Origin of the sequence: Micromonospora trifolii, assembly GCF_022229005.1 — a bacterium.
Classification (GTDB): Bacteria; Actinomycetota; Actinomycetes; order Mycobacteriales; family Micromonosporaceae; genus Micromonospora; species Micromonospora trifolii.
This window is the reverse complement of the sequence record NZ_JAKKFD010000002.1, coordinates 1-385857: the sequence shown is the minus strand read 5'-3', so window position 1 is coordinate 385857 and position 385857 is coordinate 1. Positions and strand designations below refer to the sequence as shown.

The 385857-nt window shown below is 70.7% G+C and carries 319 protein-coding genes, 4 pseudogenes and 1 riboswitch; of the genes and pseudogenes, 144 read left to right on the top strand and 179 right to left on the bottom strand.

The window, feature by feature from the left end:
* Both NIE79_RS02745 and NIE79_RS02740 read left to right on the top strand, forming a co-directional pair.
* The coding region (locus NIE79_RS02745; RefSeq protein ID WP_238677015.1) for an aldehyde dehydrogenase family protein at window positions 1–1307 on the top strand (1307 nt) is incomplete at its 5' end.
* Window positions 1308–1550: 243 nt separating this feature from the next.
* A complete protein-coding gene (locus tag NIE79_RS02740; protein ID WP_238677014.1) occupies window positions 1551–2384 on the top strand; it encodes a helix-turn-helix transcriptional regulator in 834 nt (277 codons plus the stop codon).
* Window positions 2385–2390: 6 nt separating this feature from the next.
* On the opposite strand, the gene NIE79_RS02735 is transcribed toward NIE79_RS02740, so the two are convergent.
* Window positions 2391–3194 carry a helix-turn-helix transcriptional regulator gene (locus tag NIE79_RS02735; RefSeq protein WP_238677013.1) on the bottom strand — a complete coding sequence of 268 codons (804 nt, stop codon included), beginning with the start codon at window positions 3192–3194 and terminating at the stop codon, window positions 2391–2393.
* Window positions 3195–3244: 50 nt separating this feature from the next.
* Here NIE79_RS02735 and NIE79_RS02730 point away from each other — a divergent pair, with 50 nt between their 5' ends.
* Both NIE79_RS02730 and NIE79_RS02725 read left to right on the top strand, forming a co-directional pair.
* On the top strand, window positions 3245–3667 hold the full coding sequence (locus NIE79_RS02730) for a DUF2000 domain-containing protein (RefSeq protein ID WP_238677012.1): 423 nt from the start codon (window positions 3245–3247) through the stop codon (window positions 3665–3667).
* Between the two features lie 96 nt (window positions 3668–3763).
* Window positions 3764–5377 carry a ricin-type beta-trefoil lectin domain protein gene (locus tag NIE79_RS02725; RefSeq protein ID WP_238677011.1) on the top strand — a complete coding sequence of 538 codons (1614 nt, stop codon included), beginning with the start codon at window positions 3764–3766 and terminating at the stop codon, window positions 5375–5377.
* A 52-nt stretch (window positions 5378–5429) separates the two neighbouring features.
* Here NIE79_RS02725 and NIE79_RS02720 read toward each other — a convergent pair whose 3' ends face one another.
* Window positions 5430–7949: an FtsX-like permease family protein gene (locus tag NIE79_RS02720; protein WP_238677010.1), complete on the bottom strand. Its 2520-nt coding sequence runs from the start codon at window positions 7947–7949 to the stop codon at window positions 5430–5432.
* Between the two features lie 8 nt (window positions 7950–7957).
* Window positions 7958–8716, bottom strand: coding sequence for an ABC transporter ATP-binding protein (locus tag NIE79_RS02715; protein ID WP_196923481.1), 759 nt, complete (start codon window positions 8714–8716; stop codon window positions 7958–7960).
* Window positions 8717–8862: 146 nt separating this feature from the next.
* On the opposite strand from NIE79_RS02715, the gene NIE79_RS02710 reads away from it, so the two are divergent.
* From NIE79_RS02710 to NIE79_RS02690, 5 genes are all read left to right on the top strand, one after another.
* Window positions 8863–10056 (top strand): sensor histidine kinase, encoded by a 1194-nt coding sequence (locus NIE79_RS02710; RefSeq protein ID WP_238677009.1) that lies wholly within the window; start codon window positions 8863–8865, stop codon window positions 10054–10056.
* On the top strand, window positions 10053–10691 hold the full coding sequence (locus NIE79_RS02705) for a response regulator (protein WP_238677008.1): 639 nt from the start codon (window positions 10053–10055) through the stop codon (window positions 10689–10691). Before NIE79_RS02710 ends, NIE79_RS02705 begins: the two co-directional genes overlap by 4 nt.
* A gap of 88 nt (window positions 10692–10779) precedes the next feature.
* Entirely contained in the window at window positions 10780–11802 is a 1023-nt protein-coding gene (locus tag NIE79_RS02700; protein ID WP_238677007.1) for a fibronectin type III domain-containing protein, read from the top strand.
* A gap of 53 nt (window positions 11803–11855) precedes the next feature.
* Complete coding sequence (gene sthA / locus NIE79_RS02695; RefSeq protein WP_238677006.1) at window positions 11856–13259, top strand: Si-specific NAD(P)(+) transhydrogenase; 1404 nt, start codon at window positions 11856–11858, stop codon at window positions 13257–13259.
* Between the two features lie 80 nt (window positions 13260–13339).
* Complete coding sequence (locus NIE79_RS02690; protein ID WP_238677005.1) at window positions 13340–13783, top strand: hypothetical protein; 444 nt, start codon at window positions 13340–13342, stop codon at window positions 13781–13783.
* A 113-nt stretch (window positions 13784–13896) separates the two neighbouring features.
* On the opposite strand, the gene NIE79_RS02685 is transcribed toward NIE79_RS02690, so the two are convergent.
* From NIE79_RS02685 to NIE79_RS02645, 9 genes are all read right to left on the bottom strand, one after another.
* The gene (locus tag NIE79_RS02685; RefSeq protein WP_372471398.1) at window positions 13897–15279 is read right to left on the bottom strand and encodes a glycoside hydrolase family 10 protein; all 1383 of its coding nucleotides are present in this window, start codon (window positions 15277–15279) and stop codon (window positions 13897–13899) included.
* A gap of 43 nt (window positions 15280–15322) precedes the next feature.
* Window positions 15323–16636 carry an extracellular catalytic domain type 1 short-chain-length polyhydroxyalkanoate depolymerase gene (locus tag NIE79_RS02680; protein WP_238677004.1) on the bottom strand — a complete coding sequence of 438 codons (1314 nt, stop codon included), beginning with the start codon at window positions 16634–16636 and terminating at the stop codon, window positions 15323–15325.
* A 307-nt stretch (window positions 16637–16943) separates the two neighbouring features.
* The gene (locus tag NIE79_RS02675) at window positions 16944–19082 is read right to left on the bottom strand and encodes an alpha-glucuronidase (RefSeq protein WP_238677003.1); all 2139 of its coding nucleotides are present in this window, start codon (window positions 19080–19082) and stop codon (window positions 16944–16946) included.
* On the bottom strand, window positions 19079–21112 hold the full coding sequence (locus tag NIE79_RS02670; protein WP_238677002.1) for a beta-galactosidase: 2034 nt from the start codon (window positions 21110–21112) through the stop codon (window positions 19079–19081). The genes NIE79_RS02675 and NIE79_RS02670 overlap by 4 nt, the downstream gene beginning before the upstream one ends.
* Window positions 21109–21798 (bottom strand): DUF624 domain-containing protein, encoded by a 690-nt coding sequence (locus NIE79_RS02665; RefSeq protein WP_238677001.1) that lies wholly within the window; start codon window positions 21796–21798, stop codon window positions 21109–21111. The genes NIE79_RS02670 and NIE79_RS02665 overlap by 4 nt, the downstream gene beginning before the upstream one ends.
* An 86-nt stretch (window positions 21799–21884) precedes the next feature.
* Window positions 21885–23522 (bottom strand): ABC transporter substrate-binding protein, encoded by a 1638-nt coding sequence (locus NIE79_RS02660; RefSeq protein WP_238677000.1) that lies wholly within the window; start codon window positions 23520–23522, stop codon window positions 21885–21887.
* A 52-nt stretch (window positions 23523–23574) separates the two neighbouring features.
* Complete coding sequence (locus NIE79_RS02655) at window positions 23575–24483, bottom strand: carbohydrate ABC transporter permease (protein WP_238676999.1); 909 nt, start codon at window positions 24481–24483, stop codon at window positions 23575–23577.
* The gene (locus tag NIE79_RS02650; RefSeq protein WP_238676998.1) at window positions 24480–25469 is read right to left on the bottom strand and encodes an ABC transporter permease; all 990 of its coding nucleotides are present in this window, start codon (window positions 25467–25469) and stop codon (window positions 24480–24482) included. The genes NIE79_RS02655 and NIE79_RS02650 overlap by 4 nt, the downstream gene beginning before the upstream one ends.
* Window positions 25470–25479: 10 nt before the next feature.
* Window positions 25480–27843, bottom strand: coding sequence for a beta-xylosidase/alpha-l-arabinosidase (locus NIE79_RS02645; protein ID WP_238676997.1), 2364 nt, complete (start codon window positions 27841–27843; stop codon window positions 25480–25482).
* 319 nt (window positions 27844–28162) lie between these two features.
* Between NIE79_RS02645 and NIE79_RS02640 the strand changes: the two genes are divergently transcribed.
* Entirely contained in the window at window positions 28163–29200 is a 1038-nt protein-coding gene (locus NIE79_RS02640) for a LacI family DNA-binding transcriptional regulator (protein ID WP_238676996.1), read from the top strand.
* A 22-nt stretch (window positions 29201–29222) separates the two neighbouring features.
* A complete protein-coding gene (locus NIE79_RS02635) occupies window positions 29223–30221 on the top strand; it encodes an acetylxylan esterase (RefSeq protein ID WP_238676995.1) in 999 nt (332 codons plus the stop codon).
* Window positions 30222–30538: 317 nt separating this feature from the next.
* Here NIE79_RS02635 and NIE79_RS02630 read toward each other — a convergent pair whose 3' ends face one another.
* The 11 genes from NIE79_RS02630 to NIE79_RS02580 form a co-directional block, all read right to left on the bottom strand.
* A complete protein-coding gene (locus tag NIE79_RS02630) occupies window positions 30539–31003 on the bottom strand; it encodes a MaoC family dehydratase (RefSeq protein WP_238676994.1) in 465 nt (154 codons plus the stop codon).
* A 17-nt stretch (window positions 31004–31020) separates the two neighbouring features.
* On the bottom strand, window positions 31021–32169 hold the full coding sequence (locus NIE79_RS02625; protein ID WP_238676993.1) for an acyl-CoA dehydrogenase family protein: 1149 nt from the start codon (window positions 32167–32169) through the stop codon (window positions 31021–31023).
* A gap of 46 nt (window positions 32170–32215) precedes the next feature.
* The gene (locus NIE79_RS02620; RefSeq protein WP_238676992.1) at window positions 32216–35020 is read right to left on the bottom strand and encodes an AAA family ATPase; all 2805 of its coding nucleotides are present in this window, start codon (window positions 35018–35020) and stop codon (window positions 32216–32218) included.
* An 82-nt stretch (window positions 35021–35102) separates the two neighbouring features.
* Complete coding sequence (locus NIE79_RS02615) at window positions 35103–35714, bottom strand: TetR/AcrR family transcriptional regulator (protein WP_238676991.1); 612 nt, start codon at window positions 35712–35714, stop codon at window positions 35103–35105.
* Window positions 35715–35808: 94 nt separating this feature from the next.
* Window positions 35809–36576 carry an SDR family oxidoreductase gene (locus NIE79_RS02610; RefSeq protein ID WP_238676990.1) on the bottom strand — a complete coding sequence of 256 codons (768 nt, stop codon included), beginning with the start codon at window positions 36574–36576 and terminating at the stop codon, window positions 35809–35811.
* Window positions 36577–36718: 142 nt separating this feature from the next.
* Window positions 36719–38005: an ABC transporter substrate-binding protein gene (locus NIE79_RS02605; protein WP_238676989.1), complete on the bottom strand. Its 1287-nt coding sequence runs from the start codon at window positions 38003–38005 to the stop codon at window positions 36719–36721.
* Window positions 38006–38090: 85 nt separating this feature from the next.
* Window positions 38091–39203 (bottom strand): branched-chain amino acid ABC transporter permease, encoded by a 1113-nt coding sequence (locus NIE79_RS02600; protein WP_238676988.1) that lies wholly within the window; start codon window positions 39201–39203, stop codon window positions 38091–38093.
* Window positions 39200–40078 carry a branched-chain amino acid ABC transporter permease gene (locus tag NIE79_RS02595; RefSeq protein WP_091399163.1) on the bottom strand — a complete coding sequence of 293 codons (879 nt, stop codon included), beginning with the start codon at window positions 40076–40078 and terminating at the stop codon, window positions 39200–39202. Before NIE79_RS02595 ends, NIE79_RS02600 begins: the two co-directional genes overlap by 4 nt.
* A 33-nt stretch (window positions 40079–40111) precedes the next feature.
* Window positions 40112–40834: an ABC transporter ATP-binding protein gene (locus NIE79_RS02590; protein ID WP_238676987.1), complete on the bottom strand. Its 723-nt coding sequence runs from the start codon at window positions 40832–40834 to the stop codon at window positions 40112–40114.
* Window positions 40831–41619 (bottom strand): ABC transporter ATP-binding protein, encoded by a 789-nt coding sequence (locus NIE79_RS02585; RefSeq protein WP_238676986.1) that lies wholly within the window; start codon window positions 41617–41619, stop codon window positions 40831–40833. Before NIE79_RS02585 ends, NIE79_RS02590 begins: the two co-directional genes overlap by 4 nt.
* 136 nt (window positions 41620–41755) lie before the next feature.
* The gene (locus NIE79_RS02580) at window positions 41756–42655 is read right to left on the bottom strand and encodes an alpha/beta hydrolase family protein (RefSeq protein WP_238676985.1); all 900 of its coding nucleotides are present in this window, start codon (window positions 42653–42655) and stop codon (window positions 41756–41758) included.
* A 184-nt stretch (window positions 42656–42839) separates the two neighbouring features.
* Here NIE79_RS02580 and NIE79_RS02575 point away from each other — a divergent pair, with 184 nt between their 5' ends.
* Window positions 42840–45101 carry a catalase gene (locus tag NIE79_RS02575; protein WP_308193121.1) on the top strand — a complete coding sequence of 754 codons (2262 nt, stop codon included), beginning with the start codon at window positions 42840–42842 and terminating at the stop codon, window positions 45099–45101.
* Between the two features lie 65 nt (window positions 45102–45166).
* Here NIE79_RS02575 and NIE79_RS02565 read toward each other — a convergent pair whose 3' ends face one another.
* Both NIE79_RS02565 and NIE79_RS02560 read right to left on the bottom strand, forming a co-directional pair.
* Entirely contained in the window at window positions 45167–47218 is a 2052-nt protein-coding gene (locus tag NIE79_RS02565) for a serine/threonine protein kinase (protein WP_372471397.1), read from the bottom strand.
* Between the two features lie 183 nt (window positions 47219–47401).
* Window positions 47402–48274, bottom strand: a complete 873-nt coding sequence (locus NIE79_RS02560) for an LLM class F420-dependent oxidoreductase (RefSeq protein ID WP_238676984.1) — start codon at window positions 48272–48274, stop codon at window positions 47402–47404.
* 149 nt (window positions 48275–48423) lie between these two features.
* On the opposite strand from NIE79_RS02560, the gene NIE79_RS02555 reads away from it, so the two are divergent.
* Genes NIE79_RS02555 through NIE79_RS02545 form a run of 3 tightly spaced genes read left to right on the top strand, consistent with a single transcriptional unit; the run spans window position 48424 to window position 51724 of the window.
* Window positions 48424–49566, top strand: coding sequence for an acyltransferase family protein (locus NIE79_RS02555; protein WP_238676983.1), 1143 nt, complete (start codon window positions 48424–48426; stop codon window positions 49564–49566).
* On the top strand, window positions 49563–50705 hold the full coding sequence (gene alr, locus NIE79_RS02550) for an alanine racemase (protein ID WP_238676982.1): 1143 nt from the start codon (window positions 49563–49565) through the stop codon (window positions 50703–50705). The genes NIE79_RS02555 and alr overlap by 4 nt, the downstream gene beginning before the upstream one ends.
* A complete protein-coding gene (locus NIE79_RS02545) occupies window positions 50702–51724 on the top strand; it encodes a D-alanine--D-alanine ligase family protein (protein WP_238676981.1) in 1023 nt (340 codons plus the stop codon). The genes alr and NIE79_RS02545 overlap by 4 nt, the downstream gene beginning before the upstream one ends.
* A 19-nt stretch (window positions 51725–51743) precedes the next feature.
* On the opposite strand, the gene NIE79_RS02540 is transcribed toward NIE79_RS02545, so the two are convergent.
* Genes NIE79_RS02540 through NIE79_RS02525 form a run of 4 tightly spaced genes read right to left on the bottom strand, consistent with a single transcriptional unit; the run spans window position 51744 to window position 55390 of the window.
* Window positions 51744–52250: a hypothetical protein gene (locus NIE79_RS02540; protein ID WP_238676980.1), complete on the bottom strand. Its 507-nt coding sequence runs from the start codon at window positions 52248–52250 to the stop codon at window positions 51744–51746.
* Entirely contained in the window at window positions 52247–53707 is a 1461-nt protein-coding gene (locus NIE79_RS02535) for an ATP-binding protein (protein WP_238676979.1), read from the bottom strand. Before NIE79_RS02535 ends, NIE79_RS02540 begins: the two co-directional genes overlap by 4 nt.
* Window positions 53704–54396, bottom strand: coding sequence for a response regulator (locus tag NIE79_RS02530; RefSeq protein WP_238676978.1), 693 nt, complete (start codon window positions 54394–54396; stop codon window positions 53704–53706). Before NIE79_RS02530 ends, NIE79_RS02535 begins: the two co-directional genes overlap by 4 nt.
* A 16-nt stretch (window positions 54397–54412) precedes the next feature.
* A complete protein-coding gene (locus NIE79_RS02525; RefSeq protein WP_238676977.1) occupies window positions 54413–55390 on the bottom strand; it encodes a phosphatase PAP2 family protein in 978 nt (325 codons plus the stop codon).
* A 269-nt stretch (window positions 55391–55659) separates the two neighbouring features.
* On the opposite strand from NIE79_RS02525, the gene NIE79_RS02520 reads away from it, so the two are divergent.
* Window positions 55660–56166 (top strand): winged helix-turn-helix domain-containing protein, encoded by a 507-nt coding sequence (locus NIE79_RS02520; protein WP_238676976.1) that lies wholly within the window; start codon window positions 55660–55662, stop codon window positions 56164–56166.
* Window positions 56167–56240: 74 nt separating this feature from the next.
* On the opposite strand, the gene NIE79_RS02515 is transcribed toward NIE79_RS02520, so the two are convergent.
* Window positions 56241–60665: a S8 family serine peptidase gene (locus NIE79_RS02515; RefSeq protein ID WP_238676975.1), complete on the bottom strand. Its 4425-nt coding sequence runs from the start codon at window positions 60663–60665 to the stop codon at window positions 56241–56243.
* A 240-nt stretch (window positions 60666–60905) separates the two neighbouring features.
* Here NIE79_RS02515 and NIE79_RS02510 point away from each other — a divergent pair, with 240 nt between their 5' ends.
* Together NIE79_RS02510 and NIE79_RS02505 are read left to right on the top strand one after the other, a co-directional pair.
* Window positions 60906–61430: a winged helix-turn-helix domain-containing protein gene (locus NIE79_RS02510; protein ID WP_238676974.1), complete on the top strand. Its 525-nt coding sequence runs from the start codon at window positions 60906–60908 to the stop codon at window positions 61428–61430.
* A 92-nt stretch (window positions 61431–61522) separates the two neighbouring features.
* Window positions 61523–62029, top strand: coding sequence for a VOC family protein (locus NIE79_RS02505; RefSeq protein WP_238676973.1), 507 nt, complete (start codon window positions 61523–61525; stop codon window positions 62027–62029).
* A 67-nt stretch (window positions 62030–62096) separates the two neighbouring features.
* Here the strand turns inward: NIE79_RS02505 and NIE79_RS02500 are convergent, their stop codons facing one another.
* Complete coding sequence (locus NIE79_RS02500; protein ID WP_238676972.1) at window positions 62097–62987, bottom strand: AurF N-oxygenase family protein; 891 nt, start codon at window positions 62985–62987, stop codon at window positions 62097–62099.
* A gap of 48 nt (window positions 62988–63035) precedes the next feature.
* Here NIE79_RS02500 and NIE79_RS02495 point away from each other — a divergent pair, with 48 nt between their 5' ends.
* The 7 genes from NIE79_RS02495 to NIE79_RS02465 all read left to right on the top strand — a co-directional run bounded on the left by NIE79_RS02495 (window position 63036) and on the right by NIE79_RS02465 (window position 71551).
* Window positions 63036–63764 (top strand): TetR family transcriptional regulator, encoded by a 729-nt coding sequence (locus NIE79_RS02495; RefSeq protein ID WP_238676971.1) that lies wholly within the window; start codon window positions 63036–63038, stop codon window positions 63762–63764.
* Complete coding sequence (locus NIE79_RS02490) at window positions 63761–65554, top strand: DUF4873 domain-containing protein (protein ID WP_238676970.1); 1794 nt, start codon at window positions 63761–63763, stop codon at window positions 65552–65554. Before NIE79_RS02495 ends, NIE79_RS02490 begins: the two co-directional genes overlap by 4 nt.
* The gene (locus NIE79_RS02485) at window positions 65544–66416 is read left to right on the top strand and encodes an SDR family oxidoreductase (RefSeq protein WP_238676969.1); all 873 of its coding nucleotides are present in this window, start codon (window positions 65544–65546) and stop codon (window positions 66414–66416) included. Before NIE79_RS02490 ends, NIE79_RS02485 begins: the two co-directional genes overlap by 11 nt.
* Entirely contained in the window at window positions 66413–67273 is an 861-nt protein-coding gene (locus NIE79_RS02480; RefSeq protein WP_238676968.1) for an alpha/beta fold hydrolase, read from the top strand. Before NIE79_RS02485 ends, NIE79_RS02480 begins: the two co-directional genes overlap by 4 nt.
* A gap of 41 nt (window positions 67274–67314) precedes the next feature.
* Window positions 67315–67935 (top strand): acyl-CoA-like ligand-binding transcription factor, encoded by a 621-nt coding sequence (locus NIE79_RS02475; RefSeq protein ID WP_238676967.1) that lies wholly within the window; start codon window positions 67315–67317, stop codon window positions 67933–67935.
* A gap of 73 nt (window positions 67936–68008) precedes the next feature.
* Entirely contained in the window at window positions 68009–69589 is a 1581-nt protein-coding gene (locus NIE79_RS02470) for an MDR family MFS transporter (RefSeq protein ID WP_238676966.1), read from the top strand.
* Between the two features lie 402 nt (window positions 69590–69991).
* A complete protein-coding gene (locus NIE79_RS02465; protein WP_238676965.1) occupies window positions 69992–71551 on the top strand; it encodes an OFA family MFS transporter in 1560 nt (519 codons plus the stop codon).
* A gap of 77 nt (window positions 71552–71628) precedes the next feature.
* Here the strand turns inward: NIE79_RS02465 and nrfD are convergent, their stop codons facing one another.
* From nrfD to NIE79_RS02425, 8 genes and pseudogenes are all read right to left on the bottom strand, one after another.
* Complete coding sequence (gene nrfD / locus NIE79_RS02460) at window positions 71629–72594, bottom strand: NrfD/PsrC family molybdoenzyme membrane anchor subunit (protein ID WP_238676964.1); 966 nt, start codon at window positions 72592–72594, stop codon at window positions 71629–71631.
* A complete protein-coding gene (locus NIE79_RS02455; RefSeq protein WP_238676963.1) occupies window positions 72591–73634 on the bottom strand; it encodes a 4Fe-4S dicluster domain-containing protein in 1044 nt (347 codons plus the stop codon). The genes nrfD and NIE79_RS02455 overlap by 4 nt, the downstream gene beginning before the upstream one ends.
* Window positions 73635–73664: 30 nt before the next feature.
* Window positions 73665–76913 (bottom strand): annotated as a pseudogene (gene fdh / locus NIE79_RS02450) (formate dehydrogenase); the annotation flags it as partial.
* Between the two features lie 144 nt (window positions 76914–77057).
* A complete protein-coding gene (locus NIE79_RS02445) occupies window positions 77058–77855 on the bottom strand; it encodes a PrsW family intramembrane metalloprotease (RefSeq protein ID WP_238676962.1) in 798 nt (265 codons plus the stop codon).
* A gap of 137 nt (window positions 77856–77992) precedes the next feature.
* Window positions 77993–79855, bottom strand: coding sequence for a hypothetical protein (locus tag NIE79_RS02440; protein ID WP_238676961.1), 1863 nt, complete (start codon window positions 79853–79855; stop codon window positions 77993–77995).
* Window positions 79852–80616: an ABC transporter ATP-binding protein gene (locus NIE79_RS02435; RefSeq protein WP_238676960.1), complete on the bottom strand. Its 765-nt coding sequence runs from the start codon at window positions 80614–80616 to the stop codon at window positions 79852–79854. The genes NIE79_RS02440 and NIE79_RS02435 overlap by 4 nt, the downstream gene beginning before the upstream one ends.
* Before the next feature lie 70 nt (window positions 80617–80686).
* Window positions 80687–81106, bottom strand: a complete 420-nt coding sequence (locus tag NIE79_RS02430) for an ASCH domain-containing protein (RefSeq protein ID WP_238676959.1) — start codon at window positions 81104–81106, stop codon at window positions 80687–80689.
* Between the two features lie 160 nt (window positions 81107–81266).
* Window positions 81267–82340, bottom strand: coding sequence for an XdhC family protein (locus NIE79_RS02425; protein WP_238676958.1), 1074 nt, complete (start codon window positions 82338–82340; stop codon window positions 81267–81269).
* A gap of 118 nt (window positions 82341–82458) precedes the next feature.
* On the opposite strand from NIE79_RS02425, the gene NIE79_RS02420 reads away from it, so the two are divergent.
* From NIE79_RS02420 to NIE79_RS02385, 8 genes are read left to right on the top strand one after another with little or no spacing between them, the layout of a single operon-like run.
* Window positions 82459–83331: an FAD binding domain-containing protein gene (locus tag NIE79_RS02420; RefSeq protein ID WP_238676957.1), complete on the top strand. Its 873-nt coding sequence runs from the start codon at window positions 82459–82461 to the stop codon at window positions 83329–83331.
* A 2-nt stretch (window positions 83332–83333) separates the two neighbouring features.
* The gene (locus NIE79_RS02415) at window positions 83334–83882 is read left to right on the top strand and encodes a (2Fe-2S)-binding protein (RefSeq protein ID WP_091399278.1); all 549 of its coding nucleotides are present in this window, start codon (window positions 83334–83336) and stop codon (window positions 83880–83882) included.
* A complete protein-coding gene (locus NIE79_RS02410; protein ID WP_238676956.1) occupies window positions 83879–86269 on the top strand; it encodes an aerobic carbon-monoxide dehydrogenase large subunit in 2391 nt (796 codons plus the stop codon). The genes NIE79_RS02415 and NIE79_RS02410 overlap by 4 nt, the downstream gene beginning before the upstream one ends.
* 9 nt (window positions 86270–86278) lie before the next feature.
* Entirely contained in the window at window positions 86279–87148 is an 870-nt protein-coding gene (locus tag NIE79_RS02405) for an XdhC family protein (protein ID WP_238676955.1), read from the top strand.
* A gap of 3 nt (window positions 87149–87151) precedes the next feature.
* Window positions 87152–87727: a nucleotidyltransferase family protein gene (locus tag NIE79_RS02400; protein WP_238676954.1), complete on the top strand. Its 576-nt coding sequence runs from the start codon at window positions 87152–87154 to the stop codon at window positions 87725–87727.
* Window positions 87724–88593 carry an AAA family ATPase gene (locus tag NIE79_RS02395; protein ID WP_238676953.1) on the top strand — a complete coding sequence of 290 codons (870 nt, stop codon included), beginning with the start codon at window positions 87724–87726 and terminating at the stop codon, window positions 88591–88593. The genes NIE79_RS02400 and NIE79_RS02395 overlap by 4 nt, the downstream gene beginning before the upstream one ends.
* The gene (locus NIE79_RS02390) at window positions 88590–89357 is read left to right on the top strand and encodes an SRPBCC family protein (RefSeq protein WP_238676952.1); all 768 of its coding nucleotides are present in this window, start codon (window positions 88590–88592) and stop codon (window positions 89355–89357) included. Before NIE79_RS02395 ends, NIE79_RS02390 begins: the two co-directional genes overlap by 4 nt.
* Window positions 89354–90592, top strand: a complete 1239-nt coding sequence (locus tag NIE79_RS02385; protein WP_238676951.1) for a vWA domain-containing protein — start codon at window positions 89354–89356, stop codon at window positions 90590–90592. The genes NIE79_RS02390 and NIE79_RS02385 overlap by 4 nt, the downstream gene beginning before the upstream one ends.
* Here the strand turns inward: NIE79_RS02385 and NIE79_RS02380 are convergent.
* The 5 genes and pseudogenes from NIE79_RS02380 to map form a co-directional block, all read right to left on the bottom strand.
* Complete coding sequence (locus tag NIE79_RS02380; RefSeq protein ID WP_238676950.1) at window positions 90517–91473, bottom strand: LysR family transcriptional regulator; 957 nt, start codon at window positions 91471–91473, stop codon at window positions 90517–90519. The genes NIE79_RS02385 and NIE79_RS02380 overlap by 76 nt on opposite strands.
* Window positions 91474–91635: 162 nt before the next feature.
* On the bottom strand, window positions 91636–92436 hold the full coding sequence (locus NIE79_RS02375) for an FkbM family methyltransferase (protein WP_238676949.1): 801 nt from the start codon (window positions 92434–92436) through the stop codon (window positions 91636–91638).
* Window positions 92437–92469: 33 nt separating this feature from the next.
* Window positions 92470–94122, bottom strand: coding sequence for an alkaline phosphatase family protein (locus tag NIE79_RS02370; protein WP_238676948.1), 1653 nt, complete (start codon window positions 94120–94122; stop codon window positions 92470–92472).
* Between the two features lie 275 nt (window positions 94123–94397).
* Window positions 94398–95090 (bottom strand): annotated as a pseudogene (locus tag NIE79_RS02365) (CDP-alcohol phosphatidyltransferase family protein); the annotation flags it as partial.
* Between the two features lie 175 nt (window positions 95091–95265).
* Window positions 95266–96039, bottom strand: coding sequence for a type I methionyl aminopeptidase (gene map / locus NIE79_RS02360; protein ID WP_238676947.1), 774 nt, complete (start codon window positions 96037–96039; stop codon window positions 95266–95268).
* 65 nt (window positions 96040–96104) lie between these two features.
* Between map and NIE79_RS02355 the strand changes: the two genes are divergently transcribed.
* Window positions 96105–96410, top strand: coding sequence for a helix-turn-helix domain-containing protein (locus tag NIE79_RS02355; protein ID WP_238676946.1), 306 nt, complete (start codon window positions 96105–96107; stop codon window positions 96408–96410).
* Window positions 96411–96494: 84 nt separating this feature from the next.
* Here the strand turns inward: NIE79_RS02355 and NIE79_RS02350 are convergent, their stop codons facing one another.
* The gene (locus NIE79_RS02350; protein ID WP_238676945.1) at window positions 96495–97667 is read right to left on the bottom strand and encodes a lactonase family protein; all 1173 of its coding nucleotides are present in this window, start codon (window positions 97665–97667) and stop codon (window positions 96495–96497) included.
* Window positions 97668–97938: 271 nt separating this feature from the next.
* On the opposite strand from NIE79_RS02350, the gene NIE79_RS02345 reads away from it, so the two are divergent.
* Window positions 97939–98337, top strand: coding sequence for a hypothetical protein (locus NIE79_RS02345; RefSeq protein ID WP_238676944.1), 399 nt, complete (start codon window positions 97939–97941; stop codon window positions 98335–98337).
* 57 nt (window positions 98338–98394) lie between these two features.
* Here NIE79_RS02345 and NIE79_RS02340 read toward each other — a convergent pair whose 3' ends face one another.
* The gene (locus NIE79_RS02340; protein ID WP_238676943.1) at window positions 98395–99144 is read right to left on the bottom strand and encodes a DUF8817 family protein; all 750 of its coding nucleotides are present in this window, start codon (window positions 99142–99144) and stop codon (window positions 98395–98397) included.
* A 166-nt stretch (window positions 99145–99310) separates the two neighbouring features.
* On the opposite strand from NIE79_RS02340, the gene NIE79_RS02335 reads away from it, so the two are divergent.
* Genes NIE79_RS02335 through NIE79_RS02320 form a run of 4 tightly spaced genes read left to right on the top strand, consistent with a single transcriptional unit; the run spans window position 99311 to window position 102565 of the window.
* Window positions 99311–100237 (top strand): hypothetical protein, encoded by a 927-nt coding sequence (locus tag NIE79_RS02335; RefSeq protein ID WP_238676942.1) that lies wholly within the window; start codon window positions 99311–99313, stop codon window positions 100235–100237.
* Window positions 100234–100686 (top strand): ABA4-like family protein, encoded by a 453-nt coding sequence (locus tag NIE79_RS02330; RefSeq protein WP_238676941.1) that lies wholly within the window; start codon window positions 100234–100236, stop codon window positions 100684–100686. Before NIE79_RS02335 ends, NIE79_RS02330 begins: the two co-directional genes overlap by 4 nt.
* 5 nt (window positions 100687–100691) lie before the next feature.
* A complete protein-coding gene (locus NIE79_RS02325; protein ID WP_238676940.1) occupies window positions 100692–101942 on the top strand; it encodes a sensor histidine kinase in 1251 nt (416 codons plus the stop codon).
* The gene (locus NIE79_RS02320) at window positions 101939–102565 is read left to right on the top strand and encodes a response regulator transcription factor (RefSeq protein WP_238676939.1); all 627 of its coding nucleotides are present in this window, start codon (window positions 101939–101941) and stop codon (window positions 102563–102565) included. The genes NIE79_RS02325 and NIE79_RS02320 overlap by 4 nt, the downstream gene beginning before the upstream one ends.
* A gap of 3 nt (window positions 102566–102568) precedes the next feature.
* On the opposite strand, the gene NIE79_RS02315 is transcribed toward NIE79_RS02320, so the two are convergent.
* A complete protein-coding gene (locus tag NIE79_RS02315) occupies window positions 102569–103285 on the bottom strand; it encodes a YoaK family protein (protein ID WP_238676938.1) in 717 nt (238 codons plus the stop codon).
* Between the two features lie 70 nt (window positions 103286–103355).
* Here NIE79_RS02315 and NIE79_RS02310 point away from each other — a divergent pair, with 70 nt between their 5' ends.
* On the top strand, window positions 103356–104036 hold the full coding sequence (locus NIE79_RS02310) for a GntR family transcriptional regulator (protein WP_203118798.1): 681 nt from the start codon (window positions 103356–103358) through the stop codon (window positions 104034–104036).
* A 23-nt stretch (window positions 104037–104059) separates the two neighbouring features.
* Here NIE79_RS02310 and NIE79_RS02305 read toward each other — a convergent pair whose 3' ends face one another.
* The 12 genes from NIE79_RS02305 to NIE79_RS02250 form a co-directional block, all read right to left on the bottom strand.
* Window positions 104060–105850: a gamma-glutamyltransferase family protein gene (locus tag NIE79_RS02305; protein ID WP_238676937.1), complete on the bottom strand. Its 1791-nt coding sequence runs from the start codon at window positions 105848–105850 to the stop codon at window positions 104060–104062.
* On the bottom strand, window positions 105847–106848 hold the full coding sequence (locus NIE79_RS02300) for an ABC transporter ATP-binding protein (RefSeq protein ID WP_238676936.1): 1002 nt from the start codon (window positions 106846–106848) through the stop codon (window positions 105847–105849). Before NIE79_RS02300 ends, NIE79_RS02305 begins: the two co-directional genes overlap by 4 nt.
* The gene (locus NIE79_RS02295; protein WP_238676935.1) at window positions 106845–107861 is read right to left on the bottom strand and encodes an ABC transporter ATP-binding protein; all 1017 of its coding nucleotides are present in this window, start codon (window positions 107859–107861) and stop codon (window positions 106845–106847) included. Before NIE79_RS02295 ends, NIE79_RS02300 begins: the two co-directional genes overlap by 4 nt.
* Window positions 107858–108745: an ABC transporter permease gene (locus NIE79_RS02290; RefSeq protein WP_091399349.1), complete on the bottom strand. Its 888-nt coding sequence runs from the start codon at window positions 108743–108745 to the stop codon at window positions 107858–107860. Before NIE79_RS02290 ends, NIE79_RS02295 begins: the two co-directional genes overlap by 4 nt.
* Window positions 108742–109698 (bottom strand): ABC transporter permease, encoded by a 957-nt coding sequence (locus NIE79_RS02285; RefSeq protein WP_091399352.1) that lies wholly within the window; start codon window positions 109696–109698, stop codon window positions 108742–108744. Before NIE79_RS02285 ends, NIE79_RS02290 begins: the two co-directional genes overlap by 4 nt.
* A 6-nt stretch (window positions 109699–109704) precedes the next feature.
* Complete coding sequence (locus NIE79_RS02280) at window positions 109705–111381, bottom strand: ABC transporter substrate-binding protein (protein WP_238676934.1); 1677 nt, start codon at window positions 111379–111381, stop codon at window positions 109705–109707.
* A gap of 116 nt (window positions 111382–111497) precedes the next feature.
* Window positions 111498–112685, bottom strand: coding sequence for an MFS transporter (locus NIE79_RS02275; RefSeq protein WP_238676933.1), 1188 nt, complete (start codon window positions 112683–112685; stop codon window positions 111498–111500).
* Window positions 112686–112812: 127 nt separating this feature from the next.
* Window positions 112813–116847 (bottom strand): discoidin domain-containing protein, encoded by a 4035-nt coding sequence (locus NIE79_RS02270; RefSeq protein ID WP_238676932.1) that lies wholly within the window; start codon window positions 116845–116847, stop codon window positions 112813–112815.
* Window positions 116848–117523: 676 nt separating this feature from the next.
* Window positions 117524–119458, bottom strand: a complete 1935-nt coding sequence (locus NIE79_RS02265; RefSeq protein WP_238676931.1) for a Na+/H+ antiporter NhaA — start codon at window positions 119456–119458, stop codon at window positions 117524–117526.
* Between the two features lie 43 nt (window positions 119459–119501).
* Window positions 119502–121007 carry a tripartite tricarboxylate transporter permease gene (locus NIE79_RS02260; RefSeq protein WP_238676930.1) on the bottom strand — a complete coding sequence of 502 codons (1506 nt, stop codon included), beginning with the start codon at window positions 121005–121007 and terminating at the stop codon, window positions 119502–119504.
* Between the two features lie 20 nt (window positions 121008–121027).
* Window positions 121028–121489, bottom strand: coding sequence for a tripartite tricarboxylate transporter TctB family protein (locus NIE79_RS02255; protein WP_238676929.1), 462 nt, complete (start codon window positions 121487–121489; stop codon window positions 121028–121030).
* A 1-nt stretch (window position 121490) separates the two neighbouring features.
* On the bottom strand, window positions 121491–122513 hold the full coding sequence (locus NIE79_RS02250; protein ID WP_238676928.1) for a tripartite tricarboxylate transporter substrate-binding protein: 1023 nt from the start codon (window positions 122511–122513) through the stop codon (window positions 121491–121493).
* A gap of 144 nt (window positions 122514–122657) precedes the next feature.
* Here NIE79_RS02250 and NIE79_RS02245 point away from each other — a divergent pair, with 144 nt between their 5' ends.
* Together NIE79_RS02245 and NIE79_RS02240 are read left to right on the top strand one after the other, a co-directional pair.
* Complete coding sequence (locus NIE79_RS02245; RefSeq protein ID WP_238676927.1) at window positions 122658–123341, top strand: response regulator transcription factor; 684 nt, start codon at window positions 122658–122660, stop codon at window positions 123339–123341.
* A 6-nt stretch (window positions 123342–123347) separates the two neighbouring features.
* A complete protein-coding gene (locus NIE79_RS02240; RefSeq protein ID WP_238676926.1) occupies window positions 123348–124784 on the top strand; it encodes a sensor histidine kinase in 1437 nt (478 codons plus the stop codon).
* A gap of 39 nt (window positions 124785–124823) precedes the next feature.
* Here NIE79_RS02240 and NIE79_RS02235 read toward each other — a convergent pair whose 3' ends face one another.
* Window positions 124824–125768 carry a TAXI family TRAP transporter solute-binding subunit gene (locus NIE79_RS02235; protein ID WP_238676925.1) on the bottom strand — a complete coding sequence of 315 codons (945 nt, stop codon included), beginning with the start codon at window positions 125766–125768 and terminating at the stop codon, window positions 124824–124826.
* A 301-nt stretch (window positions 125769–126069) separates the two neighbouring features.
* Between NIE79_RS02235 and NIE79_RS02230 the strand changes: the two genes are divergently transcribed.
* The 7 genes from NIE79_RS02230 to NIE79_RS02200 all read left to right on the top strand — a co-directional run bounded on the left by NIE79_RS02230 (window position 126070) and on the right by NIE79_RS02200 (window position 129531).
* Entirely contained in the window at window positions 126070–126468 is a 399-nt protein-coding gene (locus NIE79_RS02230; protein WP_238676924.1) for a YbaB/EbfC family nucleoid-associated protein, read from the top strand.
* Window positions 126455–126775 carry a type VII secretion target gene (locus NIE79_RS02225; protein WP_238676923.1) on the top strand — a complete coding sequence of 107 codons (321 nt, stop codon included), beginning with the start codon at window positions 126455–126457 and terminating at the stop codon, window positions 126773–126775. The genes NIE79_RS02230 and NIE79_RS02225 overlap by 14 nt, the downstream gene beginning before the upstream one ends.
* The gene (locus NIE79_RS02220) at window positions 126772–128085 is read left to right on the top strand and encodes a WXG100 family type VII secretion target (protein WP_238676922.1); all 1314 of its coding nucleotides are present in this window, start codon (window positions 126772–126774) and stop codon (window positions 128083–128085) included. The genes NIE79_RS02225 and NIE79_RS02220 overlap by 4 nt, the downstream gene beginning before the upstream one ends.
* Entirely contained in the window at window positions 128082–128474 is a 393-nt protein-coding gene (locus tag NIE79_RS02215; protein WP_238676921.1) for a hypothetical protein, read from the top strand. Before NIE79_RS02220 ends, NIE79_RS02215 begins: the two co-directional genes overlap by 4 nt.
* A 134-nt stretch (window positions 128475–128608) precedes the next feature.
* Window positions 128609–128833 (top strand): hypothetical protein, encoded by a 225-nt coding sequence (locus NIE79_RS02210; protein WP_238676920.1) that lies wholly within the window; start codon window positions 128609–128611, stop codon window positions 128831–128833.
* Window positions 128834–128922: 89 nt separating this feature from the next.
* Entirely contained in the window at window positions 128923–129261 is a 339-nt protein-coding gene (locus NIE79_RS02205; RefSeq protein ID WP_238676919.1) for a hypothetical protein, read from the top strand.
* 69 nt (window positions 129262–129330) lie between these two features.
* Complete coding sequence (locus NIE79_RS02200) at window positions 129331–129531, top strand: DUF4926 domain-containing protein (RefSeq protein ID WP_238676918.1); 201 nt, start codon at window positions 129331–129333, stop codon at window positions 129529–129531.
* Window positions 129532–129816: 285 nt separating this feature from the next.
* Here the strand turns inward: NIE79_RS02200 and proA are convergent, their stop codons facing one another.
* Together proA and NIE79_RS02190 are read right to left on the bottom strand one after the other, a co-directional pair.
* Window positions 129817–135804 carry an anti-phage protein ProA gene (gene proA / locus NIE79_RS02195; protein WP_238676917.1) on the bottom strand — a complete coding sequence of 1996 codons (5988 nt, stop codon included), beginning with the start codon at window positions 135802–135804 and terminating at the stop codon, window positions 129817–129819.
* A 217-nt stretch (window positions 135805–136021) separates the two neighbouring features.
* Window positions 136022–137605: a DEAD/DEAH box helicase gene (locus tag NIE79_RS02190; protein WP_238676916.1), complete on the bottom strand. Its 1584-nt coding sequence runs from the start codon at window positions 137603–137605 to the stop codon at window positions 136022–136024.
* Between the two features lie 424 nt (window positions 137606–138029).
* Here NIE79_RS02190 and NIE79_RS33540 point away from each other — a divergent pair.
* Both NIE79_RS33540 and NIE79_RS02185 read left to right on the top strand, forming a co-directional pair.
* A pseudogene (locus tag NIE79_RS33540) lies at window positions 138030–138347 on the top strand (Scr1 family TA system antitoxin-like transcriptional regulator); the annotation flags it as partial.
* 80 nt (window positions 138348–138427) lie between these two features.
* Complete coding sequence (locus tag NIE79_RS02185) at window positions 138428–138931, top strand: hypothetical protein (RefSeq protein WP_238676915.1); 504 nt, start codon at window positions 138428–138430, stop codon at window positions 138929–138931.
* Window positions 138932–139099: 168 nt separating this feature from the next.
* Here NIE79_RS02185 and NIE79_RS02180 read toward each other — a convergent pair whose 3' ends face one another.
* Window positions 139100–139534, bottom strand: coding sequence for a hypothetical protein (locus tag NIE79_RS02180; RefSeq protein ID WP_238676914.1), 435 nt, complete (start codon window positions 139532–139534; stop codon window positions 139100–139102).
* Window positions 139535–139709: 175 nt separating this feature from the next.
* Here NIE79_RS02180 and NIE79_RS02175 point away from each other — a divergent pair, with 175 nt between their 5' ends.
* The 3 genes from NIE79_RS02175 (at window position 139710) to NIE79_RS02165 (ending at window position 143003) form a co-directional block, all read left to right on the top strand.
* The gene (locus tag NIE79_RS02175; protein WP_238676913.1) at window positions 139710–140045 is read left to right on the top strand and encodes a nucleotide pyrophosphohydrolase; all 336 of its coding nucleotides are present in this window, start codon (window positions 139710–139712) and stop codon (window positions 140043–140045) included.
* Between the two features lie 194 nt (window positions 140046–140239).
* Complete coding sequence (locus tag NIE79_RS02170; RefSeq protein ID WP_238676912.1) at window positions 140240–142093, top strand: DUF2075 domain-containing protein; 1854 nt, start codon at window positions 140240–140242, stop codon at window positions 142091–142093.
* Window positions 142094–142166: 73 nt separating this feature from the next.
* On the top strand, window positions 142167–143003 hold the full coding sequence (locus tag NIE79_RS02165; RefSeq protein WP_238676911.1) for an aldo/keto reductase: 837 nt from the start codon (window positions 142167–142169) through the stop codon (window positions 143001–143003).
* Window positions 143004–143041: 38 nt separating this feature from the next.
* Here NIE79_RS02165 and NIE79_RS02160 read toward each other — a convergent pair whose 3' ends face one another.
* Complete coding sequence (locus NIE79_RS02160; protein WP_238676910.1) at window positions 143042–143515, bottom strand: VOC family protein; 474 nt, start codon at window positions 143513–143515, stop codon at window positions 143042–143044.
* A 104-nt stretch (window positions 143516–143619) separates the two neighbouring features.
* Here NIE79_RS02160 and NIE79_RS02155 point away from each other — a divergent pair, with 104 nt between their 5' ends.
* The gene (locus NIE79_RS02155) at window positions 143620–144603 is read left to right on the top strand and encodes a helix-turn-helix transcriptional regulator (protein ID WP_238676909.1); all 984 of its coding nucleotides are present in this window, start codon (window positions 143620–143622) and stop codon (window positions 144601–144603) included.
* Window positions 144604–144711: 108 nt separating this feature from the next.
* Here NIE79_RS02155 and NIE79_RS02150 read toward each other — a convergent pair whose 3' ends face one another.
* Both NIE79_RS02150 and NIE79_RS02145 read right to left on the bottom strand, forming a co-directional pair.
* The gene (locus NIE79_RS02150) at window positions 144712–146781 is read right to left on the bottom strand and encodes a phosphocholine-specific phospholipase C (protein ID WP_238676908.1); all 2070 of its coding nucleotides are present in this window, start codon (window positions 146779–146781) and stop codon (window positions 144712–144714) included.
* 134 nt (window positions 146782–146915) lie between these two features.
* Entirely contained in the window at window positions 146916–147842 is a 927-nt protein-coding gene (locus NIE79_RS02145; protein ID WP_238676907.1) for an AraC family transcriptional regulator, read from the bottom strand.
* A 103-nt stretch (window positions 147843–147945) separates the two neighbouring features.
* Between NIE79_RS02145 and NIE79_RS02140 the strand changes: the two genes are divergently transcribed.
* The 8 genes from NIE79_RS02140 (at window position 147946) to NIE79_RS02105 (ending at window position 157644) form a co-directional block, all read left to right on the top strand.
* Window positions 147946–148776 carry an NAD(P)H-binding protein gene (locus NIE79_RS02140; protein ID WP_238676906.1) on the top strand — a complete coding sequence of 277 codons (831 nt, stop codon included), beginning with the start codon at window positions 147946–147948 and terminating at the stop codon, window positions 148774–148776.
* A 91-nt stretch (window positions 148777–148867) separates the two neighbouring features.
* On the top strand, window positions 148868–149911 hold the full coding sequence (locus NIE79_RS02135; protein WP_238676905.1) for an SEC-C metal-binding domain-containing protein: 1044 nt from the start codon (window positions 148868–148870) through the stop codon (window positions 149909–149911).
* A gap of 68 nt (window positions 149912–149979) precedes the next feature.
* The gene (locus tag NIE79_RS02130; RefSeq protein ID WP_238676904.1) at window positions 149980–150198 is read left to right on the top strand and encodes a hypothetical protein; all 219 of its coding nucleotides are present in this window, start codon (window positions 149980–149982) and stop codon (window positions 150196–150198) included.
* 95 nt (window positions 150199–150293) lie between these two features.
* On the top strand, window positions 150294–151460 hold the full coding sequence (locus NIE79_RS02125) for an ROK family transcriptional regulator (RefSeq protein WP_238676903.1): 1167 nt from the start codon (window positions 150294–150296) through the stop codon (window positions 151458–151460).
* A gap of 68 nt (window positions 151461–151528) precedes the next feature.
* Entirely contained in the window at window positions 151529–153352 is a 1824-nt protein-coding gene (locus NIE79_RS02120) for an alpha-galactosidase D (protein ID WP_238676902.1), read from the top strand.
* Between the two features lie 82 nt (window positions 153353–153434).
* Window positions 153435–155843, top strand: coding sequence for a glycosyl hydrolase family 95 catalytic domain-containing protein (locus NIE79_RS02115; RefSeq protein WP_238676901.1), 2409 nt, complete (start codon window positions 153435–153437; stop codon window positions 155841–155843).
* Entirely contained in the window at window positions 155843–157069 is a 1227-nt protein-coding gene (locus tag NIE79_RS02110) for an SGNH/GDSL hydrolase family protein (RefSeq protein WP_238676900.1), read from the top strand. Before NIE79_RS02115 ends, NIE79_RS02110 begins: the two co-directional genes overlap by 1 nt.
* A 92-nt stretch (window positions 157070–157161) precedes the next feature.
* A complete protein-coding gene (locus NIE79_RS02105; protein ID WP_238676899.1) occupies window positions 157162–157644 on the top strand; it encodes a DUF2231 domain-containing protein in 483 nt (160 codons plus the stop codon).
* 10 nt (window positions 157645–157654) lie between these two features.
* Here NIE79_RS02105 and NIE79_RS02100 read toward each other — a convergent pair whose 3' ends face one another.
* The 13 genes from NIE79_RS02100 to NIE79_RS02040 form a co-directional block, all read right to left on the bottom strand.
* Window positions 157655–158098: a DUF1801 domain-containing protein gene (locus tag NIE79_RS02100; protein ID WP_238676898.1), complete on the bottom strand. Its 444-nt coding sequence runs from the start codon at window positions 158096–158098 to the stop codon at window positions 157655–157657.
* Between the two features lie 44 nt (window positions 158099–158142).
* A complete protein-coding gene (locus NIE79_RS02095) occupies window positions 158143–158790 on the bottom strand; it encodes a DUF998 domain-containing protein (RefSeq protein WP_238676897.1) in 648 nt (215 codons plus the stop codon).
* A gap of 129 nt (window positions 158791–158919) precedes the next feature.
* Window positions 158920–162261 (bottom strand): S8 family peptidase, encoded by a 3342-nt coding sequence (locus NIE79_RS02090; RefSeq protein WP_238676896.1) that lies wholly within the window; start codon window positions 162259–162261, stop codon window positions 158920–158922.
* A gap of 101 nt (window positions 162262–162362) precedes the next feature.
* A complete protein-coding gene (locus NIE79_RS02085) occupies window positions 162363–163355 on the bottom strand; it encodes an LLM class flavin-dependent oxidoreductase (RefSeq protein ID WP_238676895.1) in 993 nt (330 codons plus the stop codon).
* Complete coding sequence (locus NIE79_RS02080; protein WP_238676894.1) at window positions 163352–163678, bottom strand: TIGR04076 family protein; 327 nt, start codon at window positions 163676–163678, stop codon at window positions 163352–163354. The genes NIE79_RS02085 and NIE79_RS02080 overlap by 4 nt, the downstream gene beginning before the upstream one ends.
* The gene (locus NIE79_RS02075; RefSeq protein WP_238676893.1) at window positions 163675–164046 is read right to left on the bottom strand and encodes a nuclear transport factor 2 family protein; all 372 of its coding nucleotides are present in this window, start codon (window positions 164044–164046) and stop codon (window positions 163675–163677) included. Before NIE79_RS02075 ends, NIE79_RS02080 begins: the two co-directional genes overlap by 4 nt.
* 27 nt (window positions 164047–164073) lie before the next feature.
* Entirely contained in the window at window positions 164074–165717 is a 1644-nt protein-coding gene (locus tag NIE79_RS02070; protein ID WP_238676892.1) for a DUF885 domain-containing protein, read from the bottom strand.
* Entirely contained in the window at window positions 165714–166952 is a 1239-nt protein-coding gene (locus NIE79_RS02065; RefSeq protein ID WP_238676891.1) for an amidohydrolase family protein, read from the bottom strand. The genes NIE79_RS02070 and NIE79_RS02065 overlap by 4 nt, the downstream gene beginning before the upstream one ends.
* Before the next feature lie 9 nt (window positions 166953–166961).
* On the bottom strand, window positions 166962–167939 hold the full coding sequence (locus NIE79_RS02060; protein WP_238676890.1) for an ABC transporter ATP-binding protein: 978 nt from the start codon (window positions 167937–167939) through the stop codon (window positions 166962–166964).
* Window positions 167936–168913, bottom strand: coding sequence for an ABC transporter ATP-binding protein (locus tag NIE79_RS02055; RefSeq protein WP_238676889.1), 978 nt, complete (start codon window positions 168911–168913; stop codon window positions 167936–167938). Before NIE79_RS02055 ends, NIE79_RS02060 begins: the two co-directional genes overlap by 4 nt.
* A gap of 1 nt (window position 168914) precedes the next feature.
* Window positions 168915–169814 carry an ABC transporter permease gene (locus NIE79_RS02050; RefSeq protein WP_238676888.1) on the bottom strand — a complete coding sequence of 300 codons (900 nt, stop codon included), beginning with the start codon at window positions 169812–169814 and terminating at the stop codon, window positions 168915–168917.
* Window positions 169811–170896: an ABC transporter permease gene (locus tag NIE79_RS02045; protein ID WP_238676887.1), complete on the bottom strand. Its 1086-nt coding sequence runs from the start codon at window positions 170894–170896 to the stop codon at window positions 169811–169813. The genes NIE79_RS02050 and NIE79_RS02045 overlap by 4 nt, the downstream gene beginning before the upstream one ends.
* 10 nt (window positions 170897–170906) lie before the next feature.
* The gene (locus NIE79_RS02040; protein ID WP_238676886.1) at window positions 170907–172511 is read right to left on the bottom strand and encodes an ABC transporter substrate-binding protein; all 1605 of its coding nucleotides are present in this window, start codon (window positions 172509–172511) and stop codon (window positions 170907–170909) included.
* Between the two features lie 291 nt (window positions 172512–172802).
* Between NIE79_RS02040 and NIE79_RS02035 the strand changes: the two genes are divergently transcribed.
* From NIE79_RS02035 to NIE79_RS02005, 7 genes are all read left to right on the top strand, one after another.
* Entirely contained in the window at window positions 172803–173339 is a 537-nt protein-coding gene (locus tag NIE79_RS02035) for a helix-turn-helix domain-containing protein (RefSeq protein ID WP_238676885.1), read from the top strand.
* A 126-nt stretch (window positions 173340–173465) separates the two neighbouring features.
* Complete coding sequence (locus NIE79_RS02030; RefSeq protein WP_238676884.1) at window positions 173466–175349, top strand: Xaa-Pro dipeptidyl-peptidase; 1884 nt, start codon at window positions 173466–173468, stop codon at window positions 175347–175349.
* Window positions 175350–176451: 1102 nt separating this feature from the next.
* Entirely contained in the window at window positions 176452–177111 is a 660-nt protein-coding gene (locus NIE79_RS02025) for a C39 family peptidase (protein ID WP_238676883.1), read from the top strand.
* Between the two features lie 179 nt (window positions 177112–177290).
* A complete protein-coding gene (locus NIE79_RS02020) occupies window positions 177291–177464 on the top strand; it encodes a helix-turn-helix domain-containing protein (RefSeq protein WP_238676882.1) in 174 nt (57 codons plus the stop codon).
* Between the two features lie 50 nt (window positions 177465–177514).
* Window positions 177515–178201, top strand: coding sequence for an RNA-guided endonuclease InsQ/TnpB family protein (locus NIE79_RS02015; protein ID WP_238676881.1), 687 nt, complete (start codon window positions 177515–177517; stop codon window positions 178199–178201).
* A 324-nt stretch (window positions 178202–178525) separates the two neighbouring features.
* The gene (locus tag NIE79_RS02010) at window positions 178526–179440 is read left to right on the top strand and encodes a DUF1996 domain-containing protein (protein WP_238676880.1); all 915 of its coding nucleotides are present in this window, start codon (window positions 178526–178528) and stop codon (window positions 179438–179440) included.
* 71 nt (window positions 179441–179511) lie between these two features.
* Window positions 179512–180105: a DUF305 domain-containing protein gene (locus NIE79_RS02005; RefSeq protein WP_238676879.1), complete on the top strand. Its 594-nt coding sequence runs from the start codon at window positions 179512–179514 to the stop codon at window positions 180103–180105.
* A 10-nt stretch (window positions 180106–180115) separates the two neighbouring features.
* Here NIE79_RS02005 and NIE79_RS02000 read toward each other — a convergent pair whose 3' ends face one another.
* The 3 genes from NIE79_RS02000 to NIE79_RS01990 form a co-directional block, all read right to left on the bottom strand.
* The gene (locus NIE79_RS02000) at window positions 180116–180799 is read right to left on the bottom strand and encodes an alpha/beta fold hydrolase (RefSeq protein ID WP_238676878.1); all 684 of its coding nucleotides are present in this window, start codon (window positions 180797–180799) and stop codon (window positions 180116–180118) included.
* A gap of 154 nt (window positions 180800–180953) precedes the next feature.
* Window positions 180954–182603: an ABC-F family ATP-binding cassette domain-containing protein gene (locus tag NIE79_RS01995; RefSeq protein WP_238676877.1), complete on the bottom strand. Its 1650-nt coding sequence runs from the start codon at window positions 182601–182603 to the stop codon at window positions 180954–180956.
* A gap of 212 nt (window positions 182604–182815) precedes the next feature.
* A complete protein-coding gene (locus tag NIE79_RS01990; protein WP_238676876.1) occupies window positions 182816–183427 on the bottom strand; it encodes a TetR/AcrR family transcriptional regulator in 612 nt (203 codons plus the stop codon).
* Between the two features lie 131 nt (window positions 183428–183558).
* Between NIE79_RS01990 and NIE79_RS01985 the strand changes: the two genes are divergently transcribed.
* Complete coding sequence (locus NIE79_RS01985) at window positions 183559–184653, top strand: aldo/keto reductase (protein WP_238676875.1); 1095 nt, start codon at window positions 183559–183561, stop codon at window positions 184651–184653.
* A gap of 63 nt (window positions 184654–184716) precedes the next feature.
* Here NIE79_RS01985 and NIE79_RS01980 read toward each other — a convergent pair whose 3' ends face one another.
* The 4 genes from NIE79_RS01980 to NIE79_RS01965 all read right to left on the bottom strand — a co-directional run bounded on the left by NIE79_RS01980 (window position 184717) and on the right by NIE79_RS01965 (window position 189585).
* Window positions 184717–185598: an alpha/beta hydrolase gene (locus NIE79_RS01980; protein WP_238676874.1), complete on the bottom strand. Its 882-nt coding sequence runs from the start codon at window positions 185596–185598 to the stop codon at window positions 184717–184719.
* 75 nt (window positions 185599–185673) lie between these two features.
* Window positions 185674–186570, bottom strand: coding sequence for an acetyltransferase (locus tag NIE79_RS01975; protein ID WP_238676873.1), 897 nt, complete (start codon window positions 186568–186570; stop codon window positions 185674–185676).
* Window positions 186571–186728: 158 nt separating this feature from the next.
* Entirely contained in the window at window positions 186729–187928 is a 1200-nt protein-coding gene (locus NIE79_RS01970; protein ID WP_238676872.1) for a low temperature requirement protein A, read from the bottom strand.
* 115 nt (window positions 187929–188043) lie between these two features.
* Window positions 188044–189585, bottom strand: a complete 1542-nt coding sequence (locus NIE79_RS01965) for a flavin-containing monooxygenase (protein WP_238676871.1) — start codon at window positions 189583–189585, stop codon at window positions 188044–188046.
* Window positions 189586–189808: 223 nt separating this feature from the next.
* Between NIE79_RS01965 and NIE79_RS01960 the strand changes: the two genes are divergently transcribed.
* Window positions 189809–190762: an AraC family transcriptional regulator gene (locus NIE79_RS01960; protein ID WP_238676870.1), complete on the top strand. Its 954-nt coding sequence runs from the start codon at window positions 189809–189811 to the stop codon at window positions 190760–190762.
* A gap of 7 nt (window positions 190763–190769) precedes the next feature.
* Here the strand turns inward: NIE79_RS01960 and NIE79_RS01955 are convergent, their stop codons facing one another.
* Complete coding sequence (locus NIE79_RS01955; protein ID WP_238676869.1) at window positions 190770–191798, bottom strand: glycoside hydrolase family protein; 1029 nt, start codon at window positions 191796–191798, stop codon at window positions 190770–190772.
* Window positions 191799–192118: 320 nt separating this feature from the next.
* Here NIE79_RS01955 and NIE79_RS01950 point away from each other — a divergent pair, with 320 nt between their 5' ends.
* The 5 genes from NIE79_RS01950 to NIE79_RS01930 are packed head-to-tail and all read left to right on the top strand — an operon-like array spanning window position 192119 to window position 197900.
* Complete coding sequence (locus tag NIE79_RS01950) at window positions 192119–193159, top strand: LacI family DNA-binding transcriptional regulator (RefSeq protein ID WP_238676868.1); 1041 nt, start codon at window positions 192119–192121, stop codon at window positions 193157–193159.
* Window positions 193156–194805 (top strand): FAD-dependent oxidoreductase, encoded by a 1650-nt coding sequence (locus NIE79_RS01945; RefSeq protein WP_238676867.1) that lies wholly within the window; start codon window positions 193156–193158, stop codon window positions 194803–194805. The genes NIE79_RS01950 and NIE79_RS01945 overlap by 4 nt, the downstream gene beginning before the upstream one ends.
* A 12-nt stretch (window positions 194806–194817) precedes the next feature.
* Window positions 194818–196092: an ABC transporter substrate-binding protein gene (locus NIE79_RS01940; protein ID WP_238676866.1), complete on the top strand. Its 1275-nt coding sequence runs from the start codon at window positions 194818–194820 to the stop codon at window positions 196090–196092.
* A gap of 10 nt (window positions 196093–196102) precedes the next feature.
* On the top strand, window positions 196103–197068 hold the full coding sequence (locus NIE79_RS01935; protein WP_238676865.1) for a carbohydrate ABC transporter permease: 966 nt from the start codon (window positions 196103–196105) through the stop codon (window positions 197066–197068).
* The gene (locus NIE79_RS01930; RefSeq protein ID WP_238676864.1) at window positions 197058–197900 is read left to right on the top strand and encodes a carbohydrate ABC transporter permease; all 843 of its coding nucleotides are present in this window, start codon (window positions 197058–197060) and stop codon (window positions 197898–197900) included. The genes NIE79_RS01935 and NIE79_RS01930 overlap by 11 nt, the downstream gene beginning before the upstream one ends.
* Before the next feature lie 42 nt (window positions 197901–197942).
* On the opposite strand, the gene NIE79_RS01925 is transcribed toward NIE79_RS01930, so the two are convergent.
* The 7 genes from NIE79_RS01925 to NIE79_RS01895 all read right to left on the bottom strand — a co-directional run bounded on the left by NIE79_RS01925 (window position 197943) and on the right by NIE79_RS01895 (window position 207447).
* A complete protein-coding gene (locus tag NIE79_RS01925) occupies window positions 197943–199379 on the bottom strand; it encodes a rhamnulokinase (protein WP_238676863.1) in 1437 nt (478 codons plus the stop codon).
* Window positions 199379–201412, bottom strand: coding sequence for a bifunctional aldolase/short-chain dehydrogenase (locus NIE79_RS01920; protein WP_238677022.1), 2034 nt, complete (start codon window positions 201410–201412; stop codon window positions 199379–199381). Before NIE79_RS01920 ends, NIE79_RS01925 begins: the two co-directional genes overlap by 1 nt.
* Before the next feature lie 39 nt (window positions 201413–201451).
* Window positions 201452–202633, bottom strand: a complete 1182-nt coding sequence (rhaI, locus tag NIE79_RS01915) for an L-rhamnose isomerase (protein ID WP_238676862.1) — start codon at window positions 202631–202633, stop codon at window positions 201452–201454.
* Window positions 202634–202697: 64 nt separating this feature from the next.
* Window positions 202698–203783 (bottom strand): rhamnose ABC transporter substrate-binding protein, encoded by a 1086-nt coding sequence (gene rhaS / locus NIE79_RS01910; RefSeq protein ID WP_238676861.1) that lies wholly within the window; start codon window positions 203781–203783, stop codon window positions 202698–202700.
* A gap of 37 nt (window positions 203784–203820) precedes the next feature.
* A complete protein-coding gene (locus NIE79_RS01905; protein WP_238676860.1) occupies window positions 203821–204876 on the bottom strand; it encodes an ABC transporter permease in 1056 nt (351 codons plus the stop codon).
* Window positions 204866–205927 carry an ABC transporter permease gene (locus NIE79_RS01900; protein ID WP_238676859.1) on the bottom strand — a complete coding sequence of 354 codons (1062 nt, stop codon included), beginning with the start codon at window positions 205925–205927 and terminating at the stop codon, window positions 204866–204868. Before NIE79_RS01900 ends, NIE79_RS01905 begins: the two co-directional genes overlap by 11 nt.
* Window positions 205924–207447: a sugar ABC transporter ATP-binding protein gene (locus tag NIE79_RS01895; protein ID WP_238676858.1), complete on the bottom strand. Its 1524-nt coding sequence runs from the start codon at window positions 207445–207447 to the stop codon at window positions 205924–205926. The genes NIE79_RS01900 and NIE79_RS01895 overlap by 4 nt, the downstream gene beginning before the upstream one ends.
* A 208-nt stretch (window positions 207448–207655) precedes the next feature.
* Here NIE79_RS01895 and NIE79_RS01890 point away from each other — a divergent pair, with 208 nt between their 5' ends.
* Window positions 207656–208687 (top strand): LacI family DNA-binding transcriptional regulator, encoded by a 1032-nt coding sequence (locus tag NIE79_RS01890; RefSeq protein WP_238676857.1) that lies wholly within the window; start codon window positions 207656–207658, stop codon window positions 208685–208687.
* A 43-nt stretch (window positions 208688–208730) separates the two neighbouring features.
* Here NIE79_RS01890 and NIE79_RS01885 read toward each other — a convergent pair whose 3' ends face one another.
* On the bottom strand, window positions 208731–212327 hold the full coding sequence (locus NIE79_RS01885; RefSeq protein ID WP_238676856.1) for a family 78 glycoside hydrolase catalytic domain: 3597 nt from the start codon (window positions 212325–212327) through the stop codon (window positions 208731–208733).
* Window positions 212328–212671: 344 nt separating this feature from the next.
* Here NIE79_RS01885 and NIE79_RS01880 point away from each other — a divergent pair, with 344 nt between their 5' ends.
* A complete protein-coding gene (locus tag NIE79_RS01880; RefSeq protein WP_238676855.1) occupies window positions 212672–213775 on the top strand; it encodes a glycoside hydrolase family protein in 1104 nt (367 codons plus the stop codon).
* A gap of 52 nt (window positions 213776–213827) precedes the next feature.
* Entirely contained in the window at window positions 213828–214763 is a 936-nt protein-coding gene (locus NIE79_RS01875) for a hypothetical protein (RefSeq protein ID WP_238676854.1), read from the top strand.
* A gap of 39 nt (window positions 214764–214802) precedes the next feature.
* Here NIE79_RS01875 and NIE79_RS01870 read toward each other — a convergent pair whose 3' ends face one another.
* The 3 genes from NIE79_RS01870 to NIE79_RS01860 form a co-directional block, all read right to left on the bottom strand.
* Window positions 214803–216749 carry a S8 family peptidase gene (locus NIE79_RS01870; protein ID WP_238676853.1) on the bottom strand — a complete coding sequence of 649 codons (1947 nt, stop codon included), beginning with the start codon at window positions 216747–216749 and terminating at the stop codon, window positions 214803–214805.
* A 165-nt stretch (window positions 216750–216914) separates the two neighbouring features.
* Complete coding sequence (locus NIE79_RS01865) at window positions 216915–217808, bottom strand: NAD-dependent epimerase/dehydratase family protein (protein WP_238676852.1); 894 nt, start codon at window positions 217806–217808, stop codon at window positions 216915–216917.
* 99 nt (window positions 217809–217907) lie between these two features.
* Window positions 217908–219851, bottom strand: a complete 1944-nt coding sequence (locus NIE79_RS01860; RefSeq protein WP_238676851.1) for a beta-propeller domain-containing protein — start codon at window positions 219849–219851, stop codon at window positions 217908–217910.
* A 247-nt stretch (window positions 219852–220098) separates the two neighbouring features.
* Here NIE79_RS01860 and NIE79_RS01855 point away from each other — a divergent pair, with 247 nt between their 5' ends.
* Together NIE79_RS01855 and NIE79_RS01850 are read left to right on the top strand one after the other, a co-directional pair.
* The gene (locus tag NIE79_RS01855; RefSeq protein WP_238676850.1) at window positions 220099–220698 is read left to right on the top strand and encodes a TetR/AcrR family transcriptional regulator; all 600 of its coding nucleotides are present in this window, start codon (window positions 220099–220101) and stop codon (window positions 220696–220698) included.
* Complete coding sequence (locus NIE79_RS01850; RefSeq protein WP_238676849.1) at window positions 220695–222323, top strand: isovaleryl-CoA dehydrogenase; 1629 nt, start codon at window positions 220695–220697, stop codon at window positions 222321–222323. The genes NIE79_RS01855 and NIE79_RS01850 overlap by 4 nt, the downstream gene beginning before the upstream one ends.
* Before the next feature lie 30 nt (window positions 222324–222353).
* Here NIE79_RS01850 and NIE79_RS01845 read toward each other — a convergent pair whose 3' ends face one another.
* Window positions 222354–222773 carry a DUF2267 domain-containing protein gene (locus tag NIE79_RS01845; RefSeq protein WP_238676848.1) on the bottom strand — a complete coding sequence of 140 codons (420 nt, stop codon included), beginning with the start codon at window positions 222771–222773 and terminating at the stop codon, window positions 222354–222356.
* Between the two features lie 228 nt (window positions 222774–223001).
* On the opposite strand from NIE79_RS01845, the gene NIE79_RS01840 reads away from it, so the two are divergent.
* Entirely contained in the window at window positions 223002–223421 is a 420-nt protein-coding gene (locus NIE79_RS01840) for a PPOX class F420-dependent oxidoreductase (RefSeq protein ID WP_238676847.1), read from the top strand.
* Window positions 223422–223482: 61 nt separating this feature from the next.
* On the opposite strand, the gene NIE79_RS01835 is transcribed toward NIE79_RS01840, so the two are convergent.
* The gene (locus tag NIE79_RS01835) at window positions 223483–224367 is read right to left on the bottom strand and encodes a bile acid:sodium symporter family protein (RefSeq protein WP_238676846.1); all 885 of its coding nucleotides are present in this window, start codon (window positions 224365–224367) and stop codon (window positions 223483–223485) included.
* Between the two features lie 146 nt (window positions 224368–224513).
* Here NIE79_RS01835 and NIE79_RS01830 point away from each other — a divergent pair, with 146 nt between their 5' ends.
* Window positions 224514–225857 carry a glycoside hydrolase family 18 protein gene (locus tag NIE79_RS01830; RefSeq protein WP_238676845.1) on the top strand — a complete coding sequence of 448 codons (1344 nt, stop codon included), beginning with the start codon at window positions 224514–224516 and terminating at the stop codon, window positions 225855–225857.
* 110 nt (window positions 225858–225967) lie between these two features.
* On the opposite strand, the gene NIE79_RS01825 is transcribed toward NIE79_RS01830, so the two are convergent.
* The 3 genes from NIE79_RS01825 to NIE79_RS01815 form a co-directional block, all read right to left on the bottom strand.
* Window positions 225968–228229 (bottom strand): hypothetical protein, encoded by a 2262-nt coding sequence (locus NIE79_RS01825; protein WP_238676844.1) that lies wholly within the window; start codon window positions 228227–228229, stop codon window positions 225968–225970.
* 10 nt (window positions 228230–228239) lie between these two features.
* A complete protein-coding gene (locus NIE79_RS01820; protein WP_238676843.1) occupies window positions 228240–230333 on the bottom strand; it encodes a hypothetical protein in 2094 nt (697 codons plus the stop codon).
* Window positions 230334–230486: 153 nt separating this feature from the next.
* Window positions 230487–230864: an effector-associated constant component EACC1 gene (locus NIE79_RS01815; RefSeq protein WP_238677021.1), complete on the bottom strand. Its 378-nt coding sequence runs from the start codon at window positions 230862–230864 to the stop codon at window positions 230487–230489.
* A 187-nt stretch (window positions 230865–231051) separates the two neighbouring features.
* Between NIE79_RS01815 and NIE79_RS01810 the strand changes: the two genes are divergently transcribed.
* Complete coding sequence (locus tag NIE79_RS01810) at window positions 231052–233844, top strand: M14 family zinc carboxypeptidase (RefSeq protein WP_238676842.1); 2793 nt, start codon at window positions 231052–231054, stop codon at window positions 233842–233844.
* Between the two features lie 143 nt (window positions 233845–233987).
* On the opposite strand, the gene NIE79_RS01805 is transcribed toward NIE79_RS01810, so the two are convergent.
* Window positions 233988–235133 (bottom strand): MFS transporter, encoded by a 1146-nt coding sequence (locus tag NIE79_RS01805; RefSeq protein ID WP_238676841.1) that lies wholly within the window; start codon window positions 235131–235133, stop codon window positions 233988–233990.
* A gap of 54 nt (window positions 235134–235187) precedes the next feature.
* On the opposite strand from NIE79_RS01805, the gene NIE79_RS01800 reads away from it, so the two are divergent.
* The 5 genes from NIE79_RS01800 (at window position 235188) to NIE79_RS01780 (ending at window position 241934) form a co-directional block, all read left to right on the top strand.
* The gene (locus NIE79_RS01800) at window positions 235188–235931 is read left to right on the top strand and encodes an AraC family transcriptional regulator (protein ID WP_238676840.1); all 744 of its coding nucleotides are present in this window, start codon (window positions 235188–235190) and stop codon (window positions 235929–235931) included.
* A gap of 148 nt (window positions 235932–236079) precedes the next feature.
* The gene (locus tag NIE79_RS01795; protein ID WP_238676839.1) at window positions 236080–236682 is read left to right on the top strand and encodes a hypothetical protein; all 603 of its coding nucleotides are present in this window, start codon (window positions 236080–236082) and stop codon (window positions 236680–236682) included.
* 17 nt (window positions 236683–236699) lie between these two features.
* On the top strand, window positions 236700–239033 hold the full coding sequence (locus NIE79_RS01790) for a VWD domain-containing protein (RefSeq protein ID WP_238676838.1): 2334 nt from the start codon (window positions 236700–236702) through the stop codon (window positions 239031–239033).
* A gap of 410 nt (window positions 239034–239443) precedes the next feature.
* The gene (locus NIE79_RS01785; protein ID WP_238676837.1) at window positions 239444–240778 is read left to right on the top strand and encodes an extracellular catalytic domain type 1 short-chain-length polyhydroxyalkanoate depolymerase; all 1335 of its coding nucleotides are present in this window, start codon (window positions 239444–239446) and stop codon (window positions 240776–240778) included.
* 448 nt (window positions 240779–241226) lie between these two features.
* The gene (locus NIE79_RS01780; protein ID WP_238676836.1) at window positions 241227–241934 is read left to right on the top strand and encodes a SanA/YdcF family protein; all 708 of its coding nucleotides are present in this window, start codon (window positions 241227–241229) and stop codon (window positions 241932–241934) included.
* Window positions 241935–241940: 6 nt separating this feature from the next.
* Here the strand turns inward: NIE79_RS01780 and NIE79_RS01775 are convergent, their stop codons facing one another.
* A complete protein-coding gene (locus tag NIE79_RS01775) occupies window positions 241941–242924 on the bottom strand; it encodes a LacI family DNA-binding transcriptional regulator (protein ID WP_238411570.1) in 984 nt (327 codons plus the stop codon).
* A gap of 307 nt (window positions 242925–243231) precedes the next feature.
* Here NIE79_RS01775 and NIE79_RS01770 point away from each other — a divergent pair, with 307 nt between their 5' ends.
* On the top strand, window positions 243232–244857 hold the full coding sequence (locus NIE79_RS01770) for a glycoside hydrolase family 43 protein (RefSeq protein ID WP_238676835.1): 1626 nt from the start codon (window positions 243232–243234) through the stop codon (window positions 244855–244857).
* 46 nt (window positions 244858–244903) lie between these two features.
* Here the strand turns inward: NIE79_RS01770 and NIE79_RS01765 are convergent, their stop codons facing one another.
* From NIE79_RS01765 to NIE79_RS01755, 3 genes are all read right to left on the bottom strand, one after another.
* Window positions 244904–245530 (bottom strand): hypothetical protein, encoded by a 627-nt coding sequence (locus NIE79_RS01765; RefSeq protein WP_238676834.1) that lies wholly within the window; start codon window positions 245528–245530, stop codon window positions 244904–244906.
* A 129-nt stretch (window positions 245531–245659) separates the two neighbouring features.
* Window positions 245660–246373 carry a hypothetical protein gene (locus NIE79_RS01760; RefSeq protein ID WP_238676833.1) on the bottom strand — a complete coding sequence of 238 codons (714 nt, stop codon included), beginning with the start codon at window positions 246371–246373 and terminating at the stop codon, window positions 245660–245662.
* Window positions 246370–246969 carry an RNA polymerase sigma factor gene (locus tag NIE79_RS01755; RefSeq protein WP_238676832.1) on the bottom strand — a complete coding sequence of 200 codons (600 nt, stop codon included), beginning with the start codon at window positions 246967–246969 and terminating at the stop codon, window positions 246370–246372. Before NIE79_RS01755 ends, NIE79_RS01760 begins: the two co-directional genes overlap by 4 nt.
* A 270-nt stretch (window positions 246970–247239) precedes the next feature.
* Between NIE79_RS01755 and NIE79_RS33535 the strand changes: the two genes are divergently transcribed.
* The 4 genes from NIE79_RS33535 to NIE79_RS01730 all read left to right on the top strand — a co-directional run bounded on the left by NIE79_RS33535 (window position 247240) and on the right by NIE79_RS01730 (window position 253083).
* Window positions 247240–248448, top strand: a complete 1209-nt coding sequence (locus NIE79_RS33535; protein ID WP_274523447.1) for a chitosanase — start codon at window positions 247240–247242, stop codon at window positions 248446–248448.
* Window positions 248449–248528: 80 nt separating this feature from the next.
* On the top strand, window positions 248529–249167 hold the full coding sequence (locus NIE79_RS01740) for a methyltransferase domain-containing protein (protein ID WP_238676831.1): 639 nt from the start codon (window positions 248529–248531) through the stop codon (window positions 249165–249167).
* Window positions 249168–249346: 179 nt separating this feature from the next.
* The gene (locus NIE79_RS01735) at window positions 249347–250597 is read left to right on the top strand and encodes an HNH endonuclease signature motif containing protein (protein ID WP_238676830.1); all 1251 of its coding nucleotides are present in this window, start codon (window positions 249347–249349) and stop codon (window positions 250595–250597) included.
* Between the two features lie 593 nt (window positions 250598–251190).
* Window positions 251191–253083 carry an ABC transporter ATP-binding protein gene (locus NIE79_RS01730; protein ID WP_238676829.1) on the top strand — a complete coding sequence of 631 codons (1893 nt, stop codon included), beginning with the start codon at window positions 251191–251193 and terminating at the stop codon, window positions 253081–253083.
* 64 nt (window positions 253084–253147) lie between these two features.
* Here NIE79_RS01730 and NIE79_RS01725 read toward each other — a convergent pair whose 3' ends face one another.
* Window positions 253148–253696 (bottom strand): PepSY domain-containing protein, encoded by a 549-nt coding sequence (locus NIE79_RS01725; protein WP_238676828.1) that lies wholly within the window; start codon window positions 253694–253696, stop codon window positions 253148–253150.
* 139 nt (window positions 253697–253835) lie between these two features.
* Window positions 253836–254315: a GNAT family N-acetyltransferase gene (locus NIE79_RS01720; protein ID WP_238676827.1), complete on the bottom strand. Its 480-nt coding sequence runs from the start codon at window positions 254313–254315 to the stop codon at window positions 253836–253838.
* Window positions 254316–254385: 70 nt separating this feature from the next.
* Here NIE79_RS01720 and NIE79_RS01715 point away from each other — a divergent pair, with 70 nt between their 5' ends.
* Window positions 254386–255264 (top strand): LysR substrate-binding domain-containing protein, encoded by an 879-nt coding sequence (locus NIE79_RS01715; RefSeq protein WP_238676826.1) that lies wholly within the window; start codon window positions 254386–254388, stop codon window positions 255262–255264.
* 34 nt (window positions 255265–255298) lie between these two features.
* On the opposite strand, the gene NIE79_RS01710 is transcribed toward NIE79_RS01715, so the two are convergent.
* From NIE79_RS01710 to NIE79_RS01700, 3 genes are read right to left on the bottom strand one after another with little or no spacing between them, the layout of a single operon-like run.
* A complete protein-coding gene (locus tag NIE79_RS01710) occupies window positions 255299–255853 on the bottom strand; it encodes a DUF5872 domain-containing protein (RefSeq protein ID WP_238676825.1) in 555 nt (184 codons plus the stop codon).
* A 28-nt stretch (window positions 255854–255881) separates the two neighbouring features.
* Window positions 255882–257168, bottom strand: coding sequence for a sensor histidine kinase (locus NIE79_RS01705; protein WP_238676824.1), 1287 nt, complete (start codon window positions 257166–257168; stop codon window positions 255882–255884).
* Complete coding sequence (locus tag NIE79_RS01700; protein ID WP_238676823.1) at window positions 257165–257860, bottom strand: response regulator transcription factor; 696 nt, start codon at window positions 257858–257860, stop codon at window positions 257165–257167. Before NIE79_RS01700 ends, NIE79_RS01705 begins: the two co-directional genes overlap by 4 nt.
* Window positions 257861–257962: 102 nt before the next feature.
* Between NIE79_RS01700 and NIE79_RS01695 the strand changes: the two genes are divergently transcribed.
* Window positions 257963–258451 (top strand): septum formation initiator, encoded by a 489-nt coding sequence (locus NIE79_RS01695; RefSeq protein WP_238676822.1) that lies wholly within the window; start codon window positions 257963–257965, stop codon window positions 258449–258451.
* 36 nt (window positions 258452–258487) lie between these two features.
* On the opposite strand, the gene NIE79_RS01690 is transcribed toward NIE79_RS01695, so the two are convergent.
* Window positions 258488–258940, bottom strand: coding sequence for a MarR family winged helix-turn-helix transcriptional regulator (locus tag NIE79_RS01690; protein WP_238676821.1), 453 nt, complete (start codon window positions 258938–258940; stop codon window positions 258488–258490).
* A 55-nt stretch (window positions 258941–258995) separates the two neighbouring features.
* On the opposite strand from NIE79_RS01690, the gene NIE79_RS01685 reads away from it, so the two are divergent.
* Window positions 258996–259352, top strand: a complete 357-nt coding sequence (locus tag NIE79_RS01685) for a hypothetical protein (protein WP_238676820.1) — start codon at window positions 258996–258998, stop codon at window positions 259350–259352.
* A gap of 13 nt (window positions 259353–259365) precedes the next feature.
* Here the strand turns inward: NIE79_RS01685 and NIE79_RS01680 are convergent, their stop codons facing one another.
* From NIE79_RS01680 to rpsD, 4 genes are all read right to left on the bottom strand, one after another.
* Entirely contained in the window at window positions 259366–260442 is a 1077-nt protein-coding gene (locus tag NIE79_RS01680; protein ID WP_238676819.1) for a hypothetical protein, read from the bottom strand.
* Window positions 260439–260786, bottom strand: coding sequence for a PadR family transcriptional regulator (locus tag NIE79_RS01675; RefSeq protein ID WP_238676818.1), 348 nt, complete (start codon window positions 260784–260786; stop codon window positions 260439–260441). The genes NIE79_RS01680 and NIE79_RS01675 overlap by 4 nt, the downstream gene beginning before the upstream one ends.
* Before the next feature lie 105 nt (window positions 260787–260891).
* Window positions 260892–264833 carry a ThuA domain-containing protein gene (locus NIE79_RS01670; protein ID WP_238676817.1) on the bottom strand — a complete coding sequence of 1314 codons (3942 nt, stop codon included), beginning with the start codon at window positions 264831–264833 and terminating at the stop codon, window positions 260892–260894.
* 256 nt (window positions 264834–265089) lie between these two features.
* Entirely contained in the window at window positions 265090–265698 is a 609-nt protein-coding gene (gene rpsD, locus NIE79_RS01665; RefSeq protein WP_238676816.1) for a 30S ribosomal protein S4, read from the bottom strand.
* A 113-nt stretch (window positions 265699–265811) separates the two neighbouring features.
* Between rpsD and NIE79_RS01660 the strand changes: the two genes are divergently transcribed.
* Complete coding sequence (locus NIE79_RS01660; protein ID WP_238677020.1) at window positions 265812–266471, top strand: DUF2470 domain-containing protein; 660 nt, start codon at window positions 265812–265814, stop codon at window positions 266469–266471.
* A 137-nt stretch (window positions 266472–266608) separates the two neighbouring features.
* Window positions 266609–266899, top strand: coding sequence for a DUF1540 domain-containing protein (locus tag NIE79_RS01655; protein WP_112678265.1), 291 nt, complete (start codon window positions 266609–266611; stop codon window positions 266897–266899).
* A gap of 64 nt (window positions 266900–266963) precedes the next feature.
* Here NIE79_RS01655 and NIE79_RS01650 read toward each other — a convergent pair whose 3' ends face one another.
* From NIE79_RS01650 to NIE79_RS01620, 7 genes are all read right to left on the bottom strand, one after another.
* On the bottom strand, window positions 266964–267737 hold the full coding sequence (locus NIE79_RS01650; protein ID WP_238676815.1) for an ABC transporter ATP-binding protein: 774 nt from the start codon (window positions 267735–267737) through the stop codon (window positions 266964–266966).
* Entirely contained in the window at window positions 267734–268807 is a 1074-nt protein-coding gene (locus NIE79_RS01645) for a FecCD family ABC transporter permease (RefSeq protein ID WP_238676814.1), read from the bottom strand. Before NIE79_RS01645 ends, NIE79_RS01650 begins: the two co-directional genes overlap by 4 nt.
* A gap of 2 nt (window positions 268808–268809) precedes the next feature.
* Window positions 268810–269862, bottom strand: a complete 1053-nt coding sequence (locus NIE79_RS01640; protein WP_238676813.1) for a FecCD family ABC transporter permease — start codon at window positions 269860–269862, stop codon at window positions 268810–268812.
* Window positions 269849–270871, bottom strand: coding sequence for an ABC transporter substrate-binding protein (locus tag NIE79_RS01635; RefSeq protein ID WP_238676812.1), 1023 nt, complete (start codon window positions 270869–270871; stop codon window positions 269849–269851). Before NIE79_RS01635 ends, NIE79_RS01640 begins: the two co-directional genes overlap by 14 nt.
* A gap of 147 nt (window positions 270872–271018) precedes the next feature.
* Entirely contained in the window at window positions 271019–272479 is a 1461-nt protein-coding gene (locus NIE79_RS01630; protein WP_238676811.1) for a P-loop NTPase family protein, read from the bottom strand.
* Window positions 272476–274329, bottom strand: a complete 1854-nt coding sequence (locus tag NIE79_RS01625) for a dynamin family protein (protein WP_238677019.1) — start codon at window positions 274327–274329, stop codon at window positions 272476–272478. Before NIE79_RS01625 ends, NIE79_RS01630 begins: the two co-directional genes overlap by 4 nt.
* Window positions 274330–274444: 115 nt before the next feature.
* Window positions 274445–275332, bottom strand: coding sequence for an IniB N-terminal domain-containing protein (locus tag NIE79_RS01620; RefSeq protein WP_238676810.1), 888 nt, complete (start codon window positions 275330–275332; stop codon window positions 274445–274447).
* Between the two features lie 300 nt (window positions 275333–275632).
* On the opposite strand from NIE79_RS01620, the gene NIE79_RS01615 reads away from it, so the two are divergent.
* From NIE79_RS01615 to NIE79_RS01585, 7 genes are all read left to right on the top strand, one after another.
* Window positions 275633–276892, top strand: a complete 1260-nt coding sequence (locus NIE79_RS01615) for an Hsp70 family protein (protein WP_238676809.1) — start codon at window positions 275633–275635, stop codon at window positions 276890–276892.
* Window positions 276893–276897: 5 nt separating this feature from the next.
* Window positions 276898–279459, top strand: a complete 2562-nt coding sequence (locus NIE79_RS01610) for a LuxR C-terminal-related transcriptional regulator (protein WP_238676808.1) — start codon at window positions 276898–276900, stop codon at window positions 279457–279459.
* Window positions 279456–281408 (top strand): sensor histidine kinase, encoded by a 1953-nt coding sequence (locus tag NIE79_RS01605; protein WP_238676807.1) that lies wholly within the window; start codon window positions 279456–279458, stop codon window positions 281406–281408. The genes NIE79_RS01610 and NIE79_RS01605 overlap by 4 nt, the downstream gene beginning before the upstream one ends.
* Complete coding sequence (locus tag NIE79_RS01600; protein ID WP_238676806.1) at window positions 281405–281854, top strand: roadblock/LC7 domain-containing protein; 450 nt, start codon at window positions 281405–281407, stop codon at window positions 281852–281854. Before NIE79_RS01605 ends, NIE79_RS01600 begins: the two co-directional genes overlap by 4 nt.
* Window positions 281832–282212 (top strand): DUF742 domain-containing protein, encoded by a 381-nt coding sequence (locus NIE79_RS01595; protein WP_308193120.1) that lies wholly within the window; start codon window positions 281832–281834, stop codon window positions 282210–282212. The genes NIE79_RS01600 and NIE79_RS01595 overlap by 23 nt, the downstream gene beginning before the upstream one ends.
* Before the next feature lie 74 nt (window positions 282213–282286).
* Entirely contained in the window at window positions 282287–283024 is a 738-nt protein-coding gene (locus NIE79_RS33920; RefSeq protein WP_238676805.1) for a cellulose binding domain-containing protein, read from the top strand.
* Window positions 283025–283125: 101 nt separating this feature from the next.
* Window positions 283126–285042: a glycerophosphodiester phosphodiesterase gene (locus tag NIE79_RS01585; RefSeq protein ID WP_238676804.1), complete on the top strand. Its 1917-nt coding sequence runs from the start codon at window positions 283126–283128 to the stop codon at window positions 285040–285042.
* 50 nt (window positions 285043–285092) lie between these two features.
* Here NIE79_RS01585 and NIE79_RS01580 read toward each other — a convergent pair whose 3' ends face one another.
* From NIE79_RS01580 to NIE79_RS01565, 4 genes are all read right to left on the bottom strand, one after another.
* Window positions 285093–285689: a hypothetical protein gene (locus NIE79_RS01580; RefSeq protein ID WP_238676803.1), complete on the bottom strand. Its 597-nt coding sequence runs from the start codon at window positions 285687–285689 to the stop codon at window positions 285093–285095.
* A 147-nt stretch (window positions 285690–285836) separates the two neighbouring features.
* The gene (locus NIE79_RS01575; RefSeq protein WP_238676802.1) at window positions 285837–286400 is read right to left on the bottom strand and encodes a GerMN domain-containing protein; all 564 of its coding nucleotides are present in this window, start codon (window positions 286398–286400) and stop codon (window positions 285837–285839) included.
* Window positions 286397–287752 carry a sensor histidine kinase gene (locus tag NIE79_RS01570; protein ID WP_238676801.1) on the bottom strand — a complete coding sequence of 452 codons (1356 nt, stop codon included), beginning with the start codon at window positions 287750–287752 and terminating at the stop codon, window positions 286397–286399. Before NIE79_RS01570 ends, NIE79_RS01575 begins: the two co-directional genes overlap by 4 nt.
* Window positions 287749–288438 (bottom strand): response regulator transcription factor, encoded by a 690-nt coding sequence (locus tag NIE79_RS01565; RefSeq protein ID WP_238676800.1) that lies wholly within the window; start codon window positions 288436–288438, stop codon window positions 287749–287751. Before NIE79_RS01565 ends, NIE79_RS01570 begins: the two co-directional genes overlap by 4 nt.
* Before the next feature lie 151 nt (window positions 288439–288589).
* On the opposite strand from NIE79_RS01565, the gene NIE79_RS01560 reads away from it, so the two are divergent.
* The 4 genes from NIE79_RS01560 to helR all read left to right on the top strand — a co-directional run bounded on the left by NIE79_RS01560 (window position 288590) and on the right by helR (window position 292250).
* Window positions 288590–288919, top strand: coding sequence for an STAS domain-containing protein (locus tag NIE79_RS01560; protein WP_238676799.1), 330 nt, complete (start codon window positions 288590–288592; stop codon window positions 288917–288919).
* Window positions 288916–289530, top strand: a complete 615-nt coding sequence (locus tag NIE79_RS01555; RefSeq protein ID WP_238676798.1) for an STAS domain-containing protein — start codon at window positions 288916–288918, stop codon at window positions 289528–289530. Before NIE79_RS01560 ends, NIE79_RS01555 begins: the two co-directional genes overlap by 4 nt.
* Window positions 289531–289579: 49 nt before the next feature.
* Window positions 289580–289960: a YccF domain-containing protein gene (locus NIE79_RS01550; protein ID WP_238676797.1), complete on the top strand. Its 381-nt coding sequence runs from the start codon at window positions 289580–289582 to the stop codon at window positions 289958–289960.
* A gap of 154 nt (window positions 289961–290114) precedes the next feature.
* The gene (gene helR, locus NIE79_RS01545) at window positions 290115–292250 is read left to right on the top strand and encodes an RNA polymerase recycling motor ATPase HelR (protein ID WP_238676796.1); all 2136 of its coding nucleotides are present in this window, start codon (window positions 290115–290117) and stop codon (window positions 292248–292250) included.
* Between the two features lie 82 nt (window positions 292251–292332).
* Here the strand turns inward: helR and NIE79_RS01540 are convergent, their stop codons facing one another.
* A complete protein-coding gene (locus NIE79_RS01540; protein ID WP_238676795.1) occupies window positions 292333–294414 on the bottom strand; it encodes a PQQ-dependent sugar dehydrogenase in 2082 nt (693 codons plus the stop codon).
* Between the two features lie 349 nt (window positions 294415–294763).
* On the opposite strand from NIE79_RS01540, the gene NIE79_RS01535 reads away from it, so the two are divergent.
* The 4 genes from NIE79_RS01535 to NIE79_RS01515 all read left to right on the top strand — a co-directional run bounded on the left by NIE79_RS01535 (window position 294764) and on the right by NIE79_RS01515 (window position 299947).
* Window positions 294764–296725: a serine hydrolase domain-containing protein gene (locus NIE79_RS01535; RefSeq protein WP_238676794.1), complete on the top strand. Its 1962-nt coding sequence runs from the start codon at window positions 294764–294766 to the stop codon at window positions 296723–296725.
* A 42-nt stretch (window positions 296726–296767) separates the two neighbouring features.
* On the top strand, window positions 296768–298063 hold the full coding sequence (locus NIE79_RS33525) for a sensor histidine kinase (RefSeq protein WP_274523444.1): 1296 nt from the start codon (window positions 296768–296770) through the stop codon (window positions 298061–298063).
* Window positions 298060–298716, top strand: a complete 657-nt coding sequence (locus NIE79_RS01520) for a response regulator (protein ID WP_091399607.1) — start codon at window positions 298060–298062, stop codon at window positions 298714–298716. The genes NIE79_RS33525 and NIE79_RS01520 overlap by 4 nt, the downstream gene beginning before the upstream one ends.
* A 112-nt stretch (window positions 298717–298828) precedes the next feature.
* Complete coding sequence (locus tag NIE79_RS01515) at window positions 298829–299947, top strand: sulfite oxidase (RefSeq protein ID WP_238676793.1); 1119 nt, start codon at window positions 298829–298831, stop codon at window positions 299945–299947.
* Between the two features lie 34 nt (window positions 299948–299981).
* On the opposite strand, the gene NIE79_RS01510 is transcribed toward NIE79_RS01515, so the two are convergent.
* Window positions 299982–300515, bottom strand: a complete 534-nt coding sequence (locus NIE79_RS01510; protein WP_238676792.1) for a flavin reductase family protein — start codon at window positions 300513–300515, stop codon at window positions 299982–299984.
* A gap of 249 nt (window positions 300516–300764) precedes the next feature.
* On the opposite strand from NIE79_RS01510, the gene NIE79_RS01505 reads away from it, so the two are divergent.
* Entirely contained in the window at window positions 300765–301562 is a 798-nt protein-coding gene (locus NIE79_RS01505; protein WP_238676791.1) for an SAM-dependent methyltransferase, read from the top strand.
* A gap of 55 nt (window positions 301563–301617) precedes the next feature.
* Here the strand turns inward: NIE79_RS01505 and NIE79_RS01500 are convergent, their stop codons facing one another.
* A complete protein-coding gene (locus tag NIE79_RS01500) occupies window positions 301618–302352 on the bottom strand; it encodes a cellulose binding domain-containing protein (RefSeq protein ID WP_238676790.1) in 735 nt (244 codons plus the stop codon).
* 316 nt (window positions 302353–302668) lie between these two features.
* Between NIE79_RS01500 and NIE79_RS01495 the strand changes: the two genes are divergently transcribed.
* Window positions 302669–303742 carry a hypothetical protein gene (locus NIE79_RS01495; RefSeq protein WP_238676789.1) on the top strand — a complete coding sequence of 358 codons (1074 nt, stop codon included), beginning with the start codon at window positions 302669–302671 and terminating at the stop codon, window positions 303740–303742.
* A gap of 37 nt (window positions 303743–303779) precedes the next feature.
* Here NIE79_RS01495 and NIE79_RS01490 read toward each other — a convergent pair whose 3' ends face one another.
* The 3 genes from NIE79_RS01490 to NIE79_RS01480 form a co-directional block, all read right to left on the bottom strand.
* On the bottom strand, window positions 303780–304877 hold the full coding sequence (locus tag NIE79_RS01490; protein WP_238676788.1) for a winged helix DNA-binding domain-containing protein: 1098 nt from the start codon (window positions 304875–304877) through the stop codon (window positions 303780–303782).
* 52 nt (window positions 304878–304929) lie between these two features.
* Complete coding sequence (locus NIE79_RS01485) at window positions 304930–306321, bottom strand: right-handed parallel beta-helix repeat-containing protein (protein ID WP_238676787.1); 1392 nt, start codon at window positions 306319–306321, stop codon at window positions 304930–304932.
* 143 nt (window positions 306322–306464) lie between these two features.
* Window positions 306465–307721, bottom strand: a complete 1257-nt coding sequence (locus tag NIE79_RS01480) for a phosphodiester glycosidase family protein (protein ID WP_238676786.1) — start codon at window positions 307719–307721, stop codon at window positions 306465–306467.
* Between the two features lie 359 nt (window positions 307722–308080).
* Here NIE79_RS01480 and NIE79_RS01475 point away from each other — a divergent pair, with 359 nt between their 5' ends.
* On the top strand, window positions 308081–313543 hold the full coding sequence (locus NIE79_RS01475; protein WP_238676785.1) for an ATP-binding protein: 5463 nt from the start codon (window positions 308081–308083) through the stop codon (window positions 313541–313543).
* 85 nt (window positions 313544–313628) lie between these two features.
* Here NIE79_RS01475 and NIE79_RS01470 read toward each other — a convergent pair whose 3' ends face one another.
* The 11 genes from NIE79_RS01470 to NIE79_RS01420 form a co-directional block, all read right to left on the bottom strand.
* Window positions 313629–314090, bottom strand: coding sequence for a hypothetical protein (locus NIE79_RS01470; RefSeq protein ID WP_238676784.1), 462 nt, complete (start codon window positions 314088–314090; stop codon window positions 313629–313631).
* Window positions 314091–314167: 77 nt separating this feature from the next.
* Window positions 314168–315226, bottom strand: a complete 1059-nt coding sequence (locus tag NIE79_RS01465) for a threonine aldolase family protein (protein WP_238676783.1) — start codon at window positions 315224–315226, stop codon at window positions 314168–314170.
* Between the two features lie 17 nt (window positions 315227–315243).
* Window positions 315244–315822, bottom strand: a complete 579-nt coding sequence (locus tag NIE79_RS01460; RefSeq protein ID WP_238676782.1) for a sigma-70 family RNA polymerase sigma factor — start codon at window positions 315820–315822, stop codon at window positions 315244–315246.
* Window positions 315823–315993: 171 nt separating this feature from the next.
* Entirely contained in the window at window positions 315994–317820 is a 1827-nt protein-coding gene (locus NIE79_RS01455) for an ABC transporter ATP-binding protein (RefSeq protein WP_238676781.1), read from the bottom strand.
* Complete coding sequence (locus tag NIE79_RS01450; protein ID WP_238676780.1) at window positions 317817–319523, bottom strand: ABC transporter transmembrane domain-containing protein; 1707 nt, start codon at window positions 319521–319523, stop codon at window positions 317817–317819. Before NIE79_RS01450 ends, NIE79_RS01455 begins: the two co-directional genes overlap by 4 nt.
* Before the next feature lie 56 nt (window positions 319524–319579).
* Window positions 319580–320170 (bottom strand): gluconokinase, encoded by a 591-nt coding sequence (locus tag NIE79_RS01445; protein ID WP_238676779.1) that lies wholly within the window; start codon window positions 320168–320170, stop codon window positions 319580–319582.
* Window positions 320160–321389 (bottom strand): D-mannonate dehydratase ManD, encoded by a 1230-nt coding sequence (gene manD, locus NIE79_RS01440; protein ID WP_238676778.1) that lies wholly within the window; start codon window positions 321387–321389, stop codon window positions 320160–320162. Before manD ends, NIE79_RS01445 begins: the two co-directional genes overlap by 11 nt.
* Before the next feature lie 31 nt (window positions 321390–321420).
* Window positions 321421–322569, bottom strand: a complete 1149-nt coding sequence (dgoD, locus tag NIE79_RS01435; RefSeq protein WP_238676777.1) for a galactonate dehydratase — start codon at window positions 322567–322569, stop codon at window positions 321421–321423.
* Between the two features lie 6 nt (window positions 322570–322575).
* Window positions 322576–323391 (bottom strand): carbohydrate ABC transporter permease, encoded by an 816-nt coding sequence (locus NIE79_RS01430; protein ID WP_238676776.1) that lies wholly within the window; start codon window positions 323389–323391, stop codon window positions 322576–322578.
* The gene (locus tag NIE79_RS01425; protein WP_238676775.1) at window positions 323388–324341 is read right to left on the bottom strand and encodes a carbohydrate ABC transporter permease; all 954 of its coding nucleotides are present in this window, start codon (window positions 324339–324341) and stop codon (window positions 323388–323390) included. The genes NIE79_RS01430 and NIE79_RS01425 overlap by 4 nt, the downstream gene beginning before the upstream one ends.
* A gap of 75 nt (window positions 324342–324416) precedes the next feature.
* Window positions 324417–325655: an ABC transporter substrate-binding protein gene (locus tag NIE79_RS01420; protein WP_238676774.1), complete on the bottom strand. Its 1239-nt coding sequence runs from the start codon at window positions 325653–325655 to the stop codon at window positions 324417–324419.
* Between the two features lie 183 nt (window positions 325656–325838).
* On the opposite strand from NIE79_RS01420, the gene NIE79_RS01415 reads away from it, so the two are divergent.
* Window positions 325839–326603 carry a FadR/GntR family transcriptional regulator gene (locus tag NIE79_RS01415; protein WP_238676773.1) on the top strand — a complete coding sequence of 255 codons (765 nt, stop codon included), beginning with the start codon at window positions 325839–325841 and terminating at the stop codon, window positions 326601–326603.
* Window positions 326604–326650: 47 nt separating this feature from the next.
* Here the strand turns inward: NIE79_RS01415 and NIE79_RS01410 are convergent, their stop codons facing one another.
* The 13 genes from NIE79_RS01410 to NIE79_RS01350 all read right to left on the bottom strand — a co-directional run bounded on the left by NIE79_RS01410 (window position 326651) and on the right by NIE79_RS01350 (window position 340674).
* Window positions 326651–327391 (bottom strand): DUF6069 family protein, encoded by a 741-nt coding sequence (locus NIE79_RS01410; protein ID WP_238676772.1) that lies wholly within the window; start codon window positions 327389–327391, stop codon window positions 326651–326653.
* A 5-nt stretch (window positions 327392–327396) separates the two neighbouring features.
* Window positions 327397–328395 carry an RNA polymerase subunit sigma-70 gene (locus NIE79_RS01405; RefSeq protein WP_238676771.1) on the bottom strand — a complete coding sequence of 333 codons (999 nt, stop codon included), beginning with the start codon at window positions 328393–328395 and terminating at the stop codon, window positions 327397–327399.
* A gap of 232 nt (window positions 328396–328627) precedes the next feature.
* The gene (locus NIE79_RS01400) at window positions 328628–329872 is read right to left on the bottom strand and encodes a carbohydrate-binding domain-containing protein (RefSeq protein ID WP_238676770.1); all 1245 of its coding nucleotides are present in this window, start codon (window positions 329870–329872) and stop codon (window positions 328628–328630) included.
* 178 nt (window positions 329873–330050) lie between these two features.
* Entirely contained in the window at window positions 330051–330962 is a 912-nt protein-coding gene (locus tag NIE79_RS01395; RefSeq protein WP_238676769.1) for a hypothetical protein, read from the bottom strand.
* Between the two features lie 12 nt (window positions 330963–330974).
* Complete coding sequence (locus tag NIE79_RS01390; RefSeq protein WP_238676768.1) at window positions 330975–331763, bottom strand: SDR family NAD(P)-dependent oxidoreductase; 789 nt, start codon at window positions 331761–331763, stop codon at window positions 330975–330977.
* A 45-nt stretch (window positions 331764–331808) separates the two neighbouring features.
* A complete protein-coding gene (locus NIE79_RS01385) occupies window positions 331809–333113 on the bottom strand; it encodes an enolase C-terminal domain-like protein (protein ID WP_238676767.1) in 1305 nt (434 codons plus the stop codon).
* A complete protein-coding gene (locus NIE79_RS01380) occupies window positions 333113–333952 on the bottom strand; it encodes a fumarylacetoacetate hydrolase family protein (RefSeq protein WP_238676766.1) in 840 nt (279 codons plus the stop codon). The genes NIE79_RS01385 and NIE79_RS01380 overlap by 1 nt, the downstream gene beginning before the upstream one ends.
* Window positions 333953–334016: 64 nt before the next feature.
* On the bottom strand, window positions 334017–334994 hold the full coding sequence (locus NIE79_RS01375) for an aldo/keto reductase (RefSeq protein WP_238676765.1): 978 nt from the start codon (window positions 334992–334994) through the stop codon (window positions 334017–334019).
* A complete protein-coding gene (locus tag NIE79_RS01370) occupies window positions 334991–336523 on the bottom strand; it encodes a sugar ABC transporter ATP-binding protein (protein ID WP_238676764.1) in 1533 nt (510 codons plus the stop codon). Before NIE79_RS01370 ends, NIE79_RS01375 begins: the two co-directional genes overlap by 4 nt.
* Window positions 336520–337461, bottom strand: a complete 942-nt coding sequence (locus NIE79_RS01365; RefSeq protein ID WP_238676763.1) for an ABC transporter permease — start codon at window positions 337459–337461, stop codon at window positions 336520–336522. Before NIE79_RS01365 ends, NIE79_RS01370 begins: the two co-directional genes overlap by 4 nt.
* Window positions 337462–337466: 5 nt before the next feature.
* Window positions 337467–338540: an ABC transporter permease gene (locus tag NIE79_RS01360; RefSeq protein ID WP_238676762.1), complete on the bottom strand. Its 1074-nt coding sequence runs from the start codon at window positions 338538–338540 to the stop codon at window positions 337467–337469.
* Entirely contained in the window at window positions 338537–339625 is a 1089-nt protein-coding gene (locus NIE79_RS01355; RefSeq protein WP_238676761.1) for a mandelate racemase/muconate lactonizing enzyme family protein, read from the bottom strand. Before NIE79_RS01355 ends, NIE79_RS01360 begins: the two co-directional genes overlap by 4 nt.
* Entirely contained in the window at window positions 339625–340674 is a 1050-nt protein-coding gene (locus NIE79_RS01350; RefSeq protein ID WP_238676760.1) for a sugar ABC transporter substrate-binding protein, read from the bottom strand. Before NIE79_RS01350 ends, NIE79_RS01355 begins: the two co-directional genes overlap by 1 nt.
* 124 nt (window positions 340675–340798) lie before the next feature.
* On the opposite strand from NIE79_RS01350, the gene NIE79_RS01345 reads away from it, so the two are divergent.
* Genes NIE79_RS01345 through NIE79_RS01330 form a run of 4 tightly spaced genes read left to right on the top strand, consistent with a single transcriptional unit; the run spans window position 340799 to window position 344298 of the window.
* On the top strand, window positions 340799–341518 hold the full coding sequence (locus NIE79_RS01345) for a GntR family transcriptional regulator (protein WP_238676759.1): 720 nt from the start codon (window positions 340799–340801) through the stop codon (window positions 341516–341518).
* A 28-nt stretch (window positions 341519–341546) separates the two neighbouring features.
* Window positions 341547–342257, top strand: a complete 711-nt coding sequence (locus NIE79_RS01340; RefSeq protein WP_238676758.1) for a (Fe-S)-binding protein — start codon at window positions 341547–341549, stop codon at window positions 342255–342257.
* Window positions 342254–343699, top strand: coding sequence for a LutB/LldF family L-lactate oxidation iron-sulfur protein (locus NIE79_RS01335; protein WP_238676757.1), 1446 nt, complete (start codon window positions 342254–342256; stop codon window positions 343697–343699). The genes NIE79_RS01340 and NIE79_RS01335 overlap by 4 nt, the downstream gene beginning before the upstream one ends.
* On the top strand, window positions 343696–344298 hold the full coding sequence (locus NIE79_RS01330; protein ID WP_238676756.1) for a LutC/YkgG family protein: 603 nt from the start codon (window positions 343696–343698) through the stop codon (window positions 344296–344298). The genes NIE79_RS01335 and NIE79_RS01330 overlap by 4 nt, the downstream gene beginning before the upstream one ends.
* Here the strand turns inward: NIE79_RS01330 and NIE79_RS01325 are convergent.
* Window positions 344287–344790 (bottom strand): signal peptidase II, encoded by a 504-nt coding sequence (locus NIE79_RS01325; RefSeq protein ID WP_238676755.1) that lies wholly within the window; start codon window positions 344788–344790, stop codon window positions 344287–344289. The two genes, NIE79_RS01330 and NIE79_RS01325, sit on opposite strands and share 12 nt — an antisense overlap.
* A gap of 186 nt (window positions 344791–344976) precedes the next feature.
* Between NIE79_RS01325 and NIE79_RS01320 the strand changes: the two genes are divergently transcribed.
* The 5 genes from NIE79_RS01320 to NIE79_RS01300 are packed head-to-tail and all read left to right on the top strand — an operon-like array spanning window position 344977 to window position 350110.
* Window positions 344977–346566 (top strand): ABC transporter substrate-binding protein, encoded by a 1590-nt coding sequence (locus tag NIE79_RS01320; protein ID WP_238677016.1) that lies wholly within the window; start codon window positions 344977–344979, stop codon window positions 346564–346566.
* Window positions 346536–347555, top strand: coding sequence for an ABC transporter permease (locus tag NIE79_RS01315; RefSeq protein WP_238676754.1), 1020 nt, complete (start codon window positions 346536–346538; stop codon window positions 347553–347555). Before NIE79_RS01320 ends, NIE79_RS01315 begins: the two co-directional genes overlap by 31 nt.
* The gene (locus NIE79_RS01310; protein ID WP_238676753.1) at window positions 347548–348432 is read left to right on the top strand and encodes an ABC transporter permease; all 885 of its coding nucleotides are present in this window, start codon (window positions 347548–347550) and stop codon (window positions 348430–348432) included. Before NIE79_RS01315 ends, NIE79_RS01310 begins: the two co-directional genes overlap by 8 nt.
* A gap of 44 nt (window positions 348433–348476) precedes the next feature.
* Window positions 348477–349433, top strand: coding sequence for an ABC transporter ATP-binding protein (locus tag NIE79_RS01305; protein ID WP_238676752.1), 957 nt, complete (start codon window positions 348477–348479; stop codon window positions 349431–349433).
* Window positions 349430–350110: an ABC transporter ATP-binding protein gene (locus NIE79_RS01300; RefSeq protein WP_238676751.1), complete on the top strand. Its 681-nt coding sequence runs from the start codon at window positions 349430–349432 to the stop codon at window positions 350108–350110. The genes NIE79_RS01305 and NIE79_RS01300 overlap by 4 nt, the downstream gene beginning before the upstream one ends.
* A 71-nt stretch (window positions 350111–350181) precedes the next feature.
* Here the strand turns inward: NIE79_RS01300 and NIE79_RS01295 are convergent, their stop codons facing one another.
* Window positions 350182–351081 carry an ABC transporter substrate-binding protein gene (locus NIE79_RS01295; RefSeq protein ID WP_238676750.1) on the bottom strand — a complete coding sequence of 300 codons (900 nt, stop codon included), beginning with the start codon at window positions 351079–351081 and terminating at the stop codon, window positions 350182–350184.
* A gap of 180 nt (window positions 351082–351261) precedes the next feature.
* On the opposite strand from NIE79_RS01295, the gene NIE79_RS01290 reads away from it, so the two are divergent.
* The gene (locus NIE79_RS01290) at window positions 351262–351621 is read left to right on the top strand and encodes an ankyrin repeat domain-containing protein (protein ID WP_238676749.1); all 360 of its coding nucleotides are present in this window, start codon (window positions 351262–351264) and stop codon (window positions 351619–351621) included.
* Between the two features lie 60 nt (window positions 351622–351681).
* Here the strand turns inward: NIE79_RS01290 and NIE79_RS01285 are convergent, their stop codons facing one another.
* From NIE79_RS01285 to NIE79_RS33915, 3 genes and pseudogenes are all read right to left on the bottom strand, one after another.
* Window positions 351682–352575, bottom strand: a complete 894-nt coding sequence (locus NIE79_RS01285; RefSeq protein WP_238676748.1) for a sigma-70 family RNA polymerase sigma factor — start codon at window positions 352573–352575, stop codon at window positions 351682–351684.
* Between the two features lie 26 nt (window positions 352576–352601).
* A complete protein-coding gene (locus NIE79_RS01280; protein ID WP_238676747.1) occupies window positions 352602–352850 on the bottom strand; it encodes a hypothetical protein in 249 nt (82 codons plus the stop codon).
* A pseudogene (locus NIE79_RS33915) lies at window positions 352847–353063 on the bottom strand (flavin reductase). Before NIE79_RS33915 ends, NIE79_RS01280 begins: the two are co-directional and overlap by 4 nt.
* A gap of 415 nt (window positions 353064–353478) precedes the next feature.
* On the opposite strand from NIE79_RS33915, the gene NIE79_RS01275 reads away from it, so the two are divergent.
* Window positions 353479–353718: a winged helix-turn-helix domain-containing protein gene (locus NIE79_RS01275; protein WP_238676746.1), complete on the top strand. Its 240-nt coding sequence runs from the start codon at window positions 353479–353481 to the stop codon at window positions 353716–353718.
* 201 nt (window positions 353719–353919) lie between these two features.
* Window positions 353920–354303, top strand: coding sequence for a hypothetical protein (locus NIE79_RS01270; RefSeq protein ID WP_238676745.1), 384 nt, complete (start codon window positions 353920–353922; stop codon window positions 354301–354303).
* A 1041-nt stretch (window positions 354304–355344) separates the two neighbouring features.
* Here the strand turns inward: NIE79_RS01270 and NIE79_RS01265 are convergent.
* Window positions 355345–355881 carry a hypothetical protein gene (locus NIE79_RS01265; protein ID WP_238676744.1) on the bottom strand — a complete coding sequence of 179 codons (537 nt, stop codon included), beginning with the start codon at window positions 355879–355881 and terminating at the stop codon, window positions 355345–355347.
* Between the two features lie 95 nt (window positions 355882–355976).
* On the opposite strand from NIE79_RS01265, the gene NIE79_RS01260 reads away from it, so the two are divergent.
* A complete protein-coding gene (locus NIE79_RS01260) occupies window positions 355977–356546 on the top strand; it encodes a hypothetical protein (RefSeq protein WP_238676743.1) in 570 nt (189 codons plus the stop codon).
* 302 nt (window positions 356547–356848) lie between these two features.
* Window positions 356849–357451 (top strand): hypothetical protein, encoded by a 603-nt coding sequence (locus tag NIE79_RS01255; protein WP_238676742.1) that lies wholly within the window; start codon window positions 356849–356851, stop codon window positions 357449–357451.
* 94 nt (window positions 357452–357545) lie between these two features.
* Here the strand turns inward: NIE79_RS01255 and NIE79_RS01250 are convergent, their stop codons facing one another.
* The 4 genes from NIE79_RS01250 to NIE79_RS33910 form a co-directional block, all read right to left on the bottom strand.
* Entirely contained in the window at window positions 357546–358673 is a 1128-nt protein-coding gene (locus NIE79_RS01250) for a hypothetical protein (protein WP_238676741.1), read from the bottom strand.
* Window positions 358674–359670: 997 nt separating this feature from the next.
* Entirely contained in the window at window positions 359671–360024 is a 354-nt protein-coding gene (locus NIE79_RS01245; RefSeq protein WP_238676740.1) for an SMI1/KNR4 family protein, read from the bottom strand.
* A gap of 301 nt (window positions 360025–360325) precedes the next feature.
* A complete protein-coding gene (locus NIE79_RS01240; RefSeq protein WP_238676739.1) occupies window positions 360326–360499 on the bottom strand; it encodes a hypothetical protein in 174 nt (57 codons plus the stop codon).
* Window positions 360496–360714 (bottom strand): flavin reductase, encoded by a 219-nt coding sequence (locus NIE79_RS33910; RefSeq protein WP_308193119.1) that lies wholly within the window; start codon window positions 360712–360714, stop codon window positions 360496–360498. Before NIE79_RS33910 ends, NIE79_RS01240 begins: the two co-directional genes overlap by 4 nt.
* Before the next feature lie 502 nt (window positions 360715–361216).
* On the opposite strand from NIE79_RS33910, the gene NIE79_RS01235 reads away from it, so the two are divergent.
* A complete protein-coding gene (locus NIE79_RS01235; RefSeq protein ID WP_238676738.1) occupies window positions 361217–361429 on the top strand; it encodes a winged helix-turn-helix domain-containing protein in 213 nt (70 codons plus the stop codon).
* Window positions 361430–362094: 665 nt separating this feature from the next.
* Here the strand turns inward: NIE79_RS01235 and NIE79_RS01230 are convergent.
* The 4 genes from NIE79_RS01230 to NIE79_RS01215 form a co-directional block, all read right to left on the bottom strand.
* Window positions 362095–362724 carry a hypothetical protein gene (locus tag NIE79_RS01230; RefSeq protein WP_238676737.1) on the bottom strand — a complete coding sequence of 210 codons (630 nt, stop codon included), beginning with the start codon at window positions 362722–362724 and terminating at the stop codon, window positions 362095–362097.
* 702 nt (window positions 362725–363426) lie between these two features.
* Window positions 363427–363954 carry a hypothetical protein gene (locus NIE79_RS01225; RefSeq protein ID WP_238676736.1) on the bottom strand — a complete coding sequence of 176 codons (528 nt, stop codon included), beginning with the start codon at window positions 363952–363954 and terminating at the stop codon, window positions 363427–363429.
* Window positions 363955–364008: 54 nt separating this feature from the next.
* Window positions 364009–364446, bottom strand: coding sequence for an alcohol dehydrogenase catalytic domain-containing protein (locus tag NIE79_RS01220; RefSeq protein WP_238676735.1), 438 nt, complete (start codon window positions 364444–364446; stop codon window positions 364009–364011).
* A gap of 108 nt (window positions 364447–364554) precedes the next feature.
* A complete protein-coding gene (locus NIE79_RS01215; protein ID WP_274523461.1) occupies window positions 364555–365001 on the bottom strand; it encodes an acyl-CoA thioesterase in 447 nt (148 codons plus the stop codon).
* A gap of 195 nt (window positions 365002–365196) precedes the next feature.
* A riboswitch (cobalamin riboswitch) is annotated at window positions 365197–365410 on the bottom strand.
* 131 nt (window positions 365411–365541) lie between these two features.
* Here NIE79_RS01215 and NIE79_RS01210 point away from each other — a divergent pair.
* The 6 genes from NIE79_RS01210 (at window position 365542) to NIE79_RS01185 (ending at window position 373603) form a co-directional block, all read left to right on the top strand.
* Window positions 365542–367464 carry a copper resistance CopC family protein gene (locus NIE79_RS01210; protein WP_238676733.1) on the top strand — a complete coding sequence of 641 codons (1923 nt, stop codon included), beginning with the start codon at window positions 365542–365544 and terminating at the stop codon, window positions 367462–367464.
* A gap of 65 nt (window positions 367465–367529) precedes the next feature.
* A complete protein-coding gene (locus NIE79_RS01205) occupies window positions 367530–368132 on the top strand; it encodes a copper chaperone PCu(A)C (protein ID WP_238676732.1) in 603 nt (200 codons plus the stop codon).
* Between the two features lie 23 nt (window positions 368133–368155).
* Window positions 368156–369370, top strand: a complete 1215-nt coding sequence (locus NIE79_RS01200; protein WP_372471394.1) for a Dyp-type peroxidase — start codon at window positions 368156–368158, stop codon at window positions 369368–369370.
* On the top strand, window positions 369367–369945 hold the full coding sequence (locus NIE79_RS01195; RefSeq protein ID WP_238676730.1) for a copper resistance CopC family protein: 579 nt from the start codon (window positions 369367–369369) through the stop codon (window positions 369943–369945). Before NIE79_RS01200 ends, NIE79_RS01195 begins: the two co-directional genes overlap by 4 nt.
* A 52-nt stretch (window positions 369946–369997) precedes the next feature.
* Window positions 369998–371980, top strand: a complete 1983-nt coding sequence (locus NIE79_RS01190; RefSeq protein WP_238676729.1) for a bifunctional copper resistance protein CopD/cytochrome c oxidase assembly protein — start codon at window positions 369998–370000, stop codon at window positions 371978–371980.
* Between the two features lie 147 nt (window positions 371981–372127).
* Window positions 372128–373603 carry a PepSY-associated TM helix domain-containing protein gene (locus NIE79_RS01185; protein ID WP_238676728.1) on the top strand — a complete coding sequence of 492 codons (1476 nt, stop codon included), beginning with the start codon at window positions 372128–372130 and terminating at the stop codon, window positions 373601–373603.
* A 48-nt stretch (window positions 373604–373651) separates the two neighbouring features.
* Here the strand turns inward: NIE79_RS01185 and NIE79_RS01180 are convergent, their stop codons facing one another.
* Window positions 373652–374785, bottom strand: coding sequence for a cupin domain-containing protein (locus tag NIE79_RS01180; RefSeq protein WP_238676727.1), 1134 nt, complete (start codon window positions 374783–374785; stop codon window positions 373652–373654).
* Window positions 374786–374798: 13 nt separating this feature from the next.
* A complete protein-coding gene (locus NIE79_RS01175; RefSeq protein WP_238676726.1) occupies window positions 374799–375059 on the bottom strand; it encodes a hypothetical protein in 261 nt (86 codons plus the stop codon).
* Window positions 375060–375256: 197 nt separating this feature from the next.
* Here NIE79_RS01175 and NIE79_RS01170 point away from each other — a divergent pair, with 197 nt between their 5' ends.
* Together NIE79_RS01170 and NIE79_RS01165 are read left to right on the top strand one after the other, a co-directional pair.
* Complete coding sequence (locus NIE79_RS01170) at window positions 375257–376828, top strand: helix-turn-helix domain-containing protein (RefSeq protein WP_238676725.1); 1572 nt, start codon at window positions 375257–375259, stop codon at window positions 376826–376828.
* 7 nt (window positions 376829–376835) lie between these two features.
* Complete coding sequence (locus tag NIE79_RS01165) at window positions 376836–377663, top strand: GNAT family N-acetyltransferase (protein ID WP_238676724.1); 828 nt, start codon at window positions 376836–376838, stop codon at window positions 377661–377663.
* 3 nt (window positions 377664–377666) lie between these two features.
* Here the strand turns inward: NIE79_RS01165 and NIE79_RS01160 are convergent, their stop codons facing one another.
* On the bottom strand, window positions 377667–378677 hold the full coding sequence (locus NIE79_RS01160) for an aldo/keto reductase (RefSeq protein WP_238676723.1): 1011 nt from the start codon (window positions 378675–378677) through the stop codon (window positions 377667–377669).
* Between the two features lie 115 nt (window positions 378678–378792).
* On the opposite strand from NIE79_RS01160, the gene NIE79_RS01155 reads away from it, so the two are divergent.
* Together NIE79_RS01155 and NIE79_RS01150 are read left to right on the top strand one after the other, a co-directional pair.
* Window positions 378793–379401: a TetR/AcrR family transcriptional regulator gene (locus NIE79_RS01155; protein WP_238676722.1), complete on the top strand. Its 609-nt coding sequence runs from the start codon at window positions 378793–378795 to the stop codon at window positions 379399–379401.
* A 163-nt stretch (window positions 379402–379564) separates the two neighbouring features.
* On the top strand, window positions 379565–382402 hold the full coding sequence (locus NIE79_RS01150; RefSeq protein WP_238676721.1) for an AfsR/SARP family transcriptional regulator: 2838 nt from the start codon (window positions 379565–379567) through the stop codon (window positions 382400–382402).
* 7 nt (window positions 382403–382409) lie between these two features.
* On the opposite strand, the gene NIE79_RS01145 is transcribed toward NIE79_RS01150, so the two are convergent.
* The 3 genes from NIE79_RS01145 to NIE79_RS01135 all read right to left on the bottom strand — a co-directional run.
* Window positions 382410–384584 (bottom strand): peptidase domain-containing ABC transporter, encoded by a 2175-nt coding sequence (locus NIE79_RS01145; protein WP_238676720.1) that lies wholly within the window; start codon window positions 384582–384584, stop codon window positions 382410–382412.
* Window positions 384581–385078: a hypothetical protein gene (locus NIE79_RS01140; protein WP_238676719.1), complete on the bottom strand. Its 498-nt coding sequence runs from the start codon at window positions 385076–385078 to the stop codon at window positions 384581–384583. Before NIE79_RS01140 ends, NIE79_RS01145 begins: the two co-directional genes overlap by 4 nt.
* Window positions 385071–385857, bottom strand: a 787-nt coding sequence (locus tag NIE79_RS01135; protein WP_308193118.1) for a lanthionine synthetase LanC family protein, incomplete at its 5' end; no start/stop codon positions are given. The genes NIE79_RS01135 and NIE79_RS01140, both read right to left, overlap by 8 nt.

Below are 385857 nucleotides of genomic sequence, written 5' to 3'. Positions count from 1 at the left end.
CGGCCGGCACCGCCGCCGACGTCGACAGCGCCGTCGCCGCCGCCCGAGCCGCCTTCCCAGCCTGGTCGGCGACCACCCCGCAGCACCGGGCGGACGTGCTGCGCCGCCTCGGCACCGGCCTCGCCGCCCGCACGGAGGAGATCGCCCAGGCGATCACCGCCGAGATGGGCTCTCCGATCGGTATGTCCCGGACCGCCCAGGTCGCGTTCCCGGCCGCTGTGGTCGAGTCCATCGCCGGCCTGGCCGACGACTTCGCCTGGACCGAGGAGGTCGGCAACTCGCTGATCGTCCGCGAGCCGGTCGGCGTGGTCGGCGCGATCACGCCGTGGAACTTCCCGCTTCAGCAGATCGTCTCCAAGCTGGCGCCGGCCCTGCTCGCCGGCAACACGATGGTCTTCAAACCGTCCGAGAACGCCCCGCTGACCGCGCGCATCCTCGCCGAGGCCGCCGCCGAGGCCGGCGTACCGGACGGTGTCTTCAACGTCGTCTACGGCACCGGCGCGACCGTCGGTGAGGCGATCTCCGCCCACCCGGACATCGACATGATCTCGTTCACCGGGTCCACCCGGGCGGGGCAGCGGATCTCCTCGGTAGCCGCGGCGACCGTCAAGCGGGTCGCGCTGGAGTTGGGTGGCAAGGGTGCGAACATCATCCTCGACGACGCCGACCTGCCGGCCGCTGTCGAGCGGGGTCTCATGATGGCGTTCAGCAACGGCGGTCAGGTCTGCGGCGCATGGCCACGGATGCTGGTGCCCGCCTCCCGTCAGGAGGAGGTCGTGGCGTTGGCCGTCGAGGCGGCGAAGCAGTACACAGTCGGCGACCCGGGCGACGAGGCCACCCGGATCGGCCCGATGGCGTCCGAGACCCACCGGCAGAAGGTCGTCGGCTACATCGAGCGGGGTATCGCCGACGGGGCCCGGCTCGTGTTCGGCGGCCCGCAGCGGCCCGAGGGGTTGACCGTCGGGGCATACGTCCAGCCGACGATCTTCGCCGACGTCGACCCGGCCTCCGCGATCGCCCAGGAGGAGATCTTCGGCCCGGTGCTGACGATCATCCCCTACGCCGACGAGGAGGAGGCCGTGGCCATCGCCAACGGCACGCTGTACGGCCTGACCAGCGGCGTCTTCGGTGAGCCTGAGCACGCGCTGGCGATCGCCCGGCGGCTGCGTGTGGGCCAGGTCGACGTGAACGCCGGGCACTGGAACCCGCTCGCCCCGTTCGGTGGCTACAAGCACTCCGGCAACGGCCGCGAGTTCGGCCGCTATGGCCTGGAGGAGTTCCTGGAAACCAAGTCCATCCAGCGCTAACCGCACCAGCCCCCGCCCCCGCCCGCCCGCCCGCGCGCCCGCCCGCCCGCCCGCCCGCGCCGATCTTGCACTTTCGGTCGCCGACATGGGGTGTTACAACCCTTATGTCTCGACAGAAAGTGCAAGATCGCGAAACCAGGGGCGGGGCGGGGCCGGGGCGCGGGGTGGAACACCGGGGCTGGGCTGGTCTGTTGCAATCCATGTGCCGGTCCACCCGCCGGCACCCACCGATCGGAGACACCCGTGGACCGCGCGCAACTCGCCAGCTTCCTGCGCACCCGCCGCGAGGCGCTCCAGCCCGAGGACGTCGGGTTGCCCCGGGGCCCGCGCCGGCGCACCGGAGGGCTACGGCGCGAGGAAGTCGCCACATTGAGCGGAATGTCCACCGACTACTACAGCCGGCTGGAGCAGCAGCGCGGGCCGCACCCCTCGGAGCAGATGCTCGCCGCCCTCGCCCGTGGCCTGCGACTCTCCCTGGCCGAACGGGACCACCTGTTTCAACTCGCCGGTCACGCCGTCCCACACCGCGCCGTCCGGGCCGACCACGTCAACCCCGGGATGATGCGCATTCTCGACCGGATGCACGACACTCCCGCCCAGGTGGTGAACCACCTCGGCGAGACCCTGGCGCAGACCGCGCCGGCCGTCGCCCTGCTCGGCGACGAGACCCGGCACACCGGGTTCGCGCGCAGCGCGCACCACCGCTGGTTCACCGACCCGCAGGCGCGACAGCTGCACCCAGCGGAGGGCCACGAGACGCAGAGTCGACTCCTCGTGGCACACCTGCACGCCTCGTACACCCGGGACGGCCAGGGTTCGCGGGCGGCGGCGCTCGTCGACGACCTGCTGGGCAGGAGCCCGGAGTTCGCGCAGCTGTGGCGGGAACACCCGGTGCCCGCCGGCTACTGCCCACCCAAGCATTTCGTGCACCCGGAGGTCGGGGCGTTGGAGCTGCACTGCCAGACGCTTGTCGACCCCGACCAGTCACAGACACTGTTGGTCTTCACCGCCGTGCCCGGGTCGCCGAGCGACGAGAAGCTGCGGCTGCTCGCCGTCATCGGCGGGCAACTCGTCTGACCGCGATCAGCTCCGAGCGGGATAGCGGGCCGGGCTGACGCCCAGGTAGCGCCGGAAGTGGCGGGTCAGGTGCGCCTGGTCGAAGAACCCGGCCGCGACGGCGGTCTCGACGGGCCGTTGCCCGGCGAGGAGCAGGCGGCGCGCCAGCTCGACCCGACGGCCGGTCAGGTACGAGTGCGGTGGCACGCCGTGCACCTGGGAGAACGTCCGGACCAGGTGGGTCGGGTGGGCGTGCAGCAACTGGGCGGCCTCCCCCAGCGTGACGCCCTCGACGGTCCGGGCGTCCAGCAGCTCCCGCAACCGCACCGCGAGGCCGCGCCCGGCCGGGTAGCCAGCGGCCGGGGAGCGCTGGCGGAGCTGGCGGCGCAACCGGTCCAGGATGAACGCGAGTCGACTCTCGGCCTCGAACTCGTCGCCGGGTGCGGCGAGCGCCTGGTGCAGGTGGTGGATCCGGTCGCGCAGGTGCGGATCGGCCAGGTCCGGCTCGTCGACGGCCCGGCCGACCAGCTCGGCGTCGAGCGCAGAGGTGTCGAGGTACAGGACCCGCTTGCGGAAGCCGTCCGGTGTGGCGGAGCTGCCGTCGTGCGGCACGTACGGCGGCAGCAGGGTGACCGACGTGCGTAGCGCGCCGTGCCGGTGCCGGTCCAGGTCGAAGCGGACCGCGCCGTCGTCGACGATCAACAGCGTCCACACCTCGTGGATGTGCCGGGGATAGGCGTGGTCCACGAAATGGGCGTGGAAGACCTCGGCGACCCCGGCTACCGCGGGTCGCCACGCGCTGACGTGCGAGCCCGCCGGGCGGGTGTCCACGCTAAGAACGTACAAGACCGGTAGGCGTCGGGGCGGGCAGGCTCGACGCCATGACCGAACCGATCCGCTTTCCCACCAAGATCGCCGTACTGCTCCGCACCGACCTGGCGAGCTGGCAACGGCTGAACGTCACCGCCTTCCTGGTCAGCGGCATCGCGAGCACCCTGCCCGAGCTGGTCGGCGAGGATTACCGCGACGCGGACGGCACCAGCTACCTACCGATGTTCGGCCAGCCGGTGCTGGTCTTCGCCGGGGATCGGGCGACGTTGGTCGGCGCCCACTCTCGCGCTCTCGCCCGTGGCCTGCGGATGGCGATCTTCACCGCCGAGCTGTTCGCCACCGGCAACGACCGGGACAACCGCGCCGCCGTCCAGGCGGTCGGACGGGAGAAGCTCGACCTGGTGGGCCTGGCGCTGCACGCGCCGCGCAACGCGGTGGACAAGGTGCTCAAGGGTGCGTCCATGCACCCGTAACGGCATCCGTGGCGACGAAGACATTGATATCGGTGTCTATGGCTGTAATGATTAACACACTTTACAGTTGTTTCGCCGCCCCGGAAGGACCCCCACATGGCGCGACGATTGGCCGGGCTCCTGCCCCGCCGCCCCCGCATCAGACTGACCTCCGCGCTCGCCGCGACCCTGCTCGCCGTACCGACCGGCCTGGTCGTCGGCGCATCGCCCGCGATGGCGGCCGCCACGGGCGCCATCACCGGGTACGGCGGCAAGTGCGTCGACGTGGCCGCCGCGAACCCGGCCAACAACACGCCGGTCCAGCTCTTCACCTGCAACGGCTCCACAGCCCAACAGTGGACGGTGGCCGACGACGGCACGATCCGGGCGCTGGGCAAGTGCCTGGACATCGCCGCCGCCAGCACCGCCAACGGTGCCCGGGTGCAGATCTACGACTGCAACGGCACCGGAGCGCAGCAGTGGTCGCCCAGCGCCGGACAACTGGTCAATCCCACCTCGGGCAAGTGCCTCGACGCGACCGGCCCCAGCTCGGCCGACGGCACCCCGCTACAGATCTGGAGCTGCACCGGCACCGCCAACCAGACCTGGGCGCCGCCCACCGGCGGCGGCACCACACCGCCACCCTCGGGTGGTTTCACCCATCCCGGCGTGCTGGTCAGCCGAGGCCAGCTCGACTTCGTCCGCGGCCGGGTGCAGGCCGGCGCGCAGCCGTGGGCGGGCGCCTACAACCAGATGATGAGCAGCCGGTACGCCTCCCTGTCGCGTACCCCCGCACCCCGTTCGGTGGTCGAGTGCGGTTCCTACTCCAACCCGAACAACGGCTGCACCGACGAGCGGGAGGACGCGATCGCGGCGTACACCGACGCGCTCGCCTGGTACGTCACCGGGGACGCCCGGTACGCGCAGAAGTCGATCCAGATCATGGACGCGTGGTCGGCCACGATCACCGCGCACACCGGCAGCAACGCCCCCCTGCAGACCGGCTGGGCCGCCTCGGTCTGGCCCCGGGCGGCCGAGATCATCAAGTACACGTACGCGAGTTGGCCCAACGCCAACCGCTTCGCCACCATGCTGCGCAACGTCTACCTGCCGATGGTGCGCAACGGCTCGAACAGCAACGGCAACTGGGAACTGACCATGATGGAGGCCACCGTCGGCATCGCGGTGTTCCTGGAGGACCGGACCGTGTACGACGCGGCGACCACCCGCTTCCTCAACCGCGCCCGGGCCTTCGTCTACCTGCCCAGCGATGGCGCGTTGCCGTACACGATGCCCGGCAGCGGCCTGGACACCAGCGCGGAGATCATCGGCTACTGGCAGGGCCAGTCCACCTTCGTCGCCGGCCTCGCCCAGGAGACCTGCCGCGACTTCGTCCACACCGGGTACGGGATCTCCGCCATCTCGCACGTCGCGGAGACCTCCCGGATCCAGGGACGGGACCTGTACCCGCAGGTCGGTGAGCGGCTGCGTCAGGCGCTCGGCTTCCACTCGCGCTACCAGCTCGGCGAGGCGCCGCCCTCCTGGCTCTGCGGCGGCAGCCTCACCCGGGGCCTCGGGCCGATCACCGAGGTCGGCTTCAACGCGATGAGCACCCGGTTGGGCAACGTCATGACCAACACCCAGACCCTCACGCTGCAACAGCGTCCGGCCGGAACCAACAACCTCTTCGTCGCCTGGGAGACGCTGACCCACGCCAACAACCCCAACTGACCAGGCCGTCGTGGGGTGGCGCCGAACGTGCGGCGGCACCCCACGACGGTGCTCAGTTGTCGGCCCCCAGCGCCTCCACCGGGCTGACCCGCGACGCCCGCCGGGCTGGCAGCACCCCGGCCAGCGCGGTCAGCCCGACCAGCACCACGAACAGCCCGGCCAGCGGCAGCAGCGGCGCGGTCAGCGGTGCCTGGATCCCGAGGGTCTGGACCGCCAACCAGGCGTACGGAATGCCGAGCACCAGACCGATGGTCGCGCCGATCACCCCGTACAGGCCGGACTCGACGGTCAGCATGGTGCGCAGGCCGGTCCGGGACAGCCCGATCGCCCGGAGCAACCCGGACTCGCGTACCCGCTCCACCACCGAGAGCGCGGTCGTGGAGCCCACGCCGACGACAGCGATCAGCACGGTCAGGCTGACCAGACCGACAGCGATCCACAGCAGGGTGCGCACCAACGCGTCGTTGCGGTCCCGTTCGTCGGCGAGCACCGCGAGGCCCACCCCGTCGCTGCCCCCGATCGCCTGCCGCAGCGCCCGCACGCCGGCGGTACGACCGTCCTCGCCGGCGCCGGAAGCGTCGGCCAGCAGGCCGGTGTACGCGGCCGGCACGCCGAGCCGGTCCAGGTCGGCCGGATCGGCGAGGATTCCCGCGTGCAGTGGCCCATCGCCGGGCAGGACCGCTGCCACCCGTACGTCGACAGTGCGCGCCGCGATGGCGAGCGTGACGGTGTCGCCGGCCCCCAGGCCGGTGTCCCGGGCAACCCAGCTGTTCAGCACGATTCGGCCGGGGCCACGATCGGTCAGGGTGCCCTGGGCCACGTCCAGGTCACCGGTGCTCGGCAGCGCCGCCAGGTCCAGGTCGCTGGCCGGGTAACCGGACTCCACGTCGCCGAGCTTGTCGGCGCCGCGCAGCAGCGTGACGTCGCCGACCCTCCGGTACGGCACGACAGTGGCCAGCGCGCCGCGCGCCGCCTCGGCCCGGGCCACGACAGCCGGCGGCAGCGTTCCACCGTTGCTGGTGACCTCGAAGTCGGTCGGGGCCGAGAGCGCCATCTCGCGGTCAGCGAGGATCTGCAACGACGCGCCGCCGATGACCACCCCGGAGATCAGGGTCACGCCGAGCGCGACCACGACGGAGACCGCGGCGGCCCGGCGCGGCGCCCCGCCGATCCCGCCGACCGACATCCGCCCGAGCGGCCCGAACTGGCGCAGCGGCCAACCCACCACGGCCAGCACCGGGCGCACCAGCAGCGGGCCGAGGGCCACCAGCGCGAAGAACGCCAGCGCGCCGGACCCGACCAGCAGGAGCAGCGGCATCGACGGGTCGTACTCCGACTGCCCCGGGTTCGGCAACTGACTGATCGTCCCGACCGCTGCCAGGATCGCGCCGACGGCCAGGAGCAGCCCGAAGACCAGACGGGCCACGCCGATGCCGCGGCGGCCGGCGGTGACGCTCGCCGCCCGCAGTGCCTCCAGCGGGGAGACCCGGGCGGCCGAGAGCGCCGGCGCCAGCACGGCCAGCACGGTGATCACGACGGCGCCGATCACCACACCGACCGCCTCCGCCAGTGGCAGGCCCGGCGAGGAGACCGCGTGGCCGGTGGCGCGCAGGATCGCCGGCAGCGCGTAGCCGAGGGTGAGGGCGCCGGCGACCCCGACGACGCCGGCGACCAGCCCGGTCAGGGCTCCCTCGGCGGTCAGGGCCGCCACCAGGGTGGCCCGACTCGCGCCGACCGCCCGCAGCAGCGCGAGCTGCCGCATCCGCTGGGCGAAGACGATGCGGAAGGTCGAGGTGACCACCAGCGCGGCCGCGACGACAGCGATGGAGACGAACATGCCGACCAGGATGAAGAGTCTCCCGACCTCCTGGGCCGCCGCCTGGGCCTCGGCCTCGCGCACCTCGGCGCCGGAGCGGATCGGCTGGCCGGCGACCGCAGCGGTCACCCGTTGACGGACCGCGTCGGTCGAGGCGCCGGGGGTGACCCGCACGTCGACGCGCTCCACAGTCGTCAGGCGCGCCCAGGCGATCACGGCACTGTCCGGGGCGTACGCGTCGTAGCCGGCGTCGGCGCCGACGTCCACCACGCCGGTCACTGTGAGTGGGGCGGGCGTGGTGAGTTCACCGCCGGTGCCGCTGGTGGTGGTGCCCACCGAGAGCCCGAGCCGTTCGGCGGTGCGCGGCGTGATCGCGATCTCGCCGGGCTGGTCCGGGTAGCTGCCCTCGATCACCCGGACCGTGCTCAGCGGGCCGGTGCCCGGATCGGACTGGAGGTTGAGGTACCCCTCGCCGATGGAGACCCCGGTCGCCACCCGGGCGACCGCCTCGGCCACACCGGGCACGGCCCGGACCTGCCGCACGTCGGTCACTGTGGGTGGCGGCACGTCGGCGCTGCCGATCACCAGGTCGGTGACGGCCGGGGTGCCGCTGAGGTTGTCCCGCACGGTGCGTTCGGTGATCTGTTGCACCAGCACCGTGCCGAAGACGACGAACGACGCGACAAGGATCGCCAGGCCGGTCAGGATCAGCCGGCCGGGCCGTCGGGCCGCGGCGGTCGTCTGGGTACGCAGCACCGTCGCCCTCATCGGCGGGCCGCCAGATCACGCAGGGCGTCGGTGACCGACACCTGGTCCGGCTTGTCGATCTCGCCGGCCAGCCGCCCGTCGGCGAGCAGCACCACCCGGTCGGCGTACGCGGCGGCGATCGGGTCGTGGGTGACCATGACGACGGTCTGGCCGAGGTCGCGTACCGAGTCGCGCAGGATGGTGAGCACCTCCGCGCCGGAGCGGGAGTCGAGGTTGCCGGTCGGCTCGTCGGCGAAGACCACCTCGGGCCGTGCCACCAGCGCCCGGGCCAGCGCCACCCGCTGCTGCTGGCCGCCGGACAGCTCGCTGGGCCGGTGGTTCAGGCGGTCGCCGAGGCCCAGCACCCGGACCAGGTGCGCGAGGAGTTCAGCGTCGGGCTGCCGACCGGCGAGGTCCAGCGGCAGCGTGATGTTCTGCGCGGCGGTGAGCTGCGGCAGCAGGTTGAAGGACTGGAAGACGAACCCGATCCGCTCCCGGCGTACCCGGGTCAGCGTCCGGTCCGACTGGCCGGTCAACTCCGTGCCGCCGAGCAGAACGCGACCGGAGGTGGCCGTGTCGAGGCCGGCGAGGCAGTGCATCAGTGTCGACTTGCCGGACCCGGACGAGCCCATGATCGCGGTGAACTCGGCCCGGCCGAAGCCGACCGAGACCCCGTCCAGGGCACGGACGGCGGTGTCGCCGCTGCCGTACACCTTCACCAGGTCGACCGCGGCGACGGCGGCGTGGCTGGTCTCCGGCGGGGCGTGGGTTGTCATCGTTCCTCCAGTGGCTGCGTGGTGACCCGGATAGCGTCGCCGCCACCGGCGGGTGGGCGCATCGGCCCGGGGCCGGGTATCGCCGGCGTCGGGTCTGCCTTTTGGCCGATCCGCCACCTCCACCCGGCTGGCTACGCTGGGTCACCATGAGCACGCCGGATCTTCGACGATGGTGGGTACGCCTGGCCCAGGCCGCCGGGCTGGTGGCCATGGGGCTGCTCGTCCTCTTCGACCTGCGGTTCGGCGCACCGGAGAGCCTGGCCGCTCTCCTGCTCCTGCTGGTGCGGATGGGGCTGGCGGTGGCGACGGTGCCGCTCTGGCTGCCGGTGCACCGGCTGGGTTCGCGGCTACTGCCGCTGGCCGCGCTGGTGCTCGCCTGCGCCTCACTGGCCGTGACGGCAGCTGGCCTGGTCTTCTTCAACGGCAGCTATCTGATCAGCGGCAGCTGGGGGCTCGCCGAGTCGGCCGGGCTGATCGGGGTGGTCTTCGTGGTGGCCCGCTGGGGCGCGCCGCGGCTCGCCCCGTGGGCGGCGGTGGCCGCCGGGCTCGCCGTGGCCGCGTTGCCGCTGCGCGTCGGCACCGAAAGTCTCCTGGTGATCTTCGGCCTGCTCCAGGTGCTCGCCGCGGCCGGCGCCGCCGGGGTGGGGCTCTATCTGCGGATCATGGCCGCCGGCCGGGAGCGGGCCATCGCGCTGGTCCGGGCCGAGCAGCGTGCCGAGTTCGCCCGGGATCTGCACGACTTCATCGCCCACCACGTCACCGGCATCGTGGTGCAGGCACAGGGCGCCCGGTTCGTCGCCGAGCAGGACCCGCAACGGGTGATCGTCGCCCTGGAGCAGATCGAGCGGGCCGGCGCGGAGACGATGGCCTCGATGCGACGGATGGTCGGGATCCTGCGAAACCCGGACGCCCCGCCGGACGCGCCGCTGGCCCCGCTGGCCGGGGTGACCGAGCTGGAGCCGCTGCTCACCGGGTTCAACGGCGCGGCGAACGCGCCGGCACGACTGCACGTCGACGGCGACCTGAACGGGCTGCCGGTGGAGGTCTCGACGTCGGCGTACCGCGTGGTGATGGAGGGGCTGACCAACACCCGCCAGCACGCGCCGGACGCGCGGTCGGTGGACGTGGCCGTTCGGCGTACCCCGGACTGGTTGCTGGTCCGGGTCGCCGACGACGGCGCCTCGCCGCGCACCGCGCCGGCCCGGGGGCACGGCTTCGGCCTGATCGGCCTCACCGAACGGGTACGCGCCCTCGGCGGCACGATCACCGCCGGGCCCGGCGTCGCCGGCGGCTGGGTGCTCGACGCGGCGTTCCCGCTCCGGGTGGCGGTGGCGCGGTGATCCGGGTGCTGATCGCCGATGACCAGGCCATGGTCCGGACCGGCTTCGGCATGATCATCGGCGCCCAGTCGGACATGGAGGTGGTCGGCGAGGCCGCCGACGGCGTCCAGGCCGTCGAACTGGCCCGACGACTGCTCCCGGACGTGGTGCTGCTGGACATCCGGATGCCCCGCCTCGACGGTCTCGAGGCACTACGGCTGCTCGCGGGGCCGGGCGTCGCCGACCCGATCCGGGTGGTCGTCGTGACGACCTTCGACCTCGACGAGTACGTGCACACGGCGCTCTCCAACGGCGCGTGCGGCTTCCTGCTCAAGGACTCCGGCCCGGCCCTGCTGGTGGAGGCGGTCCGCGCGGCCGTGTCCGGCGACGCGCTGATCAGCCCCTCGATCACGGTACGGCTGTTGGAGCACCTCAGCTCACCGGCCCCGGCGCGCGACGACGGCGGCCTGTCGCCACGGGAACTCGACGTGGTGAAGCTCGTCGCCCGGGGCCTGACCAACGCCGAGATCGCCACCCAGCTCTTCATCGCCGTGGGCACTGTCAAGACCCACCTGGCGAGCGTGCAGATGAAACTCAAGGCCCGCAACCGGGTCGAGATCGCCGCCTGGGCCTGGGAACGCCGCCTCGTCGGCTGACGGGACACCGACCTGGCCACAGCTGCCCTAAAATTCAGGGCAGTCTATGCCTGGTCCGCTGCGGTCACCCGGAAGCGAGGACTTCATCGTGCGTCATCATCCGTTCCGAGTAACCCGGTCCAGGGCCGCCGCGCTGGTCGCATGCGCACTGACGGCAACTCTGGTCGCCACCGGCGCGACCCCGGCGCAGGCCGCCGCCGACACCGAACGCCCCACCGCGCCCGGCCCGATCACTGTCGTCGCCATCGACACCACCTCGGTCGAGCTGACCTGGGCCGCCTCGACCGACAACGTGGGCGTGGTCCGCTACCCGGTCGGCGCCCAATTCGAGGATTCCGGCGCCCAGTATTCGACCGACACCACCAGCATCCGGATCACCAACCTGCGGCCGTCGCGCACCTACACCTTCTCGGTGCGAGCGGAGGACGCGGCCGGCAACAGCTCACTGTCCAACCCCACAGTGCGGCTGACCATGCCACCGGGGGACGACCAACCGCCGAGCGCGCCCGGTCAACCGGTGGCGTACGACGTCGCCGCCACTGTGGTCTGGCTGCGGTGGACGCACTCGGCGGAGAACGTCGCGCTCGACCGGTACGAGGTGTTCCGGGTCGACGCCGGCGGCACTCTCACCCGGGTCCGTGAGGTGTACCAGTACCCGCCCGTGAACAGTGCCCAGATCAGCGGGTTGGCACCCAACACCACGTACACCTTCGTGGTGCAGGCCCGGGACGAGGCCGGCCACCTGTCCCCACTGTCCGCGCCGGTCACGGTGACCACAGTGCCGCCACCGCCGAGCTGTGCGGTCCGATCCGTCGTGCGGCAGTGGCCGGACGGCTTCGTGGCGCACCTCGTCGTCACGAACACCGGCACCACGGCCGTCGACGGGTGGACGATGACGTGGCGATTCTGGGCCAGCCAGCAGGTGCGGGGCATCTGGGGCGCGAAGGTCGTCGACCGCCTCAACAACAGCTACCTCCGGGTGGCCAACACCAGCCGCAACGCGGTGATCCCACCCGGCGGCACAGTGTCGCTGGGGCTCGTCGCCTCCGGCACGCAACTGCCGGAGGAGATCACGCTGAACGGCGGCCTCTGCACTGTGGCAGACGAATAACACTCGACTCCGGGGTCTGGCGCGCGCCGCGACAACTTGCGACGCTAGCGCCTGTGTATGACTACGACCTGTTGGTGCTGGGCTCCGGACCCAGCGGTCAGAAGGCCGCGATCGCCGCCGCCAAGCTCGGGAGGCGGGTCGGCATCGTGGAGCGCCGCGACATGATCGGTGGGGTGTGCATCAACACCGGCACCGTGCCCTCCAAGACGCTGCGCGAGGCAGTGCTCTACCTGACCGGCCTGAGCCAGCGGGACCTCTACGGCAGCAGCTACCGGGTCAAGGACGACATCACGGTCAGCGACCTGGCCGCCCGGACCCAGCACGTGATCACCAGGCAGACCGACGTCATCCGCAACCAACTGGCCCGCAACCGGGTCGCGATGATCACCGGCACCGGGCGTTTCGCCGACGCGCACTCGATCTGGGTCGACGGCGGCTCCGGCCGCGAGTCCAAGGTGACCTTCGACAAGATCGTCATCGCCGCGGGCACCCGCCCGGCCCGCCCGGACAGCGTCGACTTCGACGACCGGACGATCGTGGACTCCGACGGGGTCATCAACCTCCAGGCCGTACCCCGCAGCATGGTCGTGGTCGGCGCCGGCGTGATCGGCATGGAGTACGCCTCGATGTTCGCCGCGCTCGGCACGAAGGTGACTGTGGTGGAACGCCGCGAGCGGATGCTGGATTTCTGCGACGACGAGGTCGTCGAGTCCCTCAAGTACCACCTGCGCGACCTCTCCGTGGCGTTCCGCTTCGGCGAGGAGGTCGCCGCCGTGGAGAAACACCAGACGGCGGCGCTGTGCATCCTCAAGAGCGGCAAGAAGATCGTCGCCGACACGGTGATGTACTCGGCCGGGCGACAGGGTCAGACCGACGACCTGGCACTGGAGGCGGCCGGGCTGGAGGCGGATCGACGCGGCCGGATCACTGTCGACGCCAACTACCGCACCTCGGTGGAGAACATCTACGCCGTCGGTGACGTGATCGGCTTCCCCGCACTCGCATCCACCTCGATGGAGCAGGGCCGGCTGGCCGCACAACACGCCTGCGGCGAACCGATCCGGGAGATGCACGGCCTGCAACCGATCGGCATCTACACGATTCCGGAGATCAGCTTCGTCGGGCAGACCGAGGCGCAGCTCACCGAAAGCTCCACACCGTTCGAGGTGGGCATCGCCCGCTACCGCGAGTTGGCCCGGGGTCAGATCGTCGGCGACTCGTACGGCATGCTGAAGCTGCTCGTCTCCCCCGAAGACGGCCGGCTGCTCGGGGTGCACGTGTTCGGCACCGCCGCCACCGAGATCGTCCACATCGGTCAGGCCGTGATGGGCTGCGGCGGCACGATCGACTATCTGGTCGACACGGTGTTCAACTACCCGACGCTGGCCGAGGCGTACAAGGTCGCCGCCCTGGACGCCTCCAACAAGATCCGCAACATCACCCGCATCGACGGGTAGCCACCACGGTCCGATCTCACCGATGTCGGTGCTGCCCGCTACCGTGCCCGCACTGTTGACACGTTGAGAAAGAGGCAGTGGTGGGCGCATCCGGGTGGAGCTACTTCGTCTCGTACCAGCCAGACCTGGACGCGGCGTTGGACGCCCTGCGGGACAGGATCTTCGCCGAGGGCAAGTACTGGTGGGCCCGGGGTGAGACCCCCAACTCGGCGAGCGACTACCCGAACCGTCCCGCCACGATGAAAGAGTTGTTCAACGACGAATGGGTGCAGGAGTCGGGCACCCATTCCATCCTCGACGTCTACCGAGTCCTCGACGAGGGCGAGAGGCCCGAATTCGGCACTGTCGAGCCGGTGAGCGCCGCCGAAGCACTGCGCCATGCCGGCACCGAGCGGCTCACCCGCGAGCACCTGGCCGCGATCGACGGGCTGGCCGAGCAGAGATGGTTCGGCCGCTGCGCCGTCCTGCACGACGCCGAAGGCAAGCCGGAGGAAATCTACTTCTGGGGCTTCTCCGGCGACTAACCCCGCCCCCACCTCTCCCCCTCCCCACCCCGCCGCCCCCGGTGATCAAGAAGTTTGCGTCATCCTGTCTGGCCTGGCGTGACGCGAACCTCTTGATCACCGAGGGTTGGGGGTTAGCTTGCTGAGCAGGTGGGGCTGAGGCTGCCGGCGGTGCCGTTGGCCTGGAAGCCGTACTCGGTGGATTGTCCGGCGCCGACCCGGCCGTTGTACGCCACGTTCGTCCAGTTCGTCGTGCCGGTGTTACCGCTGCGGTTGGCGTTCCACGCGTTGGTGACCGTCGCACCGGACGGCAGACCGATGCCGATCGTCCAGCCGCTGATGGCCGATGAACCGGCCGTCACCTTCACAGTGGCCACGAAACCACCCGTCCACTGGTTCACCGACACCGTCGCCGTGCAGCCACCCGAGCCCGGAGGCGGAGTCGTGGGCGGGTCGGTCGGCGGATCGGTCGGCGGGTCGGTCGGCGGGTCCGTGGGCGTGGTGCCGTTGTTCAACGCGGCGAGCACCGCGTCGTAGGCGGGCTTCTTCGAGCCGTTGTTGTTGAACAGCAACGGGGTCTGCGAAGCTCGCCACGAGTCACTGTCGCGGATGCCCCACACGGTGATGCCGTTGCAGCGGGCCACTGCCAGGCAGTCCTCGACCACGCTGCGGTAGGTGTTCGCCGAAGCGCCCTGGATGTCCAACTCGGTGATCTGCACGTCCACGCCGAGCGCCGCGAAGCTCGACAGCGTGGTGCGGTAGTTGCTCACGTACGGGGATTCGTTGTTGAAGTGCGACTGGAATCCCACGCAGTCGATCGGCACGCCACGGGCCTTGAAGTCGCGCACCATGTTGTAGACGCCCTGGGTCTTGGCGTGCGTCCAGTTGTCGGTGTTGTAGTCGTTGTAGCAGAGCTTGGCGCCCGGATCCGCGGCACGCGCCGCCCGGAACGCCGCCTCGATCCAGTCGTTGCCGGTGCGCTGGAGGTTGGAGTCGCGACGGCCTCCGGAGCTGCCGTCGGCGAACGCCTCGTTCACCACGTCCCACGCCACTACCTGACCGCGGAAGTGGGTGGCCACCTGCGTCACGTGGTTGAGCATCGCCTGCCGCAGCGCGCTGCCGCTCATGCTCTCCATCCAGCCGGGCTGCTGCGAGTGCCACGCCAGCGTGTGACCCCGCACGCTCATCCCGCGGCTGCGGGCGTGGTTGACGATCTGGTCCGCCGCCCCGTAGCTGAACTGATTCTGCTGCGGCTCGGTGGCGTTCATCTTCATTTCGTTCTCGGCCGTCACCATGTTGAACTCACGGTTCAAGATCGTGGTGTACGCACTGTCGGAGAGCTTGAACCCGGCCACCGCCGTGCCGAAGTACCGACCCTTCTCGGCGGCGGACGCGCCGAGCGTCGTTCCCGCGGCTGCCGGCGCCGTCGCGGTCAGCGCCATGCCGGCGGCGAGGGCACCCGCGCCGGCCAGCGCGAGCGCGGCTCTCGATGCCGCCTTCCATCTCGTACTTCTCATCGTGTGACTCCTTCTGTGGGTGGTGGTGGGATGGGAAGGGACATCAGGACACCGAACAGGCGGCACCGTTGAGGGCGAACGAGGTGGGCTTGCCGGTGCCGCCCTCGTGCGTGGCCTGGAAGCCGATCTCGACCGACGCGTTCGGGGCGATGGTGGTGTTGTAGGAGACGTTGCGGGCGGTCACCGCACCGCTCGCCGGGGCGTACTGGGCGTTCCAGCCGCTGGTGATGCGCTGCCCGGTGGGCAGCGTGAAGGTCAGCGCCCAGCCGTTCACGGCGGTGGCACCGGTGTTGGTGATGGCCACGCTCGCGGTGAGGCCGCTGTTCCAGGCGTTGACCGTGTAACCCACCCGGCAGGCGCCCTCGGTCGGTGGCGGCGTGGTCGGGGGCGGAGTCGTCGGGGGTGGGGTCGTCGGCGGCGGCGGGGTCGTCGGCGGCGCGGTGCCGTCCAGCCCGAAGAAGCGGATCACCTGCGCGGCGTCGACAGGCAGGTTGTGCGTGACACCCTGCATGCTGATCGCCTCGACCGGCGCCATCGGGCCGCTACTGCCGTAGCGGGTGCGGGTGTAGCCGGACTGTGGGGAGTCGGTGTACGTCGGGGTCTGGCTCAGCCCGTGCACGTTGGTCCACTGCTTGACCTGCTCGCCGAAGTTCGGGTAGCGCAGCGTCTCGTCGTTGGTGCCGTGCCAGATCTGCATCCGCGGTCGCTGGCCGGTGTAGCCGGGGTACGCCTCCCGGACCAGGTCACCCCACTGCTGCGCGGTCCGGATGAGTTGCCCGTTGGCGCACTGGCTGTTCCACTCCGAGGTGCCGCCGGTGGCGAAGCAGGCGAACGGCACCCCGGCGAACGAGGCGCCCGCCGCGAACACGTCCGGGTAGTCGCCCAGCATGACGTTGGTCATCATCGCCCCGGAGGAGGTGCCGGTGGCGAAGATCCGGGCGGGGTCGGCGGAGTAGCGCTGCCGCACGTAGTCGACCATCGACATGAGCCCGACCGGGTCGCTGCCGCCGCCACGGCGTAACGCCTGCGGCGAGTAGACGTCCCAGCACTTGCTGCTGCGGGTGGCCGACGGGTAGATCACGATGAACCCGTACCGGTCGGCGAGGGATGCGTACTGGGTGCCCGAGTGGAACGCGGGGCCCGTCCCGGTGCAGTAGTGCATCGCCAGGAGGATCGCCGGTCGGGTCGCCACCCGGTCCGGGACGTACAGGTGCATCTGTAGGTTGGTGGGGTTGGTGCCGAAGTTGGTCACCTGCGTGAGCGTCGCCGCCGACGCGGGAGTGGCGAACGTCAACGCGGCGGCGGCCAGTGTCACGGCTGCCATGACGACGCCAAGCATTCTCGTCTTCAGTGTCATCGTCGCGATCCCTTGCGAAAAAGGCGCGTGGAAGGGGACTTAAGTCGAGGACTGCCCTTCGCCCGACCTTGACCGCGGCTCGCGTGACCATGTCAGCTTCGATCGAGGACACTCGATTGTCAAGACTTCCGGAAACCTTTCGGCGCAACGGTTCCGGCGGTCACCTGCGCAACAAGCGGTATCGACGGGCATCATCAGCGGCGATGGGTAGCGATAAATTATCGGGACGTTTTCGGAACCTGCCAGGCCGCTGGGCGTACGGCACGAGGGCGGCCCGACCGGATGGCCGGGCCGCCCCCACCGCCGCTCAGTAGATGTCGCGCCCCCGCTCGTCCGGCACCCCGGACTTGCGGAAGAAGTACGTGTTGATCTGGTCACGCCACTCGGTGGCACAGCGCACCTGCTCGTCGAGGCGTTCGGCGACCCGCTCGTACACGCTCATGTCGATCATGCCGGTCAACGCCTGCCACTTCCGTCGCATCGCCGTCACCTCCTCGACCCCCGCGAAGTGGGTGTCGTAGATGTGCTGGATGACTGTCGAGCCGCTGTGCAGCACATGCCCGTACGGCACGTGGTGGAAGAAGAGCAGCAGCTCGTCGGGGCAGGTCTCGGGTGACTCGTACACCTGGGCCCAGTACGACGGGTACTGGCCGGTGAAGCCGGTGCCCGACGCGCGGCTGCGGTCCACGCCGACGCCGTCGCGGTCGGCGAAGTGGTAGGTGCCCCACCGTGTGTACTCGTACCCGTCGACTCCGGGACCGTAGTGGTCGCCCGGGTTGACCATGAAGCCGACGCCCAGCGGGGCGGTGTAGCGCTCGTAGGTGCGCCACGAGTCGTCCATGATCTCGTGCAGGGTCCGCCGCACCAGCTCCGCGTCGGCGGTCGCCGACGGCGGAAAGGTCAGCGTGATCCACTCGTCGAGGATGGCCGTCGGGTCCGCGCGAGGGTCCCAGGCCAGCCGGCCGAACGTGTACAGGTTGGCCTGCGCCAACGGATGTCCGGTCCAGAAGAGGTCGTCACCGACGTTGGCGACCGCGACCATCCCGCCGCCGGCCGCCGCCTCTCCCGTGACCACGTCGGCGATCGTCCGTCCGCCCGGTCCCCAGGGGGTGAACCGCAGCACCTCGCTCCACCACGGGCCGAGGTGGCAGACGTGCCGCTGCTGGCCCGTGTACTCCTGAGTGACCTGCAACTCCACCGCCACCCGGGTCGCCGGCATCGCGGCGAGCACCGGAGAGACCGGCTCACGGGTCTGGAAGTCCACCGGGCCGAACTTCACCTGAACGACCACGTTGGTGCGGAACCGCCCGTCGAGCGGGGCGAAGTGGTCGTACGCCGCCCGAGCCCGGTCGGTGGACCGGTCCCGCCAGTCCTGGTGGTGGTTGTAGACGAACGCCCGCCAGTGCACCACTCCCCCGTGCGGGGCGAGCGCCTCGGCCAACAGGTTCGCCCCGTCGGCGTGGTCGCGGCCGTACGTGAACGGGCCGGGTTGCCCCTCCGAGTCGGCCTTGACCAGGTAACCGCCGAAGTCCGGGATGCGGTCGTACACCCGCCGGGTGGCAGCGGCCCACCAGACCCGCACTGCCTCGTCCAGGGGGTCGGCCGTCGGCAGGCCACCGAGGACCACCGGCGCGGCGAAGCTGACCGACAGGTGCACCCGGATGCCGTAGGGGCGCAGCACGTCGGCGATCTCGGCGACGTCGCCGAGTCGTTCGGTGAGCAGCAGCGCCTCGGTGCGGGCGACGTTGACGTTGTTCACCGAGATCGCGTTGACCCCGCAGGAGGCCAGCAGTCGCCCGTACTCCCGCACCCGGGCCAGGTCGCCGCGCGGACGGCCGTCGCGCCAGAAGATCGAGCCGCCCGCGTACCCCCGTTCGACCTGGCCCATCACCGGGTGCACTGCCACGTTGTCCCAGTGGTTCAGCATGCGTCGGCGCAGCGCCGGCCGGTGCCGCTTCGGCGGTCGGGCCGGGTCGAAGGCCGCCGCGCAGAGCCGGACCACGTGGAAGAGCCCGTACAGCAGGCCGGCGGGCGCGTCGGCCAGCACCGCCGTCACGTCGCCGGCCCGCGCCAACACGAAACCCTCGTCGCCGAGCGTCCCGCCGTCGCCCAGCTCGACCAGCGCCGCCTCGCCGGCGGCGCGCGCCGCCTCCACAGCCGGGTTGGGCAGCTCACCGGCGTCGCGCAGGGCGAGCACCAGGTCCACGTCGACGTCCCAGGACGGGGAGTGCCACACCCGTCCGCCGTAACGCGCGCAGGCGCGCGAGACCTCGTTGAGGACGGTGTCGACGAGCAACCCCTCGCCGTGCAGGAGGACGCGGCGCGCCCCGAGCGACCGGAACGCCTCCGGGGGCAGCCAGGCCGGGTGGACGCGCGGCTCGTCACCGTCCATCGGCTCCTCGACGAACATCAGCTGCTCCAACTCCACCGACTCTTCGGCGTTCACCTGTCCTCCTCCAGCACGACAACCCCGTACGCCGGCAGCCGCAGGGCCGCTCCGGCCGCCGTACGGTCGCCGGTGAGCAGGTCGACGCCGCCGGTCCGGGCGGTCACCTCGACCGGCTCGGCGCGGTGGTTGAGCAGAAACAGCAGCCGCGACCCGTCCGCCGCGACCCGGACGGCGGACTCCAGGTCCGGCACGTCCGGGTAGGGCCCGAGCAGGTCATGCCGGGCGAGCACCTGCCGCACCACCCAGGACACCCCGACCTGGTCCAGCCCGGCGGCCACGTACCAGCCGTCGCCGGCGCCGAAGGAGTTGCGGGTCACCGCCGGGGTGCCCGCGTAGAAGTCGGCCTGGTAGGTGCCGACGACCTGCGCGCCCTGCGGAATCACCAGCTCGAACAGCAGCCGCGCGTCGACGTCCACCTGATCCGTGCCGTCGCCGAGGCGGACCCTGTTGACCACCTCCGGGCCGCGGGCGTCCCACTCGTCGACCCGGATGCCCATGAGCTGTCCGAGCGGGCCCGGCACGTCCATCAGGAACGCCTGGTCGTTCTCGTCCACCCGGCCGGACAGGTAGGTGGTCAGCACCGACCCGCCGCGCGTCGCCACCGCCTCCAGCCGCTGCGGCAGGTCACCCTTGAGCAGGTGCAGGGCCGGGGCCACTACCACGTCGTAGCGGGACAGGTCGGCGGTCACCGCGACGACGTCCAGGTCCACACCGGCGTCCCAGAGCGCCCGGTGGTACGCGAGCACGACCTGCTGGTAGCGGACCAGCCGGGACGGGCCGTCGGACAGCTCCAACGCCCACCAGCTGTCCCAGTCGAACAGCAGCGCCACCCGGGCCGGCGTCCGCGCGCCCAGCGACGCCGGGCCGAGCCGATCCAGCTCGGCGCCCAGCTCGGCGACCTCCCGGAAAACCCGGGTGTCGGAGCGACCGGCGTGCCCGATGACCGCACCGTGGTACTTCTCGCTGGCCCCTCGGGAGGCACGCAACTGGAAGAAGAGCACAGCGTCTGCGCCGTGCGCCACGGCCTGCCAACTCCACAGCCGCATGAGACCGGGGCGCTTCAACGGGTTGACGTCGCGACACGCCGTGAAGCTCGGGGTCTGTTCCATCAGCCAGAACGGCTGGCCGTCCTTGAGCCCGCGCATCAGGTCGTGGGTCAGTGCCATCCGGGCTGCCGACTCGTCGTCGGGCGGGTAGTTGTCCCAGGAGACGAAGTCCAGATGGGGGGCCCAGCGGTGGTAGTCGATCGGCCGGTACATGCCCATGAGGTTCGTGGTCACCGGCAGTGTCGGGCTGGACTCCCGGATGGCGGCCTTCTCGTCGCGGAAGTTGGTCAGCATCGCGTCGGAGGTGAACCGCAGGTAGTCCACTGTGATGCTTGGGAACGCGGTGTGGTCCGGGCCACGCCAGTGCTCGGTCAGCGCCGACGGCGGCTCGATCTCGTCCCAGTCGGTGAAGGTGTGCGACCAGAAGGTGGTGTACCAGGCCTCGTTCAGCTCGTCGAGGGTGCCGTAGCGGTGGCGCAGCCAGTTGCGGAAGCCGGCCGCGCACAGCGCGCAGTAGCAGGCGCCGCCGTACTCGTTGCCGACGTGCCAGGCCAGCACCGCCGGGGTGTCGGCGTAGCGGCGGGCGACCCGGCGGGCCAGCTCGGTCGAGAGCCGGCGGAAGACCGGCGAGCTGGGGCAGGAGTTGTGTCGCTGCCCGAACCGGTGCTTGCGGCCCTCGAAGTCGGTCCGGGTCACCTCGGGGTACGCCCTCGCCAACCACGGCGGGTGGGCTCCGGTGCCGGTGGCCAGGCAGATCCCGCGTCCCTCGGCGCTGGCCCGCTCGACGATCCTGTCCAGCAGCGCGAAGTCGTAGGTGTCCTCGGCGGGTTGGGTGAGCGCCCAGTCGAACACCCCGAGGGTGACCAGGTCGATCCGTGCGCTGTCGAAGAGACGGTAGTCCTGCTTCCACACGTCCTCGGGCCACTGTTCCGGGTTGTAGTCGCCCCCGAAGGGCACCTTGGCGCTGAGGGGCAGGCTCACGGGGTGAACTCCTTCCGGATCAGGTGGATCATCGGGTCGCTGACGCGCAGGTACGCCAGCACCGCGATCGACGCGAGCAGCATCAGCACCGCTTCGGAGAAGACCGCGGTGATCCCGGCCGCCGCGGCCAGCAGCAGGGCGTTGCCGACGGCGACACCGGGGGTACGCAGCAGGAAGTGCACGGCCAGCCGGAGCACGTCGCGGATGCGGAAGTCGAACAGCGAGGTGATCACCAGGGCGTTGGCCGCGCAGAGCGTCACGCCCACCCCGATCAGCACCAGCGGCACCGCCCACCAGCTCGACAGGCCGACCGCGCCGCGGTAGGCGAGGTTCACGGCGAGCACTGTCAGCCACAGCAGCGTCGGCACCCAGACGCGCAGTACGCCGACCGCGTTGGCCCGGTAGCCACGCCAGAACAGGGTGGCCGGGTGCAGGTCGGTCAGGTCGGTTCGCTGGTGGCGCAGGGCGTACAGGGCGGCGGAGATCGCCGGGCCGACCGGTACCAGGAGGAGCGCGGCCAGCGGGAGGTTGCTGGGGTCGCGGCCCAGCACCAGCAGCGGGAGCAGGGCGGGCACCGTGGTGAGCAGCAGGAGCACCTCGACCACGAGCAGGATGTAGACGCGCGAGGTGAACCGCGACAGTGGTCCGTCGCCGAACTGTCGCCGGGTCTGAGCCGCGCCACTCACGCTCGCTCCCTCCGGTCGACGTGGCAGATCAGTGGTCGCCGGAGTCCGGTCGGGCCGCGACAGGCCGCCCGACCGGACTCCGCTGATCAGCCGTTGTTCTTCTGGAACCGCTCGTAGGCCTTGTTGACCAGGTCCATGTACTGGTCGGAGTTCTTGGCCTTCAGCTCGGCCACGTACGCGTCCCACTCGCTGAGCGGACGCTGCCCCAGGGCGAACTTCAGCGTGTTCTGGGTGACGAAGTCCTTCAGCGGGGTCTCCCAGAGCGACACCTGCTCGCGTTCCTCGTCGCTCAACGGAGCGGGCGGGGGCACCTCCCTGGGCTTGCGGGCGTCCATCACCTTCTGGAACTCCAGCTCCTCCGGTGAGAAGAACCCACGGACCAGGTCGGGGCTGCCGCCGTAGGCGAAGACGCCGTTCTGAAAGCCGAAGTCCTTCTGGAGGTGCTTGGGGGCCTTCGGGTTGAGGCCGAGGAAGTCGACTCCGGGGTTGAGCGTGCGCTTGCCGGACGCGTCCTTGGTGAAGGTCGTGCCCTCGATGCCCCAGCGGGCGAACTCCAAGCCGGCGTCCGAATACCAGAGCCAGTCGATGAACTGCATCATGGCCACGAAGTTCTTGCTCTCCCGGGCCTTCGAGGAGATCATGATGCCGTTCTCCAGCCGGGGGAACGGGTTGATCTCGCCGGCCGGGCCGATCGGCAGCGGGATCTTCGCCATCTTCGCGTTCGGCAGGGTCTTGGCCAGGTCGGGCCGGTGGTTGTTGACAAGGGTCTGCGCGTTGCCGGTGACCACGAAGGACTTGCCGTTGGCGAGCTTCTGCCGTGCCTGGTCGTCGGTCTGGGTGAAGCTCTCCGGGTCGAGCAGACCCTCGGCGACGAGCTTGTGCAGGAACGTGACCATCTGCTTGTACTGCTCGGATGAGCCGGTGTAGTTGAACTTCTTCGCCGCCGGGTCCCAGGTGGCGTGCTGGTAGTCCCAGCCCGCCTGGGTGCCGTGGGCCGAGCCGAGGATGTTCAGCAGAGCGCCGGTCGGGTTGGGCTTGCTGAAGAGGTCGGAGTACGGGTAGACGTTCGGGTACTTCGCCTTCATCGCCTTGAGCACCGTGTACAGCTCGTCCCAGGTCTTCGGGACCGCCAGGTTCAGCTCCTGCATGATGTCGGTGCGCACCAGCACCGTGTAGTCCTGCGTGGGCTTCTCGTGCAGGCCGGGCAGCAGGTAGAACTTACCGTCGGACTGCCGCAGGTTGTCGATCTCCGGCTTGAGGTTCCACTTGGTGATCTTTTCCTTGAGGTTGGGCATCAGGTCCAGGTAGTCGCTCACCGGGAGGATCGCCCCGGAGGACACGAACGCGTTCTCCTGCGGGTGGTACGTCTTCGGGATGATCAGCGGGGCGTCCCCGGCGCCGATCAGCAGGCTGCGCTTCTGCTCGTAGTCGCTCAGCGGCACGGCGACCGGTTCGATCTTGACGTTGGTCCGCTTCGTGAGCTCCGACCAGAACGGCCAGTCTTCCTTGAGCGGGTAGAACGTGTGGTTGTTGTAGAGGGTGGAGAAGGAGAGCGCCTCGGTGGCCTTGAACTGGTCGCCGACGCCGTAGTTGGCCATCGCGCCGACCTTGTTCTCCGAGAGGTCGGTCGACTCACCGGGGTCCTCGGAACAGGCGGTGGCAAGGGAGAGCGCGAGCAGACCCGCGGTGGCCATCGCCACGCGGCGCCACGTCTTGTGGAGCATGGCTCGTCCTTTCGGTGGTGGGGATTCGAATGTGGAACGGTGCGCGCCGATGTCAGCCCTTGACCGCGCCGAGCATCACGCCGCGGACGAAGTACCGTTGGACGAACGGGTAGACCGCCAGGATCGGCAGTGTGGTCAGCACGATCGTCACGGCCTGGAGGGTGGCCGCGGCCTGGACCTTGTCGGCGTCGGCGGCGGCGGACTCGGCGCTGGTGGCTCCCGCGATGAGGTTGCGCAGGTAGACGGTGACCGGCAGCAGGTCCTGCCGGTCCATGTAGAGGAACGCCGCGAACCACGAGTTCCAGAAGGACACCGCGTAGAAGAGCACCATCGTCGCGATGATCGCCTTCGACAGCGGCAGCACGATCCGCAGCAGGATGCCGTACGTGTTCAGCCCGTCGACGGCCGCTGCCTCCTCCAACTCGCTCGGCAGACTCTCGAAGAACGCCTTCATCACCAGCAGGTTGAACACGCTGATGGCATTGGGGATCACCACGGCCCAGATGGTGTTCTTCATGCCCAGGCTGGTGACCAGCACGTAGTTGGGAATCAGGCCACCGGAGAAGAACATGGTGAAGAGCGCGACACCGATGAGGAACGGGCGCCCCTTGAGCTGCGGCTTCGACAGCACGTACGCGTAACACGTGGTCAGCACGATCGAGATGAGCGTGGCGACCACCGTGTACACCACTGTGTTGCGGTAGTTCGTCCAGAACATCGCGTCCGACATCAGCAGCTTGTACGCGGTCAGGTCGAACCCCCGCGGGACGACTGTCACCTTGCCGGCGATGATGTACGCCTCTTCGCTGAGCGAGCGGGCCACGATGTTGAGGAACGGGTACAGCGTCACGACCACGACGCCGATCAGGACGACGGTGTTGACCACCCGGAAGATCCGGTAACCCCGGCTGTCCACCGGCCCGCGCGTCTTCGGGGCGTCGATCTTCGTACCGAGGGTCACCACAGGCTCGTCCCCACCGTGCGACGGGAGATGACGTTCGCCGACAGGACGAGGATCAGCCCGATCACCGCCTCGAAGAGGCCGATGGCCGCCGCGTAGCTGAAGTTGCTCGACTGGAAGCCCATCCGGAACAGATAGGTGGAGATGACGTCGGCTGTCGGATACGTCAGCGGGTTGTAGAGCAGCAGGATCTTCTCGAACCCGACCGCCAGGAAGCTGCCGATGTTGAGGATCAGCAGGGTCATCATCGTCGGACGGATGCCGGGCAACGTGACGTGCCAGGTCTGCCGCAGCCGGCCGGCGCCGTCGATGCGGGCTGCCTCGTACAGGTCCTCGTCGACGGTGGTGAGAGCGGCGAGGTAGAGGATCGTGCCCCAGCCGACGGTCTGCCAGACCTCGGACGAGACGTAGATGGTGCGGAACCACTCCGGTTTCTGCAGGAACGCCACCGGGTCGCCACCGAACAGGTTGACGATCTGGTTGGCGGTGCCCTCGATGGAGGTCAGCTGCATGACCATCGCCGCCACGATCACGATCGACAGGAAGTGCGGCAGGTAGGACACGGACTGGACGAACCGCTTGAAGCGGCGGGCCCGGACCTCGTTGAGCAGCAGCGCCAGCACGATCGGCAGCGGGAAACAGAACAGCAGGGTCAGCGTCCCGAGCACCAGGGTGTTGGTGAACACCTCCCAGAACGTCGGGTCGGTGAGGAACATCCGGAAGTAGCGCAGCCCGACCCAATACTCACCGAAGATGCTGCCGCCCGGCTTGAACCGACGGAACGCGATGATGTTGCCGATCATCGGCAGGTACCGGAAGACCAGGAAGAACAGCAGCGGCAGGATGGCGAGGGAGTAGAGCTGCCAGTCCCGGCGCAGTGCCTGCCGCCAACTGCGACGGCGTCGGGGCGAGCGCGGGGCAGGGCTCTGCGCCTGCTGCGGGGAGCTCGGCGGCGCCGGCGGCGGTGGCCGCAGGGTGGATGTCATCCGTGGCCTCCTATGCCGACTGTGGGACAGCCACGAGGGGCTCGATCCGCACCGAGGTGAGCAGTTCGCGCTCGTAACCGACCTGGCGCTCGGTGCCGTCGAGTCGCAGCGGCAGGGCCGCCGCCACGTCGCCGCTCGATCGGCCGAACCGCAGCTCGACGTCGCCGGGCTCGACGATCCGTTGGCCGGTCAGCCCGGTGAACGACGCCACGTCGGCCGGTACGCCGAACGTCACGTGCGCCACCTCGCCGGGCGCCAGTGGCAGCCGGGTGTAGCCGATCAGCCGGACCACCGGACGGGTGGTCTGCGCGACCGGATCGTGCAGGTAGAGCTGCACGACCTCGGTGCCGGCCCGCTCACCGGTGTTGGCGACGGTGATGCGCACCCGCACCTCGCCGTCGACCGGCCAGGCAGCCGGATCCTCGCGCGGCTCGACCACCGTCGCGTCGGACCACTCGAAGGTGGTGTAGCTCAGCCCGTGGCCGAACGGGTACGCCGGGGTCGGGTCGATCGAGGAGACCTTGTTGCGCCGGCCGAGCGGTGGCGCCAGGTAGGTGCTCGGCAGCCCGCCGGCGTCGCGGGGAACGCTCACGGGCAACCGCCCGGAGGGGTTGACCGCGCCGGTGAGCACCTCGGCGAGGGCCTGCCCGCCGAGCTGACCGAGGAAGAATCCCTGCACCACTGCCGCCGCGCCGTCGAACTCCGGGCCGAGCGCGTAGGGGCGGCCGGTCATCAAGACCAGGACGACAGGGGTGCCGGTGGCGAGGACGGCGCGGGCGAGATCGGCCTGCACGCCGGGCAGTCGCAGGTCGACGGCGTCGCAGCCCTCACCGGAGGTGCCCCGACCGAACATTCCCGCCCGGTCGCCGACGGCCAGCACGCACACGTCGGCGGCGGCTGCCGCGGCGACCGCGGCCGGGATGCTCGAGGTGTCCTCGCCGGTAATGGCGCACCCCGGCTCGTGGGTGAGCATCGGGACGCGTCGGGCCAACTCGTCGCGCAGTGTGGGGATGTCCAGGCCGAGCCCGAAGTCGCTGTGGTTGACGCCCACGTGGTTGGGGAACGAATAGCAGCCGAGCATGGCCATCGGGTCGTCGGCGACCGGGCCGACCAGGGCGACCCGGTTGGCCACGGGCAGTGGGAGGACGCCGGTGTTGCGCAGCAGGACGACGGACTCGCGGGCCAGGCGTACCGCGACGTCCTGGCTGGCCTCGTCGTCGAAGCGCAGGGACGCCACACCGTCGGGCAGTTCCTGCCAGCCCTCGTCGAGCAGACCGAGCTCGATCTTCTGGATCAGCACCCGACGCAGCGCGCAGTCGATCAGCGCTTCGTCGACCTCGCCGCGGCGAGCCGCCTCCACCAGCGGTTCGCCGAAGGTGTCCACTGTGGGCAGCTCGACGTCGATCCCGGCCCGCAGGGCGAGCCGGGCGGCGTCGGCGGCATTCCCGGCGACTCCGTGCAGGGTCTGGAGGAACCGTACGGCGAAGTAGTCGGCCACCACGGTGCCGGTGAAGCCCCACTCGTCGCGCAACAGCCCGGTCAGCAGCCCACCGTCGGCCGCGACGGGCAGGCCGTCGATCTCGGCGTAGGAGTTCATCACCGAGCGGGCTCCGCCGAGGCGCAGCGCCATCTCGAACGGCGGCAGGATGACGTCGGCCAGCTCGCGGCGGCCCATCGGCACCGGCGCGAGGTTACGTCCGCCCCGGGAGGCGGAGTAGCCGGCGAAGTGCTTCAGCGTGGCTACCACGCCGGCCCGCTCCAGACCCCGCACGTAGGCGGCACCTGTCGTCCCGACCAGGTAGGGGTCCTCGCCGATCGTCTCCTCGGTGCGGCCCCAGCGGTAGTCCCGGGTGACGTCCAGCACCGGGGCGAGGCCCTGGTGCACACCTGCCGCGCGCATCGAGCGCCCGATCCGGTCGGCCATCGCCTCGACCAGCTCGGGGTCGAAGGACGCGCCCCAGCTGAGTGGGGTCGGGTAGACGGTGGCCCGCCACGCGGCGAAGCCGGTGAGGCACTCCTCGTGCACCTGCGCGGGAATGCCGAACCGACTGGCTGCCACGATCTGCGCCTGCGAGGCCGCCAGCGACCGGGCTCCGGACACCGGGTCGACCGGGGCGGTGCCGAATGGGCGGGTCAGCTGGCCCAGCCCGTACTGGATGACGGTGCTCCACTGCGGCAACTCGCTGATCATGTCCGACTGGTGCGGTGCGACGCCCTCGCCGCTGGCGTCGGCGCCGACCCAGACCCCGACCAGCTGGGCGATCTTCTCGTCGAGGGACATCCTCGGCAGGAGCGCATCGGCCCGCTCGGTCGGCGACAGCCGCTGATCACGCCACGGCGCGGCGCCGCCGTCCTCGAGCGACTGACTTCTCATGCCCTGACCCCTCAGCTCCGGCCACATCCCCGTGCCCTGGTGGAACCAGCTCCGTGGCGGACGTTTCTCACGATCCGAAACTTTCCGGAAACCTGCGTAACCTTTTCGGCAACCTAAGTGTCCCATCGATGCCTGTCAAGAGTCTCAATCGGACTACCAGGAGCTGTTTCCTGCACACGGTGACCCCACGATCGGCACTCCGTCGCCGATGAGCCGCGCGATGACAGTGGAATGCGCGGACCGACTGCTGCACCGACTGGCGTGAATGTCTCATCATGTTAAGGTCGCCCGAAACTTTCGGATGTTGTATGAGGCCGCGATGACAGAGCACCGCCCGCTCGACCCACCCGCCTCCACCACCATCGCCACCATCGCCAACGATGTCGGCGTCTCGGTCGCGACCGTGTCCAAGGTCCTCAACGGACGCGGCGATGTCGCCCCCGGCACCAGAGCCCGGGTGGAGGCGAGCCTCGACCGCCACCAGTACCAGCGCCGCGCCCGGCGACACGTGACCAGCGGCGGCCGGGTGGACCTCGTGTTCCACGAGTTCGACACGGGTTGGGCGATGGAGATCCTGCGCGGCGTCGAGGCGGTGACCTCCGCGGCCGGCATCGGGCTGTCGATCGCCCAGCTCGACGGCGCGCACCGTCCCCCGGCACGATGGCTGGAAGCGTTGCTCGCCGACCGCCCCCTGGGTGTGGTGTTCGTCCTCTCCCACCTGGCCGAGGCCCAACAGCAGCACCTGCGCCGGCAGGGCATACCGTTCGTCGTCGTCGACACCGACAGCGCCACCTCGGCCTCCGTGCCCACTGTCGGTTCGAACAACTGGAACGGCGGCCTGCTTGCCGCTCGGCACCTGCTGGAGCTGGGGCACCGACGGATCGCCATCATCTCCGGGCCACCCGACGTGCTGTGCAGCCGCGCCCGGGCCGCCGGCTTCCAGTCGGCCCACGACGAAGCCGGGATGGTGGTCGACCGCGAGCTGATCCGCTACGGCAGTTTCTCCGCCGGAGCGGGGCACGCGCACGGGCTGCAACTGCTCCAGCGGCCGGACCGACCCACGGCGATCTTCGCCGGGTCGGACATCCAGGCCATGGGGGTGCTCCGGGCCGCCCGTCAGTGCGGCCTGCGCGTGCCCGAGGACCTCTCGGTGATCGGGTACGACAACCTGCCGGTCTCCGCCTGGACCGACCCGGCCCTCACCACGATCAACCAGCCGCTGCGCGACATGGCCGGCATCGCCACCCAGATGTTGCTCGACCTGACCAGGGGAAACGAGCCGGCGACCAGCCGGATAGACCTGGTGACCGAGCTGGTCGTCCGGGAGAGCACCGCGCCCCCCGCCCATCCGCACTGACCCCCGGCCCCTGCGAGGACCCGTGCCCCACCCCGCCTTCACCGTCGACGACCTTCAGCGGTACGCGCCCGAGGTCGCCGAACCCGACGACTTCGACGAGTTCTGGCGGGACACGCTCGCCGAGGCGTCCGCCGCGCCGGTGCTCGTCGACGTCCGCCCCGAGCCCACCGACCTGCGGCTGCTCGACTCGTGGGACGTCACGTTCACCGGCTTCGGCGGTGACCCGGTCCGCGCCTGGTACACCCGCCCGGCTGGGGTTCGGGAGCCGCTGCCGGCCGTGGTCGAGTACGCCGGCTACGGTCGCGGCCGGGGCCTGCCCCACGAACGGCCGACCTGGGCGGTGGCCGGGTACGCGCACCTGCTGATGGACAACCGGGGCCAGGCGGGGCAGCACGGCGCCGGGGACACTCCCGACCCGCACGGCGCGCCCGGCGGGCCCTGGCCGGTCACCTGGGGGATCCTCGATCCGCGGAACTACCACTACCGCCGCCTGATCACCGACGCGGTGCGGGCCGTCGAGGCGGTTCGCGCGCTGCCGGGGGTCGAGGGTGACCGGGTCACAGTGGTCGGTAACAGCCAGGGCGGCGGCATCGCCCTGGCGGTCGCCGGTCTCGTCGACGACCTCAGCGCGGTGCTGACCACCGCACCGTTCCTGTGCGACATGCGCCGGGCCGTCGCGCTCACCGACCTCGCGCCGTACGGCGAGATCGCCCGGTACCTGGCGGTGCACCGGGAGGCCGAGGAGGCGGTGTGGCGCACGCTGTCCTATGTCGACGGGGTGAGCTTCGCTCGTCGGGCGACGGCACCGGCACATTTCGGGGTCGGCCGGCGTGACACCGTCTGCCCACCGCGCACCGCCTTCGCCGCCTACAACCACTACGGTGCCGCGAACGGGCGGCCGGTCCCACCCGAGCGGGAGATGCACGTCTACCCGTTCAACGGCCACGAGGGCGGCGAGGCCGTCCACGTCAGGCGTCAGCTGCGCTGGCTGGGCTCGGTGCTCCATCCGGCGCGGGCCTGAACGGGCCACTCCTGCGGCTTGGATGGCGAGCGTCCGCCAGCGCCGACCCCTGGCGGACACTCACCACCGCAAGGCCGGCTCCGTTGTGCACGTCGGCGCCCCCAGCCTGCGGAGGGTGAGGAGGCGGTGCCGGGGTCGGGGTCGGGACCGCGCACGCGACGGCCTCCGGAACACGAGTCGTCAACCGTCGATCATCGACTTCGGTGGTTGTGGAGTATGTCAGCGACACCGATCGACGAGCAAGAATTTCCGGACGTTCTCCCGAAACGCCTACCGGCGCCGACGCCGCCTCGGCCAGCCCCCGCCGAGCTGGGCGGTCACTGCTCCACGGCGCGGTAGAGCCGGCTCACGGTCTCGGCCACGCAGACGGGCTTGCCGCCGCTGTCGCTCTCCACGGTGACCGTCACGACCAGCTGCACACCGCCGCTGACCGGCGACACGTCGGCGATGGTGGCGGTGGCGCGTACGGCGGCGCCGACCCGCAGCGGCGCGGGGAAACGCACCCGGTTCAGCCCGTAGTTGACGCCCATCGCCACCCCCTCGACCCGGTACAGCACGCCCGCCAACGCCGGCAACAGCGACAGGGTGAGGTAACCGTGGGCGATCGTCCCGCCGAACGGGCCCGCGGCGGCGCGGACCGGGTCGAGATGGATCCACTGATGGTCGTCGGTGGCGTCGGCGAAGCTGTCGACGCGGCTCTGCTCGATGCGCTGCCACGGGCCGGGCCCGAGGCTCTCACCGGTCGCGGCGGCCAACTCCTCGAACGAGGTGAAGACTCTCATCCCGGATCTCCCTACAGCTAGAAGGCGTTGACGCCGGTGAGCGCGCGGCCGATGAGCAGTTGCTGAATCTGACTGGTGCCCTCGTAGAGCGTGGCCACCCGGGCATCGCGTAGATACTTGCCGACCGGATACTCGTCGATGTAGCCGTACCCGCCGAACACCTGGACCGCGTTGTTGGCCGCGCGGACGGCGGCCTCACTGGCGAAGAGCTTGGCCATCGACGCCTCGGTGGCGAACGGCTGGTCGCTGTCGATCAGGTCGGCCACCTGCCACACCAGCAGCCGGGCGGCGGCGGTGTCCACCGCGATGGCGGCGAGCAGTTGTTGGACGAGCTGGTGCCCGGCGATCGGCTTGCCGAACTGGGTGCGCTGCCCGGCGTAACCGACCGACGCGTCGAGGCAGCCCTGGGCGATGCCGACGCACCCGGCGGCCACCGACATCCGGCCCTTGGCGAGGGTGGCCAGGGCCAGCCGGAATCCGGCGCCCTCGGCGCCGAGGCGGGCCGCGTCGGGGACGCGCACCTCGTCGAACCCCAGTTCACCGGTGGCCTGACCGCGCAGGCCGAGCTTGCCGTGGATCTCCCTCCGAATCAGCCCCGGGCTGTCGGTGGGCACCAGGAACGCGCTGATTCCTCGGTGCCCGGGGCCGCCGGTGCGGGCGAAGACCAGCGCGACGTCGGCGGTGGTGCCGTTGGTGATGAACGTCTTCGTGCCGGTGAGCAGCCAGTCGGTGCCGTCGCGGACCGCGCGGGTGCGTAGTGCGGCGGCGTCCGAGCCGCTGTCCGGTTCGGTCAGCGCGAAGCAGCCGAGTGCGCTGCCGGCGCAGAGTCTCGGCAGCCACTCGGCCCGCTGTTCCGCGCTCCCGTGTGCGGCGATCGACTTCGCGACCAGTCCGAGGGAGACCGAGACGATGCCGCGCACCGCCGAGTCGCCCCGGCCCAACTCTTCCAGGACCAGGCAGTACGCGAGGTGGTCGCCGCCGGAGCCGCCGTCGGCCTCGGCGATGGTCAGCCCCAGGAAGCCCAGGTCGCCGAGCATGCCGACGATGGCGGGGTCGACCGATTCGCGGCGATCCCAGGCGGCGGCATGCGGTAGCAGTTCGCGGTCGGCGAACTCGGCGGCCAGCTGGCGGACCGCCGCCTGCTCGGCGGAGAGGGTGAGGTCCATGGCGCTCAAACTAGCGGTGATAGTTAAACGCGTCCAGACCGGAGGCTCACCGGTCGGAGGCCAGACCCACGTGCCGTTCGGCGGTGAACGCGCGGGCCAGCTCCGTCCGCGAACGGATGCCCAGCCGGTGGAACACGTTGCGCAGGTGATGGTCGACAGTGCGGGTGGAGAGGAACATCCGGGCGGCGATCTCCCGGTTGGTGGCGCCCTCGGCGACCAACTCGGCGATCCGCAGTTGCTGGCCGGTCAACAACCGCGCCGCGGGCAGGTCCGGCGGACCGATCGACTCCCCGGCCGCCCGCAACTCCGTGGTGGCCTGCTCGGCCCAGCACTCCACTCCGAGCAGGCTGAACATCTCGCGGGCCTGGTGCAGGTGCGTCCGCGCGTCGCGAGGGCGTCGACTGCGGCGCAGCTCCTGGCCGAAGAGCAGTTCGGTGCGGGCCCGCTCGAACGTGCCGGCCTCCGTCGGGTGCAGGCGCAGCGCCGTCTGGAAGTCCCGTTCCGCCTCGGCGCCCCCGCGGGGGGCGAGCAGTGCGTGACATCGCGCGGACAGGGCCCGGCGCAGCGGGCTCGCGGTGCTGCTGGCCCACCTGTCGAACGCGGCGAGCGCGGTCGTCGCCGCCGGCCGGTGTGCCAGGTGCGCCGCCGCCTCCACCAGGTACGGGGTGGCCATCACCTGCACGAGCACCTGACCTCGACGCGTGCCGATCCGGGCCAGCGAGGCCAGCCGGTCCGCGGCCTCGGCGTGCCGGCCGTCGACCAGGTCGAGCACCGCCAGAGCCCACGCGGCGAGCGCGTGCGGGCGGCTGCCCGGCGTCGGCGACTCGCCGATCTCGCGGATCCGCCGCAGGCAGGTGTCCCGGTCGGCCCGGATCGCGGCGAGGACGGCGAGCATGCCCAGATGGACGTTGGCGCAGTTGACCTGCCCGGTGGCCCGGGCGACGCGCAGCCCGTCGCGGGAGGTCTCCGCCGCCGCCTCGTGTCGCCCCAGCCAGTACTCGGCGACCGCCCGCAGTTCCAACGCCCGCGACAGCATCGACAGCTCGCCCCGTTCCCGCGCCAGCTCGACGGCGCGTTCGGCGAGCCGGTGGGCCGCGCCGTCCACGGCCACCAGCAGTCCGGCCGCCGCGGCGCAACTGAGCGCTGTGGGGGTCAACGCCCAACCGGTCAGCCGGCCGCCGAGCACCACGGCGCGCCGCAGCGCAGGCCCGGCGCGCTCGTGGTCGCCTCGCAGGGTCGCCGCCACCCCGGCGATCAGACAGTCCATGACCTCCAGGGCCGGCGGGTCGTTCGGGCGCCGCAACGCCAGCGCCCGACGACCGACCTCGGCGTACCGGTACTGGTCACCGCTGAAGCAGACCGCCTCGCCGGCCCGCACCAGCCCGGTCAACGCCAGGGCGCGGTCGGTGCCGTCCACCGCCGCGGCGGAGGCCAGCAGCGTGGCCGATGCGCTCGACGCGGTGCCACAGCGCAGCTCCAACTCACCGCGGAGCAGGTCGGCGCGGCCCCGGACGACCGGGTCCACGCAGAACGTACGGAGGCGGTCGAGCAGCAGCCGGGCCTCGTCGGGCTGCCCGCCGGCCCAGGCGTACCGGGCGGCGGTCAGCAGACGGGTGGCGGTCAGCCTCGGATGGTCGCTCAGCTCGGCGGCCCACCGTAGAGCCGTCGAGGCGGCGGCCCAGCCGTCGGATCCGCCCACTGCCGCCTGTTCCAGCTCGGCGGCGAGAGCCGGATCGACACCCGCCGTCGCGGCGGCGAGGTGCATCGCCCGGCGCAGGCGCTGCCCATCCGCGACCAGCACCTCGGCGAGCAGTCGGTGCGCCGCCCGGCGCTCCGCGAGCGGCGTGCTGGCCGCGATCATCGTGCGCACCAGCGGCTGCGGAAAGGTGACGCCGCGTTGCTCGACGCGGACCAGGCCGGCGACCTCCGCCGGGGCGAGCGCCTCGACCTCGGCGCCAGCGGCCGCCGCGGCCCGGATCAGCGTGCCCGGCTCGCCGTCCTCGTCGAGCGCGGCGAGCAGCAGCACCCGTCGGGTCTCCGGGGGCAACCGGTCCAGCCGGGCCCGGTACGCGCGACCCAGCGCTCCGTCCGCCGGCGGCGCGGCGGGCAGCGACTCCTCGCCCCGCCACTGCCCCGCGGTGAGCACCTCGGCGAGGTCCACCAGGGCCTGCGGGTTGCCGCCGCCGATCGTGGACAACGCGGTCAGGGCCGACGCGGCGGCCCGGTCGGGGAGCCGGTCGACGCCCTCGCGCTCGGTGAGCCGATCGAGCCGGTCGGTGAGGAGGGCGCTGCTCTCGTGTTCGGTCAGCGCGCGCAGTCGGTGCGCCGGTATCCCGTCGAGGTTGGCGGTGACGTCCGCGGTGAGCAGGACGGCGAGCGGCAGGTGCCGCAGTCGGCGGGCCACGAAGGCCAGCACCTGCGCGGTCTGCGGGTCACCTCGGTCGATGTCGTCCATGGTGGCGAGCAACGGGCGGTCCCGGGCGGCGGCGGCGAGCAGCCCGAGCACCGCCATCGACAGGGTCAGTTGCCGGTCGGCCGGGCAGCTCTCCCCGGCCAGTGCGCGCCGCAGCAGTTGGCGCTGCTCGCCGGGGAGCGAGGCGGCCCGATCGAGAACCGGGTCGACCAGACGTTGCAGGCCGGCGTACGGCAGGGCGGCCTCCTCGGCGAGCCCACTGCCGGCGAGCACTGTGCAGCCCTCGGCGTGCCGATGGGCGTAGCCGATCAGCGCCGTCCGGCCCGATCCGGGCTCTCCGCGCAACAACAGGGCACCGCCGGCGTTGGTCATGCCGTCGAGCAGGCTCCGGACAGCCCGGCACTCGTCGTCCCGGCCACGCAGCACGGTTAGTTGCACTCTTGATGCAGTAACCATGCCTGCCAGTGTTACCCATCGGAAACCGAATGGAAAGAGGGGGCGATATCGGGCCGGGCCGGAATCAGTCGGGCGCGACCTCGGCCAGCAGAGCGCCCACGGTCCGCGACATCACCGCGCGGGCCTGGTCCACGCCCAGACTGAGCCCGTAGCGCAACATCGACCAGGCCTGCCACGTGCTCGCCGCCACCAGGGCGTTGAGCAACTGCTCCCGCCCCGGCCCGGCCTCGGCCAGCTCGACGGCGAAGAGCGCCTCGACCTCGTCGCGGACCCGTTCGATGTGCTTGAGACGGTTGCGGTGCAGCTGTTCGGAGACCGGCTCACGCATCTGGGCGGCCCGCGCCGACGGCGCGATGAGCTGGAGCAGCCGAGCCCGCTGCCGGCAGTACGCGTCGACCCGCTTCGTCAACGGCAGCCCGGGTGAGATCGGCCGGTAGGCGGCGTCCTGCTGGCGGAGCACCTCCGCGCCGCTGGCCTCGAAGAGCGTCTCCATGTCCTTGAAGTTGGTCCAGAGGGTGCGCAGCGAGATGCCGGCCCGTTCGGCGATGCGTTCGCCGGTCGGGCGCAGGTCGCCCTCGGAGATGAGCGCGAGGTGCGCCTCGACGATGGCCGCGCGGGTCCGCTCGGCGCGGGCGGTGCGCCCGTCGACCCGGCCCGCCACATCGACCCCGTCCATCCGCCCTCGCCCCCTCACCGCCACGGCGTCCCCCGACGCACCGCCGAGTCTAGACAGCCGTTGATCAGCAGCTCCGGACGCTCCGCCGACGTCGTCATCCGGCCTGGCCGGTCAGCGAGACGCCGCCGTCGCAGACGATGGTCTGCCCGGTGATCCAACTGGCGTCGTCGGAGGCCAGGAAGGCGACCGCGCCCGCCACGTCCGACGGCAGACCGAGGCGCCCGAGCGGATATCTCGCGGCGACCTCGGCCTCCCGCCCGTCGTAGAGGGCGGCGGCGAAGCGGGTCTTCACCACGCCGGGAGCGACCGCGTTGACCCGCACCGTCGGCCCCAGCTCCACGGCGAGGCTGGCGGTGAGGTGGTTGAGCGCGGCCTTGCTGACCCCGTAGCAGGCGATGCCGGGCGACGGGGCGAGCCCGGCGATCGACGAGACGTTGACGACGCAGCCGCCGCGCTCGCTCATGCCGGTGGCGCAGACCTCCTGCACCCAGCCCAGCGCGGCGACCACGTTCACGTCGAGGATCTTGCGGGCGGCGGCCAGATCCAGCTCGACCAGCGGGCCGTGCACCGGGTTGATGCCGGTGTTGTTCACCAGCAGGTCCACCGGCCCGAACGCCGCGCCCACCTGGTGCACCGCGGCGGCCCGGTGCTCGGGATCGTCGGCCCGGCCCGGCACCGCCACCGCGTGTGTCGGACCGCCGAGAGTGGCGACCGCCTCGGCCAGCCCTTCCGGGCGGCGGGCGGTCAGACCCACCCGCGCGCCTTCGGCGACGAGGCGTTGGGCGATGGCCAGCCCGATCCCCCGACTGGCGCCGGTAACGATGGCGACCCGGCCCACGAGTCGGCCCGAATATGCATTCACGGTGCAGATAGTAGGAGCGTCGATCGGTATCGGTCAACGCCTCCGACAATCGGTCGGCGGGCCGCTCGGGCAGCACGCGCGCAGCAGTCCGACCGGGCGTGGTCAGGAGAAACCACGTCCGGTCGGACGTCAGGCTGGGGGCTCAGGAGACTGTCGGCACCCCGTTCGCCGGCGGCGCGGCCGGGGTCGCCGCGTACTCGTTGACCGCCCCGTCCGCCTCGTCCGTCTCGTACGCCGGCCCGAAGTAGGTCTGCACTCCCCCGCTCACCCGGCTCAACCGCTGGCCGCCGTACCCGGAGTGATCCTTGGCGGAGAAGCGCAGCGGCACCAGCCCGGGGCCCTGGAAGCCACCCTTCTGCACGGCCTCCAGCACCTTCTCCCGGGTGAGGTCCTTGCCGGCGGCGAGCAGCGTCTGCACGAAGAGATAGCCGACCGACATGCCGTAGACGGTGTTGCCGTCGAACGGCGCGTCCCCGTTGTGCTCCTTGTTGACCTTCATGAAGAGCTGGATCCACGGGTTCGCGGTGTCGTTCTGCATCGGCAGGTAGTTGGTGCCGACCATGCCCTCCAGCAGCGGCGCGGCGGCGCCGAGCTGCTTGGCCAGGGTCGGGTGGTCGGCGCCGACGTTGGAGACCAGCCACTGCGGCTTGAAGCCCAGCCGTGCCGCCGTGCCGACGGAGAGCGCGGTGAAGCCCGGCACTGTGGCGAGCACGACGACCTGGCAACCAGCCGCCTTGAACGCGCCGATCTGCGGCGCCACATTGGTGTTGCTGGTGACGTACGTCTGCTTGACCGCCACGGCGCCGGGGCCGAGCACCTTCTCCACGCCGGCCAGGCTGTCCCGGCCGAAGTCGTCGTCCTGACCGAGGAAGCAGACCTTCTGCCCGGCCAGATTCGTCTTCGCGTAGTTGGCGAGGATCTTGCCCTCGACCGTGTAGTCCGGGTTGAACCCGAACGTGCCCGGATACTTGTCCGGCTGGTCCCAGCTGCGGCTGCCGGAGGCGACGAAGAGGTCTGGCACCCGGTTGCTCTTGAGGAAGTCGAGCACACCGGTGTGCGTCGGCGTGCCCAGACCATTGAGGACGGCGAAGACCTTGTCCTGCAGGACGAGCTGACGGACCACCTGCTGGGTGTTAGCCGGGTTGTAGCCGTCGTCCATGATCTTGTAGGTGATCTTGCGGCCGTGCACTCCGCCGTTGGCGTTGACGTAGTCGAAGTACGCCTTCGTCGCCGGGGCGATCTTCGAGTAGCCGGCCGAGGCCGGACCGGTCAGCGGCATGTGGGTGCCGACGACGATCTCGCTGGCGGTGACACCCGGCACCGACGCCCCGCCGGAGCCGGGGCCGTCGTCGCCGCTACAGCCGGCTGCGGTGATGAGCAGGGCAAGGGTGCTGGCGATCGCGAGGCCGCGATGCGCTTTACGGTGCATGGGAAACACCGACCTTTCTCGGTCCGGTTGTCTGTGGGAACGGTGTGGTGGTGGGGCGCCCGGCCGAGGCCGGACCGAGGACAGCTCAGGAACGCCGGATCGGCCGCCTGGCCAGCAACGCCCGGCCGAGACGCGACAGCAGACCCTGCACACCGCCGGGGGCGGCGATCATGACGACGATCAGGGTGAGACCGAAGATCGCCAGGGGGAGGTTGCCCTCCAGCCGCTGTGCCACAGCGGGCGAGAGCGTGAGCATCTCGGTGACCGAGTGGGTCAGATCGGGCAGGGCGACCAGCAGGACGGCCCCCCACAACGCGCCGGTCAGTCGACCCAGGCCGCCGATCACCACGGCCATCAGCAGGAACAGCGACAGGGTCAGCGAGAACGCCCCGGGTGAGACGCTCTGCGCGAGCACCGCCAGCAGCGCGCCGCCGAGCCCGGCGGTGGCCGCGCTGACCACGAACGCGAGGACCTGGGTGCGGGCCACGTGGATGCCGGCGAGGCGGGCCGCCACCTCGTCGTCGCGGACCGCCCGGAAGGTACGCCCGTACCGGCTGCGGATCAGGTTCGCCAACAGCAGCAGCGCGAGCAGGGTGGCCGCGCCGGTGACCCAGAGCTGCCACCGCTCGTACGGGAAGTACGCACCGAGCGACAACGGCGGCGGCTCCACCGGCACCGACAGCCCCTGCTCGCCGTTGAACACACCGTCGAAGGTGACCGCCAGCGCCGGCACCACCACGGCCACCGCGAGGGTTACCCCGGCCAGATAGGGGCCGCGCAGCCGGGCCGCGGCCACACCGACCACCGCGCCCACCGCGACAGTGCTGACGATCGCCGCACCCAGCGACAGCGGCAACAGCCAGCCGCCGGTCATTCCCCGGTCGGCGAACGCGGTCTGGCACAGCGCCACTGTGTACGCCCCGGTGGCCATCAGCGCGCCGTGACCGAGCGACAGTTGACCGTTGAGCCCGGTGAGGACGGTCAGCCCGGCGGTCGCGCAGAGGTAGGCGGCCACCGTGGCGAGCTGGAAGTTGCGGAACGGCTCGACGGCGTAGCTGACCGCCACCAGCAGCAACCCGGCCGCCAGCACCACAGCGAGGTGGCGCAGCAGTGTGGAGCCGCGTCGTCGGTCGACAGGTCGGCCGCCCGGGTCGTCGAGCTGCTGTTTCGGCGGCACTGCCGCCCTCGTGGCGCTCACACCCGCCTCGCCGCGACCGGGGCGAACAGCCCACCGGGCCGGACCAGCAGCACCGCCAGCAGCAGGACCAGCACCGCGAGCGGGGTGAGGTCACTGCCGGCGTAGCCGCTCACGTAGGAGAGCAGTAAGCCCACCACCAGACCACCGACCACAGCCCCCGGTGGGCTGTCCAGCCCGCCGACCACCGCCGCGGTGAACGCCGAGACGAACACCAGGTCCATCGCGTGCGGGTGCAGGCCCAACTCGGTCGGCAGGACCAGCATGGCGGCCAGCGCGCCCACCCCGGAGGCGAGCGCCCAGCCGAGGGTCAGCATCCCACCGACGTTGACCCCGAGCAGCCGGGAGACCTCCGGAGCGAAGGCCGCCGCGCGCATCCGCAACCCCACCGGGGTACGCGCGAACATCCAGGCCAGGCCGCTGACCACCACGCCGATCGTGGCGAAGACGAACAGGTCGTACGGGGACAGCACGGCGACCCCGCCCACGGTGAGGGCGGACCTGCTGAACGGGGCCTCGGCGGGACGGAACTCACTGCCGTACACCATGCCGAGGACGGCCTGGATCAGCAGCACCAGCCCGAGCGCGACGATCACCGGGTTGAGCGGTGAGGCGTGATCGACGTGTCGCATCACCACCCGGTCCACCAGCGCACCGAGCAGCAGACCGGCAACGATCGCGACAACGAAGCCCAGCCAGTAGGAACCGGTAGCGGTGCTGACGGTGTAGGCGACGTACGCGGCGGCGACGGCCATCGCCCCCTGGGCGAAGTTGACGACCCGCGCCGCCCGCCAGATGAGCACCAGGGCCAGTGCGAACGCGGCGTACACAGCGCCCCGGGACAGGCCGTCGACGGTGAGGAAGACGAAGCGGTCCAACAGTTCTCCCTCCGGGGGACGAGGTGGTGGTGGTCAGAAACCGAGGTACGCGTGGCGCAGGTCGACGTCGTCGCGCAGCTGCGCCGCCGGGGCGGCGATCACCACCCGACCGAGGGACATCACGACGCCCTGGTCGGCGACGGCGAGCGCGCTACGCACGTTCTGCTCGACCAGCAGGACGGTCAGGCCGGTGCGGTCACGCAGTTGGCGGAGCAGGGCCATGGTCCGGGCGACCACCCGTGGCGCCAGGCCGAGCGACGGCTCGTCCAACAGCAGCAGACGGGGTCGGCCGACCAGGGCCCGACCGAGCGCGAGCATCTGCCGCTCACCGCCGGAGAGCTGGTGACCGAGGTGTCGGCGGCGTCGGGCCAGTGGCTCGAAGAGCTGGTAGACCTCGTCGAGGGCCCGCCCCGCGTCGGCCCGGTCGCGCCGCCACAACCCGCCCAGCCGCAGGTTCTCGTCGACGGTCAGCTCGCTGATCACGCCCCGGCCCTCCGGGACGTGCGCCATGCCGCGTCGGACGAGCTGCTCCACCGGCGTACCGCGAAGGTCTTCCCCGGCCAGCAGGACCTGGCCGGAGGCCGGGCGGATCATGCCGGAGAGCGCGCGCAGGAGAGTGGTCTTGCCGGCGCCGTTGGCGCCGACGACAGCGGCGATGGTGCCGGCCGGGACGGTGAGGTCGATCGCCCGCAACACGGGCGCGGCGCCGTAACCGGCGACCAGCCCCCGCACGACGAGCAGGTCGGTCGTGGTCATGGGGAGACCTCTTCCTCGACGGTGGCACCGAGGTACGCGTCGGTGACCGCGGGGTCGTCGCGGATCTCGTCAGGGGTGCCGGCGGCGATGACCCGGCCGAAGTCGAGCACCACGAGTTCGTCGCAGACGGCCATCACCAGGTCCATGTGGTGCTCGACCAGGAGCACGGCACAGGGGTCGGTGTCCCGCCGGGGCAGTTGCCGGACCAGCTCCGCCAGCTCGGCGATGTCGTCCGCGCCGAGGCCACCGGCCGGCTCGTCGAGCAGGAGCAGCCGGGGCCGGGCGGCGAGCGCGCGGGCCAGGGCGACCCGCTGGCGTACGGCGAAGGGCAGGGTGGTCGGCGCGGCCTCGGCGTGCTCGGCGATGCCCAGCTCGTCGAGGATGGCCAACGCGTCCCCGCGGAGCCGACGCTCGTCGCGGTCGCTGGCCGGCAGACCGAGCAGCGCCGGGACGAAGCCGGCACGGGCGGTGTGCGAGGCGCCGGTCATCACGTTCTCCAGGACGCTGAGCCCGGCGAAGAGCCCGGTGCCCTGCAAGGTCCGGGCGATGCCGAGCCGGGTCAGCCGGTGCGGCCGTGGCCGCAGCGGCCGGCCGTCGAGGGTGAGCGAACCCGTCTCCGGTGCGACGAAGCCGCAGATCACGTTGAACAGCGTGGTCTTGCCGGCGCCGTTGGGCCCGATGACGCCCACCACCCGGTTGGGTGGCACCCGCAGGGACACGTCGTCGAGGGCGGTGAGGCCGCCGAAACGGACGCCGATGTGGTGCAGTTCGAGGCCGCGCTCCATCACCCATCCCTCTGTCGTGGCGGGTGTTTATTTACACTCGCAGTGTACGTTTCTCGGGTTTGGCGTCAAGACCTTCAATCCCCCTGCACGCAGGCGGACGGGGCGGTCGCCAGCGGCGACCGCCCCGTGACCGCCGTCAGGCGCTCGGGCAGGTGTTGCGATACTCCTCGATCTGCGAGCCGCTCGGGCCGGGGCAGAGGAACTGCTCGTAGCGGGTGTCGTCGTCGACGAACCGCTTCAACCAGGCCACCATCTGCCGCGCGGTCGGCGTGTTGGTGGTCTGCGGGAAGAAGTGGCTCGCCCCGTTCAGCTCCAGGTACGCCTTCTCGGCGGAGGCCGGGATGCTGTTGTAGAAGGGCACCGAGTGCGACCCGACCGGCGCGACGGTGTCGCTCTCGCCGCCGATGATCAGCGTGGGCACCCGCAGCTCGGACCAGCTCTTGTCCGTGTTCCACGGCGCCAGCGGCACCGCTGCCTGCAACGAGGGTCGCGACGAGGCCGCCTCCAGGCTGCCCCCACCACCCATGGAGTGGCCGGCCACCGCGAGTCGACTGCTGTCGATCCGAGTGCGCACCGAGCTGCGCTGGGTGAGGTAGTCCAGCGCGGCCAGCAACTGCCGACCCCGGCTGTCCGGCTGGTCCAGCCGACTGTTGGTCTCGATGCCGATCACCACGAAGCCGTGCGAGGCGATCCGCGGTCCGAGCCAGCTGATGCTGGACCAGGCGGCGGTGTAACCGGGCGAGATGGCGATGGCGCCGAAGGTGCCCTCGCTGGTGCTGGTCGGGTAGTAGATGACGCCGCCGCCGAAGCCGGTGACGCTCAGCGAGGACACGCTCTGCGAGGACGTCGCGAACGGGCCGCGGCTGGCCTCCAGGATCGAGGTGGTCGGGGCGGGGCCCCGCTCGTACGGGCCGGCGGCCTGGGCGGCACCGGAGGATCCGGCCACGACGCCGCCGGCGGCCAGGACGGCGGCCAGCGCGAGACGGGTGGCACGGGCTGCGACGGAACGGGGACGGGTGGTGGTTGGTGAGGACACGTCGGGCACTCCCTAAAGTCGAGGGATATCGACGTGTGTCAGTTTTGGCTGCTCGGCCGATCCCGGCATCGGCGAAATCACCAGTCCCGGCGCAGGATGCCGAGATGAGTCGTGTTTCGACCCTCTGACCTGGGGTAGCAGGGCAGGCGCCGGCCCGCACACGCGCCATGGAGAGGTTCATTCAGTGGATTCCAGCAAGCCCGCCGAGGCGGTCAAGAACGCCGTGAAGACCGCCTCAGGAAAGATCGCCGACGCCCTCACCCCGGATGTCCCCGGTGCGCCGGGGAGCGCGCCACCGCCGCTCGAGGAGCCGACGACGCCGCACGACCCGCTGCCGCCGAAGCCGGAACAGGGTGCGCCGCAGACGCGCACGCCGACCGGCGCGGAGACCGGCGCGCCGACGACCGCGAACGGTCAGCAGGGGGCCTACCTCACGACCGCGAACGGGGCGCGGCTGCGCGACACCGACCACTCGCTCAAGGCCGGCCCGCGCGGCCCGGTGCTCCTGCAGGACCACCACCTACGCGAGAAGATCACGCACTTCGACCACGAACGCATTCCGGAGCGCGTGGTGCACGCCCGGGGCGCCGGCGCGCACGGTGTGTTCACCGCGTACGGCACCGCCGAGGCGGTCACCAGGGCCGGCTTCCTCAAGAAGGGGCGCGAGACCGACGTCTTCGTCAGGTTCTCCACGGTCCTCGGTTCGCGGGGTTCGGCCGACACGGTCCGCGACACCCGTGGCTTCGCCACGAAGTTCTACACCGACGAGGGCACCTTCGACCTGGTCGGCAACAACATCCCGGTCTTCTTCATCCAGGACGCGATCAAGTTCCCGGACATCATCCACGCCGGCAAGCCGCACCCCGACCGGGAGATCCCGCAGGCGCAGAGCGCCCACGACACCTTCTGGGACTTCGTGTCGCTGCACACCGAGGCGCAGCACCACACCATCTGGAACATGTCCGACCGGGGCATTCCGCGTTCGTACCGGACGATGGAGGGCTTCGGCGTGCACACCTTCCGCCTCGTCAACGAGGCCGGGGAGACGGTGCTGGCCAAGTTCCACTGGAAGCCGAAGCTGGGTGTGCACTCGCTGACCTGGGAGGAGGCGCAGCTGATCGGCGGCATCGACCCGGACTTCCACCGCCGCGACCTCTACGACGCGATCGAGGCCGGCGCTTACCCCGAGTGGGAGCTGGGCATCCAGGTCTTTCCGGACACGCCCGAGGAGACCTTCGCCGGCATCGACCTGCTCGACCCGACGAAGATCGTGCCGGAGGAGTTGGCCGAGGTGCAGCCGGTCGGGAGGCTGGTGCTCAACCGGACGCCGACGAACTTCTTCGCCGAGACCGAACAGGTCGCCTTCCACCTCGGTCACCTGCCCCCGGGCATCGACGTCACGAACGACCCGCTGTTGCAGGGCCGGCTCTTCTCGTACGTCGACACGCAGCTCACCCGGCTGGGCGGGCCGAACTTCACGCAGATCCCGATCAACCGCCCGCACGCCGCCGTGAACGACATGCTGCGCGACGGCTTCCACCAGCACGCCGTGCACGCGGGCGTCGCACCGTACCGGCCGAACTCGCTCGACGGTGGCAACCCGTTCCCCGCCGGGGATGCCGAGCGCGCCTTCGTCGACGTGCCGGTCACTGTCGCGCAGGCACCGAAGGTCCGCGCGAACCCGGCCTCGTTCGACGACCACTACAGCCAGGTCCGCCTGTTCTGGCTGAGCATGTCGCCGGTCGAGAAGCAACACATCATCCGGGCGTACACCTTCGAGTTGGGCAAGTGCTACCACCAGGCGATCAAGGAGCGTCAGCTGCAGAGCCTCGCCAACATCGACCCGGTGCTGTGCGAGCAGGTCGCGACCGGCCTCGGCCTGCCCGTGCCGCAGCCGACAGTGCCGCTCCCCGACGTCACGCCCAGCCCGGCGCTGTCCCAGGTCGGTCGGGAGTGGCCGAGTGACGGCCGCATCGTCGGAATCGTGGTCGACCCCGAGGGCGACCTGGACGGCGTCGACGAGGTCCGCCGGGCCGTGTTCGACGCCGGCATGGTGCCGCTGCTGATCGCCCCGCACGGCGGCATGGTGGGCGACCTGCCGGTGCAGCGCACCTTCGCCACCGGCCGGTCGGTCGAGTTCGACGCGGTCCTGCTGGCCGGAGCGCCGGCACCCGCACCGGATGCCCTGCCCGCCCGCGACGCCAAGGCGGGCAGTCCGGCCCCGGCCACGGTGGATCCCCGCGTGCTGCTGCTCGTCGAGGAGTGCTGGCGGCACGCCAAGGCGATCGGCGCCTGGGGCGCCGGGGTCACGGTGCTGGAGCAGACCGGCGTCGCCGGCACCCCGGGCGTCGTGGCGGCGGGCTCGGGCGCCGAGGCGCTGACCGCGGTGCAGCAGTTGATGGCCGCGCACCGGGTGTGGGAACGGTTCCCCGCCGCGGTCGCCTGACCCAACCATCGACGAGGGTCGTCCTCCGCACCACCGGGAGGGCGGCCCTCGTCGGTGTCCAGGCGCTAACGCCGGGTCCACTGAAGATGGCTCGTGCCGGCGCTACAGCTCCGCTGCTCGATCATCGCGCCGTTCGCGGTGCTCCGGCCGACAGTGCCCAGGCACAGTCCGCTGTGGGCGTTGACGAGCTGCCGGGCCTCGTTCAGGGTGAACTGTTGCGCCGGGGTCGTGTTGCAGGTGGTGAGCTGGATCGCCGCCCCGGCCTCACTGGACGCGCCGAGCACGTCCAGGCAACGCCCACCCAACTGCACGCTCCCGTCCGACCGCATCGCCCAGAGCTGGTGGGAGGCGCGGTCGTCCCGGCAGTCCCAGATTCCGAGCCGGACCGGGTCGGGCGAGTTCGGCGCGCTGACGTCCAGGCACCGGTTGCTCGCCACCCCGACGAGCCGGCTGCCTGCGCGCGCCGGGGGCACGCTCGGCGTCGGCGACACTCGACGGTCCGGCGTGGCGGACGGGGTCACCCCGCCCGCCGTCGACGCCGGCCGGAAGCCCGTGGTGATCTCCCGGAACGCGTCCGCCCCGGCCACCGCCCAGGCGGACTCGGGTGTCAACCAGGCGATGCGGTAACCCTGACGCTTACCAGTCGTGAAGGCGCGCTGGCGCCCGTGCATAGCGGTACCCGCGTCGCTGGTGTAGACCCACTCCAGGTCGGCGGCCTTGAGCTGGTAGTTGACGGCGAGCAGCTCGACCCGGCGGTAGTCGCGGTACCGCTCGGTCACGGTCGGGCCGCCCAGTTCGGCCAACGGGTCGCTGCGCGGCGAGTCGGTCGGGCTGACGACCAGCATCCGTTCGCCGCCCGGCTCGTGGAGTTCGACCTGCTGGCCGCGTCGGACGATCCGCCAGTCGCGCGGAGCCGGCACGGAGAAGCCGCTGCTGTCCCGGTAGACCGACCACGAGATCGGCCGGAGCGCAGCGGTCGTCGGTGCGGCACCGGGCGTCGACGGCGCGCCCGGCACGGCGGCGTCCACCAGTTCGGCCCCTCCCCCGGCCGGCCGCGACGCACGGCGGGTGGCCAGCGGAACCCCGACCGCCAGGCCGAGCGCGACCAGAGCCGCGAGGCCACCGACAAGCCAGGTCCGCCGTCGTCGGGCCGGCCCCGGACGCCCGCCGTCCGCCGTCACCGCGTCCGACGACGGGGGTACGTCGGGCGCGCCGACCGGACGGGACGTGATCGCCGCCGGTGCGGGCGCGACGGGCGCCGTGCGCCACGTCACCGCGATGGGCGGCCGCGGTGCGCCGTCCAGCGCCGCCCGGAGCAACTGCTCGGCCGCGTCGGCGTCCATCCGCTCGGCCGGGTCCTTGCGCAGCAGACCGGCCAGCACCGGCGCGAGCGGTCCCGCCCGTCGCGCTGCGGGCGGTGGCTCGGTGACCAGCGCGGTGAGGCTCATCAGACTCGACGGCCGGGCGTACGGCGACTGGCCCTCGACGGCGGCGTACAGGGTCGCGCCGAGAGACCAGAAATCCCCCTCCGGACCCACGGTGCCCCGCATGGCCCGCTCGGGAGAGACGTACGCGGGCGAGCCGAGGACCACACCGCTGAGGGTCAGGTTCACGTCCTCGACGGCGGTGGCCAGGCCGAAGTCGGTGAGCACGATCCGGCCGTCCGCGCCGACGAGGATGTTTGCCGGCTTGACGTCGCGGTGCATGATCCCGGCGCGGTGGGCAGCGCGAAGCGCGCCGAGCACGGCCAGCCCGATCTCGGCCGCCCGCACCGGCGGAACGGGGCCGTCGGTGGTGATGGTGTCGTGCAGCGAACGGGACGGCACGTACTCCATCACGATCTGCGGGTCGCCGTCGGCACTCAACAGCACATCGAAGACCCGGACGACGTTGACATGGTCGAGTTGTGCGATTGCCCGGGCCTCTCGCAGCGACCGGACCCGCAATTCCTGGCGCGCCTCAATGGTCAGGCCGGGAGGCGGAACGATTTCCTTGATGGCGACGTCGCGTTGCAGCATTCGGTCGCGGGCTTTCCACACTCGACCCATTCCGCCCTGGCCGATGAGCTCGGCGACGTCATACCGATCGGTAACAAGAAGCGGTAACATCTGCGACACCCGGAGAGGCTACCTGGCACGTCGCCGGACAATTTCCGGCAGTCGAAGCGAACCACCGTGTGTGATCCGGCTCATCCCCGCCGGAAAGGTCGTTTGTGGAGCCGAGGCCGGTGCGGGCGCACCGTTGAGCCATCCGGAATTGGCTTCTTGTTCACAATGGCGCCCGCACCAGTAGCGGCGAAATCAGCCGACGTCGGCCAACCGGGGCAGCACCTCGTCGCCGAGCCGCTGGGCGAACTCGATCGGGTCCCGATCCGGCGTCACCTGCACCTCGCTCACCCCGAGCGCGGCGTACTCGGACACCTCGGCGAGGAACGCGTCAGTGTCGTCCAGCGGCGCCTGGGAGGCGACCACCGTCTTCTCGATGGTGTCGTAGTCGCGGCCCTCGGCGGCGCAGTGCCCGCGCAGCACATCCAGCTTTCGCGCGATGTCGTCGATGCCGCCGCGGCCGAAGAGGTTGCAGGCGTCGGCGTAGCGGGCCACCAGCAGCAATGTCTTCTTCTCACCGCCACCACCGATCATGATGGGCGGGTGCGGGCGGCTCAACGGCTGCGGCGAGTTGATGGTCTCGGCGAGCTGGTAGTGCTTGCCGTTGAACGGGCCGTCGTCGGCACTCCACATCTGCCGGCAGATGCGCAGCGTCTCCTCCAAGCGCTCGAACCGCTCGGCCACCGGGACGACCGGCACACCCAGCCCGAGCTGCTCCCGCTCGTACCACGAGGCGCCGATGCCGAGGCGGGCCCGGCCGCCGGAGAGCACGTCGAGGGTCGTCACGGTCTTGGCGAGCAACCCCGGATACCTGTACATCACACCGGTGACCAGCACACCCAGCGTCATCCGCTGAGTCGTCGCCGCGACGTAGCCCAGCGTGGTGTACGCCTCCAGCATCGGCTCCTCGGCCGCGAACACCGCGTCCATCTGGAAGAAGTGGTCCATCACCGTGAACGACGCGACGCCGGCCTGCTCGGCGATGGCCGCCGTCTGCGCCAGGGTCGGTGCGATAGCGGCCGGGTCGGCCGGGATCGAGTAGTTCCAGTAGTGCAGCCCGAGCTTCATGTTCGGCACCTCCGCAACGAGCCTAGTGCCGTCCGGCGTCCGCCGGGGGCGGCTCGGAACTGCCTACGAATCGGGTCCGACGGCGTCCATTACCGAACCATGACAATTCGTGGATCACGTGCGGATATCCGGCTGGCAGCTTTCGGTGAGTGATCCAACAGCTGTCTTCCACCGAATCCCGGCCCGCCGAGCAGGAGCCCGACGCGACGCGCGTCCGGTTCCGTCACCGACCGAGGGCCACCCCTGCGGTGGGACGCCCGCAGCGGGCCGAATGGGCCGACGCCGCGAAGGGCGTCTGCATCATCCTCGTCGTCCTGTGGCACGTCGTCGTGAAGGACTACCTCCAGATCGACTGGCACGTCGGCGTACCGGTGCCGGGCTTCTGGGGAACGCTGGGTGAGCAGTTCCTTCCGCTGCGGATGCCGCTGTTCTTCACCATCTCGGGCGTCTTCGCGGCGAACGCCGCCCAGCGGCCGTGGCGGGTCGTCGCCCGCAGCCGGATCGCCGGGTTCCTCTACCTGTACGCCGTCTGGCTGCTGATCCACACGGCGGTCCTCGCCGCCGCACCGGAACTGCCGACCGACCGCGCCACCTCGGCGCTCGGCCTGCTGGAGCAGCTCACCATCACACCGTCCAACCTCTGGTACCTGTACGCCCTGGCGCTGTACTTCACGATCGCCAAGGTGACCCGTCGGGCGCCCCAGGCGCTGGTCCTGGTCCCCGCCGCCGCGCTGTCCGCCGTCGCCGCCGCCGGCCTGCTCGACACTCCGGGCAACCGCGCCGGCCTCTACCAGAACCTGGTCTTCTTCCTCGCCGGCCTGTACCTGCGGGAGCAGATCCAGCGGTGGGCCGCCACCGCCAGCCGCCGCCGGCTGTTGCTCACCGCGGGCGGCTACGTCCTGGCGCTCGCCGCGATGGCGGTGACCGGCGCCCAGCAGTGGTTCGGGGTGTGGCCGGCGGTCTCCGTGGTGGCAGTGATCTTCGGCATAACCGCAGCTGCCGGGCTGTCCCGTTGGTCGGCGCTCAGCAAACCGCTGGCTAGGCTCGGCCGCATCACCCTGCCGATCTACGTCATTCACATGCCGGTCCTGGCCCTGCTGCACCGGCTGTTGCTCGTACCGGTCTCCGGGTTGGGTGGGTCCGCTCAGGGCCTGATCGTGCTCGGTTATCCGATTCTGCTGAGCTGTCTGGTGATCGGTCTGAGCCTGGCGATTCACAGTGGGCTGCTGGCGCTTCGCGCGGGCTGGCTGTTCGCGCCGCCCGGCACACGCCGGGTGGAGGCGGCCGGATGAGCGCCCTCGCCGAAGCCCTGGTCGACCTGGACGCGATCGCCGGCAACGTGCGGACGATCGCGTCGGTCACCGGCACCGGACTGATGGCAGTGGTGAAGGCCGACGGGTTCGGCCACGGCGCGGTTCAGGTGGCCCGGGCCGCCCTGCGCGCCGGCGCGGCCTGGCTCGGGGTGACCTCGACGGCCGAGGCGCTGACCCTGCGCGAGGCGGGTGTGACAGCGCCCACGTTGAGCTGGCTGCACGGCGCGGATGACGACTTCGGTATGTTGATCAAGGGCGGTGTCGACGTCGGCGTGTCCACGACGACCCACCTGCACGCCGTCGCCGACGCGGCACGGCTGCTCGGCGTTCCGGCGATGGTGCAGCTCAAGGCGGATACCGGGTTGTCCCGCAACGGGGCCGCCGGGGACGACTGGCCCGAGTTGGTCGGTTGGGCCCGCAAGTACGAACGGGAGGGCGGGATCCGGGTGCGCGGGGTGTGGTCCCACCTCGCCGACGCCGACCTGCCGGGCGCCCCCGCGCTCACCCGTCAGGTGGCGATCTTCGAGGAGGCGCTGCGAACCGCACGGTCGGCCGGTCTGGATCCCGATCTCGTCCACCTGGCCAACTCGGCGGCCGCGCTCTCCGCACCACGCACCCGCTTCGACCTCTGCCGGATCGGGATCGCCCTCTACGGCGTGGACCCGTTCGGCGTGAGTGGTCCGGGCGAGTTCGGGCTGCGCCCCGCGATGACCCTGCGGACGAGCGTGGTCAACGTCAAGAGGGTGCCGGCCGGCACTGGCGTCTCCTACGGGCCCGAGCACGTGACCGGAACACCGACCACCCTCGCGCTGCTGCCGCTCGGTTACGCCGACGGGCTGCCCCGGGCCGCGGGTGGCCGCGCCGCGGTGTGGCTCGCCGGTCGGCGGTGCCCGATCGTCGGGCGCATCGCCATGGACCAGTGCGTGGTCGACGCCGGGGATCTTCCCGTGGCGATCGGCGACCCGGTCGTGGTGTTCGGCCCGGCCGAGGGCGACCAGCGACCTCCGACGGTCGTCGAGTGGGCCCGCTGGGCCGACACCAACCCACACGAGATCTTGACCGGCATCGGGGCCCGGGTGGCCCGCGAGCACCTCCACGGAAGGGCACGGAACTCATGACAACCCGACTGGCAGTGCTGTACGGCGGGCAGAGCGGCGAGCACGACGTGTCCTGCCGCTCGGCGGCGAGCATCCTCGCCCACCTGGACCGTGAGCGGTACCAGGTCACCGAGGTGCTCATCGACCGCGACGGCGGGTGGCATGTCGGCGGCCGACCGACGCCCCTGCCTGCGGCGTTGCGCGTCCTGCGCGCCCAGGACGTGGTGTTCCCGGCCCTGCACGGCCCGTACGGCGAGGACGGCACCGTCTCGTCACTGCTGGAATGGCTCGGCGTGCCGTACGTCGGCAACGGCGTCTTCGCCAGCGCCGCCGGCATGGACAAGGGGGTGACCAAGCGGCTCCTCGCGGCGGAGGGCCTGCGGGTCAGCCCGGGGGTGACCCTGCGTCCCGGTGAGGACCTGTCGCCCGAGGACCGGCGTCGGCTAGAGCTGCCGGTCTTCGTCAAGCCGGCCCGGGCCGGGTCGAGCCTGGGCGTCGTCAGGGTGGACGACTGGCCGGGGGTTCCCGCCGCGCTGGAGCAGGCCCGCCAGGTCGACCCGAAGGTGCTCGTCGAGCAGGGGGCGCGGGGACGCGAGATCGACGTGGCCGTCCTCCAGCACCCGGACGGCCGGGTGCAGGCCGGCCCGCCGCTGGAGATCCGGGTGACCGGCGCCGGCTTCTTCGACTACGACGCGAAGTACGACGGCGGGGCGATCTTCCAGATTCCCGCCCCGCTCGACGCGGCGACCACCGAGGTGCTCCAGGACCGTGCGATCCGCGCCTTCCAGGCCCTCGACTGCCGTGGGCTGCTGCGGGTCGACTTCTTCCTGCCCACCGAGGGGTCACCCGAGCCCATCGTCAACGAGGTCAACACGTTCCCCGGCTTCACTGCCGCGTCCCAGTTCCCGCAGATCTGGCAGCAGGCCGGCATCGGGTTCGCCGCCCTGATCGACATCCTGATCGCCGGTGCGCTGGCCGACCAGGATCACGGCCACCACAGCGGGTTGCCCCGGCAGGCCCGAGCGGTCGACCTGGTCTGAGGCGGTGGTCGGTGCCCGGTCAGCTGATCGGGCACCGCTGAGGAGGCCGGGCGCCGTCCGGCCCGACGATGGTGACCGGGGTGGAGCTGTTCGTGAAGCCGGTCTGCGCCGCGGCGTCGGCGACCGTGCAGACGATCTGGTCGACAGCGTTTTCCGACAACGCCCGCGCCGCGGTGTTTGTCCGCACCGTGAGGCCACCGGATTGATCGGCCGCGGACGTCACGGTGACCGGGTCGAGCCCGGCCGGCACCTCACTGGTGAGGCCCTGTCGGCGTTCGTTCACCTCCGGACCGGCAGCGAGCAGGGCGAGGTTGTTGGCGGGGGCGGAGTCCCCCGTGGCCGGACGGAGGACCAGTACGAGTTCGCCCTGCGCGAGCAGGTAGAGCCCGACGCCCTGCGCCGGGCCGCTGACCGCTGGGCGACCGGTGATGACGGCGCTGGGACGTACCCCACAACCCGTTGCCAGCAGCGTGCCGAGCAGCAGCCCGCCGGCGAGCAACGCGCGGCCGGTCCGCCGCCTGGTCACCGGGCACCTCCGGGGTCCGTCGTCTCCCGGGGCAGCCGGAGTGTGAAGACCGCGCCGCCCCCGGGGCCGTTGCCGGCGACGAGGGCCCCGCGTCGCTCGCCGTGGCGGTGCAGCCGCGCGTTCTCCCAGGAGATGGCGAGGCCGAGGCCGCTGCCCTCGGAGCGGGAACGCGCGGTGTCGGCCTTGTAGAGGCGGTCGAAGACGTGGGGCAGCACCTCCGGGTCCAGCCCCGGCCCCTGGTCGGCCACCTCGATGGTGACCCAGTCCGGGTCGGCGCTCAGGCGCACCGACACCGGCTCGGCACCGTGCCGGAAGGCGTTGGCGACCAGGTTGGCGACGATGACGTCCAGCCGGCGGGGATCGAGCCGGGCCACCACTCCGGACGGCAGGTCGGCGCGTACCCGGTCGGCCCAGCCGCGGATCCGCAGGGTCGCGGTCACCGCCGCGGCCACGTCCACGTCGTCGAGGGCGAGCCGTGCCGTGCCGGAGTCGAACCTGCTGACCTCGATGAGGTCGTTGACCAGTTGGGTGAGGTTCTGTGTCTCCTGGCTGACCAGCCGGGCGGCCCGGCCGGCATCCCCGGGCAGGTGCTCGGCCTCCTCGTCGAGCACATCGGTGACCGCCGTCATCGCGGCCAGCGGCGTACGGAGTTCGTGCGAGACGTCGGCCACGAAGCGGCGGGCGTCGGATTCCATCCGCCGCAGCTCACCGACCTGCCGCTCCAGCGTGCCCGCGGTGTCGTTGAAGGTGCGTGCCACGTCGGCCAACTCGTCGACGCCCCGGACCGTCAGCCGGGTGGACAGGTCGCCCTCACCGAGGCGGCGCGCCGCCCGGCCCAGGTCGCGGACCGGTCGCAGGACTCCGCGGGCGGACAGCAGGGCCAGCAGGACGGCGAGGAGCAGGGACAACCCGCCGGTCAGCCACGCCCTGGTGGCGAGTTGGTCGATGCTCTGCTGCTCGGGCACGAGGTTGCGCACCGAGTAGACCTCCACCCCGGACGGGCGGGACGTGCCGTCCGGGCGGTCAAGCGCCAACTGGGTACCGATGAGCAGCGCGGGCTCTCCGGCGAGTGAGACCCGTTGCCAGGCGATGTCACCGTCACGGACCTGCTGCCGAAGCTCGGGGGTGAGCGGGTCGGCGAGTGCGGAGCCGCCCTGTGCCCGCATGTCCCGGTAGACGACCACCGCGAAGCTCTCCCGATCGCTGAGGCGCTGAGCCAACAGTTCGAGCTCGTCCTGGGTCGGCGGGAGCTGGGCGATCGGGTAGACCTTGGTGAGCTGGTCGGTCAGCGACATCACCGCGGCGTCCTGCGCCTGCTGGAGGATGACGGTCCGGGCCTGCACGTAGCTGCCGCTGGCCACGACGGCCGTGGTGGTGATCCCCAGCAGCGCGAACGCCAGGAGCAGCCGAACCCGCAGGCCTGAGACCTGGGCGGCGACCGGGCGCCAGAACGTCACAGCGGCCCGAACCGGTATCCGAAACCACGCACCGTCTGGATGAAGACCGGCGCCGACGAATCGACCTCGATCTTGGCCCGTACCCGTTGGACGCACGCGTCCACGAGTCGCGAGTCGCCAAGATAGCCGTGCTCCCACACGGCCTCCAGCAACTGCTGGCGGCTGAGCACCTGGCCCGGCGTGTGCGAGAGTTCGAGCAGCAGCCGCAGTTCCGTCGGGGCGAGGCTGACCGGTTTTCCGTCCTTGCTGACCACCAGCGCGGCCCGGTCGATGGTCAGGGCGCCGTGCTGCTCCAGGCCGGTCCGATCGCCGCCGCGCCGCGAGTCGCCAGCGGTCCGTCGCAGCACCGCGCGGATGCGCGCCTCGAGCACCCGGGCCTGCACGGGCTTGACCACGTAGTCGTCGGCGCCGGCCTCCAGGCCCGCCACCACGTCCATGTCGTCGTTGCGGGCGGTGAGCATGATGATCGGCAGGTCACCGAGCTGCCGGATTCGGCGGCACACCTCGAACCCGTCCATCCCGGGCAGCATGAGATCGAGGACCACGACATCGGACGAGGTCGTGCGCAGCCGCTCCAACCCCTGCTCACCGGTGCCCACGGCATGCACTGTGTGGCCCTGTCGGGTGAGCGCCAACTGGAGTCCGTCGCGCACCGTCTGGTGGTCTTCGATCAACAGGACCTGGGACATGTCGTCAAGTATCCCATCATGAGATCTTTCGGGTTTCGCTCGTCGACGGCGACCGCGCGGGGCTTCGCGGAGAGAGTGACACCGCGAATCCCGTCGACCGCACCAGGAACACCACAGCTCCCACCAGGAACATCGTCGAGGCAGCCGCGGCCACGATGGCGATCAGCAGGCCGCGCTGCACCGATGCGGCCAGGCCGGGCACGACCACCAGCAGCGCCCAGACCAGCACGACCAGCCCGACTGCCGCCTCGGCCAGCCGGCGCCAGAGGCTGCCGCCGTCCGAACCGCCGGCCGTGTCGCGCTCGTCGGGCCTGGCCGCCAACGCCGCCGCGGCCAGGCAGAACACTGTCACCCCCAGCAGTACGCCACCGAGCACGTCGCTGAACCGGTGCCAGCCCGCGATCATCGTGGCGGAGGCGATCACCGAGACACCCGCAGCGCCCGGCGCCGCCAGCCAGCGCCGGGCCCACCCCGGCAGGACCAGCATGAACGCCAGCAGCAGGGCGGTCGCCGCCGCGACATGACCGCTGGGGAAGCTGTTGTGGGTGGTGGAGCTCTCGATCTGCAGATCCGGGCGGGGCAGCTCCGATTTCACAGCACCGGCCAGCAGCACCACGCTGACGACAACGCCCACACCGACGACCCCCGCCACCAGTCGTCGGCGGAGCACACCCACCAGCAGCACCACACCGAGCAGGGCCGCGATGAGGCTCGGGCTGCCGAAGGTGGCCAGCACGCTCTTGGCCGGGCCCACCAGCACTGTCTGCTGCTCGTACCCCCCGCCCCGCTCGGCGCGCGGCAGGAGCACCCCGTCCAGCCACTGCCCCGGGTACGTCCGCACGAAGACGGCGGCGGTGAGGGCCAGGGCGACCAGACCGCACAGCGCCGCCGCGAGCAGTCGAAGCCCCAGCGGCACCGCCGCGCGGGCGTGGGGCAGCGGTCGCGCCGGACCGGGCGTCGACCGCCCGACGGAGTACAACGATCCGATGGACATGGCGACCATGCTCGCCCCGGCAGGTCCGTACCCCGTCCTCGAATTGTCTTGGTTCTGTCACAACCACCCCCACCGCTTCCGGAAAAGCGGATCGTCGGCGGTGGGCCGGGTGGACCTGGGCGGCGCTACGAGATTCACATGCTTACATGCAACTATGTTTTACCCAGCCGAGATCAGCCACCACTAGGGTCAGGACGCCGATCGATGTTTCGGTCGGCAGTGCGAAAAATCCATCCGGAGTGAGTTGGGGAACCGGAAGGTGTTGGCAAATGCAGGAAATTCCAGTCGCCAGCCTGGTCATCGGCATCGCATCCTCGCCGGCCGAGCGGCGACATCTGGCCCGGCTGCTCGGTGGCAGTGACGCCTTCCTGATCGTCTCGACCGTCGACCAGGCGCGAGAGTTCCTCGGGGTGGTCGAGGCGCCCCCCGTCCCGGCTCCCCCGAGCAGGGCTGCGCTCGCCGAGGTGGCACCGAGCCCTCAGCCACCGCCACCGGATCTGGCCGTCGACTCCGACCGCCGGGTGCTGCGCTGGCGCGACCAGGAGATCGACCTGACCCGGTTGGAGCACGACGTCCTGCTCTGCCTGGTGCACGCGCCCGGGCAGGTCTGGACCTACGAGCGCCTGCACCTCGAGGTCTGGGGCAACCGGCACCTCGGCCGGGGCTCCGACATTCACTCGGTGGTCCGCCGGGTGCGCGGCAAGCTCGCCAGGCTCAACGCCGCGGCGACCATCCACTCGGTGCGCGGCGTCGGCTTTCGGCTCGCCCCCGTCTGATCCACCCCGGACGTGGTCCGGCCCGCCTGGTCGCAGACCAGGCGGGCCGGATTTCTTCGGCTAGTGCTCAGGTGTCAGCACTTGATGGGCGCCAACCCGAAGTTCTCCACCGTCGGAGTGGCGGTGTCGATCCTGGTCTGACGGGTCTGCGGCTTCCAGCCGTCCTTGGCCACGATCATCGTGAGCGGGTTGTTGCGGCGGTCCACCCAGTAGGCGTACCTGCCCTCGGCGTCGGTGGCGAAGGTGTACGACGCCGCCCACGAGTCGACCTGCACGACCGCGCCGGAGAGTGGCGAGGTCGCACCCTGGCAGCTGGTGCCGGTGACCGTACCCATGAGCTTGCCCCAGGTCTTCGGGGGGTTCGCGGTCATGGTCACCGCCACCGGCGCCACCGAGTACGGGGTGTTCTCGGAGATCGCGACCGCGCCGGAGTAGGTGCCCGGCTGGTCCACGTTCGCCGTCAGACCGACGGTGACAGTGACCTTCGCGCCCGGCGCGAGGGTGACCGCCGACTTGTCGATGGTCATCCAGCTGACGTCGGCAGCCGACTCGGAGCATCCCTCGAAGCCCGGGAGCACCTCGCTCTCCGCAGCCGCGTTGAAGCTGCCGGACGAGCCGCCGATCTTGTAGAAGCCGCACGCCGCGCCGCCGCGGTACCGCGCGGTGTTGGCGTTGGGCAGGTTGGACCACGAACCGGCGGCCGGGTCGAAGGCGAAGCCGGCGTTGCTGATGGCCCCACCCTGCGAACCACCGACGACGAGGAGCTTGCCGCTGGCCACGGCGTACGAGCTGGCCCAGTTGTCGGCCGGCGCGTCGGCGATGGCGGTCCACGTGTTGGCACCCGGGTCGAAGGCGTAGCTGGACTTCTGCGCGGCGGTTCCGTCGTTGCCGCCGGTGCAGTAGAGGACGCCGTCGATCCCGCCGCAGGAGGCGAAGGCAACCGACTTCGGGTAGTTGGCCATCGTCTCCCAGGTGTCACCGGTCGGGTCGTACCGGACGACGCTGTTCGACATCGGCAGACAGGCCGCCGTCGTGCAGCCACCGACCGCGTACAGCTTGCCGTCGACGACGGCCTGACCGGCAGCGGCCCGCGGTGCCGGGTTGTCGGCCAGTTCCGTCCAGGTGTTGGCCCCCGGGTCGTAGGACCAGGTGGCGGAGTCCGGGCCCGCGTCGCCCCAGCCACCGCTGACAATGATCTTGCCGTTCACCACGCCCGCGGTCACCGCGTTACGCGCGCCGGGGAGGTCGGCGATCGCCGTCCAGGTCTGCGCGGCCGGGTCGTAGGCGTAGTTCTTGGTGGTGGAGGCCTCACCGTTGCCGCCACCGAGCGAGTACACCTTGCCGTCCAGGTTCACCACCCGGTTGTCCATGATCGCAGCCGGGTAGTTGGCGATGTCGGTCCACGGCGCCGCCTGCGGGCCGGCCGCCGCGGCAGCCGCCTTGGCCTCCTTGCCGGACGCCTTGGCGGCGAACGACGTCGGTACGGTGAGCCGCTGCTCCGGCGCGCCGCTGGACCCGAGCACCTGCTGCCGGGTGACAGTGGAGCCGTCCGCCCGCAGGAGTTCGAACCCGTTGTCCCGCTCACCGAACTTGACCTCGACCGGCGCGCCGCCGGTGTTGGTCACCGTGAACGACTTGCTGGTCTTGCCGTTGGGCATCTGGAGCGTCGCGCTCAGCTGCGTCGGCGTCACCGCCAGTCGACCGGCCGCGAGCTGGAAGTTCGCGGTGGTCGCCCAGTCGGCCTCGACGTCGACGGGCTTGGTCTGGCTGACGTAGTTGCCGGCGGTCGCCGTGAACGGGTGCTCGCCGGTGAGCGACGAGTAGATCCAGTAGAAGCCGTCGGCCAGCCCCGGGTCGTCCGGGGTCGCCACTGTGACGGCCTTCTCGGCGGGCCGGTCCTTGCTGGTGACGGTCGCGCCGTTGACGTAGCTGTCGTCGTTCTTGTCGCGGACGTTGCCGACGACCAGACCGCCGTCGACAGGCACGCAGGTGACCTGGCTGCCGATCAGCACGTTGTCGACCTCCCACCACCACTCGTACGAGGCGTCGTAGTAGTGGAACCGAACCTGCACCTGCGCCTGGCCGGCCGCCTGCGGGATCGGAATCTCGGTCAACTTCGGGCCCCGGACGTCGGTCTCCTGCCGGAGCACGTTGGTCCAGGTGGCACCGCCGTCGATGCTCAGGTCCACGTCGGCGGTGTCGTCGTTGAGCTGGTTGAAGTCCTGGTTGAACCGGATGACCGGGGCCGTGACGCTGGTCAGGTTGACCACCGGGCTGACCAGGGAGGTGTCCTGGCTGGTGCCCGCTCCGTAGGCGTCGCTGTCGATCATCGCGAAGTTGCCGGTGCCGCCGGTCAGGTTGCCCCGGTCGCCGTCGTCGGTGAACTTCCAGACCTGACCGCTGCCCGCGTTGTCGACGACGGTCCAGCCGGCCGGCGTGGTCGTGGCGTCGAAGGTCTCGTACTCACCGTCGGAGCCGGTCGTGTATCCGGGCGCGGTGGTGCAGACCGTGGTGTCCACCGGCACGGCGACGTTGGCGGTGGTGTTACCCGAGCCGACCACGACCTCCTTGGTGACAGTCTGGTAGCCCGGGTACTGCGGCTCGTACTTCAGGGTGTAGGTCTGCCCGGCCGGCAGCTTGATGCTGTAGCGGCCGTTCGACGGCGTGGTGTAGTCGTAGACGCCGGACACACCGGTCACTGTCACCTTCGCGTACAACGGCCAGCCGTGGCCGGAGCCGTCGGTGACCGCTCCGGTGACGTTGACGCTCGGCACCGCCGTGAGGGCGACGTTGAGTGTCGTGGTCGCGCCCTTGGCGACAGTTGCCGTCTTGGTGGTGCTGGCGTACCCGAACGCCGTGACGGCGACCTGGTAGTCGCCGGTGGGGAGTTGGGTGGAGAACGTGCCGTCGGGACCGGTGGTCAGCTCACGCTCGGACGCGCCGGTGAGCGTCAGTGTCGCGCCGGCGATCGGGGCGCCGGAGGTCGCGTCGGTGACAGTGCCGGCCAGCGTGCCGATGTCGCCGGTCGGGGCGGCGTTGAGCAACGCGAGGGCGTCCAGTCGGCCTTCGCCGTAGACGTTGTTGTCGGCGGCGGTGCCACCACACTGGTCGTCGGCCTTGTCGATCGCGGCGCCGTTGAGCAGCGCGCGGGTCGCGTTGACGTCGCCGACCAGCGACGGTGCCGCCGAGTACAGCAGCGCGATCGCGCCCGCGAGGTGCGGCGAGGCCATCGAGGTGCCGCTGATGCTGCCGTAGGCGCTGCCCGGGATGCTCGACCGGACGTTCACGCCCGGCGCCGAGATGTTGGGCTTGATCTCGCCGTTCTGACCGGCGCCGCGGGAGGAGAAGCCGGCGACGTTGTTGTTGACGTCGTACGCGCCGGTCGAGTAGTTGCTGACGAGGCTGCCCGGCGAGCCACTGGTCTGGCAGGCCGGTCCGCTGTTGCCGTTGGACCAGGCGCCGAAGATGCCGGACGCGGTCCAGGCGTTGGTCACGTCCTCCATGAACGGCTCGTTGGACGGGTCCCGGGTGCCCCACGAGTTGTTGATGATGTTCGGACGCTTGCTCGCGTCCGCGTTCTGACCGTTGAGGTCCAGCGGTTCGAGCATCCACTGACCGGATTCGACCAGAGCGGCGTCACTGGGGCAGCAACCGTTCGCCGCGATCCACTTGACCCCGGGGGCGACACCGATCTGGTTCGCGCCGTCGGAGCCGGCCATGGTGCCCATCGTGTGCGTGCCGTGGCCATCGCCGTCGCAGGGGGCGGTGGCGCAGGCCCCGGTCGCGTTGGCGGCGTTGAACCAGTTGTAGTTGTGGTCGAACGTCCCGTCGCCGTTGTTGCCCCGGTAGGAGTTCACCAGCGCCGGGTGGTTGAACTGCACACCGGTGTCGATGTTCGCGACGGTGATGCCCTCGCCCTTGACGCCGTACTGGGACCAGACGTCGTCGGCGTTGATGTTGGCGATGCCCCACTCCAGGGCGTTCACTGTCTTCTCGTCGGTGCCCTTTGTCGTCTCCGGCACCTTGTACGCGACCGGCGCGTAGAGGCCCTCGACCTCCGAGTGCCCGGCGAACTTCTGGGCCATCGCCAGCGAACCGCTGTTCACCTTGATGGCGTTGGTGGCCCAGAAGGTCTGGTACCTGGTGCCCGAGCTGTCGAGGTCGGCCCGGATCTTGCCCTGGCTCGCGGCGGCGGTCTTGCGCAGCGCGTCCGCCACCGCCGTGCCCCGCTTCGACCAGTCCTTGATGGCGCTGGCCTTGCTCAGGTCGGCCCGGTCCTTGAACCGGATCCAGAAGTCCCCTTCACTCTTGGCCTGGAGCTGCTTGGCGAGCTCTGGTCGGATCTTGTCCCCGGTCTGGGCGCCCGCCCCCATCGCACCGCCCGGCGCGGCCTGCGCGCCCGAGCTGATCGTCGCCAAGCATGTCGCGGCGAGGATCGTCGCCGCGCCGGCGCTCACCAGTGATCTGGCCGCGCGCCGCCATTGTGGACGTCTGAACATCGGTGCTGCCTCCCTCAGAACGACCCAGGGTGTAATGGGCCATGGTGGACCTCCCCCATGCACCGCGCGGGTCACGCCGGTTGCCCGAGTGGACACTATGATCGAGAAGAACGGACGATCAAGAACTTGCCGTGAGCAACTTGTCGCTAAGAGTTGCCCTGGCTGGCGGCACGCTTGCCAATCATTGTCAGAACCGTGACGAGAGCTGGGCAGGGATGCCCATCGATCCCGGGTGGTGCGGTGGCCGAGGACGAGGCAACGGTGAACAGGGGTGATCCGGCCGACGAGCCGTTCCCACTGCTGATCGCGGTGACCCCGTCGCCGGCCGAGCGCATCCGACTCGCGGAGCTTCTCGACGGCATCGCACCGCTGCTGCTGGTCGCCGACCTCGACGAGCTGCGCCGGCTGATCGCCGCCCCGCAGCAGGCAGCCGCCCCGTCCGAACCGACGCCGGCCGCCGCCCTGGTGATCGACTCGGCCCGCTCCAGCGCCCGCTGCGGCGAACGTGAGATCGACCTCACCCGCCTGGAACACGACCTGCTGACCTGCCTGATCACCGAGCCGGCCCGGGTCTGGAGCTATGCCGAGCTGCACCGGTCGGTCTGGGGTGACGAGGGGCGCGAACGCAAGGCCGACGTGCAGTCGCTGGTCAAGCGGCTGCGCCGCAAGCTGCACGGCCTGGGCACCGGAGCCACCATCGATGTCGTCCGCGGTGTGGGGCTGCGGCTGACCGATCACCAGCAGGCGCGGGTCGAACGAGCCTGACAGCGACGTCGCATGAACTGATCTCGCCCGGGGTACGCCAGGAAGATCAGCATCAACAAAGGCGACGAAGAGCGCTGGTAAGGAGAGTCAGGATGGCATTCCCCAATCCCTCGACCGTGTCCATCGGGCTGAAGAAGGCCGCGCACGTCGGGATCGCGGTGAGTGACCTCGACCGCTCGGTCGCGTTCTACCAGGCCCTGCTCGGCGCGGAACCGGTCGTTCGGGACGAAAGCATGCACGGCGCCGGGTTCGCGCAGTCACAGGGGCTGCCGACGACGAAGCTGCGGTACGCCACGTTCAACCTCGACAACCTCGGGATCGACCTGATCCAGTTCCAGGAGCCGGTCGGCGACGCCGCCCAGGTGGCGGCCAACCGGCCCGGCTCGATGCACCTGTGCTTCCACGTCGACGACGTGCGCGCGGTCTACGACCGGATGAGCGAGGCCGGGTTCGACTTCCTCGGGCAGCCGTACACGTTCGCGTCCGGTGAGGTGGAGCCTCCGGCGGCGGTCGGCACCGAGGTCGCGTACTTCAATGACCCGGACGGGACGAACCTGGAGATCATCGCGCCGAAGGGTGGCTTCGCCCGCAGCGAGTGAGCCCACACGGGCGGCGTGGGGTCCGGCCGGGGACGGCCCCCCATGTCGCCCCTGAGGGACAACAGGGTCAGATCAGCCCGGCCCGGGCCCACAGGAGACGCCCCGGCCCAGCGACCAGGCCAGCGTCCGCCAGGTGGTCGTGCACCCGCTTCGCGGACCAGCGCAGGGTGGCACGCCAGTGCGGGTTGGCGCTGGCAGCGGCCCGACCGACCGCCGGCGGAATGCCCACCGCCGCGTACACGTCGGGATGGACCAGGCGGTTGGCGATCGTGGAGGCGGCGCGACCGACCAACAGTCGGGCGTACGCCAGGCCCACCGGACCGGTGGCCGCGACGGCGGCGGCCAGTTCCTCGCGGGCGAACCGGACATGCCGCGCCTCCTCCACCACGTGGATGCGGGAGACCATCCGGATGAGCGGCTGGAGCGACTCGTCCGCCATGATCTCGCGCTGGAACGCGTCGAGGATCTCCTCCGCGATGAGGATCGCGGCGTACATCCGGGGGCCGCTGGCGGTGGCCTTGAGAAAGCGCCCGAGGTGGTGGTCCACGGTGCTCGCGCGGTAGACCGGACAACCCATCGCCTCGATCAGCCGGCCGAACATGATGGAGTGCCGGCACTCGTCGGCGACCTCGGTCAACGCGTACTGGGCCTGCCGGCTGGTCGGGTCGGCGCGGTAGTACTCCCGGATCAGCATCTGCATCAGGATCGTCTCGAACCACAGCCCGGCGCTGGCCGCGCTGGCCACCTCGTGCTTGGTCAGCGCGACGCGCTGCTCGTCGCTGAGCTGCTCCCACAGCGGTGTGCCGTAGAGGCTGCTGCGCTGCGGCGGGAGCCAGTAGGCGCCGGGGGTGTGCGGGGCGTCCCAGTCGATCTCGACGGTGGGGTCGTAGCTGGTCCGCAGCGAGGACATGAGCAGTCGCTCGGCGACCGCCGCGCGCTCGGTTTCCGCCGCCTCCATGGGTCCTCCATATTGACGTGACGACCAGTAACTGTTACGAGTAGTAGCATGCAATCGCCGCTCACCGATGTCAATGCATCCGACCCGCCGGCCACGCCCCCTGACGGCGGTCCGAAGGCGAAGGGCAACGGCCGCCGAGACCGCTGGGCAGACCATCGTGAGCAACGACGGCAGGAGTTGGTAGGTGCCGCCGTGCAGGCGCTGCTGCGGCACGGGCCGGAGGTCGACATGGAACAGGTGGCCGCCGCCGCAGGCGTCAGCAAACCGGTCCTGTACCGCTACTTCGCCGACAAGTCGCAGCTCTGGGTGGCTGTCAGCGAGGTGGTGGCGGCCCGGATGGTCGACACCATCGCGCCCGCGATCGAACAGGTCCGCGAGGAACGTGGCCTGGTCGAAGCGACGATCGACGCCTACCTGGGCGTGATCGAGTCGGAGCCGAGGCTCTACCGGTTCCTGATGCACCAGTCCGGCGACCCCGGCATCCACCAGGTGATCGCCGGCACCAGCCGGCAGGTGGCAGCCGGGCTCGCCCGGGTGATCGGCGACCGGCTACGCACGTTGGGCCTGGACGCCGGGCCCGCCGAGCCCTGGGCGTACGGCCTGGTGGGCTTCGTGCAGGCGGTCGGCGACTGGTGGACCACGCACGGGCAGCCGATCAGCCGGGCCGCCCTCACCGACTACCTGACCGCTCTGCTGTGGAGCGGCATCGAGGGGGTACGGGCCAGCGCCGATCTGCCGCACGAGCTCACCCGCGCCCACGAGCGGATCGTGCCGTGAGTTACCACGGCCCGGCGGGTGTCGAGGGCACCACCGTCCGGGTGCACCTGAGCGGGCGATGGGAGCCGGTCGACGGCCGCTTCCACTGGGGCGGACGGATCGAGCCCGAGCCACGGGTGGCCCACCTGCTGCGCTCTGGCCGGCGCGACGTCGAGGTGTGCATCGCCGACCGCGTCCGGGCGGCCCGACTGGCCGAGGTCGATCCGTGGGGCGGCGTACGAATCACCGGCGTGGGTGATCCGCCCTGGCCGCCAGTGGCCGACCCGACTCGCGCGCCCGAGCTGACGGAGGAGTGGATGGAGACAGACGTTGCCATCATCGGCGCCGGCTTCGGTGGCCTGGGCGCCGCCATCCGCCTCCAGCGGGCCGGCTTCACCGACTTTCTCGTCTTCGACCGGGGTGAGGACGTCGGCGGCACCTGGCGGGACAACAGCTACCCGGGCTGCGCCTGCGACGTCCCGTCGCACCTCTACTCGTTCTCCTTCGCCCCCAACCCCGGCTGGTCGAACACGTTCTCCAGCCAGCCGGAGATCTGGGACTACCTGCGCGGCTGCGTCGACCGCTTCGGGATACGCCCGAGGTTGCGGTTGCGCCACGAGGTGCGGGAAGCAAAGTGGGACGACCAGCGCCAACGCTGGTTGTTGCGCACCTCCGGCGGCGACCACAGCGCCCGGGTCCTGATCTGTGCGGCCGGCCCGCTCAGCGACCCGGCCATCCCCGACCTGCCCGGGCTCGATGAGTTCACCGGCACTGTCTTCCACTCCGCCCGTTGGCGGCACGACCACGACCTGACCGGCCGGCGCGTCGCGGTGATCGGCACCGGGGCCTCGGCCGTCCAGTTCGTGCCCCAGATTCAGCCGACGGTCGAGAAGCTGACGCTCTTCCAGCGCACTCCCGCCTGGATCATGCCGAGGTTGTCGCGCCGGATCAGCGCTGTCGAGCAGGCCGCGTTCCGCACCGTGCCCGGGGCGCAGCGGGCCGCCCGGGCAGGGCTCTACCTGGTACGCGAGAGCATGGGCCTGGGTTTCCTGCACCCGGCGGTCAACCGCCTCGCCTCGCGCCTGTCAGTGCGTACGCTGCGGCGCCAGGTTCCCGACCCGCACCTGCGGGACAAGCTCACCCCCCGGTACGCGATGGGCTGCAAGCGGGTGCTGATCTCCAACGACTACTGGCCGTCGCTCACCCGACCGAACGTCGACGTGGTCACCGCCGGCATCGCCCGGATCGTGCCGGACGGCCTCGTCACCGACGACGACGTCCACCACCGGGCGGACACGATCATCCTCGGGACCGGCTTCCACGTCACCGACTCCCCCGTCGTGCGACGCATCCACGGTCGGGGCGGGCGCAGCCTGGGCGACGCGTGGACCCCGAGCATGCGCGCGTACCGGGGCACGACCATCGCCGGCTTTCCCAACCTGTTCTTCCTGCTCGGCCCGAACACCGGGCTCGGGCACACCTCGGTGGTGCTGATGATCGAGGCGCAGCTGCATCTGGTGCTCGCGGCCCTACGGCACATGCGGGCCACCGGCATCCAGGCCATCGAGCCCACCGCGCAGGCGCAACGACGCTGGACCGAGCGGGTCGAGCAGAAGATGGCCGGCACCGTCTGGCAGACCGGCTGTTCGAGCTGGTACCTCGACGCCACCGGCCGGAACACCACCATCTGGCCGGGCTTCGCCACCAGCTTCCGCATGCGGCTGCGCCGGTTCCGCCCGGCCGACTACCAGGTCGCCTCGACCGGCGGCACCCCCAACGAAGCGGAGCGGGAGCACGCCGATGCGGTATGACCTGGCGGGCAGGGTCCTGCTCATCACCGGCGCGGCGCGCGGCATCGGGGCGCAACTGGCCCGCGAGGCCGTCGCCCGCGGGGCCCGGGTCGCCCTCGTCGGCCTGGAGGGCGAGCTGCTCAAGCAGCTCAGCGCCGACCTCGACGCGCACTGGTACGAGTGTGACGTCACCGACCAGGCGTCGTTGGACGCCGCGGTGGCCTCCACTGTGGACCGCTTCGGTGGCATCGACGTCGTCGTGGCCAACGCTGGCATCGCGAACCTCGGCACCGTCGCCGTGGCACCGGTCGACGCGCTGGTCCGTACCGTCGAGGTGAACCTCTGCGGCGCGATCCGCACGGTCAGCGCGGCGCTGCCTCACGTCACCGCCGCCCGTGGTCACGTCCTGATCGTCTCGTCGGCCGCCGCTTTCACGGCGATGCCCGGCATGGCGGCCTACTGCGCGTCCAAGGCGGGCGTGGAGCAGTTCGCCAACGTACTGCGCCTGGAAACCCGCCCACGCGGCGTCACCGTCGGCACGGCGCACCCGATCTGGACCGACACCGACCTGGTCCGCGACATCCGTGACGACCTGGCGTCGTTCCGCACCGCGCTGCACCGGTTGCCGTGGCCGCTGTCCACAGTCGTACCCGTCGAGCAGTGCGTCGAGGCCCTGCTGCGCGGCATCGAGCGCCGCAAACGCAAGGTGTACGTGCCGCGGTCGCTCGCCCTGGTGCAGGCGCTGCGGCCGGTGGTGCTGAGCGGCCTCTCGGACGCGTTGATCACCCGGTTCGGCGGCCAGACCATTGTCGGCCAGATGGAGGACGAGGTACGCCAGCTCGGGCGTTCCTTCGGCAGGACCTCGGTGGGAGAGCGGTCATGAGCATTCATTTCCGACGGGCGGGCAGCGGAGAGCCGCTCGTGCTCATCCACGGCATCGGTCACCGTCATCAGGCGTGGGAGCCGGTGTTCGACCGGCTCACCGCCCACCACGAGGTGATCGCGCTCGACCTGCCCGGCTTCGGGAACTCTCCGGTGCCCGGCACCGGCATGCCCGCCGACATGGCCGCCACGGTGGCCGGGGTCCTGCCGGCGCTGACCGAGTGGGGGCTGGAGCGTCCGCACGTCGCCGGCTACAGCCTCGGTGGGGCGATCGCCCTGGAGCTTGCCGCCACCGGGGCGGTCGCCTCGGCCACCGCCTTCTCCCCCGCCGGCTTCTTCACCCCGACGGAGCGCCGCCGTGCGCTGGCCATCCTCCGGATGCTGCGGGCCAACTCGTACCTCCCCACCACGGTCATGCGGGTCGCGCTGCGCTCGGCGTACCTCCGGGCGTTGTGCTTCGCGCCGCTGATGGCCCGTCCGACGCTGCTGGATGTCGAGCGCGCGCTGGGCGACGCGCTCGCCCTGCGACGCGGGGCCGGCTTCAACGCCGTGGCCCGAGCCGCCCGCGACTATCGCTTCGACTGCCTGCGGCTGTCCGACGCGACGGTGCCGGTGACCATCGGCTGGGGGGACTGCGACCGGATCTTCGGCGTCCACCAGGCCGAGCGCGCCCGGGTGGGCCTGCCTGCGGCGCGGGTGGTGACGCTGCCCCGGTGCGGGCACGTGCCGATGAGCGACGACCCGGACCTGGTCGCCGCGCTCATCCTGGAGACCACCGGCGCCGTGCCCCGAACCGAACGACCGGATCCGTCGGCCTCCGTCCAGCCTCACGGTCAGGAAAATCACTTCACGATCTAAAAACTTGCAGGCTGTGCAAGTTCGCTCCTAATCTCGCCCGCGTGACCGACACCGACCACGCTCCGCCCGGACGTCGCGACCGCAAGAAGGCGCAGACGCGTGCCGCGCTGACCGCCGCCGCGCTGCGGCTGGTCGCCGAACGCGGCCTGGAGCACGTCACTGTGGAGGAGATCAGCGAAGCCGCCGACGTCTCGTCCCGGACCTTCTTCAACTACTTCACTTGCAAGGACGAGGCGCTCACCGACGATCCGGCGCTCGACGGCAACCCGGTCGTGGCGCGCCTGGCAGCCGCCCCGGCGCAGGTGTCGGCATTGCGGGCCGTACGGGTCGCCCTCGACGAGTCGATCGACTCGATCCAGGCCGACCGGGAGTTGTGGCGGCTGCGACTGACGGTCATCGCCCAGAACCCCGCGCTGCTGCCCCGGCTGGTGGCCGGCAACAGCGCGACCGAGCAGGCCATGGTCGCTGTCGTCGCCACCCGCCTCGGCGTCGGCCTCGACCACGGCCACCCGCCGCTGGTCGTCGCTGTCACCGGTGCCGCCTTCCGCACCGCGATGCTGCGCTGGGCCGCCGACGACGACGCCCGGCCCCTGCACGAGTTCGTCGACGAGGCGTTCGCCGCGATCGCCGCCGGCCTGCCGGATCCGCCGTCCCCCACCTGACCCGCACGTTCCCGCCCCGCCGCATCAGCTCCGGGGCCAGCCACCCCGCCACACACCCGACAAGGGAGCGTCAATGACCACCACCGTCCCGCCCGCCGACACCGCCGACGTCGGCACGCGCATGTCGCGTCGGGAGGTTCTCCAGGCCCTCTCCGGCCTGATGGTCGGCATGTTCGTGTCCATCCTCGCCTCCACGGTGGTGGCGAACGCGCTGCCGCGGATCATCGCGGATCTGAACGGCAGCCAGACCGTCTACACGTGGATCGTCACCAGCGAACTGCTCGCCATGACGGCGACGGTGCCGCTGTGGGGCAAGATGGCCGACCTGTACAGCAAGAAGCTGCTGATCCAGTTGTCCCTGGGACTGTTCGTGGTGGGTTCGCTCATTGCGGGCTTCACGCCGAACGTCGAGGTTCTGCTGCTCAGCCGGGTCGTCCAGGGCATCGGCGCCGGCGGCATGACGGCGCTGGCCACGATCGTCATGGCGGCGATGATCCCGCCGCGCGAGCTGGGCCGCTATGCCGGCATCTTCGGCGCGGTCTTTGGTGTCGGCACCATCGCCGGTCCGCTCATCGGCGGCCTGCTCGTCGACACGTCGTGGCTGGGTTGGCGGTGGTGCTTCCTGATCGGCGTTCCGTTCAGCGTCATCTCCATCGCCCTGCTCCAGCGCACCCTGCACCTGCCGGTCGTCCGTCGCAAGGCGAAGATCGACTGGCTGGGCGCCCTGCTCATCACCTCGGGCGTCTCCACGCTGCTGATCTGGTCGTCGCTGGCGGGCAACAAGTTCGACTGGGCCTCCGGCTGGACCGCAGTCATGGTCATCGGCGGTCTGGTTCTGCTGGCGCTGGCCGTGATCGTCGAGTCGCGGGCGGCGGAGCCGATCGTCCCGCTGAGCATCTTCCGCAACCGCACTGTCTCCCTGGCCACCATCGCCAGCGTGCTGGTCGGTGTCGCGATGTTCGGCGGCACCGTCTTCCTGTCCCAGTACTTCCAGATCTCGCTGGGCAAGTCACCCACCGTCGCAGGCCTGATGAGCCTTCCGATGATCTTCGGTCTGCTCGTCTCGTCGACGGTGGCCGGCCAGCTCATCACCAAGTACGGCCGGTGGAAGGCGTACCTGGTGGCCGGCGCCGCGGTGATGACCGTCGGGATGCTTCTGCTGGGCACCATCGACGCCAACACCAGCGTCCTCGTGCTGTCGATCTACATGGCCGTGCTCGGCGTCGGCGTCGGCATGCTCATGCAGAACCTCGTGCTCGCCGCGCAGAACGACGTGCCGGCCCATGAGCTCGGTGCCACCACCTCCGTGCTGACGTTCTTCCGCAGCATGGGCGGCGCGATCGGAGTCAGCGCCCTCGGCGCGGTCCTGGCAAGTCGGGTGACCTCGCTGACGACCGACCGGCTCGGCCCGGCGGCGACCGCCGGCGGTGGCTCCGCCGAGGTGCCCGACCTGTCCACCCTGCCCGAGCCGGTGCTGCGCATCGTGCAGGACGTGTACGGCATCGCCACCGCGGACCTCTTCCTGGTTGGCGCGCCGATCGCGCTGCTCGCGCTGATCGTCGTGCTGTTCATCAAGGAGAAGCCGCTGCACACCCTCAGCGGGGACGAACGACGCGCCCAGGAGGAGGCGGCCGCAAAGGTCGCCATTCACTGAGCCGTACGCCAGCAGAGCGGGGGCGGGCCGGTTGGCCCGTCCCCGCTCTGCGCCCAGACCAGCGAACTGGCGAATCGGCGAGGGCCCTCTCTGCCGCCACCTTTGCTCTGCTTCAACCCGCGCAACGGTTTCGGGCCATGAGTGGTGCGTGGGTTGAAGCAGAGCAAAGCGTGCGAGCTGACCCACCGACCCCGCCGCCACTGACGAGCCGACGTACCCCGCTTCCGCGTTTCCCGGTAACGACATGACGTGAACTCATTGCCACGTAACGTGAGATCAAGCCGGTCAACGGCTGACGCCAGACGTGCGCCGGGCCGCCACTGCGGCGGCGCCCCTCGGCCAACTGCCGGGTCGGACAGCTCGGCAACGTCGCGGCCCATCAGCCGCAGGAGGTGTGGACGAATGCTGTCGGTCTTCGATCCTCGGCACACTGTCGCTCCCCCGGGATACAGCCGCTGGCTCATCCCGACCGCGGCACTGGCCGTGCACGTCTGCATCGGCCAGGTTTACGCGACGAGCGTCTACAAGAACTCCCTCATCGCGCACTTCGACGTCAGCCAGACGGCAATCGGGGCGATCTTCAGTATCGCCATCGTCATGCTGGGCTCGTCGGCGGCGGTGGGTGGCCGTTGGGTGGAGCGGAACGGGCCGCGCCGGGCGATGTTCGTCTCGGCGTGCTTCTGGGCCGTCGGGTTCCTGGTCGGCGCGCTCGGCATCGCGACCCAACAGCTCTGGCTGCTCTACCTCGGGTACGGCGTCATCGGCGGTATCGGGCTCGGCATCGGCTACATCTCGCCCGTCTCCACACTGATCAAGTGGTTCCCGGACCGCCCCGGCCTCGCCACCGGGCTGGCCATCATGGGGTTCGGCGGCGGCGCCCTGGTCGCCGGCCCGCTCGCGCGCCAACTGCTCTCCCTCTACGACTCCGGCTACAACCCTGACAACCCGGCCGCCGTCGCGTCGGGACATGCCCTCGTGGCGCTCTTCGTCACGTTCGGCATCGGCTATTTCGTGATCATGATGTTCGGCCCGTTCAACATCCGGGTGCCGGCGCCAGACTGGCGGCCCGCCGGGTTCGACCCCGCGAGCGTCGCCGCCCGGCCTCTGGTGACGACGGCGAGCGTGTCCGCGTCGAACGCGGTGCGTACCCGGTCGTTCTGGTTGCTGTGGATCGTGCTGTTCTGCAACGTCACAGCGGGCATCGGCATCCTGGAGCAGGCGAGCCCGATGATCCAGGACTTCTTCCGGGACAACGGGACCGCCACCACGGTCTCGGTGACGGCAGCCGCCGGTTTCGTGGGAGTGCTGTCGCTGTTCAACATGGCTGGGCGGTTCGTCTGGTCGACGACGTCCGACCTCATCGGCCGCAAGCCCATCTACATGGTCTACCTCGGCGTCGGCATGGTGCTGTACCTGCTGCTCGCCGTGGCCGGTCACTCCGCGACAGCGGTCTTCGTGCTGATCGCCGCCGCGATCATCTCCTTCTACGGCGGTGGCTTCGCCACCATGCCCGCCTACCTGCGTGACCTGTTCGGCACCTTCCAGGTTGGGGCCATCCACGGCCGGATCCTCACCGCCTGGTCGGCAGCGGGTATCGCTGGCCCGCTGATCGTCAACGGGATCCTCGACACGCAGGGCAAGCCCGGCACCCTCACCGCGGCGGCGTACCGGCCCGCGCTGTTCACCATGGTCGGCATCCTCGCCATCGGGTTCATCGCGAACCTGCTGGTCCGTTCCGTGCCCGAGCGGTTCCACGAACCGAACCGAGGCCCGACCTCGCCCGTGGCGAAGGCCACCGTCACCGAGCCGGTCGCTCTCGGGCGGGACAGTCAACCTCCCGCGCCGCCGCGCGTCGGTAGCCAGACCGGGCGGCTCTGGTTGTCGTGGCTGCTGATCGCAGTGCTCCTCGGGTACGGCATCGTCCAGACCGCCATCACCGCCGCGAAGCTGTTCACCGGCTGACGCGCGGCGGCCAGACCTCCTGCGCCGAAACCGAAGGCGCCCCTCCTGGAGGGGCGCCTTCGGTTTGGCCGATCCGCTCAGAGCCGGGTGGCCGACTGTTTCTCGGCGAGCCGCTCCCGTTGTGGCACGACCGTGTACTTCGGATCGCGTGCCGACACCCGTCCCGCCTCGAAGACGCCGAACCGGGTGGCGACCGACGATGCCACGAGGGCGGCGCCGGAGATCGCCGACAGGACCCGGCTGCGTCGGCTGACCAGCGCGGTGGCCACGCCCACGGCGAGCAGGGCGCGTCCCGCCTTCACCAGCCGGCCACTGCGGCCGTGCGTGTAGGGCTCGCTGGTGAGGCCCTGCCGCTCCAGCCGGTGCCCCCCACCCAACTCGATGGCCGCGGCGGCCAGGGCGAGTCGTCGCAGTGGGGCGGTCTCCGCGGCCGGTGCCGCGATCAGGCCCACCCCGGACGCGGCGGCGAGCGCGCTGCCGGCGAAGACGAACGGCAGCGACGGGTAGGCGTCGTGCCAGGACGGCACCGCAGTGTCGGCGAGCAGCACCCCGGTGTACGTGGCCAGCGCCGGCGCGGTGGCCGCGGCGGCCAGGCCGGCGACGGTGCCGATGGGCGGTGCGATCCGACGGGCGAGGCCCAGCACACCGTGCTGCGGGAGCAGCGGCGCGAGCTCGGCGACCGCTGCCACACCGGCCAGCGGGCCGAACGCGGCGAGGATCCAGGTGCCCACCGACATCGGCGAGGTCACCTTGGCCACCCGGAGCATGTGATGGAACCGGGTCGGCCTGCCCAGGTCGTGCACCAGCAGGTACGTGCTGGCGGCGACGCCGCCGAGGGCCGTCCAACGGCCCACCATGCGCAGCCCGGGTCGTCCGGTCAGTTGGGCGCCCGCGCCGATCAGCGCACCTCCGGCGGCGAGGCCGCCGGTGAACAGGTAGCCGGCGATGTCGTACTTCCACACCGGCGGCTTCAGCACCGGCCGGCCGTAGTAGGAGGCGAAGTCGGCCGGCGGCACCGTGAGTTGCTCGCCGCCGCGGGTCATCGCCGCCTGCCCAGGAACGCTACCGCCGTGGCGACCGCCATCGTCATCGCCGCCAGGCCGGCGCGCTTCCACATGGCCGGCAGGTCGCGGGTGGTCACGATCGGGTCCGGTGGCAGGCCGTACACCTCCGGCTCGTCGAGCAGCAGGAAGAACGCACCATCACCGCCGACGCCGTCGTTCGGGTCGTGCCCGTACAACCGCGCCTCCGGCACACCCCGCTCATGCAGCTTCGCCACCCGCGCGGCGGCCCGCTCCCGCAACTCGTCCAGTTCCCCGTACTGGATCGACTCCGTCGGGCACGCCTGCGCACAAGCCGGCGTCATCCCCACCCCGAGCCGGTCGTAGCACAGCGTGCACTTCCACGCCCGACCGTCGTCCTTGCGTTGATCGATGACGCCGTACGGGCAGGCGGAGATGCAGTAGCCGCAGCCGTTGCAGATGTCCTCCTGCACCACCACGGTGCCGAACTCCGTCCGGAACAGCGAACCTGTCGGGCAGACATCCAGGCAGGCCGCGTGAGTGCAGTGCTTGCAGACGTCCGACATCATCAGCCAGCGGAAATCCGTCCGCCCCTCCGCGCCCGAGCCCCTCCCCGGCGGCTGCACACCCGGCATCCCCAGAAACTCCGGGCCGCCCGACATGCGGGCCGCCGCGGCGGGCGAGCCGGTCTCCAGGCCGGGGTCCGTTCCGGTGTCGGTGCTGGTACGCGCGCCGGCCGCCGCCGTCACCGGGCTGATCGCCGGCCCGTCCGGGTCCCCCGCGAACGCCGGAGTCGCCCAACCGGCCGAGCGGGGCTGCTCCACGAACGCGACGTGCCGCCACGAGTTCGCGGTCAACGCGCCGGTGTTGTCGTACGACATGCCCAGCAGGTCGAGCCCACTCTCGGGGACGCCGTTCCACTCCTTGCAGGCCACCTCGCACGCTTTGCAGCCGATGCAGACGCTGGTGTCGGTGAAGAACCCCATCCGCGGCGGCGGGTCCTCGTAGCCGGCGTCCGGCGCGGGGTCCAGCGGCCCGTACAGGGCGTTGGCGTGGGGCATCGGTCAGGCCTCCTGGTCGCTGCTGGTGTCGGCGACGTCGGTAGTGACCATCGGCGGGTAGCGGTGGACGAGGTTCCCCGACCGCCGCCGGTAGTCGACGACGAGGTCCACCAGGTCCTGTCCTCTGGGGCGCCGTCCGGGCCGGACGTCGCACGTGCCGACCTTGCTCTCCTGAATCAGGACGTTGGGGTCGAGGGTGATGCCGAACAGGTCGTTTGCCGAATCGCCGGTGACCAGGCCCTCGTAGCCGAAGTGGTACGGCAACCAGACCTGGTGGATGATCCGGCCATCCACTCGCAGCGGCGTCACGCGGTCGGTCACCAGCACCTTCGCCTCGACTGCCGCCCGGCTGGTGACCAGGTGGGCCCAGCCCAGGTGACTCAACCCTCGCAGGGCCGCCAACTCCGGCGACACCTCGACGAACATCTCGGGCTGCAGCTCGGCCAGCGGTGACACCGTCCGGCTCATCCCACCGGCGGTGTGGTGCTCGGTGAGCCGGCTGACAGTGAACACGTACGGGAACACCTGGCTGTGTTCCTGTGGCGGGCTCGGGTTGAGCGTGTTGATCGGGTGGGTGTAGACCTTGCGGGTCGGGTTGGCCTGCTGTCGGTAGAGCGGGTTGCGCACCGGCGACTCGACCGGCTCGTAGTGGGTGGGCATCGGTCCGTCGAGCACACCGGTGGGCGCGTACAGCCAGCCTTTGCCGTCTCCCTGAAGGATGAACGGGTCGTCGCCGGCGATGCCCGCCACACCCGAGGCGTCGCGCTCCGGTCGGTACGACGGCGGTTTCGTCTTCTCGAAGTCCGGCACGTCGTAGCCGGTCCACTCGCTCTTGTCCGCGTCCCACCAGACGTAGCGTTTGCGCTCACTCCACGGGTTGCCGTCCGGGTCGGCGGACGCACGGTTGTAGAGGATGCGCCGGTTCGCCGGCCACGCCCAACCCCACTCGGGCGCCACCAGGGACTGCTCCGAGCCGGGTTTGCGGCGCGCCGCCTGGTTGACGCCGTCGGCGTACACCCCGGTGTAGATCCAGCAACCGCCGACTGTGGAGCCGTCGTCCTTCATCTCCGTGAACGACGCCAGCGGCCGGCCGGTGGCCACGTCGTACCCGTTGATCTCGCGCAGCACCGCCTCGGCGCTCGGCTCGACGTTCGGGCCGTGCGTCGGGTAGTCCCAGGCGAGGTCGAGCAGCGCCCGGTCGCGCGGCTTCGTCGACGCCGCCAGCCGTTCCCGGATGATGCGACCGAGGTGGTAGAAGAACCAGAGCTCGGAGCGGGCGTCGCCTGGCGGCTCGACGGCCTTCTCCCGCCACTGCAACAGCCGCTGCGTCTGGGTGAAGGTGCCCTCCTTCTCCACGTGCGAGGCGGCCGGTAGGAAGAACACCTCTGTGCGGCACCGCTCGGGCGCGATCTCGCCGGTCTCGATCTCCGGCGCGTTCTGCCAGAACGTGGCGCTCTCGATCATGAACAGGTCCCGGACCACCAGCCAGTCGAGGTTGGCCATGCCGAGCCGCTGCGCCCGGCCGTGCGCCGAACCGACCGCCGGGTTCTGCCCGAGCAGGAAGTACCCCTTGATCTTGCCGTCGATCATGTCGAGCACCTGCTGGTACGTGCCGTGGTCGCCGGTCATCCGCGGCATGTACCCGTAGCAGTAGTCGTTGTCGGCGGTGGCCGCGTCACCCCAGTACGCCTTGAGCAGGTTGACGCCGTAGGTGCGGGCGTTGCCCCAGAAGCCCTTCTGCCCGGGGTGGGCGATGCTGTCCACCCACGCGTCCAGGGTCGGGTGATTGGCGTGGTGGGGCATCGGCAGGTAGCCCGGAAGCAGGTTGAACAGCGTCGGGATGTCGGTGGACCCCTGGATGCTGGCGTGCCCGCGCAGGGCCATCACCCCACCACCCGGGCGGCCCACGTTGCCCAGCAGGAGCTGGATGATCGCGCCGGTACGGATGTACTGCACGCCGACGCTGTGCTGCGTCCAGCCCACCGAGTAGACGAGCATGCCGGTGCGGTCCCGGCCGGAGTTCTCCGTCCACGCCTGGGCCAGCTCGAGGAACTTTTCCTGCGGGATGCCGCAGACCCGTTCCACCATCTCCGGGGTGTAGCGGGCGAAGTGCCGCTTGAGGATCTGGTAGACGCAGCGCGGGTGCTGCAACGTCTCGTCACGTTCGGTCTCGCCGCCGACGGGCGCGCCGTGCGACTCGTTCTCCAGCCCGGCCGCCGTCTCCCGCTGCGTCTCGCTGTCGCGGGTCGTCTGGTTCTGCGAGTGGCCCTCGTACCGCCAACTGGCCTGGTCGTAGGTGGCGTTGTCGTCGTTGAAGCCGGAGAAGAGGCCGTGCATGTCCTCGGTGTCGGCGTACTCCTCGGTCACGATGGTCGCGGCGTTGGTGTAGGCGACGACGTACTCCCGGAAGTCCAGCTCGTTGTCGAGGATGTAGCGCACCACCCCGCCGAGCAACGCGATGTCGGTGCCCGCCCGGATCGCCAGGTACGAGTCAGCCAGCGCGCTGGTGCGGGTGAACCGCGGGTCGACGTGGAAGACCTTCGCGCCCCGCCGCTTGGCCTCCATCACCCACTGGAAGCCCACCGGGTGTGCCTCGGCCATGTTCGAACCCTGGATGACGATGACGTCGGAGTTCGACAGGTCCTGCTGGTACTGGGTGGCGCCGCCACGACCGAAGCTGGTCCCCAGACCGGGGACGGTGGAGGAGTGTCAAATACGGGCCTGGTTCTCGATCTGGAGCGCCCCCATCGCCGTGAACAACTTCTTGATGAGGTAGTTCTCCTCGTTGTCCAGCGTCGCCCCGCCCAGGCTGGAGATGCCCAGCGTCCGGTTGAGCGGCCGGCCCTCGGCGTCGACGTCCTCCCAGGTCTCGTCCCGGGCGGCCAGGACCCGATCGGCGATCATGTTCAGCGCCGTGTCGAGGTCGAGGTCCTCCCACTCGGTGCCGTACGGCCGGCGGTAGCGGACAGTGGTCTGCCGCAACGGGCTGGTGACCAGGCTCTTGCTGGCCGCGCCCTTCGGGCAGAGCCGACCGCGTGAGATCGGGCTGTCCGGATCACCCTCGATCTGACTGACCTGCCCGTCCTTCACGAACACCCGCTGACCACAACCCACAGCGCAGTACGGGCAGACGGACCGGGCCATCGAATCGGCGGTATCGGTGCGGGCGGTGAGCGCGCGGGACCCGTCGGACTTCGCCGCCGCACCCCGGCCCAGCGGGTCGGTGCCGGTGAGCTGGCGGTAGACCGGCCAACCCTCGAACCAGCTGCGCACCCCCATCGCCGCACCTTCCCGACCAATCCCGCCAAATATGAACACTCTGACGTTAGATGAGGTGCCGGCCCGGTCGCAGCGGGATCACAAACAGTCATGCCTCCCCCAGCCCTTGGTGCGGGCCGGGAGAGGCATGGAGTACGGCGATGGTCAGTGCGGTTGCAGCTGGCCGATGTGCTTATCGCTGAAGGTCCGGTAACGGTGCAGCTCCCAGAACAACCAGCCGATGCTGATGATCGCCAACACGACGAAGACCAGCGAACCGGAGAACGTGTCCCAGAGGGTGTGCAGGACGACGACACCCACGAACGTGCCGATGAACCCGAAGAGCCGAGCGACGCTCGGGCTCGCCAGCAACGCCCAGAGCGCGCCGGCGGTCAGCCCCGTCCAGGCGGTGTGACCGGCGGGCGCCGTCAGACCCCGGATGAAGAGCGTCTGCTCCACCGCGCCGATGTTGCCCTGCGAGCTCAGCAGGGCGCTGAAGGCGTAGCCCATCGTCTCCAGCGCGGCGAACCCCATGCCGGCGGCGATGCCGATGATCAGCCCGTCGGAGGGCACCCGGCGACGACGCTGGGCCACCACAGTGAACAGCAGCACCACCGGGACGATCAGCTTCGCCGACTCCTCGATCAGTGCCACGAACACCATCGGCAGGGTGCCGAGGCCGCGCAGGGTGTCGTACTCCAGGGTGCCGGCGACCACCGTGCCGATCACACCGCCGAAGAACGCCGACGTCACCAGCACCGACGCCGGCACCTGCCACCGCCCGGTGCGGGCCTGGGCGAACGTCAGGAACGTCAACGGCACCAACGTCGCCCCGAGCAGGATCAACGCCGGTACGAAATTCGGATTCTTGGTGCTGACCAGGGTCCGCAGCACCGCCAGATAAAGGATCAGCCCGATGAGGAGCACCCCGACCCACGCCCAACGGCGCCAACGATCACCCATACCGCGCAGTCTGGCGGACCAAGGTTACGAAGACCAGCCACGGCGCTGATCGTTGGCGGGTGAGCTGTTCGACACGCCGAGTGGTGCCCAGCCGAGCTGCCACCGATCGACGTGGCGATCCCGCGTACGCGGGACCGTCACCCGGGGGGAGCAGGTTGGGCAGCGCCGCCCTGTTGCGGTCGGCGATCCCACAGCACCAGGCCGGTGAGCAGCATCGCGACGCCCAGCCCGACCATCGCCAACCCCACCGTCGTACGCGCGCCCCCGTTCAGGTGACCCGCCACGATCCACCCGCTGTCTATCCCGAACGCCAGCGGCATCAACCCCTGCGGGATCACCGGGATCCACCCGACTGTCAGCAACCCCAGTGCCCACGCGGTCGACGTGTTCTCCCGATACCACTGCACGTCCCAGGTCAGCGGGAGCACCGTCTCCGGGGGCCGACTCCGCTGACCGGCCGCGGCGAGCACCGCCGTGCCGCGCTGGGCGAGCCGCTCGTCGGCCAGCCACAGGCCACCCCACCAGGCTGCGGCGCCTCCGAGCAGGCCGACCAGCGGCAGCAGCGGTGCCGCTGCCGGCGGACCCCAGACCACCAGGGCGAGCACCGGCGCCGCGGCGAGCAGCCCAGCAGCGGTGGCGACCAGCACGCTGACGATGTCGGTCGGGTTGTCAGCAGCTGTGGGATGCCGCGGGTCGGCCACCGGGCGTACGCGCAGCAGCGACACCCACACCGGCACCGCGGCGCCCGCGCCGAGCAGGGCCGGCAGGGTGCAGAGCGCGGCCAGCGGGTCGACGTCGGGGGCGAGGAGGATGCCCGCGACGGTGAGCAGCACACCGATCGGGGTGACCAGAACCAGCCACGCCAGGGCCCTGCCCCGGACCTCGGCCCGTTCGCCGTCGGGCGTGGTGAGCGGCAGCCACAACGCGGTGCCGTCCAGCCCGACCAAACCGGCGGACATCGCCGCCGCGCCGAGCACGGCGAGCGGTCCGGCCCACGGCAGCAGCAGGTCCACGTCGGACAGCAGCGGCAGTCCGGCGAGCAGAGCCCCGTACACCACAGCGAACGCCAGATACTGCAACCGCAGCGGATGCCGCGCCCAGGCACGCAGCTCACGGCCGACGACCGCCCGCGTCGCGGTCGGCACCCACCCCAGCCATTCGCGTTCAGCCGCGGCCGGTGACGCCGCCGCGGTCCGGCGTGGCCGGAACGGCGCGCCGGCGGCGATCACCTTTCGGACAAGCATGATGTACGCGGCGGCGCAGAGCGCCACGATGCCGACCAGGGCCGCCATCCTGCGTACCCCTTGCCCGGTTGGCCCGGTCACGGCGGCGACCGGCCAGGCACTCGGCACGTACGCCATGGCCCGGACCACCTCCTGCGGCGCTGCCACGAGCAGGACCGACACCCACGGGAAGACCGCCCAGAGCGACCCGGCGACACCCATCGCCGTACCGGTGAGGATGCCGGTGAGCAGCGCCCCGACCGGACCGCCGGCGTGGCCGACGACCTCCAGCGCGATGGCCGAGCCGATCAGCCCGAGCAGCCAGAGCAGCACCGCGCCGCCGGCGGTGACGAGGACCGCGACCGTGCCGTACCGGGCGGCGTGCACCGGCAGCGCGGCGAGTGCCACCAGCGAGACGGCCGGGCCGATACCGATCGCCGACGCGGCGAGCAGACCGATCGCGGCCGGGACCCCGCCGATCGGCTCCAAGCGCAGGTGAGCCGGCCGGACCCGGCCGCGCCCGCCGCCGAGCAGCAGAGGCAACACGATCCAGCCGAGAACCCAGGCCCCGGCGAGCAGGCCGAGCGTGTGCGGGTCGCCGCGGAGCGCGTACCGGATCAACCAGGCGGCGGCGAGCAGACCGACCAGGCCGGCGACAGTGGGGCCGGGGTGCTCGCGCAGCGAGCGACGCAGCATCGTCACGCGCATCCGGGCTGGTACCGCGATCGCGCGGAGGGTGCCGCCCAGCCGGCCGGGGGCGACGGGTTCCGCGCTCATCGTGCCCCGGTCAGCCAGTCCAGACCGCCGCTGCCGGAGGCTTCGGCGCCGACCAACTCGACGAACCGGTCCTCCAGGCTGCTGCCGGCGGCGACCTCGGTGACCGACCCGGCGGCGACCACCCGGCCCTGATGGATCACGGTGACCTCGTCGCACATCTGCTCGACCAGCAGCATCGAGTGGGTGGACAGCACGCAGGTGCCGCCACCGGCCACGAATCGGCGCAGCACCCGGCGGATGGTGGCCGCAGAGACCGGGTCGACCGCCTCGAACGGTTCGTCGAGCACGAGCAGCCGGGGCGCGTGCAGCAGCGCCTGGGCGAGACCCAGCTTCTTGCGGGTGCCGGTGGAGCAGTCGGCCAGGGGGGTGCCGGCGCCCTTGGCCAGGCCGAGCACGTCGATCAGTTCGGCGGCACGGCCGGTGGCCGCGGCCCGGGGAAGCCCGCGCAGGCCGGCGCTGTAGCGCAGCAGTTCGGCGCCGGTGAGGCGTTCCGGGAAGTCGAGGCCGTCGGGCAGCACGCCGGTCAGCGCGCGGGTCAGGCGACGCTCGCGCAGCGCGTCGTGGCCGAGGATGCGGATCTGCCCGGAGTCCGGGGTGACCAGGCCGACGGCCATCCCGATGGTGGTGGACTTGCCGGCGCCGTTGGGCCCGACGATGCCGTGGAACGTGCCGCTGTGGACGGTCAGATCGATGCCGTCCACCGCGCGGTGCGCCGCGAAGGTCTTGACCAGGCCACGGATCTCGAGTGCCGGGGGGATCACGCGCCGAGCATAGGTGACCTTGCACGGCGGCGTGGCCCGCCGCTCGGGAGTCCACGGCGGACGAAACTGCTCAGGCGACGTGCAACAGCCGGAAGCGTTCGGTCACCACTAGGGTGTCGTCGTCCACAGTGAAGTCGGGGTCGCCCAACTCGGCGCGCACCTCGGCGCTGTGCCAGAACGTCTCGTGCCCCGCACGCCACTGGGCCACCGACTCGTCGCCCTCCCCCTCGGCCAGGGCGTGCGGCAGGTCGACCTCGGCGAGCCGGACCACCCGTACGTCGGTCAGCTCGATGGCCGCGATCCGGCGCCCGGCGGAGTCCACCACGGCGGAGACCTGACCCACCTCGGGCAGCGGCTCGTTCGCGCACTCGTACCCGACCAGCAGGCCGGTCGTGGACGTCTTCGCCCCGGAAAGGATCGCGCCCACGAGCTTGTCCCGCAGTGGTCCCGGAAACGCGAACTCGGCAAGCGGAAGATCATCTAGGTCCATCCGCGGAGGGTACGCGATCTGGTGCGCGTGAGGGACCGTCGTCGAATTTTCCGCACCGTGACTGTCCCCGTGTTCCCCTCGAGACGAGGTGCTCGATCGGGATCTGGCGGTCTCCACCGCGCTGGTCGGGACCGGGCTGTGCCGACGAATTGGCCCTCGGTCAGGTGTGGTGGATCGGGGTCGCCAGGTCGCTGAGCGGGCGACCGGAGCCGCCCCAGGTCTGGGCGGTGATCTCCGCGGCGATCGCCACCGCCGTCTCCTCAGGTGTCCGCGCGCCCAGGTCCAGCCCGATCGGCGAGCAGAGTCGGGCCAGCGCGCTCTCCGGGACGCCCGCCTCGCGCAGCCGGCGCATCCGGTCGTCGTGCGCGCGCCGGCTGCCCATCGCGCCGATGTAACGGGCGGGCGTGGCGAGAGCGACCTGGAGCAGCGGCACGTCGAACTTGGGGTCGTGGGTCAGGACGCAGAGCACCGTCCGGTCGTCGACGGCCGTCGACTCCAGGTACGCGTGCGGCCAGCCGACGACGAGGTCGTCGACGTCGGGGAAACGCGCACGGGTGGCGAACACAGGGCGGGCGTCGCACACCGTGACGTGGTAGCCGAGGAACGTGCCGATCCGGGCCATCGCGGCGGCGAAGTCGATCGCACCGAAGATGATCATCCGGGGTGGTGGGACGTACGACTGGACGAACACGGCCACCTCGTCGCCGCGCTGCTGCCCCTGTCGGCCCAGGTGGATCGTGCCGGTGACGCCGAGGGCGAGCATCCCGGTCGCCTGCCGGGCCGCCGCGTCGTCCAGGTCGGGTGCGCCGAGGCTGCCCGCGACCCGATCCGGCCAGATCACCAGTTGGGCGTTCTCGACCGAGGCGGTGGCGACCGGGCGGCCGTCGCGGATCGCGGCGAGGACCTCGTCGAACTCGGCCATCGCGACGCTCGGTTGCACCAGGACCTGGATGGTGCCACCGCAGGTCAGCCCGACGTCCAACGCGTCGTCGTCGCTGACGCCGAAGGTCTGGGTGTGCGCCTCGCCGGTCTGGATCGCGGTCCGGCAGAGTTCGTAGACGGCCCCCTCGACGCAGCCGCCCGAGATGCTGCCCACCACGTCGCCGTGCGCCGAGACGGCCATCGCGGCACCGGGTTGCCGGGGCGCGGACTGCCAGGTCCGCGCGACTGTCGCGACGGCGAACGCGACGCCTGCCGCACGCCAGCCGGCCAGCCCGTCGACGATGTCCCGCATGGCCGCACGATCCGCGAGCCCCAGCGGCACCGTCAACGGCGACCTAAGCAGTTGCTTAGGTCGCCGTTGACTTTGACCACCGCCGGGCAGAGATTTTGCCGGACTGCGGAGGTGCGACATGCAGGTGCCGGCACCGTTCGAGTACGAGCGAGCCACCAGTGTGGACCATGCGATCAGCCTGTTGGAGCGGTTGGGCGGGACGGCCCGCCTGATCGCCGGCGGGCACAGCCTGCTGCCGATGATGAAGCTCCGGCTGGCCAACTTCGACTATCTGATCGACATCAACGATCTGCACGGCGAGTTGGGCTACGTCGAGGCGGGCCCCGACGAGGTCCGCATCGGTGCGCTGACCCGGCATCGGGAACTTCTCGAATCACCAGTGCTGGCGGCGGCGTTCCCGATCTTCGCCGACGCCGAACGGGTGATCGCCGACCCGGTGGTGCGCAACAGGGGCACGCTGGGCGGTTCGCTGTGTCAGGCCGACCCGTCCGAGGATCTGTCGGCGGTCTGCACGACGCTGGACGCGCGGTGCGTGATCCGTGGTCCGGGTGGCGCGGAGCGGGTCGTGTCGATGGAGGAGTTCCACGTCGGGCCGTACGAGACGGCCGTCGCGGACGACGAGATCCTCGTCGAGATCCGGCTACCGGTACGGCCCGGCTGTGGCAGCGCGTACGCCAAGGTCGAGCGCCGGGCCGGCGACTGGGCCGTGGTGTCGGCCGGCGCGGCGGTGTGGCTCGACGGCGGCGCGATCGTCGACGCCCGGGTCGGGCTCGCGGCGGTCGGCCCCAACACCACCGGCATCCCGGCGATCTCGGCGGCGCTGCGCGGGCAGGAACCCTCGGAGAGCCTCTACGAGCAGGCCGGGGCGATCGCGGCGGACAGCTGCGACCCGGTGACCGACCAGCGCGGCAGCGCGGACTACAAGCGGCATCTGGCCGCCGAGCTGACCCGGCGGACCCTGCGCCGGGCCGTCGAACGGGCGAGGAGCTGAGCATGCAGGTCACCATGACCGTCAACGACGTCGAGGTCACCCGGGAGATCGAGGCCCGGCTGCTGCTGGTGCACTTCCTGCGCGATGTGCTGGGTCTGACCGGCACGCACTGGGGCTGCGACACCAGCAACTGCGGCACCTGCGTGGTCTGGCTCGACGGCGAGCCGGTGAAGTCGTGCACGGTGCTCGCGGCGATGGCCGGCGGCCACCAGGTGCGTACCGTCGAGGGTCTCGCCAAGGGCGCCGAGCTGGACCCGATCCAGCAGGGGTTCATGCAGTGCCACGGTCTGCAGTGTGGTTTCTGCACGCCGGGGATGATGATGACCGCGCGGGCGCTGCTCGACCGCAACCCCGACCCGAGCGAGACGGAGATCCGGGAGGCGATCTCGGGTCAGATCTGCCGGTGCACGGGTTACGCCACCATCGTGCGCTCGGTCCGCTGGGCCGCCGTGGCCGAGGCGCAGGCCGCGGCCCAGGTCACCGAGACCACCGAATCGTCCGAGGCCGGCGAGATCGACAACGCCGGCCAGCCCGCGGAGGCCGTCGCATGACCGCAGTGCACGAGCGCGTGGACACGTTCCACGACAACGACCAGAAGCCCGTCGGGTACGGCCGGATGCTGCGCAAGGAGGACCCACGGTTCCTGCGTGGGCGCGGCCGGTACGTCGACGACGTCCAGCTGCCCGGCATGCTGCACCTCGCGATCCTCCGGTCGCCGGTGGCGCACGCCCGGATCGTCGGCATCGACACCAGCGCTGCCGAGGCGTCGCCCGGGGTGAAGGCGGTGGTGACCGGGGCGATGCTGGCACAGCAGAACCTGGCCTGGATGCCGACGCTCTCCAACGACGTGCAAGCCGTGCTCGCCACCGACAAGGTGCGTTTCCAGGGCCAGGAGGTGGCCTTCGTCGTCGCCGAGGACCGGTACGCGGCGCGTGACGCGCTGGAGCTGATCGACGTCGAGTACGACGTCCTCGACCCGGTGATCGACGCGCGCCGGGCGTTGGCGCCGGACGCACCGCTGATCCGCGACGACCTGGACGGCAAGACGAACAACCACTGCTTCGACTGGGAGACCGGCGACGAGGCGGCCACCGAGGCGGTCTTCGCCCGCGCCGACGTCGTGGTCAGCCAGGATCTCGTCTACCCCCGGGTGCATCCGGCGCCGATGGAGACGTGCGGGGCTGTCGCCGACTACGACTCGGTCGACGGCAAGCTGCGGCTCTGGTCGACCACCCAGGCCCCGCACGCGCACCGCACCCTCTACGCCATCGTGGCGGGCCTGCCCGAGCACAAGATCCAGGTGATCTCGCCGGACATCGGCGGCGGGTTCGGCAACAAGGTGCCGATCTACCCCGGGTACGTCTGCGCGATCGTCGCCTCGATCGTCACCGGCAAGCCGGTGAAGTGGATGGAGGACCGCTCGGAGAACCTGATCAGCACGGGATTCGCCCGTGACTACATCATGCGGGGGGAGATCGCCGCGACCCGCGACGGCCGGATCCTGGGCATCCGCACCAACGTGCTGGCCGACCACGGCGCGTTCAACGGCACCGCCGCCCCGGTGAAGTACCCGGCCGGTTTCTTCGGGGTCTTCACCGGCAGCTACGACATCGAGGCCGCGTACTGCAAGATGACGGCGGTCTACACCAACAAGGCGCCCGGCGGCGTCGCGTACGCCTGCTCGTTCCGGATCACCGAGGCGGTCTACCTGGTCGAGCGGATCGTCGACTGTCTCGCCGACGAACTCGGCATGGACCCGGCCGAGCTGCGGTTGAAGAACTTCATCCAGCCGGAGCAGTTCCCGTACACGACGAAGACCGGCTGGGTGTACGACTCGGGCAACTACGAGCCGACGATGCGGCTGGCGATGGAGATGGCCGGCTATGACGAGTTGCGCCGCGAGCAGGCCGAGAAGCGGGCCCGGGGCGAACTGATGGGCATCGGCATCGCGTTCTTCACCGAGGCCGTCGGCGCCGGGCCGCGCAAGGACATGGACATTCTCGGGCTGGGCATGGCGGACGGCTGCGAGCTGCGCGTCCACCCGACCGGAAAGGCAGTGGTACGCCTCAGCGTGCAGTCGCAGGGCCAGGGGCACGAGACGACGTTCGCGCAGATCGTCGCCGAGGAGATCGGCATTCCCCCGGCGGACATCGAGGTGCTGCACGGCGACACCGACAACACCCCGTTCGGCCTCGGCACGTACGGCAGCCGGTCGACGCCAGTCTCGGGAGCGGCGGCTGCCCTGGTGGCCCGGAAGGTCCGCGACAAGGCCCGGATCATCGCCTCGGGGATGCTCGAGGTGTCGGTTGCCGACCTGGAGTGGGAGAAGGGCGCATTCCACGTCGCCGGTGACCCGGGCCGGTCCGTCACGATCCAGGACATCGCCCTGCGCGCGCACGGCGCGGGCGACCTGCCCGAGGGCATCGAGGGTGGCCTGGAGGCGCAGATCTGCTACAACCCGTCGAACCTGACCTATCCGCACGGCGCGTACATCTGCGTGGTGGACATCGATCCTGGCACGGCCCAGGTGACGGTAAGACGGTTCATCGCCGTCGACGACTGCGGCACCCGGATCAACCCGATGATCATCGAGGGTCAGGTGCACGGCGGGCTGACCGACGGGGTCGGCATGGCCCTGATGGAGATGATCGCGTTCGACGAGGACGGCAACTGCCTCGGCGCGTCCCTGATGGACTACCTGATACCGACGTCCCTCGAAGTGCCCGACTGGGAGACCGGCTTCACCGTCACGCCGTCGCCGCACCACCCGATCGGCGCGAAGGGCGTGGGCGAGTCCGCCACAGTGGGGTCGCCGCCCGCGATCGTCAACGCGGTCATCGACGCGCTGAAGCCCTTCGGCGTCCGACACGCCGACATGCCGCTGACGCCGTCGCGGGTCTGGGACGCGATGCGCGGCCAGGCCCGGCCGCCGATCTGAGGAGCCGAGATGACCACCATCGCCGAACGCGCCCGGGAGCTGACCGACACCCGGGAACCGTTCGTCCACGCCACAGTGGTCCGCGCGCAGGATCCGACGTCGGCCCGACCGGGCGACGACGCGGTGATCCGGTCCGACGGCTCGATCGAGGGGTTCGTGGGCGGGGTGTGCGCGGAGAGTTCGGTGCGGGCCGCCGCCCTCGACACCCTGCGCGACGGCGTCGCCCTGCTGCTGCGGGTGCTGCCGGAGGGCGCGACCCCGTTCCCGGACACGCCGGGGGCGCGGGTGGTGGTCAACCCGTGCCACTCCGGTGGGGCGATCGAGGTATTCCTCCGACCGATGCTGCCGGCGCCGGCAGTGCGAGTGGTCGGTGACACCCCGATCAGCGCCGCCGTGGCGACAGTGGCCGCGTTCCTCGACTTCGACGTCGTCGCCGCCGACGACAGCAGCACCGGCTGCACCGCTGTGGTGGTGGCCGGGTTGGGCAGGGGCGAGCCGGAGGCGATCCGGGCCGCACTCGACGCCGGCGTCGGGTTCATCGCGCTCGTCGCCAGCGGCAAGCGTGGCGTGGCCCTGCTCGACGAACTGGGGTTGACCGACGAGGAACGCGCCCGCGTCCACACCCCGGCGGGGCTGGAGATCGGCGCGCGTACGCCAGCGGAGATCGCCCTGGCGATCATGGGTGAGGTGGTCCGGGCCATCCGGGTGGACGGCTTGGCCCCGGCCACCGGCACGTCGGCCGCCCGACCGCAGCAGGCCGTCGACCCGGTGTGCGGGATGACAGTGCTGGTCGGGGCGGAGACGCCGCACGCACGCGTCGACGGGCAGGACTTCTGGTTCTGCTGCGCCGGTTGCCTCGCGAGTTACACGGCTGCGTAACCCGTGTTCCTGACCGGCGTGGTGCTCGCCGCGGGTGCCTCGATGCGATTCGGCGAGGCCAAGCAACTGCTCCCGTACCGGGGGCGGACGTTGCTCGACGCCACACTCGACCTGGCCCGCTCGTGCGGCTTCGACCAACTGCTCGTCACAGTGGGCGGCGCGGCGGACGGCATCCGCGACCGGGTGGACCTGACCGGCTGTCAGGTCGTGCAGAACCCGGCGTTCAGCACCGGCTGCGGGTCGTCGGTGCGCACCGCCGCGCGCGCTGTGGACCCGCGCGCCGACGCGGTCGTGCTGCTCCTCGGCGACCAGCCCGGCGTCCGCGCCGCGGACGTCCGCCGGGTCGCCGAGGCGACCACCCCGCTGGCCGTCTGCCGGTACGCGGACGGCCTGGGCCATCCCTTCCGCTTCGGACGTGAGGTGCTGCCCGAGTTGTACGACCTGCACGGCGACAAGGCCGTCTGGAAGCTTCTGCACTCCGGGCGCCACCCGGTGACCGAGGTGACAGTCGACGGGCCGGTGCCGATCGACGTGGACACCCGAGCCGACTACGAGCGCCTGCTGGCGGGCGAGGCATGAAGGACGCCCACGCCGTCCGGCACCGCCTCGACGCCGTCGACTACCTGGTGGACGACGGCATGGCGATGGCCCTGTTCCTGGCCCTGCGCCTCGGTCGGCCCCTGCTGCTGGAGGGCGAACCGGGGGTCGGCAAGACCGCCGCCGCGAAGGCGTTGGCCCGCGCGCTGGAGACACCGCTGATCCGGTTGCAGTGCTACGAGGGGCTCACCGCCGGCGAGGCGCTCTACGAGTGGAACTACCAGCGGCAACTGCTGGCGATCCGGCTCGCCGAGGCGCACCACACGCCGCTCATCGACGCGGACCTGTTCAGCGCCGAGTACCTCCAGGAACGGCCGATCCTGCGGGCCGTACGCCACAGTGGGCCCGTCCCGCCGGTGCTGCTGATCGACGAGATCGACCGGGCCGACGACGAGTTCGAGGCGCTGCTGTTCGAGTTCCTCGGCGAGGCCGGCATCACGATCCCCGAACTCGGCACCTTCACCGCCCGCACCCCACCCGTCGTGGTGCTCACCTCCAACCGCAGCCGGGAGCTGCACGACGCGCTGCGCCGCCGCTGCCTGTACCACTGGATCGACTTCCCCGAGCCGGCCCGCGCCGTGGAGATCGTCCGCCGGGCCGTACCGGGCGCTACCGGGCCGCTGATCCAGACGGCCGTGCAGTTCATCGGCGGCGTACGCCACCGGGAGTTGGAGAAGGCGCCCGGGATGGCGGAGACCATCGACTGGGTGGGTGCGCTGTCAGTGCTGGGCGTCGCCGACCTGGCCGCGGACGGCGTCGTACAGACCATCGGCACCATCGCCAAGACCCCCGACGACCGCGCCGTGGTCGCCGCCGCGCTCGGCGCCTACCAGGAGAATCCCCAATGAAGATCACCAACGAGTTCGCGGTCACCGTCCCGATCGAACGGGCCTGGGCGGTGCTCACCGACCTGGAAGGGCTCGCGCCGTGCCTGCCGGGCGCCCAGCTGACCGGCGTCGACGGCGACGTCTACCAGGGCCGGGTGCGGGTCAAGGTCGGGCCGGTCGTCTCGGAGTTCGCGGGCACCGCCCGGTTCGTCGAGAAGGACGACGCCGCGTACCGCGGGGTGATCGACGCGAAGGGCCGGGACGCCCGCTCGGCCGGCACCGCGTCCGCGCTGGTCACCGCCCACCTGCAGCCGGACGGCGACCGGACGTTGGTCAGTGTGGACACCGATCTGAAGATCTCCGGCAAGCTGGCCCAGTTCGGCAGCGGCATGATCAAGGAGGTGTCGGGCAAGCTGCTGGCCCAGTTCGTCGCCAACCTGGAGGCCAAGCTGGCCGCCGAGCCGCCGGCCCCGCACCCGAGCCCCGAACCCGTGGCGGCCGCGTCCGCCGCGCCGCCCGAGGCGACCCCGGTCGCGTCCGCCACGGCGGTCGCGACCACCCCCGGCACCACTGCCGTCGCACCCTCGCCCGTCGAACCGTCGCCGGTCGCGCCGTCACCCGTCGAAGTGTCGACCGACGCCGCACGTGTCGCGCCGACCGCCGAGCCGGAGGCGCTCGACCTGCTCAGCATTGCCGGCGGGTCGGTCACCAAGCGCCTCGTACCGGTGCTCGTCGGTCTGGTCGCGGTCGGCGCGGTGATCGCCTGGCTGGTCGCGCGCCGGTGAGCCCGAGCGTGCTGCGCGGCGTCGACCGGGCCGCGTTCGCGGTGGCGCTCGCCGGCCGACTGCGCCGAGCCGGGGTCCCGGCCGGGCTGACCGCAGTCGACGACTTCGTCCGGGCGCTCGCCGCCAGCCCACCCGACTCGATGTCGTCGCTCTACTGGACCGCCCGGATCAGCCTGGTGCGACGGCACACCGACGTCCAGGCGTTCGACCGGGTCTTCGCGGCGATCTTCGCCGACCCACCACCCTTGCCCCGACCTCACCGGTCGGCGCCCCCGGCCGACGGCCCCGACGACGTCTACGTGCGGGTGCCGGCCGACACCGACGACGCGGGATCGGGCGGCGGGCTGCCGTGGGCGACAGTGCCGCCGGCGGTCGCCGAGACACCCGAACACGACGGCGCACTGCGGCTGCCCGAGCGGCGCCCGAGCGCCCACGCCGGGCTCGCCGACCGTCCGTTCGACGAACTCGACGCGGCACAGGTCACGCAGCTCGGCGACGCCCTGCGCGCGGCCGTAGCGGGCTGGCCGACCCGACGCACCCGGCGGCACACCGTCGGCTCGGCCGGTGCCCGGATAGCGTTGCGGGCCACCATCGCCCGGGCTCGGCGTACCGGCTGGGAGCCCGTCGAGGTCGTCCGCGCGCGTCCGGTACGGCGGCCACGCCGGATCGTGCTGCTCTGTGACGTCAGCGAGTCGATGCGGGCGCAGGCGACCGCGTACCTGCATCTGATGCGGGCGTTCGCGGTGGTCGCCGACGCGGAGGTGTTCGCGTTCGCCACGACGCTGACCCGGCTCACAGTGGTGCTCCGGCACACCTCGGCGGCCGAGGCGGTAGCGCAGGCCAGCGTCGCCGTGACCGACAGGTACGGGGGCACCCGGATCGCCACGAACCTGCGCGCCCTGCTCACCTCCCACCACGCGGAGGCCGTACGCGGGGCGGTGGTGGTGATCGGGTCGGACGGTTGGGACAGCGACCCGCCCGCCGACCTGGCGACGGTGATGGCCCGGCTGAGCCGCCGCGCGTACCGGGTCGTCTGGTTGAATCCCCGGGCCGGCGCGCCCGGCTTCGCCCCCCGGGTCGGCGGGATGGCCGCCGCGCTCCCCTACTGCGACCGGATGCTGCCGGCCGGCACCTTCCAGGACCTGCTGGTCGTCGCCCGTCAGCTCCAGAGCGTGACGTGCACCGACGGCCGGAAGTGGCCGACGCTGACGCCCGCGCCGCGCATCATCGCCTGAATCGCCCGCGGCGTCGAGGAGAAGCGCGACAGCTCCTCGGCGGCCGACATCGAACCGGGGGTGGCGAGCACCTGCGCATGCCACACCGCCTCCATCGTCGCGTGCAGCCCCATCACCTGCCCGAGCTGGCCCTGACGGACGTCCGGCGCGATGCTGAACGCGAGGGCTGGTGCCACCCCCTTGCCCCGTTTGGCTTCCCCCAGCGCGGCCGCGTGGCTCTGGAAGATCTGCTGCCGCTCGTCCGGCACGGCCAGCCGGCGTAGCAGCGCCGGGACCGCGCCCCACTCGGTGGCGGCCGACGGCCCGAGCAGCCAGGTCTGCTCCCGCAGTTGCCCCGGGGACGCCGCCAGGCCGGCGAGTGGATGTTCCGGACCGACGGCAATCACGAGCCGGTAGTTCATCACCGGCCGGCAGCCGATGGCGCTGTCGACGACCGACGGCTGCGGCCCGATCGCGATGTCCGCGGCACGGGTCATCAACAGCGACTCGAACGAACCCGGGTTGCGCACGCTCAACTCGACGTCGAGGTCGGCGGCCCGCTTCGCGAAGAGTTCGATCAACCCCGGTGCGGCGAACTCGGCGAACAGGCTCGACGCGGCGACCCGTAGCAACCGTCGGCCGCGCTTCGCGGCGCTGACCTCCAACATGGTGCGGTCCTGAAGGCCCAGCAGTTCCGCCGCGCGACTGGCCAACCGCAGCCCACCCGGGGTGAAGGCGAGGCCCGCCGCCGTCCGGGCGAAGAGCTTGTCGCCGAACTCCTTGCGCAGCTGGGCGATGTGCAGCGACACCGCCGACTCGGAGACCTGAAGCTCCGCGGCGGCCTGCTTGACCGAGCCCAGCCGGACCACGGCGACGTACGCGCGCAGCTGCGTCGGGGTCATCGGCGTCACCCACTTCCCCGCGATCGCGTGGCTCGGCTCGGCTCGGCGTCGAGACGAACGTCGATCATCTCCCGCTGGTCCGTCCCACCACCAGCGGCCGATCATCTGATCGTCGGGGCCCGGTGCCGTTCACAGTGGAGGAAGCAGTGACGAGTGTCCCGGTCAGCTCTCGGCGGTGGCCACCGGGTGGCCGGACACGCAGTAGACGTCGCCGGAGTTCGCTGCGTGCGGTAGGTCGTGCAGGTGCGTCGCCAGGTCGGTCGCGGGCATCCAACGTCGGAAGGTCATCGACTTGTCGTCGCCCACCGCCACGTCGAAGCCGTCGAATCCGAGCGCGGTCAGGCGGTCGAGACACCGGTCGGCGACCGCACGCGCGATGGTGGTGAACTCGAACGACAGCGCGGGCAGTGGGCGGCTCAGGCCGGCCAGCACCTCGTCCTCGAAACCCTCGACGTCGATCTTGGTGAAGGTCGGCACGCCGTACGTCTCGATCAGCGCGTCGACGGTGACCACCGGGACCTCGATGTCGGCGTCCCACACCTGGCCCTCCCACCCGCCTGCGCCCTTCGCCGCCCGGACGAAGTCCGGTGAGGCTGTCGACACTGTGGGGTTGGCGGAGTTGACGTGCAACCGGGTGCGTCCGAGGAGCGCGCCACAGGCGGCGTCGACAAGTGTCACCCGGTCGTCGTCGGCGTAGATCGCCCGTAGGGCGCGCAGACACAGCGGCTGCGGTTCCACGGCGATGACCCGGGCACCGAGGCGACGGAAGCTGGCGATGTGGTCGCCCACGTGCGAGCCGATGTCGAAGACGAGGTCCCCGCTGCTGACGAAGCGGGAGTAGAAGGCGTCCATCCTCGCGTCCCGCTCGGGATCGCCGTAGTAGACGTCGAGCGACCGGTGCAGCAGGGCCAGGGCCGGGTCGGTCCGGAGCGCGGCGATCCTGGTGTCGGTGGTAGCCGTCATTCGTCTGGGGTCCAGTCCGTAGAGGTAGCCGGGTTACGGTCCGAAGGCGGTCAGGAACCGGTCCCGGAAGGCGTCCATCCGCCAGACCGGCGCCTGCGGCCCCGGCTTCAGCCCGTCCTGCCAGCCCCACCCGGAGATGCGGTCCAAGACGGCCCGGTCCCGGGTGATGATCGAGATCGGGACGTCGTGGCTGGCGTTCTCGCCGGTGACGACCGCTGCGGGCTGGTGGTCACCGAGGACGATGAACACGAGGTCGTCGTCTCCGTAGGTCCGCACGTAGGAGATGAGCGCGCCGAGGGTGTACTCGATGGACTTCCGGTAGTCCGCCCGGATCTGGGCGGTGTTGCGGCGCTTGTCGTCCGACCTGCCCGCGGCCCCGCGGTAGGCAGCGCCGTCGCCGACGTCGGCCCAGTCGAGCAGCGGCGGGACGGGCGTCCAGGGCGCGTGACTCGACACCAGCGCCAGCTCGGTCATCACATTGCCGTCGCGCTTCGCCTGCTCCAGGCGCTGCCAGCTGGCCAGGGTGTACTGGTCGGGCGGGGTGCCGAAGCTGAACTTCGGGCCACGGTACCCGAGCGTCTTGGCGTCGTAGAACCGGTCGTAGCCGAAGAAGGAACCCTCCGGCCACGCCCTGGTGACGGCGGGCATCACGCCGACGGACTGCCAGCTAGCCCGGCGGAAGGCGCCGTTGAGGGTCATCCGGTCACTGGCCAGCAGGGTGCGGTGTCGCTGGTCGTTGTCGATCCAGAGGCCGGAGAGCAGCGTGTCGTGCGCGAGCCAACTGCCGCCACCGAAGGTCGGCGAGGTGAGGAAGCCGCTCTGCGCGGCGAAACCCGCCGCGCCCAGCTCGCTAGCGCCGCGGTCGAGGACCGCACCGACCTGCGGCGCGAACTCCGGGTCCTCGACGGCGTCGCGGCCGTAGCTCTCCACGAAGGCGACCACCACGTTCTTGCCGCGCAGCGCGGTCAGCAACTGGTCGCCAGGGGTGTCGCCGAACCTGTCGGCCTCGATCAGCGCGCCGAACGTCTCGCGGTCGTCGAGGCGCAGGCGCACCTGGAAGCCGTGACCGTTGGCCAGGGTCGTCGCTGACGTGTCGGCGACCGGCACGCCCTCGACCACTCGCACGTTGAACGCGGCGCAGGCCACCCAGACGACCACCAACGCGGCGACGATCCGGGTGGTCGCGGTGCGGTGCCGGACCACCAGCCGCCGCAGTCGCCGCATCGACAGCGTGACCAGTGTGGGCAGGCCCACGAGCACCACCGCCAAGGTGATGGCGACGCCGATGGCGGCGGGTCGACCGTACGACTCGCTGAGGAAGGCGAAGCCCTCGTCGAGGAGCGCCCAGTCGAGCACCGGGTCGAACGCCCGGCTCAGCGAGGCGGTGAACCCCAGGTCGAGCAGCTTCAACAGGCCGAGCAGGCCGAGGGCAACGCCGGCGAGCGTCGCGACCAGTCGGCTGCCACGAGACGGCAGGGCGAGCAGGAGGGCCACGACCAGCAGCGCCTCCAGGGGGATCCGCGCGAACGCCGCCGGGCTGAGCCGGCCGAAGTCGTACGGCACGGTGAGCACGAGCAGCACGAGCAGCGCGGCCAGCACTGTCGTCAGCCGGGCCGCGATGGAGTGCTTCGGCCGATCCTCGACGTCGGTGCCGTCGGCGGTACCGTCCGAGACCTCGCCCCTCATCGCCCTCCGTCCCCGGCTCGGCAGCTGACGTACGCGCGTCAAGAGCGACAACCCGGGCATCCTTCCATGATCTTTGTTGGGCGCGGCATCCGGGCGGCTCAGACGCGGGCGATCCCGCGTCGGGCCACGGTGACCGTGGGACGGTCCGACCACGGCAGCCCATCGGTCCTACTCGGGGTCAGCTCGGCCAACCCCGCTCCGGCGCCTGGCGCACTGTGGTTCGCCGAACTGACTGACTGGACCATCGCGCCCGGGGCACCGTGGATGACGGTGCGGCGGAGGTGTCGGGTCGTCCAGAGCCACGCGACGTCACGCCCGAACGACTCGACAAGCAGCGCCACCGACACCACCAGCATCATTGTCGTCAGCGGCGCGGGCAGCACGTCGGCCATCGCCACCGTCAGCACCACGCCCTGGATCGCGGCGACGACCTTGCTCCAGTAACGCGGCGGCGCGGATCCCCGCATCCACCCCAGCACCCAGGTCGCGGCACCGAAGAGGTAGCGCATCGCGCCGATCACGAGCACCCAGCCACCCACCGCGGGGGCCACGTGCAGGCAGAGCACCAGGACCAGGACGGAGTCGATCTCCATGTCGAAGCGCGCGCCGAGCTCGCTGGTGGTTCCGGTGCGGCGGGCCGTGTACCCGTCCACGGCGTCGAGGGCCAACGCCACGCTGGTGAGGACGACCATCAGGGTGACCGGCGCCGACCGGCCGAACGAGTCGGCGGCCAGGGCCGTCACGCCGCCGACGAGGATCGCCCGGCTCAGGGTCACCCGGTCGGCCGGGCTGAGCGCACCCGCGCCGGAGCGGGACATCCCCCGGCTGAGCAGGGCGCACAGGACCAACCCGTACGCCAGCCCCGCCACCCAGCCCGCCGCGCCCAGACCGACTGTCTCCGCCAGCACCGCCAACAGACCGATCTGCACGAGCAGTCCGATGACCGGACCAGTTCGAACCGTTGACATCGTGCCTCCGTGACTCTGGTGGGTGACCCTGACCGTCATCACGGAAAATATGACCGATCGGTTCATTCTGAACGCGACCCGGCAGGGCGCCACGGAGGGAGGTGCCCCTTCGGCGGCCGGTTAATCGTCCATCGTGGGCGACTCGCCCCTGCGGGCGCCGACCGTGCGGTACGGGTCAGTGCGTCGGCAGGGTCAGCACGTCCGCGCCGTCGTCGGTGATGGCGATGGTGTGCTCGCTGTGCGCCGTTCGGCAGCCCGTCGCGCTGCGGAGCGTCCAGCCATCGGCGTCGGTGACGAGCGTGGCGGTGTCCGCCATCACCCACGGCTCCAGCGCCAGCAGCAGCCCTGGGCGCAGCCGGTAACCGCGTCCGGGGCGCCCGATGTTGGAGACGTGCGGGTCCTGGTGCATCGTCGATCCGACGCCGTGGCCGCCGAACTCCGTGTTGACCGAGTACCCGGCCGCGTTGAGGACCGAGCCGATCGCGTGCGAGATGTCACCGATGGGAACGCCGGGGCCGGCGGCGGCGATCCCTGCCTGCAACGCGCGCTCGGTCGCGTCGATCAGGGCGAGGCTTTCCGCCGGCCGCACGTCTCCCACGATGAAGCTGATGGCCGAGTCCGCGACGACTCCACCCTGGGAGACGGCGAGGTCGAGCGAGAGCAGGTCGCCGTCGGCGAGCGGGTAGTCGTGGGGCAACCCGTGCAGCACGGCGTCATTCACCGACGTGCAGATGTAGTGGCCGAACGGTCCACGCCCGAAGGACGGCTCGTAGTCGACGTAGCAGGACTGCGCCCCGGCCTCGGTGATCATGGCCTGCGCCCACCGGTCGATGTCCAGGAGGTTGGTGCCGACCACGCAGCGGCTCTTCAGCGTCTGCAGGATGCCGGCGACCAGTGCGCCGGTGTCCTTCGCTCGCAGCACGTCGGTGGGGCTCAGGATCTCGATCATGCAGCGCCTTCCTCGGGCCACCAATAAGTATCCCGGCCATATTATCCCGGTACTAGAATCGGGGCATGGTCAGGTTGCCGCTCACTCCCGAAGAGCTCGAACGCGGACAGCGCCTCGGCGCGCTCCTGCGTCGAGCCCGTGGAGAGCGTTCGATGCTCCTCACCGCGCTGGACGCGGGCCTCTCACCGGAGACCCTTCGAAAGATCGAGTCCGGCCGGATAGCCACGCCCGCCTTTCCGACCATCGCGGCGATCGCCGACGTCCTCGGCCTCTCCCTCGACGCCGTCTGGTCGGAGATCAACACGTCGGACGGCGGCGGCGTTGGACTCCCCCGACCGACGCGCACCGCACGCGAGCGGTTGGCCTCCTAGCCTCGACCCCGTTGGCGCGGGACGACACGTCGGACGACGCTGGTCCCGGTCGATGAACGACCGGGACCAGCGGGTGGTGCGCGCTCAGGAGGCGGCGATGCCCTCCATGCCGATGCCGTCGGCGAACTTCGGCAGGCCCTCCACAGTGGTGACGAGGTTCAGGGACCCGTCCTCGTGCACCTTGTAGCCCTGCACGTTGCCGGCGGTGGCGTTCTGCACGTACAGGAAGCCATCGCTGGTGGTCATGTCGATCGACCCGCCGTTGGTGTCGGCGGCGACGTTCTTGACGATTTCGAGCTTGCCGTCGTCGTTGACCCGGTAGGAGCTGATGGTGGAGCTGCCGGCGTTGGCGACGAAGAAGTAGTCGCCGACGCGCTGGATCCAGCAGGGCGCCTGCTGGCCGTTGGGCACCGACGGGCCGACCTGGTCGAGGGCGCCGTCGTCCTCCAGCTCGAAGCGGCTGACCGCGTTGGCACCCGACTCGGTGACCAGGAGCGAGTCCTCGGTGTCGAAGGTGAAGCCGAACGGGGTGTTGCCCGCGTCGCTGATGACGGGGTTGCGGGACAGTTTGCCGTCGCGCCCGATCTCGTAGCTGAACATGACGTTGGCGCCCTTGGTCGACACCAGGACGAACTCGCTGTCCGGGTCGATCTTGACCTGGGCCGGGGCGGTTCCGAACGCGGGCGGGTTGCCGTTGTGCAGCCCGAGCGAGCGGTTGGCGTCCTCGATCCGCGACAGGCGCCCCTTGTGCAGCTCGAAGCCCTGCACCGAGCCCTCACCACCGGCGTTGAGGACGTAGACGAGGTCGCCACGGGCCGCGACGCTGACCGGCAGCAGACCGCCGGACCAGATGACCTGGAGCTTGTGCAGCTTGGTGCCCTCGACGCGGAAGACCGTCACGGTGTTGCTGCCGGCGTTCACAGCGAACAGCAGTCCGCGGTGGTAGATCAGAGAGCCCTGCGAGGCCAGCGCGTCGAGCGGCGCGCCGATGGTGAAGCCGCCCAGCCCGCCGGTCTCGTACTCGCCCGCCTTGGTGAGCTTGCCGTCCTCGTCGCGGTCGTACACCTTGATGGTGTTGCCCTCGGCCTTGTTGGTCTGGACGAAGACCGCGCCCTCGTCGCCGTGGTGGTAATCACCTCCCTTGCGGTCGTCGTGGTAACCGGGGCCACCGCCATCGGCGAAGGCGGTCCCGGGGGTCGATCCGATGCTCGTCAGACCTGCCAGGAGGGCTGCCGCGAGCGCGACGCTGCGCTTCATCACTGACTCCTTGTGCACCCGAAGGGAGGAATACGAGTTTTCCTCTCCTTCGAAAGCTATCGGACCAGGTAGGCGCGATGGCCTCACTTACCCTAAAGCGGTAATTTCGTGCCGTTCTGGGGAATGCCCAGACGTACGCCCCGGATGTGACCTACGGCGAAGCGGACCTTCGGCGCCGGGCATGGCGGCGCTGTTCCGTCACAGCGCAGCGAGCGCTCGGTCCGCAAACTGACGGTGATGGCGTCTCAGCACCACCGGGTGGGATGCTGCGGTGGTGATTCGCCGACGCGCGGTCTGGCTCGGTCTGGCGATCGGGCTGCTCAGCGGCTGCTCCGAGCCGCCGTACGCGCTGCCCGACCGACACGCGGCCGACGTGCGGGCTGAGGAGGAGCGTCTCGCGACGCTCCTCCCCGTCGAGTTGCTGGGCGGACCAGGCACCTGCGAGGTCCGGCTGCTGGGGCGAGACGGCACGTCGTCGTTCGCCTGGGCGCACTGCGAAGCAGCACTGGAGGGCGGGATCGGCTCCGGCGTCTCCACACCGGTGCGGGTGGACGGCGATCGCGTCACTCAGCCCGGCGACGGGAGCGAATACTCGGTGAGCGTGCGTCGCATGTTCCCGGAGCGGCTGGCCGAGGCTGTCCTCGAGGACGACGGCAGGCTACGGCCCTGACGGATTCGGGCGACAACCACAGCGCCGACGGTGCGCGAGGCGCGGGACGGTCGGGAGTCAGCGCGGGTCGGGCCACCACGGTTCGAGGATGCTCGGGTCGGCGACGTACTGCGCCACCTGCGTCCGCTGCTCCGGGGTCAGGGACAGCGCCTGGAGTCGGGCGCCCCACTCGGGCACCCGGTCGGCCTTGTCCAACGCGGTCGCCAGCTCGATCAGGCCGGCCAACGCCATCGCCTGCTCGACCACCGGGGCGTCCTCGGCGCGGCGGCGCATCCCCGAGTCGAGTGCCCGGTAGGCCGCTCGGTCGTCCATCTTGAACTCGCGCAGGATCCGCGCGTTGTCGAGCACCCGGGCCAGCCCGTCAAGCTCCTTCGACCCGCCGTACTCCACGTCCTCCGGCTCGTCGCGCTGGATGAAGACGATGGAGTTGCCCGACGGGTCGACGATGCTGAACCGCGACGCCCCGGCGCGGTAGCGGGTCATCCGGGGTAGGCCCTTGACCAGCACCTTGCCGTAGCTGCGGCGCATCGCCGCAGCGAACGCCGCGTGGTACGACGCGACCGCGTCCACCATCACCAGGCACCCGCCGGACTGCTCCTTCGCCGGGTCCAGGTCTTTGGGCGCCGGGCCGTAGTGCAGCTGGAACCCACTCCAGGTGAGGGCCAGGTACACATATGGCCGGAGTTGCTCATAAGCCACCTCGAACCCGAGCGCCCGCCAGAACGCCAGGGTCTCCTCCGGGGCCGCGCAGTGCAGCAGCGGCACCGTGGTCTCGTTCGGTTGGACACGGTCCTCGTTGGTCGTCATGGTCACTCCCGGTCCGGTCGGCAGGCCGGCCATTGTGCCAGCACTCCCGAGCGGCTTCGACGAGTTTCGTCTCCTACCCAGGGAGGAGGCGCGCTCCGACCACCGGCCGCAACCGGGGCTCGGGGTCGGACGCGATCGGCGGGTACGGCCGCGAACATCTACAGACATGACTACCGATGTGCGCCGGGCGACGCGCTGGAGCCGCCCCCTGATGTTCCTGGTATCCGTGATGGCGGTGCTCGGCGTCGTCGCCGTCGTCGGCATCCTCGTCGACCCGCGCGTCCTCACCGGGGCGCCGATCTGGCTCAAGCCGTTCAAGTTCGCTGTGTCCTTCGTGCTGTACGGCGCGACGCTCGCCTGGATGCTCTCCCTGCTGCCGCGACGCAGCCGGGCCGTCGAGAGGGCGGTCGTCGTCATCGTCGCGGTGGCGGTCATCGAGAACGCGTGGATCATCGGTCAGGTGATACGCGGGCAGACCAGCCACTTCAACGACAGCACCCCACTGAACACCGCTCTGTTCGCGGCGATGGGCGCGGCCATCGGGGTGCTGTTCTTCGCGCACCTCGTCATCGGGATCGTCGTCCTGATCCAGCGGATCCCCGATCGGGTCGCCGCGACAGCCGTCGGCTGGGGGCTCGGCCTGTCCCTGCTGGGCATGCTCGCGGCGGTGCCGATGGCGCTGCCGATGCAGGACCCGGGGATCGAGGGAATCGGCGGGGCGCACAGCGTCGGCGTGCCCGACGGTGGGCCGGGGCTGCCGATCGTCGGCTGGAGCACCACCGGCGGTGACCTGCGGATCGGGCACTTCGTGGGGCTGCACGCCCTCCAGGCGTTGCCCATCCTGGCGATCCTGCTGAGCCGGTTCGCGACACGGTTGGACGAGCGCACCCGCGCCCGGCTGCTGGTCGTCGCGGGCGGCGCGTACGGCGTACTCACAGTGCTGTTGACCTGGCAGGCCCTGCGCGAACAGCCGCTGCTGCGGCCGGACGCCGTCACGCTCGCCGCGGTAGCGGCCCTGGTGGTCGCGACGGCGACCGCGACCGGCCTGGTGCTGGCCCGCCGACGTCGCCCGGAACTGGCGCTGGCCGCGTGACCGGCACGCTGTTCTCCCTGACGTTCGCGGTGGCCGCGCCGTTCTGGGCGCTGATGATCCTGCTGCCCCGCTGGTCGTGGACCGCCCGGATCATCGCCTCGCCGCTGATCGTGCTGCCGGTCGTGGTGATCTACGCGCTACTGGTGCTCCCGACGTTCGGCGACGTGCTGCCGGCCGTGACGTCGCCGACCCTGGCCGGGGTACGCGACCTGCTCGGCACCTCCGACGGGGCGGCGGCGGGTTGGGCGCACATGATCGCGTTCGATCTGTTCGTCGGGCGGTGGGCGTGGTTGGACAGCCGGGATCGGGGGGTGCCGGCGCTGGTGATGGCTCCGGTGCTGCTGCTGACCATCCTGCTCGGACCGCTCGGCCTGGCCGCGTACCTCGCGGTCCGGACCCGGTGGCGGCGGCCGGCGGCCGTTGCCACCGGCCCGCAGCACCTAGGCTGACCACCGTGGGCTGGCCGGGGCGACTGTTCGACATGCGGGAAACGCTCGTGCGGATGGTGCTGCTCGACCTCGCCGGGCTGGGCTACCTGCTCGTCGTCCCGCACTCCACCAGCACTCCGACGGCGACACAGTGGATCCTCGCGGTCCTCGCGTTCACAGTGGGGCTGGCGGTGCACCGCTGGCCGGTGGTCAACCTGCTGGCGCAGGCCGCCCTGCTGGCGGTCGCGATCCGCCTGGTCGACGACTTCACCATCAACCAGGTTGGCGCGAGTTGGGCCCTGCTCGAGATCACCATGCGGGCTGGCCGCCCCCGGACCATCTGGCTGTCCGCCGCGCTGCTGGTAGTGGTCGACCTGACCGACTCGGTTGGCGACCCGGTCGGCCAGGTCGCCTCGGGCCTCGTCGGTTTGGCCCTGGAGGTCGGTGTGCCGGTGCTGCTCGGTCTCGTCATCCGCACCAACCGGGAGCTGAGTCGGCAGGCCGTGGAGCGGGCGGTGGCCGAGCAACGCCAGCACGAGTCGGAGAGTCGTGCGGCCCGCGCCGACGAACGCAGCGCCATCGCTCGCGAGCTGCACGACGTCGTCGCGCACCACGTGGCGTCGATGGTCCTGCGGGTTGGCGTCGCCCGGCACGTGCTCACCGACCTGGACCCGCGGGTCGGCGAGGTCTTCGACGACGTGCACGGCACCGGCACCGCGGCCCTCGCGGAGCTGCGCCGGCTGGTCGCGGTGCTGCGCAACCCCGACGGGGTACGCGGCGACGCGGCGCTGACCGCTATCGAACCGTCCGCGCTGCCGGCGGCGATCGGCGCGTCCGTCGACCGGGCCCGGCAGGCGGGTGTCACTGTGGAGGCCGATCTCGACCCTGCGATCGGTTCACTCGACGCGGTGCGCGGCATGGCGGTGCTGCGACTGACCCAGGAGGCGCTGACCAACGTGGCCAAACACGCGGGGACGTCCGCGCTCGCGCATCTCGTGGTCGCCGTCCGGGACGGCTGCGTGCACTGGGAGGTCACCGACAACGGGCGAGGCGGGGTGCCGGCGGGCATGCCGGCCGGTGGTGGGCACGGCATCACCGGGATGCGCGAGCGCGTCGAGGTCCTGGGCGGCCGGTTGGAGGCGGGCCCCACCGACGCCGGGTGGCGGGTGCGCACCGTCCTTCCGGCAGTGGCCGCCGCGTCCGCCGACGCTCCGGTCGGATCGGTGCCCCGCGAGCGGGAGGCCCCGGCCGAGTCGCCCGCGCCGGAGCCGGCGTGATCCGGGTGCTGCTGGTCGACGACCAGCACCTCATCCGGGCCGGGCTGCGGATGCTCTGCGACGCCCAACCCGACATCGAGGTCGTCGGGGAGGCCGACAACGGCCGGGAGGCGATCCCACTGGCCGGACGGCTCCTCCCCGACGTCGTCGTCATGGACCTGCGGATGCCCGGTGTCGACGGGATCACCGCGACCAGCCGGATCCTCGCCGACCGCCCCGCCACCCGCGTCCTGGTGCTGACCACGTTCGGCGACGACGACCACCTCTACCCCGCGCTGACCGCCGGAGCGTGCGGGTTCCTGCTCAAGGACGCGCCCCCGACCGAGTTGCTGGACGGCATCCGCCGGGCCGCCGTCGGTGACAGCCCGTTCAGCCCGGAGGTGCTGCGCCGCCTCGTGGAGCGCGCGGTGCACGCCCGCCCCGGGTCACCACCGGCACTGCCGGGCCTGACCGCCCGGGAACGCGATGTGCTCGATCTGGTCGCCGAGGGCCTGTCCAACACCGAGATCGCCGACCAGCTCCACATCGGCGTCACCACTGTCAAGACCCACATCACCAGCCTGATGACCAAGACCGACAGCCCCAACCGGGTACGCCTGGCCCTGTTCGCCCGTGGCGTCTGACGCTCAGGCCCGCATCCGCGCGGACACGGCGATGACGAGCACCAGCGGCACGATCAGCAGGGCCGGGGCGACGACCGGCAGGTGCAGGGCGACCAGGGCGCCGACCGCCGCGCCGACCATGAGGGCCAGCAACACCTGAGCCTTGGGGCGCAGGCTGGCCCACGGGCTGCGCGCGGCGACCCCGGCGATCAGGCTGGTGAGTGTGCCGGTCAGGTACGTGGAGGACAGGCCGGACACGCCGAAGCGTTGGATCGCACTGCTCTGTACGCCCAGCGCGACCGCGGACAGCATCAGCAGCGCCAGGTGGACACCCGCGTCGGAGGTGTGCAGTGTGACCTCCCAGACGACGGCGAACACCACGAACACCGACAGCTCCAGGACCAGCGCCCAGGTGACCCGCCGGGGCCAGACCGGGTCGTCGGGCTGTGCCGAGCCGACGACGCGGGCGCCCGCGAGGACACCGACGATGAAGCTGACGATGGCGCAGCCCGAGGTCAGCGCCAGGTCGGCCTCGCCCCGGCCGGCCGAGAGCCCGAGCAGGACCATGTTGCCGGTCATCACGCTGGCGAAGGCGCCGCCGAGGGCGAGGAAACCGAGAGCGTCGGCGCTCCCGGTGAGGAAGGTGAGGACGACGACGAGCGCCTGCCGTCGCCGCAGCAGGCGCTCGTTGCGGTGCGGGGCGACGCGGGGGCGGGTGACGCGGGGCGCTGTGCTCGACACTGTCGGCCACCTTCCAGTAATTGTTCTTCGTATACACTTTGTCCGGACACGTTCACGGAGAGGTGACCAGGTGGCTGAAGACCTACGGGACAAGCTCGGCGCGCAACACCTGCCGCTACGCGATCAGGTCCTCGCCGCGCTGCGGACCGCCATCATCGACGGCGACTACCTTCCCGGGGAACGGCTGACCGAGGACCGGCTCGCCGAGGACTTCGGCGTCTCCCGCAACCCCGTCCGGGAGGCGCTGCGCGTCGCCGAGGCGGAGGGATTCGTCGTGATCCTCCCCCGCCGGGGAGCCGTCGTCGCCTCACCGAGCAGCGGGACCATCACCGACATGTTCGCCGTGCGTGGGCGACTGGAGACGCTGGCCGCCCGGCTGGCCGCCGAGCGGGCCACAGCGGCCGACGTGGCGTCCCTACGCGCCCTGCTCGACCAGGGCCGCGAGGCGACGCAGCGCCACGACCTGGCCCGGGTCGCCGAACTGAACAGCACGCTGCACCTGCGCATCCTCCAGATCAGCGGAAACCCCTGGCTGTCGTCGATCGCCAAGTCGCTCTACCTCCATGTCCAGTGGGTCTTCCGGCTCGGGGCGGCCGAACGCGCGCCACACTCGTGGGCGGAGCACATCCAACTCGTCGACGCCATCGAGTCAGGCGACGGTGACCGCGCCGAGCGGGCCGCGCTCGACCACCTCGATGCCGCATCCGCCGCGGCGTACGAGAACGCCGAGGGCGGCTACGGCGCCCGCTGACGGGCCCGCGGCCATGGCGCCCGCTACCGGCCGCACGCGTAGCCCTGCATCCCCCGGGGGTTCGCACCGGCGGCCAGCACTCCCGTCGCCGGGTCACGGGTCACCGCGCAGAGCCGACCGAGGCTCCACCCGTCGGTGACCCGCACCTCGTGCCCGTACGCCCGCAGGGCCGCCAGCACCCCCTCGTCGAGCCGGTCCTCAACCACCAGGACACCGGGCTCCATGTCGCGGGGATAGAACGACCCCGGCAGGCTGACCGTGTGCCACGCCGGCGCGTCGATGGCCTCCTGAAGGCTCTGACCACCGACGAGGTGCCGCAGCAGGAACGGCAACTGCCACTGGTCCTGCTGGTCGCCACCGGGCGTGCCGCAGGCCAGCACCGGCTCACCGTCGCGGTGCACCATCGTCGGGCTCAACGTCGTCCGCGGGCGGCGGCCCGGCGCCAGCGACGAGGCGAGCCCCTCCTCCAGCCAGAACATCTGCAACCTGCTGCCCAGCGGAAAGCCCAGCTCCGGAATCGTCGGGGAACTCTGCAACCAGCCACCACTGGGCGTAGCGGAGATCATGTTGCCCCAGCGGTCGACCACGTCCACGTGACAGGTGTCGCCCCGGGTCACCCCGTCCGACTGCACCGTCGGCTCCCCCGTCGTCGGGTCTGTCGGGTCGGTACGCCGCCCGGCACCCTGTCGAACGTGGGCCGGCAGGCGCGGCTGCGCCCCGTCCGGACGCCCCGGCCGCAACTCCGTCGACGCGCGATCGCCGATCAGGGCGGCCCGCTCCCGCGCGTACTGGTGGGAGAGCAGCGCCTTGGCGGGCACGTCCACACCGTCGCCGTACCAGGCCTCCCGGTCGGCGAAGGCGAGCTTGAGCGCCTCGACCTGGGCGTGCACGCCCGCCGCGGTCCCCGGGTCGTACGCGCCCGGGTCGTCGAGCGCGTCCAGTGTGGCCAACGACTCCAGCAACACCGGGCCCTGACCCCAGAAACCGGTCTTCGCCACCGAGTAGCCGTGCCAGTCGAGGGTGGCGGGCTGCTCCCAGCTCGCCGAGTACCCGGCCAGGTCGTCGCCGGTGACCAGCCCGGCGTGCGGACGTCCGCTGGAGTCCTGAAACGGTCGCCGGCTGAACGCGTCGATCGCCTCGGCGACGAAACCCGTGCTCCAGGCCCGGCGTGCGGCCTCGATCTGGGCCTCCCGGTCGGCGCCGGCCGCCTGTCCCGCCTCGACGAGGCGGCGCAGGGTGTCCGCGTACGCCGGGTTGGTGACCAACTCCCCCGCGGCCGGTGGCCGGCCGCCGCGCAGCCAGAGCGCGGCGGAGGTGGGCCAGTGTTCCTCGAACAAGGAGCGGACGGCCGCCACTGTGTCACCGACCCGGCCCACCAGTGGGTGCCCGGCCCCGGCGTAGCCGATCGCCGGCTCCAGCACCTCGGCGAGGGTGAGCGTGCCGTGCTCGCGCAGCAGCAGGAGCCAGGCGTCCACAGCGCCGGGTACGGCCGCCGCGAGCGGCCCGGCACCCGGGATGAGGTCCATCCCGAGGGACCGGAAGTGCGCGATGGTGGCGCCGGCCGGGGCCGGCCCCTGCCCGCACAGCACCTTCGGTCGGGGATCCCGGGCGGTGGCCACGATGGCCGGCACCTCGCCGCCCGGCCCGTTCAGGTGCGGCTCGACGACGTGCAGCACGAACCCGGCGGTGACGGCGGCGTCGAACGCGTTGCCCCCGCGTTCCAGGATGCCCATCGCCGCCTGGCTGGCGAGCCAGTGGGTGGAGGACACCATGCCGAAGGTGCCCTGCAACGTGGGTCGGGTGGTGAACGTCATGACAACACCTCACTGGGATCTGCGGTACGAACGTCGGGGCCGGTGCCGTCCGGCCGGACCAGGTGACACGCGGCCATGCCGTCGCCGATCGCGGTCTGCGCCGGCACCTCCGTCGCGCACCTGTCGAACGCGAGCGGGCACCGGGTCCGGAACCGGCAGCCCGACGGCGGGTCGAGCGCGGACGGCAGGTCGTCGCCGAGCAGCACCGGCTGACGGTCGCGCTGACGCACCGGGTCGGCCACCGGCGCGGCGGAGAGCAGCGCCTGCGTGTACGGGTGGGCGGGCCGGGCGAAGATCCGCTCACGGCTGCCGGTCTCGACGAGTTGACCCAGGTACATGACAGCGATGTCGTCGGCCAGGTACTCGACAGCGGAGAGGTCGTGGGTGATGAACAGGCAGGCGAACCCGATGTCGCGTTGCAGATCGGCGAGGAGGTTGAGCACCGACGCCTGCACTGACACGTCGAGCGCGCTGGTGGGTTCGTCAGCGATGAGCAGCATGGGCTCGGAGATCAGGGCCCGCGCGATGCTGACCCGTTGGCGTTGCCCACCGGACAACTCGTGGGGATAGCGACGGGCCACCTCGGCGCGCAGGCCCACCCGTTCGAGTTGGGGGGCGACGCGGGCGTCCCGGTCACGCCGGGAGATCCGCTTGCCGGCCAACCGCAGCGGCTCGGCCACGATCTCACCCACCAGCATGCGCGGGTCCAGGGACGCGGCCGGGTCCTGGAAGACGATCGACACCGCTCCGCGATGGGGGCGCAGTCGACGTCGGGACAGGTGGGTGACGTCAGTACCCGCGATCCGGACCGTTCCGGCGGTCGGTTCGACGAGCCGCACCACGCATCGGCCCACAGTCGACTTTCCGGAACCGCTCTCCCCCACCAGGGCCGTGACCCGGCCGCGCGGGATGGTCAGGGACACCCCGTCCACGGCCCGCACCGGGCCGAAGTGCATCACCAGGTCCGCGATCTCCAGGGCGTTCGGCTGCGGCGTCATCGGTTCGCCCCCTGAGCTGCCGTCGGTGCCGCCGTGCAGGGATGCCAACAGGCAGCGACATGGTCGGTGCCGCCGATGCCCTCCAGCGGCGGGGCGGCCGCCCGGCACTGCTCATCGGCGGCCGGGCAGCGATCCGCGAAGGTGCAGGCGTCGGGTTGGCTGGCCAGGACGGGCACCAGCCCGGGGATCTCGGTCAACCGGTCGGTGCCGGCGTGCCGGCCCGGCTGCGGTGACGCCGACAGGAGCCCGGCCGTGTACCGGTGCCGGGGGTGGGCGAACAGGTCGTCCACCGGTGCCCGTTCCACCACCCGGCCCGCGTACATGACGACGACGCGGTCGGCGATGTCGGCGATCACGCCGAGGTCGTGGGTGATGATGAGGACGCTCGTGCCGAGCCGGTCACGCAGGTCACGCAGCACCTGGAGGATGCCGGCCTGGACGGTGACGTCCAGCGCTGTGGTCGGCTCGTCGGCCACCAGCACCTTCGGGCCGCAGGCCACCGCCATCGCGATCATCACGCGCTGGCGCATGCCACCGGAGAGCTGGTGCGGATAGCCGTCGACCCGCTGGGCGGCGGACGGGATCCCGACGAGCGTCAACAGTTCGACGGCGCGGGCCCGCGCCGCCCGCCGGGACATTCGTTCGTGGACCTGGAGCACCTCCCCGATCTGCCGCCCGACGGTGAGCACCGGGTTCAACGACGTCATCGGCTCCTGGAAGATGTAGGCGATCTCCCGGCCACGGACCCGACGCAGGGCCGACTCGCGGGCCCCGACCAGCTCGGCGCCGTCCAGGCGCACCGAACCGGTGACCCGGGCGCTGCCCGGGAGCAGTCCGGCGATGCTCATCGCAGTGACGCTCTTTCCGCACCCCGACTCACCCACCATCCCGACGATCTCCCCGGCTGCGAGGTCCAGGCTGACCCCGTCGACAGCGGAGACGGTGCCGGTCTCGGTCGGGAACGACACCGACAGGTCACGGATCTCCAGCACGGGCGCCGAGGCGGTGGTCATCGCCGGTCTCCCTTCGGGTCGAGGGCGTCGCGCAGGGCGTCCCCGAAGACGTTGAACGCCAGCGCCAGACCCATGATCACGACGCCGGGGAAGACGGCGGCCCACGGTGCCCGGGCGGCGAACTGCTGGGCGGTGGCCAGCATGGTGCCGAGACTGGGCGCCGGGGGCTGGATGCCCAGACCGAGGAAGGACAGCACCGCCTCGCCGAGGATCGCGGCCGGGATGGCGACGGTGGCCTGCACCAGGATCACCGAGGTCGCGTTCGGCAGGATGTGCCGGGCCAGCACCCACAGGTCGCTCGCGCCGTCCACGACGGCGGCCGCGACGAAGTCCAGCGACTTGAGGCGCAGCGTGTCCGAGCGGACGACCCTGATCACCCCGGGGATCTGGGCGATGCCGATGGCCACAGCGGCGTTGCCGAGGCTGGCGCCCCGGATGGCCGCCAACCCCACCGCCATGATCAGGAACGGGAACGCCAGCAGCAGGTCGGTGAAGCGCGAGATCACCGCGTCCCAGGCCCGGAAGTAGCCGGCGGCCAGCCCGAGCGGCACGCCGATGACCAGCGATGTGGCCACCGCCAGGAGCCCCACCTGCAACGACGCCCGCGCACCGAGCATGATGCGGGAGAGGACGTCGCGGCCGAGGTCGTCGGTGCCGAGCAGGTGCCCGGCGGTGCCAGGAGGCGCGAACGTACGGGCGAAGTCGGTCTGGTCGACCGAGTACGGCGCGAGCCAGGGTGAGAGCAGCGCGATGACGCCGGCCAGCGCGAGCACGACGAAGCTCACCACGGCGAGCGGGTTGCGCCGCAGTCGCCGCAGCACCCGGGTACGCCGGGTGATGCTGGCGGTACCGGTCTCCGCCATCGGTACGGTGAGGACGGTCATGCCGGATCTCCCGTCACCCTGATGCGTGGATCGATGACCGAGTAGAGCAGGTCCACGAAGAAGTTGATCACGATGTAGGCCGCCGCGGTGAGCAGGACGACGGCCTGGATCACCGGATAGTCCCGTTGGAACACCGCGTCGATGGTCATCTTGCCGAAGCCCGGCAGCCCGAAGATCTGTTCGGTGACGACAGCGCCCGAGATCAGCCCGCCGAGTTGGAGACCCACGACGGTCACCACCACGATGAGGCTGTTCCGCAGGGCGTGCCGGGTGATGACGGCGCGCGGTCGCAGGCCCTTCGCCTTGGCCGTGCGGACGTAGTCGGAGGAGAGCGAGTCCAGCATCGCCGAGCGGGTCTGCCGCATGATGATGGCGGCGAGGCCGGTGCCGAGGATCACGGCCGGCAGGACGATGTGGTGCAGGTTGTCCACGGGGTCCTCCAGGATCGGCACGAAGCCGGAGGCGGGGAAGAGCCCGGTCGCCACGGACAGGTAGAGGATGGCCAGCAGCCCGAGCCAGAAGTGCGGCACCGACAGGCCGATCAGGGCCAGGCCGTTGGCGAGCCACTCCGCCGGACGTCCACGACGGACCGCCGCGAGCACCCCGGCACCGACGCCGAGCGCCGCCGCGATGAGGATCGCCAGGACGGACAGCTCGACGGTCACCGGCAGGGCGGTCGTGAGCATCGACGAGACCGGTGTGCCGGTGCGGATCGACACCCCGAAGTCACCCTGTGCCATGCGCTCCACGTACTGGGCGAACTGCACCGGCAGCGGCTGGTCCAGCCCGTAGTGCCGGCGGATGGCCTCCAGGGCCTCCGGCGACCGGTCCTCCCCGGCCAGGGCGAGGGCCGGGTCGCCGGGGAGCGCCCGTACGCCGACGAAGACCACGATCGTCGACAACAGCAGGGTCAGCGCCGACTGCCAGGCGCGGGTGAGCAGGTATCGGGCCATGACGGCCTACTTGCCGAAGCCGGCGAAGGCCGCCCGGATCACGCCGTCCGGGTAGACCTGAAGGCCCTGGATCTGCTTGCTGACGGCGGTCAGGTTGCGCTGCCGGTAGAGGTAGATCAGGGCGTCGTCCTGCTGAAGGAGCGTGACCGCCTGCCCGTAGAGCTTCCTGCGCTCCTCGACGTCGCCGGCCTGCCGGGCCTGGGTCAGCAGTGTGTCGAGCTGCGGGTTGCTGTAGCCGGCGACGTTCTGGCTGGCGCCGGTGCCGACGAAGTTCGTGATGTTGGCGTCCGGGTCGATCCGTCCGCTCCACCCCAGTTGCAGCAGCTCGAAGTTGCCGCGGTCCTGCTCGTCGAGGAGCGACGAGTACTCCACCGGGTTGATCTTCAGGTCGAATCCGCCGTCCTTGACCATGGACTGCAACGCCTGCGCGAGGCGCAGCGTGTCGGGGGTGTTCGAGGCGAGCATCGTCACCGTGTACGGCGTCTGCACGCCGGCCTCGGCCAGCAACTGCTTGGCCTTGGCGGGGTCGTGCGCCGGGCAGCTCTGCGCCTCGGGAGACGAGAACGTGCTCGCGGGCGAGATCGGCGAGCAGGCGGCGGCGTGCAGACCGTTGAAGACCGCGTCGACCAGGGCCTTACGGTCGATGGCGTGCTCGAAGGCCTGCCGCACCTTGGCGTTCTGGGCGAGGGGGCGGTTGATGGGCTTGGCTGCGGTGCCGACGCCGTCGACGTTGCCGACGTTGATGGTCAGGCCCTGGTAGCCGAGGGACTGCGACTGGAGGACGGACACCGCCGCGTCCTGCCGGAGCGAGGCGACGTCCTGGGTGGACACGGAGTCGGCGACCTGCGCGTCGCCGGAGCGCAGGTTGGCCGCGCGGATGCTGGCGTCGGTGAGGATCCGCCACGAGATGCCGTCCAGGTGCACCTTGCTCGCGTCGTAGTAGTTCGGGTCCCGCACCACCTCGATGGAGTTCTGCGGCACCCGCTTCGCGAACTTGAAGGGGCCGACGCAGACCGGCGCCGAGGCGAAGTCGTCGCCCTTGGCTCGCAGCGCCTGCGCACTCATGATCATTCCGGCCCGGTCGGCGAGGGCTCCGAGCAGCGGTGCGAACGGCTGCTTCAGCCGCAGGACGACGGTCTGCGCGTCCGGGGTGTCGATGCCGTCGATGGGGCCGAGTTCGCTCTTGCGCGCGGACCGGGCGTTGGTGAGGTGGCGTTGCAGGGTGGCCTTCACCGCGGCCGAGTCGAACGCCGTGCCGTCCGCGAAGCGCACGCCGGGCCGCAATGGGATGGTCACCGTCCGGCCGTCGCCGCTCGTGGTGGGCAGGGCAGTCGCGAGCTGCGGTACGACCTGCGCCTGCTCATCGACGTCGTAGAGCTTCTGGCACATGGCCTGGAAGACGTAGCGGGAGTAGAGGCTTCTCGACAGCGTCGGGTCCAGCGCGTCGGGCTCGGCGGAGAGGGCGATGACCAGCTTGCCGCCCTGCTTCACGGCGGCCGGGTCGGCGGGCGTACCGAAGGAGTCCTGGCCTGCCGACTGGTTGCCACCGGACGGGCCGCCGCCGTCGTTGTTCGACACCGGTGAGCAGGCGACGACAGTGCAGACGACGGCGGCCGCCGCCACGGCGGCTCGGAGCACCCGCCGGCGGGGCAGGTTCGTGTCGCGGACGGAGAGGTTCGTCATGGAGAGCTCCTCAAGTGGGCGATTCGGGGAGCGTATGTTGTATACGATGACCGCCGCAAGACCTCCGCGGATGGCTCGCCAGGCATCCCGGGTGCCCTGAACAGGCCCGGCGGTGATCAGCTCGCGGGCCGCGTCCGGCCGCCCCGAACCAGGCTGAGCAGGACGACCAGCGCGAGCACCGCCACCACAGCGCTGAAGACCTCGCCGGCCGGGCGCAGACCGATCGTCTGGATCAGCAGACCGACCCCGACCGCTGGCACACCGAGCATGGCGAACAGGATGGCGAAGAAGGTCGACACCGCCTCGGCCCGGTGCCGCGGCTCGGTCTTCATCGTGATCGTCGCGATGCCGTCGCCGACCGCGACTCCGGACGCGACCCCGATGATCGCCGCGCTGACAATGAGCGTCGCCAGCAGCGCCATCCACATGCTGAACGCGAGCAGGCCCGCCCCCACGACCAGACCGGCGCAGGCGCTGGCCAGCGCGGCACGCGAGGACAGCACGCGGGTCAGCAGCTGACCGAACGCCGCGCCGGTGAACGCCACGAAGACCACCAGCGCGGCCAGTGTGTGTGAGGTCTCGTGCAGGACCATGCCGAGGAACAGCCCGCTCACCGACGTGAGCACCCCGAGGGCGGCGAAGCCCGCCCCGGCGGTGAGCGCCGAGCGGACGAAGGCGCCGCGAATGGCCGCCGGCACGTGCAACCGCTGCACCCGCAGGGTCACCGGCGAACGTTCCCGGACCGTCTCCGGCACCCCACGCAGCGCGATGATCGCGACCACCGCCAGGATCAGCACGATCACCCAGGGCAGCCGCAGCGGTTCGGGTGCCACGTCCGACACGATCCCGGACAGCAGGGTGCCGGTGGCCAGGCCACCCAGGTTCGCGAAGATCGACACAGTGGCGGCACGCTTCGGGTGCCGAGGGTCGATCAGCTCCGCCAACGCCGCGGTCGCGGCGCCGATGATCAGTGCGGCGGACAGTCCGGCGAGGATCCGACCCACGATGATCATGGCCAGGTCCACGGCGGCCAGGAACACGGCGTCGGCGGCGACCGAGAGCAGCAGCGCGATGAGGATGACCGGGCGTCGGCCGATCTGGTCGGAGAGCCGACCGAAGACCAGCAGCCCGACGACGACTCCCAACGCGTACAGCGCGTAGACCACTGTCACTGTCAACGACGAGAAGCCGAACTCCAGCTCGTAGAGCGGGTAGAGCGGGGTGGGCACCGTGGTGCCCACGAGCGTGATCCAGAACGCGAACGCGACCCGTACCGCGCCGGACGGGGAACCGGACCGTGTCACTCGTACAGCATGGATCTCGGTCCCGAGCCGAGGTGCGGTAACGAACCTAAACGCCCGCATCAGGTGGCAGCGCACGGGTCGCGGTGGGAAGCGGAACCGCATCGGCGCCGCCCCCCACCGCGTACTCCTAGGAGTTGTACGCCTGCGCGGTCACAGTGACCTGGCGGGCGAGGCCCGACCGCGCCGGCCAGGAGATCCGCACCTCGCGGCTCTCCCCCGGCAGGAGCCAGAAGTAGTTGTCGTCGTAGCGCGCCGGCAGCACCCGCTCACCGCGCTGGTCGCGCACGGCGAGCCGCACCAACGCGGCGACCGTACGGCCCTGGTTGCGGACCGTCGTGGTGACGGTGTTGCGCCCGTCCACGACGCGCACGGTGCTCGACGACGTCGACAGTCGGGTGCTCGGCACGTCGTTGAGCGCCCGCACCTGCTCGGCCTTGTCGTAGCGCCAGTAGGTGTTCTCCGCGAGCAGCCGGTCGCGGCTGTCCCGTAGCTCCAGCCGTACCAGGTGCAGCCCGCCGCCGTCCGGCGTGGCGAGCGGGAAGACCGCAGTGGTGGCCGAGCGGGCCACGTCCACCCGCTGACGCTGGGGCGAACCCAGCGACCGGCCGCTCAGGTCGTAGCGTCGGGCGCTCACGGTCACCCCGCTGAGGGGGGCGGCGGTGTGGTTGACCACCCGGACCTGCCAGGTGCCCGGGTCGGCCTGGACGTGCACCGGTTCGCACCCCTTGCGGGCGCCGTAGTAGGCGCCGTTCACGTCGAGGTCGTAGTCGTAGGTCTGCCAGACCGTGCTGTGCCACGCCGGGTGCGACATCCACAGCAGCAGACCTGTGGCGTCCTGCCACAGGTTGGCGTTCCACGCCTCGAACATGGCGCGGTGGCTCTCGTAGTTGACGAACTGCGCCCGGGTGGCGAACTCGTCGAGTGAGTCGGACTCACCGAGCCGCGCGTCGATCGCCGCCTGGTACGTGCCGACGCGCTGGTTACCGATGGTCGACCAGTCGTGGTAGTTCCACACCTCGCCGATCGGCCACTGCGGCGCGTCACCGACGAGGTTGCGCATGCTCTCGACCACCGACACCACCGGCATGCCGATCTCCGTGTGGAAGCCGAACGCGCCAGTGTCGTAGGAGTTCTTGTTGTTGTACGTCGCCGGCTCCACCCAGTGGTACGGGCCGTGGCCGCTGACGATGCCGCCGGCCGAGTTGGGGATGTAGAGGATCTCCGGGTGCTCGGTGGCCGCGGCCTGCTTGAGCCCGGCGTCCACGATCGGCGGTGGGTCACCCTCGTTCGCGCCACACCACACCACGATGCTCGGGTGGTGGCGGAACCGCCGGATCGTGTCGGCGGCGATGTCGACGTAGCCGGGCGGGTTGGGCAGGAACGCGCCCGCCTGCCAGAAGTCGTTCCACACCAGGATGCCCTGCTCGTCGCAGGCCCGGTACAGCTCCTCGCGGTTGCTGCTGCCGAGCCAGTTGCGGATCATCGTGAAGTTCATGTCGCGGTGCATCTCGACCGTGTCGGCCAGCCGGTCGGGCAGCACCCGACGCAGCAGTTCGTCCCAGCCCCAGTTGCCGCCCCGGGCGAACACCGGCACACCGTTCACGCTGATCTTGAGTTGGGTGACGGCGTTGCTGACCGACTTCACGTCGGTCCACCGCTGCCCGTCGTCCGACACCTGGATGACGAAGTCGCGGGCGTACGCCTGCTCCCAGACGATGGTGACCTGGTCGAAGCTGACCGGGGCGCCGAGGTCGACCTGGATCCACTGGTTGTCCTCGAACGTCGACGACCACCGGGAGCGGGGGTTGCCGTCGACGGCCCGGTCCGGGCCGTTCGAGTCGCTGTCGGACGACGACGCGGTGGCCGTCCGGCGCAGGGCCAGGTCGACGTCCGGCTCGGCCTGCCGCTGCACCGAGAGCGCCCACATGGACACGCCCCACGAGGTCACCCGCGCGCCGGTCTGGATGCGCAGGTGCTGCGCGGTCTGGCTGGCGAACGTCTCGACCTGGGTGGCGCGGCTGCCCAGCGGGGTGTCGTTGCTGACCGACGTCACGTCGTTCCAGGTGTCCCCGTCGGCGGAGACCTGCACGCGGTAGTCCAGCGCGTACGCCTGCTCCCACACGATGGTGACCCGGTCGAAGTCGACAGCCGCGCCGAGGTCCACCTGGATCCACTGGTTGTCCTCGGCCTGCGAGGCCCAGCGGGTCGCCGCGTCGCCGTCGACGGCCTTGCCGGGACCGTTGCCCTCGTTCTCCGCGGACGACGCGGTGGCGTCGCGGCGCAGGGCGAGATCCGGGCCGGTGCCGTCGGCCACCGACAGCGAGAACATCGAGATGCCCCAACCGGTGGCGCGCTGGCCGGCCTGGATGCGCACGTGCCGGGCGTGCTGGCGGTCGAACGTGACGGTCTGGGTCGCCGCGCCGTCGACGAACTCCAGCGCGGGCTTGCCGGGCGGCGAGACGACGATCGGCTGGTGCCAGTCGTAGGCGAACTCGCGGACACCGAAGCGGAGCGCACGCCGGTCGCTGACCGCGCGCTTGACGGTGGCGGTGAGCGTGAGGTCGTACAGGTGGGGGTCGCCGTAGCCGTTGGGCCACCAGAGCCGGGGGTTGCGCAGCCGCAGCGCGCGGAAACGCTCCGGCGTGAAGGTGACTGTGGTGCTCCCGCCGGCGGGGACTGTCACAGTGGACTCGACGCGTACCTTGTCGAACTCCGCGCGGACGGTGACAGTGGTGGCGCTGGCCGCCGCGTTGCGGACCGGCACCCGGATGGTGACCTCGGCGGTGTCGGTGCCGGGCAGGTCGGGCAGCGTGGTCTGCACGTGCGGGTCGCCGATGACCACGGCGCCGGTGCTGCGCAGGCGGACGTGGTCCCAGAGGCCGGTGACCCGGTCGCGGACGGCCGGCATCCAGTCCCACCCGGACACCGCCAGGTAGGTCGGCGCGTCCAGGTAGTGGTGGGCCGACTGGAGGAAGGTACGACCGTCCGGGCCCTTGTCGCCGGGGGTGCCCGGGTGCGGCATCGGGGTGACCCGGACGGCGAGGACATGCTCGCCCCGGTGACCGCTCAACGCGTCGGTGATGTCGAAGGCCGCCCGTGCGAACGGGTGCTTGACGCTGCCGACCTGCACGCCGTTGACCCAGGCGGTCGCCTCGTGGTTGATCCCGTCGAACTCCAGCCAGATCCGTCGGCCGGCCGAGGTGTCCAGGTCGCGCGGCAGCCGCAGCGCGCGCCGGTACCACCAGGTGTGCCGGGACAGCGCCTCCGGGATGCGCATGTTGTTGAAGCCGGACACCGGGTCGGGCAGGTGGCCCTGTTCGACCAGGGTGCCCAGCACGGTGCCGGGCACCGTCGCCGGCAGCCAGGACCGGACGTCGACGCCGGGGCGGGAGAGTTCGGCGCCGTCGACGGTGCCGGCGAAGTCGTCCATCGTCAGCGACCAGCCCGACTCCAGCGGCACAGTGCCGTCGGCGGCGACCCTCAGCTCGGGGGCCGGGTGGGTGTTGCCGCCCTCCCAACTGGTCCAGCCCTCAGCCTTCGGGCGGCCTTGCAGCGCTACACCGTAGACCTGGAAGCCGTTGAGGCCGACCGGGTTGCTGTTCGAGCGCTTCGTGGCGGTCATCCGGATCCACCGGGCGGTGACCGGCTCGGGCAGCTTGATGGTCTGCGCGCCGCCCTGGCCCTCGCTGGTCTCGTACACCGACCGCCAGGCACGGCCGTCGGTGGAGACCTCGATCCGGTACGCCGTTGCGGCGCTGGAGAGGATCTCGTCGCCGTCGGTGTCGGTGTAGTTGCCGTCGAACGGCCCGTCGGTGAGCGTGGCCTCGAAGACCAGGGAGACGGCCTCGATCCGGCACAGCGCCTGGAGGTCCACCGAGATCCACTGCGGATCGCCGTTGGCGGCGCGCCATCCACTTCCCCGGACGCCGACCTGCGGCAGGCCGTCCACGGCGAAGGTGGCCGGCGTCGGCGCGTAGTCGGTCGAGGAGACCGCCACCGGGCGGTACCGGGCGAGGTCGGTGGCGGTCGGGTTGGCGGTCGGCGCCGGCACGGCGGCGGACGCGAGGGCGTCCGGGAGGGCTGCGGTCACCCCGACCGACGCCAGCAGCGTCGCACCGGCGGAGAGGAAGGTACGCCGTGAGACCGGCGATGACTCGGACATCTTGCCTCCAGAAATGACAACGTTGTCAGATGGCGAGGGTCTGTGACAACGTTGTCAGATGGTGGCCCGATGTTTCCCGAGAGTCAAGGGTCCGAGTCCATCGTGATTCCCCGAACACGGTCCGCAGCTGTTCCACTTCGGACATCGACCCGAAGGCTCGCCTGAGGTCACTCCGGCTGCGCGCTCGGCCCGTCCAGGGCGACAGTGAGCACGTGATCGCGCTGGTCGTCGGCTCCGGCTGGTGATCGGAATCGGCCAGGGCATCGCCGTCATCCCTGCAGCTGAACGCGCCTCGCGGCGCAGCCGGAGCTGCGAGGGTGGGTGGCTTCGGGACCGGGGCGTGCGGGCTACCGGGCCCGGGCGACGGGGTTGACGGGCTGCCTTTGGACCTGATGCCGCAAACGAATCAGACCGATTGCCTGCCGCTTCCGCCTCCGGTTGGAAGCCCTCAGCCCTCCAGCCCAAGATCTCCAGCCCGAAGCCTCAGCCGAAAGGGCCTGCTGGTCGGTGATGTCGCAAACGATTCAGCTCCAAAGGCGCCGACCACCACCTCCTCACCCCGACGCGGAGGCAGATCGGAGGTCATACGGCGGCAGACCCCGTCAACGCAGCGCCGAGAGGTGAGCACGGCGCCCGTCGACCACCTGGCCCGGTGACGACCGCACAGACCGCGCGGTCAGCTCGCCGGACCGGCCTCGCGGCGCCCGGGGTCCCGAGGGTGGTACTCGGGGCGGAGCTTCGCGCTCGCGAACGCCGACTTCACCGCCGCCGAGAGCGCGGCGATGTCGTACGCGCCGTGGTGTCGGCGGCCGTTGATGAAGAAGGTCGGGGTGCCGGTGACGCCGCTGAGGTCGGCGGAGTCGACGTCCTCGGCGATCCGGTCGACGCCCATCCGCTTCACCATGTGTTCCCGGAAACCGTCCAGGTCCAGGCCGAGCTGTTCGGCGTAGCCGAGCACCTGGACCGGATCGAGAGCGTCCTGGTGGGCGAGCAGCAGGTCGTGCATCTCCCAGAAGGCGCCCTGCTCCCCCGCCGCCTCGGCCGCCTCGGCGGCGAGTTGGGCATGCGGGTGGACGTCGGTGAGTGGCAGGTGCCGCCAGACGTACCGGATGTTGGCGAAGTCCGCCAACAGCTCCCGGACCACCGGCTCGGCCTGCCCGCAGTAGGGGCACTCGAAGTCGCCGTACTCCACCACGGTCACCGGCGCCTCCAGCGACCCCCGCATGTGGTCGCGATCGGCGTCGACCGGCAGCATCAGGTCGACGATGCCCTCGGTGACGCCCAGCAGCGCACGGGTCCGCCGCGCCGGCGAGAGTCGTCCGACGGACCGGAACACCAGCCAGGTGACGACTGACGCGCCGAGCGTCGCCACGAGGATGCCGAACTTCGCCTCGTCCAGGGCCGGGCCGCTCAGGGCGTGGGTGGCGATCAGGAGCGCTACGGTGAACCCGATGCCGGAGACCGTGCCGACCCCCACGACTGCGAGCCAGCCGACGGGCGGCCGGAACCGGTTGCCGCTCAGCCGGGCCACCAGCCACGCGGTGGCCACGATCCCGGCCGGCTTCCCGACGACGTACGCGACAACGACCCCCACAGTGACCGTTGAGGTAACGGCCCTGGCCAGCAGGTCGCCGTCGATCACGATGCCGGCATTGACCAGCGCGAAAAGTGGCACCACCACGTAGCTCGCCAACGGGTGGTAGAGCGTCTGCAGCCGCTCGTTCGGCGACAGCGCCGAGGTGAGCCCGGCGCGGGCCATCCGGGCGAGTTGCGGCGTGGGCTGTTCCCGGAAGAGGCGGAACTGGTCGCTGGCCCGCTGCAGGTCGCCGCGACCGGGAGCGTAGGCGTAGGTCAGCAACCCCATCACCAGGCCCACAGCGACCGGGTCGACACCGGACATCGAGACGGCGAGCCAGGCCGCCACCCCGAGCAGCGCGTAGACCGGCCCGAACCGCACCCCGCAGCCCCGGACGAGCAGCACGACGCCGAAGATCGCCGCCGCGACGACCAGCGCCGTCAGCGAGGGGTGGTGCGGGTACGCGATGGCCAGCACCGCGATCGCCACCACGTCGTCGACGACGGCGACGGTCAGCAGGAAACCTCGCAGCCGTTCCGAGAAGCGTGGCCCGAAGACGGCCAGCGCGCCGAGCGCGAGCGCCGTGTCGGTGGCCATCACCGCGCCCCAGCCCGCCGCTGTGGTGTGCCCGGCGTTGATGGCGAGGTAGATCGCGACCGGCACGAGCATGCCGCCGACCCCGGCCAGCATCGGCAACGCCAGCCGACGCCGCTCCCGCAGCTCACCGATGTCGAACTCCCGGCGTAACTCCAGCCCCGCGACCAGGAAGAAGAACGTCATGAGCCCGCTGTTGACCCAGAAGCGTAGGTCATGTGACACGCGCCAGTCGCCGAGCTGGATCGAGAAAGAGGTGTTCCAGACCGACTCGTACGACGATTCGCTGAGGTTCGCCCAGACGAGTGCCGCCACCGTCGCGATCAGCACCACCCGGGCGCCGCCGGTCTCGGTCCGCAGGAACGAGCGCAGCGGGGCGTTGAACCGCCTGTCCCAGACGGTCCGGCTGGTCCAGCCCCGGGGCGTGTCGTCGCTCGTCACGGGAACAATCTTCGTCGACCTGACCGTCACGTGGTTCGGATTGCTAGTCCTCCTCGGCGAAGACGACAGCGCGGCGCCGGCGGATCGTCGGGAGCACGGCGACGACGAGCGCGACGACGGCCAGGGCCAGCAGCGCCGCGGAGATCGGTCGGGTCAGGAAGACCGACGGGTCGCCGCGGGAGATGATGAGCGCGCGGCGCAGGTTCTCCTCCAGCAGCGGGCCGAGGACGAAGCCGAGCAGCAGGGGCGCCGGCTCGCACCCACACTTGATCAGGATGTAGCCCAGGATCCCGAAGAACGCGATCGCGTAGACGTCGTACGCGTTGGAGTTCAGTGAGTAGGTGCCGATCGCGGCGAACAGGATGATCATCGGAAAGAGCACCTGGTAGGGGATGCGCAGCATGCGCACCCACAGGCCGATCAGCGGCAGGTTCAGCAGCAGCAGGAGCACGTTGCCGATCCACATCGACGCGATCAGGCCCCAGAACAGCGCCGGCTCGTCGTTGATGACGTTCGGACCCGGGGTGATGCCGTGGACGATGAACGCGCCGATCATCAGTGCCATCACCGGGTGGGCCGGCAGGCCCAGGGTGAGCAGCGGGATGAACGACGTCTGCGCGGCGGCGTTGTTCGCCGACTCCGGGCCGGCGACGCCCTCGATCGCGCCCCGCCCGAACTCCTGCGGCCGCCTCGAGATGCGCTTCTCGACCGCGTACGAGGTGAACGAGGCCAGCACGTGGCCGCCGCCGGGCAGCACACCGAGCGCGGCGCCGAGACCGGTGCCCCGCAGGATCGGGGCGACGATCCGACGCCGGTCCTCGCGGGTCGGCCAGAGGTTGATCACCTTGCTGACGATCGCCGTACGGGTCTGCTCGTTCTCCAGGTTGCGCAGGATCTCGGCCACCCCGAACAGGCCCACGGCGACCGACACGAAGTCGATGCCGCCGTACAGCTCGCGCTGCTCGAACACGAAGCGGGGCGTTCCGGTGTAGATGTCCTGGCCGACAGTGCCGAGCAGCACGCCGAGCGCGATCATCGCCAGTGCCTTGAGCGCCGTGCCCCGCGCCAGCGCGATCGACACGATCAGGCCGAACAGCACGAGTGAGAAGTAGTCGGCCGGGCCGAACTTCAACGCGACACTGGCCAGGGGCGGGGCCGCGGCGGCCAGCGCCACTGTGGCGACAGTACCCGCGACGAAGGACCCGATCGCCGCGGCCGCCAGGGCGGGGCCGGCGCGGCCCTGGCGGGCCATCTCGTGCCCGTCCAGCGCGGTGACCGCCGCTGACGACTCACCGGGCAGGTTGATCAGGATGGCGGTCGTCGAGCCGCCGTACTGTGCCCCGTAATAGATGCCGGCGAGCATGATCAGTGCGGTGACCGGCTCGAAGCTGAACGTGATCGGCAGCAGCATCGCCACCGTCGCCGTCGGCCCGATGCCGGGCAGCACGCCGACGGCGGTCCCGAGCAGCACTCCGACGAAGCAGTAGAGGACGTTCTGGACCAGCAGGGCCGTCGAGAAGCCCAGCGCGAGGTTGTCGAGGAGTTCCATGCCTCAATCCGGTTGCCGCGTCAGAACCCCAGCCAGGGGCCCCACAGCGGGATCCGCAGCTGAAGTCCGACGACGAAGATGAGCGTGCTGGCCACTGTCAGCCCGGCGGCCACCGCCACCGCCGTGAGCAGTCGTACGCGGGTGCTGGCCAGGGTGGTGAGCATTGCGGTCACCGCCGTCGTCGGTACGAACCCGAGTCGCCGGATGGTGAACCCGAAGAACAGGACCGCGAGCACGATGACGGCGACCGCTCGCCACGGGATCGGCCCGAACGAGATCACCTCACCGGCGACGAGGCCCTTGACGGCGATCGCCAGGCCCAGGGCGACCACTGCCGCGCCGACCAGCAGCGGGAAGGCGCCCGGGCCCATCCGGGTCGGGGTGCCCAGCTCGTAGCCGAGCGCCCCCACCACGAATGCGCCACCGATCAGGACGAAGATCCCCCCGGCGAGGACGTCCGGGAACGACCGACGGCGCTCCACCTCAGGAGACCTTCACCCCGGAGTCGGCAATGATCTTCGCCCAGGTGCCGAGCTGCTCGTCGAGCTTCGCCCGGTGCGCGTCCGGGGTCGCGTCCTGGGCCGGGACCGGCGCGGTGCCCAGCTTGGCCATCTGGTCGATGACCCCCTGGTCGGCCAGTGCCACCTTCAACGCCTCGGACAGCTTCTGCACGATCTCCGGCGGGGTGTCGGCCGGAACGTAGAGACCGTGCCACACGCTGACCTTCAGCTGCGGCAGCCCGGCCTCGGTGGTGGTGGGCAGGTCGGGAAGGCTCTTCACCCGCTCGGGCGTGGTGACCGCGTACGCCTTCACCTTGCCCGCGGCGATCTGGCCGCTGGTGTTTGTGGTCTGGTCGCACATGAAGTCGACCTGGCCGCCGACGAGGTCGGTCAGCGCGGGGCCGGTGCCCTGGTACGGGACCTCCTGGAGCTTCACACCTGTGGTGCTCTGGAACAGCAGGCCGCACAGGTGCGACGCGGCGCCGATGCCGGCGTTGGCCAGCGTGACCTTGTTGGCGTTCGCCTTGACGTGGGTCACGAGGTCCTGAAGGGTCGCGGGCGCGAAGTCCTTGCGGGCGACGATCGTCATCGGCACCTCGGTGACGAGGCCGACCGTCTCGAAGTCCTCCAGGGGCTTGTATCCCAGGCTCTTGTAGAGGGCGGGCGCCGTCGACATGCCGATGTGGTGCATGAGCACCGTGTAGCCGTCCGGCTTGGCCCGCGCGACGTCGCCGGCGCCGACAGTGCCGCCGGCACCCTCGACATTCTGGACGACGATCTTGCCACCGAGCTTCGCGGCCATCGGCTCGGCGATCATCCGGGTGACCGTGTCCGTCGGACCGCCCGCGCTGAACGGCACGACGATCGTGATGTTCTCGTCCGGGTAATTCGCGGCGTCCCCTCCGCCTGCGGCGCCTCCGTTGCCGGAACAGGCGGCGGCGAGCGAGACGACACCGATCGCGGCGATCATCCGCGCGGTGGCCCGGTATCTGCTGGTCGTTCGCATACGGCGACCTCCCCATCAGCGCATGGACGTTCCTCGGTGCGTCGGTGACCCCAGTCTCGGCTGGTCGGGGCCCGGATGGTGTCAGAAAAATCCCAAGAACCCGGGCCGGCACGAGCACCGATCCGGGCCGTACAATTCGCCGGTATGCGGATAACCGTCATCGAGGATGACGACCGCGTGGCGCGGGGTCTGGTGACCGTCCTGACCCAGGCGGGCTTCGAGGTTCACCGCGTCGCCACCGCCGCGGAGGCCGAGCGCGCCGCCCCGTCCGACGTGGTCCTCGTCGACCTGGGTCTCCCCGACGGCGACGGGCTCGACGTGATCCGCAGGTTGCGCGACCAGCCACAGACCGCCGTCATCGCGGTGACCGCGCGATCCGAGGAGCACGAGCGGGTCCGCGGTCTGCGCGCCGGCGCCGACGACTACATCGTCAAACCGTTCGGCATCCCCGAGTTGCTCGCCCGGATCGACGCCGTCCTGCGGCGCACCCGGGCCGCTCGTGCCCTCGGCCAGGCCGACGAACCGCTCGTCCTCGGCCCGATGCGGATCGGCGTCGGCACCCGCGAGGTCACCGTCGACGGCGCGCTCGTGCCGTTGACCCGCAAGGAGTTCGAACTGCTGCTGCTCCTGGCCCGGCGGGCGCCCAACGTGGTCAGCCGTGACGTCATCCTCGACCAGATCTGGGGCGCGACCTGGGAGTCGTCCAGCCGCACCCTGGACACCCACATCGCGGCGCTGCGGCACAAGCTGGGGCCGGACGTGGTCATCCGGACCGTCCACGGCGTCGGCTATCGGCTGCTGGCCGACCAGCCGGAGCTGATCGGCTGACCCGCCGTGCACCGTCGGCTGCTCGTCGTCCTGGTCCCCCTCGCGGTGCTGCTCGTCGCGGCGCTCGGGGTGCCGCTCAGCATCACGGTGGCCGAACGCGAGATGCAGGAGACGTACGTCAACCGGCTGGGCGACGTCGGCCGGTTCGCCTCACTGGCCGAGACAGCGCTGTCGACCGGCCGCACCGAGGCGCTACAGCAGGAACTGACGCGCTACCACGAGCTCTACGGCATCCCAGTCGCGCTGATCGACACGTCGGGCGCGGTCCTGCTCGGACCGGCCGACGCGTACCAGAAGGCGGCACGCACCGAGGCGGCGTTGCCCCGGATCGTCACCGCCGCGCTTGCCGGTGCCCGGTCCGAACCGTCCTGGGAGTGGGCGCCGTGGGACGACTCCGCACTCGTCGTGGCGGAACCGGTAGGCCGGGACAGTGAGGTCGTCGGCGCCGTCGTGACGATCTCCGACCTGTCCCGGACGCGGGAGCTCATCCTCGTACGCTGGGCCCGGCTGGCCGGCCTCGGGCTGCTGCCGCTGCTCGCGCTGACGGCCGTCGCCTGGCCGGTGTCGGCGTGGGTGCTGCGGCCGGTACGGAAACTCGACGCGGCGACCTCGCGGATCTCCGAGGGTGACCTGACCATCCGCGCCGACGCCGAGGCTGGCCCGATCGAGCTGCGGCGGCTGGCGCGGTCGTTCAACACCATGATGGACGCCGTCGAGAACGCCGCGCAGCGACAGCGGGCCTTCGTCTCCGACGCGTCACACCAGTTACGCAACCCGTTGACAAGCCTGAGGCTCGCCGTGGAGAGCCTCGCACCACACCTGCGGCCCGAGGGCGACGGGCAACAGGTGTACGACGTCGCCGTCGACGAACTGAAGGCGATGCAGCGGATGCTGAACTCGCTGCAGGCCAGCGCCCGGATGGAGAGCCTGCGAACGGCGTCACCGGTGGACCTCGACGAGGTGCTGGCGACCCGGGTCGACCGGTGGCGGGCCCTGACGGCCACGGCCGGGCAGACGCTGACTGTCGACGTACCCCCGGGGTTGCGGTTGATGGAGCCGCCGGGCGGCCTGGGCAGCATCCTGGACGAGCTGATCAGCAACGCGTTACGGCTGTCCGACGCGCAGGCCGTGGAGGTAACCGCTGGTGCGGGCGACGGCGCCGTGGTGACGGTTGCCGTCCGCGACGACGGCCAGGGCATCGACGTGTCCGAGCGGGCTCAGGCGTTGCAACGGTTCTGGCGCTCACCTCGGCACCAGAACGTGCCCGGGACCGGCCTGGGCCTGGCGATCTGCGCCGACCTCATCGGGGCGGCCGGCGGTGAGCTGCGACTGGAGGAGGGCCTGCCGAGCCCGGACGGCTCTGGGCACGGGCTCGCCGCGGTGGTGGTGCTGCCGGTCGCGCCCCGGGTGGCGTCCCCGGCTGACGCTTCGGCGCCGGTCTGACGACTCCGGTCCCGGGGGTCAGCGTTTGCGGTCGCGGCCTCAGCGTTTACGGTCGCGGAACCAGGCCGCCGCGCCCGGGTGGAGCGGGACCGACGCGGTGGAGATCCCGGTACGCACGTTGATCTGCCACGCCTCCGGAAGGGCCTCGGCGCCGTCACGGCCGGCGGAGGTGATCGCCCCGGTGTGCCGGAAGACCGTGTCGGTGATGGCGTAGACCAGATCGTCGGGCAGATCGTCGCGCGCCAGCAGCACATTCGGTACGGCGACCGTGCGGGTGGCCGGAACCCCGGCGTAGGCAGCCGCGTGGATCATCGCCGGGGCGTACGGACCCGGGTACGCAGTGAAGAGCCCGTCCGCCTGCGCGTCCAACGGAATCAACCGGATCGGGTGCCGCTGCGCCAACTCGGTGATGGCGGGCGTCGGGACACCGGTCAGCGAGAACATCGCGTCGATAGTGCCGTCGCGCAACGCCCCCGCCGACCCGGCCTGGCTGAGGTTCCAGCCGTCGGCTTTGAGCGGGCCGAGCCGCAGGACCCGCAACGACGTGAACTCGGTGCCCGAGTCGTGCGCCCCGAGAGACACCCGCTTGCCCTCAAGATCCCGAAACTCGCCGATCGCCGAACCGGCCATGACCACGAGATGCAGATGACTGTCGTAGAGCCGGCAGATCGCCGACAACCCCCCGGGCGCACTGCCGTCACTGGTGATCAGCGCATCCAGGCTGGTCAGCCCCAGGTGAACCTCCCCGGCCCGCAGCATCCGGATGTTGTCAGTGGACGCCCCGCTCGGCACGGTCGTCACCGTGACACCCGGCACCTGCTCGGAAATATGCTCGGCCAGCGCACCACCGATCCGCCGGTAGACCGCCCCCGCCGGCCCGGTAGCCAGTCGCAGGTGGACCGGGTCCGCCTCAGGCTGTCGTGAACAGCCGACGAGCAGCCCGCTGCCAGCCAGCAACACCGCCCGCCGACTGAACCGCGTCATGCCGAAATGATACGGACGCCGCCCCCTGCTGCGTCGATCTTGCAGTTTCGGTCGTCGAGATGCGGGACTCTGCGTCATTTGTCGCGACAGTAAGTGCAAGATCGCGGCCCGTCTCGGTCGATCATGGAGTTGTGGTGCCCGGTTTAGCAGCGCAACGGGTGCTTTGTTGCCCACCACAACTCCATGATCGGCGGGGCGGTGCGGGCGTTCACCCTGCGGGCATGCACGCAGCGCCACTGGTTGGTAGCGTGCCGGTGATGTCGCCGGCTGTCGCCGGCAATGTCCCCTGGGGAGGGTCGACGTGTGGGCGGACGACGCTGCGCTCGACGCGGCGGAGCGCCGGCTCGACGAGTGGGAGTCGTCGCTCGCCGACCGGGCGGAACGAGCCAAGGCCCTGTCGGCGACGATGCGGGATCTGACCGGCACCGCCCGCAATGCCGATCGGACTGTCGACGTCACAGTCGACTCGACTGGCCTGCTGATCGACCTACGGCTCGACGAGCGCATCCGGCAACAACCCGCGGCGCACACCGCTCGGCAGATCCTGGAAACCACCACTGCCGCGCGCGCCGACCTGCTCCGACAGGTCAGCGACGCAGCCACCCAGTCAATGGGTGACGGCCCTGGCGCCCACGCCATCATCGACTCGTACCGCAGCCGGCTTCTCCCCGACCAGGGATCGAACGATGCCCGCCGGTGACGGCATCCAGGTCGACCCGGACGACCTGACCGCCCACGCCGCACGCCTCGATCGCTGTGCCGGCAGCCTCGACACCACCCAGCAGGCAGGCCAGCACGTCAGGTTGGGTACCGACGCCTACGGGCAACTCTGCACGATGATGCCGGTGCTGCTCGACGGCCTCCAGCGAACCCTGGTCGACGGCATCGGCGCCGCCGCCTCATCGGTACGGGACACCGCCGGCAGGCTCCGGGTCGGAGCGGACCATTACCGAAGCTCCGACGCCCACGCCAAACAGCTACTCGACGGGGTGCGGCGGCACAGGTGACGTCGAACCCGCTCGTCGCCGCCGCTGCGGACACCCCGCCCAGCGCCTGGGCGGGCGTGTGGATCTTCGAGGACATCGAACTCATCGCCCAGGGCGTCCGCACCGGCAGCTGGATCGACGGCAGCCTCGGCGTCGTGAGCGCGAGCCTGGACGCCCTCGCCCTCGTTTCCGACCCGGTCGGCGCCCTACTCCAGTACGGGATCGCCTGGCTGATCGAACACGTCAAGCCGCTCAGCGAGGCGCTGGACTGGCTCGCCGGCGACCCGGCGCAGATCACCGCGCACGCCCAGACCTGGCGCAACGTCGCCGGGTCGCTCCGCGACGACGCCGCCGAACTGGCTCGCGCCGTCCGCGCCGACGTCACCGGCTGGGGCGGCAGCGCCGGGCCCGCCTACCGGGCCTGGGCCAACGAACAGCAACAGGCCATCACCGGCCTCGCCCAGGGCGCCGACACCATGGCCGCGATCACCGAGGGCGCCGCTGGCCTGGTGGCCGCCGTCCGGCTCCTGGTCCGCGACGCCATCGCCACCTGCGTGTCCCGCATCATCGTGTACGCGGGCGAACTCCTCATCACCGGCGGACTGGCCGCGCCGCTGGTCGTGGAGCAGGTCACGACCTTGGTGGCGTCTTGGGGGGCGCGGATCGCGCGGTTGTTGCGCGGGTTGCTGGCCAGCCTGCGGCGGCTGATGCCGGAGATGCGCCGGCTCGGCGACCTGATCGAGAAGCTCAAGCAGGCCCTGAGCCGACTCACCCGGCTCGGGCCTGCCGACCGGATGGGACAGCGACGCGACTGGGCCGATCCGAGGGCACGGTCGCTACCGCCCGAACGGACCCCCGATTCCTACCTCTCCGCTGGCGACCCGGTCTACTACTCGGATCGCTCGACGGGCATCGGTTACGACGAATTGACCATGCGGAACTTTGACAAGGTGCGACCGCTGGATGGGCACCATGACGTCATCGTGCACGGCACCGACCAGGGATACTTTGTCCCCGGCAAGGTTTCAGCAGACGGAGCGCACATGGACGGAAACGCCACCAACGCGGCCCAGATCGCCGCCGCGGTTCGCGAAAGTCCCGCCTATGACGGCGGTCCCCTCCGTTTGGTCTCCTGCTATGCCGGCACCGTCAAGCCCGACCTCGACGCGGTACCACTCGGTCAGCAGGTCGCCGACGAACTCGGGGTCAACGTGCTCGCGCCAACTGCCCGGGTGGGGACGCAACGATGGGCCAGTGAGCCCCAGCCTCCAGTTGTCGAGAGCGGCGGCTCCTGGGAGGTCTTCGTACCACGAGCGAGGGGGCACCAATGAAGACTGTGGGGTTCTTTCGAGAACTAGGACCCAACCAGACCGAGGTGTACGTGGAGAGCATCCACTCGCACGTCGACGCGGAGCCGCTCCCCGACGCGCTTCAGGTCCAAGACTATCTACGCCACGGGCATGGTCTCATCGACGTGATGGGCGCGGAGATCGATGTTCTCGGGAGCGGCCGGCACCTTGTCGGGGGTGCGTCGGTGCTTACGGATGGCGAATGGTTGTGGCGCGACGATCTGCGCTTCTATCTCGCCACATACCGCGTGCAGCTACCCACGGAATTCCTCGAGACGGTGCGCGGCAATGATTACCGCGTGCCTGACCTCCGAGGAGATCAGCTACGGCTCGTCGGCGAGGAGGCGACACGGCTCCTCGGATACCACTGACGTGGATGACCAACCGAACCTGACCGAGCCTCAGACCTGGCAGCGGCGGGAGCAGGCACCTTCCGACTGGAGGACGCCCGTACCCGGGCCGACCTACGACGACGACTCGAGCACTGGAGGCCAGGGAAGTGGGAATGATGGTGACCGCGCGGCGTGTCGAGGCAGCCGCAGACGAAGTTCGGTACGAGTTCGGTTTGGACGACAAGTTCGACCGGATCCTGGCAATCGACCCGCGCACCCTCGACGCCCACGTCGAAAATGGTGATTTCAACGCGGCCGCTGGTGCGATCGCGGCGAAAGTCGTGAAGGCATGGCGGTCCAGCGGCGAGTTCCCGACGAGGATGCTGTTCGCAAGCTGAACCCGGGCTGCCCAAGTTGTCGCCAGTACGATCGAGCATTTCATCGCGGCCCGCAGTGTCGGTCCGCCGGCGCTCGTCGTGGAGACGTGATGGCTAGTCTTATCGTGCTGAAGCCCGGAGTTGACTGGACCGCGGCGGGAGGGTTGTTCGATTGGACGCTGGAGTTCCTGACCTCCCGCCTCTCAGACAGGCAGGCCGCCAGCCACTTGCAGGAGATCATCGACAACAACCTCGGGTCGTTGTGGATCGACGACTTTCCCGCTGCGACACAGCGGGAGATCGTCAGCCACTGGCGCAACGGGCTGGTGACAGCTGGCAAGCAGCAACTGCCGGAGACCGAGCACAAGGTCCACGTCATCCGCCATCTTCAGGAGTTGGTGGACGCCACCTATGCTGCAGGGTTTCCCGAGACGCACGACCCTGGGTAGCCAATGCGACCCCGCGGCTCTGCCGCCGACCGCACGATCACCAGTTCCCGCGCCAGAAAGGATGACAGGTTGAAGCTGTACGACGTGGTCGAGCTCCGAGAGCCCCGGCCGAGTGAACAACTGTCTGCGGGCGCGGTAGGAAGCGTCGTTGACGTCTTCGACGGCTCCCCGCCTGTGTACGAAGTCGAGTTTGCCGACACCGATGGCCGGACCGTCGCCATGGTCACGCTCCGGGCCGATCAGGTGGTGCAGCGCGATGGCCACATTTGATGAGTGGCAGACGGCGTACGACGTCGTCTACCGTGCGCTGCCGGCGGCGTCAGATCTTGCCTGCCCGAACTGCGGGCAGCGGACCCTACGGATCGTCTTCACAGCACGGCCTGCAGCCAATGCTGGGTACGTCTCGCTCTGGTGCGACACCTGCCTGGAAGGGACCCACGTGTGTCGGGCGCCCATTCCAGACGGAGTCACCGTCCGACCGATGGACAAGCCGACCGAGGAACGCAACCCTCGCGTTCCTAACTACCGTCTCGTGACGTGAGGTGTTAGCTATCGTCAGCCGCTGGTGAGGCGACCCTCCTGGTCGTAGCGGAGGCGACCGCTGGTCACGGCGACGTGCAACCCGTACCGGAGCAGCTTGTCGATCTTTTCGGTGCGTCGGCGGTAGCCGAGCCGCTCCAGGCCGGCGCGCAACAGCCGCTCCTCGTCCAGGCTCGGCATGCCCTGCAGCGCGTGCACGAGGGCGTTGGCCACCTCCTCGGGTGGCACCTCCTCGAACGCCCGGTCGTTGCTCGCCTGCGTGACCCGGTACGCGCGGTAGGTCTGCGGGTCGGCGCCATCGGGCCAGGCGTACCGGCTGACGGTCGGGTGCGTGTACAGGCGGCGTGAGTCGACGAGGGCAAGTACGGCGGTGCGTCGGTCCTCCCGGGTCCGGAGGAAGCCGAACCGGGCGAGAGCGAGGCGTGCCAGTCGGTGCTGCTCGATGGGCCCCTCAGACTCGATGATCTCGCGGAGCGCGTTCCGCATCAGATCACGTACCCGCCGGTCGGTGGCCAGGAGGTCGAGGTCGGCCTGGTCTCCGAGCGAGGTCGGGACGTACGGAACGAACGGGCTCACCGTGATGGTGTCGACGGCCGACGCGGCCGTGACCGGCACCGCGGTGGTAGCCGCGGCGAGTGCGGTGACGGGCGGTGCCGACGCGCTCAGGAGGGGACCTTCGTCCGCCGCGAGGCGCGGCTGTGGCAACTCGGCGGCCGGTGTCGGGGGTGGCTGCTCCACGTCCGCCACGGGGCGCGGCTGCGGCAGCTCGATGCCAGGCGCGACCGCCGACGTCTCGGGCTCCGGCTCGGCGGCCGCGAGGGCCTCGGCTTGGGTGACCGCTTCGTCGACCCGGTCGAGCAGCGCCGACCGGTCGTGGATCCACGCCGGCAGCCAGAACCGCACGACCTCCGACCAACCCATGATCGAGCCGAGGAGCGCGGGCGCCGAGTCCCGGTCGGCCACCGTCGGGCGTGCGCTCCAGTCCGGGCCGTCGAGCATGACGGCCACCTGCCACAGTGGTGCGCCTGGTCTGCGTACGGCGATGTCCACCGTGAAGTCGGAGAGGCCGTGCGAGGTACGGACCTCGTGGCCACGGTCGCGCAGCGCCGCGGCCACCTCCTCGCGGATCCGACTGCGCCGCTCCGTGCGGTCGGTGGCGAGGTCGCCCAGGCGCTCCGCGCCGGCGGCGGCCATTTCGCAGTACGCCCGCAGGTGCTGCGTGCCCAGCGCTGACGTACGGGACAGGTCGATGTCCGATGGGTCGAACGACGAGTAGAGGACGACCTGACGGCGGGCGCGGGTGATGGCCACGTTGAGCCGCCGCTCGCCGCCGGCCTGGCTCAGTGGACCGAAGTTCAGCGGGAGCTGGCCGGTCTCCAGGTTGGTGGAGAAGGCCAGGGAGAACAGGACGACGTCCCGCTCGTCGCCCTGCACGTTCTCCAGGTTCTTGACGAAGATCGGCTCCGCGACCGCGCCGGAGAGGTGCTCGCGGATGATCGGGTCGGTGCTCTCCTCCAGCAGGTTGAGGATGAGGTCCCGCTGTTGGATGTTGAAGGTGACCACGCCGACGGACTGGGTGGCGGTCGCCGGGTCGTGCAATCGTCGGGTGATGTCCGCGAGGATCGCGCGTGCCTCGACCTCGTTGGTGCGGGATCCGCCCCGGTCGTACTGACCCTCGACGCGCCGCCAGCTGACGCCCGCCGAGCTGGCGGCACCGGGTGACGGGAGGCTGGAGAGCTTGTTGTCGTAGTAGTAGCGGTTGGAGAAGGCGATGAGTGACTCGTCGTGACTGCGGTAGTGCCAGGACAGCCACCGTTGCGGCAGTCCCGACTCGACGGCCTCGCTGAGAATGCTCTCCAGGTCCTCCGGCACCGGGCCGTTGCCCTCGTCGACCTCGTCCACGCTGTGGGTGGCCTGCATGATGCTGCTCGGCGGCATCTGCCGGGAGTCGCCGACCACCACCACGGCGCTGCCCCGACCCATCGCGCCGATCGCCTCCGCCACGCGGATCTGCGAGGCCTCGTCGAAGATGACCAGGTCGAAACGTTGGCTCCCCGGTGCCAGGAAGTTCGCCGCGGACGCGGGGCTGACCAGCACGCACGGGGTCAGTGCGAGGACCGCGTCCGGGTACTGCTCGAACAGCTCCCGGAAGGACCGCCCGCCCCGCTTGCGGCGGAGCTCCGCCGCGAAGTCAGCGAAGCGGCCACGCCGGTCGGCCGGGCTGAAGGGGCGGCGCCGGACCAGCACCGACGGCAGCTGCGTCGGCAGCGCCGAGCGCAGCTCACCGGCCGCCGCTTCGAACTGGCTGATCTGGTCGTCGTGCAGTTCCGGGTCGAAGTACTGCAGGCCGCCGGCCCGTACCCGTTCGGCGAGGGACGCCGTCGCTACTCCCCGCCGGTAGACCTCCTCGGCGAGATGCGCGGGCACCTCGGCGCGCAGCAGCTGGTCCCGATAGTCGGTGAGACCGGCCGAGGCGAGCACGTCGGCGTGGGCCAGCACGGTCGCCCATCGGCGCAGTGGGAACAACTCCTCGCTCTGCAACTCGTGCAGCCAGGCCGCGCCGTCGCGCTGCCAGGCATCGTTCCAGTGCGAACCGGCGGCCCACAGGGTCAGCTCGGCCTCACCGGAGCGCAACACTCCGCGCCAGGCCCGCCACCGGGAGGCGAACCGGTCGAGGAGCACCGCGCCCACATCGGTGAACCCGCCGTGAAACAGCTCCCAGGCCTGCGGGTGCCGGGCCAGGAGCGTCCGGCCGACGCGGGTCGCCTCGATCGCTTCGGTCAACCGCTCCTGCGCGTTGGGGTCCGTGGGCCGCCACTGCGACAGCCGCAGCCCGCCCACCGCCGCACAATGCTGGTGGAGCGTCGCTGCCTGCGCCTGGGCGGCCACCAGGCGACCGGTGGCAACCTCCACCCGCTCGACGTCGAGCGTCGCACCGGCAACCAGGTACACCGCCAGCCGATCCACGATGGCCTGTCGACGTTTGCGCTTACCGATCAGCTTCTTCGCCGCCTCCCGGGCCTCACCGTGCCAGGCGGTCAGCTCCGGTCGAGCGAACACGTCCGGCCGGAACGTGGCCAGCTCACCGGCGAAGCCCTGCCGGAAGGCCGCCAGGTCCGCCTGGAGCCGAGCCACCGCCTCGTCCCACCGCCGGTCGCTGGCGTGCAGGGTGGTCGCCCGGTCCGGCAGCAGTCCGCGTACGGCGAGCCAGGCGCCCGCCTGCAGCTCGCTCACGGTTTCCGGGGCGGGCAGCGTCCGCAGCAACTCGACCAGGTGCGGGTGGGCGGCGAGGTCGGCGCGGAGGCGTTCGAGCTCACCGGCGATCTCGGTGACGGCGGCGCCGTGCAGCCCGTCGAGGGTGCGGCAGCCGCTGATGGCCCACGGGTGCGCGGCCCGGAGTCGGGCCGATCGTGCGGCCGCCGGGAACTCCCGCAGGGTCCTCTCGACCTGCGCGCGTGCCGGGGCGGGTGCGTGCAGGTAGGCCACCGGGATCGGGGCGACCGGGCCGTCCCCGTACGCCAGGGTCTGTTCGTAGGCCGACCAGAGCGACATCCCGACGGGGTTGCTGGTGTGCACCTGGGCCGGGTACTCGGTCAGTGGGGCGAGCCGCGTCCGGTAGGCCGTCTCGACGGCCGTCCAGGTACCGTCGCCGCCCTGGTCGTACTGGTCGAGCGCGTCACGCAGCTGCTGGCGGATCGCGTTGAGGGACTGCTTGCGCCCGTGCAGGTCGAGCGCGAACGGCCCGAGGCCGATCTGCTTGAGGCGGCGCTTCACCACCTCCAGAGCGGCCTGCTTCTCGGCGACGAACAGCACCGACCGGCCCGCGCTGACCGCCCGGGCGATCATGTTGGTGATGGTCTGGGACTTGCCGGTGCCCGGCGGGCCCTCCAGGACGAAGGAGTGGCCCCGCTCGGCGCGCACGATGGCCTGCATCTGCGACCCGTCGGCGGGGATGGGCAGGTGCAGGTCGGCCTCGTCGACGGCGATCTCGACGTCGTGCTCCGGGCGGGCAGGATCGTCGAACGTGGCGCCGGAGGACTCGACCAGGTGCCGGACGACCGGGTTCTCCATGAAGCGGGGCCAGTGGTCGGTGAGGTCCCGCCACATCTGGAAGGTGGAGAACTGCAACGGTCGAAGGCTGGCGGTCTCGTCGATGCGGTAGTTGAGCCGGTTGTCGAGCAGCCCGGTGTTGATCGCGGCCAGCGTCTTGGCGATGTCGATGCCGTGCTCGTCGAGGACCGGTCGCTCCAGCTCCGGGATCCGCACGCTGTGCTTGACCCGCAACCACTCGATCAGGCAGTAGTTCGGGCTGGCGACCTCGGTGCCGTCGATGACCATCGCGTACGGGCGACGGCCGCTGCCGCCCTCGATGCGCACCGGTAGGAGGAACAGCGGCGCGTACGCCTCTCCCCCGGTTGTCTTGGTGTGGACCAGGGTGCCGATGGTCAGGTAGAGGTAGTTGCTGCCGGTCTCCTGCTCCATCGTGCGCGCCTCGCGCTGCAACGCACGCATCGCGGTCTTGTAGCGGGCGTCGGTGACCGCGCCGTAGACCCGCCGATCGGTACGCAGCTCCCGGGTCAGGATCTCGGCGTCGAGGTCCTGCGCCCGACGTGCCCCGGCCAGCTCGTGGACGTGACTGATGTTGTCCTGCGGGATGACCTGCACCTGACGGCCGTCGTGGATGAGGTCGTCGAGCAGGGCCAGCGCACCCGCCGGCACGTGCAGGTCCAGGCCACGGCCACGCTTGGGCAGGTTGAGCAGCGGGTTACGCAGGCTCAGGTCGAGCAACGACTTCTTCCACTGTTGGACGCGCGCCGGCGACCCGTCGGACTGCTGCGGCACCTCCTCGCCCTCGTCGGCGAACTGGCGCAGCTTCGCGGCGGCGACACCGGGCGGAAGGTCGAGGGACGCTGTTATCTTCGGTGTCGCCTCGGCGTCGACCGCGGCGGGCGCGATCAGTTCGTCGGGCGACGGCAGCGGCTGAATACCCGACCGATGGGCCAGGTGCACGTCGACGACGCCCTGCATGCGTTCGCCGTCGCCGCGGAAGTGGCCGAGTCCGACGCGTACCGCCTCGGTGAAGGTCGCCGACTGCGCGCCCGGCCCGATGCGGGTCAGCTCGACCGGCACGGCCCGGCCAGAGTCGACCATCGAGATCAGCAGGTTGGTCTCGGTCACCGCGGCCGAGCCCAGCCGTTCCTCCTCCAGCAGGAAGCCACCGAAGGCATGCCCCGCGCTGACGAAGATGAGCGGGTGCAGCCCCGCCGCCTCCAGACACGCGGCGTACGTGACGGACAGGTCGAGGCAGTTGCCGAGACGACCGTCCAGCACGGCGGCTGTCGTTCGCACCTTCTGGCCGGTGTTCTCGAAGGACGCCGGCAGGGTCTGGTAGGTGATCTCGAGTTGGCGCAGCGCCTCGTACACCGCGCCGGCGATCAGCGCCGCCCGCTCCGAACCCTCCTGATAGCCCTGCAGCGAGCCGGAGCCGGTCCGCGCGAGCAGGAGCTGGGCGGCGGCCCGCAGAACCGCCTCCACTGCCCGCGTGTTCGGCTGCACGAAGGCCGCCAAGCTGTCGTACAGGGCGGGGCTGTTGAACCACTCGTTGTGCGCCAACACTCGTGACGGCGCGACCAGCCGCAGTGTCTGCTCCTGCGCCTGCACCCGGAGGGTGTAGTCGACCGGGAACGCCTCGTCGGTGCGGTACAGCATCACGCGGTCGGGCGTGAAGTCGCGGAAGTCGTCCCAGCTAGTGCTCGCCCCGGGTCGCAGCGGCGCAGCGAGGGTACGCGTCCACGGCTCGGTCAGCGCGCCGTCCGGACCGCGCAGTTCCAGCGTCAACGTGACATCGGTCAGCGGCACCGCACCTCGGTTGACGAGCGTGAGGTGACGCACCAACGGCACCCGGTTGTGCACCAGGGCGGCGTTGATCGCCGGCTGCACGATCAGCCCAACTTCGAGCTGGTCGTCGTCGGCGGTGAACTGCGCGAAGACGCTGTCGGACATGGGCGTTTCTCCAGGTGGGGAGACCAGGGAGGGCCAGCCTAGCGGTCACCCGACCGATGGAGAGGGCCCCGACCGTAAGACGATCTTGGTGGTCGTACGGCCGAGGTCGGGTGCGCTCCGTGACGACGCACCACCGAACTCCCCGCGCCTGGTCTACGGCCACGCCACGGCGCACGACTGCTGTCGCACGACGGCCGCTGCTCGTCGCCGACGACGGTCAGAGCCGGGAGCCGGCGGTGTGGGTCGACAATTTGCCCCAGAGGTGCCAGGCGAACAGGTCCGTCCCGTCGGCTGAGCTGTCGAACCATTCGGTGTCCTGAGCCACATCGCTGACCTGCTCAAGAAAGCCTTCGTGAGCGCCGGCCTCCGGATCCTCGGCTGTGCCTTTGACGTACAGGATGACGAATGTCGCCGGGCGCCGGTCCACCTTGGGGCGGATAACCCGACCCATGCGCTGAATCATCTGGCGCTTACTTCGGCTGCCGGCCATCATGACGCCGACGTCCGCCTGCGGGAGGTCGATTCCCTCGTCCAGGATTTTCGGAGCGCTCAACACCTGAATCTGCCCGTCCTTGAACGCCGCCAAGCGCTGCTTGCGTGTCAAGGAATCCATGCCGCTGGTGAGTTCCATCGCCCGCACACCGTTCGCCCGCAGGATGCCCGCCGCGCGTACCGCGCTGCTCTTGGTCTCGCCGAACACCAAACCGCGCTCCGCCTCGGCCAACACCGGCACCAACATGGCAAGTGCTTCATGCTTGTTCCAACAGTCGGCCAGCACCTGACGACGTTTGCTGAAGGCATCCAGGTAGCCGCGTGCGTCCCAGGCCGCACGCGAGTTGCCGCTACCGCCCTCACGAAGGTGGTTGACGGACGCCATGAACTCACCAAACGGCTCCGCCGGGCAGCCGTGGTCGAGGATCAGGCGACGCCGGAAGGTCCGCACCCGCCTGTCGTGCTCGTCATGGGCCTCCTGCTCGTCGGTGGTGAAGTCAACTTTCACGAAGGCGATACGGAACGGCGCCAGGATCTCGTCGGCAAGGCCGCGGTCGTAGGTGCAGCCCGCCACCACGTCGCCGAAGTACGGCGTGAGGTGCTCGGACAATCCGTTGTCATCACGCTCGTACGTCGCGGTCAAGCCGAGCCGAGCGCCGAAAGCCGGCTCGAGAGCCTGGGCGAAGTACCGCGCCCCATACCGGTGTACCTCGTCGGCGACCAGCAGGCCCGGGGTACCCGGCGGCAGCATCTCGTATTTCGCCGCGGAGTTGACGATGGCGATCACGACCGAGTGATCGGTGAGTTCGTCGGCATGGCCGTCCCCCTGCCGACCCACGCGGGCACCGTGAAGACTGCTCCGTAAGACCTCGTACCACTGGTCTAGCAGTTCACGCCCGGGGACGAGCACCAGCACCTTCTCGCCGGCATCCAGCGCCGCCGCGGCCGCCAGTACGCCCACGGTGGTCTTGCCGGTGCCGGTGACAGCCTCCACCACGCCTCGGCGGCCATTGCTCACCCACGCATCGAACGCCTCGGTCTGCCAGGCTCGCGGATCCTTCCCGACGTAACACCTGGGTAGGGCCCGCGGTGCCAGAGGAGGAATTGCCGCGCCGCTCCCTACCGCTGCCGCAGTCAGTCGCCAACGCGGTGGCGTGGCATCGTCATGATCGAAGGTTGCCGGACTGGCGTACAGCGTCCGGTTGACATCCGTCGTGGTCAGCTCAGTCCGTCCGAGGCGATGCAGCCCGGCGAGCAGTTGCCGTTTGTTCTGACCTGGCGTCACCGCGAGCAACTGCCACAGCTCCACCCACAACCGTCCCGGCTGCATCCGCTCCCTCTCCCGTCGGACAACCCACCACTCGTCTCGCTTGCCGCGATCACGTTGGGCCCGCCCGTTACGGTGCGACCGTCAGTCGAGCAACACAATCAGGCGAAGGCTGCCCACCGACTGGCCGTACGCCTGATATTTGTTCCACTAAGGACTATGCGACGCCGATGACGACGTGTTTCGCGTCGAAAGTTCAACCAGCGCCGTCGATTCCGGCAGTTGTCCACAATCGGACACCGACTCGCATTCCTCGGGTGCGGTGCTCGGCCCCTCGACTCCCGAGTGGTTCTTGACCTCCATGGCCGCGGGGCGCAGGCGCCGTCGTGGCCGTCTCGGAGCGGGCAGCGCCGGCCCCGCCGCCGCCATCTGAGGATGGTCGTACGAGCGGCTATGTCCGTCTACTCCCAGGCTGGATTCCGTGCTGTCCGAGGCGGTTCTCCGCCGTGGCGTCGGTGGGCCGACGGTCATGACCGCACAGCTCGATCACCTACTGCGTCGAGGTCGCCACGAACCTCACCGAGGTCGTCGCCGTCCGCGACTCGAAGAATTCCACGGGGGTTCGACCCATGTGGTCGGCGCGGTGTCAGCCGACATCGACCGCATGCCAATTGCGCATCCGGGAGTTGCACGTCGAGTACTGATGCCAAGCAAGACCGGCGTCTTTGACAGCCCTCAACAATTGTCTGACCAACGACAGAGTCGATTCGAGCCGGATAGCTGACAGGACCATTCTTCGACGACCGCGCTAATCTGCCTTCGGCGGTTCTTCTGAAACACGCGGCTACCCCGAAGGAGAATGTCATGTTCATCGTGGCGACGCAGGATCCGAATACCCGAGGCCAATCTGCAGGGCCCGATTCGGGAGCGGCTGCCTGGGGTGCCCTCCTGCCCATCGATGCCGGCCTGACCCAGGCCGAGGCGGATCGGCAGTTGGCCACCTACCTGGCCGGGGTGCAGGCGGGCGAGCCGCTGTGCATCCGCGCGCACGGCAACGACGAGGAGATCGGTGACGCCGAGGCCGGCGCCAAGGACTGGGGCTGGACCTACAAGAAGCTGGCCAGAATGCTGGCCACTCACCTGACCGCCACCCCGAGCGTCGTCCTGATCCGGTCGTGTGCCGAAGAGGTGACCAACTTCCCTACTCAGATGGCGGTCCGCCTGGAGTCAAATTGGCCGGGCGCGAACCACCTCGACGGGGTCGTCATCTACGGCTACAACACGTCTGTCAACATCAGCACACCGATCCCCTCGCCGCAGCAGCTGACCAAGAACGTCCAGGTCCAGCCGGTCATCGTTTCGTTGTGACCGGCGGCTGTCTCTAGCAATTCATTCCGTACGGCGATTCCTTTCATCGTTCAATATTTCCGCATCGAGCTGGCGCATCCGCACGGGATCGACACTCCAGATTCTGCGAACAGTCCGAGTTCCGATCTCGTGCGGTGCGTCGATCGTCGCAGCTGATCCCGTGCCACGTCACCGGTATCCTGGGCTGCCGGTCGGCCATACCGCTTCCAGGCCGTGGTCGGTGGCGTAGAGCAGGTGCGGCCGCAGCTCGGGGGCGTCTTCCAGGTCGCGGCGCAGCGCGTACAGACGCGCTGACCTCATCGCCAGGAACGGCTGGACGGCGAGCAGGCTCCTCAGATCGCGGAACCTCCAATCCACACCCAGCAGCTTCCTGGCCCGTGCCAGCAGCTGAACTGCATCGACCGGAACCTTGTCGACATAGACGTCGGCGGTTGGCGGCAGGTCTGGCTGCGGGCCGGGGGGAAGTGCGAAACCGGAACGCAGCCACACCTCGAACACGGGGGCAACAACAGCGAGGTCGACTCTGCCAAGACCGCCCAGGTCGGCCCGAAACCGCTGGTAGGCCGCATCCGTCCGGGAAACAAGCTGCTCGACCATCTCCACTGCCCCTCCTACCTGCCGTCCAGCGGGGGCACGCCTTCGCCTGCACCGGCTGGCACCAGCCCGACACCCCGGAAGCCGACACCGTAGCCAAACCCACACGCCAACGGTCAGTGGTCACCCGTTGCACGGAATTCCTCAGTGCCCGGCTGGGCGTGGGTCTGCGATGCTCCACGCCATGGACGACCTGACAGGCCGCGTACGGGCATTCGCGGAGGAACGGGACTGGCAACAGTTCCACACGCCCAAGAACCTCGCCATGGCGCTCGCTGGCGAAGTCGGTGAGCTGATTGCCGAGTTCCAGTGGCTGACGCCGGAGCAGTCTGCGACGGTCATGGTTGACCCGGACGCGGGTAGTCGGGTGAGGGCCGAGATCGGCGACGTCATGATCTATCTGACTCGGCTCGCCGACGTGCTCGGCGTCGATCTGGTGGAGGCGGCTCTGACCAAGCTTGAGGATTCGGCTCGCCGCTACCCGGTGGATAAGGCTCGCGGGTCGGCGGCGAAGCGGTAGCCGCGGGCAGCGTCATCATGGCGCTCAGTTGATCTCTTCGCTACAGTCGATCACGTAGAAGCGCGTCACGACGGGCTTCCGGCGGCTGCCGGACATGCCCCCCATGCGCACGATCACTTCGTGCTGCCCGGGGGCAAGTGTTGTCAGCGTTCCGTACGTCTGCCGATGGTCTGCTGCGCCTGAGTGATACCAGCATGCTCGCAGACCGGATCGTGGAGCAGATCGGTCGCAACGTGAGCCCGGCGGAACGTCGTTCCTGGTCGCACAGCCTCGCCGTGCTGGGGCAGGATCTCGCCGACGCAGGCCTGGGCCAGGTGGAGATGCTTGTCGAGTACCAGTTGCCGCTGACCAGCAAGCGGGTGGACGTGGTGCTTGCCGGTGTGGACCCCCGGACGTCCCACGACTCCTACATCGTCGTCGAGTTGAAGCAGTGGTCCCACGCCGAGTCCCACGAGGGCTCTGACACCCTCGTGGCGGTGGAGCACGCGCGTGGCCCACGGCTCCACCCTGGCGTCCAGGTCGAGCTCTACTGCGAGTACCTGACGGACTTTCTCGGCATCCTCACCGAAGAACGGAACCCGGTCCGTGGGGCGGCGTACCTGCACAACGCGAGCGACCGCGACATCCGTGATCTGTTCGATCGCCAGGCAACCGAGCAGAGCCGGATTTTCAGCAGGCAGCGGCGGGGCCAGTTCCTCGATTACCTCCGCACCCACCTCGCCCCGGCCTCTGGTGCTGGTGCGGCTGATCGTTTCCTCACCAGCTCGGTTCGGCCCAGCCGGCACCTGCTGCGCTACGCCGCCCAGGAGCTGAAGGATCGGTCGCGCTTCACGCTGCTGGATGAGCAGCGCGTGGCGTACGAGTTGGTGTTGCACGCCGTGGAGAAGGCCCGGTCGGCGGACCGTAAGTCGGTCGTGGTCGTCTCGGGCGGACCTGGCAGCGGCAAGAGCGTGATCGCTCTGTCGGTGCTCGGCGAGTTGGCGCGCCAGAACCGCTCCGTCATGCATGCCACGGGCTCGCGGTCGTTCACCCAGACCTTGCGTAAATACGCCGGCACGGGCTCGACCCGGTTGAAGAATCTGTTTGGCTACTTCAACAGTTTCATGTCCGCCGAACGCAACGGTCTGGACGTCCTGATCTGCGACGAGGCGCACCGCATCCGGGAGACCTCTGTCAACCGGTTCACGCCGAAAGCTAGGCGGGCGGAGGCCCGTTCGCAGATCGACGAACTCATCGCCGCGGCACGGGTGCCCGTCTTCCTGCTCGACGAGCATCAGGTGGTGAAGCCGGGCGAGTTGGGCAATGTCGACGTCATCTCGTCGTACGCGAAGCAGCTCAAGCTTGACGTCGAGGTCGTGTCCCTGCACGGCCAGTTCCGCTGCGGCGGCAGCGAAACGTACGAGGGGTGGGTCGTTGACCTGCTCGGCCTCGATGGCGGCGAACCGACGGTCTGGACCGGCGACGGCAAGGTCGACCTACGTTTCGCCGAGTCGCCAGAGGAGATGGAAGCCTTCATCGCCAGCAAGCAGGCGCCCGGTGTGACCGCCAGGATGTCAGCCGGGTACTGCTGGCCGTGGAGCGATCCACGTCCGGATGACAGCCTGGTGCCGGACGTGCAGGTCGACGGGTGGGCGCGGCCATGGAACGTCAAGAGCGACCGCAGCGTCGGCGACGCACCAGGCAGCGCGTTCTGGGCCACCGACCCGAACGGTTTCGGCCAGGTGGGCTGCGTCTACACGGCGCAGGGCTTCGAGTACGACTGGTCGGGTGTCATCCTCGGACCGGACCTGGTCGCCCGGGACGGCCGGTTGGTGACACGACGCGAGGAGTCGAAGGATCCAGCGTTCCGCAGCCGCAAGGCGGTCAGCGACGCGGAAGCGGATCTCCTGATCCGCAACACCTACAAGGTCCTGCTGACCCGAGGGATGAAGGGCACCATCATCTACTCCACCGATCCCGAGACGCGGGAGTACCTCGCCTCGATGGTCAAGGTGATCCGGCCGGTCGAGACGGTCTACGAGGCAGCACCGGACGCCGACCTGAGCTGATCGACCGGTTGGTCTCGGCAGCCCAATCCATGCGGGTAGGGTCCAGTCACGGTCGACGAAAGGCGGATCAACCATGGCGATTCCCCATCTTGCGGCAGCCGACGGCACCACCCTGCCGGCGATCGGGCTCGGCACGTACCGGCTGAACGGCTCGGCGGGTGTCGACGCGATCGGTCAGGCGATCCGGGCGGGCTACCGGTTGATCGACTCGGCGGTGAACTACGAGAACGAGGGCGCTGTCGGTCGGGCGGCCCGTTCGGCGGGTGACGTGCGGGACGAGCTTGTCGTCACCTCGAAGCTGCCGGGGCGGCACCACCGCTACGACGAGGCGCTGACCACCATCGAGGAGAGTGTGTTCCGCACCGGTCTGGACCGGGTCGACCTGTACCTGATCCACTGGCCGAACCCGAAGGTCGACCTGTACGTGCAGGCGTGGCGGGCGCTGATCGAGGCGCGTGAGCGCGGGCTGGTTCGGCACATCGGGCTCTCCAACTTCCTGCCCGAGCACATTGAGCGGCTGGTGGCCGAGACCGGGGTTGCCCCGGTGGTCAACCAGATCGAGGTGCACCCATACTTTCCGCAGCAGGAGGCGCTCGACTATCACCGGGAGCACGGCATCCTGGTGCAGGGTTGGAGCCCGCTCGGGCATGGCAACGACCTGCAGGAGCACCCCGTCGTCGTGGAGATCGCGACCGCGCACGGCGTCAGCCCGGCGCAGACGATCCTCGCCTGGCACGTGGCCCGTCAGGTGATTCCGCTGCCCAAGGCCGCCTCCCCGCAGCGGCAGGTCGAGAACCTGGACGTCTTCGGCATCAAGCTCACCGACGCGCAGGTCGAGGCCATCACCGCGCTGGGCCGCCCGGACGGGCGGCTCTCGGACCAGGACCCGGCGGTTTACGAGGAGTTCTGACGACCCGAACCCGGGGTGATCGAGGGGCGCGAGCGCGGTCAGCGGTGGGGCGAGAAGTCCGCACCCTGGACGTACTCCATTGCCTTGGTGAATTCGGGGTCGTTGAGCCGTCGACCCATCTCCTCCTCGGTGGGCTCCGCCACGCGTTGGTGGATCCACCACAGGTTGCCGAGCGGGTCCCGGAAACGGCTGACCCGGTCGCCCCAGAAGAGTTCGGTCGGCTCGGTGACGACGCTCGCCCCGCGTTCGACGGCCCGGCGGAGCACCTCGGCGTCGTCGGCGACGTAGAGACGCAGGAAGGCGGGTGTGGCCGGCCACTGGGGCTTGTCGAACATCATCACGACCGAGTCCCCGATACGAACCTCGGCGTGGCCGATCACCCCGTCAGCCTCCATGCGGGCCAGTTCGGTGGCGTCGAAGACGCCGATGATGAAGTCGATAAGTGCGCCCGTCCTCCCCGGCGAGATGATCCAGGGGGTCACGGTGTGGTAGCCGTCGGGAACAACCTTCATCGGTTCGTCTCCTCATTCTGGTGCGGCGTCCGCGCACTCAGATGGGCGACGTTAGACGCGATCTAGGCTGGTAACTGTCCTAGATCTGGACCCATCATGGGAGCATGCGCGACACACCGGCCCGCCTGTTACGACTGCTCTCCCTTCTGCAGACGCCCCGCGAATGGCCCGGCAGCGAACTCGCCGAGCGTCTCGCGGTGACCCCGCGGACCGTGCGCCGCGACATCGACCGACTGCGTGAGCTCGGCTACCCGGTCCAGGCCAGCCTGGGCGCACTGGGCGGCTACCGGCTGGTCGCGGGTAAGGCGATGCCACCGCTGCTGCTCGATGACGAGGAGGCGGTGGCGATCGCTGTCGGCCTGCACACCGCTGCCCGGCAGCCGGTCGCCGGCATCGCCGAGGCGTCGGTGCGGGCGCTCACCAAACTGCAGCAGGTGCTGCCGCCGCGGCTGCGCCGCCACGTCGGCACCCTCGCCGCGGCCACCGTGTCGTCGACCGCGGCGGCGGTGTCGCTTGTCGATCCGACGCAGCTCATCGTCCTCGCGGCAGCAGCCTCGGCCCGTGAGCGGGTCCGCTTCGACTACCGCGACGGCGATGGCGGCGTCAGCCACCGGCTCGTCGAACCGCACCGGCTCGTCGTGGTGGGTCGTCGTTGGTACGTCGTCTGCTACGACAACGAGCGCGAGGACTGGCGCACGTTCCGCGTCGACCGCGTCGAACATGCCACCACAACCGGGATACGGGTGGCGCCCCGCGCGCTACCGACCAATGACGCGTCCGCGTTCGTGACCGACCAGCTGCACAGCCTGGCGCCGGTGTTCCGGGCGGTGGCAACGCTCGCGATGCCGGCTGGGCAGGCGGCTGCCCGGCTGGGCGATCACGCCGGAGAGCTGGAGCCGCTCGACGACGCGTCGTGCCGATGGCACAGCCCGGAAGACACAGTCGACTGGCTCGCCTTCCGGCTCACGCTGCTCGGGTGCGACTTCACGGTCCACGAGCCGGTGGAGCTGGTCGACCATCTGCGTCGGCTCGGCGACCGCGTCATCCGCAGCGTGGATGCGCCGGAAACGGGCGGGCGGACGCGGTGACGGTTGCCGTGACTCTGGGGTATGGATGTACCGCTGAGTCATGACGCCCACCACCACGTCCGCCGCCGACCGGCGCGGGCGTCGTCCCGCGCCGGGCCGAGGAAAGCCCTAGACGAGCCCGCCGAGGGCCGGGTCGCTGATGCTGTCCTTGCCGTTCTCGACATGACCCGCGCATCGGTACGCGAAGTCGGCGTCACCGGCGACGTGGACCGTCAGGTCGTACCAGCCGTGGGTGCGGGCGAGCGCCCAGGTGGTGCGTTCGGTCTCGCCGGGGCGCAGCGACAGCGCGACCGGACGGGCGTTGTACCCGTCCCGGACGGTCACCTCGACCCGCTTCGAACCTCGGTTCTCGAGCGTGAGGGCCAGCTTGTAGTCGCGCTCGTCGTACGAGGGGGTGACGTCGAGGTGGGATCGACCGTCGGTGAACCGGCGGAAGAACCCGTTCGGCCCGTGCACCGACAGGTCGTACCCGGAGGTGACCGGCCAGGTGTCGGTCAGGTGCTTGCCCGGCTCGACGGTGTAGCTGCGCGGGGCGTCCGCGCTGCCGGCCTGGCGGACCTGGAAGACCGCGGCGACCCCGCCGGAATTGTGGAAGTCGATCCGGAACGAGTCGTCTCCGCGGTGCCCGTCGGCGTGCAGGGTGTACGGGATCGGCCGCGCCGGGCGTACCCCGTGCTCCTGCTTCGGCAGCCGCTGGTCCGCCGGCGGGACCGGCACCTCGTCGGGGTGCCGGACCAGCTCCTCGGGCTTGAAGTCGTCGGTGTCGGGCAACCTGACCTCCCGCGAGCGGTTCGGGTGCCGGAAGTCGAAGGCCGTGGTCAGGTCGCCGACGACGGCCCGCCGCCACGGGGTGATGTTCTTCTCGATCAGGTCCGGCCGGCCGTGTCCGAACCGCGCCTCCAGGAACTTGATCAGTGAGGTGTGGTCGAAGACCTGCGAGTTCACGTAGCCGCCACGCGTCCACGGCGAGACGATGACCATCGGCACCCGGATGCCGAGGCCGTACGGCCCGGCCGGGTGGTCGGCGTCGCCGGGGAAGATCTCGTTGGTGGTCGGCACCGTCGACTGGCCGTGCTCGCGGGTCTGCGGGGGCGTCGGCGGGACCATGTGGTCGAAGAAGCCGCCCTCCTCGTCGTAGGTGATGAAGAGCGCCATTTTGCTCCACACCTCGGGGTTCGAGGCGAGGATGTCGATGACCTGGGAGATGTACCAGGAGCCGTACGCCGGCTCCCAGTTCGGGTGCTCGGTGTACGCCTCGGGCGCGGTGATCCAGGAGACCTCCGGCAGGCGTCCCGCCTCGACGTCGGCGCGGAAGTCGGCCAGCAGGGCCTCTGGGTCGCGGCCCTGGGTCCTGACCTCGGTGCCGGTCTTGGCCCTGTCGGCCAGCGGCGTTCCGGGCTGCGCGTTCTGGTACTGGTGGAAGTAGAGCAGCGAGTTGTCGCCGTAGTTGCCGATGTACGGGTCGTTCGTCCAGCCCCAGGACCCGGCGGCGTTGAGGCCGGTGCCGACGTCCTGGTAGATCTTCCAGGAGATGCCGTTGCGCTCCAGCCGCTCCGGGTACGTGGACCAGTCGTAGCCGGCCTCGGCGTTGGTGATGACCGGGCCGCCGCCCTTGCCGTCGTTGCCGACCCAGCCGCTCCACATGTGGTAGCGGTTCGGGTCCGTCGGCCCCATGAGGGAGCAGTGGTAGCTGTCGCAGACGGTGAATGCGTCGGCGAGCGCGTAGTGGTACGGCAGGTCCTGACGGGTGTGGTAGGTCATCGCCGTGACGCCCTTGTTCGGCACCCACTTGTCGAACCGGCCGTCGTTCCAGGCGGCGTGCCCGTCGTTCCAGCCGTGCGGCGGGTCCGGCAGGAAGGTCTGGCCGAGATCCTTCACCTCGGGACGGAAGGGCAGCAGCTCGTCGGTCCCGTTGGGCTGGTGCCACACGTCCTTGCCGGACGGCAGTGTCGCCGGATGGGGGTCACCGAATCCGCGTACGCCGCGCATGGTGCCGAAGTAGTGGTCGAAGGAGCGGTTCTCCTGCATCAGGATGATGACGTGCTCGACGTCATTGATCGAGCCGGTCCGGTTGTTCGCCGGGATGGCGAGCGCCTTGCTGAGGTCCAACGGGAGCGCCGCGCCGATCGCGGGAACTCCCATCGCCTTGAGGAACGTACGGCGATCCACGGTGCCCATAACTCCGCCTTTGTGCGACCTGGTCGGGAAACTGGCGACCGGACGCTACCGACGACGGGTTGACGGCAGATGACAGTAGTTAGTTGGTTTTGCGACCACTCGTCGACCGGCTCCGGGGCCGGTCGGACTGCCGGTCACGCGGCCGTGGCGTCGACCCGGGTGAGCCGTCGATGCCCGCTCGGGCTCACGCCGTGCACGCGTTTGAAGGCGGCGCTGAAGCCGAAGGCGTCCGCGTACCCGAGGTGGCGCGCCACGGCGGCGACCGTCGCTGTCGATTCGGCCAGCATGTCGGCGGCCACTGTCATGCGCCAGTCGGTCAGGTAGGTGAGCGGCGGTTCGCCGACCAGCATGGTGAACCGTTTGGCCAGTGTGGATCGGGAGACTCCGGCCTGCGCGGCCAGGCTGGCCAGGGTCCACGGGCGGCCTGGCGTGTCGTGCATGGCGCGCAGCACCGGGCCGACGGTGTCGTCGCTCAACGCGCGGTACCAGCCGGGCGCCTCGGCCTCGGGCTGGTCGAACCAGTCTCGCACCGTGCACACCAACAACCAGTCCAGCAGGCGGTCCAGCACGACCTGTCGTCCGGGCCGACCGGCGTCGAGTTGGGCGTCCAGGTAGTCGCGCAGCGCGGCGCAGTCCTGGTCTTCCGGCACGACGAGCACCGGCGGCAGCGCGCCCAGCAGCCGCTGCGGCACCCGATGCCGGACGTGGTACACCCCGACGAGCAGCACGAGGTGCTCGTCGTGGTCCGCGCCGACCGGGTCGACCACCCCGGTCTGGCCACGCCGGACGTCCCGCAGTTCCCCGGGCTCGAAGCTCGACCGGGGCTCGGCGGAGAAGACGAACGGTGCTGGCCCGCGCACGGTGGCCGCCTCGCCGACCCGGACCAGGCGCGGCTTGTCGCTGTCCGGATGGGAGATCCAGCCCTCGCCCCGCATCGGGACACAGAGCGTCAGCGGTGCGCCGTCGGTGAACCGCAGCGCCCACGGCGGCGTCAGCACCGACCGGCCGAAGGCTGCGCCGTCGGCGTGCAGACCGCGCAGCAGATTGTCGAACGGGTCCATGTCACCGACGATAGATCGCGGAGGATGGATCGCGGACGATCGGACATGCCTGGGGTACGACAGGACATGTCCCGCCCTCGGCCGGGCGCGTTGACTCGTGGTCATGACGACTGACGCACCTTCGACACTCGTGATGGCCGGGACCGGCAAGACCGGTCGTCGGCTGGTCCAGACGCTGCGGTCGACGGGCCAGCACGTCCGGGCGGCCTCTCGCTCCGGTGAGGTGCGGTTCGACTGGTCGCGGCGGGAGACCTGGCGGCCGGCGCTGGCGGAAGCCTCTGCGGTCTATTTGCTGGCGCCGGAGGATCCCGCGCTGGCGGCCGACTTCGTGACCCAGGCGGTCGACTCGGGTGTCGGCCGGTTCGTGGCGCTCTCCGGCCGGGGGATCGACCGGGTCGGTGACTTCTCCCCCGGCATGGTCGCCGCCGAGGAGGCGGTGCAGGAATCCGGCGTCGAGTGGACGATCATCCGGCCGAACAACTTCAGTCAGAACTTCAGCGAGGACCTGTTTCGCCAACCACTGCTCGACGGTCGGCTGGCCCTGCCGATGGGTGCCACCCCGGAGCCGTTCGTCGACGCTCAGGACGTCGCCGACGTGGCCGCGACGCTGTTGACGTCACCCGGTCACCACGAACAGGTGTACGACCTGTCCGGTCCGCGTGCGCTCACCTTCGCCGCGGCGGTGGCGACGGTCGCCCGGGTGACCGGCCGTTCGATCCGCTACGTGGAACTCACCCCGGAGCAGTACCATGCCGAACTGCTCGCCGAGGGTTATCCGGCGGAGACGGCCACGGCGCTGAACGCCCTGTTCGCCGGGATGCGGGCGGGCCACCTAGCTGAACCGACCGACGGGGTACGTCGGGTCCTCGGACGGGACGCGCTCGACTTCGACAGTTACGCCGCTCAGGCTGCGGCGGCCGGCGCCTGGTCGTAGTCCGCCCGCGGGCGGCAGAAGAGGCGGCATGAGAGCGGCGTAACAGGTGATCTGCCCGCATACCGTGAGCACCCCGACGTACCGTGAGATCGTGCCGACGAGAGAGATACTCACCAAGGCCGACCTCGCCGAACTTCGCCGCTCGGCTCTCGGGACTGCCAATCCGCTCGGTGTCGCCGCCGACCTCGCGGAGGCCGCCGAGCAGGGCCGGCTGGAGGACCCGGACGACGCCGGGGACGCCCTGACGCTGGCCGCCGAGATCGCCGAGATCCGGGCCAGGCCCGAGGCCGCGCTGCGGTACGCGGAGCAGGCACTGGCGGCGTACCCATCCGGCGATGACCCTCGGGCCGGGTTCGCCCGCGCGTTGCGGGCCCGCGCCCTGTTCCGGGCCGGTGGGCGCGACGACGAGGCGATGGCGGAGTTGACAGCGTTGCGCCCGTTGCTGCTCGTGCAGCCCGACGCGCCCGCCTACGTCAGTGCTGCGCTGGACGCCGGTGGGCGTTCGGCGACCGCCGAGACGTGGCTGAGCGAGGCGGTCGACACGCTGCTCAACGAACGCGCGACCGCCGCGTCCGGGCCGGCCAGCACCGCTATCGACCCGGTGGTCGATCTCGGCCCGCCGGACGCGCCCGGTGTCGCCTTCTTCCTGTTGCAGCAACGGCATCGGGTACGCCGGAATCTGAACCTGCCGCACGACCGGCAGGACGACCTGGCGGACCGGTTGGAGACCCAGCTCGTGCGTCGGGCCGGGGAGCGTCGGGACGCCGAGTCGGATCTGCTCTTCTGGCCGCGGGCCGAGTTCGATCGCCTGCTCACCGAGCATCCCGCCCTCACCGAGGTGTACGGGCCGGACTGGGACGCGCACCGGGGTCGGTTGGAGACGGAGTTGGTGCGGCTGCGGGGTGCCGGTCAGGCGGGGTTGGGGGTGTTCGGCGCGACGGTGGCCGGGTTGACCGCGTTCGCCGGTCGACGTGGCGGCGATCCGGCCGACGTGGCGGTCCGGGCCGGCTACGCGGCTGAGGTGTCGGCGCGGCCCAGCGCACGGATCGCCTGGCCGCCGGAGCGCAACGACGCCTGCTGGTGTGGTTCGGGCCTCAAGTACAAGAAAGACTGCCTGCCGCGCTCCCGACGCTGACCGTGGCGGCTGTCGCGCTGGGGCGGCCGACCTGACCCGGAGTAGCGTCCCTAACGATCTACCTCACGTTGGCACCGCAGTTTCTCGAACCGGGCCGACCGGTGCTGGTGCCGATGGTGCTTCTCGCTACGGCGCACGCCGCGCTGGCCACCTGTTGGCTCGCCGGCTGGACCGTCGTCTCTGGTGCCGCCGCCCGGTTGCTGCGCACCGCATCGGTGCGACGAGCGCTCGATCGGCTGACCGGCGCGCTCCTGGTCGGCCTCGGCGTCCGCGCGGCGGCGACCTGAGAGTCTGCCGTGGTCGGCGCGTCGCCGACTCTAGGACGGAACACTGAGGCAAATCAATACTTGAAGAAGTTAAATATTCGCCTTAGATTTCGTCCATGTTTCCTGGGATCGACACCGGTACGTTCGCCGGGCCACCGGCGGCGACGGCGGTCTTCACGACGGTGCTGACCGAGGGGCCGGTGAGTCGGGTCGCGCTCGCCCGCAGGCTCGGGCTCTCCTCCGCCGCCGTCACCAAGGCCGCCCGGCCGCTCATCGACCTGGGTTACCTGCACGAACTGGCCGCCACCGAGCGCTCCGGGCCGGGCGCCGGGCGCCCCGCCAGCCCTCTCGCGGTGCGCGCCGAACGCGAGTTCTTCCTCGGCGTGAAGATCACCGCCGACGAGGTGATCGGCGTGGTCTGCGACCTGCGCGCGCAGGTCCACGCCAGCGCCCGCCGGCCGCTGGACGACCCCGACATCGACGCGGTCCTCACCGAGATCGACCGGCTCGCCGACGACCTGCTCGACGCGTTCCCCGGCGACCGCACCCGGGTCCGCCGGCTCGGGCTGGCCCTCTCCGGCGACATCGACCGCGGCATCGGCCTCGTGCGCTACTCGCCGTTCCTGCACTGGCGGGACGTGCCGCTGGGTCGACTCGCCTCCCAACGCACCGGTCTCACCGTCACGGTGGAGAACGACGTCAAGGCGCTCACCGCCGCCGAGCACTGGTTCGGCGAGGGAGTGGGGGCCGAGTCGTTCGCCCTGGTCACCGTGGGCACCGGCATCGGCTGTGGGCTCGTCGTCAACGGCCGCCTGGTCTCCGGGTCGTACGGCGTGGCCGGCGAAATCGGCCACCTCACCGTCGACGCCACCGGCCCGGACTGCCACTGCGGTGGCCGCGGCTGCGTCGAGTCGATCGCCGGCACCGACGCCATAGTGGCCCAGGCCCGCGACCGCACCGGCCGCCCCGACCTCACCATCAACGAGGCGGTGGCCCTGGCACGCGGCGGCCACGAGCAGGTGCGGGGCATCTTCGCCCGGGCCGGCGGCGCTATCGGTTGCGGCATCGCTGCCGTCGCGAACCTGGTCGGTCCCACCCGCATCGTCGTGTCCGGTGAAGGGCTGGCCGCGTACGACCTGTTCGACAGCCACATCCGCGCCAGCTTTGAACGGCAGGCCTTCGGCGCCGCCGCGCGGTGCCCCCTCTCCATCCGTCCGTTGCCCTTCGAGGAGTGGGCTCGCGCGGCGGCGGCAGTGAGCATCCAGTCGCTCGTCGTCCCCTGACCCGGCGTCATCCCGGCCACCGGCCGCCCATAGCGCTCGACTCGACACGTGCCACCAGGAGGTTGACCATGCCGTCACCGACAACCCCGCGCAGACAGCCCCGCACCCGGGTGCCGCTCGTCGCGGCGGCGCTGGGCGTGCTCCTCGCCGCTGGCGCCGCCCCGGCCCAGGCCGCCCCGGCGGCCGCGCCCCAGGCCGCCCCCGCGCCTGTCGCGGCGGACATCGCGCAGCGCCCCTTCATGGGGTGGACCAGTTGGACCATGCAGTCCTCCAAGTACCCGGGCTTGAACCCCGACGGCGACTACAGCTACCTCACCGAGGCCAACGTCCTGAAGCAGACCGACGCCCTCGCCGCCAAGCTGAGGCCGTACGGCTACGAGTACGTCAACATCGACGCCGGCTGGTGGCGGGACAACGCCTGGGTGCCGCGCTTCGACCAGTACGCCCGGCAGGCCCCCGACCCGGTGCGGTTCCCGCGCGGCATGCGGGCCGTCGCCGAGCACATCCACGGCAAGGGGTTGAAGGCCGGCATCTACCTGCCCGTCGGGCTGGAGAAAGAGGCGTACGCCGACGGCGCGGCACCGATCTGGAACGCCCCCGACTGCACCACCGCCGACATCGTCTACCCGGACCTGCGCACCACCAACGGGTGGGACAGCGCGTACAAGCTGAACTTCGACAACCCCTGCGCGCAGAAGTACATCGACTCGCAGGCGCAACTGTTCGCCGACTGGGGTTACGACTTCCTCAAGCTCGACGGGGTGGGGCCGGGCTCGTTCAAGTCCGGTGACAACTACGACAACGTGGCCGACGTGGCTGCCTGGCAGAAGGCCATCGCCACCGCGGGCCGCCCGATCCACCTCGAACTGTCCTGGTCGCTCGACATCAACCACGCCGCCGACTGGAAGCGGTACTCCAACGGGTGGCGGATCGACACCGACGTCGAGTGCTACTGCAACACACTGGTCAGCTGGGAGAACTCGGTCGACGACAGGTTCGACGACGCGCCGGCCTGGAGCCGCAAGGCCGGCCCCGGCGGGTGGAACGACCTCGACTCGCTCAACGTGGGCAACGGCGATATGGACGGCCTCACCAGGGCCGAGCGCCAGTCGTACGCGACGCTGTGGGCGATCTCGAAGTCGCCGCTGTACACAGGGGACGACATCACACGCCTCGACGACTACGGGTTGTCGTTGCTGACCAACCGCGAGGTCATCGCCATCGACCAGAACGGCGGCGCGCCCGCCCGGCCGGTCACCCCCGCCGGTGACCAGCAGGTCTGGGGTGCGAAGAACCCGGACGGCAGCTACACCGTGGCGCTGTTCAACCTCGCCGACGCGCCCGCGTCGGTCACCGCGCACTGGGCGTCGTTCGGGTTCACCGGCAACGCCTCGGTCCGGGACGTGTGGAACCGTCGCGACCTCGGTACACAGAAGAACGCCATCACCGCGGCGCTGCCCGCGCACGGCTCGCGGCTGTTCACCGTACGGCCGGGCACCGCGCTCGCCTCGACCAGCTACGAGGCCGAGGCCTCGGTCAACACACTGACCGGCAACGCCTCCGTCGGCGGCTGCGACGCCTGCTCCGGTGGTCAGAAGGTCGGCAACCTCTACGTCGGCGGCACTGTGCGGTTCAACGACGTCACCGTGCGCACTGACGGCATCTACACCGTCGCCGTCTCCTACGTCAGCGGTGACGCGCGCTCGGTGCACGTCTCCTCCAACAGCGGCAACGGCAGCTACCTGAAGTTCCCCTCCACCGGTGACTGGGGCACCGTCGAGACGGTCAGCGTCCAGCTGGCGCTGAAGGCGGGCGCCAACACCATCACCTTCGACAGCGGCACCTGGTACTCCCCCGACATCGACCGGATCGCCGTACCGCAGACCCTCTGACGTGCCCGGCGCGGCCCGGCGCGAACCGCCGGGCCCGCGCCGACGCGCGCATCCGTCGAACCCTCAGGTTGGAGAACCCGACATGGAGATCCGCAGCACGCGCGACAACCACCCCAGCCGTCGCGGCTTCCTCGGGCTGGCCGCCGCCGCCGGCGCGGCAACCGCCCTCGGCGGCCTACCCGCCTTCGCCGCCACGCCCACCCCCCGACGTCCCACCACGTCGCCGATGCTCGCCCCGAACGTCGCCGCGAAGAACCAGCTCTGGTGGCAGGCACCCGGCTCCGCCACCTCGATGATCGAGCAGGGCCTGCCGGTGGGCAACGGCCGACTCGGCGCGCTCGCCAGCAACGACCCGTCCCGGGAGTTCCTGACGATCACCGATGCGACGCTCTGGACCGGTGGCCGCAACGACACGCTCGACGGCGACGGCCAGTTCCCCTACGGGCGCGAGGACTTCGGCTCGCTCACCATGCTGGCCACGCTCACCGTCGACATTCCCGGGCACGACCTCGGCACCGTCGACAGCTACCGTCGCACCCTCGACCTGGCGCAGGGCCTGGTCAGCGCCGCGTACGACATCGGTGGGGTCGGCTACCGACGTGAGGTCTTCGCCAGCCGCCCGGACGACGTCATCGTCGCGCACTTCACCTCGCAGGGCGGCGGCACGTACACCGGCACCGTCTCCCTGGCCGGCACCCACGGCGAGTCCACCACCGCCGACCCCACCGGCCGGCACGCGTCGTTCGGCGCCTCCTTCGCCAACGGGCTGCGCTACGGTGCCGCCGTCACCGCGCGCAGCGGCACCGGAACGATCGCGGTGACCGGCACGTCGATCACGTTCGCCGACTGCCGGGACCTCACAGTCATCGTCAGCGGCGGCACCAACTACGCGCCGACCGCCGCCACCGGGTTCCGCGACGAATCGGCACAGCCGCAACGGCTGGCCCGGGACAAGGTCCTGGCCGCGGCGCGCGCGTCGGTCCGCGAACTGCTGCACACCCACGTCGCCGACGTCCGCCCGGCGTTCGAACGGTTCGCCATCGACCTCGGCCCCTCGTCCACCGGCCAACGGAAACTGGACACCTGGGAGCGGGTGCAGGCGCGCTGGCGCGACAACGTGCCCGACCCGGAGCTGGAGGCCGCGTACCTCCAGTTCGGCAGGTACCTGCTGATCTCCGGCTCGCGGGGCAGCCTGCCGATCGGTTTGCAGGGCCCGTGGCTGGACGGCAACGACCCGGACTGGATGGGCGACTACCACAGCGACGTCAACATCCAGATGACCTACTGGCCGGCCGACCGGGCCGGCCTCACCGACACCTTCGACGCGTACGCGGACTACTGCGTGGCGCAGTTGCCGGTCTGGACCGAGGTCACCCAGCGGCTCTTCAACACCTCGACCAACCGGTTCCGCAACACCAGCGGCCGGGTCGCCGGGTGGGCCGTCGCCTTCTCCACCAACCCGTACGGCGGGAGCGGCTGGTGGTGGCACCCGAGTGGCAACGCGTGGCTCTGCCAGAACCTGTTCGAGCACTACGAGTACACCCAGGACCGCGGCTACCTGGCGAAGATCTACCCGGTCATCAAGGGTGCCGTGGAGTTCTGGGAGACCCGACTCGTCACCGCGACCGTCACCGACGCGTCCGGCGCAGCGCGCGAGGTGCTGGTCGCCGACCGGGACTGGTCGGCCGAGCACGGGCCGCAGGACACCCGGGGCAACACCTACTCCCAGGAGCTGGTGTGGAACCTCTTCGAGAACTACCACACCGCCGCCCGGGTGCTCGGCCGCGACGCCGACCACGCCCGGAGCGTCGACGCGCTCCGCAAGCGCCTCTACCTGCCCGAGGTCAGCCCCACCTCCGGCTGGTTGCAGGAGTGGATGTCACCGGACAACCTCGGTGAGACCACGCACCGGCACCTCTCCCCCCTGATCGGTCTCTTCCCCGGCGACCGGATCCGCCCGGACGGCTCCACCCCCGCCGCGATCGTCGCCGGTGCCACCGCCCTGCTCACCGCGCGCGGGATGAACAGCTTCGGCTGGGCCAACGCGTGGCGCAGCCTGTGCTGGGCGCGGCTGAAGGACGCGGAGAAGGCGTACCAGCTCATCGTCAACAACCTGCGGCCGTCGACCAACGGCAGCAACGGCAGCGCCATGAACCTGTTCGACATCTACGAGACGAACCCCGGACGGGGCATCTTCCAGATCGACGCGAACCTCGGCACCCCCGCCGCGATCGTCGAGATGCTGCTCTACTCCCGGCCCGGCCACGTCGAGTTGCTGCCGGCGCTGCCCGCCGCCTGGGCGTCCGCCGGTTCGGTGACCGGTGTCGGCGTACGCGGTGGTTTCACCGCCGACCTCAGCTGGCGCGACGGGTGGGTCACCCAGGCGCGGTTGACCAGCGTCGGTGGCCGCAGCACGACCGTCCTGGCCAACGGTAGGTCCCGCCAGGTCACGGTGCGCCCCGGCGAGTCGGTCACCCTGAGGAACCTCTGATGCGGGCCGGGTTCGCCCGGCGCGGGGCGACCGCCGCCGTCGCCACACTGCTCTGCCTACCCCTGGTCGGTTCGGCGGCACAGGCGCGGACGCGGCACGACCCGGCGGCCGGTGCCGGCCGGCACTTCGCTGTCACCTGGGCCGCCAGTGCCGACCGGCAGGGCGCCGGGCCCGCCGAGCGCGGCTACCGGCTGGTGGTGCGCACCAGCGTCGGCGGGGACACCCTGCGGATCCGCCTCACCAACGCCTTCGGCGAGCATCCGGTGACCTTCAGCAGCGCGTACGCCGGTTTGCAGCGGCAGGGCGCCGAGCTGGTCGGGGGCAGCAACCGGCGGCTGACGTTCGGTGAGCAGCCGTCGGTCACCGTCGCGGCCGGTGAGACGATCCTCAGCGACCCGCTGCCGGGCAGGCTGGCCGCCCAGAGCAATCTCGTGGTGAGCCTCTACGTCACCGGCGCGCAGGGCCCGACGAGCGGGCACGGCATGGCCATGCAGACGTCGTACGCGACCGCCGGTGACCACGCCGCCGAGGAGGCGGCGACCAACTGGACCGACTCGATGACCTCCTGGTACTGGTTGGACGCGGTCAGCGTGCGGACGTCCACGGCGACCGGGTCGGTGGTGGCCCTCGGCGACTCCATCACCGACGGGTGGGCCTCCAGCACGGATGCGAACCGACGCTGGCCCGACTACCTCTCCCGACGGCTCCAGGCCGCGCCGGACAGCCCGGTCAGGGGCGTGGCCAACGCCGGCATCTCCGGCAACAAGGTGCTCGCCGACGGCGCCGGGGAGGCCGCGCTGCGCCGGTTCGACAGGGACGTGCTCTCCCAGCCCGGGGTCGACACGGTCTTCGTGTACGAGGGCATCAACGACATCAAGGCCCACACCGGCGTGACAGTGGACGACCTGACCACTGGTTATCGGCAGCTGGCCGACCGGGCGCACGCGGCCGGCACGTGTGTCGTCGGGGCGACGGTGATGGCGTACAAGGGCTGGCCGGAGTACGACGCGGCCGGTGAGGCAGTGCGGCAGGGCGTCAACGAGTGGATCCGGCACAGCGGCGTGTTCGACGCCGTTGTCGACTTCGACCGGATCACCCGCAGCCCGTACGACCCGCAGGCGCTGCTGCCGTTCTTCGACAGCGGGGATCACGTCCACCCGAACGACAAGGGAATGCAGGCGATGGCGGACGCTGTCGACCTGGCCGCGCTGCGCTGCGACAGGTGAGCGATCGACGAGGATGACACGCCCGCGTGGTACCGATAGCGTCCCCGTGTGGACGATCAACGTCCAGGCCGATGTCACCGGAGGAGACGCCAATGTTCGAGGAGTTCATGGGCATCCCGGCCCACCCTCTGCTGCTGCACGCCGCTGTCGTGTTCGTGCCGTTGCTGGCCCTGCTGACTGTCGGTTACGCGTTCGTCCCGCCGATCCGGCCGCACACCCGGTGGGTGCTGGGGCTGCTCGCCGTGGGTGCGCCGGTCGCCGCCCTGCTGACGAAGCTCTCCGGCGACGCCTTCCTGGAGCGGATGCGCGCCGCCAACCGGGTCACCCCCGAGTTCCTCCCGAAACTGGAGGCGCACCAGGAGTTCGGCGACATCACGCTCTACGCCAGCATCGGGTTGGGGGTGGTGGCCCTGGCACTGGTCCGGCTCGTCCCGCCGCGACCCGCCGAGGGTGCGCGTCCCCGACTGCTGACCCCGGCGTTGCAGGTGTTGTCGCTGGTGGCCGCCGCCGTCACCGTGTATTACGTGTTCCGCACCGGCGACTCCGGGGCGAAGGCGGTCTGGGAGGGCCAGTGACGTCGGCGGCTCATCCGCGGCTGGCCCGGTCGACGCCCCTGTGCACCTCGACGGTGCGCTCGATCAGCTGCCGCAGCACGCTCTCGTCGACGTCGTCGAGCCGCCTCAGGTAGATGCACCCCTTGCCCTCGCGGTGCGGGCCAAGCCGGGCGAGGAGCGCGGCGTCCCGCTCCTCGAGACCGCCGCCGGTGAGGTAGAGGACGAGGTTCTGTCTGCGCGGCGAGAAACCCACCAGTGGCGCGTCGCCACTACGCCCGCTCTCGTAGGTGTAGTGGTAGCTGCCGAAGCCGACGATGCTCGCGCCCCACATCACCGCCGGCTCACCGGTCAGCTCACCCATGATCGCGCGGAGCCGCCCCGCGTCGGCCCGCCTGCGTTCGTCGGGATTACCGGCCAGGAAGTCGTCGACGCTGATCACTGTCGGAACGGCTGCTGGCTGCTTCGCTGTGGCCATGACGTGATGCTGTCAGCTGCCTACGACGAGAATCGCCCCAGCGGTCAGGCGACCTCGTCGCGTGTTCGCCAGGAGAGCGCCACGAGCCACCCCGAGATGAGCACCGCCCCGACGGCGAAGCGGATGCTCGCACTCCCCTCGCTCCACGGCAGGGCGGTGAGCACGAGCGCGACGGCACCGCTGGTGGCGCTGTAGAGCGCCCAGCCCCGGTCCCCCTGGCCGGCGAACCGTCGAGCGAGCAGCAGGCCGGCCGCGATCAGCGACAGGAACGCCGCCGCGCCGCACACCGTGTGCAGGACGCTGCCCGTGCTGGCCTGCTCGGGCATCCCCGCCGGGGCTCCGGGTGGCCAGCCGAGCGCGGGATCGGGCACGAAGATCCCGCCGCCGACCATCGCCACCCCGTACACACCGACAAGTACCGGCACCGCGGTGCCGGCCCGACCCGGTCGCAGCGCCTGCCACAGGCCCACCGCGAAGGCGACGGCCAGCACGCCGGTGCTCACGAACGCGATGACCTGCAACCAGCCGAGGTCGCCGAGGGTGAGTGAGCTGATCGCGTGCCGGCGCAGGTCGAATCCGGACCGGGTGAACGCCTGCCCGAACGACAGGACGGGGAAGAGCAGGCCGGCGACCGTGCCGCAGCCCAGAAGGAAGAGGGTTCGGCGCAGCGATGTCTCGGCGACGATCGTCATGGGCGTGCCTCTCGTTGTCGACGTGGCGGTTCCCCCTCACGACGAACGAGGTGGGGCCGGATCGACACCGCGACACAAAAAACTGTGGTGCGACCCGGCCGGAGCCGGGCCGCACCACAGCGTCGACGATCAGCCGGCGTGGTACGCCCGGATGATGGTCTGGTCGATTCCGCTACCGCCGTTGGCGGCGGCCTTCACCCGTAGCGACACGGCCTGCCCGGTAGCGGCCTTCGGCAGCGCGACCCGGTAGCTGTCGCCGCTGCCGGTGACCCGGGCCGACTTCCAGGTGGCGCCGTCGTCGGTCGAGGTCCAGACCTGGAACGACGTCACCTTCTGCGTCTTCACACCGTGCGCCTGCCGGACGGCCAGTTCGGCCGTTCCGTCGACCGGGTGGTTGTTGTCGTCCATCGGCAGGGCGTAGTCGACAGCGAGCAGCGGCAACGGCACACTCCCGGTCCCGTCGGGGCCGGCGGACCGGAACGTCCACGAGGTGTTGACAGTCGTCGAGATCGGCAGGATCAGGCTCGTGTCGACGTCGAGGGTCACCCGGTAGTCGGCCATCGACTGCGCGACGGTGAAGTCGCCGTACGGGCCGGACCGCTCGTCGACCAGCTTGCCGTTGCGGTACAGCGACAGCTTGCGCTTCACGCCGATCGCCTCGCCCTGGAGGCAGTCGGCCCGCTGGTGCTTGTCGGTCAGCGAGACCAGGTCGAGGTGCAGGTTGCCCCGGGTCCGCGACGGCGCTGTGGCGCAGCTCCACTCGGCCCCGGCCGGGTCGTCGTACCAGTCGGAGTGCAGGGGCTGACGCGCCCAGATCTTGGTCTGCCGGCTGCCCGGCTGGTAGCTGCGGGGTGCCTCGTCGGCGGCCAGCCCGCCGTAGACGCCCTGGTCGGCCCAGAGGATGTCGGGCGAGAGGTAGTCGGTCCGGTACGGCGGCAGGTTGCCCTCGTGGGTCTGGGTGATCCCCACCCCGTCGCGCGTCATGCCGGTACGGACCAGTTGGGTGAGCATCCCCGGCGAATCCGTCTGGTGGAAGCGCTCGTCGATCCGGGCGAGCTTGGCCTGCTCGGTCTTGTTGACCCGGAAGGCGGGGTCGGCCGGCACGCCGCCCGCGTACTCGTGCACCAGGTTGTAGCGGTACGGCTTGGCGGTGCCGGCCGGCGAGTCCAGGTTGACGGCCGCCCAGGTGCGCCGGGAGCCGACGGTGGGCTTGGGCAGCGCTGTGGTGCGGACCGTCGTCTTGGCCCCGTACCCGCTGATCTGGTGCCACCAGGACAGGCCGTTCGGCGCGGTCTGGACGTTTGTGAAGTCGGTCCGGGTGGGCGTGGTGGGCACCCCGTCGACAGTCGCCGTCACCGGCTTGGCCCGCGCCGGGTCGAGCGTCACGCTCCGGGCGCCGCGCACGTCCAGGTCGGCCTCGGCGGCGAGCGTCGTCTCCAACACGTCACTGTCGACGTAGTAGGCGACGGACGAGCCGAGGATCGCGTACCGGCCGGCCGGTACCCGCAGCGTGAAGGTGTCTCCGGGTGCACCGCCCGCGCCGCCGTAGTAGATCAGCGGGTCGGTGAGGTTGGTGACCATCAGGTTGATCCAGCTCTCCGCGCCGTCCTTCAGGCCCGGCAGCGGCTTCGTCTGGATCGTCAGGTCGTAGCTGGGCTGCTCGACGGAGAAGCTCACCGGGGTCGTCGCGACCAGCTTGCGGCCGGAACGGGCGGTGACGGTGGCCAGGTAGAAGCCGGGTCGGGCGGCCAGCGCCGCACGGTTGACCCGCAGGGTGGCGGCGGCGGTGGTGCCGTGCTTGAGCGTCAGCCGGCTCGTCGAGAGCGACACCGCGCCGCGCGGCACCGGCTGGCCGTCGTGGTTGACGATCGACACGTCGAGGTCGAGAACGGCCGTCGACTCACCGGTCCAGCTCAGCTTCGTCTCGCTGGTCCCGGACTGCGGGTAGGCGAAGGTGCCGAGGTTGACCACCGGCTGGTCGCTGGTGGGGCCGCCGAGGGCCCGGGCAGCGTTGAGCCGACCGGCGCCGACGGCGTACGGGTCGATGCCGCTGAGCGGGTCGGCAGCGCCGACGAGGGCGGCCTTGAGCCGCTCACCGGTCCAGTCCGGGTGGCGCTGGGCGAGCAGCGCGGCGGCGCCCGCAACGTGCGGGCTCGCCATCGAGGTGCCGCTGATCGCCTCGTAGTACCTGTCGATCGGGTCCTGGAGGTTGGTGCCGGCGGCCCGGGCGGCGACGATGTCGACACCGGGCGCGACCAGTTCCGGCTTGGCCACGTTGCTGGTGACCAGCGGCCCCCGGCTGGAGAAGTCGGCGAGCTTGTCGTTGCGGTCGACAGCGCCGACGGTCAGCGCGGTGGCGGCCGAGCCCGGCGAGGAGATCGCGGCGCCGCTGTTGCCGGCGGCGATGACGAAGAGCGCGCCGGTGGACCTGCTCAGACCGTCGATGGCGAGCGACATGGGGTCGTTGCCGTCGTCCGGGTCGCTGCCGCCGAGGCTCATGTTGATGACGTCGGCCCGGGTGGCGGCCCACTCCATGGCGGCGATGATGCCGGAGTCGTCGCCGTAGCCGTGGTCGTCGAGAACCTTGCCGATCACCAGCTTGGCGTCCGGCGCCACGCCGCGACGCTGACCGTGGGCGGCAGCGCCGCTGCCGGCGATGGTGGAGGCGACGTGCGTACCGTGGCCGTTGTGGTCGACGGCGTCGCCGCCCTCGACGGTGAAGTCGGCCTTCTCGGCGACCCGGCCGACCAGGTCCGGGTGGGTGAAGTCGGCGCCGGTGTCGAGCACCGCGACGCGGACGCCAGTGCCGGTCCAGCCGGCCTTCCAGGCGTCCGGCGCGGCGATCTGACCCAGGTTGCGGTCCAGGCCGGTGGGGCGCCCACCGCCGGTCAGGGCGGTGGCCCGGACCTTGCGGTCGAGCCAGACCTTCTTCGCGCCGGCGAGCAGCGAGTTGGTCGCGAGCTTCGTCGTGGCCGGGCTCTTCTTGGGTACGCGGCCGGCGACCGCCCCGATGCTGGGCAGCGGCTGCACGTCACCGAGCGCGGCCACCCGGGCGGACGCGGTGGCGGGCTGCACGATGAGCGGCAGCTCGGCGGAGTTGTCGTCGTCGTAGCCGTCGGCGATCAGCGTGGTGACGTCGAACAGGTCGGGGTCGAGGACCGGGCCAATCTGAGACGCGAGGCGGGCGGGGACGACGTGCAGGTGACCGTCGGGGCCGCAGCTCTGGTGGATCACCGCGTTCTCGTCGGCCGGCCGCACCGTGGCCTGTGGGCAGCCCGATCCGGTGTCCCGTACGGTCACCACGTCCCCGGTCAGCAGGGTGACGGTGTGCGTCTTTCCGTCGGCCGAGGCTGCGGGTGCGCCGGTCTGGCCGATGTCGCTGGGTCCGGCCGTGGCGGCGCCGCCCGGTAGGGCGGTCAGGGTCGTGGCCGTGACGGCGACGGCCAACAGCCATCGCGTTTTCCTGAGCATGTTGCTCCTCGTCTAATGTGGACGAACCCGCCTCTTCGGACGACTTCGGCAAGATCATATGCAGGTGAACGATCTTCGGGGAGCCTTCGACGAGGAGGTTTTCACGCCCGTAACAGTGGGAGCACCCGCCGGCCGAGCAGGTCGATGCCGCCGTGCGGCGTCAACCCGTGCGGGGTGCCGAACTCCACCCGACTCGCCCCGGCGTCGAACACCGCCGCGGCCTGCCCCGCGACATGCTCGGGTGTGCCGGAGAAGGCGAACAGATCGAGCAGGTCGTCGCCGATCAGCGCGCCAGCCAGGTCGTCCTCCCGGCGGCCGACGTGCTGCTGGATCCGGGCCAGCAGCTCCGGGTCCACCTCGATCGTCGGGTCGAGGGCGGCGACCACCGCCAGGTACATGGCCACCTCGCGGCGGGCCACCCGGCGCGCCAGCGCACCGTCCTCGTCGACGACGGTGACCGCGCCGAGCACGACACCCGTCCTGTCCCGGTCCGCGCCGGCCGCGTCGTCCAGCCAGGCGCGCATCATCCGGGCCATCGCCGGGTTGGCCGACCCGCCGACCTTGACCTCGCCGGCGAAGCCGGCCGCTGCCCGCGCGGTCTGCCGCCCCCAGGTGCCGACGAGGACCGGCACGTCGGCACGGGCCGGCGTGTACCGCAGCGACGTGCCCGGCGCGACGGTGAACTCGCCACCCTGGAAACCGCTGTCGTCGCCGGCGAGCAGCAGCCGTACGACGGCGACCGTCTCGACGATGCGCCGGATCGGACGGACCTGCGGCACACCGATCTCGTTGAGCCAGGTGCCCCGGGCCAGGCCCAGGTAGGCCCGACCCCGCGAGGCCAGGTCCAGCGCGGCCACCTGACCGGCGACCTCCACCGGGTGCATGGTGAACGGGTTGAGGCACGCCGCGCCCAGGCGGATCCGCCGGGTGTGCCGGGCCGCCACCAGCAGCGGGAAGATCGGCGGTTGGTACATCAGGTCACCGAAGACCGACAGCACGTCGAAGCCGTGCCGCTCGGTCAGCTCGGCCAGCTCCGCGTACTCGTCGGCGGACTTGTCGGACTGTAGGCCGATGCCGACCAGCCCAGCGCTCACGTCAGCTCCTCGGTGGGGATGCGCTGAAGGCCGGTCCGTTCGATGCGCATGATGAGCCGCTCGTCCGGGTCCGGGCAGGCCACGTGGCTGTCCCGGGCCATCCAGTCACCCTCGGCCAGCGCCCGCTGCTTCGCCGGCAGCAACGGCAGGCACGCCGCCAGGGCGTAGAGGCAGAAGTGCCCCCCGGCGGGGAGGGTGAGCCGGTTGGAGCCGGTCAGGTCGATGTGGTCGCCCGGTTTCAGGCCGCACACCGAGCGGCCCTCGATCCGCTCCACCACGACCCGCAGGTCGTACAGGTCGGTGGTGGGTTCCTCGGCGCTCATCGCACGGCCTCCGCGTGGTGGTGCACGATGCGCCAGGAGCCATCCTCGCGGCGCAGGACGTCGGTCACCCGGAAACACTCGTCCGCCCGGGTGTCGGCGAAGCGGGCCCGCAGCACGTAGCGGACCAGACCGGTGTCGCCCCAGGCGTCGGCGTGCAGGTCCTCCGGCGCCACCGAGATCGGCGCCGACCCCGTCGCCAGGGTCGCCCGCCGGTCCCGCAGGTCGTCGAGCGCGGGCAGGCCGGAGAGCAGGCCGTCGGCGTCGGACTCCCAGAACGTCAGGTCGGGGTGCAGGTGCGCGTCGAAGGCCTGCCGGTCGCCGAGGGACCGGTACAGGTCGGTGATGGTGGTGCGGAGCTCATCGCTCATCGGCTGTCACTTCCGATCGGTGCTGGGTCAGGGCAGGTCGGCCAGTCGGGCGCGGAGCGGATCCAGTCCCATGGGTCCGAGCGCCAACGCGGTGTGGTGGAAGCGTTTCCGGTCGAAGGCCGCACCCTCGCGGCGCTCGGCGTCCCGGCGGGCCTGCTGCCACAGCCGTGCGCCGACCTTGAAGGCCAGGGCCTGCGCCGGCCAGCCGAGATACCTGTCGACCTCGAAGCGCGCGGTCTCGGCGTCCAGGCCGGCGACCCGGGTGAGGACGTCCACCGCGAGCGCCGGCGTCCAGCGGCGTTCCTCGGTGAAGCCATTACCGGCGGGGATCGGCAGCCCGAGGTGCAGACCCAGGTCGATGACCACCCGGGCGGCCCGCCACAGCTGACCGTCGAGCATGCCGAGCCGCTCGGCCGGGTCGGCGTACAGGCCGATCTCGTCGGCGAGGCGCTCGGCGTAGTGCGCCCACCCCTCGGCGTACCCGTGCACCTGGCAGAGGGTGCGCTGCCATGGGTGCAGGGCGGCGGTGGTGAGGGTGACGGCGTGCTGGAGGTGGTGGCCGGGCAGCCCTTCGTGGCAGAGCGTGCCGACGTGTCGCCACACCGGCACTGTCGACTCGCCGGTGGGCACCGACCACCAGATCGCGCCGGGACGCGTCAGCGCCGGGTCGGGGGGCGTGTAGTACATGACCCCGGACGTGGCGGGGCTGATCCGGCACACCACCCGGCGGGTGGCGGACGGGATGTCGAAGTGGGTGCCGTCGAGGGCGTCGGTCAGCTGCTCGGTGCGCTGGCGCAGCCACTCCTCCAGGGCGGGCCCGGCCGCCACCCGACCGGCCGGGTCGGCGTCCAGGGCCGCCCGCGCGGCGGCCACCCGCGAGTGGCCCAGCTCGCCCGCGACGGTCCGCAGCTCGGCGGCGGTGCGGGCCAGCTCCGCCCAGCCGTACGCGTACACCTCGTCGAGGTCGACTGTCGCGCCGAGGAAACTGCGGGCGGTGACCCGGTACAGGTCGCCGCCGACACCGTCCACTTCGGACGCGGCGGGTGCCAGCTCGGCGCGGAGGAACGCGGCGAAACCGGCGGTGGCGGCGGTCGCCAGCCGCGCGCCCCGATGCAGCCGGGCGGTGAGCGGGCCGTCGGGACAACCGTCCACCAACCGCCGGTAGAAGTCGGCGGTGACCCAGGAGATGCACTGGTCGGCGACCACCAGCACCTGGCGGCGGGCGACCAGTTGTCCCTGCTGCACCGACCGGCGCAGCGTCGCGGCGTACCGGTCGAGGGCGTCGGGCACCTGGTGCAGGTGGTCGGCGACCACCGCCCAGTCGTCCTCGGTCTGCCGGGGCAGATTGTCGAAGACCTGCCGGAGCAGATGCACCGGCGTGGCCAGTGGGGCGAGCAGTCGGGTGGTGAAGCCCGCGTCGTACAGGTCGACCTCACTGGCCAGCCGGTCGAGCAGGGCGTCGGCCAGGGACCGCTCGCCGGGGTCGTGCGTTGTCGCCGCGGCGGCGGCCGTCGCGGTGCGTCGGGCCAGCTCCGCGCGGGCGTCGAACCCCTCCGGCGAGAGATCCGGGACGTGCGAGACAGGCGTACGCCCCGCCGCCTCGGCCGCCTGCGGGTCCAGCTCGGCCAGCGCGTCGAGGTACCCGTTGGCGACCCGGGTGATGCTGCTCATCGCGGTACGCCGAGCCGGCCGTGGTCGTCGCGGTACGCCACCCCGCCCTTCATCACCGCGTGCAGGGTGCGCAACGCGGAGACCGAGCGGGTCGGGTCGTCACGCAGCACCAGCAGGTCGGCGTGCTTGCCGACCTCGACGGCGCCGAGGGTGTCGGCGCGACCCAGCCACTGCGCGGGGCGGGTGGTCGCGGCCTTGAGCGCGTCCGCGACGGGCATCCCCGCGTCCACCATGAACTCCAGCTCACGGATGGTCGCTGTGGTCTCGTCGTAGCCGGCGTGCGGGGGCATGTCGCTGCCCAGGGCGATCGGCACGCCGTTGCGGATGGCGTGCTGAAGGCTCTCCCAGTGCCGGGGGCCGGCCGCGAGGGCACGGTCCATCAACCAGCCGGGCACCCCGGAGTCGCGGAAGAACTGCTCGCACCGGCTCACCACGATCGTCGGCACGTACCAGACACCCCGCTCGGCCATCAGCCGGGTGACGTCGTCGGTCAGCTCGTACCCGTGCTCGACGCAGTCGAGGCCCAGCTCGACGGCGCGGCGGACCGAGTCGGCCGGGCCGGCGTGCGCGGTGACCTTGCGCCCCCAGTCGTGCGCGACGCGGATGACCGCTGCCATCTCGTCGTCGAGCAGCTGCGGGGTGTCGATCGCCTCGTGCTGGCCGGCGATCCCGCCGGAGATGCAGACCTTGATCAGGTCGGCTCCGGCGCGGAGCTGTTCGCGGGTGGCCCGACGGAACCCGTCCGCGCCGTCGGCCTCCAGGGCGTCGGCCTCCCAGCCATGCCCGCCGGTGCAGCAGAGCGCGTGCCCCGCCGTGAAGATGCGCGGGCCGTCGACAGCGCCGGCCTCGATCCCCCGGCGCAGGGCGAAGTCGGCGTACCGGCTCTCCCCGACGAGGCGGGCGGTGGTGACACCGGAGTGCAGGGTGCGCCGGGCCGAGTCGGCCATCAGCAGCACCAGCTCGGCCAGGTTCGCGCTGTGCACGGTGTCGGCGAGGTGGCCGGGCAGCCCCAGCGAGAGGTGGACGTGCATGTTGGTCAGACCCGGCATGACGTGCTCGCCGCCCAGGTCGACCACCCGGGCCGCTCCGGCCTCGGCGAGGACGTCGTCGACCTGACCGACGGCACGGATCATCCCGTCGGCGTCGATCCAGATGCCGCGATCCGGTTGGAGGGCGTCCTGGACACCGTCGTAGAGGGCGAGGTTGACCAGTACCTGTTCGGTGGGCATGCGCATGGGACGTCCTCAGAGTGAGCGCGCGGCGGTCGGGGCCGTTGCGGAGTCGGTGAGCCAGCAGGCGACGCTGCGGCCGCCCAGGTCCACGGTGGGCGGCTGCTCCCCGCAGGGCGCGAACGCGTGCGGGCAGCGGGGCCGGAAACGGCACCCGGTGGGCGCGTTGGCCGGGTCGGGCACCTCCCCGGCGAGGATGGCGGGCAGGCGCGGGGTGAGCCCGATCTGCGGCACCGCGTCGATCAACGCCCGGGTGTACGGGTGTCGGGGCTCGCGCCACAGCTCGCGGGTGGGTGCGGACTCGACGATCCGGCCCAGGTACATCACGGCGGTCACGTCGGCGATCTCGTGCACCAGCGCCAGGTCGTGGCTGATGAAGAGCATGCCCATGTCGAGGTCGCGGACCAGCCCGACGAGCAGGTTGACCACCTGGGCCTGGGAGGAGGCGTCCAGCGCGGTGACCGGCTCGTCCGCGATGATCATCCGGGGTTCGGGGGCGAGCGCGCGGGCGATCGCCAGGCGTTGCCGCTGACCGCCGGAGAACTGGTGCGGATACCGCTGGGCGGCGCTGCTCGGCATGGCCACCCGTTCGAGCAGCTCGTGCACCCGGGCTCGGCGGGCCGACCCGGTGACCGCGGCCGGCACGCCGTCGAGGAGCTGGGAGCCGATGGTGCGCCGCGGGTTCAGCGAGGCGTACGGGTTCTGAAAGACCATCTGGAGGCCGACCTCGGCGCCGGAGCGGGGTCGCCAGCCCAGCGGGGTGACCGGTCGGCCGGCGTACTCGACGGTGCCGGCGCTCGGGGCGCTGAGCCCGACCGCGACGCGGGCCAGTGTCGATTTGCCGCACCCGGACTCGCCGACCAGCCCGACGATCTGGCCGGGCGACACCTCCAGGCTGACCCCGGCGACGGCCCGCACCCGGCCACGCCCTCGGGAGCGGTACTCGACCTCGACGTCGGTGAAGGACAGTCGCGCGGGCGCGGGGGTGTTCACGCGGCCACCTCCAGGTGCGGACGGACCACGCAGGCCACCGACCGGTCGGCTCCGGCGGGGGTGAGCGGGGGCGGGGCCTCGCCGCAGGACGGTTCGGCGTACCCGCATCGGGGTTGGAACGGGCAGCCCGGCGGTGCCTCGCCGGGTGCCGGCGGGGCGCCCGGGATGGGCCGCAACGTCCCGCCGCTCTGGGTGCCGTGCGGTCGGGCGCCGAGCAACGCGGCCGTGTACGGGTGGGTGGGGGCGGTGAGCAGGCTGCCCGTCGGGCCGGTCTCGACGACCCGCCCGGCGTAGAAGATGTAGCCACGGGTGGTGAGGGCGCTGAGCACCCCGAGGTCGTGGGTGATGAACGCGACGGCCAGCCCGGTCTCGGCGCGCAGCCGTTCCAGCAGGGCGAGAATGCCGGCCTGCACTGTGACGTCGAGGGCTGTCGTCGGTTCGTCGGCGATCAGCAGTCGGGGCCGGGCGGCCAGCGCGATGGCGATGGCCACCCGCTGCCGCATCCCACCGGAGAACTGGTGCGGGTACGCCCGCAGCGCCCGCTCCGGGTCCGGGATGCGAACCTGGTCGAGCAGCTCCACCGCGCGCCGGCCGGCAGCTCGACGGTCCATTCGCAGGTGCACCCGCATGTGTTCGGTGAGCTGCCGCCCCACAGTGAGCATGGGGTGCAGGGCCGCGCTCGGGTCCTGGAAGACCATGGCGATGCCGGCGCCACGGACCCGCTGCCAGCCCCGGGCGTCCAGGCCCAGCAGTTCGGTGCCGGCGTACCGGGCCGAGCCGGTGACCGCCGCCCCCGGGGGCAGCAACCCGAGCAGGGTCTGCGCGGTGAGGCTCTTGCCGCAGCCGCTCTCCCCCGCGATGCCGACCAGCTCACCTTCGTCGACTGTCAACGACACGTCGTGCAGGATCGGCAGCGGGCCACGCGGTGAGGGCAGTGTGACGGCCAGGGAGTCGACGTCGAGCAGGGGTGCCACCTCAGCGTCCCTTCGTGTAGCGGGGGTCGAGCCGGTCGCGCAGCGCGTCGCCGAGCACGTTGAAGGCCATCACCACGGTGAGGATGGCGAGGCCGGGGAACACGCTGACCCACCACATCGACAGGTCCTGCGCGCCGAGGGCCACCATCGAGCCCCACTCGGCGGCCGGTGGGCGCGGGCCCAGGCCGAGGAACGACAGGGCGGCGAGCAGCAGCACCGCGTTGCCCAGCTCCAGGGTGGCCAGCACGATCGCCGGGCCGATGCTGTTGGGCAGCACGTCGCGGCGCAACGCCCGGATCGGCCCGACGCCGAGCAGGCGGGCGGCGTTGAGGTAGTCGTCGCCGCGCATGCTCAGCACGGCGCTGCGGATGACCCGGGCGTAGACCGGCCACGAGACGATGACCAGGGCCAGCACGGCGTTGCGGGTGTTCGGGCCGAACGCCGCCGTCACCGCCATGGCCAGGATGATCTGCGGAAACGCGAACACCAGGTCGGTCAGGCGCATCAGCGCCTCGTCGACGAACCGGCCGACGTATCCGGCGACCAGCCCGAGCAGCCCGCCGACCAGCAGGGCCAGCGAGACGATGGCCAGGGCCAGCGGGATGGACAGACGAGCGCCGTGGATGACCCGGCTGAGGATGTCGCGGCCGAGCGAGTCGGTGCCGAACCAGTGCGCCCCGGAGGGCGACGCGTACGTGTCGGCGCTCTGCGCCAGCGGGTCGTACGGTGCGAGGACGTCGGCGAGCAACGCCAGCAGCAACCATCCACCGAGGATGACCAACGCCACCACTGTGATCGGCTGACGCCAGACCGGTCGGCCGGCCGGGCCGCCACGCAGTCGGCCGAGCCAGCGGCGTCGGCCCAGGGCACGCTCCGCCTTCGGGTCTGCAAGTGTCGTCATGACAACCGGATCCTCGGATCGATGAGCCCGTACAGCAGGTCGACGGTCAGGTTGACCAGCGTGTAGACCAGTGCCACGAAGAGGCTGACGCCGAGGATCGCGGGCAGGTCCAGCGCCGTGGCGCTGCGGTACGCGTACTGGCCGACGCCGGGCCAGCCGAAGATGCTCTCGACCAGCACCGTCCCGGAGAGCAGCGAGGCGAACGCCAGGCCGGAGACGGTGACCACCGGGACGAGGCCGGCGCGCAGCAGGTGCCGGCGCAGCACCACCCGGGTCGGCAGACCCTTGGCGTACGCGGCCCGGATGTAGTCCTGCTGGAGCACCTCGAGCATCGCCGAGCGGACGAAGCGGACCAGCATCGCCACCGTCAGCGAGGTCGGCACGAGTACCGGCAGGGACAGGTGCTGGGCGGCGTCCCAGGCGACGTCCCACTGCCCGGCGAGCGCCCCGTCGACCGTGTACATGCCGGTGACGGTGGGCGGCGGGCTGAAGTCCGTGGAGAGTCGCCCGCCGCTGGGGGCCAGGCCGAGCTGGTAGAAGAAGACGTAGAGCACGACCAGGGACAGCCAGAACGGCGGGGTGGAGAGCCCGAGCAGGGCGCCGACCCGGACCAGTTGGTCGGTGAGCCGGCCGTTGCGGACCGCCGCGAGCATGCCGACCCCGGTGCCGATGAGCAGCGCCAGCACCATGCTCGGCAGGGCCAGTTCCAGGGTCGCCGGCACGTAGTGCAGCAGGTCGTCCAGGACGGCCCGCCCGGTCTGCTGGGAGTGGCCGAGGTCGCCGTGCAGCAGATTGCCCAGGTAGTGCAGGTACTGGGCCCAGAGTGGCTGGTCCAGGCCCCACTTCTCGCGGAAGGCGGCCACCGCGGCGGGGTCGTTGAGCGCCTGGTCGGAGAGGTTGGCGGTGACCGGGTCACCGGGGACCACGTTGACCAGACCGAACGTCACCACAGTGACGCCGAGCAGCAGGCCGGCGGTGACCGCCACCCGCTTGGCCAGGAAGGTCAGCAGCGGGTGGGCACCCCGGGGCCGGGACGCGGTCGTGGCGACCGCGCCCGGCTCACCGTCGTGGACTGTCGTCATGTCGTCGGGACTACTTGCGGCCGACCGCGGCGACGTCCACCTGCCAACCGGCGGCGGTGTAGTCCGCCCCGGTCAGGTCCGTGGTCGCCACGACGATGGAGGAGTTGCTGGCCAGCACGAGGTACGGCGAGGACGCGTTCATCAGCCGCTGCCACTCCTGCATGGCGGTGGCCCGGCCGGCCAGGTCGAGGGTCGCGGTGACCTTCTTGCCGGCGGCCACCACGGCCGGGTCGGCCCGCTCGACAGTCCAGCCGGAGCGCAGCGCGGTCGCCTGGCCCGGCGCCATGTTGTTGATCAGTGAGTCGGCTACCGGGTAGTTCAGGCTCTGCGGGGTGAATCCGAGGGGTGACTTCCCGCCGCGCATCTCGTCGAGGAACGTGGTGAGCGGCTGCGGGTTGAGCTCCAGCTTGATGCCGGCCTCGGCGGCGTCGCCCTGCACCTTGGTGGCCACAGTGCCGAGGTCCACACCCTTGTAGGTGATGGCCGGGTAGGTGAACTTCACCGTCGGGTTGGTCAGGCCGGCCTCGGTGAGCAGCGCCTTGGCCTTGGCTACGTCCCGCTTGGACTCCTCGCCGGCCGGCAGCGCGCCCGGGAAGGCGGGCGCGACCAGCCCGGCGCCGGGGGCGGCGCCCTTGCCGTACAGGGCGGCGATGCCCTGGTAGTCGATGGCGGCGCGCAGTGCCTGGTTGAACTTCGGGTTCGAGGTGACCGCCGAGACGCCCGGGTCGGCGTTGAGGAAGAGGAAGTAGACGGTGTCCTGTACGCCGGAGGTCTGCAGGCTGCCCGGCAGTCCGTCGAGGAGCTTGCCGGAGATGTCCAGGGAGATCTCGGCGGCCTCGGCGCGCTGCATTGTCAGCTTCTGGGTCTGCACGTCCATGTTGCGCAGCACCACCCGGGAGAACTGCGGCTTCGTGCCCCAGTACTTCGGGTTGGCCTCCAACACCACCTGCGACGAGGGGTCGTAGGACTTCAGCACGTACGGGCCGCTGCCGACGGAGGTGGTGTCCAGGTACTGCTGCGCGGTGTCGCCCTGGGCGGCGTCGGCGCCGTCGCGGGCGCCGTGCTCCTTGGCGACCTTGGAGTTGAGCACCGCTGTCGACGGCATCGACAGCACCACCGGGATGTTCGGGTCGGGGGTGGCCGAGGCGACCACGACTGTGCTGTCGTCGGTCTTGGTGACGGTCAGGCCGCTGACGGTGACCGCGGGGCTGCCCTTGATGTTCTTCAGCCGGTTGAGCGAGAAGACGACGTCGTCGGCGGTGAGCGGGCTGCCGTCGGCGAACGTCACGCCCTGCCGCAGCTTGAAGGTGAACGTCTTGGCGTCCGGCGACGCCTGGTACGACTCGGCCAGCGCGGGGACCGGCTTACCGACGTCCGAGCCCTTGAAGGTGAGCAGGGTGTCGTAGAGGGCGTGCACGGCGGTCAGACCGGTGGCCTCGTAGACCCGGCCGGGGTCGAGGGTCTTGAGCACGAACGAGGTGTTCACGGTGAGGGTCTTGGCCGTACCGTTCGCGTTTCCACCACTGCCGCCGGCGCTACAGGCGCTGACGGAGAGGACGGCCAGCGTCGCCAGAGCGGACGCTCCGGCGAGGAGCCGGCGGGGAGACACCGACATGCTGTTCCTACCTTCGTATCGCGCGGCCCGCCGTGCGGGATCCGCGGGGCGTCGACGCCCGGCGGGCGACCACCACGCATCGGCCGGGCCGATGGGATGACGGCGTCGCGGGCTTCTCGGGGGCGTCGTCTCGGGGTTGGATGTAGACCGGGCGGCAGGCGTCCGGTTCGCGCCTCGATGCGGCTTGTTCACTTGAGTTGAACATTGCCGCCTGATGTTTAGTGATCCTAAACATGGCCGTATAGTTTGGTCAATCAAGATTCAGCCACACTGTATTTGGAACGAGGACACATGCTCGGTGACCGACTCCGCGACCTGCGCCAGCAGCACTCCCTCACGCTGCGTCAGCTCGCCACAGCCGCCGACGTGTCCCCCGCCCTGCTCAGCCAGATCGAGAACGGCGCGACCGACCCCAGCCTCTCCACCCTGCGGAAGCTCGCCCAGGTCTTCGACACCTCGATCGCAGAACTGTTCTCCGAGCCCGAGGCGCCACCCGTGCACGTCAGCCGCGTCGGCGCCAGGACCAGGCTGGCCGCGCCACCCGGCCAGATCACCTACGAACGACTCACCCCCGGCCGCGGCGACCTGGAGGTGCTCCAGGCCCACCTCGCACCCGGCGACGCCAGCTCCGCCGAGCCGTGGGCGCACCCGTCGACCGAATGCGCGATCGTCGTCACCGGTGAGGTCGTCGCCGAGATCGGCGGAGAGTCGTACACCCTCACCGCCGGCGAGTCGGTCACCTTCGACTCGCGCCTGGCGCACCTCTACCGCAACGCCAGCGACGAGCGCGCCCACCTGATCATCGCGGTGACGCCACCGACTCCCTGACAGGCCACCGTGGACAGCCGAGGGGATCGACGGGACGCCACGGCGGACCTAGCATGACCACGAATGGATCTTCGAGATTGACCCCTGCCGACCCCCGGCAACCAGCCCAACCGAAGGGAGACGCGCATGCGTCGACCCCGTCATCTGGCACTCCTGAGCGTCAGCGTCTCCGGCGCCCTGGTCCTCAGCGCAGCCCCACCCGCGGCTGCCGCTGCGCCCACGCCCACCACGCCCACCGGCATCGTGGTCAGCGACGGCATGACCCAACCGGTGTTCTCGCTCGCCGACGCGATCGAGGAGCGGGTGTTCGTCCAGACCCCTGTGGACACCGACCACGACGGCCGACCCGACCGGGTGGCGATCGACATCTCGCGCCCCCGGGAGACCGCCACGCAGGGCTTCAAGGTGCCGGTCATCTTCGAGCACAGCCCGTACCGCAAGGGCACCTGGGGTGACGTGCCGTACCCGAGCGTGCTGGTCGACGACCTGCCGCAGAACGGCCTGACCGACCGCGACGGGCGACGCGCGCTCGACGCCGGGGCACAACGCGCCCAGGCGAAGGCCAACCTCCCCGGCTCGCTGGACGACTACTACGTGCCCCGCGGGTACGCGGTGGTGCTCGGCCAGAGCGTCGGCACCGGCGACTCGGACGGCTGCCCGACCAGCGGGGACCAGGCCGAGACGCTCGGCACCAAGGCGGTCATCGACTGGCTCAACGGCCGGGCCAAGGGGTACGACGCGAACGGCGCCCCGGTCACCGCCGGGTGGACCACCGGTGCGGTCGGCATGACAGGTGTCTCCTACAACGGGACGCTGCCCAACCAGGTGGCCACCACTGGCGTCAAGGGGCTCAAGACCATCGTGCCGGTCTCCGCGATCAGCAGCTGGTACGACTACTACCGGGCCAACGGGCTGGTGGTCGCTCCCGGGACGTTCCAGGGCGAGGACCTCGACATCCTGGCCCAGTACACCGCCGGGCAGGCCCGCGCCGAAGGGCAGTGCGCCGACGAGCTCGCGGGAATCACCGCGAAGCAGGACCGGGTCACCGGCGACTACTCGACGTTCTGGCGCGACCGCGACTACCTCGACGCCCGCGACGTCAAGGCCAGCGTCTTCGTCGTGCACGGCCTCAACGACTGGAACGTCAAGACCGAACACTTCGCCGGCTGGTGGGACCAGCTCGCCAAGCGCGACGTCCCCCGCAAGATCTGGCTGCACCAGGGCGGCCACGGCGGTCCGGGCAGCAGCGCGTCGGTGACCCTGCCCAGCGGCCAGACGTGGACGTACAAGCAGACCGAGAACCGCTGGTTCGACTTCTGGCTGTGGAACGTGCGCAACGGCATCATGGACGAGCCGACGGCGGTGCTCCAGCGCGAGGACCGCGCCTACACCACGTACGCCAACTGGCCCGACCCGGCGGCGCGGGAGGTCGGCCTGCGATTCGCGGCCACCGACACCACCGCACCCGGAGCGCTCACCACCGGTAAGCCGCCGAAGGCCACTGTCGAGCAGAGCTTCGTCGACGAGGGCCGGACCATCCACCCGGACACCCTGGTGTCCAACCCGGACACCGCGAGCCCCAACCGACTTGCCTACCGCTCCCCCGAGCTGACGCAGAGCGTGCGCATCTCCGGGCGTCCGGAGATGCGACTGCGGATGGCCATCGACAACAAGCCGGACGCGAACCTCACGGCGTACCTGGTCGACTACGGCCCGGCCGGGTCGACCGCCGCCCCGACCGTGGTGACGCGAGGGTGGATGGACCCGCAGAACCGCAAGAGCGCCGCGCGCACCGAGCCGGTCAAGCAGGGCAAGCTGTACGACTACCGGTGGACCATGGAGCCGAAGGACTACGTCTTCCCGGCGGGGCACCGGATCGGTGTTGTCGTCTTCTCCAGCGACCAGGAGTACACCCTGCTGCCGTTGGGCGGCACCGAGCTGCGGGTCGCACCGAACGACAGCGAACTGCGACTGCCGGTGGTCGGCGGGCGGAGCGTCCTCGGGTTCTGATTTCATTTCCGCGCTCCCGGGTGGGGCAGTCCGACACGTTCGGGCTGCCCCACCCGCACGTCGGGGCACGTTGGCCGCTCAGGGCGCGCGAACGGCGCAGACCGCCATGATCCACTCGGCTTTCATGATTTCGGGGCATCCCCGGCGCCAGGGCACCGCGATATCACCAAACCCGAGTCGATCACGCCATCCGTCCGCCGTGCCGGGTTCACACGGCACACTGACCCCGCGTCGGTTCGACCTGGGTGCCCTGCCCAAGTCCGTACGATCGTGCTCGATCCTGGATGTAGTGGCCTCGCGGTATGAGGAAGGGCCTGTTTCCTGGATTGAGCACGATCTTGCGCCGGGTACGCACGGCGCACTGACCCGGGCCAGGCCGGACCACACGACACGCCGCCCCCGAGCAGGCCGGCCCGCACGCGCCGGCCCCGATCAGGCTGGGCCATACGATGCGCTGACCCCGGGGTCGGCCCGCCTCGGGGCGCGCGAAACGGGGCACATGAGCATGATCCACTCGGCTTCCAGGATGTCGGGGCATCCCCGGCGCCCGGACCCCGCGACTTTCAGGAACCCGAGTCGATCACCCCGCCTCGTCCGCCGTGTCCGTTTCCCCGGCCGGGCGCGGTGGACGGGTTGTCCGGTTTGACCGATAGTGTCGGGTGGTCGGGGCCACCCCGGCGGCGGAATCGGCGACCGGGCCGGGTCGTTATACCTGGCAGACCACCGCAACAGCCCGGGTCACGGTGCGCCGGGCCCGCCGGACAGCCGCCAGGCCCTCCCACCGGAAGCAGCCGCCGGGAACACCCGCCAGGCCGCCCCGGTTGCACCCCCGCACAACCGAGCAGCACGATGGCCGGGCACGGCAGCCGCCGGGAACATCCGCCAGGCCGCCCCGGTTACATCCCCCGCACGGCCGAGCACCACCACCGGCCACCCCCGCGGGCAGGCGGAATGACCTGCCACCGCGAACGGTTACACCCTGTCCCGACGCCGACCCCCCTTTCGCGGGTCACCGGGCAGAACCCCCTCGAACTTCCCCCCGCACGACCGCCCACCCCCCTGAGGTTGTGTGGGCACCCCCGATGCAGAGGAGCACGCCATCATGCGTACCGATCTGATCCGTAAGACCGCCCTGACCGCTGCTGGCCTCGCGTTCACCGGTGGGGCTATCGCCGGACCGGTGACCGCCGCGTACGCCGCGTCGGATGCCAAGCCGGCGACCCAGACGCAGAGCGACCGTAAGCCCGCCGGTGAGCGTCAGCTCGGTGTGCGCTACGAGGCCCAGCCGAACTTCTACTACTGCGGCCCGGCCGCCACGCGTAACGCCCTGTCCGTGCAGGGCAAGGAGATCAGCGTGGACGCCATGGCCAAGGAGATGGGCACCACCGAGGCCGGCACCAACTCCATCAACGACATCACCCCCGTACTGAACAAGGAAACCGGCAAGAACGACGCCTACCACAGCGTGGAGATCTCCAGCCCCAACGCTGACGGTAAGCAGACCGACCGGCTGCGCGCCGACATCGTGCGCACCGTGGACGACGGCCGGGCCGTGGTCGCGAACATCGCCGGCACCAGCGTCGACACCGACGGCGGGGTGCACTCCTTCGAGGGCGGGCACTACATCAGCGTCGTGGGTTACCGCGACGACGGGAACGTGGTGAAGATTGCCGACTCCGCCGACCCGAACACCGCCTCCTACGAGGTCACCGTCGAACACCTCGCCGACTGGATCGCCACCCGCGGCTACGCCACCAGCTGACACCCACCCGCACACACGAAGCGAAGGGCCGGACCCGACCAGGGTCCGGCCCTTCGCTGTCGTCGTCATCGGTGTCCCGGCGTGGATACCCATGGCTTCAGACGGGGCGGAACCGCCGATCCTCTCAGGAATAGACTTACATGGACTACTGGTAAGACGTGAGGCATGGGGGTGATGTGGTGAAGCGGGCATACAAGTACCGCTTCTATCCGACCCCACGGCAGGCCGATCAGCTCAACCGCACCTTCGGGTGCGTGCGAAAGGTCTACAACCTGGCCCTGGGAAACACGCACCCGTGCATGGGCGGTCGACCGGCAGCGCAGCACCTACGTGCAGTCCTCGGCGTGGGCTGACCGAGTGGAAGCGCAGCGAGGAGCTTTTGTTCCTCAATGAGGTTAGTTCCGTGCCGTTGCAGCAAGCCCTCCGGCACCTGCAAGCTGGGTTCGCTGCGTTCTGGGACAAGCGGTCGCACTACCCGCGTTTCAAGTCCAAGCGCAAGTCTCGGGCGTCGGCGGAGTACACCCGCTCGGCATTCCGCTGGCGCGACGGGCAGCTCACCCTCGCCAAGATGGATACCCCGCTAGCCATCGTATGGTCCCGGCCCCTGCCCAACGGTGCCGAGCCGTCCACGGTCACGGTCTCCCGCGACCCGGCCTGTCGGTGGTTCATCTCTCTACTGGTCGAGGATCCCACCGTGACGCCGCTCCCGCCGGTCGACCCGGCGGTAGGGGTGGACGCGGGCATCACCAGTCTGCTCACCCTGTCCACCGGGGAGAAAATCGCCAACCCGCGCCACGAGCGCGCCGACCGGCGCAAGTTGGCCAAGGCGCAACGCACTTTGGCCCGCAAGGCCAAGGACTCCGCCAACCGGGCCAAGGCTCGCGTGGCCGTGGCCCGCATCCACGCCCGCATCGCCGACCGGCGACGGGACCACCTGCACAAGCTGTCGACTCGCTCGGCGTGCGGTCGGATCAACACCGCGATGACCCTCGGCGTCCGCGTCTGGACGTGCCCCGGCTGCGAGGCTGTGCACGACCGGGACGTCAACGCAGCCCGCAACATCCTCGCCGCCGGGCTGGTGGAGAGGTAAAACGCCTGTGGAGGGACGATAAGACCCGACCCGCGCAAGCGGTGAAGGCGCGGCCCGGTGAAACAGGAACCCCTGGGGCGACCGAGGGAATCCAGGCCCTTCAGGGCAGTGGATGATGTCAATTCCACCAACTGCGGCAAATCCTCATCTACCCCATCACACGTATTGACAAATGTCGACTTCAACGTGAGGCTGAGAGGCAGTGAGAGCGCTCTCTCGCACCGGCCCAACCGGCCACCACCCAGTCTGGCCAGGCACAACTCCGATGCCTTCGGCGGCGGCGCCGGAGCTGTCCCTGACCCGTCCCCCGACAGGAGTCACGAGATGGACAGGGCCGCACCCCTCTCCGGCATCCCCCGCCGACTGCGCCTCGCCACGGCGATCGGCGCCCTGCTGGTGCTACTCGGCACGTTCCTGGTGTCCACCACCAACCGGGCCGACGCCGCCCCCGGCCAAGCCGGCGCTGACTTCGGCGCCAACGCCATCCGGGTCGCCGAGTTCCCCGCCGACTGCACCTACAGCCACCGGCTGCCGGACGACCCGATCGTCTTCCCCGGGCTGCCCGGGGCGTCGCACATGCACAGCTTCTTCGGCAGCACTGTGACGAACGCCAGGACCACTCTCCCGGACCTGGTCAACTCGCCCACCACCTGCAACCCGCGGGTGGACGTCTCGTCGTACTGGGTGCCGACCCTGTACCGGGACAACGTCGCGGTGGAGCCGGCGATCGCCACGTTCTACTACCTGGGCGAGGGCGTACGCGCCGACGTCGTCGCGAACACCCAGCCGTTCCCGCTGGGGTTGCGGCTCGTCGCCGGCAACGCGAAGGCCACCGGGCCGAACGACAGCATCGCCCGCTGGTCCTGCCTGCACGCCGGGCACGTGCCGCCGTCGAAGGACTTCGTCAACTGCCCGTCGGGCACGATGCTGGAGTCGTACCTGGACTTCCCGCAGTGCTGGAACGGCCGTGACCTCGACTCGCCGGACCACAAGAGCCACCTGGCGTACCCGGTGAACCAGGCCTGCCCGAGCACCCACCCGGTGCACGTGCCGAAGTTGCGCCAGGTGCTTCGGTACCCGGTGACGGGCGACCCGTCGCGGTTCCGGCTGGCCTCCGGGCCGGGCTACACGATGCACGGCGACTTCTTCAACGCCTGGCCGGTGGCGGAGTTGGCCCGCCGGGTCCAGGACTGCATCCGTCCCGTCATCAAGTGCGGTCACGACGGCCGACCGATCTGAGCGACAACTCCACACCACGGCGGCGGGTCCGGTCACCCGGGTCCGCCGCAGTGGTTGGGAAGGGAGATCGGATGCGCCAGCCCACGGCGTCCACGGTGCTCATCGCCGTGCTGCTCATCGCCGGCTGCGGCGCCGGGCCACGGGACGCGGCGAGCGCCACCACACCACCCGTGACCGCGCCACCGGCGACGACAGCGCCGACACCCACTGGTACGGGGTTCAACCCCACCGACATCGCCTGGCTGCAACTGACGGTGGCGATGACCGAACGCCTGCTGCCCGTCCTCGATCTGGTGCCGGCGCGGACCACCGACCGGGCCTGGCGGCGGACGGCCACCCAGGTGGCTGCCGCCCGGCGCGCCGACCTGGACCGCGCCCGCCGGTTACTGGCCGATGCCGCCGCCCCGACGACGAATCCGCACGAGGGGCACGACATGCCGGGCATGGCCACCGCGCAGGAGATGACCGCGCTGCGGGCGGCCGGCGGGCAGTCGTTTCACCGTCTGCTCGCCGGGCACCTGCGGGCGCATCTCGCGCAGTCGGTCCGGATCGCCACAGCTGAGCAGCAGAGCGGAGTCCAGCCGGCGACCGTGGCGCTGGCTGCGGCCGTGGTCCGGTCCGGCACCGCCGATCTCGCACGACTCGATCATCTCGACCGCGCGTAACGGCAGGGGTTCAGCCGCGAGCGGTGACGATTTCGTCGAGCAGCGCGGCCAACTCGACCGGACGGGACAGGAACGGTGAGTGGCTGGATTCAAGCCGCCGGACGCTGGTGGCCCGATCGGCCATCTTCTCCTGGAGCGGCACCGGAATGGCCTGGTCGTTGGTGCAGACGATGTAGGTCGACGGGATCGAGCGCCAGGCCGGCTCGTTCACCCGGTCCACGCATGCCCGCAGGCGCTGGTCGGCCAGCTGACTGATGGCGGTGTCGGCATCGGCGTCCGACAGGTCGCCGTAGAACGCCGTCCGTGGGTCCCCGGTGATCGGGACCAACACGTCGGTCTCGACCGGGTCCGGTACGCCGTGGAAGCTGAACATCGACTCGCCACGGTCCAGCTGGTACGCCGCCAGGTAGACGAGGTGCTCGACCTCGGACAGGCCGGTGGCGGCCTCGCTGACCGGGATGCCGCCGTACGAGTGGGCCACCACGACGACCGGCCCGCCGATCGCCGCGATCTCCTTGCGGACGGCGGCGGCGTCGTCCTGCATGCCGCCGCGGGCGTCCGGCCCCGAGGTGGGCAGGTCGACGGCCCTGGTCTGGTAGCCGAGGACGTCCAGTTCTGCCCGGAGCCGGTCCCAGACGGCCGGCCGGTGCCAGGCGCCGTGGACGAGCAACAGGGTGGGGCGGGTCGAGGTCATGGCCTACGCTTTCACTGATCGGACACAACGTCGGACAGTGTGTCCGACGAAGCCAACGATAGCCGGCTCCGCCCCGCCGACCACCCGAGGCCGGTGAACTCCCGGTGTCGGCGCCGTGATCTGCGCGACCACCACCCGGCCCAGCCCGTCGTCGTCACTCACCCCAGGTCCGAGCACGGCATCCTCCAGCCCCGGGGAGCGAGAGCTCTCGACCTGGCCAGCGGGAGCGGAGTCTGCGGTCGTGGCTGGCCACGACGATGGCACCTGGGCCGGCGCCCAGGGCGTCCTCCAACTCGTCGCAGAGCGTCGGCGAGAGGTGGTTGGTGGGCTCGTCGAGCAGGAGCAGCTCCGGCGGATCGGCGACGAGCACCGCCAGGGCGAGCCGACGGCGCTGTCCCACCGACAGGTCGGCCACCGGGCGGTCGAGGTCGGCCGGGGCGAGTAGCCCGAGGGACGACAGCGGTACGACAGCGGCCCGCTCCATCCCGACGGCACCGTCGAAGACCTGCCGGGCCGTTCGCCGCGCGTCAGCGAAGACGGTGTCCTGGGCGAGCAGGCCGACCCGCAGCTCCGGTCGTCGCCAGAGCGCTCCGGCACCGGCCAGGTGACCGGCGAGCACGGCGAGCAGAGTCGACTTGCCAGTGCCGTTGGGGCCGGTCACCAACAGCCGGTCGCGGGCCTTGATCTCCAGGTGCGCCACCCGCAGTCGGCCGGGAACCTCCAGCCGGTCCGCCGTGACGATGACCCTGTCGCTGTCGCCGACGGCGAGCGCCGGCACGTGGAAGCGCAACGGCTCCGACGGCACCGGAACGGGGTCGCGCTCGATCGTCTCCAGTCGACGGGCGGCGTCGCGGACGCGACGGGAGATCTGGTTCTGGACGCGGCCGGCGGTGTGCCCGTACCCCATCTTCTCGCTGTCGCGCGGGCCCCGGCCGTGGGCGACCTGGTGCCCGGTCACGGCGGCGGCCTCGCGCAGGTCGGCGAGGAGCGCCTGCTCGTCGTCGTAGCGCCGCCGCCACCGTTGCGCCTCGGCGCGCTTCGCAGCAAGGTAGGCGGTGTAGCCGCCGCCGAAGCGGACCGGCCCGTCGACCGCCGGGTCCAGGTCGATGAGATCGGTGCAGACCGCGTCCAGGAACGCGCGGTCGTGACTGGCGACCACGACCACGCCCGGCATGGCACGGAGCTGGTCCTCGCAGAACGCCGCCGCCGCGTCATCGAGGTGGTTGGTGGGCTCGTCGAGCAGCAGCGCGCCCGGCCTGCGGATCAGCATCGATGCGAGGGCGAGCCGGCCACGTTGCCCGCCGGAGAGCGCGCCCACCGTCCGGTCGAGGGGCAGACCGCCGAGGCCGAGGCCGTCGAGGACCGTGCGGGCACGCCGGTCGGCGTCCCAGGCGTCGCGGTCCTGCGCCCGCTCCAGCACCTCGCCGTACGCGGCCAGCAGCCGGTCGTGCTGCTCGGTGCCCCCCGGCGGGTTGGCGAGCGCGACGCCGATCCGGTCCAGCTCGGCGAGGTCGGCGCGGGCCTCGCGCAGCGCGTCGTCGAGGACGGCGGCGATGGTGGTGGATGCCGCCAACGGCAGCTCCTGATGCAGGAAGCCGACGTCCGGTGGCCGGGTGACGGTGCCGGATTCGGGTTCGTCGACGCCGGCGAGGACCCGCAGCAGTGTCGTCTTGCCGGTGCCGTTCTCACCGATCAGGCCGATCCGGTGGCCGGGCGCGGCGGTCAGGGAGACGCCGTCGAGCACCCGGCGGTCGTCGCGGACCCGCACGAGGTCATGGGCGATGAGAGCAGGTCGAACAGACATGGAGAACCTCGGAGAACGACGATCCGGGGCGCACACCGGCACCCCGGCGGGAGCAGGACATGACGACGGAGGCCGCGGCGACAAGAACGCGATCACGCGCTCGTCGGCGGCCGGTCCGGGTGCTCACCCGGAGATGTCGTCGTCACCTGCCACGTCTGCTCCGATCTCCGAAAACTCGGGCGCAAGGATAACTCGGCGTCGCTGGCCTCGGCTCAGCTCCCGCCCGTGCGGGCACCTGCTCGCAGCGAGTCGATGGTGAGGTCGAGGACGGCTTCGAGGTGGTCGATCTTTCCGGTGGAGAGCAGCAGCAGCACCCCGCCCTGGATGCCGGCGAGCAGTGCCGCGGCGGCCCGGTCGGCGTCGAGGTCCGGGTCGATGTCGCCGGTCGACTGCATGTGCCGGATGCCCTCGGTGATCGCCTTCTGCCAGCGCCAAATGAGGCCGGTCACGATCGCCTGCGCGCCGGGCGCCCGCCGGCCGGTCTGGCCGAGCAGACCGTTGAGGGGGCACTTCACCCCCTGCGCGAGGTACCGCTCGATCAGTCGGTCGCGCCAGGCGAGCCAGGCCGGCCAGGACGTCAGGTTGCTCAGCATCGGCTCCTGGTCGATGAGCACCTGGTCCGCCTCGTGCTGGGCCACCGCGAGCAGCAATCCCTCCTTCCCGTCCGGGAAGTAGTGGAAGAGCTGACCCTTGCTGGTACCGGTGTGGGCCATCACATCCTCGAGGCGTACCTCGTCGACGCCGCGCTCGCGGATCTCGGCGGCGGCGCCGGCGACGATCCGCGCCCGGGTCGCCTCGCCCTTGCGGGTCAACGCCCGTGTCATGAGACCTCCTGGTCGGGACTGCGGGTCCAACAGTATCCCGGTTTCTGGACTTGCAGGTCCATTTTTGCCGCGCCAAGGTCGGGAACGCGCGGTCCGCAGCGGGCCGACACCACGATCGGGAGGGCACCACGATGAACCACTACTACCTGCTCGGGCGGTCCGGCCTGCGGGTGAGCCGGCTGGCGCTGGGCACCATGAACTTCGGCGTCGACGGGTTCCACGCCGCGTACGGCAAGACCGAGCAGGAGGCCGAGCCGATCTTCCGGCAGTACCTGGAGTCGGGCGGGAACTTCATCGACACGGCGGACTTCTACACCGCCGGCGAGAGCGAGAAGATCCTCGGCCGTCTGATCGACCGGGCCGGCGTACGCGATCGGCTCGTGCTCACCAGCAAGGCAACCAACACCGTCGACCCGTCCGACCCGAACGCCAGCGGCAACGGTCGCAAGCACATCATGAGGGCAGTGGAGGCGTCGCTGCGCCGGCTCGGCACCGACTACATCGACCTGTACCTGCTGCACACCTGGGACCGGATCACCCCGGTCGAGGAGGTCGTGCACACCTTCGACGACCTGGTGCGCTCCGGCAAGATCCGGTACGCCGGGCTCTCCGACGTGCCGGCCTGGTACGCGGCTCGGGCGCAGAGCTACGCCGAGGCACACGGGCTGGCCCCGATGATCAACGTGCAGCTGCCGTACTCCCTGGTCACCCGGGACATCGAGGCGGAGCACGTGACGATGGCCCAGACCCTGGGCATGGGGCTCACCGCGTGGAGCCCGATCGGCGGGGGTCTGCTCAGCGGCAAGTACCGGCGGACCGGCGAGGGCATGAGCGGGACCGGCCGGTTGACGAACCCGGACGCCGCAGGTCGGGAGATCAGCCCCGGCGACTGGCAGGTGATCGAGGCGCTGGAGAGCGTGGCCGCCGAGTTGGGTCGCAGCATGGCGCAGGTGGCGATCAACTGGGTGGCCACCCAGCCCGCCGTCGGTTCGGTGGTCATCGGGGCGAGCAGCTCCGAACAGCTCGCCAGCAACTTCGGTGCGCTCGACTTCGAGATCCCTGCCGACGCCCGCCGCCGGCTCGACGAGGCGAGTGCCCCGAAGGTCCCGCTGCTCTACTCCATGTTCACCCCGCAGTACCAGTCCTGGGTGGTGAGCCCCGGCCTCGGCATCGGCGACAAGCCCGCCGGCTACGCCCCTCCGGTCTTCAACAGCGCCGCTGTCTAGGACCTCGCACGCCCTGCCCCTACCCCGCGATCTTGCACTTGCTGTCCCGGCATGAAGGGCATTTCACTCATGTCGACAACCACAAGTGCAAGATCGGCGGGGCGCCGGCAGGGTGCACACCCGCAGCGGTACCGCGTTGGCGTCGGCGATCCGGCGCGGCACGTCGACCGCCGCCCTGAGGTCCACCACGCCGTCGAGCGGGCTGATCGCGACCGCCGCCGTCCGCAGACCGGTCCACCGGGGCGGATTCGGCAGGGTACGGGCGATCGTCAGGTACTGGGTGACGGCGGCGAGCGAATATCCGCGCGACGTGACGCGGTCCCGCAGGACGCGACGCCCGTACAGCACGATGAGCGGTTTCACCGCGTAGGCCGGCGCCTGTCGCGGATTCGGGCCGAAGAACGGCGACAGCAACAGCAGATGCCGTACGACGTTGCCCGGCACCTGGGCCAGCCAGGCGGCCAGCACGGCGCCCCCGGAGATCCCCACGACGCCGACCTCGTCTCCCAGAGCCGCAGCGACGGCCCATCCCTGCGCGACGTACGCCGTCAGCTCGCCGGCCTCGACCCGGTGGTGGGCCCGCCGGTCGACGGTTCCGTGCTGGGGAGCCCGGGGAACCCAGACGTTGTACCCACTGTCGAAGAACTCCTCGGCCAGCCCTTCGTACTGCTCGGGCGCGAGGGTGTACCCGTGCAACAGCAGCACGGCCCGGCCGGTACGGGAGCCATGGCTCAGCAGGCGGCTGTGCGACTCAGGTCGCACGTCCGGATCGGCCGCCTCGGCGGCGATGATGGCCGCGGCGGCACGGGTGGCGGTGTCGAAGTCGAGCGGTCGGGCCGGCGCGACCCTTAGCCCACGGCGGCCCACCGGCCAGAGGTAGAGCCCGGCGACCGCCGCCCCGACGAGCGCCAACCCGCCGACGAGAAGCGCGATGATCTCCGGCATGGTCAGATGCTGACAGGGGCCACGCTCGGCGTCGGCTGATGGGGTGCGCCCGGGTGACCGGGCGCACCCGGTCAGCTATTCCCGGCTGTTCGGCGGCGCGAAGACGACCCGGGAACGCAACTGTCGAAAGCCGGTCCGCTCCAACTCCGCCAGCACGGCCACCCGGCGGGATTCCACGTCGGCGATGACCTCGCGGGCACCGCCGGCGGCCAGTACCCGGACCGCCTCGGCCAGCAGCTCGGGCCGGGCCGCCTCGTCGAGCAGGCCGAGATAGGCGAGCAGCGGGTAACAGGCGTCCCCGAATGTTCCGACCAGCCCGACCGGCTTCCCGGCCTCCAGCGCGATGCGCCATCTCTCGGTGTCGTTCCCCAGCCAGGCCAGCGGGTCGGTGGCGAGGTCGACGCCGCCGACCACCCGCGCGATCTCGACGCCGGTCAGCACGTCCGGCTCGGCGATCCGGGCGACCAGGGCGTTGATCTCCGACACGTCGACTGGCGCGCGGAAGTCGTACCGCCCGGAGGACGCCGGCAGAGGGGTGCCCGTCCAGGAGCACCGGAGCCGCTCCCCCCGCTCGACCAGCCCGGCGAGCCGGGCGGCCTCCATGGGCGCCCGCACCACGGCCAGCACCTCGGGCCGACGCCGCCAGTGCGCCGGCAGCGCGGCGTAGTACAGACCGGGACCGCCCAGCGCCTCGTGGGCGGCGCGCAGCAGCTCGGCGCCCACCTCCGGCTCGGCGTCCAGATCGAACCGTTCCAGCCACGGGGCACCGACGGCGCCCGGCGGAAGGAGCCAGGCGGCCCGGCCCACCAACCGGCCGGCGCGCAGCGCGACCCAGGTGGTCTCGGGACGGTAGCCGCCGCCGGCGATCCCGTCGGCGTACGCGACCTGGCGCAGTTGGGGCAGCGGATCAGGCATGGAGTCGAACAGGTTTTCCTCGCCCGCGACGAGCGGACGGATGACCAGATCAGTCATGGGTTGGTCCTCCGGGAAGCGCGCGCCCCGGATCAGATCCGCGCGGACGCCGGAGCGCGGAGGGGGCGCAGAACATCGGACATTGTTCTGACCTCCTTCCAGCTCGACGGCGTGCCCGACGACCATACGCGGACTGGTCGCCGACCCGCAATGGATCGTCACAGCGTCGGGTTGGTCTCCGCCCCACGCTTGTGGGCACGCTGGTCGTACACGGTGATACCGGCCAGGATCACGGCCGCGACGGCCGCCACGGCGACCGGCGGGAGCAGCACCATCGGCGGGGCCGCCACGGCCAGCGCCACCACGCCGACGTACAGCGCCCGACACCGCGGCGCGGATCGGTTCGCCCGCTCCAGGGTGCTCCGCCCGATCAGGAACAGCACCGGGCCGCCGAAGATGATGGCCACCAGGGCCCAGTCGATGGGCGGGTGCGGGTCCTCGATGACCTGTCCGAAGCCGACAGCGGTGCAGATGATGCCACCGACGATCAACAGCAGGCTGTAGCTCGCCCACCGCGACAGTTGGATTCCCTCCCCGCTCGGGGTCGAGGCATGGCCGGTCCTGACGTGGTAGAAGTAGATCCGCCAGAACGAGACGACCGCCACGAACGAGGCGACGAGGGCGATGGTCCCCTCGGTGGTGAAGCCCGGGAAGCTGACCGCCGCGCCGGCTTCGAGCACCACCTCGGCGAGAGCGATCATGAAAAACTGGTTGTACCGCTCGGCGAGATGCTCCTGCGAGACTGTGACCCTCAGGCTGTTGAGCTGACTCCGGCCCACGCGGGGAAGGGGGTAGGTGGTGGCGGCGCCGATCATCTCGATGGCGAGGGCGATGGTCCAGAAGATGCCCCGACCGAGACCGCCGCTGACGCCGCCACTGATCCAGAGCACGCTGGACGCCAGGTGCCAGGTCAGCACCCGGAGCGAGAACGTGTGCGCCGGGTGGCCCCGCAGGGCGAACGCCAGGAAGAGCGGTCGGCCGACCTGGATGACGACGTAGGTGCAGGCGAAGACGACGCCGCGTTGGCCGAAGGCCTGCGGCAGGGTGACCGCCAGCACCAGCGTGCCGAACATCGTCGCCAGCAGGACAACCTGCAGGTCGGGGCGCCGAGGGTCGTAGGTGCTCGCCAGCAGCGCGTTGAGCGACCAGATCATCCACATCGCCGTGAAGAACAGGACGGTCTGGCCCGCTTCGGACAGCAGTGTGTGCCGGACGATGGTCAGGTCGTCCGCGACCCGCCCGGCGAGGCGGGCCAGCGCGAAGACGTAGACGATGTCGAACAGCAGTTCCAGGACGGTCGCCGAGCGTGGGCTCCTACTGTCCCCGAGCCCACGAAAGAACTCGGTGCGCGTCAGCACGGACGGCGGGACAGCTCAGCCAGCCAGAGCCGCCGGCACGGGCACGCCACGGCGGTGACCCTGTTCCGCTGCCATCGTCCCCGAGCCTCCCTCGCCGACCGGCCCCACCTGATCCCTATCTGCGTATTTTATCCATCTTTAACGGGTCCCCGTCGCTGATGGCCGATACCGGGTCGGCGGTACGCCGGATCATCTCTGCCGTCACCCTGCGGTACGAGCCCGGGTCGACCGGGAACAGCCACTGCCGGGCCCGGGTCAGCGGGCCGACGTTGAGCCCCAACTCGTCGAGCACCTCGTCGACGTTGTGCATCGAGAACGGGATGATGTTCGTGCCGCGAGCGTGCCGTCCGTTGGTGCGCTTCGTCATCCAGAACAGCCGGGCGCGCACCTCGTCACGCATCCGGACCTCGGTCGGCAGGGTCAGCCCGCCCCGCAGGTACGCGGCCGTCCAGACCGCCGCCATCTCCGCGCTGAGCGGGCTGAAGAACGACGAGTTGTAGCCGGCGAACGTCAGCCGCGGCACGCCGATCGGCAGGATCTGCCGGTAGAGCATGAAGTTACCGGCGTCGTCCTGGAGCCGGGCGTGCAACGCGTCGTCCAGGAACGGCACGTGCTGACGGAAGCCGGTGCCACAGATCACCAGGTCGGCGGGGAGCACCGTGCCGTCGGCCAGGCGGGCGGCGGGCCGGCCGCCGTCGACCAGCAACTCGGTGATCACCTGTTCCCGGTGCACGGCGATACGGCCGTCGGTGACCCGCTCGAAGAAGCCCTCGGTGGCGAGGCTGACAGTGCTGCGGGCGATGTCCTCGAAGCTGCCGTTGGGCACGAGACCCAGCTCGCGCAGGTTGAACTGCCGGGTCGCGACCGAGCCGACGCTGTCGACCATGCGCTGGCGCAGACCGTTCCCCGGGCCGTGCAGGAACCGCTCGAAGCCCTTCAGGTGCAGGTAGCGGAAGAGCGCCTCACCCATCCGGGTGAGCAGCAGGTACTTGTAGTTGAGCGCCCCACCGAGCTTGCGGGGCATCTTCCAGAGCAGCTCGCGCGCCACGACGTGGGTCTGGGCGGCGACCTCGCTCACCGGGACCGCCACGTCGCAGGACGACTTGCCGTACCCCACCACGAGGACGTTCTTACCTCGGGCCGCATCGATGTCGTGGAACTCCCCCGTCGCCAGTACGCGCCCGCCGGCGGCGGCGAAGTCCGCCTGCCCGTCGAAGGACGGGACGAACGGGTCGGAGAAGATGCCGTTGGCGACGATCAGATGGTCGTACCGTTCCACAGTCAGCGGGTCCTGGGCGCCCGCCGGCCGCGAGGTGACCAGCCACCCGGTCTCGTCGTTGACGAGCTCGGCGGAGGCGACCTCCGTGGACAGGCGCAGCGCGCTGGCCAGCCCGAACTTCTCCACATAGCTCTCCAGGTACCGCTGGACCTGCTCACCCGACGGCCACTGCGGGTAGTCGGCGGGCATCGGCAGGTCGGAGAGGTGGTAGGTGCCCTTGTCGTTCTGGGTGTGCAGGCCGGGATAACGCCGGGTACGACTCCACACCCCACCGACGTCGGGCGCGCGCTCGAACACCGTGACGTCGAATCCGCTCTGCCGCAGCACCTTCGCTGCGCTCACACCGGCGAATCCGGCACCAACGACGGCAATCCTCATGATCTCCTCCAAGGACGTGCGAACCGTGCCGGCGCTGACCGCCCGCGGTGCTCGCACGCTAGCGAGCAGGCCGGGAAGGTCGCTATCCGCGCGACGCGGGCGCTATCCGCAGTACGCGGCCGGACCCTTTTGCTGTCGGGTCGACGGCTTTCGGGTCTGGTCCGGGCCGGTCGACCCTTACGGTCAGCGCGACGGGACGCCCGGGAGGTGTCGGATGGATGCGGTGACGGTCCGCACGGACGACGTCGACCAGGCTCGCGCCGAGGTGGGTCGGGTCTTCTGTCCACACCGGCTCACCCCACAGCCGGGTGTGCACAGCGTCCACCTGCGGATGGCGGCTCGCCGGGCGGGCGGGGTGGGTGTCATCGACCTGGACTACGGGCAGGCGGTGCGCATTCAACCGCCCGCGCTGGAGAGCTTCTACCTCGTCCAGATCCCCGGCGCCGGCAGCACGATGGTCCGGCACGCCGGTCAGACAGTGACCTCGACCCCCGACGTCGCCTCGGTCCTGTCCCCGTACGACAGCTCGGACATGCGGTGGTCCGAGGGCTCACCCCACCGGATCTTCTACGCCGACCGGCGCGCGGTCGACCGGGAACTCGCCCGCCTGCTCGGCCGCCCGGTGGACGAGCCGGTCCGCCTCGACGTCGGCATGCTCATGACCACGCCGACAGCGCAGGCGTGGGCGCGCGGGGTGGCGTTCCTCGCCGACGAGCTGTCCCAGCCGGCGGACGCGTCCCTGTTCGACCACCCGCAGGTCGCCGCCCGTTTCGAACAGGGGCTCATCGGCAAGCTGTTGCTGGCCCACCAGCACAGCCACTCGCACCTGCTGGCCGAGCCGAGCCCGCACGCCCATCCCGGGCGTCTCGTCCGCCGGGCCTGCGCCCTGATCTCCGAACACCACGATGAGGCACTGACCGTCGGTGACGTCGCCGAGGCCCTACGGGTGAGCGTACGAACACTTCAGGACTGTTTCCGCCGTGAGTTGCAGACCACGCCGACCGCGTACCTGCGGGCGTGCCGGCTCGACGCGGCTCACCGCACGCTCCGCTCGGCCGCGCCGGGGATGTCAGTGACGACTGTTGCCCTGCAACACGGCTTCGTGCACCTCGGCCGGTTCGCGACCGAGTATCGGAGCCGCTTCGGCGAGACGCCGTCCACGACACTGCGTCGGTGACGCGCGGTCAGACCGCCCGGGCGACGCAGATCCGGGCGCCCAGCCGTGGGCCGGCTTCGTAGATCATGTAGCCCACGCCGCCGTCGGTGCCGAAGCTCGGGGACGCCACCCGACCGTTGTCGGAGGCGATCGGGCTGTGGAACACCCCGAGATGCACCTCCCGGTCGAAGGCGTTGCCGACCTCGGTGAGGTGCATCCGCCCGTCACCGCCGTGGTAGACGACGTACGCGGTGCCGTTGCGGGTGAGCAGATGTGGTGCGGAGATGTCGCTCAGGCCGTCGCCGGCCGGTGAAACCAGCGGCTCGGGCGCGAACTGCCACTGGTCCCAGCCGTTCGGCGACCAACCCCAGAAGATCTTCCGGGTGCCGGGCCGAACGGTGTGCGCTCCCATGTAGAGCATCACGTACTTGTTGGCGAGCCCGGTCACCCGGTGCTCGAAGACCCGGGCGTACGACGTCTCGGTGGTGTTCGGTACGAGCCTGGTGCTCAGGATCGGCGTCTCGTCGCTGAAGGTGATGCCGTCTCGGGACCGGGCCACCCGGGTGGTGGTGTTCTCCCCGTGGAAGTAGAGGAAGAACTCCTTGCTGGAGGCGTTCCAGACGACGTGCGGCGACGAGACGTGGCTGACCGTCGTGGTCGGTAACAACCGGTCGACGATGGGGTTGCCGGGGTGCTCGGTGTAGGGGCCTTCCAGCCGGTCGGCGTAGGCGAGGCAGATCCCGCCGGGCGCGTCGTGCGGAGCGTAATAGAGGTAGTAGCGCCCCTTGGCACCGCTGATCTTGTCGTAGACCCCGCGTATGCAGGGAAAGATCGTTTCGCCGGTGGGGTTGTAGGCCAGTGGGCGGTCGAACGCGTCACGGACGTACCGGTAGCTGGGGAAACCGGCCGGCCCGGCAAACGACGGCGTGCCCCGGAGCAGAGGGCCGACCCCGCCGGCCGCGGAGGCGGCGCCGAGCAGCGCCGCGCCACGCAACAGCCCACGCCGGCTCAGCTCGGTGGGTCGGCCGGAGGGCGGATTCGGGTACACGGGTGCCATCTGATGTCTCCGATCGTGAGGGGACGCTCGTCGATCGCGGAGCGTGGGTGGTGGCGCGCCGGCGACCCGGAAGGCACAGACGAGAGCGCAGCCAGCGTCACTGTCGGTGAGGTGGCTGCCCGGTCGGTGGCCCGGGGTCGTCATCGACGAGTCTGGCCGGGTCCTCAGTCGACCGTCAAGGTGCTAATACGAATTATCGAGCGGCTTTCGTCGGCAGAACTTCTTCGCCCGAGGGTCTTGACGGCGACGCGGGGCGCGCCGCACCATTTCACCTCACCGACGCTAATGCGTATTACCTCGGTAACGATTGGACACGGAACGTGACTGGTTCGCGCAGGCGAGTCACCCAGCACGACATCGCCCGGATGACCGGCGTCAGCCAGGCGACCGTCTCGCTGGTGCTCAACGGCCGCGACGACGGCAACGTCAGGATCGCCCCGGAAACCCGGGAACGGGTCCTGCACGCCATCCGCACCACCGGATACGTCGCCGACCCGGTCGCCCGCCGGCTCGCCGCGCGGCACAATCGCATCCTCGGTGTGTTCACCTACGAGCCGGTCTTTCCGACCGGCACCGGCGATTTCTACCACCCGTTCCTGGTCGGCATCGAGGAGTGCGCCGAACGGCTCGGCTGTGACCTGCTGCTGCTCACCAGCGCGCCGGTGGCGGGCGGCCGGCGGCGGATCTTCCACGACGACAACCGGCTCCGCCTGGCCGATGGCTGCGTCCTGCTCGGTCGATCGCTGGACCGCGACGAACTGACCCGGCTGGTCACCGAGGACCAACCGTTCGTCTCGGTGGGACGCCGCGACGACGCGGGCGGGCCGGTGCCGTACGTCGGCGCCGACTACCCGACCGCCACCGCCGCCGTGGTGCGCCGCGCACTGGCCGCTGGTCACACCGCGCTGGCCTACCTGGGCCAGGGCGCCGGCCCCGAGTCGCACGCCGACCGGATGCGTGGCTTCCGGGCCGCGCTCGACGAGGCCGGACGCACACCACGGCACCTGCCGACCACCGACCGCTCCCCCGCCGAACTGCTCGACGCCCTGCTCGCGGCGGGCGTCACGGCGGCGGTGGTCGAGGAGTACGCCGACGGCGTGGCCATCGCCCAGCTGGCCCGCGAACGGGGCCTGGACATCCCGGGTGACCTGTCCATCCTGGCGCTCGGGGACCCGACCCGACCGGCCAGCACCGACATCGACTTCACCGGCTTCCGCATCCCCCGCCGCGAGATGGGGTGGCAGTCCGTCGAGGTGTTGACCGGGCTGCTGGAGGCGGACCCGGAGACCGTGCCGCAGCGGCTGGTGCCCTGCCAGCCCGTCGACGGCGCCACCCTCGCGCCGCCGAAGGTGATCCCGTGAAAGGACAGCTCTTGCCAGAGATGCAGGCCGAAGTTCTGATCGTCGGCGGTGGGCTCGGTGGCGTCGCCGCGGCCCTCGCCGCGCTGCGCGCCGGCCGTTCGGTGGTGCTCAGCGAGGAGTACGACTGGCTCGGCGGTCAGCTCACCAGCCAGGCCGTTCCGCCCGACGAGCACTCCTGGGTCGAGCAGTTCGGCGTCACCGCCAGTTACCGCAAGCTGCGCGACGGCATTCGGGACTACTACCGCGCCTACTACCCGCTCACCGACCGGGCCCGCCAGGCCACCGCGCTCAATCCGGGGGCCGGGCACGTGAGCCGGCTCTGCCACGAGCCACGGGTCGCGGTCGCGGTGCTGGAGGCCATGCTCGCGCCGTACCGGGGGGCCGGCCGGCTGCGGCTGCTCCAGCCGTATTTGCCGGTGGGGGCCGACACCGACGGCGACCGGGTGACCGGGGTGACCCTGGCGCACCGGGACAGCGGCGAACTGGTGCACGTGGTCGCGCCGTACGTGCTGGACGCCACCGAGACCGGCGAACTGCTGCCGTTGACCGGCACCGAGTACGTCACCGGCTTCGAGTCGCGGGGCGAGACCGGGGAGCCGAGCGCGCCGGACGAGGCGCAGCCGGAGAACATGCAGGCGTTCTCGGTCTGCTTCGCTGTCGACCACGTCGACGGCGACCACACCATCGACCGGCCGGCCCGGTACGACTTCTGGCGGGCGTACCAGCCGCCGTTCTGGGGCGACCGGATGCTCTCCTTCCGCTCACCCAACCCGCGCACGTTGGAGATCTCGGAGCGCAGCTTCACTCCCAACCCGGACGACGACCCGTGGCTGGTGATGGCCGACCAGCGGCTGAGTCCGGGCGATGGCAACCTGTGGACGTTCCGCCGGATCGCCGCTCGGCGCAGCTTCGTCCCGGGCAGCTACGACAGCGACATCTGCCTGGTCAACTGGCCGATGATCGACTACTTCGAGCACCCGCTGATCGACGTGCCCGACCCCGCCCACCAGATCGCGGCGGCCCGGGAGCTCTCCCTGTCGGTGCTCTACTGGCTTCAGACCGAGGCGCCCCGCGCCGACGGCGGGACCGGCTTCGCCGGGTTGCGGCTGCGTGGTGACGTCACCGGCACCGGTGGCATCAGCACCGACGGCGATGTCGCGCACAGCGGTCTGGCCCAGGCCCCGTACATCCGTGAGGCGCGGCGCATCCGCGCCGAGTACACGGTCGTCGAGCAGGACCTCTCCCTGGCGGTACGCGGCGACAAGGGCGCGGCCAGCTACCCGGACGCGGTCGGCGTCGGCATGTACCGCATCGACCTGCACCCGTCCACCGGCGGGGACAACTACGTCGACGTGGCCTCGTGTCCCTTCGAGATCCCACTCGGCGCCCTGATCCCCCGGCGGATGGAGAACCTGCTGCCCGCCGGGAAGAACATCGGCACCACCCACATCACCAACGGTTCGTACCGCCTGCACCCCGTGGAGTGGAACATCGGCGAGGTCGCCGGTCTGCTCGCGGACTTCTGCCTGGCCCGCCGGGTCACTCCCCGCGCGGTGCGTTACACCCCCGGCCTGCTGGCCGAATTCCAGAACCGCCTCGCCGACGAGGGCGTCGAGCTGCGCTGGCCCGACATCGCCGGCTACTGAGGGAGAACCCTGATGAGGAAACGGTTGACGGCCGTCGTCGCGCTCGCCGCGATGCTCGGCCTGAGCGCGTGCGGCGGCGGCGACAGCGCCGGCTCCGACGGCCCGGTCTCGCTGCGGATGACCACCTGGTCGGCGAACGAGGCGCACCTCAAGCTGTTCAACGAGATCGCGGCGGAGTACCAGAGCAGCCACCCCAACGTCGCAAAGATCACCTTCGACCCGATCCCGTTCGAGAGCTACACCACCACCTTGACCACCCAGATCGCCGGCGGAAACCCGCCCGACCTGGCCTGGGTCCTGGAGAACGCGGCTCCCGACTTCGTCTCCTCGGGCGCGCTGCTCCCGCTGGACGAGACCCTGCGCAAGACCGACGGGTACGCCTTCGACGAGCTGGCGCCGGCCGCGACGAAGCTGTGGCAGGCCGACGGCAAGCTGTACGGCTACCCGTTCTCCACCTCACCGTTCGGCATCTTCGTCAACACGGACCTGGTCAAGGCCGCTGGCGCGAAGAGCCCGGCCGAGCTGATCGCCGCCAACGCCTGGACCTGGGAGAACGCCGTGACCACCGCTTCGGCGGTGTCCGCCCGGACGGGCAAGGCGGGCCTGGTGGTCCGGGACTTCGACTACAAGGGCTGGGACAACCTCTCCACCATCTGGACCGGCTGGGGCGCCCAGGCGTGGAGCGCGGACGGCAAGACCTGCGGCTTCAACGCCACCGAGATGGTCGACGCGATGACCTTCCTGCACCAGGCGATCTTCACCGCGAAGGCGCTGCCCGGCCCGGGTACCGCCGCCGACTTCTTCGCCGGCGAGGCCGGCATGACAATCACCCAGATCTCCCGGGCCTCGCTGCTGGAGAAGCAGAAGTTCGGCTGGGACCTGGTACCGCTGCCGGCCGGCCCGAAGGGTGGCTACTCGGTGATCGGTCAGGGTGGCATGGGTGTGTTGAAGAAGGGCAAGCACGCCGACGTCGCCGCGGACTTCCTGGCCTTCCTCACCAATCCCGCCAACTCCGCCAAGCTGGCGCAGTTCTTCCCGCCGCCGCGTACCCCGCTGCTCACCGCGGCGACGCTGGCCAAGACCAATCCCCTGCTCAAGCCGGAGCAGTTGCAGCGCGTGGTGATCGACGGAATCGCCAACGGGGTGGTGAAGCCGAACCACACCGGGCAGGCCGAGTTGAGCCAGGCCGTGCGGTCGGCGCTGGACCCGATGTGGAAGGCCGACGCGGACGTGCGGGGCGTGCTCGACGGGGTCTGCTCGGCGATCAACCCGCTGTTGGCGAAGTAGGGGATCAGCGATGCCGGTCCTGATGGACAACGGGGCGGGTCGGGCTGCGCCCCGACCCGCCCCGGGCGGCACGGCAGCGTCGCCGCGACGCGGATGGTGGACCAGTCGTCGACGTGACCAGTTGGCCGGCCTGCTCTTCGTGACCCCACAACTGGTGGGTACGGCCCTCTTCGTGCTGCTGCCGCTCGGCTTGGTGGTCTGGTACAGCCTGCACGAGTGGAACGTGCTCGCGGACACCTTCGACTTCGTGGGCACTGACAACTACCGCGAACTGGTCGACGACCCGAAGCTGCCGGGCGTGCTCCGGAGCACGCTGTTCTTCTCCGTCGGCCTGGTCGTGTTCAACCTCGCCCTGGCCCTGCTGCTCGCCGTCCTGCTCAACCAGCGGCTGCGCGGCACAGTGGTGTTCCGGACGCTGTTCTTCTCGCCGGTGGTGGTCTCGCTGGTCGCCTGGACGATCGTCTGGGGCTTCCTGCTCCAGGACAACGGCGGCGTCAACGGGGTGGCCGGAGCGGTTGGCCTGGACGGCCCGAACTGGCTGCGCGGCGAATGGACCGCGCTGCTGTCGGTGATCGTCGTCCAGGTGGTCAAGAACGTCGGCCTCAACATGGTGCTGTTCCTCGCCGCGTTGCAGGGCGTCCCCGCCGAGCTGTATGAGGCGGCCCGGGTCGAGGGGGCGAGCCGGTGGACCCAGTTCCGCCGGATCACCGTGCCGCTGATCAGCCCGACCATTCTGTTGACCTCGATCATCACCGTGGTCGGCGCACTACAGGTCTTCGCCCAGATCGCCGTGCTCACCCAGGGCGGGCCGGGCACCTCGACCACGGTGCTCGTCTACTACCTCTACCAGCAGGCCTTCCAGTTCCACCAGTTCGGGTACGGCTCGACACTGTCGGTGCTGCTGTTCCTGATCGTGTTGACGCTGACCGTCGTGCAGTGGCGGATGCGCAGGAAGTGGGTCTTCCATGAACAATAGGCTGCCCTTGCGGGCCCGGGTGGGGATCTATGGGCTGATCTGCCTGCTGGCGATCCCGTTCGTCTTCCCGACCTGGTGGATGGTCACCTCGTCGTTCAAGCCGGTCAGCGACATCTTCGCCTTCCCCCCGTCGCTGATCCCCACCGAGCTGAGCTTCTCGGCGTACCGGCGGGTGTTCGAGCTGCAACCGTTCGCCCAGCAGTACCTCAACAGCGCGTACATCGCCGCGGTGGTCACCGTCGGCACCCTCGCCGTCTCGTCGCTGGCCGGCTACGCGTTCGCCCGGATCCGGTTCCGTGGTCAGCACGCGCTCTTCCTGGTGGTGCTGGTGGGCCTGCTGATCCCGAGCGAGGTGACCATCGTGCCGCTGTTTCAGATGTTCAACTCGGTCGGGCTGATCGACACCCACTGGCCGCTGATCCTGGTGCCGACGCTCGGCGCGCCCAGTGTGCTGGCCACCTTCATCATGCGGCAGTTCTTCATCACCCTGCCCGGCGAGTTGGAGGAGGCCGCACGGGTGGACGGGCTGGGCCGGCTGGCGACCTTCTGGCGGATCGCGCTGCCGCTGGCCCGTCCGGCCCTCGGCGCGGTGGCGATCTTCACCTTCCTGCACAGCTGGAACCTCTACCTGGAGCCGATCGTCTTCCTGTCCACCCCGGAGAAGTTCACACTGCCGCAGGCGCTGACCCAGTTCGTCGACGCGTACGGCGGCCCGATGTGGGACGTCCAACTCTCGGCGGCCTCGATGACGGCGCTGCCCGTCCTTGTCGTGTTCGTCATCGCGCAGCGGCAGTTCATCGAGGGTCTCGCCCACACCGGCCTGAAGGGCTGACCTGTCGGCCGGCGCGTGCTGAACCCGGGATCGGCCGCCCGCTCAGTCCTCCCAACCGAGACGTCGGGCGGCGGCCCGCCACGCCGCCGCGTCGGCGCGTGGCTCGTACCGCACGATCTGTTGCGTGGCGCGCAGCACGGACCGCAGCTCGGCCAGGCCACCGCCGATCGCGTCGAGGGCCCGGGCCTGCACCAGGGCGTTGCCCAGGGCGGTCGCCTCGACCGGCCCGGCGAGCACCGGCAGGCCGCAGGCGTCGGCGGTGAGCTGACAGAGCAGGTCGTTGCGGGCACCGCCGCCGACGACGTGCACCGCGTCGACGTGCCGACCGGAGAGCTGCTGCGCTTGCTGGACGGCGCGCCGGTGCGCCAACGCGAGGCTGTCCAGGATGCAGCGGACGGTCGCCGCCGGGTGCACCGGCACCGGTTCGCCGGTACGCCGACAGGCCTCGGCGATGCGGGCGGGCAGGTCGCCGGGTGGCAGGAAGGTGGGATCGTCCGGGTCCACCACAGATCGGAAGGCCGGCTCGTCGGTCGCCTCACGGAGCAGGGCGGGCAGGTCCGTGGTGCCCCAGGTACGCATCGACTCCTGAAGTGGCCAGAGGCCCATCACGTTACGGAGGTAGCGGAACGTGCCGTCGACGCCGGACTCGTTTGTGAAGTTGGCCCGCCGGCTCGCCTCGGTGAGCACCGGGGCGTCCAGCTCGACGCCGACCAGCGACCAGGTGCCGCAGGAGATGTAGGCGAAGTGCTCACCCACCGCCGGCACTCCCACCACTGCAGAGGCCGTGTCGTGCGATCCCACCGCCACCACCTCGGGAGTTCCGGGCAGCCCGAGCGTGGGCAGCACGGGACCGATCCGGGTGCCCGGCTCGCGCAGCGGCGGGAACAGCTCGCCGCGGATCCCCGCGTCGGCCATCAGGTCGGTGGCCCAGGCGCGGCGACGCAGGTCGTACAGCTGGGTGGTGGAGGCGTTGGTGACCTCGGCGCCGATCACACCGCTGAGCCAGTACGCGATGAGGTCCGGGATCAGCAGCAGCCGGTGCGCGGCCTCCAGCTGAGGCGTTCCGGCGGCGGCGACGAGCTGGTAAAGGGTGTTGAACGGCAGGTGTTGCAGCCCGGTCGTGGCATACAGCCGCGCCGGCCCGAGCTGCTCCGCCACCCGGTCGCCGACGCCCTCGGTACGCCCGTCGCGGTAGTGCACCGGGTTGCCGAGCAGAGCGCCGGTGGCGTCGAGCAACCCGTAGTCCACCGCCCAGGTGTCGATGCCGAGACCGGCGACGGGACCGGCGGCGCGCAGTCCCTCCAGGACACCCCGGTAGAGCGCCAGGACGTCCCAGTGCAGGGTGCCCGCCGCCCGCACCGGTTCGTTGCGGAACCGATGCGCCTCGGCCAGCTCCAGCGTCTCTGGTCCGACGCGTGCGAGCATGACCCGGCCGCTGGACGCGCCCACGTCCACGGCGGCCAGTCGCACGGCGGTCATCAGCGGAGGAAGGCCGCGGCGACCCCGGCGTCCACCGGGATGTGCAGGCCGGTGGTGTGCGACAGCTCGCCGCCGGTGAGCACGAAGACGGCGTTGGCGACGTGCTCGGGCAGCACCTCGCGCTTGAGCAGCGTGCGCTGGGCGTAGAACTCGCCCAGTTTCTCCTCCGGCACGCCGTAGACGGCGGCCCGCTGCGCACCCCAGCCCCCGGCGAAGATGCCGGAGCCGCGGACCACCCCGTCCGGGTTGACTCCGTTGACCCGGATGCCGTGGCCGCCGAGTTCGGCGGCGAGCAGGCGGACCTGGTGCGCCTGGTCGGCCTTGGCCGCGCCGTACGCCACGTTGTTCGGGCCGGCGAACAGCGAGTTCTTGCTGGAGATGTAGACGATGTCCCCGCCCATGCCCTGCGCCAGCAGCACGCGCGCCGCCTCCCGCGAAACGAGGAAGGAACCTTTGGCCATCACGTCGTGCTGGACGTCCCAGTCCGCCTCGGTCGTCTCCAGCAGCGACCTGGACAGCGACAGCCCGGCATTGTTCACGATCAGGTCCACCCCGCCGAAGGCGAGCACCGCGTCGCGCAGGGCATCCGCGACGGCAGTACCGTCGCTGACGTCGACCGTGACGGCGACCGCCACGTCGGCGCTGCCGATCTCCGCGGCAACGGCGGCGGCAGCCTGTGCGTCACGGTCGGCGACCACGACACACGCGCCCTCCGCGGCGAGCCGGTGGGCGATGGCCCGACCGATGCCGGAGCCACCGCCGGTGACGAACGCGACCCGCGTGGCGAGGGCCTTGGGCTTCGGCATCCGCTGAAGCTTCGCCTCCTCCAGCGCCCAGTACTCGATCCGGAACTTCTCGGCCTCGTCGATCGGCGCGTAGCGCGACACGGACTCCGCGCCGCGCATCACGTTGATGGCGTTGACGTAGAACTCACCGGCGACCCGGGCGGTCTGCTTGGTGGCGCCGAAGCTGAACATGCCCACGCCCGGCACCAGCACGATCGCCGGATCGGCACCACGCATCGCCGGGCTGTCCGGGCCGGCGTGCCGCTCGTAGTAGGCGCGGTAGTCGTCACGGTAGGCGGCGTGCAGATCGGTGAGTCGGGCGAGCACGGCCTCGACCGGCGCGGTGGGCGGCAGGTCGAGCACCATCGGACGGACCTTGGTCCGCAGGAAGTGGTCCGGGCAGGAGGTGCCGAGGGCCGCAAGCGCGCCGTGCTTCTCCCGCGCGACGAAGTCGAGCACCACGTCACTGTCGTCGAAGTGGCCCACCTGCGACCGGTCGGTGGACGCCAGACCCCGCAGCACCGGGAACAGCGCCGCCGCCCGACGCCGACGTTGGTCCGGTGGCAGCGGCTCATAGCCGTCGATGACCGCGCCGAGCGGTTCGGCCCGACCCCGCTGGTCGAGGAACGCCTGTGCGTCCCGGATCATCTCCAGGGAGTTGCGTTCGCACTCGTCGCTGGTCGCGCCCCAGGCCGTGATGCCGTGCCCGCCGAGGATCACACCGACGGCGCGCGGGTTGGCCCGCGCCACCGCGGCGATGTCGAGGCCGAGTTGGAAGCCGGGGCGCCGCCAGGGGACCCACAACACCCGGTCGCCGAAGATCTCCTTGGTCAGCTCCGGCCCGTCCGCGGCGGCGGCGATCGCGATCCCGGCGTCGGGGTGCAGGTGGTCGACGTGCGCGGCGTCGACGAGGCCGTGCATGGCGGTGTCGATGGACGGCGCGGCGCCGCCCCGGCCGTGCAGGCAGTAGTCGAAGGCGGCGACCATCTCGTCTTCCCGCTCCACGCCGGGGTAGACGTCGACGAGTGCGCGGAGTCGGTCCAGCCGCAGCGCGGCCAACCCGGACGGAGTGAGCGTGCCGAGATCACCACCGGAGCCCTTGACCCAGAGCAGGTCGACCGGAGCGCCGGTGACCGGGTCGGTGGCCGCGCCCTTGGCAGAGGTGTTGCCCCCGGCGTAGTTCGTCGTGGTCGGGTCAGCGCCGAGCCGGTTGCTGCGCGCGATCAGCGCCTGAACCTCGGATTGCATCGTCCTCACGTCCCCAGTCTGCGAATCTGTGTATGCCGGTCAGGCGCCCCAGCCGGCCTGCTGGCCGTCGGCGCGTTCGGCGCGGATCCTGTCGAAGTAGCCGGAGCGGGCGTACGCGGCCATCGGGTCCGGATCCAGGCCCGACTCCGCGCGCAGGTCGGCGAGCAGCGGCCGGACGTCGGTGTTGTACGCGTCCATCAGCACGGCGTTGGCGGCGAGCACGTCACCGCCGCGCTGTGCGGCGGCCAGCGCGCCCGCGTCGACGAGCAGCGCCTTCGCCGTGGCCTCCTGCACGTTGAGCACCGAGCGGATGATGGCGGGGATCTTCGCCTCGATGTTGTGGCACTGGTCGAGCATGAACGCGATACCGGCCTCCGGTGCCAGTGCGTCGCCACGGACGATCTCGTACATGATCCGGAACAGCTGGAACGGGTCCGCCGAGCCGACCATCAGATCGTCGTCGGCGTAGAAGCGCGAATTGAAGTCGAACGCGCCGAGCTTTCCGACGCGCAACAGGAACGCCACGATGAACTCGATGTTCGTACCCGGGGCGTGGTGGCCGGTGTCGATGACCACCTGCGCCTTCGGACCCAGCTCCAGACAGTGCGCGTACGCGGTGCCCCAGTCCGGCACGTCGGTGGCGTAGAACGCCGGCTCGAACAGCTTGTACTCCAGCAGGAGCCGCTGGTCGTCGCCGAGCTGGTCGTAGGTCTCGCGTAGTGCCACAGCGAGCCGGTCCTGCCGGGCGCGGATGTCGTCCTGGCCCGGGTAGTTGGTGCCGTCGGAGAACCAGAGCTTCAGGTCGCGGGAGCCGGTGCGGTCCATGATGTCCACACATTCGAGCAGGTGGTCGATGGCCTTGCGGCGTACCCCCGGATCCGGGTTGGTGACGCTGCCCAGCTTGTAGTCGTTGTCCTGGAACACGTTGGCGTTTATCGCACCCAGACCGACGCCCTGATCTCTGGCGAACGCGGCCAGGTCGGCGTAGTCGTCGACACGGTCCCACGGAATGTGCAGCGCCACGGTCGGTGCGATGCCGGTGAGCTGGTGTACGACCGCCGCGTCGGCAACCTTCTCGTACGGATGACGCGGCACCCCCTCCTGCGGGAAGACCTTGAACCGGGTTCCGGAGTTGGCGTACGCCCAGGATGGCGTCTCGATCCGCTGGGACCGCAGAGCCTGCTTGACCCGTTCGAGGGTCTGCGTGTCGGGCAGCGTCATGGTGTCTCTCCCGTCGGCTCTCCGGTCGGTGCACGGCGTGCGCCGGCACCGACCGGAAGGGCGCTCAGAACTGGAACTGGTCGATGTTGTTCTTGTCGAACACGGTGGGCGGCCCGAGGATGACCACCCCGTCCTTCGCGACGGTGAACTCGCCGAGCTTGCCGGCCTTGAACTTGTCGCCCTCGGCGCCGGTGATCTGGCCGGAGGCCAGGGCCGCACCGGCGTACGCGGCGAGGTAGCCGAGGTCGGCCGGGCTCCACAGGGCGAACGCGTCGACGGTGCCGTCCTTGACGTACTGGCGCATCTGGTTCGGGGTGCCCAGGCCGGTCAGCTTGACCTTGCCCTTGTACTGCGACCCGCTGAGGTAACGGGCGGCGGCGGCGACACCGACGGTGGTGGGCGAGATGATGCCCTTGAGGTTCGGGTACGACTGCAGCAGACCCTGGGTCTCCTGGAAGGACTTCTGATCGTCGTCGTTGCCGTACGCCACGGTGACCAGCTTGATCTTGCTGTACTCGGGCTTCGCCAGCTCGGTCTTCATCAACGCGATCCAGGCGTTCTGGTTGGTCGCGTTGGCGGTGGCGGAGAGGATCGCGACCTCGCCGGCACCGCCGATCTGCTCCGAGATGAGTTTGACCTGGTTCTCCGCGATGCCCTCGGCGGTGACCTGGTTGACGAAGACCTGGCGGCACTCGGGTTTGGTGTCCGAGTCGAAGGTGACGATCTTCGCGCCGGCCGCCTTCGCCTGGTTCAGCGCCCCGCAGATCGCGTTCGGGTCGTTGGCCGAGGTGACGATCACGTCCATGCCCTGCTGAGACAGGGTGTTGATGTAGCTGACCTGGGACGAGGCGCTGGCCTCGGAGGGGCCGACCTCCTTGAACTCACCCTTGATCTCGGTGACCGCGTCCTTGCCGCCGTTGTCCGAGACCGTGAAGTACGGGTTGTTGAGCTGCTTCGGCAGGAAGGCGATCTTGAGACCTTCCCGGAGAGCGGCGTTCGGGTTGGCGGCGCCGCTCGCCTGGTTGCCGGCGCCGGCGTCGTTGTCGGTGTCGTCCCGGGTGGTGCCGCCACAGGCCGTGGCGCTCAACAGCAGTGCGGCGATAGTGAGGCCGGTGGCCCCGACGCGGAGCCCTCTGCGGTACGCGGACATCGTCATCCTTCCGGGGGTGGTTGGTGCGCGGGGGACGTCACGACGCGGCGGGCTGCCGCTGTCGTCGACGGTGCAGCCGGGCGCGGACGTCCGCGACGGCGTTGGGCAGTACGACGGATGCGACGAGCAGGGTGCCGGTGACGATCGTCAGCGCGTTGGCGTCGACGTCGGCGAGTTGCAGCGCGTTGCGCAGGACTCCGAGGAGCAGGACGCCGGCCAGCACACCGACCAGGGCACCCCGGCCGCCGAAGATCGACACACCGCCGAGCAGGACGGCGGTCACCACTGTCAGCTCCAGGCCGGTGGCGTTGTCGCCACGGGCGCTGGCATAGCGCAGGGTCCAGAAGATGCCGACCAGCCCGCAGACAGCACCCGAGACCACGAAGAGCCAGAACTTCGTCCGGGCGACCGAGACGCCGGTGAACGTGGCGGCCTGGTCGTTGTTGCCCATGGCGTAGAGGGCCCGGCCGGCCGGTGTGGCGTGCAGCACGACAGCGAAGACCACCGCGAGCAGCAGCAGCGGCACGACCACTACCGGAACGGAGGTGCCGGGGATGTTGCGCACGACGGCGGCCGTCCAGTCGGCTGGGAAGTCCGCGACGGCCTGGTCGCCGAGCACGACGAACGACAGCCCGCGGTAGAGGGCGAGCGTGCCGATGGTCACCGCCAGCGACGGCAGACCGAAGCCGGTGACGAAGAGGCCGTTCACCGCGCCGAGCACGGCGCCGAGCAGCACCACGAGGACGCAGATCAACTCCAGGGACAAGCCGCTGGAGAGCCAGAGCTGGCCCATCAGGGTGCTGCTCAGGCCCACCATGCTGGCGACGGAGAGGTCGATCTCGCCGGTGATCACGATCAGGGTCATCGGTAGCGCGATGAGCGCCAGCGGCATCAGATCGAGCAGCAGGAACTGGGCGTTGCGACCGGTGGCGAAGTTCTCCACGGTCAGGCCGGCAAGCAGCACGACCACCACGAGGGCGACGACGATCACCGCGTCCCAGGAACCGAGCAGCCCGCGAAGGCTGGCGATGCGGCCCGCGCCGGGCTCGGCCTCGGCGGTGGGCGGTGCCGCGTACAGGCTGTCATGCGCCATGGGCGCTTCTCCCTCGGAGCCGGGCCGCCACCCGCAGGGCCACGAGCCGGTCCAGCCCGATGGCGGCGAGGATGAGTGCGCCGACCACGGCCTGCTGCCAGAACGGGTCGATGCGCAGAACGGCGAGCGAGCTGCCGATCGTGGTCAGCAGCACGGCGCCGAGCGCCGCGCCGTAGGCGCTGCCGCTGCCGCCGAAGATCGCCACTCCGCCGACCACGGCCGCGGCGACGACCTGGAGTTCCAGGCCGGTGCCGGCGGCCGCGTCGAGGGTGCCGAACCGGGCCGCGTACAGGACGCCGGCGAGGCCGGCGAGCGCGCCACTGGCCACGAAGACGGCGAAGACCCGCCGGCCCACCGGGATGCCGGAGAGCCGGGCGGCGGCCGGTTCGGAGCCGATCGCGTACAGCTCCCGGCCGCTGCGGTAGGAGCGCAGGTAGAAGCCGACGGCGGCGACGACGACCAGCGCGACGAGGAAGAGCACGGGTACGCCGAACACCGTCTGGTTGCCCAACCGCAGGAACGACTGTGGCATGTCGGCGGCGTTGATCTGCCGGCCGGACGCCCAGTAGTAGTCGACGCCCCGGAAGACGTAGAGGGTGCCGAGGGTGATGACCAGGGCGGGCACCCGGGCCACCGCGATCAGGCCGCCGTTGACAACCCCGCACAGCGCGCCCAACGCGACGCCGAGGACGAACGCCACCGGCCACGGGGTGCCGGGGGCGGAGACGAACAGCGTGCCGGTTGCGAAGGCGACCAGGCCCAGGATCGAGCCGACGGAGAGGTCGACGTTGCGGGTGACGATGACCACTGTCTGACCGACCGCCAGGATCACCAGGATCGCGCAGCCCAGCAGGAGGTCCTTGACGCTCTGGCCGCTCAGGAACCTGTCGTTGCGCAGGGTCGTGACCAGAACCAGCAGGCCGAGCGCGATCAGCAGGCTCAGCTCGCGTACGGCCAGCAGCCGCTCGGTGAGGCCACGGCGCTGCTGGCCGGGATCGGTCGGGGCGTGTTCGGCGGTCTGGTCGGGCGCGACAGCGCCGGTGCGGCTCATGCGGTCGCTCCCTGACCGGTGGCGGCGAACATGATGGAGGTTTCGTCCGCCTCGGCCCGGGACAGCTCGCGGACCAGTCGGCCCTCGTGCATGACGAGAACCCGGTCGGCCATGCCGAGCACCTCGGGCAGTTCACTGCTGATCATCAGGATGGCCAGCCCCTCGCCGGCCAACTCGGAGAGCAGGCGGTGCACCTCGGACTTGGTCCCGACGTCGATGCCACGGGTGGGTTCGTCGATGATCAGGACCCGTGGTTCGGTGGCCAGCCACTTGGCGAGCACGACCTTCTGCTGGTTGCCTCCGGAGAGGGTCGCCACGGGTGCCCCGAGCCGGGCGCCCTTCACCTGTAGCCGCCGTGTCCAGCGGTGGGCCTCGGAGCGCTCGGCGCCCCCGAGCAGGAGGCCCATCCGGCTCAGTGCCCGGCGGCGGGCCAGGGTGGCGTTGCGCTCCACCGACAACTCCATCACCAGGCCCTGCTGTCGACGGTCCTCGGGGACCAGCGCCATACCGGCGGCGATCGCCCGGCCCGGGTTCCCGGCCGGGACGGCCCGGCCGGCCACCAGCACCTCACCCGTGTCGTACCGGTCGACGCCGAAGATGGCGCGGGCGACCTCGCTGCGCCCGGCCCCGACCAGCCCGGCGAGCGCGACGATCTCCCCACCGCGGACGGAGAACGACACGTCGGCGAAGACTCCGGCCCGGGTCAGCCCACGGACTTCGAACAGCGTGTCGCGCAGGTCGGCGTCCTGCTTCGGGTAGAGCGAGGAGACGTCCCGACCGACCATGCGCCGCACCACCTCGTCGACGGTGAGGTCCGCGGCGGGGTCGCTGGATACCCAGGCGCCGTCCCGGAGCACTGTGATGCGGTGGCACAGGTCGAACACCTCGTCGAACCGGTGCGAGATGAACAGCACCGCGGCTCCGCGCTCGCAGAGCGACCGGGTGACCGCGAACAGTCGTTCGACCTCCACACCGGACAGCGCGGCAGTCGGCTCGTCCATGACCAGGACCCGGGCGTCGAAGGAGATCGCCTTGGCGATCTCGACGAGTTGCTGGTCGGCGATCGAGAGCCCGCGAGCGGGGCGAGTCGGGTCGATCCGGACGCCCAACCGTTGGAAGAGTGTCGCCGCGTCGCGGTTCATCGCCGCGGTGTCGATGCGGCGCAGACGGCGAAGCGGTTGCCGGCCCATGAAGATGTTCTCCGCCACCGACAGGTCCGGGAAGAGCGTCGGTTCCTGGTAGATGACGGCGATGCCGGCGGCCCGGGCGTCACCGGGGCCACGAAGGCGCAGCGGCTGCCCGTCGAGGGTCATCTCGCCGGAGTCCGGATCGTGTGCCCCGGACAGGATCTTCACCAGTGTGGACTTGCCGGCGCCGTTCTCGCCGACCAGGGCGTGTGCCTCGCCGGAGTGCAGCGCCAGGCGCACCCCGCGCAGCGCGACGACAGCCCCGAAGGACTTCGTCACGCCGTCGAGTACCAGCAGCGGACCGCGGTCCGTGTCCGGTGCTTCGGCGGTCATCCGACCACCTCCTGAATCGTTTCACGCATCGACATGGACCGTATGGGCCGGTCTTCGAGAGCGTCAAGAGTTTCACTGTCATTTCTTCCCTGTTGCCACACCGAGGAGAATGGATGAAACGTTTTAGCCGCTATAGACTTCCGAAGCGACCTGGCCGTGCCGTCCCGCCGCGCGGGCCGCCACCACCGCACCGAGCATCGAGGGGTTCATGGCAACGGCGAACATCAAGGAGGTCGCTCGGCACGCGGGCGTCTCCCTCGGCACCGTGAGCAACGTGCTCAACCGGCCCGACACTGTCGCCCCCGCCACCCGCCAACGGGTGCTCGACGCCATCACCACCCTCGGCTACGTCCGCAACGACTCCGCGCGTCAACTCCGTGCCGGGCACAGTCGCACCGTCGCCATCGTGGTGCTGGACGTGGCCAACCCGTTCTTCACCGACGTCGTGCGGGGCGCCGAACAGGTGATCGAGGCGTCCGGCGCCATGCTCGTCGTCTGCAACAGTGGCGAGGACAGCGCCCGGGAGCGCCGTCACCTGGAGTTGCTGGAGGAGCAGCGGGTCCGGGGCGTCCTCATCACCCCGGTCGGTCACGGCCCCCAGCCCAACCTGGACAAGCTCATCGACCGGGGCATCCCGGTGGTGCTGGTGGACCGGGGCACGGGCCGAGCGAACCGCTGCTCGGTGGCGGTCGACGACGTCCTCGGTGGCCGACTCGCCATGGACCACCTGCTGGACCAGGGCCATCAGCGCATCGCCTACCTCGGTGGCCCGGTCTCCATCGCCCAGGTCGCCGACCGGCACGCCGGAGCCGCCGCGGCGTTGAAGGAACGCGGCGGCACCGCCGAACTCCGGGTGGCGGTCACCGGCAGCCTGACCGTCGCCGCTGGCCGACGTGCCGCCGAGGAACTGCTGGCCCTACCAGCCCGGCAGCGCCCCACCGCCGTGTTCTGCGCCAACGACCTGCTCGCTCTCGGCGTACTCCAGGAACTGACAGCGCGTGGGCTGCGGGTGCCGGCCGACGTGGCCATCGTCGGCTACGACGACATCGAGTTCGCCGACGCGGCGGCGGTGCCGCTGTCGTCGGTTCGCCAGCCGCGTGACCAGCTCGGACGCACCGCGGCGGAGCTGCTGCTGGAGGAGGCCGATTCCGGCGACACGCACCGGCACCGGCACGTGGTGTTCCAGCCCGAGCTGGTCGTCCGCCGATCCAGCGACCAGCCCCGACGCACCCGACGCTGATCCACGAACCCACGAGCCGGCCGGCGCGGGTCGCCCGGGCGGGTCAGGCCGCTGGGCCGGGCATCGCCCAGACGTCGGCGATCGACGGGTCGTAGCCGGTGCCGGTGTCCTGGTACCGCACCCGCACGACACCGTCGCGGGTCGCGTCCGGCAGGTTGACGACGAACTGGTAGCTGACCGTGCCGGGCCCGCCCGCCGTGCGCTGCCACGAGCGGGTGTGCGCCACCACCCCGTCCACGACCACCTGGTAGTCCTTGAGCTGAGGCCCGTCGTACGTCTCGACCGAGCGCAGCGCGAACTGTTCACCGGGCCGTACCGCGAGATCGAACTCGAACCAACCACCGGGGCGGGTCACATCGGTGTAGCGGCGGGTCAGCCCGGCCTCGGTGCTGGTGCCCGAGTAGGTGGAGGCGGTGAGGCGGTGCGCCTGCTCGGACGCCGCGACGCCGAGGTCGACGTGGTCGTAGGCGTCCGTCGGTGGGACGACAGCGAAGGAGTAGGAACCGGACCCGATCTCGTACACGGCGACCGCGCCGTCCATCCGGACGAACCGCACCCCGTCGGCCTGCTCCGCCGGCCGGCCGCCCTCGGTGACCGCCTCGCGCGCGGGTGCTGGGAAGCGCACCGTCGCCGTGGTGTTCGCCGGCAGGGTGAGGCGCAGCCGCATGTCGCCGCGCGCGTCGAGGTCCCAGTCGCTGCCGATCGTGCCGTACGCCGAGCGGTACGACGCCTTGGCCGAGGTGAGGTTGCCGCCCGGCTGAGGGGCGAACGTGACGTGCGCGTACCCGGGGTTGCCGGCGTCGGGTTGGATGCCCGCGACGGTCCGGTACATCCAGTCGCCCACCGCGCCGTACGCGTAGTGGTTGAAGGAGTTCATCCCCACGTCGCCGAAGCTGCCGTCGGGTTTGATCGAGTCCCAGCGCTCCCAGATCGTGGTCGCGCCCTTGCCGATCTCGTAGCCCCACGACGGGTAGGTGTCGTTGAGCAACAGCCGGTAGGCGACGTCGAGATGCGCGGTGTCACTCAGCGCCGGCAGCAGGTCCGGTGTGCCGAGGAAGCCGGTGGAGAGGTGCCAGTCGTGCCGTTGCACGTTGGCGACCAGCCGGTCGGCGGCCCTGGCCCGCAGCGGGTCGGTCAGCAGGCCCATGCCGATGGCCAGCACGTACCCGGTCTGGCTGTCGCCCTGCACGGTCCCGTCGGCCGCGACGTAGGTGTTGACGAACGACTGGGTGATGGCGGTGGACAGCGCGGCGTAGCGGGTCGCGTCGGCGTTGCGCCCGATGGCGGCCGCCAGCTTCCCCAGCAGCCGGATGCTGTACGCGTAGTAGGCGGTGCCGACCACCCCGGCCGGCGTCGGGTCGTCGAGGTTGAGCCAGTCGAGGTACGGGCCGGCGTTGGTCCGCAGGTTGCCCGAGCTGGTGCTCTCCAGCCAGGACGCGTACCGCACCATCGACGCGTAATGCTCCTCGATCACCCGGGTGTCGCCGTAGCGCTGCCACAGCGCGTACGGCACTGTGATCCCGGCGTCCGCCCAGCCCGTCGCGCCGTCCCCACAGCAGGCGCGGGGCGCGACGTCGGGGTACGCGCCGTTGGCCGACTGCGCGTCGCGCAGGTCCTGCAACCACTTGCTGAGGAACGTCAGGCTGTCCATGTTGAAGGTGGCGGTGTTGGCGAAGACGTTGATGTCGCCGGTCCAGCCGAGTCGCTCGTCGCGGGCCGGGGTGTCGGTCGGGATGGACAGGAAGTTGCCGCGCTGCCCCCAGGTGATGTTGCTGTGCAGCCGGTTCACCATGGCGTTGGAGGTCTGGAACTCGCTGGTCAGCTCCCCGTCGGTGTGCATCACCAGGCCCGTGACCGAGGACAGGTCGGGGGTGCCCGGATAGCCGGTCAGCTCGACGTAGCGGAAACCGTGGAAGGTGAAGGTCGGCTCGTAGACCTCGGCGCCACCACCTCGCAGGGTGTAGAGGTCGGTGGCCCGGGCCGTCCGCAGGTTGGCGGTGTACGCGGTGCCGTTCGGGTTGAGCACCTCGGCGTGCCGGATTCGGACCGTCGAACCGGCCGGGCCGTTGACCCTCAGCCGCACCTTGCCCACCATGTTCTGGCCGAGGTCGAAGATCCAGGTGCCGGGGGTGGGCTGGGTCAGCACCCGGGCCGGCAACTCCTGCGTGACCCGCACCGGCGGGTCGACCTGGGCGACGATCTTGTCGGTGGCATCGACGTCGTCGATGGTTGCGGGCTTCCAGCCGGCGTCGTTGAAGCCGGGCTGGTTCCAGCCGGCCGGCAACCGCCGCGCGTCGTAGGTCTCACCGTGGATCAGGTCGCTCTGCAGGAACGGCCCGGCCGTGGCGCGCCACGTTCCGTCGGTGTTGACCGTCGCGCTGCGACCGTCGGTGTAGTCGATGCGCAGTTGCGCGCTCAGGTGCGGGCGGGAGCCGTAGTTGTCGGTGCCGAACCAGGCGATGCTGCCCGCGTACCAACCGTCGCCGAGCAGGGCGCCGAGGGCATTGTCACCCGGGCGGAGTTGGCCGGTCACGTCGTACGTCTGGTACTGCACCCGCTTGTGGTAGTCGGTCCAGCCAGGTGCCAGCTCGTGGTCGCCGACCCGCTGGCCGTTGAGGGAGAGCTGGTAGACACCGAGCGCGGTGGCGTAGATCCGGGCGCGGGCGACAGTGCCGTCGACCCGGAAGCCCCGTCGCAGCAACGGGTTCGCATCCAGCGCGACGAGCATGGCCTCGGTGTCGCCGCCGACCCGCAGGCCGGCCGCTGTGGCAGTGCCGGCCCCGAACGGGTTCACCCCGTCGGTGAGCGGAGCCGCGAAGAGTGTCTGGCCACCGCTGGTCACCGAGAAGTCGGAGAAGACGCCGGACTCCAGCCCGTTGGTCCGCAGGCCGACCGAGCCGGTCTGGTGGGCGGTGCTGGTGGTGACGTCGACCTGGGTGCCGTCGACCCAGGTGGTGATGGTGTTCCCGGCCGCCGTGATGCGCACCGTGTGCGGCGTGGTCAGCCGGTCGGCCGGTACGACAGCGCCGAGCGGCACCTCCTTGAGCACTGTCCAGGCACCGTTGACCCGGGCGTGCGGGCGCAGCTTGGCGCTGCCGCCGGTGATGGAGAACTGCCACATGTACGCGTTGCCCGCGCCACGGGCGCGCAGGAAGATCCCGGCCGCGTCGCGTTCCAGCCGGACCGTCGTCTGCACCGTGTAGTCGGTCCAGGATTCGGTGGGCGACGGCGACCCGATCCAGTCGGCCTGCCAGCCGGCGCCACCCTGCACGCCGGTTTCCCAGAACGTCGGCGTGCTCCACCCGGAGGCGTTGCCGGTGGTGTCCCAGACCTGGACCTGCCAGGCGTAGCGGGTCCGTGGCAGCAGGGCCGGTCCGGCGTACGGGACGAGGGTGCTCTGCCGGGACCGGACCCGGCCGCTGTCCCAGACGTCGGGGGCGCCGAGGCGGTCGGTGCTGGTGGCGACACGCACCTGGTAGGACTCCTGGACCACGCCCCGGGTGGTGGCGTCGATCCGCCAGCCGAGGCGGGGTCGTGCCACGTCCAGGCCGATCGGCGCGGTGGCCCGTTCGGCGGTCAGGTCGGTCGCCGTCAGCGCTGCGGCGGCCGGCGCGGCGGTCGCCGGGTACGGTGCCGCCATCGGCGTCAGGCCAGTCAGCAGCACGAGAAGTGCGGAAAGTGCGGCGTGACGCCGCGACGTGCGCATCATTCCTGGCCCTCATCCTTCTCTGCACGGTGTGGCGGCAGGGGTCGGCCTCCGGATTAATGAATCGTTTCAGGTAGGTTACGCGCTCGTCATGGTCAAGAGAAGACGTTGACAGCCATGAATCCGATCCCGCCGGGTGTCTGGTGATCGACGACCGACACCAGCGGTGGAAACTGTTATCCCGGCGCGACCGGTGAGTCTCCTGAGGGGAGGCTGTAGCGGATCTTCCGCCAGCCCCACGACAGGTAGCGGTACGACCACATGAAGGAGTCGAGACGATGCGCGGATCCGGTCCGGATGGAGCCGTCACACCAGGGGTTACCCGGGGCGCCCACGCGGAACCCCGGCGCGGTCTGCTCGGCCGCCTCCCGATCGGCGCGAGGCGGCTGCTGTGGCCGCTCCTCGCTGCCGCCGTGGTCGCCGTACTGGTGACGGGTGTGATCGTCGTGGTGCAGCCGACCGGGCCGACGCCCGCCCCGGCGGCGACACAGGCGCTCGACGCGCCGCCGCCCGCGAGCCCGCAGCCCGGCGCGACCAGCGCGACCACGCCCGCCGCCACCACGAGCCCGGCGGGGGCGACGCCGACCCCGGCGCCGACGGCGAAGCCGACAACCGGGCGTCCGGTCGCTCCGGCGGCCCCGGTGGCGACCTCGAAGCGCAAGGGCGTCGGGGTGTGGAAGTTCGACGGCGTCAGCCAGGCGCTGGCGAACTCCGGGGCGAGTTGGTACTACACCTGGGACGTGGCCCACTCGGGCGTCACCAGCCCGAAGGGCGCCGAGTTCGTCCCGATGATCTGGGGGGCGAAGAGCGTCACCGCCAGCAACCTGCAACAGGCCAAGCAGAACGGCCGCTACCTGCTCGGGTTCAACGAGCCGGACCTGAAGGGTCAGGCGGAGATGACCGTCGAGCAGGCGTTGGAGCTGTGGCCGCAGTTGCAGGCCACCGGCCTTCCGCTGGGCAGCCCGGCGGTGGCCTGGGGCGGCGACCGGCCGGGCGAATGGCTCGACCGGTTCATGGCCGGGGCGAAGCAGCGCGGCTACCGCGTCGACTTCATCGCCCTGCACTGGTACGGCGGTGACTTCACCACCGCCAACGCGGTCAACCAGCTCAGGTCGTACCTGCAGGCCGTGCACGACCGGTACAAGCTGCCGGTCTGGCTCACCGAGTTCGCCCTGATCGACTTCTCCAACGGCGTCCGCTTCCCCACCCAGGCACAGCAGGCCGCGTTCCTCACCGCGGCGACCCGGATGCTGGGTGGGCTGTCCTGGCTCCAGCGGTACGCGTGGTTCGGCCTGCCCGCCACCGACAAGGACCAGACCGGGCTGTTTCGCACCGGCAGCACGGCGACCGCCGTCGGCCGCGCCTACCAGGCGGCGCGCTGAGCACGCCGACACCGCTGGCGCGGCGGCGGTGACGTGACCATACTCAGCCGACATGGAGAAGGCCCGTTCCGAGCTGGGTCGGGACCTGGCGCACGCGCTGCGTACCGGTCCGTTCTCGGCGGCCCTCCACCTCGCCATCGAGGACCGTGGCATGCGGCTGGAGGAGATCCAGGAGAAGCTGTCGACGGCCGGCGTCAGCGTCAGCCTCACCACGTTGAGTTACTGGCGACGCGGTCGCAGCCGGCCGGAACGCCCGGAGTCGATCAAAGCCGTCCGGCTCCTCGAAGCGATCCTGTCGCTGCCGGCCGAGTCGTTGATCGTCCAACTTGGCCCGCGCCGGCCTCGGGGCCGATGGCTGAGCCAACCACCCGGGACCATCGAGATCGACCGCCTCTTCAGTGACGGCACCAGCGTCGCCAAGATGGTGGCCGAGGTCGACCGGTGGCTGTACCACGAGTTGACCCGGCTCAGTCTGCACGACCTCTACGTGGTGGGCGATCGACGCCAGGAGATCAGCTTGACCTGCCGGCAGGTGCTCCGGGCCAACACCGACCGGGTCTCGCGGACCGTGGGCATCTTCCGCACCGACGACGTGACCGCCTCGACGCGGATCAACGCGGTCCGCAACTGCCGGCTCGGCCGGGTCCGCTCGGAGCACGGTTCCGGTCTGCTCGTCGCGGAGATCATCTTCGACCGGATGCTGGCACAGGGCGACACCGTGGTGATCGAGTACGAGTTCCTCAGCACCTCGCAGCTGCCGACCGACAACTACTACCGCGGGTTCTCCACCCCGGTCAGTGAGTACGTCCTCCAGGTGCAGTTCGACCACGACGCCGTACCGGCCCGCTGTCACCGCTTCGAGCGACGTGGCCTGCACGCGCCCGACCAGGGTGTGTGGGAGGCGTGGATCGGGTCCACCCACGGCGCCCACCTGATCGCCTCGGACGTCCCGCCGGGGATCGTCGGCATGCGCTGGGAGTGGGAGTGAGCGGCCAATGACCACTCACTCCCGTTCCCGTACCGCCTGTCAGCTCGCGCTGATCGTCACGTCGTCGATCACGAAGCTGGTCTGGTACGACCAGTCCTCCACTCCGTTGAACCTCAGCGCGGCGGTCTGCCCGGCGAACTGGCCGACGTTGATCACCTTCTCGACGTACCCGGAGGTCCTGTCCAGGTTCGAGTAGCTGGCCACCGTGGTGCCGCCGAGTGTGACGGTCAACCGGTCGTAGGCCAGGTTCTCGTACTCGGCGGTGGTGATCCGGATCCAGAACCGCAGCGTCGCGTTGGCACATCCGGCCGGGATCGTCACCGACTGCGACACGGTGTCGGTCTGCACCTGGCCGCCACCGTTGAGCCAGGCGTTACGGGCGCCGGAGCGTGCCGGGTACTGCGACCAGCTGCCGATCACGTTCGCCGTCGCGGTCCACGGTGAGGTGCCACTCTCGAAGCCCGGGTTGCCGACGACCTGCGCGGGCGTGCAGCCACCGCCGCCACTGGTCACCGTCCAGGTGAAGGTCGCCTGAGCCGTCCGGCCCGCCGCGTCGGTGACGGTAACCGTCACGTTCGAGGTGCCCGCCGTGGTGGCGCTGCCGGTGATCCGCCCGGTGGACGCGCCGATGCTGAGGCCGGCCGGCAGTCCCGAGGCGCTCCAGGTGTACGGGGTGGTGCCGCCGCTGCCCTGCACCTGCACGTCGACGGCCTGGCCGACAGCCGAGGTGCGGCTACCCGGGTTGGTCACCGTCGGGCTACCCGGGCCGGGGTCGGTGCCACCGATGAACCCGGTGTAGAGCAGGACGTTCGGCGAGCCGCTGCCCGGACTGGTGATCTTGCCGGTGGTGCCGTTGTCCACCAGCGCCGCCCGGACCTGGGCGGGAGTCGCACTGGGGTTCGCTCCCAGGTACAGCGCCGCCGCACCGGCCGTGTGCGGTGACGCCATCGAGGTGCCGGTCATCGTGGCGCTGCCGTTGTTGCTGGAGTAGGAGGCCGAGACGATGCTCGTGCCAGGGGCGAAGATGTCCAGGCAGGAGCCGTAGTTGCTGCTGCTGTTGCGTCCGTCGGAGCTGGTGCTGTTGCCGACCGTGATGGCCGCGGTGACCGCCTGCGGGCTGTAGTAGCAGGCGTCGTCCGAGGAGTTGCCGGCCGCCTGCACGAACTGCACACCCGAGCTGATCAGGCTGGTGACGGCGCTGTCCATCGCCTGGCTGGTGCACCGGCTGCCGCAGCCGATGCTGTAGTTGACGACCGCCGGCTTCTGCGCGTTGGCGCGTACCCAGTTGATCCCCGCGATCAGGTCGTCGTTCGTGCCGCTGCCCTGGCAGTTCAGCACCCGTACGGCGACCACGCCGGCCTTCTTCGCGATTCCGTACGTGGTGCCCACTGCGGTGCCGGCGACGTGCGTGCCGTGTCCGTGGCAGTCTTGCGGGGTGCTGTCGTTGTCCACCATGTCGGTGCCCTGCCGCACTCGGCCGGTGAACTCGTTGTGGTTGGCGTTGATGCCGGTGTCGAGGACGTAGACGGTGACCCCCTGGCCCGGGTTGGCCGGGTAGGTGAAGGTCTGGTTCAACGGCAGGTTGCGCTGGTCGATCCGGTCGTCTCCCCAGTTCGGCGGGTTGGTCTGGGTGTCCAGTACGCCGATGCGCTGGACCTGCTCGACGGACGCGACGGACGGGTCCGCGGCCAGTCGTTGCGCCTGCTTCGCCGACATGCTCACCGAGAAGCCGGGCAGGGCCGACGCGTAGACGTGTCGGGTCTGGCCACCGAAGCGGCCGGTCAGCTCACGGGCCTTGCTGTCGACGGCGGTGGCCGCCAACGCGGTGGACCTGAGCGTGACGATGTAGCGGTCGGCCACCGCGTTCGGTCCGTCCGCGTACGTGATGGTGCCGGTCGGCTCGGCCTGGGCCGGGCCACCGACGCCGATGGCTCCGGCCAGCGCCAGGACGAGCGCGAAGCCAGCGGCTGGGAGTCGTTGCAACACGGGTGATCTCCTCCAAGGTGCCGACTCCGCGATTCGCGTCCGGGTGACGCCGAATTCGGAGGGCTGTGCCGAAAGGTAGGAGGAGACGCGGCAGCGCGGACAGACCGGTTAACAATGATCGATGTTTCGTAACGTCAAAACTGTTTATGAGCTCCCACGTGAGATTTACGTCTGGTCGACGTGGTTCCGCCATGAGTGCTGCGGCTCGTACCCCAGCACCCGGCGGGCCTTGTCGATGCTGAGCAGCGTCTCGTTCTCACCCAGCTCCTTACGGATCTCGACGCCCGGGTAGACCTCGGCCATCAGGCTGGCGCTGGACCTGGTCATGACGGTGTCGGCGTTGGCGATGACGAAGACGTCGGCACCGGGCTGGTCGTGCGCGAGCGCGCGCTCGACCGCCTGGGCCCCGTCCCGGGCGTCGATGTAGCCCCACAGGTTCCACCGGCGCAGCTGCGGGTCGGCGTCGAACGAGGGGAACGGCGCGTAGTCCTCGACGTCCATCACATTGGAGAAGCGCAGCCCCACCATGACCAGCTCCGGGTCCCACCGGCAGAAGTGCCGGGCCATCTCCTCCTCCAGAGCCTTGTTCAACGAGTACGTCGACTCGGGCCGTGGCGCGTACTCCTCGTCGACCGGCGCGTACGGCGGTGGGGTGTCGAACGGCAGCCCGAGCACCGTCTCGCTCGACGCCCACACCACCCGCTTGATCCCGGCCGCCCGCGCCGCGGCGAACACGTTGTACGTCGCCGCCGAGTTGTTCGCGAACGTGGTCGCGTTCGACATCAGCCCGGGGGCCGGGATCGCCGCGAGGTGCACGACCGCGTCGACGCCGCCCGCGTGCTCGTCGGCGCCCCCGGTGAACGCCTCCACCACCTGCCCGTAGTCGGTCAGGTCGACCAGCAGGAACTCACCGTTCACGTCGCGGGGGTCGCGGCCGCCGACACGGTCGACCGCCAGGACGTCGACGCCCACGGCGCGCAGGTGCGCGACCACGGCGCGACCGAGTTTGCCGGTGGCACCGGTGACGACGACGCGCTCGGGCAGTACGGAATCGCTCATGCTGACATCTTCTCCGGCGAGGCGCGACGCCCCGGACGCGGGTGCGGACCGACCGCCTCCGAACAGCGGCACGACCCACGCCGGACACCACCACGCCGTTCACGCCGTAGGCAGCCAGCCGAGGGTCTTCATCGTGGAGAGGCTGGTCGCCTTGAGGCCACCGGCGGAGACGGTCCAGAGCACTCCGTCGACCACCAGTGACCGGCGGATCGGCGTCAGACCCTCGGGACCTCCCGTGTCCGACGTGTGGTCGACCGTGCCGACCTCGGTGAACCCGCCGTCGCCGGCTCGCAGGGCCACAGCCACGTTGCTCGGCCGGCCCGTGCCGTGGGCGGTCAGTGGGACCACTACCAGGCGTTCCGCCGGCCAGTAGAGGAACGCGTGCGGGTCGAACTCCGCCTCGGAGTGCCCCTGCCTGACGTGATACTGGGCGACCCTGGTCGGCTTGGCCGGGGAGGAGACGTCGAAGAGCGAGATCTGGGTGCCCTGGATACGGCCCTGGCCGGACGCCTCCTGCCCGACACCGAGCAGCCGTCCTTCGCCGACCGGATGCAGGTACGCCGAATACCCGTTGATCTTCAACTCGCCGGTCACCTTCGGCGCCCCCGGATCACGCAGATCGACTGTGTAGAGCGGGTCGGTCTGCCGGAAGGTGACGACGTACCCGGTGCCAGCGACGAACCGTACCGCGTATATCCGTTCCCCCTTGCCCAGACCGGTGACCTTTCCGACCTGGGTCAGCGCCGTGCCGTCGGCACGCAGGACATACACGCTGGACGTCGAGTTCGGCCTGTCGCCCCAGGTACGGCCACTGGTGGTGGCCACTCTCAGATGCCCGTCCCACTTGGACATGGCGTACTGGTTGACGAGCCAGCCCGATACGGACGCGGCGGCGACGTATCGCGGGGCACCGGTGCCAGTGATGTCGAACTGGTAGATCTCGGTGGTCTCGTCCCTGGGATCCGGTGCGATGTTCCGCGCGGTCAGAATCGGCAGCACCCGCCAGCGCTGATCGTTGGCGACGTACAGCCGGGGTCCGTTGCTGTAGACGGTGTCGCCGTCGGCGATCACGGTGACCGGGTCGCCAGCACCGAGCGCGGCCGCACCGAGATCGAAACTGAGCACGGTCACCAGCGACGTGCCGGAGTAGACGGCTGGCCGGCTCACCCGGTCGCAGCCGACCCGTCCGGCGCTGGTTCGCCCGCCGGAGGTGACCTCGTACCGGGGCAGCCAGTCGTCGGCGGTGGCGTTGTCGATGATCTCACGGTTGGCGGTGGTGCGCTGCTCATCGGTGGCCCGTTCCCGATGCGGAAAGTTCAGCCGGGGCGCGGAGCGGACCACGACCCGGACCGTTGTGCCGACCTGGCGGGCGTCCACCAGATTGCCGTCGATCCGATATTCGCCGATGATCTTCGGCTGGCCGGACAGGTCGACCATTATCAGCTGAGGGCCGACGATGCCGTCCGGCGCCGGGGCGTCCACGACCCGCCCGCCCCCCTCGGAGACGGCCGGTTGAAACCTCCCGGCCCACCCGTCGCGGCGCAGCACCAGCGCCCGGTCACCGTGCAGCAGCAGGGCGTCCTCGACCCCGCCGAACTGATCGGCGCCCGGCGTCAGGTCCAGCTCTCCGGTCAGCCGGCGGGTGGCCGGGTCGACCACGTACAGCGTGCCGTGCTGCACCGTGACGATCCGCCTGCCGTCGGTCTTGACCAGGTCCGGTTCATCGGCCCCGGCCTCGTGCCTGTTGGTGCCCGAGTAGCCGGGGGCGGCGGCTGTGGACGCCGCATCCGCAGCCCCCGCCGCGGCGGGCGCCGCTCGTTCGGCGCTGCCGAAGGCGAGCGCGTCCCCGTTCGGCCCGAACCCCCAGGGCCCGACGTACGCGCTGGCAGCCGTCTTCAGCTGCCGCAGCGCCTCCGCGCAGGAGTCGAACGCGACGAGCCGGAACCCGCCAGCCGGCACTCCCCGGTCAGGTGGCGGCGCGGGGGCCGGCTCCGCCGTACAGCCGGTGACCAGCGCCAGGCCGGCGGCCAGGGCCAGTCCCATGACGCGAGCCGGCGTCACGACTCGGGGGGCGCCGTTGGCGGCCGTTGGCTGGGGTACGTGGGCGCTGCTACGCGTCATGCCCCCTACGACGTTGGCTGCCCTGGGCTGGGTTCCCGGGGTGCGAACCTCGAGCCGAGCAATCGACAGGGGTTCGAGCGTCGGTCGCACCACCGCGACGGCCCGGCGAGGCCGGCCGGACCGGCACGACACCTTGTCGCGAAGGATTGAATGGTGGTTCAATCCTTGCGTGGCGTACCGAAGCACCGAGCGGATGAAGGCTCGGCTGACCGCCTCCCGAGAACGGATCATCGCCGCGGCCCTGGCGATCATGGCCGCGCACGGGTACGCCGGCTGCTCGGTCGCCGCCGTCGCCGAACGGGCCGGTGTGGCGACCGGCAGCGTCTACCGCCACTTCCCGACCAAGGCCAATCTGTTCGCCGAGGTGTTCCGTACGGCTTCGCAGCGCGAGGTGGACGCCGTCGCGCGCGCCGCAGCGCTGGAGACCTCCGCCGCCAAGCAGATGGCCGCCGTCGTCGAGACGTTCTCCCGCCGCGCCCTGCAGTCCCCACGGTTGGCGTATGCCCTGCTCGCCGAGCCGGTCGACCCGGCGGTCGACGCCGAGCGGCTCGTCTTCCGCCGCGCGTACGCCGAACTGATCGCCGGGTACGTCGCGGCCGGTGTGGCGAGCGGTGAACTGCCCTCGCAAGATGCGGAGCTGACCGCGACCGCGCTGGTCGGCGCCCTGGCCGAGGCCATGGTCGGTCCGCTGGCCGCAGGGGTCGCCGGCCCGGAGACCATTTCAGCCCTGATCGCCTTCAACCATCGCGCGCTGGGAGTATCGCCGTGACGACACACGAGGTCTTCAACCAGGTTCCCCCGCTCGCCGGCTACGACGCGGCGGACGACCCGGCACTGCTCGACGGGCTCGAGCGGGAGGGCGCCGGCTGGGCCGCCGCCGAGCTGCGGGAACTCGGCCGCCTGGGCGGCGCTGAGCGGGCCATCGAGTACGGGCGGCTGGCCAACGAACATCCGCCGGTCCTGCGCACCCACGACCGCTACGGCCATCGCATCGACGAGGTGGAGTTCCACCCCGCCTGGCACGAGCTGATGCGCACCGCGGTCACGTACGGCCTGCATGCCGCGCCATGGGCGGACGCCCGACCGGGCGCACACGTGGCCCGGGCCGCCAAGTTCTACACGTGGCGGCCCGACGCCGGCCACGGCTGCCCGATCTCGATGACCTACGCAGCAGTGCCCGTGCTGCGGCACAACCCGGAGCTGGCCGCGCGGTACGAGCCGCTGCTCACCGCCACGACGTACGACTTCGGGCTGCGTCCGCCGCTGGGCAAGCAGGGGCTGCTGGCGGGCATGTCGATGACGGAGAAGCAGGGCGGCTCGGACGTGCGCGCCAACACCACCACCGCTCGCCCTGAGCCGGACGGGACCTACCGGCTCGTCGGGCACAAGTGGTTCACGTCGGCGCCGATGTGCGACATCTTCCTCACCCTCGCCCAGGCACCAGAGGGAATCACCTGCTTTCTCGTCCCGCGTGTCCTTCCCGACGGCACCCGCAACCCGATGCGGCTGATGCGCCTCAAGGACAAGCTGGGCAACCGGTCCAACGCCTCGGCGGAGGTGGAATACGAGCAGGCGGTCGCCTGGCGTGTCGGAGACGAGGGCCGTGGCGTACGCACGATCATCGACATGGTCAACCTGACCCGCCTCGACTGCGTCATCGGCGCGGCGGCCGGGATGCGCCAAGGCGTGATCACCGCAGCCCACCACGCCACCCACCGGCAGACCTTTGGCCGGTACCTCATCGACCAACCACTGATGCGAAACGTGCTCGCCGACCTCGCGGTCGAGTCCGAGGCCGCCACCGTCCTCATGATGCGCCTCGCCGGAGCGACTGACCGATCCGCGCGCGGCGACGCCAGTGAGACCGCGTTCAAACGGCTCGCCCTCGCCGTCGGCAAGTACTGGGTCTGCAAGCGCTGGCCGGCACACGCCGCAGAGGCCCTCGAATGCCTGGGCGGCAACGGCTACGTCGAGGAGTCCGGCATGCCGCGGCTGTTCCGCGAGTCGCCGCTGAACTCGATCTGGGAGGGCTCCGGCAACGTCGCCGCCCTGGACGTCCTGCGTGCTCTCGTCAAGGAACCCCAGGTCATGGAGGCGTTCCAGGCCGAGGTGAGCGCCGCTGCCGGCACCGACGCACGGCTCGACGCCGCGGTCCGCCAGGTGCGCGCCGACCTGTCCGACCTCGACGACCTCGAACTGCGGGCCCGCCGCATCGTCGAACGACTCGCCCTGGTGCTGCAGGGCTCGCTGCTGGTGCGGCACGGCCACCCCGCCGTCGCCGACGCCTTCTGCGCGTCCCGGCTCGGCGGCGACCACGGCCAGGCGTACGGCACCCTGCCGAGCGGCGTCGACTTCGCCGCGATCATCTCTCGCGCCACCCCCAAGGTGAGCTGACGCGCGGAGAACGGCGAGGAACTCCTCAAGCTACGAGCCGCGGCGCTGCCTGTCACCGGCACTCACCGGTTCGATCAACTGCCGGAACTCCTTCGGAAGCTGGGCCACCGCGCCCTCGAACTCGTCACGGGAAACAGCCTCACGGAGCGTGGTGAGCACCGCGCTGACCCCGGCACCGGCGAGCGCACGATCGATGGCGGGGTGGTCCGCCACCCGCCGCACGAACTCGTCGAGCCCGAACGACTTGGCATGTTCCTCCCTTCTGTGCGGTGGCGGTTTACGCAAGTGATCGTCAAGCCCTCCGGGAAGCTGATAGGCAATGTCCTCAGCCTGGCCGGCGCTGATCCGATCGCCCAATGTCTCCAGCGTGGCGCGGGTGAGTGTCGCCGCCTGATCGGTCGACACCTTTGCCCGGGTGGCCACGGCGTTGATGAAATCCTCGTACTCCACCTGATTCTCCTCTCCAACTGGTACCTCGACAGCCTCCTGGGCCGGGGGGTGACCCTGCCTCATCCCCATCGGGCGAATCACCAAGCCCCGTTACGGCGACAACCTCGACATTCCGATGGTTCGGCACGGACGGCCGCGCTCAACCGGCCATGCGCCCCATTCGGACCGGAACGGACCGGCGGGTGCGTAACGTGCAGGGGTAACCCCCTGTCGCGACGAGGAGACTTCATGTCCAAGCCACCGCTTCCCGAGGCCGCGGTCGCCATGCTCCAGAAGCCGAACCCCGCCGTCATGACCACCCTTCGCAACGGTGGCCAGCCGGTGTCCGCCGCCACCTGGTACCTGTGGGAGGACGGCCGGATCCTGGTGAACATGGACGAGAGCCGCCGCCGGCTGGAGCACGTCCGCAACGACCCCCGGGTGTCCCTCACCGTGCTCGACGAGGCCGGCTGGTACACCCACGTCAGCATCATCGGGCACGTCGCCGAGCTGCGCGCCGACGAGGGCCTCGCGGACATCGACCGGCTGTCGAAGCACTACACGGGCAACGCGTACCCCCGCCGGGAACGTGCCCGGGTCAGCGCCCTGATCGAGATCGACCGCTGGCACGGTTGGGGCGCGCAGAAGGACAACAACCAGGTCGGCTGACCGCTGCCGCCCGCGCTTGTCGCCCTGACGGCTGCCGTCAGGGCGACAAGGGCGACAGCCGTCAGGGCGTCAGGGCGGTGGCGGACCGGGCGCCGACGCGGGTCACCAGGTAGCCGAAGGCCGCCGCGGTGAAGAACATGACGATGCCGTAGACGGCGCCCGGGATCGCCATCTGGGTGCTGTTGAGCAGCGCCGGGCTGAGCGCGATCGTGATGGCCAGGGTGCTGTTGTGGATGCCGATCTCGAACCCGGCGGCCGTCGCGGCGCTCCGGTCGACACCGGCGAGGCGCGGCACCCCGTACCCGATGGCGAGGCTGAGCAGGTTGAAGGCGAGCACGGCCAGGCCGACCGAGACGAAGTAGTCGGCGATGTTCTCCCGCTCGCCGAGCACCGCGCCGGCGATCACCGCGACGAGTACGACGACGGAGAGGATCCGGACCGGGCGGTTCAGCCGCTCGGCCACCTGAGGCATCCGCGCCCGGATGAGCATGCCGATTGCGACCGGGACGAGCACGATGGCGAAGACCTGGAGCACCTTGTCGAACTGGAGGCCGATGCTCCTGCCCTCGGGCAGGAAGTACGCCGCCGACAGGTTGACCAGGATCGGCAGGGTGAAGACGGCGAGGACCGAGTTGATGGCGGTCAGGGTGATGTTCAGCGCCACGTGGCCGCCGAACAGGTGGCTGTAGAGGTTGGCAGTGGTGCCGCCCGGTGATGCGGCCAGCAGCATCATGCCGACGGCCAGCTCGGGTGCCAGGTCGAACGCGAGGACGATGCAGAAGCAGAGCGCCGGCAGCACCAGCACCTGGCAGACCAGGGCGATGACGGCGGCTCGTGGATGGTGGGCCACCCGGCGGAAGTCCGCCATGGTCAGTCCGAGACCCAGACCGAGCATGATGATGCCGAGGGCGATGGGCAGTCCGATCAGAGTCACCGCGGAGTCCATGGCACAACATCGTTACCACCCGGTAACGCCGTCACAATCCTCCATGTGGCTGGACGGCTCTTGACCCCGGAGGGTGATCGGCTTAACTTCATCAATCAGATAAGTCTCTTAACTAATTCTGCTTGATGTCTCGTGGGAGTGTGCCGATGCGACCATTCCGCCACCGCCGTCTCACCGCCGTTGTCGCCCTGGCGACAGTGCTGGTCACCGCCGCACCGCCCACCGCCGCCAGCGCCGGTGACAACCACCAGCGTCGCACCGGTTACCACCGGGTCGGCTACTTCACCCAATGGGGCATCTACGGCCGGGCCTTCCCGGTCAAGAAGCTCGAAACCTCCGGGGCGGCGAGCCGCCTCACCCACCTCAACTACGCTTTCGGCAACGTCAGCGAGGACGGCCGCTGCTATGTGGACGGTGGGCCGGGTGAGGGCGACGCCTGGGCCGACTACCAGCGCCCCGTACCGGCCGAGGAGAGCGTCGACGGCGTCGCGGACGCACCGGGCCAGGCGCTCAACGGCAACTTCGGCCAGCTCGCCAAGCTCAAGGCCAAGCACCCCAAACTGAAGGTGCTGATCTCGCTGGGTGGCTGGAGCTGGTCGACGTACTTCTCGAACGCGGCCCGCACCGACGCCTCCCGCAAGGCGTTCGTCACGTCCTGCATCGACCTCTACCTCAAGGGCAACCTGCCCGGCGGTGACGGCGCCGCCGGCGGCCCGGGTGCCGCCGCCGGCGTCTTCGACGGCATCGACCTCGACTGGGAGTGGCCCAACTGGGAGGGTGAGCCCGGCAACGTCATCCGCCCGGAGGACCGGGAGAACTTCACCAAACTGCTCGCCGAGTTCCGCCGCCAGCTCGACGCGTACGGGCGCACGACCCGCGCGCACCACCCGCTGACCGCGTTCCTGCCGGCCAGCCCGGCCACCATGGACGCCGGCTACGAGGGCCGCAAGATCTTCAAGTACCTGGACTTCGCCACAGTGCAGGGGTACGACTTCCACGGCGGCTGGGACGCGCGGGCCAACCAGCAGTCGGCGCTGCGCGTCCCGGCGGGCGCACCGGACAACCCGGACTTCTCCGTCGAGGTGGCCATCGACGGCTGGATCGCCCGTGGCGCGCCACGCGACAAGCTCGTGCTCGGCATCCCCTACTACGGTCGCGGCTGGACCGGCATCACCGGCGGCGGCAACGGCCTGTTCCAGCCGGCCACCGGGCCCGCACCGGCCACCTTCGAGGCCGGGTACGAGGACTACAAGCAGCTCAAGACCCTGGCCGGTAACGGCTACACAGTGCACCGCGACCTGCGCGCCGGGCACGCCTGGTTGTTCGACGGTACGACGTTGTGGACGTACGACGATCCGGCGGTCGTCTTGCAGAAGACGCTCTACATCCGACGGGCCGGTCTGGCCGGCGCCATGATCTGGTCGCTCGACGGCGACGACGACAACGCCACGCTCACCAAGACGATCGGCCTCGGCCTGACCACCTGGTAGCCGTACCCGACCCAACCGGTCCCGCCGCCGGCCGACTCCTCGGCCGGCCGGCGGGACCGGGCCGCGACCCGTCAGGAGGTGTGTGCCCCGCAGTGGGCACTGCCGCCGCGTCACGCCGTCGGGCTGCTGTTACCCGACGTGCCAAGGTGGATGTCGACGTCGGCGGCCCCGGTCATCTGGTCGTACGCCTTGGTCTTGAGCCGGTTGGTCTGCAGCTCGCCGTCGAGCAGCGCCGCCCGCAGAGCCTCCGCGTCCGTGATCTCCTTGCTGGTCACCGCGTCGGCCGCGGTCGTCGCACCCTGCACGACCTCCAGGTGAGTGCCGTCGGTGGGCATCAGCTCGGCCCACTTCGCCAGGCAGTAGATCCGCTCCGGCACCTCCTGGCACTCGCTGGTCAGGTCCGGCATCTCGTCGCCGGTGCCGAGGTGGCTGGTGCGGAACGCGCCCAGTTCGTCGACGAACGCGGCCAGTTGCTGCTCCACCGCCGGCGCGAGCCGGGTCGCCACGGCCTTGCCGAAGATCCACCGCAGCGCGGCCAGCTCCATCCCGGCCCGCACCGGGAGGTAGAGCTTCGCCCAACTGGCGTTGAGGAAGTCACTCGGGTCGCGCTCGGGGGCGCGGGCGTCACCGGCTGACCACCAGCCGGGGTACGACACGAACGAGGCGCGCTCCCAGTCGAAGACGCGGTGCCAGAACTCGATCTCCCACGCCTCGTCCCGCACGCTGGCCGGGAAGTGCGCCTCGACGATCTGCGAGACCATCTCGTTGACCGGCGAGAACCCGCCGCGCAGCCGCGCCTCGAACTCGTCAGCGGCCTCCTCGGCCGCCACCAGCGCGGCGTCACGCTTGTCCTGCCAGTCCTGCAGGTCCGTCAGATAGCCCGCGACCAGCGCGTTGTAGGCGGCGTCGTCGGCGTTCTCGGCGACCAGCGTCGGGGTACGCCGGAACGTGGCGGCGAGCTGCACGTCGGCGCCGGGACCGGCGAGCCAGCTGGCCGCGCCGACGTGGATGCGTACCCGCAGTGCGGGCTGACCGTTGGCGTCGGTGACCACCGGAACGCCGACCACCCGAGCCGCGATGCCCGAGGGCGGCCGGCGGGTGATCAGAGTCAGGTTCTGCCGAATGGTCTCGATGTCGCCGTCCCACTCCCAACCGCTGTCGAAGGCGACGTCGATGTCGTAGTCGGCGCTCATGTCGCCGGTGAATCCCCACTTGTCGAGTGTGACCACCGGGGAGTAGATGGTGCGGGTCTCCACGGCGGCCGGCACGCCGGGCGCCGGGGGCACCGGCTTGACCGGCATGGTGGGCAGCGCGGCGAGAGCGTTGTCTCTGATCCGCTGGCGCCCGTCGGTGATTTTCTTGGCGAACGCCAGCGCCGGGTCCTTCACCGTCGGCGCCCAGCACACCCGGGCGCCGTACCGTTCGTGGGCCAGCTCCAGCCGCTGCAGCACCTTGAAGTAGTGCAGCGTGATCGGCGTCACCCGGTTGGGGTTGCGTACGGTCCGCTTCGAGGTCGACTCCATGCCGGTCTCGCTCACCAGCTTGAAGTCGGTCTTGTGCTGGGTGCGGTAGCGGGCGGCGACCTTGGAGGTGGCGGTCTGGCTGTCCTTGACCGCACGGCGGCTGGTCTCCTGGCTGGCCGCCGTCACGCTGCGCGTGTAGCCGATCGTGTGGCTGGCGTTGAAGGTGCCCCAGACGCCGGTCGGGCTGGTGTACTGGCCGGTGTGGCTGGCGTTGAGCCCCCAGGTGTCGGTCAGCGACTTCTGCCGCTCGAAGCCCTCCTGCAGCTCCGTGGTGAGCGCGCTGGTCAGCTCGACGTCGGTCTGCTTCTCCGTCTCGTCCTGCTCCTCCAGGGTCAGCTCACGCTTGGTGTAGGTGCGCTGCTCCAGCACCGCCTCCTCGCCGGGCGCGAGCGCCAGCGCGTAGACGTGCTCACCGAGCGCGAAGCCCACCGGCCGGATCCGGGTCCGGTCGAGGAACGCGATGCCCACGTCGGACTGGAGCAGGCCGGCGACGAACTCCGCCTCCTGGTCACCGAGGAGGCTTTGGCGCCGGGCCGGCGGCTCCCGGTTGGTCATGCCCGAGTCCTGTCCCGGCAGCGCCGCCTCGGCGGCGTCCATGTCGTTGGCCTTCCACAGCCCCGACAGGCCGAGTTCCTTGAGCAGGTGCGGCAGCCGGTCATGGGAGAGCCCGCCGTACCGCATCGCCTCGATCAGCGCCTGTTTGACGTAGAACGGCAGCAGGGGCGTCTCCCCGTCGTCGAAGGTGAGCTGGACCGGCACGAAGTAGTTGGAGTAGACGTAGCGGTCGGAGTGCGCGGTGCTGAACCCCAGCGTCGCCAGGTCCGCGTCGGCGACGACGACTTCACCCATCGGTGCTCCTCTAAAGTGGCAGTTTGAACAGGGTTTGCAGACCCTGGTACGTCATCTCGTGCGAGGTGACGAAGAACCCGGGAAACAACTGGCTGAGGGCGGCCTGCCGGACGACGGTCTCCCGCACGGCGTGCGCCGTCAGCTCCTCCAGGCCGGCGACGACCTCAGCCGGCACCCCGCCCTTCTTGGCCCGCTTGTAGGCGTCCGCGATCGCCTCCCAGCGACCGTCGAACGCCTCACCGAGGTCGTCGGCGACAGTGCCCCACGTCTTCTCGAAGCGCTCCAGCTTCGTCGACGCCGTCCAGTCCACGTTGGTGACCCGGGCCGCCTCCGAGTCGACCAACAGCAGGTCGCTGCGGAGCTCACCGACGGTCGTGGACGCCTTCCACCCGAACCGCTCGGCGAGGTGAGCGGCCAACGCCTTTTCCGCGCCGGCAGTGGACGGGCTCCGGGTGAACCCGACGAGGCGCAGCAGCAGGTCACGGTCCGGATGGTTGAGCAGGAGCTGGGCGACCGTCTGCCGTAGCACCGCGTCGGAGCCGCGCACTGCCGCAGCCAGCTCCGGGTTGGCCGCGCGGACCGCCTCGACGACAGTGGCGAGCGACTTCTCCGCGAACGGCTGCAACCCCGGTGAGCCAGCGACCAACTGGGCGGTCTCGGCGGCCATCCGCCGGTGTACCTGTTGGCCGAGCCGCCAGGGTTGCGCCTGCCCGGCCTTGCGCAGCGCGCGGAACTCCTCGTACGCGGCGGTCTGCAACGCCCGGTTGAACACTGTGGTCAGGCGCTGCTCGAGCTGGCGGGCGATGGCGGCCCGCACTGCGGCGGCCCGGATGTCGCGGGGGGTCTTGGGCGGTTTGAGCTCGCGCAGGTCCTCGACTCGCTTGATGATCTCGTCGAGCGCCTGGTTCAGCTCCGTTCGGCTGGCCGAGCGACCGGCCGACGACACCGTCTCCGACATGCACGCCATCAGGACCGGCTTGCCGTCGGCGCTGATCAGCGCGCTGAGCCGGGCTCCCGCACCCGCCCCGGCGAACGCCTCGGCGTGCGCGGCCTGGTTGAACACGGTCAGGGTCAGCTCGGCGTCGACGAGCAGCGTCCGGCCCTGCCGGAACAACGCGTCGAGCACCTTCGGCGGAAACAGGGTACGCAGCACGGCCAGGCCTACCTGTGGCGTGGCCAGCAGTGCCGCCCGGCCGATCGCGACGAGCAGCGCGGCGATCTGGGTGGTCAGGAGACGGACCTCGGCGGCGGCCTCCCGAACGCCCACGATCAGCAGCGGCACGTACCGGATCGCGGCGCGCACCGCCACGCCACCGAGCAGCCGGACCAGTTGGACCAGGCCGGTCAGCACCTGGAACAGGTCGCCGGCGATCCGGCCGAGCAGCCGGCCGGCGGCGAACGGGTCGAGTTCCTCCAGGTGCCGCCCGAATTCCGCCGCCCAGCCACGCCAGAGCGTCAGCAGCCGCTCGGGCACGGTGCTCGGGTCCAGCACGGCCACGACGCCGGCCAGCGCCTCGCGGACGACGGTGGCCTGCTCGGCGAGACGTTGCAGACCGGCCCGGGGGTCCACGGTGAGCACGATCAGGGTGGTCAGCTGCTCCTGCTGGAGGCGACCGACCAGCTGCACGAGTTTGCCGAGGTCGACCACCACCGTCGCGAACGACTCCCCGACGCCCACCAGGAAGCCGTCGAGGAACAGCTTCGGATTGATGCCGTTCCAGGCCGCGTAGTGGCGCATCGCGTCGAGCAGCGCGGGGTCGAGGCCGAGCAGGAATCGTCGGAACGCGCCGTCCCCGTCAACATCGGAGGCCGCCAGGTCGAAGAACGCCTCGGCCAGCCCGAGCCTCGCCAGCATCGCGACCAGGTCCCAGACGTTGTCGGCCGAGATCCGGCCGGTCATCGCCTGCAACACCCGGTCGCGGGTCATCGAGCGGGTGGCGTGCGCGTCTACCCAGTACCGCACGGTCAGCGCGACGAACTCCACCCGCGGGTCCTGGGTCCGTACGCCGTAGACCGCCGCCCGGTTCTCGGCGGACACCCGCGGCACACTGAACCAGTCCCGGATCATGACGGCCTCACCCGTCGGCTGCCCCAAACTTCCCACCTCCTCCGGCGCAGTGCACTGTCCGGGCAAGGGGATTCGGGCGGTAGCGCTAGGTCGAGAACCCGACATCGATCCACTTCGGAGCGCCCAGCCGGGCGTCCGTGCGGCGATCGATATCGGTCAGCGCGGTCGACCTGGTCGCGTCGCGGCGACTCAGCGGTCGTGCGTCTCGACAGACGGTTGGTGATCGGCCAGAGCACGTACGGCAGCCTCGATGAGCGCTGTCACCTGGTCCATGTCCCGAGCCCGGTGCACGTCCACCTCGGCAGACCATCCGTCGGACCGGGTGAGCCTCACCGTCACATCGTCGCGGCGGTGGGTCAGCCAGCCGGCGATCGCCTGCACCAGCACCATGGCGGTGCCCGCGTCGCTGGCCGCCACCTGCAGGACGTCAGTGGTGTCCGCCGACATCCCGCCGGGGGACGTCGTGGTCACCCCCTCCCGCAGCCGATCCTCAGCGCGCAGCCAGGACGCCAGCGAACGCCGAGCATCGGCGGACGGAAGATCCGGATGGACCGAGAGCGTGATCATCTCCGGCACGGTTCCTCCTCCCGAACGACGACAAGCCCACGCCACCATCCTGCCAGTCCGCGTCGGAACCGGCACGCCGAGTAGTCGGCAATATCGATCAACCCTTGACCGTCGTATCGGCGGTTCATAGGCTCCGGCCACTGCGAGGTTGTTCCCGAGAGGGGAAACACGACTCATGGCCCCATCGATGCGTCCGTTCCGGATGGTCCCCGCCAGGCGGCTGGCACGTGCCGCCACGATCGCGCTCCTGCTCGGCATGACTCCCCTGCTCGGCGGCACACCGGCCGCGAGCGCCGCCCCGCCCTCCCGCTGCAGCGACGACCCGACCGCCCGGTTGGGCACTGTGCCCACTCCGGAGAACGTGCTCGGCTTCCCGCTCGGTGCGGGACAGGAGCGGGTCGTCACCAACGAAGAGGTCCGGACCTATCTCGGGGCCGTCGATCGCGCCTCCAACCGGGTCGTCACCGGCGTGATGACCACAAGTGTGCTCGGTCAGCCGCTGCCGTACGCGGTGGTGTCCAACGAACGCCACGTGCGGCCCACCGCGCTCCGCGAGATCGCCGACGACGTCCGGGACCTGCGCGACCCGCGCCGGACCAGCGCGCGAACGGCCGCCCGGACGGCGACTGACAGCCCGGCCATCGTCTGGGTCACCGCGAACGTGCACGGCGGCGAGAAGAGCGGCGCCGACGCGGCGCTCAAGACGCTGTACGAGTTGGCAGCGGGCCTGTCCTGCGAGGTCACCCAGCGCAACGACAACCTGGTCACCATCATCGTCCCCACCCAGAACCCGGACGGCCGCGACGCGACCCGCCGGCAGAACGAGTTCGGCTTCGACCTGAACCGGGACTGGTTCGCCCGCACCCAGCAGGAGACCGACGGCAAGCTGGAACTGCTGCGCCGCTACCCGCCGCAGGTTTTCATCGACGCGCACGAGATGGGCGGCCGGCAGTACTTCTTCCCACCCAACGCCGACCCGATCCACCACGAGATCGCCGGTGAGGCGGTGGACTGGATCAACCGCATCGGCGAGGCCAACAAGGCCGGCTTCGGCTTCAACGGGGCCTGCGACGACACCGCCTTCACCGAGTGCTACTTCAACTACGACACGTACGACATGTTCTTCATGGGCTACGGCGACACGGTGCCGACCACCGGCTTCGGCGCGGCCGGCATGACGTACGAGAAGGGCAGCGCGTCGGCAGTGGCCGACCGGGTCCAGCAGCAGTTCCACACCCAGTGGTCGACGCTCGGCTGGGCCGCCGCGAACAAGCGCGAGGTGCTGGACGGCTACTTCGACATCTGGACCGACGCGCTCGCCCAGGGCAGGGCGGGCACGCTGGAGCCCAACGAGGTGGTGCAGCCCACCAACGAGGTGCAGTTCCCGGTGCCGGACCTCACCATCCGCTCGTACTTCCTGCTGCCCGACCGGCAGCTCGCCGACGTCCGCCAACTCGTCGAGCGGCTGCGCCGGATGGACGTCGAGGTGTACGAGGTGCAGAAGGCGACCCGGGTGCCCACCGCGCGGGTCTTCGGCGGGCGCAGCGCCACCAACGTGACACTGCCCAAGGGCGCGTACTGGATCCCGATGGACCAGCCGCAGAAGCACTGGATCCAGGCCATCATGGGCGAGGACCCGTACGTGCCGTTCCCGTACTTCTACGACGTGTCGTCCTGGAGCAACCCGCTGCTGATGGGCATCAACGCCATCTACACCGGAGACACCGTCCGGCCGAGGGCCGATCTGGTCCGCAAGGTGTCCGGCGGTCGCACCGGTGTGGCGTGGCCCTGGGGCTCGTACACGTACCCGCTCGACTCGGCTGCCGCCGCGGAGTTCACCTTCAACCTGCTCGGCCGTGGCGTACCCCTGGTCCGCGACCTCACGACCAGCAGGGTCGCCATCCCGGCAGCCACTGTGAGCCGGACCGTGGACGGGCTGGCCCAGTCCCTCGGGGTCACCCTCACTCCGGGCGGTCGGCCCGCCGGCACCCGCCTCGACCTGCCCGATGTGGGGTTGTTCCAGGGCACCGGCATCTCCACCACCTCCGGCTCGCACGGCGAGGCCCGTTATGTGCTCGGCAAGCGGTGGGGGCTCGACCTGAAGCCGGTCACCACTGCCGACATCAACGACAACACCGAGGCGTTCACCGGGCGTACCGTGCTGCTGGTGCCGGACGGCAGCAGCGCCACCGGCGGTCTGACCGCAGCCGGGCAGGCCAACCTGCGTGACTGGATCGGCCAGGGCCACACCTACCTCGGGTTGCGCAACGAGGGCACCCGGGTCGCCCGCGCCGCCGGGCTCACCTCGACCACTGAGAAGACCAAGCCGGCGGACTACCTGGTGATCGGCTCGCACCTGCGCGTCGACGTCGACAGGGACAGCCCGGTGGCGCTGGGTCGCCCGGCGGAGGATTTCGAGTTCAACAACAGCGACCCGATCCTCAGCCCGAGCACCACCGGGACGAACGTGCTCACGTACCCGACGGGTGACACCTTCTGGGCCAACGGTTACACAGTCGGGGCGGAGACGCTGAAGGGCACGGCGGCCGTCGTCGACGAGCCGACCGGCGCCGGTCGGGCGGTGCTGTTCGCGTTCAATCCGCTCTTCCGCGCGTACAACGAGAATGGTCTGCACCTGGTCGCCAACGCGTTGCTCTACCCGGCGACCGCCGCGCCGGAAGCGCGGCGCCCGGCCGGCGTCGACGCGGCGCGCGCCAGCGCCGCGGCCGCGCCGGTGTCGCCGGACCTGGGCGGCGGGTGGCGGCCGATCACCATTCAGGTGGCGGCCGGCGACCTACCCCGCACCCGGGCTATCGTCGAACGCTTCACCACCGACGCGAAGGCGTCCGCGAAGAACGGTTCCGCGTACGTCGTGATCCCGAACCCGCAGGGACTCCAGATGGACGAACACCCGTTCGGGCGCGATCTGGTACGCGCGCTGCGCGACGCCAAGGTGCCCCTGCGTTCCGTGGTCGGCTGACGCAGCCCTCCCACAGCGAAGCGCCCGCCCTCTCTGCTGAGGGCGGGCGCTTCGGTGTGTGTCGGGGACGGCTACGGCCGCCGGGCGACGTCGGTGACGAACGCCCGCCAACGGAGTGTCACCACCGGCGCGGGGCTGGCCATCTAACGCCTCGGCGCGGGCGGCTCGGGGAGGGTGCGAAACAGTAGCCAGCTCAGCGCGGGCATCAGAATCAGCGGGGCGAGGGCAACCTGGAGGGAGATCGCGTCGGCGACACCGCCGATGAGCGGGCTGACCAGGCCGCCGACGCTGACGGTCAGGCCCAGTGTGATGCCACTCGCGGTACCGACGCGGGTCGGAAGATAGTCCTGGCCAAGGGTGATCTGGAGCGAGAACGGGATGTAGAGCCCGGCCGAGGTGAGCGCCACGAACAGATAGAACGCCGGCCCGGGGACGAGCACGACCCCCGCGACGGCGGCGATGCTCACCAGGTACGACCAGCGCACGACGGTGACTCGGTCCCAGCGGCCGGCAAGGTTGCCCCCGAGCACCGTACCCACCGCTCCACCGAGGTAGAGCACCACCAGCGCCGCCGTTCCCGCCGAGGTTCCCCCGCCGGTGCGCTGCGGCGCGTAGAGCGCCAGGAATGTGCTCAGACCGGTGAACGCGATGGAGCGGCAGACCACGGCCAGCGACAGCCGGCCGAACGAGGCCCTGTCGTCGGTCCCGATCCACCGCGGGGGGTCGGAACCGACCTCTGTCGTCGGGCGCAGCGCGCGAAGGACGGGCAGGCACAGCACGCTGCCCGCGAGGGCCGGCACCACGAGCAGCGGAGTGAGTCGCAGACCGCCGCTGGCGACGACGGCGGCGACCAGAATGGGCGCGGCGGCGAAGCCGAGGTTGCCGCCGAGGGAGAACCAACCCATCCCGGCGTGGCTCCCGCCGCTGGCGATCCGCGCGACCCGGGCGGACTCGGGGTGGTACGCCGCGACTCCGATCCCGGAGACGGCCACGAACGCCAACGTCAACGGGTACGAACCGGTGAGCCCGCTGCACGCGATTCCCAGTCCGCCCAGGATCGTGCTCACTGGCAACAGCCAGGGCATTGCCCACCGGTCCGTCAGCGCACCGAACAGCGGTTGCGCCACCGAGGAGAGCAGCGAGGCGGCGAGCACCACGCCGGAGGCCGCCGCGTAGGTGTAGGCACGCTCGGCGATGAAGAACGGTACGAGCGCGGCGACGGCGCCCTGGTAGACGTCCACGCAACCATGCCCGACGGACAGCAAGATGATCGTTCTGTTTCTCGGCACGCCGCCATGCTCGCCGCTTCCCGGCCTGTCGGGCTTCCGATAACCTGCCAACCAATGACGAGAATCCGCCACCGGCCGGTGGCACCGACTCGCGCCCAGCAGTTGGCGTCCGGGTCCGTCATCGACGTGCACCGCCACGACGACCACCAGATCGTCTACGCCGCCCGTGGCGTGCTGGCCGTCACCACCGACGCGGGTGCCTGGGTCGTCCCCGCCAGCCGCGCCATCTGGGTGCCCGCCGGAACCGCGCACGCGCACCAGGCCCACGGCGCACTCGAACTGCACCTGATCGGCCTGCCCGCGACCGAGGACCCGCTGAATCTGACGGAACCGACAGTGCTGGCCGTCGGGCCGCTGCTGCGCGAGCTGATCCTCGCCTACACCCGCGTCCCCCAGGATGACAGCGTCCCGCGTGCACGGCTGCGGGCCGTTCTGCTCGACCAGTTGCGGTCCTCGGCAACGCAACCCGTGCGCCTGCCCACGCCCACCGAGCCTCGATTGAAGGCACTCTGCGCGATCCTGCACGCCGACCCGGCCGACAACCGCACCCTGGCCGCGCTCGGCAGGCAGGTCGGCGGGAGCGACCGTACGCTGTCCCGCCTGTTCCGCGCCGACCTCGGCATGACCTTCCCACAGTGGCGTACCCAACTGCGGTTGCACCGTGCTCTGGTGATGCTGGCCGAGGAGGTTCCGGTCACCGCCGTGGCGCATCGATGTGGATGGTCATCCGCCAGCGCGTTCATTGACGTCTTCCGGCGCGCCTTCGGGCACACCCCGGGCAGACACGAGCGCCGGTAACACGGACGGCCGCCGCCCTCCCCAGGACCCCGCGGGTCGGCTAGCGGACATCCACCGGGCCGGATCACGACAGCGCTCCCGGCACCCCGCGGCGCAGGCTGGCCGGGATCTGTGCCGACCCTCGGCACCCGGAGGAGGCACGCGGCCCATGGGCGTACCCCGCGTAGGGACGGCGGCGCTCGCCGGCTGTGTCGCCCTGCTGCTGATGGCGACCACTGTCGGGTGCAGACGGTCACGTCCGTCACCGGCCCCGGGCGGCGGCACGGCGACGGTCGGCCTGACCGTCAGCGCCGCACAGCCGTCGTACCGGGTGGGCGAGCAGATCAGCCTGCGGCTGAAGCTGGTCAACAACCGCGACGCGGAGTGCCACCTCAGTCGGGTGCCGGACGGGGCGGTGACGGTCATGTCGTTGACCCGCGACGGCGCGGCGGTGGCACCAGCGGTCGGCGGCGCCGCCTACTACCGGGACTTCACCGCGTACCTGGTCGAGAACCTGGTGCGGGTGCCGCCGCGTGGGTCGGTGGAGCTGACGGTGGGCAGCGACCCGCAGAGCCCGGTCGGCCCGGCGCTGATGACCTCCGCGCCGGACGGGCGGGGCGGCGCCGCCGTCACCTGGTGGCCCGTCGACCAACCAGGGGCGTACCGGCTGGTGCTGGGCTACCTGCGAGCGCCGCTGCGCGGCGTGCCGGCGGATGCCTGCGCCGCGACGGCCGAGCAGGGCGCTGTCGAGTTCGAGGTGAAGGGCGGGTGACCGGGTTGCGGAGCCGAATGCGACTGGGTGTCGTGCTGGCGGGCGTCCTGGTGCTGCTCGCCCCACAGGCGGCGTCCGCCGTGGTCAGCGTCAACAGCGACCTGCAAACCGAGTACGCGGGCTGCGTCGGACAGATCCGCGGCTCAGGCAACGGTGCCGTGCTCGACGAGCTGGAACGCTCCGGCAAGCAGATCAAGGTGCGCAGACCCATCTTCGGCTCGGAGAGCAGCACCACGACGTACGTCCCGGGCAGTGACGTGCAGATCAACTGGGTGCCGGAGAACGACGGTCGGGCGCTGCCGGAGGAGGGGGCCGGCTTCACCGAGGACCAGTGCGCCACCTTGATCCACGAGATGAACCACGCCCTCGACGAGGCCAACGACACCGACCGGGGCCAGTTCTGCACCCAGGGCGGCCAGTTCGCCAGCAACGTGGATCCCAGCGAGGTGCACGCGGTGCTGGCGGAGAACGCGTACCGCAAGGCCGTGGGGGTGCCGCAGCGCACGACGTACAGCGGAATGAAGCTGCCGTCCAACGGCAAGGACTGCGACCAGCCCAAGCCCCGACCACCCGGTGGTGGTGGTTGTTCGATCTCGGTGATCGGCAAGGGCTACCGGTGCGCCAACAGCAACGGTGACCCGCACCTGCTCACCTACGACGGTCTGCGGTACGACTTCCAGGCCGCCGGGGAGTTCGTGCTGACCCGCTCGACGGCCGACGACTTCGAGGTCCAGGTACGACAGACGATGTTCCCGGCCAGCTCGGTGGTGGCCGTCAACTCGGCCGTCGCGGTGAGGGTGGCCGGTGACCGGGTCGGCGTGTACGTCACACCCGACGGCCCGGCGGTCCGGGTGAACGGCGCCGCGCCGGTGTCCGCGCCCGACGGGGTGAGGTTGCCGCGCGGCGGCACCGTCACCACCTGGGGAGACGGCACTGTGACAGTGGAGTGGCCGGACGGCGCCCGACTGACCGCGCAGCCGATCGGGGTGTGGGGGTTGAGCGTGAGCGTCAGCGCGCCCACCGCCCGGGCCGGGACATTGGAGGGTCTGCTCGGCGACCATGACGGTGACCGCGCCGACGACCTGACCGTGCGGGGCGGGAAGCGGGTGGCGCAGCCGCCCACGTTCGAGGCGCTGTACCCGGGCTTCGCCGACAGTTGGCGCGTCGAGGCGCAGCGGTCGCTGTTCGACTACGAGCCGGGGCAGAACACCGGTACGTTCACCGACCGGCGCTTCCCGGACCGACTGCTCACCGTCGGGGACCTGCCCAACCGGGCCACCGCCGAACTGGTCTGCCGACGAGCCGGTGTCACCGATCCGCAGATCTTCGCCGACTGTGTGCTCGACGTCGGCCTCACCGGGCAGATGGCGTTCGCCGAGGACGCCGCCCGCGCGCAGCGCGACGTACCCGCCGCCGGTGACGTCGACCTGGCGGTGACCCGGGCCGGTGCCACGGCCGCGATGAAGGTGCCGGGCCGGGCCGGTCAGAAGATCTTCGTGGAGGTGCCCGCCGCCACAGTGCCGGATCGCTGCGGCGTGTTGCTGCTGTTCGATCCGCAGGGCCGTCAACTGGCGACCGGCTGTGTCATCTCCGGTGTCGGCTTCATCGACACGACCACGTTGACCGTCACCGGCGACCATCAGGTGGTGCTCGACCCGTGGGATGCCGACCTCGGTCGGGCGACGGTACGGGTCGTCGCGGTGACCGACGAGGAGAAGACGCTCACGCTGGACGGGCCCGCGGTTCGGGCGACCCTCGCCCAACCGGGCGCGGTCAGCCGCCTGGCCTTCGACGGGCGCGCCGGTCAGAAGGTCTTCCTCCAGGTCACCAACGCCACGCTGCCGGACCGGTGCAACCTGCTGCGCCTGCGCGACCCGGCCGGTGAACAGGTGGCCAGCGGCTGCGTGATCGGCGGCCAGGGCTACGTCGACGGTGTCGTCCTGCCGGCCACCGGCCGGTACGTCCTGGAGGTCGACGGGACCTCCACCGACACCGGCTCGGCGGACGTGCGGCTACGCGACGCGCACGACGAAGAGGCCGACACCGTTGCGGACGGCCGCGCCGTCACCCTGACGGTCGGCCGCCCGGGTGCGGTGAGCCGGCTGAGGTTCTCCGGCGACGTCGGTCGTCGCGTCACCGTCGAGGTGACCGTCGCCAGCCTGCCCGACCGGTGCGGAATTCTGCTCCTGAATGGCCCGGACGGCGACACCGTGGGCAGTGGCTGCGTCATCGGCGGCACGGGGCGGTTCGAGACGGGTCCGCTGCCGAAGGGCGGCACATACACCCTCGTGCTGGACCCGTGGGCGGACGACACCGGCTCAGGCATGGTCGTCGTGCGCCAGGGTCGCTGACTGCGGCGGCTGTTGTGGGGCCGGCTCTTCCCGGAAGAGCGCGATGCCTGTGAGTCATCACGATGACTCACAGGCATCACACACTTCGGGAAGTGCGTCAGGGGCCAACCCGAGCGCCGCAGGATCGACAGACGTCATACGTTACAGCTTGACGAACGGCATGTTATCGCTCACAGTCGATGCGAGGCGATCAGCGTCCGAGGCTCACCGGGAGGCCCTCTCGCTGGTCTGACCTCGGTGGTCAGGACGCCCCTGGGCAGGTGGACGTCGCATCAGGATCTGTCAGCAGCCGCCGGTGACGCGCGGCGGACGTCGCGCGCCTCGGGACCGCCCGGGCGCCGTCGTCGACCGCCTGCGCCGGACCGCCGTGCTGCCGCCGGTCCCCCGACTCACGACAAGAGGAACCGCCGATGAGATCAAGGATCGCACTGCTGGCCGCCGCGCTGGCGACGGCCCTGGCGACGATGACGGCCGTGGTCACTGTCGCCACCCCGGCGTCGGCCGCGACGCTCACCCAGGTGACCAACTTCGGCACCAACCCGACGAACCTCCAGATGCACCTGTACGTGCCGGACCGGGTCGCGGCCCAGCCGGCCCTGCTCCTCGCCCTGCACTACTGCACCGGCAGTGGTCCGGCAGTGCACAGCGGCTTCGGGCTGAGCACCCTCGCCGACCGCTACGGCTTCATCGTGATCTACCCGTCGGTGACCCGGAGCAGCAAGTGTTGGGACGTCTCGTCACCGCAGGCCCTGCGGCGCGACGGCGGCAGCGACCCGGTCGGCCTCAAGTCCATGGTCGACCATGTCCGGAGCCGCTACCCGGTCGATGCCAGCCGGATCGGGGTCGGTGGGTTCTCCTCCGGCGCCATGATGACCAACGTCATGGTCGGCCTCTACCCGGACCTGTTCCACGCCGGGTTCAGCTCCTCCGGCGTCCCGTTCGGGTGCTTCGCCACCACCAACGGCGCGGAGTGGAACAGCGAGTGCTCCGGCGGACGGATCGTCAGGACCGGGCAGCAGTGGGGTGACCTGGTCCGCAACGCCTACCCCGGTTACTCCGGCAAGCGTCCCCGGTTCCAGATCTGGCACGGCACCACTGACACCACACTGAGCTACGTCAACTTGGGCGAGCAGATCAAGCAGTGGACCAACGTGCAGGGCGTGTCGCAGACCCCCAGCTTCACCGACTCCCCGCAGACCAGCGCCACCCGTACCCGGTACGGGGGCACCGGCGGCACGGCGCCCGTCGAGGCGATCAGCTTCCAGGGGTACGGCCACTCCATCCCGTTCGACGCCGCGCAGGCCATCCGGTTCCTCGGCTTCGACACCACGAGCCCCACCACACCGCCGCCCGGCGGCACGTCGGCGCCGCTGCGCAACACCGGCGCCAACCGCTGCCTCGACGTCCCGTCCCGGTCGCAGACCAACGGCACCCAGTTGGCGCTGTGGGACTGCAACGGCGGCACCAACCAACAGTGGACGTCGACCGCCACGAAACAACTCCAGGTGTACGGCACGAAGTGTCTGGACGCCGAGGGCGCCGGGACCTCGCCGGGCACCCGGGTGATCATCTGGGACTGCAACGGCGGCACCAACCAGCAGTGGAACGTCAACACCGATGGCACGGTCACCGGCGCGCAGTCCGGCCTGTGCCTGACGCCCAACGCCGCCGGAACCGCCAACGGCACCCCTGCGGTCCTGTCGAGCTGCAACGGCACGAACAGCCAGCGGTGGGCCCGAAGCTGACGCGATGACCGGCGGCGGCGATGTCGCCGCCGAGGATGACAGGCGCCCTGGCGTGGACCGGGTGGCGTCCCGCTGCTCGGGCCCGGACTCCGAACAGCGGGACGCGACCCGGCGGCCAGGGGTGTCCCGGCTGCTGCGGTGCCCTGGAATTCCGGTGGCCGTTCATGCCTCGGCCGCGTGGCGCGCGGGTCGCCCGGTGGTGGTCTCGGGCCGTCTCGCGCCGGCCACGTGCCACCCGCCCCACGCCACGATCGTCGTCCAGCACGCCCTAGGCCAATGGCGACAGCTCCGTCACAGCGACCCGAGGTCGTTCGAGTATCGACGACTGTCCGTCACGTTAACGCTAACAGTGAGCGATTGTCCATAGACAACGATCTTCGTTCGCTGCTCGGGGTGGTCGCGTGTATGCAGACGACAGTCGGGAGCGCGGGCCGAATAGCCTTGCGGCATGCGGGGACGATTCGGCGCGGCCAGGCGGTGGTACGGGGAGCACCGGCGGTTGGTTCGCCGTACGGTCCTCGCGCTCGCTGTGGCAACGGTGGCGCTGACCGGCGGCACCGTGGCAAGCGTGACGTGGATCCGCGACACCGCCGAGGGCCACCTCTACGGCGAGGCCGAGGTGCCGGACGCGCCGGTCGCCCTGGTGCTGGGCACCAAGGTGAACGCCGACGGCACACCCTCACCCGTCCTCGCGGCCCGGTTGGAGATCGCACGGCGACTGTTCGAGGTCGGCAAGGTCCAGGCGATCCTCGTGTCGGGCGACAACATGAACGCCGACTACAACGAGCCCGCCGCGATGCGGAGCTGGCTGGTGGATCGGGGTGTGCCGGCGCACAAGGTGGTGCCCGACTACGCCGGCTTCGACACGTACGACTCGTGTGCGCGGGCTGAGCGGATCTTCGGGGTACGGCGAGCCACTGTGGTGACCCAGTCCTTCCACCTTCCGCGCGCCGTGGCGCTGTGCCGGCGCCTCGGCATCGACGCCAACGGCGTGGGTGACGACAGCGCGAAGCGGTACGCCCAGACGTGGTGGTTCAGTTCGTCCCGGGAGAACGGCGCCTGCCTGAAGGCCGCGCTGGATCTGCTCTCCGGTCGGGACCCGGCGCACCTCGGCCGCCGGGAGACGGGCGTCGACGACGCGTTGCGCGTCGGCTGAGGGAGGTCACGAGCGTGGTGGTGCGGCGCTGTCGCGGACGATCAGCTCGGTGGCGAGTTCGACACGTGGGCTCTCGGTCCGCTCGCCGCCGGCGAGGCGCAGCACGGTCCGCGCGGCCAGCATGCCCATCTCGGCCAGGGGTTGCCGGACGGTGGTCAGCGGTGGCGAGCACCATCGCACCTCCGGCAGGTCGTCGAAGCCGACCACGCTGACGTCGTCGGGCACCCGCAGGCCCCGCTTGCGGACCGCCTCGTAGACGCCGAGGGCCATCTGGTCGCTGGAGGCACAGATGGCGGTGGGTGGGTCGGGCAGGGCCAGCAGCTGCGTACCCGCCGTGAAGCCGGCCTCGTGGTAGAAGTTGCCGGGGCGGATCAGGGCGTCGTCGATGGGGATCCCGGCGGCGCCGAGGGCGGCCCGGTAGCCGTCCATCCGGGCCCGGCTGCACATCAGGTGCGGCGGGCCGGCGATGAAGCCGATGCGTCGGTGGCCGAGGCTGATCAGGTACTGGTTGGCGCTGAGGCTGCCCGCCCAGTTGGTGGCGCCGATGGTGGGTGACTCCTGCGGGTCGACCCCGGCCGGGTCGATGATGACGACCGGGAGGTGCAGCCGGCGCAGCTCGGCCTGCAACGGCGGGTTCACCATCGAGGTCACGAAGATGATTCCCTCGGTGGAGCGGGTCCGCATGTTGTCGAGCCACTGCTTGGCCGAGGAGATGCGCCAGTGGATGGCCGACACGACGGTGCCGACACCGCTGGTCTGGCCGACGTCCTCCACCCCACGGATGATCTCCACGGCCCACGGGCTGTCCAGGTCGTTGAAGACCAGGTCGATGAGGGCGGCGTCGGTGCGACGGGCCGGTGAGCGACGGCGGTAGCCATGCCGGTTGAGGAGCGCCTCGACGCGTTCCCTGGTGTCGGGGGCGACGTCGGAGCGGCCGTTGATGACCCGGGAGACGGTGGGCACGGAGACTCCGGCCAACCGCGCGATCATGGCGATGGTGACGTTTCGACCGTTCTCCGTGCCCACGGTCCCCCCTGCGTCCTGCTGGAAACTTCAGGTCTGCTCGCGGTGGTGCGTCGTCATCCGGCTGAGCCGGCGGGTGGGGGTCTTCGGATCTCCGAAACTTTCACTGCTTCGCCGGTAATACCGATCGATGGCCGGCACGCTACGAGCTGTTGTCGCGACGGTCAAGACCTCTGTCCTATTGCGAAAGGACCGGCTAGCGTAGGCACAACCTTCAATGGCCGGGGACCGCGAGTTTCCGGAAGTTGCCGTCAGCCCGCCCAGAGGAGTGCTCGTGTCGACCGACATTGCTACTGTGGCGACCGCTACCCGGTCGATCCGCAATCCCGTCCTTGCCGGGTTCCACCCGGACCCGTCGATCCTGCGCGTCGGCGACGACTACTACCTGGCCACCTCGACCTTCGAGTGGTATCCGGGCGTGCTCGTGCACCACTCGCGTGATCTGGTGAACTGGCGCAGCCTGGGTGGGATCATCACCGACCGGCGCCTGCTCGATCTGCGCGGATGCGGCGACTCCAACGGGGTGTGGGCGCCCGACCTGACCTACCACGACGGTCAGTTCCACCTCGTCTACAGCGACGTGGCCAGCTTCGCCAGCGGCTACTGGGATCCGCAGAACTTCCTGGTCACCGCCGAGGACATCACCGGCCCCTGGTCCGATCCGGTGAAGCTGCACGGGCGCGGGTTCGACGCGTCGCTGTTCCACGACGACGACGGCACCACGTGGCTGCTGGGCATGAGCGCGGACTGGCGACCCGGCCGCGACCGCTTCGGCGGCATCGAGATCCAACAGTACGATCGGGCCGCACGCCGCCTGGTCGGCAGCCCCCGCATCCTGTTCACCGGCTCACCGGTCGGGGTCACCGAGGGTCCGCACCTGTACCGCCACGACGGCTGGTACTGGCTGATCACCGCCGAGGGCGGCACCAGCTGGGAGCACCAGGTCACCGTGGCGCGGTCCCGGGAGCTGTTCGGGCCGTACGAGGTGGAACCGGACGGCCCGCTGCTCACCTCCTTCGGGCGGCCCGACCTGCGGTTGCAGAAAGCGGGGCACGGCAGCCTGGTCCACACGCAGAGCGGCGAGTGGTACCTGGCCCACCTGGTTGGCCGCCCGTACTCCCCGCTGGGCAACTGCGTGCTGGGTCGGGAGACCGCGATCCAGCGGGTCGAGTGGCCGTCGGGCGGCTGGCCGCGCATCGCCGGAGGGGTGCCCGCGGACGACGTCGTCGCCCCCGACCTGCCCGCGCACCCCTGGCCGGCGGCGCCCGAGACGGACCACTTCGACGCCCCCGAGCTGGGCCGGTGCTGGTCGACGCTGCGTCGGCCGGCCACCCCGGACTGGATCGACCTGCACACCCGCCCGTCGTACCTGCGGGTCCACGGCGGGCAGTCGCCGGTCGGTCGCCAGGCACCCAGCCTGGTCGGGCGACGCGTCGGCGCGATGGAGTGCTCGCTGGAAACCGTTGTGGAGTTCGAACCGGCCGACCACCGTCAACTCGCCGGGATCACCGCCTACTACAACACCCTCAACTGGCACCACCTCTACCTGACCCGGGCCGACGACGGCCGGACGGTGCTGGAACTGCTCAGCTCCGACAACGGGCGGCGCACCGCGTACCCCGATCTGACCGTCGATGCCGACGGCGTCTCCCGGGTCGGTCTGCGGGCCGTCTTCGACGGGCCGGCGGTGCGCTTCGACTACGACCTCGGCACCGGTTGGCAGCGGCTACCGGTCGAGTTGGACGCGACAATCCTGTCCGACGAGCACGCCGCGCTGATCATCGACGGTGAGCCGGCGGCGTGGGGCTTCACCGGGGCGTTCCTCGGCCTGTGGGTGCAGGACCTGGGCGGCGACGGCGTGCACGCCGACTTCGACCTGGCCACCTACCGGGAGCAGTGACCACGCGGACGGCACTCGGCGGGTGCCGTCCGCGTTCCCACTCGTCCTACCCGACCTGGGCGGCGACGGCCCGCAGCTGACCGAGGGTGGTGCGGAAGCCGTGGCCGGACGCGGCCGGGTCCTCCGCGTTCAGGCCGCTGACGGCCATGGTCTGCGAGCGGGTCGTGGCGACGGCTTCCGCGCCGGCTCCGTTCAGGTCGAACACACCGAAGTCGCCGCTGAGCGTCCGGAACGTCGGGGCCGTCGGGTCCTGGGCGAGGTAGAGCACCACGACCTGGCCCGCCTCGAGCGTCGACATGTGGGCCATGTCCGGCACACCGGCGGGCAGCGGGGCGAGCGTGATCCGTGAGCCGGCCCGCACCGTCGATCCGCTAGCCGCACGCAGCACCTCGTCGACCCGGAATCCGGCCGCCTCGACCTCACCGCGTACGACCAGGTCCGCGGTGTCACTGAGCTGCCGCACGGTGCCGTACCCGCGCAGCTTGCCCTTGATCGGCGGGGCCGCGACGTCGGTCGGCGTGGCGGCGCTGCTCGGGGCCGCGCTGCTCGGGGCGGGCGCGGCGGCCGGGTCGCCGCCGCTACCGCCGCTACCGCAGGCGGACAGGGCCGCGGCGGCCAGCACGGCGGCGGCCGTGGCCACCAGCGGCCGGGTACGGCGAAGGTCGACTGCCATGGAACGCTCCTCGCGTCTCGGTGCCGTCCCGGGCCGTCTCGCTCGGAACGCGGCACTGCTTACGCCTTCTATCTGTGCGGCCCGGGCACCGAGTTCCATTCTTTTTCTCCGGGCTCAGCTTCTCCGGAGTCAGCGCCGCTCGCGGGCGAGCTGACGAAGCTCGGCCAACGTGGTGACGAACGCGCGACCCGCCCCGGTGGCGTCCTCGGTGCGCAGACCGGTCACCGACATCGCCGGTGACCGGCTGGTCGCCGTCTCCCCGGCGAGGTCGAAGATCCCGAACTCGCCGCCGAGCGGACGGTAGACGCGCGCACCCGGGTCAGCGAGGCCCAGGTAGAGGACTGTCGGCCGGCCGGCCGGCCCGGCTGGCTCCGCGGCCACCACGATCTCGGTCGGCACCGGAGCACCCGGGGCGCGGTAGAGCACCTCCGCCACCCGGTAGACCGCCCGCCCGTCCGCCACCGACGCCACCTCGCCGCGAACCACCAGGTCGGCCGTGTCGGTGAGTTGGCGCACCGTGCCGTACCCACGATTCTTGGCGGCCGTGCCCGGCGGCGCCGGCCGCGCGGCCGAGCGGCTCGCCTCGGGCGACGGGAGCGCGGCCGGGGGCGCGTCGCCGGACCGGGCCGCGAGCCCTCCGCCGATCCCCGCCGCGACCAGTGCCAACGCGGCCGCCGCGAGCGCGGGCCGCAGCGGCCCGAAGGCCCTTGATCGGGTACGCGGCTGCTGCGCGATCGCCGTCAGCAGACGGCTGCGGTGCAGCTCGTGCCGGCCCGCCGGCAGGTCGTGATCACCGGGGTGGGGGGCGATCTCCGCCCACTCGGTCGGGTCCGGCGCGCTCACTGGCTGCCCTCCCGCACGAGCGAGGCGTCCACGGCTGGCGGCCGTGCGGCGCGTGGTGGGGCGTCGACGAGGGTGCGGAGCCGGGCGCGGGCCCGCGACAGCCGGGAGCGCACAGTGCCGACCGGAATCCCCAGCGCCTCCGCCGCGGACTCGTAGTCGAGGCCCTCCCACAGGCACAGGGTCAGCACCTCCCGCTCGGGCCGGCGTAACCGGGCCAGCGCGTCGATCGCGGCGGCGATGCGTCGGCTGTCGTCGAGTCGGCCGGCGACCTCGTCGGCGTGGTCGGGCAGTGTGACGTCGGAGGCGAGCAGCGCTGCGGCCATCCTGCGGTAGCGGCGGTTGCTGCGGGCGTGGTTGCGGGCCTCGTTGGTGGCGATGCCGAGCAACCAGGGACGCAGCGAACCGCCCTCCTCGGTGACCCGCTGCCGGGAACGCCAGGCCTGGAGGTAGGTGGCGGCCATGACGTCCTCGGCCGTGGCCCAGTCGGCGGTCAGCCGGAACGCGTGGTTGTACACCGAGCGCGCGTACGTGTCGAACAGCTCGGCGAACGCGCCGGGGTCACCGGCGCGCACCCGAGCGCGCAGACTCGACTCCATGACCATCTTCTGTCCGTCGGACGGTGCTGGTTCCGATGGACCGGCCCGTAGATCAGTTACGGCCCGACGATAGTCACCGGCGGGTACGTCCCGCCAACGACGGGATGAACAGGTGCCGTCACGCCTCGCGGTCGTCGATTGACGAGGAATCGACGTACTGGTATCTGTTAATACAGTTTCCTGATGCTTGGCCCGGCGCGGCACTCCGGCCCCGGCGGGCACCGCGCACCGACCGGCCGGCGGCACGCCGCCCCTTCCCCGAGGAACACAATGGTTCACAAGAGAACAGCCGCCTACGTCGTGGGCACCCTGCTGGTCGGCGTCGCCGCCGTCGGCTACGGCCTGCCGTCGGCGAGCGCCGCGACCGCCGGCCCGATCACCGGCCTCGGCGGTAAGTGCATCGACGTGGCCGGCGCCAGCGCGGCCAACGGCACGGCCGTCCAGCTCTACGACTGCAACGGCAGCGCGGCCCAGACGTGGACCGTCGGCAACACCGACAACTCGATCCGGGCACTCGGCAAGTGCCTCGACGTCACCGCGGCGTCGACCGCCAACGGCGCCAAGGTGCAGCTGTACGACTGCAACAACTCCGGCGCGCAGAAGTGGACCGCCAGCAACGGTGCGCTCGTCAACTCCGGCTCCGGCAAGTGCCTCGACGTCACCGACCGGAGCACCGCGAACGGCGCCCGGTTGCAGATCTGGACCTGCGGCGGCACGACGAACCAGCGGTGGACCCTGCCGGGCGGCGGCACCCCCACCCCCACGCCCACCACCCCGAGCGGCACCAACCTCGACGACCCGGCGAAGAAAAACGTCGCCATGCAGCTCGTCTCGGCCGCGGAGAACTCGTCGCTCGACTGGCGCGCGCAGTTCTCCTACATCGAGGACATCGGCGACGGGCGGGGCTACACCGCCGGCATCATCGGCTTCTGCTCCGGCACCGGTGACATGCTCGAACTGGTCGAGGCGTACACCCGCACCAAGCCGGGCAACGTACTCGCCGGCTACCTGCCGGCGCTGCGCAACGTCAACGGCACCCCGTCGCACGCCGGTCTCGACCCCAACTTCCCCCGCGACTGGCGGACCGCGGCCACCGACTCGGTCTTCCAGGCCGCCCAGGAGGCCGAACGCGACAGGGTCTACTTCAACCCATCGGTACGCGACGGCAAGAACGACCAGGTCCGGGCGCTCGGTCAGTTCGCCTACTACGACGCGGCGGTCATGCACGGGTACGAGGGCATGCGCCAGATCCGCAACCGTGCCCTGAACCGGGCCAAGCCCCCAGCCCAGGGCGGCGACGAGCGAACCTGGCTCAACGCGTTCCTCGACGAGCGGGTCATCGAGATGAAGAAGGAGGAGGCCCACTCGGACACCTCCCGCGTCGACACCGCCCAGCGGGTGTTCCTCAACAACGGCAACTTCAACCTGAACACGCCACTGGTGTTCGCCGTCTACGGCGACCAGTTCCGCATCGGCTGAGCGGTTGGAACGGTGGCGGGGTCGTCGTTCGTTCGCCGACGACCCCGCCGCCACGGGCGAGACTGGCAGGCTTGGTCTCCATGAACGACGGCAAGGATTGGTACGCCTGGCACAGCCCGTACGCCGACGAGGGCTCACCGCTGGCGCGCCGGCTACGACTGGTTCAGCACCATGTCGCCACGTGGCTCGATGAGCGACCGGGCAAGCCTGCGTCTGTGGTCAGCATGTGCGCCGGCCAAGGCCGCGACATCCTGGACGTGCTGGCCTCGCGCCCTGACGCCACACGGGCTGAAGTCACGCTGATCGAGTGGGACCCGCGCAACGTCGCCGCAGCCCGAGCCAGAGCAGCCACCCAGAACCTCGACACGGTGACCGTCATACAGGCCGACGCGGGTGACCTCGCCTCCTACCGACAGGCGGCGCCTGCCGACCTTGTCATCATGGCGGGAGTCCTGGGCAACATCAGCGACGCCGACGCCCACGCCACCATCAACGCGCTGCCACAGCTCTGCGCCGCTGACGCCACGGTGATCTGGACCAGGACCCGACGCGCGCCCGACCTCACACCAAGGATCCGAACGTGGTTGGCCGACGCCGGGTTCGCCGAACAGGCCTTCCACGCCCCCGACGGTGTGCTGTTCTCCGTCGGGGTTCATCGCTTCGCGGGCACCACAGAGCAGCTGGACACCAACGGCAAGATCTTTAAGTTCATCGCTTGACATAGAACTAAGGCATTGACATCGCAGAGGGTCATGGCGCGTCGGTCACCAGCGCGAGTGCGCGCCGCAGCACACCGCCGACTCGATCACGCTGTCTCCACCCGCCCACTCCCGCGAGCACAGCTCATCAATCGATCATGGTGACTGAAAGTGTCGTACACCTGTTCTAGTGTCGGGTCATGGTCGAGGAGTTGGCGCAGGCAGACGACGCGGTCGCCGCCTGCGTCGACGCCCCCGCATGGCCGCTCCCGGAACATGACCTGATCGCCGCGCTCGACGCCGCGCACCGCCTTCAGCACCGCCTCGCCGCCGTCACCCTCACCCTCATCCGCGAGATCGACGCCCGCGGCACCGCCCGCACCCAGGGCGCCTCCAACACCGCCGTGTGGCTGCGCGAACGACTACGACTCACCGTCCCCGCCGCCCGCCGCCTGATCGACCTCGCCACCGCCCTCGACACCGGCAACCCCGGCATCCGACAAGCCCTAGCCGACGGGCACCTCACCCTCGACCAGGCCCGAGTCATCACCGACACCGTCACCACCGTCCAGGCCACCGCCGGCACACAGGCCGCCGACAAGGCCGTCAGCCTGCTCACCGACTGGGCCGCCCAGTTCGACCCCACCCACCTGCGCAAACTCGGCACCCGCATCCTCGACCACGTCGCCCCCGACATCGCCGACGCCACCGCCCACGCCGCCCTGCACGCACAAGCACGCCGCGCCGCCCTCGACCGGCACCTCACCCTGTCCGAACAGACCGACGGCCGCCTGCGACTCACCGGCACCCTCGACGCCGAAACCGCCGGCCTGTTCCGCGCCGCCATCGACCCACTGACCGCGCCCTCCGGCCCCGACGACACCCGCTCCCCCGGACAACGCCGCCACGACGCCCTCGCCGATGTCTGCCGACTCGCCCTCCGCACCAGTGAGCTACCCGACAGCGGCGGCGACCCCGCGCAGATCGTCGTCACCACCAGCTACGACGGACTGACCCGGCAACTCGGTGCCGGCACCCTCGACACCGGCCTCAGCCTCGCCCCGGACACCGTGCGCCGGCTCGCCTGCGACGCCACCATCCTGCCCACCGTCCTCGGCGCCACCGGCCAAGTCCTCGACGTCGGCCGACAACGCCGCCTCATCACCGGGCCACTACGCCGCGCCCTCATACTCCGCGACCGCGGCTGCGCCTTCCCCGGCTGCGACCGACCACCGCGCTGGTGCCACGCCCACCACATCCGGCACTGGGCCGACGGCGGCGACACCAGCCTCGACAACGCCGTCCTGCTCTGCGGCCACCACCACCGCCACCTACACCACAGCGACTGGACCGTCCATCTCGGCCACGACGGCCACCCCGAATTCGTCCCACCAGCCTGGCTCGACCCCGAACAACTCCCCCGCCGCAACCACTACCACCGACGAACATAGGGGCAGGCAGCCGAGAACGATCACCCCTTGTCGGGTCGCGACCGTCGCCCACCGCACACCGCCTAAGGCATCCTAGGAGGCTGGTTGGTCAGGCACCCACCGCGAAGGCCGAAGCGCCGAGCGGCACGTCCCGGGCGCGTGCCGGCTGGGTCGAGAAGAGAGCAGCTCGCAGCGGTTCGCACTGACCCGCAGCAGCTCACGACGGCCTGCGCCGGGTTGCAACGCCGCGTCGGCCGGCGAGCCAGGTGACGCTGTCGTCGGCCAGCAGCGGCACAACGCAACTCGCAACAGCTCACGATCGCCTTCCACAGCCCGACAGCCCACCACGACCCGCAACGCATTCAGCCGCCTGCGCCACCCACGACGGCCCAAGACGACCCGCAGCGAGCCGCGACGGCTTGTGGAACAACCTCCACGCGCCGGTGCTTCATGGGCGCGAGGTCGTCGTCGTTGAGGGCGGTACCGGATGTCATCGACGGCACCACTGCGGTCCTGGGCTACGGCCAGCGTGTACAACCCGTAGCCACGGACTCGCGTGGCGACTTGACCTCAAGCTCGGGTGAGGTCCTAGCCTCCGGTATCGGAGGTACGGAATGAGCATGGAAATTACCGCGTGGATGTCCCTGCACCACGCGATGAACGCGCAGGACGAGCGGCCGCTGTCCCGCGCCACCTTGAAGCGGATCGCGCAGTTCGCACGGCCACACCGCGCCTTGATCGTCAGGTTCCTGTTGTTGAGTGTGGTGACTGCGGTTCTCACTGTGGCAGCGCCCGTTCTCGCCGGCCGGGTGGTCGACGCGATCGTCGACGGCGCCGACAGCGGCGTGGTGATCCGGTTGGCCGTGCTGATCGCCGTGATCGCCCTCGCCGAGGCCGGGCTGGGCCTGGTGACGCGATTTCTCTCCGCCAGCATCGGTGAGGGGCTGATCGTTCAACTGCGGACGGCTGTCTTCGACCACGTTCAGCGCATGCCGGTGGCGTTCTTCACGCGGACCCGCACAGGTGCGCTGGTCAGCCGCCTCAACAACGACGTGATCGGCGCGCAGAGGGCCTTCAGCGACACCCTGTCGAGTGTGGTCGGCAACGCCGTCACGCTGATGCTGACGTTGGCCGTGATGCTCACCTTCTCCTGGCAGATCACGCTGCTGGCGCTCGTTCTGCTGCCGATCTTCGTTCTTCCGGCCCGCCGGATGGGCTCGAAGCTCGCCCAGTTGCAGCGTGAAGCGGCCGAGCACAACGCGGCCATGAGTACCCGGATGACGGAACGCTTCTCCGCGCCCGGCGCCACGCTGGTCAAGCTGTACGGGCGGCCGGCCGAGGAGTCCGCCGAGTTCGCGGCGCGGGCACGTCGGGTCCGGGACATCGGCGTCCGCGCCGCGATGCTCCAGTGGGTCTTCATCACCGCGCTCACCGTCGTTGGTTCGCTGGCGTTGGCCCTGGTCTACGGGCTCGGTGGTCTCTACGCCCTACGGGGCAGTCTCGACGCCGGGACGGTGGTCGCCCTCGCGTTGCTCCTGTCGCGGCTCTACGCACCGTTGACCTCGCTGGCCAGTGCTCGGGTCGAGGTGATGAGCGCGCTGGTGAGCTTCGAGCGGGTGTTCGAGGTCCTCGACCTCAAGCCGCTGATCCTCGACAGGTCCGACGCCCGACCCCTTCCGGAGGGGCCGGTCGCTGTCGAGTTCGACGGGGTCCGGTTCGGTTACCCCTCGGCGGACAAGGTGTCGCTCGCGTCCCTCGAGGACGTGGCGAAGCTCGACACGCGCGGCGGTGAGGAGGTGCTGCACGGGGTGTCGTTCCGCGCCGAAGCGGGGCAGATGGTGGCGCTCGTCGGCTCCTCCGGGGCGGGCAAGTCGACGATCGCGCAGCTTGTGCCTCGCCTGTACGACGTCGAGGACGGCGCGGTGAAACTTGCCGACGTCGACGTACGTGAGCTGTCGGCCGAGTCGATCCGGACGGCGTTGGGTGTGGTGACCCAGGACGGGCACCTCTTCCACGAGAGCATCCGCGCCAACCTGGTGTTCGCCCAGCCGGACGCGACCGAGGACGAGATGTGGGATGTGCTCCGGCGGGCCCGCCTCGACGACCTGATCCGCTCACTGCCCGATGGGCTGGACACCGTCGTCGGCGAGCGAGGGTACCGCCTGTCCGGTGGGGAACGGCAACGGCTCACCATCGCGCGACTGCTGCTGGCTCGTCCGCGTGTGGTCATTCTCGACGAGGCCACCGCGCATCTCGACTCCACCTCGGAGGCGGCCGTTCAGGACGCCCTCGCCGAGGCGCTGACCGGTCGGACGAGCGTGGTCATCGCGCACCGGCTCTCCACCATCCGGGCGGCCGACCAGATCCTCGTCGTAGAGGCGGGACGCATCGTCGAGCGCGGGCGACACAGTGACCTGCTCGCGGCTGGCGGCCGCTACCACGAGTTGTACCGCACCCAGTTCGCCCAGGACCAGCCGACGGTCCAGGAGCAACGCGTCGCCATCTGACGCACGCGGTGGTCGGGCCGCCCGCGAAGGACGGTCCGACCACCGCGTCACAACGCGTCGCCGGTCAGTCGTTGTCGTCGTCGTCCTTGTCGTCGGCGTCGTTGTCGTTGTCGTTGTCGTTGTCGTCAGCGTCGTCGTTGTCGTCAGCGTCGTTGTCGTCGTCGTCGACCGGCTCCTGCTCGGCCTTGACCACCGAACCGTTGTCCCGGTCGACGTCCACCTCGTGCTCGGTGTCGCCCGCGACGATCTCGACGCTCCACACCGGCCGGCCGTTCTCCTGCTCGGCTTCGACCTCGACGATCTGACCGCCACCGGCCTTGGCGAGCGCGATCTCACCGGCGCGCTTCTCGTCGACAGCGCTGCCCGCGGGAGCGCTGCCGGTCGACGGCGTACCGGACGGGGTGCCGCTCGACGGCGTGCCCGACGGGGTGCCGGCCGACGGCGAACCGGTGATCGCCGGCGCTTCGGTGGCCGTCGGCGCGACGGTTGCCGCAGCGAGAGCCGTGCCGCCGGTGCGCGAGTCGTTCGCGGCGTTGACGCCGAGCGCGACCCCGGCCACCGCCAGCACCGCCGACCCGCCGACCGACGCCAGAAGCAGATTGGTGCGCTTCATCGTGGTGTCCACCTTTCCTCGGTTGTCAACTCCGAGGATCGGCCAGATCGGGATAGCACCGCGCTGTCCGAACGCTAAGGCCGGGTTAAGCCGACGAGCCTGCGCCGCGCCTTCGGGACTGCGCGTCGGCCTGAACCGGTCAGAGCGCCATCCGCATGAAGACGTTGGCGCGGGCGTACGGCGCAAGCGGGACCTGTTCCGGACTCATGTGTTGGAAGCCGGTGGTTTCGTAGAGGTGCACAGCGTTCGGAAGCTTGGTGCTGCTGCCCAGGAACAGGGTGCCCGCGCCGAGCCCGCGAGCGCGCTCGATGGCCGCCTTGATGAGCTGGCGGCCGAGGCCCTTGCCCCGCACCGCCGGCGTCAACGCCATCTTCGACAGTTCGAAGACGTCGTCCGAGCTGCGAACCAGGGCGACACAGCCAACGATCTCCACGCCATCGCGGACGATCAGCACGTCGCCGCCCGGGTCGACGATGGCCCCGAAGGGGTCGTCGAGCGTCATGCGGTCGGACTCCTCGATGGTGAAGAAATGGGAGATCCATTCTTCGTTCAGCGTCCGGAAGGCCTCGGCCTCCTCAACTGTCGTCATGGACGTGACGGTCAGCGTGCTCGGGTTCATGGTGAGATTCTCCGGCCACCACTATTCGTACGTCCAATATCTTGTTCGGGTTCATTCATATCCTTGATGTATGGAACCCGAGTTGCGCCACCTGCGCTACTTCGTCGCGGTCGCTGAGGAGCTGCACTTCGGCCGGGCCGCGGTGCGGCTGCGGATGGCTCAGCCGCCGCTGTCGCAACAGATCCGCCAGCTCGAGGCGATGATCGGTACGCCGCTGTTCGTCCGCACCTCCCGATCGGTGGCACTGACGCCCGCAGGTGAGGCGTATCTCAACCGGTGCCGGCGGGTGCTGGCCGCAGTGGCCGACGACGTGCACGAGGCGGGTCGCATCGGGTGCGGGGAGCAGGGGCGCTTCGACATCGGTTTCGTCAGTTCGGCTATCCACCTCGGGCTGGCTGGGCCGATCCGGCGGTTCCGCGAACGCTATCCGGCGGTTCACCTACGCCTTCATGAGGCGTACACGGCGCGCATCGTCGAGCGGCTGCTCAACGGCGAGGTCGATCTCGGCGTGGTTCGGGACGCGGACGACCACGACGACCTGGTCGGCACCACGTTTGCCACCGAATCCTTCGTCGCCGTTCTGCCGACCGATCACCCGCACGCGGGAGACCTCGCGATCAGCGCCGCAGTGCTACGAGACGACCCGTTCGTCTTCATTCCACGGGTGGCCGGCGAACGGGCCTACCAGCGCAATCTCCGGCCGTGCCTGGAGGCCGGCTACACCCCGCGCATCGTCCAGCACGCCAGCAGTTGGGCCACTATGGCGCACCTGGTCGCGGCCGGCCTCGGAGTGACGATCGCGCCGGCGAGCATCGCCGCGGTAGTGCCCGCGCCGGTGGGAGTGCTGCCGTTGACCGACACCGAGGCCACCAGCGAGGTGCGGATCCTGCGCCGCCGAGATGACGACCGGATCACCTCGACCGGCTTCGGCCAGCAGGTCGCGCCCTGACCCGCTCGGCGCGGAACCAGCCGTACCGGCACGGTCAGCCGCGCCGGTTGAGCTCACCTTCCAGCCGCTGGACGAGCGTCTTGCGGTCCTTGCTGGCGCGCTCGTTACGCAGGGCGGTCTTGAGCTGTCGCGTGTCGAGGCCCCGGACCAACTTGGCCGCCTCCGCGACCGACATCTCCGTCATCCGTCCGGCAGTGGTGGCATCCCGACGCGCCCGCTTGGCCGGCCCGGTGTTGGCGACGTACTGCTTGCCGGATCGGGACGCCTCGCGCTTCTTCGTGTCGGTAGCGCGTTTCTGGCTCTCCGACATCTCCTCCCAGGCCTTCTTGGGCAGGTAACGACTCGTCGTGGCGCCCTTGCGCGCACGGGTGTCGCCCTCCTTCGTCTGCCATTTCTCGTTGCCCCAGCGCTGGAGAGACTTCTGCCGCTCGTCCTTTTCGCCCAGGAATCCGCCGCCGCGCTTCTTGTACTCCTGAGTGACCAGCTGTGACTTGCGCGCCGACCACTGCCCGGGCCGGCCGCCCTTGTCGGAAGCCTTGATCTCTTCCTTGATCTGCTCTCTGAGCTCGGGTTTCGTATACCGCGCCATGACTGGCAGCTACCCGGCACCGCAGCGGCTATGCGTCCTGCGGCGACGTCGGAGGCCCGAGCCGGAGCAGCACCTGCGCACCGCCTCGCGGGCCGGCCCGCAACTCCAGTCGACCGCCGGCGGCCTGCGCGGCACGCCGGGCGATGTCCAGGCCGAGGCCTGTGGATCCGGCCGCGCTGGCACCCCGCCGGATCGCCCCGGCGGGCATTCCCGGCCCCTCGTCGGCGACCGTGAGGACCACCTCGCCCGCCTCCCGGGCGAGCCGGACGGCGAACGGTGTCCCGTCGGGGGTGTGCGCGAAGACGTTGCCGAGCAGGGCGTCCACGGCCGCCGTCAGGTTGTCGGCGGCCACACCGACGGGAAGAGGGCCGGGCGTCAGGTCGAGGGTGACGTCCCGGCCGGTGTCCTCGGCCAGCACCGACCAGAACGCGACCCGGTCGGTGACGATCGCCGCCGCGTCCGAGGAGGCCGGCTGCGCCGGTGCGTGCCGCCACCGGGCCTGCCGGATCAACCCGGTCACCGCGCGTTCGAGCCCGTCCGCGGCGGCGGTGATCCGGACGGCGTCGTCCGGGTCGCGCAACGACTCCGCCTCCAGCCGCAACGCGGTCAGAGGCGTGCGCAGCTGGTGGGACAGGTCGGCGACCTGTTCGCGCTCCTGCACCAGGAGCACCTGGATCCGGGTGGCGAGATGGTTGAGCGCGCCGGCCACCTCGCGCAGCTCGCGCGGGCCGGCCGGCGTGACCCGGGCGTCCAGTTCGGCGTTGGCCAGCCGGTGCGAGACGGCCGAGAGGTCGCTGATCGGCCGGACCAGGGTGCGCGCCAGCCGGTCGGCGACCAGCAACCCGATCAGCACGAGGATCACGCCGAGCAGCGCCAGCACCAGCCAGGCCCGGGTGACCCCGGCGGTCAGCTCGTGCTGCGGCACCGCGATCCGGATCACCCCGGTGCCGTCCGAACGACCCTGCACGGCGATGACCACCTCCCGGCCGGCAGCCGACTCGCCGGTGAGGCTCTGTCCGCGGGCGGCAAGGGCCACCGCGGGCGTACGCGGTGTCTGGGCGCCGAGCACCGTGCCGTCCGGCAGGAAGACGCTCACCGGTCGGCCGGACTCCGCGGCGAGTTGCTCGACGGTGAGCCGGATGGTCGCCGCGTCGGCGGTGCCGACCACCGGCACCAGGCTCTGCGCGTCGGCGGTGGCCCGAACGGTGGCCCGGTCCTCGGCGACGGTGCGGACCAGCAGCGCCAGCGGCACCAGGAACGCGATGAGGGTGAGGACGCTGACCGCGGCGACCAGCAGCGCGAGCCGCGCCCTCACGACCGCACCGCCGGGGCTTCGAGACGCACCCCGACACCCCGCACGGTGTGCAGGTAGCGGGGCTGTTGGGCGTTCTCCCCCAGCTTGCGACGCAACCAGGACAGGTGCACGTCGACGGTCTTGTCGGCTCCGCCGTAGGGGATCTGCCACACCTCCGTGAGCAGCTCACGTTTGGTGACGACCTGGCCGGGTCGGCCGGCGAGGTGATGCAGCAGATCGAACTCGCGGGGCGTCAGCTCGACCGCGACCCCGTCCAGTGTCACCTGCCGGGCCCGGGGGTCGACGCGGAGGCCGCCGACGACGAGCGCCGGGTCCTGCCCGTCGGCGCCGGCGGGGCCCCGCCGCAGCACCGCCCGGACGCGGGCGTCGAGCTGCGCCGCGGTGAACGGTTTGACCACGTAGTCGTCGGCGCCCGCGTCGAGCACCCGGACGATCTCGGTTTCGTCGTCGCGCGCCGTGGCCACGATGACCGGCACCGAGCTGACCGCGCGCAGCATCCGCAGCAGCTCGCGGCCGTCCAGGTCGGGCAGGCCCAGGTCGAGCACGACGAGGTCGGGTCGGTCCTCCAGCGCGTCGCGGAGCCCGGCCATCGCGGTCGAGGCCGCCGCCACCGCGTGGCCGCGTTCGCGCAGGGCCCGGATCAGCGGGGTACGGATCGTCAGGTCGTCCTCGATGAGCAACAGGCGGGCCACAGCTGGCAGGCTAACCGCTGCCGCTGGCAGTGCGGCGCACGTTAACCACGCCTTAGCGTTCGGATGTGCCAACGACAAGGACGGATCGGGGATAGTCAGGGGATGGGCCGTCGTTCGATCCTCGTCGCCACCGGGTGGGTGGCCACCGCCGCCATCGCCACAGTGATCGGCCTGGGCGCGATCCGGTTGGTGGGCGAGAGCCTCACCGGCACCCCGGGCGGGGTGCGCAGCGAGGCCGAGATCGAGCGGGCGCTCGCCGCACCGGAGCCGGCGCCCACCACGGGCACCGCCTCGGCCGCGCCGGGCACGACGGGCACCGCCTCGGCCGCGCCGGGCACGACGGGTCCCGCACCGAGCGCCAGTTCCGGGGCCCGCCGGGGGTTCGCCACCGACGGCGGCACGGCCGTCGCCGAGTGCGGCGTCGGCGGCGTACGCCTCGTCTCCTGGGCGCCCGCGCAGGGTTACCGGGTCCGCGACGTGGACCGGGGCCCGGACGACGATGTCGAGGTCACGTTCCAGGGGGCGGCCCGGGAGTACGAGTTGAAGGTGCGCTGCATCGGCTCGGAGCCGGTGGCCGTCGCCGACGACTGACGACCCGGGAGCACGTGCGGTGAGTGTCGCTGCGGTTCACCGGCTCTGCAGGGCGTCCACCAACCTCCGGAGTGTCGCGCGAGCATTCTCAAGATCGCTAAGGCTGACACGTGCTCGGTCCACGGCGTCCCGGCGGTCGGCGTCCGAGCGTTCCAGGAGACCGGTGAGCGTGACGAGACCCGCTTCCGTGAGTGTCACGAGTGGCGCGCGGCGGTGATCGGGATTGTCGTGCAACTCCACCATCCCGGCACGGGCCAGGTCGTCGACCACTCGCTGCACGCTCTGTCGCGCGAGGCCGAGTCTGCGCGCCGCGCTCGCGACGGTGCGGGAGCCGTCGGAGAGCACGCTCATGACGTGCCATCGGGCGGCAGTTTGTCCCGCTTCTCGGGCGAGCTCCTCACTTGAGCGCCGGGACTCGCCGGCCAGCTCGTACACGTCTGCCATCAGCAGCCGATAGGCGTCGACCCGGCCCTGCTTCCGTTCCGTCATCGGCAGCACCTTAGCGCACATTGACAGCCTGGTACCGCGATGACAGCATGCTGTCATGATTCTTCGACTGTGGAGCGGGTGGACGAAGCCCGCTTCCGCTGACGCCTACGAACGGTTGTTGACGCAGGACATCGCGCCCGCGATCCTTGCCCGGGGCGTGGACGGGCTACAGGAGCTTCGGGTTCTGCGTCGTTCCCCGCAGGAGCTGGACCCCGCCAAGGGCAGCGAATTTCTCACCGCCATGACATTCACCGACTACGCCGCGGTGGCGGCCTTCACCGGCGGCGATCCGTCAACCTCGGTCGTCCCGCCCGCCGCCCGTGATCTGCTCGGGCGCTTCGATCGGCAGTCCCGGCACTATCTCAGCCGAGCGGTGTTCGCCGACGATCGTGGGAGACCCACTGTCGGGTGAGCAGTCTGCCACTTCACCGACCCATTGGCTGCTCGCGGTCGGCGTTCCGGCCGAGGGCGACCATGCGCAGGGTCTCCTCTCGACGTCGCACGAGCAACGCCCCGGCCAGGAAGGTCACCGGCGCGACCAGCACCAGCATCGCCCACTGCGTCGACACCAGAGGGATGGCGTGTCCCATGTGCATTGTCGAGGTGGCCCAACCGGCGAGGGCGCTGTCGATCAGCAGGTCCAGGGCCGCCACGGGCAGGAGCATGACGACGACCCGCCGGCGTACCGCCGGAGTGAGCGTGGCAACCGCGATCACCATGGCCGACGCGGCGGCCACCAGGCCCGCGACGTAGAGCCAGAGGACCAGCTCACTGCTCGCCTCCAGGTCGTAGAAGACCTGGTAGGACACCTCACCGACGAAGTCGAACGTGGGGCTGGTCACCCGGTTCGTCACCAACAGCGCGACCATCGCGGCCGGCGCGAGCAGCAGGGCCAGCATCCGGCGTACGCCCAGCAGCGCGATCGCCCGGCGACGCGGCGCCGGCACTGTGAGCGCGGCGGCAGCCACCACGGCGAGCGCGAACTGCGGCAAGGTGTCCACCACGTACGTCGGGTTGTCGCCGGTCTGCGGTGCGACGAGCGCACCCCAGCCGAGCACGCCGGCCCAGGCCAGGCCGGCGGCGACCCACCGCCACCCGAGCAGCACCGCCGCGCAGACGCCCGCCCAGCCGACGACGCGCAGCCAGTCGACGAGATCCGGGCCGCTCGGCGCGAACCCCTGTGGCAGGCTCGGCGCGCGGACGAGCTGGCCGAGCAGCGCCCTGCTGGCGAGGGCCAGTAGGACGGCAGCGACCAGCAGGCCGGTCACCGTCGCCGCGTCCGCCCAGCTCGGCTCGGTGAACCCCCGTGCGCCCACCCGCAGCCGCGCCCGCAAGCCGGCGCCGACCAGGTTCCGTACGTCGGCGGCGCCGGGTCGCCGCTGGCCCGGCCGCGCGCCGGCGAGGAGCACGGCCAGCATCTCGTCCTCGTAAACCCGACGGTGTTCCCATGGATAGACGGCCAGCAGCCGTCGATAGCGACGCTCCAGATCGTCGCCGCTCACGCCGCACCCCCATCGGTCAGTAGGCCGCTGCGGCGCAGCCGCACCCGAGCGGCGTCCGCGTTGTGTCGCAGGCGGGACGCCTCTTCGGTGAGCCGCCGCGCGCCCACTGCGGTGAGGCGGTAGTAGCGGCGCAGCCGGGACTGCACCACCTCTTCGCGCTCGACCTCGATGAGACCGTCGGAGCGGAGTCGATCGAGGACGGCGTAGAGGGTGCCGGCGCGCAGGCGAACCCGGCCGTCGGAGATGCGCAGCACGTCCTCGACGACGGCGTACCCATGCATGGGCGCCTCCGCCAGCGCGGTGAGCACCAGGAACGTCGGTTCCCGCAGTGGAGCCTCAGCCATGCCAGAGAGCATATACCGATAGCCGGTATATGCAAGGACAGCGAGAGCGCAGCGACGGACGTGGCCGGCACGCTGATCCGTGCCGGCCACGTCATCGGTGGTGGTTCAGCTGGAGTACGCCTCCAACTCCCAGAGCGAGTGGCCGTATCCGGTGCCCCGAGCCGTGCCGTAGATCCGCAGGTAGCGGCCGTTGGCGCCCAGGGCGGTGTGCTCGTCCACGCCGCCGTCGGCCCCGGTCACCGTCTTCACCGTGGTCCAGGTGCTGCCGTCATTCGAGGTCTGGATCTGGTACGCGCTGCTGTACGCCGCCTCCCAGCTCAGCTTGACCCGGCCGATCGCTGTGGCGCTGCCGAGGTCGACCCGGATCCACTGCGGATCGGAGAACGTGCTCGACCAGCGGGTGGTGAGGCTGCCGTCGACGGCCTGGGCGCCGGACACGTCGGCCCCCTCGTTGCTGGACGTCGACGCGGGTTTGTTCAGCAACAGGTTGCCGCCGGTCGGGCTTCCGGTGCCGCCGTACACCTCGAACTCGAACAACGAGTAACCCCACGCGGTCCCCCGGGTGGTGCCGAGAAGCCGGATGTACCGGCCGGACCCGCTGAGCCCGGTCAGGTCGTCCACCCCGCCGTCGCCACCGGTCACCGTACGGATCGTGGTGAAGTTGACACCGTCCGGCGAGGTCTGGATCTGGTATCCGCTGCCGTACGCCGCCTCCCAGGTCAGCTTGACCCGGTTGATGGCGTACGTGGCGCCGAGGTCCACGTCGATCCACTGTGGGTCACCGAAGGCGCTGCCCCACCGGGTACCGGCCACGCCGTCGAACGCGTTGGCCGCGCCGAACGCGCCCTCGAAGCTGGACGCGCGCGCCGGCTTGCCCCGGGCCAGGTTGGCACCCGGCTCGGGATCCGGGTCCGGGTCCGGGTCAGGTCCGGGACCGCCGGGGCTGGTGGAGAGGGTGAACTCGTCGATGTCGAAGTACGGGCCGGTGCCCTTGAAGACCAGGAACAGGGTCCGGGTGCCGGTCGGGGCGGTGACCCCGCCGGTGACAGTGGCGAAGTTGGCGTACCCGCCGGTGGGCACGACGGTGGCCGAACCGACCAGTTGCCCGGTCGGCGAGTCGACCCGCAACTCCACAGTGCCGCCACCGCCGGCCGGTGCGCCGACCCGGGCGCTGAACGACTGGACGCCGGTCAGGTCGTACGGGCGGATCGAGATCCAGTCGTTGTTGTCGACGTAGCCGACCGCCGCGCCGCCGCGCCCCGCCGCCCCGGCGACGATCTGAACGCCGGACGAGTCACCGAAGTGCTCGGCCTGGCGTACCCGAGGTTGCAGCACCGCCTGCGTGTGCGTGGTCAGCGCCGGCTGGCCGCCCCCACCCAGGTCGGTGTACTCGGCGTCGATGATGCCGAAGATGTTCGCCGCCGTGTCGTGCTCGCCGTCCGCCGAGGTCTGGATGACCCCGGTGCAGCCCTGCACGCTGCCGAGCTGGTGGCCGTGCGAGTCGTGGCCAAGCACGTAGTTCACAGTGACCCGGGCGCAGTTGATCGCGCCGTCCTGGGCGTCGGTGACGGTGACGGAGAACGGCACCGCGTCCCCGAAGTTGAAGGTCTGCCCGTTCAACGGGGTGTTGACGGTGACCACCGGGGCGCTGTTGCCGACCGTGACGACAACGCTCGCGGTGGCCGTCTTGCCGGCGGTGTCCCGGACCGTCAGCGTCGGGCTGCGGGTCCCGTTGGTGGTGTACGTGAAGCTCGGGTTCGCCGCCGTCGAGTCGGTGGTGCCGTTGTTGTCGAAGTCCCAGGCGTAGGTGAACGGGTCGCCGTCCGGGTCGAGGGTGCCCGCCGAGGAGAAGGCCACCGTCAGCGGCGCGGTGCCACTGGTCGGTGTGGCGGAAGCCTTCGCGATGGGTGCTCTGCCCTCGCGGGCGTACTCGATGCGGTAGAGCGCCGAGTTGGCGTCGCCGTTGAACCAGCCGGTGCCGTAGTCGAGCACGTAGAGCGCGCCGTCCGGGCCGAACTCCATGTCCATGACCTGGGTGCCGGTCCACGGGAACGGATTGATCTTCAGTGGTTGGCCGGACGCGTCGAGCTTGATGTTCTTGATCCAGCGGCGACCGAACTCACCGGCGAAGTAGGTCCCGTCGTAGTACTCGGGGAACGCCACGGGCGAGGTGTTGTTCGGGTCGTACCGGTAGACCGGCCCACCCATCGGCGACAGGCCACCGCCGGTGAACTCCGGTGGCGAGCCGGAGCCGCCGTACGGCAACCAGGCCGAGATGGCCGGCGGCAGCTGGGTGATGCCGGTGTTGTTGGGTGAGTTGTTCACCGGCCCACCCGCGCAGTTGAACTTCGCCCCGGACGGCCCGGACGGGAAGGTGTAGTCGTTGTAGGCGTCGTTGCGGGCGGTGCAGTACGGCCAGCCGTAGAAGCCGGGCCGGTCGATGCGAGCGAACTCGACGTTGCCCGCCGGCCCGCGGTTCGGGTCGGCGGTGCCCGCGTCGGGGCCGTAGTCACCGAGGTAGACGATGCCGGTGGCCTTGTCCACGCTCATCCGGAACGGGTTGCGGAACCCCATCGCGTAGACCTCCGGGCGGGTTCGCGCGGTGCCCGGGGCGAACATGTTGCCGGCCGGGATGGTGTAGCCGCCGGCCGCGCTCGGCTTGATCCGGAGGACCTTGCCGCGCAGGTCGTTGCTGTTCGCCGAGGTGCGCTGCGCGTCGAAGGCCGGGTTGCGCCCGGCCCGCTCGTCGATCGGGGTGAAGCCGGCCGAGTCGAACGGGTTGGTGTCGTCGCCGGTGGACAGGTAGAGGTTGCCGGCAGCGTCGAAGTCCATGTCACCGCCGACGTGGCAGCACATGCCCCGGCTGGTCGGCACGTTGAGGATCAACGTCTCGCTGGCCAGGTTGATGGTGTTGTCCGCGTTCACAGTGAACCGGGCCAGCCGGTTGACGCCCTCCCAGACGGCGAACTGGGCCGGCGTGCCCTCGGCGGGCGCACCGCCGCCGGGGGTGCTCAGTGGTGGGGCGAAGTACGCGTACACCCAGCGGTTGGTGGCGAAGTTCGGGTCGGCCTTGATGCCCTGCAAACCCTCCTCGTCGCCGGTGTAGACCGGCAGGGTGGCGGCGATCTTGGTGTTGCCGGCCGCGTCGGTGTGCCGGATCACGCCGTTGCGCGAGGTGTGCAGCACGCCGCGGTCCGGCAGGACGGTGAGGCTCATCGGTTCACCGGTCTCGGCCGCGCCCTTGGCCAGCTCCACCTGCTGGAAGCTGCTGGTGACGGTGGGGCCACAGTCGGCGTCGACAGCGCCGGCGGCCGTCCGGATGCCGCCGAGCAGGTGCTGACGGAAGTTCGCCTCGGTGTACGACGCGTCGGTGTGCCCCAGGCCGGTGTACCAGGCTCGGCCGCCGGAGTAGTTCTGGCACCAGGAGATCGGGTGGTCGGCGCCCATGCTCCCCCCGGTGTAGGTGGTCTCGTCCAGGGTGGCCAGCACGTGCGCGTTGCCGCGGGGGTTGGTGCGGTAGTTGTACAACTCGTCGAACCGGGTCCACCGCTGCGGCAACGTCGCGGTGGACGGGTGCGCCTGGTCGGCGACCTTCACTGTGACGTTCTGCTCGGCCGGGTGCGAGGCGAAGTACGCCCCGACCAGTCCCCCGTACCACTGCCAGTCGTACTCGGTGTCGGAGGCGGAGTGCACGCCCACGTACCCGCCGCCGCCGGTGATGTAGCGCTCGAACGCGGCCTGCTGGGCGGCGTTGAGCACGTCGCCGGTGGTGGAGAGCCAGATCACCGCGGCGAACCGGTCCAGGTTGGCGTCGGTGAACTGCGCGGCGTCCTCGGTGGCCTCGACGGTGAAGCCGTTTGCCGCACCGAGCTGCTGGATCGCGGCGATGCCCGGGGTGATGGATCCGTGCCGGAATCCGGCGGTCTTGCTGAAGACCAGCACGGTGAACGGTGCGGCGCTGGCCGTGGGCGGCGAGGCGACGATGCCGCCCGCCACGAGGATCGCGCTCAGCGCGAGGCCGAGCCACGATCTCAGGGATCTGCGCACAGTGTGGTCCTTTCGCGGTGCGAGGGACGGCGTGCGCCGATCACGCCTGGCGGTGGTGGGACGAGACATGTGGATGCATCGTTGCGTTCGGATCACGGGCGCGTCAAGCACTCTCCCACCATCCGTGAGAGCGTTATCTCCGCAGGTCAGGGGCGACCGTATGGAGTGAGATCGAATAACGGTTTTCGGGCCACGATCCATACGCGGAGGGCCCCCGGCGCAGGTGCCTGCACTCGGGGCCCATCCCCACCGCCGGTCAGCGTGAGTAGTACTCGACGACGAGTTGCTCGTCGCAGAGCACCGGGACCTCCGAGCGGAGCGGGAGCCGGGTCAGCCGGGCGGTCAGGCCGGGCAGGCTGACCTCAAGGTAGGGGGCGAGACGTTCCGGGGCGTGCGCCCCGGCCGCCGCGACGACGAACGGCGCCTTGCCCCGGCTGCGCTCCGCCACCTCGATGACGTCACCGGGTTGCAGCCGCGCGGACGGCCGGTCCAGGCGACGGCCGTTCACAGTGACGTGGTGATGGGTGACGATCTGGCGGGCCTGGTAGATGGTGCGGGCGAGACCGGCTCGCAGCACCAGCGCGTCCAGCCGACTCTCCAGCTCGACGATCAGCTCCTCACCGGTCTTGCCGGGCCGACGCACGGCCCGGTCGAACGCGCGCCGGAGTTGCCCCTCGTGCAGGTCGTACTGCGCCTTGAGCCGCTGCTTCTCCAGCAGCCGGACCTTGTAGTCGCTGGTGGTGCGTCGGGCCCGGCCGTGCTGCCCCGGCGGGAACGGGCGGCGTTCGAAGTAGCGCACGCACTTCGGGGTCAGTGCGATGCCCAGGGCGCGGGAACGCTTGACCTTGGGACGGGTCTGATTCATGCTTCGCCTCTCAAGTAAGGTAAGGCTAACCTTATTAGGAGATGATCGCCTTGAGCAAGCCCTCGACCAGCACGGCGGACTCCACGGACGACGCGGGTGTCCGAATCCGATCGATGCTTGTCGCCGCCGACTCCCTCACCCTGCACATCCCGGGCGTCGAGGCGTACGTCGTCGGGCGACACGTCGTGACGAGCGACGGTCCATTGCGGGTCGACCTGCCGGCCGGCTGCCAACTGGCCGAACACCTCGCGCACCAGCGGGAGACCGTCGCGATGGTCGAGGTGACCGACCTGGCGCCCACTCCGGTACGCGACCGGGTGCGCGGGCGCGCCACGCTCACCGGTTGGCTGGTGACCGAGATCGCCACGACCGGGATCGATCAGGAGCTGGTGACGGTCCTCGACCTCGCCACCGCCGAGCTGACAGTCGACGGCCGCACGGTGTGCGTCGACGCGGACGAGTTCGCGGCCGCCCAACCCGATCCGCTGGCCGCCGTCGAGGCCGATCTTTTGTGCCACCTCGACCACCACCACCCACGCACCGTCGAGGGGTTGAGCCGGCTGATACCCACCCGCCACCTTCAGGGTGTTCGCCAGGTCCGGCCGGTACGCCTGGACCACCACGGCGTCGTACTCCGGTTGGAGCTGAGCAGTGGTGACCGGGACGTCCGGTTGAACTTCCGGACGCCACTGCGGCATCCCGACGAACTCGGCGCGCAGATCGAGGCACTGCTCCGGCACTCGGGCGGCTGCCGAGCCCGACACGCCCGCTGACGATCGCCGCCCTCACCCGCGGTTAGGCAAGGCTGGCCTTCGCAAAATACCCCTAAAAGGGGCGGCTGGTAGGGAGTTGTCCCGTCGCTGCCGGGTATGACGGTGACCCGGGCACCACCGACGGAAGCGAGATCGCCATGACCGACATGCTGGAGATGCCGCGGGTACACGAGTGCACTGTCACCGACTGCGGCTACAACCACGACGGTTGCCACGCGTTCGCCATCACCATCGGGCAACAGAACGCCAGCTGCGCCACGTTCATCGACACCTCGGCGAAGGGCGGGCTGGACCGCGTCATCGCCCAGGTCGGCGCCTGCAAGCGGGACGACTGCCAGCACAACGCCGAACTGGAGTGCCACGCGCCGTCCATCCGGGTGGGTCCGGGTCAGGACATCGCGGACTGTCAGACGTACGAGCCGCGCTGATCCCGGCGCGACGCGGATGAGGGACGGCCACCGGTGACCGTCCCTCATCCGCGTCCGAGGCCGGCTACGCGGGGACGACCATCGGCGTGCCGGCGATCGGGTCGGGTACGACGAGGCAGCTGAGACCGAAGACCTGCTCGACGAGATCGCCGGTGACCACGTCGACCGGCGCCCCCTCGGCGACGATCGCACCGCCGGACATCGCGATGAGGTGGTCGCAGTAACGGCAGGCGAGGTTGAGATCGTGCATGACGATGACGATGGTCTTGCCGGACTCCGCGTTCAGTTTCCGCAGCAGCCGCAGCAACTCGACCTGGTGGTTGATGTCCAGGTAGGTGGTGGGTTCGTCGAGCAGCAGCAGGTCGGTGTCCTGGGCCAGGGCCATGGCGACCCAGACCCGCTGGCGTTGGCCACCGGACAACTCCCGGATCGGACGGTCGATCAGATCTGCCGTACCGGTGGCGTCGAGGGCCCGGGCGACGGCGTCGTGGTCGTCGTTGCTCCACCGTCGAAACCACCCCTGGTGGGGGTAGCGACCACGGGCGACGAGGTCGGCGACGGTGATGCCATCGGGCGCGACGGGAGTCTGCGGGAGCAGCCCGAGCACCTTGGCCACGTCGACCTTGCGCAGGTCGGCGAGCGGCTTGTCGTCGAGAAAGACGGCACCGTCGCGCGGCGCCAGCAGCCGGGCCAGGCCGCGGAGCAGAGTGGACTTGCCGCAGGCGTTGGCGCCGACGATCGCGGTGACCTTGCCGTCGAGCACGGCGACGTCGAGGTGGTCGACGATGGTCCGGTCGTCGTAGCCGAGGCTGAGGCCCTCGGCGCGTAGTCGGGTCATCCACCCGCTCCTTGTCGGTTGGTGGTGGCCAGCAGCCACAGCAGGTAGGGCGCACCGACCGCACCAGTCACCACGCCGGTGGGCAGCGGGGTGGGCAGCAGGTGCACGGCGACGAGGTCGGCGGTGAGCAGCAGCGCGGCACCGACCAGGGCGGCGGGCAGGACGCCCTGGGCCGCGGGGCCGAGGAGTCGGTTGGCGATCGGCCCCGCCACCAGGGCGACGAAGGCGATCGGACCCGCCACCGACACCGCCAGGGCCACCAGCACGACGGCGGTGCCGAGCAGCCCGGCCCGGCTGAGTTCGGCCCGGACACCCAGCATCCGGGCGGCGTCGTCACCGAGTGCGAGGGCGCTCAGTGGCCGTTGCAGCAACGTGGCGACAGGCAGCAGGACGACCAGGGCTGCGGTGAGCACCCACAACTCCGTGGTGCTGGCCTGCCCGACCGACCCGATCAGCCAGTGCATGGCCTGGCGGGCCTCGAAGAGCTGCGCCCGGCTGAGCACATAGCCGATCAGGCCCTCGAAGAAGACCGCCACCCCGATGCCGATGAGGATGAAGCGGTAGCCGCTGACGCCGTCGCGCCAGGCCAGCAGGTACATCGCCAGGGCGGCGGCGACAGCGCCACCGAGGGCGAGACCGCTGACGACGAGCCCACCGGCCTGCAGCAGCACGATCCCGGTGACGGCAGCCAGCCCCGCCCCCGAGGTGATCCCCACGAAGTCCGGGGACGCGAGGGGGTTACGCAGCAACTGTTGGAAGATCGTGCCGGACGCGCCGAGGGCGAGCCCTACCGTCAGGGCGGCGGCAGCGGTCGGCAGCCGCAGGCCACGAACGACGAAGTCGACGCTGGGATTGTCGGACAGGTGCAGGACCGAGGCGATGACCTCGGTGGCGCCGATGCGGAAGCTGCCCACCATCATGGTGAGCACGAACAGGGCGGTGACCGTCGCGGTCAGGGCGCAGGTCACCACGAGGGACCGGCCGGCTCGACGCCTCCGGTTGGCGCGCAGCGCCGCTGCCGTACCGGACGGAGCAGAGCGACGGTCGCTCGTTGTCGTTGTCGTTGTCATGCTCACACCTCCGACAGCCGGCCGTAGCGCACGATCGCGATGAACGCGGGCGCGCCGATCAGCCCGAGGATCACGCCGACCTGCACCTCGTCGGGGGCGGCGGCCACCCGGCCGAGCACGTCGGCGAGGAGCAGGACGATGGGTGCCAGCAGCATCGAGTACGGCAGGATCCAGCGGTAGTCGGGGCCGCAGATGAACCGGGCCAGGTGCGGCACGACGAGCCCGACGAAGACGATCGGTCCACAGGCCGCGGTGGCGGCGCCGGCGAGGATCGCGACAACGGCGAAGGCGGCCGCGCGGGTACGGGTCACGTTCTGGCCGAGGCCACGCGCGACGTCCTCGCCGAGCGCGAGGCCGTTGATGGCCCGCCCGAAGCCCAGCGACGCGGCGAGGCCGATCAGCAGGAACGGCGCGACCCCGGTCAGGATCGGGGTGTACCGGCCGGCGAGTGAACCCACCTGCCAGAACCGCAGCTCGTCGAGGGCGTCCACGTTCGTCATCACGATCCCGCTGGTCACCGAGGCCAGGCCGGCGGTGACCGCCGCGCCCGCCAGGGCCAGCTTCACCGGAGTGGCGCCCTCCCGGCCGAGCGAGGCGATCGCGTACACCAGGGCCAGCGCAGCGATCGCGCCCGCGAAGGCGAACCAGACGTAGACACCGACGCCGCGCACCCCGAGCACCGTGATGGCGAAGACCACGAACGCGGCGGCGCCGGAGTTGATGCCCAGGATCCCCGCGTCCGCCAGCGGGTTGCGGGTGACGCCCTGAAGGATCGCCCCAGCCACCCCGAGCGCGGCGCCGACCAGGATGCCGAGCAGAGTGCGGGGTACGCGCATCTCCAGCGTGACGGTGCTGCTGATCGGCCCGTCGCTGTCGAAGCTGAACAGGGCGTGCAGCACCTCGGAGAGCCCGATCGAACGCGAGCCCATTGTCACGCTCAGGAAGCCGACGAGGGCGAGGACCGCGCAGAGGACGGCGAGCCCCGGCCCGAGGGCAGAGGCTCGCCGGACGCCTCCCGTCGAGGTGCGCGTCCCGTTCTGGTTAGTTGCCGACATTCGGATCAGCGGCCTTGACCGCCTGGGTCAGCTTGTCCAGCTCGGTGGCGAAGTCCCCGTACGTGTGCAGCCAGAACGCCGGCCAGGAGACTGTGGCTCCAACCTTGGCCGCCTTGATCTTGGACCAGGTCGGTTGCTTCGTGCTCCACTCGGCGTTGGCGGTGGGCGTGAAGGATCGGCCATCCCACAGGATCAGGTCGGGCTGGTACTTGTCGGCGTTCTCCCAGCTGAGGTTCTCCCAGTACGGGAAGGCCGGGTCCGGGCTGGCCGGGTTGATCACCTTCAGACCCCAGGTCTGAAGGTCCAGCAGCTCGGGCGCGTACTCGGGGTTCGCGACGTAGACCTTCTCGGTCGAGGGCGACATCGCGGCGACAGTCAGGTCCGGCTTGGCCGAGGTGGCGGCCTTGAACGCTGTCACCGCGTCCTCGAAGCGCTTCTTGTTCGCCGCGATCTGCGGGCTGGCCACGTCGGCGCCGAGGCTCTCGGCAAGGTCCTCGTACCCCTCGGCCAGCGCGACGATCGACTTGCCCTGCGTGACGCCGACGATGGGAGCCAGCTCGGCGAGCTTCTTGCTCTTCTCGTCGACGCCCTCCTCCATGCCGCTGTGCGCCTTCTCGGCCGGCCACCAGTCGCCGACGATCAGGTCGGGACGCAGGGCGGCGGCCTTCTCCACGTCGATCTTGCCCCACTCCTCGCCGAGGATCTCGATCCCGGTGAGGTCGAGGCTCTTCAGGTTGGGGTCGGTCTTGACCGACTCGTCGGCGTAGACACCGACCGGCTTGATGCCGAAGGACATGAGCGCCGCGGCCTCACCGGCGTGCGCGATGATCCGCGTCGGCGTCTTGTCGGCCTTGACGACCTTGCCCGAGCCGTCGTTGAAAGACCAGGGGCCGGAGGCGGTGGCAGCGGCGGCGGTGTCACCGTTGCCCGTGTCGTTGCCACAACCGGTGAGCCCGCCGAGCACGGCGCTCAGCGCCGCGACGGCCAGGACCGGACGCCATGAGTGCATGGTGAAGTTCCCGATCTTTCGAAGAGAAGCGAGCCATCCGGCTCGAAAGTTAGGTTAGGCTAACCAACACTTCCGGTTTTGGCCAACGCCGGGTGCCCCCACCTCGAAAGACGGCCGAGCCACCGCCGCGAAACGGGTGACCGATGTTCAGCGCCCGCCCGCGACCAGCTCGGCGATCATCCCCTCGCAACTGCGGACGACGACCTGAGCGCCGCGCCGCTGGGCCAGCGGGAGCAGCGGATCCTCCGCCCGGTCCCGCCACCGCCACTGCGCGTCGGAGGCGACCTCCCAGAGCTGCCGCACGTCGGCCTCATGCTCGACGCCGAGCCGTGCCGCGAGGCCCACCCCGTCGCCGCCAACCAGCCGCTGCGCCTCGGCGGCCAGCTCCGCGTCGAACCCCAGTCGGGTGTTGCGCAACGCCACCAGCAGGCGCAGCTCCCGGAACTCGTGCGCGCCGGCGAGGATCTGCTCCACAGCGCCGACCAGCTCGGCGGAGCCCCGGGTGGGCTCGGCCCGTAGCAGCGCCTCCACCGCGGCCAGCGCGGAGCGCGCCTTCAGCGCGTCCCGGCGATCGATGAAACACCGCGTCACCGACTCGCGCAGCTCGGTGAGACCGCTACGCCGGATCAACTCGGCGGAGAGCTTCACCCGGCTGTCGAACCCGCTGCGCACCAGCGTGGCCGCCAGCCGGACACCGAAGACCCCGAACCGGCCCAGCAGCGCGGCGCGCACCTCGGTGTCCAGCCGTACCGGCAGCTCGCCACGGAGGAAGCGGTCGGCGGAGATGAGGTGGACGTCCAGCTCCGCCCTGGGTACCTGGGCCAGGGTCGCGAGCGCGGCGAAATCCGACTCACCGAGCATCCGGCCGGCCAGGCCGATCATGCCGCTGCACGCCACGACGTTGACGCTGAGCGCGTTCACCCTCGGGTCGCGGTAGTGCCGGCGAGCGAGCTGGCGGGCCGTGAGCAGACCGTCGATCCGACCGCCACCGGTCTCGTCGGCGCGGGACAGCACCATGATCACGTTGACAGCGGCGGACTGCCCGACGGCACTGTCCCTTGCGGACTCCAGCACCCGCAGATCGCTGTCGCGACCGTCGCGGGTCAGGTACAACACCGCGTCCGAGTCGCGCAGCACCCGCTCCAACACCGGCGCCCGGCCCTGCTCGGCACCGCCGGTGACCGCCGGGGTGTCGATCAGCGTGATCTGCCGCAGCGCCCGCGTCGGCCACCGTACGACGATGTCGCGCACCTCCCCCGCGCCCCAGCCCAGATCCACCCGCAGCCCGGTCGCCGACTTCACCACTGCCAACTCCTGCGGCGGCTGACCGACCGGGTAGGCGGTGGCGCGCGGCGCGGCGCCGTCCTCGTACCAGGTGAAGGCCCTGTCCGCCCGCTCGACCGGGGCGACCTCCTCGCCCATCAACGCGTTGAGCACCGTCGACTTGCCCGACCGCCACGGGCCGACGATGGCGATGCGCAGCGGTTGCTCCAACCGGGCCACCTGCTGCCGAAGCTCGGTGACGGCCCGGGGATTGTCCTGGTACAGCTCGATGGCCTGGTGCAGCAACCCCCACGCCGCCTCGTCCAGGCGCACCCCCACCGTCATGCCTGCGGCTCCAGCAGCAGCGGGGCGGAGCGGGCGCCGGTCAACTGCTGGGCCTGCTCGTACACCGCCGCCAGCCGGGTCATCTTCAACCTGATCTCGCGCTGCCGCTGCTCGCGCACTGAGGCATCGGTGTCGGCCTCCTGCTTCGCGCTGCGGAACGACTGCACGATGGCCTCCTGGAGCTCCTCGGTCAGCCCCGTGAAGTGGTCCCGCAGCATCCGCTGGACCTGCCGGGCGGCGTCGCGGCAGTCTCGGATGATGCGGACGAAGAAATCGTCGACGTGCCGCTGGATGGCCGTCTTGACCGTCGCCTGGCGGCGACGGAGCAGTTGTTTGCTCTCGTCGCGGATGCTCTTGCCGCCGAAGAGCGCCCCGATGCCGACCGAGACCGGATTGATCATCGGCATGCCGGCCAGGGTGGTCGCCAGACCGAACATCAGCATGCCCCCGTACGAGCCCTTCATCCCGGTGAACAACTTCTGGCCGGTGGTGAACCGGTCGATCGTCGGCCGTTGCAGCTCGGGCAGTCGCTCGCCGATGTCGTCCGGCATCGTCATCGACCAGGGCGGCAGCACGTCGTAGCCGTACCTGTCGAAGTTGGCGGCCACCCGCCGGGCGATCCAGTCACAGCGCTGGATCAGCCACTCGTGGTTCGCCTCGGCCGCCTCCACCAGGCTCCGCTCCAGCCAGTCCTGGAAGGTGTCCCAGGCGACCAACGGATCGGCGGTGTCGAACGCCTCGTCCACCGCGCGCAGGATCTGCCGGGTCCGGTCGCGCAGGTCGTACTCGAGGTCGGCGAGCAGGTCGGTGATCTCGTCGGTCAGCGTGTTCTGCCACCGGGTGGAACACCGGCGCAGCTCGTCGACCTCGCGCTGCGCCGCGTGCAGCCGGGAGATCGGCCCGGACTGCTCCTCTTCCTCCTGGGTCGCCAACTCGGCGCGCAGCGGCGCGGCCAACTGCTCCACCACCGTCCGGGCCACCGTCTGCACCGCCGCCCGGGCCAGGTGGTCGGCCTTGCCGGCCAGGTCGCGTTGCAGGCGGGCGATCAGCGCGGGGAAACCCGACTCGGCGTTGAGCCCCCGGTCGTCGGACGCGGCGGCCCGCAGTCGCAGCGCCGCCGAGACCGGGATCAGCGTCGCGGCAATCCCCGCCTCGGCCAGATGCTGCCGGTTGCGCTCGGCGACAGTACGCCAGTCCGCGACCAGATCGGTCTTGCTCTGCACCACCACCACATTCGGATGCGACCGCATGATGTGCAGCAGCATGTTCAGCTCGGCGACCGACAACTCCCGAGTGGAGTCGGAGACCAGCAGCACGGTGTCCGCGCGGGCCGGCGCGGCGACCGAGGCGGCGGCGCCGATGCCGGCGACCTCGTCGGTGCCGGGAGTGTCCACCAGCACCAGCCCCGCACCGAGCAGGGCACGGGGCAGTCCGATCTCGACGTACGCCGGGCCGCCCCCCGGGCGACGCCCGACCAGGCCGGCCACACCCGCCGCGACCTGGTTCAGCGCCACCGGGGTCCGCTCGACGGTCACCGCGGCGGCGCCGGTGGGGTGCCCCGGGGCTGGTGGCTGCGCCTGCGCCACCACCGCGGTGGGCGCCTCGGCGTGCTGCACCACTGTCGGCAGGACCGTCGTCCGACCGTCGCCAACCGGGCAGGCCGGCGCGTTGATGATCGCGTTGATCAGCTGACTCTTGCCCTGGTTCGGCTCGCCGACGACCAGGACACGCAGCGTCGGGTCCAGCAGTTGCGCGCGCTTCTGCCGCACCGTCTGGAGTAGGTCACCGCGACCGTGTGCAGCGCACGTGCGGGCGATCTCGTCCAGCACGTCCAACCAGATCCCGGCCATCACCGCACCAAGTGTGCGGATTTCGGCTTAATTATCAAGAGGGACCGGATGTGGAACCGGGAAGGGCCGGATCGCCCGAGACGATCCGGCCCTCCGCTCCGACCGGAAATCCGGGTCAGAGCAGACCGCCGGTGATACCCAGCAGCCCGTGATCGGACGAGGCGTGCGAGTCGCCGCCGAGCACACCATCGGTGACCCCACCGGTCACGTCACCGACAGTGTCGGTGACACCGGGGAGGAGGCTGTCCACCTGGTGCGTCACGCCGCCCACCGTCGACGGCACGTCGAGCGGCGGGACCATGCCGCCGACGACACCGTCGCCGTGCCCGAGGCCCAGCCCGCCGAGGGTGTCGTCGACACCGAGGGAGCTGACGACCCCGCCGAGCTGACCGTGGGTGCCGGAGAGGACACCACCGGTCAGGTCGCCGCCGATCAGATTCGGGTCAGTGGCGCCGAGCAGACCGCTCGGGTCGCCGACGGTGCCGGTAACGTCGCCGAGCACCGGGTCCGCGATCGCGTCCACCGGCTGCACCACGTCGGCGTCGAGGGTGTGTGCCACGTCGGAGACACCGGCCAGGTCGGTGTCGAGCCCGTACGGACCGACACCCAGACCGATGCCCGGCAGCACGGTGACCCCGGCGGCGGCGGTCGACGGGTCGACAGCGATGGCGCCGAGCACGCCGGCCTTGACGTCCACGCCGCTGGGCGAGCTGGTGACGCTGATCTGCTGCGCCACGCTCTGCAACTGACCCACCACATCAGTGGTGTCGGTGAGCAGCGGGTCCAGCCCGAGCTGCCCGACCGGCGAGGCCAACGGCGCGAGGCCCGCACCCGGCGCGTAGTCGACGACAAGCGGTACGACGTCCTGCACGTCCGCAGCGGTGATGTCGGTGAGCCCGGCGCCCCGCAACGCACCCTCGGGATCCAGGTCGAAGGCCGACCGCGCGTCCGGGTTCGTCAGTAGGTCGAGCACGAAGTCGTGGAGCGTCTGCTGCGAGTCCATGTGCCGGTTCTCCTCGGATGTGGCATTGGCGGGTGTCGTACGTCGACGGTGACGACGCTATTGCCGGGGCCCACCCCCGGGCATCGGGGCTGAACCCGCATCCGGGCCGGTTGAACTAGGGGCTCCCCCACCTCGTACGTTAGGGGGACAGGGGGAAACCGTCCCGGCGAGATTAGGGTCCCGACCAGGGACTGATCTCTGGTACGAACGTAGGAGCCCGCGGGGTTCGCCGGGGGTGGGTCGTCGGGCAGCCGACGCCATCGCCACCGACCGGCCGACTCACGGGGAGAGACAGAGACGATGCCGTACGTCCTGGGGATAGACATCGGAAGCAGCAACACCGCCGCCGCCGTCGCACGGCGACGCGGCGCGACCTGGACCCGCCCCGAGGCCGTCGCGCTGAGCGCCGGCTCACCCCTCATGCCCTCGGTGCTCTGCCTGGCCGAGGACGGTTCGCTGCGCGTCGGCGAGCCCGTGACCGACGACGGCAGCCGCACCACCCGCGACTTCGTCCACCGGATCGGCGACGACGTGCCGGTGCTGCTCGGCGGCGAGCCGTGCGCGCCGCAGACGCTGACCGCCGAGCTGGCGGCCTGGGTCGTGGAGCGGGTCCACGCCCTGGAGGGCGGCGCGGCCGAGGCGATAGTGCTCAGCCACCCGGCGGGGTGGCGCCCCTACCGGCGGGAGGTGCTGCACCGGGCACTGTCGAACCTCGGCCTACGGCACGTGACGTTGCTGCCCCGCACGGTCACCGTCGCCGAGAGCCACGCCGCTCGCGGGTTCGCGGGCAGCACGGCAGTGGTCTACGCCCTGGGGGGCAACAGCTTCGAGGCGGCCCTGGTGCGCCGCACCCCACGCGGCACGTACGAGACGTTCGGCACCCCGCAGGGTCTCGACTCGATCGGTGGCGCGGACTTCGACGAGGCGCTGGCCGAGCATGCTCGTACCATGCTGGCCCGGGAGTTGGCCGCGACCGGACGTCGCGGGGCCCAGGCCGCGCTGCGCGGGCTGCGCGTGGAGTGTGACCGGGTCAAGCGGGTGCTGACCGTCGACCTCACTGCCGACGTGGTGCTGACCCTGCCGAGCGGTCCGGCGCGGGTGCCGGTGACCCGGGCACAGTTCGAGGCCATGATCCGCCCGACGGTGCAGGCCACCGTCGACCTCCTGCTCCGGGCCGTGCGCAGTGCCGACCTGACTCCGGCGCAGCTCGACGGCGTCCTGCTGGCCGGCGGCTCCACCCGGGTCCCGCTCGTGACCGAGCTGATCGGCGCGGCCCTCCCGGTGCCCGTCGAGGTGGAGCCGGACGCACAGTTGACCGCCGCCACCGGGGCGGCGATGGCCGCGTGTCAGGTGGTGTCACCACGCCCTCGCCAGCCGCCGCCGGCCCGCGTTCCGGCCCCGGTCAGCGGCGCCGGGCGGGCCACCCTCCCGGCACCACGCCGCCCCCAGCACACCGTTCCGGGCGATCCGCCACCGCGGCCCCCGGTCCGGGTCCTCCCACTGGAACTGCCGAAGCCGTCCCGCCTGGCGCTTGCCCGCGCCCGAGGACGCGAAGGATGACCCCAATGATCATGAATGACCTCGCCGCACCAGGGTTGATCCTGGACAAGGGGTTGCAGGCGCTGCTGGACGCTGTCGCGCAGGATCCGACCGGCCCTCTCGCCGTCGGCATCGCCGGCCCGGCCGGTCATGGAAAGACCGCGCTCCTCGCCGAGCTGGAGCGCATTCACCAGCGGGCCGGCATCGCCGTCCGCACGGCCGCCCCGGAGCCGGATGAGCCGGTCGACCCCGACACTGTGGTGCTGGTCGACGACGCGCACCTGCTCGACGACGCGCGGACCGAAGCGCTGCTGCGCCTGGTCGCCGGCCGGCGACACCGATTGGTGGTCGCCCACCGCCCGTGGCCGCGGTCGGCGGCGTTCAGTGAGCTGGTCGACGCCCTGCGACGCGACGGGCAGGCCGTGCTGCTCACGCCGTTCACCCGGGAGCAGACCGCCGCCCATCTCGCCGCCACACCCGAGCTGGGCCGCCCCGCCGACCTGGTCGACTTCGTCCACACGCAGACCGCCGGCGTACCTCGGGACGTGGAACGGCTGGCCCGCGGTCTGGCCGGCGCGGAGACCCGGACCGGGGTGGTGGAGCCACCCCGGTCCGTCATCCTCGAATTCGGGCCGGACCTGGAGGTTCAGCCCGCCCCGGTACGGCGACTGCTGCTCGCCGTCGCGGTCGGCGGGGCGCTGCCGGTGAGCATGCTCGGCGCGCTGCTGGGCCGAGACCCGGCCGGGGTGGACGAACTGATCGCCACGACCAGGGCGGCCGGGCTGCTCGGCGCGGACGGCCGACTCGCGCCGATCGTCCGGCGGGCCGTCGCGACGCTCAGCCCCACCACCGAGCGGACGGCGGTCTGGCGGCGGCTCACCGAGTTGCAGCTCGCCCGGGGTGGCGCGGTGCTGCCGCTGGTCCGCTCCCTGCTCGCGGTCGGCGCGCTCGGCGACTGCCCGGCCGCGACCCTGGCCGCCGCTGCGGACGAGGCGCTGGCCGACGAGCCGGCGTTCGCCGCCAAGCTGTTCGCGGCGGCCACGGCGGCCGGGCGGCCACCCAACGCGCAGCAGGCGCTCGCCGCCGCGCTCGCCGGTGACCTCGACGACGCGCTTCGGCTGGCCGACCGACTCCTGGGAACTGCCGCTCCCCCGGAGCGCTCCGAGGCGGCCGTGGTCGCCGCCACCGCCCTGGCCCACCGTGGTCACGTCGGTCGCAGCGTCGAGCTGTTCCGGTGGTCGGGCACCGCCTCGGCGGCGGCGTTCGCCATCGTCGGCGGGCTCGCCGCCGGTGATCCGGACGCCAGCACCGAGTCACCGGCGGGTGACCCGGCGGGCGAACCGCCGACCCTGCACGCCAGCGCCGCCCGACTGATGGCCAACGGTGTACGGGAGAGCGTGACCGGCCCGCCGACCGCCGCGCTCTCCGCGCTCGTGCAGGCCGCCGCGCTGCTGGAGCCGGACGGCCGAGCGGCGTTGCTGCCGGACAGCCCGGCGGCCCTCGCCGCGTTGACGGCGGTGCACTGCGGTGAGCTGGAGATCGCCGAGCGGGTGCTGCACCGCGCCCTGGGCGCCGGGGTCGGCGGCCCGCTGATGGCCCGCCGCCACCGGCTGTTGCAGGCCTGGATCCTGATGGTCCGTGGCGAGATCCACGCCGCCGGCGAGCGGCTCGCCACTGTGACACTCGACGGGCGGCCACTGGAGTCCCGCGACCAACTCTTCGCCGCCGCGATCCGGATGGGCATCGGCCGGCGCAACAGTGACCTCGGGGCGCTCAAGCGGGGTTGGGGGCAGGCACTGGAGGCAGTGGTGCGGCATCCCGTCGACCTGTTCACACTGCTGCCGCTGGGTGAGCTGGCCATCGCGGGCGCGCGGCTGGGCGACCTGGCCCGGCTGGAGCCGTACCTGCACCAGGGGCGTGCGCTGCTCCACCGCCTCGGCGATCCACCACTGTGGAGCGTGCCGTTGCACTGGAGCGAGCTGCACGCCGCCATCCTGACCGGCGAGCCGACGGTCGCCGACGAACACGTCGCGGCGTTGCTCGCCGCCGCTGGCCACAGCCGGTACGCGGCAGTGGTCGCCGCCGCCGCGGAGAGCTGGGTGGAGGTGCTCCGGGGGGTCGTCGACCCGACCCGGGTGGAGGCCGCCGCCCGAGGGCTGCACGACACCGGGTTGTGCTGGGACGGCGCCCGCCTCGCCGGGCAGGCCGCCATCCGCACCGCGGACCGGCGGGCGATGACCACACTGCTGGAGTGCGCCCGGGCGTTGCAGGGGCGGCCCTCCGGCGGGCAGAGCGGGCAGACACCGACGACCGGTGCGAGCACGGCGCGGGCCGCCGGCCCCACGCAGCACGGGCTCAGCGACCGCGAGTACGAGGTCGCCGAGCTGGTGCTGGCCGGATTGACCTACCGGGAGATCGGCGATCGGCTCTTCATCTCGGCCAAGACCGTCGAACACCACGTGGCGCGGATGCGTAACCGGTTGAACTGCGCCAACCGCACCGAGCTGCTGGCGCTGCTGCGCACTCTCGTCGCCGACCGGGCCAGCGACACCGCCGGGCAACCGTGGCCGCAGCGGGCGAGCCGATGACCCGCAACGATGTTCGGCTGATCCGGACCAGGCTGGCCGTGCTGGCCGCCGTGCTGATCACGCTCTGGTCGTACGCGGCCTATGTGTCCAGCCAGGACGCCGTCGACCTGCTGCGCGTCCGGGCGCTGGCGGACACGCTGGGCCAGCCCATCGACCGCCTGATTCTGAGCCTCCAGACGGAGCGTCGGATCACCGCCGAGACGATCGCCGGGGCGGGGCAGCCGACGCCCGCGCTGGTCGGTGCCCGCGAGGGCACCGACCGGGCCGCCGCCGAGATCCGCGAGTTCACGAAGGGCCGCGACCTTCGGCTGCTCAGCGCCGGCACCGTCCGTGACCGGGCCGGTGAGCTGGTCCGCCGGCTCGACGGCCTGGGCACGAGGCGATCCCAGGTGGACACCGGGCGGCTCGACCAGGGCGCGGCAGTCGCCGGGTACGACGAGGTCATCGACGTCGCCTTCCGGGTGTACGGCCCGGAGTGGGGCGCGTACGAGAGCGGGTTGGCCGCCGACACCCGCGCGGTGATCGCGCTGGCCCGCGCCCGGGAGTTGCTCGCCCGGGAGGACACAGTGGTCAGCGCGGCCCTGACCGGCGCCCGGCTCGGCGTCGACGAGCGGCGCCGGCTGAGCGAACTGGTCAGCACCCAGCGGTACGCGCGCACCGAGGCCGCGGCCGGGCTTCCGCCCGACGGTCAGGGCGAGCATCAGCGCCTCGCGTCCGGCCCCGAGTTCGCGGCGCTGCTCGCCCTTGAGGACCGGCTTCTGCTCCAGGCCGGCACCGCCAACGCCCTGGCCGGTCTCACCAGCCAGGGCTGGCGGGCCGCGGCGGATGCCGCGCTCGGCGCGCTGCAGACACTGGTGACGAACACCGCCCGCAGCAGCGTCGAGCGGGCCACCCCCGGTGCCGCCGTGCTCATCGCGCGTACCGGGGCCGTGGTGGGGCTCGGCCTCATCGTCGTGCTCGTGCTCCTGCTGAGCTGGGCGGGCACCGTCCGACGCCTCACCGACGAGCTGACCCGACCCGACGCCGACCATCCGGCACCGACGCCGGACATACCCACACCAGTTCAGGAACCGGCGGCGCCGAGGGGTGACGCCGAACGGGAACTGTTCCTGGGGCTGACCCGACGCAACCAGGTCCTGCTGCGCGACCAACTCAGCCTGCTGGACGGGATGCAACGTCGGGAGCGGTCCACCGAGGAGACCGGCGAGCTGTTCCAACTCGACCACCTCACCACCCGGGTCCGCCGCAACGTGGAGAAACTGATCACCCTGGCCGGCGCGACACCCGCCCGCCGCTGGCGACGCCCGGTGCCACTGCTCGACGTGGCGCGCGGCGCTGTCGCCGAGGTGCCGGACTACCACCGGGTCCTGATCGCGCCGCACTGGCCGTGGTCGCTCGCGGGGCCGGCCGTCACGGGCGTCATCCACCTGCTGGCGGAGCTGATCGAGAACGCCCTGGCCTTCTCCGGGGCGGAGACCACCGTCCGGGTCAGCGGCGAACAGCGACCGCAGGGCTGTGCCGTCCTCGTCGTCGACGACGGGCCCGGCCTGGACGCCGCCGCGCTGGCCGAGGCGAACCACCTGCTCGGCAACCCGCCACCGGACGGCCCGCCCGCGGGCCTCGCGGGCTGGTACGCCGCCGCCGTCCTGGCCGGCCGCTGCGGCGCCCACGTCTCGCTGCGCCCCAGCCGGCGCGGTGGGACGGCCGCCATCGTGCTCCTCCCCTCCCTGCTGGTCACGGTCACCGGCACCGGCCGCACACCGGCCAGCGCACCACCCGACACCCCGTACCCATCGGCCCGCACCGGCGCCGACCTGCCCGAACCGAACGGCGACGGCGCGCTGCCGACGCGGGTCCGCCACCCCGGACCGACCGGCCCGGAACACGGCAGGACCAGCCTCGACACTGTTGAGTTGCCAGTCGCGAGAACAGCTAGGAGACATCAATGACGTCTGCAGTGGTCGCCGAGGACGGTCTGACCGACGCCCTGAACGATCTGGTCGACCGGGTGCACGGCGCGGAGTTCGCCGTGGTGCTCTCACCGGACGGGCTACCGCTCGGCGGCTCGCGGCGGGTGGGGGACAAACTGGCCGAGCAGATCTCCGGCGTGGTCGCCGGACTGATCGCGTTGGGGCTGGCCGCCACCCGGACCTGCGACGCGGGTCGGCTGCGCCAGGTCGTGGTGCAGATGTCGCGAGCGTTCCTGTTCATCGCCACCATCCCGAACGGGACCATCCTCACCGTGCGGATCGCCGGTGACGACGTCGAGGTCGGTGACATGGCGTACGAGGTGGCGCTCTTCGTGGGGCAGGCCGAGCAGCACCTGCCGATCACGCTGGGCCCGGCCTCCTCGGTGACGATCGGGGACACTGGTGCACACCAGCGGCACCACTGACGAGGCGTGGTACGACGACGACGCGGGCCCGGTCGCCCGGCCCTACACGATGACCGGGGGGCGCACCGCGCCCGCACGCGGCCAGTTCGACCTGATCTCGCTGGTCGTCGCCCGGCGGGGGGTCACGCCCCCCACACCGCTCTTCCCTGAACAGGCGCGGATCGTCGAGCTGTGTCACCATCCAATGTCGGTGGCCGAGGTGGGTGCCGAGTTGGATCTTCCGCTGGGGACCGTCCGGGTGCTGCTCGGTGACCTGCTCGCGACCGGGCTGATCGAGACGCACGAACCGCCGATGCTGTCAGAGCTGCCGACCGAGGATCTGCTCGAGGCGATACTCGTCGGGCTTCGCGGGCTGTGACCCGGGCAGTGCCACCCGCGAACCAGACGGATCGCGGGCGCGCACCCGGCGACGAACTGAAGGAGAGACTGGCAGTGCCGGCAACACCACCCCAGCCACGCCGTACCGTGGCGATCATCCTGCTGGATCGGGTCGTGGCCCTCGTCACTGCCGCACGGCGGGTGCTCACCGGTCGGGAGGACGTCTCGCGGGCCACCTGGGTGGCCGTCGTCGCGGCGCTCGGGGTGCTGATCGCGACGGCCGTGTCCGTCGTCGGGGTGCTGCGTACGCCGGAGAAGCTGACGCCGGTGACCCTCGACCCGCCGCCGTCGGTCGAGCAGGTGGGCGCTTCGCCGTCCGCTACCCCCCGGGCGCAGGCGCGACCGGCGGTCACCAGCCCGGCGGTGCCCGCTTCCCCGCCCGCCTCGGCCTCCTCGGTCCCACCGGCCGTCGCGTCGCCGACCCGGCCCACGCCGACCGGTGCGAGTGCCGAACCCACCCCGGCGGCCCTGGGCGCGGCCTTCGCCATCACTGACAACGCCCTGCTCAGTTACGGCGCGGCAGTGACGATCAGCAATCCCGGTTCGGTCCCGGCACCGGGGTGGACGCTGGTCGTCACCCTGCCCCGGGAGTCGCTGGGGATCAGCGGTGTCGAGGGGGCACAGGCCAGCCGGGACGGTGCGGTGTGGACGTTCGTGCCGGACCCGAACACCGGTCAGGTGCCCGGTAGCGCCTCGGTCCGGGTGACGTTCCGGGTCAATGGATCGTTGACGGGTTCCGCCCCGAAGGCGTGCACCATCGACGGGGCCGCCTGCTCCGGCCTGTCGAACTGACCAGTCCGGCACACTTCGATCGAGCGCGGTACACCCGGCGTTCCGGCGGCAGCCATGCTTGATTGATCATCAGTTCTGGCGCGCTTCGTACCGTCGCGACCATGACTGTCCTACCCGCATCAACCTCGCCTCGCCGCGCCGGGTGGCGCCTCGGCGCCCTGGGAACCCGGGCCGCTGCCGCTGCCGCCGCCCTCGCCGTCACCGGCGCTGCCGTCGCTGTCACCGTCGCGACCTCGTCGCCCGCCACCGCCGAGCCGGGCAGTGTCGTCGTCTCGGAGAACTTCTCGACCGCGTCGCTGCCCGCCGGTTGGCACGCGGTGGACGGCGCCTGGAAGGTCGAGAACGGCCGACTGTACGGAACCTCCGCCAGCTCCAGCGAGAACAACAAAATCACCTTCGGTCGGCACCTGAACGACTTCCGCCTCGAGGCGACCATGCGCTTCGAGGCGGTCTCGGCCGCCACCCGCTGGGCCTCGCTCGGCATCGACGTCCCCGCCAGTGGCGCGACCCCCTGGTGGATCGCCACCATGCGCAGCGGCACCACCGCCGCCAACGGGCTCGAATTCGCCCAGCGGACCACTGCCAACGCCTGGGTCGTGACGAACACCGCCTCCGCCCCGTCCGCCGCCGGCACCGGCCGGGACGTGCGCGTCGCCGTCGAGGTGCACGGCAACCAGGCCCGCTGGATCTTCGACGGGCGGGAGGCGATGCGGACCAGCAGCCTCCAGCGTTCTACCGACGGCATCCAGGGGCTCTTCGTCAACGGCGCGACGGTGTCGTACGACGACGTCACAGTCACCGAACTGGCGCCGAACGGCTACCTCCGCCCGGAGGGCAGCCCGTTCACAGTGATCGCCCACCGGGGCGCCTCCGCCGCCGCACCGGAGAACACCCTCGTCGCCCAGGAGATCGCCCGTAAGGGCGGCGCCGACTGGATCGAGAACGACGTCCAGCCGAGCAAGGACGGCATCCCGTTCATCCTGCACGACGGCACCGTCGACCGGACCACCGACGGCACCGGCAACATCCGGGACCTGACCGCCGCGCAGATCAAGGCGCTCGACGCCGGCTCCTGGTTCGGCCCGCAGTACGTCGGCGAGCGGGTGCCCACCCTCGCCGAGCAGCTCGCCGACCTGCGGACCCGGGGCGGCAACCTGCTCGTGGAGATCAAGGGCAAGCACACCCGCGACGAGGTCGCCACGATCATCCAGGTGATCCGGGACGAGCAGATGATGGGCCGGGTCTTCGTCCAGAGCTTCGAGGTCGACGCCCTGAGGTACACCTACGAGATCGCCCCCGAGCTGCCGCTCGGCCTGCTGCGCAGCACCCTGGACGCCGACCCGGTGGCGATCGCGAAGGAGCTGCACCTGACCGCGTACAACCCGGACGGCAACGCGCTGCTGGCCAAGCCGGAGGTCGTCGCCCCGCTGCACGCCGCCGGGGTCGCCGTGATGGCCTGGACGATGGATTCCGCCGGCCTGTGGCAGCGGCTGGAGCGGATCGGCACCGACGCGATCATCACCAACCGCGCGGCGGAGCTGGTCGGCTGGAACTCGGCGTTCGTCCAGCGGGCCTCCGCCGACCCGACCGCGCAGATCACCTCGCCGGCCAACGGCGCTCGGCTGGACCGGGCGCAGTCGCCGGTGATCGCGGTCGCCGCGACCAACGCGGACACCGTCACCGTCACGCTGGACGGCAAGAAGTCGGCCGCCGGACGCAAGCTCGACCTGGCCAAGCTGACCGCCGGCCGGCACACCATTTCCACCGAGGCCACCGGTCCGGAGGGCACCGCCACCGCGACCAGCACCTTCACCGTGACGGTGAGCCAGGCCGGCCTCGGCTACCTGATCCTCACCTCGGGCGCGGACCCGGCCGCCGTCACCGCGATGACCACCAAGTTGGCCCACGCCCAGTACGCCGAGCTGGCCACCTACGCCGACCGGCAGGCCGGCAAGCTGGTGCCGGCGGAGGTCGCCAGCGTCATCGCCGCCGACGCCCGCACCCTCGCCCTCAGGTAGCGGCTCGCAGGGTGGCGCTGGTCCGAAGGGGCCGGCGCCACCCCGCGTCCTCAGTGGATGGCGACCGGCGACTCGGCCCGCCCGCCCCGCTGCCGCACCAGCGGCAGCGCCGGGGCCAACGCCAGCGCCATGCACAGGCCGCCGATCGGAAGCAGGTCGAGGGTGACCGCCGGCAGGACGATGCCGGCCAGGAGCAGCGGCACACTCCACCACGGCAGCCGCCGTCGCGCGGCGAGCATCCCGGCGAGGACGAGCAGGCCCAGGAAGAAGAACTGGGGTACGACGTCGTAGAACGCGACCTCCACGCCGGGGATGTCCTTGAACTCCGCGCCGAGCCTCGACATCTCCGCCCGGTCCTCGGCCAGCAGCCCCTCGACGATGTCAGCGCCGAACTGCACCATCGTCGCGGCGAGGCCGACCAACGTGCCGGCCACCACCCCGGTGCGCCACGGGCTGCGGGGCAGCAGGCGGGCCAACGCGAGCACACCCGGGACGAAGCACACCATGCCGGCGAGAGCGACAAGGTGCGCTGCCTGCCAGTCGAGCCCGGGGCCGTACACCCCGTCAGATCGTGCCCAGAGACGGACGAGGCCGTAGGCCGTGATGCCGACCGGTCCGGCGATCACGTAGAGCGCAGTGCGTTTCATGCCAGCCAGCATGTGACCGTCGGCGCCTGCCGGCCTCCGGGAGCTTCCCTCGGGTCGCCCTGGCTTTCGTCTCAGGTTCTCCACCGAGCAACCCCGAGACCCGCCACCGTCGACATCGGGGTGGCCCGTGCTCCCGGTGGCGCGCGCTCAGCGTTCGCTGATGAGGGGGGCGTAGTCGCCGCGGGTGAGCGGTCTGCTGGACAGCGAGCCGTCGGCGCGGGGCACGCCGAGAGCCTTGCCGTCGCGCAGGAAGGCCACTGTGGAGACGTCCTCGCGGCCGGTGAGGGTGCAGACGATCTGCCCGAAGGCGAGGACCTCGTCGCTGCGACCGCCAACGTCCGCGGGTTCGTCCACCGCGACGAGGGCCTGCGTCCCGGTCACTGTCGCGCGGGCACCGTTGACCGCCCCCGGCAGCGCGCTGGTCAGGTCGCTGTCCCGTTCGGTGCTGCTGGGCCCGGCGAGCAGATGCCGCAGCTGGTCGGCGATGGTGGGCGGGCTGTCGACCCGCCGGACCACGGGGACGATGCGGTTGTCCCGGACCAGGCAGAGCGTCTCGGCGGCACTGCCCGCCGGTGCTGTGGTGTCGGCGGGAGCGGCGCTGCTCAGCGGCCCTCGTGGGGGCGACACCGTGCGCGGGGTGTCGTCGGTGGGGATGCCGCACCCGGTCAGCAGCACGGCGAGCGCCAACGGGGCGAGACGACGGCGCCTCACGGCAGGCTCCCCGGCAGGGTGACCCGGAAACAGGCACCCCCGCCCGGGCGGTCGGCGACAGTCACCTGCCCCGCGTGCGCGGCGGCGTGCTGGGCGACCAACGCCAGCCCCAGACCCGTGCCGTCACCGGCGCCACGGGTGTGGGCGGCTCGCCCCCTGACGAACCGGTCGAAGATCGCCTCGCGGTCCTCGACGGGAACCCCCGGACCGTCGTCGTCGACCTCGATGACGCCGCTGTCCCCGGCCCGGTCCAGGCGAACAGCCACCGGGCCACCACCATAGGTGACGGCGTTATCGAGCAGGTTCGCCAGGATCTGGGCAATCCGCCGCCGCTCGACCTGCCACGTCGGGGGCACGTCCGGTGCCAGGCGGACGAGGGCGCCGGGCAGGTCGTACGCCTCGCAGGTTTCCCGGGCCAACTCCACCACGTCCACCGGGGCACGGTGGGCCGGCTGGTCGCTGCGGGCCAGGTCGATCAGGTCGTTGACAAGCCGTTGGAAACGGTCGATCTCGTCGGCGACGAGCCCGGCGGCGGTGGCCGTGCGGTCGTCCTGGTGTTCCCGACGGCGGGCCAGGACGCTGGCCGCCGCGGCGAGGGTCTGCAACGGGGAACGCAGTTCGTGGCTGACGTCGGCGGCGAACCGGCGGTCCCGCTCGATGCGCCGGGCGAGGCGGTCGACCATCTCGTTGAACGACGAGGAGAGGCGGGTGAGGTCACTGTCGGTGGCCGGGTCGAGCCGGGCGGTGAAGTCACCGGCGGCGATCTTCTCGGCCGCGTCGGCGACCGCTGTCAGCGGCCGTAGCCCGTGCCGGGTGGCGTACCAGGCGAGGGTGGCGCCGGACCCGGCGACCAGCACCGCGACGCTGGTCAGCGCGAGGGCCAGCACCCGGAAGGTCTGCTCCAGCTCACGCAGCGAGTTGACCTCGAAGTACGTCGCGGACGCGGACAGCGGCACCCCGACCACCAGGGCCGGTTGCCCGTCCACGCGGACACGCTGCACGGCCGGCTCCCCGGCGGAGACGACCCGGAGCAACTCGTCGGGGATGGCGGCCGTGGTGCCCGGATCGGCGGCCCTTGCGTACCACTCGCCGTTGAGGTGCAGCACCGGTCGACGGCTTCCTCCGGTGTCCAACGACCGGAGCACCTCCACCACGTCCGGGGTGTCGGTGTCGAGGCCGGCATGCACCACTGCGGCGTCGAAGTAGGCGGCCCGCAGGGCGATGCGTTCCCTGTCGTCGAGCAGGGACCGGCGGGTCAGCTCGTAGGAGATCAGGGCCATCGACGCCGAGAGCAGGAGCGCGCCGACGGCGAACGCGGCGGTGACCCGGGTGCGTAGTCCGAGGCGTCTCATCGTTGCAGCTTGTAGCCCAGGCCCCGCAGGGTGACCAGGTGCCGGGGGTTCGCCGGGTCGAGCTCGATCTTCTGCCGCAGCCGGCCGACGTGTACGTCGACGAGCCGTTCGTCGCCGCTGTCGTAGCCCCAGACCCGTTGCAGCAACTGCTGACGGGACAGCACCCGGCCGGCGTGCTCGGCCAGCTCACAGAGCAGCCGGAACTCGGTGCGGGTGACAGTGACCTGTTGGCCGGCGCGGCGCACCTCCCCCGCCTCCGGGCTGATCTCCAACTCCCCGAAGGCGACCGCCGGCACGGCCTCCGGCGCCGAGGTCGCGGCCACCGGCCGGGCACGGCGGCGCAGGGCCCGTAGGCGGGCGGTCAACTCCCGGATGGCCACGGGTTTGACCACGTAGTCGTCGGCGCCGGCTTCGAGGGCGGCGACGATGTCGTCGGTGCCGTCGCGGGCGCTGACCACCACGATCGGGACGTCGTCGTCACGGCGTAGTTGCCGGATGCACTCGAAGCCGTCGAGGCCGGGCAGCATCAGGTCGACGAGCACGTAGTCGGCCGGGTGGTGGCGTTGGGCGCGCAGGCCCTCCTCGGCCGTGGCCGCGCCGAGGGCGTCGTAGCCCTCGTCCTCGAGTGCGAGCAGCAGCGCGAGCCGGATGCGGTCGTCGTCCTCGATCACCAGTACGGCCGTCATCCCGGAATCATCCTCGGCCGATCGCCGGGCGGCCAACCGTGCCCGCCAGCCGGCAGTTTTGTCACACAACTGTCACAGAGCCTTGCAGTGAGCGCCAACCCCGCCGAGCACGGTGGGAAGGGAGCGAGGGCGAGGAGAGAGGGGTACGGCGATGGCGACGCCGGTGCTGCCCGCGAGGTACACGCTGCCGCTGGTCGAGGTTCGCGTCACCGAACTCGATCTGGCCTGTCTGCCGGAGGTCGGCGCGGTGTTCGACAGCGTGCTGGCGCTGCGCCCCGCACAGGTGGTGCTCGACCTGTCCGACTGCCGGCACCTCGACGCCGCCGCCATCGGCCTGCTGCTCGACGTGCACCGGCGGCTGACTCGCGCCGACGCGGCCCTCACCGTCCGCGATCCGAACCCCCGGGTTCGGCGCATCCTGCACATCTCCCGCCTGGATCAGGTGCTCTCGATCGTGAGCGAGGAAGGACCAGCAGCATGACCGTCGTACCGGACGAGTATCTGATGACCCTGATCTGCGACACCTGCGGCGAGACCATCCGCGGCACCGCCTGCGTGCTCCCCGACGCCGAGGTGGTCTGGACCCTGGTGGCCGAGCACGGCTGGAGCGGTTCCCCCTTCGCCACCGGGCCGCACCGCTGCCCGCACTGCAGTCTCCTGCCCGCCTCGACCGGTGGTCACGCGTCGCGCGACGACCACGGCCCCGGCGGCATCCTGGGCATCGACCACCTCGACGGCACGACAGTCATCGCCGCCAGTGGCGACATCGACCTGGACACCGGTGACAACCTGCGCACGGCGCTGCGGCACGTCGCCGAGGTGGGCGGGCACGTCGTGGTCGACCTGAGCCGGGTGCACATCATCGACTCGACAGGCCTCGGCCTGCTCGTGCGCGCCCACCGTGACGCCCGCGAACGCGGAGTCACGCTCTGCCTCGCCGCGCCGTCGCGATTCATCCGCACCGTCCTGCACACCATGCGTCTGGACAAGGCTTTCCCGATCTTCGACAGCCGCGACGACGCCCTCGCCCAGTTGTCCGACGGCGGCGAGAGGGCCCTGCCCGAGGGCCACGCGGTGGCCGTTCCCCGCTGAGGAAGCCGGACGGGCCGACCGGGTGGCGAGCATGTTTCATGCTGGAGTAATGATTCGTTTCGTACTGAATGTGCTGTGGCTCGTCTTCGGCGGCGGCCTCGTGCTGGCTGTCGGGTACGGCATCGCCGCGCTGATCTGCTTCGTCCTGGTCGTCACCATCCCGTTCGGCGTCGCGTCGCTGCGCCTCGCGGTCTACTCGCTGTGGCCCTTCGGCCGCACGGTGGTGCCCAAGCCGGGCGCGGGCGTCGGCTCCGGCCTGGCGAACATCCTCTGGGTGGTGCTGGCCGGATGGTGGCTGGCGCTCTCCCACATCATCGCGGGCATCGCCCTCTGCGTCACGATCATCGGGATCCCGTTCGGCATCGCCAACTTCAAGCTCGTTCCGGCAGCGTTCTGGCCCCTCGGCCGCGAGGTCGTCGAGGTGCCCTGAACACGGAAAACGGGAGACCATCGGTCTCCCGCCACTTCTAACTTATACCGCACTGGGGGGCTTGCGGCAAGACCCCATTTATGACGCAGAATCGTCGGCCGAGGCCACATTCTGCCGAAATGGAAGTCATGAATTGGATTCCTTACCTACCTCCGTGTTCGACCTTCCCGATCACCTCGCCCCCAAGGCCGACCAGGCGCTCATCGCCCACGACGAGCGGCACTTCGCGGCCATGGCGCAGGGCCTCGCGCAGCTGAGCGCCGAGCTGTCCGAGCGTCTGGACGCCGAACGCCGGGCGCCCGGCGGCAAGGGCCGGCAGGCCGTCGACCGGGACGAGGAGGTCCGCCGGCTGACCGCCCGCCTGCGTTCGCTGAGCCGCTACGGGCTGGACCTGTGCCTCGGCCACGTGGTCGAGGCGGACAACCCCGAGCCGGTGTACATCGGACGTCGTGGCCTCACCGACAGCACGGGCCGACGGCTGCTGCTCGACTGGCGCTCACCCGCCGCCGAGCCGTTCTTCGGCGCGACCCACGCCAACCCGATGGGCCTGGCGAGCCGCCGCCGTTACCGCTGGACCCGCGGCCGGATCAGCGACTACTGGGACGAGGTGTTCACCGCCGACGGGTTCGTGGGGCACGCCGTCGCGCTCGACGACCAGTCCGCGTTCATCGCCAGTCTGGGCGGCGCCCGGTCGGCCCGGATGCGCGACGTGCTCAGCACGATCCAGGCGGACCAGGACGCCATCATCCGGGCGGGGTCGGCCGGCGCCCTCGTGGTCGACGGCGGTCCGGGCACCGGTAAGACAGTCGTCGCCCTGCACCGCACCGCGTACCTGCTCTACTCCGACCCGCGCCTCGGTCAGCGCCGGGGTGGGGTGCTCTTCGTGGGACCGCACCAGCCCTACCTGGCCTACGTCGGCGACGTCCTGCCCAGCCTCGGCGAGGAGGACGTGCAGACCTGCACCCTGCGCGACCTCGTCGCAGAGGGGGCCACGGCGACCGTCGACACCGACCCGGACGTGGCTCGGCTGAAGTCCTCGGCCGAGCTGGTCCGGGCGATCGACGCGGCCGTCCGGTTCTACGAGGACCCACCGACCGCCCCGATGACGGTTCCGGTCGGCGACTCCGACGTCCGGCTGAGCGCCGACGACTGGGCCGACGCGTTCCGGGCACCGGGTCCGGGCACCCCACACAACGAGGCGCGCGAGGAGATCTGGGAGGAGTTGCTCACCATCCTCATCGACCGGTACGACGGCGAGGAGCCGGACGACGTGCTCCGCGACTCGTTGCTGCGTAACCGGGAGCTGCGGGCGACGGTCAACAGCGCCTGGCCGTTGCTCGACGCGGCCGACCTCGTGGGTGACCTGTGGTCGGTGCCCGCGTACCTGCGCAGGTGCGCGCCGTGGCTCAGCCCCGAGGACGTCCGCACGCTGCAACGCGACGAGCCCCGGGCCTGGACCGTGTCCGACCTGCCGCTGCTCGACGCGGCACGGCAGCGGCTCGGCGACGCGGACAGCTCGGGGCGCACCCGTCGGCGTGACCCGGCCGCCGCTGTCGAACGCGAGCACATGGCCCGGGTCGTCGACGAACTGCTCGCTGCCGACACCTACGACGACGGCGAGGGTCTGCTGGCGATGCTGCGCCAACCCGACCTGCGCGAGGTCCTGGTCGACGAGTCCGCGCTGCCGGACGCCGACCCGGACCTGCTTGCCGGCCCGTTCGCGCACATCGTCGTCGACGAGGCGCAGGAGTTGACCGACGCCCAGTGGCAGATGCTGCTGGCCCGCTGCCCGTCGCGCAGCTTCACCATCGTCGGAGACCGCGCCCAGGCCCGGCACGGGTTCACCGAGTCGTGGCAGGAGCGCCTCAAGCGGGTCGGGCTCGACCGGGTCACACTGGCCTCGTTGAGCATCAACTACCGGACGCCGGCGGAGGTCATGGCGCAGGCCGCGCCGGTCATCCGGGCCGTGCTCCCCGACGCCAACGTGCCGACCTCCATCCGGGGCAACGGACTCCCCGTCGTCCACGGATCGGTCGCCGACCTGCTGTCGATCCTCGACACCTGGCTCTCCGCGCACGCCGACGGAATCGCCTGCGTCATCGGCGACCCGACGTTCGCGCCCACGGCCCGGGTGAGGTCACTGAGCCCGGAGCAGGCCAAGGGGCTGGAGTTCGACCTGGTCGTCCTCGTCGGGCCGGAAACGTTCGGCACCGGCATCTCGGGGGCTGTCGACCGCTACGTCGCGATGACCCGGGCCACCCAGCAGCTCGTGCTCCTGACCAGCGGCTGAGGGCGTGCCGCCCGACCGGGTTCGGGAGCACCCCACGCCCGACCAGGGCCGCCCGGAGGCGGCCCTGGTGGGAGCGTCGGAACTAGTTGCCGAGCGTGACGTGCAGGATCCTCTCGTTGCTGTTGTTCGGGGTGCTGTCCTTGTCGCCGACGTTGGTGGTGGTCAGCCACAGCCCACCGTCGGGAGCCGGCTCCACCGTCCGCAACCGACCGTAGGTGCCACTGAAGTACGTCTGCACGTTCGTCAGGCTGCTGCCGCTGATCACCGCGCGGTACATCCGAGCACCTCGGGCGCAGGCAACGTAGAGCGCGTCGCGCACGATCGTGATGCCGGAGCAGGACCCCTCGGCGGTGGGATAGGTGCGGGCCGGCGCGATGAACCCGGCCGTACCGCAGGTGCCACTGGTGCCCTCGCACGCCGGCCAGCCGTAGTTTCCGCCCTTGGTGATCAGGTTGGTCTCGTCCATGACCGAGTTGCCGAACTCCTGCTCCCACAGCCGGCCCTGCGAGTCGAACGCCAGCCCCTGCGGGTTGCGGTGGCCGTAGCTCCACACGTAGTTGCCGAACGGGTTGTCCGAGGGGACCGTGCCGTCCGGGTTGAGTCGCAGGATCTTGCCTTCGAGGCTGGACCGGTCCTGGGCGTAGTTGCCGTTCTGGGCGTCGCCGGTGCTGGCGTACAGCTTTCCGTCCGGGCCGAAGCGCAGGCGACCGCCGTCGTGGTACTTGTTCCGCCGGATACCGCTGAGCAGAACCTGCTCGCTGGCGGTGTTGAGTCGCCCGTTCTCCAGCCTGATCCGGACGATGCGGTTGTCGCTCGGCGAGGTGTGCATGATGTACAGCCAGCGGTCGCTGGAGTAGCTGGCCGAGACGGCGAGCCCCAACAGGCCGCCCTCACCGTCGGTGCTCTGCACGTTCGGCACCGTGCCCAGGTTGGTCTTGGCCCCGGTGGTCGGGTTGAGCTGGATGATGTCGTGCGCGTCGCGGCGGTTGTAGAGGACGCTGCCGTCCGGCAACGTCACCAGACCCCATGGGATGTCCGTGTCGGTGGTGACCTGCCGTACCCCGCACACCGGGTTGGCGCACGCGGCGCCGGTGGTCACCGTCGCGGTGCCGCTGCGCGACGAGGCGTTGTCCTGCGCGTCCCGAGCCACCATGTAGTACTGGTAGGAGGTGTTCGCCGTCAGACCGCTGTCGGTGAACGTGGTCGCCGGCGGCGCGCCGGTGACAGTGCCCACCTTCGCGCCGGCCCGGTAGACGTCGTACGCCCGCACCCCGATGTTGTCGGTCGACGCGGTCCAGCGCAGCGTCACAGTGGTGCCCGACGCGGTGCCGGTGAGCTGTTGCGGCGCCGTCGGCGGCTGGCTGTCGGCCTGACAGGGCGGCGGAGTGATCGAGACGGTGGCGCTCGCCTGCGACACGTTGCCGGCGGCGTCGCGGGCGTTGACGTACAGGCCCCAGGTCGCCCCGGCCACCACTGTCAGGTTGGTGGAGAGCGTCGTGCCGCTCACCGACGTCATCAGCTGGCCATCGTGGTAGATGTCGTAGAAGGCCACCGCGACGTTGTCCGTCGAGGCGTTCCACGCGAACGTCACCGAGTTGCAGGTCAGGCCGCTGACCCGTGGGCTACCCGGCGCCGTCGGCGGCTGGCTGTCGGCGCTGCCGAGGGACGTCGTCCACCGCTGGTTGGACTGCCCGTTGCAGGTCCAGAGGCCGACTGTGGTGCTGTTGGCGGTGCCCGCGCCGGACACGTCCAGGCACAGGCCGGACTGGACCCCGACGATGGTCCCGGAACTGGTGATCCGCCAGCGTTGGTTGGCGCCGCCGGTGCAGCCGTTGATCTGCAGCGCGGCCGGGGCGGTGGTGTCCTGGCCGACGACGTCCAGGCACATCGTGTCGCCGTAGACCCGCAGCTCACCACTTGAGGTGAAGGTCCACGCCTGGTTGGCCTGGCCATTGCAGTCGTAGATGTTGATGCCGGCACCGGCGGTGCTGACGTTGCCGACCACGTCCAGGCAACGACCGCTGGCCACGCCGACGACTGTCGACGGCGCCGCGGCGGCCGCCGGCACACCGACGGCCAGGCTCAGCAGCGTCACCGCCACCATCGCCACCGGCAACAGCCGCCGTCGTGGGCGTAGTGGGTTTCTCCGCGCGATGACTCGCATCCGTCCTCCAGGCTCAGGGCATCGACCGGCCCGCCCGGACGACCAAGCGCCCGACCACGCCGAACCGACACATCGACCATCAAAGATGCGTTCGGCACACATGTCAAACGATGTCCCCCGATCGGGGGGCGAACGGTGCAGACGCTTCTCCTCCTCAGGTCGTAGGCGCAGTGCCGTCCTGCGCCAGATGGATCAGCGCGATTCCTCGAACAGGCTTGTTCCAGGCATCGGGTGACGCCGTACGGACCTGCTCCGGACACCCGTTCGCCTGGAAAGGCACCGGCAGACGATGCGCCCACTCTTTCTTCTTCCATCCCGGCGACACCAGTCTCTCGTCCGACTCGGCGCGGTGCTCGCGACCGCCGTCGTGCTCGCCGTGAGCGCCGCCGGCTGCGGCGCGCCGCAGCGCAACCCCGCACCACCCATCGACGCTCCGGCGGCACCCGCGAGCGGGTCGGGTTCGGCCCTGACCGGGGCCGACGTCAACGCCTGGCTCGACGGCCTGCTCCCGGCCGCGCTCGACCGCACCGACATCGCGGGAGCCACTGTCGCCGTCGTGGACGACGGCAAGATCATCACCACCCGGGGGTACGGGTACGCCGACACCGGCGCCGGTGGCAACGGGGCAGTACCTGTCGACCCGGACCGGCATCTGTTCCGGATGGGATCGGTGTCGAAGCTCGTCACCGCCACCGCGGTGCTGCAACTCGTGCAGAGCGGCAAGCTCGATCTCGACGCCGACGTCAAGACGTACCTCGACTTCGAGCTGCCGCTGCGCTTCGAGCGGGCCGTCACCCTGCGGCACCTGCTGACGCACACCGCCGGCTTCGAGGAGCGGATTGCCGGCCTCATCGGCACCGACGGCAGCGACCTCAACCTGCGCAAGGCCCTGATGACCGACCCACCGGAGCAGATCTACGAGCCTGGCACCGTCCCCGCGTACTCCAACTACAGCAACGCGCTCGCTGGCTACATCGTCGAACGCGTCAGCGGGACGCGCTTCGAGGAGTACGTCCAACGCAACATCCTGGACCGCGCGGGCATGCCGTCGTCGACCTTCGAGCAGCCCCTCCCGGCGGCGCTGCGCGACCGGATGTCCAACGGGTACGACACCTCCACCGCGCCCGCCGCGCCGTTCGAGATCGTCGGCACACCCCCGCCCGGCGCGCTGAGCGCCCCGGCGACGGACATGGCGCGGTTCATGCTCGCCCAGCTCGGCGAGCCGGCGGGCTTCGCGCCCCTGCTGGACCAACCGACCCGCGAGCTGATGCAGCGGCCGGCACTCGACGCGACGTCGTTGGGCACGCTGGCCGACGGGCCCCGGATGACCCTCGGATTCTTCGCCGAGGACCGCAACGGCCACCGGATCCTCGGCCACGGCGGCGACACCAAGTACTTCCACTCCCACCTTCAGATCTACCCCGACGACCGGGCCGGCATCTTCCTGTCCCTCAACAGCAACGGCTCCGGCGCCCTCGACAGCCACGAGCTTCGCGAGTCGGTGGTGAACGGCTTCGCCGACCGCTACTTCCCCGCCCGCGACGACCAGCCGATGACCGACGTGGACCCGGCGACCACCGCCAAGCACGCCGCCCTGGCCGCCGGCACGTACGAGTCCTCGCGAGCGATACAGAGCAACTTCCTGACGGCGATCGGCCTGGTCGGTCGGACCACTGTCAGCGTCGCCGACGGCGACCGGTTGCTGGTGGAACCTGGCCCACTGTCCGACTCCCCCGCCCTCTACCAGGAGGTGAAGCCCTGGGTCTGGCGCGAGGTCGGCGGGCAACGCACGATCGCCATGCGGGCGACCGACGACCGGGTCGAGGCGATCAGTTTCGACTCCGCGTTCGCGTTGCTGCCCGTCGAACCCGCCCGTGCCTCCACCGTGGCCGTTCCGGTGCTGGCCCTGTCGACAGTCGTGCTGCTGCTCACCGTTCTCTCCTGGCCCGTCGGCGCGATCGTCCGCCGTCGGCTCGGCCGCGCTCCCCGGGAGCGGGCGGGGCGCACCGCGCGGATCCTGAGCCGCCTCGCCGTCGCCGGCACACTGCTCGCGTTCGCCGGGTGGCTGCTGAGCATCGGCAGCATCATGAGCCTCCAGGACGTGCCCGGTGCCGGCCTGCGCACCATTCAGGTGCTGCAACTGGTCGGTCTGCTCGGTGTGCTGCCCGCCGCCGTCCGGCTCGTCGACGACGTGCGACGCCACGTCGGCTGGCGGCGGATCACCGGCAGCGGCCTGATCCTGTTCGCTCTCGTCGGCGCGGGCTGGTTCGCCGTGGAGTTCCACCTGCTCGCGCCTAGCATCTCCTACTGACCCGCCCGACCCGGGACGACCCGGAGCAAGGACGCGCACCGCATGAGCGACCACGACGACACCGAACCCGGCACACCGCGACTGACGAAGTGGCTCGACGGACGGCTCACCCGACTCGGGGTGACCGGGGTGTTCCCACGGGACTGCCTGCTGGCCGCGGTGCTGACCGTCCTGACGTTCGTACTGCTCACCGCACTGTTCTGGTTCGTGGCACCGGAGGACGGGGTGTCGTTCGATCCGGCGCGGGCCTGGCTGCTCGTCGCCATCTGCTGCGCGCAGGCGATGCTGCTGTGCCTGCGTCGGGTCCGGCCACTGCTCTGCCTCGCCCTCGTCGTCGGCCTCCAACTGCCGATCATCGGCTTCTCCCTGCCCGAGGCGACCATCCGGGGCCTCGCACCGTTCGTCGTGGCGTACACCGTCGGGTCGTTGCTGCCGGTTCGTCGTGCGCTGCTGGCCGTCAGCGCGGTCGTGGTGGTGGAGTCGATCGGGGCCGCCGTCGTGGTGACCCCGGATCTGCTGACGGCCATCGCGTACGTCTCGGCGAGCGCCCTGACCTACGCCGGCGCGACCTTCGTGGGCGGTTACGTGGCCACCTACCGGCGCTACGTCGAGTTGGTCCGGGTGCGGGCGGACGAGGCGATCCGGGAGCAACGCACGAAGGTCCAGGCGGCGATCGGCGCGGAGCGCTCCCGGATGGCCCGGGAGCTGCACGACGTGGCGGCGCACCACCTCTCCGGCATGGTCGTGCAGGCGGCGGCGGTCGAGCGGCTGATCGACAGGGACCCGGCGGCCGCGAAGGCCGGTGTGGCCTGGATCCGCAGCCAGGGCAAGGAGACCCTGGACAACCTGCGGCTGGTCGTCGGTGTGCTGCGCGGCAGGCCGGGGCACGAGGGCGGCGACGGCGCCGCCCCGGTGCCAGGGCTGGGCATGCTCGACGACCTCGTCCGCACCGCGGGCAACCTCGCCGGCCCGGTGGATTTCGTCCGGGAGGGCGAGCAACGCGAGGTGCCGCCGATCGCCGACGTCGCGCTCTACCGGATCGCGCAGGAGTCGCTGAGCAACGCCCGCCAGCACGCCCCGGGCGCTGCGGCGCGGGTGGTGCTCCGCTTCGAGCCCCGCTCGGTGTCGCTGGAGGTGGTGAACGAACCCGTCGCGCCGCGACGCGTACCGGCGGCACGGACCGGCGGCGTCGGCCTGGTGGGCATGCGCGAGCGCGCCCAGCTGATCGGGGCGACGTTCACCGCCGGCCCGACGGAGGGCGGTGGCTGGTCGGTCGCCGCGACCCTCCCGACGAACGGCCCCGCCGCATCGCGGCCAAAGGAAGAGGTCCCAGCATGATCAGAGTGATGCTCGTCGACGATCAGGCAGTGGTCCGCGCCGGGTTCCGCGTCATCCTGGAGCAGGCCGGCGAGATCGAGGTCGTGGCGGAGGCGTCGAACGGGTCCGCCGCCGTCGAGCTGGCCCGTCGGCTGCAACCGGACGTCATCTGCATGGACGTCCGGATGCCGCACGGCGACGGGCTCACAGCGACCCGGCAGATCGTCGCCGAGGCGACCGGGACGCCACCGGCGGTGCTGGTCGTGACGACCTTCGACCTCGACGAGTACGTCTTCGGCGCGTTGGAGTCCGGCGCCAGCGGGTTCATCCTCAAGGACTGTGAGCCCGAGGAGCTGATCGAGGCGATCCGTCGCCTCGCGAGCGGTTACGGCCTCGTCGACCAGGCCGTCACCCGTCGGGTGATCTCGGAGTTCGCCAGGCGTACGCCCGCTCCCCGCTCGGACGCGGCGGCGGCGCACCAACTGACCGCGCGGGAGACCGAGATCGTGGAGCTGCTCGCGCAGGGCCTGTCGAACGTCGAGATCGCCGAGCAGCTCTTCATCGAGACCAGCACTGTCAAGTCGCATCTCGGCCGCGCCATGGCGAAGATCGGCGCACGGGATCGGCTACAGACCGTCGTCTGGGCGTACCAGAACGGGGTGGTCCACCGGTGACAGCGACCCCGCACAGATCTCGCCACGCGCACGTCAGGGCCTGGCTGGCCATACCGCAAGTCCTATTGATTCAATAGGACTTGCCAACAAGCCGTCCGCAGGGAGGATCCGGGTGACACTTTCCCTCCCGTCACGCGCCGCCACGACGATCGCCAAGCCGCTGTCGCCTCGACTGCTCACCCTCCGCGACGGCAACGCCGAGATGCGGTGGGAGGCCATGGCCTCGCAGGGCTTCACGGTCCCCACCGACCGGTTCTTCGTGCGCAACCACACCCGCAGTCCGCTGCTGGACGTGGACACGTGGCGTCTACGCCTGTTCGGCACCGGCCTGCGGGGCGCGCCGAGCCGGAACGACGCGGTCGAGTTCGACTACGGCGACCTGCGGGCCATGCCCGCCGAGGAGACCGCGGTTCTGCTGGAGTGCGCGGGCAACGGCCGGCGCTTCTTCGCCTCCCAGCAGACCCATCCGACACCGGGGGCGCCGTGGGGTCTCGGCGCGGTGGGGGTGGCGCGTTGGCGCGGCGTACGGCTGTCGACAGTCCTGCGTCACGCCGGCCTGACCGACGACGCGGTGGACGTGCAGCCCGAGGGCCTGGACCCGGACTTCGTGACCGGCGGGGTGAACCTCGGCCGGGTGCGCCGCCCGATACCGATCGCCAAGGCCCTCGACGACGTGCTGCTGGCGTACGAGATGAACGGGGAGACGCTGCCGGTCGACCACGGTTTCCCGGTGCGGGTGGTGGTGCCGGGCTGGATCGGCGTCGCCTCCATCAAATGGGTAGGCCCGATCGAGGTCTCCGCGACACCCCTCTCCTCAGCGTGGAACACCCGGTTCTACCGGATGTTCGGGCCCGGCCATCCGGTCGACGGCCGACTCGTGACCACTCCGGTGGTCAAGAGCGCCTTCGAGCTGCCGTGGGACGTCCGCGTCCCGAGCGGCGAGCAGCTGATGATCGCCGGCCGGTCCTGGTCCGGCAACGGCCCGATCCGCGCTGTCGACATCAGCACCGACGACGGGGTGACCTGGCAACCCGCCGACCTCCACCCCGACGACGAGGGCGGTGTCTGGCAGCGCTGGACGACGCTCTGGCGTCCGCCACGGCCCGGCCGGTTCACGGTGCGGGCTCGGGCCACCGACGTCACCGGGACGAGCCAGCCGGGCCGGGCCCGCCCCAACGCTCTCGGCTACCTGTTCGACGGTGTCGTCCGGCACCCGGTGACTGTCTACTGACCACCACTGCCGCCCGGGCGTGAGACGGCGCCGCTCAGGCGGCGGGACGGCGGGTCGAACCGGGCTGGTCACCGGCCAGCCCGGCGTAACGCCCCCGGTGGTACAGCAGGGGCGAACCGACCTCGGCGTGCCGGAGCATCTCCGGTTCGGCCAGCACCACGGCGTGGTCGCCGACGGTCACCCGGTCGACGACCCGGCAGAGCAGCCAGGCCAGGGTGTCGTCGAGGATCGGCACCCCCTCCGGCCCGGCCCGCCAGCGGGTGGGTGTCGCGAACCGGTCGATGCCGCTGGTCGCGAAGGTCCGGGCCAACTCCTGCTGGTGGTGGGCGAGCAGGTGCACGGCCACGTGGCGGGCACGGGCGACAGCGGGCCAACTCGACGATTCGAGGTTCAGACAGAACGAGACGATCGGCGGCGTCAGCGACACCGAGGTGAACGAGGTGGCGGTGAAGCCGACCGCCGGCGAGCCGGGAGCGGTGACCACAGTGACGGTGCTCGCCTGGTGGCGCAGCAGCGTCCGCAGCGCGTCGCTGTCGGCGTCGATCGGGGCATCGGTGGACTGGGGCACGGTGATCTCCCGAAGGTCTGGTCCGCTTGGCTTACGAACGATCGGCGGGAACTGCCGGCGGGAGGTGAACAACCGAACGGGCGGCATGCGTTCGATTTTCCTACCAACAAAGTAGGATTTCAAGCCCCGGGTCGGGTGAAGCGTCGCCCGACCTCCGACCGTGCGTCGAGAGTGGACATTGCCGGAGTACGATCCCGGGCGTACCGCTGTGGTGACCTCCAGCTGACGACCCCTCGATAGGAGCCACGCATGGCCGGCCCGGACCCCGAACTCGCCGCGAAGCTTCAGCCCGACGTGCCGCACGCGGCACGGATCTGGAACTACTGGATGGGCGGCAAGGACAACTTCCAGTCCGACCGGGCGGCCGGCGACGCCGTCGCCGAGGTCTACCCGGAGATCGTCCTGATGGCGCAGCAGTCGCGCGTGTTCCTGGTGCGGGCCGTGCGTCACCTCGCGGCCGAGGCGGGCATCCGGCAGTTCCTGGACATCGGCACCGGCCTGCCCACCATGCAGAACACGCACGCTGTCGCCCAGGGCGTCGCGCCCGACTCGCGGATCGTCTACGTGGACAACGACCCGATGGTGCTGGTGCACGCCCGGGCACTACTGGCCAGCACGACGTCGGAGGGTGTCACCACCTACGTCCCGGCCGACTACCACGACCCAGAAAAGATCCTCGCCGAGGCGGCGCAGACGCTCGACTTCGACCAGCCGATCGCCGTGATGTACATGGGCGTGATGGGCTACGAGCCCGACCTGGACGTGGTGCGCTCGATCGTCGGGCGCACGATGGACGCCGTGCCGTCCGGCTCCCACCTGGTGCTCTGGGACGGCACCAACACCAGCCCGGCGGTGGTCTCGGGTGCCGACCGGCTGGCGCAGAGCGGCGGAGTTCCGTACATCCTGCGCAGCCCGCAGGAGCTTGAGAGCTGCTTCGACGGGCTGGTGATGGTGGAGCCGGGCCTGGTGCCGATCCCGCTGTGGCGACCGGAGGAGCCCGACGCCGTCGGAATCGACGCCTACGGCGCGGTGGCCCGCAAGCCCTGATCGACACGACGTCCGCCCCGCTCCCGCCATCGCGCCGCAGCGGGGCGGACGCCGTTCACCGCGCGCACGCCAGGGTCAGGCCGTCGGGCACCGCGCTGGTCGTCACGAGCAGACCGAACGTCGTCGTCCCGTCCAGCGCCAGCGTCCCGTTGTAGGAGGCGTTGGCGACTGTGACGTCCGCGCCGGCCGTCTCGGCCACCCCACCCCAGGCCGCCTGGACCCGCTCGTCACCGGACCACCGCCAGGAGACGCGCCACCGGTCCAGCGGCAGCGTTCCGGTGTTGCGGACCGCGACCGTCGCGACGAAGCCGCTGCCCCAGCGGGCATCGATAGTGGCCGTCGCGCGGCACGAGGTCAGCGAGGCGGTCCGCGCCGACCAGATCATGTATGGGTCGCGCTTACCGTCAGGGTCGCTGAACCGGTACCAGTACTCCGTGTCGGGTGTCAGACCCCCGATGGTCACCGTGCCGGTGCGCTCCGGCCCCGAGACGGCCTCGGCCACCGGCGTCCGCCACTGTTGGGCGTCCTCGCGGCTGGCAAAGAGGCTGACGGTCATCGGCGGGTCGTAACCGCAGGGCGGCCGGAAGAAGATCGAGTACGAGATGGTCACGCTCGTAGTGGTGACCCCGGCGACGCTCCCGGTGATCGGCAGAGCCGGCGGGCAGGTGAGGGTCGGCGACGGCGACGGCGTGGCCGACAGGGTGGGGGTGGGCGCCGCCTCGGTGGCGGTGGTCGTCCCGGTCCAGGCGGCCAGCGCCAGGGTCGTGACAGCGAGGAACATGCGAAGCATCGGTACCTCCGTGGTCGACGGACACCGACGACCGAGGTGGTGGCCGGTGCCGCGCTCGGGTTGCCGGTCGTCGACGAGGCTGCCCGGCGCGGGTGACATGGTCACCTCGCGCGCCTCGTGGACCGGAGGAGATCTGGTGCGCGCTGGCTCCCCGAGCACGACCGAAGCCCAGCATGGCAGTCGGTGAGCATCGATACAAGACGATCCCGATCCCGTCGAACACCGTCCGCCTTCTCGTCGCCGCACTGACACCCACTGGGCGCCCGAATCCCGAATGATCCATCGTGGTCTATCCAATCGGACACGGGAGCACACCATGCTCGAGACAAGCAGCACGCCCCGGCGACCCCGGGGAGTGCGGGCACTGATCGCGGCCGGCACGGCGGCAGTGCTGGCGGCCGCCGCGCTGGCCGCGCCAACCCCCGCGGACGCCGCCGTCAGCCGGGCCGAGCTGGCCCTGCGCTGGGCACCCATCCACTACCAGGACGTCGACGCCACCGGCAGCCACGCCCTGAGCGGTCAGTCGGACTACCTCACCCGTGTCGACTTCGACGGCGACCTGGACGGACGCGACAACTGGGACGGGGCCGGCCAGGCAGGCACCACACTCGCCGCGCACGTCTACTACTCCGTCGTGGAGACGAGCACCCACTGGTACATCACGTACTTCTTCTTCCACCCCCGCGACTGGACCGACCACCCGTTCTTCGAGACCGAACACGAGAACGACGGTGAGGGTGCGCTGTTCGCCATCGAGCGCGACGGCTCCACGTACGGCGTCCTCCGCTCGGCCGTCACTGTCGCGCACAGTGACTTCTTCTCCTACACGCCGACCGGGAGCACCTGGACCAGCGGCGGGGAGAGCATCGACGGCACCCTGCGGTTCCAGGCGTCACCGCACGACACGTTCCAGCACCCGGTCACGGCACAGGAGGCGCAGGGCCACGGCCTCAAGGCACACCCGCAGTACGACATCAACGGCGACGGCCTCGTCTACTACCCGTCGACCGTCGCCGAGACGCCGAGCAGCAGCAACGACCGCGACGTGCGGTATCAGCTGATCGACATCTTCGCCTCCGGCGGCCTGTGGGCGCAGCGGTCCAACGCGAGCCTCTTCGCCAGCCTGGGCACGTTCGCCGGTGACACGTCCGGTGACTGCGGCGTCGGCACCTGGAGCTGTTCGACCAACTCGGCCAACGCGCCCTGGGGCTGGGACGACGGCAACGACACCCCCGTGCGGGGCGAGATCGCCAGCGACCCGGCGAAACTGTCGGCCGCGTACTTCACAGTGCCGGCCGGCCTGGCCCGCACCTACAGCTACAACCCGTACGCCGGCGCGGCCGCGGCGCTCGCCGAGGCAGCGAGGACGGCTCCGCCGACCGTCGACTGATCTCCGCGTCTCCCCGGGGGCGGGCCGTCCTGGTCCGTCACCGGGGAGACGAACCGACCCGTACCCGGTCGCTCTCGTTGTCGGAGAGGAACGACGCCAGTGCCTGCCCCTGCTCGGTCACTGCGGCCCGGTCCGCTCGGGAGAAGCCGCGCAGCGGGTTGACTGTCACAGTGCCCGACTCGACGCTCCAGGTCGCCGCGACCCGGCCGTCGACGAGCACCACGCGCTCGCCGGCCACCGAGAGGCCACGATGGGCGTCGTCGATGATCCGGCTGCGGTCGTCATAGCCGAGGATCGCGTTGTCGAACGCCGGCAGGAACCGCACCGGGGCGGGTGTCTCCGGATCGGGGCGCGGCGCGTCCGGGAGGTCGACCAACTTGCGGCCACGCTCGTCTCGGAAGGTCACCAACTCGTCGCGCAGGGCGGTCACCGCGGCCGGCAGCCCGGCGAGGCCGCACCAGGCCCGCAGGTCGGCCGTGGCCGCCGGGCCGAACGCGGCCAGATAGCGGCGTACGAGCTGCTGGCCGACCGGATCATCACCCGCCGCGGTGGGCGGCCCGATCTCCCGGTCGAGCCACGCGGAGAGCAGGACGTAGCGCACGCCCCCCTTCGCCCGCCACACCCCGCGCGGCGGTAGCTGTGTCATCGGGAGCAGTGCGATAGCCATCTCGCCCAGCGCCTGCGCCCCCGCGGTCGGCCAGCGCTCGCCGAGTGCCCGCCCGATCTGGGGCATCGAGCGGGGCTCACCGTCGGACACCACAGCCCGCGCGGCTGCGGCGAGATCGTCGAGGTCCACCCCGTCGAGCTCGCCGCGGTAGACGCCGAGCACGCGCTGGCGCAGCATGGCGTCGTGACGGGGGCGCCAGGCCACGACGTCGTCGGCGACGAGCAGGTGGACGGTGCGGCGCATGAGATGGGTACGCACCACGTGTCGCTGGGTCAGCAGGGTCGAGAACACCGTCGGGTCGAACGCGCGCAGCCGCGACCACAGCCCGATGAACGGCTCCTGCGGCTCCTGGGCCTGCAGGCCACCGAGGTGGGCGACGGCGTCGAGCGTCGGCAGGTCGGCGCGGTCGAGCAGCAACTGCCGGGCGAGCGTCGCGCGGTTGAGCGCCCGGGTGTTGAGAACGGTCATCGGGTCCCTTCGGTCGACCCCATTGTCCGACCGATCACGTCGGCCTACGGCATCAGGCGATCGAGTTGTAGACCGGCACCCAGCCCAGACTCTGACCGCTGGAGGAGAACACCTCGATCTTGCGAACTACCGCACCCGGCGTGGTGGCGGCGACGCTGTTGCCGACTCCGATCCCGCCGACGGCGATGAGTTTGCCCTCGGTACGGATCTGCCCCGCGCCACTTCGCCGGATGATCACCGTGTCCGCCGGTGCCTGGTAGGGGACGGCCGCCTCCACCGCGTTCCAGGCCAGCGTGACGTCGATCGAGGCGGTGTCCACGAAGACGGCGGGATGCGACGGGTGCGCCTGACGCAGGTGGTTGCCCACCACGACGGCCTTTGTGGATCCCTGGTGCACGGCGACGCAGCTCACGGCCCGGCTCGCGTTCGGGTTCTCCACCCGGTTACCGACCACTGTGACGTCCCGGGCGGCCAGAACGTTGATGTGGCCGACACAGTTGGTCGCCACGTTGCCGGTGATGGAGACGCCCACGGCCTGCCCTGACCGGGGCAGGGAACCACGCGCGCTGCCGTCGACCTCGATGCCCCGCAGTTGGCAGCCCGACACGGTGTTGTCGGCGACCACCAGGTTCGTCACCTGCTGTGTGTAGACGCCGGCCTGGCCACACTCGGTGATCGTGTTACCCGAGATGACGGTGCGGTCGGCGCCGAACCAGACGTTGATGCCGTCGTAGTACTTGGACTCAGCGCGCCAGACGCCGCCCCAGTCCTCGGCTTCCTGCGACGACAGCCAGTCCATCGCCACGTGGTTGTTGGTGATCCGCACGTCGTGGCCGTTGCTGGCGATGCCAAACCGGACGTCCTCGGTGGTGCAGTTCGTGATGACGATGTCGTTGGACGCGCCGGGGGTGTTGTCCCACACGCTGATGCCGGTGTGGCGGAATCCGCGGGATACCACCCCGTCGACGACGATCCCGGTCGACGCCGTGATGATCAGGCCGCTGTACCAGTACGCGGCGGTGTCGTCGACGAGGTTGAGCCCGAGCACCTTCAGCCGGTGGCAGTCCTGGATCTGGAGCACACCGCGGACCTGATCCTTCACCGTTACCGGGGCGGCGTCGACCAGCGCCAACGTCGCCCCATGGCCCCGCAGCGCGGTGTCGGTCAGCCCTGAGAGCGTCACCCGGTTGCTGACGCGGTACGTCCGGCCAGCCGGGAACAGCACACCGAGGTTCGGAGTGGCCGCCCGCGCGGCGTTGAATGCCGCCTGGATCGCCGCGGTGTCGTCGGTGACTCCGTCGCCGACCGCCCCGTACGTCAGCACCGAGGCCCAGCCGTCGTCAGTGGCAGGCAGCGCGGCAGCAGCCGGCTTGGCCGCCAGACCGGCTCCACCCGCCAGGGCCGTGGCCGCCAGGCCAGCGCGTAGAGCCGCGCGTCGTCCCATCGATGTCATGTGATCGCCCCCCGTGAAATGCGCCCAATCACCATCGCCGCGCACCCTATCCGCTCCGCCTCGGCCGGTGGGGCACGCTTTCGCCCCGCCCCGGTGGGACCAGGGGCGGGGCGAATCCGTGCTCGGCTGACCGGTCAGTGGCGGCCCACGAAGATGCCGATGCCGTTGGCGACCAAACGCTCCGTACCGTCGGATGGGCTGTTGCGGGCGGTGGCCGCGGCCTGGCCCGGCTCGCGGACGGCGACAGTGCTCGAACCGCCGCCGTCGAGGTTCACTGCGGCGTCCGCGCCGAGCGAGCGCATCAGGTCGGCCAGCTCGGCGATCGTGAACCCGGCGCTGGCCGGGGCGCGGCCGGCCAGGGCGACCAGGTAGACGGTCCGGCCGTCGGGGCTGACACCGGCCGCGCTGCGTACCGCGGCGGTCTTGGTGTCCAGGCCGGCCAACGGCGCGCCGTCGCGCAGGATCGGGGCGCCACCGACCGCGAAGGTCAGCTTCGGCTTGCCGGCGGAGACGAGCTTCTCGCGCACCTGCACCCGGTCACCGACGACGAGGTCGTCGAGCGCGTCCGCGCCGCCCTCCCGCCCGACCAGCACCTGGGTGTCGGCCGGGATCGCGCCCGCACCGGGCGTCGGGGCGACCGCGGTCACCACACCGTCGCGTACGGTCACCTCGTAGGTGTGGGTGCTGCACGGGTCGCTGCGGCTCGTGTCGGTGCCGCAGGTGGACCGGACCCGGGAGGCGGTCCCCCAGTCGGCGGTGAACAGGCCGACGCCGTCGACCGGAAGCGCGTACTGGTTGAGGCCACCCAGCGCGATGGTGCCCTTCCTGCTGCGCACCTCGCCGTCCAGGCTCAGGGTGTCGACGCGCGCCTTGCCGTTCACGCCCACGCCGAACACGTCGCGGGTCGAGGTGCCGGGGGCCAGGCCGGGGCCGAAACGCTGCGCGGTCGGCACCGCGAACTTCAACTCCTCGCCGTCGGCGATCTCCGGACCGGACGACGAGTAGGTCGGCGTGACGCCGGCGTGCGTCTCACTGTTGTTGAAGAAGTCGCCGTTGACGCCGGCGACGGCACCCTGCGCGTTCGTCATCGCCGAGACGACAGTGCGCTGCGCCACCGCGTCGGGGTGCAGCAGGTCGAGGGAGACCTTGTTCTTCTTCAGGTCGGCGGTGAGCAGGTAACCGACGGTGACGCCCCGGGGCGTGGCCACCTCGAACGAGCCGTACGTGACGCCCGGTGCGAGCTGCTCGGTCGAGGTGATGGTGATCGGGGTGTCCGTCGCGGGTACCGTGGCGGTCGCGGCGTGGGCGACGCCGGCCGGCGTGACGAGCGCGGTCAGCCCCGCCGCGAGCAGCAGCGCCAGACGTGGGCGTCCGAGGTGCGGTGACCTCATTGCCGCTCCTTTCCTGGTGCGTTCCTGGCCTGGGCCGGGATGGTCGAGCCGGGCCGGCGGTTGACCGGACCGGCGATGATCTTCCTGGTCAGCCGATCACCCGGGGGTGAACGCCGGAGGCTGCGGACGTGAACCGCCCGCAGCGTCTTGATCAACTGCGGGAGCGGCCGGATCGGGCCGGCGGAAGTCAGCACGGTCCCGGGGGTGCCAAAAAGTTTTGTGCACTTCCTACAACTGAGGGTCGGTGGGTTCGGTGGTTGCGCCATAGCGCTGGCCGCCGCCACGCGGAAAGGTGATCACTGCTGGGAGGCCGTCGTCTTCCGGCACGCAGGTCGAGGTCTAGCTAAGGGGTTCTTCGGGTGTTCAACCGTGTCGCCATCGTCAACCGTGGTGAAGCCGCCATGCGGCTCATCCACGCGGTCCGCGAGCTGGCCGCGGAGACCGGCATCCAGCTCGAAACCGTGGCTCTCTACACCGATGTCGACCGCAACGCCACATTCGTCCGCGAAGCGGACATCGCCTACGATCTCGGCCCGGCGTCCGCTCGCCCGTACCTCAACCTGGCGGTGCTGGAGCGCGCCCTGACCGAGACCGGGGCCGACGCCGCGTGGGTCGGCTGGGGCTTCGTCGCCGAGGATCCGGCGTTCGCCGAGCTGTGCGAGAAGATCGGCGTCACCTTCGTCGGGCCGAGCCCGGACGCCATGCGCCAACTCGGCGACAAGATCGGCTCGAAGCTGATCGCCGAGAAGGTCGGCGTGCCGGTCGCGCCGTGGAGCCGCGGCGCCGTCGAGACCCTGGACGCCGCACGTGCCTCGGCGGCCGAGGTCGGCTACCCGCTGATGCTGAAGGCGACCGCCGGCGGTGGCGGGCGCGGCATCCGCGTGGTCAGGAACGACGCCGAGCTGGTCGACGCGTACGAGCGCACCAGCCAGGAGGCGGCACGGGCGTTCGGCAGCGGCATCGTGTTCCTGGAGCGCCTGGTCACCGGCGCTCGGCACGTCGAGGTCCAGGTGATCGCCGACGGGCAGGGCACCGCGTGGGCGCTCGGCGTCCGCGACTGCTCCGTGCAGCGGCGCAACCAGAAGGTCATCGAGGAGTCGGCGTCACCGGTGCTCGACCCGGCGCAGGCCGCCGAGCTCAAGACGTCTGCCGAGCGACTGGCCGTGGCTGTCGGCTACCGAGGCGCGGCGACCGTCGAGTTCCTCTACCACCCCGGGGACCGGCTGTTCGCGTTCCTCGAGGTCAACACCCGCCTCCAGGTCGAGCACCCGATCACCGAGCTGACCACCGGGTTCGACCTGGTCAAGGCCCAGCTGCACGTCGCCGCCGGCGGGCGGCTCGAAGGCGCGCCGCCGGCCGAGCGCGGGCACGCCATCGAGGCGCGGCTCAACGCCGAGGACCCCGACCGCGACTTCGCCCCGTCCCCCGGCCGCATCGCCCGGCTGGACCTGCCCAGCGGCCCCGGCATCCGGGTGGACACCGGCGTCAGCGAGGGTGACACCATCCCGGCCGACTTCGACTCGATGATCGCGAAGATCATCGCGTACGGCCGTGACCGCGACGAGGCGCTCGGCAAGCTGCGCCGGGCGATGGCGAACACCACGGTGATCATCGAGGGTGGGGCGACGAACAAGAGCTTCGTGCTCGACCTGCTCGACCAGCCCGAGGTGATCGACGGCAGCGCGGACACCGGCTGGATCGACCGCGTCCGCGGCGAGGGCCGCCTCGTCACCCACCGCCACTCCGCCGTCGCCCTGGCCGCCGCCGCCATCGAGGCGTACGAGGAGGAGGAGCGCGTCGAGCGGCAGCGGCTGCTGTCGACGGCGGCCGGCGGGCGCCCGCAGGTGCAGCACGCCAGCGGCCGACCGTTGGACCTCAAGCTGCGTGGCGTCGATTACCGCACCCGGGTGGCGCGGGTCGGCGCGCACCGGTTCCGGGTCGGCATCGAGACCGGCCCCGTCGTGCGTACCGCCGACGTCGAGCTCGACCGCTTCGACCGGCACACCGGTCAGATCGTCGTCAACGGCATCCGCTACCGCCTGCTCACCGGCACCTACGGGCCGACCCACCTGGTCGAGGTGGACGGCGTGACGCACCGGGTCAGCCGGGACGAGGGTGGCGTCCTGCGCTCCCCGATGCCCGCGCTGGTCGTCGCCACGCCCCTGGAGGTCGGCGCGGAGGTCGAGGCGGGCGCTCCGGTGCTGGTGCTCGAAGCGATGAAGATGGAGACGGTGCTGCGGGCGCCGTTCAAGGCACGGCTCAAGGAGTGCGCCGTCTCGGTGGGCAGCCAGGTGGAGGCGGGCGCGCCGCTGCTGCGCCTGGAGCCGCTCGCGGACGACGCCGAGGAGACCAACGACGACCCGAGCGCCGAGACCGTCGAACTGGACCTGCCCAGCGCCGCAGCGGACATCCCGGCGGACGAGCGCACCAGGCGCGGTCAGGAGGACCTGCGGGGTCTGCTGCTCGGCTTCGACGTCGACCCGCACGACGACCGCCGGGTGCTCGACGGCTACCTCACCGCGCGGCGGGCGGCCACCGAGGCCGGTCAGCGGCCCCTGGCCGCCGAACTCGACCTCATCGAGGTGTTCGCCGATCTCGCCGAACTGAGCCGCAACCGGCCGACGGGCGAGGACGGCGGCGCCGCGCACGTGCACAGCGCCCGGGAGTACTTCCACACCTACCTGCAGAGCCTCGACGTCGAACGGGCCGGGCTGCCGGACGCCTTCCAGACCAGGCTCGGCAAGGCGCTCGGCCGCTACGGCGTCACCGACCTGGACCGCACCCCCGCCCTCGAAGCCGCCGTCTTCCGGATCTTCCTCGCCCAGCAGCGCGCCTCCGCGGACGCGCAGGTCATCGCGGCGCTGCTGCGCGCCTGGCTGCGGGAGACCCCGCCGGACGAGACGCTGCGCGAGCCGGCCGGCCTCGCACTGGAGCGGCTGATCGCCGCGACGCAGGTCCGCTTCCCCGTGGTCGCGGACCTCGCCCGCGGCGTGGTGTTCGCCTGGTTCGCCCAGCCGCTGCTGCGCCGCAACCGCGCCCGCGTCTACGCCGAGGTCCGTGGGCACCTGCGGCACCTCGACGCGCACCCGGACGCGCCGGACCGCGCCGAGCGCATCGCCGAGATGGTACGCAGCACCGAGCCACTGGTTCGGCTGCTCGGCCAGCGGCTCGTCCGCGACCACCTCGACAACGCGGTCATGTTGGAGGTGCTGACCCGGCGCTACTACGGCAACCGGTCGCTCACCAGCGTGCGTACCCGCGAGGTCGCGGACTGCATGTTCGTGGTCGCCGAGCGCGCCGACTCGAGCGTGGTCTCCGCCGCGGTCAGCTTCGACGCGCTGGGCAGCGCCCTGCGGGGGCTGGCCGAGCTGGCCACCGGCGAGGACGCCGTGGACGCCGACATCTACCTCGGCTGGGAGAACCAGCCGGAGGACTTCGACGCGATGGCGGCCGCGCTGGCCGAGGTCATCGCCGCGCACCCGCTGCCGCCCCAGGTCCGTCGGGTCACCACCACCGTCGCGGGTCGCGGCGGTGCGGTGATGCACCACCACTTCACCTTCCGCCCGTCGGGCGCCCAGTTGACCGAGGACCGGCTGATCCGTGGGCTGCACCCGTACATCGCGCAGCGGATGCAGCTGGAGCGGCTGCACAAGTTCGACCTGACCCGGCTGCCGTCGTCGGACGAGGAGGTCTACCTCTTCCAGTGCGTGGCCCGGGAGAACCGCGCCGACGAGCGCCTCGTCGCGTTCGCGCAGGTGCGTGACCTGACCGAGCTTCGTGAGCAGGACGGCCGCCTGGTCGCGCTGCCGACGACCGAGGACGCCATCGCCGCCTGCCTCGACTCGATCCGCCGCGCCCAGTCGCGGCGGCCGTCGAAGACGCGCTTCAACACCAACCGCATCGTGGTCTACGTGTGGCCGCCGAGCGAGCTGACCCGCGAGGAGATGGAGATGATCGCCGGGCGGGTCCGCCCGACGACAGCGGGCGCCGGCCTGGAGGAGATCCTGTTCATCGCGCGCCAGCGCGACCGCCGGACCGGCGAGCTGACCAAGATCGCCGTACGGATCTCGTTCGACGCCGCGGGCGGCGCCGAGCTGGCCGTCGGGGAGCCGCCGGTCGAGCCGATCGAGCCGCTCGACGAGTACCGGCTCAAGGTGCTGCGGGCCAGCAGCCGCAACACCGTGTACCCGTACGAGCTGACCGGCCGGCTCGGCGACTTCGTCGAGCACGACCTCGACGACGAGCACGTGTTGGTGCCGGTGCAGCGGCCGAAGGGGCGCAACAGCGCCGCCATCGTCGCCGGAGTGGTCACGACGCCGACCGAGCGCTACCCCCAGGGTGTCACCCGGGTGGTGCTGCTCGGCGACCCGACGAAGTCGCTGGGCGCCCTGTCGGAGCCGGAGTGCCGGCGCGTGATCGCCGCACTGGACCTGGCCGAGCGGATGCAGGTGCCGCTGGAGTGGTGGGCGCTGTCCGCCGGGGCCCGGATCTCGATGACCTCCGGTACGGAGAACATGGACTGGGTGGCCGCGGCGCTCAAGCGGATCGTCGAGTTCACCCAGGCCGGCGGTGAGATCAACATCGTGGTCGCGGGCATCAACGTCGGCGCGCAGCCGTACTGGAACGCCGAGGCGACGATGCTCATGCACACCAAGGGCATCCTGGTGATGACGCCCGACTCGGCGATGGTGCTCACCGGCAAGCAGTCGCTCGACTTCTCCGGTGGTGTGTCGGCTGAGGACAACTTCGGCATCGGCGGCTACGACCGGGTGATGGGGCCGAACGGGCAGGCGCAGTACTGGGCGCCGAACCTGACTGCCGCACGGGACGTGGTGATGGCGCACTACGACCACACGTACGTCGCGCCCGGCGAGGACGCGCCCCGGCGGGCGGTCACCACCGACCCCGCCGACCGCGACATCTCCGGCTTCCCGCACGACGTGGCGGGCAGCGCCTTCGCCACCGTCGGGGAGATCTTCTCCGTGGAGTCCAACCCGGACCGCAAGAAGCCGTTCGACATCCGCACCGTGATGCGGGCCCTCTCCGACCAGGACCACCCGGTGCTGGAGCGCTGGGCCGGCATGGCGGACGCGGACACGGCCGTCGTGCAGGACGTCCACCTCGGTGGCATCCCGGTCTGCCTGCTCGGCATCGAGTCCCGGTCGGTGCCACGGCACGGTTTCCCGCCCACCGACGGTCCGGACACCTACACGGCGGGCACGCTGTTCCCCCGCTCGTCGAAGAAGGCCGCGCGGGCGATCAACGCGGCCAGCGGCAACCGGCCGCTCGTCGTGCTGGCGAACCTGTCCGGCTTCGACGGCTCACCGGAGTCGATGCGCAAGCTGCAACTGGAGTACGGCGCCGAGATCGGGCGGGCGATCGTGAACTTCCGGGGGCCCATCGTCTTCTGCGTGATCTCGCGCTACCACGGCGGCGCGTTCGTGGTGTTCTCGAAGGCGCTGAACCCGAACATGACGGTGCTGGCGCTGGAGGGCTCGTTCGCCTCGGTGCTCGGTGGCGCACCAGCCGCCGCTGTGGTGTTCTCCGCCGACGTCAACGCCCGTACTGCGGCCGACCCGCGGGTGCGGGACCTGGAGGCCCGCACCGCCGCCTCGGCCGGCACCGAACGCGCCGCGTTGACAGCGGAGCTCGACGAGCTGCGCTCGTCGGTGCGCGCGGAGAAGCTCAGCGAGGTGGCAGCGGAGTTCGACCGGGTGCACAACATCCACCGCGCCGTCGAGGTCGGCTCGGTGGACGCCGTCATCCGCGCCGCCGAGCTGCGTCCGCGCATCATCGAGACCATCGAGGCCCGCCTGGGCTAGCGCGGCCCGTACGTCCACACCACGTCAGCACCACCGGTCGACGACCGGTGGTGCTGACGGTATGGGGGGTGAGGTGCTTGGCGGTCTAGCTGAGGGCCACGTTCAGCGCGACGGCGACGGCGAGCCAGACGATGACGGTGCCGAGACCGATACCGACCATGGAGAGCGCCTTGACGGCGGTTGTCATCCGGGTGCGGGCAACTGTCAGGTTCGCCCAGACGCCCAACGCCCCGACCAGCGCGCCCAGGAGACCGCCGACGGTCAACAGCAGGATCGGCAGCATGGCCAGGATGCGCAGGAAGATCGGCGTGGAGGGCCCGGTCCGGTGCTTGACGCCGTTGACCTCCACTGTCGGGTAAGGGTCGGCGAGAACGTTGCGGACCGTGGCTTGGACGACACCACCGTCCACCGCCGGCAACGCGTAGCGTTTGCCAGTCCTGGGGGCCGGCACTCCGCCGACGGTGACGGCAGGGTGGCCGAAGAGTGCCTTGGTGGCGATGACGATCGGGCCAGCTACGCCGGCGACGTGGAGCGGTTCGGTGTTCACCGGCGTGATCTTAGGAACCCCGGTACGCCCCGTCCATCCCGTTGACCGAGCGGGGTTGCCGCCCGTCGCCCTCGGGGTCAGGTGGCGTGTCGCAGCAGCTCGCGGATGAACGTCGCGACCTCGTCCGGGGCGAGGTCCATGGCGTTCTCACCGACGCTGACCTCGAACGAGCACCGGTCCGGATCCGGCGCGGACCGGACCCGGCCGAACAATTCCACCCCGTCGGCGGCGAGGAGGGCGTCGGCGGCCCGCATCGCGGCGTCCGGGCCGACGGGAAGGTGGACGTGGAACAGGGGCGTCTGTGGTGGGTCCGGGAAGGCGCGGGCGACCCCGTCGGCGTTGATGGCCGCCGCGATCGCCACCGCGTGTTCCCGGTGTGCCGGCATCCGGGGCAGCAGGGTGTCCAGGCCGTGCAGTGCGGTGAGTGCCAGCGGCCACGCGTCGTACACGTCGCCGCCGAGCCGCCGGCGCCACACCCGGGCCTCGGCCACCAGTGCGGTGTCTCCGGCGAGCGCGGCACCGCCGACGCCCTGAAGTCCCTTGTAGAACGAGACGTACGCGCTGTCGAACAGCGCGGCGATCTCGGCGAACTGCCGCGCGTAGTACGTCTGGGCCTCCCACAGGCGAGCGCCGTCGAGGTGGATGGCCGCGCCGCGCTCCCGCATCGCTTCGGTCTGTGCGACGAGGTCGTCCCACTCCGGCAGCAGCCCTCCGATGTCCCGTTGCGGCAGCTCCCAGATCGCCGCCGCGAGCGGTTCGGCGACGGCGGCGAGATCGGCCACTGTCATCAACCGGTGACGGTCGCCGGCAGGTTGGAAGCGCAGCCCGTGCACGACGGCGTACCCCTGCTGCTCCCAGACCTCCAGGTGACACTGCGGATGGGCGGCGAAGGCCCGCCGACCCCGGCGGTCGGCGTGGATGCGCACCGCCACCTGCTGCGCCATCGTCCCGGTGGGGAAGAACAGGGCCTCCTCCGTGCCGAGCAGGGATGCCACGCGCCGTTCGAGGACGGCCACCGGCCCGTCCGGTCCGTTCGGTGGCGTGGCCGGGTCGACCTGGGCCAGCATCGACCGCAGCAGGTCGTCCGGCCGGCGGCGCAGCTCCGAGTGCAGAAACAGGGAACGCCGCACAGTCATTGCGGCAGTATCCACCCTCAGCCGGTTCGTCGCTCGCGGCTCGGGTCGGTGTCGGCCTGCCAGGCGGCGACGAGATCCTCGCGCGCCCGGGCGACCCGGGAACGGATCGTGCCGACGGGGCACTGGCAGACGTCCGCCGCCTCGGCGTAGGACAGGCCGAGCACCTGGGTGGCGACGAACGCCTCACGGCGCTCCCGGGTCAGTCCGGCGATCAACTGGTGCAGTGTCACGCCCTCGTCGGCACCGGCGGTGATCGCACCGGCGGCCTCGGCCGCGGCCTGCCAGTCCGGCACCGCCGCCATCCTCGGCCGGGCCACCGCCGTTCGCACGTGATCCACTGCGACGCGCCGGGCGATGGTGAACACCCAGGTACGGGCCGACGAGCGGCCGGCGAAGCCGGGCAGGTTACGGATCGCCCGCAGGAACGTCTCCTGGGTCAGGTCGTCGGCCTCCCCGGGCCCGGCCAGGTGCGACAGGAAGCGCCAGACCTGGTCCTGTAGTGCCCGGATGAACGCCGCCGCGGCCTGCCGGTCACCCTGGCCCGCCTCCCGAGCCCACCGGGTCACCTGGTCGTCGTCAGCGACGCCGTTCCGCACAGACCACCGTCCTGAGTGCCACGGGCGCTCCTTCATGCCGAGATGCCGTCGTCGGAACGCCGCCGGTCAGCCGCGCACTCTGGTGGTCGCCGGCCGGTCCGGAAAAGTTCCCGGGGTTCCCACGTTCGACTGATCGCGCGGATGTCCGAGGTGACGGGAACCGAACGCCGCTCAGCTCGGGACGGGCTGGTCCGCGCTCTCGCGTTCTCTCGGAACCACGGGGTCGGGCATGCTCCACGAGCGCCACAGCTGGCTGTACCCGCCCCCGGCCCTGAGCAGCTCGGCGTGCGTGCCGTGCTCGGCGACGCGCCCCTGGTCGAGGACGACGATGCGGTCCGCGGTGGCCGCCTGGCTGAGTCGGTGGGCGACGATCAACGTGGTACGCCCCTCGGTGGCCGCCACGGCGGCGTGGTCGAGGTCGCGCGCGCCCGCGCTGCCCGCCTCGGCGGTGGCCTCGTCGAGGACCGCGACGGCCGGATCGGCGAGGATGAGGCGGGCCAGCGCGAGCTGCTGGGCCTGGGCCGAGGTGAGCTGCCGCCCACCCTCCCCCACCGCGGTGGTGATGCCCTCCGGCAGGGTCCGCACCCACTCGGTGGCGCCGACGAGGTCGAGGGCGGTGGCGATCTCGGCGTCGGTGGCGTCCGGGTCGGCGAGACGCAGGTCGTCGGCGAGCGGCCCGGCGAAGACGTGCACCTCCTGGCTGATCAGGGCGATCTCCCGACGGAGGCGGTGCTCGCCGAGCTGGGCCAGCGGCACGCCGCGCAGGGTCACCGCGCCGTCGGTGGGCGCGATGATGCCGGCGATGATGCCGGCGAGGGTGCTCTTGCCCGCGCCGCTCGCGCCGACCAGGGCGACGCGCTCCCCGGGGGCGAGACGCAGGGCGATGTCCCGCAGCACCACCGGCCCGTCGTCGTAGCGGTGCTGCCCGACGGTCACCTCCAGTGCCGCCGGTGCGCCCCGATCGTGGCGGGCGGGCTCGGTGCCGGCGGGGGCCGCGGTGTCCGGCAGGGTGGTGACCCCGACGAGTCGGGCCAGGCTGGCCCCGGCCTGCAACACCGAGTCCGACTCGAACAGCAGCAGGCCGATGGGGTTGAACAGGCGGTGGAAGTAGAGCGCGGCAGTGGTGGCGGCGCCGACGGTGGCCAGGTCGCCGCGTACCAGCAGGAAGCCGGCGAGCAGCACGGCCGCGAGCCCCACGAACTCCGAGCGGTTGACGCGCAGCCCGAAGCGGGTGTAGAGGCCGAAGATCTCCAGCGACAGGTCGCGGGCGACGCCGGAGCGCTCCGCGATCCGCGCGACGTGGGCGTCCTCCATCCGGTAGGCGCGCACTGTGGCGGCGCCCCGCAGCGCCTCGGCCGTCGCCTGCGCGCGCTCGCCCGTCGCCACCCGCTCGCGGGCGTAGTACGGCACCGACCGCTTGAGGTACCAGCGCAGCGCCACCGCGTACGCCGGGGCCGCGGCCAACCCGGCGATGCCGAGCCGCCAGTCGAGGGCGAAGAGCCCCGCCGCGGTCAGCACGACGGACAGCAGCGCGCCGAGGAAGGCCGGGCCGCTGGTGGCGATCACATTCGTCACCACCGCAACGTCGTCGCCGGCACGGGCCACCAGGTCCCCGGTCCCGGCCCGCTCCAGGGTGGCCGACGGCAGGTGCAGGGCGCGGTCGAGGACCCGCTCCCGGAGTCGGGCCAGCACGGTCTCGCCGAGGCGCGCGGCGACCGCCGCTCCCGCCGCGGTGAGGAGTCCCGCGAGCACGGCGGCGCCAGCGATCACGCCGGCCCAGGCCACCACCCGAGGTGTGTCGGTTCCGGCGATGACGTCGTCGACGAGGCGGCCGAGCACCCAGGGGGCGACCAGCCCGGTCGCGGCGGCGACGACCAGCAACGTGCCGGCGACGGCGCTGAGCCCCGGCAGGAGGGCCAGCTCGGTACGGAGGGCGGCCCAGGTCTGCCGGCCGGTGGCCGTCGGCAACAGGTGCCGGGTGATCGGCTCGGACGTCATCGCAGGGTTTCCTCCCGGTAGCGGGCGTCGCTGGCGAGCAACCGCTCGTGCGGACCCTCGGCGACGACCCGTCCCCGGTCGATCACCGCGACCCGGTCGGTGATCCGCAGCAGTGCCGGGCTGGTGGTGATCAGCAGCGTGCCGCGGGCGCCCGCCCCGCGCGCCTCGGCCAGTCTCGTGGCGAGCAGGCCCTCGGTCACCGCGTCGACCGCCGTGGTGGGGTTGTGCAGCACCAGCACCGGCGGGTCGGCGACGAGCGCCCTCGCCAGCCCGATCCGCTGCCGCTGCCCACCGGAGAGGTTCGCCCCGCGTTCGGTGAGCAGACGGTCGAACCCGTGCGGGTGCGCGGCGAGCACGTCCTCGGCGGCGGCAGCCCGCACGGCGGCACGCAGCACCTCGTCGTCGACGGAGGCGCCGGCGCTGAGGTTGGCGCGCAGCGTCCCCTCGAACAGCGCCACGTCATGCTGCTCGACCAGGACCACGGCGCGGGCGGCGTCGATGTGCAGCTCGTCGGCGGGCACGCCGTCGACGCGGACCGTCCCCCGGTGGTCCGCGCGGGGCACCCGGCCGGCCAGCAGCGCGACCAGCGCCTCGGCCTCGCTCGGGTCGTAGGCGAGCACGCCCAGGATCTCACCGGCGCGGACGCGCACGCTGACATCGTCGAGGCCCGCGTACGAGACCCCGTCGAGGGCGAGCCGGGACGGGCTCGGGGCGGGCGGGCCGGCGTCACCGGGCTGGACGACCGGCTCGGCGCCGAGGACCCGGGCGACCCGCCCCGCGGAGGCTCGGGCCATGGCGAACAACTGGACGCAGTACCCGAGCGTCTGCACCGGCTCGGCGATGAACTGGGCCAGCCCGACCACGGCGACGAGCTCGCCGATGGTGAGCCGGCCCTGAAGCGCCAGCCAACCGGCGAATCCGGCGACCGTGGCGAGGAAGAGGCCGTTGACAGTTGTGGTGAGCCCGAGGTGCAGACCCTTGGTGGTGGCGGCGCGCAGGGTGACGTCGAGCGCGTTGCGGCTGGATCCCGCGTACCGGCGGGCGGCGTGGTCCTGTGCGCCGATGCCGCGCAGCACGCGCAGGCCGGAGACGAGGTCGACGGCGAGGGCGGTCGTGGCGGCGAGCGCCTCCTGCTGCGACGTGCTGCGCCGGGTGAGCAGCGGCGACATCCGCTGGAGGGCGATGACCAGCACTGGTACGCCGATGAGCACCCCGAGGCCGAGGGGAACGTCGACGACGAGCAGCGCCACGGCCGCGACCACGATGGCGGTGAGCGCCGCGGCGGTGAGTCCCGCGACTCGCACGACGAGCGCGGACAGCTCGGCGTCGGAGGCCGTCACGGACAGCAGTTCGCCGTCGCGCATGCCCGACCGGCGTCCACGCGGGTCGAGGACGCTGCGGACGATCTCGACCCGGGTGGCGTGCGCCTCGTGTTCGACGGCGGCGAACGCCAGTCGCGCACCGGCCCGGTAGGCGAAGGCGAGCACCGTGAACAGGACGGCCAGACCGGCCAGCGAGAGCAGCAGGGCGCGAACGTCACCGGTGGCCACCGCACGGTCGATGACCACGCCGATGGCCACCGGGACGAGGGCTTCGGTGGCCTGGTGGGTGCAGAGCAGCGCGGTGCCGGCGGCCACGCGGGCGCGCTGTCGACGCAGCGCGCGACGGAGCACCACGCCACCGGTGGTCTCGGCGACTGTCATGCTCGGATCGATGAGGGCACGGCGACGGACTCCACTTACGATTAGGGCAGGCTAACCTAACACGCCCCCGCAGTGGGGTTGGACGCGCGGTCCCGGTGCTCCCCCACCGGCACCGAAGCGGGCAGACCGAGACCCTTGACGGCCGCCGCGACCAGGGCCTCCGGGGGCAGCGCGACATCGAGTACGAGCACCGACTCGTCCGGCTCGGCCGGTTCCAGCGTGGCGAGCTGCGACTCCAGCAGACTGGCCGGCATGTAGTGCCCCTCACGCCGGGCCAGTCGGGCTCGGATGACCTCCGCCGGGCCGTCCAGGTGCACGAAGTCCACAGGGAGCGGGCCCTGGCGGAGCACGTCCCGGTACGACCGCTTCAACGCCGAGCAGGCCAGCACCGTCGAGCGGCCCTCCGCGCCGCGATCGGCGATCCACCCGGCGATGTCCCGCAGCCAGGGCCACCGGGTGGTGTCGTCCAGCGGTACGCCGGAGCGCATCCGCGCCACGTTCTGCGGGGAGTGGAACTCGTCCGCCTCGGCGAACGTCAGCCCCGTCGCCGCGCCGATCCCGCGCGCCACTGTGGTCTTGCCGGCCCCGGAGACGCCCATCACCACGACGTGCCGGGTGGGCCGGGCGCCGCGCCGCTCACCAGTCATGGACCGTGCCGTCCTTGAGCCGGTTGAACGGCAGGTACGCCGGCTCGTACGGGAACCGGGCCGCCGCCTCCTCGTCGAGTTCCACCCCGAGCCCCGGTTGGTCGCCCGGGTGCAGGTAGCCGTCGGTGAAGGTGAACGACTGCCGGAACACCTCGTTGGCCAGCGGGGTGTGCTTCATGTACTCCTGGATCCCGAAGTTGTGGATGGCCAGGTCCAGGTGCAGGGCCGCGGCCATGCCCACCGGGGAGATGTCGGTGGGGCCGTGGATGCCGGACTTGATCTGGTACTGGGCGGCGAAGTCGAGCAGCTTGCGCATGGCGGTGATGCCGCCGGTGTGGGTGACGGCGGACCGGACGTAGTCGATCAGCTGCTCCCGGATCAGGGTCTGGTAGTCCCAGACCGTGTTGAAGACCTCACCGATGGCCAGCGGGGTGGTGGTGTGCTGGCGGACCAGCCGCAGCGCCTCCTGGTTCTCGGCCGGGGTGCAGTCCTCCAGCCAGAACAGGTCGTACGGTTCGAGGGCCTTGCCGAGCTTGGCGGCCTGGATCGGGGTCATCCGGTGGTGACCGTCGTGCAGCAGCGGCAACTCCGGGCCGAACTCGCCGCGCACCGCCTCGAAGACCGACGGCAGGTGGCGCAGGTACGCGCGGGTGTCCCAGTCCTCCTCGGCGGGCAGCGGGGTGCGCTGCGCGGGCTCGTAGTCGTAGCGCTGGCCGGTGGAGCTGGGCTGCGCGGCGACGCCGTAGACCGCGTTGATCCCGGGCACCGAGGTCTGCACCCGGATCGACTTGAAGCCCTCGTCGAGGTGGCGACGGATCGAGTCGAACAGCTCGGGGATGTCCCGCCCCGACGCGTGCCCGTACGCCATGATGCCGGTGCGCGACGCGCCGCCCAGCAGTTGGTACAGCGGCATGCCGGCGGCCTTGGCCAAGATGTCCCACAGTGCGACGTCCACGGCGGCGATGGCGGCCATGGTGACCGGGCCGCGCCGCCAGTACGCCGACCGGTACAGGAACTGCCAGGTGTCCTCGATCCGGTGCGGGTCCCGTCCCATCAGCAGTGGGGCGACGTGGTCGCGCAGGTACGAGGCGACGGAGAGCTCACGGCCGTTGAGCGTGGCGTCGCCCAGACCGGTGATGCCCTCATCAGTGGTGATCTTGAGGGTGACGAAGTTCCGGTCGGGGCTGGTCACGATGATGTCTGCTGCGACGATCTTCACGGGGTGCCTTTCGTTCGTGCCGGTCGGGGTCTCACCACTCCGCGTAGGAGCCGTCGGGGTGCCGCCAGGTCGGGCTGCGCCAGGCGTGCCCGCGCTTGTCAGCGGTCCGCACGGCGTGTTCGTCGATCTCGATGCCGAGACCGGGCCCGGTCAACCGCTGCACGTACCCGTCGACGAAGGTCAGCGGGGTCTGGTCGAGGCAGTAGTCGAGCACCTCGGCACCCTGGTTGTAGTGGATGCCGATGCTCTGCTCCTGGATCAGGAAGTTGGGTGTGGCGAAGCCGACCTGGAGGCAGGCGGCGAGGGCGATCGGCCCGAGCGGGCAGTGCGGGGCGAGTTGCACGTCGTACACCTCGGCCAACGTGGCGATCTTGCGAACCTCGGTGATGCCGCCGGCGTGCGCGAGGTCCGGCTGGGCCACGGCGATGCCGGCCTGCAACACGGGCAGGAACTCCTGCCGGCTGTAGAGCCGCTCCCCCGTCGAGATCGGGGTGGTGGTGCAGCGGACCACCTCACCGATCAGGTGCGAGTTCTCCGGCACCACCGGCTCTTCCAGGAAGAACGGCCGGTACGGCTCCAACAGCGGGGCGACCCGCCGGACGTTCGCGAGGGTGAACCGGCCGTGGAAGTCGACAGCGACGTCGCGGTCGTCGCCGAGGACCTCGCGGGCGACGGCCACCCGCTGCACCACCGCGTCGAGGTCGGCGACCGAGGCGAGCGCGCCCATCCGCCCGGACGCGTTCATCTTCACAGCGGTCAGGCCCGCCTCGATCCGGGCGCTGATCTGATCGCGGATCTCGGCGGGCTCGTCACCGCCGATCCAGCCGTAGACCCGGATCCGGTCCCGGACCGGCCCGCCGAGGAGTTGGTGCACGGGGGCGCCGTAGTGCTTGCCGGCGATGTCCCAGAGCGCCTGGTCCAGACCGGACACCGCGCTGGCCAGGATCGGGCCACCCCGGTAGAAGGACCCCTTGGTCAGCATCTGCCAGTGGTCCTCGATGCGCAGCGCGTCCCGACCCGTGAGCAGCTCGCTGAGCTGGTGGACGGCAGTGCGCACGGTCTCGGACCGGCCCTCGCAGGTCGCCTCGCCCCAGCCGACGATGCCGGACTCCGTCTCGATCCGGACGAACAGCCAGCGGGGCGCGACCAGGAAGGTCTCCACAGTTGCGATCGTCGTCATGCCCGGTCAGCCCTTCGTGGCACCGGCGGTGAGGCCGGAGACGACGTACTTCTGCACGAACAGCGCGATCAGCATGATCGGCAGGGTGACCACCGTCGCCGCTGCCATCAGGCCGCCCCAGTCGATGCTGGCGTAGCCGACGAAGTCGAAGATGGCGACGGGGAGCGTCTTGGTGTCGGAGCCGGAGAGCACCAGGGCGAACATGAAGTTGTTCCAGGAGAAGATGAAGGAGAGGATGCCGGCGGTCGCGACGCCGGCCACCGACAGCGGCAGGGTGATCCGACGGAACGCGCCGATGTGGGTCAGCCCGTCGACCAGCGCGGCCTCTTCCAACTCGGCCGGCAGGCCGTCGAAGTAGCCCATCATGATGTAGACGATCAGCGGCAGCGACACGAACATGTGACTCAGGATCAGCACTGTGAAGCCGCCGACCATCTTCAGGTTCGAGAAGACGTAGTACCAGGGCACCAGGAGCGAGACGCCGGGGATCACCCGGGCCATGAGCACGACGAGCGCTGACTTCTTCATGCTGAACCGGCTCATCGAGTACGCGGCGGGCACCCCGAGCAGGAGCGAGAGCGTGGTGGCCGCGAACGCCACCCAGAGGCTGTTGCCGATGAACTCGAGATAGTTCGCCTGCTGGAGAACTGTCTCGTAGTTCTTCAGGCTGGGCGAGAAGACGAACGCCTTGGCGGTGTCGTAGATGTCCACGTTGGTCTTGAACGACGCGGCGATCATCCAGAGCAGCGGCGCCATCAGCGCGAACACCACGACGACCAGAGCCGAGTTGCGGAACACCCGGTACGGCTTGCTCGGCTTCATCGGCCCAGCCCCTTCTTGCGATAGGTGAGGGCCCACATCACCCCGATGATGATCAGGAAGAAGATGATGAGGACTGTCGACGAGACGCCGTAGTCGTTGTAGTCGAAGCTGAGGCCGTACGCGTACACGTTGAGGGTCTCGACCTCGTGGAAGGACCCGCCGCCGCGCCCCTTGGTGGCGTAGAGGATGTCGAACGTCTTGAGCGCGTCGATGCCCCGCAGCAGGATGGCGACGATCACAGTGGGCATCAGCAGCGGGAGGGTCACGTGCCGGAACCGCTGCCAGCTGCTGGCGCCGTCGATCCGGGCCGCCTCCTGGGGCTCGTCGGAGAGCGAGGTGAGCCCGGCGAGCAGGATCAGCACGACCATCGGGGTCCACTGCCAGATGTCGATGAACATCGTCGTCGGCAGGGCCGAGTGCTGCCCGGCCAGCCAGGGCTGGGGGCCGATGCCGATCCAGCCGAGCAGCTGGTTCGCCATCCCGATGTTGGGGTCGAAGATCAGGCGCCACATCATGCCGACCGCCACCGGAGTGGCCACCAGCGGCAGGAGGATCGCGACGCGGACCCACTTCTCACCGCGGAAGGGCCGCCACAGGAGCAGGGCGATCGCCATGCCGAGCACGACCTCGAAGAACAGCACGACGCCGGTGAAGAGGACCGTACGCCAGACCGCCGGCCAGAACCGGTCGGTGTCGGTGAGCACGTCGAGGTAGTTCTGGAAGCCGATGAACTCGGACTCGGCGCGTACCGAACCCTCGGCGTCGGTCAGGCTCAGGTACCCGGTCCACGCCACCGGAAAGATGATCAGCACGGCGACGAACGCCATGGCGGGTGCCGCGAAGAGCCACTTGCGGTGTTCGTTGGCCCAACGCGACCAGGCCGACGTCGTGTCCACTGGCGCCGCGGGGGCCTCGGGCGAATCGGTACGGGGGGTGAGAACGGCTGACATTGAGATCTCCGGGTTGGAGGGGTCAGGTCCCGGCGAGGCGGCGGAGCCGGTCGGCCCCGCCGCCCAACGCGTGGGTTACTTCGCCTCGTCGTCGAGGAACTTCTGGAACGCCGCGTTCGCCGTGTCCGCCGAGCTGGCGGCGTCCTTGCCGGTGATCGTGTCCACGATCGGCTGGCCGACGATCTCCCGCGCCTGGGCCACCTTCACCACCAGCGGACGGTCGTGCCCGACGCCGTTGGCGGTGCTGACCGTGTTGGCCTCGGCGAGGTCCTTCGGGTAGGAGGCGGTACCCGCCGGGTTCGCCCAGACCGAGGCACGGGCACCGGGTACGCCGGCCGTCTGCTGCGCCAGCGCCTGCTCCTTGCCGGCGGCCCACTGGATGAACTTCCAGGCGTTGTCCTTGTTCTCCGAGCTGTCGTTCACGCCGAGCGCCCAGGACGGGATGTTGTACGGCTTCGACCCGGCCGGGCCGGCCGGGAAGGCGGCGAAGCCGACGGAGTCGACGACCTTGGACTTGGTCGGGTCGGTGGCGTTCTTGTAGAGCGAGTTGGCCTCGGTGTAGAAGGCGGCCTTGCCCTGCGTGAAGATCGCCATCGCCTCGGACCAGCTCATGTCGGTGCTGATGTTCTCCGGGCCGTGGTCTTTGAGCAGCCCGCCGTAGTAGGCGTACGCCTGCTTGGCCTGCTCGGTGTTGACAGTGGCCTTTCCGCTGGCGTCCACGAAGTCGCCGCCGAAGCTGAAGAGGAAGCTGGAGAACTGGGTGACGGCGGCGGCCTTGCCGGTACGGGCGACGAAGCCGGCGACGCCCGGGTTGTCGGCCTCGATCTTCGCGGCCTGCGCCTTGAGCTCGTCGAGGGTCTTGGGCGGCGCCGTGAAACCGGACTTCGTCAGCAGGTCCTTGCGGTAGTAGAGGACCTCCTGCTCGGTGATGATCGGCAGCCCGACGACCTTGTCCTCATAGGTCGTCGCCTGCACCGGCCCGGCCTGGAAGTCACCGAACTCGAAGGCGCTGTCGGACTTGACCTTCTCGCTCAGGTCGGCGAGGTACTTGTTCTTGCCGAACAGCTTCCCCTCCTGCAGGGGCCGGTACATCATCACGTCGAGGTCGTCGGACCCGGCGTTCAGCTTGACGTTGTACTGGTCGGAGAGCTGGTCCTCGCCGAGCTGGGTGACCTCCACCTTGAGGCCGGACTGCTTCTCGAACTCCGGCAGGACCTTCTTGATGTTCTCGGTCCACACGTGGTTGACCAGTGTCACGCGAACGGTCTTCGAGCCCTCGCCGCCGCCGTCGCCGCCGCAGGCGGTCAGGCTCATGGCGGCGACCACAGCCAGAGAAGTGCCGATTATCGATCGACGTCGCACGCTTGTCTCTCCTTCTGTCGTGGCCGCCGCCCCCGAGAGAGCCGCTACCTCGGTGTTACATCCGCTTAACATCGGGATGCTAGGCCGAAAAAGCTGATTACCTCAAGAGGTAGATGCAAATGATATGATCTTTGGGTGGAACCGTCCTCACCAGAGGTTGCAGCCGCACCGGCCCTCCCCGCCGAGTCCGGGCTGCACGCGCGCGTCCTCGAACACCTCGGCACCGCCATCTGCGGCGGAGAGGTGGCACCCGGATCGGTCCTCAACATCGACGAGCTGGTCGACAGGTACGCCGTGTCCCGCTCGGTCGTCCGCGAGGTGCTGCGGGTGCTGGCCTCGATCGGATTCATCGAGGCGCGCCGGCGGGTAGGTGTGATGATCCGGCCGGCGAGCGCCTGGAACGTCTTCGATCCGCAGGTGATCCGCTGGCGTCTCGCCTCGGCCGGTCGGATGGCCCAGCTCCGCTCGATCACCGAGCTGCGCACCGCCGTCGAGCCGCACGCGGCCTTCCTGGCCGCCAGCCGGATCGGCCGTGACGAGGCGAGCGACCTCGTCGGGCTGGCGGCGAAGATGTGGGCGGCCGGCGAGGCCGGCGACGAGGAGCGCTTCCTGCACCTCGACATCGAGTTTCACCGGCGCGTCCTGCTCGCCTCCGGAAACGAGATGTTCGTCCGGCTCCAGGAACTGGTCGCTGAGGTGCTCACCGGCCGGCACAAGCACCACCTCATGCCGCACCACCCACATGAGCAGGCCCTCCAGATGCACGCCGACGTCGCCCAGGCGATCCAGCGGCGCGACGGTGAGCGTGCCCGGCAGGCCATGGTGCAGCTGATGGAGCAGGCCTTCGACGAGATGAAGTCGCTGTGGGAGCAGACCGCCCCACCCGACCGGAGCGCTTAGACGACAGGAGGGCCGGCCCGTCGGGCCGGCCCTCCTGTCGTCATCTGTCAGTCGGTCCTGGTGCGCAGGCTCCGTGCCAGGACGGGGATCATCACCGCCGCGGCGACGAGGTGCAGCCCGAGGAGGGCGGTGATGGTGGCCGCGTTCGCCCCGGAGATGAGGGGCGGGACCAGCGAGAGCGCGGTCAGCGCCACTGTCGTCCACACGAACCGGTCGGCGGGCCGGGCACTCCACCGGAGCAGGGCCACGGCGATGACGACGCCCACGACCGAGAAGACGCCGGTCACCACGGCGATCCCGGGCACCGGAATCGTCTCGCCACCATCGGGGATCTCGAAGTCGACGCCGGCGCCCCGGGCCAGCGCGGCGGCGAGGGTGGTGGTCACCATCGCCGCGAGGGTGGCGATCAGGCCGGTGCCGGCGAGCCCACGCAATCGGCGGGTGCGGCTGGGTTGGCCCGATGCCGGGCCGGCGACGATCTCGGTGTCCTTCGTGCTGTTCATGTCGTCTCCGTCATCTGGGAGCTGGCGTACAGGATGTGCCGACTGGCGTGTGACGGCGCCGGGCGTGAAGACGCGCACCCTCGCCGTGCGACGGCCCGGGTTGCGCAGCGCGCGGACGCCGGTGCCGCTCAGCCAGAACCCGGCGTCGGGTCCGAGGACCGGCCCGGGCTCGCCGTCGCGCAGCTCCAGCTGCACCCGCCCACTGGTGACGACGCCGAACGCGTCGTGCCACTCCGCCGCGACCACAGCGGCACGCGCGCCACCGGGCAGCGTGAGCGTCCGCACCGGGACTACTCCGTGCCGTCCGCCGGTAGGCGCTCCGGCAGCCCGAGCCGCGGGAACTGGTCGTCGTGGAAGGTGATGATCTCGGTGATCGCGCCGCCGGTGATCCGCAGGACGTCGATCGTCAGCGGCAGGTACGCGCCCTCCTGCTTGCGCCAGTGGTAGAAGGCGACGGCGGGCTGCCGGTTGACCGAGGTGGGGACCCCGCGTAGGCCGGTCATGCCATCGAAGCCATCCTCGACCCAGTTGTTCACCACCGCGTCGCGGCCGACGTACAGGCCCGGCGTGGGCGGCATCGAGCAGCGGACGTCGTCGCGCAGCATCCCGGCGAGCGCGTCGACGTTCGTGTCCACGCTGGCGTCGGTGAAGCGGCGCACCAGCTCACGCGTCCCCGCGTCCTCCTCGCCGCCGGTCCAGTCCTGCCGCTCGGCGGGCAGGTGTTCCCGCATGCCGGCGCGCGCCCGCTGGAGGGCACTGTTGACCGAGTTGACCGAGTCTCCGAGCAGCTCCGCGACGTCCTTCGCCGGCCAGCCGAGCACGTCCCGCAGGATCAGCACTGCCCGCGGACGCGGCGCGAGGTGCTGGACCGCGACCAGGTACGCCAGCTCGATCGTCTCCCGCGCGACGGCGACGGTCTCCGGCTCGTCCGCGTCGCCCGCGGGCAGCTCGTCGAGCAGCCGGTCCGGGTAGGGCTGCAACCACAGCACCTCGCCGCTGGTGGCCGGCTCCGGACGGCGCTTGGCGAGCAGGTCCAGGCAGGCGTTGGTGGCGATCCGGTACAGCCAGGCCCGGAACGTCGAGCGCCCCTCGAACGTCTCCCGCCGCCGCCAGGCACGCAGGAACGTCTCCTGCACGGTGTCCTCGGCGTCCTCGAACGACCCGAGCATCCGGTAGCAGTGCACGTGCAGTTCCCGCCGGTGCCGCTGCGCCAGCCCCGAGAACGCCGGCTCGTCGACCTCGCCCAGACCGCTCACGCCCAGCTCCTCCAGCCGCGTGTCCGCACTCATCGCGTCATCCTTCCGCCTCGTCATGTCCTGTCCTAGGTATGACGGGCGCGGACGCGACAACTCATCACTCGGGCCTGATCGAGGTGGTGAGCGGTGCTGGGATCACCAACCCGCACGGTCGTCGTCATGGGGCGGACCTCCCGACCAGCGTGATGACTCACGGGCATCATGATGCCTGCGAGTCATCACGCTCACGGGCGTATCCGCCGCTCGGCGGAGCACCACCTCGGCGTCAGCGGACCACGCCGAGCCCGGTGAAGGACCTGTCGTACTCGGTGAACGACTGGTGGTTGTACGGGGCGTAGATCCAGGTCCGCAGCGAGTTAGCGGCGGTGTCGACCCGGTTGGCGGCGATGCCCGTGTGACCGGAGAAGACGAACCGGATGTTGGCGTACTGCTTGACCAGGTTGTCGAAGAGGTACTGCGGGCTGGTCGCGCCGTACCCGGCGCTCTGCTCGATGGCGCCGCTGCCGTCGATGTAGTCGTGGGTGACGACGATGACGTTGTGCCGGGGGTTGGCGGCGACGACGCTCCTGGCCCAGTTCACGGCCTCGAGCCGCGGCCAGAGCTCCAGTGTGAGCACCATCCACTGGACCCCGCCGGCCTCGAAGGTGGAGTACGAGTTGTCCACCTTGCCGCTCTCGAACTGGCCCTTCACCGCGCCGTACTGGCTGGCGGTGAAGTACCTGTTGAAGACTGTGGTGTCGCGAACGAGTTCCCGGGTGTGGGCGGGGTCCCGGGCGGAACCACCCTCGCCGGTCGCCTGGGTGTCGTGGTTGCCGATCGCCAGCGAGTACGGGAGGCCCGCGGTCTCGATCGGACGCATCGCGTCGCGGGCGATGACGTACTGGGAGTGGTCGGGAGTGTCCCAGTTGACCACGTCACCAGAGTGCGTCACGTAGCGCAGGTCCAGCGCGGAGCGGTTCTGCACCAGCCAGTTGGTGCGGTTACGGAACCGAGTGTCCGAGCTGTTGAGCACCTCCTGCTGGGTGTCCGGCAGGACGGCGAAGCTGAACTTCGTGTCGGTGGCGCCCGCGGTTTCCATCCGCGCGTACGCGATGTGGACGTTGCGGTCGCAGGGGTCGGCCCGGAAGTCGTTGACGAGCTGGATCCGCACGGTGTGCTGGCCGGCGCCGACCGCCGTGCCGACCGGGTAGGTGCCGTAGCTGGTCGCGCTGACGATGGTGGTCTGGCCGACGGCGACACCGTCGACCGTCACCCGGACGGTCGGCCAGCCCTGGCAGTTGTCCCCGATGGCTCCGATCAGCACACGCCCGGAACCGCTGATGCTGGTGGTGGCGTAGCTGGAGTTGCCCCAGAGCGAGGCGTGTGTGCCGGAGGAAGGCACTGGGGTGCCGGTCGCCGTACGGATCGCCCCGTCCACGACTGTGAACTGGGAGGGCTCGGCGGCGCTCGCCGTACCCCCGGTGAGTGTTCCGCCAGCCATGGCGACCATCAGCGCCGCGGCCGTCGCCACGAACCTGGACCTGGATCTCCTGATACGCACTGCTGATCCTCCCTTGCCGACATCTGCCCACAAGCTGGGCATTCGCAGCGTAGAGAGGATCAGGACGACACATGTGAATGCTTCGAGACCATCCTGAGTACCCGAGCTGTACGTTCCGTTTCCGCACGGCCCGGGACGCGGCGCGGTCCTAGCGGCTGGTGCGGCCACCCGATCGATTCGCGCCGGCGGCGGAGGGCCGGTGCGCGATGCGCGGCGCCCGCACGGCCGAGGCGTTGCCGGCGCCGGGGCGGTAGTCCCGTGCCGCGCTGGCGACCATCTCGTCGGCATCGCGAGCGAGCGCCTGCCGGATGTGCGGCGGAACGAACTCGGACGTCGCCATCGCCAGTCGGACCTGCACCGCGCGGTCGTCGACCAGGTTGGCCAGGTCCGCCTCGTCCAGCTCGACGGCCCGTACCAGCGCGGCACGGACGTCGACCACCGGGTCCGCGGCGAGCGCGCTGCGCTGCTCGGCGGTGGTCCGCGGGTTGCGGGCAACCCCCTTGCGTACGCGTGCGGTGCGATCGGCCAGCAGGGCGGTGATCACGTCGGGGTCGTGGGTGTGCGTGGCGAGTCGTTCCCGTACCTCGGGTGACACGTCGTCGATCAGCTTGGCGGCCAACTCCGGCTCCAGCACACGACTCTCCGCGAGGAGACCGCGAAGCTCCTTGTCCGAGGTCTCCGACATGACCTGGCGGATCGACTCGTCACAGGCCGGGTTGCCGGCGACCGCCCAGCGGACCCACCGGTCGTCGTCCTTCACTAGGCGCATGAGGTTGGCGATCGAGGTGGAGGGGTTCCTCGCCACTGCCTCCCGGACCTGACGATCATGGTCGCGGGTGAGCGGTCGCAGGGCCTGCGCTGGCGCGTCGGCCCGAGCGGCGACCGCCTTACGGACCAGGACCGACGGATCGGACGCCAGGTCGATAAGGGTCATTTGTGGCGTTGTGGGGTCCTGAGCGAGGGCGAGCCGAGCGTCAGCGTTGCCACCGATCGGACGGTGGGCGGTGGTGCCGGACCCGCTGTGACTGTCGGCCTCGCCGACGTCCTGCTGTTTCCCCATGGCGCAATCATGTCACGCGCCCGATGCGGCAGTACCGGCCGCGGGCGGGACCGGGGCGGGTAGGCGCAGGCCGGACATGCCGCCGTCCACCGGCAGCGACGAACCGGTCACCGACCCGGTCGCGGGCGACGCGAGGTAGACGACGGCGGCGGCCACCTCGTCGGCGGTCACCAGGCGGCCGGTCGGCTGCCGGGACGCCAGCTGCCGCTTCTCGGCCGTCGGGTCGGCCGCGCCGGCGAGCAGGCGGGCCACCCAGGGCGTGTCGACGGTGCCGGGGGCGACGCAGTTGACCCGGACGCCCTCCGTCACCAGGTCGGCGGCCATGGCGAGGGTGAGGGCGTGCACGGCACCCTTCGACGCCGAGTACAGGGCGCGTTTGGGCAGGCCGACGGTCGCCGCGATCGAGGAGATGTTGACGATCGCGGCGGACGACGACCGTCGCAGGTACGGCAGGGCGACGGCGCTGGTTCGGGCCACGCCGGAGACGTTGACGTCGAGTACCCGGCTCCACTGCTCGTCGTCGTCCTCCTCCACGGTGCCCACGGCCGAGATGCCGGCGTTGTTCACCAGGATGTCGATGCCGCCGAACGCCTCCGCGACCGAGGCGACGGCAGCGCTGAGGGAGGACCGGTCGGCCACGTCCGCCCGGACGCCGAGCAGGCCGGGATCCTCCGGCAGACCGGACAGCTCCAGGTCCAGGACACCCACCCGGGCGCCGGCGGCGGCGAACGCCCGCACGCAGGCGAGGCCGATCCCCGATCCACCTCCGGTCACCACCGCCACGAGACCGTCACACCGCATGCTGCTCTCCCCTTCCGAGTGGTCCGCTGAGGTGACGCACCGCCGTCAGACCCATGCCGGCCCGTCGGGGTACGCGTACGTGGCGAGGCTCTCCGGACGCATCGCGGCGGAGAAGCCGGGGGCGCTGGGCGCCACGTAGTGCCCGTCCTTGATCACCACCGGATCGAGGAAGTGCTCGTGCAGGTGGTCGACGTACTCGACGACCCGGTCGCGCATCGAGCCGGACACCGCCACGAAGTCGAACATCGACAGGTGCTGCACCAGCTCGCACAGGCCCACTCCCCCGGCGTGCGGGCAGACCGGCACCCCGTACTTCACGGCCAGCAGCAGGATGGCGACATTCTCGTTCACGCCCCCCACCCGGCACGCGTCGATCTGCACGACGTCGACAGCGTCTGCCTGGAGCAGCTGTTTGAACACGACCCGGTTCGCGACGTGCTCGCCGGTGGCGACCCGGATCGGCCCGCCGTCGGGTGCGCTGGTCGCCAGGGCGGACCGGATCGCCGCGTGGGCGAGCACGTCGTCTGGGCTGGTCGGCTCCTCGATCCACCACGGGTCGTACGGCGCCAGCTCCCGCATCCGGTCGACCGCCTCGGCGACGTCCCAGCGCTGGTTGGCGTCGAGCGCGATCCGGATCTGCGGGCCGACCGCCTCGCGGGCGATCTTCAGGCGGCGCACGTCGTCGGCGGCGTCCGCGCCCACCTTCAGCTTGATCTGGGTGAACCCGTCGGCCACGGCCTGCCGGGCCAGCCGGACCACCTTGTCGTCGGGGTAGCCGAGCCAGCCGGGTGACGTGGTGTACGCGGGGTAGCCCCGCTCGGTCAGCCGGGCGACCCGGTCGGCCCGGCCCGGCTCGGCGGCGCGCAGGATCTCCAGCGCCTCGTCGGGGGTGAGGGCGTCGGTGAGGTAGCGCCAGTCGACCAGGTCGACGATCTGCTCGGGGCTGAGGTCGGCCAGGTAGCGCCAGACCGGCTTGCCCGCTCTCTTGGCGACCAGGTCCCACATCGCGTTGATCACCGCTGCGGCGGCCAGGTGCATCACGCCCTTCTCCGGGCCGAGCCAGCGCAGCTGCGAGTCCTGGGTGAGCGAGCGGGCGAACGCACCGAGGTCCACGGTGTCCGGATCGAGGCCGACCACGTACGGCACCAGCGCCTCGATGGCCGTCCGGCAGACGTCGTTTCCCCGCCCGATGGTGAAGGTGAATCCGTGCCCGTCCGGGCCGTCGTCGGTGCTCAGCACGAGGTACGCGGCCGAGTAGTCGGGGTCGGGGTTCATCGCGTCGGAGCCGTCGAGGTCACGCGAGGTCGGGAACCGGACGTCGTACGTGTCGACCGAGGTGATCACCGCCATCAGGCGTCCCGGAGCGTGTTGCGCTGCCGGCCGAGGCCGTCGATCTCGACCTCCATCACGTCGCCGACGGCCAGGTACGGGAACCGGCCGGAGAGCGCCACCCCCTGCGGGGTGCCGGTGTTGATGACGTCGCCCGGGTCCAGGACCGTGTACTGGGACAGGTGCCAGACCAGGTACGCCACGTCGAAGATCATGTCCTTGGTGCTGGAGTCCTGGCGGGGCTCGCCGTTGACCCAGGAACGCAACCGCAGCGCCTGCGGGTCGGCGATCTCGTCGACGGTGACCAGCCACGGGCCGAGCGGTTGGAACGTCTCGCAGGACTTGCCCTTCGACCACTGGCCGCCGGAGACCGCGAGTTGGAAGTCCCGCTCGGAGACGTCGTTGGACAGCACGTACCCGGCGATGTGCCCGAGGGCGTCGGCCGGTGAGGCGAGGTAGCGGGCCGGTCGACCGATCACCACCGCCAACTCCACCTCCCAGTCGGTCTTCGCCGATCCGCGCGGGATCAGGACCTCGTCGTACGGGCCGACGACGGTGTTGGGCGCCTTGTAGAAGATGATCGGGTCGGTCGGTGGCGCGGCGCCCGACTCGGCGGCGTGCGCGGCGTAGTTCTGCCCCACGCAGAGGACCACCCCGGGCCGGGCGATCGGTGCGCCGACCCGCTGACCGGTCACGTCGATCTCGGGCAGGTCGGTGGCCTCGCGGACCCGCCGGACGCCGTCGCCGGCGAGGAACTCGCCGTCGATGTCGGCGGTGAGCGACGAGAGGTCGAAGTGCCGCCCATCGACGTACAGCACGGGGCGTTCCCGCCCCACGGGCCCGACGCGCATGAATCTCACGAACCAACCTCCAGTGCATAGGTACGAATTGCGGTGCAAGCCCGACGGCTGCTCGCGTCGATGATCACGGCGTCGGCACCTCGCTCGGCAGCAGCCCTTCGGCCTTGAGATCGGCCCACAGCGCGCCGGGCACCTCCCACTCGAACATCGCCACGTTGTCGGCGATCTGCTCCGGGTTCCGGGCGCCGACCACCACGCTGGCGACGGCCGGGTGCCCGAGCGGAAACTGGATCGCCGCGGCCCGCAGCGGTACGCCGTGCCGCTCGCACACCGACCGGATAGCTGTGGCCCGGTCGAGCAGCCACTGGTCGGCCGGGGCGTAGTCGTAGTGGGCGCCCGGTGTCGGGTCGGCCAGCAGGCCGGAGTTGTAGACCCCGGCGGCGATGATCGCGATCCCCTTCGCCTGGCACAGCGGCAGCAGCTCGTCGAAGCCGGACTGGTCGAGCAGCGTGTACCGGCCGGCGAGCATGAAGCAGTCGAAGTCACCGGCGTGGGCCAGCTCGACCAGCCCCGGGGCCTGGTTCATTCCGGCGCTGACCGCGCCGATCTCGCCGGACTCCCGCAGCTGCGCCAACGCCGGGTACGCCCCGGCGACCGCCTCGGCGAGGTGGTCGTCCGGGTCGTGGATGTGCGCGATGTCGATCCGGTCCAGCCCCAACCGGGCCAGGCTCTCCGCGTGAGACCTGCGTACTCCGGCGGCGGAGAAGTCGAACCGCGGCGTGAGGTCGGTCGGCTCGGCCCAGAATTCCTGCCGGTCACCACCGTCGGGCACGAGTAGCCGACCCACCTTTGTGGAGACTGTGAACGCGTCACGCGGCTTGCCGGCGAGGACCGCCCCGGCGCGCCGCTCGGAGAGGCCGCAGCCGTAGAGCGGGGCGGTGTCGAAGTATCGGAGCCCGAGATCCCAGGCCGCCTCGACGGTGGCGTGGGCGACCTCGTCGCCGACGGCGTCGAACATCCCACCGATCGGGGCGAGCCCCAGCCCGAGTCGGGTCACCGCCACGTCGGTACGCCCCACTGTCACCAGTTCGGTGGCCTTCACGCGACGACCCCCTGACCATCGTGGATGAACCGGATCACCGACTGACTCATCCGGTCGTAGTCGTGATCGTTGTCCAGTTCACCAACAATGGCGAACTCCCGCATCACAGCGATCCGATCGGCGAGGGTGACCATCTCCGGCAGATCCGACGAGATCAGCAGGATCGCCATTCCCCGCGCGGCCAGGCCGGCGATCAATTCGTGGAAGGCCGCCTTGGTGCGCACGTCGATGCCGACGGTGGGCTCGTCGATGATGAGCACGTCGCAGTCGGCCGCCAGCCATTTGGCCAGGCTGACCTTCTGCTGGTTGCCGCCGGAGAGCTGACCGGCGTGCTGGTCGGGCGAGGCGAGTCGGATGCCCAGCCGTTCGGCGTACTCGTCGACCAGGGACCGCTCCGCCCGGTCCCGGACCAGCCCGAGCCGGGCCAGCTTGCGCCACACCGTCACGGCCGTGTTGCGGGCCACTGTCTGGTCGAGGAAGAGGCCCTCCTCCTTGCGGTTCTCGGTGACGTAGCCGATCCGGTAGCGGTGCAGCGCGTCGCCCACGTCCCGGATCCGGGCCGGACGCCCGTGCACCAGCACCTCACCGGCGGTGATCCGGTCGAGGCCGAGCAACGCCTTGGCCAGCTCGCTGCGGCCCGCGCCGACCAGCCCGTACAGGCCGACGATCTCGCCGGGGCGGACGGCGAGGTTGACGTCGTGGTGCCCGGCGGTGGTGGCGACGTGGTCGAGGGCCAGCGCCGGTTCGACGTCCGCCGCGACGGTGCGGGCGGCGAGGTGCACCTGCTGGTACGCCCGGCCGACCATCAGGTCGACGATCTCCTCGCGGCTGTGGTCGGCGAGGGGTTCGGCCTCGGCGACGCTGCGCCCGTCGCGCAGCACCGTCACCGTGTCGGCGACAGCGAAGACCTCCTCCAGTTTGTGACTGACCAGCACTGTGGCGTGGCCCCGCTCGGACAGCCGACGCACGATGCCGTAGAGCCGGTCGGCCTCGTCGTTCGTCAGCGACGCTGTCGGTTCATCGAGCAGCAGCACCGTCGAGTCCGCCGACAACGCCTTGGCGATCTCCACCAGTTGCAGCTGGGCCACCGACAGCCGCGACACCGGCAGGTCCGGGTCCAGGTCGAGGTCGAGCAGGTCGAGGCAACGGCGGGCCTCGGTACGCAGGGCCGCCCGGTCGAGCAGGCCGGCGCGTCGGGGCAGGTGTTGCAGGCAGATGTTCTCGGCGACGCTGAACGCCGGGATCAGGTTCCGCTCCTGGTGCACGACACCGATGCCGGCCCGCTGGGCGTCCTGCGGGTTGCCCAGCTGCACAGTGCGCAGCTCGCCGTCGGGCCCGGGCAGCCGCAGGAGCCCACCGTCCGGCCGGTACACCCCGGTCAGGATCTTGATCAGGGTGCTCTTGCCGGCGCCATTCTCGCCGAGCAGCGCGTGCACGCTGCCGGAGGTCACTGTCAGCGTCGCCTCGTCCAGGGCGCGTACCCCGGGGAACGTCTTGACCAGTTTCTCCGCGGACAGCACGACGCTCATCGTGGACCTCCGGAGAGCTTGTCGCGGAACTGACCGAGCAGCACCGCTCCGAGGACGACTGCGCCGATGATGAGGTCCACCCATCGTCGGTTGATGTCGAACTGCGACTGGCTCACGTCGACCAGCCGCACCAGGAAGGCGGCGAGCACCGTGCCGGTCACGCTGATCATGCCGCCGGCCAGGGCCACCCCGCCGATGATCGGCGCGGCGAAGCTGGGCAGCAGCAGGTCGTCGCCGATCGAGGCGTTCACCGAGCCGAAGGCTGCCACCACGATCACCGCGGCGAAGCCGGCCAGCAGCCCGGACAGGGTGTGGGCCAGCACCAGCGCCCGGTCGTTGGAGATGCCCGACAGCCGGGCGGCGAACGGGTTGCCGCCGGAGGCGAGCAGGTGCCGTCCGGGCACTGTGCGCCGGAAGAAGAGGGCCACCCCGACGGCGATCGCGACCGCCAGCAGGAAGACCACCGGTACGCCGGCCAGTGACGCCTGCCCGAACTCGCGCAGGCCGGGCGAGTAGCCCTGGTAGGTGCCGGTGCCGTTCACCCCGTACCGCAGTCCTTCGAGGATCGTCATGGTGGCGAGGGTGACGATGAACCCGTTGATCCGGGTGAAGATCACCAACAGGCCGTTGACCAGTCCGACGACGGCGCCGAGGGCCAGCGCGGCGAGCACCGCGACCGGGGCGGGCAGCCCGGCGTCGATCATCAGCCAGCCCGAGGCCACCGCGCAGAACCCGGTGAGCACGCCCACCGAGAGGTTCATCTGACCGACGGCGAGCACGACCATCTGGGCCAGGCCGATGACGATCGGCAGGGCGAGGAAGCGCAGGAAGGCGTCCAGGGTGCCGGCGGTGAGCAGGTTGAAGTCGGTGGCGACCGCGAGCGCCGCGAACCCGAGCGCCGCGATCACCGCGAGGGTGAACTCGTTGGTCCGGATCACGCTCCTCAAGATGGTGACACCGCCCTTCGCTCGGCGAGCACGGCCCGCAGCCGGTCCAGCGACAGCGCCGCGAGCAACACGAGTCCGATGTAGAGCTTCAGCTCCTCCAGGGAGAACTGGAGGAGGTTGAGGCCCTTGTAGATGACCTGGGTCAGGGTCGCGCCGAGCGCGGTGCCGAGGACGCTGACCGCACCACCGGCGAGCAGCGTCCCACCGAGCACCGGGGCCAGGAACGACGGCAGCAGGAACGACTCGCCGATGTTGGCGGAGAAGGCGCCGTTGTTGGCGGCGAGCAGGAACCCGGCCAGCGCGGCGAGCAGCCCGCTCAACGCGTGTGCGGTGACGACCCGGCGATGGGTGGGGATGCCGGACAGCTCGGCGGCGACAGTGTTGGAGCCGGTCATCAGGATCTCCCGGCCCAGCCGGGCGTGCCGGAACAGCAGGCCGACACCGAGCGCCGCGGCGACCGCGATCGGCACCACCAGCGGGATCCGGGGTCCGCAGACCTCGCCCATGCAGTAGTCGGCGAAGGTGTCGAAGCGCAGGGCGGCGAGCCCACTGGGCTGCACCGCGAACGACACCCCGCCGGTCGCCCAGGTGTAGAGGATCGTGACGAGGCCCAGCAGCCCGAAGTCGAGCGCGAGGGTGACCACGAAGGAGTTCACGCCGGTCTTGGCGATGAGCAGGCCGGCGAGCGCGCCGATGCCCGCCCCTACGGCGAGACCCAGGAGCAGACCGACCAGCAGCGGGACGCCGAGCCGGTCGTAGGCCAGGCCCATCGCGAAGGTGGACAGCGCGGCCATCCGGCCGACTGCCATGTTCATGTGCCCGAGCGAGAGCACGGCGAGCTGGGCGAGACCGACCACGACGTACACGCTGATGTCGGCCTGTAGCGGTGCCAGGGTGAGGCGGGGGTCGAGGAACGCGGGGGTGAGCGACGAGAAGAGGACGACCAGCGCGGCGATGACGATGAGCAGGCCGAGCCGGGGGTTCGCCCAGACCGGCAGGACCCTGGCCGGCGGCCTGGGGTCCGCGGCCGGAGGCACCGCAGGCGCCTCCGGCGCTGTTTCCGTCTTCACGCCACCCTCCTGTCCTCGATCGCGTCGCGGTCCCAGTCGATGCCGAGGCCCGGCTCGCCGGGGGCGAGCGCGTGGCCGTCGACGATCGCGATCTCGGTCCGGGTGATCGCGCGCAGTTGCGGGATGTGCTCGACGTAGCGACTGTTCGGCACGGCCGCGCAGAGGCTCACGTGCAGTTCCATCAGGAAGTGCGGGCAGACCACCACGTTGCAGGCCTCGGCGAGGTGCGCGACCTTGAGCCACGGGGTGATGCCGCCGATGCGCGCGACGTCGACCTGGACGACGCCGGCCGCCTGCCGGCGTAGGTACTCGGCGAACTGGCCGATCGAGTACATCGACTCCCCCACCGCGACCGGGATGCTCGTCGCGCGGGCCAGCAGCTCATGCCCGGCGACGTCGTCGGCGGGCAGCGGCTCCTCGAACCAGGCGAGCTGGTGCGGTTCGAGCAGCCGGGCCCGGCGGATCGCCTCGGCGGCGGTCAGCGACTGGTTGGCGTCGACCATCACGTCGAAGTGCTCGCCGAGGGCCGCCCGGACCGCGCCGATGCGGGCGGCGTCCTCGGCCGGGTTGGGCTTGCCGACCTTCAGCTTGACGCCGGGCCAGCCGGCCGCCTGGGACGCCTTCGCGCCGGCGACCAGCTCGTCCTCGGTGAGGTGCAGCCAGCCACCCTCGGTGTCGTAGAGCGGGATGCGGTCCTTGGCGCCACCGGCGAGCACCCACAGCGGCAGGCCTGCGGCGCGGGCCCGTAGGTCCCACAGGGCGGTGTCGATAGCGGCGAGCGCCAACGAGGTGATGGCACCGACAGCTGTGGCGCGGGTGGCGGCGTGCAGGTCACGCCAGACCGCCTCCACCCGGGCGGCGTCGCGGCCGACCAGGTGCGGCAGCAGGTAGTCGCGCAGCAGCGCGAGCACAGCGGTGCCGCCGGTCCCGATCGTGTACGAGTAGCCCGTGCCGTGCCCGCCGTCGGCCGTGCGCACCTCGACGAAGAGCGTCTCCTGCTTGAGGAACGCCTGTACCGCGTCGGTGCGGACGGTCTCGACGGGAATGTCGACGAGGTACGCGTCGGCCTTGGTGATTGTCGACATCAGCTGCACTTGAGCAGGTCGCCGTCGAACTTCTTGCGCAGTGCCTCGGTGGCGGCGGTGCGGTCGGCCTCGTAGCCGTCCAGGTTGTCCTTTGTCACCACGAACGAGCCCGAGTCGATTGTCACTCCGGCTTCGGCCATGGTGCAGCCGCCGCTGAGCTTCATCAGGGCGTACGAGCCGACCTGGGCCTGACCGACCGGGTTCTGCAGGATGGTGGCGGCCACGGAGCCGCCGCGCAGCCCGTCGAGGACCGTCGGGTCGTCGTCGATGGCGACGACCTTGATGGGCAGCTTCGACTGGCGGACGCCCTCGGCCGAGGCGACCGCCGGGTTGTAGGCGGTGTTCACTATCGCCTGGATCTGGCGGCCCTTCGCGGCGAGGAGGTCGGCCACAGCCCGCTGCGCGCTCTGCAGGTCCTTGTCGATGTCGGTGACGCTCTGGATCAGGGTCACCTTGCCACCGGTCTCGGCGACCGCCTTCTCCACGCCAGCGATCCGGCGCTGGGTGTTGGAGTCGACCTTGTTCCCGGTCAGGTGCACCAGGTTGCCCTGACCGCCGATCGCGTCGATGGCGGCCTTGGCGCCCTTGTACGCGGCGACCTCCACGTCGGTGGAGAGGCAGAAGTCGGCCTTGTTGGCCCCGGCCGGACAGGAGGCCAGCGAGCCGACGGGGAAGCCCTGCCGCTTGAGGTCCTCGAAGGTCGAGTTGATGTTGTCCGGGGAGACGCCGAAGACGCCGAAGGCGTTGTAGCCCTGCGCGGCGAGGGACTTGAGCACGTCGTTCTGCTTGGTCTGGTCCCACCCGGCGGTCTCGTTGAAGGTGACGTCGCCGAGCGCGAGTTCGGTCTTGGCCTTGGCCCCGGCGTCCTTCCAGGGCTGGAAGTACGGGTGCGAGCCACCGGGCACAAGCGCGACCTTGACCTGCGCCGGTTCCCGGCCACCGGTTTCGGCGTCGGTGTTGTCGCTCTTCTTCGTGCAGGCCACAGTGGTCGTGGCGAGGGCCACGACGGTCAGGCCGGAGCCGATTCGGGACAGCATTCTGCGCGACATGTTCGTCTCCTCGGGGGTGGTGGTGGCGAGACGCTGGCGGGGGAACCTATTTCCTATAGGATGTTGCTTTGCTAGTGTGTACTCGCTCACACCGGCACAGTCAAGGGGTTGCTGAGGAGACGAGATGGCCCAGCAGGAACCTCGCGAGGGTCGACTCCGTCCCGCCCGTCGACTCACCCTCACCGAGGACGTCTACGAGTCGATAAAGACGCTGGTCATGGACCACATCCTTCCCCCCGGCGAACGGGTCAACATCGACGCGCTCGCCCGGGAGCTGGATGTCTCCCCCACCCCGGTTCGTGAGGCCCTCGCCCGGCTGGAGGCCGACGGCCTGGTCCGTAAACGCCCGCTCTCCGGCTACACCACCACGCCGCTGCTGAGCCGCGCCGAGTTCGACGACCTGTTCGACGTGCGCCAACTGCTGGAGGGCGCCACCGCCGGACGGGCCGCCACGCACGCCTCCGCCGAAGCCCGCCAACGGATCAGCGTCGAGGCGGCGGCGAGCATCGACGTGGAGGCCGGCGACGGCTATCGCCGACACGCCGCCTTCACCGCGCTGGACGCGAGGTTCCACGACCTGATCGCCGAGGTCTCCGGCAGCCCCCTGCTGCGGGACACCATCACGCGGCTGCACTCCCACCTGCACCTGCACCGGCTGTACTTTCCGGTCGCCGGCGCGCCGGACACCAACACCGAGCACCAGCGCATCGCCGCCGCCATCGTCGCCGGTGACGCGCCAGCCGCCACCGAGGCGATGCGCGCCCACCTCAGCGCCGCCCGGGAGCGCCACCTGCCCGCCTTCGACCAGCTCCCCACCCCCGGAACACCGCGCGACTCGGCGTGACCCACCCCCACCGATCCGAGGAGCCGCCATGCGGATCGCCCTCTTCATCACCTGCGTCAACGACCTCGCGTTCCCGGCCACCGGCATCGCTGTCACCCGCATCCTGCGGCGACTCGGCCACACCGTCGACTTCCCCGCCGACCAGACCTGTTGCGGGCAGATGCACGCCAACACGGGTTACCGGGCCGAGGCCATGCCGATGGTGCGCAACTACGTCGACGTCTTCGACTCCTACGACGCCATAGTCGCGCCGTCCGGGTCGTGCACGGCGATGATCCGCGACCAGTACCCGCACCTGCACCCGCCCGCCACCTCGGTGGCCGCCCGCACGTACGAGCTGTCCGAGCTGCTCGTCGACGTCCTCGGCGTCACCGACGTCGGCGCCGAGTTCAGGGAGACAGTCACCTATCACCCCACCTGCCACGGCCTGCGCATGCTGCGCCTCGGCGACCGACCGCTGACCCTGCTGCGCCAGGTGCGCGGGATCAAGCTGGTCGAGCTGGGCGACGCCGAGGAGTGCTGTGGTTTCGGCGGCACGTTCGCCCTGAAGAACCCGGACGTCTCCACAGCGATGCTCACCGACAAGTGCGCCCGGGTCCGCGACACCGGCGCACGGGTGCTCGCCGCCGCCGACAACTCCTGCCTGGCGCACATCGGCGGCGGCCTCGACCGCCACCGCTCCGGCGTGCGGGCCGTGCACTACGCCGAGATTCTCGCCGAGACGGGAGCCACCTCATGAGCCGTCCGGTCGCACCCGCCACCGGGAGCGGGCGGATCCGCACGCCGCTGCCGTTTCCCACCGCCGCCAAGCCGGCAGTAGCCGACACGCAACTGCGGGCCAACCTGCACCGGGCCACCCGCACCATTCGGGCCAAACGAGCCCGGGTCGTCGACGAGGTACCCGACTGGGAGGCCCTACGGGACGCCGGCGCGGCGATCAAGGCGGACGTCCAACGCCGCCTGCCGGAGCTGCTGGAGCAGTTCGAAGCGTCCGCCACCGCTGCCGGCGCCACTGTGCACTGGGCCCGCGACGCGGCCGAGGCGTGCCGGATCGTTGTCGCGTTGACCCAGGCAGCCGGAGCCGACGAGGTCGTGAAGGTCAAGTCGATGGCCACCCAGGAGATCGAGCTCAACGAGGCGCTGGAGGCCGCCGGGATCGCCGCGTACGAGACCGACCTGGCGGAACTGATCGTGCAGCTCGGCGACGACACCCCCTCGCACATCCTGGTGCCGGCCATCCACTACAACCGGGCCCAGATCCGGGAGATCTTCCAGCGTCGCATGGCCGACGCGCCGGCCGACCTGAGCGACGAACCGGCCGCGCTGGCCGAGGCGGCCCGCGCCCACCTGCGACGGCGTTTCCTCTCGGCCCGGGTCGCCGTCTCCGGCGCCAACTTCGCCGTCGCCGACACCGGCACCCTCGTGGTGGTGGAGTCCGAGGGCAACGGACGCATGTGCCTCACCCTCCCCGAGACGCTGATCAGCGTCGTCGGCGTCGAGAAGCTGCTGCCGACCTTCACCGACCTGGAGGTCTTCCTGCAACTGCTGCCGCGATCCTCGACCGGTGAGCGGATGAACCCGTACACCTCGATGTGGACCGGCGTCACCCCCGGCGACGGCCCGCAGGACGTGCACGTGGTGCTCGTCGACAATGGTCGGTCCGCGGTGCTCGCCGACCCGGTCGGCCGGCCGGCGCTGTCCTGCATCCGCTGCTCCGCCTGCCTCAACGTCTGCCCGGTGTACGAACGGGCCGGCGGGCACGCGTACGGCTCGGTGTATCCGGGGCCGATCGGGGCGATCCTGTCGCCGCAGCTGACCGGCGTGGCCGACAACGCCTCGCTGCCGTACGCGTCGACCCTCTGTGGCGCCTGCTACGACGTGTGCCCCGTGAAGATCAACATTCCGGAGATCCTGGTCCACCTCCGCCAGCAGGCACCGCACCCGCCGGCCGAACGGGCCGCCATGCGCGTCCTGTCCTGGGTGATGCGCAGCCCCCGACGGTGGGCCGCCGCCCTGCGCCTGGCCCGGGTCGGCGCGGGGCCGCTCGGGGCGTACCGTGAGCGGCGCACCGGCGCTCGCACGCTGCGGCGACTGCCCTGGCCCGCGTCGGCGTGGACCCGGTCGCGAGACCTGCCGCTGCCCGCGCCGCAGACCTTCCGGGAATGGTGGGGGAAGCAGTGAGCGCACGTGACGAGATCCTGGCGCGGCTCCGGACGGCCCTGGCCGACAGCCCGCCGCCGGTGCAGGTGCCCCGCGGGTACCGCCGGGTCGACGACCGCCCCGACCTGATCGCCACCCTCGTCGACCGCCTGGAGGACTACAAGGCCGTCGTCCACCATGGCATCGACGCCCTGCCCCGGCTGCTCAGCGAGGTCGGCCGACTCGCCGTGCCCACCGACGTCCCCGCCGACTGGCTGGCCGGCTACGCCGGAGAGCTGCACCGCGACTCGCCCCCGCTGTCACCGGCCGCGCTCGACGACCTGGACGCGGTGCTGACCGGCTGCGCCGTCGTGGTCGCCGACACCGGCACCATCATCCTGGACGCCGGCCCGGCGCAGGGGCGACGCGCGCTCACCCTGGTGCCCGACCGTCACATCTGCGTCGTCCGCACCGACCAGGTCGTCGGTCTGCTGCCGGAGGCGCTCACCCGACTGGACCCGCGCGCCCCGCTGACCTGGATCTCCGGCCCGTCCGCCACCAGCGACATCGAACTCAACCGGGTCGAGGGAGTGCACGGCCCGCGCCGGCTGGAGGTTGTGCTGATCGACTCAGGAGCCTGACGAGGGCACCTGCTCGCGGGGCTCGCCCGCTGGATCCCGCAGCGGAACGCCGCGCACGTTGAGCAGCATGACGATGCCCACGCCGACCACCAGGGCGATGTCGGCGACGTTGCCGACGAAGAAGCCGGCGTAGTCGATGAAGTCCACCACGTGCCCGCGAGCGAACCCCGGCTCCCGAAAGAGGCGGTCCAGCAGGTGCGTCGCCGCGCCACCGAGCACCAGGCCCAACGCCACCGCCCAGGCGCGTGACGTGACCCGCCACGCCACGACAGTCACCGCGACCACCGCCGCCGCCGCGAACACCGCGAAGATCCAGGTGTACGCGGAGCCGATCGAGAAGGCAGCGCCCGGGTTGTACACGAGTCGCAGTTGCAGCAGGTCACCGAGGACGGTGATGGTCTGCCCGCCGGAGAGCGCGGACTCGGCCCAGTATTTGGTGAGCTGATCCGCGGCGAGCACCACAGCAGCGATCAACACGACGGCGCGGAACATCAGGGAACCCTAGCCGGTCACCGGCGACGGTCACCACCGACTGATGCTCCTGACCAACCGCATGATGCATGTCTTTGGTAATTGCAAAAGAGTGGCAACTGTGCCACCGTGTTGATCAACGGTTGCGGCGCCGCGCCCACCCGATCAACGATCCTCCCCACACCACAGGAGCCCTCTGTGACCCGGATGCGTCCGACCTTCCGACGCCTCGTGGCGTCGACCGCGGCGGCGGGGCTGCTCGTCCTCGCCGGGTGCTCGGCCCCGGCCACTCCCGACGGCTCACCCGGCGGCGCGACGCTTGTCGTCGCCACCTCCGACGAGCCGGACGCGTTGAACCCGGTGCTCAACTACGGCGTCGACGGCGCCTCGCTGATCTTCGACGGCCTCGTCAGCCGGGACGGCGACAACCGCCTCGTCGCCGGCCTGGCCACGGCGTTGCCGGAGCTGTCACCCGATGGGCGCACGGTGACCGCGAAGCTCCGCGACGGCGTGCAGTTCCACGACGGCACCGCGCTGACCGCGCAGGACGTCGTCTTCACGTACCAGGCCGTGCTGGATCCGACTGTCGACTCGACGCTGCGCTCCGATCTGGACATGGTGGAGTCGGTGACCGCGCCCGACGCGGCAACTGTCGTGTTCCGGCTGCGCTACCCGTACGCGCCGTTCCTCCAGCGGCTCACCCTCGGCATCGTGCCGGCCAAGCTGCTCAGCGGGCAGGACATCAACACGGCCAGGTTCAACCGCAAGCCGGTCGGGACCGGGCCGTACCGGGTGGACTCCTGGACGCCGGGCGACCGCCTGGTGCTCACCGCCAACGAGCGCTACTTCGGTGGCCGGCCGAAGAACAACCGGGTGGTTGTCGCATTCGTCGCCGACGACAACGTCCGCGCCCAGCGGATGCGCGCCGGCGAGTTCGACGCCGCCGAGCTGCCGCCGAAGCTGGCCTCCGGTTTCGACGCCGACGCCACGTACCGGGTGCAGCGGGTGCCGACCGCCGACTACCGCGGCGTGATGCTGCCGACGGGCAACGCGGTCCTCGCCGACCCGGCGGTCCGCCGGGCGCTCAACCTCGCCGTCGACCGGGCCGCGATGGTGACCGGGCTCCTCGGTGGCGCCGGCGAACCGGCGTTCGGTCCGATCCCGCCGTCCTCCGAGTTCGCCGACCCGTCGATCATCGGCAAGCCGACCGCCGACCCGACGGCGGCGGGAGCGCTGCTCGACGCGGCCGGCTGGACCCCCGGTCCCGGCGGGGTGCGCGTCAAGGACGGCCGACCGGCGCGGTTCACGCTGATGTACCCGGCGAGCGACACGCTGCGCAAGGACCTGGCCCTCGCGGTCACCGCCGACGCGAAGAAGATCGGCATCGCTGTCACCCCGGCGGGCCTGACCTGGGACGCCATCGACCCGCGGATGAAGTCCGACGCCCTGCTGATGGGCTACGGCACCCCGTACGACCCGGACTTCGTCTCGTACAAGCTGTTCGGCTCGACGTTCGCGGGGCAGGGCTACTTCAACCCCGGCTCGTACCGGTCCGAGGTGACCGACCGGGCCCTGCAGGAGGGCCGCGACCAGATCGACCCCGCCCTCCGCACTGCCGCGTACGCGCAGTTCCAGAAACAGTTGGCCGCCGACGTACCGTGGCTGTTCCTGACCTACCTGCGACACACCTACGTGCTGAAGTCCTCGGTTCAGGGCGTGGCGCCGCGGGTCGAGGCGCACGAGCACGGGGTGGCGAACAGCCTCTGGTGGAACATCGACACCTGGACGCGGTCGTGACCCGCTCACCTCGACTGGCCGGGGCCGGTGCTGTGGTCCGACGGCGGCTCCTCGTCGCCGTGCCGGTGCTCGCCGCGACCAGCGTCGGGATGTTCGCCCTCGGTGCCGCCTCGCCGGTCGACCCCGCGAAGCAGTACGCGGGCGCTGCGGCCTTCACCGCCAGCGAGGAGAACCTGGCCCAGTTGCGCGCCAACTGGGGCGTCGACGACCCCCTGCCGGTGCAGTACCTGCGGTGGATCGGCAACCTGGTCCAGGGCGACCTGGGCTGGTCGACCAGCCGCCACGAGCCGGTCGCCTCGGTGCTGGCCGCCCGGGCCGGCTGGACGCTGCTCCTGATCGGCGTGTCCCTCGCCCTGGTCCTGGTCGCGAGCCTGCTGCTGGGCGCGCTGGCGGCGTACCGGCGGGGTGGGTTGTTCGACCGGGTGTTGCGGACGGCCGCGTACGCGGTGCAGTCGATGCCGGTCTTCTGGCTGGGCCTGGCCGCGATCGCCGTGTTCGCGCTGGCCCTGGGCTGGTTGCCGGCGGGCGGGCTCACCGACGTCACAGCGACCAGCACCTCCTGGGGCGACGTGGCGCACCACCTGATCCTGCCGGTCGCTGTGTTGGCCGTGTCCCAGGCGCCGTGGTTCGTGCTGTTCGTGCGGGACGCGGTGGCGGAGAGCATGCGTGACGACCACGTGCTCGCGGCGCGGGCACGTGGGTTGCCCGGTCGGACTGTGCTGTTCGGCCACGCGCTGCGGACTGCGCTGCTGCCGTTCCTCACCCTGGTGGGCACCCACCTGCCCGAGCTGGTCGGCGGGGCGGTGCTGGTCGAGACGGTCTTCTCGTTGCCGGGCCTCGGCGCCGTCACTGTCGCCGCCGCGCTGGGCAGCGACTTCCCGCTGTTGGCGGCGATCACGCTGGTCACCACAGCTGTGGTGCTGGCCGCGAACCTCGCGACCGACCTCGCCTACGCCGCCGCCGACCCGAGGGTACGACTCGATGGCTGACCTCACTGCGCGAGTGCCGCTGCTCCGGGTGGCCCGGTCGCGGCTGCGGCTGCGCCCCGGCCGGGCCGGTGTCCTGGTGGCCGGTCTGGTCCTGCTGGTGGCCGTCGCCGGCTCGCTGCTCGCTCCGTTGGTCTGGCCGCTGGACCAGAGCGCTGTCGCGCTGGACCAGACCCGGTTGGCGCCGTCCTGGAGCCACCTCGCCGGCACCGACGACCTGGGCCGCGACGTGGCGCACCGCGCCGTCTACGGGCTGCGGGTCTCGCTGCTGGTCGGCGCTGTCGCCGCGCTCGTCGCCACAGTCCTCGGCGGCGTGGTCGGTGGGATCGCCGGCACGCTCGGCGGCCGGGTGGACCGGATCCTGATGCGGATCGTGGACACCATCGCCGCGATGCCGCACCTGCTGCTGGGCATCTTCATCGTCGCCATGCTGCGTCCCAGCCTGGGTGCCGTGATCGCCTCCGTCGGGCTCACCCACTGGCTGTCCACCGCCCGCATCGTCCGATCCGAATTGTTGAGCCTCCGGACCCGACCGTTCATCGACGCCGCCATCAGCGGCGGAGCCGGTCGACTCCGGGTCCTCACCCGGCACCTGCTGCCGCACGTCCTGCCCCGGCTGGCCCTGGCCACTACCCTGATGATCCCGCACGCGGTGTGGCACGAGACCGCCCTGTCGTTCCTCGGCCTCGGCCTGCCGCCACACCTCGCCTCACTGGGCAACATGATCAACGACGGTCAGGGTTCGTTGCTGACCGGCGCCTGGTGGGCCAGCCTGGCACCGGGCGCGGTCATCGTCGTCGTCACCCTCGCCATCGCGGTCATCGCCGCCCGCTGGCGCGACCGCCTCGATCCCCGGGTCCGAGCGGAGCTGCACCTGTGACCACCACCGAGACCGTTTCTGCTTCGGCGCCTTCCCGCGCCAGGGTGACTCGGCCGCTGCTCGCCGTGGACGGCCTCGGCGTCGAGTTCCGGCTCCGCGACGCGTGCGTGCGCGCCGTCAGCGATCTCAGCCTCACCGTGCGGGCCGGCGAACTGCTGGCCATCGTGGGCGAGTCCGGCTGCGGCAAGTCCGTCCTGGCCCACGCCCTGCTCGGCCTCCTGCCGGGCAACGCCACGACCACCGGTCACGCCGTGCTGCACCACCCCGGCGCCGACCCGGTCGACCTGGTCACCTGCGGCCAACGCCACCTGGCCCGCAGGGTACGCGGGCGCCGGGTCGGGTTGGTCCCGCAGAGCCCGGCGACAGCCCTCAACCCGGTCCGCACCGGACGGCGACTGCTCGCCGAGACGCTGCGGGCGCACGGCCGCGACCGCGCCGACGCCGACCAGCTCGCTGTCGATGTCGGGCTCGACCCGGCGGACCTGGACCGCTACCCCCACGAGCTGTCCGGCGGCATGGCACAGCGTCTGGTCACCGCGCTCGCGCTGGCGCCCGACCCGTCGCTGCTCATCGCCGACGAGCCCACCACCGGGCTGGACCGGCCGCTTGTGGACCACACCCTCGACCTGCTGCGCCGTCGCTGCGACAACGGCGCGGCCGTCGTGCTCATCACGCACGACCTGGCCGCCGCCCGCCGGGTCGCCGACACCGTCGCCGTGATGTACGCCAGTCGCATCGTGGAACACCGCGACACCGACCAGCTCTTCACCGCGCCGGCCCATCCGTACGCCGCGGCGCTGCTCGACGCCCTGCCGGACCGGGCCTTCCGGCCGGTGCCGGGCGACCCGCCGATGCTCACCGCGCTGCCTCCCGGGTGTGCGTTCGCGCCCCGCTGCCCACGCCGCACCGACACCTGCGCGGACCGACCACAGTCAACGCCGGTCGCTGGTGGCGGCACGGTTGCCTGCCACCACCCGATCCCCACCGGAGTCACCACGTGACCAGCGCGCACCACCTGCTCGCCGACGAGGTGAGCGTCTCCTACGGCCGCCAGGTCGTCCTCGACGGCGTCAGCCTGCGGATCGGCCGGGGAGAGACGGTCGGACTGCGCGGGCCGTCCGGCGGCGGCAAGTCGACACTGGTCCGGGTCCTGGCCCTGCTGCACCAACCTGATCGCGGCCGGGTCAGGATCGACGGCACCGCTGTCGACGCCGTCCGGTACGCCGTTCCGGTCGCCCTCCGGACCCGCGTCGCCGCTCTCTTCCAGAGCCCGCGCGCCGCCGCCGATCCTCGACTGAGCCTCACCGACCTGATCGCCGAACCACTGCGCGCCACCCGGACGCCCGAGTCGGCGGTCCGCGAACGGGTTGCCGAACTCGCCGACCTCGTCGGCCTCACGGCGGATCTGCGCAGCCGGCGTCCCCACGCGGTGTCCGACGGGCAACTGCAACGCGCCTGCCTCGCCCGAGCCCTCGTACACCGCCCCGACTACCTGCTCTGCGACGAGGCCACAGCGATGCTCGACGCCTCGACCCAGGCGCACGTCGCCGCCGTCATCCGCGACTACCAGCGGACCCAGCAGGCCGGGGTCCTGGTCATCACCCACGACCAGACCCTGCTGGACCGCTGGAGCGACCGCATCGTCGACCTCGCCGCCACAGCGGGGGTACGCGCCTGACCTCTCGGTGCGGTGCGGTGCGAATGCCGGGGGCATCGGAGGTCGGCCTTCGCCAGTCGGGCGCGGCAGCGTCAGCCGACGTCGAGGGGCACGCGCCGGGCGCGGGAGTCCGGACGGCCGGCGACGATGGCGGCGAGGATCTCCGCGCCGTCGACGACCCTCGGGCCGGGGCGGTTGAAGTAGGCAGGCCCGTCGACCACCCACACCTGCCCGGCACGCACCGCGGGCAGGTCCGCCCAACCGGGTTGCCCGGTCGCCACTGACAACTCGTCGACGGTTCGCTCGGGCGTGAACCCGCACGGCCCGAACACCACCACCTCGGGAACCAGGTCCGCGACCACCGACCACAGCTGCGGGGTGCTGTGCGCACCCGGCCCGAGCAGCAGCGACCGCCCACCCGCGTGGGTAATCTGCTCGGGAACCCAGTGCCCGCCAGGCATCAACGGGTCGAGCCACTCGACGAACAGCACCGTCGGCGCGCCGGGCACCGCCCCCGGCAAGGCCGCCAGGCGACGCTCGGCGTCGGCTCGGATCTCCGCCGCCCTGCCTTCGGTGCCGGTCAGCGCGGCCACCGCATCGACAGTGTCCAGGATCCCGTCGATGGTCCTCGCCTCCAGGGACATCACACGGGTGTCGAGATCGATCAGACCAACCGCGTCGTTGACCCGCTCGTAGGAGACCGCACACACGTCACACAGATCCTGGGTCAGGATCAGATCCGGCTTCAGCCCCTCCAGCATGGCGACGTCGAGCTGGTACAACGACGATCCCCGGTGCGCGTCACCGGCGATCGCCGCCGAGATCTCCCGGCTCGTCAAGGTCTCCGGCAGAGACGTCGCGGTCACCGCCGGGACATCGGCCAGAGCCCCCGGCGGCCAGTCACACTCGTGGGTACGGCCGACCAGTTGCCCGGTCAGGCCGAGCATGGCCACGATGTCCGTGGCCGCCGGCAGCAGGGAGACGATTCGCACGTCCGCCTGCCTACCAGGCGCGACCGAGCCACGTCCACTCGCCAACGTTTTCATCCGGCGTGGTGCTGCCCAGTGGCTGTCGACAGCCTCGCGTCTGGCTTCGTTCGAGCACCTCGCCCTGTCACATCGGCTCGTCGGCTGGGCTCATAAGCACGAGTGCACACACGCGAGGAGGACACAATGAAGTTTGAAGAAGCCGCCGAGGCCGCCGACGAAGCGACGATGCGGTCGATGCTGTCCGCCGACCCTGGGCTGTGCGATCGGCATGCAGACCTGGTTACGCGGATGGCCGAAGCGCGCAACTGGTCGACGGTCCGGCTGCTCATCGATCTTGGCTTCGGCGTCAACTGTGCCACCGCCGCCGGCGCCACCGCCTTGCACCATGCGGCGGCAGCGGGTGAGCTGTCGATCGCGCGCCTGCTGGTCGAGCACGGTGCCGACCACACCGCCCGCGAACCCAGGTTCAACGCGCAGCCGGCAGGCTGGGCGCAGTACTTCAAGAAGCGGGAAACCCAGAGATATCTCGAGTCCCTGGCCTGATGCTGCGCCGCCCGGTCACGCGGCATCAGACCCACAGCTCGTGGAAGCGGGGCTCGGCATTCACCCCGTTGATCGCTCCGCCTGGTTCAGGAGGGCGGACGCGATGCGGTGGACGCGGTCGGCGTCGCGGACAACGTCGATCCTGACGATCTTGTCGCCCGCGACAGTGAATGCCATGACAGAAAACGGCTGCCCGTCGCGGGTGATCAACGTTCCGATCGTGCCGTTGACCAGGGCGGGGCGCAGTTGGCCACCGCGTGGGGCGCGGGCCTGCTTGGCCACGGCCGCCGCGCCGCGAACGACGATCGCCGGCCTGGCGGTGCCGAAGTCGGTGCGCAGGACGACGTCGGGGTCGAGGACCTGCACGAGGGCGTCGAAGTCACCGGTCCACGCAGCCGCGTAGAAGGCACGGACGACCTGCCGCTGGCGCGCCAGATCCGGATCGGGTGAAGGGATCTCGGCACCGTTCACCCGGCGCCGTGCCCGGCTGGCGAGTTGTCGCGCGGCGGCCGGGGTGCGGCCCGCGATGCCGGCGATCTCCTCGAAGGGCAGGTCGAACATGTCGTGCAGCACGAACGCCAACCGCTCAGCAGGCGTGAGCTGGTCGAGCACGACGAGCAGTGCCAAGCTCACCGAGTCGGCCAGCAACGCCTCCTGCTCGGGGTCGAGGCCCCCGTCCGGGATGACAACCAGGTCGGGGAGGTGCGTGGCGAACGGATCCTCCCGGCGGCGTCGGCGGGAGCGCAACATGTGCAGGCACTCCCGGGCGACGACAGTGGTCAACCATCCGCCGAGGTTGTCGATCTGATCCGCGTCGGACCGGCTCAGCCGTAGCCAGGCATCCTGAACAGCGTCGTCCGCGTCAGCCAGCGAACCGAGCATCCGATAAGCCACCGCCCGCAGCCGGGGTCGGTGCTGCTCGAAGCGCGCGGCCAACCACTCATTCTCGTCCATCGGTCACACCATCCCATCGCCAAGGCTCACAGAGATGAACCCTCAGGCACGGCGAACGTGACATTGCCGAACCCGGGAAGCGGCCTCTGACTTGCGCAAACTGAGATGAGGCGCTGTATTCGGACCTTGGGGCGCTCATTCCTGAGGTGGCCGTGCTTGTGTTGGCGGACCTGTTCGTCCCAGACCTCCTGGTCGTAGTCCGGGTCCGGTGGGATCCACTTGTGCGAGCCGTCGCTGTAGTGGAACTTCTCGTCACCCGACCGCAGGATGCTCATCGGGCCCAGCCGAGGAATCGGTAGTGCAGGTGGCCGGCGGGAACGTGGGCCAGGTCCTGCGGCGTCGACGAGTTGGGCGGCCAGGTAGATTGCCAGCGACACCGGGGCTCGGTCGTACTCGGCTCGAAGCTCTCGGCGCCGGGCATGGCATGGCCACTCCCCCGCACAGCCGCCGCACGTCCAGGCCGGCTTGATCGGATGGTGAGTGGTCACTCCGGGCCGTCCTGGCTGGGCCAGTGGACGCGGTTGATCGGGATGCGGTGCCGGCTTCGGCACGGCAGATCGCCTCCGCAGCGGCAGACGCGCCGCCAGTGTCGCCAGGACCAAACGGGCCGGTGACGGTGAGCCAGAGTCAGCGCTACCGCCAGTACGTACTCATCGTACGAAACTCGCTTCACCGGCTCGCCTCGGCCGCCTGCGCCGAGGTCTGCCCTGCCCTTGCCGAAGGGAGCACTGCTGTCTCCTCGTGCCGCAGCGATCTGGAGGCGTGGATGCCCGAACGCGGGGGACGCGCCGAACATCCACGCCGGCGAGGACGGCCCACAGCGCCAACCGAGGGAATCGACCTCCTCGGCAACCTCCCACAGGTACCGTTGGGTAGTCAAGGGCTGACGTAGGTGGTCTACTCGTGTTGCCAACCGAGGAGAACCACGTGCCGCCGCGTTACCGCTACGAGCAGATCGCCGACGACCTCGCCGAACGCATCAAGTCCGGCGAGTTTCAGCCCGGCTCAAAGCTGCCCAGCCGGCGAGAGCTGATTGAGCACTACGAGGTCACCGAGCCGGTGATCGACCGCGCCATGCAGGTACTACGGATCAAAGGAATGACCGAAACGCTCCCCGGCGTTGGCGTCTTCGTCGCCGAGTAAATCCCTACGCAGAGCCAGCCGCCGCAGCCAGGGCCTCACGGCTGCAAGTTCTGGGCGCGTTGTTCGGGTCGCTCCGCACGTCCGTGGCCTCGGGCAATGGTCCGCGCTGTCCTACTGAACCCTCCCCGCCTGGCCCGGTCGCTGTCGGCAGCAACCGGGCATGCGTTTCTGCAAAGAGGAGGGGCCGGTTAACCTCCGAGCGTGCGGTATCTCAGCAGGTCGTTCCTCCTTGGCGCGCTGCACCGCAAGACGGAGGCCGAGCAGTTCCTCGGACCCGTCGTGATTGCGGGCGTCGAAGGCATCCGCTGGGTGTCCATCTGGCCCTGGCAAGAGGGCTACAACGTGTCCATCCATGACGTGCAGGACCTGGACGACGAGAACCGCCGCGACCTGTCGGTGTTCCCGTCGCTGGATCCAGACGGCGAGGACGACCCGGGGCCCGGCCGCATGATCGGTCACGTTGAAGACCCGGCCGAAGCGTTGGAATTGGCAGAGCGTGCGACCGGGGCATCGCCGGATCGCTGGGTCAACCACGGGGTTGCCGGGGAGGACTACGCGGACTTCGTGCGAGCCAGGAACTCCTGACTCAGACGTTGAAGCGGAACTTAGACGGACTCTCGCCTGACCTGCTGCGGCCTGGTCGAGGCACTGGTCACGCTCGCTCCTGGGCTCACGTCGTTGATGGCTGGTTGCCGACGTTTCACGCTGTCTTGTGCCCCGCGTGTGCCCCGAGGACTCCTAGACCCCCAGGCAACCAACACAGCTTGCTGACCTGCACGGTCATGTGTCTGTAGCTGCGCAATCCGCCCACGATGGTCCATGAGCGTCCGGAGGCGTGCGTCTCGGTCGTCACCCAGCTAGTCACCCACTTGCCTCATCGAAAGGTGTCGCCCGCCGCGCTTCGTCCACAGCCTGAGCAGCGTTGTAGATCGCACCGAACAGTGCGCGAGCCTCCGCATACGCACGCTGGATGGGGATGTGGTGCGGCCCGACCGCGAACTCTCCAGTCGCGGGGTCGTACCCTCCACACCAGAAGTGCCGTGCTGCTTCCGCCTCGTCAACGTCTGATTGGCTTCGTAGCCGGCGCTGTTGGTTGCCCTCGCCTAACGCGTACCTGTCGAAATGGACGAGGATGTCGCGGGCCTCGATCACCCCTGGCACGGCCACCACAAACCGCCTTCGCGCTTCACCTATCGCCCTGCGAGCTGCGGGTGGGGCGTCCACAGTCGCCTTCTGTTGCATGTCAGCGGCGTACGCAAGCTGACGAAGCGCAACGATGAACTGCCGGGCATCGACCTGCCGGTCTGGATCCCGGCCATCTGCAACCCGCCGTGCACACAGACCGAGGGTCCATAGCCACCACTGCGCCTCAGAGACCGCGATAGCATGCGGGTTGTGAGCCGGTGACCATGGGTCGCGTGGTGACGCCTCAGCAGACACGCGGTAATTCTCGCGCACCTTGGACGACTGTGTGTATCGACTTCTTCGTCCCGAAAGAACGATCAGCGGTCAAGGAACTGGCCGGACATGCTGGTTGACCTGCCGGAGCAGTCCGCCCAGCGTCCACCGTCGTCCATCCTTGCTCGCATCCGTCGTCACCCAGTTGGTCACCCGGTTGCATGTAGCTCAGGCATCCCCGTCTGCGGCTGCCCTTAGCACCGATTGCATATCCTTGATGGCCTTGCCTAGCTCCACCGCAGCGGGGTTGTCCGGATCAAGCCACCTGTGGTGTTCGTTCTCGTTGACGTCGCCTTCGAACCACTCCCAGCGGATCCGCTCCATGGTCCGAACTAGAGCGGCCCAACTCTCGCCCACTTGAGGCGAGGCGTACAACTTCACTCGCGCTGTCAAGCGATCTGGATGCTGAAGGTCTGGCACCTGGACTGGGCTGTCGCTGTACTCGTCAGTCGTGGCCTCCAAGGTGGATTGCTCACCCTGCGTGTACTCGGCCAGGTCCACGTAAAGGGAAGCCCGACGTTCGCGCTGTCGCGCCAGGCGCTCACGATCGTGGCGCTCCTGGTCCAGCTCGCGCTCTCGTCCCCAGCGGCGATCCTCACGCAACCTGGTGGCCCGTTGAGTGATCCCCGTGCCGGCCAGGGCTCCCAGGATGCCGAGAGCGCCGGAGGCGAGAGGTACCCAGAGAGCTACTTCGGTCGCGGCCACCCGGCAATACTTCCGTAGCTCGGGGCCGTTGTCATGCCCGCATGCGTCGTATGGCGTCTGGCGGAGGCTTGCGCCACATGCTTAGCGTCGACGTCGTGCTGTTGACTGTGCGACCCCTCGCAGCGGATTGGCAAGCTTTTGCCGACCAGGCAACCGTTTTCGGTGTCGTGGTGGCTCTAGCGGTTGGCATCGCCACCACGATCGTGATGATCCGCCAAGAAAAGGTCACCAGGGACGGGCAGAAGCTCCAGCGAGAGCAAGCTGAGGCGACCGCAGCTCGCACAGAGGCGGCAGCGGCCTTGACGGAGGAGTACACCAGCCGGGTCGTGGAAGCTCTGGAAACGATGGCAGCAAACAGCAAGGGGGCTGCCACAAACAGCCAGGCGGCGGCTGTCCGATGGACTCTCGTGCATCAGCATCGCTCCCGATACCTGCTGACCAACGTCGGCAACGCAGAGGCCAGGAACGTCCGCATCTCAGCGCACGAGTCACTGCCTTTGCTTGGTCTAGATGAAGCTCCGAAGGAGGTAGGGCCACATGAGGCGATCCCATTTCTAGCGGCGCGCACCTTCGGGACCAAGGACAACACGATCACGGTGACCTGGACCGACCCCGAGGCGGGCGGGGATAGAACCTGGAAGTACCCCCTACCTCCTGAATCCTAACCATCGTTCCGGAAGGGCAATGAACCAGAAGTCGTAAGCCTGCTTACCGCAGCAATTGGCGGCCTAATGGGTGGTGCTTTTGATCTTGCCGGCCAGGCGGTCCAGACTCGAACCGCAAGGCGAGCCGAGTAGCTGACCTCGGCGGAGTCCTGGTCATCGTCGACCAGACGTGCGAGCGCTTCGCGGTCACGCTCGATCGAAATCGATGCCCGTTCGGTCCTCGCGGCGCATCGGCGTTGACCTCTACAGTACAACCGACAAGATGAAGAGTAATTTGCTGTAGCGTCCAAAGGAGGTGATGCATGCAGGATTGGATTGCGCTTGTTGTATCCGCGCTCTCCTTAGCTGTCAGCGCTGGGGGCATAATCTTTGCGGCACGGTCCGCCAAGGCGTCCGATAGATCGGCCACGGCATCGGAGCAATCAGCGGCGGCGGCTATTAAATCTGCCGAGATGGCTGAGCGTGCTGCTGATACTTCCGCCCGCTCAGCGGCTGCCTCCGAGGCCTCACTGTTAGTCAACTTCAAAGTTAGTCTAGAACGACACATGGACGGCGAAGTCTGGTTCGAGATCAATTGCGTCGGGCCAAGCGTCCATGTACATGGCATCCAAGCCAGCTTGTTCGTGCTTCAAACGAGCGACAGGTATTTTCCTTCCGCCAACGTCGAAGGTAAGCCCATCCCGGGTGGAGAGGTTTTTCCCGTTTACCTTCACGACGGAGAACGCGCCTCCATGCGGTGGGAAAATCCCACTTTACGCCGCGATGATGCGGGTGCCTGTGGAGTCGGTTACGTCTCTTACTCAATTACTGCTGATGGTCCCGTAAAGACGCGTAGCGTAGACGTCGAGAGTTCGCCTGGGCTGCTTAGCAGACTCAAGGAGAAGTACATTACTGGGCCGGCTTGAACGCCCATCGCCTAGCCCAGACGAACGATGTCGATGCCCCCTATGGATGTCAACCCGCGCCCCTTCCATCCGGACCTCTGGCGGCACTCGACCTCTAATCGCCCAGTCCTTCAAATCGCTCGAGCAGCACAGCCTTAAGGATTCTACTGTCCATATCGTTCCGCCACACAACGAATCGTCCATCCGTCATTTCCATGAACTTCCTCAAGCCCACGCCTTTAGGATTCAGGCCACGGTTGGTCACCAGCAAGACGCGATCAAACGACTTGCTATGCATCCTCAATTTCTCTGCCCATTTAATCATCACTGAGCCTGAGATGCTCGACCTTGCATACTTTACTACGACAGCAATAGTGGCACCATCAGTTCGCACCACCAGGTAGTCGACACCGTAGTCCGTATCGTAACGTATTACGCGCGAGTCAAGTTCCGGCGCAATTATCGTCAGCGCCGCCCCCACACCCGCTTCGTAAGCGAATGCCGCCGCCGTTTCTCGTCCAGAAAAACCCTTATCACTTAGATCGTCACGAAGATTCTCCAGCATTAGGGCAGTCTGCCGGTCGGTTACCTTGATACTCCCGGCAGCCGCCTCTCTGGCAGCCCCGAACAGGGGACCGCCAGCGCCGTGGCTACTATCCGTCGGCTCACCTTCTCTCGGCTCAGGAATGCCAGGACGGTCGTCGTCCCCTCTATCTTCAGGCTGAGCGTCAGCCGAAGTTCCCGGTTCGGTCGTTGCTCCAGACTCGACCCCGACTTCGTGCGCAACAGTCGGCACCGCTTCGAACACCGTCAAGATCGAGCTAATAGCTTCCCCTCGCAATCGATCAGCTTTGCCTCGCCCCACCCTTTCACTAAGAGTGGAGAGCATGGCCAGCGTAACCCGTTGCGGCAGGGCAGGCTTCTTCCCCTCCTCGACTACAGTCCTGTCATATACCCACGTCAGCGTTCCCCACCAACGCTCGTCATACTGTTGCCGCTTGGCATGCCTGAACTGCGCTAACGCAATGCTTCCGGCAACAAGAGCGGCCACGACAGCCATAAGCCCCCCAAAACCAGCCGAGGTTAAAAACCGCTCCCAAAACTCGGGGCCGAAATGTTCGCCCTCAATCATTCCGGGGGTTGATCCGGACGGGGAAGGAGTGACCGGATTGGGCAAATTAGTCCCTGATATTGGCGCGGCAGCCAGCGAATCGCCCAAAAAATCGAGCAAATTTTTAACCATTAAGTACTGACCCCCTTGGCCTCCGTCAGAAGCTCGCCGAAGAGAAGGAAATCATGCCATCCCGTTTGCCGTCGACCCGCCGCTCTGGGGAGCGGGCCGGCGCCCGGTCCGCCACGTCAAGACGGCCTTGACGGACGTTCGGACGTTGGCGGGCCGGGTGATGGTCTGCTCGGCTCGCCCGGGTCGTCGGCTGGCGGGATGGCCCTGCGCAACCACCCACGTACCGCGACCCGCTGACGGACCCCGGCCATCTCGGAGTCGTTGCGCCCCCGCCGGAGGCGCGGTGACCGCGACCAACCCGCTCGGCGCGACCCGCCGCGCTGACCCGGCGTGCCCTTCCCTGGGCCGCGCCGATCGGGCGCGGCCCGGCCGGCTGCCGGCCCACGAACCTCAACCACCCTCGGCGCTACCGTCAGCGGCGGCCCCTGGGCTTCCCGCTATCCGCGCCAGCCGCCGGGCGATGGCGTGGCTGGCCCCGACCGGCTAAGGGAGGGGTCAGACGCGCGCCCAGGCGGCGGCGCGTGCGGCCCGCCTCGGGCCGCCTTGATAGACGTACAGAAAGTCCTCCCACACCGCCGACAGCCGGCCGCCCCACCTCCATCCGGCGACATCACGGCGGGTTGACGTGTCGGCACCCGGTGCTACTCTGGCGCTCGTCGAGCACGCCAGCGCGGCCTTCCTGCCGGATCGCTGGACTCGACTTCGGAGATGCCGAGCGGCCTTCCTGCCGCCGATTCGGGTCACGTCCCGCCGGCTCCCAATCGCACCGCCCACAGCGCCGGTTCTCCGAATCCCCTGAGCGGCCCAGCACGGCTTCACTGCCGTCCACGATGGCCCGGATTCGCACACCTACACAGGTGGGGACAGCCTGCGGCAACCGCTCTGATGCCGGCATCCCATGCCCCCACCTGTGCCGGCCTTCGTCACCAGCTCGACGAGCGCGAGAGGACACAACCATCGGCGGGACGTGGAACCACCACGAACCCGCCCTACGGCGTCAGCCGCCCTCCCGGCGGTGCCAGGAGGCACGACGAACACCACCAGCGGACCAACGTCCACGGCTGGTGGTGCTGGGGGCCCACAACCGCGCGAAGTCAGGCTCACTTGGCCACTGTCGAGAATAGGCCCATGCCCGAAACAGCGGTTGTGCATGATCGTCGGTCGGCCGGAAGAGGTCCAGGTAGGCGTAGAACCGCCCCGGAACGAACCGGCGGCACAGTTCCTTGAAGTCCGTCGGCAGCGGAACGCCCAGCTGGGCTTCCACCTGCTCCCAGCCGACACCGTCCTCAGGCACCTTGCGCCATCCGGTCACGTCGATGATCCGGTCGATCCACGTCAGCTGATCAGTCACGGCCGGCAAGGTAACAGCACAGCCGGACATCCCATCGCCTTTTCGTCACCCTTCCGCTGACCGCTGCTGTATAAAGCTGCTGTACGACAACAGAAAGGCCACCTCCCGAACTCGGGAAGTGGCCTTTGAACTGCGGAAACTGAGAGTGGGCGATGCTGGTATCGAACCAGCGGCCTCTTCGGTTTGAACTCTCGGAAAGTCGTTGAATCGGACTCGATGCGAAGCCAAGCGGCCCGCTGGCGCCCTTCTCGGCTCGGTTCGCTTGGCACGGTTGCTGCACTTCGCTGCTGTCTTGCTGGCGTCAGACGAGACGTTGGACGCGGACCTTCGGGCGCTCGTTCCTGAGGTGGCCGTGCTTGTGCTGGCGGACCTGCTCGTCCCAGACCTCTTGGTCGTAATCCGGGTCCGGCGGGATCCACTTGTGGGAGCCGTCGCTGTAGTGGAACTTCTCGTCACCCGACCGCAGGATGCTCACCGAAGCCAGCCGAGGAATCGGTGATGCAGGTGGCCGGCGGGAACGTGGGCCAGGTCCTGGGCGGCGTCGACGAGTTGGGCGGCCAGGTAGATTGCCAGCGACACCGGGGCTCGGTCGTACTCGGCTCGCAGCTCTCGGCGCCGGGTCTGGCATGGCCACTCCCCCGCACAGCCGCCACACGTCCAGGCTGGCTTGACCGGGTGATGAGTAGTCACTCCGGGCCGCCCTGGCTAGGCCAGTGGCCGCGGTTGATCGGGATCCGGTGGCGGCTCCGGCATGGCAGATCGCCTCCGCAGCGGCAGACGCGCCGCCAGTACCGCCAGGACCAGACGGGTCGGTGCCGGCGAGCCAGAGTCAGCGCCACCGCCAGGAGGTACGCGTCGTAGGGCACGCGCGGTCGACCGCGAGCCCCATCATGGCGGGTGGGCCGCCAGCGATTACCAGCGTCCCTGCGGGCCACACCAGGTTCCACGTTCCAAGCAGCAGCTGATCTGTTCGGCCTGGTCAACACGCCTCCCGCCGATACCGGGTAGAGCCGTGGGCACCCACTTCGGGGAGCGGGCACCCACGGCAGGACCCCCGGCCGCCAAGCTGGGTAGCCCCAGAAGCAACTTAGGACGCAATGTGCGCAGGGTCAACAGTCAACGCACATAGCGTTGTAGGTCGCACCCTGGGTGTGATCTGCTTGCACCAGCCGCCAAGCTGGGAGCACCACCTATGTCTGAAGCCGCCTACCTACAGGTCGCGCGTGATATCCGTGAGCAGGTCAGCTCCGGCCAGTTGAAGCCGGGAGACAAGTTGCCGTCCTTCGCCGCCCTGTGCGAGCACTACGACGTGAGCAACACCGTCATCCGCGCCGCCATGCTCATCTTGAAAGCCGAGGGGTTGATTGACGGCCGGCAGGGCAAGGGCGTGTACGTCACGAAATAGCAGCCTGGGTAGCCGAAGTGCTCGGGCAACAGCCGGACGGACAGGTAACGGCCTCGTCGGACGAGCCCCGCGAACGCTCTGCATCACTGAGGGTGCAATACGGGCATGAGCCGAGCGCAGGTGCCCAGAAGAACTGATGCTCGGGGTGGGCTAGGCAGCCTTTCAGCTTGCGGTGCCTGACTCCGGTCCGCCCCCTTGACATGCCTGTCATACCAGCACATTAGCTAACGGCCTCGTCAGCGGCGAACTCCGAGTGCACCGTCAGCACTTGGCGTTGCATTGATCAAGGGCGGGAATGTAGTCGACCAAAGCGGCCGACTTGCCTCCTGAGCTGCCGCGACGCCTGGCAATGTTGGTCAGCAGTAGGCAATGCGGGTTCCCCTCCGATGGCCTGCAAACGGCATGATCTTGGTCCTGTCGGTCAGATAGGCGCCATCGAAGCATCGACAAAACGAAAGCTTGCCATCCCGATGCTCAAGGCACCGGCCGGAGCGTCCGCGCGACGGTGTCAGACGTTGAAGCGGAACCCAAAGCTACTGTCCGTCAACCGGCGGGAACGCACCTCGGCCTACTCACGGGGCGTCTGCGCGTGCCATCGCTGCTCGCTGGTTAACGACGTTAGACAGTCTCTGGTGGCCTCGTGTGCCGCACACCGCTAAGAGCGACTAGCGCTCGCGGTTGGCGTCCAGTCGGTCGATCGTCACAAGGCCTTCTCGGATCCGAAGGGTTACCTGAAAGGTCCATCCCAGGTCGCTCATGAGCGTGATGGCCCAAGCACCGCTTTCGCGATCCTCACTCTCACCGACGACATCAAGGCCATCTACATCGATCGTGCCGGCAGATAATGTCGCCGCGTATCGGTCCGCGACGCTCCACCTCGCTCGGGAGATGGCCTCCTCACGGCTTAGCGGCCTCGATTCGGCGGTTGCGCGCGCCTGCCTCCGCTGGCGGAGTTGGCTAAACAGGTCCCCCACCTGGTGCTCAATTGCAGCTTGAGTGACCATACCGCTGACGTAAAGGACCACCGCCATTATCTCTCCGCTATCACCGCCCCAGCTGGTGCGACCGCTCTGGACGCTGATCTGATAAGACTGGTCAGACTGGTCGACGAGCGACTCCACCCTGTCACGCAGATCAAACGTGTCGGCACGAGGCATCGTGAACTCCGCGAACCACACGTTCGCCGGGGCCATCGAGAGACTGTCTCTTCTCGCCACCGTCACCTGCACACGGGCGGGCCAAGTCATCCGCTCCTGCAAACTGACCGGGACACTCTGAGGGGTGGGCTCGTCCACGCGGACAACGTACACCGCAGCCTTGCCACCGCACCGCGTCCAAGCGACCGCCTACTGGGTCCAGTCCATCCCAACAATCGCCGACTACCTGGGCGCACTCGGGCACGCGGCCCGACCTCTCGCTTGCAAGTTCAGGGCGGTCCATCTGCGGGCGTCCGCCCCGGTCGTGCGCACCAGGTCATCGTCCACGGGCGGCCCGGCCTGGTCGTCCCGGTCCCGGCCCTGTTGCTGTCAGCGTTGCTGTCGACAGCCACGGTCTCGACTGGCTCGCGTCGGTAAGGGCTGCTTCACCGCATTACCGAACCGCGCTCCCCTAGATATTGCACGCACGCACGCACGCCTGAAGGTATTCAGGAACCACAACGGCTCGAAGTCAAGACGAACAAAGGGCCGCTACGGCGGGATCAACCGTGTTTCCAGCAGCTCGACTGACGACCGCAGGTGCGCGCTGGCCGATCTCGCTCATCTGACCATTGTGAAGGCGACTGGCAAGTCGGTCCAGACTCCGGGCCGCGCTTGACCTCCAGGAAAAGATCGAGCCGCTGCCACCGGCGACTCTTCCTTGCCGAGCTTTAACCAATGTTCATGAGAGTCCACGGTTGCCCGTCGGCGTACAACACAATCGTCACCCAAACAGTCACTCGGGCCGCATGCATGATGCTATTTCGGTTCAGCCATTCCGTCACCATTCGAAGAAAGAAGCTAGAGCGCATATTGTCTTGATCGATCGACGACTCGCCGAATCTCCGGTTCGCTGATAGCGGATACAGCGGCATTCAAACGGTTGAACCGCCTCGCAAACCGCAACTGCCGAAAAATTCGCCCTGACCAGGACACGTCGGCCAAAAGCCTTGCAGCTTCCCTAACTAGGTCAGCAAACTTGCTGTTAATGCCGCCCCCACCCTCGTCCTCGTCCGGATAGTCGTTCCAACTGGAATAACTGAGAGAATGCGCAGCATCGGCGAGGGACAAGTAGAATCGCACATAGCCTCGCGGTATCCGGCCAAGCAATGCGGCGGTTTCCAAGGCTCGCGCCGATTCCAAAAATGCTGGCTTCTCACCGTGTGGTGCCCAGCGGGAGTGCTCCATTTTGCCTAGCGCTTCGAGCACCCTGGCCTGAGCTTCGCGCCGATCCTTCCCGCCCGCGAGCCATTGCCCCAGAATTGAACCGATTCCGAGTGTCCCCAATGCGCCAACTATCGATAGTGAAGCGTTAAGTCCCAGTGTCATATTCAAGAGTATGCGTCTGGTGTGCAACCCGCCATCCCGATGCTCCTGCGGAGGTCAAAGCGCGGACCCCCGCCCGGTCGACGAGCCCCTCCCAGGAGGTGATCGCCGCCAGGGGCAACGCGGCGGCCTCCCGCATCGAGAGGCTTCTCGGCTTGCGGGCCAGCAGCCGGGCGTCCACGGCGACGTACTCGGCAAGCGACCCTGGAGGTCGCCCACGCCCCCGCACAGCCCGTACACCTCGTCTCCCGGCTCGAAGCTGGTCACGTCCGCGCCGACCGCCGCAACGACACCGGCAAGGTCCAGGCCGAGCACCGCAGGCAGCTCGACACGCGCGTGCGCGGCCTTTCCAGCCTGGATCTTCGTGTCGAGCGGGTTGACCCCGCTGGCGACGATCCGCACCAGCCCCTGCCCGCGCTCGGGGGTGGGTTGATCGATCTCCTCGACCGTCAGCGGAACGTCGAACTCCCGCAACAACGCGGCGCGCATAACCATCCACACTCTCTGTGATCGAGGCTTCACGTGGACGCTATCCGACCGGATAGGCGGCGGGGCTGGTTCCTCGGACCGCGCCAGCGCCGCGACGGGCGGGCCGAGCGCGGGTCAGTCGTCCTCGGCGCCGTCGAGCAGCGCGCGTCGCAGCGCCAGTCGGTGCTTCCGCCGGATCTCCGCCTCCCGGTACCGTCGCCGGTCCGCATCGGTCTCCGGCAGCAGCGGCGGCACCGTACGAGGCTGGCCGTCGTCGTCGATGGCGACCATGACCAGGTGGGCGGTGGCCACGTCGGTGGGCGGCACCGCCCGGTCCCACCGGTCGGCGGTCACCTTGACGGCCACCTCCATCGAGCTGCGGCCGGCCCAGGTGATCCGGGCGTCGACGTGCACGACGTCGCCGACCCGCACCGCGCGGAGGAACGCCGTCTCGTCGATGGCGGCGGTCACCGCCGGCCCGTCGGAATGCCGGGCTGCGACCACACCGGCGACGGAGTCGATGAGGTTGAGGATCCGGCCGCCGTGCACCGTACCCATCAGGTTGGTGTGGTGCTGGTCCATGATCTGCGAAAGGGTCAGGTGCGACGCCGACGGCGCTCGGCCGGCGATGGTGGTGGTGTCGTGCACAGCGGTAGTCCGTCCCTCGGGAAACCACACCGCCGGGTCGCGGACACACACTGACGAGGACGCCACCGCATAGACGACGCGGCAGGTCACCCGCTCAGCCCACCCGCGAGGCCGACGGCAGCGCACACGGTTGTGTACGCGGCGCCGGCAGGTCTTCGGACTCGGGGGCCTGACCGGTCGTGCCGGTCCCCTACTGGCCGTCGCTTCCCAGGCCACTGGCCCAGTGCTGATGACGGCGGTCGTTCCCACTCACCGCTGCGGGGCAGCCCCGGATTTTCACCGGGTTCCCTCTTACGACGCCCAGCCGGTCACGACGGGGCGAACCAGCGCCGTCGGCGAGCATAGCTGGCCAGGGAATGTGTCCACCCGGGGCGTCCTGCCGCGGCGACGGATGGCCTGATCGTCAACTTTTGTCATCTGAGGAAGAAGATCCTCACCTCTTGAAAAAAGTCTCGCGAGGGTGAGGATATCCAGATGCGTCGTCTCCCCCAGACTTGCGGGCGGGTGGTCTCGGGCCTCCTCGCGTTCCTCCTCGCCTCGGCGGTCGCCCTCCTCGCGTCCGCCCAACCCGCCGCAGCGCACGGGACCCTCGCCATGTCCACACCGGCGAGCGGCGCCACGGTGCGCGAGCCGTTGACCGAGGTGCGGCTGTTCTTCACCGAGAAGGCCGCCGCCAACGCGTTCTTCACGATCACCGCCCCGGGCGGCATCCGGGTCGACAACGGCTGGTCGTACGGGGAGCCGAAGCCGCTGGACAAGCCGGTGCGCGAGTACTTCCTGGTCAATGGGCAGTTCGAGCCACGGGAGTACACGACGGGGTTCCCCGCTGTGGTGTCCGTCGCCCACCTGCCCGCCAAGGGCCAGTACTCGGTGAGCTACCTGTCGGTCGCCTCGGACGGCGACACAGTGCGGGGCACCCAGACCTTCCGCTACGACGGGCGGGTGACCGCAGCGCCGAAGGGGTGGAGCCCGCCGTCGACCCAACCGGACCCGGCGCTGGTGGCCGCCACCGAGCAGCACAACTCCGGGCAAGCCACGGCGGTGCCGACCACACCGGACGATCCGTCGACCCCGCCGGCCGCGGCGGCACCGTCGACCGGGTCGACCGAGGAGAGCGGTCCCGGGGCACTGGCCTGGGCCGGCTGGGCGGCGGCGGTCGCGGCGGTCGGGGCGGTGGTCGGGTTCTTCGTCTGGCGTCGCCGATCCGCCGGCACACCCACCGGCCGGGGCCGTACCTCGGCGGCGACCTCCGGTCGACGCGGCGGCGGCGCCCGTACCCCGAACAGGGCCGGCACTGGCAAGACCGTCAGCGGCAAGGCTGCCGGGGACAGGACCGTCGGCGGCAAGGCCGGCGCTGGCAAGGTGACCGGGCCCCTCGCCAGCACGGACGGCGAGCTGACTGTCGACCCCGGCCCACGGCCCGACACGGACCTCGCCGCCGCGACGCCGGGGTCCCGGTTGAGCAACACGCACCTGGCGCTGCTCGTCGGCGGGCTGGTGGTGGCTCTGCTGGCCGGGTTCGGGTTGGCCCGTATCGGCACCGCCGACGAGAGTCCGGCGACCGGCAATGCACGACCGTCGGCCGGTGGACCGCCCGACTCGGGCCAGGTGGGCTCCGCGACCGACGGGCACCAACACCCGGCCGGTACGGGGCCGCACACGCATCGGGGTGACGACGCGTCGGGCGCGACGCTGGCGACCGGGACGACGGTCAGCGCCGGTGGGTACACCCTGCAACCGCTGGAGCGGTCCCAACCCTCTGGTGTACGCGCCGACTACCGGTTCCGCATCGTCGGGACCGACCGGCAGCCGGCAACGAGCTTCGCGGTCGTCCACGACAAGCCGTTGCACCTGATCGTGGTCGGTCGCGACCTGGCCGGCTACCAGCACCTGCACCCGACGATGGCACCCGACGGCACCTGGAGCGTCCCCCTGACGCTGGCCAGACCCGGTGGCTACCGCGTCTTCGCCGACTTCTCCGTCACCGCGGCCGACGGCAAGCAGCAGCCTCTCGTGCTGGGCGTCGACCACATCGTGCCCGGCGCGCACAGCCCGACCGCGCTGCCGCCAGCGGCGGCGCAGGCGACGGCTGGTCCGTACGCGGTGTCGATGACCGGCACCCCGACGGTGGGGGTGACGGCGCCGATCCACTTCCAGGTCAGCGCCGACCCGACCGTACCGGTGCAGCTGGAGCGGTACCTGGGCGCGTACGGGCACCTGGTCGTCGTTCGTGAGGGCGACCTCGGCTACGTGCACGTCCACCCCGAGCAGGAACTGGTCGACGGGACTGTGAAGTTCTGGCTGACTGCGCCGAGTTCAGGCCGGTACCGAGCCTTCTTCGACTTCCAGGTCGCCGGCAAGGTACACACCGGGGAGTTCACGATCAACGTGCCCTGAGTCCGGAACTTTCTCCCAGCTGCGGCCGACCAACCTCCCAGCAGCAACCATCGGAGGAAGAACACATGCGCACCACCAGCCCGAACGCTTCACGCCGCCGGTCGGCCGCCATCCTCGCCGCCGCGATCCTGACGGTGGGCGTCGCCGGTTGCGGCTCGTCCGACTCTCCGTCGACAGCGCAGGCGGGCCCGTCCGCGTCGGCCTCGGCCAACCCGGACGCCGGCGTGCTCGGCATTCGTGACCCGTGGGTGAAGGCGGCGGACAAGGGCATGACGGCGGCCTTCGGGACCCTGGTCAACGACGGCGACACCGATGTCACGGTGACGAGTGCCATGACCTCCCTGTCGCCGATGGAGCTGCACGAGATGGCCATGAAGGACGGCAAGATGGTCATGCGGCAGAAGCAGGGCGGCATCGTGATCAAGGCCAAGAGCACCCACGCCTTGGAGCCCGGTGGCGACCACCTCATGCTGATGAACCTCACCAAGCCCGTCCAGGCCGGCGACGAGTTGACAGTCACCCTGACCTTCGCCGACGGCAAGACCCAGGAGTTCCGCGCGGTGGCCAAGCCGTTCACCGGCGCGCAGGAGAGCTACGCCCCCGGGCACGGCGAGCCGATGACCGGCACGAGCCCCACGCCGGGGATGAGCATGAGCCCGGCATCGTGACGCAGACACCACATGTTCGGCCGGTGAGCAGGCGTGGCCTGCTCACCGGCGGAGCCCTGGCCGCCGGCGGAGCACTGGCCGGCGGTGCCGCGATCGCCGCCACCCGCGCGGGGAGGACCGGGCCGCCGTCGGCGAACGCTGCCGACACGACGCCCGTGGCGACCGTCGGCGGGCTGGTCGAGCCGTTCCACGGCGCGCGGCAGGCCGGGGTGGCCACCGACCCGCAGGCGCACGCGTCGTTCGTGGCCCTCACACTGCGGGCCGGCGTCGACCGGGCCGCGCTGGGCCGGATGTTGCGGTTGCTCACCGACGACGCCGCCCGGCTCACCCAGGGCCGACCCGCGCTGGCCGACACCGAGGCCGAACTCGGGCTGCTGCCGGCACGGTTGACAGTGACCTTCGGCTTCGGGCCCGGCCTCTACCGGGCGGCCGGCGTCGACGACCGCAGGCCGGCATCGGTCGGCGACCTGCCGTCGTTCCGCATCGACCGGCTCCAGCCGGCCTGGTCCGGCGGTGACCTGCTGCTCCAGATCTGCGCGGACGACGCGATCTCCGTCGCCCACGCCCAGCGGGTCCTGATCAAGGACAGCCGACCGTTCGCCACGGTGCGGTGGGTCCAGCAGGGCTTCCGGCGCAGCCCCGGCGTCGAGCCGGGCGGCCACACCCAGCGCAACCTGTTCGGCCAACTCGACGGCACCGCCAACCCCCGCCCCGGCGCGCCCATGGACACCGCGCTCTGGGTCCCGGACGGCCCGGCGTGGCTGCGCGACAGCACCACACTGGTGCTCCGGCGGATCAGCATGAACATGGAAACCTGGGACCTGCTCGGCCGGACCGACCGCGAACTCGCCGTCGGGCGACGACTCGACACCGGCGCCCCGCTCACCGGCACCGCCGAACACGACGAACCCGACTTCGCCGCCACCGACCCGGACGGCCTCACAGTCATCCCCGACTTCTCGCACATGACCCGCGCCCACGTCACCGACGACCGGCTGAAGATCCTGCGCCGGCCCTACAACTACGACGGGGTGCCGACAGCGGAAGGGCACGCCGACACCGGCTTGATCTTCACGTCCTACCAGGCCGACATCGCCCGGCAGTACCTGCCCATCCAGCGCCGGCTGGCCGACCGGGACCTGCTCAATGAGTGGACCACGCCGATCGGGTCCGCCGTCTTCGCCATCCCGCCCGGATGTCCACCGGGCGGTTGGATCGGCGAGCAGGTGCTCGGATGACCAACCGGAGTGTCGTCTTGACCGTACCGTCGTCCCGGCCCACTGCCGTCCGGCTCGGCGCGGCGGTGCTCGCCGTCCTCGTGGCGGTGCTCATCCCGGCCAGCCCGGCGTGGGCGCACAACTCGCTCAAGACGGCCACACCCGCTCGGGACGCAACGCTGTCGAGCGCACCGGCCGAGGTCGCGCTCGAATTCATGCAGCGACTCGACCCGGCGTTCACCACTATCGTGCTCACCGATGCCGCCAAGCGGAAGCTTCCCACCAGCGACCCGGTGGTCACCGGAGCGAAGAGCACGGTCCAGGTGACCGACACCCTGCCGAACGGGACGTACACGGTGGCCTACCGGGTCGTCTCCGTCGACGGGCACCCGGTGCAGGGGTCCTATCCGTTCACTGTGGCCGATCCCACGTCCAGCGCCGCACCGGTCGCCAACGTCAGCGCGTCAACGCCAGCCGCCGCGGCAGTGGAGTCCGGCGGCGGGCCGAGCGCCGGTGTCCTCGTCGCGGGTGCCGCGCTGGCCCTCGTCGTCCTGGTGGCGGCCGGGCTGCTGTGGCGGCGGGCGGCCCGGCGCTGATCCGACCCGCGCGGTCGGCTCGCCTCATCACCTCACCAAGCAAGGTCAACACGTGTCCGACGCAGAACCACTGCAGTCCACCATCGACGACCCGAGCGGTGCCCGCACCGTCGCCACCGCCTCGGTAGCCCCGACCGGTCCAGCCCCGTCCGCCGCCCAGGGCAGGGGTTCTCCGGGATCCGGCTGGTTGGTCGCCGTCGCCGTCGTCGCGTCGGCGGTCACAGTGTTGGTGCTCGGCCTCCGGGTCGGGGGCGCGTTCACGGCCACGATCCCGGGCCTCCCCGACGCGGGGCCGGGCACGACTTGGGCACTACCCGTGTTCCGGCTCCTGTCCGACGGTCTCGCCACCGTCACCGTCGGCATGCTGGTGACCGCCGCGTTCCTGCTGCCCGGGGACGGACGCAGCGTCTCGCCGCACGGCTACCTGCTCCTGCGGCGGGCGGGTGTCGCCGCGCTCGGTTGGTCGGTGACGGCGCTGTCCCTGATGGCGCTGACCGCCTCGGATCTCCTCGGACAACCACTGACGACGCTCGGGCCCGCGACGGTCGTCAGCTTCGCCACCACCATCTCGCAGGGCCAGTCGCTCATGGTGCAGGCCGCACTGGCCCTGACCGTGGCAGTGCTGGCCCGGTTCGGAGTGTCCCGTGGGCTCGCCGCGACCGTCGCGGTCCTGGCCCTGGTGGCGGTGCTTCCCCCGGCCTTCACCGGGCACTCCGCCGGGGCCGGTAACCACCAGATCGCCGTGACCAGCCTGGCCCTGCACATCCTCGCCGCCGCGGTGTGGATCGGCGCCCTCATCGCCCTACTGGTGGTACGACGCAGTCGGCTGCTGGCCGACGCCGCCGCTCGGTACAGTCGCCTCGCCCTGGGCTGCTTCGTCGCCGTGTCGGTCAGTGGGGCGGCCAACGCCGCCGTCCGTCTCGGGTCGGTCGACCAGCTCTGGCAGTCCCGCTACGGCTGGTTGGTGCTCGGCAAGCTCGCCGCACTGCTGGTCCTCGGCACGCTCGGGGCGATACACCGCTCCCGCACCCTGCCGGCGTTGCGCGCCGGAAGACGATGGGCGTTCGGCCGACTGGCCGCCGGTGAACTGATCGTGTTCGCCGCCACGGTGGGGTTGGCGGTGGCGCTCTCCCGCAGCCCCACCCCGGTGGCCGAAGCCGGCACCGACGCCGACCCGATCACCGAGCTGCTCGGCTTCCCGATGCCCACCGCACCCACTGCGGGCAACCTGCTCGGACAGCCGCTGCCGGACATGTTCTTCCTGACCCTCTGCGTTGTCGGCATCGGTGGTTATCTGGCCGGCGTGCGACGGATGCGCCTCGGCGGACATCGCTGGCCGGTCGCCCGGACGGCAAGTTGGGTGGGCGGGCTGCTGCTGCTCGCCGCGTCCACCAACCTCGGTGTCGCCCGCTACGCGTACGTGCTGTTCAGCGCGCACATGGCCCAGCACATGGTGTTGTCGATGCTGGTGCCGATCCTGCTGGTCGGCGGCGCACCGGTCACCCTCGCCCTGCGCACCCTGCGTCGACCGGCCGACCCGGGGGTACGCGGTGCCCGGGAGTGGCTGCTGATCGCTGTGCACAGCCGGCTCACGAAACTGCTCACCCATCCGCTCGTCGCGCTGGGCATCTACACCGCCAGCCTGTTCGGCCTGTACTTCAGCGACCTGCTCGGCGTGTCGATGCGCTACCACCTGGGTCACCTCGCGATGCTCACCCACTTCGTGGTCGCGGGTTACCTGCTGTTCTGGGTGCTCATCGGTGTCGACCCGGGCCGCCGACGCCTCCGCCATCCCCTGCTGGTGATCATCCACCTGGCGTCGATGATGGCGCACGGCTTCTTCGGCCTGGTCCTCATGCAGACGACCACGGTCATCGCCCCCGACTGGTACCTCGCCGTGCACCCCACCTGGGCGTCGTCGCTGCTGTCCGACCAGAAGCTCGGCGCCGGCATCGCCTGGGCGTTCGGCGAGCTGCCCGCCGTCGTCGTCATGATCGTCCTGATTCGCCAGTGGATTCGCGCCGACCAGCCCTGAGACAACGGGATCCGATCTTCCACTGCCCGGGGAACCACCGGCGTCTCTCCCCCGACTACCAGTCAGGGCCGACGCGACACCTCAACGGGCGACCAGACCAGTACGGGAAACACGTTCGTGCTTCCCGACTTCTCCGATCGGATCACCATGTCTCTCACCGAACTGTCCGGCACGTCGACGCCGGAACCCTTTACGACCGCCGAGAAACCGACCCGACCGGCCCGGCGCACGTCGCCGTTCGGTGCGCTGCTGCTGCGGCTGCACTTCTACGCCGGCATCCTCGTCGCCCCGTTCCTGGTGGTCGCCGCACTGACCGGCCTGGCCTACACCACGACCCCGCAACTCGACACCATCCTCTACGGCGACCAGCTGACCGTCGCCCAGGTGGGTGACGCTCAGCTCCCGCTGGCCGAGCAGATCGGGGCCGCGCGCAACGCGCACCCCGACGGCAGCATCACCACAGTGCAACCCGGCGACGCCGACCGGACCACGAAGGTGGTGTTCTCACTGCCCGAGCTCGGCGAGAACCAGCACACCGTCTACATCAACCCGTACACCGGCGAGTCCCAGGGGCAGCTCACCACCTGGTTCGGGTCCACGCCGGCCACTACCTGGCTGGACGACCTGCACCGCCACCTGCACCTGGGCACTGTGGGCGAGCACTACTCCGAGTTGGCAGCGAGCTGGCTGTGGGTGATGGCGCTCGGCGGGGTCATTCTCTGGTGGCGTCGACGCGGCGCCGCCAAGGCCGCCGTCCGACACCTGCTCGTGCCGGACCTGTCCACCGCTAAGGGTGTCCGCCGTACCCGGGGATGGCACGCCACCACCGGCATCTGGCTCACCGTCGGACTCCTCTTCCTCTCGGTCACCGGCCTGACCTGGTCCCGCTACGCGGGCGCGAACTTCGCCGCCGGCCTCGACGCGCTGAGCGCCCGCACTCCGGAGATCTCCACCAGCCTCACCGCCGGTCCCCCCGCCCCCGCCGAGACCGGCGGGGGCCACGAGCACGGTGCCGCCGGGGCGGGCGGGGTCGTCGAGTCGGCGGCCTTCGACCGGGTCCTGGCTGTCGCTCGCGGCGCGGGCCTCTCCGGCCCGGTCGAGATCAGTCCCGCGCCGGAGCCGGGCTCCGCCTGGACCGTCACGCAGGTCGACAACACCTGGCCGGTCAAGAAGGACCGCGTCGCCGTCGACCCGGCCTCGGACACTGTCACCGCCCGCAGCGACTTCGCCGACTGGCCCCTACTGGCCAAACTGAGCGGCCTCGGCATCCAGGCCCACATGGGCATCCTCTTCGGCCTGGTCAACCAGATCCTGCTCGCCGCGCTCGCCCTCGGCCTGCTCTGCGTCATCTTCTGGGGCTACCGCATGTGGTGGCAACGCCGACCCACCCGCGCCGACCGCCGGACGATCGCCGGCACCCCACCGGCGCGCGGCGGCGTACGCGGCCTGCCACTGTGGGCGCTGCTGATCGGCGTACCGGTGACCGTGGCCATCGGCTGGGCACTGCCCCTGTTCGGGCTCACAGTGCTCGCCTTCCTCGTCATCGACGTGGTGGTGGGTGCGGTGTCTCGACGTCGACGACCCGCCGCGACTCCCACCTCCCCGGCACCGGCGGGGAGCTGATCCACCGGTCCGGCCGTCCGTCCTCCGACGGACGGCTGGACGCCTCGCTCAGATCACCACCTGTTTGGTGTTGGGCAGGCCGTCGACTATCGACTTCTGCACGTTGATCGTGTCGGCGATGACCTCGTGGGGCGTGTTGGCCATCCACTGCATCACCGAGATGTCCTCGAACCGGGGATGGCGGAACATCTCCAGGAACACCAGTGGCTCGTCGCCGGTGTTCTCGATGTAATGGCCGTACGCGAAGGGGACGTAGCCCACGTCACCGGCCTGGAAGTCGAACGTCCGGGCCGCGGCCTGGGAGGCGAAGACGCCCATCCGCCCGGTGCCGGAAATGTAGTACTGCCACTCGTCGGTGGTGGGATGCCAGTGCAACTCGCGCATCCCTCCCGGCTCGACCTCCACCAGGGCGGCGGCGGTGGTCACGGAGGCGGCGAAGTTGGTCGAGTCGGTGATCCGGACCGTTCCGCCGCGGAAACGCTGCGGGGTCTGCGCGAGCATCCGGTGCTTGAAGCTTCGTGGGATGTCGCCGGTCGGGCTGACCACCCGGTCCTGTTGCAGGGGCGGTGGGACGTCGCCCTGGAAGATGTACTTCTCCCGCTCGGGCAGGTTCTCCATCTGTTCCGTCGTCCAGCCGAAGTTCTTGGCCAGGACGTGTCGGGGGGTGTGGGCGAAGAAGTCGCTGAGCAGGAAGGTGTTGTTCTCCGAGAACGCGCCGTCGTCGAAGACCAGCAGGAACTGCGCGCCGTTTTCCAACGCCTGGATGTTGTGCGGCACGCCCTGCGGAAAGAACCACAGGTCGCCCGCGTTGACGTCCTCGATGAAGTTGCGGCCCTCGTGGTCGACGGCGCTGATCCGGCAGCTGCCGCTGAGCATGTACGCCCACTCGGACTGCTGGTGCCAGTGGATCTCCCGGTACGCGCCCGGCTCGAGACCGAACTGGACGCCGGACAACTGACTGGCGATCGGGAGGTCGCGGTTGGTGACCTCCCGGGTCCAGCCGCCCTTCTCCACCCGGGTGTGCGCCTGTGAGAAAGAGAACTTGAGGTTGGGCACCAGCCGGCTGTCGGTCGTCGGTGGAACCAGGAGGTCCGGGTTCTGCCGCTCGAGTTCGACGTTGCGGCCCGCGAAGGGCGGGGCGCCCTGGTCGCCGCGTCGCGGCTGAGGATCGCTGTTCGCCATGATCGCTGTCTCCTCACTCGGGTTGGATCGGGTGGGGCGCAGGAACGGATCCGCCCCGCAGCCGTAGCCGGGACGAGATCCCCAGCAGGGCACGCAGTCCGGGCCGGCCGTACTGGACCGCGATCGCGACCGGAACCGCCGCCGCGATCGCCATCAGCACGAGGCGGGTCCACGCCGGAGCGTGACCACCCGCCCCGGTGCCGGCATAGAGGACGAACATCAGCAGTACGACCCGGAGCCGATGCAGACCGGGAAGTTCGGTGAGCTGAGCCATGATTCGATGATCGGCGCCGAACACCGCCCGTCGCATCACGTGATCGCGCCATAACCGCAGGTCAAATCCCGGACGGCGGGGCCATTCGGCGCAATCCCGTCGGTTCGTCGATCTGGTCGCCAGTACCCGCCGGCATGGCTAGGCTCGGTCGCAGGACGGCCTTTCGACGCGCCTGGTAACAACCGGGGAGACCGCCATTGTCCGAATCACCTCTCAACGCCGGAACGCTTCCGGCCGACGACATCGCCGCCGACGCCGAGCTACGACGGCACCGGCTGTTCGCCACCGCGGATCAGCTCCGACTCGCCGGACGCGGGATGGAGGCGCTGCACGTCCTCGCGGCGGAGATCGCCACGAGTCGCAGCGGCGAACGCCACCGCGCGCTCCTGCTCGGTCGCCTGGCCCAGGTCGTGGCACTGGAGCAGCCGACGATCGCCCTCGCCGGTCTCCGCGAGGCGCTGAACCTCCGACTGGACGCCGGCAGCCGCAGCACCCTGCTCGCCCTGGTGGCCACGATCGCGGCCCGCACGGGACATCCGGACACCGATGCCCTGCTGCGCGAGGCGGGCACCGCGCACGCCGCGTCGGGTGACCCGGCGTCAGCTCGCCACCTCGCCCTCGGCCGGGCCGCCCGCTCGCTCGCGCACGGTGATCTGCCGGGCGCCCAAGCCGTGCTGGCAGCCCTGGAGCCGGACTCCTGGGCGGCACGCGCCGACGCCCCGTCCATCCGGGCGGAACGGATCCTCGTGCAGCTCGGCCTGGGCCGGCACCAGGACGCGCAGGCCGCGACCCGCCAGGCGCCCGACGTCTCACTCACCGGGCTGACCGCGCTGGACTGCCTGCGCATGGTGGCGGTGGGAGAGCTGCCCGAGGCGGCCGCTCTGGCCGTCACGACGCTCAGCTCCGGCTCGGCGGACCTCAGTAGGGAGGTTCGTGCCCTGCTTGTCGCGGTGATCGGCGAGGTCCGCTACCGCCGTGGCGAACACGACGACGCCCGGGCCATCCTCCGCGCCTGCCTCGCCGAGGACCGATGGCCCGACCGTACGATGTGGACGTTCGCGTTCTGTGTGGCGGTGCGCGACAGCGCCCTCAGCGAGCCGGTCGGCCTGCTCACCACTGTCGTCGCCGACCTGCACCGGTCGGTCCGGTCGCTCCTGCCCGTGCCGCACTTCGGCCCCCGACTGGTACGCGCGGCGGTGGCGGCCGACGACACCCGGGCTGCCCAACGGGTCACCGAACTGGTCGAGCTGGTCTCCACCCGTACTCCGGTGCCGCTGTGGCACGCGCTGGCCGACCAGAGCCGAGGGTTGCGCGACGGCGACCCGGACGCCCTCCGGTCGGCGGTGGACCAGCTGCGCACCACCGCGGCCCGGCCGGCGCTGGCCGACGCGTTGCTCGACCTCGCGAACAACCCCCGGGCGCGAACCGGGGAGGCGCGCGATGCCGCGCACGAGGCGGCTGCCCTCTACGCCCGGATCGGCGCTCCCGGCGACCAGGCGATCGCGGACCGGCGCTACGCCGACCTCACCGCCCGCCCACAGCGCCGGCCGTCGATCGACGAGCCGCCAAGCCGGGGCATCGACGCGCTCACCCCCGCCGAGGAGCGGGTGGCAGAGATGCTCGCCTCCGGCGCCACGAAGAAGGAGGCGGCGAGGAGCCTCTTCGTCTCTTTCCACACCGTGGACACCCAACTCCGCTCCATATACCACAAGCTGGGCATTCACAATCGGATGCAGTTGGTGCGGGTCTGGGAACGCACCGGACGATAATCAGCCGATGACCACGCCAGCCGACCTGACCCCGCTCGCCGAGGCCGTGGAGTGCGAATTCATGCACTCCTACGAGTCGCAGGCACCCGGGCCCACGTACACCGATCTCGGGATCGCGACCACCCGCGTCGGCGGCGGTGTCGCCCTCGCCATGCGCAACGATCCCTCCGGCGGCTACTGGAGCAAGGCCCTCGGCTTCGGCACCACCGAGCCGTTCACCGTGCAGGTCCTGGATCGCGTCCTCGACTTCTACCGGGAGCAGGGCGTCGACCAGGCAGTGCTCCAGCTTGTCCCGTCGGTGCTGCCCGCGGGCTTCGACGAGGTCGCCGCCGCGCGGGGGCTTGAGCCGGGAAGCACCTGGATCAAGCTCGCCGCCCGACCCGAGGACGTCACCGGCGCGCAGACCCGTCTGCGCGTCGCACCGGTGCCGGCCGCCGAGGCGCGGCGCTGGGCCGACGTGTTGCTCGCCGGGTTCGGCATGCCGAGCGGTGGGCTCACCGACATGCTGGCCGCGACGGTCGGCCAGCCGGCGTGGCGACCGTACGCGGCCTGGGACGACGGTGAACTGGTGGCGGGCGGCAACCTGTTCCTGCACGGCGAGGCCGCGTCGCTCAACGCCGCCGCGACGGCTTCCGGTCACCGCGGCCGCGGGGCGCAGTCGGCGCTGATCGCCGCCCGCGCCCGAGCCGCCGCCGAAGCGGGATGCCGGTGGCTGTTCGCCGAGACCGGCAAGCCCGCGCCCGGTCAGCAGAACCCCTCGCTGAACAACCTGCGCCGGGCCGGGCTGGTGCCGCTCTACGAACGCCGCAACTGGGTCTGGCGAGCAACTGCCTAAGGGTCACTTCTCGCTGTCGAGCAGCGCCATCATCGCTGTCGCGTACCGCTGGCCGGAGGCGGCGCCGGCCGGCACGGCACGCTCGATCTCGTCCAACGCGTCCTGGTCGAGCACCAGGTCGACAGCGCCCAGCGACTCGGTCAGCCGGTCGCGCCGCCGCGCACCGACCAACGGCACGATTTGTTCGCCCTGCGCCGCCACCCAGGCGATCGCCACCTGGCTGGTGGTGGCTTCCAGCCGCTGCGCCACCCGGCCGAGCGCTTCCACCAGGCGCAGGTTGGCGGCCAGGTGCTCGCCCTGGAAGCGGGGGCTGTTCGCCCGGAAGTCCGTGCCGGTCAGCGCACGGTCCGCCGACCAGTGGCCGCTGAGCAGACCTCGGGAGAGCACCCCGTAGGCGGTCAACCCGATGCCCAGCTCCCGCAGCGCCGGCAGGATGGTGGCCTCCGGGCCCCGGGAGAGCAGCGAGTACTCGATCTGGACGTCGCTGATCGGCGCCACGGCCGCGGCCCGGCGGATGCTGTCCGCGCCCACCTCGGAGAGCCCGATGTGCCGGATGTAGCCGGCCTGCTGCATCTCGAGCAGCGCGCCCACTGTCTCCTCGATCGGCACCTGCGGGTTCAGTCGCGACGGCCGGTAGATGTCGATGTGGTCGGTGCCCAACCGCCGCAGCGAGTACGCCAGCCGGTCCTTCACCGCCGCCGCCGACACGTCGTACGGTGCCGCCTGGAAGCCGCCGTCCGGTGTCCGGCGTGCGCCGAACTTCACGCTGAGCACCACCTCGTCCCGGCGACGCTCCCGCAGCACCCGGCCGATCAGCAGCTCGTTGTGACCCGACCCGTAGAAGTCCGCCGTGTCGATCAGGTTCACGCCGGCGTCGATCGCCGCGTGCAGTGTCGCGACGCTCTCCGCCTCGTCAGCCGGCCCGTACAGGTCGGACATGCCCATCGCGCCGAGCCCGATGATCGACACCTCCGGCCCGGAAACACCCAACCGTCGCCGTCGTAGACCCGCCATGTCCCTCGTCTCCTTCGGTCGTCGTCGCGGTGCGTCGTGTTTCCGGACACCGCTGTGTACGCTGTGTCCATATAACCAGCAAGTAGACAGCGTGTCCATATAACCGGGAGGACCAGTGGCCGAGTTCACGCCGGATGCCCAGACGCCAGCGCGCCGTGGTCGCGGCCGGCGCCCCGCCGATCAGGTACGCGCGGAGATCCTCACGGCCGCCGGTGAACTCCTGCTGGCCGAGGGCATGGCCGGGTTCACCATCGAGAAGGTCGCCGCCCACGCCGGAGCCAGCCGGATGACCATCTACAAGTGGTGGCCCTCCAAGGGCGCGCTCGCCCTGGACGGCTACTTCACAGTGGTCGCGCCCACCCTGGCCTTCGCCGACACCGCCGACATCGTCGCCGACCTCACCAACCAGCTCGTCGCCTTCGTGCACCTGGTGCGGGACACCACCGCCGGGCGGGTCATCAGCCAACTCATCGGGCAGGCGCAGACCGACCCGGAGCTGGCCGCCGCCTACCGCGAGCGCTACTCCGGCCCCCGTCGGGCCCTCGCCGTCGAAACCCTCACCCGGGCCATGGCCCGGGGCCAGCTACGCCCCGACATCGACAGCGAATCCGTCGTCGACCAACTCTGGGGCGCCTGCTATCACCGGCTTCTCATCGCCGACCTGCCGCTCACCGAGGACTTCGCCCGCACCCTCGTCGACAACCTCATCCGCGGACTGCGCTGACCCACCGTCGGTCGGGCCCCTCTGTCACGCCACGGATCGACCGAGGCCCTGCGGGCGAGCGCCCGACCAACATGAAGATCATGTTCAATCGATGCTAACGTCATTGATCGATGTTCATGCGATCGTCAGTCTCGCCCGGCCGGCACCGCCCGCTGAGGTGAGGATGCCTCTCCACTTCGACCTGCTCGGGCCGCTGACGGTGTCCCGAGGCGGCCAACCGGTCGCCCTCGGATCGACGAAACAGCAGCTGGTGCTGGCCGCCCTGCTGCTACGTCCCGGTGAGGCGATCTCCGCCAGCGAGCTGATGACGATGGTGTGGGGCGACCAGCCCCCCGCCTCGGCCGCCGCGAACCTGCGCACCTACCTGCGAGGGCTGCGCCAGGCGCTCGACTGCGCCGCGGACGAGCGCCGGCGGATCCTCACCACACCGGGCGGCTACCTGCTTCGCGTCGAGCCGGACGAGCGGGACGTGGACCGGTTCGACGCGGCGGCGGCGCGCGGACGGGCAGCGCTGTCCGCCGGCGACCCGGCGGCGGCGCAACCGGAACTGGCGCTCGCGCTCGGCATGTGGCGGGGGCCGGCCTTCGCCGGGCTGCCGCTGCCCCGGCTCCTCACCGGCCGGGTCGCGCGGATCACGGAGCGGCGGCTGCTGACCGAGGAGGACCACGCCGCGGCGCGGCTCGCGCTCGGCGAGGCGGCCCAGGTGATCCCCCGGCTGCGGGCGCTGCTCGACCGTCACCCACTGCGGCAACGGGCCTGGGCCCAGCTCATGACCGGCCTCTACCAGATCGGCGACATCGCCGGGGCGCTGGCAGCGTTTCAGCAGGCCAGACGGGAGCTGGCCGAGGAGACCGGCATGGACCCCGGCCCCGAGCTGACCCGGTTGCACGACGACATCCTGCACCACCGTCTCGGCCAGCAGGCCGCCACGACCGGGCCGGCGGACGACGCGTCGCCCGGCGCGGCACCGGGCCGCCCCCAGCAACTGCCACTGGCCCTGCCCGGCTTCGTCGGCCGCAGCGCCGAACTCGACCTCCTCGACGCGGCCCTGGGCGCCCGGCCCGAGCGACCGGCCACGGTGGACATCGTCACCATCAGCGGCATGGCCGGCGTGGGCAAGACGACGCTCGCGCTGCACTGGGCCCATCGGGCCGCCGACCGCTTTCCCGACGGCCAGTTGTACGTCAACCTCCGAGGCTACGACGACGCGGACGCGGTGTCCCCCGCCGACGCCCTTGTCGACTTCCTCGAGGCGCTCGGCGTACCGGTCGGTCGCATCCCCAGCAGCGTCGACGCTCGGGCCGGGCTGTACCGCAGCCTGCTGGCCTCACGTCGGATGCTCGTCGTCCTCGACAACTCGCGCGACGCCGACCAGGTGCGCCCGCTACTGCCCGGCGTCGGTCAGTGTGCGGTCCTGGTGACCAGCCGCGACCAGCTCAGCAGCCTCGCCGTGGCCGAGGGCGCCCGACCGTTGACGCTGGAGGTGCTGACGGCCGCCGAGTCGACGAGGCTGCTCCGCAGCCGGCTGGGCGACGACCGGGTGGCCGCGGAACCGGCGGCGACCAACGAGGTGATCGAGTCGACAGGTCGCCTCCCGCTCGCCCTGTCCATCGTGGCGGCCCGGCTGACCGCCCGGTCCACCTTCCCGATCGACGCCGTCGCTGCCCAACTACGCCCGTCCGAGTCCCGGTTGGAGCAGCTGGCCGACGGGGACGTCCGCCGGATCTTCTCCTGGTCGTACCGGGCGCTGAGCACCGAGGCGGCCCGCCTGCTGCGCCTGCTGGGCCTGCACCCGGGCCCCGACCTGACCGGAGACGCCGCCGCCGCGCTGCTCGGCCGCCCCCGGGCCGCCGTCACCCCGCTGCTGAAGGAGCTGACCCGGCTGCACCTGCTGACCGAGCACCTACCCGAGCGCTACGCCCTGCACGACCTGCTCCGGTCGTACGCTGCCGAACTGGCCCAGGCCTCCGACCTGGCCGAGGAGCGACAGGCCGCCGCGCGCCGGATGTACGACCACTACCTGCACAGCGCGCACCCCGGCGCGGTGTTGCTCCAGCCCACCTGGGCGCCCATCGAGCTGGAACCACAGATGCCGGCGAACGTACACGTGCCGATGCCCGATCGGGTCGTCGCGGCGGCCTGGTTCCACGCCGAGCACCCCGTCCTGCTGCGGGTGCTGCGTCAGGCCGCCGAGACCGGTTTCGAGCGGTACGCCTGCCAGCTCGCCTGGGCCCTGGCCGCGTACCTCGCGCCTCGGGGCATGTTCCAGGAGCAGCTCGCGGCCCAGCAGGCGGCCCTCGCGGCGGCGCAGCGGATCGGCGACGTCCGGGCGCAGGCGCAGGCCAGCCGGATGCTCGCACGGGCGCTCATGCGACTCGGCGACCAGCACGCGGCCGAGCACCACGTACAGCGGGCGCTCGAACTGTACGAGCAGCTTGAGGACCTGGACAGCCTGGCGCTGATCCTGCGCCAGTACACCGAGCACTGCACCCAGTACGGCCGGTTGGACGAGGCGCTCAAGCACAGCGCCGAGGCGCTGCGGGTGTCGCAGCTCATCGGCAACCGGTACGCCGAGGCGCGCGCGCTGAACGTCAAGGGTTACCTGCACGCCCTGACCGGCGACTACCACCAGGCCGTCGTCGACTGCGCCGAGGCGCTGGCCCAACAGGAGGCGATCGACGATCGCGTCGGGCAGGCCGCGACGTTGGACAGTCTGGGCTTCGCGTACCACCGGCTCGGTGACCCGGCCAGGGCCGCTGTCTGTTACGAGCAGTCCGTCCAACGCTTCCAGGAATCGGCCAACCGGTATCACGAAGGGCTGACCCTCGTCCGGCTCGGTGAGGCGCGCGAGGCGATGGCGGACCCTCCGGCCGCTGCCGAGGCGTGGCAGCGAGCCATCCGGATCTACGACGACCTGGGCGACCCCGCCGCCGACGTGGTGCGACAGCTGCTGGCACGCGTCGCGCCCGGCCACCCCGGCCCGGTGACCCCGCCTGAGTGAGAGCCGGCTACAGCGGGCGGGCCGTCTGGAGCTGGTCGCGGATCAGCGCCTCGTAGTAGCGCCCGTGCGCGATCAGCTCGTCGTGCGTGCCCTGCTCCACCAGGGAACCCTCCTCCATCACACCGATCAGGTCCGCGTTGAGCACTGTGCTCAACCGGTGCGCGATGACGATCCTGGTGCACGACAGCGCCGAGAGGACCTCGTCCACCCGACGCTCGGTCACCACGTCCAGGTGGCTGGTCGCCTCGTCGAGCAGGAGCAGCGGCGGGTTGTGCACGAGGGCGCGGGCGAGGGCCAGCCGTTGCCGCTGGCCGCCGGAGAGCCCCCCGCCGCCCTCGGTGAGTCGTGTCTCGTACGCCATCGGCATCGCCATGATCTCGTCGTGGATCTGCGCGCGTTCGGCGGCGAGGACGACCTCGTCGTAGGTCGCCGACGGGTGTCCGAGGGAGATGTTGTCGCGGACGGATCCGGCGAACAGTGCGGGTTCCTGGGTGACCATGCCACACCAGCGGCGCAGCTCACGGAAGTCGAGGTCCTGGAGCAGACGCCCGTCGAAGCGGACCTCGCCCTCACTGGGCACGTACAGCCCGATGATCGTCTTGGCGAGCGTCGTCTTACCCGAACCGGTCCGTCCGACCAGCGCCACCTTGGCGCCGGCCGGAATGGAGAGGTCGACTCCCCGTACGGCCCAGGCGGCGTTGGCGCTGTAGCGCATGCCGACCCCGCTCAGCGTCACCTGCCCCGAGATGCGGCCCGGTGGCTGGGACGTGGACCGGTCCTGCTCGGCGGCCTCGTCCATCACGTCCCGGATCCGTTCCAGGTGGGTGCCGACCGTCTGTAGCTGGCGGGCCGTGTTGACCAGGCCCATCAGCGGAGTGAGCACGGCCGCGGCGAGGGCGTTGAGGGCCAGCATGGTGCCCAGCGACATCGCGCCGGCGACGACCTGGTGCGCGCCGACCCACAGCAGGAGCAACGGCGAGCCCATCCGGAACACCCCGAGCGTCGCCTCCAACCCGGTCTCCAACTGGCGGCGGTGCAGCGAGGCGAACTGCCGGGTCTGGAACAGCCCGGACCAGCGGCCGAGGACCTGCTGCTCGGCGCCCATCGCCTTCACCGTCTCGGCGCCGGCCAGCACCTCGACAGCGTAGTTCTGCTCCTCGGCCTGCGCGGCGATGTCGCGGTGCGTGCGTTCCCGCATGGCCCGGTAGGTCGCCACTATCGCGCCGAGTTGCAGCAGACCCAGGCCCAGCACCAGCCAGGCGTAGAGCGGTGTGAACGCCAGGAGCATGCCGATGTAGACGACGACGAACAGTCCGTCGAGGACGAGCGACATCGTCTGGCTCGTGACCAGGTCGCGGATGACTGTGTTGCTGGACATCCGCATCAGCAGGTCGCCGCTGCTGCGCAGTTGGAAGTACGAGTACGGCAGGGCGAGCAGGTGGTCGAAGAAGCGTCGCATCATGGTGTCGTCCATGCGGGCGTGCAGCACGTTGAGAGCGACACCTCGGGCGTAGGTGCCAACGCCCTGGGTGGCCAACAGCAGGAGCATGCCGAGGCCGAGAACGGTCAGGGCTTCGACCTGCCCCTTCCCGATCACCGTGTCGACAGCGAACTTGGTGATCAGCGCCGGCAGCAGCACCGCCAGTTGGAGCAGTAGCGACACGACCAGGACCAGGCCGAGCAGCGGACGGGAGAAGGTCAGCATGCTGCGGGCGAACCGCAGCGAGGCCAGCCGACCCGGGCTGGGGCGGCGCTCGAACTCCTCGCCGGGGCTGAGTTCGATGGCGATGCCGGTGAACCCCTCGCCGAACTCCTCGCGGCTCATCCGCCGCCGGCCCATCCCCGGGTCGACGACGACGGCGCCGCGTCGGTCCCACCGCTCCAGCACCAGATAGTGCCGGAAGTTCCAGTGCACGATCGCGGGCAGCCGCAGCTGCGGCAGTCCGTCGAGGTCGACGCTGACACCCCGGGCCCGCATGCCCGTCCGACGGGCGAGTTGGGTCATCTGCAACGCCGTGGCGCCGTCGCGGCCGATGCCCAACTGCTCGCGGCACTCGGCGACGGAGGTCCACCGCCGGTAGGAGGTGAAGACCATGGCCAGGCACGCGGCGCCGCATTCGGTAGCGCTCATCTGGAGCATGATCGGCACCCGGCGGCGCTGTCGCAGCCAGCTCAGTGTCATCGGAGGACCCTCCCGACGCCCGGCACCAGCTCCAGCAGTGTGGGGTTGGCGACCACGAGACTGAGCCGGCCGAAGGTCTGCTTCGTCTCGCCGGAGAGCAGGACGATGGTGACCGGCCGGGCCACCTCCGCCGGGATGTTCCAGCGCCGAGCCGCGGCGTCGTCGACGACGACCTCGGCCCGCACGACCCGCAGGGTCGCCCGTCCACCCTCCTGGACCAGTGTGACCTCCGTGCCCGGCACCGGCTCGGGGTCGAGGCGTCCGGGGAACATGGAGACCAGGTTCGACCCGTCGGCACCGATCGCGGCGCCGTCGGCGGTGCGCGGCACCCGCATGACCGCCGCGAAGCCCAGGCCGATCAGCAACAACACGGCGAGCGCGACCAGCGGCCGTCCCGAGGACCGGATCGGACTGAGTGCGGGGCCGTCGTGCACGCCACCGCGGTAGGTCGCCAACGCCTGCGGGCGGTACGGCCAGACCTGTTGCTCAGCCACGCGGGTCACCGCCCACCCTCGAAACCGGGGGCTCGACCAGCAGGATCGACGGGACCCGGTCGGGCAGGGCCAGGCGCAGCAGGTTGTAGCCGATGCCGGCGATGCCGCTCATCAGGCCGGGAGTCTCCGCGCCGAGGGGAACCCCGCACAGCCAGCCGTCCCGGTCGATGTAGTCCAGGATGCTGGCGGCCACCAGCTCGGCCTGCCGGGCGGCGTCCTCGTCGCCGCGCGCTCGTGCGGCGGCCAGCAGGGCCTCGACGTTGCCGAGGTCGCCGTGGCAGATGCTGTGGTTGCCGGTGCCCGTGATGACCTCGCCGGTCAGGCCGAACCGCAACATGCCGGTGCTGGCGTCGGAAAGGTCGCGGTCGAGCAGTTCGTGGTCGTCGACGTAGCCGGCCAGGTCGGCGCGGGCGAGCGCGATGCCGGGCCCGCCGTGGCACCAGGCGACCATGGAGTACCGCTCCGGCGTGGTGTCGCGCAGGTCGAGCCAGCACATGTGCTCCGGGTCGAAGGCCGAGCGTTCGTAGCGCATCGCCCCCTCGACCAGGGGCAGGTGGTCGCGGTTGCCGAGGGCCCGGTCCAGCCGGGCCAGGGCGACCGCGATGCCGGAGCCGCCGTGTGAGAAACCCGCCAGCGGCCGGCTCGGGTTGACCGCGCCCGCCCAGCCGATCCCGTCGCCGGCCGGCTCGGCCCTGTCTGCCAGTATCCGGTCGAACGTGCGGGCAGCGTCCCGGACCGGCTCCGACGGCCTGTAGACGTTCCGCCCCATGCGCCGGAGG

Bases quoted from the DNA above. Each gene is read 5' to 3' on its own strand.
- NIE79_RS01605 (WP_238676807.1), top strand. From the start codon at position 279,456: ATGACCCGCAACGATGTTCGGCTGATCCGGACCAGGCTGGCCGTGCTG.
- NIE79_RS01735 (WP_238676830.1), top strand. From the start codon at position 249,347: ATGGTCGAGGAGTTGGCGCAGGCAGACGACGCGGTCGCCGCCTGCGTC.
- NIE79_RS02250 (WP_238676928.1), bottom strand. From the start codon at position 122,513: ATGCGAACGACCAGCAGATACCGGGCCACCGCGCGGATGATCGCCGCG.
- NIE79_RS02000 (WP_238676878.1), bottom strand. From the start codon at position 180,799: ATGACCTCGACCCGCCCCACCCTGTTGCTCGTCCACGGCGCCTGGCAC.
- NIE79_RS01815 (WP_238677021.1), bottom strand. From the start codon at position 230,864: ATGATCACGCTCTCGGTCCATCCGGATCTTCCGTCCGCCGATGCTCGG.
- NIE79_RS01255 (WP_238676742.1), top strand. From the start codon at position 356,849: ATGCAGGATTGGATTGCGCTTGTTGTATCCGCGCTCTCCTTAGCTGTC.
- NIE79_RS01715 (WP_238676826.1), top strand. From the start codon at position 254,386: ATGGAACCCGAGTTGCGCCACCTGCGCTACTTCGTCGCGGTCGCTGAG.
- NIE79_RS02300 (WP_238676936.1), bottom strand. From the start codon at position 106,848: ATGACGCCGCAGCCGAACGCCCTGGAGATCGCGGACCTGGTGATGCAC.
- NIE79_RS01635 (WP_238676812.1), bottom strand. From the start codon at position 270,871: ATGCACTCATGGCGTCCGGTCCTGGCCGTCGCGGCGCTGAGCGCCGTG.
- NIE79_RS01810 (WP_238676842.1), top strand. From the start codon at position 231,052: ATGCGTCCGTTCCGGATGGTCCCCGCCAGGCGGCTGGCACGTGCCGCC.
- NIE79_RS01455 (WP_238676781.1), bottom strand. From the start codon at position 317,820: ATGACGTCCGAGCCGATCACCCGGCACCTGTTGCCGACGGCCACCGGC.
- NIE79_RS01450 (WP_238676780.1), bottom strand. From the start codon at position 319,523: ATGACAGTCGCCGAGACCACCGGTGGCGTGGTGCTCCGTCGCGCGCTG.
- NIE79_RS01895 (WP_238676858.1), bottom strand. From the start codon at position 207,447: ATGACCGCCGAAGCACCGGACACGGACCGCGGTCCGCTGCTGGTACTC.
- NIE79_RS01445 (WP_238676779.1), bottom strand. From the start codon at position 320,170: ATGACTGGTGAGCGGCGCGGCGCCCGGCCCACCCGGCACGTCGTGGTG.
- NIE79_RS02160 (WP_238676910.1), bottom strand. From the start codon at position 143,515: ATGAAGGTTGTTCCCGACGGCTACCACACCGTGACCCCCTGGATCATC.
- NIE79_RS01625 (WP_238677019.1), bottom strand. From the start codon at position 274,329: ATGGCCGGGATCTGGTTGGACGTGCTGGACGAGATCGCCCGCACGTGC.
- NIE79_RS01620 (WP_238676810.1), bottom strand. From the start codon at position 275,332: ATGGACTCGCAGCAGACGCTCCACGACTTCGTGCTCGACCTACTGACG.
- NIE79_RS01145 (WP_238676720.1), bottom strand. From the start codon at position 384,584: ATGACACTGAGCTGGCTGCGACAGCGCCGCCGGGTGCCGATCATGCTC.
- NIE79_RS02010 (WP_238676880.1), top strand. From the start codon at position 178,526: ATGGACAGGGCCGCACCCCTCTCCGGCATCCCCCGCCGACTGCGCCTC.
- NIE79_RS01485 (WP_238676787.1), bottom strand. From the start codon at position 306,321: ATGGGACGACGCGCGGCTCTACGCGCTGGCCTGGCGGCCACGGCCCTG.
- NIE79_RS02235 (WP_238676925.1), bottom strand. From the start codon at position 125,768: ATGACGCGGTTCAGTCGGCGGGCGGTGTTGCTGGCTGGCAGCGGGCTG.
- NIE79_RS02150 (WP_238676908.1), bottom strand. From the start codon at position 146,781: ATGGGCACCGTGGATCGCCGTACGTTCCTCAAGGCGATGGGAGTTCCC.
- NIE79_RS02685 (WP_372471398.1), bottom strand. From the start codon at position 15,279: ATGAGAAGTACGAGATGGAAGGCGGCATCGAGAGCCGCGCTCGCGCTG.
- NIE79_RS01990 (WP_238676876.1), bottom strand. From the start codon at position 183,427: ATGACACGGGCGTTGACCCGCAAGGGCGAGGCGACCCGGGCGCGGATC.
- NIE79_RS01645 (WP_238676814.1), bottom strand. From the start codon at position 268,807: ATGACAACGACAACGACAACGAGCGACCGTCGCTCTGCTCCGTCCGGT.
- NIE79_RS01480 (WP_238676786.1), bottom strand. From the start codon at position 307,721: ATGAGGTCACCGCACCTCGGACGCCCACGTCTGGCGCTGCTGCTCGCG.
- NIE79_RS01465 (WP_238676783.1), bottom strand. From the start codon at position 315,226: ATGACTGTGCGGCGTTCCCTGTTTCTGCACTCGGAGCTGCGCCGCCGG.
- NIE79_RS01335 (WP_238676757.1), top strand. From the start codon at position 342,254: ATGAGCCGTCCGGTCGCACCCGCCACCGGGAGCGGGCGGATCCGCACG.
- NIE79_RS02645 (WP_238676997.1), bottom strand. From the start codon at position 27,843: ATGAGAAGTCAGTCGCTCGAGGACGGCGGCGCCGCGCCGTGGCGTGAT.
- NIE79_RS01900 (WP_238676859.1), bottom strand. From the start codon at position 205,927: ATGAGCCGCACCGGCGCTGTCGCGCCCGACCAGACCGCCGAACACGCC.
- NIE79_RS01420 (WP_238676774.1), bottom strand. From the start codon at position 325,655: ATGAGCCTGACCGCCTGCGGCGGCGACGGCGGCGGCGAGGGCTCGAAG.
- NIE79_RS01555 (WP_238676798.1), top strand. From the start codon at position 288,916: ATGACCGTCGTACCGGACGAGTATCTGATGACCCTGATCTGCGACACC.
- NIE79_RS02040 (WP_238676886.1), bottom strand. From the start codon at position 172,511: ATGTCGGTGTCTCCCCGCCGGCTCCTCGCCGGAGCGTCCGCTCTGGCG.
- NIE79_RS01570 (WP_238676801.1), bottom strand. From the start codon at position 287,752: ATGAGACGCCTCGGACTACGCACCCGGGTCACCGCCGCGTTCGCCGTC.
- NIE79_RS01505 (WP_238676791.1), top strand. From the start codon at position 300,765: ATGGCCGGCCCGGACCCCGAACTCGCCGCGAAGCTTCAGCCCGACGTG.
- NIE79_RS02505 (WP_238676973.1), top strand. From the start codon at position 61,523: ATGGCATTCCCCAATCCCTCGACCGTGTCCATCGGGCTGAAGAAGGCC.
- NIE79_RS01320 (WP_238677016.1), top strand. From the start codon at position 344,977: ATGCGTCCGACCTTCCGACGCCTCGTGGCGTCGACCGCGGCGGCGGGG.
- NIE79_RS01835 (WP_238676846.1), bottom strand. From the start codon at position 224,367: ATGGACTCCGCGGTGACTCTGATCGGACTGCCCATCGCCCTCGGCATC.
- NIE79_RS02075 (WP_238676893.1), bottom strand. From the start codon at position 164,046: ATGAGCGATGAGCTCCGCACCACCATCACCGACCTGTACCGGTCCCTC.
- NIE79_RS01250 (WP_238676741.1), bottom strand. From the start codon at position 358,673: ATGGTTAAAAATTTGCTCGATTTTTTGGGCGATTCGCTGGCTGCCGCG.
- NIE79_RS01160 (WP_238676723.1), bottom strand. From the start codon at position 378,677: ATGGCGGGTCTACGACGGCGACGGTTGGGTGTTTCCGGGCCGGAGGTG.
- NIE79_RS01630 (WP_238676811.1), bottom strand. From the start codon at position 272,479: ATGACGGTGGGGGTGCGCCTGGACGAGGCGGCGTGGGGGTTGCTGCAC.
- NIE79_RS02155 (WP_238676909.1), top strand. From the start codon at position 143,620: ATGCGCGACACACCGGCCCGCCTGTTACGACTGCTCTCCCTTCTGCAG.
- NIE79_RS02445 (WP_238676962.1), bottom strand. From the start codon at position 77,855: ATGGGTGATCGTTGGCGCCGTTGGGCGTGGGTCGGGGTGCTCCTCATC.
- NIE79_RS01580 (WP_238676803.1), bottom strand. From the start codon at position 285,689: ATGAAACGCACTGCGCTCTACGTGATCGCCGGACCGGTCGGCATCACG.
- NIE79_RS02035 (WP_238676885.1), top strand. From the start codon at position 172,803: ATGCTCGGTGACCGACTCCGCGACCTGCGCCAGCAGCACTCCCTCACG.
- NIE79_RS02370 (WP_238676948.1), bottom strand. From the start codon at position 94,122: ATGAGGGGCGAGGTCTCGGACGGTACCGCCGACGGCACCGACGTCGAG.
- NIE79_RS02410 (WP_238676956.1), top strand. From the start codon at position 83,879: ATGACCGCAGTGCACGAGCGCGTGGACACGTTCCACGACAACGACCAG.
- NIE79_RS01615 (WP_238676809.1), top strand. From the start codon at position 275,633: ATGCCGTACGTCCTGGGGATAGACATCGGAAGCAGCAACACCGCCGCC.
- NIE79_RS01660 (WP_238677020.1), top strand. From the start codon at position 265,812: ATGCTTGTCGCCGCCGACTCCCTCACCCTGCACATCCCGGGCGTCGAG.
- NIE79_RS02025 (WP_238676883.1), top strand. From the start codon at position 176,452: ATGCGTACCGATCTGATCCGTAAGACCGCCCTGACCGCTGCTGGCCTC.
- NIE79_RS02525 (WP_238676977.1), bottom strand. From the start codon at position 55,390: ATGTCCATCGGATCGTTGTACTCCGTCGGGCGGTCGACGCCCGGTCCG.
- NIE79_RS01185 (WP_238676728.1), top strand. From the start codon at position 372,128: ATGTCTCTCACCGAACTGTCCGGCACGTCGACGCCGGAACCCTTTACG.
- NIE79_RS01225 (WP_238676736.1), bottom strand. From the start codon at position 363,954: ATGACACTGGGACTTAACGCTTCACTATCGATAGTTGGCGCATTGGGG.
- NIE79_RS01655 (WP_112678265.1), top strand. From the start codon at position 266,609: ATGACCGACATGCTGGAGATGCCGCGGGTACACGAGTGCACTGTCACC.
- NIE79_RS01370 (WP_238676764.1), bottom strand. From the start codon at position 336,523: ATGAGCGTCGTGCTGTCCGCGGAGAAACTGGTCAAGACGTTCCCCGGG.
- NIE79_RS01280 (WP_238676747.1), bottom strand. From the start codon at position 352,850: ATGAGCATCCTGCGGTCGGGTGACGAGAAGTTCCACTACAGCGACGGC.
- NIE79_RS02245 (WP_238676927.1), top strand. From the start codon at position 122,658: ATGCGGATAACCGTCATCGAGGATGACGACCGCGTGGCGCGGGGTCTG.
- NIE79_RS33535 (WP_274523447.1), top strand. From the start codon at position 247,240: ATGGTTCACAAGAGAACAGCCGCCTACGTCGTGGGCACCCTGCTGGTC.
- alr (WP_238676982.1), top strand. From the start codon at position 49,563: ATGAGCGCCCTCGCCGAAGCCCTGGTCGACCTGGACGCGATCGCCGGC.
- NIE79_RS02065 (WP_238676891.1), bottom strand. From the start codon at position 166,952: ATGCGCATGCCCACCGAACAGGTACTGGTCAACCTCGCCCTCTACGAC.
- rpsD (WP_238676816.1), bottom strand. From the start codon at position 265,698: ATGAATCAGACCCGTCCCAAGGTCAAGCGTTCCCGCGCCCTGGGCATC.
- NIE79_RS02390 (WP_238676952.1), top strand. From the start codon at position 88,590: ATGAAGATCACCAACGAGTTCGCGGTCACCGTCCCGATCGAACGGGCC.
- NIE79_RS01205 (WP_238676732.1), top strand. From the start codon at position 367,530: ATGCGCACCACCAGCCCGAACGCTTCACGCCGCCGGTCGGCCGCCATC.
- NIE79_RS01495 (WP_238676789.1), top strand. From the start codon at position 302,669: ATGCTCGAGACAAGCAGCACGCCCCGGCGACCCCGGGGAGTGCGGGCA.
- NIE79_RS02140 (WP_238676906.1), top strand. From the start codon at position 147,946: ATGACGACTGACGCACCTTCGACACTCGTGATGGCCGGGACCGGCAAG.
- NIE79_RS01550 (WP_238676797.1), top strand. From the start codon at position 289,580: ATGATTCGTTTCGTACTGAATGTGCTGTGGCTCGTCTTCGGCGGCGGC.
- NIE79_RS01730 (WP_238676829.1), top strand. From the start codon at position 251,191: ATGAGCATGGAAATTACCGCGTGGATGTCCCTGCACCACGCGATGAAC.
- NIE79_RS01890 (WP_238676857.1), top strand. From the start codon at position 207,656: ATGGCAACGGCGAACATCAAGGAGGTCGCTCGGCACGCGGGCGTCTCC.
- NIE79_RS01425 (WP_238676775.1), bottom strand. From the start codon at position 324,341: ATGTCAGCCGTTCTCACCCCCCGTACCGATTCGCCCGAGGCCCCCGCG.
- NIE79_RS02530 (WP_238676978.1), bottom strand. From the start codon at position 54,396: ATGTCCCAGGTCCTGTTGATCGAAGACCACCAGACGGTGCGCGACGGA.
- NIE79_RS01210 (WP_238676733.1), top strand. From the start codon at position 365,542: ATGCGTCGTCTCCCCCAGACTTGCGGGCGGGTGGTCTCGGGCCTCCTC.
- NIE79_RS01685 (WP_238676820.1), top strand. From the start codon at position 258,996: ATGATTCTTCGACTGTGGAGCGGGTGGACGAAGCCCGCTTCCGCTGAC.
- NIE79_RS02005 (WP_238676879.1), top strand. From the start codon at position 179,512: ATGCGCCAGCCCACGGCGTCCACGGTGCTCATCGCCGTGCTGCTCATC.
- NIE79_RS02625 (WP_238676993.1), bottom strand. From the start codon at position 32,169: ATGGACCTCACCCTCTCCGCCGAGCAGGCGGCGGTCCGCCAGCTGGCC.
- NIE79_RS01925 (WP_238676863.1), bottom strand. From the start codon at position 199,379: ATGACCGCCGTGCGACTGGCCGCCGTGGACGTGGGCGCGTCCAGCGGC.
- NIE79_RS01430 (WP_238676776.1), bottom strand. From the start codon at position 323,391: ATGAAGCCGAGCAAGCCGTACCGGGTGTTCCGCAACTCGGCTCTGGTC.
- NIE79_RS02515 (WP_238676975.1), bottom strand. From the start codon at position 60,665: ATGTTCAGACGTCCACAATGGCGGCGCGCGGCCAGATCACTGGTGAGC.
- NIE79_RS01740 (WP_238676831.1), top strand. From the start codon at position 248,529: ATGAACGACGGCAAGGATTGGTACGCCTGGCACAGCCCGTACGCCGAC.
- NIE79_RS01650 (WP_238676815.1), bottom strand. From the start codon at position 267,737: ATGACCCGACTACGCGCCGAGGGCCTCAGCCTCGGCTACGACGACCGG.
- NIE79_RS02175 (WP_238676913.1), top strand. From the start codon at position 139,710: ATGGACGACCTGACAGGCCGCGTACGGGCATTCGCGGAGGAACGGGAC.
- rhaI (WP_238676862.1), bottom strand. From the start codon at position 202,633: ATGACGCTGCCCGACACGCAGACCCTCGAACGGGTCAAGCAGGCTCTG.
- NIE79_RS01560 (WP_238676799.1), top strand. From the start codon at position 288,590: ATGGCGACGCCGGTGCTGCCCGCGAGGTACACGCTGCCGCTGGTCGAG.
- NIE79_RS01220 (WP_238676735.1), bottom strand. From the start codon at position 364,446: ATGGTTATGCGCGCCGCGTTGTTGCGGGAGTTCGACGTTCCGCTGACG.
- NIE79_RS02640 (WP_238676996.1), top strand. From the start codon at position 28,163: ATGACAGAGCACCGCCCGCTCGACCCACCCGCCTCCACCACCATCGCC.
- NIE79_RS02395 (WP_238676953.1), top strand. From the start codon at position 87,724: ATGAAGGACGCCCACGCCGTCCGGCACCGCCTCGACGCCGTCGACTAC.
- NIE79_RS02500 (WP_238676972.1), bottom strand. From the start codon at position 62,987: ATGGAGGCGGCGGAAACCGAGCGCGCGGCGGTCGCCGAGCGACTGCTC.
- NIE79_RS01935 (WP_238676865.1), top strand. From the start codon at position 196,103: ATGCCGGTCCTGATGGACAACGGGGCGGGTCGGGCTGCGCCCCGACCC.
- NIE79_RS01880 (WP_238676855.1), top strand. From the start codon at position 212,672: ATGCGCGGATCCGGTCCGGATGGAGCCGTCACACCAGGGGTTACCCGG.
- NIE79_RS01235 (WP_238676738.1), top strand. From the start codon at position 361,217: ATGTCTGAAGCCGCCTACCTACAGGTCGCGCGTGATATCCGTGAGCAG.
- NIE79_RS02730 (WP_238677012.1), top strand. From the start codon at position 3,245: ATGACCGAACCGATCCGCTTTCCCACCAAGATCGCCGTACTGCTCCGC.
- NIE79_RS02440 (WP_238676961.1), bottom strand. From the start codon at position 79,855: ATGAGCGCGGAACCCGTCGCCCCCGGCCGGCTGGGCGGCACCCTCCGC.
- NIE79_RS01195 (WP_238676730.1), top strand. From the start codon at position 369,367: ATGACCAACCGGAGTGTCGTCTTGACCGTACCGTCGTCCCGGCCCACT.
- NIE79_RS01920 (WP_238677022.1), bottom strand. From the start codon at position 201,412: ATGCAATCCGAGGTTCAGGCGCTGATCGCGCGCAGCAACCGGCTCGGC.
- NIE79_RS01965 (WP_238676871.1), bottom strand. From the start codon at position 189,585: ATGAGGATTGCCGTCGTTGGTGCCGGATTCGCCGGTGTGAGCGCAGCG.
- NIE79_RS02470 (WP_238676966.1), top strand. From the start codon at position 68,009: ATGACCACCACCGTCCCGCCCGCCGACACCGCCGACGTCGGCACGCGC.
- NIE79_RS01690 (WP_238676821.1), bottom strand. From the start codon at position 258,940: ATGACGGAACGGAAGCAGGGCCGGGTCGACGCCTATCGGCTGCTGATG.
- NIE79_RS01720 (WP_238676827.1), bottom strand. From the start codon at position 254,315: ATGAACCCGAGCACGCTGACCGTCACGTCCATGACGACAGTTGAGGAG.
- NIE79_RS02045 (WP_238676887.1), bottom strand. From the start codon at position 170,896: ATGACGACAGTCCACGACGGTGAGCCGGGCGCGGTCGCCACGACCGCG.
- NIE79_RS01785 (WP_238676837.1), top strand. From the start codon at position 239,444: ATGAGATCAAGGATCGCACTGCTGGCCGCCGCGCTGGCGACGGCCCTG.
- NIE79_RS02380 (WP_238676950.1), bottom strand. From the start codon at position 91,473: ATGACCCCGACGCAGCTGCGCGCGTACGTCGCCGTGGTCCGGCTGGGC.
- NIE79_RS02425 (WP_238676958.1), bottom strand. From the start codon at position 82,340: ATGCGGGACATCGTCGACGGGCTGGCCGGCTGGCGTGCGGCAGGCGTC.
- NIE79_RS02165 (WP_238676911.1), top strand. From the start codon at position 142,167: ATGGCGATTCCCCATCTTGCGGCAGCCGACGGCACCACCCTGCCGGCG.
- NIE79_RS01310 (WP_238676753.1), top strand. From the start codon at position 347,548: ATGGCTGACCTCACTGCGCGAGTGCCGCTGCTCCGGGTGGCCCGGTCG.
- NIE79_RS02115 (WP_238676901.1), top strand. From the start codon at position 153,435: ATGGAGATCCGCAGCACGCGCGACAACCACCCCAGCCGTCGCGGCTTC.
- NIE79_RS01150 (WP_238676721.1), top strand. From the start codon at position 379,565: ATGCCTCTCCACTTCGACCTGCTCGGGCCGCTGACGGTGTCCCGAGGC.
- rhaS (WP_238676861.1), bottom strand. From the start codon at position 203,783: ATGTCCGCGTACCGCAGAGGGCTCCGCGTCGGGGCCACCGGCCTCACT.
- NIE79_RS02090 (WP_238676896.1), bottom strand. From the start codon at position 162,261: ATGCTCAGGAAAACGCGATGGCTGTTGGCCGTCGCCGTCACGGCCACG.
- NIE79_RS01930 (WP_238676864.1), top strand. From the start codon at position 197,058: ATGAACAATAGGCTGCCCTTGCGGGCCCGGGTGGGGATCTATGGGCTG.
- NIE79_RS01955 (WP_238676869.1), bottom strand. From the start codon at position 191,798: ATGGCACCCGTGTACCCGAATCCGCCCTCCGGCCGACCCACCGAGCTG.
- NIE79_RS02660 (WP_238677000.1), bottom strand. From the start codon at position 23,522: ATGCTCCACAAGACGTGGCGCCGCGTGGCGATGGCCACCGCGGGTCTG.
- NIE79_RS02585 (WP_238676986.1), bottom strand. From the start codon at position 41,619: ATGGAGCGCGGCCTCGAACTGCACCACATCGGCGTCCGTTTCGGCGGC.
- NIE79_RS02605 (WP_238676989.1), bottom strand. From the start codon at position 38,005: ATGCACCGTAAAGCGCATCGCGGCCTCGCGATCGCCAGCACCCTTGCC.
- NIE79_RS01975 (WP_238676873.1), bottom strand. From the start codon at position 186,570: ATGACTGATCTGGTCATCCGTCCGCTCGTCGCGGGCGAGGAAAACCTG.
- NIE79_RS02375 (WP_238676949.1), bottom strand. From the start codon at position 92,436: ATGACGGCTACCACCGACACCAGGATCGCCGCGCTCCGGACCGACCCG.
- nrfD (WP_238676964.1), bottom strand. From the start codon at position 72,594: ATGACCCGCGGCGGCGAGCAACTCACGGTGCCGCCGGCCGACTTCGCC.
- NIE79_RS02080 (WP_238676894.1), bottom strand. From the start codon at position 163,678: ATGAGCGCCGAGGAACCCACCACCGACCTGTACGACCTGCGGGTCGTG.
- NIE79_RS01285 (WP_238676748.1), bottom strand. From the start codon at position 352,575: ATGGACGAGAATGAGTGGTTGGCCGCGCGCTTCGAGCAGCACCGACCC.
- NIE79_RS01875 (WP_238676854.1), top strand. From the start codon at position 213,828: ATGGAGAAGGCCCGTTCCGAGCTGGGTCGGGACCTGGCGCACGCGCTG.
- NIE79_RS02485 (WP_238676969.1), top strand. From the start codon at position 65,544: ATGCGGTATGACCTGGCGGGCAGGGTCCTGCTCATCACCGGCGCGGCG.
- NIE79_RS01500 (WP_238676790.1), bottom strand. From the start codon at position 302,352: ATGCTTCGCATGTTCCTCGCTGTCACGACCCTGGCGCTGGCCGCCTGG.
- NIE79_RS01345 (WP_238676759.1), top strand. From the start codon at position 340,799: ATGGCCCAGCAGGAACCTCGCGAGGGTCGACTCCGTCCCGCCCGTCGA.
- NIE79_RS02070 (WP_238676892.1), bottom strand. From the start codon at position 165,717: ATGAGCAGCATCACCCGGGTCGCCAACGGGTACCTCGACGCGCTGGCC.
- NIE79_RS01980 (WP_238676874.1), bottom strand. From the start codon at position 185,598: ATGCCGGAGATCATCGCGCTTCTCGTCGGCGGGTTGGCGCTCGTCGGG.
- NIE79_RS02205 (WP_238676919.1), top strand. From the start codon at position 128,923: ATGGCTAGTCTTATCGTGCTGAAGCCCGGAGTTGACTGGACCGCGGCG.
- NIE79_RS01795 (WP_238676839.1), top strand. From the start codon at position 236,080: ATGGGCGTACCCCGCGTAGGGACGGCGGCGCTCGCCGGCTGTGTCGCC.
- NIE79_RS02260 (WP_238676930.1), bottom strand. From the start codon at position 121,007: ATGGAACTCCTCGACAACCTCGCGCTGGGCTTCTCGACGGCCCTGCTG.
- NIE79_RS02120 (WP_238676902.1), top strand. From the start codon at position 151,529: ATGCCGTCACCGACAACCCCGCGCAGACAGCCCCGCACCCGGGTGCCG.
- NIE79_RS01215 (WP_274523461.1), bottom strand. From the start codon at position 365,001: ATGGACCAGCACCACACCAACCTGATGGGTACGGTGCACGGCGGCCGG.
- NIE79_RS01175 (WP_238676726.1), bottom strand. From the start codon at position 375,059: ATGGCTCAGCTCACCGAACTTCCCGGTCTGCATCGGCTCCGGGTCGTA.
- NIE79_RS01540 (WP_238676795.1), bottom strand. From the start codon at position 294,414: ATGCGAGTCATCGCGCGGAGAAACCCACTACGCCCACGACGGCGGCTG.
- NIE79_RS01325 (WP_238676755.1), bottom strand. From the start codon at position 344,790: ATGTTCCGCGCCGTCGTGTTGATCGCTGCTGTGGTGCTCGCCGCGGAT.
- NIE79_RS02305 (WP_238676937.1), bottom strand. From the start codon at position 105,850: ATGACGTTCACCACCCGACCCACGTTGCAGGGCACCTTCGGCATGGTG.
- NIE79_RS02110 (WP_238676900.1), top strand. From the start codon at position 155,843: ATGCGGGCCGGGTTCGCCCGGCGCGGGGCGACCGCCGCCGTCGCCACA.
- NIE79_RS02590 (WP_238676987.1), bottom strand. From the start codon at position 40,834: ATGACCACGACCGACCTGCTCGTCGTGCGGGGGCTGGTCGCCGGTTAC.
- NIE79_RS02480 (WP_238676968.1), top strand. From the start codon at position 66,413: ATGAGCATTCATTTCCGACGGGCGGGCAGCGGAGAGCCGCTCGTGCTC.
- NIE79_RS02465 (WP_238676965.1), top strand. From the start codon at position 69,992: ATGCTGTCGGTCTTCGATCCTCGGCACACTGTCGCTCCCCCGGGATAC.
- NIE79_RS01350 (WP_238676760.1), bottom strand. From the start codon at position 340,674: ATGTCGCGCAGAATGCTGTCCCGAATCGGCTCCGGCCTGACCGTCGTG.
- NIE79_RS02100 (WP_238676898.1), bottom strand. From the start codon at position 158,098: ATGGCCACAGCGAAGCAGCCAGCAGCCGTTCCGACAGTGATCAGCGTC.
- NIE79_RS01640 (WP_238676813.1), bottom strand. From the start codon at position 269,862: ATGTCGGCAACTAACCAGAACGGGACGCGCACCTCGACGGGAGGCGTC.
- NIE79_RS01885 (WP_238676856.1), bottom strand. From the start codon at position 212,327: ATGGCGGCACCGTACCCGGCGACCGCCGCGCCGGCCGCCGCAGCGCTG.
- NIE79_RS02715 (WP_196923481.1), bottom strand. From the start codon at position 8,716: ATGACAACCCACGCCCCGCCGGAGACCAGCCACGCCGCCGTCGCCGCG.
- NIE79_RS01780 (WP_238676836.1), top strand. From the start codon at position 241,227: ATGCGGGGACGATTCGGCGCGGCCAGGCGGTGGTACGGGGAGCACCGG.
- NIE79_RS01520 (WP_091399607.1), top strand. From the start codon at position 298,060: ATGATCAGAGTGATGCTCGTCGACGATCAGGCAGTGGTCCGCGCCGGG.
- NIE79_RS01565 (WP_238676800.1), bottom strand. From the start codon at position 288,438: ATGACGGCCGTACTGGTGATCGAGGACGACGACCGCATCCGGCTCGCG.
- NIE79_RS02350 (WP_238676945.1), bottom strand. From the start codon at position 97,667: ATGAAGCGCAGCGTCGCGCTCGCGGCAGCCCTCCTGGCAGGTCTGACG.
- NIE79_RS02615 (WP_238676991.1), bottom strand. From the start codon at position 35,714: ATGGACGGGGTCGATGTGGCGGGCCGGGTCGACGGGCGCACCGCCCGC.
- NIE79_RS01840 (WP_238676847.1), top strand. From the start codon at position 223,002: ATGTCCAAGCCACCGCTTCCCGAGGCCGCGGTCGCCATGCTCCAGAAG.
- NIE79_RS02710 (WP_238677009.1), top strand. From the start codon at position 8,863: ATGAGCACGCCGGATCTTCGACGATGGTGGGTACGCCTGGCCCAGGCC.
- NIE79_RS02495 (WP_238676971.1), top strand. From the start codon at position 63,036: ATGCAATCGCCGCTCACCGATGTCAATGCATCCGACCCGCCGGCCACG.
- NIE79_RS01165 (WP_238676724.1), top strand. From the start codon at position 376,836: ATGACCACGCCAGCCGACCTGACCCCGCTCGCCGAGGCCGTGGAGTGC.
- NIE79_RS01290 (WP_238676749.1), top strand. From the start codon at position 351,262: ATGAAGTTTGAAGAAGCCGCCGAGGCCGCCGACGAAGCGACGATGCGG.
- NIE79_RS01995 (WP_238676877.1), bottom strand. From the start codon at position 182,603: ATGTCTGTTCGACCTGCTCTCATCGCCCATGACCTCGTGCGGGTCCGC.
- NIE79_RS02520 (WP_238676976.1), top strand. From the start codon at position 55,660: ATGCAGGAAATTCCAGTCGCCAGCCTGGTCATCGGCATCGCATCCTCG.
- NIE79_RS02170 (WP_238676912.1), top strand. From the start codon at position 140,240: ATGCTCGCAGACCGGATCGTGGAGCAGATCGGTCGCAACGTGAGCCCG.
- NIE79_RS02030 (WP_238676884.1), top strand. From the start codon at position 173,466: ATGCGTCGACCCCGTCATCTGGCACTCCTGAGCGTCAGCGTCTCCGGC.
- NIE79_RS02650 (WP_238676998.1), bottom strand. From the start codon at position 25,469: ATGACATCCACCCTGCGGCCACCGCCGCCGGCGCCGCCGAGCTCCCCG.
- NIE79_RS02340 (WP_238676943.1), bottom strand. From the start codon at position 99,144: ATGACGACCAACGAGGACCGTGTCCAACCGAACGAGACCACGGTGCCG.
- NIE79_RS01385 (WP_238676767.1), bottom strand. From the start codon at position 333,113: ATGGCGGTGATCACCTCGGTCGACACGTACGACGTCCGGTTCCCGACC.
- NIE79_RS01790 (WP_238676838.1), top strand. From the start codon at position 236,700: ATGCGACTGGGTGTCGTGCTGGCGGGCGTCCTGGTGCTGCTCGCCCCA.
- proA (WP_238676917.1), bottom strand. From the start codon at position 135,804: ATGTCCGACAGCGTCTTCGCGCAGTTCACCGCCGACGACGACCAGCTC.
- NIE79_RS01585 (WP_238676804.1), top strand. From the start codon at position 283,126: ATGACTGTCCTACCCGCATCAACCTCGCCTCGCCGCGCCGGGTGGCGC.
- NIE79_RS02185 (WP_238676915.1), top strand. From the start codon at position 138,428: ATGTTCATCGTGGCGACGCAGGATCCGAATACCCGAGGCCAATCTGCA.
- NIE79_RS01985 (WP_238676875.1), top strand. From the start codon at position 183,559: ATGAACCACTACTACCTGCTCGGGCGGTCCGGCCTGCGGGTGAGCCGG.
- NIE79_RS02335 (WP_238676942.1), top strand. From the start codon at position 99,311: ATGACTACCGATGTGCGCCGGGCGACGCGCTGGAGCCGCCCCCTGATG.
- NIE79_RS01800 (WP_238676840.1), top strand. From the start codon at position 235,188: ATGACGAGAATCCGCCACCGGCCGGTGGCACCGACTCGCGCCCAGCAG.
- NIE79_RS02285 (WP_091399352.1), bottom strand. From the start codon at position 109,698: ATGGCCCGATACCTGCTCACCCGCGCCTGGCAGTCGGCGCTGACCCTG.
- NIE79_RS02680 (WP_238677004.1), bottom strand. From the start codon at position 16,636: ATGACACTGAAGACGAGAATGCTTGGCGTCGTCATGGCAGCCGTGACA.
- NIE79_RS01905 (WP_238676860.1), bottom strand. From the start codon at position 204,876: ATGGCGCATGACAGCCTGTACGCGGCACCGCCCACCGCCGAGGCCGAG.
- NIE79_RS01600 (WP_238676806.1), top strand. From the start codon at position 281,405: ATGACGTCTGCAGTGGTCGCCGAGGACGGTCTGACCGACGCCCTGAAC.
- NIE79_RS02215 (WP_238676921.1), top strand. From the start codon at position 128,082: ATGAAGACTGTGGGGTTCTTTCGAGAACTAGGACCCAACCAGACCGAG.
- NIE79_RS01355 (WP_238676761.1), bottom strand. From the start codon at position 339,625: ATGTCGACAATCACCAAGGCCGACGCGTACCTCGTCGACATTCCCGTC.
- NIE79_RS01765 (WP_238676834.1), bottom strand. From the start codon at position 245,530: ATGGCAGTCGACCTTCGCCGTACCCGGCCGCTGGTGGCCACGGCCGCC.
- NIE79_RS01830 (WP_238676845.1), top strand. From the start codon at position 224,514: ATGCGACCATTCCGCCACCGCCGTCTCACCGCCGTTGTCGCCCTGGCG.
- NIE79_RS01940 (WP_238676866.1), top strand. From the start codon at position 194,818: ATGAGGAAACGGTTGACGGCCGTCGTCGCGCTCGCCGCGATGCTCGGC.
- map (WP_238676947.1), bottom strand. From the start codon at position 96,039: ATGATCGAGATCCTGAGCCCCACCGACGTGCTGCGAGCGAAGGACACC.
- NIE79_RS01725 (WP_238676828.1), bottom strand. From the start codon at position 253,696: ATGAAGCGCACCAATCTGCTTCTGGCGTCGGTCGGCGGGTCGGCGGTG.
- NIE79_RS02095 (WP_238676897.1), bottom strand. From the start codon at position 158,790: ATGACGATCGTCGCCGAGACATCGCTGCGCCGAACCCTCTTCCTTCTG.
- NIE79_RS02210 (WP_238676920.1), top strand. From the start codon at position 128,609: ATGATGGTGACCGCGCGGCGTGTCGAGGCAGCCGCAGACGAAGTTCGG.
- NIE79_RS02455 (WP_238676963.1), bottom strand. From the start codon at position 73,634: ATGCCCCACGCCAACGCCCTGTACGGGCCGCTGGACCCCGCGCCGGAC.
- NIE79_RS02355 (WP_238676946.1), top strand. From the start codon at position 96,105: ATGGTCAGGTTGCCGCTCACTCCCGAAGAGCTCGAACGCGGACAGCGC.
- NIE79_RS02725 (WP_238677011.1), top strand. From the start codon at position 3,764: ATGGCGCGACGATTGGCCGGGCTCCTGCCCCGCCGCCCCCGCATCAGA.
- NIE79_RS02105 (WP_238676899.1), top strand. From the start codon at position 157,162: ATGTTCGAGGAGTTCATGGGCATCCCGGCCCACCCTCTGCTGCTGCAC.
- NIE79_RS01610 (WP_238676808.1), top strand. From the start codon at position 276,898: ATGATCATGAATGACCTCGCCGCACCAGGGTTGATCCTGGACAAGGGG.
- NIE79_RS01180 (WP_238676727.1), bottom strand. From the start codon at position 374,785: ATGGCGAACAGCGATCCTCAGCCGCGACGCGGCGACCAGGGCGCCCCG.
- NIE79_RS01825 (WP_238676844.1), bottom strand. From the start codon at position 228,229: ATGGGTGAAGTCGTCGTCGCCGACGCGGACCTGGCGACGCTGGGGTTC.
- NIE79_RS02630 (WP_238676994.1), bottom strand. From the start codon at position 31,003: ATGAGAGTCTTCACCTCGTTCGAGGAGTTGGCCGCCGCGACCGGTGAG.
- NIE79_RS02560 (WP_238676984.1), bottom strand. From the start codon at position 48,274: ATGAAGCTCGGGCTGCACTACTGGAACTACTCGATCCCGGCCGACCCG.
- NIE79_RS01695 (WP_238676822.1), top strand. From the start codon at position 257,963: ATGGGCCGTCGTTCGATCCTCGTCGCCACCGGGTGGGTGGCCACCGCC.
- NIE79_RS01675 (WP_238676818.1), bottom strand. From the start codon at position 260,786: ATGGCTGAGGCTCCACTGCGGGAACCGACGTTCCTGGTGCTCACCGCG.
- NIE79_RS01340 (WP_238676758.1), top strand. From the start codon at position 341,547: ATGCGGATCGCCCTCTTCATCACCTGCGTCAACGACCTCGCGTTCCCG.
- NIE79_RS01755 (WP_238676832.1), bottom strand. From the start codon at position 246,969: ATGGAGTCGAGTCTGCGCGCTCGGGTGCGCGCCGGTGACCCCGGCGCG.
- NIE79_RS02145 (WP_238676907.1), bottom strand. From the start codon at position 147,842: ATGGACCCGTTCGACAATCTGCTGCGCGGTCTGCACGCCGACGGCGCA.
- NIE79_RS02270 (WP_238676932.1), bottom strand. From the start codon at position 116,847: ATGTCCGAGTCATCGCCGGTCTCACGGCGTACCTTCCTCTCCGCCGGT.
- NIE79_RS33525 (WP_274523444.1), top strand. From the start codon at position 296,768: ATGAGCGACCACGACGACACCGAACCCGGCACACCGCGACTGACGAAG.
- NIE79_RS01860 (WP_238676851.1), bottom strand. From the start codon at position 219,851: ATGGGACTGGCCCTGGCCGCCGGCCTGGCGCTGGTCACCGGCTGTACG.
- NIE79_RS01490 (WP_238676788.1), bottom strand. From the start codon at position 304,877: ATGACCGTTCTCAACACCCGGGCGCTCAACCGCGCGACGCTCGCCCGG.
- NIE79_RS02415 (WP_091399278.1), top strand. From the start codon at position 83,334: ATGCAGGTCACCATGACCGTCAACGACGTCGAGGTCACCCGGGAGATC.
- NIE79_RS02225 (WP_238676923.1), top strand. From the start codon at position 126,455: ATGCCCGCCGGTGACGGCATCCAGGTCGACCCGGACGACCTGACCGCC.
- NIE79_RS01710 (WP_238676825.1), bottom strand. From the start codon at position 255,853: ATGGCGCGGTATACGAAACCCGAGCTCAGAGAGCAGATCAAGGAAGAG.
- NIE79_RS02545 (WP_238676981.1), top strand. From the start codon at position 50,702: ATGACAACCCGACTGGCAGTGCTGTACGGCGGGCAGAGCGGCGAGCAC.
- NIE79_RS02405 (WP_238676955.1), top strand. From the start codon at position 86,279: ATGACCACCATCGCCGAACGCGCCCGGGAGCTGACCGACACCCGGGAA.
- NIE79_RS02420 (WP_238676957.1), top strand. From the start codon at position 82,459: ATGCAGGTGCCGGCACCGTTCGAGTACGAGCGAGCCACCAGTGTGGAC.
- NIE79_RS02430 (WP_238676959.1), bottom strand. From the start codon at position 81,106: ATGGACCTAGATGATCTTCCGCTTGCCGAGTTCGCGTTTCCGGGACCA.
- NIE79_RS01775 (WP_238411570.1), bottom strand. From the start codon at position 242,924: ATGATCGCGCGGTTGGCCGGAGTCTCCGTGCCCACCGTCTCCCGGGTC.
- NIE79_RS01405 (WP_238676771.1), bottom strand. From the start codon at position 328,395: ATGAGTGCGGACACGCGGCTGGAGGAGCTGGGCGTGAGCGGTCTGGGC.
- dgoD (WP_238676777.1), bottom strand. From the start codon at position 322,569: ATGACGACGATCGCAACTGTGGAGACCTTCCTGGTCGCGCCCCGCTGG.
- NIE79_RS01395 (WP_238676769.1), bottom strand. From the start codon at position 330,962: ATGGGGAAACAGCAGGACGTCGGCGAGGCCGACAGTCACAGCGGGTCC.
- NIE79_RS02125 (WP_238676903.1), top strand. From the start codon at position 150,294: ATGTTTCCTGGGATCGACACCGGTACGTTCGCCGGGCCACCGGCGGCG.
- NIE79_RS02295 (WP_238676935.1), bottom strand. From the start codon at position 107,861: ATGACCACCGCCTCGGCGCCCGTGCTGGAGATCCGTGACCTGTCGGTG.
- NIE79_RS01865 (WP_238676852.1), bottom strand. From the start codon at position 217,808: ATGAGCGATTCCGTACTGCCCGAGCGCGTCGTCGTCACCGGTGCCACC.
- NIE79_RS02290 (WP_091399349.1), bottom strand. From the start codon at position 108,745: ATGACCGTCCTCACCGTACCGATGGCGGAGACCGGTACCGCCAGCATC.
- NIE79_RS02280 (WP_238676934.1), bottom strand. From the start codon at position 111,381: ATGACGAACCTCTCCGTCCGCGACACGAACCTGCCCCGCCGGCGGGTG.
- NIE79_RS01390 (WP_238676768.1), bottom strand. From the start codon at position 331,763: ATGCGGTGTGACGGTCTCGTGGCGGTGGTGACCGGAGGTGGATCGGGG.
- NIE79_RS02050 (WP_238676888.1), bottom strand. From the start codon at position 169,814: ATGACGACACTTGCAGACCCGAAGGCGGAGCGTGCCCTGGGCCGACGC.